General features: G+C 39.4%; 275 protein-coding genes and 3 pseudogenes (1 of these 278 only partly in view). 169 read left to right on the plus strand and 109 right to left on the minus strand.

Annotation, left to right across the window (positions count from 1 at the left end; genetic code table 11):
- A protein-coding gene (locus tag GGR21_RS02980; RefSeq protein ID WP_183305689.1) for a peptidase domain-containing ABC transporter crosses the window boundary here: on the plus strand, positions 1–2,065 show its 3' portion. It extends 146 nt beyond the left edge of the window; the window shows 2,065 of its 2,211 coding nt (coding positions 147–2,211); the start codon falls outside the window, past its left edge; its stop codon occupies positions 2,063–2,065.
- Between the two features lie 3 nt (positions 2,066–2,068).
- A complete protein-coding gene (locus tag GGR21_RS21015; RefSeq protein WP_183305690.1) occupies positions 2,069–2,803 on the plus strand; it encodes an HlyD family secretion protein in 735 nt (244 codons plus the stop codon).
- Between the two features lie 489 nt (positions 2,804–3,292).
- Here GGR21_RS21015 and GGR21_RS02990 read toward each other — a convergent pair whose 3' ends face one another.
- Positions 3,293–4,654 carry a M28 family metallopeptidase gene (locus GGR21_RS02990; RefSeq protein WP_221232891.1) on the minus strand — a complete coding sequence of 454 codons (1,362 nt, stop codon included), beginning with the start codon at positions 4,652–4,654 and terminating at the stop codon, positions 3,293–3,295.
- Positions 4,655–5,025: 371 nt separating this feature from the next.
- On the opposite strand from GGR21_RS02990, the gene GGR21_RS02995 reads away from it, so the two are divergent.
- Positions 5,026–5,835 (plus strand): AraC family transcriptional regulator, encoded by an 810-nt coding sequence (locus GGR21_RS02995; RefSeq protein WP_183305691.1) that lies wholly within the window; start codon positions 5,026–5,028, stop codon positions 5,833–5,835.
- A gap of 54 nt (positions 5,836–5,889) precedes the next feature.
- Positions 5,890–6,750 carry a carboxymuconolactone decarboxylase family protein gene (locus tag GGR21_RS03000; RefSeq protein WP_221232893.1) on the plus strand — a complete coding sequence of 287 codons (861 nt, stop codon included), beginning with the start codon at positions 5,890–5,892 and terminating at the stop codon, positions 6,748–6,750.
- A gap of 55 nt (positions 6,751–6,805) precedes the next feature.
- Here GGR21_RS03000 and GGR21_RS03005 read toward each other — a convergent pair whose 3' ends face one another.
- Complete coding sequence (locus GGR21_RS03005; RefSeq protein ID WP_183305692.1) at positions 6,806–7,156, minus strand: winged helix-turn-helix transcriptional regulator; 351 nt, start codon at positions 7,154–7,156, stop codon at positions 6,806–6,808.
- A gap of 136 nt (positions 7,157–7,292) precedes the next feature.
- Here GGR21_RS03005 and GGR21_RS03010 point away from each other — a divergent pair, with 136 nt between their 5' ends.
- From GGR21_RS03010 to GGR21_RS03025, 4 genes are all read left to right on the plus strand, one after another.
- Positions 7,293–7,952, plus strand: coding sequence for a flavodoxin family protein (locus tag GGR21_RS03010; protein WP_183305693.1), 660 nt, complete (start codon positions 7,293–7,295; stop codon positions 7,950–7,952).
- A 435-nt stretch (positions 7,953–8,387) separates the two neighbouring features.
- A complete protein-coding gene (locus tag GGR21_RS03015; RefSeq protein WP_183305694.1) occupies positions 8,388–11,510 on the plus strand; it encodes a SusC/RagA family TonB-linked outer membrane protein in 3,123 nt (1,040 codons plus the stop codon).
- Positions 11,511–11,551: 41 nt separating this feature from the next.
- Positions 11,552–13,201, plus strand: coding sequence for a RagB/SusD family nutrient uptake outer membrane protein (locus GGR21_RS03020; protein WP_183305695.1), 1,650 nt, complete (start codon positions 11,552–11,554; stop codon positions 13,199–13,201).
- Between the two features lie 64 nt (positions 13,202–13,265).
- The gene (locus tag GGR21_RS03025) at positions 13,266–14,465 is read left to right on the plus strand and encodes a cation:dicarboxylate symporter family transporter (RefSeq protein WP_221232895.1); all 1,200 of its coding nucleotides are present in this window, start codon (positions 13,266–13,268) and stop codon (positions 14,463–14,465) included.
- Between the two features lie 27 nt (positions 14,466–14,492).
- On the opposite strand, the gene GGR21_RS03030 is transcribed toward GGR21_RS03025, so the two are convergent.
- Both GGR21_RS03030 and GGR21_RS03035 read right to left on the minus strand, forming a co-directional pair.
- Positions 14,493–15,611, minus strand: coding sequence for a helix-turn-helix transcriptional regulator (locus GGR21_RS03030; protein WP_183305696.1), 1,119 nt, complete (start codon positions 15,609–15,611; stop codon positions 14,493–14,495).
- On the minus strand, positions 15,608–16,762 hold the full coding sequence (locus tag GGR21_RS03035) for a helix-turn-helix domain-containing protein (protein WP_183305697.1): 1,155 nt from the start codon (positions 16,760–16,762) through the stop codon (positions 15,608–15,610). The genes GGR21_RS03030 and GGR21_RS03035 overlap by 4 nt, the downstream gene beginning before the upstream one ends.
- A 230-nt stretch (positions 16,763–16,992) precedes the next feature.
- On the opposite strand from GGR21_RS03035, the gene GGR21_RS03040 reads away from it, so the two are divergent.
- The 9 genes from GGR21_RS03040 (at position 16,993) to GGR21_RS03080 (ending at position 26,756) form a co-directional block, all read left to right on the plus strand.
- Positions 16,993–18,198, plus strand: coding sequence for a hypothetical protein (locus tag GGR21_RS03040; RefSeq protein ID WP_183305698.1), 1,206 nt, complete (start codon positions 16,993–16,995; stop codon positions 18,196–18,198).
- Positions 18,199–18,474: 276 nt separating this feature from the next.
- Complete coding sequence (locus tag GGR21_RS03045) at positions 18,475–19,143, plus strand: hypothetical protein (RefSeq protein ID WP_183305699.1); 669 nt, start codon at positions 18,475–18,477, stop codon at positions 19,141–19,143.
- A 7-nt stretch (positions 19,144–19,150) separates the two neighbouring features.
- Positions 19,151–20,695 carry a hypothetical protein gene (locus GGR21_RS03050; protein WP_183305700.1) on the plus strand — a complete coding sequence of 515 codons (1,545 nt, stop codon included), beginning with the start codon at positions 19,151–19,153 and terminating at the stop codon, positions 20,693–20,695.
- A gap of 345 nt (positions 20,696–21,040) precedes the next feature.
- Positions 21,041–22,696, plus strand: a complete 1,656-nt coding sequence (locus GGR21_RS03055) for a DEAD/DEAH box helicase family protein (RefSeq protein WP_183305701.1) — start codon at positions 21,041–21,043, stop codon at positions 22,694–22,696.
- A gap of 9 nt (positions 22,697–22,705) precedes the next feature.
- Complete coding sequence (locus GGR21_RS03060) at positions 22,706–23,107, plus strand: phospholipase D-like domain-containing protein (protein ID WP_183305702.1); 402 nt, start codon at positions 22,706–22,708, stop codon at positions 23,105–23,107.
- Entirely contained in the window at positions 23,104–24,408 is a 1,305-nt protein-coding gene (locus tag GGR21_RS03065; RefSeq protein ID WP_183305703.1) for a DUF3440 domain-containing protein, read from the plus strand. The genes GGR21_RS03060 and GGR21_RS03065 overlap by 4 nt, the downstream gene beginning before the upstream one ends.
- A 137-nt stretch (positions 24,409–24,545) precedes the next feature.
- Positions 24,546–25,073, plus strand: a complete 528-nt coding sequence (locus tag GGR21_RS03070; RefSeq protein WP_221232917.1) for a ParB N-terminal domain-containing protein — start codon at positions 24,546–24,548, stop codon at positions 25,071–25,073.
- Positions 25,074–25,182: 109 nt separating this feature from the next.
- On the plus strand, positions 25,183–26,007 hold the full coding sequence (locus GGR21_RS03075; protein ID WP_183305704.1) for an RteC domain-containing protein: 825 nt from the start codon (positions 25,183–25,185) through the stop codon (positions 26,005–26,007).
- A 422-nt stretch (positions 26,008–26,429) separates the two neighbouring features.
- Complete coding sequence (locus GGR21_RS03080) at positions 26,430–26,756, plus strand: helix-turn-helix domain-containing protein (protein ID WP_183305705.1); 327 nt, start codon at positions 26,430–26,432, stop codon at positions 26,754–26,756.
- Positions 26,757–26,875: 119 nt separating this feature from the next.
- Here GGR21_RS03080 and GGR21_RS03085 read toward each other — a convergent pair whose 3' ends face one another.
- The 7 genes from GGR21_RS03085 to GGR21_RS03115 form a co-directional block, all read right to left on the minus strand.
- Positions 26,876–27,784: a helix-turn-helix domain-containing protein gene (locus GGR21_RS03085; protein WP_183305706.1), complete on the minus strand. Its 909-nt coding sequence runs from the start codon at positions 27,782–27,784 to the stop codon at positions 26,876–26,878.
- Between the two features lie 31 nt (positions 27,785–27,815).
- Positions 27,816–28,580, minus strand: a complete 765-nt coding sequence (locus GGR21_RS03090; protein WP_183305707.1) for an SDR family oxidoreductase — start codon at positions 28,578–28,580, stop codon at positions 27,816–27,818.
- A 155-nt stretch (positions 28,581–28,735) separates the two neighbouring features.
- The gene (locus tag GGR21_RS03095) at positions 28,736–29,167 is read right to left on the minus strand and encodes a pyrimidine dimer DNA glycosylase/endonuclease V (protein WP_183305708.1); all 432 of its coding nucleotides are present in this window, start codon (positions 29,165–29,167) and stop codon (positions 28,736–28,738) included.
- Positions 29,168–29,170: 3 nt separating this feature from the next.
- Complete coding sequence (locus GGR21_RS03100) at positions 29,171–29,650, minus strand: glutathione peroxidase (RefSeq protein ID WP_183305709.1); 480 nt, start codon at positions 29,648–29,650, stop codon at positions 29,171–29,173.
- Positions 29,651–29,753: 103 nt separating this feature from the next.
- Positions 29,754–30,116 carry a DUF1304 domain-containing protein gene (locus GGR21_RS03105; protein WP_183305710.1) on the minus strand — a complete coding sequence of 121 codons (363 nt, stop codon included), beginning with the start codon at positions 30,114–30,116 and terminating at the stop codon, positions 29,754–29,756.
- A gap of 59 nt (positions 30,117–30,175) precedes the next feature.
- Positions 30,176–31,447, minus strand: coding sequence for a conjugal transfer protein MobB (gene mobB / locus GGR21_RS03110; protein WP_183305711.1), 1,272 nt, complete (start codon positions 31,445–31,447; stop codon positions 30,176–30,178).
- Positions 31,432–31,875: a plasmid mobilization protein gene (locus GGR21_RS03115; protein ID WP_183305712.1), complete on the minus strand. Its 444-nt coding sequence runs from the start codon at positions 31,873–31,875 to the stop codon at positions 31,432–31,434. The genes mobB and GGR21_RS03115 overlap by 16 nt, the downstream gene beginning before the upstream one ends.
- A 444-nt stretch (positions 31,876–32,319) precedes the next feature.
- Between GGR21_RS03115 and GGR21_RS03120 the strand changes: the two genes are divergently transcribed.
- The 6 genes from GGR21_RS03120 (at position 32,320) to GGR21_RS03145 (ending at position 40,115) form a co-directional block, all read left to right on the plus strand.
- Complete coding sequence (locus GGR21_RS03120; protein WP_183305713.1) at positions 32,320–32,787, plus strand: DUF3408 domain-containing protein; 468 nt, start codon at positions 32,320–32,322, stop codon at positions 32,785–32,787.
- A 31-nt stretch (positions 32,788–32,818) separates the two neighbouring features.
- A complete protein-coding gene (locus GGR21_RS03125; protein ID WP_183305958.1) occupies positions 32,819–33,592 on the plus strand; it encodes a ParA family protein in 774 nt (257 codons plus the stop codon).
- On the plus strand, positions 33,592–34,173 hold the full coding sequence (locus tag GGR21_RS03130) for a hypothetical protein (RefSeq protein WP_183305714.1): 582 nt from the start codon (positions 33,592–33,594) through the stop codon (positions 34,171–34,173). Before GGR21_RS03125 ends, GGR21_RS03130 begins: the two co-directional genes overlap by 1 nt.
- 3 nt (positions 34,174–34,176) lie before the next feature.
- Positions 34,177–34,563: an RteC domain-containing protein gene (locus GGR21_RS03135; RefSeq protein ID WP_183305715.1), complete on the plus strand. Its 387-nt coding sequence runs from the start codon at positions 34,177–34,179 to the stop codon at positions 34,561–34,563.
- 77 nt (positions 34,564–34,640) lie between these two features.
- Positions 34,641–37,151 (plus strand): hypothetical protein, encoded by a 2,511-nt coding sequence (locus GGR21_RS03140; protein ID WP_221232897.1) that lies wholly within the window; start codon positions 34,641–34,643, stop codon positions 37,149–37,151.
- A 36-nt stretch (positions 37,152–37,187) separates the two neighbouring features.
- Positions 37,188–40,115, plus strand: a complete 2,928-nt coding sequence (locus GGR21_RS03145; protein WP_183305716.1) for a tetratricopeptide repeat protein — start codon at positions 37,188–37,190, stop codon at positions 40,113–40,115.
- Here GGR21_RS03145 and GGR21_RS03150 read toward each other — a convergent pair.
- The 5 genes from GGR21_RS03150 to GGR21_RS03170 form a co-directional block, all read right to left on the minus strand.
- A complete protein-coding gene (locus GGR21_RS03150) occupies positions 40,107–41,363 on the minus strand; it encodes a DNA sulfur modification protein DndB (RefSeq protein ID WP_183305717.1) in 1,257 nt (418 codons plus the stop codon). The two genes, GGR21_RS03145 and GGR21_RS03150, sit on opposite strands and share 9 nt — an antisense overlap.
- 9 nt (positions 41,364–41,372) lie before the next feature.
- A complete protein-coding gene (locus GGR21_RS03155; protein WP_183305718.1) occupies positions 41,373–41,807 on the minus strand; it encodes a hypothetical protein in 435 nt (144 codons plus the stop codon).
- 108 nt (positions 41,808–41,915) lie between these two features.
- The gene (locus tag GGR21_RS03160; RefSeq protein WP_183305719.1) at positions 41,916–43,025 is read right to left on the minus strand and encodes a phosphoadenosine phosphosulfate reductase domain-containing protein; all 1,110 of its coding nucleotides are present in this window, start codon (positions 43,023–43,025) and stop codon (positions 41,916–41,918) included.
- The gene (locus tag GGR21_RS03165) at positions 43,009–46,203 is read right to left on the minus strand and encodes a hypothetical protein (RefSeq protein WP_183305720.1); all 3,195 of its coding nucleotides are present in this window, start codon (positions 46,201–46,203) and stop codon (positions 43,009–43,011) included. The genes GGR21_RS03160 and GGR21_RS03165 overlap by 17 nt, the downstream gene beginning before the upstream one ends.
- Positions 46,193–47,083 (minus strand): DUF4007 family protein, encoded by an 891-nt coding sequence (locus GGR21_RS03170; RefSeq protein WP_183305721.1) that lies wholly within the window; start codon positions 47,081–47,083, stop codon positions 46,193–46,195. Before GGR21_RS03170 ends, GGR21_RS03165 begins: the two co-directional genes overlap by 11 nt.
- A gap of 150 nt (positions 47,084–47,233) precedes the next feature.
- Between GGR21_RS03170 and rhuM the strand changes: the two genes are divergently transcribed.
- Both rhuM and GGR21_RS03180 read left to right on the plus strand, forming a co-directional pair.
- Positions 47,234–48,202, plus strand: coding sequence for a Fic family protein (gene rhuM, locus GGR21_RS03175; RefSeq protein ID WP_183305722.1), 969 nt, complete (start codon positions 47,234–47,236; stop codon positions 48,200–48,202).
- Between the two features lie 18 nt (positions 48,203–48,220).
- The gene (locus GGR21_RS03180) at positions 48,221–49,267 is read left to right on the plus strand and encodes a DUF2891 domain-containing protein (RefSeq protein ID WP_183305723.1); all 1,047 of its coding nucleotides are present in this window, start codon (positions 48,221–48,223) and stop codon (positions 49,265–49,267) included.
- A gap of 288 nt (positions 49,268–49,555) precedes the next feature.
- On the opposite strand, the gene GGR21_RS03185 is transcribed toward GGR21_RS03180, so the two are convergent.
- From GGR21_RS03185 to GGR21_RS03200, 4 genes and pseudogenes are all read right to left on the minus strand, one after another.
- Positions 49,556–50,005 carry a helix-turn-helix transcriptional regulator gene (locus GGR21_RS03185; protein WP_183305724.1) on the minus strand — a complete coding sequence of 150 codons (450 nt, stop codon included), beginning with the start codon at positions 50,003–50,005 and terminating at the stop codon, positions 49,556–49,558.
- 469 nt (positions 50,006–50,474) lie between these two features.
- Positions 50,475–51,473, minus strand: coding sequence for a lysylphosphatidylglycerol synthase transmembrane domain-containing protein (locus GGR21_RS03190; protein WP_183305725.1), 999 nt, complete (start codon positions 51,471–51,473; stop codon positions 50,475–50,477).
- Positions 51,474–51,475: 2 nt separating this feature from the next.
- Positions 51,476–52,645, minus strand: coding sequence for a glycosyltransferase family 4 protein (locus GGR21_RS03195; protein ID WP_183305726.1), 1,170 nt, complete (start codon positions 52,643–52,645; stop codon positions 51,476–51,478).
- 545 nt (positions 52,646–53,190) lie between these two features.
- Positions 53,191–53,385, minus strand: a pseudogene (locus GGR21_RS03200) (tyrosine-type recombinase/integrase); the annotation flags it as partial.
- A 290-nt stretch (positions 53,386–53,675) separates the two neighbouring features.
- Between GGR21_RS03200 and GGR21_RS03205 the strand changes: the two are divergent.
- The 5 genes from GGR21_RS03205 (at position 53,676) to GGR21_RS03225 (ending at position 58,184) form a co-directional block, all read left to right on the plus strand.
- On the plus strand, positions 53,676–54,905 hold the full coding sequence (locus GGR21_RS03205) for a site-specific integrase (protein WP_183305728.1): 1,230 nt from the start codon (positions 53,676–53,678) through the stop codon (positions 54,903–54,905).
- A gap of 68 nt (positions 54,906–54,973) precedes the next feature.
- Positions 54,974–56,188 (plus strand): site-specific integrase, encoded by a 1,215-nt coding sequence (locus GGR21_RS03210; protein ID WP_183305729.1) that lies wholly within the window; start codon positions 54,974–54,976, stop codon positions 56,186–56,188.
- A gap of 2 nt (positions 56,189–56,190) precedes the next feature.
- Positions 56,191–56,559 carry a virulence RhuM family protein gene (locus tag GGR21_RS03215; RefSeq protein ID WP_183305730.1) on the plus strand — a complete coding sequence of 123 codons (369 nt, stop codon included), beginning with the start codon at positions 56,191–56,193 and terminating at the stop codon, positions 56,557–56,559.
- Positions 56,560–56,885: 326 nt separating this feature from the next.
- Positions 56,886–57,932: an MACPF domain-containing protein gene (locus tag GGR21_RS03220; protein ID WP_183305731.1), complete on the plus strand. Its 1,047-nt coding sequence runs from the start codon at positions 56,886–56,888 to the stop codon at positions 57,930–57,932.
- A gap of 54 nt (positions 57,933–57,986) precedes the next feature.
- The gene (locus tag GGR21_RS03225; protein WP_183305732.1) at positions 57,987–58,184 is read left to right on the plus strand and encodes a histone H1; all 198 of its coding nucleotides are present in this window, start codon (positions 57,987–57,989) and stop codon (positions 58,182–58,184) included.
- A 400-nt stretch (positions 58,185–58,584) separates the two neighbouring features.
- Here the strand turns inward: GGR21_RS03225 and GGR21_RS03230 are convergent, their stop codons facing one another.
- From GGR21_RS03230 to GGR21_RS03245, 4 genes are all read right to left on the minus strand, one after another.
- Positions 58,585–58,911 carry a DUF6922 domain-containing protein gene (locus GGR21_RS03230; protein ID WP_183305960.1) on the minus strand — a complete coding sequence of 109 codons (327 nt, stop codon included), beginning with the start codon at positions 58,909–58,911 and terminating at the stop codon, positions 58,585–58,587.
- Positions 58,912–59,022: 111 nt separating this feature from the next.
- Complete coding sequence (locus tag GGR21_RS03235) at positions 59,023–59,322, minus strand: helix-turn-helix domain-containing protein (protein ID WP_183305733.1); 300 nt, start codon at positions 59,320–59,322, stop codon at positions 59,023–59,025.
- 41 nt (positions 59,323–59,363) lie between these two features.
- On the minus strand, positions 59,364–59,663 hold the full coding sequence (locus GGR21_RS03240; protein ID WP_183305734.1) for a DUF3876 domain-containing protein: 300 nt from the start codon (positions 59,661–59,663) through the stop codon (positions 59,364–59,366).
- Positions 59,660–59,971: a helix-turn-helix domain-containing protein gene (locus GGR21_RS03245; protein WP_183305735.1), complete on the minus strand. Its 312-nt coding sequence runs from the start codon at positions 59,969–59,971 to the stop codon at positions 59,660–59,662. Before GGR21_RS03245 ends, GGR21_RS03240 begins: the two co-directional genes overlap by 4 nt.
- Positions 59,972–60,514: 543 nt before the next feature.
- On the opposite strand from GGR21_RS03245, the gene GGR21_RS03250 reads away from it, so the two are divergent.
- The 4 genes from GGR21_RS03250 (at position 60,515) to GGR21_RS03265 (ending at position 63,150) form a co-directional block, all read left to right on the plus strand.
- The gene (locus GGR21_RS03250) at positions 60,515–61,066 is read left to right on the plus strand and encodes a DUF3408 domain-containing protein (protein WP_183305736.1); all 552 of its coding nucleotides are present in this window, start codon (positions 60,515–60,517) and stop codon (positions 61,064–61,066) included.
- 223 nt (positions 61,067–61,289) lie between these two features.
- Positions 61,290–61,679: a plasmid mobilization protein gene (locus GGR21_RS03255; protein WP_183305737.1), complete on the plus strand. Its 390-nt coding sequence runs from the start codon at positions 61,290–61,292 to the stop codon at positions 61,677–61,679.
- Entirely contained in the window at positions 61,645–62,598 is a 954-nt protein-coding gene (locus tag GGR21_RS03260; RefSeq protein WP_183305738.1) for a relaxase/mobilization nuclease domain-containing protein, read from the plus strand. The genes GGR21_RS03255 and GGR21_RS03260 overlap by 35 nt, the downstream gene beginning before the upstream one ends.
- Before the next feature lie 33 nt (positions 62,599–62,631).
- On the plus strand, positions 62,632–63,150 hold the full coding sequence (locus GGR21_RS03265; protein ID WP_183305739.1) for a hypothetical protein: 519 nt from the start codon (positions 62,632–62,634) through the stop codon (positions 63,148–63,150).
- A gap of 9 nt (positions 63,151–63,159) precedes the next feature.
- Here the strand turns inward: GGR21_RS03265 and GGR21_RS03270 are convergent, their stop codons facing one another.
- Positions 63,160–63,807 (minus strand): RNA polymerase sigma factor, encoded by a 648-nt coding sequence (locus GGR21_RS03270; protein ID WP_183305740.1) that lies wholly within the window; start codon positions 63,805–63,807, stop codon positions 63,160–63,162.
- A 292-nt stretch (positions 63,808–64,099) separates the two neighbouring features.
- Here GGR21_RS03270 and GGR21_RS03275 point away from each other — a divergent pair, with 292 nt between their 5' ends.
- The 4 genes from GGR21_RS03275 (at position 64,100) to GGR21_RS03290 (ending at position 69,873) form a co-directional block, all read left to right on the plus strand.
- Positions 64,100–65,116, plus strand: coding sequence for a FecR family protein (locus tag GGR21_RS03275; protein WP_183305741.1), 1,017 nt, complete (start codon positions 64,100–64,102; stop codon positions 65,114–65,116).
- Positions 65,117–65,258: 142 nt separating this feature from the next.
- Positions 65,259–68,441 carry a TonB-dependent receptor gene (locus tag GGR21_RS03280; RefSeq protein WP_183305742.1) on the plus strand — a complete coding sequence of 1,061 codons (3,183 nt, stop codon included), beginning with the start codon at positions 65,259–65,261 and terminating at the stop codon, positions 68,439–68,441.
- Between the two features lie 13 nt (positions 68,442–68,454).
- On the plus strand, positions 68,455–69,483 hold the full coding sequence (locus tag GGR21_RS03285) for a hypothetical protein (protein ID WP_183305743.1): 1,029 nt from the start codon (positions 68,455–68,457) through the stop codon (positions 69,481–69,483).
- 135 nt (positions 69,484–69,618) lie between these two features.
- Positions 69,619–69,873, plus strand: coding sequence for a hypothetical protein (locus GGR21_RS03290; protein WP_183305744.1), 255 nt, complete (start codon positions 69,619–69,621; stop codon positions 69,871–69,873).
- Positions 69,874–69,933: 60 nt separating this feature from the next.
- Here the strand turns inward: GGR21_RS03290 and GGR21_RS03295 are convergent, their stop codons facing one another.
- The gene (locus tag GGR21_RS03295) at positions 69,934–70,548 is read right to left on the minus strand and encodes an RNA polymerase sigma factor (protein ID WP_183305745.1); all 615 of its coding nucleotides are present in this window, start codon (positions 70,546–70,548) and stop codon (positions 69,934–69,936) included.
- Between the two features lie 248 nt (positions 70,549–70,796).
- Here GGR21_RS03295 and GGR21_RS03300 point away from each other — a divergent pair, with 248 nt between their 5' ends.
- The 3 genes from GGR21_RS03300 (at position 70,797) to GGR21_RS03310 (ending at position 76,323) form a co-directional block, all read left to right on the plus strand.
- Positions 70,797–71,828, plus strand: a complete 1,032-nt coding sequence (locus tag GGR21_RS03300; RefSeq protein ID WP_183305746.1) for a FecR family protein — start codon at positions 70,797–70,799, stop codon at positions 71,826–71,828.
- A gap of 252 nt (positions 71,829–72,080) precedes the next feature.
- Positions 72,081–75,269 carry a TonB-dependent receptor gene (locus GGR21_RS03305; protein WP_183305747.1) on the plus strand — a complete coding sequence of 1,063 codons (3,189 nt, stop codon included), beginning with the start codon at positions 72,081–72,083 and terminating at the stop codon, positions 75,267–75,269.
- 28 nt (positions 75,270–75,297) lie between these two features.
- On the plus strand, positions 75,298–76,323 hold the full coding sequence (locus GGR21_RS03310; protein ID WP_183305748.1) for a YajG family lipoprotein: 1,026 nt from the start codon (positions 75,298–75,300) through the stop codon (positions 76,321–76,323).
- A 305-nt stretch (positions 76,324–76,628) separates the two neighbouring features.
- Here the strand turns inward: GGR21_RS03310 and GGR21_RS03315 are convergent, their stop codons facing one another.
- Positions 76,629–77,291, minus strand: coding sequence for an RNA polymerase sigma factor (locus tag GGR21_RS03315; RefSeq protein ID WP_183305749.1), 663 nt, complete (start codon positions 77,289–77,291; stop codon positions 76,629–76,631).
- A gap of 257 nt (positions 77,292–77,548) precedes the next feature.
- On the opposite strand from GGR21_RS03315, the gene GGR21_RS03320 reads away from it, so the two are divergent.
- From GGR21_RS03320 to GGR21_RS03350, 7 genes are all read left to right on the plus strand, one after another.
- On the plus strand, positions 77,549–78,586 hold the full coding sequence (locus tag GGR21_RS03320; RefSeq protein WP_183305750.1) for a FecR family protein: 1,038 nt from the start codon (positions 77,549–77,551) through the stop codon (positions 78,584–78,586).
- Between the two features lie 183 nt (positions 78,587–78,769).
- Complete coding sequence (locus GGR21_RS03325) at positions 78,770–81,913, plus strand: TonB-dependent receptor (protein WP_246347975.1); 3,144 nt, start codon at positions 78,770–78,772, stop codon at positions 81,911–81,913.
- 12 nt (positions 81,914–81,925) lie between these two features.
- Positions 81,926–82,909 carry a hypothetical protein gene (locus GGR21_RS03330; protein ID WP_183305752.1) on the plus strand — a complete coding sequence of 328 codons (984 nt, stop codon included), beginning with the start codon at positions 81,926–81,928 and terminating at the stop codon, positions 82,907–82,909.
- Between the two features lie 125 nt (positions 82,910–83,034).
- On the plus strand, positions 83,035–83,289 hold the full coding sequence (locus tag GGR21_RS03335; protein ID WP_183305753.1) for a hypothetical protein: 255 nt from the start codon (positions 83,035–83,037) through the stop codon (positions 83,287–83,289).
- Between the two features lie 88 nt (positions 83,290–83,377).
- Positions 83,378–83,632 carry a hypothetical protein gene (locus tag GGR21_RS03340; protein WP_183305754.1) on the plus strand — a complete coding sequence of 85 codons (255 nt, stop codon included), beginning with the start codon at positions 83,378–83,380 and terminating at the stop codon, positions 83,630–83,632.
- The gene (locus GGR21_RS03345) at positions 83,589–84,014 is read left to right on the plus strand and encodes a hypothetical protein (protein ID WP_183305755.1); all 426 of its coding nucleotides are present in this window, start codon (positions 83,589–83,591) and stop codon (positions 84,012–84,014) included. The genes GGR21_RS03340 and GGR21_RS03345 overlap by 44 nt, the downstream gene beginning before the upstream one ends.
- A gap of 137 nt (positions 84,015–84,151) precedes the next feature.
- On the plus strand, positions 84,152–84,490 hold the full coding sequence (locus GGR21_RS03350; RefSeq protein ID WP_183305756.1) for a helix-turn-helix domain-containing protein: 339 nt from the start codon (positions 84,152–84,154) through the stop codon (positions 84,488–84,490).
- Between the two features lie 405 nt (positions 84,491–84,895).
- Here GGR21_RS03350 and GGR21_RS03355 read toward each other — a convergent pair whose 3' ends face one another.
- A complete protein-coding gene (locus GGR21_RS03355) occupies positions 84,896–85,582 on the minus strand; it encodes an RNA polymerase sigma factor (protein ID WP_183305757.1) in 687 nt (228 codons plus the stop codon).
- Between the two features lie 210 nt (positions 85,583–85,792).
- On the opposite strand from GGR21_RS03355, the gene GGR21_RS03360 reads away from it, so the two are divergent.
- The 7 genes from GGR21_RS03360 to GGR21_RS03390 all read left to right on the plus strand — a co-directional run bounded on the left by GGR21_RS03360 (position 85,793) and on the right by GGR21_RS03390 (position 98,260).
- Positions 85,793–86,785, plus strand: a complete 993-nt coding sequence (locus GGR21_RS03360) for a FecR family protein (RefSeq protein WP_221232899.1) — start codon at positions 85,793–85,795, stop codon at positions 86,783–86,785.
- 90 nt (positions 86,786–86,875) lie between these two features.
- Positions 86,876–90,304, plus strand: coding sequence for a SusC/RagA family TonB-linked outer membrane protein (locus GGR21_RS03365; protein ID WP_183305759.1), 3,429 nt, complete (start codon positions 86,876–86,878; stop codon positions 90,302–90,304).
- A gap of 5 nt (positions 90,305–90,309) precedes the next feature.
- Positions 90,310–91,776, plus strand: coding sequence for a SusD/RagB family nutrient-binding outer membrane lipoprotein (locus tag GGR21_RS03370; protein ID WP_183305760.1), 1,467 nt, complete (start codon positions 90,310–90,312; stop codon positions 91,774–91,776).
- A complete protein-coding gene (locus tag GGR21_RS03375) occupies positions 91,776–93,032 on the plus strand; it encodes a ComEC/Rec2 family competence protein (protein ID WP_183305761.1) in 1,257 nt (418 codons plus the stop codon). Before GGR21_RS03370 ends, GGR21_RS03375 begins: the two co-directional genes overlap by 1 nt.
- Before the next feature lie 215 nt (positions 93,033–93,247).
- The gene (locus tag GGR21_RS03380) at positions 93,248–94,831 is read left to right on the plus strand and encodes a calcineurin-like phosphoesterase C-terminal domain-containing protein (RefSeq protein WP_183305762.1); all 1,584 of its coding nucleotides are present in this window, start codon (positions 93,248–93,250) and stop codon (positions 94,829–94,831) included.
- Positions 94,832–95,026: 195 nt separating this feature from the next.
- The gene (locus GGR21_RS03385; protein WP_183305763.1) at positions 95,027–97,717 is read left to right on the plus strand and encodes a TonB-dependent receptor; all 2,691 of its coding nucleotides are present in this window, start codon (positions 95,027–95,029) and stop codon (positions 97,715–97,717) included.
- A gap of 15 nt (positions 97,718–97,732) precedes the next feature.
- Entirely contained in the window at positions 97,733–98,260 is a 528-nt protein-coding gene (locus tag GGR21_RS03390; protein ID WP_183305764.1) for a hypothetical protein, read from the plus strand.
- A gap of 203 nt (positions 98,261–98,463) precedes the next feature.
- On the opposite strand, the gene GGR21_RS03395 is transcribed toward GGR21_RS03390, so the two are convergent.
- A complete protein-coding gene (locus tag GGR21_RS03395) occupies positions 98,464–99,339 on the minus strand; it encodes a hypothetical protein (protein WP_183305765.1) in 876 nt (291 codons plus the stop codon).
- Between the two features lie 204 nt (positions 99,340–99,543).
- Between GGR21_RS03395 and GGR21_RS03400 the strand changes: the two genes are divergently transcribed.
- From GGR21_RS03400 to GGR21_RS03430, 7 genes are read left to right on the plus strand one after another with little or no spacing between them, the layout of a single operon-like run.
- The gene (locus GGR21_RS03400) at positions 99,544–102,798 is read left to right on the plus strand and encodes a SusC/RagA family TonB-linked outer membrane protein (RefSeq protein WP_183305766.1); all 3,255 of its coding nucleotides are present in this window, start codon (positions 99,544–99,546) and stop codon (positions 102,796–102,798) included.
- A gap of 39 nt (positions 102,799–102,837) precedes the next feature.
- Entirely contained in the window at positions 102,838–104,391 is a 1,554-nt protein-coding gene (locus GGR21_RS03405) for a SusD/RagB family nutrient-binding outer membrane lipoprotein (protein WP_183305767.1), read from the plus strand.
- Between the two features lie 9 nt (positions 104,392–104,400).
- Positions 104,401–106,050 carry an alkaline phosphatase family protein gene (locus tag GGR21_RS03410; protein ID WP_183305768.1) on the plus strand — a complete coding sequence of 550 codons (1,650 nt, stop codon included), beginning with the start codon at positions 104,401–104,403 and terminating at the stop codon, positions 106,048–106,050.
- Positions 106,050–107,324 (plus strand): DUF5690 family protein, encoded by a 1,275-nt coding sequence (locus tag GGR21_RS03415; protein ID WP_183305769.1) that lies wholly within the window; start codon positions 106,050–106,052, stop codon positions 107,322–107,324. Before GGR21_RS03410 ends, GGR21_RS03415 begins: the two co-directional genes overlap by 1 nt.
- A 4-nt stretch (positions 107,325–107,328) precedes the next feature.
- Complete coding sequence (gene phnX / locus GGR21_RS03420) at positions 107,329–108,126, plus strand: phosphonoacetaldehyde hydrolase (RefSeq protein ID WP_183305770.1); 798 nt, start codon at positions 107,329–107,331, stop codon at positions 108,124–108,126.
- Complete coding sequence (gene phnW, locus GGR21_RS03425) at positions 108,126–109,208, plus strand: 2-aminoethylphosphonate--pyruvate transaminase (protein ID WP_183305771.1); 1,083 nt, start codon at positions 108,126–108,128, stop codon at positions 109,206–109,208. Before phnX ends, phnW begins: the two co-directional genes overlap by 1 nt.
- Before the next feature lie 9 nt (positions 109,209–109,217).
- Positions 109,218–110,561: an aspartate aminotransferase family protein gene (locus GGR21_RS03430; RefSeq protein ID WP_183305772.1), complete on the plus strand. Its 1,344-nt coding sequence runs from the start codon at positions 109,218–109,220 to the stop codon at positions 110,559–110,561.
- 116 nt (positions 110,562–110,677) lie between these two features.
- Here the strand turns inward: GGR21_RS03430 and GGR21_RS03435 are convergent, their stop codons facing one another.
- From GGR21_RS03435 to GGR21_RS03450, 4 genes are all read right to left on the minus strand, one after another.
- On the minus strand, positions 110,678–111,634 hold the full coding sequence (locus GGR21_RS03435) for a metallophosphoesterase (protein ID WP_183305773.1): 957 nt from the start codon (positions 111,632–111,634) through the stop codon (positions 110,678–110,680).
- Position 111,635: 1 nt separating this feature from the next.
- Positions 111,636–114,452, minus strand: coding sequence for a TonB-dependent receptor (locus tag GGR21_RS03440; protein ID WP_183305774.1), 2,817 nt, complete (start codon positions 114,450–114,452; stop codon positions 111,636–111,638).
- A gap of 183 nt (positions 114,453–114,635) precedes the next feature.
- Complete coding sequence (locus GGR21_RS03445; RefSeq protein WP_183305775.1) at positions 114,636–115,466, minus strand: 1-acyl-sn-glycerol-3-phosphate acyltransferase; 831 nt, start codon at positions 115,464–115,466, stop codon at positions 114,636–114,638.
- A 9-nt stretch (positions 115,467–115,475) separates the two neighbouring features.
- Positions 115,476–116,420, minus strand: coding sequence for a glycosyltransferase family 4 protein (locus tag GGR21_RS03450; protein WP_317169857.1), 945 nt, complete (start codon positions 116,418–116,420; stop codon positions 115,476–115,478).
- 271 nt (positions 116,421–116,691) lie between these two features.
- Between GGR21_RS03450 and GGR21_RS03455 the strand changes: the two genes are divergently transcribed.
- Positions 116,692–117,906, plus strand: coding sequence for a site-specific integrase (locus tag GGR21_RS03455; RefSeq protein ID WP_183305777.1), 1,215 nt, complete (start codon positions 116,692–116,694; stop codon positions 117,904–117,906).
- 55 nt (positions 117,907–117,961) lie between these two features.
- Here the strand turns inward: GGR21_RS03455 and GGR21_RS03460 are convergent, their stop codons facing one another.
- The 3 genes from GGR21_RS03460 to GGR21_RS03470 form a co-directional block, all read right to left on the minus strand.
- Positions 117,962–118,231, minus strand: coding sequence for an Imm17 family immunity protein (locus GGR21_RS03460; RefSeq protein WP_183305778.1), 270 nt, complete (start codon positions 118,229–118,231; stop codon positions 117,962–117,964).
- A 70-nt stretch (positions 118,232–118,301) separates the two neighbouring features.
- Positions 118,302–119,642: a DEAD/DEAH box helicase gene (locus tag GGR21_RS03465; protein ID WP_183305779.1), complete on the minus strand. Its 1,341-nt coding sequence runs from the start codon at positions 119,640–119,642 to the stop codon at positions 118,302–118,304.
- Positions 119,643–120,005: 363 nt separating this feature from the next.
- Positions 120,006–120,878: an IS982 family transposase gene (locus tag GGR21_RS03470; RefSeq protein ID WP_183305780.1), complete on the minus strand. Its 873-nt coding sequence runs from the start codon at positions 120,876–120,878 to the stop codon at positions 120,006–120,008.
- A gap of 93 nt (positions 120,879–120,971) precedes the next feature.
- Between GGR21_RS03470 and GGR21_RS03475 the strand changes: the two genes are divergently transcribed.
- Positions 120,972–121,298: a helix-turn-helix domain-containing protein gene (locus GGR21_RS03475; protein ID WP_183305781.1), complete on the plus strand. Its 327-nt coding sequence runs from the start codon at positions 120,972–120,974 to the stop codon at positions 121,296–121,298.
- 119 nt (positions 121,299–121,417) lie between these two features.
- Here GGR21_RS03475 and GGR21_RS03480 read toward each other — a convergent pair whose 3' ends face one another.
- Genes GGR21_RS03480 through GGR21_RS03490 form a run of 3 tightly spaced genes read right to left on the minus strand, consistent with a single transcriptional unit; the run spans position 121,418 to position 123,019 of the window.
- Complete coding sequence (locus GGR21_RS03480; RefSeq protein WP_183305961.1) at positions 121,418–121,903, minus strand: glutathione peroxidase; 486 nt, start codon at positions 121,901–121,903, stop codon at positions 121,418–121,420.
- Between the two features lie 55 nt (positions 121,904–121,958).
- A complete protein-coding gene (locus GGR21_RS03485) occupies positions 121,959–122,321 on the minus strand; it encodes an MmcQ/YjbR family DNA-binding protein (RefSeq protein WP_183305782.1) in 363 nt (120 codons plus the stop codon).
- Between the two features lie 47 nt (positions 122,322–122,368).
- Complete coding sequence (locus tag GGR21_RS03490; protein ID WP_183305783.1) at positions 122,369–123,019, minus strand: hypothetical protein; 651 nt, start codon at positions 123,017–123,019, stop codon at positions 122,369–122,371.
- Positions 123,020–123,418: 399 nt separating this feature from the next.
- Between GGR21_RS03490 and GGR21_RS20875 the strand changes: the two genes are divergently transcribed.
- The 9 genes and pseudogenes from GGR21_RS20875 (at position 123,419) to GGR21_RS21110 (ending at position 132,313) form a co-directional block, all read left to right on the plus strand.
- Complete coding sequence (locus GGR21_RS20875; RefSeq protein ID WP_262890042.1) at positions 123,419–124,471, plus strand: tyrosine-type recombinase/integrase; 1,053 nt, start codon at positions 123,419–123,421, stop codon at positions 124,469–124,471.
- A 56-nt stretch (positions 124,472–124,527) separates the two neighbouring features.
- Positions 124,528–124,932, plus strand: a pseudogene (locus GGR21_RS03500) (RteC domain-containing protein); the annotation flags it as partial.
- Positions 124,933–125,361: 429 nt separating this feature from the next.
- Entirely contained in the window at positions 125,362–126,381 is a 1,020-nt protein-coding gene (locus GGR21_RS03505) for a sensor histidine kinase (protein WP_183305785.1), read from the plus strand.
- A gap of 4 nt (positions 126,382–126,385) precedes the next feature.
- Positions 126,386–127,141 carry a LytR/AlgR family response regulator transcription factor gene (locus tag GGR21_RS03510; protein ID WP_183305786.1) on the plus strand — a complete coding sequence of 252 codons (756 nt, stop codon included), beginning with the start codon at positions 126,386–126,388 and terminating at the stop codon, positions 127,139–127,141.
- A gap of 339 nt (positions 127,142–127,480) precedes the next feature.
- Positions 127,481–129,028, plus strand: a complete 1,548-nt coding sequence (locus GGR21_RS03515) for a 4Fe-4S binding protein (RefSeq protein ID WP_183305787.1) — start codon at positions 127,481–127,483, stop codon at positions 129,026–129,028.
- 17 nt (positions 129,029–129,045) lie between these two features.
- On the plus strand, positions 129,046–130,419 hold the full coding sequence (locus GGR21_RS03520; RefSeq protein WP_183305788.1) for an aldo/keto reductase: 1,374 nt from the start codon (positions 129,046–129,048) through the stop codon (positions 130,417–130,419).
- Positions 130,420–130,483: 64 nt separating this feature from the next.
- Positions 130,484–131,005 carry an ECF transporter S component gene (locus tag GGR21_RS03525; RefSeq protein ID WP_183305963.1) on the plus strand — a complete coding sequence of 174 codons (522 nt, stop codon included), beginning with the start codon at positions 130,484–130,486 and terminating at the stop codon, positions 131,003–131,005.
- Between the two features lie 479 nt (positions 131,006–131,484).
- A complete protein-coding gene (locus GGR21_RS03530; protein WP_183305789.1) occupies positions 131,485–131,811 on the plus strand; it encodes an IS630 transposase-related protein in 327 nt (108 codons plus the stop codon).
- A gap of 70 nt (positions 131,812–131,881) precedes the next feature.
- Complete coding sequence (locus GGR21_RS21110; protein ID WP_183305964.1) at positions 131,882–132,313, plus strand: transposase; 432 nt, start codon at positions 131,882–131,884, stop codon at positions 132,311–132,313.
- A 14-nt stretch (positions 132,314–132,327) separates the two neighbouring features.
- Here the strand turns inward: GGR21_RS21110 and GGR21_RS03540 are convergent, their stop codons facing one another.
- Positions 132,328–132,813 carry a hypothetical protein gene (locus tag GGR21_RS03540; protein ID WP_183305790.1) on the minus strand — a complete coding sequence of 162 codons (486 nt, stop codon included), beginning with the start codon at positions 132,811–132,813 and terminating at the stop codon, positions 132,328–132,330.
- A 14-nt stretch (positions 132,814–132,827) separates the two neighbouring features.
- On the opposite strand from GGR21_RS03540, the pseudogene GGR21_RS21115 reads away from it, so the two are divergent.
- Positions 132,828–132,920 (plus strand): annotated as a pseudogene (locus tag GGR21_RS21115) (tyrosine recombinase); the annotation flags it as partial.
- A gap of 219 nt (positions 132,921–133,139) precedes the next feature.
- Complete coding sequence (locus GGR21_RS03545) at positions 133,140–133,907, plus strand: LinF (protein ID WP_183305791.1); 768 nt, start codon at positions 133,140–133,142, stop codon at positions 133,905–133,907.
- 55 nt (positions 133,908–133,962) lie between these two features.
- On the opposite strand, the gene GGR21_RS03550 is transcribed toward GGR21_RS03545, so the two are convergent.
- Complete coding sequence (locus GGR21_RS03550) at positions 133,963–135,393, minus strand: glycoside hydrolase family 125 protein (RefSeq protein WP_183305965.1); 1,431 nt, start codon at positions 135,391–135,393, stop codon at positions 133,963–133,965.
- Between the two features lie 509 nt (positions 135,394–135,902).
- Positions 135,903–136,748, minus strand: coding sequence for an XRE family transcriptional regulator (locus GGR21_RS03555; RefSeq protein WP_183305792.1), 846 nt, complete (start codon positions 136,746–136,748; stop codon positions 135,903–135,905).
- 91 nt (positions 136,749–136,839) lie between these two features.
- On the opposite strand from GGR21_RS03555, the gene GGR21_RS03560 reads away from it, so the two are divergent.
- Both GGR21_RS03560 and GGR21_RS03565 read left to right on the plus strand, forming a co-directional pair.
- Positions 136,840–137,046 (plus strand): hypothetical protein, encoded by a 207-nt coding sequence (locus GGR21_RS03560; RefSeq protein WP_183305793.1) that lies wholly within the window; start codon positions 136,840–136,842, stop codon positions 137,044–137,046.
- A complete protein-coding gene (locus tag GGR21_RS03565; protein ID WP_183305794.1) occupies positions 137,043–137,213 on the plus strand; it encodes a hypothetical protein in 171 nt (56 codons plus the stop codon). The genes GGR21_RS03560 and GGR21_RS03565 overlap by 4 nt, the downstream gene beginning before the upstream one ends.
- Positions 137,214–137,219: 6 nt before the next feature.
- On the opposite strand, the gene GGR21_RS03570 is transcribed toward GGR21_RS03565, so the two are convergent.
- Both GGR21_RS03570 and GGR21_RS03575 read right to left on the minus strand, forming a co-directional pair.
- A complete protein-coding gene (locus tag GGR21_RS03570) occupies positions 137,220–137,585 on the minus strand; it encodes a hypothetical protein (RefSeq protein ID WP_183305795.1) in 366 nt (121 codons plus the stop codon).
- Between the two features lie 456 nt (positions 137,586–138,041).
- Positions 138,042–138,329 carry a hypothetical protein gene (locus GGR21_RS03575; protein WP_183305796.1) on the minus strand — a complete coding sequence of 96 codons (288 nt, stop codon included), beginning with the start codon at positions 138,327–138,329 and terminating at the stop codon, positions 138,042–138,044.
- A gap of 114 nt (positions 138,330–138,443) precedes the next feature.
- Between GGR21_RS03575 and GGR21_RS03580 the strand changes: the two genes are divergently transcribed.
- From GGR21_RS03580 to GGR21_RS03650, 15 genes are all read left to right on the plus strand, one after another.
- Complete coding sequence (locus GGR21_RS03580; RefSeq protein ID WP_183305797.1) at positions 138,444–140,489, plus strand: hypothetical protein; 2,046 nt, start codon at positions 138,444–138,446, stop codon at positions 140,487–140,489.
- Positions 140,490–140,544: 55 nt separating this feature from the next.
- Complete coding sequence (locus GGR21_RS03585; protein ID WP_183305798.1) at positions 140,545–141,432, plus strand: ATP-binding protein; 888 nt, start codon at positions 140,545–140,547, stop codon at positions 141,430–141,432.
- A 2-nt stretch (positions 141,433–141,434) separates the two neighbouring features.
- Positions 141,435–142,061 (plus strand): AAA family ATPase, encoded by a 627-nt coding sequence (locus tag GGR21_RS03590; RefSeq protein WP_183305799.1) that lies wholly within the window; start codon positions 141,435–141,437, stop codon positions 142,059–142,061.
- Entirely contained in the window at positions 142,058–142,864 is an 807-nt protein-coding gene (locus tag GGR21_RS03595; protein ID WP_183305800.1) for a phosphoadenosine phosphosulfate reductase domain-containing protein, read from the plus strand. Before GGR21_RS03590 ends, GGR21_RS03595 begins: the two co-directional genes overlap by 4 nt.
- Positions 142,839–143,318, plus strand: a complete 480-nt coding sequence (locus GGR21_RS03600) for a hypothetical protein (protein WP_183305801.1) — start codon at positions 142,839–142,841, stop codon at positions 143,316–143,318. The genes GGR21_RS03595 and GGR21_RS03600 overlap by 26 nt, the downstream gene beginning before the upstream one ends.
- Positions 143,299–143,487 (plus strand): hypothetical protein, encoded by a 189-nt coding sequence (locus tag GGR21_RS03605; RefSeq protein WP_183305802.1) that lies wholly within the window; start codon positions 143,299–143,301, stop codon positions 143,485–143,487. Before GGR21_RS03600 ends, GGR21_RS03605 begins: the two co-directional genes overlap by 20 nt.
- Before the next feature lie 12 nt (positions 143,488–143,499).
- On the plus strand, positions 143,500–144,018 hold the full coding sequence (locus GGR21_RS03610; RefSeq protein WP_183305803.1) for a host-nuclease inhibitor Gam family protein: 519 nt from the start codon (positions 143,500–143,502) through the stop codon (positions 144,016–144,018).
- A gap of 162 nt (positions 144,019–144,180) precedes the next feature.
- The gene (locus GGR21_RS03615) at positions 144,181–144,642 is read left to right on the plus strand and encodes a DUF4494 domain-containing protein (protein ID WP_183305804.1); all 462 of its coding nucleotides are present in this window, start codon (positions 144,181–144,183) and stop codon (positions 144,640–144,642) included.
- Between the two features lie 32 nt (positions 144,643–144,674).
- Positions 144,675–145,058, plus strand: a complete 384-nt coding sequence (locus GGR21_RS03620) for a hypothetical protein (RefSeq protein ID WP_183305805.1) — start codon at positions 144,675–144,677, stop codon at positions 145,056–145,058.
- Positions 145,055–145,435 (plus strand): HAD family hydrolase, encoded by a 381-nt coding sequence (locus tag GGR21_RS03625; protein ID WP_183305806.1) that lies wholly within the window; start codon positions 145,055–145,057, stop codon positions 145,433–145,435. Before GGR21_RS03620 ends, GGR21_RS03625 begins: the two co-directional genes overlap by 4 nt.
- Positions 145,432–145,857 carry a hypothetical protein gene (locus tag GGR21_RS03630; RefSeq protein ID WP_183305807.1) on the plus strand — a complete coding sequence of 142 codons (426 nt, stop codon included), beginning with the start codon at positions 145,432–145,434 and terminating at the stop codon, positions 145,855–145,857. The genes GGR21_RS03625 and GGR21_RS03630 overlap by 4 nt, the downstream gene beginning before the upstream one ends.
- On the plus strand, positions 145,826–146,131 hold the full coding sequence (locus GGR21_RS03635; protein WP_183305808.1) for a hypothetical protein: 306 nt from the start codon (positions 145,826–145,828) through the stop codon (positions 146,129–146,131). Before GGR21_RS03630 ends, GGR21_RS03635 begins: the two co-directional genes overlap by 32 nt.
- A 26-nt stretch (positions 146,132–146,157) precedes the next feature.
- Positions 146,158–146,394, plus strand: a complete 237-nt coding sequence (locus GGR21_RS03640) for a hypothetical protein (RefSeq protein WP_183305809.1) — start codon at positions 146,158–146,160, stop codon at positions 146,392–146,394.
- Between the two features lie 73 nt (positions 146,395–146,467).
- On the plus strand, positions 146,468–146,716 hold the full coding sequence (locus GGR21_RS03645) for a hypothetical protein (RefSeq protein ID WP_183305810.1): 249 nt from the start codon (positions 146,468–146,470) through the stop codon (positions 146,714–146,716).
- A gap of 57 nt (positions 146,717–146,773) precedes the next feature.
- Positions 146,774–147,289, plus strand: a complete 516-nt coding sequence (locus GGR21_RS03650) for a hypothetical protein (protein WP_183305811.1) — start codon at positions 146,774–146,776, stop codon at positions 147,287–147,289.
- Positions 147,290–147,292: 3 nt separating this feature from the next.
- Here GGR21_RS03650 and GGR21_RS03655 read toward each other — a convergent pair whose 3' ends face one another.
- From GGR21_RS03655 to GGR21_RS03680, 6 genes are all read right to left on the minus strand, one after another.
- A complete protein-coding gene (locus GGR21_RS03655; protein WP_183305812.1) occupies positions 147,293–147,835 on the minus strand; it encodes a hypothetical protein in 543 nt (180 codons plus the stop codon).
- A gap of 98 nt (positions 147,836–147,933) precedes the next feature.
- Entirely contained in the window at positions 147,934–148,488 is a 555-nt protein-coding gene (locus GGR21_RS03660) for a phage virion morphogenesis protein (RefSeq protein ID WP_183305813.1), read from the minus strand.
- Positions 148,489–148,571: 83 nt separating this feature from the next.
- Positions 148,572–151,115 carry a phage portal protein family protein gene (locus tag GGR21_RS03665; RefSeq protein ID WP_183305814.1) on the minus strand — a complete coding sequence of 848 codons (2,544 nt, stop codon included), beginning with the start codon at positions 151,113–151,115 and terminating at the stop codon, positions 148,572–148,574.
- A gap of 3 nt (positions 151,116–151,118) precedes the next feature.
- Positions 151,119–151,535: a phage protein Gp36 family protein gene (locus GGR21_RS03670; RefSeq protein ID WP_183305815.1), complete on the minus strand. Its 417-nt coding sequence runs from the start codon at positions 151,533–151,535 to the stop codon at positions 151,119–151,121.
- Complete coding sequence (locus GGR21_RS03675; RefSeq protein ID WP_183305816.1) at positions 151,532–153,076, minus strand: hypothetical protein; 1,545 nt, start codon at positions 153,074–153,076, stop codon at positions 151,532–151,534. Before GGR21_RS03675 ends, GGR21_RS03670 begins: the two co-directional genes overlap by 4 nt.
- Before the next feature lies 1 nt (position 153,077).
- Entirely contained in the window at positions 153,078–153,617 is a 540-nt protein-coding gene (locus GGR21_RS03680; RefSeq protein WP_183305817.1) for a phage terminase small subunit-related protein, read from the minus strand.
- A gap of 162 nt (positions 153,618–153,779) precedes the next feature.
- On the opposite strand from GGR21_RS03680, the gene GGR21_RS03685 reads away from it, so the two are divergent.
- The 21 genes from GGR21_RS03685 (at position 153,780) to GGR21_RS03785 (ending at position 169,990) form a co-directional block, all read left to right on the plus strand.
- A complete protein-coding gene (locus GGR21_RS03685; RefSeq protein ID WP_183305818.1) occupies positions 153,780–154,934 on the plus strand; it encodes a Clp protease ClpP in 1,155 nt (384 codons plus the stop codon).
- A gap of 21 nt (positions 154,935–154,955) precedes the next feature.
- Complete coding sequence (locus GGR21_RS03690) at positions 154,956–155,882, plus strand: hypothetical protein (protein WP_183305819.1); 927 nt, start codon at positions 154,956–154,958, stop codon at positions 155,880–155,882.
- Positions 155,883–155,989: 107 nt separating this feature from the next.
- Positions 155,990–156,355: a hypothetical protein gene (locus GGR21_RS03695; RefSeq protein WP_183305820.1), complete on the plus strand. Its 366-nt coding sequence runs from the start codon at positions 155,990–155,992 to the stop codon at positions 156,353–156,355.
- Positions 156,352–157,578 carry a DUF2586 family protein gene (locus GGR21_RS03700; protein WP_183305821.1) on the plus strand — a complete coding sequence of 409 codons (1,227 nt, stop codon included), beginning with the start codon at positions 156,352–156,354 and terminating at the stop codon, positions 157,576–157,578. Before GGR21_RS03695 ends, GGR21_RS03700 begins: the two co-directional genes overlap by 4 nt.
- 103 nt (positions 157,579–157,681) lie before the next feature.
- A complete protein-coding gene (locus GGR21_RS03705; protein ID WP_183305822.1) occupies positions 157,682–158,116 on the plus strand; it encodes a hypothetical protein in 435 nt (144 codons plus the stop codon).
- Positions 158,117–158,180: 64 nt separating this feature from the next.
- Positions 158,181–158,441: a hypothetical protein gene (locus tag GGR21_RS03710; protein ID WP_183305823.1), complete on the plus strand. Its 261-nt coding sequence runs from the start codon at positions 158,181–158,183 to the stop codon at positions 158,439–158,441.
- Between the two features lie 82 nt (positions 158,442–158,523).
- Positions 158,524–158,796 carry a hypothetical protein gene (locus GGR21_RS03715; protein WP_183305824.1) on the plus strand — a complete coding sequence of 91 codons (273 nt, stop codon included), beginning with the start codon at positions 158,524–158,526 and terminating at the stop codon, positions 158,794–158,796.
- 38 nt (positions 158,797–158,834) lie between these two features.
- Positions 158,835–159,014 carry a hypothetical protein gene (locus GGR21_RS03720; protein WP_183305825.1) on the plus strand — a complete coding sequence of 60 codons (180 nt, stop codon included), beginning with the start codon at positions 158,835–158,837 and terminating at the stop codon, positions 159,012–159,014.
- A gap of 62 nt (positions 159,015–159,076) precedes the next feature.
- Positions 159,077–160,969, plus strand: a complete 1,893-nt coding sequence (locus GGR21_RS03725; protein ID WP_183305826.1) for a phage tail tape measure protein — start codon at positions 159,077–159,079, stop codon at positions 160,967–160,969.
- Between the two features lie 43 nt (positions 160,970–161,012).
- Positions 161,013–161,660 (plus strand): DUF6046 domain-containing protein, encoded by a 648-nt coding sequence (locus GGR21_RS03730; protein ID WP_183305827.1) that lies wholly within the window; start codon positions 161,013–161,015, stop codon positions 161,658–161,660.
- Positions 161,657–162,622 carry a hypothetical protein gene (locus tag GGR21_RS03735; RefSeq protein ID WP_183305828.1) on the plus strand — a complete coding sequence of 322 codons (966 nt, stop codon included), beginning with the start codon at positions 161,657–161,659 and terminating at the stop codon, positions 162,620–162,622. Before GGR21_RS03730 ends, GGR21_RS03735 begins: the two co-directional genes overlap by 4 nt.
- 107 nt (positions 162,623–162,729) lie before the next feature.
- Complete coding sequence (locus GGR21_RS03740; RefSeq protein WP_183305829.1) at positions 162,730–163,143, plus strand: hypothetical protein; 414 nt, start codon at positions 162,730–162,732, stop codon at positions 163,141–163,143.
- A complete protein-coding gene (locus GGR21_RS03745) occupies positions 163,143–163,457 on the plus strand; it encodes a hypothetical protein (RefSeq protein WP_183305830.1) in 315 nt (104 codons plus the stop codon). The genes GGR21_RS03740 and GGR21_RS03745 overlap by 1 nt, the downstream gene beginning before the upstream one ends.
- Positions 163,454–163,909 carry an N-acetylmuramoyl-L-alanine amidase gene (locus GGR21_RS03750; RefSeq protein ID WP_183305831.1) on the plus strand — a complete coding sequence of 152 codons (456 nt, stop codon included), beginning with the start codon at positions 163,454–163,456 and terminating at the stop codon, positions 163,907–163,909. Before GGR21_RS03745 ends, GGR21_RS03750 begins: the two co-directional genes overlap by 4 nt.
- A gap of 61 nt (positions 163,910–163,970) precedes the next feature.
- Positions 163,971–164,297 carry a hypothetical protein gene (locus GGR21_RS03755; protein WP_183305832.1) on the plus strand — a complete coding sequence of 109 codons (327 nt, stop codon included), beginning with the start codon at positions 163,971–163,973 and terminating at the stop codon, positions 164,295–164,297.
- Between the two features lie 2 nt (positions 164,298–164,299).
- A complete protein-coding gene (locus GGR21_RS03760; RefSeq protein WP_183305833.1) occupies positions 164,300–164,836 on the plus strand; it encodes a hypothetical protein in 537 nt (178 codons plus the stop codon).
- A 7-nt stretch (positions 164,837–164,843) separates the two neighbouring features.
- Positions 164,844–165,125 carry a LysM domain-containing protein gene (locus GGR21_RS03765; protein ID WP_183305834.1) on the plus strand — a complete coding sequence of 94 codons (282 nt, stop codon included), beginning with the start codon at positions 164,844–164,846 and terminating at the stop codon, positions 165,123–165,125.
- Positions 165,122–165,997 carry a hypothetical protein gene (locus GGR21_RS03770; protein WP_183305835.1) on the plus strand — a complete coding sequence of 292 codons (876 nt, stop codon included), beginning with the start codon at positions 165,122–165,124 and terminating at the stop codon, positions 165,995–165,997. Before GGR21_RS03765 ends, GGR21_RS03770 begins: the two co-directional genes overlap by 4 nt.
- Complete coding sequence (locus GGR21_RS03775; RefSeq protein WP_183305836.1) at positions 165,981–166,481, plus strand: hypothetical protein; 501 nt, start codon at positions 165,981–165,983, stop codon at positions 166,479–166,481. The genes GGR21_RS03770 and GGR21_RS03775 overlap by 17 nt, the downstream gene beginning before the upstream one ends.
- Positions 166,474–167,367 carry a tail fiber protein gene (locus GGR21_RS03780; protein WP_183305837.1) on the plus strand — a complete coding sequence of 298 codons (894 nt, stop codon included), beginning with the start codon at positions 166,474–166,476 and terminating at the stop codon, positions 167,365–167,367. The genes GGR21_RS03775 and GGR21_RS03780 overlap by 8 nt, the downstream gene beginning before the upstream one ends.
- Positions 167,368–167,377: 10 nt before the next feature.
- Positions 167,378–169,990 carry a hypothetical protein gene (locus GGR21_RS03785; protein ID WP_183305838.1) on the plus strand — a complete coding sequence of 871 codons (2,613 nt, stop codon included), beginning with the start codon at positions 167,378–167,380 and terminating at the stop codon, positions 169,988–169,990.
- 2 nt (positions 169,991–169,992) lie between these two features.
- On the opposite strand, the gene GGR21_RS03790 is transcribed toward GGR21_RS03785, so the two are convergent.
- Positions 169,993–170,985 (minus strand): acyltransferase family protein, encoded by a 993-nt coding sequence (locus GGR21_RS03790; protein ID WP_183305839.1) that lies wholly within the window; start codon positions 170,983–170,985, stop codon positions 169,993–169,995.
- A gap of 195 nt (positions 170,986–171,180) precedes the next feature.
- Between GGR21_RS03790 and GGR21_RS20965 the strand changes: the two genes are divergently transcribed.
- The 3 genes from GGR21_RS20965 to GGR21_RS03800 are packed head-to-tail and all read left to right on the plus strand — an operon-like array spanning position 171,181 to position 172,945.
- Positions 171,181–171,315: a hypothetical protein gene (locus tag GGR21_RS20965; protein WP_262890040.1), complete on the plus strand. Its 135-nt coding sequence runs from the start codon at positions 171,181–171,183 to the stop codon at positions 171,313–171,315.
- Entirely contained in the window at positions 171,312–172,448 is a 1,137-nt protein-coding gene (locus GGR21_RS03795; RefSeq protein WP_183305840.1) for an ABC transporter ATP-binding protein, read from the plus strand. Before GGR21_RS20965 ends, GGR21_RS03795 begins: the two co-directional genes overlap by 4 nt.
- Positions 172,445–172,945 (plus strand): formyltransferase family protein, encoded by a 501-nt coding sequence (locus GGR21_RS03800; RefSeq protein WP_183305841.1) that lies wholly within the window; start codon positions 172,445–172,447, stop codon positions 172,943–172,945. The genes GGR21_RS03795 and GGR21_RS03800 overlap by 4 nt, the downstream gene beginning before the upstream one ends.
- A gap of 435 nt (positions 172,946–173,380) precedes the next feature.
- Here GGR21_RS03800 and GGR21_RS03805 read toward each other — a convergent pair whose 3' ends face one another.
- The 8 genes from GGR21_RS03805 to GGR21_RS03840 form a co-directional block, all read right to left on the minus strand.
- Positions 173,381–174,568: a glycoside hydrolase family 76 protein gene (locus GGR21_RS03805; RefSeq protein WP_183305842.1), complete on the minus strand. Its 1,188-nt coding sequence runs from the start codon at positions 174,566–174,568 to the stop codon at positions 173,381–173,383.
- A 51-nt stretch (positions 174,569–174,619) separates the two neighbouring features.
- Entirely contained in the window at positions 174,620–176,521 is a 1,902-nt protein-coding gene (locus tag GGR21_RS03810; protein WP_246347977.1) for a hypothetical protein, read from the minus strand.
- 62 nt (positions 176,522–176,583) lie between these two features.
- A complete protein-coding gene (locus tag GGR21_RS03815) occupies positions 176,584–178,734 on the minus strand; it encodes an alpha-glucuronidase family glycosyl hydrolase (protein WP_183305844.1) in 2,151 nt (716 codons plus the stop codon).
- Between the two features lies 1 nt (position 178,735).
- Positions 178,736–179,488, minus strand: a complete 753-nt coding sequence (locus GGR21_RS03820; protein WP_183305845.1) for a GDSL-type esterase/lipase family protein — start codon at positions 179,486–179,488, stop codon at positions 178,736–178,738.
- On the minus strand, positions 179,485–181,440 hold the full coding sequence (locus GGR21_RS03825) for a glycoside hydrolase family 97 protein (protein WP_183305846.1): 1,956 nt from the start codon (positions 181,438–181,440) through the stop codon (positions 179,485–179,487). The genes GGR21_RS03820 and GGR21_RS03825 overlap by 4 nt, the downstream gene beginning before the upstream one ends.
- Positions 181,441–181,461: 21 nt before the next feature.
- On the minus strand, positions 181,462–182,589 hold the full coding sequence (locus GGR21_RS03830; RefSeq protein ID WP_183305847.1) for a glycoside hydrolase family 88/105 protein: 1,128 nt from the start codon (positions 182,587–182,589) through the stop codon (positions 181,462–181,464).
- 102 nt (positions 182,590–182,691) lie between these two features.
- Complete coding sequence (locus GGR21_RS03835) at positions 182,692–184,446, minus strand: RagB/SusD family nutrient uptake outer membrane protein (RefSeq protein ID WP_183305848.1); 1,755 nt, start codon at positions 184,444–184,446, stop codon at positions 182,692–182,694.
- 14 nt (positions 184,447–184,460) lie between these two features.
- Positions 184,461–187,595: a SusC/RagA family TonB-linked outer membrane protein gene (locus tag GGR21_RS03840; RefSeq protein ID WP_183305849.1), complete on the minus strand. Its 3,135-nt coding sequence runs from the start codon at positions 187,593–187,595 to the stop codon at positions 184,461–184,463.
- 240 nt (positions 187,596–187,835) lie between these two features.
- Between GGR21_RS03840 and GGR21_RS03845 the strand changes: the two genes are divergently transcribed.
- The 8 genes from GGR21_RS03845 to trhA all read left to right on the plus strand — a co-directional run bounded on the left by GGR21_RS03845 (position 187,836) and on the right by trhA (position 197,329).
- Complete coding sequence (locus tag GGR21_RS03845; protein WP_183305850.1) at positions 187,836–191,849, plus strand: hybrid sensor histidine kinase/response regulator transcription factor; 4,014 nt, start codon at positions 187,836–187,838, stop codon at positions 191,847–191,849.
- 343 nt (positions 191,850–192,192) lie between these two features.
- Positions 192,193–192,702, plus strand: a complete 510-nt coding sequence (gene cobU, locus GGR21_RS03850; RefSeq protein ID WP_183305851.1) for a bifunctional adenosylcobinamide kinase/adenosylcobinamide-phosphate guanylyltransferase — start codon at positions 192,193–192,195, stop codon at positions 192,700–192,702.
- Positions 192,703–192,865: 163 nt separating this feature from the next.
- Positions 192,866–193,903 carry a nicotinate-nucleotide--dimethylbenzimidazole phosphoribosyltransferase gene (gene cobT, locus GGR21_RS03855; protein WP_183305852.1) on the plus strand — a complete coding sequence of 346 codons (1,038 nt, stop codon included), beginning with the start codon at positions 192,866–192,868 and terminating at the stop codon, positions 193,901–193,903.
- Positions 193,904–193,905: 2 nt separating this feature from the next.
- Positions 193,906–194,664: an adenosylcobinamide-GDP ribazoletransferase gene (cobS, locus tag GGR21_RS03860; protein WP_183305853.1), complete on the plus strand. Its 759-nt coding sequence runs from the start codon at positions 193,906–193,908 to the stop codon at positions 194,662–194,664.
- Positions 194,664–195,197: an alpha-ribazole phosphatase gene (cobC, locus tag GGR21_RS03865; protein WP_183305966.1), complete on the plus strand. Its 534-nt coding sequence runs from the start codon at positions 194,664–194,666 to the stop codon at positions 195,195–195,197. The genes cobS and cobC overlap by 1 nt, the downstream gene beginning before the upstream one ends.
- Positions 195,197–195,808: a metallophosphoesterase gene (locus tag GGR21_RS03870; RefSeq protein ID WP_183305854.1), complete on the plus strand. Its 612-nt coding sequence runs from the start codon at positions 195,197–195,199 to the stop codon at positions 195,806–195,808. Before cobC ends, GGR21_RS03870 begins: the two co-directional genes overlap by 1 nt.
- 473 nt (positions 195,809–196,281) lie before the next feature.
- On the plus strand, positions 196,282–196,593 hold the full coding sequence (locus tag GGR21_RS03875; protein WP_183305855.1) for an RNA recognition motif domain-containing protein: 312 nt from the start codon (positions 196,282–196,284) through the stop codon (positions 196,591–196,593).
- A gap of 82 nt (positions 196,594–196,675) precedes the next feature.
- A complete protein-coding gene (gene trhA / locus GGR21_RS03880) occupies positions 196,676–197,329 on the plus strand; it encodes a PAQR family membrane homeostasis protein TrhA (RefSeq protein WP_246347978.1) in 654 nt (217 codons plus the stop codon).
- 192 nt (positions 197,330–197,521) lie between these two features.
- On the opposite strand, the gene GGR21_RS03885 is transcribed toward trhA, so the two are convergent.
- The 8 genes from GGR21_RS03885 to GGR21_RS03920 form a co-directional block, all read right to left on the minus strand.
- On the minus strand, positions 197,522–197,761 hold the full coding sequence (locus GGR21_RS03885) for a hypothetical protein (protein ID WP_183305856.1): 240 nt from the start codon (positions 197,759–197,761) through the stop codon (positions 197,522–197,524).
- Positions 197,762–197,876: 115 nt separating this feature from the next.
- The gene (locus GGR21_RS03890; protein ID WP_246347979.1) at positions 197,877–199,637 is read right to left on the minus strand and encodes a DUF4091 domain-containing protein; all 1,761 of its coding nucleotides are present in this window, start codon (positions 199,635–199,637) and stop codon (positions 197,877–197,879) included.
- Between the two features lie 302 nt (positions 199,638–199,939).
- Positions 199,940–201,943, minus strand: a complete 2,004-nt coding sequence (locus GGR21_RS03895) for a hypothetical protein (RefSeq protein WP_183305857.1) — start codon at positions 201,941–201,943, stop codon at positions 199,940–199,942.
- A gap of 357 nt (positions 201,944–202,300) precedes the next feature.
- Positions 202,301–203,041, minus strand: coding sequence for a NigD1/NigD2 family lipoprotein (locus tag GGR21_RS03900; RefSeq protein WP_183305858.1), 741 nt, complete (start codon positions 203,039–203,041; stop codon positions 202,301–202,303).
- 164 nt (positions 203,042–203,205) lie between these two features.
- A complete protein-coding gene (locus GGR21_RS03905) occupies positions 203,206–204,222 on the minus strand; it encodes a Gfo/Idh/MocA family protein (RefSeq protein WP_183305859.1) in 1,017 nt (338 codons plus the stop codon).
- Between the two features lie 47 nt (positions 204,223–204,269).
- A complete protein-coding gene (locus GGR21_RS03910; RefSeq protein WP_183305860.1) occupies positions 204,270–205,028 on the minus strand; it encodes a 6-phosphogluconolactonase in 759 nt (252 codons plus the stop codon).
- Between the two features lie 7 nt (positions 205,029–205,035).
- Positions 205,036–206,226 carry an N-acetylglucosamine-6-phosphate deacetylase gene (gene nagA, locus GGR21_RS03915; RefSeq protein WP_183305861.1) on the minus strand — a complete coding sequence of 397 codons (1,191 nt, stop codon included), beginning with the start codon at positions 206,224–206,226 and terminating at the stop codon, positions 205,036–205,038.
- A 248-nt stretch (positions 206,227–206,474) separates the two neighbouring features.
- Positions 206,475–207,668: a XylR family transcriptional regulator gene (locus tag GGR21_RS03920; protein ID WP_183305862.1), complete on the minus strand. Its 1,194-nt coding sequence runs from the start codon at positions 207,666–207,668 to the stop codon at positions 206,475–206,477.
- A gap of 559 nt (positions 207,669–208,227) precedes the next feature.
- On the opposite strand from GGR21_RS03920, the gene GGR21_RS03925 reads away from it, so the two are divergent.
- From GGR21_RS03925 to GGR21_RS04005, 17 genes are all read left to right on the plus strand, one after another.
- Positions 208,228–209,568, plus strand: coding sequence for a Gfo/Idh/MocA family protein (locus GGR21_RS03925; RefSeq protein ID WP_183305863.1), 1,341 nt, complete (start codon positions 208,228–208,230; stop codon positions 209,566–209,568).
- 51 nt (positions 209,569–209,619) lie between these two features.
- Positions 209,620–210,948, plus strand: coding sequence for a sugar MFS transporter (locus GGR21_RS03930; protein WP_183305864.1), 1,329 nt, complete (start codon positions 209,620–209,622; stop codon positions 210,946–210,948).
- 167 nt (positions 210,949–211,115) lie between these two features.
- On the plus strand, positions 211,116–212,456 hold the full coding sequence (locus GGR21_RS03935) for a putative oxidoreductase C-terminal domain-containing protein (protein WP_246347980.1): 1,341 nt from the start codon (positions 211,116–211,118) through the stop codon (positions 212,454–212,456).
- A 52-nt stretch (positions 212,457–212,508) separates the two neighbouring features.
- Positions 212,509–213,810, plus strand: coding sequence for a Gfo/Idh/MocA family protein (locus GGR21_RS03940; RefSeq protein ID WP_183305866.1), 1,302 nt, complete (start codon positions 212,509–212,511; stop codon positions 213,808–213,810).
- An 11-nt stretch (positions 213,811–213,821) separates the two neighbouring features.
- Positions 213,822–214,088: a hypothetical protein gene (locus GGR21_RS03945; RefSeq protein WP_183305867.1), complete on the plus strand. Its 267-nt coding sequence runs from the start codon at positions 213,822–213,824 to the stop codon at positions 214,086–214,088.
- A complete protein-coding gene (locus tag GGR21_RS03950) occupies positions 214,085–215,278 on the plus strand; it encodes a glycoside hydrolase family protein (protein ID WP_183305868.1) in 1,194 nt (397 codons plus the stop codon). Before GGR21_RS03945 ends, GGR21_RS03950 begins: the two co-directional genes overlap by 4 nt.
- A 30-nt stretch (positions 215,279–215,308) precedes the next feature.
- Entirely contained in the window at positions 215,309–216,337 is a 1,029-nt protein-coding gene (locus tag GGR21_RS03955) for an NAD-dependent epimerase/dehydratase family protein (protein WP_183305869.1), read from the plus strand.
- A gap of 412 nt (positions 216,338–216,749) precedes the next feature.
- Positions 216,750–217,817 carry a dihydrodipicolinate synthase family protein gene (locus tag GGR21_RS03960; protein WP_183305870.1) on the plus strand — a complete coding sequence of 356 codons (1,068 nt, stop codon included), beginning with the start codon at positions 216,750–216,752 and terminating at the stop codon, positions 217,815–217,817.
- Positions 217,818–217,830: 13 nt separating this feature from the next.
- Complete coding sequence (locus GGR21_RS03965) at positions 217,831–219,042, plus strand: Nramp family divalent metal transporter (RefSeq protein ID WP_183305871.1); 1,212 nt, start codon at positions 217,831–217,833, stop codon at positions 219,040–219,042.
- A gap of 4 nt (positions 219,043–219,046) precedes the next feature.
- Complete coding sequence (locus GGR21_RS03970; RefSeq protein ID WP_221232903.1) at positions 219,047–220,342, plus strand: amidohydrolase; 1,296 nt, start codon at positions 219,047–219,049, stop codon at positions 220,340–220,342.
- Positions 220,343–220,369: 27 nt separating this feature from the next.
- Positions 220,370–223,108: a heparinase II/III domain-containing protein gene (locus GGR21_RS03975; RefSeq protein ID WP_183305872.1), complete on the plus strand. Its 2,739-nt coding sequence runs from the start codon at positions 220,370–220,372 to the stop codon at positions 223,106–223,108.
- 62 nt (positions 223,109–223,170) lie between these two features.
- A complete protein-coding gene (locus GGR21_RS03980; RefSeq protein WP_183305873.1) occupies positions 223,171–224,334 on the plus strand; it encodes an acyltransferase family protein in 1,164 nt (387 codons plus the stop codon).
- A 344-nt stretch (positions 224,335–224,678) separates the two neighbouring features.
- Entirely contained in the window at positions 224,679–227,807 is a 3,129-nt protein-coding gene (locus GGR21_RS03985; protein WP_183305874.1) for a SusC/RagA family TonB-linked outer membrane protein, read from the plus strand.
- 11 nt (positions 227,808–227,818) lie between these two features.
- On the plus strand, positions 227,819–229,471 hold the full coding sequence (locus GGR21_RS03990; RefSeq protein ID WP_183305875.1) for a RagB/SusD family nutrient uptake outer membrane protein: 1,653 nt from the start codon (positions 227,819–227,821) through the stop codon (positions 229,469–229,471).
- A 153-nt stretch (positions 229,472–229,624) separates the two neighbouring features.
- A complete protein-coding gene (locus GGR21_RS03995; protein WP_183305876.1) occupies positions 229,625–230,446 on the plus strand; it encodes an FAD:protein FMN transferase in 822 nt (273 codons plus the stop codon).
- 230 nt (positions 230,447–230,676) lie between these two features.
- Complete coding sequence (gene cysK / locus GGR21_RS04000) at positions 230,677–231,624, plus strand: cysteine synthase A (protein ID WP_183305877.1); 948 nt, start codon at positions 230,677–230,679, stop codon at positions 231,622–231,624.
- 87 nt (positions 231,625–231,711) lie between these two features.
- The gene (locus tag GGR21_RS04005; protein WP_183305878.1) at positions 231,712–233,007 is read left to right on the plus strand and encodes an O-acetylhomoserine aminocarboxypropyltransferase/cysteine synthase family protein; all 1,296 of its coding nucleotides are present in this window, start codon (positions 231,712–231,714) and stop codon (positions 233,005–233,007) included.
- 62 nt (positions 233,008–233,069) lie between these two features.
- Here the strand turns inward: GGR21_RS04005 and GGR21_RS04010 are convergent, their stop codons facing one another.
- The 16 genes from GGR21_RS04010 to dut form a co-directional block, all read right to left on the minus strand.
- Positions 233,070–233,570, minus strand: coding sequence for an OmpH family outer membrane protein (locus GGR21_RS04010; protein WP_183305879.1), 501 nt, complete (start codon positions 233,568–233,570; stop codon positions 233,070–233,072).
- 57 nt (positions 233,571–233,627) lie between these two features.
- Entirely contained in the window at positions 233,628–234,143 is a 516-nt protein-coding gene (locus GGR21_RS04015) for an OmpH family outer membrane protein (RefSeq protein WP_183305880.1), read from the minus strand.
- A gap of 92 nt (positions 234,144–234,235) precedes the next feature.
- Positions 234,236–236,914 (minus strand): outer membrane protein assembly factor BamA, encoded by a 2,679-nt coding sequence (gene bamA / locus GGR21_RS04020; RefSeq protein WP_183305881.1) that lies wholly within the window; start codon positions 236,912–236,914, stop codon positions 234,236–234,238.
- A gap of 58 nt (positions 236,915–236,972) precedes the next feature.
- The gene (locus tag GGR21_RS04025; RefSeq protein ID WP_183305882.1) at positions 236,973–237,722 is read right to left on the minus strand and encodes an isoprenyl transferase; all 750 of its coding nucleotides are present in this window, start codon (positions 237,720–237,722) and stop codon (positions 236,973–236,975) included.
- Between the two features lie 18 nt (positions 237,723–237,740).
- A complete protein-coding gene (porG, locus tag GGR21_RS04030; RefSeq protein ID WP_183305970.1) occupies positions 237,741–238,448 on the minus strand; it encodes a type IX secretion system protein PorG in 708 nt (235 codons plus the stop codon).
- An 83-nt stretch (positions 238,449–238,531) separates the two neighbouring features.
- A complete protein-coding gene (locus GGR21_RS04035) occupies positions 238,532–239,896 on the minus strand; it encodes a DUF6242 domain-containing protein (RefSeq protein ID WP_183305883.1) in 1,365 nt (454 codons plus the stop codon).
- Between the two features lie 78 nt (positions 239,897–239,974).
- A complete protein-coding gene (gene ribD / locus GGR21_RS04040; RefSeq protein ID WP_183305884.1) occupies positions 239,975–241,036 on the minus strand; it encodes a bifunctional diaminohydroxyphosphoribosylaminopyrimidine deaminase/5-amino-6-(5-phosphoribosylamino)uracil reductase RibD in 1,062 nt (353 codons plus the stop codon).
- Positions 241,037–241,186: 150 nt separating this feature from the next.
- Positions 241,187–241,564, minus strand: coding sequence for a RidA family protein (locus GGR21_RS04045; protein ID WP_183305885.1), 378 nt, complete (start codon positions 241,562–241,564; stop codon positions 241,187–241,189).
- 33 nt (positions 241,565–241,597) lie between these two features.
- Positions 241,598–242,335, minus strand: a complete 738-nt coding sequence (rlmB, locus tag GGR21_RS04050) for a 23S rRNA (guanosine(2251)-2'-O)-methyltransferase RlmB (RefSeq protein WP_183305886.1) — start codon at positions 242,333–242,335, stop codon at positions 241,598–241,600.
- A gap of 21 nt (positions 242,336–242,356) precedes the next feature.
- Positions 242,357–244,015, minus strand: a complete 1,659-nt coding sequence (locus GGR21_RS04055) for an amino acid permease (protein ID WP_183305887.1) — start codon at positions 244,013–244,015, stop codon at positions 242,357–242,359.
- Positions 244,016–244,024: 9 nt separating this feature from the next.
- Entirely contained in the window at positions 244,025–244,957 is a 933-nt protein-coding gene (locus tag GGR21_RS04060; RefSeq protein ID WP_183305888.1) for a GNAT family N-acetyltransferase, read from the minus strand.
- Entirely contained in the window at positions 244,947–245,822 is an 876-nt protein-coding gene (locus tag GGR21_RS04065) for a sugar 3,4-ketoisomerase (RefSeq protein ID WP_183305889.1), read from the minus strand. The genes GGR21_RS04060 and GGR21_RS04065 overlap by 11 nt, the downstream gene beginning before the upstream one ends.
- A 17-nt stretch (positions 245,823–245,839) precedes the next feature.
- Positions 245,840–247,114 (minus strand): murein hydrolase activator EnvC family protein, encoded by a 1,275-nt coding sequence (locus GGR21_RS04070; protein ID WP_183305890.1) that lies wholly within the window; start codon positions 247,112–247,114, stop codon positions 245,840–245,842.
- Entirely contained in the window at positions 247,111–247,965 is an 855-nt protein-coding gene (locus GGR21_RS04075; RefSeq protein ID WP_246347982.1) for a DUF4292 domain-containing protein, read from the minus strand. The genes GGR21_RS04070 and GGR21_RS04075 overlap by 4 nt, the downstream gene beginning before the upstream one ends.
- The gene (locus GGR21_RS04080) at positions 247,940–249,733 is read right to left on the minus strand and encodes a tetratricopeptide repeat protein (RefSeq protein WP_183305891.1); all 1,794 of its coding nucleotides are present in this window, start codon (positions 249,731–249,733) and stop codon (positions 247,940–247,942) included. Before GGR21_RS04080 ends, GGR21_RS04075 begins: the two co-directional genes overlap by 26 nt.
- 23 nt (positions 249,734–249,756) lie before the next feature.
- A complete protein-coding gene (dut, locus tag GGR21_RS04085) occupies positions 249,757–250,191 on the minus strand; it encodes a dUTP diphosphatase (protein ID WP_183305892.1) in 435 nt (144 codons plus the stop codon).
- Positions 250,192–250,452: 261 nt separating this feature from the next.
- On the opposite strand from dut, the gene GGR21_RS04090 reads away from it, so the two are divergent.
- The 14 genes from GGR21_RS04090 to bglX all read left to right on the plus strand — a co-directional run bounded on the left by GGR21_RS04090 (position 250,453) and on the right by bglX (position 277,681).
- Positions 250,453–254,430, plus strand: a complete 3,978-nt coding sequence (locus GGR21_RS04090; RefSeq protein WP_183305893.1) for a hybrid sensor histidine kinase/response regulator transcription factor — start codon at positions 250,453–250,455, stop codon at positions 254,428–254,430.
- Between the two features lie 375 nt (positions 254,431–254,805).
- The gene (locus tag GGR21_RS04095) at positions 254,806–257,835 is read left to right on the plus strand and encodes a SusC/RagA family TonB-linked outer membrane protein (protein ID WP_183305894.1); all 3,030 of its coding nucleotides are present in this window, start codon (positions 254,806–254,808) and stop codon (positions 257,833–257,835) included.
- 19 nt (positions 257,836–257,854) lie between these two features.
- Complete coding sequence (locus tag GGR21_RS04100) at positions 257,855–259,495, plus strand: RagB/SusD family nutrient uptake outer membrane protein (protein WP_183305972.1); 1,641 nt, start codon at positions 257,855–257,857, stop codon at positions 259,493–259,495.
- 93 nt (positions 259,496–259,588) lie between these two features.
- Positions 259,589–260,818, plus strand: coding sequence for a SusE domain-containing protein (locus GGR21_RS04105; RefSeq protein WP_246347983.1), 1,230 nt, complete (start codon positions 259,589–259,591; stop codon positions 260,816–260,818).
- Between the two features lie 114 nt (positions 260,819–260,932).
- The gene (locus tag GGR21_RS04110) at positions 260,933–262,510 is read left to right on the plus strand and encodes a DUF4832 domain-containing protein (protein WP_183305895.1); all 1,578 of its coding nucleotides are present in this window, start codon (positions 260,933–260,935) and stop codon (positions 262,508–262,510) included.
- 107 nt (positions 262,511–262,617) lie between these two features.
- Positions 262,618–264,435 (plus strand): FAD-dependent oxidoreductase, encoded by a 1,818-nt coding sequence (locus GGR21_RS04115; RefSeq protein WP_394353470.1) that lies wholly within the window; start codon positions 262,618–262,620, stop codon positions 264,433–264,435.
- 3 nt (positions 264,436–264,438) lie between these two features.
- On the plus strand, positions 264,439–265,206 hold the full coding sequence (locus GGR21_RS04120) for a DUF5040 domain-containing protein (protein WP_183305897.1): 768 nt from the start codon (positions 264,439–264,441) through the stop codon (positions 265,204–265,206).
- 10 nt (positions 265,207–265,216) lie between these two features.
- Complete coding sequence (locus tag GGR21_RS04125) at positions 265,217–267,274, plus strand: alpha-galactosidase (RefSeq protein ID WP_183305898.1); 2,058 nt, start codon at positions 265,217–265,219, stop codon at positions 267,272–267,274.
- 16 nt (positions 267,275–267,290) lie between these two features.
- Positions 267,291–269,078 carry a glycoside hydrolase family 2 protein gene (locus GGR21_RS04130; RefSeq protein WP_183305899.1) on the plus strand — a complete coding sequence of 596 codons (1,788 nt, stop codon included), beginning with the start codon at positions 267,291–267,293 and terminating at the stop codon, positions 269,076–269,078.
- Positions 269,079–269,086: 8 nt separating this feature from the next.
- Complete coding sequence (locus GGR21_RS04135; protein ID WP_183305900.1) at positions 269,087–270,283, plus strand: glycoside hydrolase family 88 protein; 1,197 nt, start codon at positions 269,087–269,089, stop codon at positions 270,281–270,283.
- Between the two features lie 12 nt (positions 270,284–270,295).
- Positions 270,296–271,561, plus strand: a complete 1,266-nt coding sequence (locus GGR21_RS04140; protein ID WP_183305901.1) for a glucuronyl esterase domain-containing protein — start codon at positions 270,296–270,298, stop codon at positions 271,559–271,561.
- A 222-nt stretch (positions 271,562–271,783) separates the two neighbouring features.
- The gene (locus GGR21_RS04145; protein WP_183305902.1) at positions 271,784–274,513 is read left to right on the plus strand and encodes a sugar-binding domain-containing protein; all 2,730 of its coding nucleotides are present in this window, start codon (positions 271,784–271,786) and stop codon (positions 274,511–274,513) included.
- A 138-nt stretch (positions 274,514–274,651) separates the two neighbouring features.
- On the plus strand, positions 274,652–275,422 hold the full coding sequence (locus GGR21_RS04150; protein ID WP_183305903.1) for a hypothetical protein: 771 nt from the start codon (positions 274,652–274,654) through the stop codon (positions 275,420–275,422).
- 60 nt (positions 275,423–275,482) lie between these two features.
- The gene (bglX, locus tag GGR21_RS04155) at positions 275,483–277,681 is read left to right on the plus strand and encodes a beta-glucosidase BglX (protein WP_183305904.1); all 2,199 of its coding nucleotides are present in this window, start codon (positions 275,483–275,485) and stop codon (positions 277,679–277,681) included.
- Positions 277,682–277,725: 44 nt separating this feature from the next.
- On the opposite strand, the gene GGR21_RS04160 is transcribed toward bglX, so the two are convergent.
- Positions 277,726–278,268 carry a GNAT family N-acetyltransferase gene (locus GGR21_RS04160; protein WP_183305905.1) on the minus strand — a complete coding sequence of 181 codons (543 nt, stop codon included), beginning with the start codon at positions 278,266–278,268 and terminating at the stop codon, positions 277,726–277,728.
- A gap of 293 nt (positions 278,269–278,561) precedes the next feature.
- Here GGR21_RS04160 and GGR21_RS04165 point away from each other — a divergent pair, with 293 nt between their 5' ends.
- Entirely contained in the window at positions 278,562–279,848 is a 1,287-nt protein-coding gene (locus GGR21_RS04165) for a UDP-N-acetylmuramoyl-tripeptide--D-alanyl-D-alanine ligase (protein ID WP_183305906.1), read from the plus strand.
- A gap of 162 nt (positions 279,849–280,010) precedes the next feature.
- On the opposite strand, the gene GGR21_RS04170 is transcribed toward GGR21_RS04165, so the two are convergent.
- The 17 genes from GGR21_RS04170 to GGR21_RS04250 form a co-directional block, all read right to left on the minus strand.
- Positions 280,011–281,450 carry an MFS transporter gene (locus GGR21_RS04170; RefSeq protein ID WP_183305907.1) on the minus strand — a complete coding sequence of 480 codons (1,440 nt, stop codon included), beginning with the start codon at positions 281,448–281,450 and terminating at the stop codon, positions 280,011–280,013.
- Positions 281,451–281,466: 16 nt separating this feature from the next.
- Complete coding sequence (locus GGR21_RS04175; RefSeq protein ID WP_183305908.1) at positions 281,467–282,135, minus strand: bifunctional 4-hydroxy-2-oxoglutarate aldolase/2-dehydro-3-deoxy-phosphogluconate aldolase; 669 nt, start codon at positions 282,133–282,135, stop codon at positions 281,467–281,469.
- A gap of 33 nt (positions 282,136–282,168) precedes the next feature.
- Positions 282,169–282,537 carry a four helix bundle protein gene (locus GGR21_RS04180; protein ID WP_183305909.1) on the minus strand — a complete coding sequence of 123 codons (369 nt, stop codon included), beginning with the start codon at positions 282,535–282,537 and terminating at the stop codon, positions 282,169–282,171.
- Positions 282,538–282,574: 37 nt separating this feature from the next.
- Positions 282,575–283,369, minus strand: coding sequence for a gluconate 5-dehydrogenase (locus tag GGR21_RS04185; RefSeq protein WP_183305910.1), 795 nt, complete (start codon positions 283,367–283,369; stop codon positions 282,575–282,577).
- Between the two features lie 28 nt (positions 283,370–283,397).
- Positions 283,398–284,435: a sugar kinase gene (locus tag GGR21_RS04190; RefSeq protein ID WP_183305911.1), complete on the minus strand. Its 1,038-nt coding sequence runs from the start codon at positions 284,433–284,435 to the stop codon at positions 283,398–283,400.
- A gap of 28 nt (positions 284,436–284,463) precedes the next feature.
- The gene (locus GGR21_RS04195; protein ID WP_183305912.1) at positions 284,464–285,627 is read right to left on the minus strand and encodes a DUF4861 family protein; all 1,164 of its coding nucleotides are present in this window, start codon (positions 285,625–285,627) and stop codon (positions 284,464–284,466) included.
- 26 nt (positions 285,628–285,653) lie between these two features.
- Positions 285,654–286,496: a 5-dehydro-4-deoxy-D-glucuronate isomerase gene (gene kduI / locus GGR21_RS04200; protein WP_183305913.1), complete on the minus strand. Its 843-nt coding sequence runs from the start codon at positions 286,494–286,496 to the stop codon at positions 285,654–285,656.
- A 38-nt stretch (positions 286,497–286,534) separates the two neighbouring features.
- Entirely contained in the window at positions 286,535–287,941 is a 1,407-nt protein-coding gene (uxaC, locus tag GGR21_RS04205) for a glucuronate isomerase (protein WP_183305914.1), read from the minus strand.
- Positions 287,942–288,170: 229 nt separating this feature from the next.
- Positions 288,171–289,169 (minus strand): alpha/beta hydrolase, encoded by a 999-nt coding sequence (locus GGR21_RS04210; protein WP_183305915.1) that lies wholly within the window; start codon positions 289,167–289,169, stop codon positions 288,171–288,173.
- 156 nt (positions 289,170–289,325) lie between these two features.
- Complete coding sequence (locus GGR21_RS04215; RefSeq protein WP_183305916.1) at positions 289,326–290,117, minus strand: rhamnogalacturonan acetylesterase; 792 nt, start codon at positions 290,115–290,117, stop codon at positions 289,326–289,328.
- Entirely contained in the window at positions 290,117–291,073 is a 957-nt protein-coding gene (locus tag GGR21_RS04220; protein ID WP_183305917.1) for a pectinesterase family protein, read from the minus strand. The genes GGR21_RS04215 and GGR21_RS04220 overlap by 1 nt, the downstream gene beginning before the upstream one ends.
- Positions 291,074–291,082: 9 nt before the next feature.
- Complete coding sequence (locus GGR21_RS04225) at positions 291,083–292,453, minus strand: pectate lyase family protein (protein WP_183305918.1); 1,371 nt, start codon at positions 292,451–292,453, stop codon at positions 291,083–291,085.
- Between the two features lie 9 nt (positions 292,454–292,462).
- Entirely contained in the window at positions 292,463–293,629 is a 1,167-nt protein-coding gene (locus tag GGR21_RS04230) for a glycoside hydrolase family 88/105 protein (protein WP_183305919.1), read from the minus strand.
- An 18-nt stretch (positions 293,630–293,647) separates the two neighbouring features.
- Positions 293,648–295,297, minus strand: a complete 1,650-nt coding sequence (locus GGR21_RS04235) for a glycoside hydrolase family 28 protein (protein ID WP_183305920.1) — start codon at positions 295,295–295,297, stop codon at positions 293,648–293,650.
- A 156-nt stretch (positions 295,298–295,453) separates the two neighbouring features.
- The gene (locus GGR21_RS04240; protein ID WP_183305921.1) at positions 295,454–297,004 is read right to left on the minus strand and encodes a DUF4957 domain-containing protein; all 1,551 of its coding nucleotides are present in this window, start codon (positions 297,002–297,004) and stop codon (positions 295,454–295,456) included.
- 21 nt (positions 297,005–297,025) lie between these two features.
- Positions 297,026–298,852, minus strand: coding sequence for a RagB/SusD family nutrient uptake outer membrane protein (locus tag GGR21_RS04245; protein WP_183305922.1), 1,827 nt, complete (start codon positions 298,850–298,852; stop codon positions 297,026–297,028).
- Positions 298,853–298,866: 14 nt separating this feature from the next.
- A complete protein-coding gene (locus GGR21_RS04250; protein WP_183305923.1) occupies positions 298,867–302,070 on the minus strand; it encodes a SusC/RagA family TonB-linked outer membrane protein in 3,204 nt (1,067 codons plus the stop codon).
- Between the two features lie 332 nt (positions 302,071–302,402).
- Here GGR21_RS04250 and GGR21_RS04255 point away from each other — a divergent pair, with 332 nt between their 5' ends.
- From GGR21_RS04255 to GGR21_RS04280, 6 genes are all read left to right on the plus strand, one after another.
- Positions 302,403–306,842, plus strand: coding sequence for a hybrid sensor histidine kinase/response regulator transcription factor (locus GGR21_RS04255; RefSeq protein WP_183305924.1), 4,440 nt, complete (start codon positions 302,403–302,405; stop codon positions 306,840–306,842).
- Positions 306,843–307,057: 215 nt separating this feature from the next.
- Entirely contained in the window at positions 307,058–308,209 is a 1,152-nt protein-coding gene (locus GGR21_RS04260) for a DUF4861 family protein (RefSeq protein ID WP_183305925.1), read from the plus strand.
- 8 nt (positions 308,210–308,217) lie between these two features.
- A complete protein-coding gene (locus GGR21_RS04265; protein WP_183305926.1) occupies positions 308,218–309,660 on the plus strand; it encodes a tagaturonate reductase in 1,443 nt (480 codons plus the stop codon).
- A gap of 16 nt (positions 309,661–309,676) precedes the next feature.
- The gene (locus tag GGR21_RS04270) at positions 309,677–310,036 is read left to right on the plus strand and encodes a nuclear transport factor 2 family protein (protein WP_183305927.1); all 360 of its coding nucleotides are present in this window, start codon (positions 309,677–309,679) and stop codon (positions 310,034–310,036) included.
- 124 nt (positions 310,037–310,160) lie between these two features.
- Entirely contained in the window at positions 310,161–310,586 is a 426-nt protein-coding gene (locus GGR21_RS04275) for an HIT family protein (RefSeq protein WP_183305928.1), read from the plus strand.
- Positions 310,587–310,916: 330 nt separating this feature from the next.
- Positions 310,917–312,404 carry a UxaA family hydrolase gene (locus GGR21_RS04280; protein ID WP_183305929.1) on the plus strand — a complete coding sequence of 496 codons (1,488 nt, stop codon included), beginning with the start codon at positions 310,917–310,919 and terminating at the stop codon, positions 312,402–312,404.
- Between the two features lie 132 nt (positions 312,405–312,536).
- Here the strand turns inward: GGR21_RS04280 and GGR21_RS04285 are convergent, their stop codons facing one another.
- The 4 genes from GGR21_RS04285 to GGR21_RS04300 form a co-directional block, all read right to left on the minus strand.
- Positions 312,537–312,710 carry a hypothetical protein gene (locus GGR21_RS04285; protein ID WP_183305930.1) on the minus strand — a complete coding sequence of 58 codons (174 nt, stop codon included), beginning with the start codon at positions 312,708–312,710 and terminating at the stop codon, positions 312,537–312,539.
- Between the two features lie 320 nt (positions 312,711–313,030).
- Positions 313,031–313,729, minus strand: coding sequence for an MIP/aquaporin family protein (locus GGR21_RS04290; RefSeq protein WP_183305931.1), 699 nt, complete (start codon positions 313,727–313,729; stop codon positions 313,031–313,033).
- 47 nt (positions 313,730–313,776) lie between these two features.
- The gene (gene glpK, locus GGR21_RS04295) at positions 313,777–315,264 is read right to left on the minus strand and encodes a glycerol kinase GlpK (protein WP_183305932.1); all 1,488 of its coding nucleotides are present in this window, start codon (positions 315,262–315,264) and stop codon (positions 313,777–313,779) included.
- A gap of 37 nt (positions 315,265–315,301) precedes the next feature.
- Positions 315,302–316,885: a glycerol-3-phosphate dehydrogenase/oxidase gene (locus tag GGR21_RS04300; RefSeq protein WP_183305933.1), complete on the minus strand. Its 1,584-nt coding sequence runs from the start codon at positions 316,883–316,885 to the stop codon at positions 315,302–315,304.
- Positions 316,886–317,138: 253 nt separating this feature from the next.
- On the opposite strand from GGR21_RS04300, the gene GGR21_RS04305 reads away from it, so the two are divergent.
- Positions 317,139–317,903, plus strand: a complete 765-nt coding sequence (locus GGR21_RS04305; RefSeq protein WP_183305934.1) for a DeoR/GlpR family DNA-binding transcription regulator — start codon at positions 317,139–317,141, stop codon at positions 317,901–317,903.
- A 205-nt stretch (positions 317,904–318,108) separates the two neighbouring features.
- Here the strand turns inward: GGR21_RS04305 and GGR21_RS04310 are convergent, their stop codons facing one another.
- From GGR21_RS04310 to GGR21_RS04320, 3 genes are all read right to left on the minus strand, one after another.
- Entirely contained in the window at positions 318,109–318,996 is an 888-nt protein-coding gene (locus GGR21_RS04310) for an OmpA family protein (RefSeq protein ID WP_183305935.1), read from the minus strand.
- 352 nt (positions 318,997–319,348) lie between these two features.
- On the minus strand, positions 319,349–320,497 hold the full coding sequence (locus GGR21_RS04315) for a sensor histidine kinase (RefSeq protein WP_183305936.1): 1,149 nt from the start codon (positions 320,495–320,497) through the stop codon (positions 319,349–319,351).
- 137 nt (positions 320,498–320,634) lie between these two features.
- Positions 320,635–321,990: a sigma-54-dependent transcriptional regulator gene (locus tag GGR21_RS04320; protein WP_183305937.1), complete on the minus strand. Its 1,356-nt coding sequence runs from the start codon at positions 321,988–321,990 to the stop codon at positions 320,635–320,637.
- A 191-nt stretch (positions 321,991–322,181) separates the two neighbouring features.
- On the opposite strand from GGR21_RS04320, the gene GGR21_RS04325 reads away from it, so the two are divergent.
- The 6 genes from GGR21_RS04325 to GGR21_RS04350 all read left to right on the plus strand — a co-directional run bounded on the left by GGR21_RS04325 (position 322,182) and on the right by GGR21_RS04350 (position 331,418).
- Positions 322,182–323,666 (plus strand): TolC family protein, encoded by a 1,485-nt coding sequence (locus tag GGR21_RS04325; protein WP_183305938.1) that lies wholly within the window; start codon positions 322,182–322,184, stop codon positions 323,664–323,666.
- Between the two features lie 4 nt (positions 323,667–323,670).
- Entirely contained in the window at positions 323,671–324,921 is a 1,251-nt protein-coding gene (locus GGR21_RS04330; protein WP_183305939.1) for an efflux RND transporter periplasmic adaptor subunit, read from the plus strand.
- 84 nt (positions 324,922–325,005) lie between these two features.
- Entirely contained in the window at positions 325,006–325,677 is a 672-nt protein-coding gene (locus GGR21_RS04335; RefSeq protein WP_183305940.1) for an ABC transporter ATP-binding protein, read from the plus strand.
- Between the two features lie 24 nt (positions 325,678–325,701).
- Positions 325,702–328,053: an ABC transporter permease gene (locus tag GGR21_RS04340; RefSeq protein ID WP_183305941.1), complete on the plus strand. Its 2,352-nt coding sequence runs from the start codon at positions 325,702–325,704 to the stop codon at positions 328,051–328,053.
- 12 nt (positions 328,054–328,065) lie between these two features.
- The gene (locus GGR21_RS04345; protein WP_183305942.1) at positions 328,066–329,526 is read left to right on the plus strand and encodes a DUF4933 domain-containing protein; all 1,461 of its coding nucleotides are present in this window, start codon (positions 328,066–328,068) and stop codon (positions 329,524–329,526) included.
- An 896-nt stretch (positions 329,527–330,422) separates the two neighbouring features.
- Positions 330,423–331,418: an acyl-ACP desaturase gene (locus tag GGR21_RS04350; protein WP_183305943.1), complete on the plus strand. Its 996-nt coding sequence runs from the start codon at positions 330,423–330,425 to the stop codon at positions 331,416–331,418.
- Positions 331,419–331,577: 159 nt separating this feature from the next.
- On the opposite strand, the gene GGR21_RS04355 is transcribed toward GGR21_RS04350, so the two are convergent.
- Positions 331,578–332,912, minus strand: a complete 1,335-nt coding sequence (locus GGR21_RS04355; protein ID WP_183305944.1) for a KamA family radical SAM protein — start codon at positions 332,910–332,912, stop codon at positions 331,578–331,580.
- Positions 332,913–333,377: the final 465 nt, after the last annotated feature.

A 333,377-nucleotide genomic window follows, 5' to 3' on the forward strand; every position in this document is an offset into this window, starting at 1 on the left:
AAAAGGGATTAGTCTGGCTGCCGAAATAATTGGCTTTAAAACTATAGGTGGGCGTCTTACTATCGACAAACTCATGGAAAAAGCCCTGTTACCTTCCATTCTTCATTGGAATCAGGAACACTTTGTGGTCTTATACAGGATTAAGAAAAAGAAAAAAGACATCATTTTTTATATTGCCGATCCCGGCAAAGGACTTTTACAATACAATAAAAAAGATTTTTTAGAACATTGGATCAGTACCAAAACAAATGGAGAAGAAAAAGGTGTAGTCTTACTCTTAGAGCCGACGGAACAGTTTTATAAGCAAGAAGTGGAAAAGCCTGTTAAAGCAAGCGGAAAACTGAAATTCCTTTCCTCCTACTTCAAACGTTATAAGAAATTCTTCGGACAACTCATTATCGGGCTTCTGGTTGGTAGCATATTGCAACTTATATTCCCATTTCTTACCCAAGCCGTCGTCGATATTGGCATCGGTAACAAGGACATCAGTTTTATTTGGCTTATTCTTTTGGCTCAACTAATGTTAATTATTGGGCGGACAAGCATTGACTTTATTCGCCGCAGGATTTTACTTCATATCAGTACTCGCATCAATATTTCCTTGATATCCGATTTTTTTATCAAGTTGATGAAACTTCCGATGAAGTTTTTTGATACAAAATTATTGGGGGATTTGTTACAGCGCATAGAAGACCATAGCCGGATAGAACGCTTTTTGACAGCCCAATCCTTAAACCTTTTATTCTCATTATTTAGTTTTATTGTTTTCGGTATTGTACTTTTTATTTATAACCTGAAAATTTTCTTAGTATTCCTTTTCGGCAGTATCCTATACGGAGTGTGGATACTATTCTTTCTGAAAAAAAGAAAAATACTGGATTATAAGACTTTTGAACAACAAGCCATCAACCGTAGTAAAACCTACCAGTTAATTAATGGTATGCAGGAAATAAAATTACAGGGATGCGAACAACGCAAGCGTTGGGAATGGGAAGACACACAAGCCGACTTGTTCGACGTGAATACACAGTCTCTGTCCTTACAACAGACACAGGAAGCAGGGAGTGTTTGTATCAATGAAGTGAAAAACCTATTGATTACCATATTGGCTGCTACTGCTGTTATACAGGGTGAATTGACGCTGGGTATGATGCTTTCGGTTCAGTATATTATCGGACAGCTTAATTCTCCGGTGGAGCAAATCATGAACTTTATTTACCAATGGCAGGATGTAAGTATCAGCCTCGAAAGGATGAGTGAAATCCACAATAAAGACGATGAAGAAAACAAAGACAAGAATATAAAAAGCCTACAGCCTGATATCTCAAAAGATATAGAGATAAAAGAGCTTGTTTTCCAATACGAAGGGCCATATTCGAAGAAAGTCTTGAATGACATCAACCTAACGATCCCGGAAGGGAAAGTTACTGCTATTGTCGGGGCTAGCGGAAGTGGTAAAACCACATTGATAAAGCTTCTGCTGGGCAATTATTCTCCTGTTGAAGGTACAGTAGATGTTGGGAATGAACCATTAAGTCAATTCAACTTAACATGGTGGCGTACACAATGCGGAGCTGTGATGCAGGATGGTTATATTTTTTCTGAATCAATTGCTAGAAACATTGCTGTTTCAGAAGATGAAATAGACATTAAAAGATTAAGGGATGCCGCTCAGATAGCAAACATAGATGATTTTGTATCCGGCCTGCCATTAGGCTATAATACGGTTGTTGGACAAGAAGGACAAGGTATCAGCCAAGGACAAAGGCAGCGTATTTTAATAGCAAGAGCCGTGTATAAGAATCCTCAGTTTATATTTTTGGATGAAGCTACCAATGCGCTGGATGCTAATAACGAAAAAGTTATACTTGATAACCTGAATGAGTTTTACAAAGGAAAAACAGTAGTGGTTGTAGCCCACCGACTAAGTACGGTAAAGAATGCAGATCAGATTGTCGTTCTGGATAATGGTGAAATTGTGGAAAGGGGAACTCATGAAGAACTGACTAATTTGAGAGGAAAGTATTATCATTTGGTAAAGAACCAGTTGGAACTGGGGAATTAAATTATGACGGAGAATAGTAAAGGCATAGACAAAGCGAAAAACAGAAACAAGGATATCGAATTGCGCAGTGAGAAAGTTCGTAATATCATTGGAAAGATACCTCCTCGTATATTAAGAGTTGGTATTTCTGTTGTATCCTTAACAATAATTGGTGTATTAATACTTGCTTATCTAATTCCATATCCTCAATATAGTATAATATCTGTTCAATTTTATAGTAACCCTTTAGTTCAAACTGTTGAGGCTTTAAATTCAGGTATTTTTTATTCTGATATTGAACGATTAACCATATATAAAGACGAAGAAGTTGGATTAATTAAAAATATAAATGACTCTGTTTTTAAATTATATTCAAAAGTATCAGGGGAGATATTTTTGAATTCGAAGAATGGGGATTATATAGAGAAGAACAAAATATTATTTACAATTATACCAGATACTATACAGTCTGCTTATGCTATAGGATTTGTTATGCCTGAAGAGATAAAAGATATAACTGTAGGACAATTTGTCTATATATCATTAAGTGAAAAATCTATTTCCGGGAAAATTGTGGAAATTTATCCAATTCAAGAAATGAATACTAACAGTGGAAGTAAGGGATTTAAGATAAAAATAGGTTTCTCCACAGATATAGTATATCAAGATAAGAACCTTTTATTTCCAAACACAACATACACAGGTAAGATATTGACTTCAAAAAAGCCCATATTACAAAAGATATTCAATCCCAAATGACTTCTTTTCTGCCTTTCATACAAAACATATTTGTCATATGTGGAATAAAAAATGGCTCAGCACGCATTTTGAGGACATACATTTGCTACCCTTATACTCGCAAATTAAGTATCGATAGAGAATATTGCTAAAATGCTCGGCCATACGAACATTACTACTACTCAAATTTATGCTAAGATATTGAATCAAAAAATTAGAGCCGAGGTAAATAAAGTTAGAAATGAATTTGATGATATGAAAGAGTTTTATGTACAGGAGTAATATTGTGAAACTACAAAATAAAGATGCAATTTAAATAAAAGAACAACAGTTAGGATTGAGATGCTATACTTCAATTCTAACTGTTGTAATATATTATTTTACATCACCATTGTATATTCCATATCCGCCTTTTGGCTGTTTCCGTTCTAAATATTATCTCTGGATAAGTTACATTCCAACTTTTGATGAAATTTTAACTGGCTCTTAATCTTTTGTTTATTCTTGTTTTTACTCGCCCTTGGCAAATACGGCAAGACTTTCGTGTCCTTCTGAATCAATACTTTGTACAGCGAAGAAATAATTATCCTTGCTGTAAGGCAAATGTGCTTCTGTTCCATTTATACGTATTTTCATTTGCCATTGCGATTGGTCGGTTTCACGAATCAAGATGTAATAGCCTGCCGGTTTCTTTCCTTGTTTAGGAGCCTCCCAATGGAGAGTGGAATAGTTGGTAAGTTCAGAGACCTCCTGCCTCACATTCACGGGAGCTGAAGGGGCCAAAGCCAGATTCGCCACAGTAGACAGGTTTACACCCGTATTTTTTCGGAGGTATTCAAAGTCGATTCCTTCTATTTCATCCCCATATTTCACTCCGTTTTCGTTCCGGACATATTGATGGGTTCGGTTATAATTCTCGTGCATTTCGCAGATGCGAACGGCGGCATATCCTTTCCGGCTGAAGGGCGTATGGTCGCCACCCCGGCCGAAGCGGTCATTGCGGTAGATCAGCTTTACAGTTATATTATCCACATAACGCTCTCCGGTTTCTTTGATATAGCGTGCCAATTGTCGCGAAGGACTATCGTTCTCGGCAGAGTTATACACTCGTTCGCGCTTCATTTCGTCGGTTTCGGCAAAGGGGATATTTTCAGAGAAGACACGGAGCAAGGTGTTGTTGTGCGTATCCGTTTCGCTGGCCGTTCCGTTTCCTATCATATCGTTATTGACTACGGCTATCAGGTTCCAGTTTTCACGGCGGGCCATTTCTGCCATGTGTTGTGCCCCGTAAAGTCCGTGTTCTTCGCCGGAGAGAAACATGATCTTCAATGTAACAGGCAGATCGACCTGCGAAAGCAGACGGGTGATCTCCATCAGGCAAGCCACGCCGCTACCGTTATCATTGGCTCCGGGAGCATACCCGATGGAGTCATTTCCGTTCCCATTCCTATTGTCGAAGTGAGCGAGGAGGGCAATTACTCTGTCGTCGTCCGGATTACTTCCCTGTACGGTGGCTACCACGTTACACAAGGTCACTTCTCGTTTGAGGCGGGTTTCCGCTCCTCCAAACGTATAGAACACCTTTTCCACACTGAGCCGTCCACCCGAAGCAGGGATGTATGCATTTACTCGCCGGTACAGGTATTCAGTAGCGGCACCTATTCCCTGTGTGGGATGCGTCATGCTACTGAGGTTATTCCGGTTGTGAAATCCAACCATATCTTGTATCAATGCCTTCATTGTATCAACGGAGATACTATTCACTGCCGCTTCGATAATGGCATCTCTATTTTTAATGGTCGTTTGAGCATAGAGACCGTTCACATACAGGAACAGCCCCATGAGGAAGTATAAATAGCGTGGCGTTTTCATATGATAAGTAGTTACGTTATAATGAACTGCAACAAAAATACATTTATTTCCGTATTATTTAGTGCTTTCGCGCTCCTTAATGCATATCGGATATTTCTACACCGGGCATGCCTGTATCTTTTATTAGATGATTAAAAACCGAATAACAAGAAAGGCATATTCGGAACGAGTGAAACGATCTGTTCCCGTTTCTTTTTAAAAGAATCTTTTTCTATTACGATAATATCCATATTTATTAGGTTTTGCCGACAAATATAGATGAATAAGTAAACGTTTTTTTGAAATCGGCAGCAATAACTTTATCAGGAAGTTATAGACTTTATTTTCAAGTCCAATTTCGATAAAAAGTATAATATGATTAATTTTACATCATGTTGAAAGAATATTCCATATCTGATATATTAGCCTTACCCTCGCAACATGTCTCACATTATACAGGAACATTTGAGGGGACAGAAGACCCTGAAATCGAGTGGGCACACCGTCATTCTTTCTTTTCGTTAGTTTGGTTTACGGAAGGAGCGGGTTTTTATGTGATAGATTTTGAAGAATATGAGATTAAACGGAATAGAGTATTTTTTGTAAGCCCAAAGCAAATCCATAATTGGGATTATTCGGAAAACTGTAAAGGTTATATTATCGCTGTTGACAGTACACTTGGCGAAGAATTGAATCTGAATTATACATTTCCATACATTGACATAAGCGGTAAGACCAAAGATTTACTATCAATAATATTTCCTGATTTAATAGAGAATTTTGATAAACAACAGGATGTAAACATCGACATTCGATATGTTTACCAACTTTGCGAGAGGTTTGCAGAGCAGAATAACGTGCAACACTATGCGAGCAATCCTTATATTGTCAGCTTTAAAAAACTTATTTCAGAAAACCATGTGCAACCGCATGTCATAGATTGGTATGCTGATAAGCTGCATTTACCCGTAGAAGAATTGAACTCCCTCTGTAAAGAATATACAGGAACTACTGCAAAACAATATCTGTTGGATATTCAATTGACCGAAGCGAAACGTCTTTTGTTATACAGCGATCTCAATATAAATGAAATCGCATTTCAGTTGGGCATTGAGGATAGTTCCTATTTCTCCCGTATCTTCAAAAAGAAAACTTCGTATACTCCATCCGACTTTCTGAAAAAGTACCGAAAACAAGAATGAAAGTCCTGCAATGTTGCTCATTTTTTATTCTTCTTTTGTACAAAAGATAGAAAAATGAAGCAATTATTATTAATCATGTCGGCCGTATTGTCGATGTTAAATATGCATGCACAAATGGAAAAGTCTGAGCGTTATACTCGCGGATGGAGTAAATTACAGGAAATAGATGGAGAGGCAGGAGAAAATGTGGTAAATAATTTAGGAATCATTTCTCCTGATTTAGCTCGTTTCATTATTGAATATTCCTTCGGAGATGTTTATAGTCTTAATTTTCTGAATAATAAATCCAAAGAAATCGCAGCTGTATCATCCCTTATCGCACAAGGTGCTACCCCTCAACTGAAAGTCCACCTGAACGGGGCATTGAATTCCGGATGTTTGATAACCGAAGTAAAAGAAATAATCCTGCAAATGTCTGTTTATACAGGATTTCCGGGAAGCATTAATGCCATGAATACTTTCCAAGAAGTATTAAACGAACGGAAGAACAAAGGAATCAATGATTTGGCAGGAAGCATTACGAATCAGGAAACGGATTCATTAAGCCGTTACTCGAAAGGGGCAGAAGCTCTTTCGCTTCTTGATAGTTTACAAGTGCAACACATGGAAAAAGCTTATCGTGATTTTTCTCCCGAATTAGTACAATTCACTTTGGAGTATGCTTTCGCCGATATTCATTCCCGAAAAGGATTGGAAAAGAAGTACCGACAAATTGCAACAGTAGCAGCGCTTGCTACATTGGGAAATGCACCGTCTCAATTAAAATTCCATATAAGCGGAGCATTGAATGTCGGAGTGACCGGGGATGAAATAAAAGAAGTCATGTTGCTAATGACTGTGTATGCAGGATTTCCGGCTGCGATAAACGGAACAAATATTCTGCGAGAGGTAATGGATGAACGCTCTGATAAATAGATCGCAAGTCTATGGATTGTAATTGGAGCAATCTTATGTAGAGAGAATACTATAATTAGCCTAAAATCTTCTTGCGATGCTTCAATCCCCATTCACGTAGCATTTCGATAATGTTGGTTAAAGATTTGGCGTGGTCAGTCAGAAAGTACTCAACTTTAGGAGGAAACGTTTCATAAACAATACGCTCAATAAGTTGATCTTCTGCCATTTCTTTTAGCTCTTTGGATAGCGTTTTGTCCGTTAGTCCGGGAACAGCCCTTACGATTTCTTTAAACCGCTTATTGTTGTGCGACAATGCTATAATGATAGGGATTTTCCATTTACCTGATAATACGGCTAATGCATCAAGAACCGGGAGCATTCTGCGCTTACACTCAGTCATATCCCTTGATTGTTCATTCTCCATAGTTGTATTATTATCCATAATGCGAGTATATTATTGAATACTTTCTTTTTTGATAGTGCTTTCCAAATGGAAAGTAATATCAATTGGATAGTAAATATAGGTAATTTTGCAAGATGATCAATTATAAGTTATGGATATGAAAAAAGTAATAGCAATAAATGGCAGCCCTCGTAAGTCAGGGAACACGACAACCTTGCTGCAAAAAGCATTAGAAGGGGCATGTTCAAATGAAGCCCAAATTGAAATTATTCATTTATATGACCTCAGCTACAAGGGGTGTGTAAGTTGTTTTTCATGCAAACAAAAAAACAGCAAACATTTAGGAATATGTACGATGAAAGACGAATTAACCCCCATTCTGTATAAAATAATGAATTGTAATACTTTAATTTTAGGCTCTCCGATTTATTTTAGTGATGTTACGGGAGAAATGCGTTCTTTCTTAGAAAGACTTCTTTTCATGAATCTATCATACGAAAAACTAAGTTCTGATGGTCGTGGAGGTTCTAACTTCAAAGGTCGGATTAATACAGGATTTATATTTACGATGAATGTGAATCAAGAACAGGCAACATTTTTAAGATATAACAGGATTTTTGAGGGATTACAATCTCTACAACGTCTTCTTAACGGAAAATGGGAGTACATGATGTCTTATGATACTTATCAATTTAAAGATTACTCCAAGTATGCCGTCGAAATTTTTGATGAAGCCAAAAAGAGAAAAGTGCGCGAAGAACAATTTCCTGTTGATGCTCAAAAGGCTTTTGAGATGGGGAAACGGCTAAGTAAATAAAATACTAATGAAGGTTTACATATACAAAATCCATTTATACCATAATCATGCGAGCAAAATACCATATATGCGGTATTTTGCATTTTATTAAATGTATGTTAATTTGTATCGAAATCACTATGATAATATAAGTACGGCAAAAATGAAATCATTTTCTAAACAATCGACCCTTTCTTTTCAGGAGAGCACTAATTCCGGCACATTCTTTTGCCCAGCCCTTTCCGGCTTCGAAAACTTTTCTTCTTTCCGAATGCGAATGTGTTGCTGTTAATGGCAACATAAAATCTGAACTTATCAATTAAACTGTTCGGTCTTATATGGTTGGCAGCTTGTCTGTCAGCTATATGAAATAGAATATCCGTATAAAAAAACGAACACTTCCTTGTCCGACGGCAAATGGCTTTGGAAGTGCTCTTGATAAACATTCATTTATCCATGGTAAAGATAACTAATTTCTTTAAAGGAAGTTATACTTCTTCCTTTTCTGTCAAAAAATGCACCTGCATTTTCCTGGTACTATTCGTCTGTTCACTGGTCATCCATGCCCAGACAACACTAACAGGATATGTCCTTGATGAAAAAACAAAAGAGCCGGTAACCGGAGCGACTATCGTTGAACAGGCTACAACCAACGGAAGCAGTACGGATGCCGACGGCCGATTTGACCTGAAAGTATCCGGCAGGTTTCCACTTAAACTGTCAATCCGTTTAATCGGATATAAAGACCGGGAGGTCATTGTAAAGAATGCAACAGACCCTGTTAACATATATCTTACTGAAGATATAAATGCTCTCAACGAGGTTGTCGTTGTCGGTTATGGAACACAGCGAAGAAAAGAACTAACCGGAGCTGTAGCATCCGTATCCAAAGCGACTCTGGAACAACCGGCTACTTCGGTAAACGAACTTCTGGGAGGGAGTATAGCAGGGCTGAATGTTTCCCAGAATTCAGGGCAGCCCGGAACAGGGTCGGCCATTCGTATCCGTGGCGGGAATTCGATTTATGCAAGCAATGAGCCGTTATATGTGATAGATGGCTTTATATTCTTTAGCGAAAAAAATGCAACTCAGGCAGGCGTAGGTAATATTGATGGAAGTCTCGATCCTTTGGCGGCGATTAATCCTTCGGACATAGAATCGATAGAAGTCTTAAAAGACGTATCGGCAAAAGCTATCTATGGTTCCCGCGGCGCAAACGGAGTAATCCTTGTGACTACAAAAAAAGGTAAACGGGGAGGAAATACCATTCGCTATCAATATACTATAGGCGTAGATAAATCAGCTAAAAAGCTCGATCTGTTAACAGCTAAACAATGGCTCTCAATCCAGAAAGAATATTTCAACGATAAGCCCAGCCTGTATTATAGCCAAGAAGAGCTTGCCCGGTTTGATAAAGGAACAGACTGGCAAAACGCAGTATTGCAGACCGGAATTTCACAAACCCATGAATTATCGGTCAGTGGAGGGGATGAGAAAACCCGTTATCTCATATCAGGAAATTATACAGATCAAAAGGGGATTATCCTTAATTCAGGCTTCAAACGGTTTAGCGGGCGGTTGAATTTAGATAAAGAATTGTATCAGAATCTGAAAGTAGGACTTACCGCCACGGTAAACAGAAGCACACAGGATGCGCTCACTACTTTTGAAGGAGCAAACTATAACGATTCACCTTATTCTCACGGGATAGCCAACTCTCTTACTTATGCCTTATACATGCCTCCGGTATTGTCCATCTACAATGCCGACGGAAGCTACAATTATAAGAATCCGTTCGAATATAGCTATCTGAGTTATTACGGACAGGCTGCAAACCCCGTCTCGGACTTAAAGAATAGTATTGGGCAAACCATAAGCACATCGTTGTTGGGTAATTTCTTTGTCGAATACAATATCCTTAAAGAACTGAAGGCAAAGGTCAATGCTGGAGCAAATACAGATTATATTACACAAAACTATTTTGCCCCACCCTATACGGCATTGGGCCTAAATCAGGATATCCGGGGGATGGGAGCCATTGGAAACAGGCGTACTGATGTTACTCAATATGAGTTTTTACTCTCATTTACAAAACAGCTCAACCCGGTTCACTTTATTGACTTATTAGCCGGATATACTTATCAGAATACGAAAACGGACTTTTCTGTAAGCAAGGCCAATCATCTCGAATCTTTCGATAATCTGGGTACAGGGAATGAACTTCCTCCTATTTCGCGTAAGCAAAAAGCTTCATTCAACTCATTTCTGGGCAGAGCAAATTATACATTGCTGGAGCGGTATAACCTGACCGCAACATACCGTGCAGATAAATCTTCACGTTTCTCGAAAGGCCATGAATGGGGTTATTTCCCTTCTATAGGATTCTCATGGAATGTAAACGAAGAAGAATTCGCAAAGCCTCTTTTCCCGGCATTAAGCACATTAAAACTTCGTTTGACTTATGGAAAAGCTGGCAATCAGGAAATAGACTTCGACGAGTACGAACAATATTTCAATACCGGAAGGTATAATGGTGCTCCGGCTTACGACATGAAAAATCTGGGTAATTCTGATCTTAAATGGGAGACAACGACGGAATACAATGCCGGAATAGATGCCGGATTTTTAAATGACAGATTTACCCTGACAGCTGATGTTTATTATAAAAAGACGCATGATCTACTACTCCGTATACCTGCTCCTTTAGGTTCGGGAACAAGCGAAAAGCAGATTGCCAATATTGGAAATGTTATTAATAAAGGATTTGAGTTCACCTTGAATGCGAAATTAGTAGAGCGAAAAAACTTTTCATGGTCTGCTTCGGCTAATATTGCCCGTAATATAAACCGGATTACAAGCCTGGGCGAATATGATGGATTGACCGAAGGAAATGACCAGGAACAAATCTTACGTGTAGGAGAATCGGTTGGATCTTTCTATGGCTACCGCTTTTTAGGAGTGGTACAATCTGATGAGGATATTTCAAAACTGCCTACAATAGGAGGCCGGACTCCGCAACCCGGAGATGCTAAGTTTGCCGACATAAGTAGTTCTGATGGAAACCCTGATGGCAGGGTAACACCTGAATCTGACCGCGTAGTTTTAGGCAATATTCAACCTGATTTTACCTATGGTTTTTCCTCTTCGGCTTCTTATGGCAACTTCGACTTTTATATTATGTTGCAGGGTTCACAGGGAAATCAGGTTTACAATCTGCTAAGGCGTTACCTTGAACGTCCGAATGATTCCTATAACATGTCGGCGGCATTACTAAATAGCTGGACGGAGGCCAATCCTTCCAATACAATTCCTTACCTCGGTAGCACGCGTGCGACAGAACTGGATAGCCGGTATGTAGAAGATGCTTCATTCCTGAAATTAAGAAATGTGACGCTCGGCTATACAATCCCAATCAAAGTAAATTCCTCTTCAGCGAAAGTGCGTGTTTTCGCTTCTGCACGAAACCTCCTTACGATTACTAAATATAAAGGCTACGACCCGGAAGTTGCCAGTGGTGTAGACCTCGGAATTTACCCTTCTTCCAAAAGTTTTATGGCTGGAGTAAGCCTTACTTTCTGAATAGAAAATCTTGTTATTATAAATCCAAATTGATTGCTAAAATGAAAAAGAATCTGTTTTTTTCAATAGTGCTGTTTGCACTCTTTTCCACTGCATCGTTTTCTTGCAGTGATAATAATGATCCTGACGATGGAGGAGAGAATTCTTCTTCAGTGAAAACCAAAGCAGAAGCCGAGGCTCTTGCCAATGCGGTATATGGCCCGCTACAAACATTATCTTCGTCTTATTCATTCCTGTTGGAATCGGCTACAGAAACTACTATCTCGTTTGAAGAGGTAGACGATTCCAAAGATGGGCCTCAGGTGAGTGTATTTGAAACAACACCGAGCAATTGGTACCCAATCAAGGTGTTTAACCGTTTGTATAAGAGTATAGGTGCGGCAAATCTGGCAATAGAGGAAATTGGCACGGCAAATACCAGCTCGAATCTGACAGAAGCAGATAAAACCCTGTTGGTAGCGCGTTCCAAATTTATCCGTGGTTATAACTATTTCCAGTTGGTACAACTTTTCGGAGAAGTACCCCTGGTACTGACATCTAGCAGTACGGAAAGGACACGAGCATCTATTGATGTAGTGTATGACCAGATTGTTAAAGACCTGACAGATGCTTTACCCAATCTGCCTGAATTCGACAGTAATAAATCCAATCCTTCACAAGGAGCTGCAAACACAATTCTGGCAAAGGTGTATTTAACATGGGGGCAAAAGCCTCTTTCGCAATCTGAGGTTTCTGCGATTTCGGGTACGACCGATCCCACAAAACCGGCCCCCGATACAGAAAAGCTGCAAAAGGCTGTGGAATATGCAAATAAAGTGATAAACAGCGGTAAGTATCAATTATTGGATAGTTATAATGGCATATGGGGTGTGGCTAACGAAAATAATGCTGAAGTCATCTTTTCTATCCATCATGATGGAGATGGAATCGATGCACAAGGCAACCATCAGACACATTGCGGATTCACATGGCCTAAAAGCGCAAGAACCGACCCGCATATAAGCTATGCCGATATTACACTCGAAAACCGTATCCCTGACGCTAATGATACCCGCAAGCTCTTCTCTTATGCAACACGTATAGAGTATACCGATGCCGTAGTGGATACATTGACCTGGCCGGTAAGTATTGTCCGTCCGGGCAAATGGATACATCGGACAACTGACGGAACTAAGGCTCTGGATGAACAGCCGAATAATATCGACCATATCGACTTCCGTTATGCAGAGGTACTACTTATAAAAGCAGAGGCACTGTTTTTCTCGAATAAAGCATCTGAAGCTTTACCTGTTGTAAATGAAATCAGGAGAAGAGCTTTTGGCGGTCATTATGAGCATGGAGGAAAATTATCGACACTCACAAAAGAAGACCTGTACAACGAATGGGACTATGAATTTGCCTTCGAGCAAAAACATTGGGTAAATCTGGTGCGTTGGAGAACGTTGCTATCTCAGGTGAAGAACACCGTACCTAATTATGAATATTATAAACCTGAATATCAGTCGGCTACAACTATCAAGGCTGCATTTCCAGAAATAGCAAATAAGATAAATGCCGCATTCTATGCCCGTGTACATAGCCACCTGCACGCTAAAGTAGATAACTTGCATGGGAAATTCTATCGCTTTCCTATACCACTGAGTGAGGATTATACCAGCTTAGGTATCACTCCTCAGAATCCGGGCTACTAAAAATATTTCTAAAAACAAACCTGTGTTATTGTCTGCTGATAGCACAGGTTTAATTCTTTTATAAATGAAAACTATAATTCTGAAAATAATATCGAATACAACTTTCAGACTGCTTTTGTCGGTCGTTATCGGTATGCTGATCGGCATGTTTGCTAATGAAACCGTAATAAGCGTTATACTCCCCATAAAACATGTATTGGGACAGATCATATTTTTTCTGATACCCCTGCTTATTTTTGGCTTTATCACACCATCAATAACCAGGCTGAAAAGAAATGCATCGAAACTATTAAGTGTTTCCCTGATACTAGCCTATGCCTCGTGTATCGGAAGCGCAACGCTGGCTGCTGTTGTCGGCTATAAGTTGATTCCACTTTTTGACATTGTACCTGCGACAGAGTCTTTGAAAGAGATCCCTGAAATGATATTCCGGCTGGATATACCTCCTCTTATGTCTGTCCTTTCGGCCTTGGTGTTATCGTTCATGTTAGGACTGTCCATAATATGGACAAAGTCGGATAAGATAGAAAGTGCATTGTATGAGTTCCAGAATCTGGTATTTATAATGGTGAAGAGGTTTCTTCTACCGATATTGCCATTGTTTATTGCTGCCAATTTTAGTGTACTGGCATATGAAGGGGCTTTGGCTTCAAGATTGCCTGTCTTTTTTGCAATCCTGATTGTTACCGTTCTTTGCCATATCACATGGATGACTATACTCTATAGTTCGGCAGGCATATATTCACGCAAAAATCCGTGGCATGTGTTGAAGTATTATGGGCCGGTGGTTCTTACAGCTTTAGGAACGCAGTCTTCTGCAGCAAGTCTGGGTGTAGCCATAGAGCAAACAAAAAAGAGTCCTGTACTACGGAATGATATCAGGAATTTTGCAATTCCGTTATTTGGGAATATCCATTTTGTAGGATCAATCCTGGACGTTGTGTTTTTGTCCCTTGCCGTATCTCAATTATTGTACGGAACAATGCCGGGATTGGAGAAGATGCTTGTTTTTATTCCCTTGTTGGGGATATTCGCTATTGCCGCACCGGGATTGCCGGGAGGAACCCTCATAACATCACTGGGACTAATTCATGCTGTTTTAGGTATTGATGAAGCAGGAACGGCATTAATGATCAGTATCTTTGCTCTCCTTGATAGTTTTGGAACGACTCATAATATAACCAGTGACGGCGCTCTGACATTGATTCTTAGTTCGTATGCTGATAGGCATGAACAGAGTTTAAATATTGAAGGACAGGAATAACAACTTCAAATCAGAAAGGACAGTAAATCACTCTAAAACTTCCCTTGTCTTTTTATAACTATTGAAACTTTTAAAACCGACCAGGTATATCAGTTCTTCTTCACTCAGGTCGGCATAAGAGGCGGATTTTTTAATCTTTTCCAACTCTTCCAGTCTGCATTTATTTATATACATGCTAAAACTCAGTTGGTAATTATCATTAATAAACCGGGAGAGATATGTCCTGTTCGTGCCTAGCGACAATGCCAGGTCTGTGATCTTCAGGTTGTAGTCCAGGAATGGCTTTTGCTTTTTTATAAACGACTCAAACTCTTTCTTATTCAGTGACCCGTAATTGCCTGTTTCAGCATCCTTTTCCTGAGTGACTATATCCTCCGCTGTCAGCACATAGTTGTTTGTGAAAATGTTATAGCAGAGGATTATATCGAAAATAAATGCAAAACAGTTAAAAGATATCTTTGTCAGGTACTCGATATTGCTTCCCGGGGCAGATAGGAGGAACAGTACCGGAATCGGGACATAGGTCACCAGGTAAATAAGCAATACCTCGTATATCCAGCGCAGGGAGGAAGCCTCCATATTAGCCGAGTAATGGATAATGCTTTTCCTGTATGTGAGAACCCTCCTGACTGACAAAACAAAATATACTATGATGAATATGCTTCTTATAAGAATCCGTAAATAGTGAAATCCGCAGAACCACTCATAACCGTCCGCTATATATATTTCTTTGGTGGGTAAGCCTACCCTGACTTCGTCCGGGACGAACAGGCTCCATGTCGTATAGGTCAGATATAGTATTACAGGAAAAACATAGTGTTTATACGGGAAAGCCTCGTCTTTGTGAAGTCTTGTAATTAAAAAGATGATGTGGTAAAAGCCTACTGAAGCCAGCAAAACCACCAGATAGAACAATGAGGATATGTTCAGGAATATTCCTATCGCATAGTTTAAGAAGAACGTACATACGTGATACAGTACAAGGATCAGGTAAAAATAGATGGTGTAAATTTGCGTTTTCCTGCTGAGCCCGTTTTCCCCGGACGAATAGATTTGCTTGGCCGATAATAATATGGCACAAAATATTGCAGCGAAAATTGAAATGGAAAAGGCTGCCAAAAGTATTATCTGATCGGGTGTTGTCATATATCGCTTGTTCCCTTGTCTTTCTTACATCTCCAATAACTTCTTACACTTCCGAATCCTGCCTGTTTGCATAATGACTCGATATTTTTCCCCTGGTTTTCGTCCATTTGCAGGAGTTTTTCCATTTCAGCCATGCGCCAGGAGTTTACATATTGCCTGAAATTCATTCCATAAACTTCATTGATAAAGCGGGATAGGTAGCTTTTATTAGTCTTGAATATATCCAGAAGACCGGTAATCTTCAGTTCTGTATCAAGATAGGGCCTGTGGGTAGCAAAATACTGCTCGAATTCTTTCTGATCTATCAGGCTATTGTCCGTTGGCGAATCTTCCTTGTCCCCTGCCTTTAAATCATTCAGGATATCCGTGCGGATATTCATTATATTTCCTCCGCGGGTCATTACGCTGTTGCTGATATCCTGATATACAAATACATAATCCCTCAGTAATGTATGGTATGTCAATAAGGTACATATCAGAGGATGGACAATAACGTATAATACCAGAGAGGTTATGGTTACATTCAGCGCATAAAGCACCATGCATCCGATATATATAAACCTGAAAATGATAAGCCAGTACATCCAATTTATATGTATCTTGCTTTTATCGCCGGAGAATTTCCTGCTCAGCATTTCATGGTACGACCTAACTTTCCGCCAGCTCAGGATTGCATAGAAAAGAACATACAAACTACAGGTAATATGGAAATAGTTTTCCAGATAATGGCCTATATCTCTCAGGGAACCCAGATGCGAGAACTCCCTGTAATAAAACAAGGACTGTACGAGTAACAGCAATATGGGCACATAATAATGGTATACGGATATCGCTTGTTTTTTCCTCTCGCTGGCAGTCATCTCTGATATAAAATGATAAAATAATACCTGCATCAACTGTATTCCCATAGATGATAATGGCAGGATATACCTGAGAATACCTTCCATTATATTGAACATGCCAGAGAAAAACAAAATAGTGAGTGACAAAAGGAAATAAAAAAGCAAAATTATCCTTATACGGTTTTCTTTAGGGGGTAGTTTCTGCCGTAAAGAATAAAAAATCAGACAAAATGATGCCAGGGCCGTTGTAGCCGGAATAAATGATAATACACCATTTATATCACTGAAGTATATACGGACTAATTCCATGACATCGTTGATGTGCCAAATTGTATATTATGAGAAATAAAACCGGAGTAAAATTACATATAAAATTCAATATAAGAATAGTTTATAACTATTTTACGTTTTGTCACATCAAATATTTTACGCAAATACAAATTTAGTTTTACTATTTACAACAATTTTGCATCGAATTTTAAAACCAGTTGAAGATAATCACTTTTGAAGCCGTTTTTAGGCCTTAACTATTATATAATATGATAATTAAAAATAAAAAAATCCTTTTTCATTTAATCTTTTTATTCTTTTCTATCAGTCTCGCAAATTTACAGGCTCAGGTAACGATAGGTTCCGGTGCTGAACCTCAGAATGGAGCCCTCCTTCAACTAAAGGAAACGGAAAACGAGAATGATAACTCTGTCAGGGGATTACTCTATCCCCGCGTATCACTTTTTAAAGCAAATGAACTATTCCCGATGTACGGTATGCCCGGTAATGAAAACGCAACCTACACAACAGATAAAGCGACAGTGAATAAATCTCATATCGGTTTGGTCGTATTCAATACAACAGACAATCCAACTCAAACACAAGAAAGAGACGTTTTCACTCCGGGCCTGTATATCTGGGATGGCAGTTTATGGAAGAGGATGGACACCAGATTAGTTGTCACCCCGGAAATCCAGGAACTAAAGTGCGCCAGTGCCACTTTATCCCCAGCGCAGTATCAGGCGGGTACGCCTTATTCCGGAACACTGATAATACCATATATTGGAGGTAATGGCGGAGAATACAGTTCGCATACGATTTCTACAACGAACGGCCTGACCGCAACATTGCAACCCGGAAATTTAGCTGTAGGTAACGGCTCTCTGTATTATAGCGTTGAAGGTACGCCTATAGAATCATCACCTGTAACAACCGAATTTGTAATAGCTGATTTCCTGGAACAAAATTGTTCCGCTATAGTTGGGGATGTAAAAAATATTAAAGTAATGGAATATGCAAGATCCGTTGTTGCTCTTCCGGGAACTCTAAGCATGGGTCAAGATTTCTATGCAACTCCCATTACAATGGGAAACCTGAATATCCGGTATGTAGGCTGGAACTATTTATTAGGAGGAAGTGGAGAAGGTTTTCAACTATCGACGAATGTCGATACACATTTAAGTTACTATTATGACAAAGCCGGATCAGGAGGGCATTACAGCCTCTGGGGTAAGAAATCGCTGAGGACGGGCACATGGATGGCTCTGGATAGAGGGGACAATGTTTACCAGAGTAGCAGCACTGCTTATACAATAAGTTCGATCAACAGGGATTTCGCCGTATTATTAGTATCTCTTCACAATACGCAGGAAGTTTACAGGGTAACATTTAATATAAACGGAGAGATAGCGGCCTCAAATGGCATTCCGGGAATTCCTGCTACACTGACTACCTTTATTGAAAGGCTGGAATAAACCGGTTTCCGGGATATCTTATTTCTTTACCTCTGATAACGCCAATCTGTAATTTTTAAGTTTGTCTTGCATGAAACATCAGTACCCGTCAGGGAGATATTGCTTATAATTTTTAATATTTGTTTGTCTTCTATTTGTCTCATACTTACTTATTCCTGTCCGCCACTTGTGAAAGCAGCCGGCACGGGACTTGGAGGGTATTGATGTTTTTAGATGGAATAATGCAATGACTTATAACAATCTTTTAAATATATAAACTAAACAGAATTAAACGACATGAAACTAGCAAACTTTAAACAAAAGCACTGTATATGGACAATATTCAGAATGTTGCTGTTACTGGGTATATTTTCCTTTCCACAGACTATACTCGCCCAAGTAACAATCGGATCGGGAGAGCCTCCTCACGAAAAAGCACTCCTTGACTTGAAAGAACATGCGGACGGAACGGCTTCCAAAGGGTTGATATTGCCCCGTGTATCACTTCTTTCAGCCAGTGATTATTTTGGAATAACGGATCATACGAAAGGAACAATCGTGTATAATACCAATACTTCTGATTCATCGGTCTCTATTGAAAACAGGGTGTCAGCAGGCTTTTATTATAATAACGGGTCCCGATGGGAAAAACTATACTTAGGATATACCAACTGGTTTTATATGCCTTCCATCGTTTTCGACACATCATCCACCGGACTCCAGTCGGCAAAGAACCTCTATCAGTTTTACATAAACCAGTTTAAAACGCCGAAGTTTGTAAGTCCGGGGGCTCCACCCTCTATACCGTACCTGCCTCTTGCAACCGACCTGTACTACTATATAACCGATTATGATGAAGATGTTTTTGAGATCGTATCTTTAACCGACGAGGGTATATTAACCTATAAAGTGAAACAGGCAGCCTCGGATTACTCGCTGATCGATATTGTTTTTGTTTTAAAATAAGTGTCTTATGAAAAACAAATCTGTAATTATATGGATGGTCTTGATATTGGTATCTTTAGGCCTGTCACAGGCAAAAGCACAATCGATATACGGCGATTTTCCTTATTACCAGAGTTTTCGTACTTCAGGTCAACCCGGCGAAATAGAAAAAGCGACACCACAGGGAGGAAAAGCTAATGCTGCAACTTTCACTACCGACGGCTTACGGTTAACGCCGGCAACAGCCCAACAATTCGGCGCGGTCTTTATAAAAAACAAGCAATTTCAATCTATACAGGGAATCCGGATAGAGTTTGAATATGTAATGTACAGCGGAAACGGAGCCGATGGCATGAGTGTATTCCTTTTCGATGCAAGCGTAGCTATTCCTACTATCGGGGCTGCCGGGTGCGGACTCGGTTATGCTTATAACCGGGCGAATAATAACTATAGTGCTTCCAGGGCTACAGGATTAAGCGGTGCCTACCTGGGAATTGCCCTGGATTCTTACGGGAACTTCAAGCAAAGGAGGTTCCAGGGAGAAGCCCGGGTAAACGGGATACCCGATCTTACCACCAGTACCAGCGACCTCTATACCAGCAATGTTACATTACGTGGAGCCCGGGGTGGAAGTGTGCAGGCTTCACAATTTTCTTCAACAGGCGGAATGGGAGCCGGCTATACCGGTTATCCCATATTGATCAGCCAGCCGACAAAAGGAGAAAACAGCCCGGGCTGGAAACTCAATGATACAGGCGGGGCTTATTCTTCCATAAACACATATAAGGGGAACTTCGATTTAAGGGGCGGCCAGAATTCTTACCGGAAAGCGATCATCGAACTTTTTCCGGATGCGGGTGCAAACGGATTCCTGGTGACGGTCAGTATACAGCATGAACAGGATACTACAATTATTATCGACGGTTACCATTACAAAGAATCCCTACAATATGCGGAAAATGCCTATACTTCTGCCGGGGATTATAATACCACTAATCCTAACCCTACAAGCGTTACCAGCACTCTGGCCGCCTCCATCCCTGATTTCTTCCGTATCGGTTTTGCCGCCAGTACGGGAGAATCTACAGATATCCATTTATTGAGGGAGTTGAAAATCACCCTACCGGGTTCAGCTGAAGCGAATGATGATCATGCTTCGACATACAAGGGAGTGTCAGTTACTATTGACCCACTGTCCAATGACATAGGATATACCGGACATATTGTACAAAAAATGACAGGGGACACGAACAACCTCGATCCATCTTCATTCCGTTTCTGTGATGAATCCGGAGCTGAAATAGGTGTGCCCTATGCAGACGGGGTGTCTTATAGTGCCGCAATTGGTATCTGGCAGTTTGATTTTGCTACAAAAAAACTGACTTTTACCCCGGCGGGCAGTTTTATAGGAGAAGCTTCAGTAAAGTATAATATCAAAGCCGGGTTGAATAATGAAGTGCCGTATAATGACGATGCTTACCGCTCCCTGCCTACCACGGTAAGGGTAGATGTCGTTCCCGGAAAAGCTGTAATTTCCAACCGGATGGTTACGGGAAAAATAGAAATCAATTAATCCAATCTTAATGCCTGATATATGAATATTATCAAATGAGTATCACCCTTCCCTCCGCTCACTCCGGAGGGATTATTTATCTTCATACAGGGTTGTCCGTGCTTGTGATAAGGAAAAGGCAACCCGCTTTTATAAAAGAACCGGATATAAGACAGTTAAAGGATAATTATATAACTATATTTTACATTATGACAGAGACTATTTAACAAATATGTAATCACAAAATGGAAGCAGAATAGAGTTTTACGAAAATGTTAATAAAAACAAATATTCGACAGAATATTCATTTTAACAAATTGTATTTAAGTAAATTTGATTGCTCGCAATCATACAACTCATAAACTAATGGTTGTACCACAATCTCTCATAGAATTATCTGATCGGATAAAGGGGTCAAAACTTTATCATAATACCTATATGGGTTGTCGTGTATATATCCCTTACACACTGGATTATTCCCCTTTCAGGGTAAGGATAAAAGCCTATTTTGAGGTTGTAAACGACAGATTGAAGCTCCATGTGGCTATTTCTTCGAATGATCATACCCCTTCCTGGTGCAGGCAGGAAGCCGTGCGGATCAAACAGATACTTGAAGAGCAGTTCCACGAAATCATATTCGATTGTGAGTTGATATACCGGAATATCCCCCTGGCTACCCGCCTGCGGGATGAACTCATCCCTGCCATAGGAAACCTTATCCCCTATTATGGAAACGCCCTCCGGTTCCTGTGCAGCATGAAGGTATCCGTTTTACTGACAGGAAGGTGGCGGGATAAATGGTTCCTGTCGTTATCCCTTGCCTGGATACGTTACCGGAATAACCGGATCAACAAATTATACTTGTTCTTACCGAATGTACAGGTTCCCCTTTTGAAAAAAGAGATGGAGAGGCAGTGGCCGGGAATAAGCCTTCCCGTATATCTTATCCCGGTCGAAAGTTTAAGTTTTAACATACAGGCTTATGAAAAGTTATTAAAGTCAGTAGATGCCCGGACTATGCTTGTTATCGATGACTGCCATCTGTTCAAATCACCCGACGCCATACGCTCACGGCGCATGATGGTTATCGCCGACCAGTGCAACTATAAACTGTTGATGACCGAATCATTGATTGTGAATAATATCCATGATATTTATATGCAGTACCGGATACTGAATAAGGATATACTCGGATATTACCGGTGGGACGATTTTTCCCGGAAGCATATTATTTACGGAGGAGTGGATGGTAAGCAGATATTAGGATATAAAAACCTGTCGTATCTGGTTGGACTGGCAGAACCCTATACTTACCCGGTCGATGAGAAAGGAACCCCGGAAGCCGAGCCGGATGTCAGGACGTACATCTGTGAGCTGACTCCTACTCAAAAAGAATCTTACAGGAGAAAAAAGAATGAACTGCTCTTACTCATTGAAAAATACGAGATACAGGTATATGATATTTTCAGGATCATGGGGGAAATGGAACGGATCGCGTGCGGTTATATTTCCACAGGCTATAAAAAGGATCATTACTACAATACCAATAAGTTGCTTTTGCTGGAAAAACATGCATGCAGGGAATGCAGGTATGTTATCTTTTGCAAGTACCTCTTTGAAGTGGACCTGCTGACAAGCTTCTGGGGACGGAAATCCTGCGCTGTTTTCTGTGGCAGGAACAGAAGCGACAGGAGAACCGAAAGGACACAGTTTATGCGGAATAATAAGAAATACCTTATTTCCACATTGGGCATACAGGAAACATGCCTGGAGGGAGTCGGGGCACAATGCGAAATCATTTTCTTCAGCCTCTCTTTCAGGTACAGGAATTACAGGAGGGAACTCGCTTATATCAGCGAAAATGACAAGAACCGGGACACCCCGGTAAAACGCTTTATAACCAACAGCGGGATTGACAGGAAGATCGTAGAGGCCCTGTCCCGTAAGGAAAAACTCGCAAATCAGGTCAACCGGCTGTTTACAGACCGGCAGAAACTGAGAGAATTTGCAGAAAGCTTATAAACTATACATATGACACACAACAATGATGAAATAAGGATAGAAAAAGTCTGGGGTACGGATGGCCGCCTGTATGAACTGATCGCCCCTTTTGTGATGAACCCGGAAGTTATCCGCCTGAACGGAGGCTATCCTTTCAAAAACACAGAAGACCACCTTTGGTATATTTCCGTCAAAGGGAAGAATATGGTCACCGGATTCATTTCCATTGTGAACGACCACCTGTGTAACGACTTTACCTGGCAGGATAAGGACTTGTTACGGATATTGATAGAACGCGCCCTGATGGATGTAGAGAAAGGGACACCCGTTACTTTCGTTGCCGATAATTCGGACCGGCCTCTCCTCGAAGAAATGGGCTTCTCTGTAGATAAGGAATGGACGAAGTATTTTAAAATGGCAAAGATCATATGAGCGGCTGCGAAAAGAATGTTTATGAGGTTACTCTGGAACGTACCGGATATATATTCTCGGAATTTGAGAATATATACCTTGCTTTCTCGGGAGGCAAAGACAGCGGGGTGATGCTCAATATTGTCCTCGACTATATGCGCCGGCACGGGATAAAGCGTAAAATCGGTGTGCTGTATATGGATGTGGAGGCTTCCTATAAAAGAACCGCCCGTTTTATTGAGCGGATGTACCTCGATAACCTTGACCTTATCGAGCCCTATTGGGTATGCCTTCCGATGACGACTACCAATGCGGTTTCCATGTACGAGCCGTACTGGATATTCTGGGATCCTGCCAAAAAAGATAAATGGGTGCGTCCGATGCCGGAATATGACTTTATTATCAACAAGGATAACCATCCCTTTGATTTTTACAGGGAGAATATGACTTTCGAAGAGTTCACTCCCCTGTTCGGCGATTGGTATGCCCGGCAGCACGGGAATAAAAAGACCGCCTGCCTGATAGGTATCCGGGCGGACGAAAGCCTGAACCGTTATCATGCCGTCTCCCGGAAGGATAAGCTTTCCTATAAGGATAAAAGCTACTCAACCCGGATATCGGACAATACCTATAATTTCTATCCGATCTGTGACTGGCGCACGGAGGACATCTGGACATACAACGGCAGGTACCGTAAGCCCTATAACAGTATCTACGATTTGTTTTATATGGCGGGAGTGCCTTTATCCAGGATGCGGATATGCGAACCTTACGGGGATGAGCAAAAGGCGGGGCTAAACCTTTTCAAAGTATTGGAGCCCGAAACATGGGTAAGAGTAGTAGACCGTGTCAGCGGAGCCAACTTCGGGAATATCTATTGCGGGACCAAAGCAACGGGAGCCGGGAGGATAAGCTTTCCTCAGGGACATACATGGAAAAGTTACTGCAAGTTCCTGCTGAAAACACTTCCCGGAGAAACCCGCAGGATATATACGACCAAATTCATCAAGTTTATCCGTTACTGGAACAGGACCGGTTCTCCCGTCAGCGAGGAAGATATCCTCGAACTGGACCCGGATATGATCGTCAATACCCGGCAGTATAGCAAACGGGGAAAAGGTGATAAATATGTCGTGCGTTTCAAAACCATACCGGATGCATTGCCCGGCTTGGATAACAAAACGGATTTCCTCTCGTGGAAACGTATGTGCATGGCTATCCTTAAAAATGATATTACATGCAGGACACTGTCTTTCTCAATGACAAAGAAGCAGATATTAAGGCAACAGGAATTAATCCGGAAATACGAAGAAATGCTATGAAAAATCAAAATGAAGAAAATTATGTTTTTCAACAAATGACTGCATCTATATGCCGGTATATAAAAGACATTAAAGATACGGATGAAAAAATAGACACCCTGAATTATGTCCGCTCAATGTTGCATGAAGTGAGCCCGATGAAATACCATCCGGTAGACTTCGTCGCATGGGAAAGATCGGAAAACATAGAAGGCAACGACTATAACCCGAACAGTGTTGCCCCGCCGGAAATGGCCCTGCTGGTTACCTCCATCGAGGAAGACGGCTATACCATGCCTGTTGTAGGCAGTCCGGAAGAGGATATCATCCGGATCGTGGACGGGTTTCACCGCAGGAAGGCTGAGCGCAAGTCCCGGAAGATATCCCAAAGTACACAGGGCAGGCTTCCTGTGACTTATATCCGTGAGTCCAGGCGGGAACTAAGTGAAAGGATGGCTTCAACCATACGCCATAACCGGGCCAGGGGCACCCATGACATAACCCTGATGTCGGAAATCGTAAGGGAACTGATCTCCATAGGAAAATCCGGCACATGGATATCGAAACATATCGGGATGGATATGGATGAAATACTCAGGTTAAAGCAATTGACCGGTATTGCGGAGCTGTTTAAAGACCGCGAGTTTTCGGTAAGGACGATAGACGGGAAACCGGATAGAGAATGAATGACCGGATAATTTAAAGATATTAGACATGCTATAAGATGTAAGTAAACAGGTTGCAATGATCGAGTTTGCAACCTGCAATTGTTTTATTTACTAAATCTTATAGTTTATGACAAATTTTATGTATCTGTTGAAGCAGGAAGTAGAAGTACAGCTTCATGTTCTGGAAAAAGAAGAAGTTCTTTTGAGTAAGGCACAACGGGCTATCCTTTTGTTGAAAAATGTATTTGAACGGCTTAAAGAATTTACCGGGTCCTATGTATTTAAAGACGATGCGGAAGAAATCGGCTTCTTTAAAGAGGATAAGCCCTGGTTATTATGTAATTTGATTTACTATCAGGAAATGTATAATATGGAGATGAATCGCCCTACAGGAGGCGATAACGAACTACGGAAGTTCTTTACCGGAGAATTATCCTATATCAAAGGATTTTTCGACAGGAATAAAGAACTTTACAGGTATTACAGGGCTAAAGATACATACATGGATAAATGTTACTTTTTAAGAGGTAAACCCGGCATTTCTCCGGATTCGGATGATCTATATTTCGAACGGGATCCGCGATTCTCTTCGCCTTGTGATTTTAAGGTGGCAAAAATCCTTGCAAATGATAAGATTGAAGTATATCTGACCGAACAACTGGATAAACTGGATCATAAAATACCGGTTTCGGACCGCTCGGGCATGTTATGGACGGCATCGAAAGCCGACCTTACTGAACTGATATACAGTAATTATTTATTACAGAGTATTAACGGGGGTAAGATTACCCTGAAAGAGATGCAGCGAAAAGCGGAATCTATTTTCAACATTGATTTGGGTAATTTATCCCGCACATTGTATGATTTGGGTATGCGTAATAATCCGACGCAATTTTTAGATAAGCTAAGGAAAGCATTGGGTGATTATTTAAATAGTAATCTAAACAAATAGCCTATGGCAAAATATGCAGAATAACTGATAAAAAGGATATACAAACTGTCTCCGCGTAGAAAACTGGTAATTTTTGAAAAAGGTGAGATAACGGTTGTATCGTCCCGGCTATATATGATAGCGTGGACTTTTCCGTTGCACCTGAAGGTATACCAGTACCCCTACGCAGTAATGGATTTGTTCCACGCTATTTATTATTTCCCAGACTCTACAAAACCATTTATATTTATTCCCTATTTTTCTTTACGCAAACAACTTGTTTTTCTGAATATTCCATACATAAATATCACAATATCAACATCTTGAAATATTGCTAAAAAGTAACCGAACCAACTTTGGAATATTACTTTACGGTTTTATGAAACTTTGTTGCTCCAATCGATTGGAATTAATTGGATTATTAATTTCAAAACTAAAGTATTATGTATTTAGATAATGAAGATTTCACTTGTTGGACTGAAAAGATTTCGTCCAAACTCACCGAAATAGCCAGAGAAATTAAACTTTTAGTGCAGACCAAAGATGTATTGGAAGAAAATGAAAAGATATTGGATAATCAGGACTTGTGTTTCCTACTTAAGGTGTCAAACCGGACTTTGCAACGGTACCGGGACGATGGCAGCCTTCCCTTCTTCAGGGTAAAAGCTAAAATCTACTATCGGGCATCCGAGATACGGGATTTTATAAGGAGTAAAGGCACAATCCAAAAGATCAATCTATTTGAAAAAGCAACCCGGAATCCAGCCTAAACCCACAATAAAATTTTTCTCCTTTTGACGAATGCCCTTTCACAAAACCACGAAGGGCTTCGACGGAAGGAGAAGAATTTCTTTCATAAATTTGATCCGATTAGAAATGAGAAAATAGTTTATATTTCATTCTTTCTAAAGACTTTCGGAGTAGCCTGCTCACTCTTTTTAAAGAACTTAATAAAGTGTGACGGATCTTCGAATCCCAGACAGAAAGCTATCTCATTGATCGTCCAGTTTGTATGCTTCAGCAAGGCCCTTGCTTCCAAGGCTATCCGCTCCGAGATTAATAACTTTGTAGTTTTTCCTGTGACTTCTTTCAGTACCTTATTCAGGTGATTGACATGGATATTTAGCTGCTGTGCATAATCACCGGGAGAATGAAGGCGGATACTTTGTATGGTCGATTCTATCGGAAACTGTCTTTCCAGTAGTTCGAGGAATAAAGATGTGATTCTGTCAGAGGCGTGAGACTCTTTGTGTCCTACAGGCTGCATTATGGCAGGACGCATCTTCAAAGCGGTGTGAATGAGTTCTGTAACCAGATTTCGAAGGACATCGTATTTATAGATATAATCGGAACTAATCTCCGAAAACATCTTGTCATAAATTATACGTACCTGCCTGAACTCTTCATCATCCAGATCCAAGATAGGTATTCCATGAGGCTGGAATAAGGGATAGGCTTTAAAATCGCCATATCCTTTGAAAAAATCTTCCGTGAAAACACAGAATGCGCCTGTCTTATCCAAGCTCAGAGGTTCCCAGTTATAGGGAACCTGAGGATTTGCAAACAACAGCATATTATTTTCCACAACCAGCGTTTTGTCGGCATAATGAACGGTATTGCTACCGGATATCAGGCTTATCTTATAGTAGTCTTTGCGGCTATATGGGATCGTATGATCAGGCTGTATATAATCATCCAAAGAAAAGACATTGAACTGGCCTATCTTCCCGATAATCTCACTAGGTAAGATCCCTAATTTAATGCGATAAAAATCTGCTAATGACAATGCCTTTTCCATTATAATACAAGCTTAAATACTCATTTCCTTTTTAAATATTTTGTCCTCCTGAAACCTCAATCCGCTGGGCATTCACCCATCGTGCGTCATCAGTACATAAAAATGCAACTACTCCGCCAATATCCTCGGGCAAACCGACTCTTCCTAATGGGATCGTACTGGCGGTTATTTTATTGACCTGTTCGTTATCTCTGACAATACCTCCGCCAAAATCAGTGGCTATAGCACCAGGAGCAACAGCGTTAGACCGAATACCTCTGGCTCCAAGCTCTTTTGCCTGATATCTTGTTAATACCTCAATAGCTCCTTTCATAGACGCATAGGCGGAATATCCCGGCCGGGAGAAACGCGCCAGACCTGTTGAGATATTTATGATACCTCCACCGTCTTCGAGGATATTCAATGCTTTTTGAGTAAAGAAGTAAACACCTTTGAAATGTATATTGAAAAGACTGTCGAAATCCTCTTCGGTTGTTTCGGAAAAAGCTGAATTAATTCCGATGCCTGCGTTATTTACCAGATAGTTTATTTTCTGAGTACCAAATTTTACAGACAACTCTTGTTTAAGTAATTCGAAAAAAGAATCGAAGCTTTTTACATCGGCAGTATTGAGTTGGAGAGCAATGGCTTTTTGTCCGAGTTGCTCTATCTCTGCGATTGTTCCTAAAGCACTTTCCTTTTTGCTGTTGTAGGTAAGGACTACATCCAGCCCTTTTCGGGCTATATTTAAAGCCATATTTTTACCTAGCCCACGGCTGCCGCCTGTTACTAATGCGATTTTTGATTGTTGTGACATAATTCAATAGTTTTAATTACAACACAAAGATATTGGTATATAACTGATTGATACTGTACGATTCAATCCGCTTATGGTAAAAATCAAATAATTACAGGAAGTAATATGTATAAGAAATTTCTCATATTGATGAATGTTAGTTCTTGTTATTACTGTTATGCTATGATCTCCCAATCCTCAATCCCTCCTTCTATTGTTTCAAATAAAGGATGCAGTTTTAACTCAGTCAATGCTGGTAACTTTATAAAAAGTTCCGGGCTTCGTTTTTGAAGTTTTCGCCTCAGATGCTCATACTCATATTCCAATTGCCCTTTGGTTACAGGGATGGGAGAAATATTCTCAATCATCCGGATCTTTTCTTTGCTATATGAAAAATTCCTTCTCATAGCTTCTTTGTATACTTCGGTAAGGAAAGCATCGATGTAGAGATTTGGATCAGGACTATTCTTAAAACGAATCAATTGAGGGTGATTCATATATCCCTTGGTCTTTCCTAAAAGCACATTCTTAGCCAATAACCCTTCACGCCACGAGGCATTAAGCCCTGCCGAGTCAAGATGCTGAGGATGTAAAGACCATAACCGCATGTATTATTTTGCTAAGAGTTTTTCGATAGTCCCGGCAATCTTTGACGGATTAGTTATCGGAGCATATCGGTCAATGATATTTCCTTCTCTGTCGATCAGGAACTTAGTAAAGTTCCATTTTATAGAATCCCCTAGGATGCCTTTGCTATTTTGCTTCAGGTATTTATAAAGAGGATCTGCATTATCTCCGTTTACCTCAATCTTGCCAAATGTGGTAAATGTTGTTTTATACTTCATTTCGCAAAAAGAGGTAATTTCATCATTGGTTCCGGGAGCCTGTTTCCCAAACTGATTGCACGGAAAATCCAATATTTCAAAGCCCTGATCCTTATATTTAAGATATAAATCCTGTAAATCTTTATACTGAGGGGTAAAACCACATGCGGTAGCTGTATTAACAATCAGCAGCACCTTTCCTTTATAGTTGGATAACGGGACATCATTGCCTTTGCTACTCTTTACGGTAAAATCATATATACTCATAATATACTTGTTTTGCCATATACAACAATCTCAAACGATTTTAGATTAGACGGTGGTAATTTTTATTGAAATATCCTTTACTCGCTTTATACATAGACATTGATTATTTCAAGAATAAGACAACAATTGCAATCAGAGCGGGCAAAGCCTGCTTGAAGAAGATTGATTTCTGAGCAGTGATCGCTCCATAAATTCCGGCAATAGCGACACAGCTAAGAAAGAATAATGCTATATTCTGGCTCCAGTCCGGACTGTCAATCAACAAAGACCAGATGAGTCCGGCTGCCAGAAATCCATTGTACAAACCTTGATTAGCAGCCAGTCCTTTGGTCTTCTCGAATAACTCATCCGGTATACTTTTGAATGTCTTACGTCCCTTTGTCGTCCATGCAAACATTTCAAGCCAAAGGATATAAATATGTTCAAGAGCGACAAACCCTATTAATATTTTAGATAATATTTCCATCTGTTTTTCTTTAAAGAATATTACCCTACGAAGTAAAGATTTATTTTTCAAGATAATTATTACATTCTTCGTCTTTTTTGTTTTTTGCGTCGGATTTCTTCTTCCCTTTCTTTCTCACGGGCAAAGTTTTCTGCTTCAAAATCAGGGCTGTGTTGCTCGAACAGCCCGATGCCTAAGCTATCGCTTCCGGTGGATTGCGGAACTCCAGAGGATTCCGTGAATTGGCCGGAACGATTCGTTACAATCGGAGACTTATTAATTACCGCCCGTTCAATGTTTCTCTCAGGAGAATCTTTGAACAGGTCATTAAAAGTATTTGCTGAGAATTCTTTACCCAGGCGGGAACCATTCAGTATGGTTCTGTTACTATAGTCAATGAAAGTTACACCATATATCCGACCTTGCCCGTTCTGTCGAAAGATACAACCGATGCCTTGTTTCAGTAGAGACTGCCTGAAGCTATCTGTATCCAAATCCGGTTGTCTCATAGCTTTACCTATGATAGGCTTTAGCCTTTCTTTAATATTGGAATTTTCAATATTATCCCTTGATGTTTCAAAATGCTTTTGTAGCGCTATATTATTTACGGATTTGCCGAATAATGAGGATTTAAAAGGCTTGGATACTTTCTCCCCATTCTTATCCAATACCGAATAGGTCAGTCCCTGATACGGTTTATCTTTGTATTCTCCTTTTATTTCCTCCGCTGTTATATTGAACTGTTCCAGTAATGTGCGGTATTCACCGAATGATTGGAAATTATAATTAGCCATAATAGACTTTGTGACATTGCCTATCTGATGTTTTAAGTCTCCGGCTTTATAATCGACCTTTTGAGTAGGGGCTTCGCTTTCCCGCTGACCTTTCTTTAGTGGAATCAGGTCGAATTCCTGCTCCAGTTCCTTACAGATTTTCATCGACCTTGCTACTTCATAACTGTCGTTTATCTTTTTACCTGTTTCATCTATCCGTAATGAAATGATGTGCAGATGCTCCCTTTGGATATCGGAGTGCTTTATGACAATATAGGGTTGATTTCCGTATCCAAGTTTATCCATATACCATTGGGCTATCTTTGATAGTTGCTCATCAGATAATTTATCTTTTGGGTCGGGATTGAGTGAAGCATGAAAGACTACCTTTTCAGTCTTGTTATTATTTACCAAATATGGATAGAACGAATCCATGCAATCCTGTACGGAAAATTTACCGTCCATCGAACCGAACATTTTTTGACTATACAGCATATTTGCTTGTTCATTATCTACTTTAATTTTGTTATAAGCCAATACGCCGTAAACCGATTTTCCCGAACTTATTTTGGCAAGCATTTTTCTCTTAGTTTTGTAGTTAATTCTTCAAACTCTCTCATCATTCGGATAAATTCAAGTGTAGGATTCTCCAGTATTTTAATAAACTTCCGGGCCTTTTCTTCTCCCAGATTTCTCACTAAAACAGTAAACAACTGATTGTAATTATTCTTTACTCCCCTAAATTGGGTGAAGAACTGGGTTAATAACATTACAAAATCAATTGCCGATTTATTGATTTCGATAACCTTTAGTTTACGATTGAGGACACAATTTGCTATAAAGCGAGACTTACTTTTGATTCCCGACTGCTTAAACAAAGTGAGAAATTTTTCATTTTCTCTGTTATTAAACCTAATCATAAAGCGATATTTTAGGATATCGTCTTTCTTGGGTCTTCCCTTCTTTCGCTTGGGAACTTCTTCCCCATTAACAACATTCATGTTCATTAAATCTTTGTTTTTTAGGTTCGACTTGGGAGAACCGTCCTCCAACATCAGGTTGGAGCGAGAATGGTTTTGGGCTGGTGAAAAGTATTTTTCTGCTGCTCAAAACACTTCTCGCTATTGTCGATTGACAATAAAATCCGCCTGCATGGGTGGACATTAGCTGGAACCGGAACGGTTACTCATTAACTATTGAAGATATCACATCGAAATATATCAATGTTTCCATTCTCTTTTTCAAAATTACATTAATCTATCTACCTCAATATCATAGGGTAGACAGACAAAACGAGACACAGAATGTCATGTAAACCTGTTTTGAAAAAGGCTTTGGTTTTTGAATTTCATTTGTATCGGCAATGCAAAATCGCAAGTATGATGATTTGCGTATCAGGACATATATAATCATTGCCTCAAATATGCACATAAGCATATCTGCAAATCGGAATGAGAATAATAATACATGATTATATGAAAGAAGAAAAAGATGCAAAGAAGGATATCGGCACTGAAACAGAAAAGAAGATAAACACATCTGCCTTTATGCGTCAAATCGCTGTTGCAGGAATAAATGAAGAGAAGCCTACTACTGTACATACAGACAAGCAGGCTGATGAGCAGGTCATAGAATTTGAAACAAAAGCCCGGGAGTCTGCCAAAAAGAAAAAACAGTCTGTTACAGATTATGAGTCCGTTTTCCTTACCCGCAACGAACTACAGAATAGGCAGGGCCTGTATATCGACAAAGAAAATTATGATACCCTGCAATCCCTTGTCAATGTAATACGGCGAAAATCAAAACTAAGTGTCAGCGGACTGGTCGATAATATTATCAGGCACCATATAGAACTATATGAAGAGGATATCAACCGGATATTCGATGAAAATATCAGGAAGCCAATTACCAAAAAGTAATTATACAGTAATAATTAAAACAATAACTATTATGGGTACAACAAAACCAGTTTACATTTCTTTCTGCACCCAAAAAGGAGGGGCAGGAAAATCAGTATTCACAACCCTTACAGCCAGTTTCCTGCATTATCAAAAAGGGTATAATGTTGCAGTTATCGATTGTGATTATCCTCAATGGAGTATCTACAAAATGCGGCAACGGGAAGCTGAGCAGTTAAACAATAATGCTTTCTACCAACACAAAGCGGAAGTGTTATTTCAAAAGATCGATAAACCCACTTATCCGATAGTCCCAAGCCAGCCCGAAGCTGGAATACAACAGGCAAAAGATTTCCTATCCAGGGAATCCGATGATTATGATATTGTATTGTTTGACTTACCCGGAACAGTAAATAACGAAGGTGTGATAGAAACGTTGTTTTCGATGGATTACTTATTTGTTCCGATAACAACTTCCCGAATCAATATGGAAAGTACGCTCCCATTTATTATTTCGGTAAACGAATTGTTGACCGTAAATCAGGGGAATATAAAACTAAATGCCGTTTATCCGTTTTGGAACAGGATAACGGGAAGAGAAAAACCTGAGCTATTCAACCATTACGAAAATGCGATTCTTAGTTTAGGTATCTCTATCCTTGAAACAAGGATACCACAAAGTGTGCGCTACGATAAGGAACAATCTATTGAAGGGAAAGACAATGTTTTCTTATCGACCATATTCCCTCCTGATAAACCCTTGCTAATGGGTAGCAATTTTGATTTACTGATAGAAGAAATTATACAAATCATAAATATCAAGTAATGATAGAAACGATAGGGAAAATCATATTGGTTATTGCCTGCCTGTTTATGGCGGGCCTTAATCTATGGAATGAGTTTAGTGATTGGTTTAATAAAAAGTATCAGAAACGGAGTGACAATAACCAACCTGCAAAATCTATCACCAAAGAGAAACAGAAAGGGATAATTCCGAATATAATCGGAGAGTCAAAATTCAGGCTACGCACTAAAGAAGAAGAGAATATTCCGTTCCATAGCATAGAGTTGGAAAAAGAATTTCCTGAAAAAGAACAAATTAATCCGGAAGATGAATTAGTACCGCTGGATATTGTCTCAAATCAAAATACAATTCACGACCAGGGGGTGACAATAGATGAGTTTGAAATGCTGGCAAATACTTTACAGGGAAAAATAACACGAAACACAGAGTCTCAGGTTAAAGAGGTTTTACAAAAAATGAAAGGTACAAATTTACTGGGACAATTCACAAATCAGGTAAAAGGAGCCGAGGACATTGCCAATAAGATTCTTGCCAGTTTTGACAACAACGAAAAAAATATCAATAATACCGGATTCGATTTTAGTAAATATATTAGAAAATAAAATATGAATACAAATTATATACCTCAGCTAAAAGTTATCAAAAGGATAGCTACAGATCTCAACAAGGTCATTCAATCATTGGAAAATATTGATAACCTAAAACCTCCAATCAAATGGACTGGTAGTGCTGCTGATTTGGTTGAGCTGACTTATGGAATCGTAGAGTCAAAACGATTTAATGATGGAGATGCCGATATCAATACAGTTATTCAATATCTCTGCGATATGTTTTCATTTGAAGTGAAGGATTGCTATGATACATATCGAGCTATCCGTAGAAGAGTTGATAGTCGGACTTTGCTTCTGGATGAGATGAAGGAGAAACTAAATGAAAGGATGGATAGGGCTGATGAAGGTGTGTGGGTGAAGAGGAGAAAAAATAAGAGGTAAAAGCAAGCTCTTAAAAAAATCCTATCAAAAGAATTCTTATATATAAAACAATTATTGTTAAATTAGTGGCCTTTATAGTGAAAGGATTTCAATTATCACAAATTATAAAACTTCTAACTATGTTTGATATTACCAATGAAGAACTTTTCAAACTTTTATATTCTAGCCCCAACGAAAAAGAGGTGGATAAGATTATTCAAAAATATCCAGATGTTTTCAAAGAAGAGAATTGGGCTCCATTAGGAGGTAACCCAAGTAATTTTGGTGTAATTGAGAATCAACAATCTAATCCAATTGCAGCATTAATTGAAAAATTAACAAATTCTATTGATGCTATCCTCATGAAGAAATGTTATGAAGTAGGAATCAATCCGAAATCGACAGAGGCTCCTCAATCAATGGAAGAGGCAGTTCGGTATTTTTATCCAAATGAATATAAGAATTGGGATTTAGCGACTTTCAGGAAAAAACAGTCGGAGAATTTGCAGATTCTAGCTCATGGAGATAAATTAAATCCTTCTTTAATCATTTATGATGATGGGGAGGGGCAACATCCAGATAATTTTGAGAACACATTTCTTTCTTTACTAAAAGGTAACAAAAATGAGATCCATTTTGTACAAGGTAAATATAATATGGGAGGAAGTGGTGCAATCGTTTTTTGTGGAGAAAAAAGCTATCAATTAATCGCGTCTAAGCGATATGACAATACGGGAAAGTTTGGTTTCACATTAATAAGAGAGCATCCTTTAAGCAAAGAAGAAGAAAGAACTAAGAAAAACACTTGGTATGAATATCTTATAATTAATGGAAAAATTCCAGCATTTGGCATAAAAGAAATTGATTTAAATCTTTATAATAGAAAATTTAAGACAGGAACAATAATTAAATTATATTCATATGATTTACCATCTGGAAGTCGTTCTGTTATTTCGAGAGACTTGAATCAGAGTATCAATGAATATTTATTTAATCCTGCATTACCTATCTTTACAATTGATACAAAAGAAAGGTATCCTGATGATATTAACTTAGAAAGGGACCTATATGGATTGAAATATAGATTAGAACAAGAGGATAATAAATATATTGAGCAAGATGATAGTTTTTCCGAAGTTTTTAATGATGAACTTTTTGGAAAAGCAAAAGTTTCTTGTTACATATTCAAAACTAGAATTAAAGATAAATCTGTAAAAGAGAGTAGGGATACTATAAGAAGAGAATTTTTTAAAAATAATATGTCTGTTTTATTTTCTATTAATGGGCAAGTACATGGAAATTATAGTTCAGAATTTATATCTCGTGCATTAAAACTAGATTTATTGAAAAACCATTTATTAATTCATGTTGATTGCTCTGAAATGAATTATTCTTTTCGAAAAGAACTATTTATGGCTTCCAGGGACAGATTAAAGGATAGTAAAGAAACGAGAGCTCTAAGAAAATTTCTTGCAAAAAAGCTAGGAGCCACTAATGGAAGATTATCTGAAATTGAAAAAAGGAAAAGAGATTCTATTTCGGTGGATGCTGGAGATACAAAGGATCTGCTTCGCTCGTTTACAAAGAGTTTTCCTATGAACAGTGAGCTACTTAAACTTTTAGGTCAAACATTTAAACTTGAACAAAAAAAGGAGAAACCAGACATAAAGAAAGAACCTAAACGAAAGACTATAAAAGAAGATTTTGAACCGTTTAAACCTCAACGATTCCCTTCATATTTTAAATTAAAGGGGCATAATGATGGGGAAAAAGAGGTTGCTAAAATTCCATTAAATGGAGAGAAAAATATTCGTTTTGAAAGTGATGTAGAGAATCAATATTTTGATAGGATAGAAGAACCTGGAATATTAAGAATCGCATTATTAAATTTTAAAGAAAATGAAAACTCAGGTGGAATTAAGCCCGGGAAAATAGATCAGATAGAAGATGTCTTCAATGTTAATGTTAGCAGTCCAAAAGATGGTACAATAAAAATATCAATGAATCCCAAAAAGGAAGTCAAAGTTGGGGATGCTGTCAAAATGAAAGTGACACTAGAAAGTCCGGGTAAAGAATTTGATGAGATATTCTGGGTTAAAATAGGTGATTCTGAAGCAAAGAAAGAACCTTCAAAAAAAGAGAAAGATGCAAATGATGATATGCTTGGTCTACCCGAATTCATATTAACATATAAAGAATCAAAAGAGAATGCTATAACATGGGAACAAGTCGAAGAAGCTACTTCTGAAGATATAGATTATAGAACGGTAATGTACCCATTGGTAAAAGGAGATTCTTTAGAATGTATTTATATTAATATGGATAGTACTGTCTTAAAATCATTCAAATCTAAGTATAAGAATGCAGATGAAAAACAATTGGAGTTAGCTAATCGGAAATATATTTCATCGGTGTATTTCCATACACTTTTTCTTTACACAATAACAAAAAATAATAAATATAGAATTATTCAGGATATAGATAATGAGAAAAACTCTCTTGATATTGGGCTAGATAGATACTTAACAACTCTCTTTCAAAATCATTATTCCGAATTCATTTTGAATTTTGGAGGCACCAATGAATTAATGCAAGGCTTAGGAGAATAATATTTGAAATAGATGTTTTTATTAAAATAAATCATTTTGGAAAAGAAAAATAATTTACTATCTGATACAGAAGCTGCGATATATTTGGGAATAACCAAAGAATTACTATTCGCTTATGTGAAAAATGCGCCTAAAAAACATAAAGGAGAAACTAGAAAATTATCTTCAGTTACTTCTAATGGTCAAAATTATTTTACCAAAGAAGAATTAGATAGTTTTGATGCTTATCTGAAGGAGCCTTGGTCAGCTCCTACAGAAAAGCGTCCTCCAATTCCTACATATATTCGAGAATATCTAAAAATTGAAATTCAAGGAAAGTGCCCTATCTCAGGAAATGGGTATCCTTTAGAAGATGCTCATATAGTTCCTTATTGTGAATCCTTCAGCCATCACCATCACAATATTATTAGAATATCGGGAGATGCACATACAAAAGTGGACAATGGAATAATATCAAAAGAGATATTAATACAAACAAAAGAAAAACTAATTCAAAATCTGAAGCAGAAAATTAGAGAAAACATACAACTAAGTCGATCAACATTTGAAGTGCCAAATCCACATCCTCTCTATATAGGACGACAAGAACTTATCAGAGACCTAGTTGGAGCTATGAGCGAGACACAGCTGGTTATAATTGAAGGTATAGGAGGCATCGGAAAATCTCAACTTCTCCTTCAAGCAATTCATGGGACAGTAGAATACTATAATCCCGTTGTTTGGATCGATATTGAACAAATAGAATCATATGCAGACTTTCTAATTCTTTTCAATAATGCAGTATATGAGTATTTGAAAGTTAGCTTTACCGATTCTGGATTTAAGATTCTAGCAGGTGTACAGATAACATTTGTTTTTGATAGTTTGGAAAAACTTTTAATTGCTGAAAGAGATGAAGTTGAAGATTTTATTAGAGAACTGTTGTCCGAGGCTCCTATGATCCAATTGCTTATCACCAGTCAAATTGATTTGTCATTATTTGACATACCTATGAAGGTATTTAAATTAGATGGATTAAATAAAAAGGAAAGTACATCTTTAATTGACAATTTATTAAATGAAGAATTTAAAATTAATGTTTCTGAATTAAACTGGATATTAGATTTTTGTAATGGTCATCCACTGTCAATAAAGTTAATATCTACACTTATAAAATATTACCGTTCGACATCACGAGTTATTCAATTACTGAAGTATTCAGAGAAAGTACAGCATCCAACCAGACAAAGACAAAATAAAAATACATCTTTATCTGTTTGTTTAAATACAATTTATAATATTCTCAATGAAAAACAAAAAGAGATTCTGCATTTTCTTAAATTTTATCCAGCAGGAATGATATTAGATTTTGCGCAGAAAAAATATAATGATGTTTTATTTTTTAATAATATTGCAAACCTTCAACAGTTTTTCTTTATTGAGATAAAAGATGACATTCTTGCTATCGAACGACTTGTCATTCCTAATCCTATTCGTTCATTTTTAAAAATAGAAATTGAGAATGAAGATAAGAAGCTTGATATAGAAATCGAAAAAGAAGCTATAACTGAAATAATGCTTAGTGCGGTTATAATAGACCTACATTATATATCCACAGGTCATTATGGAGCCCCCTCATATGGGATAATGCGTTTGGAAGTTGAGATTCCCAATTTGTTATTTGCAAGTAATACAGCAAATGCCCGTGCTATTCAATATGAACAATTAAAAAAAATTGAAGTTAGAGATAGTTATCTAAATATTGTATCAGGGATATCAAGTGCAATCGGACAGTTCTGTTTCACAAGAACATATTATAAGCTTGGAATTTTGTTTGCAGAATTAGGTATCAATGCTTATATTAAATTAAAGGAGTATTCTTTTGCGTCCACTCAATATCTATATCTTGCACAAATGCAAGCCAGACTATTTGATATTCAAGGGCTGGAAAATACTATAAAAAAGATAAAAATATTGTTGAGTCAGTCCGAAGAAAGTGCTGTATTAATAAATACTAGATGGATAGAGGGAATGTTGAATTTAGAACTCAATAGGTATAGTCAGGCTAGAGATAATTTTAGTGAAGCTAAAATAACCTTAGAAAAAATTATTCAAGAGTTTGAATATGATGAATCTGATGATATTGCAATTGTTTCCAGGGATTCAGATATAGGTAATATTGAGTTGTTAAAATCATATATAGCAAAGACATATGAAAATGAGAATAATTATTCCGAAGCAATTTCTATTTATAAAGAAATAATTGACAATCTGCCAGAGAATTTTCCAGAAGGCAATGTAGCTAGTATTTATCATCATTATGCTTATTGTTTATCTCAAACAGAGAAAAAGGAGGAAAGTATAAAATATTATTCTTTAGCAATAAATAATTTTAGTACAATTGGAAATTTTGACTATTTGGCAAATTCTATCTCAGACTTAGGATTATTTATAGTTGAAGGGTTTCCGGAAGTTATTAATAACTTAGATATAGATGAGGATTTGATAATTGAATCTCTGAAATGTATTAATACTCATCTAGCAAACATTCCTGATTTTCTCGAGCGAATGAAAAATAATCCTGATATTATCCCATTTGAATTAATAGGCAAGATTATGGGAGTTATCAAGGCTTTAAGCTTTTCTCAATATTCAGAAATACTTTGTGAATGGGTAACAAGTCTACTTAATGAAATTTCTCTTGACCTTTCGAAACCGAGTTACTTTGGAGCAATGGTTAATCTTGCTCACTGTATAGGCGGAGTAAACGATTGGAAAGACATGCCTGAAAACAAACGCATTGTAGTTAACTCAATCCTACAATGTTGTATAATTATTAATGCTGGTCCAGATTTGAAAAGTAAAACACGGATTTTTTACTGGTTAGCAAAATGGATGCAATTTACAAAACTGCAACCTGATGCTACAGCAGAAAACCTTTGGGAACAAGCATTGAACTCTTTTAAAAAAGAATGGTTACTTTAATTTTTTTAGCAAATTATTAACACTTTTAATCTCGACATTTAATGCAGCAGCATACTTACTCTTTAAAGACTCGAATTCTTTTGTAGTAAGTGTGCTTTTATCATACAGAAACATTAGTAAATATCTAGTCAATGTTGCGTTTCCCATTATCATTGTGTTGTCTACAGGCTCCCAGAGAACATTTATCCATGGTTTTTGAGATATAACCATTTCTTCTTTAGATAAAACTTCTATTACTTTATTTATTGGAATATTTTTCCGTCGATGTATCTCCATTATTGCCTGGATCAATGGATGTAACGCTACAGGCCTAAAGTATAACAAACCTCCATCTTTTTTATTCCTAAATTTTTCTGCTGGAGTTTTATTATTAGAAGATATGAACTCTTTCATTCCTTCTAGCTTTGAACAAAAAGTGTCCCAAAATTTGACTAAATATTCTTGAAATTCTTCAATTTCATTTTGATTAGCTCTATACTTTAGAAATTCATCAATTTTAGCTTTTGAATAAAGTTTAGACTGGTTATCTTTCTTCGTTTTATAGTATTTAAAAATCTCTCTGTGGCATTCATACAATGTAATTAAAGAAGTGAAAGAAGTCTTGTCTGTATCTGATAAGGCCTTAGAATTTGTTGCTCTAACTCGATCTTTCATAAACAAGGGATATGTTTCTAACAACTCTCTTGTAACAATAGCTACAATATCATCTTCATCCAAGGCAATAATATCACCTAAACTTACAGGCTTTGCATATCTATTTAAGGTCGAGAATATTCTTCGCGTCTTCTCCATACCTTCAGGTGTTTTACTATGTCCGATAAGAATAGCTCCAATAGTTTCTTCTCCTAATGCTGGGTTTTCTAATATAGCCTTTTTAATACCTTCTACTCTATGTTGACCATCTACAGGGAAAATTTTTTCTTCGCCATTAAGTTGTAAAAACCCCATATTGTAATAATCAACATCCTGAAAATCAACCTTCATCTCACTCCATTTAGGTTCCCCATCATATACAGCTAAGACTAGTGAGTTAAAAAAATGTTCTTTTTGTGTCAGAATGTAATCTTTAATTTTATTATGGTTATCTGTCAACGCCCGTTGAATTTGCTCCTTCAAGGAATTTGAGGTGTGTAATTCATCATCAATACATTTAATTCGAGTAGCTATTTGATTAAATGTAAATGTTGTGATGTAATAAGTAAATGTACCTATATATCCTCTTATTGCTGGAATATTAATCTTGCTCATATTAAAAATTTAAAATGCATCAACAGGTTCTTCAAACTCTATTTTATCTGGAATTTCATCATTAAAAGGAGGAAATACAGCTCTAATCAAATTGTTCTCTGTTCGGTCAATAAAAATATTATCAGAGGCTGGGTAATATCTAAAAAACAAATAATCTTTCCAATATTTAAGAAGATTAAATATTTTAGGACGAGGGTTTAGTTTATTCAATTCTGCTAAATATTCTTTAGCTCTTTTTCTTATATTTTGATGATCTGTACATTTACATCGACCAATATAAGCTAAATAGAATTCAGCAAATGGAATGCTAACTCCTTTTATAATAAACATATATATGCCCCCAATGTTATTCGGTAGGTTTTTAATTTCATCAGAAACATCATCTCCAGTATCATTCAAATATTTAATGGGTGCTGACCAATTTTCTTCAGCTACTATATGCATATTATTAACAGGATTATCAGACCACCTTGTGGGTGTTAAATAATATGTTACATCATATATTTTGTTTTCGTCATATCTATGTACAAAAGCATCGGCCCTCATTCGTTCTTATATAAAGCAGTTTCCACAAACAATATTCTCTGCATCCACTAAATTATGGATTAAAAATTCAGATTTCTTATTATTAGCAGAACTTATCTGCTTTTTTATTGTCATTTCTTTTATTTGTTTAATTCGCTCTGGTTTAATTAAATCTTGAAGAGATTCTCCTTGTATCCAAGTAAAATCATCCTTTTCATACTCCATTGCTGCTTTAAATTTGTCTGGATGTTGTTCATAAAGCCATATCCATTCTATTTTTTGTTGAAAAAAACAAAAGAAGCAACCCGATCGACTTCTGGCATATTCTCCTTTTTGCCCGTCAACTTCAAATTCTATTTTATTATAGTATTCAGGAACGCCGACTCCACTCTCTTTTAGAAGCCTAAAGATATCATCTCTATTTAGATTGTCTTCATGATTTAATAGAGGGTACTCTTCTATATTGGAGATTGGATAATTTTTATCTTTCAAATACTGAAACATAACTTTATTAAAGGTCGTAGCACTTACATCCAACAATGAATTGAACTTTTTAGATAAAGTAAATTTATTATCCTTTGGAAGCTTCAAAATATCTTTAACCCCTGAAAATGTCTTGCTATCTGCTAACCCTTTGTAGAGTAATAGATGTTCTTGCATATTGCTGTTATCAAAAAATCTATGCAAGATTTCAAGACTCCAGATATTCCTGCGAAATGGAAAGATTGATTGAATATTAGTTTTTGTAGAAATATATCCCTCTCGATCTTCGTCTCCTCTTATGCCTACATAAGAAATAGTTTGATCATCTCCAACATGCTTTTCAAACGGTTCTAATTTCAACTTTTGCGTACACCATCTATTTTGTACCGAAGGCATATAATTCCCTTGAACCTGTAAGAAATAATCGAAAGGATTAAAATTTGGATTGTCAACCCCACTTAGGCGTACTATTTCTTTTCCAAGATATGTTTCAAGACGTCCAATTAGAGCTAGAGTCTCGTCTAGTTCTTTTCCTGTATCACTGAAATAATACTCAATATTTAGTTCAGGATAATTATTCTTTAGATAAATTGCCAGTGCAGCACTATCCTTTCCTCCTGAGATACCCAATAAGTGCCTAACCTTTTGTGTCATCTTTTGTTTGTTCTTGAATAAGCTTACTTAATATTACAATATTAGAAGACTTATCTGTTGTTAATTGTTTCCTAATTTCCTGTTCTATCGGCTCTATTTTCTTTAATCTCTCTTTAGATATTCGAATTGTTTTTTTGAAACTTCCTGTATTAACAGAGCTAATTTCTAGTTGATACATATCTTCTTTTTCCGGATCTATATCATGCTTTGCTAATTTACACAAATTATCTAATTCATCAATCGTTTCTTGGAGCCTTTCATATAAGATATACTCATCTTTGTCTGATATTTTATCTAAAGATTTATTTAACAAAGCTTCCGATATTGAACTTATCCATGTATTTCTAATGTCAATTGCAGACATAACTCGCTGATAAAAAACCATTTGCTTAGGAGTAAGCATTGGCTTCTTTATTCCTTGAAATCTTCTTTGAAATCTAGCTTTATATTCAGGGAATGTCTCATCACTTCCTAGAATATCATTTACTAAATAACGTTCTATACGATTAATAAGCTCCTCATAGCTTGTCCGAATTTCCTTTACATATGATTGTAACGTTTTTATAAAATCGTTTGTTTTAATAGAATCTTTCGCAATAATATTTAAATCATAGCCTAAAGCTGCTGGAATATCTTCAAAGAATGCTTTTTCCGGATCTTTAGCATGTTTGATAGCCTCTCTAAAAACAATAGCATTTTTTGATATCCTTTTTGTTGTTTGTCCATATGGGGGTAATGATAAATAAAATACAAGGAAAGGCTTTATTATATTTATTAGCTTTTCATTATTTATTGTGTCTGACGTTTCTATATTAAGAAATTCTTGATAAGAGTTATAGAGTTCTAATTTAATTCCAGATACATCAAATGCCTTTATTTCAAACTTTTGAGGCTGTTTGGATAGTAGCTCCAAAGATGCCATATCTATATCTGGATGATAAACCCCTTCGTAAAAAAGCGCAAACTCATCTTGATTAATAAACAAGAATAATGGTAACCAAAGTTCGATAAATCCATATTTTAAATTGAAAGGTTTCTTTTGTAATAATTCGATTAATTCGACAGGGCTAGTACGCGCTGCTTTGGTTTTTTCAATAAAACTGATACAGGTTTGCCATAATAATTGATAGGATGGATCAGTAGGAGCTTGGAGATGACCATTGCTATGGATACCTGTAGCTTTTAATAGTGTCAGATAGATAGTTTTATGAGCAGGAAATTTATCATCATCAAGACCTAGATTTGGTTCAGTTTGATTCTTTATAAGTGCTTCAATTAAATTTTTCTTAGCGAACTGAATTGCTCCAGATAATTTGCTCCTATTTATTAACTCATTTCTTTGAATTGGCGTTCCATAGTAGACAGAATCACAGATATCAGTAAGTACTCTGTTTAGTTTTTTACCACTAGTTATAATCTGTTTTTCGCCTTTAAATACCCAATATAGATTATTTTCTGATGATAACAAATAATCTGTCATATAGGAAGAGAGTTGATTCTGATAATCCTTTAATAACACTTTCAAGTCATCAACAACGATTAAATCATCTCTAAATTTATGGATAATAGCTTTTATTTTTTCTATGTCTATAAGAAGTGAATAAATCTTACCCTCTTCTTTATATAGGCAATACAAAATTGCATCTTCGTTTTTTTTAGATAACTCTTTTAAATCATTATCATCTATGGTTTTAGAGAATATGATATTAATAATACCATCATAACTATTCTCAATACTTATGATAGGCTCGGTTGATAATATATAAGAGAATAATCGAGGAGTTCCTGTTCTATAAAAATGTCCTTTTGCTAGTATATGAGGTAGTTCAATATTTTGTTTTAGAAGTGTTTCAAAATTAGAATTTGGAATTTTGGCTTTCAACATTTCATCTTCGATGTCAATATCAGAGCCCCCAACAATCCTAAATCTATTATAAAAACTGGAGTAGCTTATTACTTTATATTTTTCCAAATCTTGAATAATATCTTCAGATTTTTTTATATTCAAGCTAAGTTCTGAATATCTCTTCAGAAAATTAATGTCAATAATCCCATTCGCGTCCCCTAATAAACTCAATAACCCTATGACCTTGATAATATTTTTATAATTGGAGCTATTATCGAATATTGATTCGACCCTATCTAGTGCCGATTCTATATATTTCCATCTCAGATAATCTGGATTATACTTTGAGGTAATAAAAGAATTATGATTAAATAAAAGATAATCATACACACAGCTTAGATTATAAAACGGATTATGTTCTTTATCAAAATTGTTTATTGACAAATAATCATTAGAATCAATGAATTGAAATAGAGACCGTTCATTTTGTCCATATTTTTGTAGAGCCTTAGTTAGTATTGCGGCAGATATTATATCAAATGGCTGTAACGATCGAGCAGAATCTTTATTTAAATGGTCTTTAAGAGGGAATATTTTAGCATCTTTTACTATCTCTAATAATTTATCAACATTAAGATTATCAGCTTGTGAATTTAATCTTCTTGAAGCCAAATATAATAGATGTTCGACGGGCTCATTAAATGTTATTTCTTTAAAACGCCCCTTTACTTTTTCCCATTCATTCATTTGAGAATGAGATAAACCAAAAGAATAGGATGTAAATCCTTTATGTAAAGCAGTAAGGAAAATAATACGATTTTGAAAATCGTTGGCAAATTCTGCTAGTAACTGTATAAAATAGAGCTCTTTTTCGGGACTATTATTTGTTGCGTATTCTAAAAATTTCCCAAATTCGTCGATTACCAATAATAATGAGAGTCCTCTTTTATGTAGATTTTGATAATATTTTTTGAATTCTTCAATTATAGCTTGTGGAGACGTCTCTCCTTTATATTTGAGAAAAGAAGCAAAATAGTCAGCAATGGATTGATAGTTTCCTATTATTGGTAAATATTCAAATTGCTCCGGTTTAAGAGTATCTATTGATTCTGTGAAATATATAGTCTTTTTATTTAGATGCCTTTCTAATGCCCATAAAAAAGAAGATTTTCCTGTGCCATAAGAACCGATCAAATTAAAAGAATGCGCTCCTGATAAATAATTACTGATTATATGATCAAATAATAACTGTGTATTAGGAGTGGCAATATAGTTTATTTCAGTATTTAAATCTCGGATAATATTTACGGATGGAGTATATTTATTTGTCATAATAATTACTTAAAACTTGCCACTTATCAAATTGTTTATTGAACTGTAATGTTTGTATACCTGCTGTTGAAGAAAAGATAATACCAGAATAGTTTTCTTCAATTTCTTCGAGATATTTGTATAAATCTTCTTTTGATAAAGAGAAGGTTTTCCCTGGAGAGTTATTACCGTTCCACAACTCGTTAAAATCAAGGCTGAGGCTATTTTTTGCTTCATTTTGATCAAGTATAGCATAAAGAATTATCTCGTATGGGAGTCCAATTTTAGCTTTACTGCTAATATCATATTTTTTCACTTCACTTTTATTATTCTCCTCTTTTTCTTTTTTGCGAGCTATTGGAAGCATATAAATAATATTCAATTCAGAGAAGATTGTTGTATACAAATCTTCAATTTCTTCTTGCTGATCTTTAGGTGCCAAAAACATACGCCTAAAAACAGAGATGTCGGAATTTAGAGTTTTCTGATTGTAAATGTTCTCCTTTTCCATAAGACTCTTTAAATAAGAGTGTAGCTGTTCCTCAGAAAATTCAAGGGCATTGTATTCCCTGTATTGGTTAAAGAATATATTGTAGATCGAAGCATAGCCAGTTTTTATTAAATTATATAGTAATAACCATAAAGTTCCATAATCTTCTAGATATTGATCTTTTCCATTCTGTCCAAAGATATAATTGGAAATATCTGTTAATTCCCATCTTTCATTACATAAACCAAAAGCTTTCATCCAATAGCCAATAGAGCTAACCATGTTTTTTCCAACGCCTAAGTCTATTACTGCTGTCTCCTTGGAGAAGCTTTCTCCATGGATTAGAAAATCATATCCTTTTTTCAGCCAAGTCTGCTTACAGACAAACGTCTCGTGCCCAGAAAACCTCATTCTTTATGTGGATTAATAATTTATTATAAAGGTAACAAAGGTACAAAAAGGATTTATATAGAAGATGCTTCAAGGTCATAAGAAAGAATGAAATAATTACTCCAAATATCTTGTTTTAATTATTTTTACATAAAAATATCAGACTTAGTAATGAACAAAGGACAAATCATAATATATCAAGCATCAGATGGTAGTACTAATCTAGATGTTAAACTAGAAAACGATACAGTTTGGCTTACACAAGGTCAAATGGTCGAATTATTTGAATCTAGTAAAGCAAATATCAGTGAGCATATTAAAAATATATTTGAGTCAGAAGAACTAGATAATTCAACTGTTCGGAATTTTCGAACAGTTCGAAAAGAAGGAGAGCGTGAGGTTGCTAGAGAGCTTGAATACTATAATTTAGATATGATTATTGCTATAGGCTATCGAATAAATAGCAAACGAGGCACTCAATTTCGTATCTGGGCAAACAAAGTTTTAAAAGAATACCTTGTCAAAGGGTTCGTTATTAATCAACAAGCAAAAATAAAACAATTACAGGAAGCGTTAGATTCCATTAAAGTATTGACAGGCATAGCCTCAAGGCAAGTATCAGATGACCAAGCAAAAGGTATATTACAAGTTATTAACGACTACGCACATGGTTTGGATATCCTTGACCAATATGACCACCAAAAACTGGCAATAGAAGAAAGTGATACTAAAGAACAATTCAGGGCAACATACGAGAATGCCAAAGAAGCCATAAAAGAGCTTTATGATAAGTTCGGCGGTAGTAATTTGTTTGGAAATGAGAAAGACCAATCTTTCAAGAGTTCTATTAATACTATATACCAAACTTTTGATAGGGCAGAATTATATCCAAGTGTTGAGTTAAAAGCTGCCATGCTCTTGTATCTAGTAACTAAAAATCATTCTTTCAGTGATGGCAACAAACGCATTGCAGCATTCCTGTTTATCTGGTTCTTGGATAAGAATAATATCCTTTATAACTCAGATGGAACAAAGCGAATTGAAAATAATGCCCTTGTGGCTCTTACTCTTATGATTGCCGAAAGTCGGACAGAGGAAAAAGATATGATGATTAAAGTAATAGTGAATCTAATAGGATAATATAATCATTACAAGCCTATGAAAAAGCTTTTATTTATCTTCCTACTATTTTGTGGATATATCAATGCCCAAACACTGGATTTGCAACAAGCAGAAAAGATATTCAAGCTGCCTGTTCACTGTATCGAAGTAGAATATCCGAATAAACTGGGACAAGTAATAGGTAGTGTTGACGACCTGAAAAGCCCGAAGGAATTACGTCCAATATTTTACGGCTGTTTTGACTGGCATTCCTCTGTACACGGGTATTGGTCTATTATAAAACTATTAAAAGACTATCCTCAACTGGATGAATCAGGAACAGTAAGAAACATTCTAAATAGAAATATAACTACAGAAAATGTATCCGTTGAGTCAGCATTTTTTCAGGATTATAATAACCGGAACTTTGAACGTACCTATGGCTGGGCATGGTTATTTCAACTGCAAAGCGAACTATACATATGGAAAGATGCAGATGCTCAACGCTGGTATCAAGCACTGAAACCTTTAGCTGATATACTCGCAATCAAATACGAGGAATACCTGCCAAAGCTCAATTATCCTATCCGCACAGGACAGCATGATAATACAGCTTTTGGCCTATCTCTATCTATCGACTATGCCAGATGTATAGGAGACAAGAAGTTTGAACAGTTAATAATCGAACATGCTAAAAGGTTATATAAGAATGATGTAAACTGCAACCTTTCTTATGAGCCCAGTGGCAATGATTTCCTGTCTCCCTGCCTTGAAGAAGCTTTACTAATGAGTAAAGTATTGGATGCACAGGAATATAAAGTATGGTTAAAGGCATTTCTGCCGGAAATGTTCCAACCTGATTTCTCACTAGAACCTGGAAGAGTTTCAGACCGCACAGATGGACATTTGGTTCACCTCGATGGATTAAATTTCAGCAGAGCAACCTGTTTGTATTTTATCTCAAAGAAATTACCTGAGCTAAAGCATCTGAAATTAATTGCTGATAATCATCTTAACTATTCGTTAGGCAATATTACTGATGATGATTACATGGGCAGTCACTGGCTAGGCACTTTTGCCCTTTATGCTTTAATGAGTAGATAAACCATTATCGGCAAGATTCATTTAAAATCAAGCCTAAAAACGCCTCTTTTTTGCCGATAACGGCAAATTGGTTATTATGTAAATCATGTTTGAGAATATAAATCTTCCATAAAATGGGAATCTATCGTTAGTCCATACAGATAGCTAATTGTGCATATTTGCATAATTAATGCTTAAAATGTGGTATTATTGTGGATGTAGACATAATTATAATCAAACCGGATGTTATTGCTTCAAGAGTGAAATATAGATGTTCGGAGAAAAACCTTACACAAATACACTGAAGAATTATTGTTTTAGTTCACTTGTGGAGAGATTATAGAATCGTTTGATTTCATCAATTTCTTCTTTGTTACCTCTCTCTAACACACGCTTAATAACAGCATATTTGCTTTTACCCCAGTTGATTTTATCAAAATCCGTATCCCAGAAAAGTATTCTGCGGATATGAGGATGTGCAGGAAAAAGATTTGCAAGTTCTTTCTCTCTATACTGTTTTATATAGTAATGGGTTTGAAGTATGGCAAGGAATCCTTCTTCCAGGTTTAATGAAGAATCTATTTTTAGAGCTTGTTCTGTTGTTAAGTTCCGTCTGCCAGCAATGATCGCATTAATTGTCTGGTATGGAATGCCTGTCTCTTCAGCCAAAGCACGTTGAGTAAGATTTTTCTTTTTCAATTCCCTTTCAATAAATTTTCCAGGATGAATGCCTTTAATTATATCTATTCGACTATCCATATAATTACTCTTTTCACAAAGATAATATCGAATAAACAAATATGTCTACATTTGATTTATTTTGTAGATAAATTTATTAGATAATAATTTGTACATAAAACAATAATTATCTATTTTAGTATTTGTAAATTAGGCGATTAAGAAACTCTTTGAAAGAGCGTGTACAAATCGTGGACTATAAAATTCTAATACTTATAACAACTGAATAATCAATGGCTTACGGGAATAGTTCATTTCCGTCAACTTCATAAATGAGCAAAAGCCGGCAATCAGTGCGTCATTGAAGTGGATTATATTTATCCCCGGATGCTCTTTACAGGTTTTTCTAATCTTTCTGATTAATGTTAAAAAAAATAATAGTTTAGAGCCTTTGTTATCAAAAATAAGGCGATGTACTTTACATTTTTTCTCCATTCCTGTTACTAACTGATAACACTGATTTTCCATTCCTCCTGTTGATGGAGGAAACTTATGACTTACGAACAATACTTCCATGAACTTTAACCGTATTTTTTATTTTTTTCTGTTGTATATATAATAATGCTGCTATTCCACTCCAAAATAATTGTCTTGTACGCCGGAGAATAGAAACCGACAGCCACAGGTCGGGGGAAGAAATCCCGAACAGGTACAAAACAAATTTGTTTATTAATTCCTCTACTCCCAACTGGCCGGGTATGAATGCAACAGTCGATTTCATCACAATTATCAAAGTATCCAGAAATAAACCATCCCATATAGTAACACTATAATTCAAAAAATATAAAATAAAAAATAACTCTAAAGAGTTCAGTATCCATTGTAGTGTGTACAGAAAGAATGCCATTGTTGTTTCCCCGGGACGTTTCCGTATATACCGGGCTAATAAGGAGCGCATTTCGGTTATATGAAATATAATTTTTTGCCATTTTTTTTCTGTAACTGACTCTTTCCTGTCTTTACCTTTCTTTAGCAGCACAAAAAACAGGATGGTTATAAAAAACAATACTACGAAGAAACACAGATAGATAAGGAACATTATATCGGGAGAAATTCTGGCAGAAAGATAGAGTATAAACCATATAAGCAATACAACAAGCAGTAAAAGCTGACTCAATGTCATCAGGATACGTCCCAACAGAACAGACTGATATGCGCTTTTTTCTTCTATGCCATTATTCATCAGCATTCTGGCATTATACAGTTCTCCGGCAATCACCCCGGTAGGATTGAACAAAGTAATTGTATTTCCTACATGTCTTATGGCAAATAGCTGAAGTAGAGAAGGACTGTTGGCAGAGTCGATACAATATCTCCAGCCCAGCGTACCCGCCAGATACGCAAAAAAAGTAGCTATTAATATCAAAAAACAGTAAACGCCCAGTTGTTTTACCAGACGGACAGATTCCCCAATATCAGTTCCCTGCAGGAAAATAACAAAACAGGCGCATATACTGATTATCAGCAATAGCTGCAATATTTTTTTCATTCTCAGGCTACAAAAACATCAAGATCGAGCGTCAGAGATTTCAGGTCTTCGAAATATATTGAAGCCAGATTTTCCCAAACATATTTTTTACTTATTTCTATGCTATTTTCAGAAAACTGTTTTGCGAGCCTGGACTGGTCGCTTATTTCAACTATCCTATCCAGATAATCCAGTGCATTGTACGGACTGCATCTGAATCCGTTAAAGCCATCTTTAATAAAGTCTTTACTTCCTCCCCCATCGGCAATTACACAAGGAAGTCCAGAAGCCATTGCCTCTAAAACCACATTGCCAAAAGTTTCTGTAACGGAAGGAAAGAAGAAGACGTCTGCTGAGGCATAAATCTCCGGCAACCTGTCATGCCCTACATGACCCAGAAACATGGCGTTCGGCATTTGTTTTTCTACGGCTTCCCGTGCTGCACCTTCGCCCACAACCACAAAGTTATAGTTAAGGTTCTGTTTCTCTATCAATTCGTAGAGATCGATCATTGTTTGCAGGTTTTTTTCCCAGACAAGTCGGCTTACGAATAGAATAGAAGGATTGTCGTTTCCGGTAATAGCTTTCATTAATTCCGTATTACGTTTATTCGGAGAAAACAAATGCTTATCGATACCCCTTTCCCATAATTTCATAAGTTCCGGGTTAACTCCTTCATCCGATAGTTCCTGCATAATGCTAACTGATGGAACATAAACTGTATTGCATTGGTTATAGAATGACTTAAGCATTTCCCTGACCCGTTGTTTTGTAAAATCGACGAAAAGAGGAAACTTCTTGAAGTAATATTCCACATAGCTGATAAAATGTGTATGATAAATCGTGGTAACCGGAATACATAACCGTTTTGCAAACTTCAGTGCATAATTACCTAACAATGAAGGGGTGGATATATGTACAAGATCAGGAGAGAATAAGCGTATTTGTTCATCCAACTCAGCTTTTTGTAACAGAGGCGTTGCAAATCTATACCCTTTGTTGCCTGGTACTCCTAATGTAGGTACATGTATGCATTTAAAATTTCCTATCTGATCAGGCCCCAGCCCACATACAAACAAAAACTCGAACTCACTGGAAGGTATCCTGTTTATTAATTGAAACATTGTCCTGGATGCCCCATCAAAATCAGCGATTAAAATGTCCGCAAAAAACACAATTTTCGTTCTATCCATCTGCTTATATATCTTGTTACTAGTAGTTTGAGACTAAAACAAAGGTTGATAATTAATATTATCTACTGATGACGAAAGGGTTAATAACCAATCAAGAAAGGATCACAAAGGTTTTAAGCACATTTAAAAGTTACCCCGGTAAAAACTGCAGTTTCAGTTCCTATATATGTATTTGAAGACATAAATAACCACGGACAAAAAGAGAAAAAAGGAAAGGAAATTGCCGATGTTGCCGTATCGAACGGAACAGATATTGTATTGAAAGACTCTGAAGATAAATATAATTTACCTATAGGTAATGGATGTTTATTCACTCCTACAGTATAAAATATAATCATTGACACCTTACCTTCCTTTAATTAACTTTATATATGTTCAGCAATAGCTCGCGTTATTAATAAAACCTCTTTTATCTCCTCTTCTTTTTTATTCTCAGCAGCTTATCCTTACAGGAGCGCTCTGGTTCTTTTTAAGCACGTTCGGAAAATGAGATATAAATATTACAAAACTGGCCGCAAATACGACCAGTCCTGCTAGATATCCAATTATTGAACATAAAATTCTTTCATATCATTAAATTCCTTGCTGACCTTATTTACCTCCTCCTTTATCTTCTGATTGAGTACACGGGCATAAATTTGCGTGGTAGTGATATTTGTATGGCCGAGCATTTTTGATACACTTTCAATTGATACACCTTTGGTCAGCATTATCGTTGCAAATGTATGGCGTCTCATGTGGGTAATTCACTCTAAAACAAGCAAAAGCGGATTACAGTAAGTATAACGTAAACGGTTTATAATGAATAGATTTTCTCTTTTTTGTGTATTATCAGAAATCAGATTCCGGCAAAATATTGCAGTATTTCTGTTACCAAACCGTTAGCCGGGTTGTTACCGGAATACCGACAGGTAACAATGCATTGTGAATCGGATTCTTTTGTTCTGAACCACAATGTTTTGCATAACAAAGAGCACTTGTATAACCGGTAACTTTGCCTATCGGCAAAGTCCACAAAATTATAAGTGTTATGAAAGTAGAAAAATTTAAGGTTTTGCTTTACCTGAAAAAAAGCGGTTTAGACAAGTCGGGTAAAGCTCCTATCATGGGGCGCATCACCCTGAACAATTCCATGTCGCAGTTCAGTTGCAAACTGTCCTGTACGCTTAGTTTGTGGAATCCCCGCGAGAGCCGTCTGGACGGCAAAAGCCGGGAAGCCATTGAAACCAATCAGAAAATTGAAAAGTTGCTGTTAGCCGTTCATTCTGCATTCGACAGCCTTATGAAACGCAAAAAGTTTTTTGATGCTGAATCCGTAAAGAACCTGTACCAAGGGAGTATGGGTACACAAATGACTCTGCTTGCCCTTCTCGACCGACACATGGAAGAACTGAAAGCCCGTGTAGGAGTAGATGTTGCCCCGACTACACTGGCAACCTATAAATATACCCACCGTTCGTTAGGCAAGTTTATCAAAAAGAAGTTCAGAACCAAAGACGTGGCTTTCGGACAACTCAACGAGCAGTTTATCCGGGAATACCAGAACTTTGTTTTGCTCGAACAGGGATACGCAATGGAGAGTGTCCGCCATTATCTGGCAATCCTAAAGAAAATCTGTAAGATCGCTTTTAAGGAAGGTATTTCCGAGAAACTCCATTTTGCCCACTACAAATTGCCCAAACAGAAAGAAACCACTCCCAAGGCATTAAGCCGGGAGAGTTTTGAAAAAATACGAGACTTAGCGATTGATCCCAACCGTCATTCGCATCTGCTTACCCGTGACTTGTTTCTCTTCGCCTGCTATACAGGTACTTCTTATGCCGATGTAGTCCGTATTACAAACGAAAACCTTTTTACGGACGAAGAAGGAAGCCTTTGGCTCAAATACCGCAGAAAGAAAACGGATTTCCAAGCCCGCGTTAAACTGCTGCCTGAAGCGATTGCGCTGTTGGATAAATACAGGGATGAAAACAGGGAGAGCCTGTTCCCGATACAATCGGCGGAAGTTGTACAGCTCAATATGCGGGGGCTTCGGATTATGGCAGATATAAAGCAGCCAATCTCCTATCATTCAGGCAGACATAGCTTCGCCAGCCTGATTACGCTCGAAGAGGGTGTACCGATAGAAACCATCAGTCGGATGCTCGGGCACAGCAATATCCGGACAACCCAAGTCTATGCCCGTGTTACCCCAAAAAAGCTGTTCGATGATATGGATAAGTTTATAGAAGCAACTACTGATCTAAAGTTAGTTCTCTGATCTTTCATCATACAACTTAGTATAGATCATTACAAATAGTATAAACCATCAAAAAACAGAGAATAGCCATGCGTAGTACATTCAAACTATTATTTTATATCAACAAAAACAAAGTAAAGACCGATGGTACGACAGCCGTTCTATGCCGTATCAGTATTGACGGCAAACAAACGGTTCTTACAACAGGACTCTACTGCCAACCGGGCGACTGGAATGCCCGTAAAAGTATAATCAAAACCGAAAGAGAGAATAACCGCCTTTCGGAGTTCCGTAAGCGTGTTGAACAGACTTATGAACATATACTGAAAGAGCAGGGAGTTATCAGCAGTGAACTGCTCAAAAACACGATCATTGGCGTAAATTCTACTCCGACCATGCTGTTACAGGCAGGTGAAGTAGAACGGGAACGCTTACGGCTTCGTTCGATCGAGATCAACTCCACAACAAGCTACCGACAATCGGGAATATCACAGAGAAACCTCCGGGAGTTTCTTCTTTCAAGGGGGATGGAAGATATAGCCTTTTCGGATATTACCGAAGAGTTCGGAGAATCATTCAAGCTGTTTTTGAAAACCGTAGGGGAACGCAGAGCCGGTTATATCAATAAATGTATCACATGGCTCAACCGCTTGATGTATATCGCTATTGATCAGGAAGTATTAAGGAGTAACCCGCTTGAAGATGTGAGGTACGAGAAGAAAGAGCCACCCAAACATAAGCATATAAGTAAGGAGAATTTGAAACACCTGATGGAAACCCCGATGCCAGACGAGCGTTTAGAGCTAATCCGCAGGGCGTTTGTCTTTTCGTCGCTGACCGGGCTTGCCTACGTGGATATACACCGCCTGTATCCCCGGCATATCGGTAGAACAGCCGGAGGCAGACTATATATCCGCAAACAGCGGGTAAAGACAAATGTGGAAGCTTTTATCCCCCTGCACCCGATAGCAGAACAGATACTGATGCTCTACAATACCACCGATGACAGCAAACCCGTATTTCCGTTGCCCGTCCGTGACAGGATTTGGTATGACATCAATCAGATAGGTACATTAATAGGATTGAAAGAGAACCTCTCCTACCATCAAAGCCGCCACAGTTTTGGAACGCTGGCAATTTCGGCAGGACTTTCCATCGAGAGCATTGCCAAAATGATGGGGCATGCCAATATCAATACGACACAGGTTTATGCCGGGATTACGGAACAGAAAATATCCGAAGATATGGACAGGCTGATGAAGCGAAGAAAAACAATGCAAAACAGTGAAGTTAAAACCAAATAATCATGGAAAATAGAAGAATTATAATATCAGATGATGGAATGGTAATCGTTTCGGATGAAGTAAAAATGAATATTGGTGAAATTGCCGACTTGTTCGGCATATATTACCGGACGGCAAAGCAACATATCCGCTCTATTGAGAAAGCGGGTATTACCACAGGCGATAACACGATGGGTGGCTCTGTTGAAAGGATGAAAGTTTACCCCGATTATTATGGACTGGAAATGATTATCGCTATTGCTTTCAGGGTACAGTCGCCAAAGGCAGTAGTATTCAGAAAATGGATACAGGAGAAAATTGTTTCGCGTATAGGAAGAAAGTCAATTCGATTGATTGAAGATTGGCGGGATCAAAACTTTTCTCTTAACTGATGACAAACCAAGCATAGTACAATATATTGCCGGCAGGCTTCTACAGGGAAAGAAAACCGAGCCGTTGTATAAACTGACAGATATGAATTACGGCATGACAGTATTCGGTATTATGATGGGAGGTATGGGTAGCAGCTTTGACGAAGAAGAATATACGGAAGAGGAAGAAAACGGATTTTAAGCTTAACAATCATAAATATCGGAACGGTACGGGTTGCCGATACAAAATGAGTATTTGCAGAATTTAGATTATATACGAATGATCGGTAATACTACTTGCTGAATTTATTTTTATCTTTGAAATAGTTTTCAATAAGATCATTTGTATGAGAAATTCTTTCTGTTTTCTACTCTCTCTTATCCTGTTAATTGTCTCCTGTTCGGATGACAATGATGAACAGAGCCCTATACCAGAACCTACCCCCAATCCTGAAAAGGTAAATCCTTACAAAACAGGAGCCGATCTGTCCTGTTCAAAATCGCTGCATTGGGAAAACAAAGGTTTGTCGGAAAACTATTATATGCTTGGGTATGGATTCGATGCTACAGGTAAATATGCCCATCCGGCATGGGTGAGAAACAAAATCATAGATGTAGACAGCTATGAAGCAGATAGTGAGGGATCAGCGTCCCTCTTTAAAGTGCTTTCCGGTAGTGCAGAAATAAATATTTTCGGAACAAAAAAAGAGTGTCTTACGAATTTGGCCTCTTTAGCCGGATTTGATAAAAGCGAAATAAATAAGCACAAGAATCTATTTAAAGCTACTTTTGAATCAACCTTTGTAAATGACACTTCGTATCCGAACCTTGACTATTATTATTCGGGCTATTCATCCGTTTCAGCTATATATCTTGCCCGTTTTATATATAGCTCCAGATATATGAATAAATACCTTACAGAAGCGTTCAAATCTGATCTTCAGTCATTGTCTGCTGATCAAATTATAATAAAATACGGAACTCATTTACTCACCGAGGTTTATGTCGGAATGAGAATCGATTACCTGTACAGGGCAAATTCTTCTGATCGGGATGTACTCAATAGATGGTCCGGATATAATGCCTTTTATTACTTTCAAATACCGACATCGGGATTAACTGTTTATAAACCCGATATTGAAAATCCTCAGAAGGAAAATATTTATATAGAAGTAGTAGATGGCAGACAAGCAAAACCTAATTCATGGATGATTGATATTACCAATTATGAAGGTACACCTGTAACTTTTGAGGGTTGGGGCAAAACAGAAAATACTGATTTAGCCCTTGTAAATTTCACAGATAAAGCACTGATTCCTATTTACGAATTGGTACAGGATATGACTAAAAAAGAAGAATTACGCAAAGCTTATGAAAAATATTTGAATGAATAGCTTATTCATAACTTTGTATATAAGATAATTAACAAATAAACAGAATTAAAAAACATGAAACAGTTAACAGACAATTTGAATCAGTTATTTGCAGAATTTGCAAAAGACGCAGCCTTACAGGTAGAAAACGGAAATAAGGCGGCGGGAACCCGTGCCCGCAAAGCGTCTTTGGCGATTGAGAAAGCATTGAAGGAATTTCGTAAAAAATCAGTTGAAGCCTCAAAGAGAATCATAGCAATAGAAAAATCATGAAAAAGTTGTCTGATATGTAAAGACAACTTTTTTGTTTTTATCCTTATTTCATCTGAACACAAACATAAAAGAAGGGAATAAAACGTCAAGGCTGAACAAAGTATTTTGCCAAATCTTCCTTTCTCGTTCCTCGAAAGAGTATTTACCAAAATAGCCTTGCCTGATTTATTCCCTTGCTATTAGGGGGTGTTTATCAGTTGTAAAAAGGAAAATATAATCAAGGGGGGTGGGTTGTGAGAATTACTTATTTCAGATCTTCCGTCCTCTGCTTTTCTTCTTTGGAATCTCAATCTGCTTCCTTTTCCCTGTTTCACTTAAAGATTGAAAGCGTTTGTTTTCTTCCCTGGTCATCCTCCGGACAGAGCAAAGTAGTTGAATGCCATATCGGCCATGAGCGACTTTAAGAGTCCATAAGTGCCTGTCTCGACTGTTTGCATGTATAACATTTGAGTTCCTCCTTTTTGAGATTAAAAACGGCACAAACAAAAGCAATATCTTTATCAGAAAGGATCAATACTTCATCCCGTACGATCCGTCTGACTCCATCCATCCCGCCGTAAAGAGCGAACAAAGCATAATAATCTTCATCCCAGCCTCTTTCTATGACACGCTCCACTACCAGAGCACGCATATATTGCCAGTCGAAAGCAGAAAGGTCGTATTCCCACAATAAGGATGGCCTTAGCTTGGGCTCACGCTTGATTTGTTCTTTCCAGTCAGACCACATCTCATTTTTGTTTAGATTACAAAAATAAGCGTTTATACTTGAATTGCCATCATGTTCCATGCCGATTGATTTAATACGATTGATCTTTATACTCCCTTTTAGTCCACGCCATTACCTAAAACTTTCCCTATAGCCATCTTGCAACAACTTATCGATATCCGATGCCCGGTAGAGGATCTTGCCGCCCAGTTTGATATAGGGAATACGCCCTTCGTTACGATAATCCTGGAGGCTTCTCCGGCTGATCTTTAGTTTCTTCGATAATTCTTCGTCCGTGTAAAAACCTTCTCCGCCCAGTGTCGGTTTGCGGGAGGCGAACAGGCGTTCCATCAGGGAAGAGAGGCGATCCAGTGAAAGGAAAAAGGCCTTAACCCTCTCGTTGTTCTCCGGTGTAATTAATTCGTTTGCCATAACCTTTTTGTTTTAATGATTTATTTGAACCGTTTTTTTACTTAATTCCTCATATAGCTACCCCAGCCTGTGATATGCAATCCGTAAGGCGATTCTTCTTCCGTTAGCCGGCAACGTTTTATCCCCATACAGATATAATTACCGTCTTCATCCAGTTCTACTCCATAGCAGGAATAACTTCCCCGCCCACATTCGGTATCATAGCTGTAGGCAAGCAGGTAATAGTTGCCGTCGTAATCCCGGAAGATATAAATATCGGGATTACCATTCACACTTTCCCAGCCGCCCTGTAGTCGGGCAAGGAAGTCGTTGTTTACCGGATAATCTTCTTCTGTATTCATATTCGTTTACCTTTATACCCGGCGTTTTTGCGTTTGTCTTCCACTACCGGGACGATCTTCTCCACATCCTGTGCTTTGTAGTAGATCTTGTGGTTGATACGGCTAAAGGCGAGTGTCCCGTTATCCCGGAGTGTCTGTAACGTCCGGGGCGATATGTTCAACAGCAGGCATACATCCTGATTGTCGAGCCACTCGCTTGAATCCTTGTCTCCATGCAATCGGCAGAGGGCTTCCATACGACTTGCAAAACTTTCAAACTTCGAGAGCATTCTTTCGAATGTCTGTGCATCGATATTTACTATTTCCATCACTTGATAAATTTATATTGTTCTTAATTGTTTCATCCAAATTTAGGGCATCTACCCTGATCCCGGAAAGCTCCCGACTCCTATGCAGCTATCCGCATAATCTTTCGTCTATCAGGGCTTTCTATCCGGTGTAACATTCACCTTCCTGCTACGAAGTAAAACAGAATAAACCGTACCGCAATGGGTTGATCCACAGGTGGCAGCTTGTGGCGTCGGTTTGGTAGGGGTAGCGGACAGATTTCTTATTTTAGGTGCTGTTTTGAATCTGAAAAAGCAGTTTTTTACTTTCGATATTTCCTATCTGGGTACTCTGAAATGAAAGCGTTTTTTACAGACATTACTCCGGCAGTATAGTATAGCCGATAAGCGAAACGGTGCAGTTTGTACCATTCATTCAATCTTTGCAGTAGCAAGACAATACAGAATCATCCATGTAAACCCGGTTAAGATACGATACTGACTAATAGTTGTTTATTTGCAACTGACAAGCGGTGTTCTGTATCAACAGGAGCCGGAATATTCACTTTTTAAATACAGTATTCTATGGATAGTAAACAAACTGGCGAAAGTCAATCGAAGAAACAATCTGTACATGATTGGTTACCGGATGATGGTAAGAGCAGAGGCAAGAATCCGACCGATGGGAACAAGAGTAAGTTCATCAGGGAATTTCTCAGGGAAGATATTATTGAAGAACCACCAGTTCTGGGTGTCGATACAGCAAACAGTACCGCCAATATCGATGATGCAGATACCAATGACAGTGTAGATACTGTATCGACTGTACCAACTGAAAAAAGAAAAGATACAGAAGATGCAGCATTACGAGAGCAATCTGTACAAACAGTACTCAAACGAACCAGCAGCAAACAACGCAAAGAATCATTGGAGGAATACCGACAGGCGTTTCTTATCGTTCCCAAGCTCGAAGACCGCAAGCCTGTATTTATCAGCCGGGAAGTGCGGGATGAGTTAGACGAGATAGCCCGCAAGTTGGGAGGTCGCCGGATGAGTGTATCGGGTTTTATCGAGAACCTTGTCCGCCACCATCTGGAGATCTACCGGGAGGATGTGGAAATATGGAAGAAGCTATAAAGTATTGCTTCTGTCCATTGTATGGTAAGTCTGGTTAGTATCTACGACTTACTTTTCTTAATGGAACATTCCATGTTCATTTTAGCGTAGCGAGGTTATGTTTCCATTGCATGGAAACCCTCGCTTTGGCTGACCGCCAAAGGGGAAACCACTCCCGTTGGTCGCAGTTTGGGTCGCAGACCCTTCTATTATTGCTTTTAATAGTCAAAAAAATCAAACTAATTTGGATCAGGATAATCAGGATAAAAGAAAAGGCGGACGTCCAAAGAAGAGTTCCGTTACCCGTAAAAATAAGACTATTGCAGTCTGCTTTTCCGAGCCGGAATTCTATGCCATCCGGCATAGGGCAACCAAAGCAAATCTGTCGCTTAGTGTTTATTGTCATGATGCCATCCTGAACGGAGTTATCAAAGAACCGCTCAAAAAAGAGGAATTGGAAGTCTTGAGAAGCCTTTCCAATATGGGAAATAACCTGAACCAGCTTACAAAAACAGCCAGGTTTTTAAGTGCAAAACGGCTCGAAAATATGGCGATTTCCTTACTGGAAACGATTCAAAACATCATAAACAAGCTTTCGGATGATTGGAAAAATAGTAAAAGGAAGAAGTTTTAAGGGATGTATTTCTTACGTTCTGGAGAACAAAGAAGCGAAGATATTAACAAGTGAAGGCGTATTGGAAACAGATACTAAATCGATCATCAATAGCTTTTACATGCAAAGCCTGCTGAATCCGAACCTGTCGAAATGTGTCGGGCATATCCCTTTGGCTTTCTCTCCTGATGACAAAGAACGCATGACGGATCAGTTTATGGAACGCCTAGCCAAAGAGTATATGCAGACGATGGGAATCAAGAATACGCAATACATCATTGTTCGCCACAACAACACCAGTCATCCGCATTGTCATATCGTATTTAACCGGGTGGACAACGACGGGAAGACTATCTCCGACAAGAACGACCGTTACCGCAACGAGAAAGTATGCAAGCAGCTTAAAGATAAATATAACCTGACTTATGGCATAGGAAAAGAAAAGGTTAACGTCCAAAAACTCAAAGGAGCCGAACAGACGAAATACGAAATCTATCATACGATTAAAGATACCCTGTCCAAAACCAAAAACTGGAGCCAACTTGAAGACGCTCTGAAACGTCAGGGGATAGATATTGAATACAAGCGGAAAGAACAAACCTACGAAGTGCAAGGTGTTTCATTCAGGAAAGGAGAGCATTGCTTCAAGGGCTCGAAAATAGACCGGCAGTTCAGTTATGGGAAGCTCACTGCACAGCTAAGAGAACATAGCCCTATTCAGGAACAGCAACAGGAACACGGGCAAATCGCTGTTTCAAAAGATACAGGAACTAATCTAGTTGAAAATGTTGTGTCAACAGTAGCGAATATTGCATCGGGGATAGGTAGCCTGTTTGATCTCCGGCCGTCGGATTATGATCCGAATGATACAGAGGCATTGCGTCAACAGGAATTAGAGCGAAAAAAGAAAAAGAGGAAGATTTACAGACCTAGATTTTAAAACGAATTATTAATCACTTAAAAATAAGAAAATATGGCACAGACAGTATCAAACGATGCCCTTTGGGAAAAGTTATCGGAAATAGACAAGAAGTTTGAAAAATTCATTGTGATGCAGGAATCACAGGCAGTAGCGCAGGAGCAGAACAGAAGTACACCCGGTTTTGAAGAAGCGAAAGACGTTATAATTGCTGAAATAAGAGAACAAGTAGCCTTATTGAGTAGGCACAATAATGATCATTTCGGAGCCAACAGGCAGAATATTGAAGTGCTTAATAAGAATATTCTTTTGGCTGTAAAGCATAGCATAGAGACTAAAGATCAGCTAAAAACAGATATGGAATCACTAAAAGAGGACAAGAAAATCTACTTTAATTTCAAGTTATTTAAGATTAGGAAAATATCTTTGATGATAGCTATACTCGGTTTGTTGGTATTCATTCTAACCCTGTTTTCTATGAAACAGCAGAACGATTATGCATTGTTGTTGGAGGAATATTATAGACAAAGTAACACGACGGAGCAACAGAAAGAGGTAATGAAAACAAAATAAATGATGCCCTTAAATTAGTTTATCCGAAATAAAGATAATGTAAATAACAGTAGAGGAAGTATCTCTCAATATTTTAATAGTAGGTTCATTATCTCCATACCATCTCTTTAATGATTTTTTTATGTGGGTAATAGATTCTTTAGATTTATAACTGACAGTTCTTGTATTAATTTTTAGGATAGCAGCGCTCTCGTTGATCGTATAGCCTTTTCTATATACTAACTCGAATATTTTCTGATTTTCGCGGGGTAAATCTCTCAGTATTTCTGATATAACACGGTTTAACTCTCCTATTGCAAAATCCTCATCAATATGAGTATAAGATATATCCTGACTAGATTCTTCCCCCATGATCAGCTCCTTACCCTCTCTTGATGCTTTCAGATAGACGGATTTCATATAGTCCATCGTATAGAATGTAAAATGTTGTAACAGGAATTTCCTTACAGAAGCGTTTGTGTCCGGTTTGATTTTTAAAGGGTCTATCCAAATATTAAGCCAGAAATTTTGAGTAATCTCTTCTGTTAATTCAACAACACCAATTCTATTAATAGCCCATCTGTACAATAGATTTGCATACCTATTGTACAAAGAATTAAAGGCTGATTCATCTTTTTTAGATATTGCCTCTATTAATTCTTTATCAGACGTAGCCATAGCTTCATTACCAATGTTGAATAAATTAAAAACAAAGATAAATCAATGATGTTACAGCATGGTTAAATACGATATTTTAAAAATCGAGAAACTATTTTTAGAAAAAATAAAAAAATAGTTTAAGTGTATATTTATTTGAAAAACAGATCTATACCTAATACTAAACAAATACGAAGCGAAAATGTAACAATTTCGTTGCCATAAAAAAGGCGAGATAATTCTTATATCTTAATAGAGGGAAGATTATTATCAGTCTCTCATATAAGAACTGGAAATAATAAAGTGAAGTTACATGGCAAAAAAGAAAAATTGGAGAATGCTGTTCGAGGTGGTAAGCTTATTCAATCGTTTTTCAAAAAATGAGTTGGATAGCAAGACTAAAAAGACATTGGAAGAATGGAATCCTGAAGATGTTCCTTCGAGCTTTAACTCCTCGCAGAAAAAAATAGACGAAGGTGTAAAGCGGGTAAAAGAAAATCTATTTCAGGAATTGGGGCTTCACAATACCGATGAGGTTATTAGCACAAAAAGACTCTTGCCCTTTCACCCTTATAAGTACATAGCGGTAGCAGCATCTTTACTTTTATTAATGGGTGTATCTTATTTCTGGTTTAATTCGGATATACAACCGAATAACAATCTTACATCAACAACAGATATAGCAATCTCGACTATCCAAACAGCAGAACGGGAAATTAAAAACATTACCCTGCCCGATGGAACACTGTTGCATATCAATGCACAAAGCCGAATCAGTTATGATAAGAATCGGTTTAATAATAAGAAACGGGAAATATGGCTAGAAGGAGAAGCGTTCTTTGATGTTGCAAAAAATCCCGACAAACCTTTTATTATTCACCATAGAGATTTACAGACGGTTGTTAGGGGTACAAGTTTCAACATAAGAGCATATGACGAATTGGACGAAATATGTATCAGTGTAAAAACCGGACACGTGGAAGTAAGAGATGGCAAAACACAACTTGCAGATCTGAGAGTTAATGAACAGGCTATTTATCATACAGCTGATAAAAGTATTGATAAAACAACAATTGACTGGAATGATGCAGGTGCATGGATGGAACAACGCTTAGTGTTGAGAAATGCAACCATGAAAGAATTACAGCTAAGAATAAAACAATTATATGGGAAAGAACTTATTTTTTCGAGAGGTATGCTAAGCGATGTTCGCTTTGAGGCATCATACCGAAAAGAATCGTCATTCAAGGATATAATGGAAGGTATATGTCTACTTTATAATGTGACGTACAAGGAGATTGATTCGGATAAGATAATGATATATAGGTGATAGAAGAGCGTAATAGCTAATTAAAGAAATAGCATACTTGAAACAAAATGTCATTCTTCCTTTATAGGAAGGACAGGGAGAGGTTTGCCTAATAAAAAGAGAAATGATGAATTTTAAATATCTATTAAACATTTAATAATCAATGAAAAGTAAAGTTAAAGTAATAAAACTAACAGTATCTGTGCTGTTTTTTATAACTATGTTTATTCCTTTTAATCTTATTGCTCAGTCGCAAGATAGGCAATATCCTCAGGAAACATTGGCATTAAGATTAAGCCGGATTGCAAAAGATTATAAGAAGAATATCGTTTTTGACCCCGGACAAAGTAAAGAAACTATACCTGCACTTAATTTAAAGCAAGCTGATGTAACCCTTGCATTAACCCGTAGTTTATCGAATACCTCTTTTGTTTTTAAGCAAATGACAGACGGATCATTCGTTGTTAGTAAAGATAATGCGACTAAAAAAGAGGGCTCTTCGAATCAAAAAGGCAAAGGCTCCCTCTCCGGTATAGTCCTTGACGAAAAAGGCGTAGCCATTATCGGTGCAACGGTAATAGTGAAAGGAACGACTATCGGTTCGGCTACGGATGCCGATGGCAAGTACACGCTGCCTCATATTCCGGTAGGAACTACTACGATACAGATTAGTTTTATGTCTTATGAAACTTTGCAGGTTAATGATGTGAAGATAGTAGCAGGTAAAACCACCCCTTTGGACGTGGTACTGAAAGAATCCACACAGCATCTGGAAGAAGTGGTGGTAACAGCAAGCTACAATCAGGCTTCAGCAACAGGGCTCTATGCCAAACAAAAGAATTTGGCAACGATGAGTGACGGAGTCAGTGCCGATATGATCAAAAAGACGAGCGATAATAATGTGGCACAAGTTCTAAAACGTGTATCCGGTGTTACTATCGACAACGGCAAATATGTAACTGTGCGTGGTATGAGTGAACGTTATAATAACGTACAACTTAATGGAGCTTCGCTTCCCAGTACCGAACCAAATCGCCGCAACTTTGCTTTTGATGTTATCCCTTCCGGTCTGGTGGATAACGTGACTATCAGCAAAACCTTTACTCCTGATATGCCGGGTGAATTTACAGGAGGACTCGTCGAAGTAAACACATTAGCTGTTCCGGATGAAAAATTTCTTAGTTTAGGTATCGGGACAGGAATGAATACTATCAGTACGGGAAAAAAATTTTACAGTACTAAACGCTTTGGCTCTGACTGGTTCTTTGGTGAAATTGACAAACGAAAATGGTATTCAGGAGGGGATGAAGCCGCTACCGCACTGAATATCATTAATGCCGGACAGAAAAATACATATGGTTTAAGGAAATATACAGCTATGCCACTTCAGAACTATAGCCTTACCGCAGGTTCACCTTTCAATCTTGGAAGAAGTTCTTTAGGCGTTGTAGCCGCTTTAACTTATAGGCATGAAGAAAATACAGAAGAGATTATAGAAGGAAATATGATTACCCGTGATAGCATCTTTAAGCCATCGGGCAAAGGTTCATACCGTTATAAAGCAGCTACAAGTATAGGTGCGGTATTGAATACCGGTTGGCGGATGGGGGGACACAGCATTACATGGCGTAACCTGTTTAATAATCGATTCAATCATACCAACCAACAACGATTTATCAATAAATATTATGAAGATCAAAAGCTTGTAGAGCAATACAGCGTACCTTTGGTAAGTAGCCTTTGGCAAACGCAGTTGGATGGTAAGCATAATCTTTTCGGAGGAAAACTGATTGCCTCATGGAATGCGTCTTATAACGATATTGCCCGTACTAATCCCGACGACAGGATGGCACAGGGGGCTATTGTCGGTGAATCACCCGATGGAGTCAGTTTTGTTAATTGGGGATGGGCTACAGATTATGGTAATAGCTTCAATGTGGGCAGTGGACATATCATGTACAGTAAGTTGCACGAGACGAAGAAAAATATCGGAGTAAACCTGGAACATCCTTTCATTATACAAGGCAATCGTCAAAGTATAAAGATAGGATACCTGGGAGCATTTCGCCGAGCTGATTTTGAACAACAATACTTGAAAGCAATGAAGGCGAAGATTGATAATTCGATAAATTCTTTACCTATAGAAGAATTTTATGCTCCGCAACATTTCGGAAGTAACCCGCTAATATATGAGCTTTCGGGGATGCAAGGAACCAAGGCTGACTATTATGAAGGAGGACAAGATATCCATTCTACCTATCTGATGGGCGACTTCAGTTTTTTGAGAAAATTACGCTTGATTGGTGGCCTACGGATGGAGAAAACAGACATGCATGTAACGACTGAAATGTTGGAAAAAACAATAGGCGGAGGGATGATAGATAGTACAACCGTTATCAAAAAAACAGACTGGCTACCCGCGGCAACCCTAATCTACAGCATAACACCTGAATTGAATGCCCGAGCTTCATATAGCAAAACCCTTGCCCGTCCGGATTTCAGGGAGTTGTCTCAATCCAGCTATTATAATGTAGATGACCGTGTATGGGTAATAAATGGTTCAGGTATTGAGCAAAGCCGTATCCATAATTACGATGTCCGGGTAGAATGGTATCCTCGTCCGGGAGAAGTATTATCGGTCAGTTACTTCCATAAGAAATTTATTAAACCGGTGGAGATGGTTATGCGTATGCTAAGCGATATGCAGAATTTTGAAATGTACAATATGAACCTTGATAATTCCACAGCCAAAGGAGTTGAGCTCAATTGGCGAAAAGGATTAGGTTTTATTTCCCCGTCACTACGAGACCTTTATTTTACAGGTAACTACACATGGATGAAAGCCAATGTAAAATATAATCAGGAAAAACTATTAAATCCGAATATAAAAGATTCTGATCCGGACTTCGATCGTGATCGTCCTTTACAAGGTTTGAGCCCCTATACCCTTAATTTAGGGCTTGCTTATGAAGGAAACATTATCGGTGCTGCTGTCAATTATAATCGTAATGGGAGAAAACTGGTCTATGCCGGGGAAGAAACTAAATATGATCAGTATGAGAATTCGCGAGACGTATTGGATTTACAATTTTCAACCCGTTTGATGAAGGACCAACGTTTGGAATTAAAATTCAATATTTCCGACATTTTTAATCAGGATATTATAGTCTATCGAAATACCCGGATAGTAGAATATACTGCTGAAAATCCCGATCCGGAAACAGGGAAATCGGGAACCGTTTACATGGATTTAACAGGTGATATGAATTATAATAAAGGAGATTATGTTATGAGCCGAATAAAGAAAGGAATCAACCTTTCATTAAGCGCAAGTTATAAATTCTAAAATGAGACAAATTATGAAAAAGATAATAAATTATATAGCAACTGCTCTGGTCTTATTTTCTGTTGTGAGTTGTAATAGCGAAGGAGACTTAATTAGTGAAATTGATGGATTTTATACATTAAGTGCGGATTTCGTTTCGCCCGCGAACATCAGAAGCAATTACGATATCTTGTTTAATAGTGATACTATAAAAAGTATATATTATGTAAATAGAGCAGATCCAACCGGAAAATTAACGGTTTTTGAAAAAGGAAATAAAGAACCTGTTTATACAGAAGAGTTGACTTTGACAAGCAATAAAAATATCCAGTTTATTAAACTTGGGAATAAGATAGATACTTATTCTGCAGATAAGTACACTAAATTCAGTTTGGATATAAAATGGGCTACACATGAAGACCATGATAAATATAAAGCAACGTTTAATGGATTTGAATTAAATACCGAGCAGGGTAATATCAATTATGTATTGACAGAATCATTAACCGGCACATTACAATTAAAAAAGGTAGATGATGGATATTTAGTTATTGATAGAGAAATTACAGTGGAACCAAATGGGACGTTTACATTCTTACAGTTATCATTGATTGAATTTTTAGCTATGCCTCCGGGAGATGAGGATGATCCGGAATCAAATGATTATAAAAAGATAAGAGTGTACTACACCTTAACGGACGATTTGACAGAAGAATCCTATACAATTAAATTTTACACTTTCGATTCATGGATATATGATAAAGAACAGGTTGTTGATAGTGGTTATGAATTTGAAATTAAAGTAGGAGAATTATCTCCCTATATTCTAGTGTACGGACGTACCTTTGAGAACGAAAATGGTGATGGCGGACCAGCTTTCATTACCTACGATCTAATTGCAAAAGATGGGACTATAGTAAGGAGACATGACCCAAACCAAGTAGGAATAAGCTTTAATGATCAAGATTGGGCGGGAGATTATTTGAAATATTTAAATAAGTTTGAGACTTACAATATCAATTTTGTTGGAACTGGAACCTTAGTATTAGAGGAAAAATGGTAATTGATTATTTCCTATATTCTTATTATACTACCATATAGTATTCAATAGCCCTTGCCACTTCAAACTGGCAAGGGTTGTTTTCAAGGTAGTCAATAGCTATAACTAACATTCCATATCTGGAATTAGCCCATCAGAATGAAAGGAATTGAGAAAAGTAAGCACGAGCATTTAATTAAATGCTTAGAAGAACTTCACCTGTACACCACAGATCGGGACAAGGCTAGGGAAGTAGAAGCCGAGATAACAACACTGACCGAAATATACGAACGCTATATATCATTTATGCAGGGCGTCGAGTCACAAGCCGATCGTTATAACTCCCTCTACAAAGATATTCAACTAAATACATATAAAGAGCTTAGAAAAGTCAGGCACAAACAAAAGAAATGAAGAATGCTTAAAGAACTCGTAAAGTCTCTTCCCTGCTTTCTCTTCTTTTACATTTGTCAATTAATTTTCTAAAAAGAATAATAAGAGAGGAAGTAGTATATTGAATTTATCAGTTTTTCCTCCCTCATAACTTAGTATCAACTTTTCTCGAAGAGAAAGACGTACTGTCGAAAGTCCGTTACGGACGGTGCTTTCTGCTATCCCAAGTTTTGACGCTGTTTCTTTGACAGAAAGATCACTAAAACAACGTAATTCATAAATCTGACGATGGAGAGCAGGTAAGGATCTCAAAACGTCGTCCACTAATTGTTGTATTTCTTTTACACTGATGTCTTCCTGTACATGGGTATAAGAAAGAGCTTGAATCTGCCCGGAGATTATTTCTTCATTAGGAACTTCAATTCTGACTGATTGTTTGTGAAAATATTTTAATATGCGGAAAGAAACGTTTTGAAGCATAAATTGTTTAGCAGATCCATTCTCGTCTGGACGCATATTTTGTGGAGCCATCCAAATTGAAGCCCAGAATTCCTGCATAATATCGGCTGTCACCTCTTTGTCTTTAAGGCGGGAATAAGTCCATCCGTTCAGCAGATTGCAATAACGGTCATACAATGTTCTGAAAGAAGTGGAATTTTTTTGCAGTATATGTTCCAATAGCTCGCGGTCTGTCATTTTACATCCCTGCTTATTTTTTACGAGACAAAGATAAATGAAATAGAATAAATCTTAGACATCGTATGTATTACGATTCGGTTAATTCGCAATAAGTATGTCTACGGACGGATTAACTAAAAAATAGAATTTATCTGTTTGATTTTATGTTAATTATATAAATGAAACAAAATCTTAATCGATTTTCAAAGTACACTTTACCTTTTCAGAGGGTTTAATATATAGAAGCAGATATTTTAAAGAAAAATATGGAAAAAGAGAACAATAAAAAGGTGAAGGTTCTGGATTATATTATCAACCTGATTCATCGCTACGAAAAAGGAACGGCAACTAAAACAGAACGTCAGGCTCTTGACACATGGGAACCAAGTACGGAAACAATGGATAAAGATATTCCTGATCCTAAAATATTAACGGAATTGAATAAGGATATATGGTATCGGTTGGACAAACAATATAAACTGGATGAACACGGAAATAAAAGGAATCAGTCATTCATACATCATCTGTGGACAGCTTACCGGCAATATGCCGCAATCATTTTTATTCTGTTTATAACGGGTAGTGCAGCATGGTTTTTACATCAAGATCATGTAGAAAACATTCAAACAGATAAAATATCTTATGCGAATGATGAACGCCAAATCTGGACAACAGAAAATATGAGCCAAACGAAGCTGACACTTGCCGATGGGACAGTCGTCCAAATGAATGAGGGTAGTCGGATGGAGATATTAAAGTATCGATTTAATAAAGAAGAACGAGAAGTTTGGTTGAGTGGAGAGGCTTTCTTTGAAGTTGCAAAAGATGTTGAAAAGCCATTTATTATTCATACCGGAGATGTAAAGACGATAGTTAGAGGGACATCCTTCAATGTGAAAGCATATGATGTGTTGGATGAAAATGTGATAACTGTTCGGAGTGGAAAAGTAGAAGTTGAGAAAGGGGGGCTAAGCCTCGGAATACTTACTACTAATCGAGAGTTAAAATATAGTAAGATAGATGCTACCTCAAAGATAGAAAATACGGATTGGCAAGATGCCGCTGGGTGGACAGAAGGAAGGCTGGTTTTAAACGGGATCGGAGCGGAAGAACTTAAACTAAGATTGCATCAACAATTTAATGTGGAGGTCATTATTGAAGGAACAGCTCTTGAAGGTAAATACCTGCAAGGAACCTTTGGAAAAGGAGCAAGCTTAGAAGAAGTGATGAATACAATCAGTGTAATTTATAATATACACTATATGATAGAAAAAAACAGGTTGATAATAACCCCCTAATTCAATAAGTAGGTAAAAGTACAGCGATATAAAATAGCCGGATGTTTTATAAATGCTGGTTTTTCAACTTATCTAAAAAATCAATTATTTATGGAGAAAATGTGCTGAAATTCTTTTCTGTAAAAGGAAAGAAGGGGAGTGTCATTCCCAATAAGAAGATATTAAAATATAATTAGAATATTAAAAATGAATAACTTACAAACTAAAATGAAATCAAGGATCAAAAAAAGATGCTTAAAATTAAGGTGTTTGATGGTGATAACCCTTGTATTATGTTGTATAATACCTGCAACCGCCCAAAGTTTCGACGTACAATTTCAGGAACAGTTATTATCTGTCCGATTGAAGAAAATCAGTGAAAAAAGTGGGGCAACTATCTTAAGCGATCAAAAAACTATCGGAGACACACGTGTGGCGGCACTTACCGCCACTAATTTAACTGTAGAAAAAGCACTTGAACGTAGCCTTGCGAGTACCTCTTTTACGTGGGAAAAGACGGCTGTTAATTCTTATGCTGTAATAAAGAAAACCGTTGACAAGCCAAAACCCTCCGGCAAAGGCTCCCTCTCCGGTACAGTCCTTGACGAGAAAGGAGTACCCATTCCCGGGGCAAGCGTTATTGTACCGGGAACAACAATCGGAACGACAACCGACCTGGACGGGAAGTACCTACTGTCACATATCCCTTCTGGTAGTACCACAATCCAAATCAGTTTTATGTCTTACGAAACCTTGCAGGTAAAAGATGTAAATATTGCACCCGAAAAAGTAACCCCTTTGGATGTAGTACTGAAAGAATCCACGCAGCATTTGAGCGAAGTAGTGGTAATGGCAACATACAGTCAGGCATCTGCCAACGGCCTTTATGCCAAACAAAAGAATATGGTAGCCATGAGTGACGGAGTCAGTGCCGATATGATCAAAAAGACCAGCGATAACAATGTTGCACAAGTGTTGAAACGAGTTTCCGGAGTGACTATTGATAATGGCAAATATGTAATGGTACGCGGGCTGGGAGAAAGATACAATAATGTACAATTAAATGGCAGTTCTTTACCCAGTACAGAGCCCAATCGTAGAAATTTTGCATTCGATATTATACCTACCGCACTTATTGATAATGTAACCATCGCCAAAACATTTACACCGGATATGCCGGGTGAATTTACAGGGGGATTAGTAGAGGTTAATACCCTTGCTATACCGGAACGACAGATAGTTCAAGTCTCTGTCGGAGGAGGAATTAATACTAATAGCACCGGGAAAACATTTAAGAGTACAAAACGCTTTAGTAATGATTATCTTTTTGGTAATAGTCGCGATTGGTACGGAACGATTTATCAACCTGAAGTTACTGAAAATATGTTTAAAGATGGTGTTATCAGTTACGACCAGCTATCTCCCGAGCAACAGCAAACACTGAATAATATGAATAAACAAGTTCCCAACTATTGGGGATTTCGTAATTTCAAAGGAGCACCGACGCAGAATTATGCGCTTACCATGGGTGTACCATTCGACTTAGGAGACAACAATAAACTGGGGGTCATTGCCTCATTGACTTATCGTCACGAAGAAACAACAGACGACTTGCAAAAAGCTTTTTTTATAAACAATGCGGATAGTTTGGTTACTGGAGATCGCTATAAATTTGTTACAGCGGCAGGTGCTGTCGCAAATCTAGGCTGGGAACGTCCCGGACACAAGGTTACCTGGCGCAACATGTTCAATAATCGTTTTACCCATACTAACACCGAGCGTGTGGTTTATAATGACGATGCAATACATTCTTTCCGGATGGAACAGTACAGTAATCCTTTAATCAATCGTCTCTGGCAAACACAACTATCCGGAGAGCATTTGTTGGCATCAGATTTAAAGTTTACATGGACGTCGGATTACAGTAAATTGACACGCATAACTCCTGATGACCGCTTAGCATATGGCAATGTGATATCCGATCCCAATCCTGCTGATGATTCGTATATGGTAAGTTGGCAATACCCGACTCTAACAGCTCTTAAAGAAGGTTTTCAAATGTATAGTGAATTAGAAGAAAATAAGAAAAATATAGGCGGAAATCTGGAATATTCTTTCATTGCAGAAGGTAGTAAGCAAAAGTTGAAAGCCGGTTATTTAGGAACTTTTCGTGAGGGAAAATTCAATCAGGATTATATTCAGACACTCAGGCCGGACAGAGAACGTTTTCCATACGAAGACGGAACTTCCTTAGAAGATATTTTTTCTCCGGATCTATATGCGCAAGGAAAACTTTTTTTCCGTGCTGCCGGTCGAACAAAAAATTACTATGACGGAACACAGGATATACATTCAGCTTATATAATGGGAGAATTTACTTTCTTTAAAAAACTTCATATCACCACTGGTGTCCGTATGGAGGCGGGTAACATGGAGGTTATTTCTTCTTATAATGATAAAGTCAAACAAGAAATCATTGATACTTTGCTGGTAAATAAAAAGACAGATTGGCTACCTTCTCTAACTGCCATTTATAATATCACGGATAATCTGAATTTCAGAGCTGCATACAGTAAAACATTGGCACGACCCGATTTTCGCGAATTAGCAGTGACTGAATACTATAATGTGGATGACCGCATTGACATTATAAACTTGGGTGGTTTGAAACAAACCTATATTAATAATGTAGATGTTCGTTTTGAATGGTATCCGCAAGCCGGAGAAGTGATTTCGATCAGTGGCTTTTATAAAAAATTCGAGAATCCGATTGAACTTCTTTCTCTTAAACGTGGAAACGACGGAGCCAATTATGATATGTATACTTTCAATTTGGAAAAAGCCAACACACTGGGCTTAGAATTTAATATACGTAAGTCTTTGGGTTTTTTAGCTCCCAAGACATTTTTAGACGATCTCTATTTGACTGCAAATGCCACTATCCTGAAAGGAAATATTACTTATGATATTGAGAAACTAATAAATGAAGCAGTTGGTTCGCCAAGAGAACATGCTGGGGATAATGAGCGTAACCGGACCTTACAAGGCTTGGTTCCATATGCAGTGAATGCCGGATTGAGTTATTCAGGTAAACGCTTTGGAGCAACTGTTAATTATGGTACAACAGGGCGTAAACTGGTGCAGGCTGGACAGTATGAAAAATATGATGAATACGAAGCTCCACGTCATGTGCTCGATTTACAATTGTCTGCAAAATTCTTAAATGAAAGACTGGAAGTAAAAGCCAATGCCAGCGATTTACTGAATGGTGTGTATCGTGTATATCGTAATGCCAGTCGGGAAATTAAAGGTGCCGGAAATAATACGGAAGAAAATACCGAACCAGACAAAGGATATACAGACCGTACTGATATAGGTATGAATTATGACGAAGGAGACTGGATTGTGAACCAATACAAGAGAGGAACGACATATTCGTTTTCGGTTAGTTATAAGTTTTAAAATTCGACACACTAAAAAAAGAATAATAATGAAAAAGAGATATTTATTTTGGACTTGTTGTTTGGCTATGCTCTTATTAGCAGGATGCGATACGGATGGGGATAGCATTGATCAAAGCTTTACTTCATATTCTATAAAAGTGATGAGTCCGGCTCATTTCGATGATTTAAAGAATGTAACGGCTACGATAGATGGCGAAAATATAACAGGAACTACTTTTAAAGGACGTTTCGAAAGAACAGGTACACTGAGAGTTGCTTATTTGGACTATACCCCAATTGAACAAAATGTTACCTTGCAGCCGGGTACAACGCTGAAATTGTTGCTACAACCCGGAAAAGTAATTGAATTATACGATGAAAAAGATTACATAACCTTTACAGGTAGTTTCATTTTGAATGAAGGATATACGGCTAAAATCAACGAACAGATTCTTGTACAAGGACTTAATTATATTCGTAACGAAATAAGACAAGGAGATTTAAAATTTTATAAAGAGGGAGAAACAGCTCCGGTTGCAACAATATCGGATATTTCTTTAGTACAAGATGCCAATTTAAATGTCATGCAACTAACAGATAACGAGTTTATAGAAATCCCTGTTGACGATGAACCGGAACCCACATCCAATAAAATATTGAAAGCACGATTTCTTTATTTGGGTGATGATGTTCTTAGTATGGATAAAGTACGGATAGATCTCTATATATTGAATCAGTGGAGCTATGAATTTATTTCTAATCCGGTAGCTTCAATTACAATAGAAAAAGGTAAACTATCAGAATACCTTGATTTAGACGCTTCTTTTAGAGAGCCGGATCCAAATGCCGGAGATGCGGAAGACTCGTATGGATACTCATTCTTATATGAAATTGTTGATCCTTTAACCGAGAATGTAATTGTCGATCATAGTTCATATTCAACTTATCTGGATTTATCAGGAGAGATGACTTCCGATGGAGGAATGTCATGGACTTACAAGAAAGCTTCATTTATATTTAAGAGTAATGGGAATGAATGTGTGCTCCAAAAAGGACTAAGCACCTCTTGGTAGAGGTCTGAATCATATTCCTTTATATAATATGTTAAAATAAGCATTCACTCAGATATATCGCAAAAAACTGTTGCCCTTGCCACTTTAAATGAGCAGGGGCTGTTTTCGAGCTAGTCAATATCTATATGGGATACAATACAACTATCTATCGAAGTCGTCTCAATATCTTTAACTTTGGATGACTATTGGTTACAAGATACTACCAGAAGTAATACAGTTATACTTAAAATGTGTTGTAGAAATACATTGGCGATTATGAATCTAATCTTTGTCCCATCATCATTGTAGTGTAATAGTTGGTCTGTCTATAAAACTATTTTATCAGCCATAAATACAATATAGATAATAGAAGAAGAAACATCCCTGACAACCTTGAATGATTTGGCATTCATACCCTCTTTCTCCATGATCTTTTTTAGGGCATCCATTGCTTGTTTCGATTTGTATTTGACCGTTCTCTCATTTATATTCAATATTTCGGCCGTTTCCTTAATGGTATAACTATCCCGGTGGAGCATCATAAAGATCTCTCCCATTTTATCTGGGAATCCTTTTAATATTTCATTGATAACGGACTCAAATTCTTTGATGTCATATTCTTCCGCCACGTGGGAATAAGATAATTCGTTCTCTAACTTCTCAAATGATATTTTGTCTGCATCCGATAAGGTTTTTGCGTAAGATGACTTTAAGAAGTCAAGCATCCGATAGGTAAAATGGTGAAGCATGAACTTATTGGCTGAACCTTTAGTATCAGTTTTAATTATTTTCGGTTCGACCCAAATCGTTATCCAGAAGTTTTGGGTGATCTCATCCGTCAACTCTAAATCACAGGTTCTTCGAAAAGCCCATTTATACAACAGACGATAATACCTATTGTAAAATATATTAAAAGCAACTTCATCCTTCCGGGATATTGCCTCAATTAATTCTTTATCAGACATAGCCATGGCTTCATTGCCTATCATGAATTATAGTTTTATACAAAGGTAGATCAATCATGTTACAGTACGGTTAAATACAAAAAAATCACAGTTAAACATCTTTAAAGAGTTTTTTAGAAAAGTGAAAATATTCGCGCTGACACAATTCTCTAACAGACAGACATATATCATTGCGGTAACAGGTTTGATGTAAAAATGTAACAATTTCGTTGCCCCAAAATGGATGAGCAAAATCGTTTATTTACTTAGAGGGGAAACATAACTCTCAACAAAATTTTTTTATGAAAAAGGAACAAGAGCAATATTGGAGAAAAGTAATACACTCGATTAATCTATTTAAACGCTATTTTACAAATGAACTCGATAGCGGCGAAAGAGAGAGGATCGAAAATTGGCAACCGGAAAAGAATTTAAATTCTTCCAAAGGAAATTTTATCAGTGACAAAGTTGTAGAGGAACATGGAATGCTGGTGAAAAAAAAGGTATTTAATCAGTTGGGGATACAGAATCCAGAGGGTAAGTCTCCTGTGAGAAGAAAACTGTTCAAAACTCCTTATTTAGTAAAATATGCCTCGGCGGTAGCAATTGTATCTGTTGTCATAGGTGTTTCCTATTTTATGATTAATACCGGTTCTTCTGTTAAAGGTGAATTTGCATCTGTTAGAAATGAAAAACAATTATTTGTGCAAACCCATGATTTACAAATCAAAGAAGTCCAATTACCGGATGGAAGCAAAATTCATCTAAACAGCAATTCCAGCATTGAATATATACAAAAAGAGTTTGGCAAGGATAAGCGGGAAATATGGTTAGAGGGGGAAGCTTATTTCGATGTAGCTAAAAATCCCGATAAACCATTCATTATACACAGCAAAGAAATCACAACAACAGTGCATGGTACAAGTTTCAATATAAAATCTTATGATGATATAGGAGAAATAAGTGTAACCGTTGAGACAGGTAAAGTAGAAGTCCGTTCTAAACAATCTATTATAGGAATGCTGACGCCAAACAAACAGTTGGTGTACAAAGAAGGTAATAAAACACACGTAATAGCAGACAGAAACTGGGAAGATGCGGCGGCATGGATGGAAAAACGCCTTGTTTTACGTGATGCAAATGTAAATGAGTTAAAGATTCGTCTTCAACAAATATACGAAATGAACATAATGATTGAAGACAGAGTGCTTTCGGGTAGTATATTAAATGCTTCGTATCCAAAAAACACAAAGATATCTAGTGTTTTACAGGGTATTAGTGAAATATATGAAATAAAATATTCCATCGATGAAAAAAACAAAGTCGTCCGGATTTATTGACAATCACAATATGATAAAGAGAGAAGGATACTGGTTTACTTAAGATCTTATTAATTTGACATATATATTCTCCTGCAAAGGAGGACGACTATACCCTTGTCTTTTAGAAGCTTGAATAATAAAATATAAACGATTGATAAATAGTAAAATAACAACTATTAAATGAATAAAAAAATGAAATCTATGAATCTGCGATGTGTATTTTTCCTATTGGGGGTACTTATCTTCTCAACAATGCTTCAAGCCCAATCAATGGATGTACAATATCCCGGGGAATCATTAAAGCAACGTATTGAACGTATTATCAAAACCAGTCATAAAAATATCGTTTATGACAGTAAGCTTGTGGAAGCAATAAAAGTTTCTTCTCTAAAATCAACAGAAACAGATGCAGAATATCTATTATCGTTGAGTCTTAAGTCTACTGGATTGACCTTTAAGAAAATGGAGGATGGTTCATATGTTATCAAAATAGATGAAGAAAAAAAGACGAGTGTTCCTCAACAAAAGACCTCCGGCAAAGGCTCCCTCTCCGGTACAGTCCTTGACGAAAAAGGCCTACCCATTACCGGGGCAACCGTCATTGTTCCGGGAACAACAATCGGGACAACAACCGATCTGGACGGGAAGTATCTATTGTCACATATCCCTTCAGGAACTACAACAATACAAATCAGCTTTATGTCTTACGAAACTCTACAGGTAAAAGATGTGAAAATTGCAGTCGGAAAAGCGACTCCGTTGGATGTAGTCCTGAAAGAATCAACACAGCAATTGGGAGAAGTGGTTGTAACGGCAACCTATGGACAGGCATCGGCTACAGGCTTGTATGCCAAACAAAAGAATATGGCGACTCTAAGTGATGGTATCAGTGCTGATATGATCAAAAAGACCAGTGATAATAATGTAGCGCAAGTCTTAAAACGTGTATCAGGTGTTACTATCGACAACGGCAAATATGTAACTGTGCGTGGTATGAGTGAACGTTACAATAACGTACAACTCAATGGAGCTTCACTTCCCAGTACCGAGCCCAACCGCCGTAATTTTGCTTTTGATGTTATTCCTTCCGGTTTGGTGGATAATGTGACTATCAACAAAACCTTTACTCCTGATATGCCCGGTGAGTTCACCGGAGGATTGGTTGAAGTAAATACTCTGGCTGTTCCAAATGAGAAATTTCTGAACTTTGGAATTGGGACAGGAATGAACACTATCAGTACCGGGAAAGACTTTTACAGTACTAAACGCTTCAGCTCTGACTGGTTCTTTGGTGAAATTGATAAGCGTAAGTGGTATTCCGATAAGGATGAAGCAGCTACCGCGCAGAATATCATCAATGCGGGACAGAAAAACACTTATGGATTTGGAAAATATACAGCCATGCCACTTCAAAACTATAGTCTTACCGCAGGTCTTCCTTTTAATCTTGGCAAAAGCTCTCTGGGAATTGTCGCTGCTTTGACGTATCGTCACGAAGAAAATACAGAAGAGATTCTTGAGGGTAATATGATTACCCGTGATAGTATCTTTAAACCATCGGGTAAAGGTTCATTCCGCTATAAAGCAGCTACAAGTATAGGAGCGGTATTGAATAGCGGTTGGCGGATGGGCGGGCATAGTATAACCTGGCGCAACCTGTTTAATAATCGTTTCAACCATACCAACCAGCAACGTTATATCCATAAATATTATGAGGATTACAGTTTGGTAGAATTATACAGTGTGCCATTGGTAAACAGCTTATGGCAAACGCAACTGGACGGTAAGCATAATCTTTTCGGAGGAAAACTGATTGCCTCCTGGAATGCTTCTTATAATGACATTACCCGCACCAATCCGGATGACCGAATGGCACAGGGTTCTATTGTTGGTGAATCACCAGATGGTGCCAGTTTTGTCGATTGGGGATGGGCTACCGATTATGGCAACAGTTTTAATGTTGGTAGCGGACATATTATGTATAGTAGGTTACATGAGACAAAGAAGAATATCGGAGTAAATCTTGAACATCCTTTTATAGTAGAAGGTAATCGTCAAAGTCTTAAAATCGGATATTTGGGTTCATTCCGAAGAGCCAATTTTGAGCAACAATATCTGAAAGCGATGAAAGCAAAGATCGATAATTCAATCAATTCTATGCCTATAGAAGAGTTTTATACTCCAGAACATTTTGGAGGAAACCCCTTAGTCTATGAGCTTTCTGGTATGCAGGCCACAAGAGCTGATTATTACGAAGGAAAGCAAGATATCCACGCCAGTTACTTCATGGGAGATTTCAGTTTCTTTAGGAAATTGAGATTAATAGGAGGTGTCCGTATGGAAAAAAACAATATGGCTGTAACTACTGAAATATTAGAAAAAACAGTAGGAGCTATCCCAAAAGATAGTACCCTGACAATTAAAAAAACAGACTGGTTACCAGCTGCAACTCTCATTTACAGCATAACACCGGAATTGAATGCCCGGGCTTCATATAGTAAAACCCTTGCCCGTCCCGATTTTAGAGAGTTATCCCAATCCAGCTATTATAATGTAGATGACCGTGTATGGGTAATAAATGGTTCAGGTATTGAACAAAGCCGTATTCATAATTACGACGTACGTCTGGAATGGTATCCGCGTTCAGGAGAGGTCGTGTCTGTCAGCTATTTCCACAAGAAATTTATCAAACCGGTGGAGATGGTGATGCGTATGTTAAGCGATGGACAGAATTTTGAAATGTACAATATGAACCTTGATAATTCCACAGCCAAAGGAGTTGAGGTCAACTGGCGCAAAGGTTTAGGATTTATTTCTCCGGTACTCCGTGATCTCTATTTTACAGGTAACTATACTTGGATGGAAGCCAATGTAAAATATAACCGGCAAAAACTATTAAATCCGAACATAGAAAATTCCAATCCGGATTTTGACCGTGATCGACCTTTGCAGGGATTAAGCCCTTATACCCTCAATCTGGGGCTTGCTTATGAAGGAAATATTATCGGTGCTGCTATCAATTATAACCGTAATGGGAGAAAACTGGTCTATGCCGGGGAATATGAAAAATATGATCAATACGAAAATCCACGCAATGTACTAGACCTGCAAATATCCGCACGCCTTTTAAAACAATGCATGGAAATAAAATTCAATATCAGTGATCTGTTAAATGAAGATATTATTGTTTACCAAAATAGCGGATATGTCAATGGTACGGACGAACCTGATAAATCTTATATAGATAGGACCGGGTTGGGAATGGATTATAACGAAGGAGACTGGGTTATGAGCCGGATAAAGAAAGGAATCAACCTCTCATTAAGCGCGAGTTATAAATTTTAAAAAGAAAAGAAGATGAAAAAGATAATAAATTATATACTAATTACCCTACTCTTATTTTCTGTTGTGAGTTGTGATAAGGAGCCTGAACTAAATGAAAACCTACATGGATATTATTTGTTAAGTCTGGATATTGTATACCCGTCAAATTCTTATGGTACTTATACCGCCGAATTTAATGGACAAAATATTTCTGAAACCAAATTCCTCAGAAGTATAGAAAAAGGAGAATTGAAAATATTTCCGAAAGATAGTAATACTCCTGAATTGACCATCAAGGATTATAATATCATCGAAAATGGAGAAAAGATTCGTTTGATAAAGTTACCTGGACAGAATATTGAACTATATAAAGAAGAGAATTTTGTTACTTTTCAAAATAATATTCAATTCATGTCTGACAACTACAAAGCGGTTTTCAATGGGCAGGAATTGGCAAAGGGATTGAACTATTATAAGAAAGTAAATGGATTGGATGGCGATTTAAAAATATATGAAGAAGGAAACCTTGAGCCTATTTTCTCTCAACCATTCTCTGTCATAGAAACAGGAACAAGTGTAATAAATCTTTTACAACTTTCCGAAACATTATTTCTTGATGTTCCAGAAGATACCGAAGTTGATCCGGAGTCAGACCGATATACTAAGGTACGCTTTTTTTATACTCCGAATGTGTTTCCCGGAGTCGAGAAAATCAAATTGGAAGTGCTCGAGTATACAAATTTAACTCCACTAGGTTCTATCGAAATGAATGTCGGTGAACTTTCTCCATATCTAACAATAGACTGGGATATTGTTACAAATGCAGGAGGAAATTTAAACGGATTATGCCAGATCATAACCGATGTTGCGACAGGGAATATCTTGGTCGACGGAGGAACCAATTATGATGCTGTAATTAATTTTATTAAGAATAATAATTATAAAAAAGTAACTTGTCAAATTCCTATAGGAGGTATAATGATAACACCAATCGCTAGTTTGAGCAATAAATGGTAGGTTTTTTCTCTCTATATTAAATGATATATATCATAGCTCTTGCTGCTTGGATTGGGCGAGAGCTATTTTTTTTTAAGATAATTAATGTTTATATATAATTCTACATCTGGGATTAGCATATTAGAATGAAAGGAATCGATAAGAGAAAGCACGAACATTTAATGCAATGTTTAGAAGAGCTTCGCCTGCAAACTACCGATGCGGAGCAAAGACGCAGTGTTGAAAACGAGATAGCAACATTATCCGAGATATACGACAGCTATATTTCATTCATCCATGCTGTAGAAACACAAGCCGACCGTTACAATTCCCTCTACAAAGATATACAAGTCAATACCTACAAGGAACTTCGCCGTGTCAGGCGCATACACAAGAAATGAAAAATACAGGAAGAGTTTGGAAAATCCCTTTCCGGCTTTTTCTTCTTTTCCTATTTTATTTAATACCAATCTAAAAAAATGAACAGTTATGAGTCCATTAAACAATTCGAGGCTGTTCCACCTATTGGCGGAATCCTCACAGCAACATGCCACAAAGGCTGCCTATGAACAAGCGTACAACGAATTTGTAGAACAACTCATCTTCTATTGCAAGCAGGAGGTTAATCCGACCTTACTCCTACAGAACTTGCATATGCTACGCATCGAGTTAAATTCTTTCGAGACTGTAAACCTGATTTGTGAGAGTAAAAAAAAATGTAGTCAAAGACCTTTTCCTAACTAAAACGATCCATCTGTTACTCTCCGAGCTGGAAGTCCTCGAACAACAGATGCGTTATCCTGACTTCTTTAAAGAAAAAGCAGAGCCTGAACAGATCAATCCGCTGATTGCTCTTTCTTCCTTACCTGCCGGGGTAAACCAGATAGACATTATGGAGGTTGCCAGTGGCATCTATTACCTGTTATTAGAAATTGGTGTTCCAAAAGTACTGTTTGCCTTTACCCATGTAGCCCGTACTTTCAGTTGGCTTTTTGGCTTCCGCTTCGATGACATCTACAAACGACGGGAAGATGTGTTAAAACGGACACCGGAGAAGAAAACCCAGTTCCTGCAACGGATGATTGAAGCCATTATCAAAGAAAGCAAGAAAAAAGGCTATTTATAATCAGTCGGTTCGCAATTATTTTACGGGGAGTAGATGATCTACCCCCGTTTTTTGTTTCTTTTCATTGCCGTACTTTGCTTTATCGATCGATTGGTAATAGTGACATGAGTATTAATCCAAAAGAAAAATAAAGCAGTATGTATATCAATAACGAAGATTTTGAAACATGGATGCAAAAGCTATCCAAGAAATTGACAGAAATAGGTCAGGACTTGAAATCTCTGATAAATACCGATAAGGTGTTTGACTCTGATGAGAAGTTTTTAGATAACCAGGATTTAGCTTTCCTGTTGAAAGTATCCTACAGGACTTTGCAACGCTACAGGGCAAGTAAGAAGCTCTCCTATTTCTCGATAGGTCATAAAACTTACTACCGTGTTAATGATGTCCGGAACTTTGTCCGTGAGCATATGGATTCGGGGACTTATCAGGAGTTTGAGAAGAAACACCCGAAAGAAGACGAGGATGAAAGGTGAGGATATGTTTTTTTCTTTCATATCCAATACATTGGAGCAACTAAAGAGTTTGGGAAACCGTAAAAAACACGGTGATTCTCTCTATGCCAAACAAAACTTTTGTATCTTTACAGCGAAGATAAGTTGCTCTTTGTATGTTGTGCAAGAAGAAGAGAAAAACAGAAGTTCTCTCGTTTCTAAATCGTTACCTATTGAGAATATAGAGACACATAATCTATTGATTAATAGCTGATAATAAATTTCACTATGCCTTGCCATATGCGTGCTGAGCCGTTTTTTTATTCCACCATATGACAAATATATTTTTGTATGGAGGATGAAAAAGAAGTAATTTGGGATTAAATATTTTTTATAATATAGGTTTTGTTGAACCCAATATCTTACTAGTATACATCCTTTTACTAGCTATTGTTCCATGAACAATAGTAAAATGGGTAACAGAAGCTTTAAATTCTCTGAATTGTTTATTGCATAATGGATAGTAAGCTCTTTGCGAACTGAAGAAAGAGCAGACGAAAGCCCATTGCGAACAGTTTTTTCACTCACAGACAGTTCTTCTGCAACCTGTTTTACCGTTTGGTTTTCTATATGACGTAATTGATAGATGCGGCGGGTGAGAAGAGGCATTTTTTGCAATATGCCATCAATGAAAATCAGTATCTCTTTTACATCAATTTCTTCATTGATATGCGTATAACTCAAATTGGTAAAACCTTGTTCGATAAGTACCTCATCGGGAATTTCTATGCGCTGCATATCTCTCTGCAATTGCTTTAATATCCTATAGGTTAACCGGCGCAATAAATAATTCTTAGCAGAATCATTGGTGTCAGTTTGTATTTCTTCTGAAGCAGACCAAATTGAAATCCAAAAATTTTGAGTAACATCACAAGCAACATCATAATTGTTCAATCTGGAAAATGTCCAATTATAAAACAGCTTTTCATAGCGTTCATATAGCACTCTGAAAGCCTTATCATCTTTTTTACTGATCCGTTGTAGTAGTTTCAGATCCGTCATTTTTCTTAGCTTTTCCCTGCAAAAATAAATTCCTCTTGTTTCAATTATGTTACATTCCTGATATTTTTTCATCACCTCGCAATTTATAACAATTACACTTCATATTCGATTTTTCCAATTGGGCTCAAGTGTTAACTATCTGTTTTGCAGAATAGTACAATGTATGTTTGGAAATTTAGCAAAAACGTAATGGGTTTCGGATGGGACATTTAGCCTTTTCAGGTCTTTTATCTAATAGGGAGGTTTATCTCCGTGTATAAAATCTAAAAAGTATAAAATTCAATGCGAGGGAAATTACTAAAACAATTGGACATCATCCTGAAATTTTTGGATCGATACGAAAAGAGTAATTCGGGTGACCGGGTCAAAAGGGTTCTAGATCAATGGAGTCCTGATATGGACGATATGAATGTAATGGATGAAGATGAAAAATCAATAGAAGCCAGAGAAAAAGTAAAGCTGATAGTCTTCGAACATGTTCATTCCGATCTGAGTCCGCATCCACTGCGGGTACTGTGGAACAATTACAGGAAGTATGCTGCTGTTGCCGCTATTGTCCTTGTTTTAGGAAGCGCCATATGGCTCTCTTTCGACCAATCAGGTAATATGACTCATCCGGCATTTGCGGAAATTCATAAGAATTGGCAAACAGAAAACTCCGAACGTATGACAATAAATCTTCCCGATGGTTCTACGGTGCAGATAAATGGCGGCAGTAGTTTGGAAATGGATGAGACCGCCTTTAATAAAGAGAAACGGGAAATCTGGCTTTCGGGAGAAGCTTTCTTCAATATAGCCAGGAATCCTGAAAAACCTTTCATTGTCCATACAGGAAGTGTGCAAACAACGGTAAGAGGAACTTCCTTCAACGTGAAGGCATATACGGAATTAGAAGAAACCGTAATCTCCGTACGTGAAGGGAAAGTGGAAGTAAGTGCTGATAACCAACTATGCGGAATACTAACCGCCAACAAGCAATTGAGCTATGACAAAGTAAGCGGCAAAGCCGAAACTGCCGATGCCGACTGGCACGAAGCTGCCGGATGGATAGGCGGGCAAATTGTTCTGAATCATGCCGGAGCAAAAGAACTGGCTTTACGGATCAAGCAATATTTTGGTATGGAGGTGATAATCGAAGACAATGCTCTCGAAGGAAAACAAATATCAGGAGTTTTTGCACCCGAAAGCAGTATCGTAGAAATGCTCAATACAATAAGCGCTGTACATCAGATACACTACGATATAAAAGAGAAAAAAGTAATCATTATTCCTTAATCGGCATCGGTTAGGATATTTGTCGGGAACGAAATGTGTCCGGAAACCTTTCGCAAACGACAGTTTACTCTAAATATTAAAGCATCTATAATGAATAAACAACTAAAGAAAATGAATGTTACACTTCTAAACAGAGTCAACCGATGGGTAGTTCTCATCGTAGCGGTTTTCGGTTTCTTTTGTTCACTACCGGCAAAAACGCTACAGATTGACGTACAATTTCCTGATGAACTTCTATCTATCCGGTTAAAAAAGATTAGTACCCAGGCAAATGCCTCTATCCTGTTCGATCCTCAATTAGTGAAAGATACCCGTTCCGAAGCTTTAAGCTCAACGAAAAACATGACAACCGGCCAACTGATAGCGCAGAGCCTGAAAGGGACACCGTTTTCATATAAGAAAACAGCAGCCACTTCTTATGCTATCATCAGAAAAGATGACGAAAAAGAAACAGATGCTCTTACTGTTCCTCACGGCCAAGGCACCATATCCGGTACAGTTCTCGACGAAGCCGGTAATCCTGTTACCGGAGTTACAGTTAGCATTCCGGGAACAACGATAGGGACGGTTACCGATGTCAATGGTAAGTACAGTTTGTCAAACATTCCGGAGGGGACTGTGAATGTACAATTTACCTTCATGTCGTATGAAACACAGTTGATGAGAGGTGTGAAAGTTATAGCAGATAAGGCAACATCCTTGGATGTAGTGTTGAAAGAAACAATGACCCAATTAGGCGAAGTAGTTGTAACTGCACTCGGTATAAAGAAAGATGTAAAAAAACTGGGTTATGCCGTTCAGGAAATAAACAATGACGAAATTTCGGAAATTCCATCCACTAACTTTGCTTCACAATTGAGTGGTAAAGTTGCCGGATTAACGGTTTTTAACACACCGAATTTATTACAGGAAAACAGAATAGAATTACGTGGACGTTCTCCATTAATTGTAATCAACGGAGTTCCGACCAACTCGAACGCTTACGACATCAGTGCAATGGATATTGATAAAGTAGTTGTATTGAAAGGAGCGACTGCTGCCGCTCTTTACGGGTCAAAAGGCCAGAACGGAGCTATACAGATCATAACTAAATCCGCACAGAAAGGAACATCTATAGAGCTAAGCCAGCGTTCGGTTTTCAATATGGGATGGATTGTTTACCCGAAAGTACAAACCAAATACGGAAATGGGGAAAAGGGACAGTATGCCTACTTCGACGGGCAAGGAAATGGTACATATGACAATGATTTTATTTGGGGTCCGGCGCTCGACAAACCCGATCCGTCAACATCCAGCGGAATCTGGGAAACTCCACAATGGGATAGCCCTATAGATGCTGACGGGAATAGGATACCAACCCCATTTACATCCCGCGGTAAAAATAATCTGAAAAACTTTCTCGAAACAGGTTACACTTTGAGTAACAACATAGCTATAACCTACGGGACTGAAAAGGGAAGTATTCGTGCAGGCTTTGGTTATGACTATACAAATGGTGCCATTCCAAATACAAGCCTAAAGAATTATAACGCATCATTAAACACAACTTTTGAAGTAACGAAAAAACTTAAACTGACAGCGAATATAGCTTTCAACAGACAGGATTCCCCAAATTTTCCACGTATTATATATGGCAATTCCAACATATTATACAACATGCTTATATGGGCAGGAACGGACGTGGATATGAGGGCGATGAAAAATTATTGGAAACCGGGACGGGAAAATTACGAGCAGGTATATTTCAATTATTCGTGGATAAACAATCCCTATTTTACAGCGTATGAACAGTTGGAAACCTATGTAAGGGATAAGACAAACGGTATATTTCTGGCTGAATATAAATTAAATGATCATTTCGAATTTGATGTGCGCCAGAGTATCGAGACTATCAGGGATAGCCGCGAGAGTAAGTTCCCATTCGATTATGTGGGCATGCGTGAAGGGGAATACGGCATCAATAACAACGATTGGAGTGAATTTAATACGGAGTTATTCATAAAATATAATGATACATTCGGTAAATTCGGATTGAATGCCTTTGTAGGAGCGGCGACTAATTATAAACAAAGCAAAAATATATACTCAAAGACACATGGTCTCAAAGTTCCCAATGTTTATAATTTAGCTAATACAAAGGGTGCTATTGCTTCAACCAATAATCTGACCGAATATGCCCGCAACAGCGTATTCACATCAGTAGATATTGATTATCTGAATACTTATTACTTGTCTCTAACCGGACGCGTTGATAAATCATCAGCCTTGCCTACTCAAAACAATAGTTATTTCTATCCGTCAGCCTCAGGTTCTGTTATATTGTCCAACTTGCTGGGATTACCTACGTCTACTTTCCTTAAAGCGCGGGGAACATGGTCTGTCGTACGTGCCGATTTACAGCCATATGAATACATGACCGCATATATGCCTGCTGTAATATATGGCACGGAATATAGTGTTTCATACCCGAATGTACTTGGCAATAATGAACTAAAAGCTCAAAATACGTCCGGTTATGAATTAGGATTGGGTGGAACTTTACTCAAAGGGTTGCTTAACTTTGACCTGACTTACTACAATTACATAGACTCAGACATGATATTCGACCAACCGGCATCAATTGCGTCGGGCTTCATCAGCCATAAAATAAATGGAAATAAATTCAGAAGATACGGTTTCGAGGCAATTGTTGGAACGGACATTAATATAACTAAAGAAGTAAAATGGAATAGTGCGATCAACTGGAGCCTTTATCGGAATGTGTTGAAAGAGATACATGGAGGCGCAGATAATCTGAATGGAGTAAAAGTCGGTGAAAGATTAGATAAATACATGACAACAAATACGATGATGAAATCTCCGTCAGGAGAGCTCATTATTGGAGACAACGGACTGCCGGTTCGTGATACAGAGCTTAAATCGTTGGGACATAGAGGCCCGTCATGGACAGCATCATGGAGTAACAAATTCTCGTATAAAAATTTTGATCTCAGTTTCTTGTTTGAAGCACGAATCGGAGGAAAAGATCAGGCAAATATGAATCGTCAGATGTGGTATTCAGGTGCACATCCCAATTCGGTAGGTTGGGAACGAGAGGATTATGTAGAAGGTAAACCTTATATAGCAAAAGGAGTAAATGTTGTATCCGGTTCTTTGACAACAGATGCGAACGGAAATGTTGTGGATACGAGAGTATTCAAGGAAAATGACCGTCCGACCGATTATAAATCATTTAGCGAGCAATACTATTACCGGATGAGTGGCGAGACAAACGCCTTTGACCTTTCGTTTCTGAAAATGCGGGAAATATCTTTAGGATACACCTTTCGGCCACAACTGCTGGAGAAGCTCAATATCGGGATGAAACAAGCATCTCTTAGTGTAGTTGCCTCCAACTTATTCATCATATCCGACTTCCCGATGTCCGACCCGGACGAAGGTTCGGGAGGGATGGATGAAAACAAACTGCAATTCCCATCGTATAGAAACATCGGTTTTAATATTAACGTCAAATTTTAAAAGCAATGAAGCTAATAAATATATTCTCAGTAATTATCGTATGTTTACTATTCTCATCGTGCGAGATAGACAAATACAATCTTGATCCAAACAGGCCTATAGAGGTAGAGCCTGAATCAATCTTACCGAATGTCCTGTTTCAGTCATTTAAGAATAGATACCCTTGGCAACCGGCTTTGGCAATGCGCCAGATAACCGCAGTTTCGGATGCACAAGACTGGCAGACATATAATTTTTCTTATGGCAGCTGGGACGAATATAATATTCTCCGTGATGTCCAGAAAATGAAAGAAACTGCTGAAAGAAACGAATCGCAGGAAGCATATATTGCCGTATCTCATATACTTAGGGCTCACAACTTTTACTTTCTTACCTGTTTTTATGGGGATATCCCTTATTCTCAGGCTTTGAAAGGGCAGGATAACACTGTTGCGGATCGTTTTACTCCTGTATATGATTCACAGAAAGATGTAATGATAGGTATTCTGGATGAATTGGAACAAGCAAATCAGATTCTTAAAAATGAACAGTTGATACTGAAAGGAGATATAATTTATAATGGAGACATAACGAAATGGCGTAAAGCGGCAAATTCATATAAACTCCGTATACTAATAATGCTTAGCAATAAAAAAGACGATAGTGACATACAAGTAACGCAAAAGTTTTCGGCAATCATTTCCAACCCGTCCGAATACCCTGTGTTTACAGATAGATCAGATGAATTGAAGTTGAACTATCTGGACGGAGATGGTACCAGATATCCATTATACGAGCATTTGGACACTCGTAACAAGCGATATATGGGAAAAACAATTTGCGATTTGATGAAAAACTTACAAGACCCACGTTTATTCTATTATGCAATGCCTTCGAACAACGCGAAGCAGCAAGGGAAAGCGGATACAGATTTTTCAGCTTATGATGGGATTGACGCAACTCAAAAGTCGGAAGATATTAATTCGGATGCAGAATCAGGAGATTTCAGCCGTATTAATCAAATAAATTATACGACGTTTCAGGTAGGAAAGCCATCTCTGGCTCTCTCCCACTCGGAGATAATGCTTGCTATTGCAGAAGCTATTACCAGGGGCTGGATTAGCGGCAATGCCGGGACATATTATAATGCAGCAATGAGAGCTTCTATGGAATTCTATGATATAGGTGAGTCTGATATAACTGATTATATAAACGGGGTGGCTAAATATAATCCGACAAAGGCATTGCAACAGATATATGAACAGCGTTATATCTTGTTTTATCATCAAAACGATTTTGAACCTTTATTTCATTATCACCGGACAGGCTATCCTCAAATATCTTGTGGTATGGGACAAGTAACGGCAACCGTACCCTACAAAATGTTGTATCCTCAATCGGAACAAACAGTAAATAAAAATAATTGGGATAATGCAATAAAAGCGCAGGGATATACCTCCGACAGAATATTAAATAAACTTTGGATATACTGATGAAAAAAGCGATTATAATATTATTGACTGTTTTGTTGAGCTTGTATATACAAGCTCAACAATTACATGAATCATATCCTCAATGGCAAAAAGGCGATTTTGATGCATTGATGATAAATACAGGGCGTGGTGATGCCATGCTTATTACCATGCCGGATGGCACACGAATGCTTATTGATGCCGGAGAGCTGGATCTCGAAGATCCTCGTACATGGTCGCCTAGAAATACAACAGCAAAACCAAATGCTTCTCGTTTTGCATACCAATGGATTTCTCATTACATCCGGATATTAACACCAAAAGGAGAAAAGCCTGTATTAGATTATTCCTTGATCACACATTTTCACGACGATCATTACGGATTAGTTTATGATGGTTCGGCTAAATCTTGCGAAGGCGGCTATTTACTCTCGGGAATAACCGGTGTTGGTGATAATATTCCTATTCGCAAGATTGTCGACAGGGGATACCCTGACTATAATCAGCCATACAATTTGGAATACCATTTGGCTAATGGGGCGAACAAGAAAGAATATCAAACATTTATTAATTACAAAGAGTTTCTTGATTATCACAAAAAAGAATCGGGGCTTGTAATAGAAAAGTTCGATGTCGGGTCAGATACACAGTTTGTTCCTAAGTCTGGATTCTCCGGATTCAAAATACGGAATCTATATGCAAATGGATATACAGCCAACAAAGAAATAGAACCTCTTTATAGCGATACCGCTTCTTACAAAGCTTCTGAAAACAATGTCAGCTGCGCATTGCGCATCAACTATGGTAAATTCAGTATGTTTATAGGAGGTGATATAACTGGAATTGGAGGTGTTGGTGATCCACAAAGTTATAATGTAGAAAGTGCGATTGCCCCTTTAATTGGAAGAGTCGATGTTGCAGTGGCTAATCATCATGCCGGAAGAGATGTGCTGAATTCAACATTTATCGGGACATTGAGGCCGAGGGTATGGATGCAGTCGGTTTGGTCGAGTGACCAGCCTGCACACAAGACACTCATACGCCTGACATCAAAAGGTATATACCCGGACGACAGGGATTTATTTGCCACTAATATACTTGATGTAAATAGGAATTTTATTGGAGATTTAGTAGAAAAGGCGTATAAATCTACCGATGGGCATATCCTTCTGAGAGTTAAGGAAAACGGAGAGTATTATATTTATATACTGGACTCAGACCGCAATGATTTGAAATTGAAACAGAAATTTGGCCCATATTCAGGTTTTACTAAATAAAAGGTCTATAAAATGAATATGAAATACCCGATGGTATAATCTTGATATTTCAATGTATATTTATTTATAATTTTCGATTTATTAATACTGTCGTAACATCTAAAAAATATCTTTGCTCCCGGGAAATATTACCCAATCATTATAATCATGTCTGATAAAGAATTGTTTGAAGCAATTACTATATAAATTAGCAAAAGACAAAATAATCTGTTTTTATGAAAAAACTATTACTCATTACGTTCTTACTGACAAGTTTATTTAATTTGTCGGCACAGCAACTAGCCAAAGGCTATGTATTTGAAGACATAAATAACAACGGACAAAAAGAGAAAAAGGAAAAGGGGATCGCCGATGTTGCCGTATCGAACGGAACGGATGTTGTATTGACAGATTCCGAAGGTAAATATACTTTGCCTGTAGGTGATGATAATATCATCTTTGTAATAAAACCAACCGGATATAAAATTCCTGTAAATGAGTATAACTTCCTCCAATTTTATTATATACATAAACCCAAAGGGTCACCCTCATCCTTTTTTTATAAAGGAGTAGAGCCGACAGGCGAATTACCAAAATCGATAGACTTTGGCCTTATCAGATACAATGAACCGGAGGTTTATTCGTCATTCATCTTTGGGGACTCACAGGTTTACTCTGAGCAGGAAGTAGAATATTTTATCAAAGGTATTGTAAATGAGGCAAAAGAAAGAAGCGGTCTAAGCTTCGGCATTACGTTAGGTGACCTTGTAGGAGATAATCTGAATCTACATTTGTTATACAAAGAGGCTATTAAACAAATGGGATTACCTTGGTATAATGTCATTGGTAATCACGATATGAATTATGATGCCAAAGAAGATATATTTTCTGACGAGACATTCGAATCTAATTTTGGTCCGGCAAACTATTCTTTCAATTATGGGAAAGTGCATTATATTGTACTGGATGATATACTTTATCCTAACCCTGTCACAGGCAAAGGATATCTTGGCGGATTGAGAGAAGATCAATTGAAATTTGTAGAAAACGATCTTAAATTTGTACAGCCGGATCAGCTCATTATAATCAGTATGCATATTCCTTTGTTTGATAGGCAAGACAAAGATGCTTTCAGGGAAACAGACAGGCAACAACTGTATTCGTTGTTAAATAGCTATCCGAATGTATTAGTATTATCCGCCCATACACACATTCAGTCCCATAATTTTATAGGAAAAGAAGATGGGTTGGACAGGGAGAAACCGATTCACGAATATAATGTGGGAACCTCCTGTGGTGACTGGTATTCAGGAGTACTCAATGCTAAAGGCTTGCCGACATCTACAATGCGTGACGGGACACCCCAGGGGTATGCAATTATAAATATAAAAGGCGATAAATATACATTGGACTATAAAGTAGCCGGACAGCCGGACGATTACCAGATATCCATATATAACCCCAAAGTTGTACCTTATAAAGGACGATGGATCACATCGGGGATATATGCCAATTTCTTTATGGGATCAGATAATGATAATGTAGAATACCGTGTCGATGATGGGACATGGACAAAAATGACAAAAATAGATGATTACGATCCTGCCTACTATCGTTATATGCAGGACTGGGATTATTTAGACGAAGTAAAACCTGTAAGAAGACCTTCGAATGCGCAGATATGCCGCCATTTGTGGCGTGCCAGTATACCAAGTAACCTCCCCATAGGAGAGCATCGCATAGAAGTTCGGGCAACTGATATGTTTGGACGGGTATTTACTCAAAACAGTACATATAAGATAAAGGAACTTCCTAAATAAAAAAACACTACTTAATTCGGAATAAGCGGCTAGGGATTAGTCGCTTATTTTTATATTGTAACCTGACTTTTAAGTGTCATATAATACTGCATTTAAAATATTAGCAAAATTGTAATAGTCAAGTCACCTTCTGGTAATTGTATTTATGTTGCTTTGAAATATATAGAAAAGCATATAAACAAATTAAAACTTGCTATGAAACTTATCCGTTTAGTATTCATTTTACTACTTATTACTTGTTTCAATATAACACTATGTGCGCAACAGAACAGAATATCCGGAAAAATAACCGATGATAAAGGAGAGAGCTTGGCCGGGGTCAGTGTTATAGTGAAAGGTACCAGAACCGGAATTAATAGTGATCAGGAAGGGTTGTTCACCCTTTCGGATGTAAAAAGACAGAATATCCTTGTTTTTTCGTTATTAGGCTATATTACAAAAGAGATGCAGGCCAACGAAAGTATGCAGGTGACTTTACAGGAAGATACACAACTACTGAATGAAGTGGTTGTAACTACCCAAAAAAGGAGCCAAAGCAATATCGAAGTCCCGGCCGCGGTAAGCGCATTGTCAGGAGAAAACCTGACGGCTTTGAACATTAGGCAATTGGATGAATTGTCGGAGTATATCCCGGGTATGCAGATGCAATTGCAGAGTCCTAACAATCCGGGTTATGTGATCCGCGGGGTAACGTCAGACGATGGTGATTCCCGGTCTCAGCCCAGGGTTTCTGTTTTTCAGGACGGTATATCTATATCCCGGTCTCGCGGGTCTGCAGTAGAGTTGTTCGACCTGGAACGGATAGAAGTAGTTAAAGGCCCTCAGGGAACACTCTTTGGGCGTGGTGCGGAGATAGGGGCATTACACATCGTGCGTCATAAACCTGTAAATACTTTGGGCGCAGAGGTCACTCTTGGATATGGATCTCATAATCAGAAGTTAGCTTCCGGATTTATAAATACTCCTATAGTAAAAGACAAATTATTAAACCGCTTTTCATTCAACTATGAAGACAGGGATGGTTTTATCAAGAATCTTTCGGGTGGTGATCTGAATGGTAAAAATACCTGGGCAATCAGGAATTCTACGCGGTTTTTTGGTGGGGAAAATACAATTGCCGATCTTATTTTAGACTATCAACGTGACAATTACCCCGGAACTTCTTTCAAAAACGGACAATATGCCCCAGCCGGAGGAAATACAGCCCCGAATACAATGGCTGACCTGGAACAAGGTAAAAACCTTTATATAAAGAGAAATGTTGGAGGAGCCGGCTTTTTAATTGATCATACAATTAATCCAAACTGGAAATTCTCTTCTATATCCGGATTTCGCGCATTCGACTCAGATGAATCGTTCGATGCGGATGGTACCGCAGCTCCCATTCTTTGGGTTTCGGAAAAAGCGAAAGGGACACAGCTAAGTCAGGAGTTCCGCTTTAATTATGACAATAAGGATAATTTTTCAGGTTTTGTCGGAGCGAGTTATTTTTACGAAAACAATTCCCAGGAAGTACCGATGCGTATTAATGAGCAAAGTTTATATCCGGCCTATATTTCTCCTGTATTGAAAAAAATGCTGACCGACCAGTTTGCGGCAACGGGATTTTTGTCTGAAGAGCAGGTTGCCGGGATTGCCGATATGTTATTCCCTTCTACTCCAGCACTAACAGATGGCAAACCGAATTATGTAAGTAATATTCCCGACATCAGAACTACATTAGAGCAGGTATTCAGCGCTCAGATGGGTATGCCTCTGAAACTGGAGCAAATATTCGCGCAATTACCTGTAGAGACACAGCAGCAACTGATCGGAACCATTGATTTACTCTCCAATCATCCTATAAATGCTTACCATGAAGAGACGTCTAAAAATACAGGTGTGAATAACGCGGCAGAGTTCTTTGCCGACGGTACATATAAAATTACTTCCCGACTGGGAATTACCGGTGGTATCAGATTAAGTTACGAACATCAGAAAGGATCATACGAATCGGTTGGTTCAGCACAGCCAAGTATATTCGGACAGTTGATGAATCAATCTCCTAATTTGTTGAACCCTGTTTCGAATGGAAAAATTTCAGCGTCAAAAGACTATTTCTCTTATGTAGGGCGTTTGGCATTAAACTATATGTTTAACCGGAACAATATTTATGCAAGTGTATCGCGGGGCAGGCGTCCGGGCGTCGTTAGCGTGTTACCTTCTGAAACAACTTATCTTCAACCTGAAATTATCTGGAGTTACGAAACCGGAATAAAAGGGAATGTGCTCAAAGGCAGGCTTAACTATGATTTTACCATGTTTTATTATGACTGGAATCATTTCCAGACCACTTCGTTAAAGACGATCGAAGGCAGCCTCACTCCTCAATATCAGGCTAATGATGCGGGTAAAGCTCATAGTTTCGGCATCGAAACAGGCTTGAGATACCATTTTATGTCTCAGTTGAGTGCGTTTGCAAATTTCGCGTATATTGATGGCAAATTTAATGATGAAGATGAAGACGGAAATCCTCAGGAATATGCAGGAAATAGATTCCGGCTTACCCCCAAACAGACCTTTTCTCTAGGTGTGGATGCGAATATCCCATTGAAAGGCGGACAAACCATATTTATACGTCCCGCATATTCTTATAAATCGAAGGTATATTTTGAGGATGACAATACAGAGTTATTAAGCCAAAAAGGTTACGGACTATTTAATTATACAGCCGGAATTGGATTTAAAATGAATAAGATGTATTGTGAAATCAGTACCTATGGTAAGAATGCTTTTGATAAGAAATACATTATTGATGCCGGAAACAGCGGAAATACTATAGGTATGCCAACATTTATAGGAGGTAGCCCCAGTCAATACGGGGTGCAGATTAAAGTAGGATTCTAAAATTATAATACAGCAATGAAAAAAGTCTTTTTACTTATTACATTATTGGCTTCATTACTGGTAATGAACGCTCAGGTTAAAGCAGATTTGCAAGATTATACGGGACACTATGTCTTTCCGGAAGGTAGCCTTGCTGAGGACGCCGTTATCTCAATCGTAAATGATACGGTTCTGAATATTACAGCCTCGGTAGGAGAATGCGATCTGAAATATGTTGAGGGAGAAACTTTTGCCTTGCCTCAATATGGTGGCAGTATAGTATTTAATCGCAATGCGGAAAATAAGATTGATGGTTTCACTGTTTCGATACCGATGGCCGGCATAGATAGCCTGGAAGCCTGTAAAGAAGTTAAAGTTCCGGTTGAGGCTTATATCCACAGTAATAATAGAAGCAAGCAACCGGATAATGTGGCCTTAGCTGCAATAAGTTTTATGAACATTGATATGACTCTGGAATCTGATAAAACTCAAAACTCAGGAGGAAACGGAATTATAGCAGATTATCCGGACCTACTGGCTAAAATAGCTGAATCCGGAGATTAGTAAACAGAATAGAAGAATTTGTTTGGTTATAGCTACCTGTTATATTGGTTAGGTAGATCAAATTTTGGTATTTAGCTTAGTTAGCCCACTTTTAGTGGGCTTTCTTGTTATTATAAGTTTGCTGACAAGCAAGCTTTCTGATGATGTATAGTGTAAATGAATTGCCTTTTTGCTAATGAAAATATTTGCAAAGAGCCATTACATTATTTTATTGACAACAAAATTTTTTTCTCAGTGATTAAATCGTCTTGGTTAAACTGAGGAAAAGGAATAGAGCACATTTTGATTACATCTGATGAACCTGATACATAATCATAATATACTTTAAGATGATTATCAATCTCATCCTTCTCTATTATTCTCCCTGTCAGACTTTCTATATCGATCGGGGATTCATTTTTCACAAAAAGGATTCGACGAGCTATCGGATTTCTATTATAATCTAATGTCATATACATTCCCCTCAGGAATTTAACATTTTCATAAAACGGCAATTGAAGATAAATAGTTACCAATGCCAGTTGAGACTCATCTGATTCATTGAGCATGATATACATACTATACCCATGTATTACGATGGCAATTCCCGAATTTAATGAATTGTATGCATTTTTCCTGACAACATTTATTTGCCCCATTTCGCCATTTTCTAAAATAAAAGGTTCTTTCTTCAGGGCATCCCGGGCCGATGACAGGCTGTAACTATCATAAGATCCTAAATAACTTAGTGCTATATCATCAGATTTTTTTGAGAATTTATCAAGAGAATTGATAAATGTGCCTTTGCCTGGAGTGCTGATATGAGGGATGAAAGATGATAGCCGGGTGTGTATGTCTGTAATGGATGCCAATAGCCTTTTCTTTGACACATTGTTTACCTGGGATATGGCATAATCTAACGCTTCATTTTTTCCTAATTTCTCAAGATTATTCAGGTATGCGGGCAGAACAGTAGAATATATCGCCGAAACAACACTGGAAGGCATATCAATATGATTGGCGATATCCTTCATCTTTATGCCTTTCTGCCGCAAATCATTTATCTGTTTATATACTTCTTTTAGCAAATCAAAAAACATGGAGTCGTTGGTTTATCAGGCATGAAGATATTATATGCTTGTTAATTATATTTTACGAAATTGCTATATTTTCTTCCTGTTTATTGCATAAATATTAAGTAATAAAACCCCCTGTATTTTAATAAATTATTCATTATAAATTCATAGACGGAATGGTTTTGCTCACATAATTTTGAGCCAAACTAACATACAAAAGATGATTATATGGAAAATTTATTTAAAAAAAATGTAGTACTTATATGTTTTCTGTTCATGTTTTTTAGTGTATTTGCTCAGAATACATTTAAAGTTAGAGGTGTTGTTACTGATCAGAATGGAGAGATCCTTCTTGGCGCCACTATTCTGGAAAAAGGGACAAGCAATGCTACTCTGACGAATGAAAATGGCGAGTATGAATTGGCAATATCTTCGCCTGACAAAACCTTAGTATATTCTTATCTGGGAGCCTTATCTCAGGAGCTAAAGGTAAATAACAGGACATTAATTAATGTATCCTTACAGGAAAATCAACAGTTGCTCGACGAAGTGGTTGTGACTGCATTAGGAATATCGAGAGAGAAAAAAGCATTGGGATATGCAGTCCAGGACATAAAGGGAAGTGATATGGATGGTCATGTGTCTAATTTTTCATCAGCCCTTTCCGGGAAAGTTGCAGGCGTTACCGTGAATACGAACTCTACGGTGGGAGGACATAGCCGTGTTGTTATCAGGGGTGAGTCGTCATTAAATTATCAGGCAAACCAGCCGCTCTATGTAATAGACGGGATACCTGTCGGGAATGATGCCGTGCAGAACCATAGTAATGCCGACTATGGCAACAGTTCTGCTGAATTCAATCCGGATGACGTGGAATCGATAAGCGTGCTCAAAGGCGCTGCCGCATCCGCTCTCTATGGTTCCAGAGCCGCCAACGGAGTAATAATGATTACAACCAAATCCGGAAAGAACCAGAAAGGGCTGGGGATATCATACAGCGGGTCATTCTCAAGGGAAACACCCCTGAGGCTTCCTCAGTTGCAACGTCTGTTTGGGCAGGGAAACAATGGCGTATATGAAGGCAGCAACTTTGGATATAGCAATGGAGGCTTGTATCCCGATGGTGTAAACGACAGTTACGATGAAAGCTGGGGGCCTCGTTTCGATGGCAAACCCCGTGTACAGTTCGATTCACCTACCGACAATGGGTATAGGGCAGGCGACGTATATTTGCAGGATCGCGGTAACCCCATCGCGACACCATGGGTAGCCCATCCCGATAATCTAAAAGACTTTTTCGATTCGGGATATACCCGTGTGCACAATGTAGCTATTAGTAATGCCAATGACAAAGGAAGCTTCAGGGCATCTTATACCAATCATAATCAGGAAGGATTGACTCCTAATAATAAAATGACACGCAATACTTTCAATATAAACTCAACTTACGAAATCAACAAGTGGGTTGACGCCTCATTCGTGGGTAATTATATTAAAACCAAAAGTACCAATCGCCCCGATTTAGGTTATGGCCGCGAAACGCCAATGTATTTCTTCATTTGGTTACCTCAAAGTAACAATATAAATAGTTATAAGAACTACTGGACTACCGGCATGGAAGGGATACATCAGTTTCAGGGGAACTATGGGGAAAATCACAATAACCCGTATTTCTATCAGTATGAAAATACTTCGGAGCAAAATAAGGATAAATTTTTTGGTAATCTGAAATTTGACGTAAAGCTAAATGATAAACTGAAGTTCATGCTTCGGGGTGGTACAGATTTTTACAGCGATTTTCGACCTCGTAAAATGGCTGTAAGTACGGCAGACTATCCGGAAGGTTTTTATCAAGAAACGAAAATTACTTTTCAGGAAAATAACTTTGACGGGCTCTTAACCTATAACACTACCATAAATAAGGACATCAGCCTCATTGCCAATTTGGGAGCCAACCAAATGGATCGTAAACAAAGGACATCCATAAATACGGCGAATAGCCTGATTATTCCGGGTCTTTATTCTTTGGGCAACTCTAAAGAACGTCCTTCTGTGTCGGCATATGGATATCATAAACGTATCAATAGCGTGTATGGAAACGTTCTGTTAGATTATAAAAGAACAGTGTTTTTAGACCTGTCGGGACGAAATGACTGGTCCAGTACCTTACCTGAGGATAAAAATTCCTATTTCTATCCCGCCATTACAGCAAGTGTGTTGATAAATGAAGTGGCTAACCTGCCATCATATATAGACATGCTGAAAATAAGGGGAGGCTATGCACAGGTAGGTAATGATACCGACCCTTACAATCTGCGTACGACTTATTCCTATGGCGGATTTTACGGAAATTATGCGCTTATTTCGGAAGAAAGCGCGTTAAAAAACAAAAACTTAAAGCCTGAACTTATTACCACAATAGAGGGTGGTCTCGAACTAATGATGTTTAATAATCGGTTGAGCGTCGATCTTAGTTGGTACCAATCCGATTCGAAAGACCAGATTCTTAACCTGCAATCGACTCCGACATCAGGATACGGAAGCCAGGTTATCAATGCCGGAAAACTCCGAAATACAGGATTTGAACTGGTACTGGGTGCTACTCCCATTAAACTGTCTAATGGATTTGAATGGAATGTAAATGTAAATTTTGCAACAAATAGAGGAAAAGTCTTAGAGTTGGCTGAAGGCTTGGATGAGCTCGTTGTATCTGCTCCCGGCGAGGATGCAAAAATGGTGGCTAAGGTTGGAGAACGGTTAGGTCAGCTATACGGACCTGGATTTGAACGTGTCAAAGAAGGCCCTATGAAAGGTGAAATTATCATCGGGGCGAATGGGTTGCCGGTGATGACCGAAGATCCTATCCTGTTAGGAAATGTAAATCCTGATTGGACGGCCGGTATATATAACAGTTTCTCATTCAAAGGATTTTCTCTTAGCTGCCTGTTCGATATCCGTCAGGGCGGAGTATTTGTATCCCGCACACTCAACAAGGGAATTGGCTCAGGGCAATTGGTAGAAACCGAAACAGGGCGTGGCGCCCGCCAGATAGGTACGGAGTACGACGACCCTTATTACCTTGAGGGTGCTGCTCAGCTACCCGATGGAACATATACCCCTAACCTGACGATACATGATGGAACCTACAGTCAGGGCGTATATGGCACTGATGCCCGTGGTTTTCACAAAAATTACTATGACCACAATTCCGAAGCACAAAAACTGGATGCATCGTTTGTAAAACTCAGGGAACTTAAGTTCGGATACCAGTTTCCACAAAAAATGCTGCAAAAAGTACACCTGAAAAATGCTGGCATCTACCTGTTCGGAAGAGATCTCCTTTTGTTCACTGACGGGAAAAACAAACATATAGATCCGGAGAATGCAATGGCTAACACAGGAAACGGCCTTGTTTTAGGTTTCGAAAATCTGAGTATCCCAACTTCCAAAAGTATAGGGATACAGTTAAATCTGAGTTTCTAAACAGGCTCTTTTGTACAATATTTAAAAACAAATTTCCGTATGAAAAAGATATATAAATTCATTTCAATCATTTTGGGCTTTCTATTTATACAGTCTTGTACAAATGATTTCGAAGACATAAATACAAATCCAAACAGCCCCGAAGAAATTAAACAGGTAGAACTATTACTGCCTTCCATTATCAATAGCGCATCGAGGTCATATTTCAGCAACACTTTGTCGAGAGGGACAATCGTTTGCGATTATTTGGAAGATACGTTCACAAGCATGTTTGCCAGCGCATTCAATGCTACAGATACAGAACGGTATTATTTCGGTTGCCTGCGCGATGTACAAAATATAATCGATGCGTCCGACGCGGAAGCAAATCCCCACATGCTGGGAATAGGAATTACATTAAAGTCGTGGATGTTTCAGGTAATGACTGATATGTACGGGGACTTTCCTTATTCGCAAGCCCTGAAAAACAAAACCGAAGGGAATAAATATCCGGTATATGACAAGCAGGAAGATATCTATTACGATCTGATAGCGAAACTCGATGAGGCCAATACGCTTCTTGGTAAAAATTCGGCGGAGAACATATCCAAAGATATCCTGTTCGATGGGGATGCGGTCAAATGGCAGAAGTTTGCAAACGGTCTTCGCATACGCCTCCTGATGAGAATATCTGATAAATCCGGACTGAAAATAAATGTAGCGCAACTTCTACAGGAGATGGTATCTAATCCGGCAAAATACCCGTTATTCGAAAGCAATGCCGACAATGCTGTTTTTACTTTTCTGAACGAGGAGGGCAATTATGCACCATCTTACACCAATACGCCGGCCGATTTTAACAACAGCCGTTTTATGGCAACCACTTTAGCGGCTAATCTCGAAGCATTGAACGACAACAGGATACATGCCTATGCCAGCCCTACAAAAAACAGTGTGGTACAAGGCAACCCTCAGTTTGCAGGCGTGCCTAACTGTCTGAACACAGCCGATGAGATTAACTTCAATGGAGGTACGAATGATAATTCAACCTTGAGCAACATTTTTCTTCCCCGGTCTATCGACCCTGCTATTGCTTCGCCAACAGCGGCTCAAACCATTATCTTAACCTACAGTGAGATACAGTTGCATTTAGCCGAAGCGCGGGAAAGAGGGCTGATTTCGACAGGCAATGCCGAAACTTATTACAGGGAAGGCATCAATGCCAGTTTCGAATATTGGGCGAGCCGCGTGCCTTCATATTTCACCTATCCTGCAAGCAGCAATATTTTGCCGCAGAATGACTATATGACACAACCGGCAGTGGCCTATACCGGGACACAAGCCCAAAAGCTCGAAAAAATATATACCCAGAAATGGATTGCGCTCTTTTTCTGCGGCTTCGAGGGTTGGAGTGAATGGCGAAGAACCGGTATCCCCCATCAAATATCGACAACGCCTCCCGGCGGATATAACAGCAGCAGTGCTATAAATGAATGGCCTCGCCGCATCCCGTATCCTCAATTCGAACAAAATTATAATAACAAAAACTATAAAGAGGCTGTTGGCCGACAAGGTGCCGATAATCTGACTACCCGTATTTGGATAGATAAATAATAAATGATGATGAAAAAGATATTTTTGATAATAGCGATCCTGTTTCAGCTAAACGCTGTAGCCCAGCAACCTGCAACAGGTATTGAACATGTAATTGTAATAGGTATTGATGCCTTGAGTGTAGAAGGATTAAAAAAAGCCTCAACACCGAATATGGACAAACTTATTCGCAACGGAGCTTTATGTGAACATGTCAGGACAGTACAACCGTCATCCAGCGCTGCCAACTGGGGATCTATGCTGATGGGAGCCGGAACCGAGATACACGGGGTAACGAACAACGATTGGCGGATAAATGACCATAGCCTCAAGGCTGTGGTAGTAGATAAACAGGGATTTTTTCCTACAGTATTGAGTGTAATCAGGGCGCAGCGTGCAGATGCCGAACTGGGGATGATATATCATTGGAGTGGTTTTGGCGACCTTTTTGAGAAGGGCTTGGCTTCCGTCGATAAGACTTATCCCACTCAGGAGGAAACAGCTTTAGCTATGGCCGCGTATATAAAAGAAAAGAAACCGATGTTTTTATTTTCACAATTCGATGATGTGGATGCGGCCGGACACCACGACGGGCACATGTCGCAAGGCTATATGGATTGTATCGGCAGAACCGATTCATTGGTCGGTATCATTGTTGATGCAGTGAAAGAAGCCGGTATAGAGAATAAGACAATGATTATGATTGTTTCGGATCATGGTGGTATTGGATTGGGACACGGAGGTACAACCCAGGAGGAAATAACAGTTCCTTTTATTTTAAGAGGAAAAGGGATAAAACAAAATTATTCTATTCCTACCGAGGTATATATGTTTGATGTAGCGCCTACCATCACTTATGCTTTGGGTCTGAAAGAGCCTTATGCATGGCGCGGAAAAGCTATCCGATGTGCATTCGAAGGTAACGACTCCCCCATTGATCCTTTACCTTTGATACGATTTGCAAATCCGCCTAAAATTAATGGAGGACGAGCATCTGCAGCTCAGCAGGGAGGTTTGTATGTAGATAAAACGGCAATAGTTAAGATAGAAGGAAACGATTCTTCCGATAAGATTTATTATACGACGGATGGCACCGATCCAACACAAGAATCGAAATTATATACAGCGCCGTTCACTCTAAACAAAACAACTGTAGTGAAAGCCAAATCTTTCGGAAAGAACGATACTGAAAGTTTTATATCGGAGGCTTACTTCCGTATTGTAAGCAGTAATGAGGCAAATGGCGTGAATGTCAGCTACTTTGAAGGCAAAGAGTGGAACAGTGTACCTGATTTTCGTCCCCTGAGTCCCGATAAGACATGGAAAAGTCCGGAAATAAGTCTCGACCGTGAGTATATTAAGTCTTTAATGCCGGAAGGAAAGAGTTCATTAGGATTACAATTCGAGTCTCTTCTTGAGATTGATCAGGACGGAGAATACACCTTTTATCTCCAATCGGATGATGGCAGCCTGTTATATGTAAATGACCAATTGGTTGTAAATAACGATGGTGATCATGGGGTGATAGAAAAGCAGGGCACGGTAAAACTCACAAAGGGGAGACATCATATCCGCGTAGGATTCATCAATGTTGGTGGAGGCTTTTGGATAGAGACTCTGTACAGAGGCCCCGGCATTCCGAAACAAATTATCCCGGCTAATAAATTATTCTTGAGATAATGGGAGTTAAGGCGCAAAAGCAACCATCCGATATTCTGTTCATTATCTGGGCCGGAGGCGGGTCATTATTTGCTTATTTTCTGGTTTATACATTACGGAAAGCATTTACTGCTTCTACTTTCGACGGACTGGAACTTTTTAGTCTGGACTATAAAGTGGTTATCAGTATAAGCCAGATATCGGGTTACCTGTTGGCGAAATTTCTTGGTATCAAATTCGTCTCGGAACTCAAGCGCAATCACCGCCTGCCCGTAATTGTCATATCGGCAGCCTGTGCCGAACTGTCTTTGGTCTTATTTGGGGCTATCTCATATCCGTTCAACTTTTTTTGCCTGTTCTTCAATGGATTGTCGTTGGGTTGTATGTGGGGTTTCCTGTTCTCCTATCTCGAAGGGCGGAAGCTGACCGATATTTTAGCCAGTTTTTTGGGCGTAAGTATGGTCGTTAGTTCGGGAGCGGCAAAATCGCTTGGGCTTTTTGTCCTTGATATGGATGTAAGCCCTTTCTGGATGCCGGCAGTTATAGGGGCGGTTACTTTCCCGCTATTGGTTACGATAGCCTGTTTTCTGGATCGCTTGCCCGACCCGACGGATGAAGATAAAGCAAATCGCACGGAACGTATCCCGCTCGGAGGAAAGCAACGGATGTCATTGTTGAAGAAGTATAGTACATTGCTGATACCATTTCTTATTGTCAATGTCCTGTATACTGTGCTGCGTGATATAAAGGAAGATTTTTTAGTAGATATTCTAAGGCATACGAGCATAAATCTTACCTCTTTTTTGTTTGTGCAGGTAGATTCCGTTATAACGATCATTCTCTTGGTAGTATTTGGTGCGATGATTTTAATTAAAGATAATGCAAAATCCCTGAATATATTGCTGTTGTTGATGATGACCGGTTCCCTGTTTGTCCTGTTTACTTCTTTATTTTTTAATCAATTAAGCACCACCCCGGTTACCTGGTTGTTTTTGCAGAGTATAGGTATCTATACGGCATACCTGGCATTTCAGACTATATTCTTCGATCGTTTTATTGCTTGTTTCAGGATTGCAGGCAATGTCGGTTTCTTTATCTATTTAGCCGATTTTCTTGGGTATTTGTTTTCCTGTGTTTTCTTACTTGGAAAGTCGGTTTTAGGATTTGAAATTAATTGGCTGCAATATTATAATTCCCTGTCGATAGGAATTAGTTTGATCTGTATTTTATCTATTACAATTGCTTTAAAAGTGCTGTATAATAAACAAAGAAGTTTAACCCTTGTAAAAATATAAAATAATGTCAAAAGAAAAACAAATAGAATGCGTTGTTATGGATTGGGCAGGTACAGCCATCGATTTTGGATGTTTCGCACCTGTAGACGCTTTTGTAAAAGCATTCCGGGATTTTAATATTAAAGTCACAACGGACGAAGTCCGTATCCCTATGGGAATGGCTAAAATAGAACATATAAGGCAATTGCTTCGGATGAGCCGGGTCAATAGCGAATTCAAGGCCTTATACGATAGGGATTGGGTGGAATCAGATGTTGTAAAACTGAATCAATTCTTTGAGAAATATCTTTTTTCTACGTTGTCTGAATATACTGATCCCATACCTTACGTTGTAGACACATTAAATACTCTCCGGATTAAGAATATCAAAATTGGTTCTACAACCGGTTACACACGCAAGATGATGGATATTGTAGAGCCTGCCGCAGGTATGAAGGGGTATGTGGTTGACAATTGTGTTACACCGGATGATTTACCAATGGGACGCCCCGCACCATTTATGATTTTCAGGAACATGATTGATTTGAATATTCAAAATCCGGATTGTGTGGTCAAAGTTGGTGATACAGTCGAAGATATCCGTGAAGGAATAAATGCTAAAGTATGGACAGTGGGTGTTGTGATGGGAAGCAGTATGCTTGGTATATCTGAATATGAGGCAAATGAAATGCCCGAAACCGTGTTAACTGAGAAAATGAATATAGTCAGATCCGAAATGTCAGCCACAGGGGCACATTATGTAATTGATTCAATAACAGAACTTCCCCAAGTTATAGAACAAATTAATACGAATATAAAATAATGAAACCATATATATTATTAACACCCGGCCCCCTGACTACCTCGCCAACAGTAAAAGAGAAAATGATGGTGGATTACTGTACATGGGACGACGACTATAATATATCAATAGTACAAAATATCAGGGATCGCCTGGTTGCTTTAGCCACAAAACATACAGCAGACTATACATCCGTCTTGTTACAGGGTAGCGGAACGTATGCTGTTGAAGCTACAATAACCTGTTCCATGTCGCAAAAAGACAAAGTGTTAATACTCACGAATGGTACATATGGCGACCGGATGATAACTATTTGCCAATATGCAAAACTAAATTATGAAGTATTGGCATTTGGAGAGGCAGAACCTCTATCATTATCTGAGTTAGATTCTTCTCTGCAAAAGATGAACGATATTACACATGTGGCGTTTGTTCATTGCGAAACTACTTCGGGTATATTGAATCCATTGGAAGACTTGTGCCTGATCGCGAAAAAACACAATAAAACGCTTATTGTAGATGCCATGAGCAGTTTTGGAGGAATACCGTTCGATATAGGTAGTCTGGGTATTGATTATATGATAAGCAGTGCAAACAAATGCATAGAAGGTGTTCCCGGATTTGCCTTTATTATAGCCAGACATAGCGAATTGGAAAGATGTAAGGGAAACTCAAAAAGTTTGTCACTGGATATATATGCTCAATGGAAAACAATGGAAGATGGCAATGGAAAATGGCGATTTACTTCTCCAACCCATACCGTAAGAGCTTTTAAGCAGGCTCTGGATGAGCTTGACGCCGAAGGAGGGATAGAAAGCAGATATAAAAGATATAAGGAAAATCAACAGATATTGGCTCAGGGAATGAAATCGTTAGGATACAATATCTTATTACCGGAAGATATACAGTCGCCAATTATATCTTCATTTGAATATCCGGATGAAAATTTCTCATTCAAAGATTTTTATACAAAACTGAAAGAACAGGGATTCGTTATTTATCCCGGAAAAATATCGGGGACGGATACATTCAGAATCGGCTCTATCGGCCAAATATATCCAACCGATATGAAGAAACTAATAGAAGCGATATCATCATTATAACCACAATATATGTTACAGGATTTAAGGAGTGAAGGGGATGTTAATCTTTCACGTCTACACACAGTCTGGCAAAATAAGTTGCAGGAAACAGAGGCCTCCCGTTTTCTCGAACGCGACAAAAGCCAATATCTTCATCAGTCACTTTCTACTCCATGCCTCGATGTGTTGGATAGGGCGGAGGGTGTATATTTATATGCCAAAAGTGGGAAAAAATATATTGACTTTCATGGCAACAATGTTCATCAGTTAGGACACAAGAATCCTTATATTGTTGACCGTATCAAAACACAGATGGATGTGCTTCCATTTTCGCCCCGCCGTTTTACGAATGAACCTGCAATCGAATGTGCCGAAAAGCTTGCAAGCCTGATGCCTTCAGACCTGAATAGGGTATTGTTTGCCCCTGCCGGGACATTGGCAGTAGGAATAGCTTTGAAGCTTGCCCGTGTCGTAACAGGAAAATATAAAGTCGTTTCGGTGTGGGACGCTTTTCATGGTGCCTCAATGGATGCTATTGCAGTCGGAGGAGAGGCTCAGTTTAGGGCAGGCATAGGGCCTTTATTTCCCGGAGTGGAGCGTATTCCCCCACCGATGCTTTATAGAGGTGTTTTTGAAACAGATAATGATTCTATATATGCTGATTATCTCGAATACGTTGTGCAAAAAGAAGGAGATATTGGAGCTTTCATCATCGAAACTATCCGTAATACTGATGTACAGATACCATCATTGGCATATTGGAAACGGGTACGCGAAATATGTGATAAATATAATATCCTGTTGATTCTGGATGAAATTCCAATCGCTTTCGGAAGAAGCGGCAAGATGTTTGCTTTCGAGCACTTTGGGATAGAACCCGATATTATCTGTATTGGAAAAGGTATGGGAGGCGGAATATTTCCAATGGCCGGAATAGTTGTCCGCGAATCGTTTAATATAGCTAAAGACATCTCGCTGGGGCATTATACGCATGAAAAATCTCCTTTAGGCTGTGTTGCTACTTTGGCTACGATAGAATATATTGAACAGAATAATATATTATTGAAGGTACAAGAGGATCAAGCCTATATAAAGGAGCGTTTAGATACGTTGCAATCCATGTACTCCAGTATCGGAGATGTCAGGGGAATTGGTGCTCTGTGGGGAATTGAGTTAGTAAAAGACCGAAAGACGAAAGAACCTGCATCCGATCTGGCCGAAACCATACTATATCGATGTTTGGATAATGGGCTGAGCTTTAAGGTGTCGAAAGGAAATATAATACAACTATCTCCTCCTCTTACCATCTCCAAAAAAGAATTGGACACATCTTTTGATATATTAAGGAATGCATTTAAAAGCTCGATAAATTAGCACAAAACATAAAGAGGTCTCAAAAGTAAATTTATCTCTTTGAGAATTACAGACCGAAGAAAAAGGGGCTTGTCCAATATCGAGGATAGCCCCATTATAATAGATATTAATCATGCTTATTTTTTTACACGCTGAATACTATGCAGGGGTACCGCATTCTGATCGAGCATGATAAGTTTTAGTGTGTCAGGGGTGACAGAAACTACAGAAAAGCCAGCCTCTCCCGAGCTAAACTGCATACCTTCGATAGGTACAACCTCACGGCTCAATGACCCGGACGAATTGACTACATAATCTATATCGCTACCCTCCATACGGATATGCTGGAAATTGTGTATGTGCCCGCATATATAAAAGTCTACTCCTCCACGGCGCAGAATCGGGTCGAGACGTGCCTGCATATCTATGCGTTCCTCATCGTCTTTATTCGTTCCGGCATAGATGGGATGATGTCCTACCACAATTTTCCATGTTTCCTGCGAAGCAGTCAGTACTGAGTCAACCCATTGCAGTTGGCGATCCATATCCTGCTTGCCTGCATCGGAATATTCTTCGTCATTGCGGTATTTATCTATTAATGGAGCCGTGTCGATAAATACAAGTCGCAAAGATGCGCCTTCTTCCACCTCGTATTTACGGGTGTAATACCGTGCAGGCATTACCCACCTGCGGCTAACCGCAGAATAATCTATTACGGCTTGTGGGTTACCCTGGTATTCGTGGTTACCGAGTATAGGAAGCCATTCCACCTGTAATTCGGGATGCTCATAGATGAGTTCGTAATTGGTCATCCACAGCGGGTCATCTATGCTTTGTACTCCCAAATAATGGTGTATGTCACCGGCGGCAACCACAAATTCTATATCGACCCTTTCGGCCAGCAACCCCATTTCATTGGCAATAGGTTTCTGCAAGTAATGGCCATTGCGGCCAAGGTCATTGGCTACGATGAAGTTGAGCGCATTCTCCGGAAGCTCGGATAATTTGCTGTTGTTTTCTTCTTTTTTTACTCCAATCTTACTGCAACTGCCCAGCAGGATGAGTATCAGCATTGAAAATAGTATTCTTTTCATATTAAAAATCAAATTTAAGACCTATGTTATAAGTCGGTTTGTAATATTCCATTTGCGCTACACGATTCCTGATACCGCTTTGATAGTACCGGAGCGGTTGGTTAGTCAGGTTATTGGCCTCAGCAAAAATACGCATATACGGGAGAATCCGGTAAGAAGCATTGGCATCGAGAAAGAGCTGGCGATCATAGTAGAGGTCTTCAAAAGCCGAGCCACCCACTTCGTCAATGTAGCTGCCTGTATAGTTGAGCGATACACGTGCTGACAGACGGTTGTTCTCCCATGATAGCGATGCGTTGAACATGTGCGGGGCTGTTCCCGGCAGCTTGACATCGGTACGTTGTTCTCCATCTTCGTTGTAGATACCTTTCGTTTTAGAATCGGTGTAAGTATAGTTCAGATAGACACCAAAGTTTTTCAGGAATGGGGAATGGAAGAAGTCGAGTTTACGCTGGAAAGCAACCTCAAAACCAAAGATATCTACATTGTCTCCATTCATAGGCCGGAGCAATTCCCAACGTTCGCCATCGCCTATAGGATTGTTCATGCCTGGAAAGTCGCGGGCGAACTTATCTCTGGAATATTCGGCATCGGAATAAAAATAAGTAAAATCCTTCATACTTTTATAGAAACCGCCAATGGAGAATATTCCCACCGATTTGAAATAATACTCGCCCATCAGGTCGAAGTTATAAGAGTAAGTAGGTTTAAGGGATGAATTACCGGCTTCTATTTCCCTGTCTTCGCGGTTGATATTGGCAAACGGGACGAGGTCGTAATAGTTAGGACGTGCCAGCGATGTGGTAAATGCCGCACGGAAAATAAGGTTTTCACGGGCATTCCACTTGAGAGAAAGACTTGGAAGAATATCCAGGTAATTATTGTCGAACTTGTTACTGATAGCATCCTCGAATTCTTCATCTACTATAAAGTTGCCTTCGTACTCCATATAAGTGTGTTCAGCCCTTATACCAAGGATCATCACCAAATCTTCAGAGAAGTTCTGGTCCCAACGCAGATAACCGGCCAGGATACGCTCTTTGGCTTTGTAGTTTTCGGCCATATATTCATCGGGAGCATCTTCTGCCTCAAACAGGCTGGTATTCTTCAGATCGAGCTTGCCGACATATTTAGGATCGAAAAACGAACCGGGAATGTAACGTGAATCCATTTGCAGTGCTTTATCAAATGTTACTGCCTGGTCAGCCAGGCTTGGGAAATCGCCGATAGGTTCATATTTGGTAAAATTGTTATTGCGGTCCTTGTCTTTGAATCGAGACCGAAGTCCGAAACGTAACCTTCCTTTCTGGTCGTCAATTACCGAAAGCGGTACCCTTGCATCGATACGGGCTGCCAACTCATTCTCGGCTGTATGGTCATTATTTTCGGTAAGTTCATCCAGTGAGAAATCGGCGATATTCTGATCCGGCGAACTGATAAAAGGGCGCTTTTGGTTGCTTATATCCTGAACGATACTTACATCTTCCTGTGCAAAGGTAATATAGCGTTCGTTTGAAGCCTTTTCAACCCCTCTGGCATAGCTCAGATTCCAGTTGAGATCAAATGTTGTAGAGATAAGGTGTTGTCCGCTGAGCGCATAACTCTGCACGGTCTGTATTTCGAGGCGGCGTCCGGGCTTGGCACTACTGCCGATACCTGCTTTATCTTCACGGACTATTTCACCGGTGTATCCGGTCACTTTTCCATTGTCGTCATACTCCGGTTCTACTTCATAACCGAGCCGATAGCGGTTTTCCAGGTCATCCCGCCAATTATATATTGCATCGAAAGCGATTGTATTAGACGAATTGATTTTCCAATCGGTATTGAGAGCTATGCTACGCCTGATTCGCTGTACATAGTACTGTCTGATATCCATTGCTTCGAGAAAGAGACCTCCGTTATCATCTTCGGCCCATACGCTTTCTACATTGTCAGAACCATAATCCTTATTTTGGTATGAACCACTTACCACAACGCCGAGTTTGTTTTTGAAAAAACGATTGGCATATACCAATGATCCGCCCCAGGTTGCACTTTCGCGAATAGGGTTATACCCGCCCAGTATAGTTGCAGAGATTCGCTGTCCACCTGTTGCTGCACGGGTAATCAGGTTGACCGAACCGCCGATAGCATCGGCGTCCATATCAGCAGTAAGCGTTTTGCTCACCTCAATAGTTTGAACCATATCGGCAGGAATAAGGTCCATTTGTATATTCCGGTTATCGCCTTCAGCCGAAGGAATACGATTGCCGTTCAACGTTACTGAGTTAAGTTGCGGAGCCAGACCACGTATCACTATATTGCGCGCTTCTCCCTGGTCGCCCTGTGTTGCAATTCCCGGTACACGCTTGAGGGCATCGCCTATGTTGGCATCAGGGAAACGCCCGATTTGGTCTGAAGAAATTACATTGGTTATCCTGTCATTTGTCTTCTGGGTATTGAGCGCTTTTGCCTGCCCGCGTAATCCGTCCCCCATAACCACTACCTCGCCAATAGATGACATTGATTCGGCTAGAACAATATCAACAACTCTGTTTCCACCCTGTGTCACATTGGCCTGCCGGGTTTCAGTCTTGTATCCCAAATACGATACTTCTATCGAATAGTCTCCGGCAGGTACATTGAGAAATTCATAGTGTCCGTTTTGGTCAGAAATAGTGTAGCGGTTATGCTTGTCCAGTTTGAGCGTTGCTCCCGGCAAAGGCCGTTTCTCGGTTGCATCGGCCACCATTCCCGAAATTACTCCGCTAGTTTGTGCCTGTAAAACCAAACCATACAGCAATAGTATCAGTCCGCAAAATAAAATCTTTTTCATAGTGTTTTTGTTTGTTTAAAGAAATTTAGCGAAAGAAGAAAAACATAATAACAGAGCTGTTACGAAAGCATTATGAACTAAAGAATTTATTGTGCCAACATACTTTTTGAGACACCGCCTGTTTTTTACCATGGAATTGTGCAAATTTTCAGGTTAGGATAAGATAAGTTACTTCGTAACTGCTCACCCTTTTTCCGGCAGGTTAAAAACCACTTCGCGAACCCGGTCAGCCCACTCCTTATGATTTTTTACTTGTCCGAATGTTTGCCAGGGTATGGGTCTGCCTATATACAGAGTAAACGTGTTGCCTCTTTGTTTGAAAAATTCATTGGCAAACAGTAATACTTCAAAATTAACTTTCGAACGAATCCTTTTTCGGAAATTCTCGATGCAATAAAACAAATTTGAGTTTCTGGCTTCAAAGTATAAGGGTACAACATCGCGTTGATAGTTAATTGCTTCTTTGATAAAATTCTTATGCCATTCATGGTCTGTAATCTTTCCTTTCGACTTATACGCCGTCACTCCGGCAGGGAAAACGATAAGATGGTAATCTGTTTCATAGAACTCCTTAATCCGGTGAATATTATCCCTGTTCTGACGTTGGTGTTTATATATCGGCAGGAACATCTCTTTCAGAGGTTCCAAAATGGTGAGAAATTCATTTGCATAAAACTTAATATTTCCATTGTACTGATGGCCAAGTATATATGCCATACAGATAGCCTCAGCCCCACCTTGCGGATGATTGCTTACGAAAATAAATTTTCCGGCAGAAAAAGCCGGAAGATTTTCCTTTCCCACAACATTGCATGAAAAACGAAGCTGTTCCATACAGGAATCGATAAAGTCGAGGTTTTTCTTTCCCGGTGCATTAATAAACAGCGTATTGATGTCTTTTTCCCTGAGTATCTTCCGGATAAGGTTAACAACAAAGGCTGGGAACTTCTTTCCGGGAAACTGTTCGGCAAAAAACTGGGCTATATCAACTTTTGCTATATATCGGCTTTGCATAAGCGGCTTTTATTTATGACTGTCACTAAGATTCATAAAAACCATGTGATAATTACAAACCATTTTCGTCCAACTATAATTGTCTATCGTATATTGACTGAATACCGGCCTGTACTGTTGGAATGAATCGGGATTCAGGGACAACTCAATCAGCTTGTCTACCCATGCATGGGAATCTTCAGAGGGCAAAAGATACCCGTTCTTTCCATCCATAATAGCATCGGAGATACCATCAATATTTGCAGCAAAGACTAATGAGCCGTGTGCAGATGCTTCGAGACATACCAATCCGAATCCTTCCATATCTCCGTCAACCGGAATATTCGGCATCAGAAAGGCATCCGTTTTACTTAATAATATTTCGATTTCGGGATAAGGTAAGCGCCCAAGATGTTTAATATTTGTCGTATTGTTTATCACTTTTCGTAATTGTCTTTCATCCGAGAAGTATCCGGTCAAAAGCATCATTTTTTTTCTAAATCCTTTTGGCAGTGAATAAATAATTTTCTCGGATAAAGTTGCCCTTTGATGGAAAGGCCCCACAATAACCAGATAAAACTGGTCCTGTAAAAGAGGAAGTACCTGTTCGGCAAACCATGTAAAGCCCTTCCGGCGGACAGGTCTGCCCATCATTATCAACAGTTTCCGGCCTGCTAAATCTATTTGTCTGGCAGATAGCCAGTTTTGGAATGCTTCTGTTGAAATGTCATGGGAAGGGGTTATATCTACCCCGTTTGAAATCACGACTATTTTTCCCGGTTTTATGCCCAGACTAACGGCTTTTTTTGCTGTTGCGTTACTTACAGCAATCATACAGCTATAAAAGTTGAGTCGGCTGAAAATATATTTGTGATATATTTTACTCGGAAAAACAACATCGAGCCCATGCAAAGTAGCAACGCAGGATACCCTTTCCGTCAACGCCCACCGAAAGGTGGAAATGTCGAAAGACAAAGAAAGCCAACAAAAGACAAAGAGTCTGATTATCAGTAGATAGTCAGACTTTTTTTATTTCCACGATTGACAAAACAAGACAAAAATTGACATGTTGAGACAACCTATCCGTGTACAAATCGTGTACAAAACAGACCTCAAAATTCTGTACACGATTTACGGGGTAACTTAATGATTTACATTGTCTTAATATGACATCTTTTGTCCACTTTCAGAGTTCTTAATCTCTTGGTTTCGAGTAATAAATTTGTCGAATTAAAAGAGAAAAGAAATGAAAACAACTTTCCGTGTATTATTTTTAGTTAGAAAAACCAGGCTTAACAAAGACGGTTCAGCTACAGTAATGGCTCGCATTACTGTCGGTGGAGATTTTGTGGAGTTTAATTCAAAAGTTACTGTTGACCCTACCTTGTGGAATCCCATCGGGAGGGTAACAGGAAGAAGCAAGGATGCAAAAGACGCAAATGATATGCTAGACAAGATCCGTGCAAACTTAAAAATGCACTATGATAACCTATATGACCGTGACGGTTATGTAACTCCTGAAAAACTGCGGGATTCATACTTAGGTATAGAGATACAGCAATACACATTAATTATGCTGTATGATAAGAAAGTGGAACAGAAACGGAACCTTGTTGGTAAGGTTATCCGTGACACTACCTTATGTAAATATACTGCTACTAAAAAGCGAATGGAAGATTATCTGGAATATCAATACAAAAAGAAAGATATTCCTGTCCGGGATATAAACTTTCAGTTCGTACTTGATTATGAAACTTATCTTCGCTCGAAATGCGACTGCGGACATAATTCTACAGTCAAACATCTGCGATACCTGAAACAAATATTAGGCGAAGCTTTTAAGAACAGGTATATTACAACCGACCCATTTGCTGATTATCGGCTCGGTTACAAACCTGTCGATAAGGAATATTTATTGGAGTCGGAAATCAAAAAACTTATGAACCAAAAGTTTGGAGCTAAAAGACTGGAGGAAGTACGCGATGTGTTTCTGTTCCAAATATTTACCGGATTAGCCTATATAGATGCAGCTAACCTCACGGAAGACAATCTCATAGAAGATGAATTCGGACAGAAATGGATTCGCCTTTATCGTCAGAAGTCCTCTGTTCAAGCAAATATCCCATTGTTGGAAGTTCCCCAAATGATTCTTGATAAATATAAGCATCTGGAAGGGAAACTACTCCCAATCCATACCAACCAAAAGATGAATGAATATTTGAAAGAGATTGCAACCTTATGCGGCATCAACAAACGGCTAAGCACGCATATGGCACGCCATACATTCGCCTCCGTGATGCTGACCAAAGGTGTATCGATAGAAAGTGTATCTAAAATGCTCGGGCATACAAATATCACTACCACGCAAATTTACGCCCGTGTACTCAATCAGAAGATAAAGGAGGAGGTAAATAAGGTCAGCAAGGAATTTAATGATATGAAAGAATTTTATGTTCAATAATTGGATATCTAGCAGGACTGGTCGTATTTGCGGCCAGTTTTGTTATATTTATATCTCATCTCCCGAACGTGCTTAAAAAGAACCAGAGCGCTCCTGTAAGGATTACCACTACGCAAAGGATGCCGTAAACAATGCGAGCGGTCTTTACACCAAACATATTTACCCAGCCGTCTATCTTTTTGAGGCTGTATGTTACTCCGCTCACGTCTTTGAACAACCATTTCCAGTTGAAAATTGCACCCAATAAGCCAACTACACCAAATACCACGAAAACCAACCCCAATAAGCTGGGATTTTCTGTAAGCATTCCCTTTATTTTTTCCATTGTGGTTTATGTTTTTTCAAAAGTTTCCAACATAGTAATAAGACAAAAACCGTGTAGAGGCTTATGTTTATCAGTCAACCTTTTTGATAACATTCCTCGCAACCTCTATCTTATACTTCTTACCTTTCATCTTCTCGTCCCTGATATTAGCCAACAAGGTTTTTACGACAGATGAGCGGACAGCCACAAAAGATATAAAGTCCTTCACTTCGATCAGTCCTAAATCGGATTTATCCAGTTTCCCTTTTTGCAAAAAGAAACCGACAATATCGCTTTTATTCAGTTTGTTTTTCTTGCCACCACTGACATAGATAGTCTGATATTCAGGACGGTTTGGTAACGGGTTCCCTGCTTTGAGTTGTAGTATATCCAGGTTTTCAGGGATATAATCCGGTGCCTTATCTTCTTTGAACTGTATAATATAGGCTGTTCCCGAAGCGTGCATACGTGCAGTACGTCCGTTGCGGTGGATAAACTCACTCTCCTTAGCCGGAAGATGATAATGTATGACATGTTTCATTTCGGGTATATCAAGCCCTCTGGCCGCCAAATCGGTTGTAACCAGATAATTTAAGCTTCCATTCCGGAATTGTACCAATACTCTTTCCCTGTCATCCTGATCCATACCTCCGTGATAATATCCGGTCTGTATCTTTTTCTTATTCAGTAAATCGCTGATACGTTCTGTAACTTCCCTGTGATTGCAGAAAATAAGCGCAGGCTCGGAATTAAGGGAACATATAAGTTGGAACAAAGATTCAATCTTATCTTTCTCAGGGGATAACACAAGTTTGATGGAAAGTGCATCATTCTTTTCTTCCTCTATATAATCAAGAATTGCAGGCGATTCCATATTTACAAAATCAGGAATCTCCACATCGGAAGTTGCTGAAAGGAGAACTCTTTTTTCCTGGTTGGGCAGTTGACCGATAATCGTATTCATCTCTTCCTGAAAACCCAGTTGCAGCGATTTGTCAAATTCGTCCAACACCAATATTCCAATAGAACCGGTATCAAAGGATTTTCGCTCCAGATGGTCGGTCAACCGTCCCGGCGTTCCGATAAGCAGGGCCGGAGGGTTGCTTAGATTTTTTAGTTCTGTATCAATGGAGTGTCCGCCATAACATACATTTACCTTGAACTTTGTTCCCATTTTCTTCCATACCTGCTCTATCTGGAGAGCCAGTTCGCGTGAAGGTACTATGACCAGGCACTGCACGGTCTTTATATCCTCTTTCAATAATTGCAGGACAGGAAGCAAATAAGCAAGCGTCTTTCCCGAACCTGTCGGGGACAATAACAGTGTATTTTGTTTATTGGTTATTGTATTCCGGGCTGCTACCTGCATTTTATTCAGGTGGTCAATTCCCAGATTGGATAATATACTTATTGTTTGTTCATCTGTTTTCATGTGGCAAAGGTAAGATATTATATTATACGCCTTTGGCGGATTGCTGAATTTTGAGAATTACATGTCAGCTTTGACCTTCTATCTGTATTCCATTCCAACTTTTTATTTCTTGTAAACCGTATCTGAAAGACTTTTAATTGTTTTTACATGCCTTATAATCTGACTAATACAAAATAATTAAAAAATAGTTATTCCAACTTTGTAAACCGGGTTATCTAATTTACAGAACTTTGTATCAACCAATCGATTGGAATGAATCAACTTAGTAACAACCGGTATCTATGCAGTACTATAGAATCAAAGCATTGCCTGTATTTATACCCGGTTGGTAAACAAAAAGTAATAAGTATACCCGTAGTGCATTTAGGCAATACGTATTTTTAAATTGTTAATATTCCGGTTATTTAATTTATTTATCAGTTGTATAATGGTAAAAGCCATTATTTTAGATAATATTCTGTTTTTGAATCCATCAAAGGATTTAGCATAATTTCTGCGAATCATAAATTGGTCGCATAATTGTGAAAACAAGGTCTCAATCCGTTTCCTTGATTTTCTGAAAATATATGCCTGAGGTTTATAATCATGTTGATTCTTACGCATTTGGACTTCAAGCTTAATCTGATTCGATGAAAACAAATCCCTTTGATAATCAATATTTAAATACCCTTTATCTCCTAAAATAGTACAATTTTGATAGAGTGATTTTATGTTTTTAAGATAATGAATATCATGTATGGATGCCTGTGTCAAATCAAAATCCGTAAATACTCCGTCAATGGTGCATATCGCATGCAATTTGTATCCATAATAATGAATTGATTGAGAAGCACAATACCCTTTGTCTGGTGCAGTTTCGTACTCTTCTTTACATATTTGACTTCGATAACTTCGACTTAGTTTGCATATCTCCAACGGCATACTGTCCACAATATAATAATCATTTGATGAAATTCTGTTTGCCAATTTCTTGCGAATAGACTCTCTTTTAGAGAACAGCTTTCGCTTTCGCCTATTATAGACGCTACGTTCTATTTTATTAGATAAACATGACGGAAGTATTCTAAATAATTGATATTCTGAATCAATACTCATATACTCAGAGGTTAAGTCGATAGCAATCAACTCTATATCTGAGAGTTTTGGTTTACGTATTTGATTCAAAAAATTCATTTTAGGTTCTACTTGTTGCAATGTTTTCAATATTTTTCGGTAATTTCGAATGAAGTTGTTCATGTTATTTAATTGCGTGAGATACAATTAAATATAATCATTTAATTGATAATGAGCAACTTCTTTTTATTTATCCAAATGCACTACGGGTTAAGTATGTATTTAGATAATGAAGATTTTATCTGCTGGATGGAGAAGCTGTCCAAGAGATTAAATGAAATAGGCAATGACCTTAAATCGTTGGTTGCGACCAAAGATATACTGGGCGATGATGATAAAATACTGGATAACCAGGACCTGTGTTTCCTGCTTAAAGTATCTTACCGGACTCTACAACGCTACCACACAAAGAAACAATTGCCTTATTTTAAGATAAATAACAGGCCTTACTACAGGGCATCGGATATCCGGGCGTTTGTTCAAAAATATTGTGATATCCATACAATGAAACACTACGAACAGCAAAATAAGGATAAGCAGTAAGCAAAACATCAGTGTATAGCTACCCATTCCAATAACAAAATTTTTCCCTTTAGACAAACGGCCTCTCACAAATCCTTGGAGGTCTTTGACTGAAAGGGAAAAGTTTTCTTTAAATAACCTTATTTTATATCATCCAAAAGCTTTTCAATATCACCGCTAATCTTTGCGGGATTTGTTATCGGGGCATATCGGTCTGTTATATTCCCTTGTTTATCAATCAGGAATTTGGTAAAGTTCCATTTAATAGCTTCACCCAAAAATCCTTTGCTGTTGGATTTTAGATATTTGTACAGCGGGTCGGCATTGTCCCCGTTTACGTCTATTTTTCCAAAAGTTTTGAATGTTGTCTTATATTTCATTTCACAGAAATCCGCAATTTCCTCGTTTGTGCCCGGAGCCTGCGAGCCAAACTGGTTACAGGGAAAGTCCAGTATTTCGAATCCCTTGTCTTTATACCTGAGGTATAAATCCTGTAAGTCCTTGTACTGTGGGGTAAATCCGCATTTGGTAGCTGTGTTTACAATCAGTAACACTTTTCCTTTGTAAGCATCAAGTGAAACATCGTTTCCCTGAACATCTTTTACTTTAAAATCATATATGCTCATAAGCTTTTTCTTATATAACATTCTCCGACAGTTTTTGATTAAAACTTTCATCAATTTATAAATTCAAATATTCTTCCCGTTTTCGCTTTGGAAGTTTTTTAATTACTTCGTCCACCGAATGCCGGATTAGTTCTTTAATCAAATCGTCCGGTACATCACTGTCTAAAGTCACCAAATTCCATAAGGGAGTTTTAAAATCAGTCCCGGTTATGCCATTGTATCTTTCTCTTAAATCAATCGACTTTTCAGGGTTGCATTTCAGGTCTGCCTTGAATATCCCGTCTTTGGGTTCTAATGGAATATATGCAAACATTTTATCCATTACTTTAAAGACTAAAACATTATGTCCCAGAAAAGGAAGAGACTCGCCACTGCCTTTGATTGACAAACAATATTCCCGGAATTCTTCGATATTCATACTCTTTTCTTGCTGATAATATTTATAGATTAAGCATCTATGTATCCCTACTGCGTAGGTGCAGCTTCTGCTTTATAAAATTTTGTAGAATAGCCGATATGATATTTAGAACCATCGGCTTTTTCATATTCTTTTAAATAGCAAATTGTTTCATCGTCAATCCAATAAATGCCGGACATTTCACCTTTTCCCCCGTACGCGAGAAGATAAGGAACATATGTTTCTCCTTCCTCTACTTCAATATAATACCGGACTCCATCATATTCAAATGTCCCGAACCTGTATTTCTTGGATGGAGAATAGACATAACTTGACGGATTAACAAAGATTTCTTCCAAGCTGACTAAGTCGTATGCAGAAACAAAGCCATGCCCTCCCGTTATCATTACATAATTTAATTCAGGACAATATTCGTATGCTTCCTGTTCTCTAAAGAATATGGTACTATCATTTTCCAGTTTAATATACTCTCCAAATATCCCAGAATCTTTGAGCCTCTCGTTTTGCATCAGTAACTCACTGAATTTTTGTTCTGCTTCCTGCTCATAATAAACCTTATGCGGATTCCTTTTTACTTTACTGTAATCATAGACTCCTATATCAAGGGCTTTGGGACGAATTTGGAGTTGCTTTTCTTGTGCATATATTTGAGATACACTACACATAATCAGCATTAATAAAAGTATTTTCCTTTTCATGTTCTTAATAAAGATTGCTTTTTGAAAATAAAAATAAATATTATTTGTGGCAATTACGACAATTAATTTTCATTCTTTGATATTCCCAATACATTTTCCCCACTAAACTAGCCTTACCTAATAATTGTTATGTTGTTATCTTTGTTTCAATAATGAAGCAAACAGACAAATTCACAAACCCTTTAAATCAAAAAATCAAAAAGAATTATGGCAAGTTTAACCTTTTATTTGCGTTCCTCGCGTCGTGGGGAGGATTACCCGGGACGCCTGTGCCTGCGTATCATTCACCGGAGGCAGGGCAAGTCGCAGTCCACCCCCTTCCGTCTCTCGCGGGATGATTTCAACCTGCTGGAGCAGGGGGCAGATGTCCCCTCCCGCCTGGATGATGTACGGCAGTATATGCAGGATGTACGGGAAACTTTCGAACGTATCACCGGCTCTGCGGATGAACCTTTCCTGAATGCGCAGGGGCTTATCCGCCACTTCCGCTACAACAGCAATAACCTGTCGGACTATGGCCTTCGCCTGGCCGAAGAGCTGGAAGCTGCCGGCCGGGTACGCACCGCCCGCGCCTACCGCTCTGCTGTCAAACGACTGTCAGCATTCATTGGAAAGCAGGGCATCCCTTTTACAAGTATCACCTGCAGCCTCATGGAAGCTTTCGAACGTCAGCTGCGGGAAGACGGTCGGTCACCCAACACGATTTCCTTCTATATGCGCAACCTGCGTGCCATCTACCGCAAAGCCATAGAAGAAGGCTTGGTCGAAGAAGGGCGTAAAAACCCATTCAGGCATGTCTTCACCGGCGTATATAAGACGCAGAAGCGTGCCCTGGATGCTTCACAGATGCAACGCCTGCAGAACCTGGACTATAACCTGTGGCTCGAACAGGGTGTTTGCCCTGTCCAAACACGCCCCTCTGCCATGTATACCTCCTGGCGGCTGTTCACCTTCTGCTTCCATGCCCGGGGTATGAGCTTTGTAGATTTAGCTTATTTGAAAAAGGAAAATATCACAAACGGGGTTATACGCTATTACAGGAAGAAAACAGGGGGATTGATTGAGGTCAGGGTTACTTCCCTGATGCAGGATATCATAGACAGTTTTGCCAAGGAAACAGTAAATTCCCCTTATGTATTCCCCATTATCACCCGTCAGGATAAGTATACACGCCTGCAATACGAGAATGCCCTGTATCTGCAGAACCGCCGTCTGAAAAAGCTGGCAAAGGAAGCGGGAATCAATATGGCTTTGAGCACCCATGTCTCGCGCCACAGCTGGGCTTCTATCGCCAAGAGCAGGGATACGCCTTTGTGGGTTATCAGCGAAGGACTGGGGCACAGCAGCGAGAAGGTCACCTATACCGACCTCTCCCGGCTGGACAGGGCCAACGAGGAGGTATGCGCTTTGGTAAAAAGGATAGGCAGTCCGGGCACACACGCAGCCTTCTGACAGTATCAGCCTTTGTTATATCGTGTTAGTATGTACAGGGTGTATTCAGCTTTGACAGGGATGCGGAGTTCTCCAGCGGCGGTGACCGCCTGGTCACCCGGATACTGGCCTACGACATGCTCGAGACGTGGCTGCTGGAGGAGATAGACCGTGTCGATGACGATGCAGGGATAAACGGGCAAGTGAAGACGGGATTGTTCTGGACATTCTCCAAGACAGACCTGACGGAGTTATCCGGCCCCTTATTACTGGTCGGGGCCCTCAATGGAGGGAAGCTAACCCGTAAGGAATATAAAAAGCGTATAGAAAATACGTTTAATATTGAACTGGGGGATTTCTCGCGTACGCTCTACGACCTGAGAAACCGGAGTAACCCGGCTCAGTTCCTGGACAAATTAAAGAAAGCCCTGCTGGATTACTTAAATAAAGACGATGTATTTACGGATAATGATAAAAGATAAATTATAAATGAACAAAAACCTGAAGCAAAGACAAAACGAATGCATTATAAAATAAAACGGATTGTTTCCGCTGGGTGGAAACACATGAAACAGGTAATTACCATATTACTTGAATATACGACATAACTGAATCCACTCTCCATCTTTTTACGGGAAAACTGGTAATTTTCTAGAATAAAGAAGAAAAAGAGTCTGGAATTCATGCGCTATGAATATAGGACGTGGATTGCGGCTTTTCTTTATTCGGGCATACCAGTGCCTCCTGTAAAAAAAAGCAAATGTGGTCCACGCTTTTTTGATTAAAATTTTCATTCATAAATTCAATACATATTCCTCTTTAATCCTGTCTTTTTCGTGATAGTCTGATAATTATATGAACAAAGTAAAGATTGCCTAACTTTAGGAATCTATTATATTTGTATAAAAAGTATGGAAATAAAGCTATTAACAAAATATACGACAGCCAAACTACTATTGATTAGTGTCATTAGTGCTGTTTTTATTGTTTATCCCAATATCGCATGTCTGCCATGGGAGTTGGATTTTATAAAAGGTACGGAACGGATTTATCATTTAGCCTTTTTCGGTTTCCGCTATGTATTTTTCAGTGCATTAATCTTCGCATTGATAAAGGTTAATCTGGACAAATTCAGCACACAATCATTTAACAAACGCTTTTTATATACAGCGATAATCAGTGCTGTTGCCTATGGCATTCTTGTGGCGATAACCTTCACCTTTTATCCCAAAGCAAGCCATTTTGGAAGCATTCTGGTCTTTCAGTTTTTTGTGGTTTGCTTCCTAAGTACATTCGTGGGACATATTTATTTGATGTATAATGTACAAAGAAAAAAGGAACAGGAAATCGAGCGATTGAAAGTAGAGAATCTCCAGAGCCGTTACGATGCCCTGATGAATCAGATTAACCCGCATTTCTTTTTCAATTCATTAAACGGATTAACGGCTCTTATCCGGAAAAAGAATGATGAAAATACACTCACCTATGTCAATAAGATGTCGGATGTATTCCGCTATATATTACAGAGCGATAAAAAAGGATTTGTAACCCTTGAAGAAGAACTGGAGTTTGTACAGGCATTCCGCTACATGATGGAAGTACGTTTTGCAAACAAACTGCAATTCAATGTTGATGTAGACAGTAAAATGTTATGCAGTAAACTGCCTGTGCTGTCCATTCTCCCGCTTATAGAAAATGTAGTTGTTCATAATACAATTGACAGTGAGCATAAAATGGTGGTTACAATCCGCTTGAATGAACGGAAAGAGTTGGTTGTCTCCAATCCTAAATATCCGAAGTTAGCACCTGCTGAAACAAACGGGACAGGGCTTGTGAACCTGAATAACCGTTTCTCATTGCTAATGGATAAGCAAATCAGGATTGAAGACAAGGAGGATGTATTTTATGTGTATTTACCGCTAATATCATAAAACAATGAAAGTACTGATAGTAGAAGACGAAACGGCCGCTTACGAAAACCTTGTGGATATTCTGAATGAGGTAGATCCTTCCATCGAAGTTTTAGGAAATACAGAGAGTATAAAGCAAACGGTTCAGTGGTTATATACGAATCCTCTGCCTGATATTATACTGATGGATATCCATCTGTCCGATGGCTCCGCTTTTGCTATTTTTGATGTTATTGAGGTAGAAACCCCGATTATTTTCACTACTGCCTATGATGAGTATGCAATCGATGCTTTCAAAGTAAATAGCGTGGATTACCTGCTCAAACCTATTAAACCCGAAGAATTAAAGCGTGCATTGGTGAAGCTGAGCAAGTGGACGAGAAGCGACATTGTTGATTATTTGTCAAGATTGACAAACCTAACACCAACAACGAACTACAAAGACAAACTATTAGTCCCGATTAAAGATAAATTGCTTCCGGCTGACCTTAAAGAGATTTCCTGCTTTTATACAAGTGATAAAAGCACAAGGATATATATGAAAGACGGTCAATCCTACCCCTATTCAAAAACATTGGAGCAAATTATAGTTTCACTGAATCCTGCTGATTTTTACAGGGCAAACAAACAGTTTATCATATCACGTGATAGTGTAAAAAATATAACAATCTGGTTTGACAACCGCCTGCTTATTACTCTTGATATTGAAGTTCCCGAACGTGTCTATATCAGCAAAAATAAAGCTTCGGAGTTCAAAATGTGGGTTGTGAATGAAAAATAATACAGAAAGTTACCCAGACTCCTGATTAGCAAGAGATATTCATATATTTTTTTCGAAGAGCAGCTTGTTTCAGGCTGCTCTTTATATTTCTATTCTGGTCATTCGTATCCTAATTCGTTTTTATTGATAATTTTTTCGTGTTGGTCAGACAAGAATAACAACTTGTTAAAAAACACTGAATATTTGTACTTGAATTACTGAATTTCAATGAACAAATACACAAAAAACATAATCAGTGCAAAGCGTCAATCATCGGATGCAGTACCATACAAAAGGACCCTGCTGTTGATACTTTTTACTATCAGGATTCATGTGCATGAAATATAAAACACGAATATAATGCTAAAGAAAATCAGGTTAATACTTGCGGTTATTTGCTTTTTACTCATCACGTTGCTATTTCTCGATTTTACGGGAACGCTTCATCAGTGGTTCGGTTGGTTGGCTAAGATTCAGTTTCTTCCCGCATTGCTGGCTCTCAATACCGGAGTAATTATCGGGCTAATCGTGCTGACATTGTTCTTCGGGCGGATTTACTGTTCTGTAATCTGTCCGCTGGGTATTTTTCAGGACATAACATTAAGATTGTCCCGGAGATTTAATAAGAAAAAACGTTTTTCTTTTTCCCGTGCCCTGCCATGGCTTCGTTATGGTGTATTGATATTAGCCATAGCAGCTTTCGCTTTAGGCATGGGCTCATTGGTTGCGTTACTTGACCCCTATGGAGCTTACGGGCGGGTTGCCAATAATTTGTTTTCACCGGTCTATCAGGGGATAAATAATATACTTGCCTATTTTGCCGGACGGGCAGACAGTTACTCATTCTATTCGACGGATATATGGATAAAGAGTACCGCTACCTTCCTTATCGCTGTCACTACATTTGTTGTAATCGGAATACTGGCATGGCGCAATGGCCGCACTTATTGCAATACGATTTGCCCGGTAGGAACTGTCTTAGGCTTTATATCGCGCTTTTCTATATTCAGGCTGAGATTTGATGCTGAAAAATGTACCAAATGCGGGTTGTGTGAGCGGAATTGTAAAGCCTCCTGTATAGATTCAAAGAATATGTCTGTGGATAGCAGCCGTTGTATAACCTGTTTCAACTGCATTGAAAAATGCAAGGCCGGAGCAATAAAATATACTCCCTTAAAAATAAGCACAGGGAAAGAAAATAAGAACAAAGTCGAATCAATTGTTGAGAATGAAGAAACCAACAGTGTTTCAAGACAAAACTTTCTGACTATTACAGGACTGTTCCTTCTTGCTAATACAGTTAAAGCACAACAATTGCATGTAGATGGCGGATTAGCCGAAATACAGGATAAAAAAATACCTGACAGAAAAGTTCCTATCGTTCCGCCTGGTGCTGAGGGGGAAAAGAACTTTAACAGCCGTTGTACAGGCTGCCAGTTATGCGTAACGATTTGCCCTAATAACATATTGCGCCCTTCCAATAAGCTTTCGACAATGATGCAACCGGAAATGTCTTTTGAAAGGGGATATTGCCGGCCTGAATGTGTCGAATGCTCAAAAGTATGCCCAAGCAAAGCAATCAAACAAATAACGACTGCCGATAAGACTGCAATCTCAATTGGGCAGGCTGTATGGATTAAAGACAATTGCGTGGTAAATAGGGATGAAGTACCATGTACTGCCTGTGAGCGCCATTGTCCGACCAAAGCTATTACGCTTATTCCTGTTCATCCGGAAGAAGAAAATACCCCTCAACAGGGACCTCCCGGCCAACAGCCACCAGTACTGAAAACACCTGTAATCAATAAAGAATTATGCATCGGATGCGGGGCTTGTGAATACTATTGCCCGGCACGTCCGTTCAGCGCTATTTATATTGAAGGTAATGTAAGACATCATTCTGTTTAATTGTTAGAAAGTTGGTTATGAAGAAAAATAATAAAAATATAAGTCGCAGAGGTTTCTTAAAAGCAGTAGGTGCAGGTACGGTTACTACCACAGCTATAATGACAGGTTGCAAACCTGACAATAAAGTTTCCGCTACAGGCGGTACCATAGGCGAAGTACCAACAGATAAAATGACCTATCGTACCAATCCGAAAGATGGGAGCAAAGTTTCGCTTCTCGGATACGGATGCATGCGGTGGCCGTTAAGTAAAAATGCGAATGGTGAAGAAGAAGCCGATCAGGATGCTATCAACGAACTGGTAGATTATGCCATAGCGCATGGTGTTAATTATTTCGACTCATCTCCCGTGTATGTCCGCGGCTGGTCGGAAACCGCTACAGGTATTGCCTTAAGCCGCCATCCCCGCGATAAATATTTCGTTTCTACGAAAATGTCAAATTTCCGGAACCGGACATTTGAAGAAGGGGTTGCTATGTATCGAAAATCAATGAAAGATTTTCAGGTCGATTATCTGGATTACTATCTGTTGCATATGGTTGGTACGAGTATCGAAGATTTTCATGCCCGGTTTATCGACAATAAACTACTCGATTTTCTACTGAAAGAACGTGAAGCAGGACGTATCCGCAATTTGGGATGGTCATTTCACGGAACTAAAGAAGGTTTCGATTATGTACTGGCAACAGATGTTAAATGGGATTTCTGTTTAATTCAGCTCAATTATCAGGACTGGAAATATGCAACCGGCATGAATGTAAATGCCGAATATCTTTATGCCGAACTTACAAAGAAAGAGGTTCCGGTAATGATTATGGAACCTTTGTTGGGGGGACGGCTTGCGCGGGTACCTGTACAGGCTTTATCATTGATGACAGAGGTTCACCCCGAAGATAGTGCCGCGAAATGGGCATTCCGTTATGCCGGATCTCAGGAAAATGTACTAACCGTACTTAGTGGAATGGTTTATATGGAACATTTACAGGAAAATATCCGTACATACGCGCCACTAGAAACACTTAATGAGCAGGAATATAAAGTGTTGCAACAGGTAACGGATATTCTAATCAATTCGGACTATATCCAATGTACAGAATGCCAGTATTGTATGCCTTGTCCATATGGTATTGATATTCCTCAGACTTTTACCCACTATAACCGCTGTGTAAGCGCCGGAAACATTCTTAAGAGTTCCAATGATGAAGGTTATAAGAAAGCCCGCAGGGAGTTTTTGATAGGATATGACAGGCGTGTTGATAAATTACGGCAGGCTGCCCATTGCATAGAATGTAATGAATGTCTATCGAAATGTCCGCAAAGAATTAAAATTACCGAAGAATTACGGCGGGTAGATAAATATGCGGAACAACTGAAACAAAATATAGAATTTTGATGATTAGTGTAATTATCATACAATTGGAAGAACAACTTCAAACAAGAATAACTTAAAAATGAATATGGAAGCAACGACGTTAAGACTTCAAACGCTGAATTACAATACTGTAAAAATTTATTTGGTTGCAGCACTTTTTATTGCGGGTAACCTGCTGTTGCCACAGATTTGCCACTTAGTACCCAACGGAGGTAAAATCTTATTGCCTATATACTTTTTTACGCTTATCGGAGCGTATAAATATGGCTGGAAAGCCGGTTTGTTAATTGCCGTTTTCTCTCCGTTAATCAACTCTGCTTTGTTTGGCATGCCTTCTGCGGCAGTACTGCCCATTATACTTATCAAATCTGTATTGTTAGCCGGAGCAGCCGGATTCGCAGCTCATAAATTCGGAAAGATATCCATTCCGATTCTTATCGGTGTTGTATTATCTTATCAGATAGTAGGCTCTATGGCTGAATGGGCTTTGGAAGGTAGTTTCTTTAAAGGGATGCAGGACTTCAGGCTTGCAGTACCCGGTATGCTGATACAGGTCTTGGGTAGTTATGCGCTTATTAAATATCTGGTGAGTAATAATGAAAAGTAATTTTCATTGATAAATTCTGTACAGATAATTAAATCAAAAAAGAATGGGTAACGCTATAGAAACCAGCCTACACACCCGAATCATCCATCTCTGAATCAGCTATTTGCGTCGACTGCAACTCAAAATAGGTAACGGATAAGTAACGAGTCAACTTCTCTGTTTTACTCCGCTTTGAGCAGATTGATTAGCTAGAGACAAAGGTACAAAGATGTATCAAAATCCCAATGTTTTTAACCCTGCTTTTTCTAAATTCCAATGCAAGAAATGCACCCAACATTTTTATAATAATACAATGTGGTGGAATAAAATCATAGATTTGTTCTATAGGGTAATAGTCTAAGATTGTTTTCTGATTTATCTTCTATCTTTATAAGTACATATTTCCCTCGAAAAAAATATATCCAAAGAACAGAAAAAATAATAAAGAAAAACAATAGTGATATATAGTTGAATCATTATAATATGTCATATCTTTGATTATGAGTTACTCACTAGATTTCCGTCAACAGGTATTCAAGATAAAGAATCAGGAAAACCTTATATTTGAAGAAACCGGAGAAAGGTTTGGAGTACCCATTCGTACTCTATTTAGATGGCAACAGCGTATTGAGCCTAAGAGCAAACGCAACAAACCCTCAACAAAAATAAATATGGATGCATTAGCAAAAGATGTAGAAGATAATCCCGATGATTATCAATATGAACGAGCAAAGAAATTTGGTGTTGGTCAAAGTACGATATTCTATGCATTGAAACGTTTGGAAATCAGCAATAAAAAAAACGCTGTTCCATCCCAAAGCAGATAAACTATCCAGGCTTATATTTCAACTTAAGCTTTTCAAATATGAATTTATAGATAAACGACCGATTGTTTATCTGGATGAGAGTGGCTTTTGTGTAGATGCTCCCAGAGACAGAGGCTATAGCTTAAAAGGTAAAAAATGTTATGCAAGTAAAGACTGGCATGCCAAGGGTAGGATAAATGTAATCGGAGACATCAGTAGCTTCAAATTATTTAGTGTTTGTTTATTCCACTGCAATATCGATTCCGATGTGTTTTATCAATGGCTTACTTTGGAACTACTTCCAAATGTTCCCCAAAATTCAGTCATAGTACTTGATAATGCGACCTTTCACAAAAGAAGGGATGCTTTGTTGGCAGTACAAAAACATGGACATACTTTAGAGTTTCTTCCCCCTTATAGTCCAGATTTAAATCCCATAGAAAAGAAATGGGCGCAAGCCAAATCTATCAGGCGTAAGTATGGATATTCAACTCAAGAACTTTTTATTTATGCAGAATTATGACGTCTTATTATGATTTAACTATATGTTTCTTTTGCTTTTTCACATTCGGCACTGAAAGAGTTGGACGGATATACCCGTAAAATAGGCAATGTCCTATCTTCAATATCCCCTTTTATATCATTTAAACGGCGTGTAAAATTAATTCCGGCATTATCCAGGTCGTCAACTTTTCCGATAAGTGCATTGAGTTTTCTTATCAGGTCGTCAAAGAATTGTAATTTGGGCAATTCGTGTGATGTGCCTTCGAGTTTTATTTTCTCTTCTTTTACATGCTTGCAGATATCGATTAAAATACGAATTGACAAGTGCATTTTCATTAATTCAAAAATAGTAGCCAACCTGTCTTTTAATACGGCATCTTGTTCCAAAACTGTTTTGTAGGTATTTTTGGTACACCCGATAGCTAATTTGCGTAACTCATCATCCCAATTCTGAGATTGTGAAGAAAGTCCTATCGATTTCCAATAACCTAAAGTTTTTTCTATACATTCTTTTGCCACAGTAATGCTAAAACGTATTAATAGAAAGTGTATCTAAAATGCTCGGCCATACGAATACAAATACTACTCAGATTTATACACGAGTCCTTAATCAGAAGATAAAATAAGAAGTCAGTAAGGTTAGTAAAGAGTTTAACTATATGAAAGAATTTTATATGCAATGAGTAAGATCCCTAATAAGGCTGGTCACAATTCGTTACCAGTTATGAAAATATGATACAGCTTTATATTATTCATTTATGTTTTATCTTAGCAAGATCCGACAATCCCGGTTAAATTTAAGATGTTACCTTTGTATGATTCATTATTTCTAAAATCATTGTATTATGCGACAATTACAGTTAATAGAAAAAGTCAGGCAACAATCCCTGCAGAATGAAGATATTTCAGCAGTATTGATGTATGGGTCATTTACCAAAGGAGAAGGAGACCAATATTCCGACATTGAGTTTTATATATATTACAGGACAAAAGAGTGTCCGGATAAATTAGGTTTAATTTCGCAAATAGCTCCCGTGCTATTATTTTTTACTAATGAGTTCGGGACAGATGTTGCCGTTTTTGAGAATATGATCCGTGGAGAATTTCATTTTCACCCTGTATCCGACATTGAAGACATAAGGGCGTGGCCGAAAGTAATATCTTTTGAATTCAAAGATAAAATGAACTTGATGGATAAGGACGGAACGCTTTCAGCTGTCTTAGACTCAATCCCTCCCATTCGACCAGAACGCTATACGTCCGAAAACAGAGAATATCTCGCCTGTAATCTGATTAACAATCTTATTTTTGAGAATAACCTGATTCTTCGAGGAGAATATGCACATGCACATCAGTTATTTGGATTCATACAACGATATATTCTCTGGTTGATGCGGTTATACCTCAAAAAAGATAATCACTGGGAAGCCCCAACAAAAAAACTGGAGGAGGATATTCCCCATGAGTGGTATTTAAAATATGAGCAATGTATACCAACACTGGATAAAGAGTCTTTGCAAGAAAGCTTTAAGTCTGCCGTTGAGTTAACGGATTTTCTTTTCTCTGGACTCGATATTCCTGAAAATATCCACACAATCTTAAGAAGATTATAGTTAATCAACATATTCTTACTAAAGAAGAATTCAGCATCAGTTTATCCTTCCTTTTTTATTCTACGCTATTCAATAGATTCAATTTACCTTCATTAACCAGCTTCAGGATAAGTTCTCCGAAAAGGGTATTCTGCCAAGCAAACCAGGCACGGGTAAAATTCTCAGGGTCATTCTTATGAAATGACTCGTGCATAAATCCTGTGCCGGCATCAGTATCAAGCAACATCTTGATACAAGTTTTTATTTCCTCATCATCCTGGCTTGTAAAAGCTTTCATCATAATGCTCATTGGCCATACCATGTCGTATCCGATATGTGGGCCACCGATACCTTCTCCAGCACTACCCTTGAAGAAATAAGGATTATTATCACTCCACACAAATTTACGGGTATTCTGATAGATAGGGTCATTTATACTTACATCTCCTAAATAAGGCATCGCTAACAGACTGGGTACATTTGCATCGTCCATCAACAGGTGATTACCAAATCCATCTATTTCGAATGCATATATCTTCCCGAACTCCGGATGATTATATATTGCATATTTTTTTATGGCTGTTTCTATTTCCTCTGCCAAGGCTGTGCATTCATTGGCTAATGCAGATTTCTTATTTATGCTGTCCAGTATTTCAGCTGCTTTTCTCAAGGAAGATACGGCAAAGAAATTAGATGGGATAAGAAATTGAAGTGTTGTTGCATCATCCGAGGGGCGGAAACCGGAAGCTATCAATCCTACGGGTTTTACAGGCGAGCCCAGTCCGTTATTATTTAATGTATCGAGAGCTCTTTCCGTTTTACGTTGAAACTTATACGGTCCCCAATTATGTTTGCGTTGCTGCTCTTTGAAAGTTTGCAGAATAAGTTCGATAGCTTGTATCCATTCTTCATCAAATACGCTCGTATCTCCTGTTTCTTTCCAATATTGATAAGCCAGACGGATAGGATAGCACAAGGAATCTATTTCCCATTTGCGTTCATGTAATTCCGGTTTCATTGCGGTATTGTCCGACATCCATTGATGATCGGGGTCAGGGTCATAAGGATCGAGGAATGCATTTGCATAAGGATCGATAATTATACATTTAAACTGGCGGCGAATAACTCCTGCCAACATGCTTTTCAGTTCGGGATCATCATTTGCTAACTGGATGTATGGCCATACCTGCGCTCCGGAGTCGCGAAGCCACATAGCGTGAATGTCTCCTGTGTAGACAACAGTGTCGTCCTTACCATCTATTCTGCGATAGCGTACTGTTGTATCCAACGTATTGGGAAAACAGTTTTCAAACATCCAGGCAAGCTTTGGATTAGTCAAAGACCGCTTAACCCGGATAATCTCATTTTCTACAGCTTTTGAGACAAATAAACGTTTTGATTTTTCGGGACGATTGTTTTTTGTATAATCTATTTTTACCTTCGTATTATCGCACGACAAAGCAGTCCACTCCGATGCATGTGCAGTACTGTTAACCAATAGGCAAATCTACCCCCCTAAAAACAACGAGTACAAAACGGACGACATTGTAAACGGCGGAAACCTTTATTAGTAAACAGTTTACGGAAAGCGAGCGCGGACGGCGTTTTAATACGACTTGTACAAAACGATGGATTTTGCCTTGATTGTGGCTGGATTTCTGAGGGCATGAATTGACTGATAACAGCGCAGGCGGCTCTGTGATATAGCGAAGTGATAAAAGCGGCGCAAATGGCTTTAAACAGGCTGTTTGCGCTTTCTTTATGCACGATAGTAATATATGGAATAGGGCCGGCAAAGAAGAAAATGCCAAAAGTGTTAAAATTGAGGGTTTAAAACGAAAAATACGCGAGTTAGGGCGGAGTTAGGGCGAAAGATAGGGCAATATGCTGATTGTTGTGTGTAGTTTATTTGTGTATTTGGCTTTAATTATGGTTAAAACGGTGTTAATGACATACCTATAATTCCACATATAGCAAACGGATTTCGTATGTAAACATCACAAATACAGCAACTTGCTATTTTGCGTCCACTTTTTTGAGCGCCTTTTGTATATTCTCTACTTTGTCTTCGATTGTGCTGAGCCTATCAAAGTATATTTGGTTAATATTTGTCATGTCATTAGAAAAGCGCCACTCAACATAGTATATATTGGCTATATCATCGGCCTGTATAGGAATATCCCTATACTTTTTATCGTGGTTGTCGGATTGGCAAAGAAGAATACCCTCATCTCTTAATCTATTTTTTACCCGCTTTACGATGCCCTCGCCCGACCTATTGATAATAAAGTATATATTATCACTTTTTATGTCGCCCCATTCGCCGGGGGATAGTAACCGAAATATAATCCAATCATTATATAATAAAGTAGGCTCCATAGAGTCTCCATTTACTCGCCCACAATAGTAATTGCCATACTTTTTTTGTAAAAAATTAGTAGGGAATGACAGTTCCCCAAGTTTTTCGGGGTTGTCTGAGTTGAAACGGCCATAACCAGCCGCGGCGGAAACATCAACGATAGGTATAGAGGTAATATTCTCGGCTACATACTCATGATCTACATCTGCGACAATGTTATATAGTGTTTTTTTGTTCTGTATAACTGAGTCACTTTCTTTATTTATCAAGGTTCTTGATAATTCTGTTTGAGAGGCCGCCTCAATATCTGTATATAAAATATCGTGTGCAGATACATGAAAGAAAGAAACAATCTTCTCTAATATACTGTAATCAGGTGCACTTACCTCATTTTCATAATTAGATATAGTATTTGATTTTATATCTAAGTGTTTCGCAAGGTCACTTTGCCCCATCCCTTGTTTTTTTCTGAGAAATTTCAAGTTTTTTGATAAAAATATCATGTTTCTTGTGTTTTTATTTTGAAATATCAAGAATCTTGATTTATTTTGTCATGTGATACAACTACTAATGCAAATATAATTAGATATTGTTATGAAAACCCAAACAAAAGTAGAAAAAGAAAAACTGAGGCTGTTAAAATATTCGCCTTTGGCAGAAAAATACGGTTGCTCGGTGGGCTATGTGCGTATGGTATTGCTGGGGGAACGGGTATCGGACTCTGTGAGGGCGCAAAAGATATTGCGGGATGCCGTGGATATGTTAGAAATATTGGAACGAGAAACTAAAGTAACACTATGAAAGCAAAAGATTTAAAGAAAGGTAAAAGCTACTACTATACCGCCGGGGCAGAATGGGTAAAGGTGACTTATAAATACAAGACAATAAACGGATATCTGTTTACGTCTGACGGCGTGGATAATGCGCTTGCGACACAGAGTGTTGAACTTTATATTGAAGAAATATGAGAAGCATTAAACCGGGAACGGATATTGAGGCAGGGACTTTTGGGGCAGCGAGAAAATCTCGAAAGAGTAATATTTTAACAGCCGATAGTCCTCGAATATGTGGTCAATCAATTTTCGAAAATCAGCAACGGCAACTTTTGTATGCCGTGAAGAGCGGAAATATACAATGTCAGAAACAAGTGCTTTCAGAAATATATCGTGTTCATCAGATGGTTCGTACTCGAACAGGCGGTCGTACTCTATCGCGCAATCAATTCCTTTCAGAAATGCAACATTTTTTAGAACGTCAAGGGCTGGCTTTCGATAAATGTTTGCTACGGATAGGGTTTGATAAGTAATGCAATAATTGATTCTCCATTTTTTAGCGGCCATAATATTAGATTTTTTTAGAATTAGGCAGCGTAAAGTTAATTATTAATATGAAAAAGGAAAAGCATTTAAACCCATTTGTTGGGTTGCTGATAATCATAGTCTTATATCTTCTTGCCTCCACAATGACGCGGCAAGAAATAGAGGAAGACAGGCAGGCGCAAATCGATTGCATGACGCGGGACATTGATAATGATAATAACCATATAATAGATTATAGCAATGAGTAAAGCAAGACCGCAAAGTTTAGGCCGCGCCATCAGAAGGGGCAACGCCGTAGTATCGTATAGCAGGGCAGGGCAAGGCCTTTCGCAAGTATATAAAAAAGGTTCAACACGCCAACAATGGCACTTAGCCCAAAGCAACCGAGTTAGTGAGGAACCGCAAAGAGAGAAAAGGCAGTTTAAACCCGTAATCAAAAAGGAAAAGACATGTTAGAGGTAAGATTCAATAAAGTTTTTATAGTGAAGAAAGGAGATGCTCCTGTAAGTCTATCGAATGAAAACGACAAAACGCATTCAGAGCCTCTGAAAATCGTAGCACAGGTAGGAAACTATGACGTTTATAGCAGATATCCGCTGAGTAATAGTAGCTATCGGATGGCTCTTCGTCTGATATTTTCAAAATCTCACAATCAGACACTTGCACAGCCTTCAAAAAGTTAGCCATTGCATCTTTCAGCATTTCAGTTTCATACATGGACATGTTGCCCATAGTGACAGTACAAGTATAAACATATTCTTTCATAATGATTAGTTTTTGAATTAGACAGCGTAAAGTTAATCATTAATCCCGAAAGGTAGCCAAGCCTTGTAGCCGGTTCGAGTTCCGGCACGGGTACAAAAGATAAAACGTAAATATATGTATCAGGTAATAGATAATAACATAATAGCCATAACAGTAAACGACTGGTGCAAAGCAGGGCTGTCATATAACCAATTCAACCATGATGCAAAAGATGGCTATCTGACTATTGTTCGCCGTGGACTTAACGGCAATACATTGATAGATGTAAAAAGTATCAAGCGCCCGGAGCGCCGCCGTGTGATCGAGGCGTATATGGGGAAGATAGATACAGAAAAAGCGGCACAAAGGTCGATATTCAGACCCGAATTAGATACAAATGCCCGTACTTTTTACTTAACGCAACGGAAGCCTGACGGCTTACCAATCGACCCGGAACGCCAAAAAGAATATGTAAACCGTGCGACATTGCTGAATGCGATTAAAGACGGTATGGCGCGACAAATAGAAACCCGTGCCCGCGCCGGAAAGAAAATAAACAAGGGTGATTTTTGGAAAACGGCTTTAGATTGGTACCGCGAGCAAGCCGAGGGTTATGCCGACGGCGAAATAAGCAAAGAAGCGGCTTACCCTTGCCAATCGTATAAAAATGTCCGCAGCCTTGAACGGGTATATAAAGCATATATAAATGACAACTATGCGGCATTGCTGGACGGACGCGACGGGAACGACAACGCCCGCAAGGTATCGGTATCGGCAGAAAAATTATTCCTTGCCCTATGGCGCACAGAAGACAAACCTTTTATAAACCGTGTGCATGAGTTGTACCTCGAATTTGTATCGGGTAACAGAGAATTGTTTGATAAAGAAACGGGGGAAGTATTCCGCCCCGAAGATTTCAGATATAAAGACGGCCGTGCATTGGAGGTTAGCATCGGTACCGTGTGGTCGTACCTGAAAGATGTTGTCAATAATACAGCCGTTTACGCATCGCGGAACGGAAATTTCGACTATGCCAATAACCGCCGCCCGAAACAAAAACGCAAGCGCGGGCGCTATTCCCTTTCAAAAATATCGATGGACGACGTTGTACTGAGCCGCAAAAGTGTTCGCGGGTGGGTAGCGAAATATATTGCCGTGGATGTTGTTTCGGGATATTACTTCCGCCCTGCATATATCATAGGCAAGCCGAATATAGGCACCGTTGTCGAAGCATTCAGGAATATGTTTTGCGAATTGTCGGAACTTGGCTTGCCGATGCCGGGCGAATTGGAGGTAGAATATCACCTGATGAAAGATATAGACTGGTTAAACAAACTATTCCCATTTGTCCGCTTTTGCGCCAGCCCTACGGAAAAACGCGCCGAGCATAAGATTAAGGATTTAAAATACGGGGCGGCGAAAGATGCGGGCCATACGCGCGGGCGCTGGTATGCTAAACATGAGGCTTGGCGGTCGGTTCGCAATAAAGTATCGGGCGACTTCATAGAGCCGGAATACCAACCGCAGGCAATCGTTGCCGACGATTTGGCCGACATCGAAAAATACAACAACGAATTGCACCCATTGCAAAAAACATATCCGGGAATGACGCGCAAACAAGTTATGTTATCGAATATCAACTCGAACTTACAACCAATCGAGCATTGGTCGCTATACCGCTTCATCGGTAACGATACGGAAACATCTATATACAACAATGACTATGTAAAATGCGCCAATGAGATTTTCGAGATAACAAACTTCGATTGTCTGAAACGCCTGAAACCGAATAACTACGGTGTTACGGCCTACTGGATGCCCGAAGCTGACGGCAGTATAAATAAAGTGTATCTGTATCAGGGCGATGTGTATATAGGCGAAGCACTAAACAGCGAGCAATTTGCATACAACGAATGCGCCATCGAGCGGACAGACGAAGACAAAGCCAATATGCTATACCAGAACAAACGCCTTGCCAAATTTGACAAGTTCGTAAAAGAGGAACGGGCAGATATCCCGAAAGTAGGCTCTTTACAGCCCGAAACGATACAGGCTATTAACGACATTCCCGAGATACCCGAAAATACCACAAATACAATTATATGCGCCGACGATGTAGACGAGGAATTCGACTTCACAGGGGTTGAAGATTGGGCAACGCGCGCCATAGCTAATTTGTAAATGTGAAAATATGCCAATGTGCCAATTGATAAAACGACAATAAAAATATAATAGCATGATAACAAATGAAGTAAAAAAACAGATAGTTGAAGCCCTAAAGGAGCAAAAGGCAAATTTTTCGGGCAACGATACTCAATATGCAATAAGCCTCGGTATAAATAAGGCGATTTGGAACCGCATACAAAAAGGCGACTTCGATAAAGTTCTTAGCGAAGTAAAATGGACTACGCTTGCCCGCCGTGCCGGTATTCCTCTGAAAGCGGAGCGCGAATGGCAAAAAGCCGATACCCCTGTTTTTCAGTTTATCACCGCTCAATTGGAAAAGTGCCAAGAAAAAAGCCTTTGCTCCATTCTCTGCGATAAGAGCGATATCGGTAAAACATTTACCGCAAGATATTATGCCAAACATCACAAAAACGCTTTGTATGTAGATTGCAGCCTTGTAAAATCGAAACAAAAATTAATCAGATTTATTGCTAAAGGCTTCGGGATTGACGATACAGGTAAATACGCTGATGTGTTTGACGACTTAGTTTTCTATCTGAAAACGTTAGATCGCCCGATAATCATATTAGACGAAGCTGGCGACTTAAAATATGAGGCATTCCTCGAACTAAAAGCCATATATAACGCAACTGAATATGAGTGCGCCATGTATATGATTGGTGCCGACGGATTAGAGGCTTTAATGAGAAGGGCCATTAATAATAAGAAAGTAGGATATGCCGAAATATTCTCACGCTTCGGTAAAAAATACGGCACAGTGGTTCCCGTCAATGCTGACGAGCGCGAAAAATTCTTATCTGTAACGGCGGCAATGATTATTAAAGTCAATGCCCCAGCCGGAACAAATATAAACGTGACACTTCGCCAAACGATGGGCGACGACAATGTACCGAGCTTGCGCCGCATATATACTGAATTTTCAAAAGCGGAGGGCTGATAATGATAGAGAGAGCATGGTCGCCTACGGATATAGAACGGGCCAAGTTTAAAGAATTGGAGTTCGAGGGTGAGTGGCTCAGAGAAATAGGCAAACCCCAAATAACGGGAAGCTGGATAATTATGGGGCCACCCAAAAACGGAAAAACATCTTTTGCCATGATGGTGGCAAAGTATCTGACAAATTTCGGACGCGTTTGTTACAATTCAATCGAGGAAGGATTTTCCAAAACGATGCAACTTGCATTTAAGCGCGTGGATATGAGCGAAACAAAAGGAAAACTTATTCTTGCACAGGATAATTTCAATCAAATGTACACCCGCCTATCAAGACATAAATCGCCCGACATCGTGATAATTGACAGCTTGCAGTTTATGGAATTGGAATTCAGCGAGTATAAAAAACTAAAGGTTGATTTCGCAAACAAGATATTCATATTCATAAGCCACGTAGACGGGCGCAAGCCCGAAGGGAAAACGGCGCAAAGGATATGGCGCGATGCAAATGTTATCGCCCGGGTAGAAGGCCGCAGGGCTTTTATTGAGAGCCGTTTCGAGCCTGATGGTGTGGGATATATAGATATAGAGGCGGAATTCGCAAATAATTATTGGCAGGGACAAAGTAAATGATATTACAAGATAAAATAGAGCATTCTATCATGGCCATTAGAAAAGCCGAAAAGCTGGCGCTAAAATATAGCGACGAGGGCTTTCATCTGGCTTTTTCGGGTGGCAAAGATAGTCAGCTTATATATCTACTCGCCCAATTGGCTGGCGTGAAGTTCCAAGCCTATTTCTATAAAACATCCGTTGATCCCAAAGAATTGTTGTCTTTTATCCGCACTAATTACCCGGATGTTATTTGGATTAAGCCCAAATTAACAATGTTTCAGTTGATTCTGAAAAAGAAAAACTTTCCTACTCGGAAAAGTCGCTTTTGTTGCGAATATATCAAAGAAAAACAAGGACTTAACCGAGTTGTAATAATAGGAATAAGAAAAGCCGAAAGTACAAATAGAGCCAAACGAATAGAGTTTACCTCAGATTGTAAGAATGGGTGCGATAAAAATTTATTATCACCGGCATTGGAGTTTACAGACGCGGAAGTATGGCTTGTCCTAAAAATGTACGGTATCTCAACATGTGTATTGTACAAAACACAAAGGCGCATTGGTTGTATCGGTTGTCCTCTAAATAGGAATATGTTAAAAGAGTTACAGAAGTTCCCCAATATTATGCGTGCTTATATCAATACCGCTCAAAAAATAATAGACAAATATCCCGATTGCAAATTTGCTCAAAACTTCAAAAGCGGGCAAGACGCATTTAACTGGTGGGTGTCAGATATGGGCGTAAAGGCATATATCGCAATGAGAGATAAACAATTAAAACTAAAGTTCAAAGAAAATGAAACCAGCAATAGCGACATATAACCCTCATAAATGGTTTTTCGGCTATGTAAATTCATTGGAAGGGTACAATAAGGAATTTGCAAAAGTTATCCGTGAGGGCATCGTATTCGAGTACTCAGAAGGAAAAACGGAAAGCCTAAAGGTAATGTACGACAATCATCGGTTTATGTACGACCGCATGAGGCGGAAACTAACCGGGGGATTTAAAGACGAGTTGGATATGGCGCGCAAGCGTGTGATCGCGGTCTTGTTTTCGTGGTTGAGCTATAAGGGGTATAAAGCCGATATCGCCTATGTGAAAAAAGTAGCTTGCAATGCGGCGGGTTCCCAGCGCTTCAATGCGATACCACTTCTTAAACTTCGCCAGCTATACAGGATTTTCGGAGATATGAAAAGTAAAGAGGCCGAGGCATGGGTAACGGCCGTACTAAATAAAGTAATGGAGGACATGACAAATGAAACAACAAAGTCTTGAACAATTGGAGCATGATATTGAGATAACGCTTGCGTTTCTCTTTGGCGACCTGACAATGAAACAATGGTCGTACTATGTGGGTAGGTACCACGCCCTTTGCATAAAACGGGCACAAATGAAAGGCGAAAGGCCATCAGTAACGGAAGGAAAAACAGATTATATCATTTAAAATAGTAGAATTATGGCAACAAAAAGAACTAAAAAACAAGTGATTACAGGTGTAACACAGAAAGCGGCCGAGGGGGCTTTCTCTGACTTTGCGAAGGCAGACGCCCGCATTTCCAAAATTAATGCGGAAATGGATGTACAAATAACTAAAATCCGGGATAAGTATGCCGAGGAATTATCCTATTTAGAGGAAGATAAGGCAAGGGCATTCGATATCCTACAAGTGTATGCAACTGAAAATAGGGACGATCTATTCAGAAAGAAAAAAAGCATCGAAACCGTACACGGCACTTTTGGCTTTAGGACAGGAACGCCAAGCCTTAAAACATTAAAGGGCTTTACCTGGCCGGCTGTCGCTAATCTTCTCGAAAAACTTGCACCTGACTATATCCGTAAGAAGATAGAAGCGGATAAAGAAAAATTGATTGCTGACCGTGATAAAATCGGGGATGCAATGGTGGAATATGGTATAAAGGTAGTGCAAGATGAAACATTCTATGTCGAACGGAAAACAGAGGAAGCCGAGGCCTAAATATTCGTTTTGTCGGCACCGCTCCCGATGGGCGGTGTACGATGACGATACGGGTTCAAAAGTCTGTGATTATTTCGAGAGAGAGGAAGCCCGAAAAAAAGTATATGAGTTGAACGGATGGAATTATAAATCAAATAAATAACATTTTAAATATTGACTATTATGCACAATTGGTTTGAATGCAAAGTATCATACGAAAAGATACTTGAAAATGGAATGCAAAAAAAGGTTACTGAGCCTTATTTAGTGGATGCCCTTTCTTTTACGGAAGCCGAGGCACGAATCATAGAGGAAATAAAGCCATATATAAGTGGCGAGTTTACAATTTCCGATATCAAGCGGGCAAAGTACAACGAACTATTTTTTAATGACAACGGCGACCGTTTTTATAAGGCAAAGGTTATGTTCATCTCATTAGATGAAAAGAGCGGTACCGAGAAAAAAACGGCGGCCCAGATGTTGGCACAGGCGTCATCCTTGAAAGAAGCGCTCGAAGTAGTAGAAAAAGGAATGGCGGGTACATTGGCAGACTATAATAGTGTGTCTCTTACCGAAACCCCTATTATGGATGTATTCCCATATTCGGAAGATAGTAAAAAGAAAATAGTATTGGAGGGCGAGTGATGTTATCGGAAAGTGCTAAAATATTGCAAGCTATGTCAAAATCAGATGCTCGCAAAGAAAGTATCCAACAATTAACAGATTTATATAATAAAACTAATGAGTCTGATTTGGATATAACAAAGTTAGAACTTGTTTTACACAATGCCTTTGAACATGGGGTTTATTGGGGTAGTCTTAAACATCAGGCGGAACTTGACGAAGAAAAAAAGAAAGCGCTTAATAGTGGCATTTGGCTTGTGATAACGGAATTCGCCTTTTATGGTGAGTCTAAACAGTTAATACCGCTTGTTATAAAGGCAATGGGATTTACCTATGATGAATGTATCGAATTGATGCTTGATTGTGACTGTAATAATGATGTTTTAGAGCCTATTATCAATGAAATATTTGAAGTTGAAGAGGAGGACGACGAATGATTATAGCAGTAGATTTTGACGGAACATTGCATACGGGGGAATGGCCGGGTATCGGCGCCCCCGCGCCCTGTGCGACTGATGTAATGCAGTCCTTAAAGGATAAAGGGCATTACTTGATAATTTGGACTTGCCGGAATGGGGATAAGCTAACCGAGGCTATCAATTGGCTACTTGAGAATAATATCCCTTTTGATAGGATTAACGACCATGAGCCGAAACATCTTGCAGAATTTAACGGAAGTAACGCCCGTAAAGTGTATGCACATCTGTATATTGATGATAAGCAAGTTGGCGGTCTTCCTTCCTGGCCCGATATATTAGATTATGCCGAAAAATTGGAAGCGGAATATTTGAAAAGAAAGGAGGTGCAACAATGATCTTAGGATTTAAACCGCAATTTGTAGCGCCTATTCTGTCAGGAAATAAAATCCATTCTATAAGAGAGGACAAAACCGACAGATGGAAAGAAGGCAATACTATCCACTTTGCGACAGGCGTTCGAACAAAGAACTATGATAATTTCAAGATGGACGAATGTAAAGGCACTCAGAGTATAAAAATAGAATATTTTGAGGGCGTCTTTTTTGCAAATAAAGTAACTGTATTTATTGACGGTCGTGCGCTGGAATATGAAGAAATATTGACGCTGGCACATAATGATGGCTTTTGCTCTGTCGCCGACTTCCTTAAATGGTTTAATAAAGATTTTGAAGGTAAAATTATTCATTGGACGGATTTTAAATATGAAAAAACTAATCATTCAATTTTTGAAATGGCTTCTAAAGAAACTCGGGTATAAAGAGCATCCTTTGAAGCCGTCGCCTTTTTACATTGATAGCAGAGAGGTATTAGCTCCTATCCAATTGTCGTGTAAGGTAGGGCGGGAAACCCCAAGCAAATATATTGCGATGAAGTTGTCCGAGGGGTTGATTGATTATATATCCGAAAATATGATGCTTAGAAGTGAGTACTTCGCTCAATATCCGCCGTGGGATAGGCGGGCGGGCATTATGGCCGGTATTATAGTTTATATTCGGAAGCCGATCGAACCACGTATAGATATAGAGTATTGATTTATAAACGTAAATAAATAATGGAAATGACAATAATAATATTAAGTGTAATCAGCGCCGCATTGGCATTGCTTTGCCTATACCTTATATTATATGTGTATTTGACTAACAAAATGTTGGAGTCGAAAGACCTTATAATAATGGAACTGCAACAAAGAGTAGGCTTGGAAAAGAAAATTTCCGGTGATACAATTATATATGAGGTTACTAAAAGACTAAAAGAGGCTATCGCTGCGATTTCAGAGGAAACGCCGGGAAAATAAAAAGCCTCTCACATATCCCGAAAGATTTTGCAAAAGGCTGGTGGCTACAGCAAAAATACAAAATATTTCGGATATGGCATACAATAAGCGTAATTTATATCTTAAAGTGATTGAAATACAAGACAAAGTGCTTGCCGGACAAAAACGAGGGGATACACAAAAGGAGATATTTTATAAAGAGATTGAACCCGTGTACCATATTTCAATAGCTACATTTTATAATTACCTTGCTATGCCGGCAAAGGCGGAACTCGCCAAAATGCAAAAGAAAGCTGCCGACAAAGAAGCGGCAAAACGTGCCCAGCTATCACTGGCGTTTTAGAGGAATGAGGCGGGCGATATTGTTCGCCTCTTTTGTTTAACTGATAATTTTAGATTTATGATCGATAAAAATAATACTTCATGGGGCAATGTAAAGATTATGCTCGGAGGTAAGGAAATAACAGGGATTGCGGGCATAGAATATAACAATATGCCAATAGGTATAATAGGCCCGCCCAGTGATGCGATAGATACAGCGTCTATGGCTATGTATCATGCGAGCCATGCGGGGTTATTACCCGGGATTGTAACTGTTGATGATTATATGAGCGACGATGACCATTTCTATGGGGCGAAAAATATGGCGAAAAATATGGCGAAAATTACCAAAATGGCTAACGAAATAACAGGGACTATAACTCTAAGTAAAAAAGCCATGCGAAAGTTGCTTAAATCTATGCCGATGGCAAAGAAAGTCCGATTGCCCCGTAAGCGAAAAAAGATGTTGAAAAAAGCCTTGCGGGCAAAGGATATCGATTTGATAAGTAAGCTAATGCCAAAGGGGGCCATATTTTTATCTTGTGACATGGCAACAGGAAAAGATTATTTAAGTACATATCATGTTAAAATATAATCTTTATCCTACATCATACAAGGGCGGTTCATTCTCTTTATCGGGGGTACCGCCTTTTTCAATTTGTAGATCACGGTTCGGGTCTTGCATTTCATCGTATAATACTTGCGCCGAATAGTCCACAACTTTACATTGGAATGATATCCGATACAGGTTCCCGGTATCGCCGCTTTCTTCCCGCCTCATATCCACACGCCGCATTTCGCTGTAATTGGTACCGCTACGTCCATGAAACAAGGCGTGTAAGCGCGTCAGCGTATTCAGGTAGTCAAGCGCTCGGTCTTTATTATAACTGCCGTGGTAGGTATCCGAAAACGTTTCATAAAACAGATAAAAATCTATTTGTACATCGCATTCCTGTGCCAATAGCCCCCGGTCGTCGATGGCAATAGTAGAAAAACCGATAAAGAGTGCCGGTGTACTGAAGGGCAATTCCTCGGTTAAATAACTTATCTGGTCGTGCCAAAGGTCAACCCATTCTATTTCGGGCAATTTATCTTTTGCCTTTTCGGCTATTTCGGTGTATAAATCTGTCCAATAATTCATAATAATATGCCAATGTGCTAATATGAAAATTAGCCATTTAAATACTATTTAAATTGCATTTAAACATTCGCTAATTTGCATATTTGCTAATTTATTAATTATTCTATCTGGTCGACGATGCTTTGAAACCATTCGTCGAGGGTTTTGAATAGAGTTTTACTTTCGCCAATATATTGACGCTTCGGTATCTTTATTTTTTTACCGACTTTCATCAGAGCCATACCCCGGCAAAATTCCGCCTTTGCATTGACGCGAGCCTGAGCGGCGGCCGTTTTCCTGTTTGCCCCGGCAAATTCGTAATACTTCGCCCACCAGAAGGCTTTCATTTTCTTAGTAACCGTTATGATACCCCCGTCGTTGTGAATTTCACTATATACAAGCTGGGTTCCCGTGCGTACCCTGTTTTCGTTTTCTTCGAGTGTGCGAATACTTTGCATCAGGTTCATTGTATTGCGGTACCCTATCAACGTTTTTTTCCCGCGCAACGGGCTTGTACCCTCCGCCCATTTACTAAAGGACTCATCCGTAAAGCCGCCTTTGACAAAGCAATCTTTAAAGAACTTGGCCGCCTCAATGGCGACGACACGGGGCCGCCCCTTTTTAATTTTGAGGGCTATCTCTGCGAAATTCGGCGGTTTATTTTGTTGTCTCATAACTAAATACTATCTTTGTAATGATTCTAAGCCCGTAAGGACTGCGAATCTCCAAATAAGGCAGTAATCGCAAGGTTGTTGCCTTATTTCTTTTTAATGCCGAGGCTTTGGCGGGTATATATGGTAACAGCGCCACCCCTGATAACATACACTTTCTTAATGCCCTTATTTCCCGAAATTAGCGAGCCCTTGATATGGCGAGCAATATCCGTATCGTTACCTTTGAATGAAGACAAATCGAGAACGGCCGCCGATGCTGTTTGCTCTGCCGCACCCCTTATGCGGTTACGGATAAAGTTGTCAATCTTCGATGTGCCGTCGTATGTTTTAAGGTCGGCCTTATTATTCCTGCCCCCGATTCCCAACTCCGCATTTTTATGCCCGATAGCAATTCCCCCCTCAATGTGCGGGCGTACATAAATATCTGTATCCAGCGAACGCGCCAGCTTCTTAGCCGCCACAACGTTTTGCTCCATATCCGAAAGGTCGGCGAAGTCGTTTATGTGTACCGTGTTTTCGCCCGCCTTTACGGTCTTGTTATATGGCATATATTCTTTAGCAAGTTCCGCCTGTCTGCGTACTTCGCGGCGGGTTTCCTTACCTTCTATCTGCTTGTTATAACTATTATGCTCGTTGAACACCACGCCATCGAGCCCCGTATTTCCCGACCATTCCGGCTCGGGCGTATATTCCGGCTTCCAATCCGTCAGCCTGTCGAGTGTTTGTTCCCACCAGCAACGGCAACTTGGCCCGAGCGGAGTCATATATAAACTAAGGTCGGGGCTGTCGATATTCAAAACCAAACCATCGAGGGCGGCATGTTCCGGGCGTACCCTGTCGTCGCTCATGGTGCGAAACTTTACGCGCTGGTAAATATCCTTATCCTTTTGCCAATCCTGATATTGCCGTGCCGCCTGTGCTTTGCGCGCCGCCCATGCCGCTTGCACATCGAGGTAATTACCGTTTTGTAAGTCGAGATATTTCTTTGCTTCCTCCGTATATTGCTTTTTGCTGTCTATGGAGTCGCTCAATAGTTGCACCTCATGTTGTTGTACATGGGTTTTTGTAGCGGAAAACTGCAATATGTTTTCGCGTATCTTGCGGGCAATCTCATCGGAATAATAATCTTTACCATAACCAAAGCCCGCCGCTTTGTTCAGGCGGTCGTATGTTTTCAGGATAAAGTCCTTATCAAGATCGTCGGGATTTATTTTGCCCTCGCGTATTCCTTTTATGATTCTCTCAAAAGAATCATTCCATGTTGCGGCATAGATTGGTATTACTGTAAGTCCTCCGGCCTTATTGAGCCCCCCGCCCCGAATATCGGGAGCCGTGTATGCGTAAGGGGCTAAGAGCGAAAAACTGCGTGTGTCAGGCTTTTTTTTTTGCCCTGCCGTTGGTTCGGGGTCTGTTATCCCGAGGGCGCTCTTTATCGTTGTAATAGGCAGGCCGGTAACCTTTTTCAGTTCCTCCACATCAAAATTGAAATATATTGATAAGTCTTTCACAGCATCGATATACTCTTTCATTGTCAGCGATTCGCTTTCGTCATATTCAAATGTCAGATTTTCCAACGGGGCATATACCGGGCTTAATTTTACAAGGCGCGGCTTTATTTCCTCATTAAAATAATATTTGAATATCAGCTTATCGACCTGATGGCGGTATGCAAGGATGCGTTCCTGTACCTCTGCCGCTCCGACATAGGACTTTTCATCTGTCAGCCCGGAACTTCCGAGAATACCCTTACTTATGGCATTGTCGCAAATATCCGTCATCAGCGACTTAAAGGTATTGTGCGCATCGACATTGTAGCCCTGCGGCGTTTCAATCTTTTCGTTGCCCTGTAATACGGCAAAATGATTCATTCGGAAGTTAAGCAACATCTCGAATAGTTCGTCGCGGCGGTTTGTATCCATACGGTCGGTAATAGCAAAAATAGGCGGTACCCCGTACTTTTCTATATAGGATATCCATGAACCGAGCCCCAGCTTCTTTGCCAGCACTACATTGGCAAGCATGGAAAACAGCCCGAGCGACCAATCGTTGCCCACCTGAAAATAATAGTTTTTATACGCGCCGTCGCGATAGCTTATGCCGGTTGTGTCGTATTCCTCAATCAGAACAATACCTTTTTGCGGGATAAAGTTCGATTGCGGTACTTCCTCTACATTGGCAAGCTCGCCGTTTTCGTTCAACTCATACATACATATCAGTTTCGGGCCTTCATATATGTAGGACAAAACATAATCATACATGTCGAGCATCCACGGCTTTTCGAGTAGTTTCTTTACCTCTTTTGGCGCTTCGTTGTCGTTGTTATCTACCAATTTGAACGGCGCACACTTTACGGGTAATACCCTGTTTTCGACACAACTCATCAGGTGCGAGTCAAGTTTCATGTTTTGGCGGAAGCGCATCCAATCGCCAAGCCTCGGGTCGTCAGGGTCACTCGCCGACATTACTGCCCGGATATAATCTTCTATTTCCTTACGGTTGAGTTGTACCGCCTGACGGGTATAGTCTACCCGCTTGCCGTCATTGCGCTTGTAGTATTCGGCAAAAACGAAGTTGTTGCTTGCCCTTGATAGTAACCAGCTTGCCGCTTTATCTAATATATTAGCCATTGTCTAAATGAATAAATTGTCGTTTGTAGTATTACCGTACATCAGTTTTGCCGTTGAGCCGTCATCGCCTGTTACTTCGGGCATACCGGGCAGGGATTGAATCCCGCTTTGTATTTTCGCTAAAATGGACACGGCTTCGTCATAGATTGTCTTATAATCTTCGGGAACCTTGCGAGCTGCGTTTCGTCTTACCGTCCAATAGACTACAAGCCGGGCAATGACAAATATTAATAGCGGGGTGCGTTTTACCGGGTCGTTAAATATTTCATCGGTCTTGTACCGCCCCGATATATACGATATGACAAAGGCTATTGCTTTTTCTTCAAGCCCGTCGGTTACCCTGTCATCAAACTGTTTACTATCATCAAGGAAATATTCTTGTATTACCTCTATTAAGTCCTCTTTTTCCAAATACCTCATGGCATATTATATTTTTGTTTCATTTTTCCCGTGCGCCAGCTTTTATCGCCATCGTTTTTCTTGCGCGCCGGTACCACATATTTTTCAAGTGCCGACAATGCACGCTCGTCGGCATCCGGGCTGTCGTCGTGTTCGTTACTTCCTTCCTCTACGGCGCAAAGCTGCATAACCCCTATTTGCGTATCGCTATGGGCTTTTAGTTCCTCATTGTAATATGTACGTGCATTCTGATAATAAGGCACCATTTTAAGCATACGCCCGAGTTTATTGGTATGAGGGGTATCGACTTTCATTATATTAAGCGATACATTATGCGCGTCTTCCGCTTCGTCGATATTGCGTTGTACTTCCTCATTCCAGAACTGCGACTCGTATTGAAATAAAATGTTTACCCCGTTGGGCAATCCTTTCTTAAATTCACACATCCAATTACACGCCAATTTCATTTTTGCCTGTCGGACAAAACAATCGATCATATAAAATTTTCGGTCTTTCACGCCCCACACCCTCACGGCATTGTAGTCACTTGTATCATTATCAGTATAAGCAATATCCCAATGGGCAATAATCATATCGAAGTCGAGCCAGCCGGGCAGCTTGGCCCATTGTATCATATCTTCGCTGAAATTCTTGCCCTCTAATTTCGTTTCGTGGAGGTACTCCGCGTAAGCGGCGGGTATTCCCATGTCTTCCTCTTGCTGTATATAGTATTGTTTACTATACATCGAAGGCCATGCAGGCTTATGTGTCGCTTTGTTGTATGCCTTTATCTGGTGTACCTTCCATTTAGGGTGCCGTTCCTGTAAAATGGTTTGTGTCATTACCCGCGCAAACTTATTATTAGCATATACCACGCGCCGATGATGGCCCGTCATGGTCGGAATAATATCACGTTCGATAATTTCGGCCTGCTTGCGCATCCGCTTCGGGTTCCCGATGGTATCGGGCGTTTCCAAGTCGTCGATAGACCAATAGTTCGGGCGGCGGTGCCCTATACGCACCCCGCGCACTTTCTTCTTGATACCGAAGGCACGACCAATAAAGCGCTGGTCTTTTGTCTCAAACTTTCCTAATGCCCAGCTACCCTCATTTTTTTGCTCACCAAAGTCATGAATGAGTAATGCGTTTCCTTCCAATTCGGCTTGCACATCCGAAAGCAATTCCTCCGCCCGTTCCTTACTATCCGACATCAGACAGAAAAAAACTTCCTCGCCGCGCATCCACAGCCAAAGCGGAATAATAACATTACACCATACCGACTTTGCCAAGCCGCGCCCCCATTCCGCAAAGCCTTTAAACAAAGGATTGTTTGCCACAAGGTTGGCATATTCAATCTGAAAGGCGGCACTTTCGGCGGTCGCATAATGTGGCAAATAAGTTTTAACCATAAACCGCACATCGTTTTGTGCATCGCGTATGCGGTTCATCTGGTCGGTCAGGGATTCGGCCGCATCTATCGCCGTCGCGGTACGGGCGAGTAATAATCGCTTGAGGTACGCTTCGGCTTTTTCTTTATCCTGTTTTTTCTGATTGCGTGCCATTTCAACCTAACTCATTTGTTTTTTTACGGATGTAAAATGTGTGAAAATCAAAAGCTTTATCGGAAAGGTCGGAATCAAAAGACCGCATCTCTTTGTAATAGTCGTCTGCAAAGTCTACTATTTCGCCAAGTGTAAGCGCCTTTTTCTCGTTATCTTTATTCAACTCGGCCAATACGTTTTTTTGATAAATCATATCGTTCGATACCCGCCCGGCTTCTTTGCGTAGTTTTATTTCCGAATCTTCATCCCCTGCGTCATGCGCCTCGTTTATCCTGTATTCAAGTTCGAGCCTTTTGCTTGAAAGTAAGTTTATAAGTTGTTGTACGTTTTCACGCGCTGTATTAGCCGATGATTGCCGCGTTTTTCGTAATTCCTTCCAATTACCCTCAATAGCCCACTCGGACATCGTATTTTCAGCAACGCCCAATATTCGGGCTGTATCTTTTTGCGTACGCCCTTCCTCTACTATATATCTGTATGCCTCTTTTCTAAGCTTTTCATAGTCGGGCTTGAAAGAGTTCGGCTGTTTTTTCTTAATCATCGGCTATACCTTTTTTTAGCAAAGATGCCTCTTTACATAGTCGTCCGAAAGAATTAATCTAAGGGTTAGAGCATTATTTTACAGGCGTTTACATCAACCCCATATTTGTATTGACAATAGCGCGAAAAGCGACAGAACAATCAAAAAATTCAGTCAATGTAAATGAAGAAATTACCCTTTTATATGAGTGCTGCGGCACAGGGGCAAAATGAGAAAATACCCTTTAGCATCAGCGCATCGACAGAAAGCCAAACGACCTTAATACGCATAACCGGCACAATCGGTTGGGATACTGATTCCGAGATATTTCGCAGGCAAATAGATGCGTTATCTCAACAGGGAATTGCAGACGCCCATTTATACCTTAACGGCCCGGGCGGCTCTGTCTTCGATGCGGAGGAAATAGTCAATATTATACAAAGTGTATTCAAGGGCAAGATAACGGGCGAGGGTGGCGCGCTCGTTGCCTCTGCCTATACACGTATCGCAATGATTTGCGAGACTTTCACAATGCCCGAAAACGGTATGTTCATGGTACATAAACCATCGGGTGGCGTATGGGGTACCGCGAACGATCTGCGGTCTTACCTGAAATTATTGGAAGACAAAGAGAAACAATACTTAGATATCTACAAAGCCAAAGTAACCGACAGCACCAAGCTGGAGCAACAATGGAACGCCGGCGATTGGTGGCTGACCGCTACCGAAGCTAAAGAAAACGGCTTTATATCCGAGGTCAGGGGCAAGGCAAAGATAGGCTCTACCACTACCGCCATGATTGCGGCTTGCGGTTGCCCACAAGATAGAATTCCAAAAATCAATAACTCTCAAAAAGAAGAAAACATGGATTTAAAAGCGATGGCAAAAGCCCTCGGACTGCCCGAAAGCGCAACCGAGGCAGAAATTAACGCCGCTATCGAAAAGGGTAACCAAGCACAAAAAGATTTGGAAACCCTGAAAACGGCACAAGCCCAAAAGGCAAAAGACGAACTAACTGCCAAAATCAAAAAAGATGTAGAAAAAGCAGTTGAAGAAAAACGCATTACGGCAGATAATTCCCAAAAATGGATTGACGCCCTGCATAAAGACTATGAAGGGAATAAGGAATTGCTCGACTCGCTCGAAGCCGTGGAAAAAATACCACATAAGCCAAGTCCCGGCGCCCACGGCACCACAACCAAAGCAACGCACATGGGCAAGACCTTCGAGGAACTGCAAGAAGAAAACCCGGACGCATTGGCCGACCTGATGGAAAAAGACCCGGACGCATACGATGCGATCTACAACAACTATCTGGAACGTAAAAAACTGAAATAATCACCTAACAAAAAAAGATATATGGCAACTCTTATCTCGGGGCAATGGCTTACGCAATATGTAGCCCCACAACTTTTGGAGGAATTCCGAAACTATAAGGATGACTTTCTTGCTGTCATCCCGGGGGCGCCTAAAGCCGCCATTACCGCCGACGGTATCCGCTTTAACAAGCTGATAAACAATGTAGGCTTTTTGGTAAACAACACGGCAGGCTTTACCCCTACCAAAATGACCGGCGAAAAAGTATTCATCGAATGGGAAAAGTACGACACTACCCCGACAGAGGTAGACGATGCTGAACTTCGCGCATTGCCTTACGACAAACGCTCGGAAGTTCGCAAGAAACATACGGAAGCCTTTAAAATAGGTATCCGCGACCATGTGATTTGGAAATTGGCGCCTGATGACGATACGAATGTCGACATGCCGGTAATGCGTACTTCCGGGGCTGACGATGGCACGGGACGCAAAAGGCTGACATTTAAAGATATGGTTAAATATCTTGAAATGGTTAAGGCGCTTAATCTTCCGTATCCTGAAAAGCAATATATGACACTCAGCCCTGAACATGTGACCGATCTGATTGTCGATGCCGATTCGGCGAAATTCTTCTCTACAAAGAAAATATTCTTTGACGAGGAAACGGGCAAAGTGCGTAGTATTATGGGCTTCAAGTTCTACGAAAATGCGGCGGTACCCGCGTACACTTCGGCAGGCGTGAAGAAACCGAAAGGCGCTGCGCTGACTACCGGCGACCAAAGAGCCTCTGTTTTCTTCTATGCTCCTAACGCAGTATATCACCTCGACAAAGTGAAAATATTGTATGTGGACGAACATACAGACACACGAAACCCTGACCCTAAATCGGAGTTCCGCACACAGACTTACGGTATTGTCGACCGTATTGTCGACTATGGTTTCGGCGCAATCATATCCGCTAACGTATAAATCAATTAGCTAATGTGCCGATTTGAAAATGTGCCAATAAGGCGCTAAGCGAAAAGGTATAAGTCATTGGCACATTGGCATATTATCAAATTATCGAATTAATTATCATGGCAAAATTGGATTTACAAAAGATAGCGGACGACTTTTTCAAAAGGTACCGCAAGGCGGATAAAGTTTTCATAACCACAGACGGGCAACCGTTTACGGATGAAAACTACGCTAAAACCCACGCCCAAGCTAAAGACTTGGATGTTGAAACCTTCCGCCGCAATGGCGAAGACTCAAAAGAGTATGACCTTGACGAAATGGACAGGGTGCAACTCGAAGCCTTTATCAAGGATAACGGGCTTGAAGTAATATTCTATGCCGAAACGCCTGACGAAGATTTGCGGACAATGGTTGAAAACGCAATCGAAAAAGTGGCGGAAGCGGCAAAAGCTAAAAAAACAACTTCTAAAAAAGCGAAGAAATGAGTTTCACAGGCCCAGAAATAAATAAGCTGAACGGCGGACTCGGCGGAGGGGAAACCTCCGACCGTGTCGCGGTTTTTGTTGCGGGCGCTGACGCCATCGCGGGCACATTGGAGCAATACAAGGCTTACGAACTATTACAGATTGAGGACTTGGAAGCCCGGGGCATAACGGAAGAAACCGACGCAGCAAAAAAAGAATTGACTCACTATCATTTGTCGGAGGTATTCCGCTTATCGCCCGAAACATCGGTAAACATAATCACGGTACCGAAAGCGACAAAGGTTAGCGAACTGAAAAACGATGCCGACTTTATTTCGGCTCTACGCTCTATTAACGGCTTAAATACGATATCCGTTGCCGGATTGACTGATGACGAAACGATACAGATTGCCGTGCAAGGCATGCAACTTTTGGTTGACAAGCTGGCGGAGGACTATATCTATATAGATACGGTTCAAATCGAGGGGAAAGGCGTATATATAACCGCTCCTTTGGTCGCTGACTTTGTAAATCTCCGCGAATTCGACAGCGAAATTATTTCGCCGATATGGGCACACGACCCGGCTATTGCCGAAAAAGACGAGGCCTATGCCAATCATGCGGCGGTGGGTTCCGCACTCGGAATGTTGATGGTTCGCGCCATACATGAAAATCTCGGGTCGGTAGATATCGAAATTAAGCCTAACAAGCGCAAGGCGGAGGAAAATTATACGCTGACCGATACAAAAACGGGGCGCTGGTTGTCTGCCGCACTAAGTAATGGACGCCTGTTTGAAACCCTTTCGGGGGCAGACCAGAAGAAACTCGATACTTTGGGATATATCTATGTCGGAAAATTCGAGGGCTATGGCGGCTATTATTTTTCAAACTCGCATACGTGTACCGAGGAAGACAACGACTATTGCTTCATCGAACGCAATGCCATCTGGAACAAAGGCGCGCGTATTATCCGCTCGACACTTATCCCGCGTATCCGTAGCAAGGTACAAGCAGACCCTTCGACCGGGTATATCAAAAATACCACTATCACGGATTGGGACGGCAGGGTACGCAAGAATCTGCTTGCGATGAAAAATGCGGGGAATGTTGCCGACTTCGATATTTATATCGATCCCAAACAGGCGGCCGTGTCTTCCAAGCCCTTTAAAATCAAAGTTCACTTTGTTGCCGATGGCATTGCCCACGACTTCGAGATTGACCTCGGCTTCACAAAGTCAATATGACAATTAGCTAATGTGCCAATGTGAGAATTAAGAAGAAAACGAAAGTAAGCGCATAAAACGCCATTGGCATATTGGCACATTTTCAAATTATCAAATTAAGAATATGGCATTAGATGTATTAGTAAATAAGTTCGGAAAGGTTGCCGGCTGGAATAGTACCACGGCAACCATGATGGGGCGCGATATCGAGGGCATTACCGAGTTAAAATATGACGACAACGTAGAAAAGGAAAATATCTACGGCGCCGGAAAGATGCCCATAGGACGCGGGGAAGGGAACTATAAGGCGACCGCCTCTATTACTCTGATAAAAGAGGAAGTCGACGCCCTGCAACTATCACTTGGCCCGGGCAAGCGACTGACGGATATCGCCCCGTTCGACATAGCGGTAAGCTATGACTATCTGAGTAAGATTTATAAAGACCGCATCCGCAATTGTGAGTTCACAGGGCGGAGCGTCGAAGTAAAACAAAACGATAAAGTTATTGCGACCACTTTCGAGTTGATTGTGTCGCACATTGACTGGAATATCGTGTAAACCGTAAAGCAGGGGATGGCGAAAACCTTTAATAGAGTAGCCAAATATATAAATACACACAGATATGTTCATTTTAAGAAGAATTACAAGTCAAGGTTTAGAGTTGAATACATGTTTAGGTATTGAATATGTATTAGTTCTGAAAGAGGTAAATGAGAGCGAATTTAGAGACCGCGTCAAGTTATGGGGCGAGGAAGATTTGAAAGACTTGTATGGCGTTGTGTGCTTCGATGATGGGGACTCGATAATGCCATTGTATAAAAAATCATCTTACTACATCATGACCGGCGACGGGAAAACATTCTCTAATATTTCGGAAAAATAACGCTTAATATTTTAATGTAAAAATGGAAGAAAAAGATACGAAACCCAAATTATGGGTAATCACGCAAGCGGAGTTCGACGAATTGGAGGCGAAATACAAACACCTGTATATCGTCGATATAGCCTTCGACGAAAAAGAGCGCTACCAATTTATTTCGCGCCGCCCGACGAAAGAAGTCATCGAGGCCGTGAATGAGAATAAAGGCTCCGCTTTTAAAGTTGCCGACCTGATGGTAAAAAATATGATCGTGGCGGGCGACATGGAAGCGTTGGACGACGGGGTTGTTTATTCCCGTTTGCTCGAATGTCTGACGGGTATCGTAAAAGACGGTAAAAAACTTTTTACGAAAGCATAGAGGAAGCATACACCGCTTTCAAGTCGGATACGAACCTATTGGCGCAAATAGACCTCGTTATCGAACAAACATTCGGGGTAAAGGCAAAGGACTTAGACGAGGAAGCGTGGCTCAACTTCTATGCAAAATACAGATACCTGAAAGAAATTGATATCGAAATTCAATCTAAAGTAATCACTAAGGGCGTTTTGGATGCCGCTAAAATATTGTTCGGATGAGTACAGTTACAACGCAATGGGTAGCAACGTTTACCGATGAAATCACAGGCCCCGTCGAGGGCGTGACGGATGCGGCCAACGAAGCGGCGGAAGCCATTGACGGGATGGGCGAAGCGGCGAACGGTGCGGCGGAAGAAATACAAAAAATATCGGCGATGGACTTAAAAGCCGCCGCCGATGCCATTAAAGATTTAACAAATCAGTTTGAGGAACTGATGAAGCCCGGGCAGGATTTCGAGGTACAAATGAAAAATGTGCAATCCATTACCCAGCAAACCGACGAAGAAATGAGCCGGCTCGGGGACAGCGCCCGCGAACTTGCCGTACAATTCGGAGGCGACGCTTCCGCCCAGCTTGAAAGTTTCGGGGCTATCATTGCCCGCTTTGGCCCTTCCATAGCACAAGACCAAGCGGCAATGGCCTCGATGGGTAACTCGGTATCGACATTAAGCAAGCTGATGGGCAACGATGCCGTGGGCGCAATGGACGCACTAACAACGGCGATGCTCCAATTCGGGGTTGACCTGACCGACCCGCAGACGGCGGCCGCAGAAATGGAACGTATGATGAACGTGATGGCGGCGGCGGGTAACGAGGGCGCCTCGGAAGTTGCCGACACATCGGAAGCCCTAAAAAATGCAGGGGTGCTCGCTAAACAGGCGAATGTTTCTTTTGAAGAAACAAACGCAGCTTTGCAGGCTTTGGCACAAGGCGGGCGCGTGGGAGCCGAGGCGGGTGTATCGCTTCGTAACGTACTCGGAAAAATGGGCGGTCTTGATGTGATACCGCGTAAGGCACGGGAAAAGTTAAGGGAGCTTGGTATTAACTACGATATCGTTTCCGATAAGACACTTCCTTTTGCCACCCGATTACAGGAACTGAAAAAGGCACAGGCAGACGCAACGCTTATCGCGCAAATATTCGGCGTGGAAAATGCGGCGGCCGCGAATATCCTACTCGACAGCATAGATGCACAGCAAGAAATGACGCAAGCCATATCCGGCACAAACGCGGCTTATGAAAGTGCCGATATTGTAATGAGTAGCCAGATAGAGCAACAATCGCGCATGAATGCTTGGCTCAATGACTTAAAGATTAGCTTTTTCGATGTAGCCGGTAGCATTACGCCTTTTGTTGTGGGGCTCGGGACGGTTGCCTATACGATTGCCAATATAGCCGCAGCGGCGGCAGGGATACAGAAACTTATTGTATTTGTAAAAGGCTTGACTATTGCCACCCACCTACAAACGGCGGCACAATGGGCGCTCAACGCGGCTCAGGCTCTCAGCCCTACCACATGGATAATAGCGGGTATTGTGGCCCTTATTGCCGTTGTGGTTGCATGCTGGAATAAGTTCGAGGGCTTCCGTAAGGTCGTTATGGGCGTGTGGGAAGTGATGAAAGGCTTCGGTAATATACTGAAAGATTTTGTCATTGACCGCATAAAGGGAATAATATCGGGTATCGGCGCTATTGGCGAAGCTATCTCGAAATTATTCGACGGCGATTTCTCGGGCGCGTGGGATTCGGCAAAACAGGGCGTTGCCGACCTTTCGGGATATACTGCCGTTAAGAACGCAAAGGAAAGTTTTTCTAATATGGATATCGCCGGGCTGTATAACGAGGGCGCGGCAAAAGGTGCAGCTTCATGGGCGGCCGATAATCCGAAAGAAGAAACGACCGGGCTAAGCCCTATGCAAGCCTTTCAGAGCGGACAGGCTCCGACGGGCGGAACGGGTGGCGCCGTAACGGGAACCGGCGCAGGCGGAAAAGGAGGTAAAGACCCAGGTGACGGTGTAAAGCTGTCAGGCTCGGGCGGTAGCGGGGGCGGTAAGTCTATCGTTATGACGGTAAACAACTATATCACCGGCTTTAAAGGTAGCGACGAATTGGCAAATGAGGTAGCCAAAAAGATAAATAACAGATTGTCGGACGGTTTAGCAGTATTGGGATGATGGTCGCAGACCATTTTATTGGTTGACACATGATAGCAAAGTTATGGATGCAGTAGACAGAACAAACGCACTTATTTTCGCGGATGCCATCCGCCATATATTCGGCATCAATACGCCGATATATATTCCGTGGGGCAAAAATGTGCCTTATGAGGCGGGCGAATTTTCAAATATTCAGTTTGTCCCGGAAGAAACCATACTTGAGGAATTGCCGACATCGGAATTCGGTACAAATGTTTTCGGGGCTATCATGCTTGAAGGTGGCGAATATAATATGTACGACCACGACGGTAGCCTTGTAAAAAAACGCTTTGGCGATTATACCCTGCCTTATTCCTGTATCGCCAGCTTTACCCGCGAATCGAATATAACCAAAACCGAAGTATTGGGCTCGACGGGTACCGTCAAAGAAATATACGGAAAGGGCGATTGGCAGATAACAATAAGGGGCATTGCTTTTAACCGGCGAAACGGCGAAAAAACAACGGCACACGAACAAATAAGCACGCTGTCGAAATGGGCGAATGTCTGCGACTCGATAGGTGTGAAAAGTTCGATGTTCCGCAGTAAGGAAATATACAACATTGTTATCGAAACATTTTCGGTACAACCGATTATCGGGCAATGGGACGCTATCCCCTTTCAGATCGACGCCATAAGTGACGAACCTATTGAACTGTATTTGCCATGAGTACGCTTGCGATGGCCGCCGATATATTTTTCCCCGAATCGAGGGGACGACGCGCTTTCGGTTTTAAACGCGTATCGGCTATACATACAGAAAAAAGCTGGAAGGAATTTGCGGGCATTGCAGAGCTTACGCTTCCGAGAAATGTCAGCGACTTTAAACGGGTAGAGTCCGACAACCTTTTTCAACTCGGCGACCCCATTACAATAAAATTCGGTTATGGTACCGGGGAACTGCCGACCGAATTTGTAGGGTATATATCCGATGTGGCCGACGGCGTACCGTATGTATTGAAGTGTGAAGACGAGATGTTCAAGTTGAAACGGGGCTCTGTCACCGTAAGCAAAAAGGGCATAAACCTAAAGCAGCTACTTGAAACCATCGCCCCGGATTATCAGGTAGAATGCCCGGATATTCCACTCGGAACGGTAAGGTACACGGAAAAAGCGCCCATTGCCATATTGGAAAACTTAAAAAAGGAACTTGGTATTTATACTTATTTCGTTGATAAGGTCTTGCACTCGGTAGACGGCAATTCGCAAGGGGATGAAACCATAAAGATATTGCTCGAAAAGAATGCCGTCAGCGAAAATCTGAACCGAAAAAGTGTGGCGGATGAAAAGGTACTCGTAAAATTCAAGTCCCTGCAACGAACCGGCAAATACCTGACAGTAGAGATAGGCGATAAAAACGGAACGGTGCAAGTGCGTAACTGGCCCTACCTGACAAAAGCCGAAATTGAGGTAAGGGCGAAGCGTATCGTCGAACTGCAAAAGAAAAAGGGCTTTGACGGAACGGTCGAACTTTTTGGGATCCCACGGGCGGAGCAAGGCATGATTCTCGACTTGGCAAGTATTTTCTATAAAAATATGACGGGTAAGTTTTACATCGATAAAGTAGTAAAAGATTTTGACAAGGGCGGCATCCGCCAGCAACTGACACTTGGTAATAAAGCGGAAATATGAGCGAGATAGACAAATTAGCAAAAAGCATCATGGAACGAACCGACGGTGCGCGTCAGGCGCAAATACGGTTTGCCGAATGCGTGTCGATCGATTGGGATAATAAAACCATGACGGCCAAAGGCACCGGCGACGATGTGGAATATTTGGATGTGACGCTCGGCTATGGCTTTATGGATGTAAAACCGAAGAAAGGCGCCGTTTGCCTTATCGGAATAATCGAAGGCCAGGAAGTCGTTTCCTTCCTGATAGATGCCGAGGAAGTCGAACTGATGGAAGCCCGCGCCGATAATATTGTATTCAACGAGGGAAAAAACGACGGGATACCCGTAAGCCCGGAACTAACGAAAAGGCTCAACGCCCTTGAAAAAGATTTGAATGCGGTTAAGGCGATTTTTGCCGCATGGTCGCCAATGCCTAACGATGGCGGGGCGGCTCTGAAAACTGCCATCGCCACATGGTCGGGGCAACAAATAACGGTTACAAAGCAATCGGATATCGAGGACACTAAAATAAAACACTAATGAGCAAAGGCATACTATTAGACGGTGATAACGACCTGAAAGTAAATATAAAGCGCGACAGTAACGGACTGATAACCGACGGGCTGACAATAGGCGAGCGCACCATGCAAGACGCTTATATCGTGCTTGCCAGCAATCAGGGGGATATAAAGGAAGACCCGCTCTGCGGCTCCAACCTTTTGCGCATGATACGCGGGAAAGCCGATATCGAAAAGATACGCAAAACGGTAGAGATAGCCCTTGCCCGTGTGAAGATAAGGCTCGACGACATAAAAAATCAATTGGATATAATCATTAACAAAGTGAGCGTATGAGAAAGATAAACAAAATAATAATTCATTGCGCGGCTACAAAAGAGGGGCAAAACTTTACCGTTGCCGATATTACCAAATGGCATAAAGCCCGGGGCTTTGCCACTATCGGCTACCACTATGTGATATACTTGGACGGCTCAGTACATACAGGCCGCCCGGAATCCCAGATAGGGGCACACGTTCAGGGGCAGAATTCCGACTCTATCGGTATTTGCTATATCGGGGGCGTGGACTTGAACGGGAAGCCGAAAGATACCCGCACACAGGCACAAAAAGAGGCTTTGAAAAAGCTGGTTAAGGAACTAAAAGCCAAATATCCCGGCGCAACCGTTTTGGGGCATCGTGATTATTCGCCCGATAGGAACGGCGACGGAATTATAGAGGAATGGGAATGGATGAAAGCCTGCCCGTCCTTCGATGTAAGAAAATGGCTAAAAGAAGAAAATATATAAAGCTATGAATGTACTTGATATAATCAGCCTATTGCTCAACCTTATACTCGGGGGCGGCTTATTGGTATCACTCGCAACCCTTCGCCAAACAAAGCGCAAAGCGGGGGCGGAAGCCGAAAAGGCAATTGCCGAGGCGCGCGCCGATGAAATTAAAAACGTGGATGCCGCTATAATGATATGGCGCAAGCTGGCGGAAGATATGTCGGACAAATACAACGACATGAGTAATAAATGCGAAGCCCTTTCGCGGAGCGTTGAGAATCTGACAACCGAAGTAAATCGCCTACGGCTGACAAATAACCGCATCATTCGCTTATTGGATAAGATTACCCCCGAAAACTTGGAGCATGTGGTTGCTGAAATTAAACAGGAATTAAACAAGGATTAAATATGAAAAATAGAGATGCAACGAGAACTATCATAACCTGCTTATGCTGTATGTTCATCATGTACGCATGCGTATCGTGCAAAACCTCTCAGAAGGTAGCAACCGAAAGTAGCGTCAAAGAGCAAAAGGATATTGCCAACGATATCACATCGTCTGAAATATCATCCATTGACGAAGCCGTACAACGATCGATTGAAAAACTGAAAAGCGGGAAATACGGGATTATCATTAACCGCGTCGAATATGATACTGATAAACCTGCCGACACGATAACCGGGAAGCCTCCAATAAAAAGCGATACAAAAACAAGAATCTCGGCTCAGGAAGATATCAGGGAAATAGATAATACAACAACCGACCGAAAGGAAACCGTTTCCTCCGAGTTATCCGATAAGACAATAGATAAATCGAAAGTACAAACGGAAGATATAACGAAAACAGAGCGGGAACTTAGTCGCATAGAGGTATTAGCCATTTGCTTGGTTGCCGCGCTGTTTATCGTACTTGCAATTTATATAATCAGAAAATTTAAAAAGTAGCCCGACAATGGAAACCAAAGTAATAGCCAAACAAAGCCTTTTCGATATCGCCATACTTGCGGGCGGCTCTATCGAGTCGGTATTCGATATTGCCCTGCAAAACGACTTGAGTATAACGGGCGAAATGTCGGCGGGACAAACAATCGACATATCGGGCATCGAGGGCAACCAGATAACCGACTATTACAGAGTAAAAGGCATTATGCCGACAACATTTTCAAGTCAGGAAATATTCACGCTTTCAGGCCTCGGATATATGGCCCTTGAAGAAAACTTTATCGTATCATGACAATAGCGGATATAAAAAAGACAATGACCGATACCTATATTAATGACCCCGATGTCATTGTAAAATACGGGCTGGAAAGCGGCAAAACATTCGAGGAACAATTTTCGGTTGTCTCGCTCGAAAATATATGGTTTTTCATTGTAGCCACGGCTGTTTGGCTATTCGGGTATAAGCAATTGGTGCAACACAAAACGGATGTCGCCAATATATTAAGGGAAAACAAAGCCCATCGCCCGAATTGGTACGCCATGATGGCGAAGCAATTTCAATATGGTTACGCGCTGGTTCCCGATACTGACTACTACGATAATACAGGGCTGACCGAAGCACAAATAGCGGCATCGCGCATCGTGAAATTTGCGGCCGCCGTGGAGACGAAGGACAAAAGTATAACATATTTAAAGATTGCAACCGAGGCAACCGGACAAAAACAGCCCCTATCGTCCGCCCAGCTTACAGCCTTTACGGCCTATATGATAGACGAAACATCCGACACGGGTGTAAGGATAGAAATAATAAATGCTCCGGCAGATACGATGCGGCTGAAAGCCGATGTGTATTTCAATCCGTTGGTATTGGATAGAGAGGGTAAACGCCTCGACGGAACGAACGACACGCCGGTACAGGACGCCATACGGTCGTACCTGAGTAACCTTTCATTTAATGGGTTATATGCGAATCAATCGCTTGTAGATAGCGCTCAGGTTGTGGAAGGTGTAGAATTATTCGAACTAAAGGAAGCGGCATCGAAATACGGTACATATACGGAATTTCAGCCGATAAATGCCCGCAGCATTCCTTATGCCGGCCATTATGCAATTAGTGACGCTAACCTGATATTAAACTTTATAGCGTATGAAGAATATATATAATATCAGCTATTCGCGGGTGGCATTGCTCCTTATTCCTTTTGTCATCAGGAAAAAGATACTCGTTGCTTTTCTTGCGGCATTTATGAGGCCCCTCGAAAATCTGAACGAAGACTTTACTGCGTTCCGCAACTCTGTCGATACTTCGGTAAAATCGCAAGTGTGCTATATGCGCGGAATGCTGAACGATTACTTTGACTATTTCGACCGCCGTATCAGGATACGCACGGCGGCTTTAGATAAAAGCTATTATCTGCTTTGGCAAGACCAATATAACAAGCCGATAATGGTATATAATGAAGATAACCCGGATACATACAAGCCCTACCTTTTGAGTAAAGACGGGCAGATAGGAACAAACAACCCTGATTTTGAGGTTGTCCTTCCCCCGGGATACGTTCTTTCGGAAAGCGACCGAATTCAAATGGAGGCTTTAATCAACAATAATAAGTTAGCATCAAAAAAATACATTATAACCAATGGATAGTATTAATTTTTTAGGTAAGGCGGATTTTCCGATTTCCTCGCAAACAATGGAGATGTTGCAGGGTATGACACAACTTGCCGGCGCGCTGGCAATACTCGGCGGCCCTAACTATATATTGACAGGGTGCAACGAAAGCGGCGTCGGAGTAGTGAGCCCCGGTATTATCGTTATCGGCGGGCAGCCCTATGCCTTTTTAGGAGGAAATAAAAAGGCAAAGATAACCATTCAGGAAACGAAAGAAAATCTTATTGCCTTCGGAGTGGAATATCCCGAAGCAAGGACAAAGCGGGCGGTTGTTTTTTCGGATACGGGCGAATATGTGTGGGCGGACTTTGAGCGGGTACCTACTAATTTGGAATTGAAAACGCTTTTTCAATCCATAAAAGGGGATGCACCAGGAACCGTAAAGATGTGGGCGGGACAGGTTTCGAAAATTCCTGTCGGATATATGCTGTGTAATGGCGATGAACTTTTAATAAGTGCTTACCCTGACTTATTTGATACACTCGGCGTTTCCTTTGGGGGCAACGGTATTTCGAGTTTTAAGTTGCCTGATTTGAGAGGGCGGTTTGTGGTTAGCTATGACAGTTCGGATACTGATTATAACGAAATTAATAGTTCAAAGAAAGGCGGCTCTAAAACAGCAAAGTTAATTGAGTCTAACCTTCCGCCACATAAACATATTATGCCGTGGGGTGAAAATGTAAATGTGGATTGGAACCCGCCTTGGGGATACGCCCAAGATTACATGGGAAATCGACGCGGTAGTAACGGTAATGATAATGACAACTCATGGGCGTATACTTCGCCGGTAGGGGATAGTGTACCCTTTGATATAAGACCGCCATATTTTACCCTTGCATACATAATTAAAGTAACTGCATAAAATTATCACTATGATTAGTTTATCAGATATAAAGAAAATATTCGTACCGAAAGCATTTCCGACGGCCGATCAGTTCTGGAATACTTTTTCTTCTTTTTGGCATAAGTCGGAGCGTTTGCCAATAGAGCAAGTTTACGGGCTTAACGCGGCGCTCAATGATAAAGCGACTAAAGCCGAGTTAGCGAATGCAACAACCAATTTCAAAGGGTATCACACAAGTTTGGCAAAATTACAGACCGAGTATCCGCAGACCAAAAACAAAAAAGATTGGTTTGCGTGGGTCGGCTCTCCATATCCGGGCACCGTTTACAAAGTGTTTGCCGATGGCGGAGCGTGGACTGATACGGGCGAAGTGCCGACACAACAAGAAATAGATTTGGCAGAGTATGCGAAGTTAAACGGCAATAATGGGGATAAGGTAGTATATGTAAAAAACGGATTGGTAAAAATCGAAACAACCCAATCAGCAATAAATTTATATGAAGGGGTTGGCTTCCAAAATAAGGCTGTTAATGGCAATACTGGCGAATTATACGATTACACAGGGGCTGATGTGTCAAAACCTATGAATGTAAGCGGACTGAACAAAATAAAAATGTATGCTACGAATTATTTTGATAGCCGTGTTTATTTTTTTAAAGATTTAGGACTAACCCAATATCTTGGTATGTCTTCTAATGGCGAGTCCGGCACTGGACTATTTCAGACAAAGCCAATAGAATATAATATTATGTCGGGCAGTAGCTATGCCGTAATCTATACTCGCAATGTGCAGGTAAATGGCGGTTCGAATTTCGCTAATTTAACGTTTGAGAATGCTATTGATGCGAAAACATTGCTTAAAATTGGTGACGATTCGGCCGTGTTGGATAGTAACGAAATCTTTAAAATTTATCATCTCAATACAGATACTGATCTTGACGACGTATTGAATGGTACATACTTTGTAAAGCGTTCGGCAATAGACTATGTTGATTTAGTAAGGGCTGATATTTTTAAAAATAAATATTTCGATTCGAATTTTGAACTGAAAGAAAGCATATGGGGAGATGATAAGGTAGATGCTGTAATATGTGAGTTGAGTACAAGCAAAATTCTTATTTCGACTTATATATCACCATCAACAAGTAAATATGTTTTTTTGTTGGATGAAAGTAAAAATGTTATAAAAAAAATACAGTATCCAAGAGGAGCATTGACTAATGAGGTAATAGATACAGAAAATGCAAAATATATTGCCCTCAATGACAATAAAGGTTACCCGTTTTTAACCAAGGGATGGCTCAACGGTAATTCGTATGTAAGGCAATATTATAATACGAATACACTTACACAAGATAAGTATGATACAGGACTAAATAAGATAGCCTATAGAACGAAAACGGGTAACACGTGGGGTGATTGGTTATACACTGTTTATATATCATCCGATGGCAAAGATTATGTAACCCCTAATGATATAGCGTTGGGTAGTCAGATAGAGAGAATAAACGAAGCAATAAACAGAGCTGTACAAACAAACAGAAGGGTTGTTATACCACGAATTGATGAAATTGAAAAGACAAACAAGTGGCTTATAGATTCTGCCATTGTCTTACCAAGTAATATTACAGTAGAGCTAAATAATTGCCATATTCAACAGTCAGACCTTTGTCGTGATAATATCTTTCGGACAGCAAATGTTGAAGTTGGGAAAACAACCTTTGAAACCCTTGAAAATATACATATCAAAGGTATAGGAACCGTTATATTAGAGGGGGCGAACAATCCCCGTTCTACGGGAGATTGGAATAAACAATTGACTTTAAATTCTTCTGGTGGTTGGGTTTCCTACGGTTCAGATGCAGGAAAAGCGGGGCAAAACCAACACGGTGGTTGGCTTAATAATACATTCTGTTTTGTTCATGTAGATAAATTCAGCATTAGCAATGTAGTTGTAAGAGAGCCACATGCATGGGGGATGATTGCAGCTTATTGTACAAGCGGAATTATATCAGACATTACCATAGAGGGCAATGGCTATCGGGTGATTAATGGTGTTAAACAATACATAAAGAATCAAGGCGCATTTATTGCTGTACAGGGTTGTCACGACATAGAGTTTAATAATTTTTACGGCTTCAATAGCGATGATATTATAGAAATAGGTACATTATTATGGACGGCAGGCTCACCAGAAGCATCACAACACCCTTCAGGCGAACAAAACAATATATCGCCAACAGGTGATGTGTATAAAGATACAGGTGATGATACATATAACATTGTTATCCGAAATATATTTGCAAAAGCCGAAGCCGAAAATATGGTATATGCGTTGATTAAATTTGGGTCGTCCAATCAGCAGAAACAGTACAATATAACCGTAGATAACGTGTTTTCGACAAAACCGGCATTGATCACGTTTGATTATTATAATACAAATGGGGGCAAATCAATAGCTCATTCATTTCGTAACATAGGTTCGAACATTAGATTCTGGTGTAGGAATGCGAATGCTACGATTCCTACATACAGTACTTTTAGGGATATATGGTATATAGGTACAGGTGAAATATTTGATACTTATATTCTTAACGGACAGGGTAATGTGTTTGAAAATACAAGAAAAATAAGCATCTAAGATTATTTTCGATTGCCTACAAGTATAGGACAATGCTTTTGAATGAATAGAATGGGATAATATAATAGAATCATTATGAGTGCAGATATCAATATGTTAGATGTAAAACTAACATTAGTAAATCCGAACAATAAAAATAATGCTTTATATATAAACATTGGCATTTGCAAATGGAAAGCTAATATTACAATAGTACCAGATGAAAATACATACATTAAATGAGATTTTATATTGTTAAACAATTTGAAAAGTGAAATCGACATGCAACATCCAATAAAAGCATTTATATAAAAAAGGAACAATGATTTACCAAAAAAGCACCCATGCATCCCAATTGTTCCATTTAGCTTACTACTGATGGTTAATATAAAAAGAGATAAAAAAAAAGTGAATAACAGGATATATTTATTAGTGACTTTGGTGTCAAGTGCATACTTTTTAAAATAGTATCCACCTATAAAAAAGGGTAACGCCATAATAGAAGAATCAACAGTAAAATATAAATCAATTCCTTTTGAGGTTATAAAGTTAAAGCATAATACAACGAGTATCGTTATAATGGGTATTTGAAACTTGAGCCTCAATTTTAAAATAAAATAAGATATGATTTTTAAATTAAATATGCAAATAAGAAACCAACATGCACCTGCCGGGGACTTGCCATCCGCAATAAGGAAGTAAAGCAATAATTTCTTTAGGTCTTCCCCAATATAAATGTAATATGGAATTAATATTATAAATACAATGATATTGAATAAAATATATGGAATAATTAAAGATGTAAAGTTTTTTTCGAGTAAGGTTTTTAAATTATCAGATGGAGTAAACAAAATGCCAGACAGAAGAAAAAACAAGGGCATATGAAAGCTATAAATGAATTGCTGGTATATTTTATACTCATCAGTATATGGGCAATGACCTAAAACAACCAGAAAAATTCCAATTGTTTTAGCCCAATCTATCCAATTTATTCTTTTTTGTTGTGTAATTCCCATAAGACAAAATAATAAGCCCCCATCTCCGATTAACCGAATTTCTCACGCTCGGTTAATCAATAAAGGTGACGACACACCACGACAGAGGCCATTTAAGCCTTTGGTTGTTGGCGTGTCGTCGCCGTTTTATATACGTGAGAACTGCAAAAATAAGAATTAAATCATATTTAATCATCATTTAAAAACAATTTAAACATGGAAAAGAAGAAAGGTTTTAGCTACAAAAGCCAATATGGCGTTGTTGTTGTCTGCAAAAATGAAGCGGAACAAAAACAGATTTATGAAAAACTTAGAAAAGAGGGATTAACATTAAAAGTAGTTTGTGTATGAAAATTGAGATTAAGCACAGATGCAGCGACTTTGACAGTTACAGAGCCGCCCGCGTCAAAAGTTTATTTAACGCCGAAAACGGTTGTAATTGGGAGCATGTGGCAGAGTTACCTATCGAGGGCGACGATTGGCAAATAGGGCTTGTCGTCGGGGCTTCGGGAACCGGCAAGACAAGTATAGGTTCGCAGATATTCGGGAAACCGATACACGACCTTTATTCGGGTTGGGACAGTAACAAGCCGATAGTGGATTGTATCACGCCCGACGGCGATTTTAACGCAGTAACGGGGGCATTGTCTTCGGTAGGCCTCGGCGATGTTCCGGCATGGCTTCGCCCGTTTCATGTATTAAGTAACGGCGAAAAGTTCAGGGCCGGGCTGGCACGCTTGGTATGCGAATGCCCGGATAAAGTTGTTGTCGATGAATTTACAAGCGTTATCGATCGGCAGATTGCCAAAGTAGGTGCGGCAGCTTTCGCCAAGACATGGCGGCGTGGAAAGGGGCAAATAGTTCTTTTATCCTGTCACTACGATATTATTGAATGGTTGCAGCCCGATTGGGTTTACGACACAAACGAGGCGCGGTTTATCCGTGGATGTCTTCGGCAACGGCCAAGCCTCGAACTTCAAATATATAAAGTCAAAGGAACTGTCTTCCGGCATTTTAAGCCGCATTATTATTTAGACCTTCCACACCCGGTAGCGGCCGAATACTTTGTCGGGGTGATTGGTGACGAGCCTGTTTGCCATTCGGCGGTGGCTCCTTTGTTTACTGCCGGGGCATACCGGGCAACGCGCCTCGTTACTATGCCCGAGTGGCAGGGAATCGGAGTCGGCACAAGGTTTTTGAATGCGGTATGCGAATATCACTTACAGGGTAACGGACGATGCGGAAATAAGTATCCCGTGTTTTTCCATACCTCGCACCCGCAGCTTTGCGGCGCATTGCGGCACTCTAAGAAGTGGGAGCAAACAAACGCATCATTGTACGGCTCAAACAAGAAGCGAAGCGCGGAAAGCATCCAAAGGGCACACGCCAAAGCGGGCAACGAGGGCAAAATAACCGGCGCGGGTTATGGCGGACACTTTCGGGCGGTACAAGCATTTAAGTATATAGGAGATACAAAAGTATGAAAGTAGCAATTTTAGGTAAAGACCACACACGGGCATATATCGAAGCCCGTAAACTTGTGCTATCATTGGGGCATGAGGCTGTAAGTGACATTAACGGGGCAGAGTTAGCCATTGCCCCGTTATTGACAGATATATTGTCGCCGGGGCAGATATACGCCCCGAAGTACGGAACACTTATCTTTCATCCGTCACCGTTACCATACGGTCGCGGAGCAAGTGCCATCAAGTGGGCATATAAGCGTAACGAACCAATCACGGCCGCCACATGGTTTTGGGCGAACCTCTACAAAGTGGATAGCGGCGACATTTGCGAGCAAGAAGTGATAAAGATTGATTATTCATTGCCGCCGCGCGAGTTCTACGATGTGCACGCTGTACCCGCATTGCTCCGCACGTTGGAGCGTGCCCTTACAGGCATTGCCGCCGGGCATATACGGCGCGTTCCTCAGGTGCAAGCGTACTCAACGTTTGACTTCCTATACAAGAAAGGCTCCTAACTCGGAGCCTCTTCTGTTTATCGGTTTTTCGCAATTTTATGTACATTTGGTTCTGAATTGTTGTACATTTGGTTTTTGCAATTATAAATCATCAAAATATACATTCCTAAATATTTTTTCATATCTATATCTTTTTTAAAGGGAATCAGTAATTCATATTGTTAAAAGTTGACAAAGTTGACACATATTTTAATTTTTGATTTGTTCCTGTGATCCTGAGGGACGAAGGATATAGATGCAGAAGCTTCGCTACGCTTCAGCATGACAAGTAACAAAACCTGACAAACCTTACATATTTTATTGTCTATATTCTTCATTAATTTCATTGGCATATCGCCATATTATATAATTGGTACATTGATATACCATTGATAAAGTTCTTCAGAAAAAATACAGTATCCAACTACTGGTACGCATTTTTTTATAACATTAAATTTATTCATTCAATGCTCCTATGCGGGCATACATTTCTACCATTGCAGCCTGGGTAAGCAGCCACTTTTCCGTATCTTTTTCATTGCCGCTCAAATCTTTTTCAAACAGGCCGTTTTCATCCCTGGCGTGTTTCCATGCATAATCTAAGTTTTGCCTGAAAGTATTAATAAATATGGGATCTTTATCTATCTGGTACAGTTCGATATACCCACGAAGCATAACAGCAGTAAACCAAACATTTCCTTTCTCGATCAGCCTGAATTCCTGTTTTTCATTATCGCCGAAATTAACAAAGAAATGGTTATAGCAGGATTTTGCTATTTCCTGAGATTCGTGCAAATAAGAGTCTATACCGGTTAACTTATAAAGTAAGGCGGCGGCTTGCATCATTTGCCCGCTATTATATGCATATTTTGCAGTTCCGATTTCACCATCCAGCTTTATGTTATCAAAATATATATAATCATCAACATCTTGCAGATGTGCTTTAGTCCAGTCATATAAAGCTTTTCCCTGATAGAAATAAAGGCTGTCTTTTGTCACCTCGAACAACTTCAGGGCAAATACGGAACCGGGTGCATTTGAACAAGTATTTTTAGAATTCTTGTTCTGTTCGCACCAGTAGATTCCTCCGTCCAGTTTATCATCCTGCCCGCTGATAACGAAATCCCAGATAAGTCTGGCCTTATTTAAATATTCTTGTTTCGACGTGATCGTATAAAGATCGGTAAAATCAATTCCCAACCATACATTATCATCATAGAAACGGTCCGACTGTGGCGCTGAATTAATATAGGAAGCATAACCGGCTGGTTGCCTTTTTGTATCAAAGTATTCTTCCAATCCGGGTAATACTTTCTTTTCCAGTATATTTTTATATTTATTGTCTTGGGTGGCCTCTATTAAGGCGCAGACTGCAGATAATGTACCTGAATATGGCCATAGATAAGAGTACTCATTTGTCGCATTTTGTTCAGTGGTGGCCAGGTATGTTGCTGAATACTGGTTGTTGAATGGAAAATTCTCTCTTAAAAGAGGTGAATCAGTCACGGCATAATGAGAATAGATGGAATCAAGTGTGATCTCAGCTCTGTTTAAATCAATGTTTTCCAGTTCGTTTTGTTTGTTTTTGCAGTTTACACATAGGATCAAACAAGACAGTGATATAAAAAGATAGATTTTGTTCATTTCTTAATCAAGTTAATATAATATCATATAATGTTCTTATTTAATAAACCATTAAAAGGCCTCCCGTCTCTCCCCTGAGATAAAATTAAGAGTCAGCGACTTTTTCCCTTTTTTTATTTCAACATGTTTTGAATCAAACTTTGTTTTGCTATATGGATTATCATATCGGTAACCGGTTTTTAAAGGTATTATTTTCCCTTCTATTTCGAAAGGTTCATCCCATCCAAATTTCATGGTTCCTGTTTTAGGTGATATATAAGTCACTTCTGTATCGTTGCAGTTTACTACAGAATTGCTTATCGCTTCTACAAAACCGGAGAAACTTCCCCAATCTTTTTGAGATCCCATTTCACATATCCAGACATTCTGTTTTCCTTTCACTATCAAATCATTTATGTTGCCTTTATCATCTGCCTGCCATTCGGTCGGATGTTGGCTGTATAATGCGATATAGCCCGTCCCCTTTTTCCCGAATGTCCAGTTCCTTTTTTGGATAACTTCGTTGAATGCTTGTTTGGGAAAGTATGCATGTGTAAAATCCAAGCCTTCATCCCCGGAAGAATTGTATATGCATATAACTACATTCTTGTGCTGAACCGCTCGTGGCATAGATGCATTTCCTGCCCAATAGTTAGGATTGAATCTTAATGTCCTATTACCGGGATGGTTAGTGAAAACCAGGGCATGGTTGTCTATATTGGCTTGCCAGATATGTTGCTGATAACCAGGTGCTCCTACCCTGTAGTCAAATGAACAACTTAGCATATAATGGGATGTGCGATAGGTTTCTATATTTGCCTCGGATAAAGCAAACCGGTCTAACCTGGCATTCACTATCTTGCCATATCGCTCTATTTGTGTATCATATTCCCTGATGTAATCATCGTAATTTTTATATGGGTAAATCCCATACTTATTTGACATTTCTTTTGACATACGAACTACTTTCGGATGAATAAACTCCTGCATGCCCCAAAACAAATGGGTGTCGAGTTCATTATCTGTAGATAATCCATATTTCGAAGCATCATCTACTTCAATACTCATTTTTTGTCTGTTCAGCATATCGACAGAGTAGTCTGTGGCTATTTCCTCTATAATATCGGGGCAACGATATGAGCTGCTGCACAATACTGAATTACTGACTATGTTTTCCGGCAGATATTGTCCTTCCCCAAATACTAATTTGAGTGTAGGAGACATAGCATGATGCCCCGTTATCAGGGAACTTACATAAATACGCCCGCTGGTCGACCCCAGCGTGCCATGAAAATTATTTAATGCCAGATCGAACATTAACAGATCGAGCACCATACGCGCCCTCGTTCTCAGATACTCATCCTCTGCAAAATCATAAATATTTGCTAAGACTAGTATGTCTACTTCATAATAACTGGATAACCACTCACTGAACCCGAAACCGAAGCGGAAATCGAGCCATCGCTTTAATAGTAATTCGGCATGTTCTATATGTTCCCGTCCCGTAAGGCCGCTTTTAAACTTTCTGTCTTTATACAATTGTCCGGCAAGAAGCTCGGCAGTATGGTACAATGCCTGATGGTTTTCAGTGTGGTAACATCTATATGTAGTATCGGGGCGAATATCGTTCCACCAATATTTAAAATCGAGAATCCGGTCTTCAATCTTTTTGTTCGTGTCTTCCGGCAACATATTTTTCTCTTTATCCAGATATTTAAGCCGGAGCAATCCGTTCATTGTAAAATCATTACAATCACGATTGCTTTTGATTACTTCCAATGCTTTCTGGACATACGCTTCGTCCGGCTGTATTCCATTTGTAAAACGGGCAACCTGTGTGAATATTCCATACAGACCGTCTTTTACTCCGTTTTCGATGCAATAATTCAAAAAATCTGTTCGCCTCTGTTCATAAGTGCTCTGTGGCGTTGTCCAATATGAATCAGCTTTCACTATCTCTTGTGAATTTGTCATAAGACAAATTATGGATATAAAAACGGATAATATATATAACCTTTTCATCTTTGCAAGTCGTTTTATTTATATTGACCGGGCTTCCAGTCGTAAGGATATGGTATTCGTTTATAATAATCCAAAGAATGTTCCGGCTGCTCATATTTCGCAGGAATAGGTTGTTTTGAATATTGTTGGAAAAACAGCAGGCATCCGTCTCTCCACCAGATAGCTTCCCCTTTTTGAAGCTCAAGCAGGGATTTTACATGATCGAAGCGCTCCTGATCAATTTTCCCTTCTATTGAGTTCCATATTTCCTGCATTTGACGAACTTCATCTACTCCCCGGTAATAATATTCCACCATCTCATTCCATATCGTATTCCCCGATTTCATCCTATAATCCCACGGCACACGGTGAAACCATAGTAAAAGATTATCCGGACAGGTTTTAATATCGTTTAGTTCGCCCCTGAGTGGTTGATGGTACTGACCGACGGCATTACTTCCGGATTCGGTTCTATCTACCCCGATACCACTTTCACTGGCCTTATGATAATCGAATGCGCTCCATACGGGGTCATCGTGCCAGGGTTCAGGCCCATTGTGTGTATCATAGTTCATTATATGATTCAAGCCCAAAGGTGTCATATAGTTTACGGCGGCCTCCCTCGACATGAGCATAATTTTTTGAACAGCATCTATAAGTTTCTCATCATTCGAGAATGTCATTCTGATCCATTCCTCCGATATTTCTTTTGCCGTGAGATCGGGGTTCCACGCCAGACGTCCGAAAGCGTGCCAGTTTGCCTGGCCAAACAAATGTCCTGTCCAATTTATATCCGACCCTGTATTCGAAACTCCGGCTAATCCCGATATCCCATGTGTCTTTCTATAGTTTTGCAATACTTTGGACACCGTAGACCCCTTGCCATGCTCATATGTATCCGATTGCAAAGTCTCTTCAAAAAGAGGACCTAAATACACCAGATGTCCGGCATGCCCCAGATTTTCCTGAGTAATCTGGAACTCGAGAGACAAGGCGGTTTCAGGCATCGCCCCGAACAGAGGATGGAAAGGTTCGCGTGGCTGGAAATCAATCGGCCCGTTCTTTGGTTGCACAAATACATTCTTATTAAAATCGCCATCCAGAGGCTTAAATTCATCATATCCATTTATCACGCGGTCGATATGGCGTTCATTCTGATAGACGAATGCCCGCCAGAATATAACACCCCCGTATGGAGCTAATGCTTCAGCCATCATATTGGCTCCGTCGGCATGGGTACGCCCGTAATCCTGAGGACCGGGCTGCCCTTCAGAATTGGCTTTCACCAAAAAACCTCCGAAATCGGGGATATACTCATATATTTCTTTTACTTTATCCTTCCACCACAATCTGACACGAGGGTCCAGCGGATCGGCTGTATCCAGTCCCCCTATCTCTTTAGGTGCACTGAAACGGGCTGTCAGGTAGACACGTATTCCATATGGACGAAAAACATCAGCTAATGCAGCAGCTTTAACCAACCATTCAGCACGCAGGCTTTTCGCATTGGCATTCACATTATTCAGCACAGCACCATTAATTCCGATAGAGGCATTAGCCCGTGCATAATCTGTATAACGACTATCTTTGTAATGAGGCAAACGAGCCCAATCCCAGAGTGTGTAGCCAGCATATCCGCGTTCTATGGTTCCGTCGAGATTATCCCAATGATTGAGCACCCGTAACTGAAGTTTCGGCTCTTCTTTTACCGACAGGTTATTTAGTGGCCGGTTCGTTTGCATCAGTTTAAGATAATGGAATACGCCATATAATACACCTATATCTGTTTTAGCTGCAATTATATTGACTGTTTTGCCTCCGATTGTTGTGGTACGTATAATGAAACCTTCATCATCTAACGACTTAATTTCATTAACATGTGATGAGGCACATATAAGAGGTGATGAATCGGGCGTTCCAATAACCAACCCTTGTTGCGAAATCTTTTGTACCTCATTCAGATTTATTCCCAACAATCCCTTAAAACCTAACTGAAGCTCTTTTTTTGCGACTTTCAATCTGTCGGAATTTACCGGAAACACCACCTCTTGATTTAGTTTCTGATAGTCATTTAACAATACCGTATTATTTATTTTATGGTAACGGAGCCATAACTCATATCCATTTTCAGCAGATATAAAGCAGATATTAAATAGAAATAAAAGATTTATGATTATTCTTTTCATGTTATTGTGTCCACTGTTTTATATATCTATGTATACTTTTCGCCCAGTATATCCCCAGTTTCCCGGCTCCGGATGCATTCGGATGAAGGTAGAATACTCCCGAATTTCCATTTTGTGCTCTATGGTATTCCTTATAATTCTTACGAAAAAAATCAAAAGCGTCTTTATCTCCTTCAAATACATGTCCGGGATTGCTTTTCGCAAGTGTCTCTATTTCCGGAATATAAGTTTGCAGGCGATCCAGACCTTCCTGCAGATAGAGCGCACTGTTATGCGTATTGGGACTATACCAGATAGGATGATGCAAGATTATTTTACATGAAGGATATCTCGATGCCAGGCTATCAATAATAATTTGCAGATTCTCTCTGTACTTTTCAGCAGACACGGGGGCACCTGTCGGTCCTTTAATAGCACTGTCATTGGTTCCCAGTTTCACTGAAAAAATCAGTAGGGAGCCACCAGTGTATAGCGAATCGGCAGCAGCAACAACCCTTGCATAGCATCCGGTCTGCGCAGGCAGGAAATTAAATGTTGTCATACCACTGACTCCGCAATTTGCATATTTCACCTTATAATGGCAACTGTCTTCGAGATACCTGGCTGTAACAACAGGAGGCGGCTCTTTCAGATATGAACCCTCCGTTATACTGTTGCCGATGAAAACAATATTTATAGATTTATATTTGTCTGTTGCCGCCACGGAAAGAACAATAACAAATAGTAACAGGTATGTAGATAAATGCCTTTTCATACTACTTTAATTACTGCAGCAAAACCGCCGTTGCGTACCATATTTATTTTTATCTTCTCTCCTTTTCTTACCTGCGAAATGCATTTTCTGTAATCCATAGCTTGCCGCCCGGCATTTATGCCATCCTCAAACATTGTTATTTGGTAAGGTTTGGAATCCTCCAGGAAATCAAGGCTTATTTCAAAAGTTCGTTCGTTCTCTTTATTATTGGTCATTCCGCCGATGAACCATTCTGCTCCTTTTCGCTTGGCAACTATTACATATTCACCAACTTTAGCTTCCAATACTTTCGTTTCGTCCCATGTTACAGGCACTTCTGTTATAAATTCGGTACAATCCTGATTACGGTAATACAGGGTCGGATTGTCGGCCAGCATTTGTATACCGCTTTCAAATATTACAAATAAAGCCAGTTGATAGGCCCGTGTACCGATGCTTGCCGAATTTGGACGTTCGGCTTTATATACGTTCGGCTGCATACTGATCATAGCGCCCGGAGTATAATCCATTGGTCCTACGGCATTGCGCATAAACGGAAAATAGATACTATTATCGGGATAGCATCCGCCCATTTGCTCCATGCCCCTTACACCTTCGTAAGATAGTACATTCGGATATTTATATTCCAATCCGGCAGGTTTAAAAGAACCATGAAAGTCCACAAACAAATGATGCTCAGCTGCCGTTTTGGCAACACGTTCGTAATAATTAACCATCCATTGGTCGCTACGATCCATGAAATCTATCTTTAATCCTTTGACCCCCCATTCCTCAAAGGTTTTGAACAACTCAAAATTATTCTCTACTGCCAACCATGTAAGCCAAAGTACAACACCAACATTTTTTTCTTTACCATAACGGATGATTTCATGAACATCCACTTTTGGATTCGGTGTATACGGATCACGCGTGCTTTTGGCCCATCCTTCATCCATAACAATATAAGGAATACCGAATTTAGAAGCAAAGTCGATGTAATACTTATAAGTATCAAGATTATAGCCCGAAACAAAGTTTACGTCAGGACCATAGGGGCTGGCATCATTCCACCATTCCCAACTGGCTTGTCCCGGTTTTATCCATAATGTATTTTTCAATACGTTTTTTGATGCCAGTTTGTAAGTCATTGTGTTTTCTATTAGCTCTTTATCATCTTTTGTGATAACGAAGTAACGCCATGGATAGCTTCTTTTTCCTGCTGTTTTAGCTATATAATCAGCTTCTTTCTGTATTTTCAGGCTACGGTCTCCATCTTCTCCGAACTCAAGTGGGTTTTTAGGGAATAACGATTGCATCCCGTTCTTCCCATTTGCTTGCAGAAACATACATGGATAGTCCGACAGGTCAGACTCGGAAATAAGTATTTTATAGTTTTTCTTCGAGTCAAGCAACACCGGAAGGACTGCCATCCTGTCTTCAGGTTTCCAAGCATTTGTTTCGACATGTGTAAAAATCTCTTCATAAGCTGTTTTAAAACCTTTCGGCTGCTGCATATGAGCCAGATAGTCTGAAGGGAAATTTATTACAAGATCTTCGCCCATGACTTCCACCTCATTCTTTTTATTGGTCACAAAACGATATGCGACACCGTCATCGAAAGCACGAAACTCGACAGTATAAGCCCCTTTAAAATTTATTGATAACTGATTGTAATGATTACTCACAGTGGAGTACTTTAATGGTACAACAGGTTTTAGTATTTCGTTGACCGTAACATGTTTTTTTCCTGATAATTTGGGATTCTGTCCCAGTATATCATCTTTTAGATGCAATTGCAGGTAACAATCATTGAGCAAAATTTCATTATTATATGATATTGTATAATATATTTTATCTGAAATGGTTATCGAAACCGTTATTTCTCTATTTGGAGATTTCAGTTCCAGGTTTTGAGCTTTTGTTACTATCAACCCTGACAACAAACATGCGATAAGCAGTAAGATCTTTTTCATATATATGTTTCTTTATTTTTTCTATTCCAAAAGAGCGGCAGCGCACCATAACATAGGGGCTTGCCCGTGAAGATCACCTATAACACGTTTCCGGTCCAGATAATACTGTTTTGTAGTGCCGATATTAGTTCCCTGGCATACCTCTGTGATATCATTATCGGCATTGATATAAGTAAGCAGTTGCAGCCATGCCTTGTATGCTATTGGGGCATATGTTTTGGCATCCAGCCATCCTCTTTTGACTCCGACGATGATTGCGTATGTAAACATGGCCGATCCGGAAGTTTCGGCCCATGAAGAAAGTTCGTCTACCAGTTGCCCCCATAGTCCTTCCCCAGTCTGGTATTCTTTTAATGTATCCATCATTTTACGATACTGAGCAAGTATCCGTGCGCGGTGGGGGTTGTTTTCAGGGAGATTCTTCAGTAAATCAGTCATTCCCGCAGCCATCCAGCCATTTCCTCTGCACCAGTAGAAAGGGGCTGAAGATGCATGATAGAACAAACCGTTAGGCTGTTGGATAGAATCCAGATAAACGGTCATTTGATAAGCGGCGCGATCTATATACTTTTCATCTTTCGAAGCCAGGTAAGCCTGACTTTGAATAGTTGTTATCATAAACATATCGTCTATCCAGAAGCGGGTTTGCCATGACAATCCTTTGTCCAGATAGCTTTGGTAAAGTTCTGGCTGTTTAGTCTTTGCAGGCATTTGCCATTGCCGGTCAGCAAAATCTATTCCTATATAGTAATAGCATTCGTTTCCGGTCTGCAAATACAATTGCAGGGGTACAGAGCCAAATACCGTATGATCGACATGGTCTGGCTTCTGCATCAGTTCTTTTTTTGATCCTAATAAAGGCAAAAAGCGTTCTTCGAGTTGACGCAATAATTTTTTATCTTTTGTTACTCCGGCGAATTTCAGGGCTCCATACCATGTGCATACCTCCGGATAAGTTACTTCGGAGGGGGGAGTCTTTATTCCGTCAAAATTATGGAATGGTTCACTCACGTACCGTTGCGCCAGTTTTTGTCCAACTTCAAGCGGCGTGCATCCTTCCGGAAATTTTTTGAGATCGACTTCCTGGGCATTGCCAACAGAAAACATCAGCACAAAAAGTAATAATGTAGTTGCCTTAATCTGGTTCATAATAAATTAGTATATAAGCTGTATTAAAATATCTGTTCAGGTAAAGAATAGGCTGCCGTTTTTCAGACAGCCTATCATTATGCAATTTAACTAAAATATTTTTTAATTAGTCCATCCCTCATTTTGAGGATATTTGGTTCCTACCGTTACTAAATCTATTTGATTTTGTGGTATCGGACGTAATACATGTTTTGGTGCAATGTTTGTTTTTGCATCGTCTGTACTGTATTTCTGAACACGTTCTATCAGTTTTCCTGTTCTGACTAAATCGAGCCAACGCATATTTTCCGCACATAATTCCCTGGTTCTTTCATCAAGGATAAAGTCGAGGGTCATCATACCAGATGTTACCTGCATCTGCGTTTTTTTACCTTCCGCAGCGGCTCTTTCCCTGACGGCATTTACCATTGGAACAGCTAGCGCAGGTTGATTATTCATAATTGCAGCTTCGGCAGCGATAAGATAAGTTTCAGCCAGACGGTAGATCATGATAGGCCTGCGGGAATTTTCACCAACATCTGAGGTCCATGCTGAACGGGTAGGATCAAGGAACTTTGTCATTGTGGGGAATAGGACATTGCTATTGGCTTCGGTTTCGCTACTATAGTATGTAGACGGAATCACTACGCCTCCGCCATTGTCTATTTCCGCCTGAATTTCTTCTTTCGTCATAGGGTGTCCGGGCATGTATATTGCACGGGAGCCTACAGTAGGAAAACTTGTCGTAAATGATTGATCTACTCCGTTTATTTTTACTGTATATGTATAGGAATCTCTGGTCTGGTTGGATTGTTGTACTGTCCAGACAGATTGGAAAGTAGACCAATATCGTGTGTCATTTTCTTTATCAGCAAAAGCAGAATTGAAGACCCAAGGATTAGCTCTGTACCAGCGGAAAGAGCGTCCGTTAACGAAATCGCGCGCTTTCATTGCCTCGTCATATCTCGCTACAAAGAAATGATTCAGAGGATGCCCTCCACTGTATGTTTTGTCTGTAGAGTATTGTATGTTCATCAACACCTCTTTATTGTTCTCGTTACCAGGAGTAAAAATATCAGCATAAGAAGGAAGAAGACCTATTCCTATCGATTCGGCATCGTCTGTCAATGCCTTGGCAGTTTTGTAAGCATTTTCGAAATCGGTGGATTCTGCGAAATTCTTATAACCACGGGTAAGATATACCTTAGCCAGCAGATGACGTGCTGTAGCTCCCGTGATAGCTCCTGTACGGGAATTTGCGGGCTGTCCGTTATTTCCTACAGTTGGACTCAGAGGCAGATCCTCTATTGCTTTTTTCAAGTCTTCAATTATAAACTCGTATACGTCTTTTTGTGGGTTCCTTTCAGCTGACCTTGACGGTTCATTCTGGAACTCCTTATTTAATGTTACATCGCCAAAAAACTGAACCAGCTTAAAGTAATAGAAGGCGCGCATAAATCGGGCTTCTGCCAATATTCGTTTTTTATCAGATTCGTTCATATTGGCCGACGAACCATAATCTATTACACCACTACAAGTATTAATTCCCATATAGCACCAACGCCATACTAAATTGAGAGAATTATGGCTAGGCGTGAAAGACGAACTGTATTTAATAACAGGCTCTACAACTCCGGCATCATTGTTGTGCCTGAATTCATCAGTCCCGGCAACAGTAAGCCCCGAAATACCATCTTCTGCCCCGTAGAGTTCCCTAAGAATATAGTATGCAGAATTGAGGCCATATTCAACACCTTCGGGAGTTGCAAAGAATTCGGGAGATATTACCGAACGAATTTCTTCATCCAGTTTGTCATTACATCCCAAAATTGGCAGGAGTATAGTTGCTATGAATATCTTAATAATATATTTTTTCATGATTGTTCAGTTGTTTAAAATGAAAGGTTTAAGCCAAAAATCATAGACCATGTAGCCGGTGTATTTATACCAACCGATCCGTCAGTTTCGGGATCGAGCCCTCCAAAATCGTTTACATATTCTGAAAAGAATGTAAAAGGATTTGATACGGTAGTGTATACCCTGGCCGAACCTATACCTAATTTTGATAGTGTAGATTTAGGAACCGTATATCCAAGAGTTATATTTTTTACCTTCAGGTAAGATGCATCCATTATAGCTAATATACTTCTGTAATCGGGCCATTGTTTATTAGCATTCGGTTTTGGCCAGTAATCGGCCCTGTTTTCGGGTGTCCAATAATTCACTTTAAGGTTATTGGTAGAGCCCTGAAGCGTATTGGCCCAACTGTCATGCAGATCCGATTTCATTAAGCCTCCGACTTTAAAATAGAGCATTAAAGAAAAATCAAAATTCTTATAATTTACCGTATTTGTCATAGCTCCCTCGAAATCAGGGTCTTTCTGCCCAAGTATGACCTTGTCGTAACTATTGATAAGGCCGTCAGGCGAACCATCTAAGTATGCTCCCCCATTTGCGTCCAATACTCTTACTGTACCTATGCGGTTGCGTACTTCACTCTCGGAAGTTATATTATAAAGCTTCATTATGAGCTCCCTGTCTTCCGGTGTATCCTGCCATATACCGACTCGCTTATAATCATAAAATACGCCTATCGGTTCATTTACAAACCAGCCATTAGCAGTATTCATGGAAACTCCATCCTGAAGCCTGGATATTTTGCTTCTGTCGGCAAAAATATTAAGGTTGGTATTCCACTTAACTGTCTTGTCTCCATCACCATCGAGGATAACAGCATTCAAATTTAACTCTATACCCTTTCCTTTTGTTGCTCCCACATTCATCATGATGGCATCAGCTACTCCCGATGTTATCGGGTAATTTTCACTTAATAACAAATCGGTTGTTTTTCTCGAATATAATTCGATACTACCTGAAATACGGTTATTCAGAAAACCATAATCAATACCGAGGTTCCATGTTGTCGTATTTTCCCATCCAAGGCCAGTATTAGGCGCTTTTCGTGAATAATAGCCCAGAACACCATCACTACCATAATTATATTTAACTCCTGTCAAAGAGCCCAGTGTTCCATAAGGGGAAACAGCCGTACTGCCGACCCTACCATAACTCAACCTGAATTTGAGCATCGAAAGAGTTTTTTGATCAGCCATAAAACTTTCATTACCGACATTCCACATAAATGACCCCGAACCATATGTATTCCATCTGTTACCTTTAGCCAGTCGCGACGATCCGTCGGAACGTACAGTCCCTGTCAAATAATATCTTTGTTTGTAGTTATAATTTAAACGTCCCATCCATGAAAGCAGATCCCATCTTTCATATCCTCCGCTGTTACTTAGGAATGTTCCGAATGCCGGATTGTAGTACTGATACATATCTGCCAATAAATCGGATGTTTGCAAATTCAGGTTTTCTTTCTTCGATTCCTGCCAGCTGTACAATCCGGTAAAATTGAAAGTATGAGTATCATTAATAACTTTATCGTATGTAAATATATTTTCTATAGTCAGATTCAGGTCATCATAATTCAGGTTATTCGCCCAATTGGTTCCTCCTGATTGTTTTGTGGTATTTGCTGCATAGTATTTACCCTGCGTGTCGTGTGACAGGTTAACACCTGCATTAAATTTATATTTAAAGCCATGGGTAAAATCTATCTCCAGATAACCGGTTGTAAACGTAGATAACTTCTTCCGGCGATCTACAAGGGCATTTTCATCAAAGTCTGCCAGAGGATTATATAAAGCCGGTGCATTGTTCACCTCAAATCTCAGGCTACCGTCTTCATTGTAAGGCGATACATAAGGTGATATCCTCATCGAGTTCTCTATTGGATTTATATCCGTTCCATTTCTGAGAACATAACTGTTAAGGGAATTCAGACCGACTTTTACATATTTTCCGATCTGCTGGTCTATACTTAACTTTATCGAATAGCGCTCCATACTCTGCATCTTGTATGACCCCTCTGCATTATAATAACCGATAGAGAATGCATACTGGGTTTTCTTGGTTCCCCCACTAACGCTTACCTGATGATTGGTGAGTAATCCGTCTGAATATATAAGGTCTTGCCAGTCTGTACCCACTCCGGCTTCATAGCCTTCTATTTCGGGAGTAAAAGTCATAGCCCTCGAATAAAGATTGGGGTCGTCCATTCCTGTAAAAGTCCCTTCCGGATTAGCATTGATCTGCGCCCATTTTTTCAGTGTGAGCAAACCGTCTCCATTATCCCTGTACACATCATACTTACCCAGACTTTTATTGAAGCCTACATATCCGCTGTACGATACCCGGGCTTCTCCTTCCTGTCCTTTACGCGTATTGATGAGGATTACTCCATTTGACCCACGGGATCCGTAGATAGCTGTAGCTGATGCATCTTTTAATATTTGAGACGATACTACATCATCGGGATTTATATCGTTAAGGCTTCCGTCAAAAGGTATTCCATCCACTACGACAAGAGGGTCATTACCTCCGCTTAAAGAACGTGTACCACGGATTCTGATACGGGGTGTTGAACCCGGATGATTATTCCCTCCGCTTTTGGATATCTGTACACCTGCTCCCAGTCCTTGAAGCACACTGGCTATATTGCCTCCGGGGCTCATACGCAATTCTTTCTCGCCTACAGCGGAAACAGCTCCTGTATAATCTGATTTTTTTTGCGTACCATAACCAACAACAATAACCTCATCCAGTTGTTGGTTCTCTTCCTCCAATGTTATGTCGAAGGTGGCTTGTCCACCGATTGAGATAATCTGTGTTTTGTATCCTACGTATGAAATTTTTAATTTTGCCCCTTCAGGTACATCCGACAAGATAAAATTACCATTATCATCCGTCATTGTTCCATTCGTAGTGCCATCTACGCTGACAGTTACGCCGATTAGCGGTCCTGATTGATCATTTACTGTCCCCGTAATTTTCTTTTTCGATTGCTGAGTCTGCGCAAATTCATTTTCAATCGGCCCGGTTGAGGCTGAAATGGTCAGGCTGAAAACAAATAAGGTTCCTAGATAGCAAAACCTCGATAAGTTTCTTTTTATTTTCCACATAATTTTTTTATTAGCATTAAATGGTTAGACAATTTTTTCCAGATGTAAAATTAATATTGAGAAGAAAATTTTCAAGAACGAATATAAGACATAAGTGGATGAATCAGAGACGTAGTCACATATTCGTGCTACTATGTCATATGTTGAGACTTTTTAACTAATACTACGTTTGAGAATTAAATTTTATACAAATAAAAATAAATATATTTGTGTAGGAGCATATCTAATACTGTAAATGCCATGAAATATATCATTTTATTTATTATCATTCTTAGTCCTTGCTCGGCAATGTCATATAATTTGCGACAGATATCCAGCAAAAACGGGCTTTCCAATAGCGCAATCTTATCAATTTATCAGGATAGGAAAGGGTTTATGTGGTTCGGATCGTGCGATGGCTTAAATATGTTTGACGGCATTAATATCCAAATATATAAGCCTACAAATGGGAATAATAATCTGTCTGGTAATCTGATCGAAAGTATTCATGAAATAGATGAAGATATATTCTGGATACAAACAAATTATGGATTAGACAGGCTTGACAGGCGTACAGGAACTATAAAATCCTATAAAGAATTTAAGAGTAAGAATCTGTTTGCGAAAAGCATGCATAATGATATATTTATCATAAAAGATGATAAATATATCTATTATTTAAAACAGGGTAGTGATATATTCAGAAAAATATTTGATGATGCTATATCTTTTAATAATGTACTGGATATGGTAATTGACAAAAACAATATCTTATGGATATTTTCGAAGGATATGAAATGTATGAGCTATACGATAGAAACAACGACTGATGATATAAAAATAAAGCCGGTTTCTCTCTTTGAACACCAGACAGACCTATTGTACTGTTTTCATGAAGGAAATATTATCTATTTTGTTGATAGTGAATATATATTATATGAATATGATCTTATAAATAAGAAGAAATACTATATTCATGATCTTAAAAATGAAATTCAGAAAAAAGGAGGCATATCGTCCATTATCAGATATCACGATGATTATCTTATCGGTTTCAAATCGAATGGACTTGTCTGGCTGAAAAATATTCCGGATCAAAAAAACAATTATCAGACGAGTGAAATTGATATTAAATCGGGAATATTTTGTCTGACTAAAGATAAAAATCAGGATATAATATGGGTAGGAACCGACGGACAGGGAGCATTCATGTTTTTTATGGATTCGTACTCGATAAAGTCTACCACATTCGATAAGTTTATATATCCCATAAACAATCCCATAAGAGCCCTTTTATTAGACAAGGATAATACTCTCTGGATAGGTACAAAAGGAGATGGAATACTTAAAATATATAACTATGATTACGAAAACGGTAACAACAGCCGGATGGAGCACATCCTGTCCAGTAATAGTCCTTTAAATGACAACGCTGTATACTCTTTTGCTAAAAGCCGGAAAAATATTTTATGGATAGGTAATGAGGAGGGGATTAATTACTTTTCATATAAAGAAAAGAAAATAAAAAAGTTATCGCTCGAGATAGATAACAGACCAGTAAGATTTGTGCATTCTATCTGCGAGTTTAATGATTCTACATTGTGGATAGCTACAGTAGGAGACGGCATCATAAAAGCTAAATATTCGGGTTCTGTAGACAATCCTGTAATCACAGAAACCAAAAGGATTGTTTTAGATAAAGGTAAGACATCATCTAACTATTTTTTTACTTCATATAAAGAGAACGATTCTATCATATGGTTTGGCAATAGAGGATATGGAGCTTTTAGATTAAATACAATTACAGAGGAATTAAAAACATTCCAATTTGATAAGAATAATTCGAATCAGACATTGAATGATGTGTTTTCCATTGCAAAAAGTGACGACGGTTATTGGTTCGGTACAAGTTTCGGATTGACCAGGCTTCATGAAGACACAGAAGAAATATTTAACGAAACTACCGGTTTCCCTAACAATACAATTCATGCTATTGTAGTAGATAATAATAACAATCTTTGGCTTAGCACCAATCAGGGTGTTGTGAAATTCAATATTAAACAGAATACTTTTCAAACATATAAACAGGAAGATGATCTTGCTATAACAGAGTTTAGCGATGGCGCTTATTTTAAAGATAAGGCGACAGGTTCTCTTTTTTTTGGCGGGATAAATGGTTTTATATCTATTAAGGCAAATGAGACAAAGCAAAAAGAGTATCTTCCTTCCATACAATTTAGTAAATTATCTATTTTTGGAAAAGATTGTAATATATATGATTATTTTTCTGAAAACGAAGAGAAAATCTTAGAACTGGATTATAGTCAAAACTTTTTCTCAATATCTTTTTCTGCTATCGATTATATCAATGGTAATAGCTATACATATTTGTACAAGTTAGATGAATTAAGCAGTAACTGGATAGAGAGTAATTCAAATATGGCGACTTTTACCGATATCTCTCCCGGCCGATATACTTTATACGTCAAATATATAAATCCGGCCAATGGCAATGAGAGTCCGGTATTTCCCCTCTCTATAAAAATCAATCCGCCATGGTATAGAACTAATCTGGCATATATAATATATTCTCTTGTCATCTTGCTCCTCATATATCTAGGCATAAGAATAAGCCTAAAATGGTATAGAATGAAGAAGAACTCAATGTTGGAAAGGCTTAATCGTCAGCAAAAAGAAGAAATATATGAATCAAAACTTCGGTTTTTTACTAATATTACGCATGAATTATGTACACCTTTGACTTTAATTTATGGTCCATGTGAAAAGATTATATCATATAGTAAAACAGACAATTATATTCATAAATATGCTTCTTTAATACAAAATAATGCAGAGAAGCTGAATGGTCTTATACAGGAGCTGATTGAGTTTCGCCGCCTCGAAACAGATAATAAGAAATTGATTATAAACCGATTGTCTGTATCGGAAATAATAGCTGAAATAGCCGAATCTTTTCTTGAATTATCCGAAACGAAAAACATAGATTATCAAATTAAAATAAAGCCGGATATGATATGGAATTCGGATATGAGCTGCCTGGTCAAGATTGTGAATAACCTCATATCCAATGCGTTCAAATATACACCCGAGCAAGGGAGCATTATTGTGGAGGCTCATATAGAATCTGAAAATCTATATATTACTATATCCAATACCGGAAAAGGAATTAAGGAGGAAAATATTTCAAAAATATTTGATCGTTATAAAATATTGGATAATTTGGAAATGCCCGAAAACAAAGGACATTTGGCTCGTAATGGACTAGGTTTAGCAATTTGTTCCAGTATGGTTAAACTATTAAAGGGAGAAATAGATGTAATAAGTGTACTTAATGAACAGACGTCTTTCAAAGTTGTACTGCCTTTTTGGGAAATAAATCCGGAAGATGAGATTGTAGAAGACAAGATATTAGTACCCAATACAGAAAATACCATTGTGCTCGAGCAATCGGTTCAGGTATACGATAAAAATAAACCATCAATAATGATCGTGGATGACGATCCCGAAATGTTGTGGTTCATATCCGAAATATTTATGGAAATGTATAACATTATTCCGGTAAGTGATCCGCAAGAAGTAATGGAGTTACTTAACAAAAGACAACCGGATCTTATTATTTCAGATGTAATGATGCCCGGTACAGACGGTATCTCTCTGACTAAACTTTTAAAAAAAGATAAACTATTTAGTCATATACCGTTAATATTATTATCGGCTAAAAATAATCCGGACGAACAGGTAAGAGGGATAGAGGCAGGAGCAGATGTATATATAACGAAGCCTTTCGATATCAAATATCTGGAAAAGATAGTTAACCGGTTATTGCAACGAAAAGAGGATTTAAAAGAATACTATAACTCAGCTCTCAGCGTTTTTGAATCAGAAGATGGGCATTTTTTGCATAAAGACGACAAAGCCTTTTTTGAAAAAATGATTCACATCATAGAAATAAATGTAATGAATCCTGATTTATCTGTTGAATTATTAAGCTCATCGTTAGGATATAGTACCAGACAATTGTATCGTAAATTAAAAAATATTACAGAAAAATCTCCAAGCGATATTATACGTGAATACAGATTAAGTATTGTAGAACATCTGTTAACAAACACGAACTTATCAATCGATGAAATTCTTTATAAAGCTGGATTCAGTAATCGCGGAAACTTTTTTAAACTCTTTACCCAGCGGTATGGAACTACTCCAAAGAGTTATAGAAATATGAAGATGAGGGAATTGGATAAGCATGAATAATTCATTGATTATCTTATGCCTTGTCTTCATTATATTCTATACGCCACCATACATAAATTGATCTTTCAATTATATCGCTTTCATTGCAATATTTTTAAAGAAAATTAAAAAAAAACAAAAGTCTAGATGACTTCAATATGTAAAGATAAAAGATTGATTTTATTTATTTGGCCTGGCAATGCATACAATCTTTGTTTATAATATCCAAAGACACATGACAATACAGATGTAGAAAATCCGACGGACTCTCCTTATTCTTGTCATTCGCACTATTTTGATAGTGCATCATTTCAATTTGTGATAGATAAAACTTAATTTTAAGGTTTCAAACATAAACAAAAGAATGAAAAGAGTAACCCTTATCACCGGCGGACAACGTTCCGGGAAAAGCAGTTATGCCGAGAAAATGGCTTTGTCGCTGGATGCTAATCCTGTTTACCTGGCTACATCACGGGTTTGGGATGAGGAACATCGCAAACGTATAGAAAAGCATAAGGCAAACAGAGGTTCGGAGTGGGTCAATATCGAAGAAGATAAAGCCCTAAGCAAACATGATTTAAACGGGAAAACGATCTTGATAGATTGCGTAACCCTATGGGCTACTAATTTTTTCTTTGATCTCGATTCCGATGTAGAAACATCCCTGGCCTTATTGAAGAGAGAGTTCGATTCTTTTACATCACAGGATGCAAGTTTCATATTTGTTACAAACGAGATAGGCATGGGAGAGATGCCTCAAAACGAGCTTCAACGCAAATTTTCCGATTTGCAGGGATGGTTTAACCAATATATTGCAGCAAACGCAGATGATGTTTTTCTTATGGTTTCGGGAATTCCGGTAAAAGTAAAATAATTAATACTGATGAAAAGAGAATTGCTTTATCTATACAAAGAAAGCTTTTAGCGGATGACCATTAGTGTTTAATAAAAAAGTGCAATAGCAAAAGAACATCAAAAAAGAGTTACTTTCGTTACTTTTTAGTTAAAATGAAAACTTGTAATTTAAACAATATATAATGAAACAATTTAAAATAGAGCGTCCTCTGGACGATATTCGCCAATACCTGCAAGAGAAGATTGATAACCTGACCAAACCCAAAGGCTCACTCGGTTTGCTGGAAGATATTGCCATGCAAACAGGCTGGATACAGCAAACATTAAATCCGAAACTGAAGAATCCATGTCACATTGTATTTGCGGGTGACCATGGCATTGCAGCAGAAGGTGTGAGCCCGTCGCCACAGGAGGTAACTTATCAGATGATTGCCAACTTTTGGGACGGGGGCGCAGGTATCAATTTTCTGGCACGTCAACATGGCTTCAATCTTAAAATAGTAGATGCCGGTGTAAATTTCGATTTCAAACCCGAAGACCCGATAATAGATAAAAAGATAAGGAAAAGCACGCGCAACTATCTGCACGAAGCTGCCATGACCCGGGAAGAAATGGATCTTGCCATAGAACGGGGTGCAGAATGTGCACAAAGCTGTTTCGATGAAGGATGCAATATAATCGGCTTCGGTGAGATGGGAATTACCAACACTTCTTCTTCCTCGTTATGGATGGCCTGCCTCACAGGAATTCCATTGGAGAAATGCATTGGTGCCGGATGCGACCACACAGGAAGCATTATCAACCATAAATATAATGTATTGAAAACTGCAATAGAAAACTATAAAGGCGATGGTTCGATATTGGATATAATGCGTTATTTCGGTGGTTATGAAATGGTAATGGCCGTAGGAGCCATGCTGAAAGCTGCCGAACTGAAAATGATCGTACTTGTGGATGGATTTATTATGACTAACTGTATCCTGTTAGCATCAAAACTGAATAAAGAGGTACTGAACTACGCCATTTTCGGACATCAGGGCGATGAGGCAGGACATAAACTACTGCTCGAATATCTGGGAGCAAAACCCATTCTTCACCTGGGTCTCAGACTAGGAGAAGGGACAGGTGCATTGTGTGCTTATCCTATCATTGAATCGGCACTACATATGATCAATGAAATGAATTCATTCAAACAAATTCAGGTTACAAAGTATTTCTAAATATGAGATCTGTTGCCGCGGCTTTTGTGTTTTTCACCCGCTTACCCTTCTGGCGACTGAATGCCTTTCGGGTATCTGCTGAATATTTTAGCCAGGTTATTAACTATTGGGCGGTAGTTGGCTGGCTGACAGGAAGTGTTATGGCCGTGTCGCTTTGGGTTGGAAACCTGATTTTGCCTTATTCTGTGGCAGTAATTATAGCTATATTGAGCAGGCTGCTTATTACCGGTGCATTGCATGAAGATGGGCTGGCCGATTTTACAGATGGATTTGGAGGAGGAAATACAAGAGAAAGGATACTCGAAATAATGAAAGACTCCCATATTGGCACTTATGGGGTTATCGGGCTTATTTTTTATTTTGTGTTGCTCTACACACTATTATCTCAATTGCCCCTGATATGGGCTTGCAGTTCTATATTAATTGCCGATCCTTTATGTAAATATATCAGTTCGTACATAACCCGCTTTTTACCCTATGCCCGCACAGCAGATACCAGCAAATCAAAAACAGTATATAGCAAAATGACGATGAAAGTATTCGTCTTATCTTCATTCTTCGGACTGATTCCTCTGTTTTTGATTCCTGACGTCAAATGGCTGATAGCTATTGCTTTCCCAATCATAGTATTTCTTTCGTTGATCGCTTTAATGAAAAATAAGATACAGGGATATACAGGCGATTGCTGCGGCGCCACTTTTTTATTATGTGAGTTATTACTTTATCTGGGGGTGGTGATTGTTTATTACAACTTGATATGATGAAAATATATTTAGTGAGACATACTGCCGTAGATATACCGGGTGTCATGTGTTATGGCCAGACGGATGTACCATTGAAAGAAACTTTTGAAGAAGAAGCTCAGATCGTAAAAACAGAAGTAGATAAACTTTCGCCTGATATAGTTTACTCCAGTCCGTTGAGCCGCTGCACTAAGTTGGCTTCCGCCTGCGGGTTCGGCAATGCTATTCCCGATAACCGGCTGATGGAGCTCAACTTCGGAGAATGGGAAAAGAAACAATGGAACGAAATAGATATGTCTGTATGGGAGACAGACTGGATTAATCCACCTGCTCCGGGCGGTGAATCATTTATGCAAATGTATGACAGAGTATCTTCCTTTTTCGAGGAACTAAAGTCGAGGAACTATAATTCAGTTCTTATATTTACACATGGCGGGGTTATCAGTTGCGCCAGGGTGTATTTCAAACAAGCAGATATAAAGAGAGCTTTCGAATTGATGCCTAAATATGGAGAGATCGTTGATTTTGAACATAAAACAAATATATTATAGTGAAAAAAATAAATAGTCCCGCCGAAAAAATTTTCTTTACTTCCGATACTCATTTCGGGCATGACTGGATCATTAATTTTAATAACCGTCCATACCAGACAAAAGAAGAAATGGACTGCGCACTGATCGAAAATTGGAATAAAGTTGTTCCGGCTGATGGCCTTACTTTTGTGCTTGGTGATATTGGTTTCACAAGCGATAAGCGGATTGTTGATATTTTCGATCAGTTGAATGGAGAAAAGATCCTGATAAGAGGAAATCATGATGATAATTATACAGAATCGACATTAAATCATATTTTTACGGAAATACATGATTTGTTATATATCCGGGTTACGGACAATATTGCCTCTAAATTTTATTATATGGTATTATGCCATTATCCGATGCTCGATTGGCAAAGTTCTTTCCGGGGGACATGGCAGTTATTCGGACATTTACATACAAGGGAACTCGAAGAGTTTGAAACCTTCAAGACAAGGTTATTTGCCCAGCAATACGATGTAGGTGTGGACGGTAATGATTTTCGGCCGGTCTCATTTTATGAATTACGGGATATTATGGAAAAGCAAAAAGAGGATAAAATATTTAAAGATTCAAACTATTATTAATCTGCACTTTACCGCACGGTTATTTGCATCAAAAGTTACAGATAAATTTACTCAATTTTCCATTACAGGTCAGAGTTAATCGATGCATAGCCTTGGTTATAGCAACATAAAGTATGCTTCTTTCGATTTCAGTGAACCTTTAAAGTTTGCGGTTTCTCCCCATTAATGCCAGGCTGTGTAAAAAATATAGTGTAGTTAAGGTATCATAAGCCTGATTAAATAAACCTATTTTATACGATTTAGATATAGCCGGTTTAAATAATAAGGTTATAATCAGCCTCTAATTACAGGGCTAAATGATTTTGATTGGATTTTTATTCTTTTTATTAAGTATTTAAATTATCTTTGTTCCCTAACATTTGAGTTTTTTATAACAGAATTCATTCTTTGTCTTCGATTTACGAATTAAGGTCTAGCATGTAGCTTTGCGATAATACTCATCTGAATTTTATTAACAATTTATTTTTATACAAATGAACATTTTTATTGCAGGTCTTAGCTATAATGTAAACGATGCAGATTTACAAGACCTTTTTCAAGAGTACGGTGAAATCACTTCAGCGAAAGTAGTAATGGATCGCATGACCGGTAAATCTAAAGGTTACGGTTTTGTTGAAATGGAAAATAACGAAGCTGCCAACAAAGCAATCGCTGAATTGAATGGTGCTGAATATGATGGCAGAACAATTTCTGTATCAGAAGCAAGACCAAGAGAAGAAAGACCAGCTCGTTCTTTCAACAACAACAGAGGTGGTGGATACGGTGGAGGCCGTAACAGATACTAATTATTGGAGTAATCGAATAATAATTATAACAGAGCAAGGTGTTCCTCAAAAGAACACCTTGTTTTGTATAAGTAGCAAATATTTGAGTAGATTAAGGGCATATTCTACAAGAGAAGAACGGGCTAATACCCTATCTCATGCAGCAGGCATTCTTTTAGGTATGGTTGCCGGATATATCCTTTTGTCTAAAAGCTTCGCAGGTTTCGATCTTTGGAAAATAGGCAGTGTATCAATCTATCTTTTCGGGATGCTGTCTTGCTATATGGCATCTACACTCTATCATGGATGCAAGAATGAATTAAGAAAACGGTCGCTCCAAAAACTTGATCACGCTTCCATATACGTACACATTGCTGGCACATACAGCCCGTTTACTTTAATTATACTACGTGAAAACGGTGCTTGGGGCTGGACGCTCTTTACTTTTATATGGCTGGCTGCCATAATCGGCATCATACTTAGTTTTAGAAAGACGGACAAGCATAGCCATATCGAAACAGTTTGTTATGTGATAATGGGGTGTGCTATATTTATCGCTTTCAAACCTCTGGTCGACACCCTGAATGAAACAGGAGGCATCAATTCCCTATACTGGCTTATTGCCGGAGGAATTTCCTATATCATTGGAGCCGTATTTTATTCACTGGCCAAAATGAAATACATGCATACCGTGTTTCACTTCTTCGTTCTTGGCGGCAGCATCTGCCATATTATAGCAATTTATATTATCCTGTAGATCAGCGACTATTTTATCAAACTCATATAATAATATCAATCAGTAGTTGAAATTATTCTAAAGGTTGTAATAAATAATCGTTCGATTTTATTCAACTTTTGTCTTGATACAAAAGTTACAAAAAATCAAGGCTGCAGTCCTCACAGACCCACCATCTGCTCAGCGGCTAAACCAAATAAACTCGCCTTCGGCTCAAACAGAATTTGGTTTTACGCCACTTTCGCAGGGTGGGTACCCCTGCTGCGGACATGATGCCGGAGTCGCAATGCGACGACAAGGGTTAGCCTGCCTTGTCAGGCGTCCGCCCGATGGCATTCGTCCGTAGAGCGGGGCACCCGTCAGGCGAAAGGGGCGTGAAATAGAAAGCGTCCGCAGGACAATCTTTCCATTTAGCCGGTGAGCCTGTAACGGGTCGCACGGAGGATAAGCCACCAAAGCACTTTTGCATCCTTTTTTTGCTTAGGAAAAAAGGATGGTAAGTAATCTTCGATTACGCGCAGTATAAAATAGAACGATTAAATCTATCTACTGATTCGCATTAATACTATTACTCTGACAACTTATTTAATACATTTTTCGCCCGGTTTATCATATCGACATACGAATCTCCCGGTGTGATCGTATTAAATTTAGCGACCTCATCATCAAGGGTTTTTAGCTTTTCAGGATTATCCTTAAATTCGTTACGAAGTATACGGATCTTTTCTGCGTCCTGTATACCTTCCACTAAACGCTCGAAGCGCATCGAACTGCGAGCCTCGGGATAGACAATATATGTATCTCCGGCAGGCCAGGTCACAAAACGGGAATCAGTTAAAGGGTTCTCAACCCACGAATTATATGCCCAGCGAAGCATGCCGTCATATCCGGCAGCCATACAATACCATCCTGCATAAACAGCCTCAGGTAGTTGCGAGCAGGTAAACATATTCGGGAACTTATCCGAACAGCAGACATAATATGTTGTTATCAGTCCTTTTTCTTTACGAAATTGAATATCTGCACTGTCAACCTTAGCATCGGCTGCCACACTCATATCTTTTATATAAGGATATTGTTTGTAACTTTTATGATTATCAGCTAGTGAGATCCCAAAATCCGGAGCTATCTTATGCAACACATCCATAGCCGCCTTCATTTCTTTAGGTCCGCGTTCGTCCATCGCTACATTCGTTATGGTTAACCAGCCTTTATTTTCCAGATGTTTTTTGAAATCGGCAAAGAAAGGAGTCCATATTTCTTCAAAGACCTTAGTACCGGGAATTACTTCCACATCGATCATTTCCCCGCTGGCGGCGTCTTTATAATGAATACCACTTTTCCACGGAATAACCGAGTAGCAGTTAATCATTTTAGTGACCCCCAAATCCATCATAAACTGAATCCATCTGTCAAAGACTGTATAATCGTAAACCCATGTGCCATCAGCGTTTTTCGTCCACAGTATCATGTCTTCATATTTATCGTATGTCTGCACCCAAGGATCTTTATTCAGAGTAGCTGTAATTACTTTCTGCCCTGCATCAGCCAGCATTTTATATAGTGGTTTCATTGCTTCGAAATGTGCATCGCTCCACAATTCCAGATTTTGAGCACGGGCTACAGCTGCCGGGTGTTGCCATAGATCCAGATGGTATTGCCATTCGAAAGGTGGGGGAAGGATTCTATCCTGTACTTTCAATTCTACCTCAAATTCCTGTGTTTTCTGATCACGGGCGGTAATGGTCAGTTTACTTTTATATGTTCCCGCAACCGCCGATTCCGGAACATTTACTGTAAGCCATACAGGGCGTACTGTTTTTTCAGGAATATCGAAACAGGCAAGGTTATCGAGCATATCGGGGACTAACGATGCCGGAAAATCTTCCGGTTTACGGTACCCGCAACCCGGCTCAAATATATCGGTCATCACATAGCGGACAAAACGCGCCTCAGCTATGTTTGCAGGAAGCTTACCTGACGATGAGGTGAAGTCTGTAAACTCACATTCGACTTGTTTTATGTCTTCTGCCGTCCATAATAATAATTGTCCCGATAATTTTTCAGCCTTCCATCCGGTCAGGGTTACAGATTTGTTAATACTGATTTCCGGGGCTACCGACCTCGGGTATTTTACATCGACGCTTACAAGTGAGGCTTGTAGTCCGGTAGTAACTTTACTCCAATCAGATAAAGTATCGGAGGTGGGGTCGCCCATTTCCTCAAAAGTGATGCACTCTTTCGGTGCTTTTCCTGTATTGCATCCTATTAAAATCAACAAGAACAATAGACAAAAATAATTAATTATCAACACTATACGTTTATTCATATTATTATAGTTTATATATTCTCCAATGGTTATTAGTTAACAAAAAAGTTACAATCAACGATCGCCGAAGCGAAGGCGAGGCAAATGTTACACTTTTGCAGTATTTTCAACCAAAACCTGACACTCCTGACAGATTTTCTCGCAAAGACGCTAAGTCGCAAAGTATAATTCTCCTTAATTGGCTCCGCCGATACTTCGAAACAACGTTCGGCGTTAGCCAACTCATAACTCATAATTCATAACTTATAATTCCTTTCTTACATAGATAAATATCCCCAATATTCATAACGCCCATTTACTCCTCACGGTAACTGAACATTAATAGTCTCCCCCTCTTTGATCATTTTATTCAAAATGTCTTTTCCATTTCCTGTAATTTTCACATTCAGACGATCTTTATTTCTGGATATTTCAATACTGAAATCGCTATCAAAAGCCTTTATTCTCTTTAAATTCATATATTCCCAGCCTTCCGGAAGCCGTGGTGTCAGAGAAAAAGACTTTAAGCCTGTAGGGCGGATTCCAAACATACCTTCAGTAATAATCCGTCCATACAATCCACTCTCTGCCGAAAGATGACGCTGACTACCTTCCGGCCACGCTTCTATCGCATAAGGGACATGATCGCCAAGCAATCGTTTCTGTGAATATTTTTCCAGATATTCCAACCCTTTTCCGGTTTCACCACAGGCAAATACACCCCTGAGGGCATAAAGAGTGGAACGATCCCAGAAGGTGCTTGTGCCGGCTTGTGTCAACAGTCCGTTTTCGGTCCATAACCGTGGCGAAAAAAGCGCAGCTATTGTGGCATCTTTACGGTCATATATCCCTACTGTCAGCGGAATACATATCCATGAACGCAATATATCATTTCCTTTATAATATTGGTATGTATCAAATCCTTCCACATTGGCACCAAAGTATTTTTCAATATTTTCCTGAAGTGCTTTTGCCTGCTTTCTATAAGTAGCCAGAACTGCTCCGGACTTTTTTAGTTCTTTACCTAAATAGGCCGCAGAAATCAAAGCATCGTAGTACAGCGAAGATGTACACAGATTAGCATCACCCGATGGAAAACGGTTTTCCAGTTCATCCGAATCAGAAGCAACGACTCCTTCCGCATTAAGATTCCTGTTGCAATATTCCAGACACCATTCGATAAGCGGCCATAACTCCCCGGCCTCTTCCATATTTCCCCGTGCCAAGGCATACAGGGTAGCGCCATAAGCAATCATTGCCGCGTCACCCCTGTCTCCCGCACCATTCCACATACTTCCCCCTTCTGAAATAATAGAGCTCGGTATAGGCTTATACTCTGGATTCATAAAACGGGCAAAATGCTTAAATGAGTTCAACGCAGATTGATTACCTTTTTCATAACCTAAATAAGGGAAAAACGGATTGATATATTCAGCCTGGTCATTCGCCCAGATTGCAGCATAATAAGATTCACCTCCAGGCCCGTGCATCAATCCTCCTTTTGTTGAGTAGATACTTTCTGCTCCCCGTATTTTGGAAAATGCAAACATCGTATTAATTATCTTATCAGGTGTTTCCAGAACCAGGTCGCTCCATAGCTTCTTTGTTAATGCCTGTCGTGCTTCCAGTTCAGCATCGATATCAAACTTAATTTCCGGTTCTTTGCTTTTATAACCTGTAAAAAAAGCACTGAAAGAGATTTCCTCCCCGGGCTTTAAAGTCTTTGCCTCTGCACCCTGAATAGATGAGATCAGTCTGTAACTACCTTCAGTACCATCCACCGGATTTGTTTGGATAACTGATTCCGAAGATGGAATCTCCACTTTTAAGTCTGTTTTTCCGATATTTTTCAATATATATTTTTCACAAAAGGCCGGTTTATCTGTAGACGGGAATAAATAACGTGTCAATTCCAATTTTCCGTTTTTCGGTAATTCTATATTACTTTTAACGGTCATAATGCCTTTCAGGTTGACCTGTTCCACCTTTTCATTCGTTACCGATCTCCCATTTACAGTTATCATTTCCATTATATTCCATCCCAAACGACGCATCAGACTGGCATGCGTATTGTTAGGAACCGTCCGCAGCATCGGCCACACCATTCCCCGCTCACAGAAGAAGGAGCTATCTGCCCTGACACCATACCGTAAAACAGTAGATACTTTCAGTCCACTCATTTCAATATGATCGGAATGAGGAATCTGTCCGTCAATTTTCCAAACGATACTGCCATCAGATTCAATGCTCCACCTGTCTTTTGCATTCAGGCTCATTGTGAAAGATAAGAGTACTACTCCAAGAATAATGTAAATGCAATTTTTCATAAATGAGATTATAATTTAGGTTATATTTATTCATCGAACAAAAAATACTGTGCGCCATCGATACCAGTAATTTATCATTGGAGACAAAAGACAGACAGCGGTTATTTCTATTGGGCAATTATTATTCAATCTCCAAAAATAATGAAGGCAATTCAGTTTTCCAATCCTTTAATAAATATTCACACAATTTGTTGTACTAAGAAATATGTTATTCTCAGACTTGGTTTTTCGAACAGCGCAATGAATAGCTATATTTATAGTATCATTGAAAATGTTGTCTGCACTGAATTTCTCAAGTACTGAAAACAAAAAGAGACGATCCTGTGGATCGTCTCTTTTTGTCTATGTATTAAAAATCTATTTCATATTTATCACACTTCTCTCCGTTGCAACCGCTGATTTTCCCGGAGTAGCCTTACGTGTGCAGTAATCAAATTCAGTAGATTTCTCCCCACTGAATGATTTCCATTTCAACTTCAGCTTTACCGTCTCACCTTCTGTATCCGGCAGACTACCCAAATTGAATGCAACCAAACCATCTGCCTCAGATCCATAAATATCACCGTAAGCATTATGTCTGAATTCTACTTCATAAGGAGTATCCGGATCGGTACTTGCCAACAGATTTACATAATGAGGTTTGCCTGAGTTTCCATATATAGTCCTAAAACGAAGAGTCAGATAGCCATCTTCTGCAATTGTCACCCAGTCATTAACAATCTCCACTGGATCTGTCCCATATACGTCATCGTTATCCGAACCCAGATCCGGGGCGATTTGTTTTGTAAGAATACTATCTATCCAGTTAATATAGACAGCCTTATCATATTCTCCACTCGGCTTGTCTACTTCACTAAAGTTAACCAGTGCCCTTACTTCTTTATCTCCAAAAGGAGACGATGTCACATTCGTAGGTAATAATGTTGTATTGTCATCAAGTTGCAGGAAGAAAGAGTCTCCTCCATCCGACTTTACAGTTACAAGCGCATTCGGATACCTAAGTTCCCAATCATTATCATCATCATCCAAACAGGATTGAAAGGCCATAGCAATGCCTATAATCCCTACAATCATTAAAAAAAATTTCAAAGTTCTCATCATTTTATTGTCGCTAATTGTTTGTTGTCTACATAATATGACAAATAAGGCGTCCAAAAAGCTGCAATAGGGTATGATAAAATATATTAATAAAGTTAAACGACAATATATAAAATCCGTATCGAGAGATATTATAATGTTTGTAGTGAATGTATTACCTGCTATTAATCTTTCAGGTCCCTAAGTATACGTTCAGCATCCAGTTTTCCTTTTTCCAGAATAGCTTCCATTGATACAGGCGCTCCATTCTGGCGTTTGCTTTCATTAGATGCTTCCATGAAAGTAAATATTTCGATTGTTTCGTCCGGATCGACAGGAACTTCTTTTGACCTGAAGAATTTGAGTATCTGATCCAGGAGTGGTTTATATCCATTATAGCCTCCGGCCTGTACTACCTTGCTGCTACAGAATACACTGCCGCCGAAATAGTTATGGCCTGTGCGGATAGCCCGGAATGTTCCGATCCTTCCGTCAGTCCAGATGCCTGTAACCACACTGTAATCTTTGGTAGTGGAACGACTGACCTGCGTACAGCCTTTACCCATCACTGTATAAAGAGTTTCTACCCCATGAATTCCATACCATGTAAAATCGGCATGGCTAGGCTCATAAGCATCGGGAGAATAACAATCGGCTCCCAATACTTTACCATGATCCCCATTGCGTATCTCCTGATTTATAGGAGAATAACGAAGTACAGAAGAAGAAAATACAGGCACGTTATATTTCTTCGCCAACTTGAATATTGCAATAGTTTCAGCCAACGTTGCAGCAACCGGTTTATCTATAAATACCGGCTTGCCTGCCTTGAAAACTTCAATTGCCTGCTCCAGATGCATATTACCGTCATTTGTTTCTAAAAACACACAATCCACTTGTTTAAGCATTTCCGCTATCGAAGTTGTTATTTTTACTCCGTGTTTTTTAGCTTCTTCTATATAACCCGGAATACGTTTGTAGCTGCTTTCTATTGTCTTTGACCCGTAAGGATATGCTGCTACAATTTTAAATCCTTTATACTGCTCATGTTCTGGAGCACTCTCATCATTCAACAATTTGATGAAAGCCGGAGAATGGGAGGTATCCAGTCCAATTATTCCTAATTTGATAACTTCCTGAGAGTATAAAGACACTGATATAAGTGAGAAGAGAAGTGCTATAATGATATTTTTTGTTTTCATATTATGAATAGATTTATAGGTTTTCGTTTTCTGTTGATTCTACATTTCTAATAATTCAAAAGAGCCGAACTATCCCTATCCAGATAGAGGACGGCGTTGTCTTTTGTTCGTAAAGCCGATGCCGGGCATACTTCGGATATTTTTCCGTTTATTGTATTAAATACCGCCTGCGCTTTCGTCCTAAACGGCACAATACAGAACAGATACTGGGCGAGTAGTAATGTCGGAATCGTAAGAGTAAGCGCCTCAGTAGGCACATCGTCTAATTTATCGAAACATTTATCATTAACCTGTTGTTGCCTGCACATTTCATCCAACACCACGACTTTTACCATCTCTTCATCATCGAACCGTGCCACATGAGGATCATTGAATGCGATATGTCCATTCTCTCCTATTCCCAAACATACAATGTTCGGCGGGTATTTTTTCAACAGATCGGCATAGCGTTTACATTCTTCATCTATCGGTTTGTTCCCGTCAAGGTAGTAAATTTTCCGGAAAGGCAGCAAGCCGAAGATTTCTTTTTTCAGGAAATTGCCAAACCTTTGTGGTGCATCTTCACTCAGATTTATGTATTCATCAAGATGAAAAGCATTTATACGAGACCAGTCAATTTCCTTATGCGAGGTAAGTTCCTTTAAAAACTCAGACTGGGAAGGAGCCGCCGCAAAGATCATATTTATATATTCTTTCTCTTTGAGAAGCTCCTTTATCTGATCCGACACATCCCGCGCAGCATTTACAGACATCTCTTTAGTCGTAGTATATATTTTTACCGTAAGTTTATCCTTTTTTAAAATCATAGCATTGTTAATTTTTTGTATAAATAATTCTACCATTCACTATCGTTGTCTGAACTGAAATTTCTGAATCGAATATGATAATATCTGCGTCTTTTCCTACCTCCAATGAGCCCTTATTCTTATCTACACCAAGAATACGGGCCGGATTCTGAGTAATCATTTTCACAGCATCATGCAAAGGAACTTCCGCTATTTGCGTCATTGTTCGCACCAGACGGTCAGCCGTAGCCACACTACCTGCAAACGCCGAGCGATCCGGCAGTTTTGCGACACCATCTTCTACTATGACTTTCTGCCCTTTATCGTTGCTTCCCAAGATGTATTCACCATCCGGCATACCCGCTCCCCTCATTGAATCCGTACATAAAGCAATCGTGTGAGGTGCCTTGAATTTGCATACATATTGTAAAAGTGATTTCGGCAAATGAATACCGTCTGCTATGATCTCAACAGTCATATCATCGATCATATAAGCGGCCTCGATAGATCCCGCATAGCGGTAAGCATTGCGACGGGTAATGGACGACATACAGGAATATAAATGTGTGACGTGTGTGAAGCCATGTTTGTATGCTTCGACAACTTCTTCATACAGGGCATCGGTATGCCCTAAAGAAGCTAATATACCTTTAGACCGCAACAGATCGCCTAACTCCAATGCGCCATCCAGCTCTGGAGCCATACTCCAACGGATAATATGTTTTCCGCCTATAGCCAGTATTTCGTTATATTCCTCAGGTTCAGGGTTACGCAGATACTTAGGGTCTTGCGCTCCTCGCTGACTGTATGCGAAATAAGGGCCTTCGAGATGTAGTCCTAAGAGCCCTGCTCCATCGGTATTTAACTCTTTTGCCTGCTCGTATACGGAGAATGTTTTCAACAATTCCCCGGTTGTACTTGTCAAAGTCGTAGGCACAAGGCTTGTAGTACCGTATTTTGCATGAGTTATGGCTGCTCCCAGATAGGCTTCGACTGTATTATCCATAAAATCATAACCTCCGGCACCATGCGTATGCATATCAATAAAACCCGGAGATACATAATTTCCTTTCGCATCGATTACGACATCGGATTCATTATACTCCCCGAAAGCCCCCTCCCCTATTTGAGAAATAGTACTCCCGGCCAGAATAATAAAGCCCTCGTTCAGTATCCTGTCAGACAGGATAAGAGTCGCATTTTTTATTATTGTTCTCATTCAAATTTCAGTTATAAGGTATCAGTCAGAACATCGATCTAGTAATTGTTCAAAATTAATCTTTTAAATTTTCAGAATAAGGAATGTAATGCGAATGACTGTTGTCATAAGACGTCAAAATTTCATTTTTGAGGAAAATACATTACAATAAGGTTAACCGCGTGTGTTTGCTTTTGTTTATACTGATAAGGATGTGTCTTCTTTTCTCCACATTATTATATGGAAGGATATAATTATCACTGAAATTTTTAAAGTTTTTCTGGAATATCTGTTAATAATCCGGACGATTCCTCTTTTTTATACAGTTTCCTGTACTCAGCCGGAGATATGGACTTATATTTACGGAATATGCGTGACACATTTTTATAATCGTCAAATCCGGCCTGGATAGCGGCATCGGGTAGATGCAAATCTGTGGTAAGCAGTAATTTTATAAAATGATTGATCCTGTGATCCAATACACATTGATATATAGAAGTCCCAATCAGGTCTTTAAACTTTTTCTCAAGCACTCTTCTTGACAGGGGCACCAGGTCAACCAGGTCATTGACAGATATTTTATTATTGTAATTATTATTTATATAATCCAGTATAAATCTGATATGAGGATCCGAAACGGCATACTTATCAGTCGATGAACGGTTCTCTATATACAAAGGTTTCACTACTATGTTAAAGGCCTCATCTATTTCATTCCTTATATATTGATCCAGTAATTTGGCAGCCTGGTATCCACCATTTTCTACATCGAGTACTATGGAGGATAATGTAGGCGTGGATAAATTACACAACAACGAATCATTATCACACCCTAAAATGGCTACTTCATCAGGTATAGATATATTGAATATATTACACGTTTCTGATATCTGCAATGCATAGTAATCGTCACAGGCAAAAAGGGCTGTAGGCTTAGGTAACGATTGTAACCATTTACCCGTATACTCGGTATTATACAGCCATTCCTTATTGTCAGGATTTTTATTTTCAAGTATTTTACATTCGTAACCAAGATTTTCAATTTTTTCCTTATATCCCAATCCTCTTTCCCTGGACCAGATTGCATTCTTATATCCGTAATATGCAAAATTCTTATATCCTTTTGCAATAAAAAAATCGGCGGCCATTACTCCTGTTTCATAATAATCCCCGGTAAGATTAGAAATATACTTATTTCTTTCACGGTAATTCTGTACAATAATAGGAATATCCAACTCCCTGAATAATTCAAGGTTCACATCCCGAAGTTGCGCGATAATAGCATTTGCTTTCCATTTTTTTGCAAAATTCACAACTCCTGTTTCTCCATACATCATCTGATAATACAAAGGCATACGCAAAAACGACCACGGCCCGACCTCTCTCGAATAACGGATAATACCTTCCAGCAAGCGACGACTGTATCCACTTGAAAAGTCAGTTAGAACAAGAATCTTTAGCATAGGTTTTTAGGATTTGTTGAAAATCTCAATTCGCATCTAAAATAATACGTATAGATTAAAAAGTATCAATTTTATTTTAAAAATAATCTAAATGATTATTAAATGCAGCAAATTTCCAGATTTTATTTATACATTTAGGTCAAAGCAAGTCTGATGGGTTAGCCACGGCACTTTAACCCCATCAAAACAAACAAATTGATTAAAAATATTTATAAAAATGATTTTTATGATACAGAATGAAAAATGTGATCATATACTATTTCTATTATTACAAAAATAATTAATTATTTCGAAATTGTATTCCAGAGAAAAACTTACTTAAACACTATTATATTTTCAGACTTATTGACTTCGGATTATTATATACCTTCGAAATCCGCATTAAATCTAACTTTATAATTATATATCTTAGAAAGATATTTCTTAAAGCGACAAATAGATGTTGACGTTTTTTGAGAATAGTAAGGCGTCATTTGAGTTTAGTTTTGTTTCAAATAAGAGTTTCTTTGTATTAGTAACATTATGTTAGATTAAATTTAATTACCATAAAAACATTATCATGAGTACACGACGTGATTTTTTAAAGAAAGCAGTTCTGGGAACTTCAGCTCTTTCATTCGGAGGAGTAATAAACGACATGAGTGCAAAAAGTTATTTCAATGTCAATGGTGCAAACGATAAAATAAGAGTTGCTGCCATAGGCGTCAATTCCCGTGGTGGAGCTTTAGCCGTAAATTTCGCAAAACAAAAAGGTTGCGAAATAACTTATATATGTGATGTGGACAGCCGTGCTATCGCAAAATGCTCGGAAGCCGTAGCAAAAGTACAGGGAAGTAATCCAAAAGGAGAAAAAGATATAAGAAAAGTCCTCGAATCGAAAGATGTGGATGCTGTTATAATCGCTACACCTGACCACTGGCACGCACCGGCTGCATTAATGGCCATGCAGGCTGGCAAAGATATTTATCTTGAAAAACCTTGCAGCTATTGCCCTGAAGAAGGTGAAATCCTTATTAATGGAGTAGCAAAATACAACCGTGTCCTGCAAATGGGTAACCAGAGACGCTCATGGCCGAATGTGCAGGAAGGGATTCAGGCCATAAAAGAAGGGATTATCGGCAATGTGCATTTCGGTAAAGCATGGTACACCAACAACCGCCCGTCGATAGGTATAGGTAAAGAGGTTGCCGTTCCTGAATGGCTCGATTGGGATCTTTGGCAAGGACCTGCTCCACGTACAGCATACAAAGACAATATCGTACACTATAACTGGCACTGGATGTGGAAATGGGGAACTGCCGAATCATTGAACAACGGAACACATATGGTCGACATATTACGTTGGGGAATGGAAACAGAATACCCTACAATGGTCAGTTCTGCAGGAGGCCGTTATTTCTTCAAGGACGATTGGGAAACACCGGATACGCAGGTCATAAATATGGAGTTCGGCAAAACCAAATCCATGACATGGGAAGGCCGCAGTTGTAATGGACGGACTATCGAAGGCAGTAGCGTAGGTTCTATGTTCTACGGAGATAAAGGTAGCATGCTGATTACAGGAAGCGACGGATACCGGATTTTCGATATGGATAATAAAGTTATAAAACAACAGTACAGCAAACTGGAAATTGATCCGCGCAACCTGATGAATCCGGCAGAGAGTCTGGATGCATTGCACATCAATAATTTCTTTGACGGTATAAGAAAAGGTGAGAAATTAAATTCCGATATCGTATCGGGACATAAGAGCACATTGCTTATGCAGCTCGGAAACATCTCTCAACGTGTTGGACGATCTCTTGATATAGATTCTGCCAATGGTCGTATAATAAAAGACAAAGACGCCCAGAAACACTGGAGCCGTACTTACCAAAAAGGATGGGAAATGAAACTGTAATATTTTACAGATGAACAAAGCAAACAAAAACAATTTTAAATCTGATGCCCCATGAAACCATTAGAAAATCAACCATTAAACAAACGTAATACCACGATTGCCATAATCATAGTAGGCGCTATGTTTTTCATTTTCGGTTTGGTTTCATGGGTCAATGCGATCCTGATACCATACTTCAAGATAGCATGTGAACTAACACATTTCGAATCTTACTTTGTCGCTTTCGCATTCTATATTGCGTACCTCTGTTTATCGATACCTTCGGCTTTTATACTGAATAAGGTGGGTTATAAACGGGGGATCATGTACGGTTTTATTTGTATGGCTATAGGAGCAGCGTTGTTTATACCTGCTGCCCTTACTCGGACATACGGAATATTCCTTGCGGGATTATTCGTTATCGGGGCAGGCCTCACAATACTCCAGTCTGCGGCAAACCCTTATATAACGATCGTAGGCCCCATCGAAAGTGCAGCCAAGAGGATCAGCCTGATGGGAATCTGTAATAAGTTTGCGGGAATTATCTCCCCACTTATCTTTGCCGCAGTAGTGCTGAAAGTAACAGACAGCAGTTTATTTACTTTACTGGAATCCGGAACACTGGACGAAGCATCTAAAAACATGATGCTCGACGACCTGATCCGGCGCGTAATAAAACCATACGCGATCTTATCTGTTGCTCTGCTTGCATTCGGAATATTTATACGTTATTCGGTACTTCCCGAGATCGATCCGGCGGAGAATAATAAGGAAGAAGAAAATTGCACTCATAAAAGGACTTCCATCTTTCAGTTTCCATACCTGATTCTAGGTGCATTCGCATTGTTCGTACATGTGGGAACACAGATAATAGCTATAGACACCATTATCAGTTATGCCGGTTCGATGGGCATGAACCTACTGGAAGCCAAAGCATTCCCCTCTTATACATTAACAGCGACAATAGTCGGATATGCAATAGGAATTGCACTGATACCAAAATATTTATCGCAGACAAGAGCTCTGCAGATATGCTGTTCTCTCGGATTGTTATTGTCCATAGCCGTTATCCTTGTCAGCAAAGAAGTGATAATATTAGGGCATGACAGCACTCTTTCCATCTGGTTCCTTTGTGCGCTGGGATTGCCCAATGCTTTGATCTACGCAGGTATCTGGCCGTTATCGATAAAAGGATTAGGGCGTTTCACTAAGATAGGCTCTTCTCTCCTAATCATGGGGCTGAGCGGAAATGCTATTATGCCGATAGTTTATGGATACTTCGCAGACATACAGGGCCTGCAGAATGCTTACTGGGTTCTATTACCTTGCTATATTTACCTGATATTCTTTGCCATAAAAGGGCATAAAATCCAGTCGTGGTCCTTCAAATCAAAGAGTTAGGGTCGCAGACCTATTTATAACTTTTGTCTGTGTAATAACAAAAATCAGCTATAGGTGGATATTATTGTATTAAATACTTTCTTTTACTTAAATATATCAGACTTATGAAATATGCTAAATATCTCTTTTGTCTTCTACCGGTTCTTATCTTTATAACAGCTTGTGATATGCAACCAAAACATGAGAAGTTCAATGGCTCTGAAGGTGAAGTACGTTTAATAACGGTAGCACCGGCGCATTTCCATGCAGCCTTGTTACAAAAGTCAATGCTCAGGCAGTTGAATTATAATGTGAACGTATATGCTACTGAAGGTCCCGAATTGGATAATTACCTCAATCTTATCAATTCGTTCAACACGAGAGAACATAACCCGACTTATTGGAATCCTAAGGTATACACAGGAAACGACTTTTTTGAAAAAATGCTTTCGGAGAAAAACGGGAATGTTGTCGTATTGGCAGGGAACAACAAGTTGAAAACAGATTATATTCTCCGTTCGGTAGGTGCAGGATTAAATGTTCTGGCCGATAAACCGATGGCAATAGATGAAGCATCGTTCGAGCAACTGAAGAATGCTTTTACCCTCTCGGCAAAAAACGATGTCCTTCTATACGATATTATGACCGAGCGTTACAACTTTATCAACATCTTAAGCAGAGTATTGATGCAGGATAAAGAACTTTTCGGAACGATAACCAAAGGCACACCCGAAAATCCTGCCGTGGAAATGGAAAGTGTACATCATTTTTACAAAATTGTATCGGGAAATCCTCTTACACGTCCGGCATGGTATTACGATGTGGAACAACAGGGCGAAGGCATTGTGGATGTGACCACACACCTGATAGATATTGTCAACTGGCAATGTTTTCCGGAAGTAGCGCTCGATTACAAAAAGGACGTAAAGGTTACAGATGCTAACCATTCGGCCACACCTATTACGCTCGAACAGTTCCGTTTATCGACAAAAGTGGAAGAATTTCCGGATTATTTACATAAATATGTCAAAGATTCCGTTCTATACGTATATGCGAACGGTAATATAAGTTATCAGGTGAAAGATGTCAACGTAGGTATAAAAGTAGTCTGGAATTATCAGGCTCCCAACGGGACAGGCGATACACACCGTACTGTGATAAACGGTACTAAAGCGACCTTGCTGGTGCTTCAGGGCGAGGAACAGGGATATAAATCGAAACTATATATAAAGAAAGGAGCAGATGCGACGGAAAGTGCATTCAGAGAGAATATTGAAAGAGCGATCAATGACCTGAAAAATATCTATCCTGTATCTCTTAAAGAAGCATACGATAGCATGCTGGAGATAGAAATATCACCAAGTATGGATGACGGACATGAAGCCCATTTCTCCAAGGTTGCCGAAAAATATTTCAACTTCCTTATTACCCGTGAAATGCCTGAATGGGAAGTACCTAATATGCTGGTAAAATATTATATAACCACCACAGCATTGGAAATGGCCAGAAAAAAACAACCTGCTTTTTAAGCGGTTACTAATATAAAACAACTCATAAAATGACAATAAAAGAATAAGAACCATGAAAACACAGAATCTGTCTCGTAGAGATTTCCTGAAAAATATGGGAACGGCAGGAGGAGGGCTGATGTTATCCTCACTACCTTTAATACATATGTTCGCCCAAAACAACCATAAAGACGCGCAGGGTGGAAAAGCAAGGCTTGCACTCATAGGTACAGGATCGAGAGGTATGTACCACGTTAATCACCTATTGCAGATACCTCATGCCGAAGTTGTCGCCATATGCGATATCTACCAGCCACACCTCGATAATGCTGCTAAATTTTACCCGAAGGCAAAACAGTATAAAGATTACAATGATGCTATCGCCGACCCGAATGTAGACGGTATCCTTATTTCTACTCCGCTACATATGCATGCTCCAATCTCCATAGCAGGACTAAGAGCAGGAAAACATGTATTCTGTGAGAAATCGATGGCCCGTACATTAGAGCAGTGCAGGGAGATGTACGATACGTACAAAGAAACAGGCAAAGTCCTCTATATAGGAATGCAACGATTGTTCGATCCTAAATATCTGAAAGCGATAGAACTTATTAATGACGGAACCATAGGACAGATCGTTGGCCTGCGTAATTTCTGGTACAGGAACAACGATTGGCGCAGACCTGTGCCTGAACCATCATTAGAAAGACAGATCAACTGGCGACTGTATAAGGAATATTCGGGTGGTTTGATGACCGAACTTGCTTCACACCAGTTGCAAATGGGTACATGGGTAAATAAATCTTTGCCAGACTATATCACCGGCTTCGGAGACAATATCTTCTGGAAAGATAGCCGTACAGTTTACGACAGTGTTAGTGTAATTTATCACTACTCCAATGGTCTTCGTATGACTTTCGAATCCATCATTTCCAACAAGCGTTATGGTATGGACGAACAGGTACTGGGACATAAAGGGACTCTTGAACTCGCCCAGGGATTACTATACATGGAAAATCCCAAACCGGCACCGGGTATTCAGCAACTTATAAACCAGATAGAGCATAAAGTATTTGACAGCATTCCGTTTGCAGGACCTAGCTGGGTACCTGAAACAGCTTCAAATGTAAAAGGAGAACCGATTCTGGATAATATACAGACACACGACGGTTCAAATACAACCGGAGCTGCTATCGACGATGGTTCAAAAGCACTCGTTTCAGCTTTCTGTTCATCAGTGATCACAGGCGAAGCTATGCCGATGCTGGTAGAAGAAGCATATTATTCATCGGTACTGGCCCTGCTTGGAAATAAAGCAATGGAAGAACGTACTATATTAGAGTTCCCTCAGGAATATGTGATACCTTACTTATAAAAATGAAGATCATGAAAGATATAAAATTTAAATTAACAGCAAAAAGGCAAAAGACCGAACTTATTATATTCGCAGCATGCTTCCTGTTCGCCTTTTTATTAAACGTTTATTCTATCATCTCATTCGAAACAGAGTGGAAAGAACTATATACACAATTACTATGGGTGCTTAGCCTGAGCATAGGGTTCTACTTCCTAGTACTTTTTTTACGGTTACTATATTGGCTCATTGCCAGCGCATTCCGTAAAAAATCAACAGATAAAACTGACGTAAAATGAAACGTATACTATCCGCACTTTTAATTTTCACTCTCCAGTTTGGATTCTTACATGCTACAGAGCCCCAATATACAGAGAACGAGCGTGGCTCCGTCTGTGTAAAACCGGAGGATTTTGAAGGTGCTAATATATCCGGAAAAATCGCCAATGCGCTCAATTTCCTGAAAGAGTGCAATGGTGGAACAATAATATTTAAAGATAATCCAGTTTATCTTATTTCCGAAGCTATTGCCCTGCCATCCAATACAAAGATGATAGTGGATGGTTGCAAGATAAAGCTGGCCGATAATATTTTCGACAATATTATTCGTTCGGGAAATCTGGATATTGATCCGGAAAATCCAAATGGATACGTGAAACAATTGTTGCCAGCCCAGAATATCAGGATAGTCGGATTAAATGGTGCGGAAATAGAAGGTGCGGAAAACTTTTATGAAGGGGTTAATCCGAAAACAGGAGTGAAAGAGAAATGGCTCGGAGACTACTGGGGATGGCGCAATTATACGATCCTGCTCTCATTTGTCGATGGCTTTGAAATATCCGGACTGAAGGTAAGTAAAACTCATAGCTGGGGCATTGTACTGACCAACGGATGTAAAAACGGTCATGTAAACAAATTAGATCTGCATACCACCGTCAAGAACGGGGACGGAGTAAGCATCATTCAGGGAGGATCGGATATAGTGATCGAAAATATCACAGGCGAGACATCTGACGATACTATAATCCTTGCTGCATTCGACGAAACAAGATGGAGCAATAACAAATATGTATTCCCTCTATTACCTGTAAGATACTCCGATTATTCTTTTGGGGGCGACATACATGATATTACCTGTAGGAATATAGAAACATCTGGCATACACCATGTTATGATACTTCTGCCGTCACAACCTAAAATATATAACATTTACTGTTCCAATATAAGTGACGGGCCAAAAGGTGGCAAGCGGAAAGTTGTACGTATCTACGGTAACGGGCAATACGGAGAAGGCTTCAAACCGGGAAACATGTATAACATCTACATGAATGATATACGTTCTTATAAAACGGATATAGCCCTTGAATTTCTGGCACCAGTACACAATGCTCACTTCAATAAAATTACCCAACTAAATCCTAAAGGCACGGAAGTCCAGAACAATCCAGATAATGTGAATGTAAGGATAACCAATGTCACGAAAAAATAGCAGGGGGATTTAATCCAAAAGAAAGGTACTATGATGAGAACACCGATAAATGAACAGGAGCTGAACGATCTAATATCACAGCCCTGGAAGAAACTAATTGACTTTTTTAAAGAATTACCAGGTGATATTTCCATACTCGGGGCAAACGGAAAGATTGGATTATCCCTGTCGCTGATGGCGAAAAAAGCTATCGAAATGGCCAATGTGGATAAGAAGCTTTACGCTGTTTCCCGCTTTTCTTCCGAAGAAGGCAGATTATTGCTGGAAAGTCATGGAATTACCACCATAGCCTGCGACCTGAGCAACAGGGAAGAAGTACAGAAACTACCCAAAACGGAGAATGTGATCTTCATGGCCGGACGAAAGTTTGGAACAGAAGGTGCAGAGCCTTATACATGGGCGAAGAATGTGCTCGTCCCCGCGATTTGCGTAGAACATTTCAAAGAGTCGAGGATAGTAGCTTTTTCAACAGGTTGTGTTTATCCGTTGGTGTCTAAAGAAAGTGGAGGATCAGTAGAGTCTGACCGTCCCGAACCAATTGGTGAATATTCGCAGTCGTGCCTTGGTAGGGAACGTGTATTCGAATACTATTCCCTTATCCAAAAGACGCCTGCGCTACTGTTACGGTTAAATTACTCTACCGACCTGCGATATGGTGTTCTATGCGACATTGCGAAAAAAATATGGAACGACGAACCTGTTATCACTGATAATGAGTACTTCAATATATCCTGGCAGGGAGATGTGAATAACTATACCTTGCTGTCATTGAGTGAGTGTACATTTCCGGCTAATTACCTGAACATAACAGGCCCTGAAATTCTATCCGTAAAAGAAGTGGCTGAAGAGATGGCGGAAATAATGGGTAAAAAAGTCGTTGTAAAATGTACTGGAACAGACAGGTCATACCTCAACAATGCTGAAAAGTCTTTCAAATTGTATGGAAAGCCATCTGTAACGGCAAAAAAACTGATCCGCATGCAAGCAGAGTGGACTATGCAGGGAGGAAAAGAACTGAATATTCCGACTCATTTTGAGGTTGGTGACGGTAAGTTTTAAGACCACAGGTCTTTTTATTACTTTATTGAGAATGTAAATCTGTGGTTAAAATTATTATGATAGATATAAATAATGGTTCTATTATTAGGAACCTATGCACGGGAAGCTGACGCACTAGTGGCTTTGCCCGGTGGCATTAGGCCGTAGTGCTGGGCACCCGTCAGGTGAAAGGGGCGTGAAATTAAAAGCGTCCGACAGGACAATCTTTTAATTTAGCCCATGAATCTGTAACGGGTAGCACGGAGGGCGAGCCGCCAAAGCGTTTTTGGTTCCTTTTGCGGCTTTGGGCAAAAGGAACACAAGCAATCTTCGATTGCGCGTAGTATAAGATAATAGAACGATTAAGTTTTACGACTATTAACATTAAATATAAAGTTATAATCTAAAAACCTATTACTTAAAATACTCTTCCATGAAAATAACAGATATAGATAGCCATTTATTACAACTATTCCGCAAAGGAACAGTAATACCGGCAACTCCTCTTGCTTTGACGAAATTACGGACTGTGGACGAAAAATACCAGAAGGCACTTGTGCGTTACCACATCGATTGTGGCGTAGGAGGAATTGCTATCGGAGTACATTCTACTCAGTTCGAAATACGCGAACATGGCCTATTTGAGGGATTATTAAGCCTTGTTTCCGAAGAAATAGACAAATGGTCGGAATTCCGGGGTAAGAAGATATTGAAAATCGCAGGTGTTTGTGGGAAGACTGAGCAGGCTTTAAAAGAAGCTACTTTCGCATCGTCAACCGGATATCATGCTGCTTTAGTCAGCCTTTCAGCATTAAAAGAGAATAGCTTGGATGAACTGATCTTACATTGCAGACAGGTAGCTGAAATAATGCCGATCATCGGCTTCTATATGCAGACATCGGTAGGCGGTATCAATCTGCCTTATGAATTCTGGAAAGAATTTGCCGCCATCCCTAATGTACTGGGAATAAAGATAGCTCCTTTCGACAGATACAAAACTTTCGATGTGGTAAGGGCTATCTGCGATGTGGAAAAAGAAAAAGAGATTACGCTATATACCGGAAACGATGACAATATTGTGGCGGATTTGCTGTCTGAATATAAGATAGAAACTTCTACAGGAACAAAAAATATAAGGATAAAAGGAGGCTTGCTCGGGCACTGGTGTGTATGGACTAAAAAAGCCGTTGAACTTCTGGATGAGATTCATTCCATAACAGAGTCGGGCAAGGATATACCTCAAAGCTTATTAACCCGTGCCATTCAGATCACTGATTCGAATGCTGCGTTCTTCGATTCCAAGAATAAGTTTGCAGGATGTATTCCGGGATTGCATGAAGTCCTCTTCAGACAAGGACTGATGACCAATACCTTATGCCTGAACCCGGAAGAAGTATTATCAGACGGACAGAAAGAAGAAATATCAAGGGTTTACAATGCATACCCTCATCTCAATGACGACGATTTCGTCCGCTCTAATCTTTCTATGTGGTTAAAATAAAACACAAGACAAAATGAATACCAAAACTCCTTTCTTTCAGCAACTGCTATCATCGTTCGGCCCCGGCCTGATAACCGCTGCTCTTGTACTAGGGCCCGGAACAATTACAGTATGCAGCAATGTCGGGGCAACGACAGGCTACTCTATGTTATGGGTTGTTGTTATATCCTGCCTGTTTATGATCTGCATGACAAGAGTTGCTGCAAAGATGGGATGTGTATCGCCGTTGTCGTTATTGACCAATGTAGAGAATAATTACGGCAGGGTAGTATCTGTACTTGTGGGACTCAGTGTATGTTTTAGCTGTTCAGGATTCCAAACAGGAAATACTGTTGGCGTAGGCATATCAATGATGGAACTCTTCGGAGGAAATATACCTATATGGACTATTTTATTTTTAGCAGTCACCCTTGTTTTTATATGGACTTCCAATAACTTTTATTCATTACTGGAAAAAACCATGATTTTTCTTATCCTGATAATGGTAGTCGCTTTTGTTGGCAATATGTTTTTTATAGAAATAGACGGGGGTGATCTGCTTAAAGGCCTCATTCCTACCGCTCCTTCCAATAAAGCCCTCTGGATAGCCGTGGCATCCACCTCTTTCAGCGTAGCCGGAGCAGCAGGACAGGCGTATATGGTACAGGGAAAAAACTGGAAAGTAGAAGACCTGAAAAAAGGGCTAAGAGATGCTACAGTAGGCATACTTATTCTGAGCACGTTAGGTATTATAATAATTATCACATCAGCGGCCATTCTTCATCCTCAGGGAATAACAATTAAAAATGCGGTGGATATGGGATTGCAACTGGAGCCTTTCCTTGGTTCTTTCGGCAAATGGCTTTTCCTGATAGGCTTATTTGCAACCTCTCTTTCATCTTATGTGTCTAATGCTGCTCTGGGTGGAATGTTCCTTTGCGAAGCCTTGCATCTGGGTAAATCGATCAACGACCGCTGGGTAAAGGTATTTGCGTCGGGTATATTAGTATTCGGTACAATTATCGCTATCATATTCGGTTCCAACCCTATACAGCTTATCGTATTCGCTCAATCGATGACAATATTCGGAGCTCCTATCGTTGCTGTGGTTATCTTATTATTGTCTAACAATAAGAAGATGATGGGACAATACAGAAATTCCCTTCCGTTGAATATAATACTGGGAATAGCAACGGCATGGGCTATATATATTTCAATAAATCAACTCATAGCTTTAATACGATAACATTATGGGAACTATTAAAGATACAGTTGACAAAATCATAGACCTGAATTCAGAAGAGGTAATCGGTCTTGTAAAAGATATCGATCTACATCCCGAACTCGGATTTCAGGAACACCGGACGTCTGAGATAGTGGCCAAATATCTGAAAGAATGTTCATACGATGTGAAAGAGGAACTGGCAATAACAGGTCTGAAAACAATACTGAAAGGAAAACAATATAAATATACGATAGCTTTTATAGCAGAACTGGACGGCGTAGTATGTAAAGACAGTCCGAAAGCATCGCCCAAAGACGGGGCAACCCACACCTGCGGCCATAACCTGCAATTAGGGATATTGATGCTTGTTGCAAAAGCGTTAAAAGAATCTGGTGTAGCAAATGAACTGGATGGGAATATTGCATTTATAGCAGTTCCGGCCGAAGAATATATCCAACTCGAATACAGGCGGCAACTACAAAAAGAGGAAAAAATAAAATATTTGAGTGGCAAGCAGGAGTTTATCCGTTTAGGCTTATTCGATGATATAGATGCTGCTATACTACTACATGCCGAGCCAAACAGCGAAGTTGCCTCTATCCATTTATATAATACAGGTAATGGGTTCAAACTAAAAGATGTCGTATGTAAAGGGAAAACCGCACATGCGGCCGCTGCTCCCCACGAAGGGATTAACGCCCTGCATGCATTGGTTCAGGGAATAAACAATATAAATGCAATACGGGATACTTTCCAGGATGAGAACCATAGCCGGATACACTATATAATCACCAACGGCGGGGACAATGTGAATAGTGTTCCATCCGAAACCAGTCTGCAGGGTTATGTCCGGTCTTCTTCGATAGAGTCGATAGATAACCTCTCGGAAAGGTTCGATAAAGCTTTTTATTGTGCAGGAGAGAACTTTAATGCTAAAATGTCGGTGCGCACATCAGCCGGATATATGCCTCTTATCTGCAATCAAGCACTAAACAACGTGTTCGAAGATAATGCAAGAAAATATTTACCCAAAGAAAGCATTTACCACAAAGGGCACTTTATGGCATCTACTGATCTGGGTGACCTGTCCCATATAATGCCCGTTATACAACCTATGATGGGAGGGATAAAAGGAGGGTTGCATTCTCCCGATTTTGAAGTCACTGATTATAATGCGGCAATAGTTATCCCTGCAAAAATCGTGACAAACACGCTGATCGACCTATTAAGTGATAATAGAATGGAGAATATCCTAAAAGGTTATAAACCTGAATTGACTAAAGAAGAATATCTGCAATTGATGGAGAAAGACAATCTGTAATTGCCCTATTTTCTAAAAAAACTGTTTATGAATAAAAACAAAGACAACATATCATACCTTATACTTCTCATTACCGGCATTTTACTTTTGTCTGGAACATCTGTATGTGCAAAAGAAATTCTAACAGATGGAAAATACAGTGTCACTCTATATGCAAACAAAGCCGATATAAATAAAAAGACTACTAAAATAATCGGTAAGATAGGAACACCTAAAATAAAACTTGTTACGCTGAAAGATAATATAACTGAAAGGGCGAGCAATGAAATTGAAAATGATCCGGATATAACATACCAAATAAAATTACCCGTTGCTGGTAAATACAGGATATTTGCAGAAGTAGTCAGAGAAGATAAAGTCATCCCTGGAATGAAAGTTGAAACCCGTCTGGTCAAACTTAAAATAGATGGTCAGCGAATTACAAGACGGATAATTTCCAATCTTCACGAATACTCAGGTCACGATCTGGGAATATTTGATTTGCAGGCAGAGTCAGAAATAAAAATGTGGTTGCCCGAGAAAATATCTTTCGAATCAATCCGTATAGAAGAATATATGCCAATAGCAGTACCAAACGAAGCTGCTAACTATATTCCATACATCACGCCTCCTTCAGACAGGCCAAGTTTATGGGTGAATAAAAATAATCTACCCAGTATAAGAAAACGGTTGACGAAAGGAGAAAATCTTCCGGTCTGGCAGGAAGTGCAGAAAAAAGCAAAACAACCTTACCCTTTCGAATTCGATGTACGAAAAGAAATGTTTCACAACAATGAGATAGAAAAGATTGCTCTTATAAAGGCGTTTTATTATCTGATGACAGATGATCGCAAAGTCGGACAGGAAGTTGTCAATCTGATGCTGAATTATTTGTCCGTTCTCGAATTCGGGAATGTAAGACATGGAGACATTACCAGGGAACTGGGACAATCTATTTATACCGCAGCAATCACTTATGACTGGTGCTACAACCTGTTGAGTGAAAATGACAGGCATACACTTTATAATCACATGATGCGCCTTGCTCCCGAAATGGAAATAGGATGGCCTCCATTCAAGGAGCATGTGGTCAACGGGCATGCCAGTGAAGCTCAAGTTAACAGGGATCTGTTGGCTATGAGCATCGCTATTTATGACATAGACCCTCAGCCATATCGTTATACATCATATCTGCTGCTTGAGCACCTGTTGCCGATGAGAGCTTTTGAATACCAGTCGCCACGGCATAACCAGGGATTCGACTACGGAGCATACAGGCACGGTTGGGAAATGCATGCGGCATGGATGTTTTACAGGATGACAGGAGTACGCATATTCAACGATAATATCACAAGCCTGAGCAAATATTGGATATATATGCAACTGCCTGACGGCAAACGTTTTTCGGACGGAGATAAATTCTCAAAAACCCATGTCTCCTATCCTGAAACATTGCTGTTAGATTATGCATATGCTGATGATGCTGTACTCAAAGGAGAATTTGAACGACGTGGCGGATTAAGCAGAGCAAAAGATAATCCGATTCTTTTCCTATTGGTAAATAATCCCGATCTGAAAACGAATCCAGACCTCAATACTTTACCACTATCTATAGATTATGGAAATATCTTAGGTGGATTATCCGCAAGGACAGGCTGGAATATGGAAGAAGGAAGCAACGATGTAGCGGCAGAAATACGAGGTGGAGGATATCATTTCGGAAACCATCAGCATTGCGATGCAGGCTCTTTTCAAATCTATTTTCATGGAGAACAGGTATTTAATGTCGGCATATACAGGGCTTACGGAACCCCTTACGATTTCAATTTTTATAAAAGATCGGTAGCTCACAATACAATACTGGTAAAAGATCCGGACGAAAAACTGGCGCACAGGACAAATATCAATGATGGCGGAAGCAGATTTAACCAGAGGAATCCAAAGACACCGGAAGAAGCGATGAACGATCCCTGGTTCGATTACGGAACCGTGATCTCCGCCGATTTCGAGGCGAATACTTTAAAACCATCATACAGTTATTTCAAAGCCGATCTTACAGCCGCTTATTACAGTAAAACAAGTAATTACACACGCAGTTTCTGCTTCCTTAACCTGAATAGGGAAGATATTCCGGCGGCGATCATACTGGCGGATGATCTTATCACATCGAAAAATGATTTCGAAAAATACTGGAAGATAAATACATTCAATCAACCTTCTTTTTCTGATCAGAATGTTGTTTTACATAATAGCAGTGGTGGCCAGGTAGGTAAAACACATATGAATATGTTGCTTCCGCGACCCGAAGACAGACAAATCGAAATTTCCAGCCTGAAGGACTCTACAAGTGTTTTAGGGCTTCAATATCAGATTAAATATCCGACTCCCGAAGCAAATGCCTATCAGGTAGTGGCATATCCTAAAAAGAATAAAAAGCATAATCGCTTCCTTACTGTATTCCAGATGACTGCCGACGGAACAGAACCATTACCTGTTGATTTCTACGAAACAGACAATAAATATGTTATTTCCCTTCAAGACCGCATAGTGTGCATGAGTGCCGGGTACGGACAAATACAGGATTCATTTTCTCTAAACATAGATAGAAACACTGAAATTCAAATACTTATCACCGATCTAAAACCCGGATTTTGGAATATACGGAATATGGAAACCAATACAGATCGAAATTTTAAAGTAGAAGCCGGAAAGAACACTATTTTCTTCAAAGGAGGAAAGGGCAAATACATAATTACTCCGGGGCGGTCTTATGTTGTTGGGGAATAGTATAACAGAAAAGTATAAATTTTTCCGGAAAAGTATTTATATAACAAACAAAAAATAATACCATGATTCAGAAAACGAACAACAGACTACTATCCCTTGACGTATTACGGGGATTAACTATTGCCGGAATGATATTGGTAAACAATGCCGGCTCGTGGAGATATCAGCCATTAAGCCATGCCGCATGGGACGGGCTAACTCCGACAGATCTGGTGTTTCCCTTCTTTATGTTCATCATGGGGATATCAACATTCATATCGCTTCGCAAATTCAACTTTGAATGTAATAAACCAACATTGTTCAAAATATTGAAAAGGACAGTGGTTATTTTCCTCATCGGATTGGGATTAAACTGGTTATCATTATCTTTTCGTACTTTCCATAACTTATCAGCGGAAGAAATGGGCTTTGGGGAACGTTTCATTAAAGCCATTACAAATTTCGAATATATCCGCATATTAGGAGTAATGCAAAGACTGGCCATTACATATGGTGCTACAGCCTTGATTGCAATTCTTGTAAAGCACAAATATATTCCCTATATCATTGTAACTGCATTGATCGGCTATTTCCTGTTACTCTTTTTCGGAAACGGATTCGAATTCAGCGAAAACAATATCGTCTCTACCCTCGACAGAGCCATATTGGGAACAAAGCATATGTATAAGGATAGCGGAATGGCCATAGACCCGGAAGGATTACTAAGTACAATACCGGCTATCGCTCATGTATTAATTGGTTTCTGGTGCGGAAAGGTTTTGTTGGCAACAAAAGATAACAATGAACGGATACAGTATCTGTTTATCGCTGGTGCAATTATGACCTTCCTTGGATTCCTTCTGAGCTATGGATGCCCGATAAACAAAAAAATATGGACTCCTACTTTTGTTCTGGCTACTTGCGGGATGGCCTCCACACTGCTGGCTCTACTGATATGGATCATAGATATCAAGGGATATAAAAAATGGAGTGTCTTTTTCGAATCATTCGGAGTAAATCCCTTATTTATATACGTAATGGCAGGCGTAGTCTCCATTCTGTTAGTGAACATCTCGTTTATATATAATGGAGATGCTATCAGTATCAGGGACTTCATATATCAGGCATGTATACAGCCATATTGTGGCAATTACTTCGGTTCGCTTGTCTATGCGCTATTATTTGTCGGCTTCAACTGGGTAATAGGAAATATATTATATAAAAAGAAGATCTTTATAAAGATATGATAATGATAAAGATACTTTTAACAGACATATAAATCAAAATGACGGAATTTGAGGATTCTTTAGCTCGAATGGACTACTAAAGAGGTAAAAGAATCAATATTTTTGTTTTAGAGTACATCGAAATACTAAAATAAATAATCAGCTGCTATTTATAAATTTTTAAGTATTTAAACCCTCCTATAAACTCTGAAATTATGAATGCAACAAAATGAGGTATCTGAACTAAGGTTGGAATCTGGTAATTAACTGAGAATGCCATTCACAAAACATATTGTGAAATTGTCTTTTTGTAAATGAAAAACGTTTAAGGCTATAAACCAACGTAAAATGTAAAATCTAATAATATGAAAAACTTCAAGAAGCTTATTTTAGGAGCACTAACCTGCTCCATAATATTGGGGTTATCCAATATTACTGCATATGCATACACGCATGATGAAGCGCTGAACAGTAGTAATACTGAAACATTATCCACTACTCCAATGCAACAGAAAAGAATACAGGGTACTGTTGTAGACGAACTGAGAGATCCTCTTATTGGTGCCAGCATTACTGTCAAAGGCACAACAAATGCTACAATGACCGATATTGATGGTAAATTTTCCCTGAATGCAAATGCCGGTTCTGTAATAGTCGTTACATTTGTCGGCTACCACACAAAAGAAGTTTCCATTGATTCGAAAAGCAACTATGACATCCAATTAGAATCAAACTCTCACATAATGGACGACATTGTAGTTGTAGGTTACGGTACCATGAAAAAACAAAACATGACAGGTGCTGTTTCGTCCGTTAAATTTGACGAGGCATTATCGAGCCGTCCTACTATGAGTTTGTCTTCTGCCCTTACGGGATTAAGCGCAGGATTGAACATTTCGCAATTGTCGGGAACACCGGGTGCAGAAGATGTTAATATTATGGTGCGAGGCAGAGGTACAATGAATGATTCTTCTCCTTTAGTGGTAGTAGACGGAGTACCGGGAGCTCTGAATGATATAAATCCAAGTGATGTAGAAAGTGTATCTATACTTAAAGATGCGGCATCTTCAGCCATTTATGGGTCGCGTGCTGCTAATGGTGTTATTCTTGTTACTACAAAAAGAGGAACCGAAGGTAGAGTAAACGTCACCTATAACGGATATATAGGCTGGCAAAAAGCCGCAAAAACTCTTGATTTTATATCTGATATGGCAACCCATATGGAGATGGTAAATATAGGAGCGGAAAATATAGCTCTTACTACTACTGGTAAACCTAGAACAAGTGATAAATACGACAAAAGTCTTATTGAAGAATGGAGAAGAGAGTCCGCGGCAGGTAACCCATTATATCCCAGTACAGACTGGTATGACGAAATGCTGAATACATCTGTTCTTACCGAGCATAACCTGTCGGTAAGGGGGGGGAGCGAAAAAGCTAATTTTTCTTTCTCTTTGGGATATTTAAACAATAAAGGTATAATTGATAATTCAGGATATACAAAATACTCTTTCCGTCTGAGTGCCGATTCGAAGGTGAATAACTGGCTACAACTGGGTGGACATGTTTTCGGTTCGTGGTCGGACAGGGATCCTATTGATGTTAATCAATTTTTTGGACAGATTAAAGATACAACTCCAGGGACTATCCCAAAATCGGAAGACGGACGTTATGGAAGGGCAATGTTTCCGGGCTTACCGGCTGGATACAATCCGCGGGCATATGTCGATCATGTACGTGGAAATTATGAAAGGCAGAAGTTAGGATTAAAGTTTTATAAAAAAGTAAAATTCCTGAAATATCTGGAGTGGGAAAGCAGTTTCGGTTTCAATTTCGATAACAGGCGTAACTGGGAGTATTCCATGCCTTATGATGTATGGAATTTCCAAACAGAAACCAAAGAGGGTGGTAATACTCTCACTGAAGACAAATTGTTTAATGGTACCCGGAGAGATTATTCAACCATTCTGAATACATTATTACGGTTTAATTATTCTTTGAATAAAGAGCACAATTTTGCAGCATTGGTTGGTATCGACCAGCAATATAACCGTATGGACAGATTCGATGCTACTAAGGATGACATATTGGGTAACGATGTCCTTTATATAATGAATGCCGGTGTAGAGATGAAAAGTATAACAGGTGATGCTACAGATGATGCCCTCAGATCCTATTTCGGACGCATCAACTATGATTATAAAGGCAAATATTTATTCGAAGCCAATGCCCGTTACGATGGATCTTCCAGATTTGCAAAAGATAACAGATGGGGCTTTTTCCCTTCATTTTCAGCAGGATGGAGAGTCACCGAAGAATCCTTTGCTGAATCATTGAAAACTGTTTTTGATGATATTAAAATAAGGGGATCGTGGGGTAAACTTGGTAACAACAGGATTGGAGATTATACTTATCAGGTAATATATAATTCTCTAAAATATCCTTTTGGAGGAAAAGTTCAACAAGGCGTTGCTCCTACCGAACTGGCTAATGATAAGGTAAAATGGGAGACTACCACCATGACCAATATTGGGTTAGATCTGGTCCTTCTGAAGAACAGATTAACATTAAGCGCTGAATATTATAATAAAACAACCAACGATATATTGGTACAAATTCCTGTACCATATGTATTGGGAAAGTTCAACCCTTTCTGGCAAAATATTGCTGAGATGAGGAATAATGGTATTGAATTACAGGTAACCTATCATGGAAATGCCGGAAAAGACTTTTCATATAGTATCAGCGGAAACTTATCGACAATCAGCAACAAAGTGGTGAAATACGGCGAGGTAACAGATAACGGAGCGACAGTCATACAAGAAGGAAGCCCTTATGGAGCATTCTATCTTCTCGAGTTCGACCATATTATCCAAGATCAGGCTGAAATAGACCAACTAGTGGCAGACGGCTATACCTGGAGTGCCAATCTAGGAAATAAGCCATTACCGGGTGATATGCTATATAAAGATTCAAACGGGGATAAGATTTTTGATCTGAATGATCGAGTTGCCAGAGATTACACGACTCTTCCCAAACTCACTTATGGGATAAATATCAATCTGGCATATAAAGATTTTGATATAAATATAGTAGGGCAAGGCGTAAGCGGTTCGAAAGGATATTGGAACGATGGATATAATACCTTTAATATTAATGAAGGTCAATTAATGAGAACTAATGTTTTGGAACACTGGACCCCAGAAAACAAGTCGACTAAGTATCCACGCCTATCGGAAGGAGGATCTCTAAATGTTTCTGCAAGTGATTACTGGTTATATAATACATCTTACTTCAGGATAAAATCGATACAACTGGGATATACTTTACCTAAAAAGTTAACATCAAAGTTTCAGGTCGAAAGGTTAAGATTGTATACCAATCTGGAAAATTACTTTACAATCACCGGCTTCAAAGGATATAATCCGGAAAATACAAGTATGGCTTATCCTATTATGAAACAATGGGTTATTGGTTTAAATCTAACATTTTAAATAAAAGAGATATGAAAAACAAAATAATATTAATTTTACTATCTGTTTGTCTTCTATCTTCTTGCAGTGATAGTTTTCTCGATCGGAACTCACTATCAGGATTATCTGGAGGAGATTTCTGGACAACTCAGGAAAACGCCATATTGGGTATTAATACCTTATATCATTCTAACCGTGAATATACGAGTGGTAATGGTGCAGGAATAACAAATCCCGCCGTCTTTATAGGTATAATGGAATACGGAATGCTCGATGATTTTACGGATATTTCTTACCATTCGCTAAATATCCCAATGGTAACCGGGACAATTGCTCCAAATAATGTAATGTTTTTAAATTATTGGGGAATATTATATAAAGGTATTTACCGTGCAAATACAGGCCTTAAATATATACCTGATATAGCGATGGATAATGACATCAAAAACCGCTGTATAGGTGAAGCCAAATTTTTCAGAAGTTATTTCTACTTTAAGTTATGGGATTTATATGGAGGCGTTCCTATTTATGATTACGCGATGAATCCGGATGAAGCATACAAACCCCGTAATACAGAGAGGGAAGTATATGAATTTATAGTACAGGATATGACTGACGCATATGCTCTGTTACCTGAAAAATATGAAAGTACCGATGTTGGACGGGCGACTAAATGGGCTGCACTGGCAATGCGGGGTAAAGCTCATCTCTGGGCAAAAGAATATGCAAAAGCTGCTGCGGATTTTAAAGAACTGATGGAAAAAAGCGACAGAAAACTAGTTGATGACTACGAAACTCTCTTTCATGTGGATGGAAATAATAACAGTGAAGTTATTTTGGATGTTCAATATACAACGGAAGCCGGACATGGAATACCTACAGGCAGATGGTGGATAGCGAGCGCAAAAGCGTCTCCATCTCCCGGACAACGGTCACGTCCAACAAATGAATTAGTGAATTCATATGAAATGATCGATGGTACTCCTTTTGATTTTAATAATTTTACTAATGCGAAAGGAGAACCATTCAACCCTAATAATGAAGAAGACTGGAATGATGAGGCTTCTGTCAGAAAATTATATGAAAACAGAGATCCCCGTTTACAGCAGTCGATAGTAGTACCCTGGTCAACATATGTTGGTTTAAATAATAGTACATATATTTATAGGTTTCCTGAAACCAGTGACGCGGATAGCTATACAATGGTTTTCCCTAATAACTATGCCTGGCGTAAATTTGTCGAACCGGGAACACGATATCTTACAGATTTATATAATGTCCCACAAAATATACCTCTTATCCGCTTAGCTGACATCATGTTGATGTATGCTGAAGCACAGAATGAAGCATTAGCATCCCCTGACCAATCTGTTTATAAAGCTGTAAACGATATTCGTGACAGGGCAGGTATGCCTGATCTGCCTACAGGCCTGACTAAAGACCAGATGCGAGAAAGAATACGCCATGAAAGAAAAATAGAGCTTTGTGTTGAAGGGCAACGCTATTCAGATATTCGCAGATGGGGGATTGCCAAAGAATTGGTAGACAAGTTCGAAATGAAAGCAATTAGAGGCGGCGGCGCTATTCGAGTAAAAGGATTCGGCGATCAGTATTATCTATGGCCAATACCGCAACAGGAAATTACTTTGAATCCGAGTTTAACACAAAATCCGGGTTGGGAATAAACATAAACATCGGCGATTTCGGTTACATAGGTTAATTATTTGATATATAGATTGATAAAAGAGGAAGTTAGAATCGCTGATTCATTCCTCTTTTATTATTTTATACTTTTAAATCTTTTTATTACTTTTAGTTAGTTCAATAAGCTGATAACAATGGATACTTCAAACTCATACTCGGAATTCTACGAATCATCTAACCTGTTTCACGGATCGTTAATGCACGCGATGGGCACCAGACTGGATGTTATAATCGTGGAGCCCAATAAAAACACATCGATGATCTGCTGGGAAAGGATTGAAGAAGAGATTTCACGGTTATCGCTGCTATTTAATAAGTTCGATGAAAGGAGTGAGTTATTTACTGTAAATCAGAAGGCTGCTCAATCTCCTGTTGCTGTGAGTAATGAACTGTGGACCGTATTAATAGACTGTAAACAATATTTCAACATGACTTCCGGTTACTTTGATATCAGCCTCAAGGATTATAATCAGGTAATACTGGATGCGAAAAAACGAACCGTCTATTTTAAAGATGAGCAAATTCAATTGGATCTGGGGGCATATGCCAAAGGCTATGCACTGGAGAAAATCCGCAATATATTACATGATCAGTATGTCAGTTGTGCCCTGATCAATTTCGGGAATAGTTCCGTCCTTGCATTAGGTTCCCATCCTCATGGCGACTATTGGCCTATCGGAATAGAAGACCCTTATAATCCCGAAAATACACTCGGAATAGTAGAACTTGTTGACAACACCTTGTCTACATCCGGAAACATGCCCAGTCATACAAAACATATCCTCGATCCTCATACAGGGACATATACAGAAGCGCGAAAAATTGTATCTGTAAAAGCAGTAAACGCAATTGATGCTGAAGTCCTTTCCACAACTTTGATGATAATTCCCGATGAATTGGCAAGCTCTGTATTATCCAATTTTATCGTTGATGAATATTTATCTTTTGACCTGTAATAAGGGTTAAGATTATCATTCGCTCATAGCCCATTAATAATCATGATAACAGGATTTCGGAATATTTTTTTCTTATCATACCTACCAGATCAGCAGTCCTCAATCATTCCAAAAACACCAATATACCATGTTTATGGTATAAAAATACCTTATTTTGGCGATTACATAAACCCTTAAAACCTTGTACCTTTGTAACAATTAATCATTGAAACAAATAAAAGATATTCGTTATGAGTAAAATAGCAAAAAAACTAACAGACCTTATAGGTAACACACCTTTACTGGAACTATCCAATTTTAATAAGAAGCACGGGATCGATGCCCACCTGATTGCCAAACTGGAATATTTCAATCCGGCATCGAGTGTAAAAGACCGTATTGCAAACGCAATGATTGAGGATGCTGAAGCGTCGGGTATATTAAAACCTGATAGTGAACTTATTGAGCCTACCAGCGGGAATACCGGTATAGGACTGGCTTTTGTAGCAGCAGCAAAGGGATATAAATTAACCCTTACCATGCCCGAAACCATGAGTATCGAACGCCGTAATCTGTTGAAAGCTCTGGGGGCAAATATAGTGCTCACTCCGGGACCCGATGGTATGAAAGGAGCAATAGCCAAAGCCGAAGAACTTCAAAGAGAGAACCCTAAAGCTGTATTATTGCAACAGTTTGCCAATCCTGCTAATCCCGCAATACATAGAAAAACAACCGCAGAGGAAATCTGGCGCGATACAGATGGCAAAGTAGATATATTTGTATCCGGTGTAGGAACGGGGGGAACTGTCAGTGGTGTCGGTGAAGTTCTGAAAAAATATAACCCGGATGTAAAGATTGTGGCTGTTGAACCAAGTGACTCTCCGGTATTATCAGGAGGCAAACCCGGGCCGCATAAAATACAGGGAATCGGAGCTGGATTTATCCCAAAAACTTATGATGCATCTGTGGTTGATGAAGTAGTCCAAGTGAGTAATGACGATGCCATCAGAGCAAGTCGAGAACTGGCTCGTGAAGAAGGTCTGCTGGTGGGTATATCATCCGGAGCAGCTGTCTTTGCAGCTCTTCAACTGGCCAAAAAATCCGAGAATAAAGGGAAAAACATTGTAGCTATATTACCCGACACAGGAGAAAGATACCTGTCTACGGTACTATATGCTTTCGAAGAATACCCACTTTAATCTATAATATAAAATTGTTTGGTTATCAATGGAAGAGTAATTGGCCTTAATAAGCCTGTTACTCTTTGTTTTAAATTCATGTAGCTTATGAGTAATTATAAATTTGAAACCCTGCAGGTGCATGCCGGGCAAGACAAAGATCCTGTTACCCGTTCACGGGCGGTACCCATCTATCAGACAACCTCCTACACATTCGACGATGCACAGTATGGGGCAGACCTGTTTGGTTTGCGTAAATTCGGCAACATCTACACACGCCTGATGAATCCGACTACAGATGTGTTTGAAAAACGAATTGCCGCTCTTGAAGGTGGAGCTTCGGCACTGGCAACTTCATCAGGGCAGTCAGCTCAATTTATCGCACTGAACAATATCCTTTCCGAAGGAGATAACTTTGTATCTACATCGCATTTGTACGGTGGCACATACAACCAGTTTAAAAGCCAGTTCAAACGGCTAGGTGTAGAAGCCCGCTTTACAGCTGATGACCAGCCGTCATCATTCGAGAAGTTGATAGATAATAAGACAAAAGCAATCTACCTGGAAACGATTGGTAATCCCGACCTGAATATACCCGACTTTGAAGCTATAGCAGCAGTTGCCGAAAAACACAATATTCCGCTTATTGTAGACAATACATTTGGCGCAGGTGGATATTTGTTCCGACCACTAGAGCACGGAGCATCTGTCGTTGTAGAAAGTGCTACCAAATGGATAGGAGGGCATGGGACATCTTTGGGAGGAGTAATTATAGACAGCGGAAAATTCAACTGGGGTAATGGCAAATTTCCTGAATTTACAGAGCCTTCAGACAGCTATCACGGACTTGTTTTCTGGAATGTATTTGGTACAGATGGTCCATTTGGAAACATTGCCTTTACCATAAGAGCCCGTGTAGAAGGTTTACGGGATTGGGGAAATACAATCAGTCCGTTCAATTCTTTTCTTTTGCTGCAAGGTCTGGAAACCCTCTCTCTCCGTGTAGACCGCCATTCTGAAAATGCTCTGGCAATAGCAAAATGGCTGGAGGAACATCCGAAAGTAGAATATGTAAATTATCCTGGACTAGAGAGCAGTCCTTATCATGCTTTAGCCAAAAAGTATTTTAAACGGGGATTTGGAGGAGTGTTGTCATTTAAGGTAAAAGGTACAGGTGAAAATGCTGATAAGCTTATTAATTCATTGGAACTGATCAGTCACCTGGCTAACGTGGGAGATGCTAAATCTCTCATTATCCATCCGGCGACCACCACTCATGAACAGTTGTCCGAAGAAGAGAAAATAATTTCGGGAGCGATACCCGGGTTACTTCGAATATCGGTAGGTATAGAGAACCTGGAGGATATTAAAGGAGATCTGAAGCAGGCGCTGTCCAGAATTTAGAATAAAAAAAGACCAGATATTCTGGTCTTTTTTTATTTATATAGAATTTTCGATTATTTTTTTTAATCTGTTATCCCTAATTTGGTTTTTACAAATTTAGTGGCATCTACTGCACTCGACCCTACATGTAGTAATGAAGCTGCATCAAGAATGTAAGTATAGTTATGCTCATCGCCTACATCCTTTATAGCCTGTCTCATTTTCTGCTGTACAGGCGCAAGCAATGTTTGATGCTCTCTTTCATATTCGCCCTGGCTAGCCTGCATGTAGTCCTGATATCTTTTTTGAAGGGCTTCTAATTGGTTTTGCCTGTCAACAAGAATACTTTCTGTAACCTCAGTAGAATCGCCACGAAATTTCTCCAGTAAATCGTTGTATTCTTTTTCAATGGCGGCTGCATTCTTTTGTATTGTTTCTCTCTTAGTCGCCAGTTTTGTTTCAATATCTTTCAGTTCCGGCATTTTAGAGAAAACCTCATTGGAATTGATAAATGCAATTTTATCTTGGGCAAAGATGGTTACCGGTGCTACAATAAGCAGTAACAGGAATAGCTTTTTCAACATAGTTATAATTTCTTTTTTAGTGGTTAATTCTATATTTGTGGAGACAAATATAAATAATTATTTTGAATATCCGAGCTTCTGAAGGACTTCATTACTAATGTCAATCCTCGGAGATGCAAAAATAACACTTTCGGCTGATGCCCTGTCTAAAACCAGTTGATAACCTTTAGCTTCGGATATTTCTTTTATGGCCTCGTATATATCATCCTGAATAGGCTTTATAAGCGCCTCTCTCTGTTTGAATAATTCACCTTCGGCTCCGAAATATTTCCTGTTCAACTCTTGCAGACTCTTTTCTTTCTCTACAATTTCGTTTTCTCTTTTGGTCTTTTGTTCGGGAGACAGTAATATCAGATCTGTCTGATATTTTTTATACATATTTTTTACATCCTGCTGAACTTTCTCAACTTCTCCCTGCCATTTCTTAGACATGACTTCTATCTGCTCCTGAGCGGTTTCATAGCTACTTATATTCTTAAGTATGTATTCCATGTCTATCAGCGCAAATTTTTGGGCGTAGCTGCCTGTAGACACGCCTAAAAATAATACAAATAGTAAAATCAATTTCTTCATAACTGCTATTTTTTAATATATAAATATTAGACATCATGTCTGTGTTTTTGTTTACTCTGTCCAATATAAATAATGTTAAATCCCTCTTTTTCTTAGAATTCCTGTCCTATGATAAAGTGGAACTGGCTGCCACTACTATCCCGGCTTCCTCTTATCGGATCGAAACCATAAGCCCAGTCGATTCCCATCAACCCGATCATTGGCAACATAATACGTGCACCAAATCCGGCAGAACGTTTCAGATCGAATGGATTAAATTTCTTCAGATCGTCCCATGCGTTACCAGCTTCAACAAATCCCAATATATAGATGGTAGACGATGGTTCGAGAATAAGTGGATATCTCAATTCAAGTGCCAGACGTGAATATGCGCTGGCCTGTGTACTTAATGATCCGTTTTCATAACCACGCAATCCGATAGTTTCTGTTGCATATGTACTTGAATATCCTGACATACCGTCTCCCCCTACATAGAATGTTTCGAATGGTGATTTTTTATCTTTATTAAAGTAGCCTACAAATCCATATTCGGCACGGGTCATCAACACAGGAGTACGTTTTGAATCCATATTTGCCAAAGCGGTAAATGTCTTGGCTTTGAATTTCCATTTATGATATTCTATCCACCTGAATTTTTCTGCTGGTTCATAGTAATTGTCAACCTTCTTCATCGATGCATAATCCTTTCCATCCCACAATGAGAATGGAGGTGTAACCTGAAGGCTCAATGAAATGTCTGTACCACGACGCGTATAGACCGGATTATCAATAGATCGCCTGTTCAGTGACAAGTTAAGACTCAGATTGTTGGCTGTTCCATCTTTTACTATGAAATAGGCCCAGTCCTTCATTTTATATAACTGATATGATAATTCTGCCTGTACATAGAAATAATCATCAGGCCAGTTCAAACGTTTTCCATATCCTACTGATAGTCCCATCACCTGGATAGACTTATTCGGGTCTGCTCCAAATTCATAGCTATTACCATAACCATAGCTATTACCGTATCCATACCCGTAACCATATCCATAGCTATACGGATCATAATAGCTGCTGTTTTGTAAATAACGGCTGTTGATGTCTGTCTGTTTTGAATAGTAAGCACCTACAGAGAGCGAATTAGGTCTCTTTCCGCCAAACCAAGGATCCATAAACGATACAGAATACGACTGATAGTATTTGGCATTGGTCTGCGCACTCAATACAAGAGTTTGTCCTTCACCCTGAGGTATGATACCTTTATATGATTTTGGATTAAGCAAATTCTTCAAAGAAAAGTTTGTAAACTTGAGACTCAATTTTCCGATAATCCCTGTTTGTCCCCATCCGGCAGAGAATTCAACCTGGTCGTTAGCTTTAGACACTAATGGTAAACCTATATCCACTGTACCGGATTCTGGATCAGGAACAATTCCCGGATTCAGATTCTCAGGATCGAAATGTCCTGTCTGTGCAATCTCACGTAAAGACCGAACAATATCATCACGACTATAAAGTGCCCCTGGTTTAATCCGAAGTTCGCGACGGACTACATCTTCATATACCCTATCATTACCCGAAATAGTAACTTTACGAATAGTAGCCTGAGGCCCTTCGGTAATTCTTATTTCAAGATCAATAGAATCTTTATCTATATTCACTTCAACAGGATCGGCATTGGAAAATATATAACCGTTATTTTGATAGAAGATGTTCATTACAGCCTCGTCTTTAACCATAAGGTTCTCAGTCAGTTTCTTCTGATTATAGACATCACCCGGCTTCATATTCAACAAGGTTTGCAGCTTCCATGTAGGCTCAATTGTATTACCAACCCATTTTATATCTTTGATGAAATATTGTTTCCCTTCATCTACTTTGATATTGATATTTACCTTATCGGGCTTTTCTGAATCGGAATAAACTGTATCCCAAACAATTGCCGCATCACGATACCCCAATTCATTGTATTTTTCGATCAGTAGATCCTTATCTTCCTCATAGCTTTCAGGCACATATTTAGTTGAACGGAGGAAGTTTCTTATCCAGGCATTGAAGTTACTCTTATGGCGGGTTTTCTTCATTGCCTTCTCTAAAGTACTGGATTTTACCTCTGAATTCCCTTCTATCGCTATTGTATTAACCTTTGTCTTATTCTTCTTAACAACATCCACATGGAGTATAATATGGTTTTCTTTCGACAGATCAGGCTCTTCGGTAAGATTTATCTCAGCCTTGTTAAAACCTTTTTCATCAAAATATTTTTTAATAATGGTCCGGGCCCTGTCCATTTTATTCGGAGTTATCTGCAGATTTCTCTCCATCCCTATCCGGGATTCAATATCCTGACGTTCTCCCTTTTTCATTCCCGTATATACGATATCTGAAATACGAGGACGCTCTTTCAACTTGATCTCCAACCATATTTTATTTCCTTCTACTTTTGTCGCAAGTATTTTCACATCGGAAAATAAACCCTGCCTCCAAAAACGCCTTACAGCATTTGTTATTTCGGCACCGGGAACCTCAATCTTATCGCCTACCTGCAATTGGGCGAAACCCAATATTGTGTAGTCTTCATACATAGGATTTTCAATTCCTGTAACCTTGATATCTGCTATTTCATACTTTTTACTTGTATTGTACGATATAACAGGTAAATCTTCTACATTTTCCTGTAAAATTTTATTGACATTTTTCAGTTCTGTACTATCTGCTATTTGAGCGGTTATTCCGGCAGAAACAGAAAAGAGGATGACAAACAGAATAAATAAACCTTTTTTGAACATATATATGGAAGTTACTTTCTAATGTTATTGTTTTAATCAGTGTTTTTTAGGTCGTGTCTCAAGATTTCCCTGATACCTGTTCGCTTGTTTTCCCAAAACGTCTTTCCCTGTTTTGGTATTCAACAATGGCCTTATATATAGATTCTTCATTGAAATCGGGCCACAATTCATTGGTAAAATAGAGCTCTGAATATGCGATCTGCCATAACAGGAAATTACTTATGCGCAATTCCCCTCCTGTACGGATGAGTATGTCCGGATCAGGAATTCCGTTGGTCGCAAGATATGTACTAACAAGTGCTTCATCAATATTTTCAGCATTCATTTTTCCGTTTTTCACATCGTTGGCTATATTTTTTATCGCTTGTGTCAGCTCCCATTTCGAGGAATAACTCAATGCCAGCACAACGGTGGTTCCTGTACATTTGGAGGTTGTATCCAGACAGTATTGCAATGCTTCTTTAGTATCAGCAGGTAACCGGTCTATATCTCCAATCACCTTCACCCTGACATTGTTTTTCACCAGTTCCGGAGTTTCATTGGCCACAGCCTGTACCATAAGCGCCATAAGGGCTTTAACTTCTTCTTCAGGCCTTTTCCAGTTCTCGGTAGAGAATGTGTATAGAGTCAGATAAGCAATCTCAGCCCGTGAAGCGCCTTCAATGGCTCTCCGTACAGCCGAAATGCCTTCTTTATGGCCGAATGTCCGATCTAAATTTCTCTGTTTTGCCCATCTGCCGTTGCCATCCATTATGACAGCAATGTGATGGGGTAACCTTTCTTTATCTATCTGGTCGAGAAATGACATCTAAATCTTATTTTGTTATTAATCTATATTCAAGCATGGACAAACTCTGGGACCAAAATCCCAGGTAACAGTAAACATTGTTAAGGAGTACCAGTCATTATTTTTCAGAAAACTCCCCTTTATTTCATACGGTTCATCCAGATTAAAATCATCTCCTCTTTTTGTAACATCGAACGTGTCGCTGAACAATTTGCGGAAAGAAAACTCAAATCCGAGATTCCACCGGTCTCTAATCTTATATTTTACTCCTATCCCTATAGGAACATTAACATCCAGAAAAGTTTTTTGTCCGGAACCGAGTGTAAGCCCTACTCCGGTAAAAATATAAGGTGATACCCTCTTTGTTCCCAGATATGAGAATTTGTCACTATAATTAAAAAAATTAAACTCAATTTGCGTCCCCAGTTCATAAAACATCCGGCTGAAAGATGTTTCTTGGCTAAAGGGAAATTTATTCCCCGACTTACGGGTATCTCCAGAGACTTTCCCTATAACGAAGTTACTTTTCACAGACCATCTTAAATCGGGGTTATACCTGAATATAACACCTGCTGACAACCCGGGATCTTTGTACAATTTCGTTTTATTGGCATCTCCCATATAAAAAGATGTACCCGCCATCCCTCCTATCTCGAACTTATAGTCATCCTGCGCTACTGATTTAGTTAAAAAGAAGAATAAGAAGACGATAAGCAGAAAAGTATATTTGATTTTTCTTTTATCCATCATGGTTCGTTTACACTGCATCTATTCTTCTAACGCAAAAAATGGGACTATAAGTATACAGGACGTAAATATTAATTCCAGTCTTATGGGTTGAGTTTATTCAACCGCCCTTTCCAGATATCTAAAACCGGAAAATCTCCTGTACCTGAAATTCCGCCGAATATCCAGATATTATTCTCATCATCTACAATAACAGACTGAGCTGTAGTGCTTACCATATCAGCACTAAACTGCTCTTTATCGGGAGCAAGATTCCAGCTGTCAGCAAACATTGACTTATAGAACTTATTATCTGTCAATGCATACAAATAGCCGTCGTACATAAAGCTAGCAATACCGGCCTTAGCTGCAAAACGATTATGTTGTTGATTCGATGTTACTCTAAATACCCCACTTCCGTCAACCTGCATAAACCAGGTTAGATTTGAATAACTGTTATCTGCTTTTTGTCCGGCTGTTACTGCCAGTATATTTTTATTCAGATTACTTCTGTCATAATTTGTTACCGAAGAAAACCCTGAGAAAGAGATACCTGCCGACTCGAAATCACTCAATATCCTAATAGGGTCTATCGTTGCCATATCGGTAGTTTTAGCAAAAGAATCCTGAGTTCCGTCTGTTATTACCAGTAACGCATCCTTATCGGCAGAAGCACCTGGTAAAACCCCTAACAAGGCTTTAATTCCGCTACTCTTTTGTGACCAGTTAATACCATCAGAAGAACTATAACCGTTCTTCGATTTATCTATAGCATAGAACTTTCCATTAAACAGAGTAATACTTTCCAGCAGAACGTCCGATGCATTTATTCCGTTTATAGGCAGCTTCGTTTCATAATCAGTTACAGCGGCATTTGTTTTATGTAGATAGAACTGATTATCTTTATCTATAGAAAATGTATAGAAACCATCATTTTCTTTTAAAAGAGTTTTCTGCTCTTTTACAGATGATGGTATTAATAAAACCTGTTTATTCCAATTTATAAGCTCGGGGTCAACTTTTCTTATTCGTATGTCAATTGTATATTCTCTGGTAGAGGTTGCGCCAACAGCTGCTGTCACCTTGAAATTAGGATGCAAAGAGAAATCTACTGAATCACTACCATTCCACTCAGCTACTGAATCGGCATAGATTAATTCCACCTTGCTTGGAGTAGCTGACGAGTATGAAATTGTTACCGCATAATTCTTTAGCCTAGTCTGATAAGGCAGGGAATCTCTGTTATATATTATCCGGTTGCCCTGATCGATAGAAAACAAGGTCGATGCCAATATCGGATAATTCACCGAGTCAACCGCATTATCTGCTATGGCTGCAAGTGCAAACGAGTATATCTGCGCATCTGCCGAGGCATCTAAAGAAATGGTATCAGAGTCGCTGTTACACGAACTCAATGTAATAATAGCGAGTACAAAAAACAGCAGTTTATTAATATGCTTCAATTTCATTAGTTTAAACAAATTTATTCAAATATCAATTTGCAAAAATAGAAAGAATTTCGGCTTACGCGTCAATAAATCTAATATTTATAAAATTTTATAGTTATCCCTGAAGGCTAAATGCCTTTGCCGGGAAGTCCTCCAATCGTATTCATCTATAAGATGTCCGTCAATAACCGGAGCCTCAACTCCAGCTCTAAAAATCTGATCTGATCTTTCAATGTAAGCTTCATCCCAAAGTTCTTTATCGATAAGGCTTTGCAATACTTCCTTTCCCCCTTCAACTAAAACAGAATTTATCTTACGTTTCTTCAACTCCGAAAAAACAGACTGAAAAAGATTATCGTCAAAACAAAGCTTGATAAAAGTAATATTTTCCAAAGATTCTCTATCCTTTTCTGTGAAAACAATGGTTTCCACATTACCATCAAACAATTTATAGTCAGAAGGAATACGCCCCTGCCTGTCTAATACCACACGGATTGGGTTTTTACCATACCAAAATCTTGTAGTCAAAGATGGGTTGTCATTGACGGCTGTATTTGTTCCGACCATTATAGCAGACACTTCGGCTCGTTTCTTATGAACCAACATCTGCATAAAGTCATTAGATATAGGAGTCGGAGAAGGCACTTCGCCCTCAATACGTTTCTTATCAATAAAGCCATCTCTTGTTTGTGCCCATTTAAGGTACACGTAAGGACGGTTTTGTATTTGAGCAGTAAAAAATTCTTTATTCAGAAACCTTGCCTCTTCCTCAAGTACCCCCATAACAACTTCAATACCTGCATCCTGCAACATTTTAATACCTCTACCCGAAACAGACGGGTAAGGGTCGAGGCATGCTACCACAACACGTGGTATCTGCTGATCTATAATCAGTTGTGCACAAGGAGGGGTCTTCCCGTAATGTGAGCATGGTTCAAGAGAAACATAGATTGTAGAATCCTTCAGAATAGACTTGTCTTTCACGCTGCTTATAGCATTCACTTCGGCATGGGCTTTTCCGTAACGACGATGATAGCCTTCGCCTATTATCTTATCCTGATGAACAATAACAGCACCAACCATCGGATTGGGAGCGACATAGCCACTTCCGTTCAAGGCCAATTGTAAACAGCGGTACATGTATTTGTTATCTACATCCATTCTTTTAAGTTTCTGTAATGAGAGAAACGCAATTATTGCAACTATATTTTAATGAATGCCAATAAAAATGATTATTGGTATCTTTTTTTTAACAAAGTTCAAATTTGCCCTAATACAACAAAAGGGCCTAAAGCCCTTTCTATATGCTAATTATCTGGATGCTATCACTTCTATTTCCACCATTGCTCCTTTAGGCAGATCTTTCACAGCAAAAGCCGAACGTGCCGGAAATGTTCCTGTAAATTGGGTGGCATATACCTCATTCATTCCTCCGAAATACGCTATATCGGAAAGGAAAACTGTTGTTTTCACAATATTATCAGTCGTTAATCCGGCTTCAGCCAGAATAGCTTTAATATTTTGGAACGACTGGGCGGTCTGCTCTTTGATATCTCCATCCGGAAAATCTCCTGTGGCAGGATTAACCGGTAATTGTCCCGATATAAACACAAAACCGTTTACTTCAATTGCCTGACTGTAAGGCCCAATTGCTGCAGGAGCCTTATCTGTTGCTATTACTTTTTTCATTAATTAATTAATTTATTTGTTTTGAGGTTTATACTATTGATTTCTTTGCCGTATTACTTCATAAATTAAAACTCCGGCTGCTACTGATACATTCAACGATCCAATGGTTCCATACTGAGGAATTTTCACCAGGTTATCCACTATCCGCAGATTCTCGTTAGATACCCCTGTATCTTCTGCTCCCATAACGATGGCCACAGGCCCGCCATAATTAGCTTCAGTATAATTAACAGCTCCCCGTTCCGTAGCAGCAACAACTGTTACTCCGCTATTTTTAAGAAACTGGATTGCATCGGTTAAGCTCTGCTCTTTACAAACCGGAATTTTCAGCAAAGCTCCTGCCGAAGTTTTCACAGCATCTGCATTTACTGTTACACTACCTTTAGCCGGTATAACAATGGCATCTACACCTGCCACTTCACAGGTACGTGCTATTGCCCCGAAATTGCGTACGTCGGTTATACCATCGAGCAAAACGATGAATGGGTCTTTGCCGTTTTCATACAGAAAAGGGATAATATCTTCTATTTGCTCGTATGTGATCGCAGATAGAAAAGCGATTACTCCCTGATGATTTTTACGGGTAAACCTATCGAGCCGCTCAGCAGGAACTCGCTGCACTGGAATATCCTTTGTTTTAAGCAAGGCAAATAATTCTTTCGACAAATCTCCTTGCAGCTCACGTCTTACAATGACTTTATCTATCTCTTTTCCGGCTTCGATAGCCTCTATCACGGCACGAATGCCAAAAATCATTTCTTTTTCTTTCATTCAGTATTATATTCTGCCTGTTTATTTTTGTGAGGCCAGCTTACTTTTCCTGTATCCGTATCCCAGGTATATAATCAACCCTATTGCCAACCAGATGATAAACATTACCCAGTTTGACCAGCCTAATTCAGTCATCAGATATAAATTAGTGAGAATGCCTAATACCGGCAATAACGAAAATTTATATTTGAATGCGGTAATTGACAGGCCTAGCCATACCGCCCAGAAAACAAGCAGTAATGGTTTATGGCTTATGACTTCAATAAAATCCGTCTTAACCAGGAACAAAGATACGGCAACTAGCAGTAAAATAAAAATGATATACTGTCCATTTATATACGGAACCTTAAATTTAGCCTTTTTACTATCTCCTTTGTGATCTAAAAACAAAACACCTGCACAAACCAAAATGAAAGCAAAGAAAGTACCCACGCTAGTCAAATCGACCACAAACTGCATATCAAGGAAAAGAGAGGGAATACAAACCAAAATGCCTGCGATAACAGTAGAAAATGAAGGTGTCTTATATTTCGGGTGTATTTTAGAGAATTTCGGCCACAAAAGCCCGTCACGGCTCATTGTCATCCAGATGCGGGGCTGTCCTATCTGAAAGACTAGGATAGCACTGGTTATAGCAACAATAGCTGTTGCAGATATAACGCCCGCCACGAAATTCATATCCACCACCTGAAAAACATAGGCCAGCGGATCATCCACACCTAATTCCTTATAATTGACCATACCTGTCAACACCAAAGCTATGGCTACATAGAGTATGGTGCAGATACCCAGACAATACATCATGGCGCGGGGCATATCCCGCTGGGGATTCTTACTTTCTTCAGCCGTGGTGGAAATGGAATCGAATCCGATGAATGCAAAAAACACGGCTGCCACACCGCCCAATACACCTGTCAGCCCATTAGGCGCAAAGGGAGACCAGTTGTCGGGCTTAACGAAAAATGCTCCGACAAGAATAACTGTCAGGATGATTGCAATTTTGAGGTATACAAGCAGATTATTAATCGTTTTTGATTCCTTTATTCCAATATACACAAGATAAGTAAGGGCTGTCACTACCAATCCTGCAGGCAGATTCACTAATACTTTCATCCCCATAAACTGAGGTGCATTCTGATAAGCCCGTGCTGCGCTACTTATATGATATGGCAAATTAGCATCCGCTCCGGCAGTGATCACCTCGTTATATGCCTTATGGGCTGTAGAATAGCCTATTGCCAGCCAGTCGGGCCATGCGATGCCGAACCCATGCAACAGAGTGGTAAAATATTCAGACCATGAAATGGCTATCACCATATTCGATACAGCATATTCCAGAATCAGTGCCCAGCCTATCACCCAGGCAAATACTTCGCCCAATGACACATATGTATAAGTATATGCACTACCACTGACCGAAATCATAGACGCAAATTGCGCATAGCATAAAGCTGTAAAAATACAGGCTATAGCTACAAAAACAAAAAGGAGCGACACTGCCGGTCCTCCATAAAATGCCGCACGTCCGATAGTGCTGAATATTCCTGCGCCGATAATGGCCGCAATCCCAAAAAGGGTCAGGTCTTTTACGCCTAATACCCGTTTCATGCCCGAACCAATAGCATCTTCTCCCGAAATGCTATCAATGTTCTTTTTCCTTATAAATGAGTTCAGATTCATTCTCTCTAATTACAGTTCTATTGTATAGATGTCATAAATAGTCGCCCGTGCTCCAAAACCCTCTTTCTGGTATATCAGATTCTCATTCAGATACCAGCCGTCGTTCTCAGTTGAAGTTCCGTAATCGAAATATTTCTTATCAGGATACGCCACATTAATAATATGATCGATAACAATATCCACCGCACCTTTATTTTTCCCCTCTTCTGTTGCAGCTGTATATTGAGCGTGGATGACAGTATCCGTCACGAAGACCAAACAGCCTCCTAATATCTGATCAGCATCCGTAACAGAAAAAAGATGAATATTGTTTGGGAATTTTGCTTCTAAATAAGTTATTTCAGCCAATGTGTGAACTGGCTTTTTATCATACCTTTCTTTCAGATTTGCGGAAAGTATTTGCCAGAAACTATCTAAATTATCAGATCGTTCTACCCTGAGATTATTTTTCTTTGCTTTCTTCAATCCATTCTTTCTGGAATCGGAATACTTGATTTTCTCGGGTAAAAAGATTGTGGATGATATATTTCTTGTTGTCAAAACAGCCTTATAACGGAACAGGGCATATAAATCCTCTTCAGAAGGCAGCTTATGATAGATGTGGGGAACAGCCTTATAAATTATCTTTTTTATCCCCTGATGACGAAAAGTCACAGTAAGATATTCAAATATTTCCATCACAAGGGAAGCCGTTGTTTGCTCACCCATAATAAGCCCTCCGTAAGTCAGTCCCTGATGAGAGTAGTAAATGCGATCCCTGATATGACCAGGCATCAGGGCAACAAGGCTGCCGCCATCATAAAACATTAACGAATAGTCGCCAAACCTGTCTCCATGATATTCTATAAAGTCCCTGTAAAAGAGAAATGTTCCATTCTTTGAATTCCTTACAAAACCATCCCACTCTGCTTTTAATCCGGATTTATAGATTTCAATCTTCATGCTGGCGATATTTTTTGAATTCTGAATATGTATCAATGTAATCTTCCGAATCGTAGACATCCGAGGCCAAGACAAGGCATACTACTCCTGCCGAGTAATTTTTCTGGGCAGCCCATACCCCGGGAGGGATGTGCAATCCCTGCATAGGGCTGTTCAGCAATACAGACTTTTTGTTTGTACCATCATCCAGTTCCACCTCAAAGCTACCGCTTGTGGCCACCAGTATTTCATGACAGGCTTTATGTGCATGCATTCCTCTTTTCACTCCCGAGGGAATATCGTATATATAGAATACCCTTCTGATGCTGAATGGAACATTCTCCATCCCTTGCACAGGAGTGATATTACCGGCACGGTTCCTGATTATGGGAAAATCTATAAGGGAGCAATCTGTAACGGTATTGTATCCGGATACCGGATTATCAGGACGGGACAACGAGGGAACGCCCCCAGACCTGTCGACGGACATGCTTAAGTGTTTTCTAAACTGCTTATAGTTACGAATATAATCTTCTTCACTGTATGGTTCGGAAGCAATAACAAGACACAAGGCATTCGTCGAAAAATTGTTGAGACTACGCCACACCATATTCGGAACATAAAGTGCATTATAGGAACGGTTCAATGTGTATGTTCGTATTTCTACCCCATCATTGAGGACGACATCGAAACTACCCGACAGGGCAATTATAACTTCATGCTGAGATTTGAATGCGTGGCTTCCCCTATGCTGTCCCCCCGGCACATCGTATATCCAGTAGGAACGGGCAATATTGAACGGAATGTGTTTTCCGGCCTCTATGAAAGAAAGATTTCCCCTCCGGTCGATAACCTTCGGTAGTTCTATTATGCGTACTCTTTTCATATTACCCGATCAAAAGGTTATCGTAGCCAGGGTTCAGGGTTTTGTTTGTTTGTACCCTGCCACAACTGGAAGTGAATCTCAGAGAATCCGGTGTCAGGATCAGTATATAATCTACCCAGACTCTGTCCGGTTTTCACCTTATCTCCCTGTTTTACATATATGGATTGTATATTACCATAGAAAGTATAGTAATTGCCGTGGCGGACAATGATGCAAGTATTATACCCCGGAATAGCGGCTACATACGTTATCTCCCCATTGAATACGGCTTTAGCTTCTGCCCCCGATTGAGAACGGATATCCAGTCCGCTGTTGAAAATAGTTACTGCAGGCCCCTGCTGACGTTTCCCGAAGCGGGAAGTTATCGTATAATTTCCTGAAATAGGATACGGCAGTTTCCCTCTGTTGGAAGCAAAATTATTAGAAAGGACAACATTTTCCGTTGTCATTTTTTCACTAGGCAAAGTAATGGATGGTTTAGTTTTACCTTTCGATGAAGCTGAACCCGATTTAGCCGCCTCTGCTTTTGCCTTTTCTGCAGCAATACGTTTGGCTTCACGCTCCTGACGGGCTACCTCTTCGGCTATGAGCTTGGCTATCTGCCTGTCTAAGGCTTCGGCTTGTTTTCTCTTCTGCGTAAGTATTTTTTGTAAATCTTTCTGCTTCTTCTGGGCTTCAGACACTTCCTGCTGAAAATTACCTTCCTCCTTTTTCAAATTGGCCTGTTCTGTAACACGTTGCCCCAGAAGAACTGTTTTCTCATTCCGGGTTTTAGCCAGAGCCTCTTTCCGCTCTTTCAGATTGTCGCTTTTTTCTTTTATCTCGTCGGCCTGTTTGCTTCTCCATTCTGAATAATCACGAAGATAACGCAACCGCCGGTATGACTCAGTCAAAGATTTCCCTGACAAGACAAAAAGCATACGATTTTCGCTCTGACGGTTACGCAACATACCGTCTATTGCTTTAGCATAGTTTTTCTGTTTTTCTTTCAGTTCGCCTTCAAGGACAATCACCTCAGACTCGATACGTTTTTGTTCAGCATCCAGACCATTTATTTCCTGCCCTAGTAGATCGAGCACTTTTTGACGCGAGAATATCTGATTGGATATTAATTTTATCCTATCCAGTAATGTTGTTGTAGTTTTCTTTGTATCAGACAGTAGTTTGTTCGTGTTCGAGATTTCGCGCAAAGCCTCTTTCCGCTGCCGTTCGAGCTCCTTGATATGGGGAGTACTTTGGGCAAAAGACGATATGCTAATCGCAAAAGCTAACAGAACAACGAATATTCTCATTTCGACTTAATATATGTTCCCATTAATTCTGTGAAATCGACACGCTGATATCTCGACGACACAGAATTATCTATACTTACATCCTGATCCAGTTCTAGTTTGTTATATGCTATTCCCAGATCAAAGCGTTTCTTTGCAATATCTACATTTGCTTCGATACGGGTAGGATAAATCAGTTCGTTATCCTGAATAAAATCGGAATAAGACCACTGCAAAGTTACTTTCTTCTTTTCATTATAGATGAGTGTGGACACCAGATGATCGGATGCGTCTATAGCAAAAGTATAAAGCATATCGCTCTTATCTTTTGTTTGCAGCATATAAGCATCTTTTGAGGCTATTATCCTCATTTTATCATAATTCTTTTTCTCTACGGATTTGGTTCCGGGTATGAATATCTTATTTGTAAACAAAGACTGAAGGTTATAAAAATTGAAATCGAAATTACTTGCCAGTTGAGAATCCTTAAATCTTTCGGCTACATATTGTTTATTCAGACGGTCAATGATTATTACACTGTCGGGAGTTATAGTAATGCGCATAGCTTCTCCTCCAAGAATTGGAATCCTGACCGAAGCCTGCAATACTTCATCTTTTATCAGTTTGTACACAGTATTCAGTTTCCGGCTTTTACTTCCCATCTTGAATTCTATACTTCCTTTAGCCGAAATCGTTTTATAATCTATCTCCTTGGATAAAACATCTGTAACAACCTGTTCCTGCGACTTTTTTGTCAATTCGCCCGTACCGGTTTCTATAATCTTCTTCGATTTACAACCATTCAAAAAAAGGATTGCTGAAATGAAGAACAGCAAAGCCAGTGTTTTATTTATTTTGTGTGATTTCATCATCCGAAATATATGTTTTTGTTTCTATTTTTTTGTCGAGCGTTTTCGACTTGCTATCGCCTTTTTCCTTTGCTCTTATCCAATACTCCAAAGCTTTTTCGGCATCATCCGTTTTGTAAAGCACATCTCCATAATGCTCCAGCACTTCGGCGCTGAGGTCTTCTCCTTTTTCCTCACTGTATTTCACTGCATTTTCGATATAAATCTTTGCGATGGTATAAGCTCCCTGTTGAAACAGTACCCAACCATATGTATCGAGATAAGTGGGGTTGGATGGCTCTGCCTTTATGGTAATACTACTCATTCGCTCTGCTTTATTCAGGTCTTTTTTTGCCACCGAAAGAAAATAACTGTAATTATTAAGAACACCGACATTGTTGGGATTGTAAGACAATGCTTTATCGTATGTGGCAAAAGCGCTGTCTGTCTTTTCCAGATGGTAGTACAGATCGCCTATTTGTCCATAGAAATCGGAAAGTAACCCTTTATTATTTTCATCTACATATTCCACACCTTTTTGTAGGGCTTCAAGGGCAGTAGCATAATCTTCTTTCATATATTCCGAAACACCCAGATAGAAATAGAACTGGGGCTGATCAGTTATATATTTCAAAGCCTCGTTGCAGATATTTATCGTTAAATCCAGGCTGTCTGGAAAAGCTGTGCTCAACATCTGTTCCCATCCGATCGGATTCGTAGGATTGGCTTCTGCAAACAATTGGTACTGAAACCGGGCCTCATCCTTCTTCTCCTGCATCATAAGCAGATTGCCGTACATCAGGTTCAGTTTTGGTTCCTGAGGATGTTGCGTCATCAATGTATCAAAAAGAGCATTTGCCGCACCTGTATCATTTTTATTTTGCTGCAACGACCCTACATATTGAGCCAGTATAGCCAGTTTGGTATCCACATCCATTTTAGGACTGATCAGAGCGGTATGCAATTCGTTTTCAGCAGCTTCCTTATTATTCGTCTGCTCATAGTATTCCGCCATAGATGAGATCAGATAAGGATCTTCCGGATCGATGGCTTTTGCCCTGCTGTATACCAGAAACGCATCTTCTTTTTTGCCGGCCTGCAGATATAAGTCTCCGAGCAGAATCTGGTATTTCAACTCGTTAGGATATTTATCTATATATTTCTGAATTTCAGCAAAGCCTTTGCTTTCCTGCTTCAGTGTAGCATATAATTGGTATTTTTGCAGGCTTATTTTCTCATTCAGACCAACTATCAGCTCCAGCTTATCTAATGTTTTAATAGCACTCTGCAAATCACCATCCATACGATACGATTCTGACAGATAAATATACAAATCCGTATTATCAGGATCTTCGTTAATGAGCTTCTCGAATTGTTCTATAGCATCGCTGTATTGTTTAAATTCGAGACATAATGTCGCATAAGCCATGTTGTAATAATAATTATCACTATCATAACTTACAGCTTTGCGGTACAGATCTATAGCCCTGTTTTTATTATCGAGGGAATTATAGTAATTACCTAACTCATACAAAACATGTGCATTAGTAGAATCTAACGCCATGCAGTACTTTAAATAATCGTATGCAGCATCATATTTATTGAGAGTCTTGGCATTCATAGCCTCGTAAAAATAATAATCGAATTTCCGCTTATTATCCGGCGATATGATCTGTGGTTGAGGTTCGCCTGCCACAGTTTGACTCACTTTCTGAGCTTTCTGCGAAAACACAGGAAAGATAGAAGATGTCACAAATAAGAAAATAAGAAATGTATAGAATTTTTTATACATAAAATAAAGGGATCGTTTCTTAATTATTTTTTACCGGTATGGCCAAATCCTCCGGCGCCCCGTTCGGTTTCGTTTATCTGATCTACTTCGTCCCAAACAACCTGGGCATGCTCTGCAATTACCATTTGGCAGATACGCTCTCCGTCATTTATAACAAAGTCCTCGTTAGATAAGTTTACCAGAATCACCCGGATCTCGCCTCTATAATCGGCATCGATAGTGCCCGGAGTATTCAACACAGTCAAACCATGTTTAAAAGCAAGCCCGCTTCGGGGACGTATCTGAGCTTCATATCCCTGAGGAAGTTCCAGAAATAACCCCGTAGGCACCAGGATTCTCTCTAACGGTTTTAGATACAATGGCTCGGAAATATTCGCTCTAAGATCGACTCCGGCAGAATAAGGAGTTGCATACTCCGGCAGCGGATGATGCGATTTATTTATTATTTTTACTTTCATTATTGCATTATTCTTATTGTGTGCGAAATTAGTTAATTCTTTGATATCTATCTTGTATATTGATAAAAATTAAGAATTTAAATACTAAGAAAATATTTCAATCAGGTTACGTGTTCTTCTTATTTTATTACTTTTGCTAAATTCGAAGAAAAGAAAAACATACTTAGTCGTTGAAATATGAGGTTTTTGTTTGCGGTATTTTTCACACTGTTTTCCATCCCCGGCTTTGCCTTAAATATATCAGATTATAGATTTCATACTATGCCGGAAACCTCCTATTATGGAGGGATACATAGTATTACTAAAGATAGTATCGGGCGAATTTGGTTTAGCGGATACGATGCTTTATTTGTCTATAATGGCAATTCGTTCGAACAAATGAATGATCTTGTCACAAGTATTCTGCCTAGTTCCTACTGGGCATACGGGCAAGTTATTACCGATAAATCGAAAAGATTGTACGTCGGCACTAACCAGGGATTATTACGCTTCAACTACCAGACCAAAAAATTCGACCGTATCTTAACCGGAAATGTAGGGTCGGTTATACCTGCTGAGGATGGGAATATATGGCTAATCAGGGATAACAAGATCGAATCGTTCCATCCCGACCATTTACCTGACATTACCCAATATCCGCTACCTTCAGACGTCGTTGTATCTACAATGTCATTAATATGTACAGAAGATCATATCTATATTTCCTCGAATGGCAATGTATACAGGTTGAACAAGGCTACAAAGCAATATAACCTGTTTTCGGCATTAGGGGATGATAGCTATGTAATAAGGGATGTAATAGAATATAATGAGTCGGTTTATATTCTTACGCATATGGATGGGTTATATAAATGTGATAATAATGGTAAAGTAACGAAGCATTACAATCTCTCACGCGAGTACGGGAAATCGGCCAGCACAAAAAAACTATATCTCGACTCTTCAAATACCGTCTGGGTAGCCACGCAATCCGGATTATTCCTGTTAGATCCACTAACGGAAGAAATGCATCAACTCCGGTTCAATCTTCATTATACATATTCCCTGCCAAATAATTCGGTATGGTCGATTTTTCCTGATCCGGATGGAGGTGTATGGATAGGCACATATGGAGGCAAGTTAGCCTATATGACTTTCTTCGACAACAATGTCAACTATTTCAAAGCTACCCCGGGAGGACTGAATCACCCTATAATAAGTTGCTTCGAAGAAGATAAAGAAGGCAATCTATGGATAGGCACAGAAGGAGGAGGTTTGAATTACTGGAACAGGAAGACCGATAAGTTCTTCTATTATACACAAGGAAACAAAACAGGAATAACATCAAATATGATAAAAAAGCTGCAATATGACGAAAAAACCAATTCTTTACAGATTTCGGCTTTCAACGGCGGCATGGAGCTATTCGATGCCAGGCAGCAACATTTTATAGACCAACGCATGCATCATCCCATAACCTCACAACAGTTAACCGTATATGACTTCGTTATGGAAAGTGACTCAGGTATTTGGATGACTGATCCCGATACCGAACTGATGTATAAAGATAAAAGAAAAGGAACTATAGAAATTGTCTCTATACTTGACTCTAAAGGAGCTATGGTTAGAATGCAGATTGAAACACTGTTTCGCGACAAGGGAAACAATCTCTGGCTGATAACCCACAACGGAGCATATATCGTAGATGTCAGCACAAGACGAATCATAAAACATTATTATATAGAAAACGCTCCTTATTCGGTGAATAACCTCTGTTCATTTTGTATTACATCCGAGTCTGATATTTGGTTTGGAACACGCGGCGGCGGCATAAACAGATTGAGTAAGGATGGTCGTTATGTGAATTTTGCAGAAAAAGACGGACTATTGGGAAAAACCGTTTTTGGTATACTGGAGGACACCTCTTCCAAAGACATATGGTTCAGCACCAATGATGGTTTGTATTATTACGACCATAAGAACGGGAAAATAAACAAATCCCAGATAGATAACCTGAGCTTGTGTGGCGCGTTCTATGTACGCGCATGCTACAAAACATCGCAGGGAGAAATGTTGTTTGGCGGAACAAACGGCTTTATTATGTTCACCCCGGGTAAAATAAAATATAACAATCAAAAGCCCAAAGTCTTTTTTACTGATCTACTTATCAATAGTAAAATAATTGCACCAAATGATAAAAACTCCCCATTGACAAAAGATATATCTACACTATCCTATTCCGAAAGATATGATGACAAGATAATACTATCGCATAAGCAGTCTAATATTGAAATACAGGTTTCGGCAAACAGCTATCTGGATGCTGAAAAAAATCAATACGCATACCGGATGATCGGGCTTTCAGACAAATGGAACCTTCTGCCCCGGGGACAGAAAACAATACAATTCTTTAATTTGCCTGCCGGTAAATACACCTTCGAGGTCAAGGCCGCCAACAACGACGGTTTGTGGGGCGATGAGGTTTCCACTTTACTTTTCGAGGTAAAGCCCTCGCCTTTCCTTTCCATTTGGGCATACATTGTCTACTCAATATTATTATTATTCATAGTATACTTTATATGGAGATATTTTACGAATAAGAAGATATTCAAGAACCGGCTCGAAATGGAACAGATCAAGGAGCAAAACATGCAGAAGCTCACTCAAGCCCGGATTAATTTCTTTACAAATATCTCACATGATCTTAAGACCCCACTTACTTTGGTCGTCGATCCGTTGAAACAACTAAAGGAGTATTTACCAGACGATCAATCGTCGAATGCGAACACCTATGTAAATCTTATTGAAAAGAACGTAAACCGCATTCAGCGAATGATCAGCCAGTTACTTCAATTCAGGGAAATAGAGAGTCAAAAAATCACATTCAACCTGCAACCCGGCGACCTGATCCAATATATCGGCGATATCTTCTCTTTATTTGAGCTTTATGCCAACAAAAAGGGAATAGAGACGGATATGAACCCTGATATTGAAAGCTTCTATACAAAATTCGATCACGATGCAGTAGAGAAGATCTTCACCAATTTATTTTCGAATGCCATAAAATACACATCTGAAGACGGATTTGTAGGGGTAAGAATCAGTAAAACTACCCAAGAAGAGATCACTGCTCTTGCTCTATCGGAAACAACAAATACAGGGTATATATCTGTTGCCATAACCAATACCGGCACAGAAATTCCCGATGACAAGAAAGAAGAGATATTTGAGTCATTCAATCGCCTGACTTCTGGCAAACCTGCGTTTGAAGAGAGTACAGGATTGGGTCTGGCCATTGTCAGGGAACTGGTTAATAGCCTGGAAGGGAAAGTTTTACTGCATTCCGGTGACTCGAAAGTCACTTTTACAGTAATCCTGCCTTTCTCTTTAAATATCGAAAAGGCCGATAGCAATGTTGTGTCGTATGAATATGCCATTTCCGAGATAGATAATATTCTGGCAGAATCAGAAGTGACCAATCTGAACGACAAGCGAAGCCGTAAAACACACAGTATTGTTGTCATAGAAGACGATCCTGATCTGAGAGCCTACATGGAACAACGGTTATCGGAATACCATAATGTATACACAGCAGTAAATGGCAATGAGGGTATAGCTAAAACTGAAAAAATATTTCCTCAGATCGTCATTACCGACCTGATGATGCCGGAAGCCGATGGTTTTGACGTTTGCCGCAATCTGCGCTCTAATATAAAAACAAGCCATATCCCGATAATTGTCCTTTCGGCAGTGGGTAAGAATACCGAATATAAGATAAAAGCACTGGAAAGCGGAGCAAATGTCTTTATCGACAAGCCGTTCGATATGGATTTCCTGCTCAAACAGGTGGATAATCTCATCAGGAATCAAAACGAACTCAAAGAATTGTACAGCAAGAAATATATTGCCGAACCGTCTAAGATCACGATATCCTCAATGGACGAAGAATTGCTGAAAAGAGCAATGGAGCAGATCGAACAGAACATCAGTAACTGTGAATATAATGTCGAGGCATTCGTTTCCGATATGGGTATCGGACGTACGCTTTTATACCAAAAGATAAACGATATAGTAGGAATGTCCATTAAAGAATTTATAATGGATGTCCGGCTTAAACGCAGCGCTCAACTATTAAAAGATTCAGATCTTACCATATCCGAAATAGCAATTCAAACAGGATTCAATAATCCTAAATACTTTAGTATTTGCTTTAAAAAACATTTCGAACTAACACCTACCGAATTTAAAAAGAAGCCGTAAAAGGCTTCTTTTTTTATGATAAGTATAAATTTTGTACGGCTCCGTACAAAATGAAACCATTTCCGAATAAATGAGTACCAGGGTATATTCGATTTTTATTCACCTTTGCTATAGACAAAGGCTAGATCCTGTTTTTCTTCTTCGATATACCTATACCATGAAATGGAATAAATAGAATCTACTTGCCATACCCTAATAAAAACAACAGTCTAAAACCATAAGAATATTTCAATAATCTAACCTTAAAGCATATGAAAATAACAAGAGAAGATGGAAACATCTTCATTCTGGCTAACATCAGATCCCCATCCTGATATCAGAATGAAGATACAAATGAAAATACTAACTTAAATTTTTATCTTATAATATTGAAAAATGAAAATACACAAAAAGATTAAAAGTAGATTGATGATTGTTGCCATATTCTTACTATCGGCAACTCATATGTATGCAGACTTGCAACAAGATCTTATTAAAATTACCGGAAAGGTTATTGATGGAACTGGAGAATCTCTTATCGGAGTCACAGTTCGTGTGAAAGACGGAGATGCAGGAACAGTTACTGATGTAGACGGGAACTTCACAATACAGGCTTCCCCTGCATCAACTCTGGTTTTTACCTATGTAGGCTTTACAACTCAGGAGGTTAAGGTAAATCCTTCTGGAATTATGAATATAACAATGACCGGAGATGATAAATTACTTGACGAAGTAGTCGTTGTAGGCTACGGTACACAGAAGAAAAAAGACCTTACAGGAGGGCTTTCAGTGGTAGGCAAAGAAAAATTAGACATGGTTTCTACCAGCAATCTGATGGATCGTCTGACCGGACAGATTGCCGGGCTAAATATTACCACCTCTAATGCAGCTCCCGGACAGGATCAGACCCTTCTCATCCGTGGACAAAATTCTATATCAGCAAACAACGATCCCCTAATTGTTCTGGATGGAATTCCGTATAGTGGTTCTTTAGTCGATCTCGACCCGAACATTATTGACAATCTTTCTGTATTGAAAGATGCCTCGGCTGTATCAATTTACGGAGCACGCGGATCTAACGGAGTAATACTTATACAGACAAAAAGAGGTGCAAAAGGAAAACCACAGGTAACGTATAAAGCCCAGCTTGGAATATCCGAGCCAATGCAGAGAATTCAGGTAATGGGACCGAATCAATACATTCGTTTCCAACAAGATATAGGCCGTCTGAAAGAGGGTTATACAGGCGACCAGCTCGATCCTATCGCAGGCCAGATCATCAGTGTCAGTGAGCGTGAAAATTACCAGAACGGAATTACACACAACTGGCAGGATTATGTTTTCCAAACAGGTTTCACAATGGATCATCAAGTAAGTATTTCAGGAGGCACCGACGATACCAAGTATATGGCGGCGATAGCTTATCTTGATCAGGAAGGAGTGGTTTACAACTCTAAATTGGAGCGAATAAACGTCTCTGTAAATATCGACCAGACTTTCAATAAATGGCTGACCATCGGAGTAGGAACCCAGTTCATACAAAAAGAGAATGGCGGCATCACCCCAAATCTCGAGCATGCCATAAAACAGAGTCCGTATGGAAAATACAAGGATGACGCTGGCTATTATGTTACCGAGCCGATGGAGTATTCTCTTATAACCAACCCTATGATCAATGTAAATGCCGATCAGGATAGAACCAACCGAAACTTTTTCCTCAATGCATATGCCAATATTCTGCTACCAGTCAAAGGTTTGTCATTCAGGACCAATTATGGATACAACTACCGGAGCAGCTTTACCGGAACCTATTACGGACGAGATACATATGACGGTAGAGAACAAGGAGCGCAAATCGGAGGGAAAGCAAGTATCAGCAATGAACATTATACAGATTATACATGGGAGAATATACTCCGCTACGACCGTGAGATCGGTGACCACCGCTTCGATGCAACCGGACTGTTTAGTATCCAGGAAAACAGGAAAACCACATCTTCCCAGACAGCATATGGTTTTGTAACCGATGATACCAGTTATCACATGATGGGCACCGCAGAACGCAATCAAACGATATCTTCGGGATTGAGCGAAGAGGCAAGAATGTCCATGATGCTTCGCTTGAATTATGCCTACAAAGGCAAATATATGACTACATTGACCGGGCGTAGAGACGGGGCTTCAGTCTTTGGGGAAAACAATAAATATGGATTCTTCCCATCTGCCGCTCTTGCATGGCATATAGCTGAAGAAAATTTTATAAAAGATAATATCGAATGGATGGACATGCTTAAACTAAGGGTCTCTTATGGTGCCAATGGTAATGAGGCTATATCTTCCTACAGAACCCTGGATCGCCTTTACTCGAAAGTAAAATATATATGGGGAGATGGGGGAAATGCCGCTAACACGGCCTATCTGGCCAGTGATGGCATTGGTAACCCAAACCTGAAATGGGAGACCACATATACGGCTAATGTCGGATTGGATTTTCAGTTATTCAAAGGCCGCCTCAACGGAACTATTGATATGTACCTGTCCAACACACACGATCTGCTCATGCAACGCACTGTGCCTATTATGAATGGTTACAGTAAAATATGGGATAATGTGGGACAAACCCGCAACAAGGGGATAGAAATAACCTTGAATTCCCAGAATATCCGTAGTAAAGATTTCACCTGGAGTACCGACATTAACTTCTCATTAAACCGTGATAAAATTGTTGAGTTGCGTGGAGATAAAATAGACGACATTGCCAATAAATGGTTTATAGGCAAACCTATACAGGTTTATTATGACTATAATATGGTAGGTATCTGGCAACAGGGCGACGAGTTTTACTATACCGATGCGAATGGAAGCCAAAGTAAAATCCAGACCGGTGCCGAACCGGGATCTGCCAAAGTCGAAGATGTAGATGGCAACGGGTATATAGATGCAAAAGATAAGACGATTATCGGATCCAAAGTACCGGATTTCAGAATGTCTATGGGTAACAGGTTTACGTATAAAGATTTTTACTTTTCATTTCTGTTAAATGGAGTATTTGGTGTTTGGCGCGAAGATAATGTGGCTAATATAGGATCATGGACATTTGGTATAACAAACTATGTGCATAACGCAAATTATTGGACGCCGGAGAATCCCGATGCGGAAATTGTTTCCCCGGGTTATCTGAATCCCCTGGGACACAGCTATTACAAAAAGATGACATATGTACAGCTTAAGAATATAACCTTCGGTTACAGAATGCCTCATAAAATAGCCGGTAAACTTGGAGTAAACGCAATCGATATAAACGTGAGTGTCAACAATGCGCATACATTCTCTAACGTAAGGCAGGTTCTTAATTACGATAATAGCTGGATGGCTTCTTATCCCACAGCTCGTTCCTTTATGTTCGGATTAAATTTAACTTTCTAAATCAAAACACGATATGAAAATAAAAAACATCATAAAAACAGGGCTGGCATCCATATTAATGATCACAGCCACCGGATGTGACGGTTTTCTCGACGAAGACTTAAAATCAGAATTGTCTCCTACCAATACCTTTACTAGTACATACGGTTTTGAGGTAGGTGTTACCGGACTTTATGCCCTTACCCGCGCCGAATACAATACATATGGTGAAGAAGGTGCATTTATGCACAATGGAGCTTGCCCTTACGAAGCGTTACAAGCTGCTACTGATATTGTAGATGTAATAAACAGTGATGCATCTCTTACTGCATTTGCAAATCTGACACTGACATCCGAAGAAAGATTTGTAGGTACATACTGGAATTGGGCATATAGTGTGATCTCTTCGGCCAATTTAATACTGGACTATTCAGAAAAAAACAATAACTGGGATTATCCTACAGACAAGACTCGTTTTCAGGCTGAAGCACGCTTTTTCCGTGCTTACGCATATCGTACGTTGGTCTACCTCTACGGAGACGTGCCATATGTAGAGAAAATATTATATGATTTCCAGCTTGATTTCACCCGCACTCCTAAAGCAGAAGTACTAGGACATATTGTAGACGACCTGAAATTTGCAACTGAATATCTCCCTGAAAATCCGGATAATGTCAAGGATGGAAAACTAACTAAATGGGCGGCATATCACCTGTTAAGTGAAATGTACCTGTTGCAGGGAGAATATAAGCTGGCAGAAGAAGCTGCTCTGGAAGTGATTAACAGTAAGCATTATGAGTTGATGAAAGCCCGTTATGGAGCGGGTAAGGATAAAGCAGGCGATGTATTCAGCGATCTGTTTGTCGAAAACAATCAAAATAGAGGAAGCGGCAACAAAGAAAGTATCTGGGTTATGCAATTCGAATATAATACGATCGGAGGAGGAACCAATTCTGACGAATGGACACGCAGAGCGTGGAATCCTAAATACCAGGATATCTCAGGCTTCGTCTTAGCCGATACATTGGGTGGTCGCGGTCTGGCACAGATAGTTCCTATGAAATGGTGGGTAGGTACCAAAGGTACAAATGCTACCGGAGATGTTGCCGGTATCTTTGATGACACAGATATTCGCAACTCGAACCACAATATCAAACGTAACTGGTATTATAACAACTCAGGTGATGCATCCCTATATGGTAAAAAATGTAATATTACAGAACAAACCTGGTTCTCTACAAAAACATTGTTTCCGGCTTTGACTAAATTTTTCTATGGACGTAGCGAAAATTTAAGTCTTACAGGAAGCTATAGGGACCGTATGAAATTTCGCCTGTCCGAAACTTATCTGTTGCTTGCAGAGGCTTATCTGGGACAAAATGAAACATCAAAAGCTGCCGACGCTGTAAACGAAGTACGCAAGCGGGCAGGAGCAACACCAGTTGCAGCCGAAGACATGTCAATGGATTACCTGCTCGATGAGCGTATCCGTGAATTGGTTGGAGAAGAAACCCGCCGCTTTACATTGGTACGCACAAATAAATTGATAGACCGGGCTAAGAAGTACAATAGTGCAATAAAAGATGTCATCCAGGATTATCATGCATTGTGGCCTATTCCGCAAACGATAATCGACGCTAACCGTGACGTAGTATTCCCTCAGAATCCAGGGTACAAATAAATAAAATCATTCATTCAACAACATTAAGTTAGAGACATTTAAGAAACACTTAATAAAAAGAGAATAATGATTTTTATCTTAAAAACAATATTTATGAAAAAAGTAAATTTTTTATATAAAACATTGCCATTATTGTTCACCGCGTTTTGCATGAATGCATGTGACGATGGCGATATTAAAGATATACCAAAGGTTGAAGAACATCTGGAGCTTACAGCTTCATCTACTGACATCATACTGGATGAGAATAATCTTACAGGCGACATCCTTACTTTCACATGGACCGAAGCCCGCCCTCAATCAGATGATGATCATATGGTCTCTTATACAACAAAGCTCGATGTTGTAGGGAATAATTTCGGTTCGTCTACAGCTATCCTTACATATGAGGATGACGGAGTATTCAGTAAGAGCTTTACATCCGAACAGTTACAAAACTGGGCAAACGAGAAATGGACCCTGCCTACTAATAAACCTTTTACTCTTGAGTTCCGGGTAGTTGCCCAATGGGAAGGAGGATCTACCTTCGAAGCCCCTGAAGTTCGTACTGTCAGGGTTAATGTTCAGCCTATTAAAACAATTGTTTTTGATGCAGATAAGTTATTCCTTGAAGGTAGCGCCGTACCAGGCATGAGTGGAATTGAATTAACTCAAACCCTAGAGAATGAAAACCTATACGCATATCTTCTCAACCTGGAAGCCGGAGACCTCATTATTCCGGTTGAATTCGAAGGAGAAACCAACTATCTTTGTCCTGTCGAGGGAGATGGGACTTTACAAGATGGCGAAGCCGTAAGTGTAACAATGCGCGAAAATCCTGTTGCATGGAAAATACCAACTGCCGGAGAATACCGTATCGTTGTGAATATGCAGAAAGCGACAGTTACTATCTATTCGCCGGAGAAAGCACTTAAACCAAAGAGCGTTGACTGGAATGGTGACGGAGGTGTACCAATGACAACCGAAGTAACGGAATTATGGATGCATGGAGCCATCAATAGCTGGGGAACTCCTATAAAATGTGAATGTACAGTAAGCTTGGCCGACCCGCAAGTACTTATATATACAGGAGGCAAAACGGGCAAAACTAAGTTCATCGTTTATGGAGGATCAGATAATAACAAAAACCTTGCTTATGCATTCAGTTGCCCGCTGACAGCTAGCAGCACAGCGCAAGAACTGACTCTTACATTGGGTAAAGTAGCCGAACTGTCGGGAGGATATACGAGTGCACAGCGTAACTCATACTATACGATCCCTACAGGAGCAAACTTTGTAATACTCGATCTGAGAAATATGACAATCATAGCTGAAAAACGTTAAGGTACACCAAAGAATAATATTGCCGTATTGGAATGAAGATAAAAATACTGACAGGAAGGTACGGCAACATTTTCTGATTATTAATTACTACAAATTCTCTTTAATATTATAAATATGAAAAATATAAACATCAAAATATTGATTTCCTGCGCATTGGCCGCATTATTATGCCTCACTTTACACGCTTGCAGTGATGATGATAACACGGATCAGGGGAATAACTATCCGGGAACTACTTTGGTGAAAACTAATTACAGTAGATCTAAAATCCTTCGTAATCCTCTGAACGGATGGGTAATGTATGCAGCCCGCACTGCCGAACCGTCCTATTGGGATACAGAATATTACGTTCCAGACCTTGGAAAGAAAGTAAAGGTTATAGACTATGCTTCGGCCTGTTATGTCCGTACAAGTTGGGCTTCTCTTAATCCCAGCGATGGGGTCTATACCTGGAAAGATAAAAATACCCAGATAGGGCGGTTGATTCAGGGAGCCTTGGAAAGAGGTGTGCCTATTGCCTTCCGTATTGTGGTTGATGGACGCGACCAGGGAGCGAACACTCCGGATTTTGTGTTCGACGCCGGAGCTAAATATTATCTGGAAAATTCTAATTATCCAACCAGGAAGACACCATATCCTCAGGATCCTGTCTTTCAACAATACTATACCAAACTGATAGAGGCTCTAGCCGCAGATTTCAATGATGGTGAACTTTGCGCTTTCATCGATGCATATGGTTTAGGTAAATGGGGAGAAGCACATAATGTAATTTACGAAGATCCTAACACTTCTACCGGAGAAAATACAGAAAGACTTAAAGAAGAAGTTTTTGAATGGATCACCGACCTATATACCCGATGCTTCACAAATGTACCTCTGGTTATCAACTATCATCGCGTAGTGGGACATCCGGCTAGTGACGGGGCAGTGAATGTAAACACAGAAAAGCTACTAAATATGGCTATCAACAAAGGATATAGCCTTAGACAAGATGCATTCGGAATGACTGATTATTATAAGGATTGGGAGAAGAACTTTGCCAAAACTTGGAATTACAAACGCCCGATCATTATGGAAGGAGGCTGGATTACCGACCCCGGCCACTCTCACAGACCTGAAACCGACAGTAGTGGCAAGTATAGAGCGGGTCATCCGGAAGATGTACGCCAGGGAGAATTCGATGCTTCACTCGAAGCTAAGGTAAACATGATGGACTTCAGAGCCGGATATGAAACCGAAACTTGGTTTGCTCTGAGTTTCAGCCTTGTTCAGCGATTCAATGCCGAAGGAGGATACCGTCTCTATCCAGACAGGGTATACTTACCTGAAAGTGTCAACAGAGGAACTGAAATAACTATAGCTCATCGCTGGAGAAATATGGGTTGGGGATATTTTCCTAACAATATTCCTCAGTGGAATTACAGATATAAAGTTGCTTTTGCTCTGTTGGATTCTGGTGACAATGTAAAGGAGGTAATAGTCGACAGTACCAGTGAGCCTTCTAACTGGCTAAAAGATACCCCCGCATTATACGAACTTAAAACATCTGTTGATTTACCTGCCGGAAGCTATAAATGGGCTGTGGCAATTGTAGATACAAAAAAAGACAATCAACCGGCTATACAACTTGCGGTAAACGAGGACATAACCGCTGACGGTTGGGCTAAACTCCTTGATGTGCAGGTGAAATAGCAGATCGTATTTTATAATCTCAAAGAACTGAAAAGTTGGAAAAATATACAAAAAGAACAGTTTTAATCTCTCTATTACTGTTTCTGAACTTAACCTCATATGCCGTCGTGCTCTTGGTCGAAACCGAGAGTTTCGGCGACAAAGGTGGCTGGGTTCTGGATCAGCAGTTCATGGATCAGATGGGCTCGCCATATTTAATGGCTCATGGCATGGGAAAGCCTGTTGCCAATGCCACAACAAATATTACTTTCCCCGAAACCGGAACCTATTACATCTATGTCCGCACATTCAACTGGACTTCGCCATGGACCAGCACAAACGGACCGGGAAAGTTTACCCTGAAGATCGGAAACAAAAAATTACCGGTAGTATTAGGTGATAAAGGTTCTGAATGGATGTGGCAGAGTGCCGGAAAAATTACTGTGAAAGATTTGCAGACTACTGTTTCTCTTGTCGATCTCACAGGTTTCAATGGCCGGTGCGATGCTATTTATTTTACAACAGAAGAAAGGAACGTTCCACCATCGGACATTAAGGAATTAGCTTTATTCAGAAAAAAGATGTTGAATATTCCTGCGATCCCCGAAGAAACAGAATCCTATGACTTTGTTGTAGTCGGAGGTGGAATTGCCGGAATGTGTGCATCCGCAGCCGCATCACGTCTGGGATGCAAAGTCGCATTGATAAATGACCGCCCGGTTCTGGGCGGTAATAACAGTTCCGAAATCAGAGTACATCTCGGCGGTTCCATCGAATTGGAACCAAACAAAGGTCTGGGACGTATGATCCGTGAATTCGGCCATTCCCGCGAGGGCAACGCCAAACCGGGAGACTACTACGAAGACGGCAAAAAGAGTGAATTTATCGCTAATGAAAGAAATATCACCTTATATTCGAATTACCGGGCAATTGCAGTCAAAAAGAATGGAGATAAGATAGAGTCTATCATCATCAAAAACATAGAAACAGGAAAAGAAATATGCCTTAAAGCTCCTTTATTTTCCGACTGTACAGGGGATGGGACAATAGGATATCTGGCCGGAGCCGATTATACAAGCGGTCGTGAAAGCCGTGCCGAATTCGGTGAAGAACTGGCTCCCGAAGTAGCTGATAATATGACAATGGGCGCATCCGTACAATGGTATTCAGTAGATGCAGGAAAGAAGATCAAATTTCCACAATTCCGCTACGGTGTGGAGTTTAACGACACAAACGCCGAAAAAGTAACTATGGGCGAGTGGAAATGGGAAACAGGCATGAATCTGGATCAGGTAAATGAATTCGAACGTATTCGTGACTATGGCTTACTAGTTGTTTTTTCTAACTGGAGTTTTTTGAAGAATGAACTGATAGATAATGATAAATATGTTAATCGGGAATTGGGATGGGTAGCTTATATTGCCGGTAAACGTGAATCACGCCGTCTATTGGGCGATTATATTCTTAAACAGGACGATATCGATAAAAATGTATTCCACGAAGATGCGTCTTTTGTAACAACATGGAGCATCGACCTGCATTTCCCCGATTCGGTAAATTCCAGCCGTTTTCCTGATCAGGAATTTAAGGCTGCTACAAAACATATACGTATCTATCCGTATGCAGTACCTTATCGTTGCCTGTATTCCCGGAACATCGATAATCTGTTCATGGCGGGCCGTGACATCAGCGTTACTCATGTTGCGCTAGGCACAGTGAGGGTAATGCGTACTACAGGTATGATGGGAGAAGTAGTAGGGATGGCGGCATCGCTATGCAAGAAATATAATACAACACCCCGGATAATCTACCAGGCACACCTGAGTGAATTAAAGGTACTGATGAAAGAAGGGGCTGGAAAACATGACGTCCCCGACAATCAACGGTTTAATGAACAAAAACCATTAAAAACACCCCGGGGATTAAATAACAGTGAGAATAAATAATAAATGAAAAAACTGATTTTCATATCAATCTTTTTATTGTCATTCCTGAATGGGCATGCTCTTTTACAGGATAGTACGCAATATACTATCCTGTTAACAGGGGCTTCTTTTGCATCACCTCAAAACGGATGGTTCGAAATAGGTTGCCGGAAGCTAAAAGCCCGCCCGGTTAACAGGGCAATCGGAGGCGAATCTATTGCAAATACGGCAAACAGGATGATTGACGGCACTTTGTATTCTTTCGAAGAGCTGGATAATATCGATGCACTTGTTATTATGCAGGTACACAACCGGAATGTCTTTGATGAATCTCAATTATTATCCAAATACACTGATTATCCGGTTCCTTTCGACAGGAGCAACTATGCTGCTGCTTACGATTATGTGATAAAAAGATATATCAGTGAATGCTACGAACTGAAAAATAATCAGGAATCGAAATATTATGGCACTAAATCCGGAAAACCAGCAGTCATTATTCTTTGTACCGATTGGCATGATGGACGTATCATATACAATACTTCTGTTCGTAGATTAGCTTCGAAGTGGGGATTACCTCTTGTAGAATTCGATACGTCTATCGGCTTCTCAAAAGGCAGCCCACACCCTGTTACCGGAGAACAGCAAAGCCTGCTGCACGCAAAAGATACCCAGACCATAGACGGAGTAAAATATGGCTGGCATCCCAACCGGGGCGAAGACAAATACATCCAACAGCGGATGGCCGCAATATTCACAGATTTGATGAAAAAAGTTTTACCTATAAAATAAGAACTGCAAGATGAAACGTATATTATTAATTCTGTTTGTTTTTGGGATATTAGTACCTGCTCATTCTCAGAACGCTTATTATAGCCGTCTGGAGAATGACACACTAACTATCGGAAATGACCTGATAGAGCGGAAATTTATCTGGAACAAAGGAAATCTGATCACATACAGCCTGACCGACAAAAGTTCAGATCATTGCTGGCTGAACAAAGTAAAATCTCCGGATTTTTCCATATCCAAAAACGCAGATAACATATCCAACTCATCTTATGCCTCGAAAGAAGTAAAAGAATCAGTCATTCATCCCGCTTACCTTGAAATAACAGTCTCTTTTTCATTGGATAAGCTGGACATTAAAAGGGTATTTCGCATCTATAAAAACAGTCCCGCCATTGCTTGTAACACATATCTAAAAGGCAGTATGGAAGTCACTCTGGATGGGAAGGTCACTAATCTGGCCGATATGAAAAACATAGAGTTCACCGAAGATATGAAGTCCAGACAGGTAATGGCCATACTAGACCAGATCAAACTGGACGGATTTCACTGGCAGACAAAAATAGTTGAATTTTATGACGTCACCGACTGGAACAACAACCTCGTTTTCGAAAGTAATATAATACCTTATCGCAAAAATTCATATAAAGGAAACTTATTATTCGCACACAATACGGAGAATGACAAAGGCTTTTTCTTCTTGAAAGAAGCACCTTCATCAAGTGTTCAGTTGGCTTATAACGGATATGATTTTACCACCGAATTCGGACATTTTGTTGTAACCGGACTAGGCATGACCGAAAAAGACATCAGAGTAGATGAATGGCGGAAAACATATGGCTGTGTAATCGGTGTCTATAGCGGTTCGGAACTGGATCAACTGATGGCTCTACGTAGTTATCAGAAAAATATCAGGAAATTACTACCGGGCAGGGACGAAATGGTGATGATGAATACATGGGGCGACCGCAGCCAGGATTCTAAGGTAAATGAGAAATTCAGTCTGATAGAGGTAGAAAAAGCCGCCAGACTCGGCATCACTCACTTTCAGATAGATGACGGATGGCAAGTCGGTAAAAGTCCCAATTCGGCTGTAGCAAAAGGATCTTTTAAAAACATCTGGGACAATCCCGATTACTGGAAACCCGATCCTGTGAAATATCCTAACGGGCTGCATCCAATCGTAAAAAGGGGGAAAGAACTGGGTGTTGAAATATGTCTTTGGTTCAATCCAAGTGTTCAGCACGATTATGCCGATTGGGAAAAAGACGCTCAGGCTATGGTAGACCTATATAATGAGTATGACATCCGTACTTTCAAAATAGATGGGCTAGCTATCCCGACCAAACAATCCGAAATCAACCTGCACAAGCTGTTCGACAAAGTGCTGAAAAAAACAAACAACAATGTTGTCTTTAATCTTGATGCGACTGCCGGACGCCGTGGAGGATATCATATGTTCAACGAATATGGCAATATATTTTTAGAGAATCGCTACACCGACTGGCAGAACTATTATCCATACTGGACGCTACGAAATCTGTGGAAACTCTCGAAATATGTTCCTGCCGAAAAGCTTCAGATCGAATTCCTGAATAAATGGAGAAATACGGAAAAATATGGGAATGATATATTCGCTCCGGCGAACTATTCATTCGAATATCTTTTCGCAACCACCATGGCCGGGCAACCGCTGGCCTGGTTCGAGGGTAGCAGTTTGCCAGAAGAGGCCTTTGGTGTAAGCAAACTGATAAAAGCTTATAAGGAAATACAACATGATTTCCATACCGGAACCATATTACCTGTCGGAGAAGAACCATCCGGCAAATCGTGGACAGGGTTTCAGTCTGTAAAGGGAGATAAGGGATATTTTATCTTTTTCAGGGAGAATAATTCTAATGGAAAAGCTACTGTTGAAACATGGTTGCCCGAAAATATAAAAGTCAGATGCACGCCTGTTCTTGGAAATGGCAAGAACTTCGAGCAACAGACAGGACGTAAAGGATCACTGGAAATAGAACTGCCTGGAATCAATGACTTTGTGATGTACAAATATGAAATAATAAAATAAATAAGCTATAAACATAATGAAACTGAAAGCAACTATTATTATACCAACCTTACTCTTGTGTCTGTTCTTTACAGATATCAAAGCACAGGGATTAATCACAAATGTTTACGGACGGAAAGTAACATCCCTTAACGGCAAATGGGATGCCATTGTCGACCTGTATGATCAGGGACGGAAAAATAAGATTTTTTTGAATAAAAAGCCCGAAGGTAAGACTGATTTCTACGAATATTCTTTCGAAGGCGGTCTACGGCTGAATGTTCCCTCCGACTGGAACAGCCAGATGCCCGAACTAAAGTATTACGAAGGTACAGTCTGGTATGCACGCAGATTCGATGCAGAAAAAGAAGCTGATAAACGTTTATTCCTTTACTTCGGAGCAGTCAGCTATCGTTGCCATATTTACCTCAACGGAAAGGAAATAGGTAAACACGAAGGCGGATTCACACCTTTCCAGATAGAAGTAACTGACCTGATAAAAAACACAGACAACTTTCTTGCTGTGGAAGTAAATAATACCCGTACCGTTGATGCTATCCCTGCTATGGCTTTCGACTGGTGGAATTATGGTGGAATTACCCGTGATGTATTTCTAGTAAGTACACCGAAAGTATTTATCGAGGATTATTTTATACAACTGGATAAATACAAAACCGATAAGATCGACATGCGTATCAGTTTATCTGAAAAGGTAGCTAACGCAAATATACAAGTAGAAATACCAGAACTTAAGATTAAACAAAATCTGACAACTGACAGCCAAGGCTTCGCACAGGCTTCTGTTAATGTAAAAAAACTGGAACGCTGGTCTCCCGAATCACCGAAGCTTTATAAAGCCATTATCTCTTCTGATAATGATAAGGTCGAAGAAATGATCGGCTTCCGCAATATATGGGTAAAAGGAGAAGACGTATATCTGAATGACAAGCCGATTTTCCTTAAATCGATCGCGTTCCACGAAGAAATACCTCAACGTAAAGGGCGTGCATTTTCAGAATCAGACGCCGTTATGCTCCTATCAGAAGCTAAAGCTTTAGGTTGTAACATGATCCGCCTGGCACATTATCCGCAGAATGAATACACGGTTCGTATGGCAGAAAAGATGGGTTTCCTGCTATGGGAAGAAATACCGATCTGGCAGGGAATAGATTTCGAAAATGAAGAAACAAAGCAAAAAGCAGGTAATATGATAAAAGAGATGGTAACGCGTGACAAAAACCGTTGTGCCCTCGCTTTCTGGGGAGTAGCCAATGAAACACAGCCGTCAGCACCAAGAAACGAGTTTTTAAAATATCTGATCGGCAGTGTTAAAGACATTGATACTACACGACTGATAACAGCTGCTTTCGACCTTGTTCGCTTCAATAGGGACAGGCAGGTCTTTGTAATGGACGATCCATTCATCAAGGAACTCGATGTAGTAGCCGTTAATAAATACATGGGTTGGTATCATCAATGGCCTGTAACTCCAGATAAGGCAACATGGGATGTAGCCAAAGGACAACCGTTAATCATATCTGAATTCGGCGGAGAAGCTCTTTATGGAAGAACAGGGGATGCTGACATTGTAAGCTCATGGAGTGAAGATTATCAGGCAACGCTTTTCAGGGATAATCTGGAAATGTTCAAGCATATACCGAATCTAAGGGGAACAAGCCCATGGATATTATTTGACTTCCGCTCCCCATTCCGTTTCCACCCCACTAATCAGGAAGACTGGAACAGAAAAGGCATGGTATCGGATCAGGGATATAGAAAAAAAGCCTGGTATCTGATGAAAGAGTATTATGACAATATAAAATAATCTGAAAAATGAAGAAAATAATTATATACGCATTAGCCGCAATTGTATTTTGCGCTTGTAATGATAAGCCAAAAACTTCGGACAAAGAAGCATTATTATCTATTGTTGACAGCGCTTTGGCCTTTGCAGAAAAGCAATCTTTGCTAATGGCACAAAAATACGAAAATCAGGAAGGCAGGCTACCCCGCAGTTATGAGAACGGAGAGGATATTTCATCCGATTCACGCTGGTGGTGCAGTGGTTTCTATCCCGGAGTATTATGGTATTTGTATGAGAATGACAAGAATCCGGAGATATTGAAATACGCCAAACTTTACACCGACAGGGTGGAAAGGGAAAAATACACAACAGATAACCACGATGTGGGCTTTATGCTGTATTGCAGCTTTGGTAACGGCCTGCGCCTGACGGGAGATGAGCATTATAAAGAAGTGTTGCTGACAGGGGCAAAGTCTCTGGCAACCCGCTATAATGCGAATGTAGGATTGATCCGTTCGTGGGATCATAACAAGGATAAATGGCAATATCCGGTTATTATAGACAATATTATGAATTTGGAATTGTTGTTATGGGCTGCTAAACAATCAGGTGATTCTACATTTAAGGAAATATCCCTTTCGCACGCAGACAAGACGATTATAAATCATTTCCGTCCCGATTACAGTTCTTACCATGTAGTATCATACGATACTATTACAGGAGAACCACATCTGAAACAAACCCATCAGGGTTATTCCGATGAATCTTCGTGGAGCCGTGGACAGGCATGGGGACTGTACGGATATACATACCTGTACAGGGAAACTAAAGATAAACGCTATCTGGAACAGGCGAAGAATATAGCAAACTATATAATAAATCACCCAAATATGCCGAAAGACTATATTCCTTACTGGGATTTTGATACACCAGAAATACCGGATACTCCGCGTGATGCCTCGGCAGCCTGCATTATAGCTTCGGCGCTTGTCGAATTAAGTGATTATGTAGATGCAGACCTGTCAAAAAAATACATGGATATTGTAGAGAAACAAATAAGCACACTGGCATCACCCGGGTATACGGCTAATCCGGGAGAAAACGGATGCTTTATTCTGAAGCACAGCACAGGAGGTTATCCATTCAAGTCGGAAGTCGATGCACCTCTTACATATGCTGATTATTATTATCTGGAGGCACTAACCAGATTGAAAAAGAAACTGTAAAGGAGACCTGATATGAAAAAAGTGTTATTAGCATCACTTTTCTTTTTACAAGTCCTTCTTTTTTGGGGGCAGGAACCTAACTACGATGAGTCGAAAGTCCCGTCTTTTATATTGCCCGATCCGCTAATAATGGAAAACGGTGAAATAGTAACGACAAAGGAAGAATGGATAGAAAAACGAAGACCTGAGATTTTAAATCTGTTTGAAACATACGTCTACGGGAAATCGCCGGAAAAACCAGCAAATCTGCATTTCGAGGTATTATCGGAAGACCATTATGCACTAAGCAATATGGCGACACGTAAGGAAATCGCAGTTTATTTCACAGAGAGTGATGAGCATTACATGACAATACTAATGTATATCCCAAATAAGCGTAACGGAGCAGTGCCACTTTTCTTCGGCCTCAATTTTAAAGGAAATCACACAATATATGATGATCCGGATATAACCGAATCTGTAACCCGCATGGAACCGCGTGACGGAGGAAGTGAGATTCGTCCGAACGCATTCAAAAGAGGGGAAGCCTCTTCTCGCTGGCCAGTGGAAATGCTGATAGCCAATGGCTATGGGCTGGCAACGGTTTACCGTGGTGATATAGATCCCGATTATGATGATGGCTTTCAGAATGGAGTACATCCTTTATTCTATAAAGACGGACAGACAAAACCTAAGGCGGACGAATGGGGAACACTGGCCGCATGGGCATGGGGATTGAGTTGCGCGATGGATTATTTTGAAACGGATGAAGATATCGATGCTTCTAAAGTCGCCGTCTTCGGGCATTCCCGCCATGGAAAAACTGCTCTTTGGACAGGAGCAATAGATCAACGCTTTGCTATGGCTATCTCCAATGATTCAGGTTGTGGGGGAGCAGCTTTGTCGAGAAGAAAATACGGAGAAACTGTAAGCAAGATAAACAAGCTCTTCCCTCATTGGTTCTGTGAGAACTTTAAGCAATACTCAGACAATGAAGATAAACTCCCGGTCGACCAGCATCAGTTAATCGCATTAATGGCTCCACGCCCGGTTTATATAGCCAGTGCAATAGAGGACAGATGGGCTGATCCGAAAGGTGAGTTTTTGTCCGGAGTATTCGCCACTCCGGTTTATGAACTATTCGGGCAGGATGGATTGCCTATTAAAGATATGCCGGATGTAGATTCTCCCGTGATAGACGGATATATAGGTTACCATGTGCGGACAGGCGATCATGATATTAATTTATACGACTGGCAACAGTTTGTAAAGTTTGCAGATAAATATTTAAAGAAGTAAGAAAAATAGAAATTAGTATGACTTGGGAAAACTATGTAAGAAAATCGAAAAGAGCAATATCACAGGCAAATAGGGTAAAGCCTTTGGTGTTTTTATAACTAAGTTTGTTATCTCTCTATCCTATCTAAGACAGTCTAAAAAAACAATTGTCCAGGAACAAATTAAAAGACATTCTTACATTAACCTTTGATGAATATAAATAATAACTAAGATATATAAAACATGAACAACAGGATGCAATGTTTAAAGATTGTATTTACAGTGTTACTCCTTTTACAGGTCTTCACTGCTAAGGGACAAACCCAAACCATCGATTTGTCCGGTGTCTGGCGATTCCAGACCGATGTGATGGACTTCCGCCGGGGATCATTATCGCCACGTTACAACCACGAGTTGCAGGAAACTATTACCCTGCCAGGGATTACCGACGATTATAAAATCGGTTATAAAGTTCCCTACAAATATATCGACCGCCTGACACGCAAATACGAGTATATGGGCCCGGCGTGGTATCAACGTGATATAGAGATTCCCAAAGAATGGAAAGGCAAGCGCATCTTCATGTATTTCGAACGTACGCACTGGCTCAGTTCCATCTATGTGGACACAAAGGAAGTCAGCAAAATAGATTACATCAGTATACCGCACAACCATGATCTGACGGATTTTGTCACTCCCGGCAAAACACACCGTTTTACTGTCTGCATCGACAACCGTTACCAGTATAATACCCATAAATGGAACCATGCCCATACGGAATTTACCCAGATTAACTGGAATGGTATACTAGGTGAAATAAAACTGGTCGCCATCGATCCTGTTTATATCGACGATCTGCAGGTATATCCCGATATCGCAGACAATAGTATCAAAGTAAAAATGCAGGTAAATAATTATACGAAGAAAGAAGTAACAGGAACAGCTACTTTTAATATAAATGGAGAGAATTACACTATAAATAAAGAAGTTGCCATAAATGGAAACGATTCTGTTATTTCAATTGAAGATGTGATACAATTAGGAAAAAACATAAAGCTTTGGGACGAATTCAATCCGAATATATATAAGATCACATGCCAATTAAACACAAGTACTGATAAAGCAAAATACCAGCATGAAAAATCAGCTGATTTTGGTATGCGGGAAGTAAAGCAAGGCAAGAATCATGTATTGATAAATAACCGTCCTGTCCATCTGCGAGGCAATGTGGAAAACGCTGTTTTCCCAAAAACAGGCTATGCTCCTGTTGAAGATGCAGAATGGGAAAGGATCATGTTATTGATGAAGGATTACGGATTGAATCACCTGCGTTTCCATTCCTGGTGCCCACCTAAAGCGGCTTTCCGTATGGCGGACAAACACGGTATCTACTTTGAAGTGGAAATGCCAATGTGGGGCAAGGATGCCGAACCGGACGAAGCTCGTTATAACTTCTTCCGTCGCGAGATGCGTGCGATACTCAAAGAATATGGCAATCATCCTTCATTCGTGCTGTATTGCAATGGAAATGAAATTACCGGAAACTTCGACTTTATAGAAGAACTGACAGCAGCAGGACGTGAACTGGACAGTCGTCATCTGTTTAGTGGTTCAACTGCACGCACCAGGGTAAAATCAGACCAGTACTATGTGTCGCAACAGACGAATAAAGGTCCTGTGAAAGTATACGAAGGTATGCCGAACACCGATTGGGACAGAAATAAAGAATCGGATGTGGATGTGCCTGTTATTTCACACGAATCGGGGCAGCGCTGTGTTTACCCAGACTTCCGTGAGATAGAAAAATACGCAAACAGCCCTGTCGAAGCCCGCAACTTCGAAGTATTTCGCGACATGCTGAAAGCAAACGGCATGGGCGACCAGGCGTATGACTTCTTTAAGGCTTCGGGAGCATTAACCATAGTTGAGTATAAGGCAGTAATAGAAGCTCTTCTGCGTTCATCAAAATCGGCAGGCTTCCAGCTTCTTTCTATAAATGACTTCCCCGGACAGGGCTATGCCCCGGTAGGTATTCTCGATCCGTTCTGGGATTCGAAAGGATTAGTCACACCTGAAAAATTCAGAGAATTCTGCGCTCCGACTGTAGCTTTACTCCGTTACGAAAAAAGTTCTTATTTCAACGATGAAATATTTACAGGTAATGCCGAAATCTATAATTTCAGCAATTCAGGAATCAAAAACGCAAAAATAAAATGGTCGTTGACAGACAGCAATGGTAAAACACTGAAGAAAGGAAATCTGAAAACCCAGACAATTGGTAATGACGATGTATTCCCTGTAGGAGAATTCACATTCGACCTGAAAAGAATTACTTCTCCACAGCAACTGACCGTACATCTGTCTGTTAACGACAATATAAAAAACAGTTGGAATATCTGGGTGTATCCCAAAAATGAGACATTGATGACTTCGACAGACGATGTGCTCTATACCACTGTGTACGATGACAAGGCAAAACAGCAACTGGCTCAGGGCAAAAATGTAGTATTACTTCCGGCTCCGAATAAGGTAAAGGGCCGTAAATCAGTCTTTCACAACCATTTCTGGAACCCGATCATGTTTGCATGGCCGCCAATGACAATCGGTTGCCTGATACATAACGATCAGCCTGTATTCAACGATTTCGTAACATCATACCATACCGATTGGCAATGGTGGGATATCCTCAACAATGCCAAAGTGATAGAGATGCAGAATAGCCCTCAGGAGCTAAGACCTTTTATACAGGTAATAGATGCTTATGACAACAACCAGAAACTGGGTATCGGATTCGAAGCGAAAGTAAACGGCGGAAATCTTCTGGTTCTGGCTGTCGACACAAAGAAAGACATGGAAAACCGCCCTGCTACAAGACAATTACTGGAAAGTATCGATAAATATGTAAAGAGTGACAAATTCAATCCGCAGGTAAAAGTGGAAGAATCGTTTATCCAATCGTTTCTGATGAAATAACAAATAGTTTATCTATAACATAAACATAGATGAGAGGTAGAGGTATTAAGTATTGAGATTGTAAAAAGGTGGCATCGTAAAAAACATTGATAAAATCAATATGTCACGCCTGTCACCTTTTTTTAACATTTACATCTTATGAAAAAAGTATACTTATTTGTCGTATTGATATTTACATATAGCCTTTCAACATACGGGCAGGAAATACAGATGAGCGAAACAGCCACTTTGGAACAGGTATACGGAGAGAACGTAGAATCGGAAAACCTGCTGCCCTTCAACGATCTGAATATAGAGTTCGGTTATGTACTTTATGAAGCAAAAATAACAACAGAATCAGAAGAGGTCGTTCTCGATCTGGAAAATGTTAGGGATTACGCCGTAGTCTTTATTGATAATACGTTTCAGGGAACATTGACAGACAACCGAAAGAAACTGACTTTAGATCTTACTCCCGGCGAATATACATTACAACTCTATGCCGAAAACATAGGCAGGATTACCTATGGTCCCGAAATTCTGGACAACTCCAAGGGTCTGTTCGGAAGTATAACCCTTGACAATGAAGAGATAGAAAACTGGAAGATAACACCGCTTGATGTAAAGAATTGTGATGTGAATGATCTGCAATTTACAGAACAAAGCACAAATGCAATCCCTTGTTTTCATAAAGGAAATTTTGAGATGACTGCACCGAAGGATGCCTACCTCGATATTTCAGGCTGGGGAATGGGCGAGGTCTGGCTCAACGGTAATTATATGGGCTCGTACTGGGAGGAAGAAAAACAGCAATCGATACAGATTCCGGCTGAAAACCTGATCAAAGGGATGAACGAAATAGTTATCTTTGAATTGAAAAACAATGGTAGGAAATCGGTGAAGCTCACCGATGATCCGGTGTTCAAATAAAAAAGAGGTAGAAATATTACTTTTGTTACTTTTTAGTTAAAATAGAAATACAATTATCAAATGAAAATGGTCAAAATATTTTGCTTATTCTTTATTACTTTGTTAAGTATCAACTTATCGGCACAAGATAAGCCGTTGTATAAAGATGCCAATCAATCCATCGAAAAACGGATAGAGGATCTGTTGTCCAGAATGACACCGGAAGAGAAAGCCATGCAGCTAAATCAGTATACACTAGGGAGAAATGATAATGCTAACAATATGGCCGATCCGGTGAACGATATTCCGGCAGAAATAGGCTCGCTTATTTATTTTAGCAGCGATCCTGCCCTGCGCAACCAGGTACAGAAAAAAGCCATGGAAAAATCCCGTTTGGGTATTCCTGTCATATTCGGTTATGATGTCATCCATGGTTATCGCACAGTATACCCGATATCGCTGGGACAGGCCTGCTCATGGAATCCCGAACTGGTAAAAAAAGCCTGCGCCGTAGCTGCACAGGAAGCGAGGATGTCGGGAGTTGACTGGACTTTCTCGCCAATGATAGACGTTGCCCGCGACGGACGTTGGGGACGCGTTGCGGAAGGATATGGAGAAGATCCTTATACCAATGCAGTATTTAGTGTGGCTTCAGTGAAAGGTTATCAGGGAGATGATATATCTGGCAATAAGAATGTAGCCGCCTGTTTGAAACATTATGTAGGCTACGGAGCATCGGAAGCCGGCCGCGATTACGTCTATACGGAAATATCAAAGCAAACGCTCTGGGACACCTATATGCTGCCTTATGAAGAAGGAGTGAAAGCGGGAGCAGCAACACTGATGAGTTGCTTTAACGACATCAGTGGAACACCCGGCACAGCCAATCGTTATATTCTGACAGAAGTGTTGAAAAACCGCTGGGGACATGACGGCTTTGTCGTATCAGACTGGGGTGCAATAGAACAACTCCGTTCGCAGGGAGTAGCCAAAGACAAGAAGGAAGCCGCCTTGAAAGCTTTTACGGCCGGAGTGGAAATGGATATGATGAACCGATGTTATGACAATCACCTGGCTGAACTGGTAAAGGAAGGAAAAGTTTCGGAAGAACAGCTGAATGAGGCTGTAAGACGTGTATTAAGGGTAAAATTCCGCTTAGGCCTGTTCGAAAATCCTTATACACCGGTCACTACCGAGCAAGAAAGATTCCTGTTGGCCGAAAGCATGAAAATAGCCGAAAAACTGGCCGAGGAATCTATCGTATTACTTAAAAATGAAGACAAAGCATTACCATTGTCTAATGTGAAAAAGATAGCTGTCGTAGGTCCGATGGCTAAAAGCCAATGGCACTTGCTGGGTTCGTGGAGAGCTCAGGGAAATGCAGAAGATGCAGTTTCTATCTATAAAGGACTGGAAAATGAATTCGAAGGTAAAGCACAACTGCAATATGCTGAAGGGTGCGACTTCGAAGGAGACGACAGATCGAAATTCGAGGAAGCGAAAACAGTAGCCAAGGATGCCGATGTGATTATTGTTTGTCTGGGAGAGAAAGCCCAGTGGAGCGGAGAGAATGCTTCACGCTCAACTCTGTCGTTACCTCAAATTCAGGAAGATCTTGTAAAAGAACTTCATAATCTGGGAAAACCTGTCATTCTTGTACTTTCCGGTGGCCGCCCGTTAGAACTGACCAGACTGGAAAAACTAAGTGATGCCATGCTGGAAATATGGCAACCGGGAATAGCCGGGGGGAATCCTTTAGCCGGAATTATTTCCGGACGCATCAATCCTTCAGGTAAGCTTTCCATCACATTCCCCTACTCCACCGGACAGATCCCAATCTATTATAATCACAGACAGAGTGCCCGCACTCATCAGGGAAAATATCAGGATATACCAAGTACACCATTGTACGAATTCACGCACGGATTAAGTTATACGACTTTCGAATATGGAGATATAAAATTGTCTTCCGACAAGATCAGGAAAGGAGATAAGCTATCTGCTGAAATAACTGTAACAAATACAGGAGATATGGACGGAGCAGAGACTGTACACTGGTTTATACGTGATCCTGTATCTACCATTTCGCGTCCGGTGAAAGAACTGAAACATTTTGAAAAGCAGATGTTGAAGAAAGGGGAAACCAAGACTTTCCGTTTCGATATTGACTTATTTAAAGATCTGGGATTTGTAAACGGAGAGGGCGACCGCTTCCTCGAAACCGGAGAATATCAAATCATTGTAAAAGATAAGAAAATGAAAGTGGAAATTGTAGAATAAACATAAACGCACCCCAAAAGTAATCTCAGATTTTTGGGGTGTTATTATTCAATATCTATCCACTCTTTTCTCAATAAGGCAAAAATCACATCATCCACCCACTCGCCACGCAAATAGTAGCTTTCTTTAAAATGAGCCTCTTTTCTGAAACCCAATCTTTCGACCAACCGGATCGAGGCTGTATTCCTTGGATCGACAGACGCAATAACACGATGCTTCTTTAGTTCGATGAAAAGATGATTCACCATTGCCTTCAAGGCTTCAGCCGCATATCCTTTACCCTGAAAGTTCTTGTCTAAAGTGCAACCGACCTCCACCTGCATCAAATCGTGATTGGTAAAGATAACCGCCATATCTCCGATTAACCGATCGGTATCCACTTCGACAATGGCGAACTGAAAGCATACACCCGCAACATCCAAAGTCTGCGGCATGCTGGCCATATAATCACGGACTTCCTGTTCCGAATAAGGAAACCATCCCTGGTATTTATTTTCGATAAAGTCGGAACGGTAAGAGTATATAGCTTCGGCATCATCCGGTCTGGCAAGTCGCACAGTTAACCGGCCGGTTCTAATATTTATCATATATTATTCATTACTAATTCTGTAAAAGTATAAAAGAACCAGTGATTACATCCACAAAAACTGCTTTTATTCAGTTCCTTCAACTCAGATGATTGTATTTACTATAGAAAAAACAACCATACTCATCTTCTTTTTTAGTAAAGAAGCAATAAGTAAAAAACGTTAAGAGCAAAATCACATTCCAATAATTAACACTATATTCGCATACCTTTAAATAATCTTATAGTGCTACCTGTAATAAAACAAAAATGAGTAAATAAGCGTTTCATTTTAAACCTATTTTAGTAAAGTTCATGGAGATATCTGAATTATATAAAATCTACAAACAATATCCTGAAGTTTCGACTGATACCAGAAATGCTCCCAAAGAATCTATCTTTTTTGCTTTGAAAGGCGCCAATTTTAATGGAAACGAGTATGCCGAAAAAGCAGTTGACAGAGGCTGTAGTTATGCTATAGTAGATGAAGCTAAGTACGCAACACGCCCTAATATAATTTTAGTGGAGAATGCGTTGGAGACTTTGCAGGAACTGGCTAAACACCATCGTAAGCAATTAAAGACCCCGGTCATAGGCATTACAGGGACAAATGGAAAAACAACAACCAAGGAGCTGATCACAGCTGTTCTTTCTCAGGAATATAATGTTATATCTACGGTAGGCAACCTTAATAACCATATAGGTGTTCCACTGACTATATTGCGAATAAAGAAAGAACATGAAGTTGCTGTTATTGAGATGGGAGCCAGTCATATAGGGGAGATAAAACTCCTGTCCGAAATAGCTCAGCCCAATTATGGTTTGATCACCAACATAGGTCATGCTCATATCGAAGGATTCGGATCATACGAAAACGTAATAAAGGCTAAGGGTGAATTGTATGACTATATACGAAGTACCCGGGATGGCAAAATATTTATAGACTTCGACAATTCTCTCTTGCGGGAAATGGCAGAAGGGATAACTTCTATTGATTATGGGTTTGAAGAGGATCTATTTGTTTCCGGTAAAGTAATTTCTATCAGGCCTTACCTGGTATTTGAATGGAAATTCGGAAATAAGCGTAACAAAGTTAAAACCAAACTGATAGGAGAATATAACCTAATGAATACTTTGGCTGCAGTCACAATAGGCAAATACATGGGTGTAAAAGCCCCTCTTATATGTAAAGCCATAGAAGACTATGAGCCTACCAACAATCGGTCTCAATTAAAAGAAACAGATAGAAACATGCTTATCATCGATGCATATAATGCCAATCCGACAAGCATGCATGCCGCTCTTGAGAATTTTGACCATATGGATGTCAGCCGCAAAGTACTTATATTGGGAGACATGAAAGAACTGGGTCCCGATACCGATATGGAACATCAGAAAGTTGCAGATTATATATCTAATCACAGTTTTGATAAAGTTATATTTATCGGCGATAATTTCAGCCGGGTGAACACTAATTATCCCCGGTTCAGGGATATGGAAAGCCTGAAAGATTATCTTACGGTAAATCCGATAGAAGACAGCTATATTTTACTGAAAGGTTCAAGAGGTATACAATTGGAAAAGTGTATTGACATGTTGTGAACAAATACACAAAAGATAAAATATAGGAACCCGATATTCAGGCAATGAATATCGGGTTCTTTTAATTAAGGCCTCCCGGAAAAATAAAATATCCGAAGATGGCTTATCAGGCACAATCTTCGGATATTTCAGAACTAATATAATAAATTAAAACATGGTTTCTTACAGATCTGTAATCGGTTTGTACTTAGGCACAAGTGATTTCATAATAGTCCATCCAATCAGATAAGCAATAGCGCAGACACAGAATATAATAAAGTATCCGGCAGGCTTACCTTCAAAGCCCATAAATGTCATCTGGGTTTCATCAGCATACACAAATAAGTTACCGGCCGATTTTTGTAATATCATGGAACCAATACCTCCGGCCATACCACCGATACCTGTAATGGAAGCAATTGCTCCCTTAGGGAACATATCGCCTACAGTAGAGAATATATTGGCCGACCACGACTGGTGGGCAGCACCTCCGATACCTATCATAATCACCGGCAACCATGGAGAGATAGTACCCAACGGCTGAGCAAACAATACTACTAATGGGAAGAATGCAAATATCAACATAGCACGCATACGTGCGGCATAAGGATTCATACCTGTCTTATTCATAATGATAGTAGGTAATTTACCTCCAAGGATAGATAACATTGTGATCGCATATAGTGTAAATATTAACGCTATACCTAAGCCTTCGGACGTTTTAATGCCAAACTGGGTATTTAGATAAGATGGAGTCCAGAACAGGAAGAACCACCATACACCGTCGGTCATAAACTTACCGATAGCGAAAGACCATGTTTGCTTGTAAGAAAAGCATTTCCAGAATGGGACCTTTTTGTCTTCCTCCGCTATATCATTATTTTGTTCCCCCTCTTTTTCTTTATCCATTTCAATATATGCCAATTCGGCTTTATTGACATGCTTGCTTTTCGCTGGCGCATCATAAAGGAACACCCAGAATCCCATCCAGATGAAACCGAGAGCACCAATCACAATGAATGCCATTTCCCATCCCCAGAATTTAGCCAGCAAAGGGATACTCAATGGAGCGACTAATGCACCGATGGAAGCTCCGGCATTGAATATAGAGGTAGCATAAGCACGGTCTCTTTTAGGGAAATATTCGGCTGTAACCTTAATCGCAGCAGGGAAGTTTCCGGCTTCTCCTAATGCAAGGACACAACGTGCAAACAAGAATGCATACATACTCACCGTGGCAATCACAACTGCAACATCGCCAGTCGCAGCAACTAATTCAGCGGCACTGCTCATTCCGACATAAGCTTCTGTCATGACTCCGCAAAGCGCATGCAAACACGCCCCTACCGACCATATTCCGATAGCCCAAAGAAATCCTTTCTTACTACCCATCCAGTCTACAAAACGTCCTGCAAAAAGCATACAGATAGCATAGACGATAGAGAATGTGGCAGTAATCGTTCCATAATGAGATTCATCCCAATGGAATTCAGGTTTGATAAACTCGTCCCATGTCAGGGATAATACTTGCCTATCCAGATAGTTGATCGTCGTTGCAAAGAACAACATAAGACAGATGGTCCATCTGAAATTGGTCATTTTGTTATTTCCGGTATTATTCATAGGTTATTAATTTGTTTTATTTAGTTCTGGTCTTTGCTATTATAGCCAACGCATCTTTACATAGTTGAGTTATCTTATTCCAGTCTTTGGCTGCGATCACATCTTTAGGGAAAAGATTCGATCCCATACCAACGCACATAACACCTGCACCGAACCATTTGCTCAGATTTTCTTCGGTAGGTGTAACACCTCCTGTTACCATGAGGTTTGACCATGGCATAGGAGCTTTTATACCTTTCACAAAAGCAGGACCTACAACATCGCCCGGAAATACTTTTACTACCTCAGCACCCAACTCCTGTGCGTAACCGACTTCGGATACAGATCCGCAACCGGGAATATACGCTACTTGCCTACGGTTACACACTTTGAAGATGTCGGGATTTAATAGGGGTCCTACTACGAAATTGGCCCCAAGTTGTAAAAACAAAGATGCTGTTCCGGCATCGACTATCGATCCGATACCGAGTATCATGTCAGGGCATTCTTTTGCTGCCCATTTGTTCAGTTCTCCAAATATTTCGTGTGCGAAATCGCCACGGTTTGTAAATTCGAAAGCTCTTACCCCTCCTTCATAACAAGCCTTGAGCACTTGCTTGGAAGTCTCAAGGTCGCTATGATAAAACACCGGAACCATTCCGGTTTCTGCCATCACCTGGCAGGCTTTTATTCTACTAAATCTCATTTTAATTAAGAATTAAGAATTAGGAATGAATAATTAGAAATTAAGATTTGATTTCAATGTTTTAATGGATGCCACTAATAGAGATATTAACTCGTTACAGTCTACTTGCAAAGATGTATATTCAATCTTATCAATATATTCTGTATCATATAATAAGGAAATCCAATAATCTGTTTCATTAGCTTCTTTCAAAGCAAGACTCAATTTATGAATAAAATCCGGTTTGCTTTGTCCAAATTCAGATTCCCTAATTAAAGCACCTATTGCAGTACCACTTCGTAATATTTGTTTAGACAGAACATATTCCGATTTTTCCTTCCGCAAAAATTGGGATAGCTTTACTATTCGAATAGCAAAAGCATAACTTTTTAGGTTTAAAATCGAATCAGTTCCTTTACCCATTCTTAATTCTTAATTATTCATTCTTAATTAATTTATTTTAGGGTTGTTTACCAATATATGCAAGGATACCTCCGTCAACATACAATATGTGTCCGTTTACAAAATCGGATGCATTGGATGCTAAGAATACAGCCGGCCCTTTCAGGTCATCGGTAGTACCCCAACGCGCAGCAGGAGTTTTGGCAACGATAAACGAATCGAACGGATGACGCGAACCATCAGCCTGACGCTCGCGAAGCGGTGCTGTCTGTGGTGTTGCTATATAACCCGGGCCTATACCATTACATTGGATATTATGTTCGCCATATTCGGAGCAAATATTACGGGTAAGCATCTTCAGACCACCCTTAGCTGCAGCATAAGCAGATACCGTTTCACGGCCAAGTTCACTCATCATAGAACAGATATTAATGATTTTACCTGCTCCTTTTTTGATCATCGATGGGATAACAGCTTTTGATACAATAAATGGCCCGTTAAGGTCGATATCGATCACCTGACGGAAATCAGCAGCCGACATTTCATGCATAGGCACACGTTTGATGATACCTGCATTATTCACAAGGATATCAACAACTCCTACTTCTTTTTCAATTTGAGCAACCATTGCATTTACTCCGTCCTCGTCTGTAACATCACAGATATATCCTTTTGCATCAATATTTACGTCCTTGTATGCGGCTATACCTTTTTCAACAGCTTCCTGATTACGGTCGTTGAATACAATTTTAGCTCCAGCTTCTGCCAATGCCGAAGCAATGGCAAAGCCGATCCCGTATGATGCACCCGTTACAAGGGCGACTTTTCCGTTTAATGAAAATTGATTTTGCATAATTATTTGATTGTTTATAGATTTCAATTTATCTGGATACACGGCCTGAACCATCACCTTTCATCAGATTTTCCACCTCTGCGACAGTAACAAGGTTAAAATCTCCATAAACAGTATGTTTCAGGCAAGAGGCAGCTACAGCAAACTCTAATGCCTTCTGATCATCTGAAGGATAAGTCAAAAGCCCATAAATAAGTCCACCCATAAATGAGTCACCTCCACCTACACGGTCTACAATGTGCGTGATGTCATAACGTTTCGATTGGTATAGCTTATCGGAATACAAGCATCCGCCCCATGTATTATGGTTAGCATTGATTGAACCACGTAGCGTAATAATTACCTTTTTGGCACGAGGGAATTTTTTCATCATCTGAGTGCAAACCGACTCAAATTCATCGGCATTTACTTCTCCTCCCGTGTGAGCTACATCGAAGCCTTCCGGTTTGATTCCGAATACTTTCTCTGCATCTTCTTCATTTCCTAAAATAATATCGCAACCTTCGGTCAAAGCTGGCATTACTTCCGAAGCAGTTTTTCCATATTTCCAAAGATTTTTGCGGAAATTGAGGTCAGTAGAAACGGTTACTCCCATTTCGTTGGCTATCTTGATTGCTTCCAGACATGCATCGGCAGCACCTTGCGAAAGAGCCGGAGTAATACCAGTCCAGTGAAACCATTGCGCGTCTTTAAATATTTCTCTCCAGTTTACCATGCCCGGTTTAATCTCAGCGATAGCAGAGTCGGCACGGTCATAAACTACTTTAGATGCACGGGCAACAGCACCGGTTTCAAGAAAATAGATACCTACACGGTCACCTCCGCGAAGAATATTATTTACGCCTACGTTATATTTTCTAAGATCGGAAATACACCATTCAGCGATGTCATTTTTAGGCAAACGGGTTACAAAATCTGTTGGAATTCCATAATTTGACAATGATACGGCTACGTTAGCTTCCCCTCCCCCAAATGTAGCATTAAGGTTTGTTGACTGTATAAATCTCTGATATCCGGGAGTTGCAAGGCGCAACATAACTTCACCGAATGTTACTACTTTTTTCATAGTCTGTTACTAATTATTTTTGAATATGTTATTTTGGATATGTTACTACCAATGGCTGTTGCAGTGCTTCAGCAAAATTCTGGATATATTTTTCAAAATCACCTACCGTCGGGAAACCAAATTCTTTCCATCCGTAACCGGTATAATATGTCACAGGAATTCTAGGTTGTTGGGTAGTGATCCCTAATACATGAGAGAATGTTCCTTTCTGCTTCTTTACGGGATTGAAATCTTCATAAGTATCTATTTTCATTTCATTAAAGCCCTGCGGGAATACAAGCCCCACATACACACCTTCAGCTTTGTCGGTTTTAGGCTCGGAATAAACGATATATCCCTTATCAGTAACAGAAATAATGGAATCGCCAGTCTGTCTCTTCACAATGCCTGCTGCTACATTCATAGGTTCCTTTATTGTATAGGCCTGAACAACCTTAGATAATTGTGAACCCGCATCAATAGATACCGTACGGCTCTCAGCCACTTGCTTACCGTCTACATCAAGGTCTTTATAAGTTAGTTTAAATGTTGTACGCAAGGGGCCATTCTCCAGGACTTCCTGCGATGCATAATTTTCATTCAACCATAATTTTCCGTTTACATACGGAGCCATTGCTCCCGCACCAAGGCTACGCTTGACATCATAGTTATCAAGCCCTTCTCCATTATCATTATGATATGACCGTACACCGGCAAGATCATCTTTATACCATTTATCTATAATCAGATCATTGGTTTTCTTATACCATATATCGAACCCATTACTCGGTCCGTCTATCTCGACAAGTGATGGCCCATAGGCACGAAATGCCACACGGTCATTTTCCCATGCAAAATCGTCTTTACGTTCTGTAATAAAACGTCCGAATGTTTTGGCAGGAAATTCCTGAGGCTCTCCGGTTGTAATAACGAATGATTTTGATTCTCCTGCTTTCAATCCGGGCTGGAAAACGATATTCCGGTCATATGTAACCTGAGAAGGAATAACTGTTCCATCAATAGTTTTAACAACATAAACCAAGCTATCCTTTAAAGGAAGTTTTCCTTTTATTGTATCAATAGGAATTTCAACCAGCTCTGACAACCGATCGAAACTACTCGGATTCTCAACTGTCACTTTCACGTCATTACTGGCACCTGAACAAGAGAACAGGAACGCAACGGTAAACAATATAACAAATATGTTTTTCATTTATTTCTGTTTTTTAGAGTTCAACATTAACGAAGTTTATCTGCTGTGAAAGTATCCATGTCATCATAATCAAGATTCTCTCCACACATTGCCCAAATAAAAGTATAGTTACTTGTTCCGGCTGCCGAATGGATCGACCATGACGGAGAGATAACCGCCTGTTCGTTACCCATAAAGATATGACGGGTTTCCTGCGGCTGTCCCATAAAGTGACATACTGACTGTTGGGCAGGCACTTTGAAATAGAAATATGCTTCCATACGACGAGAGTGTGTATGAGGAGGCATTGTATTCCAAACGCTACCCTCTTTCAACTCGGTCATTCCCATCTGTAACTGACAACAAGGAACAATCTCGCTAAGGATAAGCTGATTCAATAATCTTTCGTTCGATGTAGCCTTAGCACCCAAGTCACGGGTACGACGCATTTCTGAAGTAATCTGTGCAGTAGGAAATTCTTTATGTGCCGGAGAAGACGCAAAGTAGAACTTGGCCGGTTTTGAAGAATCGTTGCTTTTAAACACAACATCTTTCGAGCCACGACCTACATAAACGGCATCTTTAAAGCCCATTTTATATTCTTTGCCATCAACTGAAACCGTACCCTCGCCTTCGATACATATAATACCAAGTTCGCGGCGTTCACAAAAATACTCTGAACGGATAAGGTCTACAGTTTCCAGTTTCAACACCTCGTTTACTGGTAATGCTCCTCCGATAATCAGACGGTCGTTATGCGTATAAGTCATCAGTACACTATCCGCTTCGAAAAGAGTTTCCACCAAGAATTCTTTTCTCAACTGAGCAGTGTCGTAATGTTTCACATCATCCGGGTGAGTTCCCCAACGTTCTTCGATTATTGTTTTCATTGTTTTTATATTTTAGATTGATCTTTAGATTTCCTTATTTAGAACTTAAAGAAGTTCTTCGCATTGTAATACGATACATTTTCCACCAATTGTCCTAAGAATGGTAATTCTGAAGAAGGCAACAAACCTTGTTCAACATCCGTTCCGATCAGGTTGCAAAGAATACGGCGAAAATATTCGTGACGCGGATATGACAAGAAGCTTCGGGAGTCTGTCAACATACCTACAAAACGGCTTAACAGTCCAAGATTTGACAATGAATTCATCTGTGCTTCCATACCTGTTTTCTGATCGAGGAACCACCAGCCCGAACCGAACTGGATCTTTCCTGCAACCGAACCATCCTGGAAGTTTCCGATCATTGTCGCAATAAGATCATTGTCGCGAGGATTGAGATTATATATAATTGTTTTAGCAAGCTTATCGCCGGTATCGAGCTTGTCAAAAAATTTCGACATTGCTTTGGCTATGGTAAAGTCCCCTATAGAATCAAAACCAGTATCAGGACCTAATTGTTTGAAAAGACGAGTATTGTTGTTACGGATAGCTCCATAGTGGAACTGCTGAGTCCATCCTTTTTCCCAGTCCATGATAGCTCCTTCGAAAAGCATCGCCGATTTAAATTTGATAACTTCTTCATGGCTAAGCTGACTGCCACCATACACCTTATTGAAGATCGCATCTATCTCGGTCTGTGTATAGTCTTCTGCATAAAACTCCTCTATACCATGATCGGATAATTTACATCCTACACTGGCAAAGAAATCGTGACGGTTGCGAAGCGCAGCAATCAGGTCTGAAAAATTACTGACAGAAATACCTGAAACTTCCGATAGTTTCTCCACATAAGCACGGTAAGCTTTCGGATCTTCCACTGCCATCGCCTTATCAGGACGCCATGTAGGCAATACTTTTATAGAAAACCCTTCATTTTTAAGAGCGATATGATATTCCAACGAATCGACAGGATCGTCTGTAGTACATACAGTTTCCACTTTGTAATGCTTCATCATGCCACGAGCTGAGAATTCAGGCGTACGAAGCTTTGCTGTACATTCATCAAAAATTTCTCTTGCTGTCTCTGGTTTCAATAATTTGGTTACGCCAAAAGCAGTTTTTAGTTCCAGATGAGTCCAGTGGTATAAAGGGTTACGCATCGTATAAGGCACAGTTTCGGCCCATTTCTCAAACTTTTCCCAGTCTGTGGTATCTTTTCCTGTACAATAGCGTTCGTCCACTCCATTTGTACGCATCGCACGCCATTTATAATGGTCTCCACCAAGCCATATCTCACCAAGATTATCGAATTTATAATCTTCTGCTATCATTTTAGGATCGAGGTGACAGTGATAGTCTATGATCGGCAATGACTTAGCATGTTGGTGATATAAATACCCGGCTGTTTCGTTTTGCAATACAAAATTGTCGTCTAAAAACTGTTTCATGATTATATTTTTTATCTTATTGTATTATTGTTCTTTTCCATTTTCAATATGTACGCGTCCGAAAAGTGTGTGCGCACACAAATATTTTACAAATATATCATTAATTACTAATTAAACAACATGTGTGCGCACACAAATATTACCCAAAATATAGTTATTGACTATGTATCAATACTTTAACAACCTGTTAAGAAATAAAAAAATGTTATATAACATAAGAGAGTACATTTCACTTGTTTTCCTTGCCTTTCAAGACCTTATCCAGAAAAGAAACAGTCCTGTCCACTGTAGTAGGAAACCACGGGTAAAACAGCCAGAATGGATGAGGACTATCATCAAAAGCATAAACTTCGGTATATATATTATAAGCGGACAATTTTTCAATAATTTCATCTCTCCCTCCATGAAACCGGGGAATAGAGCTATTAATGAACATGACCGGAGCCGAATCTTTAGTCACATGATTGATTGGAGAGGCGGCAATCCACGTATCTTTCATATCTTCATAGGTTCCTCCCAGCCATTTTATAGAAGCAGGCATCTTATTCTTTGCCAAAGACTCTCTTGTAGCTGTTAGTTCTTCAGTCGAAAAATCAGAAATCCCATCGATATTTACCACAGCGTGAACATTTGTATTGTAACTGGCATATTCATCCGGTGTTTCGTATTCAGGCCGGAAATTCGTCATTCCAACCAACATCGCTAACTGCCCGCCGGCAGAACAACCCGAAATTGCTATTTTTGTAGTATCGATCCCATAAATCTCTGCATTTGCGCGTATCCACCTGATCGCTATTTTGAGATCAAAAACTGCCGCAGGAAATTGTGATTCAGGAGATAAACGGTACTCAACAGGAACTGTAACATAACCTTTCGATGCTATTCGCTGAGCCATTGGTATTTGCAAGGACAGATCACCAGAGCTCCAACCTCCTCCATGCACCATTAATAGAGCCGGGTATTTTTCATCATTCTTTGGACGGTATATATTGAGATTAAGGTTTCTTCCTGATTTCAGTGTAGAATAGGTTACATTTTCAATTTCCCTCACATTTTCAGGCAATTGTGGAGAAACAATTTGTATTTGCGGATAATTCTTTAATGCCTTCACATAGGCACTGTGTACAGTAAATGAAGTATCACGCGGAATACCATTTATTATTACATTCTGGGCTATAGACGAACTATAACAGAACATGAAAAACAATAAGAACTTCATATATTTCATACACACATTTCTAAAAAGAATAAGGGCAGGGGAAATTACTATTTCTACCCTACCCTCAATCAAAATCTAAAAACAATCTAATCTAAAAAACTTAAGGGTAGAACCTTAATTAATATTTTAAGCTCTTTAAAAGCAGTATATGGAGAAAATCCTCTCTTAATATGCTACTTCGTTAAATTCCTTCGTTAAATCTGTAATACCTAATTCATTCAAACCTTCGATAAATAAATAAGCCATAGCATCTGCACCTTTGATCATGAAATGAGTATTATCGATTTTACCTTCCGGAAAGTTTTTGTTTTCACCCGGTTTCAGATGCAGGAACAAAGACTTGGAATCTTCCACTCCCATTTTTATCAAAAGCCGTTTACTTTTCTCATACATATCGATCATCGGAATGCCTTCTTTCTTTGCCACATTACGTGCCAGATCGAGGTATTCGCCGTGAGAATCTACAAATTCACCGTTCTTATCGAACTTACGTCTGGCTACTGAAGTACAAATAATTGGCCTGGCTCCCTTCTCTTTGGCTTTTTGTACAAACATGGTGAAATATTCAACATATTCTGCGGGTGTGGTATACCGGTCTTTCTTTTCTACGGATGCATCATTATGCCCGAACTGAATGATAAGGTAATCACCTGATTTTATATTATCTATCACTCTCTGCCAACGACCTTCACTAATAAAAGTCCTCGAGCTTCTGCCATTTTTAGCATGGTTGTCGACTACAATATTCTGATTGAAGAATAAGGGAAGCACTTGTCCCCAACCCTTTTCAGGGAAAGGTACTGATTCTGTTTTTCCGGAAACACTATCGGTCACATTCCTGAACAGATCTTTATCGGCCATTGTGGAATCGCCTATCATAAATATCCGTTTCTGTGCCCAAACAGCAGTATTGGTCAGAAACAAACAACACACAAGAAATGTAATTACCTTTTTCATTAGTTCAAAATATTTTTCGGATTCCAGTTATCGCACCCACTCAATACATTTTCTATAGTATATTCCGATGCTTGTGTTGAAGATAAGATTTTTGCCCATTTTACTCTTCCTTTTACTGAAGCACCTTCTCCTTTGTTGCCGTATTCCATATAGCGGGCTGTTTTTTCATTTTCAGGATTGCGCCAGTTGTCCCAGCCTTCGGGTTTTATTCCTTTGGGCAAGGTGCAATTCATAAATAGCGTCATGGCATAAGCTCGCCACGGACGACCGAGGTAAACATCGGTTATACCGTCAGCCATTGTTATATCACAATTATTGAAAATATAACCATATTTTATATTCTGAGGAGTATTAGCAGCTGTGATATATGAATTCTTTTTGCAATGTATCGTACAACCTTCGAACCAAGCAGTTGACGGGCCAAATATAAAATCGGTAGTTCCTTCTATATAACAATTCTCGAAATACTGCCGGGCTCCGTCGCGGCCTGCATACAATGTATCCTGATGCCCGAGCAGGCGGCAGTTGCGCAGGATTACCCTGTCTCCCTCAATATGCAGGGCGATAGCCTGTCCTAATTCGGCAGAAGAGTTTTCTATGGTAAGATTTTCTAATATCACGTCATTTCCACTTAACAGGAAAGTATAGGTTTTAAATGTTCCCATCTTGTCGATATTGGCATGGTCGTCATAATTTATAATTGTTTTATCCTTATCCTCTCCTATTATCCGCACATGGGTAACATGAGGTGGTAGTATCAGTTTTTCTTTATAAATCCCATTTTTCACATGAATAGTAATTTGTCCGCGCGGATCTCCTGTACGTACAGCTTTTATCGCCTCCTGAATAGTACGGAAATCCCCTGTCCCGTTACGGTCAACAATGTATTCGGTCTTCTCTTGTGCAAATGCGCAAAGAGAAAAAAGCAGGAAACAAATAAAAATAAACTTCTTCATTATCATATCCTATTTTACAAGGCTGTTTAAATATACTTCGAGATAAGTGTATCCCTCTTCATTCAGATCATTAGCCGTTTTACCCGGATATTTCTTTTCAAGCCATCCGTCAGGAATACCATCGATATTGGAGTCCACAGGTACATCTTTCAGATCGTACGCATAAGTTTCCCATCCACCAACATCGTTCTGAGTATCTATCATGCCCGGTCTTGTACCGGCATCTCCGGATGCTCTTTTTGGAGCCAACCCGTTTCTGACTTCTTTTATGACACGCGCATCGGTTTTATCTCTTTTATAAGAGGCTCCGGCCTTCGCCAAAACCTTTTTAAATGCATCTTCAGCACTATCGGTAGTAACAAAAGGTGTTTCGAATGGCATAAAAGACACCAGATCATAAACATCTTTATCCGCAGGATTGGGTTGCAGCCCTAGTATATTATTCTTCGAGACTTTTTCATTTCCATGGATAACATTTCCATTCAGATGAAATTTACCCCAGATTCCTGCTGCCTGCTTATTCTTGCCATCATCGGCATTAGGTGAAAATATGCGGCTCTTGTTAGAAGATGTAGAAGTTGGTTTATAATAATTATTGATAAAATTATACCTTCCTCCTTCTCCGGCATAACCACTGTTGCTTCCCCAATTGTATATCACATTATTTCTGAAATCGACTAATTCGAGTTCAGGCTCATTGTTATAACGGCTACCGCACATGCGGGGATTGCGGCTATCGTGATGTGCCAGCAAATTATGATGATACGAAGCTTTCTTTCCACCCCAGATAGCACCATATCCGTGAGCGCCTTTTTTATGTACCGAAGCTCTCAGGCTTTCGGAAATAATACACCACTGCATCGTAAAGTTTTCATTGTCGTAAAACGAAGAGCACTCGTCAGTACTCCAACTCATAGAGCAATGATCGATAATAATATCCTTCTGGCGATAGCCATACAAAGCATCATCAGCCACGCCTGCGAGGTCACCCATACGGAATCGCATATATCTTATGATCACATTATTACCCTCAACTCTTACAGGATAATTAGCAATACAGATACCATCGCCCGGAGCAGATTGTCCTGCAATAGTTGTACTGTCAGATATGTGTAATTTCTTTGTCAGATGGATGATACCCGCGACTTTGAATAATATCGTTTTTGCCCCCGGCCGCTCAAGACACCAACGAAGTGTACCTTCCTGAGTTTTCTTATCGCCGTCTACTGAATCTTCCAACGAGTTCACATAATAAACTTTGCCTCCACGACCGCCGGAAGTATACATACCTCCACCCTCAGCTCCGGGAAAAGCCGGTGTTTGCGCAGTCAATGACACGCATGACAATATGACTGCAAAAAAAGATGTTATTGTTTTCATATCCGTTTTTTATTTATCAAGCATAATGCTCAGCATAATAAACGGCCCTACTGCTTTAGGGTCATTATCTCTCACAGGTTCATTTATATAGTATTCGTAACTTCCATCACGATAATTCTTTTCTCCTCCAAGTCCGGCTACGGCACAACCATCAGTCAATGAAACCGTTCCGTCACTGTTATCTTTTATAAAGCGCTTCACAAACTGATCGTACGCTTTTTCTCCTTTTTTCAGATAAGATTTATCCAAATATCCTTTCTGCGCGCCTTTTACCCATGTGTATATAAACATGGCCGAAGCACTGGATTCAATATAATTGCCTTCCCGGTACATCTGATCGGTCACCTGAAACCACATGCCGGTTTCCTTATCGCGAAATTTTTCAACCGCTGCACTCAGGTTTTGTATCAATGAAATAATCTCTCCTCTTTTAGGATGGTTCTCTGGCATAAAGTCGAGCACATCAACTATAGCCATCATATACCAGCCAATACTTCTCGACCAGAAATTAGGGGAAAGACCCGTCTTCGGATCAGACCAGCGTTGCTCACGGCTTTCGTCCCAACCATGATAATATAAGCCTGTTTTCGCATCATACATATATTTATGCACATCGAGTATCTGAAGGGCTACATCATCAAATAATTCCGGTTCATTAAATGTTTTTGCATATTCTGCAAGAAAAGGCCCTGCCATATAAAGACCGTCGAGCCATACCTGATGAGGGTATATTTTTTTGTGCCAGAAACTACCATCCTTAGTACGAGGATGTGTACGCATCTGGTCACGCATCAAATCAATCGCTTTTTTGAAACGCTCCTGTTTTGTCAGAGCGTACATCGGGAATAAGAACTTACCCGAATTAACACGATCGATATTATATTCGAGCGGTTTGTATGTTTTCACCTGCCCGTCCGGTTCAACCATCAGATCGGCAAAGCTGTATACATAGTCGTAATACCGTTGATCGAATGTTTGTTGCCAAGTTTGATATATAGCCTGTAATTCAAGCCCATGGCAATAATTCCACTTCGGTTTCGGCGAAAAATCAAGCATCCATGATTCAGGATTGCGTTTGATTTCAGACTCAGTTAATCTCACTGAATATTTTGTCTGTGCTTCTATAGAAACTACAGAAGCAACAGACAAAATGATCATAAATAGTTTAGTTCTCATCACTTTCACCCTTCCGGTTTAGTTTATTACCTGAACAAGATTTTTATTCAAAGAATCAGGCAATTGAATATTTTCATTTTTCCCGCTGATCGTTACAGCTTCTTTAAGACTGGCCGGATATTCAAATCCTGTAAGGTAGAAATCTTTCACATTTTTGAGTATTAAAGCCGGTCCTGTTTTTGGAATCAGTGTTACATTCTTGAAATGGATATTTTCAGATTCAACCAGTTCAGCACCGATGGTAGACGAAATAGTTACATTCTCCACATTTATATTTTCGATCTTCATTTCCGGTAGCCCGTTGAACAACATAGCACGGCGCGCATTTCTCGATGTGAGGTTCTTCACATAAATATTCTTGAAAGCCGGAGTAGTTTCGTCAACCGCCGGAACAACCTCATCGACAGGAGTTACATCTCCATCTTCCAGCGATTCACTAGCCGATTTTCCTCCGTAATAGAGATCGAACAGAAACGATTCTGTTACAATATCAAACATGTTAATATCCCGAATATAGATATTTTCTACGATACCGCCACGTCCTCTGCGGCTTTTGAAACGAAGGCCGACATCAGTACCCAGAAATTGACAGTTAGAAACCGAAACATTTCTTACGCTTCCCGACATTTCGCTACCGACAACAAATCCTCCGTGCCCCTGAAAAACCTTACAGTTATCTATTATTACATTTTCGGTAGGACGGTTACGCTTGCGGCCATCTTCATCTTTACCCGATTTTATACAAATAGCATCATCGCCTACATCGAACGTACTGTTCACAATAATAGTGTTTACACACGATTCGAGGTCTACGCCATCGCCGTTTTGTGCATAACCCGGATTGCGGACAAATATATTATCGATAATAACATTCTCACACATCAGCGGATGAATATTCCAGCTTGGAGAATTCTCGAACAGAACTCCTTCTAGCAGAACATTCTTACATTCGATAAAGCTAACCATTACAGGTCGAAGGAAATCCCTCACTTCCATCCATTCTGCTTCCGTAAGATTTTTGGGAGGCACATTCATATCGCTTATTTCAAGACCTTTCTTCGATCCTTCGGACGGGAACCAGTAATTTCCGTCTTTGACAACACCACCCGAAGCAACTACTTCTTTCCAGTGATAGGCTGTTACCTTTGCTTTTTTCAGAGGTCGCCAAGCCTCGCCAGACCCGTTGATAGAGCCTTTTCCTGTAATAGCAATATTTTCCAAGTTGCGCCCCGAAATAGGCGACTGGCAACGGCGTGTATCCAGCCCTTCAAATACTGTATTTACCAATGGATACAGGTTGAAATCGGCTGAAAAAAGGATCAAGGCGCCTTTTTCTAGATGCATATTGATGTTCGACCGGAATACAATTGGCCCTGTATACCATATGCCCGAGGGAACGATTAGTGTTCCTCCACCCTTCTTTCCCAACGCATCCATCGCTTTTTCAAATGCTTCGGTATTAAGAGTAACACCATCGGCTACTCCTCCGAAATCAGCAACAGACACCTGATTGGAAGGAAATACGGGTTTATCCAGTTTTTGCATTCCAAACGGAAGGTCCTTGTAAAGATATTCATATTTGTACTCGTCTTTTTGCGCGCATCCCGATTGTGAAACCAATATTAATATGGATAACGCAACAAATTGAGTTAGTTTCTTTATATACATTAGATTTTGTATTATAATGTAAGACTTTACATGTGAAGTGCTATACTGTAAAAATTACAGTATATAAACAAAAGGTCTTACAGTTTATAAATTTCTGTTCTGAGCGTTTTTTAATACTGTTGCAGGAGTTTGACCTGCAACAGTGTTGGGTTTATATTATTCTTTAATCCATTGAGGATCTCCTATTCCATTGGAAATCAATGTCGAATTTGACAGAGTGAAATCACCATTGGCAACATTGGCAAAGCCCGGATCTAATGTTGTATAAGTACCTGTATCATTTTTCGCACTACTTTGGGTACTACCGGTGAAGTTAGGCGCATTATGATAGTTATTATTCCTCATCAACACGATATTTGTTGCAGCCTGATTTGTGTAATATCCATCTGTATTTGCCAGAATATTATTGGTGAAAGTAATCTCATTACCAACCCAGCGAACATAAAGCATACGCCTGCTACTACCATTTGATACATTATTGAATGTATTATGGTCAATCAGAAGTTTTGGTGCAGAAGAGAAAGCCGATGAATTATCATTATCTATTCTAAAGAAATCTCGTGCTAATGCACTGTTATAAACAGTATTGTTGGTAAAGTTAATCTGTTTTGCAGTTCCTTTACGGCAATCGAAGAAGTCTCCTCCATTACATTCAATATCATAGATAATACACTTGTCTATAGTTATTGATTCGGCCATTCCTTTCTGATTGAAGTATAAAAGTCCTTTCAGATAGTTTTTGATTTCACACCCTGTAATAGTAATATCTCCATAATCAACATCTGCTGTATTAAATTGAATTGCCTGATCGGCATTGGCTCCGGCATCGACTGCATCTGCTCCATTCAGTATAATATCTTTCAGTTCAAAAGAGACACCTGCTTCTAAAGATAGAAGGGCTTTAAGAACCGGTCTGTTTGTCGCATTTGCACCCTTAATTGTTATACTCTTCTTTATGGAGAGCTTTCCTACCGAATATTCCCCTGCGGCCAATGAGAATACATCTTCATCATTAGCCTCTGCAATCATTGTAGCAAAATCATCAGTAGGTGTTACTTCTATGGCAGCCCCACGGGTTTCGAAAGTCTTAGTCCCACGAGTTTTTGTTCCGTTCAACAATGTTGCTTTATATTGGGTCGCTCTTATCAATCCTGTGATTGTAGCCTGACCTGCTGCTATTTCACTTGCAGTAACAGTATGCTCTATATCGCCCGGAGTAAGCATAATCTTTGTAGCAACTTCACCCGCAGTCCAGCGAAGTGTGACTTCGGTATAATCAATATCGCCATCTTCGAAATTTAAGAAGATTTGCTCTGTGCCTGTTGTAACAACAATAGTACTCCATTTTGAATCTTCTCTACCTTGATTAGTAGTAGCTTTTACTCTGATTGTATATTCGGTTTCACCTTCCAGTCCGATCACCGTATATGGTATTTCATCCGGTGTGACTGTGTATGATGCTACTTTTTCGCCACTTTCATCAGCCCCTTCGATAACCTCAAGAATATAAGCTTCAGCATCTTTACTCTCAGTCCAGGTTACCTTGACTCCTGTCATATTCGAGATTGTTCCTTTCAGATCTACCGGAGAAAATAGCCGGTCAAAATCAGGATTAACGATATCATCTACATCATCGCAGGAAACGGCAACAAATCCTGTCAATAACAGTATCCCAATGAGGGTTGTATATTTGAATAACTTTTTCATTATTTCTTTGTTTTTAAAGTATTAGTTATACCATGAAGGATTTTGAAGAGCCCCATTACTTGCGTTTATCACAACATTGAATATAGGCCAGTACATATACAGGTCAGGATCACGAGCATAAATCGCCTCTATTTTTGAATCTTCCAATTTAGTGTCTCCAAACCATGATTCAGAAAATTCATAATCACCACTCTTATCCAGTGTTTCTCCATGACTCAATCCATATATAGACACTGCGGCCTTACTTTCAGTATTTGTCGTACCATTCCTTGTCCATTCGAAATCGACCATATTATAATAAACCTTGGTATTCAAATCAGCATATTCGCCCGTTCTGTCACGTAATCTGTACATTTTTTCTTTACTTTCATCTAATTTGGTCTTTAAAAGATTCCAGCGAATAAGGTCTGCTTTACGAAGCATTTCTCCACAGAACTCGAATGCACGTTCATCAATAATTGCTTTCTGCATAGCATCCTTGCTTGCACTGGCAGTTGTTACATAGCTGGTTACTTCTGTAGCCCAATCAGCCGAATCGAAAGCCCTTTCGCGAATTTCCCGGAGATAAGGAGCTGCCGCAGATGGGCCGTTCAATTCATTTTCCAATTCAGCTCTCATAAGTATTATATCAGCATATCGCATATATTGTTTATTTATTCCATCATCCGTACCGGAAGTTATCTGACGATCCATCCACTCGTAACGGTATTTTCCAAAACTCCAGTTATTAAGTTTGCGAAGTATTTGTTTCTCTTTTGTCCATTCATAAGGAATACAAGTTACATCGCGGCGTTTATCTTTTACGTTATAATCATAATAGAAATTTGGAGTCGGGCCTGCCTGACCTCCCTGATTTAAGCCGTATTTATCAGTATCGTTATGCTTAGTACCGAAAGTATATACCTGGCGTCCACGGGCTGAAGGTGAATTAGCAAAAGGCATTTCCCACAGAGATTCACCACCTGCGGAAATCACATCCTTACAGTTATTTATAAAAATATTTTCGAACGAATCTTCCAATCCACATGTCTTTGAATCAATAACATCTTTACATGCCTGTAAAGCAATAGGATACAATACAGACTTTGCTAACTCGGGATCACTACTTAGCGCAGTTTTACCGTCGTCTCTCAACGAATATCCGGATGCCTGTAAACAAACACGAGCCAAAAGTCCTTTAACAAAAGCTTTGTTAACGTGCTCTACTGTAGATGTCGCACTTGTCTCGTTAGGCCAGGCAACCAGGTTCTGTGCCTCTTGCAGATCGGCAATAAGTTGTTTAAAAATAACATCTTTATCTGAAACAGGCATATATAACGTCTCGGCTGTTACAGGAGCAAAACGTGCGGGAACATTCCCCCAACAGTTTACAAGGTCAATGTAGATAACAGCCCTCAATGTTAACGCTTCACCTAACAATTGGGACATTCTGGAATCGGAGAAATCGGCAAATTCCCGCAGACCAGAGATCGCCATGTTACAACGCTCAACAGCTTCGTACATTTTCGACCATGGGTCATTGTCAATGTTTAACTGATTATTATCAGGTCTACAGTAGTAAACCGCGATATCGGCTTTCCCATCTCCTAGTTTATCCGAGTTATTGTACCACTCTATATCCGTATTGAACCCATACCAGGGAAGTATACGTCCACGATATGAATTAGTTTCTCCAAAAGAATGATAAATGCCTGTTATGGCACCATAAGCCAACTCATATTTTGCAAATATCTGAGTATCATCCATCGATGAATCTGCTGTCGTATCCAGTATATCATTGCAGGAAGTCAGTAAAAGACTGCCCGATAATGACATCGCTAACATAGTTGTATATATAAATTTTTTCATTGTTTAATTAGGTATTAGAATGTTAGATTTAAACCTACTACAAATTGTCTGCTCTTCGGATATGCCGAATAGTCTACACCAGGAGTTACAGCACTTTTAGTACGCGTTGATACTTCAGGATCGAATCCACTGTAGCTTGTTATACAGAATAAATTATATCCTGTTACGTAGAACCGAAGGTTTTGAACACTTATCTTCTTAAGCAAAACCTGAGGTAAAGTATATCCTAATGTCAATGTGTTCAGGCGAAGGAACGAGCCATCCTCTACAGCCCAATCAGATATAACAGATTGTTTCATAAAAGGAGACCACATTGTGGTATTGGCATTCATCGCTGCCAATTCGTCAAGGTCATTGGAAATAGTTCCGTCAGGACGAAGGTTTGTCCAACGGTTGCCACTTTGCATAATATCCAGCATATTGCGGTAATTATACTTAGAGGTGGAAGTATATTCTATCTTATTGGCGTTGTAGACATCATTACCATAGCTCCATGTAAAGTTTGCAGAAAGGTCAAAACCTTTAAAGTAACCATTGATATTGAATCCCCCTGTATGAACCGGATTTACATTACCTATAACTGAACGGTCTGCTGCTGTAACTTTATTATCCTCACTTCCATCAGTATTTTTAAGTTTCATCGATCCCGGACGCAAATCTCCTATTATCTCTGAAGCATCAGCTACTCCCGGTTTCAATATCCATTGTTTTTTTGCCGCATCATAAGATTCGAAGTCAGAAGCCTCGTAACGTCCATCGGACTGGTATCCATAGATTTCCCCAACTTGTCCATGTACAGCAACACGATAATCACCAATAATTTCAGTAGAAGCCCATCCTGACGACTCAAAATAGTCATCCATTACACCCAAAGAGTTGATCCTGTTCTTGTTGAATCCGATATTAGCTCCGAAACTCACACCATAATCCTTTTTACTGATGATATTCCAGTTAATAGTTGCTTCGAAACCTTTATTCTGTGTTTCACCCATATTACGATATTGAGTATCATAACCTGAACCCCTCACATTGAAGTCCATCAAAAGGTCTTTAGTTGTATTCCAGTATCCCTCGAACGATCCGCTTATTTTACCTCCGAATAAAGTATAATCGAGACCGATATTACGGGTATACGTGGTTTCCCACTTCAAGTCCGGATTAGACATTCTCTTACCTGTACCCCAATAACTGGTTTCGTTATTAACCCAGCTTGTACTACTAGATGAATAACTTGTTCGGTATTGACCTTCCGGAATATTATTATTTCCAGCTGTACCATAACTCGCCCTAAGCTTCAAATCTTCCAGCCATGTTCTGGTTTGATCCATAAAAGTTTCTGAAGAAATACGCCAGGCCACAGCAGCAGAAGGGAAATATCCCCAACGGTTGCCTTCAGCAAATTTAGATGAGCCATCGGCACGGAAAGTAGCACTAAATAAGTATTTACTTTGATAGTCGTAGTTTACACGGCTAAAGAAAGAGAAAAGAACATCATCCTCGTTTTTGAATCTATCGATAGTATAAGGTGTTCCTTGCGTAGTAAGATCGAATGCCTCTTTTGATGTAAAGAATGAAGGATAGAAGCGAACATCATAAGAGTTTGTTGTCCCTTTCGTTTTAATATATTCCTGCCCACCTAATAAATTCAAATGGTGATCTTCACTTTTCAGCAATTTTTTGAAATCGTAATTTACCGTATTCGTATTACGGAATGTCTTTTTATCTTTATCTGTAAATTCTGCAATTGGTTGCTTTCCTCCATCTATACGCGAATGATAAGTGGTAACTCCATAAAACCTTGAATCACTGCTGGTAACATGCGCCAGACCAAACTCGGTCTTGAATCGGAAATTATCAAAGATCTCCCAACCGAAACTTCCATTATAATTAAAATTTCTTTTATTTTGCTTACGGTCATTGTCAGCCAGTGAAACCAAAGGGTTTGTCAATTGAGAATCTTCATCGTATCCGTCACTCAGGTCTGCGAAGTTCAGAGGAGAATAGATCATGGCATTTTTCATACGTGAATCGGCTGAAGATACCTCTGTTTTCGATTCGTTGGCACCGCCACCATTAATATCAGTATTGGAATAGCGAATTGAAAAATCCAGAGTAGTCCTTTTCGATGGTTTGCTATTCAGCTTCAAACTCAGGTTGTCTCTTTTGAAATTAGACATTTCCATAATAGCCTTATCGTCTACATGGCTATAATTGAATGAATATTTTGTTTTTTCACTACCACCAGAAATACTCAAACTATGATTAAATGTATGCCCTGTACGTCCAAACACCTGATCTTGCCAATCATTAGCAGCCAAACCATCGTACATATCCATATCCTGATAATTGCCAAAGTATTTAGTATAATTTCCAGGATTGATCACATCATAATCTTTTTCCCTAAGCATAGCCAGCTCATATTGCCAGTTCACATAATCTTCCACACCAAGTGTATTGAGCTTTTTAGCCATTGTTTTCCATGAATAAAAGGCATTATAATTCACCGATATTTTACCTTCCTTTCCACTTTTTGTATTAACGATAACTACACCATTGGCTCCACGAGATCCATAAATAGCTGTAGAAGATGCGTCTTTAAGGACATCGATTGATTCGATGTCAGATGAAGGGATATCACTTATAGATTCTACAGGGAAACCGTCAACAATAAACAACGGAGTATTATCGCCGGTAATAGAACCTCCTCCACGTACACGTATTCTCATTTCCGCATCGGGAGATCCTTCTGTTGCTGTAATCTGCACCCCTGCCATTTTACCGGCTATGGCCTCTGCCACATTTGAAACAGGAACAGCCTGAATAGCTTCTGACTGAACCGAAGAAACCGATCCTGTAAGGTCTTTTCTCTTTACAGTACCATAACCAATAACAACTACCTCTTCCAGTTCGGAACTAAGATCTTCCAATGTAAAATCAACGACAGTTCCTGTAATTGCTTTTTCATTCGGTTTCATTCCCACATAAGTAGCAACAAGTGTCTTGTCATCATTCGTTACCGAAAGAGTATATTTACCATCGATATCGGTCATCGTACCTTTTGTTGTACCTTTAATCGAAACGGTAACACCAATCAGGGGCTCGCCCTGAGAATCTTTTACTGTACCTGTTATGTTTTTTTGCTGAGCATAAATTTGCCCACTCAATAAAAACAAAGAAATACACATAAGAGACAAAATTCTTTTGATCATCTTTTGCATAGTTAGTAGATTTATAATTTCAATTTAGTTTAATTTTTTGATTTTTTCTAAGTTTTCTTAAAAAAGAGTGAAGATTTCAGAGATTGTTCTTAGTCATTTTTTTCATGTCGTTTTCTTTAATGGAATTAGATTTCTTGTATTTTTATTTTATTAAGGTATATTTAGTTTATTTCATGGTATAGCATACTGTCAGATTTCGGATGCAATGTATACAGCTTTCCCCGACAATAAGGGGGAGAAAATATTTTTTAGAGGGGGAGGAATTGACTTACTGCTATTTTTGGATAATTCCCGCAAAACTCACTATATTTGCATTAAAGCCACACTGTACCATGAGACTAAAACTATTATTTAGCTTCTTCTTAATTATTCTGACCAGCCTGTCATCCAATGCCCAGGAGAGATGCTTCTTTGAGCATTATGGACCTGAAGACGGATTGCCACAGCATACTATAATGAGTATTCTGCAAGATAATAAGGGGTTTATCTGGTTTTCTACATGGAACGGGCTCTGCCGGTTCGACGGATATAACTTTTACACTTACAAAATACAGCTGGGCGATAAATACCATATGCGCAGCAACCGTATTGATTTCATTACCGAAGATAAATACGGTTATATATGGACATTGCCCTACGACATGGAACCACACCGGTTTGACCCCCGTACAGAAGACTTTATGGGGATAAGATCTCTGAAAGAGTATGAAGACTTCACGTTTATCGCATCTAAAATCGTTACAACAAAATCGGGGAAGACGTGGCTGTTATCGAATAATATGGGATGTGTGTGCGTGACCGATTCATCCTTCAGCATCGAAATCTACAACACCGACAACAAGCGCATCAATGGCAATACGGTTTATTCTATATACGAAGACAGCGAACTGAATACATGGATATTAACCAACAACGGACTATATTCGGTAAGCAAAGACAACAAGAAAGTAAACAGTTATTTCACAGAAAAGGCTCAAACCGGTTCCAATCCCACCCAGGATTTCTATTCTGTTATGGAACAGCAGGATAATATATGGTTCGGATCGGGTAACGGACGGATATGGATACATAATAAAAAAAGCGGACAATCGGAATTGTTTCAGACAAATGCTAAATCTGAAATAAGACATATTGAAGCCATAACAGGTAACGAGATCGTAATCACAACCCGGAATGATGGTTTCTTTATATACAATACCGAAACCAAGGAACTAAAGAAATATGATAAGTCGAACGTAAAAGAGCTGAGATCGGACAAGATACTTTCCACCTACATAGACCGGGCGCGAAATATATGGTTTGAAGTAGACTATCAGGGCGTGGCAAAGTTCAACCCGCAAACAAGGGAGATGAAGCATTTTGAGATGAATACAGAAAGTTCCGTTTCTAATGTATTCCCTTCCAATTATTTCATTTTCGAAGATAGGGAAAACCGGGTATGGATTCATCCGAGAGGGGGTGGTTTTGGTTACTATGACCCGCAAAAAGACCAATTGATGCCGTTTTTCAATGAGCCGTCGTCACCCAACTGGAAATTCTCGAATATGATGCATGCCGCATTTTCCGACCAACAGGGAAACCTTTGGCTAAGCACCCGGTCGCATGGACTGGATAAGGTTATATTCAATAATGATGTTTTTAAAACGATAACTGTCGATCCGAATATACATTCCACTATTAACAACGATGTACGCAGTATTTTCGAAGACAGCAGGCAAAACCTGTGGGTATCGGCCAAGGGTGGAAAAGTATTCGTATACGATAAAAACCGCGTTCAAAAAGGATACCTGTGCAGAAACGGAAAAATAGAATATGGAGCTCCTATTGAAGGCATAACCTATTGCATGACAGAAGACAGTAAAAAAAATATCTGGATAGGGACAAAAGGAGAAGGCGTATACAAACTGATCCCTGCGGGAGATTCATACAATATAGATCATTACAGCCATTTGGAAGAAGACCTTTTTAGCTTGAGCCACAACAGTGTATATGCAATCTTTGAAGACAATAAGCAACGCATCTGGATAGGCACTTATGGAGGCGGACTTAATCTGCTTGATGAAAAAGAAAAGAAGTTTATCAATTACAGGAATAACCTGAAGAATTACCCCTCCCAGTTCGGATCACAGATAAGGACACTACTGGCTGATAAATTCGGAAACATCTGCATCGGCACCACTCTTGGACTTATCATGTTCTCTACTGACTTCGATTCACCTTCGGATATCGATTATAAGTTCTATACACGCATTCCCGAAGACAATGAAAGCCTTAGCGAGAATGATGTATATGACATCTGCACAACTGCGGGCGGGGAGACATATTTCGCCACTTTCGGAGGAGGGTTGAACAAAGTGACCGCCGTCGACATGAAAGGTTTCCCTACAAAGTTCAGATCATATAAGACAAAAGACGGATTGCCATCAGACGTAATACTTACACTCACAGAAGACAAAGAGGGAAAGCTATGGATCACCTCGGAAGGGAACCTCACAAAATTTGACCCGGAAAAGAATTCCTTTGAAACATATAGTGAGATCAACCGGTTGATAGCAGGACAAAACTTTTCGGAAGGCTCGCGATGGACATCTCAGACAGGGACTATATACTTAGGATATTCAAAGGGTGTCCTCTCCATCGACCCCGCGAATATCAACAAAAATACATTTAAGCCATACGTTGCGCTGACAAGGTTTCAGATAGCCAATAAAGATGTGCCTATCGGTGGCGGCTCGCCTTTAAAAGAAAACATAGACGACATCGAAAAAATCAGGCTGAACTATAAACAAAACTTTATCAATATAGAATTCGTAGCCCTCGATTATGTAGAGCCCAAACGTATATCGTACGCCTACAAACTGGATGGAGTAGATGGTGACTGGATTATTACAAAAGAACAACGGATAGCCAATTATAACAACCTGTCACCTGGCAAATATATATTCCGTGTAAAATCAACCAACAGTGATGGGGTATGGATGGATAACGAACATGTGCTCCATCTCGAGATTACTCCTTCGTTCTGGCAGACCGGATGGTCATACTTATTATACTTTTTGCTGATCGTTGCCGTTCTTTATGCTATTCTGCGCACTCTCTTTGTGTTCTACCGTCTGAAGGATAAAGTAAAACTGGAACAGGAACAGACCGAGATGAAAACCCGTTTCTTCACTGATATTTCACACGAAATACGAACACCACTTACAATGATAGTTTCTCCGGTAGAAAATATTATAGAGGATAATACTACTCCCGAAGAAATAAAATCCCAGTTGCAACTGGTGCTAAAAAACACTAACCGGATGCAAAGGATGGTAAACCAGATACTAGACTTCCGTAAGATACAGAAACAAAAACTCAATATACAGGAAACCGCCATAGGAGAATATGTGGACGACATATGTAAGAATTTTACTAAAACGGCAGAATATCAAAACATAAAACTCCAGTTCAACGACAATACCAATGGAGAAAAAATATGGATAGACAGGGACAATGTTGAGAAACTGGTTTTCAATCTTCTATCGAATGCCTTTAAATACACTCCCGATGATAAAGCCATAGAGATCAATATCTTTAAAGCTCAAAAAGATAATTCCATAGCCATTCAGGTAAAGGACGAAGGTCGGGGAATGAGTAAAGAGGTTTTAAACAAGCTGTTTACCCGCTTTGCTTCCTTCAATAAAGATAAAAGCAAGCCCAGTACAGGTATAGGCTTGTCTATCGTTAAGGAAGTAGCAGAAAAGCATCATGCCAAAATAGCCGTTGACAGTGAAGTGAATAAAGGATCGAGCTTTACAATTCTGTTCCCTACAGGAATAGAGCATTTTAAAGACGATGAGAATGTAAATTTTGTTTATACCGATACAATAAAAGAATCTGAAGAAGAAGCCGGTAATCTGCATAAAACCTCGCAGGAAACCGAAGGAAAACAGATATCCGTTGAAGAAATAACCGAAGAAAAAGATAAAAAAGAAACGATTCTTGTGGTGGAAGACGATAATGACCTCCGCGGTTTTATTACCACTATCCTCGAACCATACTACAACGTACTGGAAGCTGAAAACGGGAGAACAGGTTATGAATTCGCATTAAAATATATGCCGGATTTTATACTCAGCGATATTATGATGCCTGAAATGAACGGAGTAGAGTTTTTGCAGGAAATACGCAAAAACGATAAGACAAGCCATATCCCGTTTATTTTACTGACCGCCAAAACAGACCTTGAAAGTAAAGTCGACGGTCTGGATTACGGTGCAGATGACTATATTACCAAGCCTTTCAGCGTTAAATACCTCAGAGCCAGAATAGACAATATCATACGTCAGCGCAAGCGCCTGTATGAATCATTCTCTACAGAAAAACAAAATGCGATAGTTCCTATTGAAACGATTGAGACAGATACAGAAACAACGGAACTCAAAATAACCCCTCAGGATGAAGCATTTATTCGAAAGATAAAAGAAGAGGTGGAAAAGAATATCGACAACAGCGATTTTGTAGTTGATAATCTGGCAGCAGCTGTAGCGATGAGCCGTACTGTATTTTTCAAGAAACTGAAAAGCCTGACAGGATTTGCTCCTATCGAATTTATACGGGATATAAAGATAAAGCATGCGGCGAAATTGATTGCGACACAACAATATACGATCAAGGAAGTCTCTTTCATGATAGGAATTGCCGACACAAAATACTTTACCCAATGTTTCAAGGCTGTTTATAATATGACTCCGAGCGAGTATAAAAACCTGCAAAATCGTTCAAAATAATATAATTTAGAAGGGGGTGAAACTGTTTAAGTCAAAAAATCCCCCGTTTAATAAAATTAATACTCTATATTTGTTACAAAATTCAGAGATAAAATTTTAAATTCTGAATATAATCTGTACCCTCTATTAACTAATAACCAATGAAGAATATTTTTTGCAGAAATACCGTTCTTTTATCGTTTTGCTCCGCCTGTTTTTTATTTTCAAATCAAAAAGTGTGTGCGCAAACACTCCTCGTAAAAAACAATTCAGGCAAAGAAATCATAGACTACACATTGGAAATTCCGGCTGAAGAACTGAACCTCAAAATGGGGAATTATCAGGCTCTGGTCAATGGTGAATTTGTTCCGCTTGAAGTTATAACGGATATAAAAAACAGACAGATCGTAATATTGCCGATCAATAAGCTTCCGGCGAATAAAGAAACAACGGTAAAAATAGAAAAAGGGACATCAGAAAACTATCCAAAACGCACCTATGCTGAATTATCTCATAAAATAGGCGGACAGTTTGAAGGACACAAATATGTAGGCGGATATTCGTGGGTAAAGCCCAATTATATCACCCTGCCGGGGGCATTCCGCGACCATTCCTATTACATAAAATATGAAGGGCCGGGATGGGAAAGCGATAAAGTAGCATTCCGCTTCTACCTCGATAATCGTAATGCAATAGACGTATTCGCCAAAAAGACCTCCGACATTGTACTACCCGCTGTAGGTGTCGACGGGTTCGACAATTATCATAATATGGCCGATTGGGGAATGGATAATATGAAAGTGGGAAAAGCACTTGGCATCGGCTCTATTGCCATTTGGGACGGACAAAAAGCTGTAAGGGTAGAAAAGAAAGATAGTATAACCTGCCTTATTCCTGCCGATGGAAAAATCCGGTCGCAAGTGAAGACAATCTATTACGGCTGGGATGCAAACAGCCAGAAATGTGACCTTACTTCACTCATATCTATCGATGCGGGAAGCCGTGCTTCGCATATGGAATTGCTTGTAAACAAAAACATTGACAACATAGCAACAGGTATTATTAAAAGTGAAGATGCCGAACTGATCGTAAATAATGATAAAAACAGTGAATGGTCGTACATTGCAACCTTCGGTAAACAGAGCCTGAACAACGATATGCAAGGGTTGGTAGTATTTGCCCGTACTAAACAAATAAAAGAGATAACAGGGGATGACCTAAACCACGTTATCGTACTGAAACCTGAGAACGGATATACAGAATATTATTTTATGCCGACATGGGAACTCGATAAGGAACCCGTTAAGACAAAAGAAGATATGCAACGTTGTATAGACGAAGTAATGAACAGGTTAAACAATAAAGTAACATACAAAATAACTAAATAATCAATATCATGCAACCACTTAATAAAACAACAGTAGAGAAAAAAAATCTACCCGTAAAAATACTCCAGTTTGGCGAAGGCAACTTCCTTCGTGCTTTTGTAGACTGGATGATAGACAAAGCCAATGATGCAGGCGTAATGAACCACGGCATTGTGGCTGTGCAGCCTATCGCCGGCGGCGAAAACATGATCAGGATGTTTAAAGACCAGGATTGCATGTACCATGTCTATCTGGAAGGTATCAAGGACAAAAAAACTGTAAAAGAAGTCGCGCTGGTAAAAAGTATTATGGACATAATGAATCCATACAGCCAGTATGCTGAATACGAAAAACTATTCCTGAGCGAAGAACTGGAAATGATCATCTCCAATACGACCGAAGCCGGTATCCGTTATGAAGAAGGAGATGACCTAAGCGCATTGCCGCCAAAGTCATTCCCGGCCAAGATGACTGCTTTGCTACACAAAAGATATAAAAAATTCAACGGAGATAAGGATAAAGGCCTCCTTATCATCTGCTGCGAACTTATCGAAGATAACGGCTCCACCTTGCGCGAGTACGTGCTGAAGCACGCCGAATACAACAAACTGGAAGAAGGTTTCATCGACTGGGTAAATACAGCCTGCCACTTCTACGACACACTGGTAGACCGCATCGTACCGGGATTCCCGCGAGAGAACATTGACGAAATAAAAGCTGAAATAGGATTCGATGATAATCTGGTGGTAAAAGGTGAATACTTCCATGTATGGGCAATTGGTGGCGATAGCATCATTAAGGAAAAATTTCCGTTAGACAAAGCCGGACTTAATGTATTGTTCATGGATGATATCAGGGATTTCCGCGCTAAGAAAGTACGTATACTGAACGGATCGCATACTGCAATGGTACCCGTTGCCCTGCAACTGGGATGTGAGACAGTGATGGATGCCTTCAATACACCTGAAGTAGAAAAATACATCAACCGCATGGTAGCGGAAGAAGTACTCCCATGTATCGACGAAGAACCGGAAGAACTAAAAGCCTTTGCGGCCAAGATACTTGAACGTTTCTACAACCCGTATCTGAAGCATTATCTGAAAGATATATCATTGAATTCCATTTCGAAATGGGAAACCCGTGACTATCCTACCGTATACGACTGCTGCAAGAAACTGAACAAGGATGCCAAACTGGTTACATTTTCTTTTGCCGCCCTGCTGGTTCTTTACGCAGGACAATCGGCAGCAAAGAACTTTATTCCGAATGACACACCCGAATTCCTCGAATTTATCCAAAAGACATTCGATAAAGGGAATATCAAAGGATGGGTAGCCGGCATTGTAGCCAATAAAGATATGTGGAAAGAAAACTTTGCCGAAGTTTCCGGCTTTGTGGATGAAGTATCGAAAGATGTGGAAGCCATCCTTCATAAAGGAATGATGGATGCCCTGAAAGAGGTAATGGCTTAAATAAAGATAAAAATCAATGGAACAGGAAATAATAGCATGTGAGGAAAAGTTTTTGCAGGCTCTCAGAAATTCGGACTCGAAAGGATTATTAGAGATGATCCATGATGAGGTGATTTACAATCATCCCTCGGGAGAAGTCTGGACTAAAGAGATGGATCTGGATGATTTTAAAGCCGCAAATCCTAAAATAGAGCAACTGGATTGCCTGGAACGGAAAATAGAAATATTCGGCGATACGGCAATTGTATCTACTGCTCTTTATCTGAAAGGTATATTCGGAGGTCATCAGATAGAAGGGAAATCCAGATTCCTGCGCACCTGGAAGAAGTTTGCGGACGGATGGAAGATAATAGCTGCCGCCCAGAATCAACTTTAAATAAAAAGGAGTTTATCAGTAACTCCATAAAATATAGGTTATTAGTATTAGGCTGTCATCAAAGACATAGCGGGAGGATGGAATCCTTTTGCTATGTTGAAGATGACAAAAATCATTTACAACTATGTCAATAAATAACGATTGCTTATACTGCAACAAAAACCAGACTCAGAAAGACCTGATGATAGAGATCTGCCCTTTACAGGTTTCCACAGTATTCCTGTTCAGAGAACAAACCTACCGTGGACGCTGTATAGTGGCCTACAAAGATCACAATAAAGAATTATACGAACTTCACGGTGAGGAATTACTGGCATATATGGAAGATGTGAACAAGGTGGCTAAAGCCCTCAAAGATATCTTTTCTCCAGTAAAGATCAATTATGGAGCATATTCTGACAAGTTGCCACACCTGCATGTGCATCTGGCACCTAAATATGAGAATGGCCCGGATTTTGGGAGTACATTTACAATGAATCCGCAGAAGGTGTATCTGTCGGACGAAGAATATATGGAGATACTTGCAGCCATAAAGAGTAAATTGATTTAATTACGGAAACTTTATCTATGTATAGTAATTATGAATTATGAGTTATAAATTATAAATTAAACACTCACAGCTTATAATTCATAATTAGAAAGACGATCTTTGAGAAAACAGAAAACGTGTCAGGTTTGTCAGGTTTTTAACAAAATGAATACACAATAAAAAATACTGCAAAAGTGTAACTTTTGTAACTTTTTAGTAAAGAACTAATAGCTATCGGCTAATGACTAAAAACTGAAAAAAGTGTAAAGTTTGTAAAGTTTTTGACAACTGATTGCTGTTAGCTGTTAATTGACTAAGAGATATCAACCAAATTATCAAGGAGATAAAAAAATGAATAAATACTTAAAGATAGCACCATCCGACAATGTTTGTATCGCAATCGAAGACCTGCCACAAGGACTTGTCTTAAATGTAGAAGGGACTGATATAACTATCAAGAATGATATCCCTACAGGACATAAATTTGCCATAAAAGAAATAAAGGAAAATGAGGATGTCATCAAGTATGGCTATCCGATCGGCCATGCGACCACAGATATACACGCTGGTGAGCATGTGCACACGCACAATGTGAAAACAAACCTGCATGATGACCTGCAATACAGCTATATACCAGTACATCCAAAGCTTGACATCAAAAAAAGCGACCTGAAAATAAACGGATATCTCCGCTATAATGGCGAAATGGGCATCCGCAACGAATTGTGGATCGTTCCTACTGTAGGGTGCGTAAACGGACAGGCTCAGGCTATTATCAACCGGGTAAAGAGTGAACTGGATGTTTCACATATAGACGATATACGGGTATATACACACAATTATGGATGTTCGCAACTCGGTGATGACCACGTCAATACCCAAAAAGCCCTCGCCGCATTGGCTAAGCATCCGAATGCAGGGGGAGTTCTGGTTATGAGCCTTGGCTGTGAGAACAACCAACAAAAAGACTTTAAGAAAGTAATGGGTGAATGGGATGGAAACCGTGTCAGGTTTTTGATCTCACAGGATGTTCCGGACGAAATAGAGGCTGGCTTTCAGATGATGAAAGAACTGGTGGAAAATATGCGTAACGACAAGCGCGAACCACTTCCTTTGTCGAAACTGAAAGTAGGCTTGAAATGCGGTGGCAGCGACGGGTTCTCAGGAATCACGGCTAATCCGCTGGTAGGCCAGTTTTCCGACTGGTTGATCGCTCAGGGCGGTACAAGCATCCTGACCGAAGTACCTGAAATGTTCGGGGCTGAAACCATATTGATGAACAGAGCCGAAAGCAAAAAAGTTTTTGACGACACTGTATTGCTGATCAATAACTTTAAGCATTACTTCCGTAAGTTTGACCAACCTATTTATGAGAATCCATCTCCGGGAAATAAGGCAGGTGGTATCACTACTCTTGAAGATAAATCGCTGGGCTGTACTCAAAAAGGTGGCAACTCAGAAGTGGTGGACGTGCTGGATTACGGACAACCTGTAACCAGACATGGGCTAAACCTGCTGAACGCTCCGGGCAATGACCTGGTGGCAGCTTCGGCGTTGGCTATGTCGGGTTGCCAGATCGTATTATTTACAACCGGACGGGGTACTCCTTTCGGGGCATTTGTTCCTACGATGAAGATCTCTACTAATTCGAGGCTATACAACTTCAAGCAGAACTGGATAGACTTCAATGCGGGAGCCTTACTGGAAGGCAAGAGCATGAAAACTGTTCTGAATGATTTTATCAACTTTACTGTTGAAGTATGCGATGGCAAACACCTGAAACATGAAGAGACCGGGTTTAAGGAGATAGCTATCTTTAAAACCGGGGTGACACTATAAAAATAAAAGAGGAGTACTGCTCTTTTATGATGCAGCACTCCTCGTATATAAATAAATCAAGCGCTCTTTGACAATAGATTTACAACAGCTAAAATATGGCTCAGCTGTTTATACTTCCCGAAAAAGAAACCTCTATTTCTTTTTCAAGATAACACTCATATCCACTAAACTGAATGCTTCCCTGAATATTCTCAATATTTCATTATAAGCAGAATTGTATTTTACATCATCATCCTGCATATTGAAAGAATAACATGCTTCGGTTTTAGTTTCACGAGTTGTTTCTATTGTATAAGTCTTTGTCATAATAATAGTGTTTATCTGAGTAGCTATTAAAACTGTTAAATAACTCTATCCGAAACTTTTGAGAAAATATTTAGTCCGGATTTTACCATCCTACATTAAATATACGAAAAATAAAGTTTCTTTTCAAATATTTTGTTTCGAAAAAGTTTCTTTTTCATCCAAAAGGCAAGAACAGGTATATCTAATTAAATATCAGTAAATTAACAACGGTTCGCATTGACACAAAAGTGCTTGACCTGCTTATTAACAGGATAAGAGACTCTACCCGCATCTCACTTCATAACTTTTGGAAAGAAATATCGAAACTTTGTTCGTAACTTTCAATTATTCAAGGCAAGATACGACAAAGCAGCCAAAGCTCCTCCGCAAAGCGGAGCTACAACAGGAAGCCATGCGTACCCCCAGTTACTATCACGCTTTCCTTTAATAGGCAAGATAGCATGGGCTATCCGCGGCCCCAGGTCACGGGCTGGATTAATCGCATATCCTGTCGTCCCACCGAGTGACATACCAATAGCAACGATCAGTATCGCCACGGGAAGTGGACCTGCAATCTCTGCTCCGGCAGCATAAAGAATACCAAATACAAGGATAAAGGTACCAACCACCTCACTGAAAAAGTTCGAGAACCAATTTTTAATAGCCGGTCCGGTACAGAATGTACCCAGTTTGGCATCCGGATTTTCCTCTGCATCGAAATGCGGCTTGTACATCAGATAAACGATAGCAGCACCAACAATAGCTCCTAACATCTGGGCTACGATATACCCAATGACACTACCCTTGAAAGTACCCGCAATAGCCAAACCTACAGTGACAGCCGGATTTAAATGACCTCCTGAATAAGGACTGGAAATAAAGGCGGCAACAAATACCGCAAATCCCCAACCAAAAGCGATCACGACCCAACCGGATTTATTTCCCAGCGTTTTCTTCAGGTTAACATTTGCACATACCCCGGCACCAAAAAGTATAAGGATAGCTGTGCCTATAAATTCAAACAAGATGTCTTGTCCCATGGTATCTTAATATTTAGACAGGTTAATTTAGTTTGAGTTATTTGTAGTTACTTTATCCACGATTGAGAACGGTACACAGCCTCAGACCATTTTTTCTTCACCATGTGCATATCCATCTTAGTATCCGGCTCGAAACGGGAATCTACATACCATTGCTTTTTCACCTCTTCGATATTATCCCAAAAACCAACTGCCAGTCCAGCCAGATACGCTGCGCCCAGTGCAGTTGTCTCTGTCGTCTGAGGGCGGATTACAGTTTGCCCTAAAACGTTCGCCTGAAACTGCATCAATAAATCATTTTTTGCAGCTCCACCATCTACTCTCAGTTCCTTCAGGCCGACACCTGCATCCAGGATCATAGCATTAATAACATCCATAGTCTGATAAGCAATACCCTCAAGAGCGGCACGGGCAATATGAGCGGCAGTCGTTCCACGGGAAATACCAACAATCGTACCACGGGCATACTGATCCCAATACGGGGCACCCAAACCTGTAAGAGCCGGAACAAAATACACATCGCCACTATCAGGTACCTGAGTGGCTAAAGCTTCGATATCCTCGGAAGATTTAATAATACCTAAACCATCTCTTAACCATTGTACAATAGCACCACCAACGAAGATACTCCCTTCCAGGGCATAACTTGTCTTACCATTTACCTGCCAGGCAATTGTGGTTACAAGGTTATTCTTTGAAACAACCGGCTCCTCTCCCGTATTCATCAGGATAAAACAACCTGTCCCATAAGTATTCTTCACCATCCCCCGGTCAACACACATTTGGCCGAATAACGCAGCCTGCTGGTCTCCTGCAATACCGCCTATAGGCACTTTAGAGGCAAAGATCGTAGTTTTGGTATGCCCGTACAATTCACTGGATGCGCATACTTCAGGCATCATATTCTCAGGGATATCAAAAAGCTTCAACAAATCTTTATCCCATTCCAAAGTATGGATATTAAACAGCATGGTGCGCGAAGCATTAGTTACATCCGTCGCATGTACCTCGCCCCTGGTCAACTGCCATACGATCCATGTATCGACAGTACCGAAAACCAGTTTGCCTTTTTCAGCTTTTTCCCTTGCTCCCTCAACATTATCGAGTATCCACTTTACTTTGGTCGCGCTAAAATAAGCATCAATAATCAGCCCTGTACGCTCTTTCACATAAGACAACAGGCCTTCATTCTTTAGCTTATCGCAGTATTCTGAGGTTCTTCGATCCTGCCATACAATTGCGTTATATACAGGTTCTCCTGTTTCGCGATCCCAAACGATAGTAGTCTCACGCTGGTTTGTAATCCCGATAGCAGCAATATTCGTTCCGTTAATTCCAATTTTAGTTATTGCTTCAGCAGCAACAGCGGCCTGGGAAGACCATATCTCATGAGGATCGTGTTCGACCCATCCACTTTGAGGAAAGATCTGGGTAAACTCTTTTTGTGCAACCGAGCATATCTCCCCCTTATGGTTGAAGACTATTGCCCTGGAACTCGTAGTCCCTGCATCAAATGACAAAATGTATTTTTCCATGATATTTTTATATAGGTATAAATCTAAGCAATTATTATTACTTCTTATATGGTATCAATAAATAGTTCTGGGCCAATCCTACAAATTCTGAAACCTGGGAATTTCTCCATTCCTCATCCCTGTTCATCTCTCCGGCCATAATCTTTGCCACCAAAGGAGCCATATCTATTGCCGCACGTGCATCAAGAAACAAAACTCTAAATCTACGCGCCAAGACATCCTCTACCGTCTGAGCCATTTCTTCCCTGACAGCCCAGACTACCTCAGCTGCAATATAATCATAATCGGGATGTAATTTTACAGATAACTCAGGAAAACTTCTTGCCAATTCCTGTATTTTCTCTATATCGCTACCATATACATAATTGAAGTTAGATCTATCAACATTTTCCTTATATCCGTGTATACGCAACCCCCTTGTTTTACATTCAAGATCAGGCAAATGTGCAACTCTGATAGCTCTATTCACTACATCCTCGGCCATATCACGATAAGTCGTCCATTTCCCTCCGGTAACTGTAATCAGACCACTGTCTGAAACCACAATCTTATGGCTTCTTGATATTTCTTTCGTTTTCGACTCATCGGCATTACTCTTTGGTGCAGCCAAAGGACGAAGTCCGGCAAAAACAGAAAGGACATCTTCTCTTTTGGGCTGCTTTGCCAGGTATTGCCCTGCTGTTTTTAATATAAAATCTATCTCTTCTTCCAGCGCCTGAGGCTCCAACACGAACTCTTTCAATGGGGTGTCTGTAGTACCCAGCACAACTTTATCGTGCCAAGGAACACCGAAAAGCACACGCCCATCACTTGTTTTTGGAATCATTATAGCTGTATCTCCACCTAAAAAAGATTTGTCAACAACCAGATGCACCCCCTGGCTCGGCCTGACAATATTTTCCTTTTCTGGCGCATCCATCTTCATCAAATCATCGACAAAGATTCCGGTAGCATTAATTACCGCTTTAGACCGAAGGGTAAATTCCTGCTTACTCACTACATCATATGCAGACACGCCGGATACCTTTCCTTGTTCATCCTTCAGTAATCCTGCTACCTTCACATAATTCACAACAGTTGCACCCTGCTCTACGGCTGTCTGCATCAGGTTAATTCCCATACGGGAATCATCAAATTGCCCATCATGGTAAACAACACCACCCCTTAAATCCTTTGCCGCCATTTGAGGAATCTCTTTCAACACGGATCTTTTACTCATAGGCAAAGACCTGCCTAAACTCTTTCTGCCTGCAAGAATATCATATACCATTAATCCAATGGTGTAAAAAGGCTTTTCCCACCATTTATAATTACCTATAATAAAACGCTGATCTTTTACTAAATGTGGTGCATTCTTTTTCATCAGACCTCTTTCACGCAGAGCTTCAACCACCAGACTTACATCTCCCTGAGCCAAATATCTTACTCCTCCATGAACGAGCTTCGTGCTTCGACTAGAAGTAGCCTTAGTAAAATCAGACTGTTCCAGAAGAGCAACTTTAAATCCACGCGAGGCTGCATCCAGAGCTACACCCAGTCCGGTAGCACCACCTCCCACGACAACAAAGTCCCATATCACAGATGCATCCATCAAGTTATCTAAAAAAACTTTTCTTTCCATACAAATATTATTATATCCTACAAATATAAATTCACTTATTTACAAAAACAAATAATTTCGAAACTTTTTTAAAACATATCGAAACAATATTTGTTATGAATCCATATTGATACAACGATCAATATGACTAAAGGTTTAGTTAAATATTGCAACAAACATGTCTAGGGATATCGTATAGAATAGTATTGAGAATACTGAATATAACCGGATATTTTTTATAACTTTGTAATACTATTAAAAATATTACCTTAATATGGGAAATATAGCCAAAAGACATAAACTGATTCTGGAACAGCTCAAGCAGGATGGTTATGTAAAAGTTCAAGAATTGAGCCAGATATTAGGAGTTTCCGAGGTTACGATTCGAAAGGATTTGAAACAACTTGAAAGCAAAAAAATGCTATACAGAAGTCATGGTAGTGCCAGTAACCTGAGTTCGATTATTTCCGATAAACATATAGATGTAAAAGAAAAGATGTTTATGGAAGAAAAATTACGTATTGCAAAGGCCGCGAATATATTATTGGAACCTAACGATAAAATCATCATAGCATCAGGGACTACGCTCTTTGCTTTTGCCAATGAAATAAATGCAATTGATAATCTTACAGTTATTACATCTTCAGTTAAGGTATCCCTGGCTTTATGCTACAATCCAAATATTGAAATTATACAACTGGGAGGTATTATGAGGAAAAATTCCGTATCAGTCATTGGCCATTATGCAGAAAATATTCTCGATAGCCTATCCTGCAATAAGCTATTCCTAGGGGTAGATGGTATCGATCTGGACTATGGGCTGACCACCAGCGACATGAGTGAAGCCAGAATAAACCAGCAAATGATAGATGCCGCCCAAAAGATAATTGTATTAACAGATTCTTCAAAATTTGGAAAAAGAGGTTTTTGCAAAATATGCGATGTAAACAAAATTCATCACATCATAACGGACACTAACGCTCCTGCTCATATTATAGACATGATGAGAGAAAGAGAGATTGAGGTGACATTAGTGTAACCAGAAATCAGAATTTCGAATAGTAATTTATGAAAGAATTATTAAAACTCTTAAAACCTAACACATCGCTTTTACTCACACATTATAAATACTTATTAGAATACTGAAAAACATCCGGTATCACAACATCCAGATTATATATAGCAAAAGGATGTCTCGGTTTATTGAGACATCCTATTACAATATACGGACTTTATATTAATTACTATTTATTATCAAGCGAACTTTCGGGAGCCTGTTCAATCAGATCCATAAACTGATCCAGTTTCGGTGTGATGATTATTTGTGTCCTACGATTACGCGCTTTTCCTTCTACACTACTATTGCTTGCAATCGGATTATATTCTCCCCGCCCGGCAGCTGTCAGGCGTTTAGGGTCAACCCCATAATTGTTTTGCAATGCCTGAACAACAGAAGATGCCCGCAAAGCACTCAGATCCCAATTATTACGGATATTAGGACGGGAAATCGGATCTGTATCTGTATTACCCTCTACGAGGACATCATAATCTTTATAATCCAGAATGATTTTAGAAATCTTACTTAGAATTTCTCCGGCTTTATCGCTTATTTCATAGCTTCCGGAGCGATACAGCATCTTATCATCAAGAGAGATGTATACCACCCCCTTTAGTACCTTAATATCCAGATCCTGCATTTCGTCCCGGGTAAGCGAACGGGTTAGATTATTAATCATCACAAGATTCAATGAATCAGATCGGTTCTTAGCTTGTACCAGATGCTGAATGAACCGGTTAGATGCGTTGATCTCGTCTACCAGTTTCGCAATATTTACATTACCCTGAGAGTTTTGAGAAAGGCTTTTATTCAATGAATTTTGCATTTCAGTATAAGCTGCACGCAATTCTTCGTTATTCTTCCGGGCTTCCGCCAATCTTTCTTCAAGGCTCGTAACACGGGTGCGACTTTCTGTCAACTGCAACTGGCTTTCTTGATAATCTCTTTTCAGACTATTATGTTCTGTCTGCAAGCGATTGTAGTCAGTTTCTAAACTAGCAAACTGCTTCTTGCTTACACAGCCTGTAAACATTATACTTGCCATTAATAGCAACAACCAAAAAGAATGTTTCATAACTAAATATTATTTAATCGATAATCAATATTTCAACAACAAAATTCGTTATTTGTTGTATTAGAAAATATTTATTAAGAAAAGATCTGTTAATAATAATCGAAACAGATATTATATCGATCGGTTCTTATTCAGCACAAATTTACATTTTTTTCAGATAGGAGTTGGGCAGGCTTTAAGAATTCTTTTCCAAAGAGCTACAAAAAGTATTTTTTTAGAGAGGTACGATTTGGTAACAGTTCTTTTGACTATTGTTTACATATATTTACTCACACCGAATAACCCAACATCACAAATATATGGAGTAAACCTATTCAAAATAATAACTTCTAATTTTGACACTAATTATCATCTATATCCTAATTGTAAATACACTTCCTTCTCCCAATTTCGAAGAAGCAACCAGTGTTCCACCATGGATAGTCACTATCTGCCGACAAATACTTAGGCCAATTCCCGATCCATGAGGTTTTGTTGTGTAAAATGGAGTAAATATTTTTTGCAATACATTCGCTTCCATACCCGATCCGTTGTCTGAGACTGTCATGACGATCAGATTGTTTGCATCGTTTGTCACTGTCAGCTTTATCATAGGATTAGTAATATCAGAACAAGATTCCTGTGCATTTTTTATTAGGTTAATCAGCACCTGCTCTATTTGAGCTCTGTCAGCATATAAGGTTAGGCTATCCGATGTTATCAATGTTTGAAGTTCTATCCCATGCCCTTTCATCAGTCTCGTTATATCATCTACCAAAGCTTTTATTTTTATATGTGTGTATTGCGGAACAGAAATTTGCGTCAGCTGCTTGTAATTATTAATAAATGAGACCAATCCCTTACTGCGTCGATGAATTGTTTCCATTGCTTTACTTAACAATTCAGTATCACTTCGATCTTTGGATAAACTCTCAGACAATGAAATTATCGGAGTCAGAGAATTCATTATTTCGTGAGTCAGCACCTGTATTAGTTGCTGCCATGCTATATCTTCTGTTTTATCCACTATCATTTGGACGTCTTTTAGACTATAAATATTAAACTCTTCTCCTCTTATACTTATGGTTGAAAGATTAACTATCAGATTTCTTATTTTGCCTTCTGTTTCCAACCTCAATGTTTTCGAGATTTTGGGTTGCAGCGATTCAAATACTTTTTTCAACTCATCCGCCCCTTTCTTAATAGCTTCCAAATCCACAGGTTTAGGTCGTCCCAGCATATCAAGTGCCGGTTTGTTGATCCATACAATATTACCGGCTCTATCAACTATTATGAGTGCGAAGTCTATTCTATTGAGTAATATATTGTAAAAACTAATATCAGCTTCTCGTTTTTGTGTTTGGAGGTTTATCTTATTCAAGGCTCGCTCCAGCGAGTTATAATAAGCACGATAGGTATCATCGCAAACAGTATTGGAAAAAGAAATATTACTCTCCGAGAACTGAATGGAGTCTGCAAACTGTTTGAATTGATTTGTTGTCCGTAAATTTAATCTATACAATTTATAACTAACTAAAATCAACGGCATCAAACAGAACGCAGCCGGCAGATAATGTCTAGATACAACAAGAAAAGCTCCTGTAACTGCCCAAAAAACTATTAAAGTTATTAACCGTATTATTTTATTCGACAATTTATTCATTGTTTATTCAATTTTCTGTACAATGCAAACCGACTGATCCCGAGAAGATCGGCAGCTTTACTCATATTCCCCTCGCTCACTTCCAGCGCTCTGTTGATAGTTGTATATTCAAGTTCTTCAAGATTAAAGATTTCATCCTTTTTTGCCTTCACTACCTTTCTATTATTTATATTCAAATCTTCGGGATATAATACTTTTTTCGAAGAAAGAATAACTGCACGCTCTACTACATTCTGAAGTTCCCGAACATTTCCCGGCCAAGAATAGTTAAGTAGAAGTTTTTTAGTTTCATTCGAAATTGTACTTATATCTTTTTTATACTTCAGGTTGAATTTGGATAAGAAGTATTCAGTAAGAAGAATTATGTCATTTCCACGCTCACGCAGAGGAGGTAAGTTTATTTCTATGGTATTAATACGATACAACAGGTCTTGCCGAAAATCACCTTTTTCAACTAATGAGTAAATATCAGCATTGGTAGCAGTAATAAAGCGAACATCGATAGGTATCGTATTCACTGAACCCAAACGAATTATCTGCTTTTTTTCTATCGTAGTCAATAGTTTAGACTGCATTGCGGGTAGTAGGTTCGCTATCTCATCTAAAAAAAGTGTCCCGTCCGAAGCAACTTCAATCCGTCCTTGTTTTTCTTTTTTAGCATCTGTAAATGCACCTTTCTCATACCCAAACAATTCGCTTTCGAAAAGAGATTCGGATATACTTCCCAGATCGATAGGAATAAAAACTTTGTCTGCACGAGGTGAATTGTTGTGTATAGTGCGAGCTATCAAATCTTTTCCTGTTCCATTTTCGCCAAGTAGCAGAATATTTGCTTCCGTTTCAGACATTTTTTCTATTACACTAAAAACCTCTTGCATTTGCTCACACTCGCCAATAATCTCAACAGCAGACTCTGATGTTACAGCATTTAAACGTTTCTCCAAACTTATAACTTCATTTTGGGTCTCCTTTATCTTCAATGCCGAAAAAATCGTAGCCAATAGCTTATCGTTCTCCCACGGTTTAGCAATAAAATCTGTAGCTCCCATTTTTATAGCCTTCACAGCCTTTACTGTATCTGCATAGGCTGTCATTAGAACAACTATCGCTTTAGGGTCGATTTTCAGTATCTTATCCAACCACATGAAGCCCTCTTTACCACTCGATACATCTTTGCCGAAGTTCATATCCAGAATAATGATATCAGGCTTTAGGTCAGACATAAAATGTAATATATTTTCGGGCTTGGTACTTACTTTTATTTTTTCGACATGATTATGCAGAAGCGTATTCAGAGCAAACAAAATATCTTCATTATCGTCTATAATCAGGATTCTCCCTTTTTTTTCCATTAAATGTCTTATTGTTGAGATTAACTACCGCTAAGGTATAGAATAAAACAGAATATAAAAGTGCGTTTTCGAACTTATTTTGTGTGATAATGCACGTACACAAAGGTATCCACAATTTGTATTTAATTAATATATAGGAAATTACAGTTGTGGCATAATAGTTGAATATTTTTTTTATAATCAGATGCTATATGAAGAAAACTATCTGTTATATATTATTTTCAATTTCTTTTTCGTTATCCATCGACGGAGAAGAATTGAGCAACGACACCTTACAATTAGATGTATTGCAAGCAATTAGAATTGCCCGTACACAATCGCCCGATGTGTTAGTGGCCCGTCATAGTTTTCGATCATCTTATTGGAACTATTGTTATTATAAAGCGAACTTCAAACCAACACTAAGCTTTTCGTCTATCCCATATTATAATAATCAAATCAATATTGTAACGATGGAGGACGGAACATCTAAATACATCAGGCAGAAGCAACTGAGAACAGACGGTAATCTGTCTATCACTCAAAATATACCTTGGACAGGAGGAAGCATTTCTGTAAACACAAGCTTGCAGCGGCTCGATATACTAGGCTCTCAAAAATATCATACTTACAAGACTAATCCTGTCAATATTATTTTGCAGCAGTCTGTTTTTGGGTACAACTCGCTGAAATGGGACAGGAAAATAGAACCTCTGCGCTTCGAAGAGGCTAAGAAAGAATATGTAGAAACCCTCGAACTGGTATCAGTAAATACTGTAACGAAGTTTTTTAATTTAGCAAGATCGCAATCTAATCTCGAAATAGCACATGTCAATTTTGCTAATGCCGATACCCTATACACCTTTGCCAAAGGAAGATACAACATCGGTACTATAACCGAGAATGAAATGCTACAACTGGAAATCAACCGCTTGACAGAAGAAAGCAATATGTTTAATGCACAGTTAGAAGTCGATGATTGTATGGAAGAACTTCGAACATATTTAGGCATAACAGATGAAGTAGTTATAAAAACAGACATAACGCATCAAATACCCGAAATAGCGATAAACCCTGAAGATGCTCTTCTCAAAGCGGTAAATAACAGTTCCGACATTGTAAGTATGGAGCGTCGGAAACGAGAAAGCGAAAGCAATGTAGCCTATGCTAAATCACAAGCCGGATTGAAGGCTGACATATATGCTCAATTGGGATTAACCCAAACGGGCGACAGATTCAATAGGGTGTACAAAGACCCTCAAAACCATCAGTATGTCGAACTGGGAATCAGAATCCCGATATTGGACTGGGGAAGAGGGAAAGGTAGAATAAGTGTAGCCAAATCGAACCGAGATATGGTATATACACAAGTCGATCAGGACAGAACAAATTTTGAACTGAATGTAAATAAATTGGTCAAACAGTTTAATTTACAGGTATCGCGCGTAAGAGTAGCTGTGAAAACAGATTATACAGCAAGCAGAAGAAACGACATAGCCCGCAAACTTTATATACTCGGACGTTCCACTATCTTAGATATGAATGCGGCTATTACCGAGCAAAATTCGGCACGAAAAAATTATATCAATACTTTATACAACTATTGGCAATTATATTATACAATAAGAAGTATAACATTATTCGATTTTGAAAAAAACATTCAACTAACTGAAGATTATAACGCTTTGATAAGATAAGACAATGGATATAAAAATAGATAAGAAACCTTTTTTGATACGATATAAGTTTTATATTTTAGGAGGAGTTGCCTTATTGGGACTCTTAATATACCTATTGATTATTTCCACAGGACCATCAAGACAGCGCCAAAGTAAAGACAATTTATTGATATCGGAAGCAAAGAACGATAAATTTCTTGAATATCTCGATCTGGAAGGTATAGCCCAGCCTAAGCTGACCGTCAAACTCAACAGTATGGAGTCAGGGCTAGTAGATCGTATTGTGGCGGATGAAGGCAATATGCTAAGGAAAGGAGATACAATCTTAATACTAATAAATCTGGAATTGAATAAAATAATAGAAAACGAATACAACGACCTTGAAAAACAACGAATCTTATACCGCGAAAAACTTTTGCAGATGGAACAGAAAACATCAGAACTGAAACGTAACACAATGAAAACAGTTTATGATCTGAACCGGTTGAGCAAGCAGCACGAATTGGATAAAGAAGAATATGCCATAGGAATAAAAAGTAAGGCTCAACTGGATATATCTACCAATGAATATAGTTATAATCAGAAGAATGCAAAACTTCTTTTGCAAGAATTACAGCAAGACTCTGTGAAAAACATCTATCAAAAAGATCTGTTGAAAGCAGATATGGAACGTGAAGAAAAAAAATACTTGCATAGTAGGGAAAGATTGGGCGAACTGATTGTGCGAGCACCAATTGACGGACAATTGAGTTTTCTCAGTGTAATACTTGGCGAACGCGTCAATGCCGGAACAAATATTGGAGAGCTGAAAGATATGTCTAACATGAAGATTATGACCAGTGTCAGCGAATATTATATAGATCGCATTTCGCTGGGACTCCCTGCAAGCATTATTTACAATAATGAAAAGTACAATATGGTGATATCCAAAATCAATCCTGAAGTAAAAGACCGAAATTTTGAGATCGACTTACTCTTTACAGACAAAGTGCCCGACAATATTCGCATAGGAAAAACCTATCGCATTCAAATAGAAATGGGCCAGCCCGAAAACGCGCTAGTTATCAACAAAGGTAATTTCTACCAATCCACGGGTGGGCAATGGATATTCAAACTAAACAAAAATGAAGACAAGGCTACCAAAGCTGCTATTGTAGTTGGAAGGCAAAATCCATTACAATACGAGGTGTTGGAAGGGCTCGAAGAAGGAGACAAAGTCATTGTCTCAGGATACGATAATTTTGGAGATGTGCAAGAATTGATATTAAACTAAAATGTAATATAAGAAAAATTTCAATTTTACACTAGTTCTTTTTCCACTACAATAAAAAGAAATAAAAACAAAAATATGAAGGCTATGATTAAGACAGAAAACCTAAAAAAAGTATTCCGCACAGAAGATGTGGAAACATGGGCGCTGCGCGATATAAATATTGAAATAAAAGAAGGCGAATTTGTTGCCATAATGGGGCCTTCGGGTTGCGGAAAATCGACTTTGTTAAATATTTTCGGATTACTGGATAATCCTACTGGAGGCAAATATATTTTGAATGAAAAGGATATAAGTAATTTCAGTGAATCGCAACTTACTGATGTACGCAAGGGACTAATTGGATTTGTATTCCAAAGTTTCAATTTGATCGACGAATTGACTGTCTTCGAAAATATAGAACTTCCACTACTTTATATGGGACTTTCATCAGCAGAACGTAAAAAGCAAGTTAACGAAGCTATGGACAGAATGGGAATCACACATCGCGAAAAGCATTTTCCGCAACAACTATCGGGCGGTCAGCAACAGCGTGTAGCCATAGCCCGTGCAGTAGTAGCCAACCCCAAACTGATTCTTGCCGACGAGCCTACGGGTAACTTGGATTCGAAGAATGGAGAGGAAGTAATGAACCTACTCACGGAACTAAACAACAGTGGAACGACTATCGTAATGGTGACGCACAGCCAGCACGATGCCGACTATGCAGCCAGAATTATCCGACTATTTGACGGACAAATAGTAATGGAGGAGAAATAGCCTGATCAATTAAAGAGTAAAACTATGCTGAAACATTATTTAAAAATAGCCCTCCGGGGATTGTACAAAGATAAGGCTTTTGCCGTTATCAATATTGTGGGATTAGCGGTTGCCATTACGTGCAGTTTCCTGTTGATATTTTGGATTAAATTCGAAACCAGCTTCGAAGATATTTATCCGAATAGAGACCGAATATACAAGCTCATTATAGAGGAAGAAAGGAAAGACGGGATATATTACAGTGATCGTATGCGAGATCAATCCCAAAAGTTGAAGGACAGCTATCCACAAATTGAAAGTGCTACCTTTTTTGTTAACTATCATACACAGTTGACAGTAGATGGCAATACCGGAGATGGCATATTGGCTAATGTGGCTGCTTCCAATTACGATTTCTTGCGAATGTTTGCTTTGGAATATATTGAAGGTTCTCCACAAGCGGTATTCAATAATAAGGGAAGTGTAATATTGACAGAAGAAGGCAGCAAATTATTCTTTGGAAAAGAATCTCCGATAGGAAAGAAACTCAAATATTATAGAAATATATTGACAGTAGAAGCTGTAGTGAAATTGCCTGAAAACACAAACTTACAATTCGATGTACTTATGTCCTCAGAAAGAGGAATGGATTCGGGAATGCAGTTTATCATGCTCCGTGAAAATGAACAAATGACAGCGAGTCTGCAAGAGCAGCTTTCGCGACTTTTAACCACAGGACAAGAGACACAAAAGACGATAACAGTACAGAAACTAAGTGATGTTCACTTACACACTCAGGCTGACATAAAAGGGAAAGATAGTTATGGAATAAAATTTAAATATGGTAATTATACTCAAATTATTTATTTTTCTGTAGCTGTATTGCTTATCTTACTGATGGCGGTTATCAACTATGTCAACACATCTATAGCCCGTGCCATGAGCCGGATGAAGGAAGTGGGAGTGCGTAAGGTGACAGGAGCTAAACGAAAAGAATTGATTGAGCGCTTTCTCTTCGAGTCATTTATTATTACTGCAATAGGAATTATACTGTCTTTTACTTTTACCAAATATATTTTCCCGCAATTTAGTGAATTGATGGGCAACAAGGTCGATCTGCTATTCGATTGGCAAACAATAGGCATAGCAGCCATACTATGTATCGCAATATCAGGTCTTTCGGGAGGATATGCCGCTTTCTATCTTTCTTCGTTTAAGCCCGCAATTATCTTGAAGGGCGGAGCAAAAACAGACTCTAAAGAACGTTTGCGAAAAGGGCTTCTGGGAGTACAGTTTTTCCTTTCTGTAGGTATTCTTATCTGCACTGTATTTATTTACAAACAGATTGATACTATATTCAATGAAAGCACGGGAATGAACCGGAAAAATATTCTTGTGTTGGACACCAGTCTGTGGTATGAGTCCGAAAATTTTATTAAAATCATTAAACAAGAAAATCCGAATATCATTGATGCCTCTATGGCAAACTGCCCGCCATACAATGCACAATGGTCATACACAGGACAAACATGGGAAGGCAACAATAAGGATATGAGCAATGTGAGTTTTACCCGAGTATTTTGTGATAGTCATTATGCGAGCACATTTGGACTGGAGCTGATACAAGGCGAATTTATTAAGCCCAACCTGCCCTGGTTTGGACAACCAGACCCTGAGAATGAGTCCCAAAACATTGTTGTCAACGAAGCTTTTGTACGACTAATGGAAGTCGACAACCCAATAGGAGTGACAGTAGGAGCGGGTAAAATAATTGGGGTAGTAAAGGACTTTAACTTTAAACCACTAAAAGAAAAAATATCACCTTTTATTATGTGCTTCAATCCTGAGAATCAAATATATATGTATATCAAAACAACAGGAAAAGACAAACAGGCTACATTGGACTATATACTCAAAAAATATAAAGAGATGAAACCCGATTGGGCAAACCGTCCAATAGTGTATAACACTGTCGATGATGATTATAACAAGATGTACGAAGATGAGATACGTTCGGCAAGGGTATTATCCATTTTTTCCATTATTTCTCTTTTCTTGTCATTGATGGGTGTTGTCAGTATGGTATCATTTATGATAGAGAAGCGAAGCAAAGAAATAGCCATCCGAAAAATCAATGGAGCCAAAACGCACGATATTATTCTCCTTTTCTGGAAAGATATTGTAAAAACAGCAGCAATAGCTTCTGCACTTGTCATACCTATCTGTTATATTCTAATGCACAACTGGCTTGAAGGATACGCCTACCGTGCAACACTTAGCTGGTGGATATTTGCGGCTGTACCAGTCTTGTTAATACTACTGACTTGCCTGATAATTGGTATGCAAATTATATATACAGCAGGTCAACGCCCGGTTGAGTCATTGCGAAATGAATAAAAATAACGAATTATGAAAAAGAGTAAAGAATTATGGATAATAATCCTTCTGCCAGCTTTCCTGATAGCCTGTGGTGGAGGAAAGAAACAAACATTAGAGGCAGAAAAAGTTGATGAAGCCACAATTGCTCCCCGAGATTCTATGCAACACTCCAGGGTGGTATACAATGCTACAGAGGAAACAAGTTTTAGTAAAGTAGAAAAGCCTAAAATTGGGAAACGAATAGTAAGCCAGGACCTCGTTAAACTAAATTTAGCACAACAAAATCTGGAAGAAAAAGAAACAAATTTAGATGAGTTTTACACTAAAGTAAACTATGTAAAATTACAACATCATTTGACAGATAAAGGTTTAGGGTTTTTAGGCAATGCCGACATTAAAAGATATACTAAACACGAAAAAGGAGAGAGTGTCACTTCTATGGGAGGGTTCAATTCGAAAGTTTATCTTACCGAGAACAATATTGTGGCAGGAGATAATTATCTGGGCTATCATGTATATAACAATACTGGTGAATTTTTATATACGCTGGCATCATGGGATCAGTTGCCTCAATATGACAGCGGGACAAACACTATAACCTATTATACCAACGATGTGAGAACTGAAATCAGAAATTTTTCGATATGGGGCAATAGAGCACTTATCAGCGTAAGGGAGGACACACTTTATCATACTCATATATATAATATAGAGAGACAAGAAGGTATAATGGCTTTTAGTTACATGTCACCTGCATTTATAATTAATGATAATTTATTTCTGGCATACAATGGTAGTATCAGTTTCAAAGATGGGGACAATTATCTCAATTTGATTTCATATTCCAAACAGAACAATTTACTCAAACCCACGTCCTTCCGCAACTACAATCCCGGGGCTACAACAAAAGGGCGAAGATATAGTCCCGAATATCATACTTTTACTTACTACAACAATGTATTGACTACACGTCAGGCGTACAATGATACTATCTATAGGATAAAAGACGAAAATACTCTGGAAGCTGTCTATGTACTAAATTCTGGTGCTATGAAATTATCTAACCAAGATGCTAGTTCCGAGAATAAAGAAAATAAGCTTATCATCAAAAGATGGCTGGAAACTGATGACTTTATATTTATTTTGTCTACTGTAGATCAAGACTTTCAGAATAATAGAAGAGACGGGAAAGTAAAGTTCAGGTACTATTATTATTACAAGAAGGAAGGTAAGTTGTATATGAAAGAGAGCAAATCACTTTATCCTGAAGAATACACTTTTGGTTGCAATATAGATGGGGCGATACCCTTATTGGCTAATACAACTCAACAATTGGGAAAGAGACTTTATACCAGCTATACCAAGTCTCAGTTGAAAAACATGATTGTCAACAAGAATTTTAAGAACTATTCTTCGGAACAACAGGACAAATTGAATTCTTTACATGATGGTTTATCTGATGGTGAATTATTGGTGATGATATTGGAATAAATAAAAAGCAATAGAGCAGATTTCAGTTTTTTTTCATCTGTCAAAATATTCTGAGGAGCGAAAAAGACGAGATATCAGTGAGAAATTTGATAGACCTATTCTGTTACACAAAAGATGGCCAATGTCTATACATACTAATGCAATCAGATAAATCAGTTATATGTAGATTAAAAATATTCAGGAAATCAAATAACTTTGGTACTATATACTTTATAACGATTGCTATAAGAAATGAGAGAGAATATGAAATAACCGATACAAATTCGGTATGTATTCTTATATCAGACATTACGAATTTGACAAAACACATATCACAACGCCTATGTGTACGCAAAGGGAAACCTGTCAAAATCTTTTCTACTGAGTCTCCTACTTGTGTATATGTTCCGGAAAATGGACAAATATTTTATTCAGAATATACTACGACATTAGCTTAGAAATATTTCTCTAAAATTGATCCGCCTATCAACATAATTCTAAAAATGATATTTTTTCATTTGTTTCGAACAAAATATTACCACTATAATAGATACTTAACACAGCCACTAATTATCTGAATATAATTAAATTAGCTGACTATATTTATCAATTTCAGATTGAAGTACAAATAGTTTATAATCTTATTCAACAGAGTAATTCACTATAAATCTTTCATAAAGAAACAAGTAAAATAAAATTCATGGTAATTCATTTCAGCTGCTTACATAATAGGTGTTTAACTATTAATAACTTGTAGAAAATGACAAAATAAAGCAATTTACTATTAGTGCTTGAAAATAATTTTACCTTTACAATATTACAACACACCAGCCTTTTACTGTAAAAGATTACCTTTCTCGAAAGTTTCTGAGAAGAAGAAAAGATCAGTGGTAGAAGGCATTAATTAATATAGTACAATGTCAATTACAAATATCCGTCTAGAAGTCATGCACTTCTTAGAAAAGAATGTAGATAATTTCATTACCCAGTTTCTGGTTCCTGTTGAAAAAATATGGCAACCTACTGATTATCTTCCTAACTCAGAGAAAGAAACTTTCTTTGAAGATGTAAAAGAATTACGCGAACTGGCGAAAGAGCTCCCTTACGACTTCTGGGTCGTATTGGTCGGGGACACCATCACCGAAGAGGCTTTGCCCACTTATGAATCGTGGCTAATGGACGTAGAAGGTATAGAAAATGTCGACAGCGAAAAGCGCAACGGATGGTCAAAGTGGATCAGGCACTGGACGGGTGAGGAAAACCGTCACGGCGATTTATTAAACAAATATCTTTATTTATCCGGCAGAGTGAATATGAGAGAGATTGAGCAAACCACGCAACATCTCATCAATGACGGTTTTGATATTGGTACGGGAAGAGACCCGTACAAAAACTTTATATATACCAGTTTTCAGGAATTGGCAACTTTCATTTCGCACAATCGTGTAGCAGAAATGGCTAAAAAAATGAGTAATGAAAAATTGTCGAGAATGTGTAAACGTATCGCAAGTGACGAAATGAGGCATCACCATGCTTACAGCGAATTTGTGAGGCGCATATTTGAGGTAGACCCCAGTGAAATGATGCTCGCGTTCCAGTATATGATGAAACAAAAGATAGTTATGCCTGCTCACTTCCTGAGAGAATCGAAAGAGAAAATAAGCACAGCCTTCGAACAGTTTTCAAATGCTGCACAGCGCATCGGGGTATATACTGCCACTGATTATGTGGATATTATGCAAAAACTGATAGATAAATGGCAGATAGACAAAATTACGGGATTAACAGACGAAGCAGAACGTGCCCGCGATTTTCTGATGAAGCTTCCTGTGCGTATGTCTAAAATATCAGAGCGGTTGGTTATTCCAGTCGATTCTTATATTTTCAAATGGGTACAACCTGCTGTGAAATAACACCATTGGACTCAGTATATGCTATAAATATTTATAGCATAAAAGAAAAAATAATACAGCTTCAAAGAAAGCACTTATAGTTTACAGGCCATATCTTCTTTATATAAAAGAAAGAATTGAAAGCCCAAAAGAGAGAATCTCCTGGCATAATTTTCTTCATTATTCAAACAAGAAAGGTTTTGTATCGATAAGTTTATAACGGTCTTCTTCAAAGAAGAATCTTTCTTCTCCGAATGCCGGTTTAAGCTGATTGAACCAAGTGGCTTTGGGATCATATTCAGCAAAAAAAGGAATATCGACCCACTTGGGGTTACGTCCCTGAATAAAACGAAGTATAAATATCTTTTCTCCTTTAATGTCCTGCACACCCAGCACCTGTATCTTTCCGGCATGATCACTCATACTGGGTCCTCTTACGGTCCTGCATAGGCCGCTCACCTGCTGATATGCCCTTCGAAAGATATTCCAACATTTCTCCAACGGAAGTTCAAAGTATTGCTTTGAGCCGGTATCCCGTGCGATAAACATATAATAAGGGATACAGCCCAAATCGACTTGTTTACGCCACATCTGGGCCCATATTTCAGGCTTATCATTGATATGCTTTAGCAGTGGAGACTGAGTCCGTATTTGTGCTCCGGTACTTCGGATACGCATAATGGCTTGCTTGACAGCCTCGGTCGACAGCTCTCTCGGATGATTAAAGTGTGCCTGAATCGACAGGTTCTTTCCCGATTTGTTAATTTCTTCAAATAAGCGGATAATATCATCACTATCTGTATCGGTAAGATATCTGTATGGCCAGTAGGCTAATGACTTTGTCCCGATACGAATAGAACGGATATGATCAAAATCAGAAGTTAACAAGGGGTTAATATAACTACTAAGAATGGCTACATTCATAACCATCGGATCTCCGCCTGTAAAGAGAACATCTGTTACCTCTTTATGAACCCGCAGATACTTAAGTAATAAGTCTGCTTCTTTCATTGCAAATTTTAATCCGCTCATCCCTGAGAATTGAGGCCACCGGAAACAAAAAGTGCAATAAGCATGACAGGTTTGTCCCTGACTGGGAAAGAACAATACCGTTTCAGGATATTTATGTTGGATACCTTTTAACTTTATCTCTCCTAAAGATGGTACATTATGCTCCTGCCCTGCCGGATTGGGATTCAATGACAAACGTATTTTCTGTATCTTCCCGTCAAGAAAAGATTTTTCCGCATTTCCATCCAATAATTTTTCGACTATCGCATAATGCTTTTTATCAAGCATCCCTCTTCGTGGAAAGTTTAATGTGAATATCGGATCAGTTTCGAGATTATCCCAATCTATCAGTTCATCTATTACATAATTATTGGTTTTGAAGGGTAATACTCTTCCTACGATTTCAATATCCCTGACAAACTCTTTAGGGATACCAGCCATCTGAGGTATTGATTGATAATTGTGTAATATGTACGTTTTTAATTGATTACGGGATTTATTCATATTTACAGTTAAATTATTAAGCTGCACTTGCTTATATTCTAAGTGCAGGTATATTGAATTTGTTTTATGTTGTTTTCGAGCGTACAGAAGGCATCAGCTGAATATTCATAATCAGTAAATAGACAAAAAGGAAAGCCTGAATAGAATTCAAGTCATATCAGATAAGGGTTAAAAAAAGCTGATCTTACCTGTAAATAAAATATCTCACAATGATATATTGACTAATCATATCCGGAAACAAACACAGGTACAGCTAAAAGGATGCTATTGCGTTTGTATAAATGATTCCGGATTGTAAATATACAAAAAATAATCGGGGTACCGATTACAAAAACAGAAAACGGGTAAGAAGAGTCTCCTACCCGTTAACTGAAATAGTTTCGATCTGATCTGACAGTTAAAGGGCAAACAATTAAGTTTGTATTGCTAGATAAAACCAAAAGTTTAACCCTTTAAAATGTCAGA

The sequence above is a fragment of the Dysgonomonas hofstadii genome, from assembly GCF_014196915.1.
GTDB classification, from domain to species: domain Bacteria; phylum Bacteroidota; class Bacteroidia; order Bacteroidales; family Dysgonomonadaceae; genus Dysgonomonas; species Dysgonomonas hofstadii.

Excerpts from the sequence above, each read along its gene's own strand:
- GGR21_RS03225 (WP_183305732.1), top strand. The coding sequence starts at position 57,987 with ATGAAACAGTTAACAGACAATTTGAATCAGTTATTTGCAGAATTTGCA.
- GGR21_RS04170 (WP_183305907.1), bottom strand. The coding sequence starts at position 281,450 with ATGAATAATACCGGAAATAACAAAATGACCAATTTCAGATGGACCATC.
- GGR21_RS03350 (WP_183305756.1), top strand. The coding sequence starts at position 84,152 with ATGTATATCAATAACGAAGATTTTGAAACATGGATGCAAAAGCTATCC.
- GGR21_RS03115 (WP_183305712.1), bottom strand. The coding sequence starts at position 31,875 with ATGAACATGAATGTTGTTAATGGGGAAGAAGTTCCCAAGCGAAAGAAG.
- GGR21_RS03485 (WP_183305782.1), bottom strand. The coding sequence starts at position 122,321 with ATGAATATCGAAGAATTCCGGGAATATTGTTTGTCAATCAAAGGCAGT.
- GGR21_RS03100 (WP_183305709.1), bottom strand. The coding sequence starts at position 29,650 with ATGAGTATATATGATTTTACCGTAAAGAGTAGCAAAGGCAATGATGTC.
- GGR21_RS03305 (WP_183305747.1), top strand. The coding sequence starts at position 72,081 with ATGGTGATAACCCTTGTATTATGTTGTATAATACCTGCAACCGCCCAA.
- GGR21_RS04095 (WP_183305894.1), top strand. The coding sequence starts at position 254,806 with ATGAAAATACACAAAAAGATTAAAAGTAGATTGATGATTGTTGCCATA.
- GGR21_RS03985 (WP_183305874.1), top strand. The coding sequence starts at position 224,679 with ATGAAAAACTTCAAGAAGCTTATTTTAGGAGCACTAACCTGCTCCATA.
- GGR21_RS03095 (WP_183305708.1), bottom strand. The coding sequence starts at position 29,167 with ATGCGGTTATGGTCTTTACATCCTCAGCATCTTGACTCGGCAGGGCTT.
- GGR21_RS03000 (WP_221232893.1), top strand. The coding sequence starts at position 5,890 with ATGAAGCAATTATTATTAATCATGTCGGCCGTATTGTCGATGTTAAAT.
- GGR21_RS04325 (WP_183305938.1), top strand. The coding sequence starts at position 322,182 with ATGAAGAAAACTATCTGTTATATATTATTTTCAATTTCTTTTTCGTTA.
- GGR21_RS03335 (WP_183305753.1), top strand. The coding sequence starts at position 83,035 with ATGAAAGGAATCGATAAGAGAAAGCACGAACATTTAATGCAATGTTTA.
- GGR21_RS04105 (WP_246347983.1), top strand. The coding sequence starts at position 259,589 with ATGAAAAAAGTAAATTTTTTATATAAAACATTGCCATTATTGTTCACC.
- GGR21_RS04130 (WP_183305899.1), top strand. The coding sequence starts at position 267,291 with ATGAAACTGAAAGCAACTATTATTATACCAACCTTACTCTTGTGTCTG.
- GGR21_RS03820 (WP_183305845.1), bottom strand. The coding sequence starts at position 179,488 with ATGAAAAGGCATTTATCTACATACCTGTTACTATTTGTTATTGTTCTT.
- GGR21_RS03220 (WP_183305731.1), top strand. The coding sequence starts at position 56,886 with ATGAGAAATTCTTTCTGTTTTCTACTCTCTCTTATCCTGTTAATTGTC.
- GGR21_RS03040 (WP_183305698.1), top strand. The coding sequence starts at position 16,993 with ATGATAATTAAAAATAAAAAAATCCTTTTTCATTTAATCTTTTTATTC.
- GGR21_RS03295 (WP_183305745.1), bottom strand. The coding sequence starts at position 70,548 with ATGACAGACCGCGAGCTATTGGAACATATACTGCAAAAAAATTCCACT.
- GGR21_RS03015 (WP_183305694.1), top strand. The coding sequence starts at position 8,388 with ATGGTAAAGATAACTAATTTCTTTAAAGGAAGTTATACTTCTTCCTTT.
- GGR21_RS03250 (WP_183305736.1), top strand. The coding sequence starts at position 60,515 with ATGGATAGTAAACAAACTGGCGAAAGTCAATCGAAGAAACAATCTGTA.
- GGR21_RS03735 (WP_183305828.1), top strand. The coding sequence starts at position 161,657 with ATGAGTACGCTTGCGATGGCCGCCGATATATTTTTCCCCGAATCGAGG.
- rlmB (WP_183305886.1), bottom strand. The coding sequence starts at position 242,335 with ATGAAAGAAAAAGAAATGATTTTTGGCATTCGTGCCGTGATAGAGGCT.
- GGR21_RS04025 (WP_183305882.1), bottom strand. The coding sequence starts at position 237,722 with ATGTCATTTCTCGACCAGATAGATAAAGAAAGGTTACCCCATCACATT.
- GGR21_RS03510 (WP_183305786.1), top strand. The coding sequence starts at position 126,386 with ATGAAAGTACTGATAGTAGAAGACGAAACGGCCGCTTACGAAAACCTT.
- GGR21_RS03480 (WP_183305961.1), bottom strand. The coding sequence starts at position 121,903 with ATGAGCATATATGATTTTAAAGTAAAAGATGTTCAGGGAAACGATGTT.
- GGR21_RS03765 (WP_183305834.1), top strand. The coding sequence starts at position 164,844 with ATGGAAACCAAAGTAATAGCCAAACAAAGCCTTTTCGATATCGCCATA.
- GGR21_RS03410 (WP_183305768.1), top strand. The coding sequence starts at position 104,401 with ATGAAAAAGATATTTTTGATAATAGCGATCCTGTTTCAGCTAAACGCT.
- GGR21_RS03325 (WP_246347975.1), top strand. The coding sequence starts at position 78,770 with ATGAATCTGCGATGTGTATTTTTCCTATTGGGGGTACTTATCTTCTCA.
- GGR21_RS03315 (WP_183305749.1), bottom strand. The coding sequence starts at position 77,291 with ATGATAGGCAATGAAGCCATGGCTATGTCTGATAAAGAATTAATTGAG.
- GGR21_RS03665 (WP_183305814.1), bottom strand. The coding sequence starts at position 151,115 with ATGGCTAATATATTAGATAAAGCGGCAAGCTGGTTACTATCAAGGGCA.
- GGR21_RS04060 (WP_183305888.1), bottom strand. The coding sequence starts at position 244,957 with ATGAAGATTGAAATCTATAAATCCGGATTAAAAGCAGAGTGGGATGGT.
- GGR21_RS04185 (WP_183305910.1), bottom strand. The coding sequence starts at position 283,369 with ATGCAAAATCAATTTTCATTAAACGGAAAAGTCGCCCTTGTAACGGGT.
- kduI (WP_183305913.1), bottom strand. The coding sequence starts at position 286,496 with ATGAAAACAATAATCGAAGAACGTTGGGGAACTCACCCGGATGATGTG.
- GGR21_RS03050 (WP_183305700.1), top strand. The coding sequence starts at position 19,151 with ATGAAAAACAAATCTGTAATTATATGGATGGTCTTGATATTGGTATCT.
- GGR21_RS03025 (WP_221232895.1), top strand. The coding sequence starts at position 13,266 with ATGAAAACTATAATTCTGAAAATAATATCGAATACAACTTTCAGACTG.
- GGR21_RS04015 (WP_183305880.1), bottom strand. The coding sequence starts at position 234,143 with ATGAAGAAATTGATTTTACTATTTGTATTATTTTTAGGCGTGTCTACA.
- GGR21_RS03780 (WP_183305837.1), top strand. The coding sequence starts at position 166,474 with ATGGATAGTATTAATTTTTTAGGTAAGGCGGATTTTCCGATTTCCTCG.
- GGR21_RS03680 (WP_183305817.1), bottom strand. The coding sequence starts at position 153,617 with ATGATTAAGAAAAAACAGCCGAACTCTTTCAAGCCCGACTATGAAAAG.
- GGR21_RS03155 (WP_183305718.1), bottom strand. The coding sequence starts at position 41,807 with ATGCATATAGTAGCTGAAGAAAATTGGTCAGCACCCATTAAATATTTG.
- cobU (WP_183305851.1), top strand. The coding sequence starts at position 192,193 with ATGAAAAGAGTAACCCTTATCACCGGCGGACAACGTTCCGGGAAAAGC.
- GGR21_RS04080 (WP_183305891.1), bottom strand. The coding sequence starts at position 249,733 with ATGTATAAAAAATTCTATACATTTCTTATTTTCTTATTTGTGACATCT.
- GGR21_RS03640 (WP_183305809.1), top strand. The coding sequence starts at position 146,158 with ATGACAATAATAATATTAAGTGTAATCAGCGCCGCATTGGCATTGCTT.
- GGR21_RS04250 (WP_183305923.1), bottom strand. The coding sequence starts at position 302,070 with ATGCAAAAGATGATCAAAAGAATTTTGTCTCTTATGTGTATTTCTTTG.
- GGR21_RS03705 (WP_183305822.1), top strand. The coding sequence starts at position 157,682 with ATGGCATTAGATGTATTAGTAAATAAGTTCGGAAAGGTTGCCGGCTGG.
- GGR21_RS03610 (WP_183305803.1), top strand. The coding sequence starts at position 143,500 with ATGGCAACAAAAAGAACTAAAAAACAAGTGATTACAGGTGTAACACAG.
- GGR21_RS03195 (WP_183305726.1), bottom strand. The coding sequence starts at position 52,645 with ATGGATAGAACGAAAATTGTGTTTTTTGCGGACATTTTAATCGCTGAT.
- GGR21_RS03030 (WP_183305696.1), bottom strand. The coding sequence starts at position 15,611 with ATGACAACACCCGATCAGATAATACTTTTGGCAGCCTTTTCCATTTCA.
- GGR21_RS04345 (WP_183305942.1), top strand. The coding sequence starts at position 328,066 with ATGAAAAAGAGTAAAGAATTATGGATAATAATCCTTCTGCCAGCTTTC.
- GGR21_RS03070 (WP_221232917.1), top strand. The coding sequence starts at position 24,546 with ATGAAATACCATCCGGTAGACTTCGTCGCATGGGAAAGATCGGAAAAC.
- GGR21_RS04165 (WP_183305906.1), top strand. The coding sequence starts at position 278,562 with ATGGAGATATCTGAATTATATAAAATCTACAAACAATATCCTGAAGTT.
- GGR21_RS04265 (WP_183305926.1), top strand. The coding sequence starts at position 308,218 with ATGCAACCACTTAATAAAACAACAGTAGAGAAAAAAAATCTACCCGTA.
- GGR21_RS03620 (WP_183305805.1), top strand. The coding sequence starts at position 144,675 with ATGTCAAAATCAGATGCTCGCAAAGAAAGTATCCAACAATTAACAGAT.
- GGR21_RS03905 (WP_183305859.1), bottom strand. The coding sequence starts at position 204,222 with ATGAAAACAAAAAATATCATTATAGCACTTCTCTTCTCACTTATATCA.
- GGR21_RS03945 (WP_183305867.1), top strand. The coding sequence starts at position 213,822 with ATGAAAGATATAAAATTTAAATTAACAGCAAAAAGGCAAAAGACCGAA.
- GGR21_RS03730 (WP_183305827.1), top strand. The coding sequence starts at position 161,013 with ATGGATGCAGTAGACAGAACAAACGCACTTATTTTCGCGGATGCCATC.
- GGR21_RS03230 (WP_183305960.1), bottom strand. The coding sequence starts at position 58,911 with ATGTGGTCTGACTGGAAAGAACAAATCAAGCGTGAGCCCAAGCTAAGG.
- GGR21_RS03445 (WP_183305775.1), bottom strand. The coding sequence starts at position 115,466 with ATGCAAAGCCGATATATAGCAAAAGTTGATATAGCCCAGTTTTTTGCC.
- GGR21_RS03675 (WP_183305816.1), bottom strand. The coding sequence starts at position 153,076 with ATGGCACGCAATCAGAAAAAACAGGATAAAGAAAAAGCCGAAGCGTAC.
- GGR21_RS03150 (WP_183305717.1), bottom strand. The coding sequence starts at position 41,363 with ATGAGCAAGATTAATATTCCAGCAATAAGAGGATATATAGGTACATTT.
- GGR21_RS03950 (WP_183305868.1), top strand. The coding sequence starts at position 214,085 with ATGAAACGTATACTATCCGCACTTTTAATTTTCACTCTCCAGTTTGGA.
- GGR21_RS03685 (WP_183305818.1), top strand. The coding sequence starts at position 153,780 with ATGAAGAAATTACCCTTTTATATGAGTGCTGCGGCACAGGGGCAAAAT.
- GGR21_RS03760 (WP_183305833.1), top strand. The coding sequence starts at position 164,300 with ATGAAAAATAGAGATGCAACGAGAACTATCATAACCTGCTTATGCTGT.
- GGR21_RS03385 (WP_183305763.1), top strand. The coding sequence starts at position 95,027 with ATGAAACTTATCCGTTTAGTATTCATTTTACTACTTATTACTTGTTTC.
- GGR21_RS03065 (WP_183305703.1), top strand. The coding sequence starts at position 23,104 with ATGAGCGGCTGCGAAAAGAATGTTTATGAGGTTACTCTGGAACGTACC.
- GGR21_RS03970 (WP_221232903.1), top strand. The coding sequence starts at position 219,047 with ATGGGAACTATTAAAGATACAGTTGACAAAATCATAGACCTGAATTCA.
- GGR21_RS03165 (WP_183305720.1), bottom strand. The coding sequence starts at position 46,203 with ATGACAAATAAATATACTCCATCCGTAAATATTATCCGAGATTTAAAT.
- cobC (WP_183305966.1), top strand. The coding sequence starts at position 194,664 with ATGAAAATATATTTAGTGAGACATACTGCCGTAGATATACCGGGTGTC.
- GGR21_RS04285 (WP_183305930.1), bottom strand. The coding sequence starts at position 312,710 with ATGACAAAGACTTATACAATAGAAACAACTCGTGAAACTAAAACCGAA.
- GGR21_RS03310 (WP_183305748.1), top strand. The coding sequence starts at position 75,298 with ATGAAAAAGAGATATTTATTTTGGACTTGTTGTTTGGCTATGCTCTTA.
- GGR21_RS03365 (WP_183305759.1), top strand. The coding sequence starts at position 86,876 with ATGAATAAACAACTAAAGAAAATGAATGTTACACTTCTAAACAGAGTC.
- GGR21_RS03740 (WP_183305829.1), top strand. The coding sequence starts at position 162,730 with ATGACGGCCAAAGGCACCGGCGACGATGTGGAATATTTGGATGTGACG.
- GGR21_RS04280 (WP_183305929.1), top strand. The coding sequence starts at position 310,917 with ATGAATAAATACTTAAAGATAGCACCATCCGACAATGTTTGTATCGCA.
- GGR21_RS03465 (WP_183305779.1), bottom strand. The coding sequence starts at position 119,642 with ATGAAAACAGATGAACAAACAATAAGTATATTATCCAATCTGGGAATT.
- GGR21_RS03805 (WP_183305842.1), bottom strand. The coding sequence starts at position 174,568 with ATGAACAAAATCTATCTTTTTATATCACTGTCTTGTTTGATCCTATGT.
- GGR21_RS03275 (WP_183305741.1), top strand. The coding sequence starts at position 64,100 with ATGGCAAAAAAGAAAAATTGGAGAATGCTGTTCGAGGTGGTAAGCTTA.
- GGR21_RS03770 (WP_183305835.1), top strand. The coding sequence starts at position 165,122 with ATGACAATAGCGGATATAAAAAAGACAATGACCGATACCTATATTAAT.
- GGR21_RS03125 (WP_183305958.1), top strand. The coding sequence starts at position 32,819 with ATGGGTACAACAAAACCAGTTTACATTTCTTTCTGCACCCAAAAAGGA.
- GGR21_RS03475 (WP_183305781.1), top strand. The coding sequence starts at position 120,972 with ATGTATTTAGATAATGAAGATTTTATCTGCTGGATGGAGAAGCTGTCC.
- GGR21_RS03285 (WP_183305743.1), top strand. The coding sequence starts at position 68,455 with ATGAAAAAGATAATAAATTATATAGCAACTGCTCTGGTCTTATTTTCT.
- GGR21_RS04195 (WP_183305912.1), bottom strand. The coding sequence starts at position 285,627 with ATGAAAAACATATTTGTTATATTGTTTACCGTTGCGTTCCTGTTCTCT.
- GGR21_RS03405 (WP_183305767.1), top strand. The coding sequence starts at position 102,838 with ATGAAAAAGATATATAAATTCATTTCAATCATTTTGGGCTTTCTATTT.
- GGR21_RS03260 (WP_183305738.1), top strand. The coding sequence starts at position 61,645 with ATGATTGGAAAAATAGTAAAAGGAAGAAGTTTTAAGGGATGTATTTCT.
- GGR21_RS04225 (WP_183305918.1), bottom strand. The coding sequence starts at position 292,453 with ATGAAAACAATAACATCTTTTTTTGCAGTCATATTGTCATGCGTGTCA.
- GGR21_RS03920 (WP_183305862.1), bottom strand. The coding sequence starts at position 207,668 with ATGCTAAAGATTCTTGTTCTAACTGACTTTTCAAGTGGATACAGTCGT.
- GGR21_RS04150 (WP_183305903.1), top strand. The coding sequence starts at position 274,652 with ATGAAAAAAGTATACTTATTTGTCGTATTGATATTTACATATAGCCTT.
- GGR21_RS04270 (WP_183305927.1), top strand. The coding sequence starts at position 309,677 with ATGGAACAGGAAATAATAGCATGTGAGGAAAAGTTTTTGCAGGCTCTC.
- GGR21_RS03845 (WP_183305850.1), top strand. The coding sequence starts at position 187,836 with ATGAAATATATCATTTTATTTATTATCATTCTTAGTCCTTGCTCGGCA.
- GGR21_RS03525 (WP_183305963.1), top strand. The coding sequence starts at position 130,484 with ATGGAAGCAACGACGTTAAGACTTCAAACGCTGAATTACAATACTGTA.
- GGR21_RS03370 (WP_183305760.1), top strand. The coding sequence starts at position 90,310 with ATGAAGCTAATAAATATATTCTCAGTAATTATCGTATGTTTACTATTC.
- GGR21_RS03085 (WP_183305706.1), bottom strand. The coding sequence starts at position 27,784 with ATGGAAAAGGCATTGTCATTAGCAGATTTTTATCGCATTAAATTAGGG.
- GGR21_RS03815 (WP_183305844.1), bottom strand. The coding sequence starts at position 178,734 with ATGAAAAGAATAATCATAAATCTTTTATTTCTATTTAATATCTGCTTT.
- GGR21_RS04145 (WP_183305902.1), top strand. The coding sequence starts at position 271,784 with ATGAACAACAGGATGCAATGTTTAAAGATTGTATTTACAGTGTTACTC.
- GGR21_RS03900 (WP_183305858.1), bottom strand. The coding sequence starts at position 203,041 with ATGAGAACTTTGAAATTTTTTTTAATGATTGTAGGGATTATAGGCATT.
- GGR21_RS03340 (WP_183305754.1), top strand. The coding sequence starts at position 83,378 with ATGAGTCCATTAAACAATTCGAGGCTGTTCCACCTATTGGCGGAATCC.
- cysK (WP_183305877.1), top strand. The coding sequence starts at position 230,677 with ATGAGTAAAATAGCAAAAAAACTAACAGACCTTATAGGTAACACACCT.
- GGR21_RS03835 (WP_183305848.1), bottom strand. The coding sequence starts at position 184,446 with ATGAAAAAATATATTATTAAGATATTCATAGCAACTATACTCCTGCCA.
- GGR21_RS03330 (WP_183305752.1), top strand. The coding sequence starts at position 81,926 with ATGAAAAAGATAATAAATTATATACTAATTACCCTACTCTTATTTTCT.
- GGR21_RS03625 (WP_183305806.1), top strand. The coding sequence starts at position 145,055 with ATGATTATAGCAGTAGATTTTGACGGAACATTGCATACGGGGGAATGG.
- GGR21_RS03185 (WP_183305724.1), bottom strand. The coding sequence starts at position 50,005 with ATGGATAGTCGAATAGATATAATTAAAGGCATTCATCCTGGAAAATTT.
- GGR21_RS03395 (WP_183305765.1), bottom strand. The coding sequence starts at position 99,339 with ATGTTTTTTGATTTGCTAAAAGAAGTATATAAACAGATAAATGATTTG.
- GGR21_RS03505 (WP_183305785.1), top strand. The coding sequence starts at position 125,362 with ATGGAAATAAAGCTATTAACAAAATATACGACAGCCAAACTACTATTG.
- GGR21_RS04160 (WP_183305905.1), bottom strand. The coding sequence starts at position 278,268 with ATGATAAATATTAGAACCGGCCGGTTAACTGTGCGACTTGCCAGACCG.
- GGR21_RS03270 (WP_183305740.1), bottom strand. The coding sequence starts at position 63,807 with ATGGCTACGTCTGATAAAGAATTAATAGAGGCAATATCTAAAAAAGAT.
- GGR21_RS03690 (WP_183305819.1), top strand. The coding sequence starts at position 154,956 with ATGGCAACTCTTATCTCGGGGCAATGGCTTACGCAATATGTAGCCCCA.
- GGR21_RS04230 (WP_183305919.1), bottom strand. The coding sequence starts at position 293,629 with ATGAGAACTAAACTATTTATGATCATTTTGTCTGTTGCTTCTGTAGTT.
- GGR21_RS04075 (WP_246347982.1), bottom strand. The coding sequence starts at position 247,965 with ATGATGAAATCACACAAAATAAATAAAACACTGGCTTTGCTGTTCTTC.
- GGR21_RS03830 (WP_183305847.1), bottom strand. The coding sequence starts at position 182,589 with ATGAACCAGATTAAGGCAACTACATTATTACTTTTTGTGCTGATGTTT.
- GGR21_RS04330 (WP_183305939.1), top strand. The coding sequence starts at position 323,671 with ATGGATATAAAAATAGATAAGAAACCTTTTTTGATACGATATAAGTTT.
- GGR21_RS04125 (WP_183305898.1), top strand. The coding sequence starts at position 265,217 with ATGAAACGTATATTATTAATTCTGTTTGTTTTTGGGATATTAGTACCT.
- GGR21_RS03800 (WP_183305841.1), top strand. The coding sequence starts at position 172,445 with ATGAAAGTAGCAATTTTAGGTAAAGACCACACACGGGCATATATCGAA.
- GGR21_RS03910 (WP_183305860.1), bottom strand. The coding sequence starts at position 205,028 with ATGATTTTAAAAAAGGATAAACTTACGGTAAAAATATATACTACGACT.
- GGR21_RS03460 (WP_183305778.1), bottom strand. The coding sequence starts at position 118,231 with ATGGAAAAAATAAAGGGAATGCTTACAGAAAATCCCAGCTTATTGGGG.
- GGR21_RS03555 (WP_183305792.1), bottom strand. The coding sequence starts at position 136,748 with ATGATATTTTTATCAAAAAACTTGAAATTTCTCAGAAAAAAACAAGGG.
- GGR21_RS04065 (WP_183305889.1), bottom strand. The coding sequence starts at position 245,822 with ATGAAAAGAGTACGCATAATAGAACTACCGAAGGTTATCGACCGGAGG.
- GGR21_RS03415 (WP_183305769.1), top strand. The coding sequence starts at position 106,050 with ATGGGAGTTAAGGCGCAAAAGCAACCATCCGATATTCTGTTCATTATC.
- GGR21_RS03045 (WP_183305699.1), top strand. The coding sequence starts at position 18,475 with ATGAAACTAGCAAACTTTAAACAAAAGCACTGTATATGGACAATATTC.
- rhuM (WP_183305722.1), top strand. The coding sequence starts at position 47,234 with ATGAACAAAGGACAAATCATAATATATCAAGCATCAGATGGTAGTACT.
- GGR21_RS03080 (WP_183305705.1), top strand. The coding sequence starts at position 26,430 with ATGTATTTAGATAATGAAGATTTCACTTGTTGGACTGAAAAGATTTCG.
- GGR21_RS03390 (WP_183305764.1), top strand. The coding sequence starts at position 97,733 with ATGAAAAAAGTCTTTTTACTTATTACATTATTGGCTTCATTACTGGTA.
- GGR21_RS03515 (WP_183305787.1), top strand. The coding sequence starts at position 127,481 with ATGCTAAAGAAAATCAGGTTAATACTTGCGGTTATTTGCTTTTTACTC.
- GGR21_RS04090 (WP_183305893.1), top strand. The coding sequence starts at position 250,453 with ATGCCGGAAACCTCCTATTATGGAGGGATACATAGTATTACTAAAGAT.
- GGR21_RS03210 (WP_183305729.1), top strand. The coding sequence starts at position 54,974 with ATGCGTAGTACATTCAAACTATTATTTTATATCAACAAAAACAAAGTA.
- GGR21_RS03020 (WP_183305695.1), top strand. The coding sequence starts at position 11,552 with ATGAAAAAGAATCTGTTTTTTTCAATAGTGCTGTTTGCACTCTTTTCC.
- GGR21_RS04340 (WP_183305941.1), top strand. The coding sequence starts at position 325,702 with ATGCTGAAACATTATTTAAAAATAGCCCTCCGGGGATTGTACAAAGAT.
- GGR21_RS03470 (WP_183305780.1), bottom strand. The coding sequence starts at position 120,878 with ATGAACAACTTCATTCGAAATTACCGAAAAATATTGAAAACATTGCAA.
- GGR21_RS04210 (WP_183305915.1), bottom strand. The coding sequence starts at position 289,169 with ATGAAATATATGAAGTTCTTATTGTTTTTCATGTTCTGTTATAGTTCG.
- GGR21_RS03750 (WP_183305831.1), top strand. The coding sequence starts at position 163,454 with ATGAGAAAGATAAACAAAATAATAATTCATTGCGCGGCTACAAAAGAG.
- GGR21_RS03530 (WP_183305789.1), top strand. The coding sequence starts at position 131,485 with ATGAGTTACTCACTAGATTTCCGTCAACAGGTATTCAAGATAAAGAAT.
- phnW (WP_183305771.1), top strand. The coding sequence starts at position 108,126 with ATGAAACCATATATATTATTAACACCCGGCCCCCTGACTACCTCGCCA.
- GGR21_RS04140 (WP_183305901.1), top strand. The coding sequence starts at position 270,296 with ATGAAAAAAGTGTTATTAGCATCACTTTTCTTTTTACAAGTCCTTCTT.
- GGR21_RS03290 (WP_183305744.1), top strand. The coding sequence starts at position 69,619 with ATGAAAGGAATTGAGAAAAGTAAGCACGAGCATTTAATTAAATGCTTA.
- GGR21_RS04275 (WP_183305928.1), top strand. The coding sequence starts at position 310,161 with ATGTCAATAAATAACGATTGCTTATACTGCAACAAAAACCAGACTCAG.
- GGR21_RS04070 (WP_183305890.1), bottom strand. The coding sequence starts at position 247,114 with ATGAGAATATTCGTTGTTCTGTTAGCTTTTGCGATTAGCATATCGTCT.
- GGR21_RS03300 (WP_183305746.1), top strand. The coding sequence starts at position 70,797 with ATGGAAAAAGAGAACAATAAAAAGGTGAAGGTTCTGGATTATATTATC.
- GGR21_RS03180 (WP_183305723.1), top strand. The coding sequence starts at position 48,221 with ATGAAAAAGCTTTTATTTATCTTCCTACTATTTTGTGGATATATCAAT.
- GGR21_RS03435 (WP_183305773.1), bottom strand. The coding sequence starts at position 111,634 with ATGAAAAGAATACTATTTTCAATGCTGATACTCATCCTGCTGGGCAGT.
- GGR21_RS03520 (WP_183305788.1), top strand. The coding sequence starts at position 129,046 with ATGAAGAAAAATAATAAAAATATAAGTCGCAGAGGTTTCTTAAAAGCA.
- GGR21_RS03615 (WP_183305804.1), top strand. The coding sequence starts at position 144,181 with ATGCACAATTGGTTTGAATGCAAAGTATCATACGAAAAGATACTTGAA.
- GGR21_RS04240 (WP_183305921.1), bottom strand. The coding sequence starts at position 297,004 with ATGAAAAAGTTATTCAAATATACAACCCTCATTGGGATACTGTTATTG.
- dut (WP_183305892.1), bottom strand. The coding sequence starts at position 250,191 with ATGAAAGTAAAAATAATAAATAAATCGCATCATCCGCTGCCGGAGTAT.
- GGR21_RS03190 (WP_183305725.1), bottom strand. The coding sequence starts at position 51,473 with ATGAAAAAAATATTGCAGCTATTGCTGATAATCAGTATATGCGCCTGT.
- nagA (WP_183305861.1), bottom strand. The coding sequence starts at position 206,226 with ATGAGAACAATAATAAAAAATGCGACTCTTATCCTGTCTGACAGGATA.
- GGR21_RS03400 (WP_183305766.1), top strand. The coding sequence starts at position 99,544 with ATGGAAAATTTATTTAAAAAAAATGTAGTACTTATATGTTTTCTGTTC.
- GGR21_RS03700 (WP_183305821.1), top strand. The coding sequence starts at position 156,352 with ATGAGTTTCACAGGCCCAGAAATAAATAAGCTGAACGGCGGACTCGGC.
- GGR21_RS04290 (WP_183305931.1), bottom strand. The coding sequence starts at position 313,729 with ATGGGACAAGACATCTTGTTTGAATTTATAGGCACAGCTATCCTTATA.
- GGR21_RS03215 (WP_183305730.1), top strand. The coding sequence starts at position 56,191 with ATGGAAAATAGAAGAATTATAATATCAGATGATGGAATGGTAATCGTT.
- GGR21_RS03060 (WP_183305702.1), top strand. The coding sequence starts at position 22,706 with ATGACACACAACAATGATGAAATAAGGATAGAAAAAGTCTGGGGTACG.
- GGR21_RS04135 (WP_183305900.1), top strand. The coding sequence starts at position 269,087 with ATGAAGAAAATAATTATATACGCATTAGCCGCAATTGTATTTTGCGCT.
- GGR21_RS21015 (WP_183305690.1), top strand. The coding sequence starts at position 2,069 with ATGACGGAGAATAGTAAAGGCATAGACAAAGCGAAAAACAGAAACAAG.
- GGR21_RS04305 (WP_183305934.1), top strand. The coding sequence starts at position 317,139 with ATGGGAAATATAGCCAAAAGACATAAACTGATTCTGGAACAGCTCAAG.
- GGR21_RS03320 (WP_183305750.1), top strand. The coding sequence starts at position 77,549 with ATGAAAAAGGAACAAGAGCAATATTGGAGAAAAGTAATACACTCGATT.
- GGR21_RS04120 (WP_183305897.1), top strand. The coding sequence starts at position 264,439 with ATGAAAAAACTGATTTTCATATCAATCTTTTTATTGTCATTCCTGAAT.
- GGR21_RS03775 (WP_183305836.1), top strand. The coding sequence starts at position 165,981 with ATGAAGAATATATATAATATCAGCTATTCGCGGGTGGCATTGCTCCTT.
- GGR21_RS03375 (WP_183305761.1), top strand. The coding sequence starts at position 91,776 with ATGAAAAAAGCGATTATAATATTATTGACTGTTTTGTTGAGCTTGTAT.
- GGR21_RS03930 (WP_183305864.1), top strand. The coding sequence starts at position 209,620 with ATGAAACCATTAGAAAATCAACCATTAAACAAACGTAATACCACGATT.
- GGR21_RS04320 (WP_183305937.1), bottom strand. The coding sequence starts at position 321,990 with ATGGAAAAAAAAGGGAGAATCCTGATTATAGACGATAATGAAGATATT.
- GGR21_RS04220 (WP_183305917.1), bottom strand. The coding sequence starts at position 291,073 with ATGAAGAAGTTTATTTTTATTTGTTTCCTGCTTTTTTCTCTTTGCGCA.
- GGR21_RS03565 (WP_183305794.1), top strand. The coding sequence starts at position 137,043 with ATGAAAGCAAAAGATTTAAAGAAAGGTAAAAGCTACTACTATACCGCC.
- GGR21_RS04055 (WP_183305887.1), bottom strand. The coding sequence starts at position 244,015 with ATGAATCTGAACTCATTTATAAGGAAAAAGAACATTGATAGCATTTCG.
- GGR21_RS03980 (WP_183305873.1), top strand. The coding sequence starts at position 223,171 with ATGATTCAGAAAACGAACAACAGACTACTATCCCTTGACGTATTACGG.
- GGR21_RS02990 (WP_221232891.1), bottom strand. The coding sequence starts at position 4,654 with ATGAAAACGCCACGCTATTTATACTTCCTCATGGGGCTGTTCCTGTAT.
- GGR21_RS04175 (WP_183305908.1), bottom strand. The coding sequence starts at position 282,135 with ATGAGATTTAGTAGAATAAAAGCCTGCCAGGTGATGGCAGAAACCGGA.
- GGR21_RS03790 (WP_183305839.1), bottom strand. The coding sequence starts at position 170,985 with ATGGGAATTACACAACAAAAAAGAATAAATTGGATAGATTGGGCTAAA.
- GGR21_RS03440 (WP_183305774.1), bottom strand. The coding sequence starts at position 114,452 with ATGAAAAAGATTTTATTTTGCGGACTGATACTATTGCTGTATGGTTTG.
- GGR21_RS04355 (WP_183305944.1), bottom strand. The coding sequence starts at position 332,912 with ATGAATAAATCCCGTAATCAATTAAAAACGTACATATTACACAATTAT.
- GGR21_RS03645 (WP_183305810.1), top strand. The coding sequence starts at position 146,468 with ATGGCATACAATAAGCGTAATTTATATCTTAAAGTGATTGAAATACAA.
- GGR21_RS03170 (WP_183305721.1), bottom strand. The coding sequence starts at position 47,083 with ATGAGGTTTTCTGGGCACGAGACGTTTGTCTGTAAGCAGACTTGGCTG.
- GGR21_RS04350 (WP_183305943.1), top strand. The coding sequence starts at position 330,423 with ATGTCAATTACAAATATCCGTCTAGAAGTCATGCACTTCTTAGAAAAG.
- GGR21_RS03280 (WP_183305742.1), top strand. The coding sequence starts at position 65,259 with ATGAAAAGTAAAGTTAAAGTAATAAAACTAACAGTATCTGTGCTGTTT.
- GGR21_RS04045 (WP_183305885.1), bottom strand. The coding sequence starts at position 241,564 with ATGAAAAAAGTAATAGCAACAGATAAGGCTCCTGCAGCAATTGGGCCT.
- GGR21_RS03005 (WP_183305692.1), bottom strand. The coding sequence starts at position 7,156 with ATGGAGAATGAACAATCAAGGGATATGACTGAGTGTAAGCGCAGAATG.
- GGR21_RS03935 (WP_246347980.1), top strand. The coding sequence starts at position 211,116 with ATGCAACCAAAACATGAGAAGTTCAATGGCTCTGAAGGTGAAGTACGT.
- GGR21_RS04255 (WP_183305924.1), top strand. The coding sequence starts at position 302,403 with ATGAGACTAAAACTATTATTTAGCTTCTTCTTAATTATTCTGACCAGC.
- GGR21_RS03745 (WP_183305830.1), top strand. The coding sequence starts at position 163,143 with ATGAGCAAAGGCATACTATTAGACGGTGATAACGACCTGAAAGTAAAT.
- GGR21_RS03595 (WP_183305800.1), top strand. The coding sequence starts at position 142,058 with ATGATATTACAAGATAAAATAGAGCATTCTATCATGGCCATTAGAAAA.
- GGR21_RS03990 (WP_183305875.1), top strand. The coding sequence starts at position 227,819 with ATGAAAAACAAAATAATATTAATTTTACTATCTGTTTGTCTTCTATCT.
- GGR21_RS03795 (WP_183305840.1), top strand. The coding sequence starts at position 171,312 with ATGAAAATTGAGATTAAGCACAGATGCAGCGACTTTGACAGTTACAGA.
- GGR21_RS03570 (WP_183305795.1), bottom strand. The coding sequence starts at position 137,585 with ATGGCCGCTAAAAAATGGAGAATCAATTATTGCATTACTTATCAAACC.
- GGR21_RS03105 (WP_183305710.1), bottom strand. The coding sequence starts at position 30,116 with ATGGAAATATTATCTAAAATATTAATAGGGTTTGTCGCTCTTGAACAT.
- GGR21_RS03455 (WP_183305777.1), top strand. The coding sequence starts at position 116,692 with ATGAAAACAACTTTCCGTGTATTATTTTTAGTTAGAAAAACCAGGCTT.
- GGR21_RS03840 (WP_183305849.1), bottom strand. The coding sequence starts at position 187,595 with ATGTGGAAAATAAAAAGAAACTTATCGAGGTTTTGCTATCTAGGAACC.
- GGR21_RS03245 (WP_183305735.1), bottom strand. The coding sequence starts at position 59,971 with ATGGAAATAGTAAATATCGATGCACAGACATTCGAAAGAATGCTCTCG.
- GGR21_RS03695 (WP_183305820.1), top strand. The coding sequence starts at position 155,990 with ATGGCAAAATTGGATTTACAAAAGATAGCGGACGACTTTTTCAAAAGG.
- cobS (WP_183305853.1), top strand. The coding sequence starts at position 193,906 with ATGAGATCTGTTGCCGCGGCTTTTGTGTTTTTCACCCGCTTACCCTTC.
- GGR21_RS03670 (WP_183305815.1), bottom strand. The coding sequence starts at position 151,535 with ATGAGGTATTTGGAAAAAGAGGACTTAATAGAGGTAATACAAGAATAT.
- uxaC (WP_183305914.1), bottom strand. The coding sequence starts at position 287,941 with ATGAAACAGTTTTTAGACGACAATTTTGTATTGCAAAACGAAACAGCC.
- GGR21_RS03055 (WP_183305701.1), top strand. The coding sequence starts at position 21,041 with ATGGTTGTACCACAATCTCTCATAGAATTATCTGATCGGATAAAGGGG.
- GGR21_RS04235 (WP_183305920.1), bottom strand. The coding sequence starts at position 295,297 with ATGTATATAAAGAAACTAACTCAATTTGTTGCGTTATCCATATTAATA.
- GGR21_RS03580 (WP_183305797.1), top strand. The coding sequence starts at position 138,444 with ATGTATCAGGTAATAGATAATAACATAATAGCCATAACAGTAAACGAC.
- GGR21_RS03560 (WP_183305793.1), top strand. The coding sequence starts at position 136,840 with ATGAAAACCCAAACAAAAGTAGAAAAAGAAAAACTGAGGCTGTTAAAA.
- GGR21_RS03160 (WP_183305719.1), bottom strand. The coding sequence starts at position 43,025 with ATGACACAAAAGGTTAGGCACTTATTGGGTATCTCAGGAGGAAAGGAT.
- GGR21_RS03660 (WP_183305813.1), bottom strand. The coding sequence starts at position 148,488 with ATGAGACAACAAAATAAACCGCCGAATTTCGCAGAGATAGCCCTCAAA.
- GGR21_RS03120 (WP_183305713.1), top strand. The coding sequence starts at position 32,320 with ATGAGAATAATAATACATGATTATATGAAAGAAGAAAAAGATGCAAAG.
- GGR21_RS03235 (WP_183305733.1), bottom strand. The coding sequence starts at position 59,322 with ATGGCAAACGAATTAATTACACCGGAGAACAACGAGAGGGTTAAGGCC.
- GGR21_RS03890 (WP_246347979.1), bottom strand. The coding sequence starts at position 199,637 with ATGAATAAACGTATAGTGTTGATAATTAATTATTTTTGTCTATTGTTC.
- GGR21_RS03995 (WP_183305876.1), top strand. The coding sequence starts at position 229,625 with ATGGATACTTCAAACTCATACTCGGAATTCTACGAATCATCTAACCTG.
- GGR21_RS03785 (WP_183305838.1), top strand. The coding sequence starts at position 167,378 with ATGATTAGTTTATCAGATATAAAGAAAATATTCGTACCGAAAGCATTT.
- GGR21_RS03205 (WP_183305728.1), top strand. The coding sequence starts at position 53,676 with ATGAAAGTAGAAAAATTTAAGGTTTTGCTTTACCTGAAAAAAAGCGGT.
- GGR21_RS03265 (WP_183305739.1), top strand. The coding sequence starts at position 62,632 with ATGGCACAGACAGTATCAAACGATGCCCTTTGGGAAAAGTTATCGGAA.
- GGR21_RS03960 (WP_183305870.1), top strand. The coding sequence starts at position 216,750 with ATGAAAATAACAGATATAGATAGCCATTTATTACAACTATTCCGCAAA.
- GGR21_RS03585 (WP_183305798.1), top strand. The coding sequence starts at position 140,545 with ATGATAACAAATGAAGTAAAAAAACAGATAGTTGAAGCCCTAAAGGAG.
- phnX (WP_183305770.1), top strand. The coding sequence starts at position 107,329 with ATGTCAAAAGAAAAACAAATAGAATGCGTTGTTATGGATTGGGCAGGT.
- GGR21_RS03630 (WP_183305807.1), top strand. The coding sequence starts at position 145,432 with ATGATCTTAGGATTTAAACCGCAATTTGTAGCGCCTATTCTGTCAGGA.
- GGR21_RS03895 (WP_183305857.1), bottom strand. The coding sequence starts at position 201,943 with ATGAAAAATTGCATTTACATTATTCTTGGAGTAGTACTCTTATCTTTC.
- GGR21_RS04110 (WP_183305895.1), top strand. The coding sequence starts at position 260,933 with ATGAAAAATATAAACATCAAAATATTGATTTCCTGCGCATTGGCCGCA.
- GGR21_RS04335 (WP_183305940.1), top strand. The coding sequence starts at position 325,006 with ATGATTAAGACAGAAAACCTAAAAAAAGTATTCCGCACAGAAGATGTG.
- GGR21_RS03355 (WP_183305757.1), bottom strand. The coding sequence starts at position 85,582 with ATGAAAAAATATCAGGAATGTAACATAATTGAAACAAGAGGAATTTAT.
- GGR21_RS04300 (WP_183305933.1), bottom strand. The coding sequence starts at position 316,885 with ATGGAAAGAAAAGTTTTTTTAGATAACTTGATGGATGCATCTGTGATA.
- GGR21_RS04310 (WP_183305935.1), bottom strand. The coding sequence starts at position 318,996 with ATGAAACATTCTTTTTGGTTGTTGCTATTAATGGCAAGTATAATGTTT.
- GGR21_RS03130 (WP_183305714.1), top strand. The coding sequence starts at position 33,592 with ATGATAGAAACGATAGGGAAAATCATATTGGTTATTGCCTGCCTGTTT.
- GGR21_RS03010 (WP_183305693.1), top strand. The coding sequence starts at position 7,293 with ATGAAAAAAGTAATAGCAATAAATGGCAGCCCTCGTAAGTCAGGGAAC.
- GGR21_RS03590 (WP_183305799.1), top strand. The coding sequence starts at position 141,435 with ATGATAGAGAGAGCATGGTCGCCTACGGATATAGAACGGGCCAAGTTT.
- GGR21_RS03650 (WP_183305811.1), top strand. The coding sequence starts at position 146,774 with ATGATCGATAAAAATAATACTTCATGGGGCAATGTAAAGATTATGCTC.
- GGR21_RS03135 (WP_183305715.1), top strand. The coding sequence starts at position 34,177 with ATGAATACAAATTATATACCTCAGCTAAAAGTTATCAAAAGGATAGCT.
- GGR21_RS04245 (WP_183305922.1), bottom strand. The coding sequence starts at position 298,852 with ATGAAAAAATTTATATATACAACTATGTTAGCGATGTCATTATCGGGC.
- GGR21_RS03600 (WP_183305801.1), top strand. The coding sequence starts at position 142,839 with ATGAAACCAGCAATAGCGACATATAACCCTCATAAATGGTTTTTCGGC.
- GGR21_RS02995 (WP_183305691.1), top strand. The coding sequence starts at position 5,026 with ATGTTGAAAGAATATTCCATATCTGATATATTAGCCTTACCCTCGCAA.
- GGR21_RS03380 (WP_183305762.1), top strand. The coding sequence starts at position 93,248 with ATGAAAAAACTATTACTCATTACGTTCTTACTGACAAGTTTATTTAAT.
- GGR21_RS04035 (WP_183305883.1), bottom strand. The coding sequence starts at position 239,896 with ATGAAATTGAAGCATATTAATAAACTGCTGTTTTTTGTACTCGCTATT.
- cobT (WP_183305852.1), top strand. The coding sequence starts at position 192,866 with ATGAAACAATTTAAAATAGAGCGTCCTCTGGACGATATTCGCCAATAC.
- GGR21_RS03575 (WP_183305796.1), bottom strand. The coding sequence starts at position 138,329 with ATGAAAGAATATGTTTATACTTGTACTGTCACTATGGGCAACATGTCC.
- GGR21_RS03955 (WP_183305869.1), top strand. The coding sequence starts at position 215,309 with ATGATGAGAACACCGATAAATGAACAGGAGCTGAACGATCTAATATCA.
- GGR21_RS03825 (WP_183305846.1), bottom strand. The coding sequence starts at position 181,440 with ATGAAAAAGATCTTACTGCTTATCGCATGTTTGTTGTCAGGGTTGATA.
- mobB (WP_183305711.1), bottom strand. The coding sequence starts at position 31,447 with ATGCTTGCCAAAATAAGTTCGGGAAAATCGGTTTACGGCGTATTGGCT.
- GGR21_RS03605 (WP_183305802.1), top strand. The coding sequence starts at position 143,299 with ATGAAACAACAAAGTCTTGAACAATTGGAGCATGATATTGAGATAACG.
- GGR21_RS20875 (WP_262890042.1), top strand. The coding sequence starts at position 123,419 with ATGCAGGATGTACGGGAAACTTTCGAACGTATCACCGGCTCTGCGGAT.
- GGR21_RS03430 (WP_183305772.1), top strand. The coding sequence starts at position 109,218 with ATGTTACAGGATTTAAGGAGTGAAGGGGATGTTAATCTTTCACGTCTA.
- GGR21_RS04180 (WP_183305909.1), bottom strand. The coding sequence starts at position 282,537 with ATGGGTAAAGGAACTGATTCGATTTTAAACCTAAAAAGTTATGCTTTT.
- porG (WP_183305970.1), bottom strand. The coding sequence starts at position 238,448 with ATGGATAAAAGAAAAATCAAATATACTTTTCTGCTTATCGTCTTCTTA.
- GGR21_RS03545 (WP_183305791.1), top strand. The coding sequence starts at position 133,140 with ATGCGACAATTACAGTTAATAGAAAAAGTCAGGCAACAATCCCTGCAG.
- GGR21_RS03075 (WP_183305704.1), top strand. The coding sequence starts at position 25,183 with ATGACAAATTTTATGTATCTGTTGAAGCAGGAAGTAGAAGTACAGCTT.
- GGR21_RS03490 (WP_183305783.1), bottom strand. The coding sequence starts at position 123,019 with ATGAAAAGGAAAATACTTTTATTAATGCTGATTATGTGTAGTGTATCT.
- GGR21_RS03655 (WP_183305812.1), bottom strand. The coding sequence starts at position 147,835 with ATGAATTATTGGACAGATTTATACACCGAAATAGCCGAAAAGGCAAAA.
- GGR21_RS20965 (WP_262890040.1), top strand. The coding sequence starts at position 171,181 with ATGGAAAAGAAGAAAGGTTTTAGCTACAAAAGCCAATATGGCGTTGTT.
- GGR21_RS03240 (WP_183305734.1), bottom strand. The coding sequence starts at position 59,663 with ATGAATACAGAAGAAGATTATCCGGTAAACAACGACTTCCTTGCCCGA.
- GGR21_RS03090 (WP_183305707.1), bottom strand. The coding sequence starts at position 28,580 with ATGTCACAACAATCAAAAATCGCATTAGTAACAGGCGGCAGCCGTGGG.
- GGR21_RS03940 (WP_183305866.1), top strand. The coding sequence starts at position 212,509 with ATGAAAACACAGAATCTGTCTCGTAGAGATTTCCTGAAAAATATGGGA.
- GGR21_RS03035 (WP_183305697.1), bottom strand. The coding sequence starts at position 16,762 with ATGGAATTAGTCCGTATATACTTCAGTGATATAAATGGTGTATTATCA.
- glpK (WP_183305932.1), bottom strand. The coding sequence starts at position 315,264 with ATGGAAAAATACATTTTGTCATTTGATGCAGGGACTACGAGTTCCAGG.
- GGR21_RS04190 (WP_183305911.1), bottom strand. The coding sequence starts at position 284,435 with ATGAAAAAAGTAGTAACATTCGGTGAAGTTATGTTGCGCCTTGCAACT.
- ribD (WP_183305884.1), bottom strand. The coding sequence starts at position 241,036 with ATGGATGTAGATAACAAATACATGTACCGCTGTTTACAATTGGCCTTG.
- GGR21_RS03710 (WP_183305823.1), top strand. The coding sequence starts at position 158,181 with ATGTTCATTTTAAGAAGAATTACAAGTCAAGGTTTAGAGTTGAATACA.
- GGR21_RS04005 (WP_183305878.1), top strand. The coding sequence starts at position 231,712 with ATGAGTAATTATAAATTTGAAACCCTGCAGGTGCATGCCGGGCAAGAC.
- bglX (WP_183305904.1), top strand. The coding sequence starts at position 275,483 with ATGAAAATGGTCAAAATATTTTGCTTATTCTTTATTACTTTGTTAAGT.
- GGR21_RS03975 (WP_183305872.1), top strand. The coding sequence starts at position 220,370 with ATGAATAAAAACAAAGACAACATATCATACCTTATACTTCTCATTACC.
- GGR21_RS03965 (WP_183305871.1), top strand. The coding sequence starts at position 217,831 with ATGAATACCAAAACTCCTTTCTTTCAGCAACTGCTATCATCGTTCGGC.
- GGR21_RS03810 (WP_246347977.1), bottom strand. The coding sequence starts at position 176,521 with ATGACAAATTCACAAGAGATAGTGAAAGCTGATTCATATTGGACAACG.
- GGR21_RS03360 (WP_221232899.1), top strand. The coding sequence starts at position 85,793 with ATGCGAGGGAAATTACTAAAACAATTGGACATCATCCTGAAATTTTTG.
- GGR21_RS04010 (WP_183305879.1), bottom strand. The coding sequence starts at position 233,570 with ATGTTGAAAAAGCTATTCCTGTTACTGCTTATTGTAGCACCGGTAACC.
- GGR21_RS03875 (WP_183305855.1), top strand. The coding sequence starts at position 196,282 with ATGAACATTTTTATTGCAGGTCTTAGCTATAATGTAAACGATGCAGAT.
- GGR21_RS03925 (WP_183305863.1), top strand. The coding sequence starts at position 208,228 with ATGAGTACACGACGTGATTTTTTAAAGAAAGCAGTTCTGGGAACTTCA.
- bamA (WP_183305881.1), bottom strand. The coding sequence starts at position 236,914 with ATGTTCAAAAAAGGTTTATTTATTCTGTTTGTCATCCTCTTTTCTGTT.
- GGR21_RS04215 (WP_183305916.1), bottom strand. The coding sequence starts at position 290,117 with ATGAAAAAGGTAATTACATTTCTTGTGTGTTGTTTGTTTCTGACCAAT.